The sequence below is a fragment of the Yersinia sp. 1652 StPb PI genome (genome assembly GCF_041538345.1).
Taxonomy (GTDB): Bacteria; Pseudomonadota; Gammaproteobacteria; order Enterobacterales; family Enterobacteriaceae; genus Yersinia; species Yersinia enterocolitica_E.
Genome location: NZ_JAULSM010000002.1, coordinates 173015 through 634387 on the forward strand (window position 1 = coordinate 173015; position 461373 = coordinate 634387).

Genomic DNA, 461373 nt, shown 5'->3' on the forward strand with positions numbered 1-461373 from the left:
AATCTCTTATTTGCAATTCGTTAACAAAATATCCACACTTCCTGAATATCTGGTCATACCAGATCACATGCGCTTATTCAGGAGATAGATATGCTCTACCAAAGCGAAACACTACAGCTTCACTGGTTGGAAAACGGCATTGCCGAGTTGGTGTTTGATGCACCGGGTTCAGTAAATAAGCTGGATACTAAAACTGTAGCCAATCTGGGTGAAGCCCTAACGGTGTTAGAGAAACAAAGCGAACTCAAAGGGTTGCTGTTGCGCTCCGCCAAAGCGGCCTTTATCGTCGGTGCCGATATCACCGAGTTTTTATCCCTGTTTAATGCCCCACCAGAAAAGCTGCACCAGTGGTTGGTTTTTGCTAATGATATTTTCAACCGTCTGGAAGATTTACCGGTTCCGACCATTTCTGCGATCAATGGATATGCATTAGGTGGTGGCTGTGAATGTATTCTGGCCACAGATTTCCGTGTTGCCTCGCCAGAAACACGGATCGGTCTGCCGGAAACCAAGTTGGGCATCATGCCAGGCTTTGGCGGCTCCGTGCGATTACCACGTTTGTTAGGGGCGGACAGTGCATTAGAAATTATTGCCGCAGGCAAAGATGTGAATGCCGCTGAAGCATTAAAAATTGGTTTGGTTGATGCCGTTGTCGCCCCCGAAAAACTGGCCGATGCCGCCCTAATCATGCTGAAACAGGCGATTGACGGCAAGCTGAACTGGAAAGCCGCGCGTCAGCCGAAACTTGACCCACTGAAACTCAATTCAACTGAAGCGACCATGTGCTTTACCATTGCTAAAGGCATGGTGATGCAAGTCGCCGGGAAGCACTACCCAGCACCACTGGTTGCAGTAAAAACCATCGAAGCGGCCGCTAAACTTGGCCGAGCTGAAGCATTGAAACTGGAAACCAACAGTTTTGTCCCGTTGGCGGGTTCCAATGAAGCGCGCGCGTTAGTTGGGATATTCCTCAACGACCAATTTGTGAAAGGGCAGGCGAAAAAACTGTCGAAAGGTGCTAGTGCACCGAAACAAGCAGCAGTTTTGGGCGCCGGGATTATGGGGGGTGGGATTGCCTATCAGTCAGCACTGAAAGGTGTGCCAGTCATTATGAAAGATATTAATGACAAATCCCTGACCCTGGGGATGAACGAAGCGGCCAAGTTACTGAATAAACAGTTGGAACGCGGCAAAGTGGATGGTCTGAAAATGGCAAACATTTTAGCGACTATCCAACCCACTCTGGATTACACCGGCATTGAGCGTGCTCAGGTCATTGTGGAAGCGGTAGTGGAAAATCCCAAAATCAAAGCTGCGGTGCTGGCAGAGGCTGAAGCACTGATCGGCGAAGATACGGTACTTGCTTCTAATACCTCTACAATCCCTATCGACCAACTCGCAAAATCACTTAAACGCCCTGAGAATTTCTGCGGTATGCACTTCTTCAACCCCGTGCACCGCATGCCGTTGGTTGAAATCATTCGTGGCAGCAAAACCTCAGATAAAACCATCGCTGCGGTGGTGGCATACGCCACACAAATGGGTAAAACACCAATAGTGGTTAATGATTGCCCAGGCTTCTTCGTTAACCGCGTGTTATTCCCTTATCTGGCTGGGTTTAGCATGTTGGTTAGAGACGGTGCTGACTTCCGCCAAATCGATAAAGTGATGGAAAAACAGTTTGGCTGGCCGATGGGACCAGCCTATCTGCTAGATGTCGTGGGTATTGATACCGCACACCATGCACAAGCCGTAATGGCCGTTGGCTTCCCTGATCGGATGAACAAAGATTATCGCGATGCGGTTGACGTGATGTTCGATAACCAACGATTTGGCCAAAAAAATGGCCAAGGCTTCTACCGCTATACCCAAGATGCAAAAGGTAAGCCGCGTAAAGAAAATGACGAAATTGTAGATAGCTTGCTGGCAACAGTTAGCCAACCGATTCAGAAGTTCAGTGACGACGATATTATTGCCCGCACCATGATACCGATGATCAATGAAGTGGTGCGATGCCTAGAAGAAGGCATTATTGCCAGCCCAGCCGAAGGTGATATGGCGTTGGTATATGGTCTTGGCTTCCCTCCTTTCCACGGGGGTGTGTTCCGTTATCTCGATACTATCGGCAGTACAAACTATGTCGAAATGGCCCAGCGCTATGCTCACCTTGGCGCGCTGTATCAAGTCCCCGTAGGGCTGAGAGCCAAAGCTGAACACAACGAAAGCTATTATCCTGTGGCAGCAGCGCTGCTTGATGTTTCTACCAGTCAACCGGCATGAGGTCTGAAAATATGGAAAATGTAGTCATTATTGATGCCGTCCGTACACCGATGGGCCGCTCCAAAGGGGGCGCATTCCGTCAGGTTCGGGCTGAAGATCTCTCCGCTCACTTAATGCGTGAGGTTCTGAGCCGTAATCCTGGGCTAAACGCGGCCGAAATTGACGATATCTATTGGGGTTGTGTACAGCAGACGTTGGAGCAGGGTTTTAACATCGCTCGCAATGCTTCTTTACTGGCAGAAATCCCCCATAGCGTACCGGCCGTTACTGTTAACCGCCTGTGTGGTTCATCAATGCAAGCTTTACATGATGGTGCCAGAGCCATCATGGTGGGTGATGCACAAATCAGTTTGATTGGTGGCGTAGAGCATATGGGTCATGTGCCAATGAATCACGGTGTGGACTTCCATCCAGGTATGGGCCGAACTGTGGCGAAAGCCGCCGGAATGATGGGATTAACTGCTGAAATGCTGGCAAAAATCTACAATATCAGTCGCCAATCTCAAGATGAATTTGCTGTTCGCTCTCACCAACGCGCTTATGCCGCGACTCAGGCGGGCCATTTTGCCAGTGAGATTGTCGCCACCAATGGGCATGATGCTGATGGTATCCTGAAACGTTTTGATTTCGATGAAGTTATTCGCCCGGAAACTAATCTCGCAGGTTTGGCAGCATTGCGCCCAGCCTTTGATCCGGTCAATGGCACGGTGACTGCCGCAACATCATCTGCATTATCCGACGGTGCTTCTGCCATGCTTATCATGAGTGAATCCCGAGCTAAATCATTAGGTTTAAAACCGCGTGCCCGTATTCGCTCAATGGCCGTGGTGGGTTGCGATCCATCGACCATGGGTTATGGCCCCGTGCCCGCTAGCCAATTGGCATTAAAACGTGCCGGGCTAACCTTGGAAGATATTGGTTTATTTGAATTAAACGAAGCGTTTGCAGCTCAGTCGCTGGCTTGCCTGAAAGGGTTGGGTCTGCTGGAAAGCATGGATGACAAAGTGAACCTGAATGGGGGCGCTATTGCATTAGGCCATCCACTGGGTTGTTCAGGTGCTCGTATCTCTACCACCTTACTTAATCTGATGGAACGCCGTGACGTGCAGTTCGGTTTGGCAACCATGTGTATCGGTTTAGGCCAAGGCATTGCGACCATTTTTGAACGCGTATAACCTCCAAACGAATTAACCTGAAAAATATTAAGGGCCTGAATACAGGCCCTTATAACCGCTGTACCTGGTGTTTAGTTGCCGTTTTCCCGCCTGTCAGGGGCGGGCTTTTTTTATCCGCGATACAAACAACAATATGGATAAAATCTTAATATACCCAAAATAATTCAAGTTGCATGAAGGCAGCTAACACCGATGCAGCTTCAAATATGACCGATATATTAGATAAAGGCGAAAGCATCACCATAGATATGCGCTTCCTGAGCGCCGCGCTCAGCACAAAAACGCTCACGAGCAATTTTAGCCATTTCAAAACGGCCAGCGATATAGATATCTTGCTCAGCAAGAGAGCCATAGTCTTGTAATACAGCACTCAATACCGTTCCTGTGCGGCCACGCCACCCATCTTCCGGCTGCTCTACCACTGGGATAACTTTCAACTGTGGATACTTAATTGACAGCGCTTCCAGCTCGTTTAGATCATATAAATGCACGGCTTCGCGCCCCCCCCAATAAACAGACACTTCACGGTCAGGTTGCTCGGCTAACGCCGCCAATAAAATTGAACGCACATAGGAAAAACCAGTGCCGCCAGCAATCAGGACCAATGGACGTTCACTGCCCTCACGGAACCATGCATCTCCGTGAGGAATATCCACATCCAGCGTTTTCTCTTTCAGAATACGGTCCATCACTGCCATGGCGTACAGATTCAGTTCCGACGCCCCGATATGCAGCTCGATAAAGTCTTGCTGCAACGGCGTGGATGCCATAGAGAATGGGCGCTTATCACGCTCGTCCATTACTACCATCAAATACTGCCCAGCACGGAAAGAAAACGCAGATGCAGGCACCAATTGCACCCGGTACACCGTATCGGTAATGGCCTCTACGGAGGTTACTTTACAGCTTAAAGTTGTCATGCCTTCCCTCTGTCGGGTCATCAAATGCAAAACCAAGGACAAAATCGACGCCGGTTAGCGTTTCGTCTCTTTGTCACTGAAAATGGCGAGCTCATCCCAAATAGCATCAATACGGGCGCGAACGTCTTCATCCATTTTAATTGGACGCCCCCATTCACGCGAAGTCTCAGCAGGCCACTTATTGGTGGCATCCAGCCCCATTTTCGATCCTAAACCGGAAACCGGTGAAGCGAAATCCAAATAATCTATTGGTGTATTTTCAATCAACACCGTATCGCGGGATGGGTCCATTCGGGTCGTAATTGCCCAAATGACATCATTCCAATCACGAGCATTAATATCATCATCACAAACAATAACAAATTTTGTATACATAAACTGACGTAAAAACGACCAAACCCCCATCATTACGCGTTTAGCATGCCCTGCATATTGTTTCTTGATGGTTACAACAGCCAGCCGGTATGAGCACCCCTCGGGCGGAAGATAGAAATCAACAATTTCCGGGAATTGCTTTTGTAAAATAGGAACAAACACTTCATTCAGCGCAACCCCCATCACCGCAGGTTCATCCGGTGGACGACCCGTATAAGTGGAATGGTAAATTGCATCTTTGCGCTGAGTAATATGTGTGACCGTAAAAACAGGGAAGCTATCTACCTCATTATAATAACCCGTATGGTCGCCATAAGGGCCTTCTGGCGCCATATCACCCTGCTCAATATATCCTTCCAATACAATTTCTGCACTCGCAGGAACTTCAAGTGAGTTGGAAAGGCACTTTACGACCTCTGTTTTATGCCCGCGCAACAAACCGGCAAAAGCATATTCAGACAGCGTATCGGGGACCGGGGTTACCGCAGCCAGAATAGTCGCAGGATCTGCGCCCAAGGCGACGGCGACGGGGAAACGTTCACCAGGGTGTGCTTCACACCACTCTTGATAGTCCAAAGCGCCGCCACGATGGGATAACCAGCGCATAATTAATCTGTTTTTACCCAACACTTGTTGGCGGTAGATACCCAGGTTTTGCCGCTCTTTATGCGGGCCACGCGTAATAGTCAGCCCCCACGATACTAACGGAGCTGCATCCTCAGGCCAGCAATGCATAACTGGAATGCGGCTAAGATCGACATCATCGCCCTGCCAAACTTGCTCCTGACAAGGAGCCGAACTCAAGCATTTCGTTGGCATATTCAACACTTGCTTAAATTTCGGCAGTTTATCGAATAAATCACGGAAACCTTTCGGCGGATCCGGCTCTTTCAGGAAAGCCAACAACTTGCCAACATCTCGCAGTGCGCTGACATCTTCTTGCCCCATGCCCATGGCAACCCGTTTGGCCGTGCCAAACAAGTTACACAATACGGGCATTGTGTAACCCTTAGGATTTTCAAACAGTAATGCAGGCCCACCAGCGCGTAAGGTACGGTCGGCAATTTCTGTCATTTCCAGATAGGGATCAATGGGCTGGCTAATACGTTTAAGTTCACCCCTCTGTTCCAGCAACGAGAGGAAGTCACGTAAGTCACGGTATTTCATGCTGATCATTTCGGCGGCTATGTGATGCGCCATTATAGGCTGTCTTTATAGCAGTTGCTGTCTTTTTGTTAAAAATGAATACAGGCTCACTCAAAAAAATATCATGCTGCAATTTATCGCTAATTATCATCAGTACAAATATGATTTTGTCGATATAAAATAGACTAAATCTTTGTATAACAAACTATATATCCTGAACTGATGTATTCTTCCTCTCTATATATATCCTTCTACTTTTGTTATGCTGCCAAGTAGTACTTAAAGGCATGTGAAATTATGAAACACTGGCATTTATTATATTGTAAACGTGGTCAGCTTTTGCGCGCCAAGGAACATTTAGAGCGGCAAACTGTGGATTGCTGGACACCGATAGTGACTATCGAAAAGATAGTGCGAGGGAAACGCACTGAGGCGACTGAGCCCTTATTCCCTAACTATCTGTTTGTGGAGTTCGATCCTGAACATATTCACACCACAACAATCAGCGCAACGCGTGGTGTAAGCCACTTCGTCCGTTTTGGCGCACAACCCGCGGTGATCCCAGCAATTGTTATTGCCGAGATGCAATCTCATACAACGGATAAAATCATTGATCCAGAGGTGCCGGTTCCAGGCGATATCGTGACGATCACTGAGGGTGTTTTTGCTGGGTTACAGGCGATTTATACTGAACCAGACGGTGAAGCGCGCTCAATGTTGTTACTGAACATGCTTAATAGCCAGGTGATGCAAAGTTTGGATAATCGTCAATTCGAAAAGCAATAATATATCTGCCAAGGTAGGCACGCTCGGTACCTACCTCATCAACAACCATCCCGTGGCTTAACGTTGCATATGATCGTCATATAACCATTGTGCGACTTGCTTGGCGAAATAAGTTAATACCCCATCAGCACCGGCACGCTTAAAGCACAACAGAGACTCCATAACGGTTGGTTTCTCTTGCAACCAGCCATTCTGGAAGGCAGCCATATGCATAGCATATTCGCCTGACACCTGATAGGCAAAGGTCGGCACACCAAAGGTATCTTTCACCCTACGTACCACATCCAAATATGGCATCCCCGGCTTAACCATTACCATATCAGCACCTTCCTGCAAGTCCTGAGCAATCTCTTGTAAAGCCTCATCACTATTGGCCGGGTCCATCTGATAGGTTTTCTTATTCCCACCTTTCAGATTACTGCTAGAGCCAATGGCATCACGGAATGGGCCATAATAGCAAGACGCATATTTCGCTGAATAGGCCATAATTTGCGTATTCACCAACCCTTGTAGCTCTAGTTGAGAGCGCACTGCACCGATGCGTCCATCCATCATGTCGCTTGGCGCGACAATCTCGGCACCAGCCTCGGCGTGTGATAACGCCTGACGGACTAAAATCTCTTTAGTTATGTCATTAATGACATAACCATCGGTATCAATTACCCCATCTTGCCCGTGGGTTGTATAAGGATCGAGAGCAACATCAGTAAGGATACCTAATTCTGGTACTGCGTCCTTTAACGCACGCACGGTTCTTTGTACCAAGCCATTCGGATTATAGGCTTCTTCGGCATGTAATGATTTCAAGCTAGATTCAATAACTGGAAACAGCGATATGACCGGCACACCTAGCTTAGCTATGGCCTCAGCTTCTTTCACTAGCAGATCGATCGTCATACGTGAAACACCCGGCATTGACGGGACGGCTTGCTGCTGGTTGGTCCCCTCCATAACAAACACCGGATAGATCAGGTCATTGACTGTCAGCTGATTCTCTGCGACCAGACGACGACTGAAATCATGACGGCGCACACGGCGCATACGGCGACCAGGGAAGGTGCCCGGAAATGCATAGCTCATCTTGTTCTCCTAACTCAAACCAACCGGAAAATCCGGCGGGCGTTTTCATCAGTTTTCTGCCCCAGCCATTTAGGGTCTTCTTGTCGCCAGACAGCAACCTGCTGGACGATATGGGGTAGAAAGCAGGGTTCATTGCGGCGGGATGCCGGCTTAGGATGTAAATCCCTTGGCAATAAATAGGGGGCATCTGTTTCTAGCAACAATTGCTGAACAGGAATACGTGGCAGTAACGCCCGTAGCTCAAGACCACGACGCTCATCGCACACCCAACCGGTAATACCAATAGATAAGCCTAATGCCAGACAAGAGTCCAACTCATCAGCCGTGCCAGTAAAACAATGCACAACCGCAGCGGGGAGTTTATCTAGCCAAGGCGCAAGCAAGGCAATGAAACGTTCGTGAGCATCGCGGCAATGTAAAAACACCGGCAGTTCGAGTTCGGCAGCCAGCGCCAGTTGTGCAGTAAATGCGACTTCTTGTGCTACTGGAGTAGAGAAATTGCGGTTAAAATCCAGTCCGCATTCACCAATAGCGACTACTGCAGCATTCGCGGCTAATAATCTGATTTGCTGTTCAACATCTATTTGCCAACAACTCGCCTGATGGGGATGAACACCCGCAGTTGACCAGCAGTAGCCAGGATAGGCAAGGGTAAGCTCCAGTGCTGCCTGGCTTTCTTCAGCATCCGTACCCGTAATAAGCATACCGGTAACTGCAGCATTTTTGGCTCTGTTGACCACTTGATCGTAATCTTTGGCAAATTGCGCGCTGGTTAAATTCACACCAATATCAAACATGAGCGTTCCAAAACAGAAGCCGCCTCAAAGGGCGGCTAAAATATCCAGGCATATACCCACAGATTTAAGGCACTTTCGGATGGCTATCCGCTTCTTCATCCTCTTCGTCAATATCTACCCGGCGTTGCTTACCCGTATAAAAACGAGCAAAGAACACCCCAACCTCAAATAGCAGATACATCGGGATAGCCAATAATGTCTGAGACAGCACATCAGGCGGGGTGAGAAGCATGCCGACAACAAAAGCGCCGACAAATACATAAGGGCGTTTTTTCTTCAATGCCTCGGGCGTTGTAACCCCTGCCCAGCACAATAGAATTATCGCAATTGGGACTTCAAAAGAAATACCAAAAGCCATAAAGAGCGCCATAACAAAATCAAGGTATTTAGTGATATCCGTGGCAATCAGCACGCTTTCCGGTGCTGTTTTGGCAAAAAAACCAAAAGCTAACGGGAAAACCACAAAGTAAGCAAATGCCATACCCAGATAAAACAATAGGCTGCTGGAGATAAGCAGCGGCACCATCAGACGGCGTTCATGCTTATATAACGCTGGGGCAATGAAAGCCCACACCTGATAAAGGATCATCGGTGCGGAAACAAACACCGAGACCATCATGGTCAATTTAATCGGGGTAAAGAAAGGCGATGCAACATCTGTTGCGATCATACTGGCACCGGCGGGCAACTGTTTGATTAACGGTGCTGATACCAAGTGATAAATATCATTGGCAAAAAATACCAATACCAGAAAAACCACCAAAATAGTGATTATGCAATTCAATAGCCGCTTACGCAGTTCTATCAAATGAGTGATTAGGGGTTGGGTATCATCAACAGCCATGTTTACCGATCGCCGCCAGGTTGGTGAGTTCGAGGTTGTTCAGTACTGAATGAATCAGTGCTATGGGAGTCAGTTGCGGTAGTTTGGGCCTTGGTTACGGATGGACTCGTAACAGTCACAAGATCCCCGGCTACAGTAGGAATAGGCTTAACAGATTCCTCAACCTGAACTACGGGTTTCTCAACGCCAGCAGGCTCAATTTCAACAGTTGGTTTAATTGTCACCAACGCGCCCGCATTATCGACATCAGGAATTTGCGGTGATGCCGAAACTTGAGTTGCGGACTCCGCAGGCGTAACACCATCATGAATCGCTTCCGGCTCAGTCACCAGCGGATTATGGATAGTATGCGGTGCCTGGGAGCTAACGTCTGAGTGATAAGAACGTTTCAGCGCTTCTGCGGCTTCCTTAAGTTCATCCATCGAAGCTTTCAACTCCGGTGTCAGATTCTGCAAGCCAGCCTGTTCTGCTTTTTTCAGGCTGTCTTGCAACTCTTGAATCTTAAGTTCTTGTGCCAACTCGTTTTGTACGGTTGCCGCCAGTGAACGTAGTGTACGAATCCAACCGGCAACCGTTCTTACAGCAACCGGTAATCTTTCCGGCCCAAGCACGACTAGGCCGATCACAAGTACCAGCAGCAGTTCACTAAACCCGATGTCGAACACAGCTTATCCCTGCTCTTTGTCGTGACTCTTAGACTCTTCAGCTTTAACTACCGGCTGCTGTTTTTCAGTAATCGATTTTGCAAAATCAGCATCATTGCTGGTTTTATCAGTGTTAGTTGGAGGAGTCTGTGGATCATCACCAATTGCCTTTTTAAAGCCTTTGATGGATGCACCCAAGTCTGACCCTAAAGTCCGCAGTTTGTTAGTGCCAAACAGCAGAACGACAATCACGGCAATGATTAACAACTGCCAAATACTTATACCGCCCATCACATTCACCTCTATATTACAGGGGTTATTCCACAGAGGGCCGCATTATACGTCATACTGCCTCTTTGGATACTAATCTAACTTACCGCATTTTGAACTCGCGCATAGCGTTTTTAACTGATGAATGACTTCTTGAACAACTTTTACATAACACTCATACATAACGCCCAAGCTATGCTCTCGCCCATTAACCGGCACTCTTAGCAATAAACAAATTAACTGGTTCGTCGCCAACCGATAAACCAAGCCAATACGCCTGCGATAATACACCCCGTAGAGATTTCTACCGCATCCGCCAAAAATAAAATGGTACCACTGACTAATAGTGTAGCGCCAACACCGAACAAATACCGTGACTGACCCTGACGTTGTTGCTGACCTTGCATCTGGGTGGTTAGTTTATCAACACTTTGCTGTAATAATTTATGTTGCTGCAAGCTGTCGTAAACCAATTCCGGCAACTCAGGGAATTTTTCTGCCCAAAAAGGCGCCTTTTCTTTCAATGCCCGGATAACAGCAGGCAGACCGACTTGATCCCGTAGCCAGCTTTCCAGGAACGGTTTCGCTGTTGTCCAGAGATCAAGCTGAGGATATAACTGACGACCCAAGCCTTCGACATACAATAAGGTTTTTTGTAGCAGAACCAACTGTGGCTGCACTTCCATATTAAAGCGGCGCGCAGTGTTAAAGAGATTCAACAACACATGTCCAAACGATATTTCGGCCAGTGGTTTTTCAAAAATGGGTTCACAAACGGTGCGAATAGCGAACTCAAAATCCTCAACATTGGTATCACGGGGAACCCAGCCTGAATCAACGTGCAGTTCCGCAACCCGCCGATAATCCCTATTAAAAAAAGCAATAAAGTTTTCAGCCAGATAGCGCTTATCTGCTTTGTTCAGTGAGCCTACAATACCGCAGTCAATACCGATGTAAAGTGGATCATGAGGATGCTCATAGCTGACAAAAATATTCCCCGGATGCATATCTGCATGGAAAAAACTGTCACGAAAAACTTGGGTGAAGAAGACTTGAACCCCACGTTCGGCCAGCAACTTCATATTGGTACCTTGGCTTTCTAAAGCCGTAATATCAGATACCGGAATGCCGTAAATACGCTCCATCACCAATACACTTTCCCGGCAATAATCGGAATAGACTTCGGGAATATAGAGCATTGGGCTGTCTTCAAAATTACGACGTAATTGAATAGCATTAGCTGCCTCACGCAGCAGGTTCAGCTCATCAAGCAGGGTTTTTTCGTATTCACGCACCACTTCGCGTGGTCGTAATCTACGACCATCAGGCAACAACTTAGGTACCCAGCCAGCCAGCCGGTACATCAAGCGCACATCTGCTTTGATAATCGGCAAGATATCAGGGCGAATCACTTTTAGGACCACTTCCTGACCGTTCTCTTTTAAACGCGCCGTATGTACCTGAGCAATTGAGGCGGAAGCTAAAGCTTGCTGATCAAAATCGTCAAACCAGGTTTCTAATGGCCCACCCATTGCTATTTCAATATACTTTCGTGCGAGTGCGCCATCAAATGAAGCAACCCGGTCTTGTAATAGGGCAAGTTGATCGGCAATTTCCGGTGGGAAGAGATCACGGCGAGTGGACATCATCTGACCAAATTTGATCCAGACTGGTCCTAATTCTTGTAAGGCAAGGCGTAAACGCTCACCCAATGGCTTATCTTTATGTCGATTCGGCAACCAGAAAAACAGATGACGGCCAATACGTAGTGGTAACGTCAAACGGATATTCGGGATTAACTCATCTAACCCGTAGCTCAAGAAAACCCGAATAATTAGATACAGGCGCCGAAGTTCTCCTGGCGTCATTATTTTTTCTCCATGGTTGCCAATCTGGCATTCAATGCCTCAGTTGCACGGGCTGTGGCATCAACCTCTTCGTTAAACCACACCACTTCCAGCGGTGCTGGAGCCACTTTCCATTCTTCGGTTATTGCTTCAGCCAGATAGTGTTGTTGCTGCTGCAATTGCCCACTCAGAAAATAGCTACTTTTATGCGCAACCTGCCCGATGGTTTCCGCGGCAATATCACCGATGTAGGGCGCCAGCCACTCAGCCGGATCCCACTCAGCAAGATCCAAAAGCGCGACAACTTGCTGAACCACTTGTATATCGCCTTCAACAATCAGTTTACCGCTACGCATCAAAGGTGAAAGTTGCTGGCGATCCCGCAGTTTTGCCAACACAGCAACTTCCGTTTTAACTATGCAATCCGCATCACCATCCCATTGACTTAACACATCAACCTGCCGTTCACTAAATACCAGCAGCAAAGGAAAATTGATCTCACGTAACTCGATCCGCAGGACTTTCCCTACCAAGCGTAAACGTGCAGCCTTCATGCTTTTATCGCGAAACAGCACACTGTTTAATGATGTTTCTATCGCAGCAGTAATGAGTTGCGACAGCAACATAGGTTTCAGTGAGAAGGTTTTAGATATCAGTGATTTTAGCGGCATAGCCATATTCCTGTTAAAACTTAAAGCCCCGATGTAACGCAACAATGCCACCGGTTAAATTGGAATAGGTTACGTTTTCAAACCCAGCATCTACCATCATGCCTTTCAGCGTTTCTTGATCAGGGTGCATCCGAATAGACTCCGCTAAATAACGGTAACTTTCAGAGTCCTGGGCCACAAGTTCGCCAATCTTGGGCAAAATATGGAAGGAATAAGCATCGTAGGCTTTGCTCAAAGGTTCCAGAAGTGGTTTGGAGAATTCGAGAACCAACAAACGACCACCGGGCTTTAATACCCGAAACATAGAGCGTAAGGCTTTTTCTTTTTCGGTTACATTTCTCAGGCCAAATGAAATGGTAATACAATCAAAGTAATTATCAGGGAAAGGTAAAGCCTCAGCATTAGCCTGCACATAACTGACATTACCTACAATACCTTTGTCACGTAGCTTTTCTCTACCCATACGCAACATCGATTCATTGATATCAGCCAGAACCACTTCACCCTGCTCACCCACAAGGCGAGAGAACTTGGCCGTTAAATCTCCGGTGCCACCCGCCAGATCTAATACCCGTTGACCGCGCCGAACACCACTACAGTCAATGGTAAAACGCTTCCAAATACGGTGAACACCGAACGACATCAGGTCATTCATCAGATCGTATTTGGCGGCTACGGAATGAAAAACTTCTGCCACCATGCCTTCTTTCTGTTCTTTGGCTACGGTGCGGAAACCAAAATGAGTGGTTTCCTTCTCCTGATCTACCATTTTCTGTGCCTGCTTTTCAGTCAATCTTTCGAGGAAGTGTACCAGAACTCCGATGAAAGCCCCACCTCACCTGGTATTAAGGTAACTGCTTATTCGCAGTATTCTCAACATCATACAGAAGAGGACCATGCAACTAACCCTGATACTTCAGCGGTGCCGAATCATTTATATCCTTCTTACACAAAACTACAGCGGCATTAGCAGCTCTCATCCGCGTCACTGATTATAAGCTAACTCAGCAGTGCCACTCATGTTGCCTTACTGCAATCCTGATTGCTTTGGATATGTCTCTGACTCAGCATCATCAGATAGCGCTAAATCGCCTTCTGGTTGATGCTCAGCGCTGGCTCTTTCTGCCAGTAATGGGCTAATAGGTCGTTTTACCTCGACCCCCAGAGTACGAAAACTTTCTACTTGCCCAATCAGGTTACCACGGCCTTGCGACAGTTTGTTCATTGCCTGACGATAACTTAGGTGCGCTTTATCGAGGCTTTGCCCCAACGACTCCATATCATCAACAAATAAGCGCAACTTGTCATAGAGTTTGGCTGCCCTATCGGCAATACGCTGTGCATTCTGGCTTTGATGCTCGTAACGCCATAAATTAGTAATCGTCCGCAAAGCCACCAGCAATGTTGTCGGGCTAACCAACATAATATTGTGCTGTAGTGCTTCACTTATCAACTCTGGCTGGCGATCAATGGCCACCAGAAATGCAGGTTCCACTGGAATAAACATCAATACATAATCAAGCGACCGCAACCCTGGAAGTTGTTGGTAATCCTTACGGCCTAACATTCTAATATGGGCGCGCAGCGATGATAAATGTTCATTGAGTGCTACTTCCCGCTCTGCGTCATCTTCGCTATTAAAATAGCGCTCATATGCAACCAACGACATTTTAGCGTCAATCACCACATCTTTACCCTGTGGTAAGCGCACAATGACATCTGGCTGCATACGACTGTTGCTATCAAGCTTTACACTTACCTGAGTTTGATACTCATAACCTTCACGCAGCCCAGAAGCTTCAAGCACTTTAGCCAGAACGACTTCCCCCCAGTTCCCCTGCGTTTTATTATCACCTTTCAGTGCTTTAGTCAGGTTTAGTGCTTCTCGCGCCATTTGAGCATTCAATTGTTGCAGACTGCGTATTTCATGGGTCAGCGTGTGGCGCTCTCTGGCTTCCTGTCCAAAGCTATCCTGAACCTGACGGCGGAAACCATCCAACTGTTCCCGTAAAGGCAGTAATAAGCGGTCCAGACTTTGTTTATTTTGTTCGTCCGCACGACGGCCAGTTTGTTCAAAGATGCGGTTCGCCAGATTTTCGAATTGTGTGGTCAGCCGCTGTTCACTGTTAATGAGGAGTCGCTGTTTTTCCTCGCCAGTCAGACGCGTTTCTTCCAAACGGATAGTGACTTCGCGCAGTTCCGCCTCTTGGGCGCTATTAACTTCTCTTTGAGCACGGAGTTCTTGATTGAGTTGATCACATTCATTACGCCAATGAGCTAACTGTTGCAGTTTTTCAACATTTGCTGCCAATTGACTGTGCAAACTACGTTGTTCCAATTCATCTTGCCGTAATTGCTGCTCATTGTGCTGTAAAGCAGTTTGTAGCTCGACAATATTCTGCTGCGCCTGCTGTAAGGACTGCTCTAGTAATCGCCGTTCTATATCCTGTTGCGCTTTATTCCGTTGCTGGTACAAGCTGGCAATTAGCCAACCAATAAGTCCACCGATAAGGCAGCCTGCCAGCCCATAAAATAAACTGATATCCACGGTTATCTCCCCATTAACCTATTGTCAGTCAAGGTAAGGGGATACTGTATGGATGTCCAGAGTGTTTTTCCGTTACATGCTATCTTGCGAAGCTGTGCGCATAAATAACACACAGTCCAAAAAACGCTCACCTTGCGACCCAAAATAGGTTAAAACAGCTATCCATTGACGAACGGCGAACCACTTACGTACTTAATCTATCCAGTGAGATAGCCATTGAATGCCGAACGCGCCCGGAGCCAGAATACCGAAGGCCCAAATTAGAGCGGAAGTGATGTTGGCTAACTGAAAATAGAACTTTGGCATAGCACAGATCCCGGCAACCAAAGGAACAACTGCGCGTAGTGGGCCAAAGAAGCGGCCAATAAACGCGCCAAAGAATCCCCAACGCTCAAAGAATGCATGGCCACGAACGAGTAACTGAGGATTGCGGGAAAGTGGCCACAAAGTGCCTACTCGGTCTTTGTAATGGACACCAATCCAATAAGAGAGCCAATCGCCAAAGAAAGCACCGGCCGCTGCAGCGGCCCAAATTGGCCAGAAAGAGATACCACTTTCACCGATAAGCGCCCCCAATCCGAGCAAGATGACCGTTGCAGGTAGCAGTAAAGAAAGAAAAGCTAGCGACTCACCAAAAGCCAGGATAAAGACGATAGGAATGGCCCATGCTTCGTGTTCACGAACAAAATCGATAATGATAGTAATGACATCATTCAGGGTCACATGCATTTTCCTGTTAGCAACATAGTTGCTATTAGCATACCCAATGTGTCGTGATCTTTGTTTAACAAAAAATAAACGGCCGGAAGATTCCGACCGTTTATAGACTCAAGATCATTGCCGTTACAGCAAGGCTGCCAACGAACGAATCCTAATAATCTGACTCAAGTCAGTGATTCGTTTAAGCCGGAGCCACTGGCCACACTGCAACTTCAAGTAAGAAAGAGTGCAGGTTAATGCAATGAATCAAAGATATCAGGCGTTAGCCGTCACTACTTTATTGCCAGCCATTTCAGCAGAGCGGCGGATCCACAGTTCACGCCATTTTTTCAGTGCTGATATCAGGATAATGACGCCCAGTGTCATCATAATAATCGAGATGATGCCATTGAACAGATTGTAGCCCTTAGCTGCTGAGTTGAAATACACGTGAGTGATCATCCAGTAACCAGCATAATTTACGGTTACAAACAGATAGGCCAGTGGGATAACACAGGTCAGCATGTAAATACGTTTGGTTGCCAACCGCAGAATAATAGTGGCACCAATGATTAAACCAACAGAAGCCATTAATTGGTTTGATACGCCGAATAACGCCCAGACAGAGTTGATATCACCTGAGTTAAGCAGGTAACCCCACAGTGCGCAGGCAATAACACTGCATGCCAATGTACCTGGTAACCAATCAGTACGTTTCAGTGGTGCCCAAATATCACCTAAGAAGTCTTGCAGCAGGTAACGAGCAACACGCGTGCCGGAGTCAACAGCGGTCAGAATAAATACCGCTTCAAACATAACAACAAATTGGAAGAAGTAAGCCGCCAGACTGCTGAACCATGGCACACGAATGAAGATATCCGTCATACCAACAGCTAAGGTTACCGCACCACCGGTACGACCATAGAGATCCAGGCCAATTTCCTGACTCAGTTTTGGCAGGTTCACCACTTCCATACCGAGCATACTCCAGGCTTCAGCGGAAGAGTTAATCGCAAAGTAGTCAGCAGGATGCAAGGAGGTCGCCGCGATCAAGGCCATAACCCCAACCATACATTCGGCCAGCATCGCACCAAAGCCGACGGGTAAGATATCACTCCATTTGTCGATCTGTTTTGGTGTTGTCCCTGAGCCAATAAAGGCATGGAAACCAGAAATGGCACCACAGGCAATGGTAATAGAGATAAACGGCCAGACTGGGCCTGCCAGAACCGGGCCTCCACCATGAATAAACTGGGTCAATGCTGGGAATTGAATTTCAGGGTTAATAAATACAACCCCAACAATCAACGCACCGAATACACCGATCTTCATAAAGCTGGAAAGGTAACCACGAGGGGTTAATAGCATCCACACTGGGAGGGCGGTCGCAAAGAAAGCATACATTGGCAGAATGATACTGACGGTATCCGCTTTCAGCATTAACCAATCGCCCAGCCAGGTTCCTTCAATATAAGGGCCGACAAATACGCACACCATGATAGCAGCGATACCGACATAAGAAGCGCCCTTCATGCTGCCAGTCATGCGCTCCCATAAGCCAACGCAGATAGCGATAGGGATTGTCATGAACACGGCGAAAGTACCCCAAGGGTTACGTTCCAGTGCATGTACCACCACCATCGACAACCCGGCCATGGTAATAGTAATGATGAACAACATTGCCAGACCGGTACACCAGCCAGCAACCGGGCCAAGCTCTGATTTTGCCACTTCCGACAGGGATTTCCCCTGATGTTTCATGGAAGCAAACAGAACAACCGTATCGTGAACCGCGCCGCCGATCACACAACCGATCAGCAACCACAGAAAACCAGGTAAATAACCATATTGGGCTGCCAGCACAGGGCCGACCAATGGACCAGCCGCAGCGATTGCCGCAAAGTGGCTACCAAAGTTCACCCATTTTTTAGTTGGAACGTAATCTTTACCATCTTCGAAGGTGTGGGAAGGTGTTACTTCACTGTCATCGACGCGCAAAACCTTACGAACAAAAAAGATACCGTATAAACGGTAGCAGATCATAAGGATACACGCTGAAGCGATAACAAAGGTAATCGCATGTTGCATGAGCATTCTCTCCAGGGAATTTGTCAGGCGTTAACATACGCCTGGGCCCTAAGAGAAATATCAGCGATCTGGTTAAGCGGTAGTTTGTATCATTAAGCGGTTAAAAAGAGCCACCCAGTGGTGACTCAATACCATAAAGATCAGAAATATTCCGGGTAGATAAACCACTACTCTAAAAAATAGGACTGTAACTTTTCGCGCTCAGCGCTACCAAGACCAAACTCCTGTTGCAGCCAGTGCTCACGGCTACTATAACGCTCTTCAATGCTACGCAGAGCCGTTTGAATAAACTCTTCTTTGGCCGATAAGACAAAAGCGAATTGTCCTAACGCTTGGTCATTCAGTTTGAGTGCCAACTCTGCCAGCATATGTTCACGAAAAGGGGCCAGAGTGGTTTCAGTCAACAGATAATCTTCCAATACCGTCGATTCATCGGCACCCAAGGCAAATAACACCAGTGCAGAACCAATACCAGTACGGTCTTTCCCGACAGCACAATGTTGTACCACACCCGCAGCAGCATGCTCCGAAGATGCGCAATTTTGCAACAATTCAACCAGTTGTTTATAGGCTTGATTATTAAAAGGCAGCCGGCGATAAAGCTCTAACATAAAACCACGGGCATCAAATGCCGCTAATGTCTCGTTAGTCAGCTTTTCCAAATTGGCGTTGACTTCACTGCTCAACGGATTGGCTGGAATATTATGATAACTGGCTCCGTGCCATACCACATCGGGTTTGGCCTGAACTTCATCAGCATCGCGATAATCAAGAATTTGAGCGACGGAGCCACTACTGAGGAAATCACAATCTCTGGTACTTAAGCGGTCGAGTGAACCTGAGCGGAATAGCAATCCGCGCTTGATACGCCGCCCATCAGCAGCCTGATTACCGCCAAGGTCACGAAAATTAATACCGCCATCAAGTGCGATTAGGGAGGGATGGGATAGAGCAGTTTTCGTCATATTTTCCTCTTATTATTGTTCTTTATAAGAGTGATGACCTTACCAGATAAAGCGGAGAAATAAAAAACGGGCCAGAAAGCTGACCCGATAATAGACGGTTTGTTGACTCGCCAATCGTCGGACGGCGGGCCTAGATCAAATGACGAGCGGCTTCTACCACAATTTTCACCGCGTCACTTTCAGTCGCTTTCATAGTTTCTTCGTTTGGGATCTCTTGCTGGGTGCGGTTTACAATTACCCCTGCGACCATGCCGGCGCGCAAGCCCTGGCTGGCACACATGGTGAGCAAGGTTGCAGATTCCATTTCATAATTCATCACGCCCATAGATTGCCATTCTTCCATGGAGCCTTTAAAACGGCTGACAACACGGCCAGAGAAGGTGTCATAACGCTCTTGCCCCGGATAGAAGGTATCGGAAGAGGCGGTCACACCAATATGAGTAGTCGCCCCCACTGATTTGGCAGCATTAACTAATGCAGTGGTGCAGGTAAAGTCAGCCACTGCTGGGAACTCCATCGGCGCAAAATGCAGGCTGGCTCCGTCTAAACGCACAGCGGCGGTGGTAACCAACACATCACCAACATTAATATGTGGCTGAATAGCACCAGTGGTACCAATACGTAGGAAAGTCCGTACACCAAGCTGTGCCAGCTCTTCAACCGCAATAGAAGTCGATGGGCCACCGATACCCGTTGAGCAGACGATCACTGCTTTGCCATCCAATTCGGCGCGCCACGAAGTAAATTCACGATGAGAGGCCAAATGTACTGGGTTATCCATCAATTTAGCGATTTTCTCAACACGCTGTGGATCACCCGGAACGATAGCCAGAGTCGCCCCTTGCAGATCATTTTTAGTCAGGCCCAAGTGAAAAACGTCAGATTTAGCCATGTGTGAGAGTCCTCTTTCATGAGAGATGTTGTAGGGGGGGTGCAAAGAAATACTTTACTCAAAATCGCCACCTTATTTCGTGATGACAGTCACTTTGCCAAAAGAAATGAATTACACGATACATTTTAAATGTGATTAAAATCACATTTAATGGCAATTAAGACTATTTTTTAGACCAAGCTGGCGAAAAATGACAATTATACCCAAGCTGATTACAGTTGCAGCTAACACCACTGCAACGCCAGGTACGACAGGTATATTTCTCTATAAGCAAGAATGATAGACCAATATTCTGCTATCAATTGCTAACTTCTATCAATTGCTAACTTCTATCGATTGTTAAACTCTATCAACTATTTGTCTGAATTATAAAATTCAAGATATAAATCACCAAAAATTATAATTACAAAAAACCTGATCTCATTAATCTCAAAGATTACCTATAGTTAAACTCGGCAATAGCAAAAATCAGGGAGTAATGGGTAATTCAACTCGGTAATTTTTTCTCATATCGCAAGGAGACCACAGTGAAAACTGATCAACTTATGACTCCCAGGCAGGCGGCAGGCGGTTTCACCTCTGCGGTAGGCCCACTGGCCTCGACGACCCGCCATACCGATCAACAAGGTATTCACTGCACAGAAACCACCATTCCGTCTCAGGGCGATGAATTACCGGCCTATATTGCCAAACCGGCCCAGCAAAACGGGCCATATCCGGTGGTTATTGTCGTGCAAGAAATCTTTGGCGTACATGAGCATATTCAGGATATCTGCCGCAGACTAGCGAAACAGGGTTATCTGGCCATTGCACCTGAGCTGTTCTTCCGCCAAGGCGATGCCAAAGAATATGATGACATCAATGCATTAGTGAAAAATCTGGTGGGTAAAGTGCCAGACCGTCAGGTTATGGTGGATCTTGATCATGCGGCGCATTGGGCATCACGCCATGGTGGGGATACCAGTAAACTGGCCATTACCGGATTTTGCTGGGGTGGGCGGATTGCGTGGTTGTATGCGGCCCATAACCCACAGTTAAAAGCGGCAGTGGCTTGGTATGGCAAACTGGTCGGTGAAAAAACCTTACTGTTACCCAAATCTCCGGTTGATGTCGCGGTTGATCTCAATGCTCCGGTGCTAGGGTTGTATGGCGGCAAAGATGGCAGTATTACGCAAGAACATATCGATACTATGCGTCAGGCATTGCGTGCAGCAAATGCCGATGCAGAAATCATTGTTTATCCAGATGCTGGGCATGCTTTTAATGCTGACTACCGCCCAAGTTATCACGCCGAATCCGCACTGGATGGCTGGCAACGGATGCTCGATTGGTTTGATCAACATGGTGTTGCCGCCAATCCCATATCTGAAGACGTGAAATAACGGCAATAAAAAGGGCGCGAGATGCGCCCAGAATTTAACGATTAGACCGAGATATCATCAGAGCTGTTCTGCACGCAAACGCTGCGCAGCCAGTACCATGTTTGCCAGTGCCTGACGGGTTTCTGGCCAACCACGGGTTTTCAAACCACAATCCGGGTTAACCCACAAACGTTCTGCCGGGATACGTTGAGCGGCTTTACGTAGTAATGCTTCAATCCACTCCACACTTGGCACATTCGGTGAGTGAATATCATAAACGCCGGGCCCAATTTCATTCGGATAAGCAAAATCTTCGAATGATTCGAGCAATTCCATATCGGAGCGAGAGGTTTCGATGGTAATCACATCGGCATCCAGCGCAGCAATGGAATCCATGATGTCATTAAACTCGCAATAACACATATGAGTGTGAATCTGGGTGTCATTCTGCGCGACAGCCGCATTCAGTTTAAAGGCATCGACGGCCCATTGTAGATACGCTTGCCAATCGGCACGGCGCAGAGGTAAGCCTTCACGTAGCGCAGGCTCATCAATCTGGATGATGCCAATCCCGGCTTTCTCCAGATCTTCCACTTCATCACGCAGCGACAGAGCAATCTGTTTGGCGATGGTTTCACGGCTGACATCTTCGCGCGGGAATGACCAACACAGGATAGTGACCGGGCCGGTCAACATGCCTTTTACTGGTTTATCCGTCAGCGATTGAGCATATTTGGCCCATTCAACCGTGATAGCTTGCGGGCGGCTGATATCACCAATAATGACCGGCGGCTTAACACAACGGGAACCGTAGCTCTGCACCCAACCATTTTGGGTAAAAACGAATCCATCCAGATGTTCGCCAAAATATTCAACCATATCATTACGTTCTGCTTCGCCATGAACCAGTACGTCCAGACCTAAACGCTCTTGTTCAGCAATGGCTTGCTTGATATGTTCGCTGATACCGGTGCGGTAGTTTTTTCCATCCAAACGGCCTTGCTTGAAGTCCAGACGCAGACCACGGATCTCGGTGGTTTGCGGGAATGAGCCGATAGTGGTGGTTGGCCAGGCTGGTAAGTTAAAGCGCTTACGCTGCGCTTCAGCTCGGCCTTCATAAGGCAGTTGGCGTTCAATATCCTGCGCAGTAATGGCCGCCAGACGTTGTTCCACCTGCGTATTATGTACACGGCTGGAAGATTGACGGGCACGGATCGGTGCACTGTACGCTGCCAGCTCAGCCAATTTGGCTTCGCTCGGCGTGTTTAACGCTTGTGTTAATAATGCCAATTCAGCGCATTTTTGCAGCGCAAAGGCAAACCAGCTTTTCACTTCTGCATCAAGACGTGTTTCTTCACTTAAATCAATCGGGCTGTGTAATAAGGAGCAAGAGCTACCCAGCCAGAGTTGGCGGCTATTAGCCTGTGGTTGCAGGCGTTCGAACCAGTTGCTAAGGTCTGCACGCCACACGTTACGGCCATTAATCACCCCCAGCGAGAGCAGCCACCCTGTTGGCAATTTTGCATCCAGAACAGCAATATCATCTTTGCCTGCAACCACATCAACATGCAGACCTTGCACTGGTAACTCACGGATAACGTCAAGGTTATGGCCGATGCTGTCGAAATAGGTGGTCAGCAACAATTTAACCTTGCCTTCCAGCGCCTGATAAGCCGACTGATAAGCGTCCAGCCACTCTGGTGGTAACTCCAGTACCAATGCAGGTTCGTCAATCTGTACCCACTCAATGCCACGTTTCGCTAATTCAGCCAGCACTTGTTGGTACACCGGGAGGATATCTTGCAGCAGAGAGAGGCGGTCAAACTGCTCGCCTTTAACTTTACCCAGCCACAGATACGTTACCGGGCCCAACAATACTGGTTTGATTTTGTGACCTAATGCCAGCGCTTCGTCCACCTCATCCAGCAGTTGAGTCCAGCCCAGTTTGAACTGCTGACCTAGTTGGAACTCTGGCACCATGTAGTGATAATTGGTGTTAAACCATTTCGTCATTTCCGCCGCTGCCGCAGGCTTACCGGTTGGTGCACGGCCACGGCCAATACGGAAGAGCGTATCCAAATCAATAGAACCATCTGTATTTTGATGGCGCTCTGGGACGTTGCCCAACAGCAGGCTGGTGGTCAATACATGGTCATACCACGCGAAGTCACCGACCGGCACCAAATCAATACCTGCTTGCTGCTGCTGTTGCCAATGGCGGGCGCGCAATTCACGACCCACATTGAGCAGTTCTTCTTGCGTGGAGTTGCCTGCCCAGTAACTTTCTTGTGCTTTTTTCAGTTCACGTTTCAGACCTACACGCGGAAAACCCAGTGTGTGATTTAAAATTGTCATCGTCATATTTCCCATTTAGCCATCCAGATGTTTACACATCCATAATCAGCAGGTACTGTATAATCCACAAGCGCATTTTGTTCACTGTCACTGTGAAGGACTCTCATGATCGAACTGAAACACTTACGCACCCTGCAAGCTTTGCGTAATACCGGCTCGCTGGCGGCGGCGGCAACGCAACTTCATCAGACCCAATCGGCCTTGTCTCATCAATTCAGCGATCTGGAACAACGTCTGGGTTACCGTCTGTTTGTGCGTAAAAGCCAGCCGCTACGTTTCACTACGCAGGGAGAGATCTTGTTACAACTCGCAGAACAAGTGCTGCCACAAATTAAACAGGCACTGCAAACCTGCAATGAGCCGCACCAAACTGCGCTGCGCATCGCCATCGAATGCCATAGCTGTATTCAGTGGCTGGCACCTGCCTTGGATAACTTCCACAAAAACTGGCCGCAAGTGGCGATGGACTTCCAATCAGGCGTGACTTTCGATCCTCAACCCGCCTTGCAGCAAGGGGAGCTGGATCTGGTGCTGACATCAGATATCTTGCCGCGCAGTGGTCTGCACTATTCGCCAATGTTTGATTTTGAGGTGCGTCTGGTGCTGGCACCAGACCACCCATTAGCCAATAAGGCCCGCATCGAGCCGGAAGATTTAGCGCAAGAAGTGTTAATGATTTATCCGGTACAGCGGCAACGGTTAGATGTCTGGCGGCATTTCCTGCAACCCGCGGGGGTAAATCCGCCGCTGAAGAATGTGGATAATACTTTGCTACTGATTCAAATGGTGTCAGCACGCATGGGGATCGCCGCCCTACCACATTGGGTGGTAGAGAGTTTCGAACGTCAGGGATTGGTCGTCACTAAAACACTGGGAAATGGTTTATGGAGCCGGTTATACGCGGCCGTCCGTGATGGAGAGCAGCGCCAACCGGTTACTGAAGCTTTTATTCGTTCGGCCCGGCAACACGCTTGCGAGAGTCTGCCGTTTGTAAAGAATGCGGAGCGACCCAATGCCGGTGTACCCATAGCGAAGCCATTATCACAATTGCCCCAATGATAAAACTGGGCCAATGGGGCTTTTCTTGCCAAATCGCCAGATTCACCAGCAGCCCAGCCGGAACATGCACGTTATTCATGATCCCCAAGGTGCCAGCATCGACTTGTGTCGCGCCATAGTTCCACATGAAATAACCTAACGCAGAAGCCCCGACGCCCAGCCACACCAACACGCCCCACTGCAATTGCGTCGTGGGTAGTTTTTGTGGGTTACCAAAGGCAAACCAGGCAACAACCGCGACGGCGAAAGCACCAATATAGAACCATGAGAATGCCACATGCTGTGGGATCGGGTGGACTTCCATCAAGCGTTTGTAGCCCACTTGTCCGATGGCAAAACAGAGGTTTGCCGCCTGAACCAGCAGCAACCCCCACCAAAAATGCTCGCTCAAATGGTCGTAGCGAATGATAGCCGCCCCGACTACTGCCAGTAACGCACTCAGAGCATAGCCCCAGCGCAAGCGCTGGCGGCGCAGTAAATCATAGATCAAAGTGACATACAGCGGGGTCATCACCGTGAACAGCAAGAATTCCGGTACCGTCAGGTAGAGATAGGCACGGAAGCTGAACAAGTACATGATACCTAACTGAATTGAACCCACAGCCATGTACAGCAGGATCACCCGCCAGTGGATGTTTTTCCAGCGCAAGAACGGCAAAAAGACCAGCGCGGCTAGCCCAACCCGCATTAGCACAGAGAACCAACTATCCACCTGTCCTGCCAGATATTCGCCAATCAGGCTAAATGAAAATGCCCATAAAATGGTGGTAACGACCAGTAACAACACGATAGTTTGGCTCATTGAGAAGATAAAGTGCAATTGTAGCGGAAGCCACAACGCAACTTTGCACAAACTAGGTTTACATCTGCTCGTATTTAACCCAGTCGAACTATCTTCATGTCAGGTACTATTCCAATAATCACCTAAGAGTTACATTCCCACGCCGATAATGGTCAGGATTAACGGTGTTGTGACCGCGGCAAGCACTGTAGACATCACCAAACTGGCGGCGGCGGGGCCAGTCAGTACATTAAACTGGCGTGACATCAGATACACATTCACGCCGGTAGCCATTGACCCCAGTAATACCACCACCTGCGTTTCCAGCGTTGGCAGGCCCATCGCCCATGCCAATGCCCAAATCACCATCGGCTGAACAATCAATTTGAGAAAACAGATCGCACTGCTGATTTGCCAGCCTTCCGTGACGCGATATTCCGCCAGCCCCATTCCCAATACAATCAGCGACAACGGCGGTGCTACCTGCCCTAACATGGTTACAGGTTGATCAATAAACTGCGGTAATTGCAGACCAGTCAGGCTGAATAAAGTGCCAGAAATAATGCCTATAATCAGAGGGTTAGTCAGCACGCTACGGGCAGTTTTCGCAAAGCCCTCCAGTGTTGGCGAGCCATTGCGCGCCCACTCCACCGAGATGGTGACTAATGTCCAGAGGATCAGGCCGTTAAACACCAAAACCAGCGCCACTGCTGGGATAGATTTCTCCCCCAACATAATGGTGGCAATAGGCAGGCCCAGCATCACGTTATTAGAGAAAATGCCGCCGAGGGCAAAAACGGAACCAGACACGCCATCCAGATGAAATATCCGGCTGGCAACAATCCGCCCGATAACAAACACCACCAGACAACTACCAAAAAAGGCAATCAGCAGGCGTGCATCCACCGCTGGGCGCTCAGAGAAATCGCACATCATACGAAACAGCATAGCGGGCAATGCGAGGGAGAAAACAAAGCGGGTCAGGCCATCCGTTATGGTAGAGGGCCATTTACCAAATCGTACCAAACAGTAACCCAGCGCAAGCAGCACAAATAACGGTGAAGACAACACAATCTGGTGCCAAAGCGAAATAACAAAGGCGGGCATGGTTCACTTCCTGTCAAGCCGGGCCAGACCAGCCCGTAAATGTAAGAATGGCTGACCTACTCTGTTTCCTGTTTTATTTATATCAAAGTCATTGGAGTTACAGGTAGGCGGCAAGCTAACACCCCTGTAGCTTCAAGAACGAGGGCATATCAAATCTATACGGTCAGTACAGATACAGTCAACGCCCCACTTTAACAATTCCTGCGCACGCGCCGGTTGGTTGACGGTATAGACCAAAATACGCAGCCCGGCGGCTTTGAGTAACGCTACTCGCTCCGCGGTCAACTGTTTGTGGTTAATGTGCAAAGAGACACAATCCAACTGACGGGTCATCGCCTGCCAGTTGTCATCCCATTTATCCAACAATAAACCACGTGGCAGCTCAGGTGCGGCCTGTTGGGCTGCTGCTAATGCATCAAACGAAAAAGAGGACAATAACGGCGGTATCGCCTGACCTTGCCACAACAAGCGGGCAGCCAGTGCAATAGCTCGGCCAGTGGCTATTTCAGTGCCAGTGGTGGGTTTAATCTCGATATTAGCGGCCATATCATGCTGTGCACAGCGAGCTGCCACTTCGGATAAAAGAGGCAGGCGCTCACCACGAAATGCTGTGCTATACCAGTCTCCGGCATCTAACTGAAAAAGGTTTTCCCATGACAAATCACCGGCAACTCCCCAGCCATTACTGGTGCGTTCCAGCGTATCGTCATGCAATAGAAATATCTGGCCGTCGTGCGATAATTTTACGTCAAACTCAATCATCTTGTGGCCATAACGAGCGCCAACATCAATGGCTGCTAAGGTGTTTTCCGGTGCCAGTGAACCACCACCGCGGTGAGCGACGATCGAAGGGTAAGGCCAGTTTTTACTCATGATTCCATCCGTAGTCCGCTATCTGAATCAAAAAAGTGCAGCGCCGTTGGCGGTAAATATAAATGTAATGTACTGCCCACCGCAGGCATTTCCTCGTGGGATAGGCGGGCAATAACACTCTGTCCACCCCACTGACCATGTGCCAGATTATCTGCACCCAACAATTCCAGCGTCAATAGTGGCATCGGTATACCCTGCGCCGAAGTTGCCTGCTGAATATGCTCCGGGCGAATGCCGAGGGTCAAGCGCCGATCCGCCCATTGTGGCCGAGGCTGTTCCAACGGCAGAGTTAGGCCATCAGATAAAATAAACCCGCCGCCATCCGGGCTGACGGTTCCGGCTAACAAATTCATCGCAGGCGAGCCGATAAAACTGGCCACAAACAGTGTCGCTGGCCGTTGGTAAACCTCGCTTGGCGTACCAATTTGTTCGGCAACCCCTTTATTCATCACAATCACCCGCTGAGCCAATGTCATCGCCTCAACCTGATCATGGGTCACATATAGACTGGTGGTTTTTAGTCGGCGGTGCAACTGTTGCAGCTCAAGGCGCATCTGCACCCGCAGTTTGGCATCCAGATTGGAAAGTGGCTCATCAAACAAGAAAACCGCCGGTTCACGCACAATGGCCCGCCCCATTGCCACCCGCTGCCGCTGGCCGCCAGATAGTTCACGCGGTTTACGTTTTAGTAGCGGTTGCAGTTCCAGAATACGTGCGGCTTCATCCACTCGCTGGCGGATCTGCTCTTTGCCAAAACCACGAATTTTCAGGCCATAAGCCATGTTGTCGAACACACTCATGTGGGGATACAGCGCGTAGTTCTGAAACACCATCGCGATGCCACGATCTTTGGGTTCCAGATGGGTAACCCGCTGATTATCAATATAGATATCACCACTGGTGGTGCGCTCCAATCCAGCAACCATACGCAGCAGCGTCGATTTACCACAGCCAGAGGGGCCAACCATCACGATGAATTCACCGTCGGCGACATCTAAATCAATTTGTTTAATCACTGGCGTGACGCCGTCATAAGATTTGGTTACTGCCTGAAGTTTTAAACATGCCATATCAGATTACTTCTCACTGTCTACCAGGCCGCGTACAAACCAACGCTGCATCAGAAGGACCACCGAGACCGGTGGAATTAAAGTCAGGATCATCGCTGCCATCACCTGATTCCATTGAGTTGGCGCACCTGAGCTAGAGATCATGCTCCTTATCCCAGCCACCGCGGTGCCCATAGAGGCATCGCTGGTAATCAGAATTGGCCAAAGATATTGGTTCCAACCATAGATAAAAGTGATCACAAACAGCGCGGCCAAATTGGTTTTAGATAGTGGCAATACGATATCCCAAAAAAAGCGCATCGCCCCGGCACCGTCAATGCGCGCCGCTTCCAATAGCTCATCGGGCAGGGTCATAAAGAACTGGCGGAATAAGAAGGTTGCGGTGGCTGACGCCATCAGCGGCAGGGTCAACCCGGTATAACTGTCGAGCATATTCAGGTTCGCAATCACCTGAATTGTTGGGAAAATACGCACTTCCACCGGCAGCATCAGGGTCAGGAAAATCAACCAAAAAAACAGGTTACGTAGCGGGAAGCGAAAGTAAACGATGGCATAAGCAGACAACATCGACACGGTGATTTTGCCAACAGTAATCGCAAACGCCATCACGAAACTGTTAAACAACATCAGCCCGAAAGGCGCACTGTTATTCCCCACCCCGACATGCCAGATGTGGCTAATGTTCTGCCACAAATAAGGCCCGGGGATCAGGGTCATCGGTACCTGAAACACTTGAGTGTCATCCAGCGACGCGGCAACAAAAGCCACATACAGTGGGAACAGGATCAGTAACACGCCGATAATCAGCATGACGTGACAAAAAATGTCCAACCCACGACGATTCTCAATCATTGGTAACGCACCTTACGTTCAACAAAACGGAACTGGATAACCGTCAGGCCAATCACCAGTAACATCAGCACCACCGACTGAGCGGCAGAGCTAGATAAGTCCAGACCAGCAAAGCCTTCGCGATAAATTTTATAAATCAGGGTCGTCGTGGCTTGCATCGGCCCACCGCCCGTCGCCGCATCGATAACGGGGAAAGTATCGAAGAAGGCATAGACCAGATTCACCACCAGCAGGAAGAAACTGACCGGTGAAATCAGCGGCAACACCAGATTAAAGAAGCGGCGTACTGGTCCGGCGCCGTCAATAGCAGCGGCTTCAACCAATGAGCGCGGAATGGATTGCAGCGCGGCAAGGAAAAACAGGAAGTTATAACTGATTTGCTTCCATACTGAAGCCAACACCACCAAGAACATGGCCTGCCCGCTGTTTTGCGCGTGGTTCCAGTTGTAACCCAATGTGGCAAGGAAATGTGTTATCAACCCCAGCCCCGGATTGAACAGGAAAATCCACAATACAGCAGCGACAGCAGGGGCCACCGCATACGGCAGAATCATTAAGGTTTGATAGATACGACTGCCGCGCAGAACGTAATCCACCATGGCGGCCAGAAACAGCGAAACAATCAAACCAATACCAGCCACCAACGAGCTAAAAATCAGCGTGGTATAAAACGAAGCCAAATAGTATTCATCCTGAAAAAGCTGAATAAAGTTACTCAGCCCGACAAATTTATTGGAGAGACCAAAAGGGTCCAACATTTGTACCGAGTACCACAGCGCCTCACCGGCAGGCCACAGGAAGAAAACAGCGGTAATGGCCAGTTGGGGCAATACCAACAGGTAAGGCAACCAACTACAGGAGAAACCGGGACGGGAAGATGACATAAAATTAACCGTTTATCAGACGTGATATTGATTACACCAGCGTGCTAATTGAAAACGTGACGCCCTAATTTAATACCGTACAGCACTATTGGTTGGCGTTATTGGCGCAGGCAGTTTGGGTGCGAACAGTGCACCCAAACTGGCAAGTAGAGTAGCCAAATAACCTTATTGATTAGCTTGTTCAAAGCGGCGCAGTAACACATCACCACGTTTAACGGCGCTATCCAACGCTTCTTGAGCTGTTTTCTTACCGGTCCACACCCCTTCCAGCTCTTCATCTACCACGGTACGGATCTGTGGCATGTTGCCCAGACGCAAGCCTTTGGTGTACGGCAATGGCGGTTTGTTCAACATCTGGCGAGTCGCCACGTCAGCACCTGGGTTCTTATCATAGAAACCTTGCTGTTTGGTCAGCTCATAGGCTGCCGTCGTGATTGGCAGGTACCCCGTCTTCTGATGCCATTCGGCAGCAATTTCTGGTTGAGCCAAGTATTGCAGGAATTCAGCGACACCTTTGTAAGTGTCTTTATCTTTGCCATCCATCACCCACAGACTGGCACCGCCGATAATGGCGTTTTGTGGTGCATTTTTCTCGTCAGCATCGTAAGGCATCATGCCAACGCCATAGTTAAATTTGGCGTAATGGCGGATATCAGCAAGTGAACCGGAAGAGGCCGTAGTAATGGCACAATCACCGTTATAGAACTTGGCCGTTGACTCATCTTTGCGGCCAAAATAGGTGAAATCACCTTTTTTATTCATATCTGACAGCAACTGGATATGCTTAACCTGTACTGGTTTATTGAATTCCAGTACCGCATCGGTGCCATCAAAACCATTATTCCGGCTGGCAATGGGTTGACCGTGCCATGCACTGAAGTTTTCAATTTGAATCCAACCCTGCCAGCCGCTGGCGTACCCACAGCTTGAACCCGCTGCGCGCAGTTTTGCAGTATCGGCCGCCAATTCCTGCCATGTTTTTGGTGGTTGATCCGGGTTCAAACCTGCTTTCTTAAAGGCATCTTTGTTGTAATACAACACGGGAGTGGAACTGTTAAATGGTTGAGATAATAAGTGGCCAGTCTTGGCATCGGTGTAATAACCGGCGACTGTTGGCACGAACACCGATTCATCAAATTTGATATTGGCATCTTTAAATACTTGGAATACTGGCTTAATCGCTTTGCTGGCCATCATGGTGGCAGTGCCCACTTCATACACCTGCAAGATTGCGGGGGCTTTACCCGAGCGAAACGCTGCTATCCCTGCCGCCAGGCTCTGTTCGTAGTTCCCTTTATATACGGGTACGATTTTATAGTCGCTATGGGACTGGTTAAATCGGTCAGCTAATGAATTAACCTCGACACCTAACTCCCCTTCCATCGAATGCCAAAAAGGAATTTCAGTCACTGCCATCGCATTGGCACTAAATGCCAATGTCAGCGCAATACCAAGCGATGTCTTACGAATGATTTTATTAAACATATTGGCCCCTGAATAAATCCGTATGGCTCACATCAATGAATTACTGTGGACAAGTGAGCGAAATAAATCAGTTTTTGTTCGCAAGCAAACATGACACCCTTTCATGACGGAAATATAACAATTACATGACATAAAAATGACAATAAAATAAACAAGATATATCAACATCATTAATTATTCGAATAACACAAACCATTATAAAAATAAAGTTACCGCCATTTAAAAAACAAGGTTAAATTAAAAAAAACGTAAAAACCTACATATAAACACTAAAAATTCCATAAAGAATAAAAATTAATAATATTACACCAATCATCCATAACAATATTAAATGCAACATGATCAGCACAATAAAATAGGAGTAACTCTCACTTGAAAAAATGCCATTTAAAATGTTAGTGTTCTTTCCGGCTTATGCGGAAGTGTATTAACACGATTTTTAACACCCTCATCATCACCACAAAAGCCACAAGCATCATTAATCCCTTTCCAGTCGGATAAGGATTTTAAATATAACGGACTATCAGGTATTTAATAATGAAAAAGACGCTACTTTCTATGGTAACCATGGCAATATTAGCCACCAGCGTTAGTGCCAATGCTAATCTAGCAGCAAGTTTACAGTCTGGTATAAATAAGGCTCAAGTTCAAGGCATGCAGAATATGAATCAGTCTGATCAGAATGTCTATTTTAAACCTGCATTAACGAAAGAAATCACAGTTGAATTAGAAGTACCTAAAATAGTTAAATTTTCTAAGTCAAACGGTGATGATCTGACTTCGATTAAACTTAACATGGACGCCACCATGAGTTCATACAGTGCGACAGAGAACATCCGAGTAGAATCTAATGGCGACAGTAAAGTTCGTATTGGTCTTGGAAAACCATTTAATTTAGTGTCTAACAATGGTTCAAAAATACAATCCGACCCTGTTGTAATGTTAGGTGACAGGATGCTGAATGGAGCTGCTCATGTTGGGCTTGGTGGCGCCGCAATGTTCCCTTTAACTAACTCAGTACTGGATACCACTCTAAACATTAGCGTACGAAATAACGGAATTAAGTCTGCCGAAGTATACACTGGCACACTTAATCTTGTTATTGAAACGGCTGCTTAATTTAGTAAAAACATCATAATTTCCTTATTTTTTACACATACAGTCAGGGGGTAAACTCCTGGCTGCATGCTCCTTTGAATCAAAAATATAACGTAATGGTATAGCTATAACCATAAAAATACATTGGTCAAATGGAAGGAGCATCTCGCCATAGTTAACAGTGGAATGGAATCCTATGACAGATAATTCAATAATTAATAAGGCCACTTTACTTTTGTTATTACTGGCTACAATTACTTCAGCACCGGCAGAAGAGATAACGATCGAACACTTAGTGCCTGCCGGTTTTTCCGCGGCGGAAGAAAACGACACACTACAATTATTGGGCATATTAGAGGGTAAAACATTACCCCGCCCATTTTTTTTCTCGGAAAAAAAACAGCAGTTAAGTTTTGATCAACAACAATATCGCAATAACCACATTGATGAAAAATCAATTATTTTATTAGAAAACATTTTACCCCAAATACCTTATTTGCAATGCAAGAATGGCTGCGATTATATCTTATCTAACCATCGCGTCACCGTAGATAAGGTCAATAATGTAGTAACGATAACCAATAACAGCAACCGTTATTTAATGCCCGTCACTACTTGGGGATTGGTCCATAATCAATCCTTTGACCTGCGTATGACCGCAGAAAATTACCGCGCTATTTCAGGCCGTGGGCAAGGATATATTGGTCTACCCTTGCAATCTTTTGGCTTTGCCAATTGGTTTTATAACACCACCCGTTCAAAGAGCAACTATCACACCACACATCAGGCTCAATATCAGCAGCAAACTCAAATGGGTATCGATAGTTGGTACTTGCAAAAGAACTTCCAGGCACTCTACCTACGGGCAGGTAGACAAAATAATCTGGATAACAGTGCTGGCAGCATTCATACCCTGATTAACCCTGCTTTAGACCAATTCGTGACGCTGGGCAGCCAAAGTTATTTAGCTATTGATAAGCCCTCCGCGGGCAGCTTAGTGCTATATGCCACCAGCGATGGCGATTTCGAAATCTATCGCGATAACCAACTTATCCGCCGAATCCCTGCTCAACTGGGCCGTAATGAAATTGATTACAACCAACTTCCCGGCGGCTATTACAACGTTGAGATCCGGTTAGTCGACCGTACAGGGAAAGTCGTCAGTCAGGAAAGCCAAACCATCAGTAATATCAGCACTCAAACCAATAATGGCTGGTTCCTGACTATGGGTAAAGGAATGGCGCGTAACCGTAGCTCTCCCCACCTGATGCAGTTTGGTCGCAGTATGAACCTGCAAAGCGTGCAAACGAATATCACGCTACTCAAAGATAGCGCTAGCCACTGGGCAGCAGAAGGGAGTATTTCGCGCCCCTACATTTTTTCTGATCTCGATCTTACCCCGACTCTGGGCGTGATGTCTGGCGAAAAACGTGATGGAGGCTATCTGCGCATCGCCGGTGGAAGTACCGCACTGGGATATGCAGCGGTATCCCGCTATCAAACGCCAGATGTGTCTATATATGCACCAAACGCGGGTAGCACATCAGCTTCTTATAGTCGCCAATTGGGGCCAGTCCAACTTAGCTATCAATTCAATCAATTTAACACCAGCCAGCAACATCGTATCCAAGGCCGCTGGGATTGGCGTCGGCCACAATACAACCTTGCACTGTCCCTGGGTGTACAAAAAGGTGGGCAATGGAGCAACCAAAATAATTACGGTGTATTTCTGAATACCACGCTCTCATTTATCAAAAGCAGTGCCAGTATCAACAGTGCCTATGATCAGCAGCAGTTAGTTACCAGTGCCAGTTATCAAAAAGAGTTTAACGATAACTATGGCACCAGCACCTTGGGTGTTGATGGCAGTACCAGTGGGAAAACGTCCAGTATCGGCAGCTTTGCTTATCGCAGTGGCAGCCGTGGTGATGTATCGGCACGAATGGGAGTTGATAACAAGATAGCCAATGGCAGCATCAGTTATAGCGGCATGCTGGCTATCAGCCCGCAAGGTATGGCATTAGGTCGCAGCAGCTACAGCGGAACCGCATTACTGATAGAGACACCGGACTTGGCTGGCACGCCATATAGCTTCAATGCGGAAGGCCATCCGATAACCGGCGCGGGTACTTACGCTATACCAATTCCACGGTATCAGGACCGTTTCTTTGTGCAAACACATACCGAACGCAATGATCTGGATATGAATATTCAGCTACCCGTCAATATTGCTCGCGCCCATCCTGGGCAAGTATTTTCCAGTAAGGCCGATATCACATTGAACCTGCTTTACAGCGGTTTCCTCAAGGATGAGCACGGACAACCTGTTAGCGGGGTTATTCAGGAAACTGGTGATACCGTCCACCCCAATGGACTATTTTCTATTCACTCTCGTGCCAAGCTGAAAAATATTCAGGTTCAAAACAACTTAGCCCGTTACCGCTGCAATATGAGCCAGCAACGCGATCATATTTATCTTTGTCACTTGGATTAATACCAACAGGAATTGTTATGAAATATGCTTATTTACTCTTCACTCTCGCCTTCTTGTTGGCGCCGATTACCGCTACTTATGCGCAGTTAGTGGCTATCCCTACCCGTACCACAGTGGAATCACTGGACCAACACCGGACAATCCAGGTCTATAACAGCGGTGATAAGCCACTGTATCTGGATATCACACTACAACGAGTAGATAACCCCGGGGTGCATCCTGAACAGAAAACACTGATAAGTGATATCTCGCAGCCTGAAATGATTTTTAACCCCAACCGGATTACTTTAGGACCGAAGCAGAAGCGTGATATTAAACTATTGCCCTTAAAATCTCCGACGCAGGAAACGCTGTATCGGCTGTATATCAACCCGGTAGTCGATATCAAAGCGGTCGGTCAGCATGAGGACAAAAGCAAAATCCATGCTCCTATGACCATCAGTATTGGTTATGGTGTGTTGATTCATCATGTGCCCCCTTTAACTGCACAGGTTCGTCACTGGCAGCATCAATGCTTGCCGGGCGGTCATCTCATGCTTACCTCCAGCGGTACGGTTCATAGCAAATTTGAGCAACTGAACTCCGGCGACAAGACAGATAGCCTGAATCTATATCCCGGAACCCCCATCACCCTGTCAACCAAACAGCTCAGCGGTAAGGTAGATAATGAAACGTTTACTGTTCATTGCGGCTAGCCTCCTGCCGCCCTCGGTTTTCAGCGCCATAGATATTCAGCCACATGTGCTGGAAATAGAGCAGGAAAGTACGGTGGTGACAGTAACTAATTACGGTTTAGACCCTGAGTACGTGACAGTTCAACTGTACCAGCTTAATAACCCAGGCGAGTCGCCAGAACAAGAATCACTAACCTCGGTAGGCGAACAGCGACATCCCGCACTGTTTGCATTCCCAGCAAAACTAACTCTGGGACCAAAACAGAGTGGGAGAATATTTCTTAAAGCACTTAGCACGCCGGATAAAGAGCAGGTATATCGACTCGCAGTAGCACCGGTTAATAACCTGCAAGTTACCGGTGGCCATACTGCCGTGTTGGGGGTGCAGTTAAGTTATATGGGATTGGTCAGGCATCTGGCTGCATCACCGCAACCCCAGTGGGCACACCGCTGTCTTGACGGGGGGATAGTGTTGGAGAATACCGGTAACACCCGCCTACAGTGGCGTCAGTTGAAAACCCAGGAACAGGATATAGAGGACTTTAATCTCTATCCCGACCAGCATCGGCAGCTGGCGGTCAGTGATGTACGAGGAATGATCGAGGATAAGCCCTTCAACTTGCGATGTATCGCAGGGTAAAGATAAGGAACATTATGAATATCATAAAAATCGTCGCCCTATCCCTATTACTCCCCTCACAGGCAAGGGCAGATTCAATTCCTCTGGGGAATATCGATGTCAGATTAGAAGTGACAGCACACCCCAGGATCGAGGTTGAAAAGCCAAAAGGGGGTTGGTATAGCAGTATAAAACTGGAAAGTAGCCCCGAAAATCACTTGCTGTATCAAAAGGAACTCCCAGTAGTCGTCAAGCTACGCAGGCAAGAAGGATTTCGAATTTCGGTGAAAAATCCACTGATACTGGCTCGTCACTCTACTGTATTGACGGGAGCAGATCAGGCATTCTCCCCCGCGCAAGTGCGCTGGGGCACGGATCGCGCCAACTTGCGCGTGTTATCAGCCATCCCTGAGACATTCAACATAACCCAGGGTAGAACCCGCCAAACCAGTACCGACTATATATTACATATTTCAGCATTAGCGCCCAGTGGGCCAAATTCCGCAGGGAAATATCACGGGCAGCTAACATTAATATTTGAAACGAATAGCTGAAATAAATAACTGATAGTCATGGAGAGATAATCAAGTGAATGTTAAATACAGACTATTCCTTATGGGGCTATTATTGCTAATAATTCAGCCTATAGCTATGGCAAACCTCTATTTTTATCCCTACACCCAACAATACTCTAATTGCAAAATCAAACTAAACGCTGATGACAGCGTGGAGGTTTATTTTCGGGCGATGCTGAAAGATTTATATTCCTCATCAGGAACAATGGTAAATGGAAAACATATATTAGCCTGGGGAAAATTACTAAATATCCCAACTGATGAGATGAAAAATATCGGGTTACCTAACCGGCGTGCGCTCCTGTCACTTTATTTCTATAACGCTGATGGCTCACGAGATTTCAGTATTCAATTTAATGATATCACTAATCTTTCGCTCAATGGCGAAGCGCCCTCAGATTCGAATGATAATACTCAGGAAATACTGTTCAACCGTGATCTCAAATCATCACCCTTTGACAAGAAGTATTACTATGTTTCATTCAAAGTTGCCGCACATGTCCTCAAGGATATCAGAATCGGTGCAACTGTAGGTGGTGCGATCCATTACAAAGGGCAATATCACTCATTGATGTCATCTACTGGCGTTTCCTTTGGTCAGAATGGCAAACAATGCACACTCTTTAATCCTCAGGCGAACGTGGCACCAGAAGCCTTTAAAATTGATCCTAAATTCCGTATGGACGCGAAAACATGGCAATTGAAGTCTTTCGATTTAGATGAATTACTTGAGAAAATTGGGCGCAGCGCTAAAGGGAAAAGCGTACACGCGCCATTGATTAATCCAGCAGGTAACCGTTTTTGTATCCGCTATCGCGCCACCGGGATTCAACGGACGCGTTATATGATTAGCGCCACCAACCGAAATGGATTAGCAGCAAACACTGCACATTTTCAGTTAAAGGAAGCTGAGAGTGATAAGACCATCGGTTATACCGTGGAATTTCAAAACCAAGCAGGTAATACGAAAAACTTTTTACTGCCAAAAGAGAAAAAGTTTATTCAGTTGAGAAATGATAATAACGGTGAGATGTGCTGGTCACCACGCATACGGCTTTATAATACCAAGACAACCGATAAAGGAAGTTATAGCGATACACTCAATTTCACTATTACACCACAGGCATGATGCCGAACAGCTAGAAGATAGCTTTATGATTAGCTAATAACTAAGGCCCGGAAACGGGCCTTCATAGATAATGAAAAACGACGATTTAACCGCCCAGATAAGCTGAACGCACGGCTTCATTAGCTAACAACGCAGCCCCCGTGTCTTCCAGAACAATACGACCATTCTCTAGTACATACCCACGATCTGCTAACTTCAAAGCCTGATTCGCATTCTGCTCAACGAGGAAAATAGTCATCCCTTCTTCTCGTAATTGTTGAATAGTATCAAATATTTGCAGAATAATTATCGGTGCTAATCCTAATGAAGGTTCATCCAGTAACAGTAATTTTGGCTGGCTCATCAGGGCACGGCCTATCGCCAACATCTGTTGCTCGCCACCAGACATGGTTCCTGCTCGCTGAGCCCGACGTTCAAATAATCGCGGGAACAAATCGTAAACCCGTTCAATACGTTGCTGATATTGCTGACGATCAGCGAAAAATCCCCCCATCGCCAGATTTTCTTCAACCGTCATTCGGGAAAATACCCGTCGGCCTTCAGGAACAATCGCAATCGCCTCACGCATAATGCGTGCAGTCTGCCAATCCGTAATATTCTGCTCACCAAAAACAATACTGCCCTCGGTCGCACGCGGCTCACCACACAATGTCCCCAACAGTGTGGTTTTACCCGCACCGTTAGCACCAATCAGTGTAACGATCTCACCTTGTTGAATATGCAGGCTAACCTGATGCAATGCCTGAATTTTGCCGTAATGGGCAGAAACGTTATTAAATGACAACATGTTATGTTTATGCCTCGCCCACTTTTTATTTACCCAAAAATACTTTTACTTAAAAATAAGTTATTCGCCCAAATAGGCCCGGATCACATCCGGGTTATTACGGATTTCGCTGGGTGTGCCTTGTGCTAACGGCGTTCCCTGATTGACCACATAAATGCGATCAGAAATTCCCATCACCAGTTTCATATCATGTTCGATTAACAATACCGAGACTTGGTGTTGGTCACGTAACTCCATAATCAACTGATTCAGTTCATCAGTCTCTTTGGGGTTCAATCCTGCAGCGGGCTCATCTAACATCAATAGCTCAGGGCGAGTCACCATGCAGCGGGCAATTTCCAGACGACGCTGCTGGCCATAGGCCAAATTCCCCGCCTGTCGGTTTGCCAGCTCTAATAGGCCGACACGCTCCAACCAAGTGGCTGCACGCTCCAACGCGTCGGCCTCTGCTCGCCGAAAACCGGGGGTTTTCAGCAAACCGGCAAAAACCCCACTTTTAAGGTGCTGATGCTGAGCCACCAACAGGTTCTCTACCACCGTCATTTCACGGAACAGACGCACATGCTGGAAAGTACGAATCACCCCCATTCGGGCAATCATCTGACCGGGTAGCCCTTCAAGATGACGATCACGTAACTTAATCGTGCCGCCGGTCGGGCGGTAAAAACCGGTTAGGCAGTTAAAAATTGTGGTCTTACCTGCCCCATTAGGGCCAATCAGCGAGACAATCTCACCCTGATTGAGGGTCAGACCCACATTGTTCACCGCCAGTAACCCACCAAAACGCATGGACAGCCCTTCAACTGCTAACAAAGGTTGCGTATTCATATCTGCTCCCCTTTTTTAGCTTTTATCTCTGCGACTTTTAGCTTTAGCTGTGGCCGTTTCATTGGCAGCAACCCTTGTGGACGCCAAATCATCATCAGTACCATCAATGCACCTAACAGCAACATACTGTAAGCATTGAGGTCACGCATTAATTCCCGCGAAACCACCAGCAATACCGCCGCCAGGATGACCGCGAACTGTGACCCCATGCCACCTAACACCACAATCGCTAGCACGAAAGCCGATTCAACAAAGGTGAAGGATTCAGGACTAACGAAACCCTGTCGGGCGGCAAACAAAGTACCGGCAAAACCAGCAAACGCGGCACTGATAGTAAATGCAGTCAGCTTGATTTTGGTTGGGCTAAGGCCCAATGAGCGGCAGGCGATTTCATCTTCACGCAATGCTTCCCATGCTCGGCCCAGCGGCATACGCAGCAGTCGATTGATCACAAACAAGGTCAGGATCACTAATAACAACGCCACCATATACAAGAAAATGATACGGTCACTAGGATCATAAGTCAGGCCAAAGAAGTTGTGGAAAGTATCCCAACCGCCATCCTTCGCAGTGCGGCTGAACTCTAAACCAAACAGTGTTGGTTTTGGAATTTGGCTAATCCCATTCGGTCCACCAGTGATTTCCGTATTATTGAGCAGCAAAATACGCACAATTTCACCGAAACCCAAAGTGACAATCGCCAGGTAATCCCCCCGCAAGCGTAATACCGGGAAGCCCAACAAGAAGCCAGACAGTGCTGCGACTATGCCAGCCAGCGGTAAACTCTCCCAAAAACCTAAACCGTAATAGTGATTCAACAGCGCATAGGTATAGGCACCAATGGCATAGAATCCACCGTAGCCTAGTACCAACAGGCCAGACAGCCCCACGACAACGTTCAATCCCAACCCCAACATGACATAAATCAACGTCAGGGTCGCAATATCCACTGAACCTCTGGAGACCAGGAACGGCCAGGCGATTGCGGCGATAATAATTGCTGCGGCTAATAGTTTTTGACGGGGGGTGGTGCCATCAAAACTAGGCAATACCCATGCCGGACCAGAGACTTTTTTAATACCTTGCTGGATGTACGGGCGCACCAGTTGGAAGAAAAACACCACGATACAACCCGCGCCAATCCACAGCCAGCGGACTTCTGCCGCCCCTTGCACAATGAGTTTGGTGCCGTCTAACTGCAACTGCAAACCCATTACAAACGAGGCGAGGACGAAGAGCACAAAACTGGAAATAATGGCATTAACAAAGTTGAGTTGTTTCATACTTTTTCAACCTCTGGACGGCCTAAGATCCCAGTAGGCATAACAAGCAGCACCACAATCAGCAATGCGAATGAAACTGCATCTTTGTATTCAGTGCTTAGATAAGCAGAAGTTAATGCTTCAGCCACACCCAGAATCAAGCCACCGATCATCGCGCCAGGAATACTACCAATGCCACCTAATACGGCTGCGGTGAAGGCTTTCATACCGGCCATAAAACCAATATATGGGTTGATAACCCCATAGAACTGGCCAAGTAATACCCCTGCCACGGCGGCCATCAATGCCCCGATAACAAAGGTCAGCGAGATAACCCGGTCAGTATTAATACCCAGCAGGCTCGCCATTTTTAAGTCTTCAGCACAGGCACGGCAGGCACGCCCCATACGGGAATAGCGGATAAATAAGGTTAATGCCAGCATCGCCAAGAAAGTGACTACCCAGATGGTCAGTTGCATGGTGCTTATGGTCGCGGCAAACCCATTGGTTTCTGCCAAAGTCCATTGCCCGGTAACCAAACTCGGTAGTGCTAAATCCCGTGAGCCTTGCGTCAAGCTGACGTAGTTTTGCAGGAAGATTGACATCCCAATCGCCGAGATCAGTGCAATCAAACGCTTGGAGCTACGAACCGGCTTATAGGCCACCCGTTCAATACTCCAGCCATAAGCACTGGCGATCACGATAGAGACGAGAAAAGCAGAGCCGATCAATAACCAGCTAGCGTCGATCCCCATCATCATCAATGCGGCGATCACGATAAACGAAACGTAGCTGCCGATCATATACACTTCGCCGTGAGCAAAGTTGATCATGCCGATAATGCCGTACACCATGGTATAACCAATGGCGATCAGCGCATACGTGCTGCCCAACGTAACACCGTTGAACATCTGTTGCAGAAAATAAAGAAACTGCTCTGACATACCCTAACCCTTTGATTCACTTGCCTGGCTGCCCTAGCCAACTGCGCCAAATCTACTGTGTGCAGAGAGGAAAATCCCCCCGAAACATGGGGGATGCAGTTGGTAAAAGGGGCCGGGTTGCTGCGGGAGCAACCCTACAACTTGATGATTCTAATATTATTGTTATTTGACCGCAGTTGAAGAACCATCTGCGTGCCATTCAAAAATACCGAATTCAAACCCTTTCAAATCGCCTTTTTCATCCCAACTCAATGGCCCCATCACTGTTTCAACCGGCTTACCAGTTTTCAGATCTTTGACCAAATCAGCCGGCTCTTGGCTGCCGCTACGTTCCATTGCCGTGGTTAGCGATTGCAATGCAGCATAGGTTGTCCAAACAAACGGACCGGTTGGGTCAAGTTTCTTCGCTTTCAGCGCATCAACAATAGGCTGGTTAGTTGGCACCTGATCATAACGTTTCGGTAATGTCACCAGCATGCCTTCAGAAGCGTCACCAGCGATATTAGATAGTGAGGAGTTACCAACACCCTCTGGCCCCATAAAGCGAGCTGTCAGACCTGCTTGCTTCGCTTGACGCAGGATCTGACCCATCTCTGGGTAGTAACCACCAAAGTAGACGAAATCGACATTCTCTTTCTTCAGACGAGCCACCAACGTAGAGAAATCTTTATCACCCGCGGTCACGCCTTCAAACAGCACCACTTCGGTACCTTGCTTTTTCAAGCTGTCACGTACAGAACGCGCCAAGCCTTCACCGTACTGCTGCTTATCATGTACCACTGCAATACGTTTAGGCTTAATAGTCTCAATGATATATTTGGCAGCGGTTGGGCCTTGATCAGAATCCAAACCGGTGGTGCGCATGATCATTTTATAACCACGCGTGGTCAGATCGGCATTGGTTGCAGCAGGAGTGATCATAATCACGCCTTCATCTTCATAAATGTCTGAGGCAGGCTGAGTTGAAGAAGAGCACAGATGGCCGATAACATAACGAATACCGTCGTTAATGACTTTGTTGGCAACGGCGACAGCTTGTTTCGGGTCGCAGGCATCATCGTATTCCACGCCAACCAGTTTATCGCCTTTGATTCCACCTTTGGCATTGATATCAGCAATAGCCTGACGTGCGCCGGTAAATTCCATGTCACCATATTGGGCAACCGGGCCTGACATCGCGCCAACAATGGCGACTTTAATGTCTTTAGCCAGTACAGAGTGGCTCATCGCCATTGCTATACACCCAGCCAGCAACACTTTACCTTTTGTTAATTTCATCCGCGAATTCCCCATCTGTCATTGTGAACGTGCTTGTTGTGTCGGTCTTAACGTTTTATCGAATGTAACGTTTTATTCATAAGTAATAATGATTTAGTCTCAAAAGTAATAGATTTTTCTAATAAGACTTTATTTTTCATGTCATTAAACAGGAGTTTTATGCTGTAAATCAACTAAGACAAGCAGAAACAAGCGGTGTAAACAGCATAAAATTAGGATTAAATTGAATGGGTTTTACTCAAATGATAGTGGGTTGTGCTGGTTATGTGATCTTTTACTCCGGTAAAACTCGGAAAATGCAGTAGCGAAAAAACATTTTCCGCCGTGAACGTACAGAAAAACTTACACAACGCTATGGTCTGTGATCTAGTACAATAAACCACAGCCCCATTACCCTTACTTTTTTGTGGTCTCTCGACGATGAAACTGACTATTGAACGATTAACAACCCTTACTCATCAGGATCTTATCGATTTAGCGAAGATCTGGCCTGAACAACAGCCAACGCTCTGGCAGCAGTGGATTAACGATGGTAAGCCGCTGTTTGGCGCGCGTTTTAACGAGCGTCTATTAGGTGCAGTCAAAATCACGGTGAATGGTCAGCAGGCTGAGTTTCAGGATTTGTATGTCAGAGAGGTGACTCGTCGCCGTGGCGTGGGATTATATTTGATTGAAGAAACGCAGCGTCAGTTACCGACAGTACAGCACTGGCAACTTAAGGATGAGCAGGTTATAGCCGAACAACATGAGGCGATGGATGGTTTTATGCACGCCTGTGGTTTTAGCCGTGGCACACAAGGCTGGCACAAATAGCCAGTATCAATAAAATAGCGATCTCAGCTCATTTGATTTTGCTAGATAAAGCGGGTTTTGCTAAATAAATTTTGTTGATGGAGAGTGCCAAAAAAGCAAAAGGGCGACATTAATAAATAATATCGCCCTTCATGTTACGTCATATCCCGTTGTAACCTAACATCACAGCTGTGTTTAGCTGCAATGCTAATGGTTTTGGGTATATGTATTAGGCTTCAATCGCCATGCGTAATTTTTTCATCGCGTTCTTTTCAAGCTGACGCACACGTTCAGCAGATACACCGTACTGATCGGCCAGCTCCTGCAACGTTGACTTGTTGTCATCGTCCAACCAACGGGCGCGAATAATATGCTGGCTCCGCTCGTCCAATCCTTCCAACGCATAAGACAGTTTATCTGCCGCATGGTTATCCCAGTTATCCTCTTCAATGCCATCAGCAAAATCAGAGGTTTTATCCTGTAAATACAGGACCGGCGCCATAGATTGGCCATCACGTGCTTCGTCATCTGGAGATGGATCAAATGTCATATCCTGTGCGGACATGCGTGATTCCATCTCGCGAACATCTTTACTGGTCACACCCAGTTCTTTGGCAACCAGCTCGACTTCATCCTGATTAAACCAACCCAGACGCTGCTTGGTTTTACGCAGGTTGAAGAACAATTTACGCTGAGCTTTAGTGGTTGCGACTTTGACAATTCGCCAGTTACGCAGAACATATTCGTGAATTTCTGCTTTGATCCAATGTACCGCAAAGGACACCAGACGTACCCCGACTTCAGGGTTAAAACGGCGAACTGCTTTCATCAAGCCAATATTACCTTCCTGAATAAGGTCAGCCTGCGGCAAACCATACCCGGAATAGTTGCGGGCAACATGAGCGACAAAGCGCAGGTGAGACAGGATAAGCTGTTTAGCCGCTCCCAGATCGCCCTGGTAATGCAGCCGTTCAGCCAGCTCCCGTTCTTCCTCTGCGGTCAGCATCGGATAGGCGTTGGCGGCCCGAATATAGGCTTCCAGACTACCTTGGGGTACTAAGGCTAAAGTTTGCATTTCTTTGGTCATTCAAAACCCTCTCATTGCATGTTTAGTGCAGTTTTGTCTCAGCGCAGATATTTTAGCATCTGCTTAAACAGATTCAAGCGCTGGGCACATTATCATTTCACTGTGTTATTGGACTGGTTATTGCCGTAAAAGTTCATACCAGATCACACTTTTTGACTCTGGATCTTAGCAGATAACCGGTCAAGCGGATCAGGAAGTGTAGATGGAATTCACTACAGCAAACACCTCTTTCCCTGCTTTAGTTCAACACCGCAGGGAAAGAGTATAACAAACATTCTTTACTGCGGTGTAAATCGACGTAAATGTTGGACCGTTGCCAGCCACGCTGCAATCCAGCCGATCATGGCAGAGATCAATACCAGCAACAGGCACTCATCCCAGCTCAAGCCATGTAAGGTAAATTGGGTACCGAACACCGCTGCCACCTGCGTAACCACCGAGCCAAGCTTCCATACCAGCCCTTCTGATAGGATCAGAGATAACACCGCACCACCAAATCCCAGCATTGCCCCGCCGTTCAGGAACGGCCGCAGAATGAACCCATCCGTTGCACCAATCAACTTCATAACATTGATAGTATCGCGGCGGCTAAAGATACTCAGACGCACACTGTTACCAATTACCAGGAACACGGCAACCACCATCAAAACACCAATCATGGCCGCGACCTGCCCGACCAGGCCTGTCAGCGCGGCCAAACGGGCAAACCAGCTATCATCCATGCGGACTTCAGCCACCCCTTCCACCTTACTAACCCGATCACGCAGGGTATCCAGCGTCCCTGAGCTTTGGAAATCCAATTTAGGGGTGATAATGGCAACTGCGGGCAGCGGATTTTCTTCCAGCATATCCAGCGCTCCACCAAAACCGGACCAGTTGCGGAACTCACCCATCGCTTCTTCCCGCGACAGATAATTAACCTTCTCCACACCTGCTTCCGCTTTCAGCGTAGTCACCACGTTCTCAGCTGCGTTATCGTCCAGTGCTTTATCTAAATAGACCGTCAGTTGTGGGGTTGGATACCATTGATCTGCCGCCTGACTGACGTTCTTCCACACGATATAGCATACGCTTGGCAGTGTTAACGAAATGGCAATCACCATCACCGTTAACAGTGTCGCCAGTGGTTGGCGCATCATATCGGCAATGGCATTAACCCACGAATAGCGCCACTGTTCACGCCAACCGCCTTTTAGCGCTTTGGTTTTTGCTTTCTGTGCGTTATTCGCCATGATGCGCTCCTAACATCCGCCCCTGACTCAATGTCAGAATCGGGTAGCGCCGCCGGGCAATCAACGACGTATCGTGGGTTGCCATCAACACGGTAACGCCCACACGGTTAAATTCTTCAAACAAACGCAAAATACCTTCGGATAATGCATCGTCCAGGTTACCCGTCGGTTCATCAGCCAGTAATACTGCCGGTTTATTCACTACCGCCCGAGCAATGCCTACACGCTGTTGCTCACCGCCGGAAAGTTGAATTGGGAAGTTTTTCGCCTTATCCAACAACCCTACTTTATCCAGTGCTGCGGATACTCTGCGGCGAATATCTTCAGTGCTGGCACCAGCAATAATCAATGGCATAGCGACATTGTCATATACCGTTCTGTCCAACAACAGGTGATGATCCTGGAAGATCATCCCGATTTGGCGACGCAGGAAAGGTACTTCCCGGTTTTTCAAGCGACTGATATCGTGACCACCAAACCATATATGACCGGCACTGGGGCGCTCGATACCACAAATCAGTTTCAGCAGGGTGCTTTTCCCTGCACCGGAATGGCCGGTCAGAAACGCCATTTCCGCTGGGCGCAGATGAAAATCGACCCCTTGGAGCGCCTGTCGTCCGCCCAGATAAGCTTTACTGACCTGTTCAAAGCGAATCATCCGTATTAGTCCTCTCGGGCAAAAAGAGCCTCAATAAAATCGTCAGCCTTAAATGGCCGCAAATCTTCTATACCTTCCCCAACACCGATATAACGGATTGGGATTCCGAACTGATCTGCGATGGCAAAAATCACCCCGCCCTTGGCGGTACCATCCAGTTTAGTCAGGGTAATTCCGGTCAGACCGACTGCTTCATTAAACAGTTTCGCCTGACTCACCGCATTTTGTCCGGTACTGGCATCTAACGTCAGCATAACCTCATGGGGGGCGTCGCCGTCCAGCTTTTTCATCACTCGGACAATCTTCTTCAACTCTTCCATCAGGTGGGCTTTATTTTGTAAACGCCCGGCAGTGTCCGCCAGCAGCACATCAATACCTCGGGCTTTCGCTGCCTGAATAGCATCGAAAATCACCGAAGCAGAGTCTGCACCGGTATGCTGTGCCACCACGGCAATCTTGTTACGATCCCCCCAAACTTGCAGTTGTTCTACCGCAGCCGCGCGGAAAGTATCACCCGCCGCCAGCATGACAGATTTACCTTCAGCCTGGAATTGGCGTGCCAGTTTCCCGATGGTGGTAGTTTTCCCCACACCATTAACGCCAACCATTAAGATAACAAAGGGATTTTTGCCACTGACATCCAATGGCTTGTCTACTTTAGACAGAATTTCAGACATTTCCTCTTTAAGCTTGCCATATAACGCTTCGGCATCTTTTAGCTGCTTACGACTGGCATGTTCAGTTAGAGAGGTAATAATTTTACGGGTAGTTTCGACGCCAACGTCGGCGATCAGGAGCTGTTCTTCTAATTCTTCAAACAGATCGTCGTCGATTTTCTTACCACTGAACAGCCCCATAAAACCGGAGCCAAGATTCTGCTTGGTTTTAAGTAAGCTGCGTTTTAAACGAGCAAAAAAACCTTCTTTGGTTGGGCGTTCTTGTTCCTGAACCGCTACCGGCACAATTTCGTTTACCGCTTCAAGCTCTGTTTGTGACTCAAATTCTTCTTCAATTACTGCTGTTTCGCCGCTAACCTCGACCCACGGTTCTTCCACAATAGCTTGTGGCGCAGAGACATCGAGAACCAGGTTATCTTCTGTCAATGGCAGTTCTGGCGCACTGACGGTGCCTTCATCCCATTGAGCAACATTATCGTCTTCATTCTCATGTTGTGAGAAATGATGTTGTAAATACTGAGGATCAGAAGAGAAATCTATCGGTTCCTCAACTCCTTGCGCTGTAGGGTCTACATCCAGCTCAGGCAGAATTTCAGCCGCGGCTTCACTGACAACGGCGCTATCCCATTCACCCGGTGCGGCAGTGACATGCTCTTCTAGCTCAACAGGCGGATGCTCAGATGCTATCTCAATCTGTTTCTCACTGATGGCTTGCTCTTCAGCATGCTCAGCAACACCTTCTTTTTCAGTAGCCAATGGCTCTGTTGGTTGTTCTTCATTCTGACGGCCAAGGCCCAGCCAGGAAAAAAAACCACGTTTTTTTTCTTTTGCCATTTGCGACTACACTCCTCGCGGTTTAATCATGGCTTTACCCTTATGACTTCGGGTTTGCATAAATAAGATAATAGTTTGCAAGTCTATCACTTTCCCCTGAACAGCAACACGCGCACGATGCTGGTTTCTATTGTGAATTCAGTCAACAAAGGTTTAACGTTTCCCCCACACAGCAGTCGTAGGTAGAATAGCGATTAACTCTTTTATTCAGCGCTGCAATACTGGCTCAACTTTCAAGCAAAGCAATCTATGGCAAAACGACCTACAACACGATCGACAACCCAACGGCCTAGCGCAAAACCGGCAGCACATCAGGCAGCGGGGCAGATCCGCATCATTGGTGGCAAATGGCGAGGCCGTAAATTGCCCGTGCCTGATAGCCCAGGGCTACGCCCAACCACTGACCGGGTCAGAGAGACACTGTTTAACTGGCTGGCACCGATGATTCAGGGTGCCCGGTGTCTGGATTGCTTTGCGGGCAGCGGCGCATTGGGGCTGGAAGCGCTATCCCGTTATGCCGGTGCAGCCATATTATTAGAAGCCGATCGGCATGTCGCCAAGCAACTTGGCAGCAATCTGGCATTATTGAGTGCCGAGAATGGTCAAGTAGTGAATACCAATTCTTTGCAGTGGCTGGCTCAACCGGGGCAGCCTTTTGATCTGGTATTCCTTGATCCCCCTTTCCGTAAAGGCTTGTTAGCTGAAACCATCACACTGCTGGAGCAATATAACTGGCTGGCAGAACAGGCTTGGATTTACGTTGAAGCAGAGGCTGAAAGTGCCGCTGCGGATGTTCCCGGCAGTTGGCAGTTACATCGCGAGAAAATTGCCGGTCAAGTGGCCTATCGTCTCTATATTCGTAATGAACAGACTCACCAACACGCTGTATCAGCGGAAGAACTGGAGCAACACCATGTGGATTAATCTCGGCCGGTTATTGATGTTAGGGGTATGGTTTTTCTTACTGCTAAACCTGTTCCAACCCTTCCCTAAACCATTGAGATACTTTATTAATGTCGCCATGATATTTATGGTTTTGATGCATGGTTTGCAACTGGTTCTACTCAAATCCACACAACCTAAAGATCAACCGATCAGTGGCTTACAGCAACTTAAAATCTTTGTGTTCGGTGTCTTTGAATTACTGGCCTGGCAAAAGAAGCAACCATCACTGCCTAAAAAATAAACTTATCTGCCGCCTGCAACTTCAAGTCTATTGGATATACCTTGGTTGTAGCGGCAAATTGTTGATTGCAGGCTGACTTATTTGGCGACAGATTTAGTCGGGGACTGACGTCGGGGTAAAACCAATATAGCGGGAGCCTTGTAAACGTAACGTTCCCTGTGCGCCTTGTACAATAGTATTGTACGCCTGCTGTGGCAGTATCATTTTGATTTCACGGTTACTTTTCACCTCAATACTACTGATAAGCGGCTGGAAAGTAACTTCATAGCGTTTTTCTTCTGCAACAATTTCTTCGCGCTGCCGTGAGCGACGATTGGGCGCTAATACTTCTCGTTTATTAATGACTTCAACGTGTAAACTGCGCACCAGCGCTCGGTCATTTTCTGTATCCTGCCGTTTTTTTTGCCAATACTGACGGGTCGCCAATACGGCTATCAGTACCACCACAGCAATCAATAATAACGGAGGTTTATTCATACACTATCCATCAGGACTTATTGCCCGGCAGATAGGGGAAACTCATCACATTACTGCCCAATTCAGAGATCCGAGCGCTGCCCTTTTCCGTTACGGCATCGATACGAATCACCGAATGAAGAGGAATATAGCTGCGGTTAACACCTGAAAATTCTGTTTTCAGTTTTTCAGTTGAAGGGTCCACCAGCAATGTTGATTGACTATCAAAGACAAAATCAGCAATTTCAATAAACCCAAACAAGTTACTCGGGCCTACCTCACGGACATAGAGCTGATAATTCTTACCGTTATTTATAAATTGAATACGATAAAGCAATTGTTCATTGGCCATGGCGCTACTGCCTCTATCCCTTGATTTAGCGAAAGGAAATTGGCCTTAACATAACATGTGGACCAAACAACACCAAGATCTCCGCTGGCGGATGGTGCCGCTAAATCTGATTATGCGGACTGTTACGCATTAAGTGGCACAAATCATGCAAATCACAATAGCGTCGCTATCGCTCTTGGCTTCCATCCCTTACACTTGATGAATGTATACTCGGAGTCATTAGCATTACGGATTATCATTACAACACAGGTACTTTCACTGAAACCTGCATAGAAAAAAGGATAAATAATGAGCTGGCCATTCCTTGCCGTATTTTTTTCTGGTTGGTTGTTTGTTGATGCAACTTACCGAGGCCCACGCTGGCAGCGTTGGGTATTCAAACCTGTCACCCTGTTACTTTTACTGTTACTTGCCTGGCAAGCACCTATTCTTGGTCCTGTCGGCTATCTCATTGTCTTGGGCTTACTTGCGACTCTGGTAGCTGATGCATTATTACTGCTACCCAGTGAGCGCTTACTTTATGCTCTGGGCGCATTCTTCCTTTCCCATTTACTCTATACCATCAGTTTTGCCAGCCAGATGACATTCACGCTGTTCTGGCCTCTTCCGTTGGTTTTGATCGTGATTGGCGCATTACTGATAGCCACTATCTGGACACGGCTGGAAGATATGCGCTGGCCAGTGATCGCTTTCGTTGGCATGACGTTACTGATGGTCTGGATGGCGGGCGAGCAATACTTTGCCCGCAGTACAGATTTAAGCTTCTCTCTGCTGGCGGGTACCGTGTTACTGCTGGTTTCGCATAGCATTTGGCTACTGAATCGCTATCGTTTTTCATTCCGGGCTTCAGATGCAATTGTCGCTGGCTGCTACTTTGTCGGGCATTTCCTGATTGTCCGGTCGCTGTATTTGTAATTAAATCAGTACCGCAATACGTTTTTAGCCGTTTGAGCTGCGTGCTCCACCGAAGGGGCACGCATTTCAATGCGCTGGATACGCTCACTTTAGTCATACCCTGCCATGTAGCAAAAATCCCATTTAGCAATTACTCTCATTTCCCTCTTGACTCTGGAGTTGACTCCAAGGTGTAGAGTGCTGCAATACCTGTTACATGCTTTCCAGGAGGCACCATGCATTCACATTCTGAACATCAGCATCCAACGGATACACACAACAACTGTGGCTGTGGTCACACTCATGCCAAACAACAAACCGGTTGCAGCAGCCAGAAAACAACCAGTGCCAGCAATGACAGCCCAGACTCAGTGAGTGAACACTCACATAATGATGGGGGTTGCTGTAGTCAGGGCCAAAGCGATGAGGGTGATGACGAAAGTGACATACTCGCGCCAGCGATACCTTCAGATAGCCAGCGCTTCAGTTGGCAGGTCAAAGGGATGGACTGCCCAAGCTGTGCCCGAAAAATTGAAAATGCCGTCAGTAATCTGGTCGGGATTGAAAATGTAAAAGTCCTCTTTGCCACAGAAAAATTAGTGGTTGATGCACGCACAGATATTCGCCCTCAAGTCGTGAATGCAGTCACTCAGGCTGGATTCACTCTGGTCGATACCCAATCAAGCGCAGGAAGTAAAGCCGCCGCGCCAGAATCACGCCTGCGCGAATACTTACCTATCGCATTATTAACCACACTGATGCTTATCAGTTGGGGGATCTCGTTATTCAGCCTTGAACTAAGTGAGTTTGCCTTCACTGCAACCACCATTGTCGGGCTGATCCCGATCACCGCCAAAGCCTGGAAGCTTATCCGCTCTGGGACTCCCTTCGCCATTGAAACCTTGATGAGCGTGGCAGCTATCGGGGCGATGTTTATTGGCGCAACCGCTGAAGCGGCCATGGTATTACTGCTGTTTATGGTCGGCGAACTGCTCGAATCTTATGCCGCAAACCGTGCACGCCGTGGGGTAACTGCCCTGATGGCACTGGTGCCAGAAGAGGCACTGTTGTTAAAAGACGGTGAGCGTAGGCAGGTTCCTGTCGCCAGTTTGCGCCCCGGCGATATCATCGAAATCTCGCCCGGTGGCCGCTTACCCGCAGATGCCGAATTAATGACCCCTTTTGCCAGTTTCGATGAAAGCGCCCTCACCGGAGAATCTATCCCTGTTGAGCGTCAGCAAGGCGAAAAAGTTGCGGCCGGGAGCTTATCGGTCGATCGCGCCACTGAAATGCGAGTTATCTCAGAACCGGGCAATAATGCTATTGACCGTATTCTGCAACTAATTGAATTAGCAGAAGAACGCCGTGCACCCATTGAGCGTTTCATTGACCGCTTCAGTCGTATTTATACGCCAGCGATCATGCTGCTTTCAGCGCTGGTCATGTTAGTACCGCCTTTGGCTTTCGCCGAACCTTGGGAAACCTGGCTGTACCGCGGCCTGACACTATTACTGATAGGTTGCCCATGTGCGTTGGTTATCTCCACACCTGCGGCAATTACATCTGCATTAGCGGCGGCAACCCGCCGTGGTGCATTGATCAAAGGGGGAGCAGCACTGGAGCAGTTGGGCCGAATTCAAACGGTTGCCTTTGACAAAACCGGCACCCTGACCGAGGGCAAACCTAAAGTTACCGATATTCTGCCTATATCCGGTGTGAGTGAAACCCGCCTGTTAGCATTGGCCGCCGCCGTTGAAGCTGGTTCCCACCATCCGTTAGCGATCGCTATTATGCAACGCGCACAGCAAAACACCCCAATATTGCCACTGGCGAGTGAGCGTCGAGCTCTGGCGGGGGTGGGCGTTGAAGGTGTGGTTAATGGTCTGACGGTGCGCGTCAGCGCCCCCAGTAAGTTGCCCCCACAGTTATTGACTGCTGAGTGGCAAACACAGCTCGACCAGTTGGAAAGCAGCGGTAAAACAGCCGTCGCCGTGCTGGAAGATGAAACGCTAATTGGTTTATTGGCATTACGTGACACGTTACGAACTGATGCCAGGCAAGCCATTGATGCGCTGAAGAAGTTAGGTATTCAGGGGGTGATGCTCACTGGCGATAATCCACGAGCCGCAGCGGCAATTGCCGGTGAATTGGGGATTGATTACCGCGCCGGATTACTGCCCGCCGATAAAGTGCAAGCGGTTATGGCATTGAATGCGGCACAACCTACGGTGATGGTCGGTGATGGCATCAATGATGCTCCGGCGATGAAAGCAGCCAGTATTGGTATTGCCATGGGCAGTGGCACCGATGTGGCATTGGAAACAGCCGATGCCGCGTTGACCCACAACCGGTTAACCGGATTAGCAGAAATTATTCTGTTATCACGGGCGGCCAACGCCAATATCCGCCAGAACATTACTATCGCACTGGGCCTAAAGGGAATCTTCCTGGTTACCACACTACTGGGGTTAACCGGTCTCTGGTTGGCAGTATTAGCAGATTCCGGTGCTACCGCCTTAGTAACAGCCAATGCGTTACGGCTACTGCGCAAGCGGGATGTTTGAATCAAGCATCGGTTCTGATAATTGGGGCAGAGGCGGGTGTTACTGCGCTTTTGCCCCTTTCTTGACCAAATACCGATACGGCGTCTGCCCGGTATCTTGTGCCAACAACTGATGGTCCATAAAACGGCAAAAACCAGGAATATCGCGGGTGGTGGCAGGGTCGTCAGCAATAATCAGTAGAGTTTGGCCATCTTCCATGTGCCGGACCGTTTTTCGCACCATCATCACCGGCTCAGGGCAGCGCAGGCCCAGTGCATCAAGTGTTTTGTCTGGATTGGCAAAAATATCGGTCATGGTGAGTCTCTTGTTGGTCGTTATGGGTTTGCTAGCAGTATAAAGATAAAATATAAGCCTGTGTGCGAAGGCGGATAGTTTACCCCGTCGATTTTTAGGCGCAAGCGACGCTAACGTTTGCGTTAAAATTAGCCATTGCATTCGTTGCGCAAACGCGTATTATGCCGCCGCGTCGCAGAAATTGCGGCACATTCTGTTTGGGTTCCCTCACCCCAATAACCAAAAAGGTCACATTTATGTTTTCGTTTACTGCCCAACAGCGGATGACCGCTTTGGTATGGCTGTCGCTATTCCATATTGTCATCATTACCTCCAGTAACTACCTGGTGCAATTACCGATCGCTATCTTCGGTTTTCATACCACCTGGGGCGCTTTTACTTTTCCGTTTATCTTCCTTGCCACTGACCTGACTGTGCGGATTTTTGGTGCTCCTTTGGCGCGCCGGATCATTCTGTCGGTTATGGTGCCAGCGTTGCTGATTTCATATCTGATTTCAGCCCTGTTTTATCAGGGGAGTTGGCAGGGGTTACCGGCATTAACCAGCTTTAATTTGGTGGTAGCCCGTATCGCGATTGCCAGCTTTATGGCCTATGTACTCGGCCAGATTCTGGATGTTCAGGTATTTAACCGCCTGCGTCAGCGCAGTGCCTGGTGGGTTGCCCCTACTGCTGCCATGTTCTTTGGCAATATCAGTGACACCATGGCGTTCTTCTTTATTGCGTTCTATCGCAGTACTGACCCATTTATGGCTGCAAACTGGGTAGAAATCGCTTTGGTGGATTATAGCTTTAAGCTGCTGATCTGCATGTTGTTCTTCCTTCCTGCCTATGGCGTGATGCTCAATGTATTGCTGAAATATTTTGCCCGACAAACCGAACAGCAAGCACTAAAGCAGGCTACTGCCACTGAACAATAGATTGCTTTTAGCGTCTGAATAAGGTGCGATAAGGCTATACCCAGATTAGTTGGCGTTGCAGGGGTGTCACTAACCCCCTGTAAGTTCAAGTAACAAGGGGATATTAATCATCAATAAAGGGATTCCCATGCATAAAATAACCAAATTTCTTGCTGTCGGTCTGTTGGTTGCAGGATTAAGTGCTTGTGATGGCAACAGCAATAGTAACGTGGGCCAACCGGTCAGCCTGCTGGAAGGCAAAGTAGCCTTCAGCTTGCCGGCAGACTTGTCTGATCAAAGCGGAAAGATGGGCAATCAAGCGAATAACATGCACGTTTACGCCAATAAAACCGGCGATAAAGCAGTTATCGTGATTTTAGGTGATAACACCAATGAAGAACTGGAAGTGCTGACAACGCGTTTAGCAGACCAGCAACGCGCCCGTGATGCTAACCTGCAAGTCGTCACCAATAAAGCCATTAAAATTGACGGACAACCGTTCCAGCAGTTAGATAGCATTATTACCAGTGGCGGCCAGAAAGCCTATTCGTCCGTGTTGATGGGTAAAGTCGATAACCATTTGATGACAATACAAATTACGCTGCCCGCAGATAATCAGCAGCAAGCTCAGACTGAAGCCGAATCGATTATTAGCACGCTCAAGCTAAAATAGTATTCCTTAACAGAGCGCGGCTCATCAGCGCTCTGCCTGCATTATCCTATTCCAAAATTAAGCTAAAGCCTGTGCCAATAAAGTGATCGGATGTTCGCATTTTTTGCTGGTCGACATTTCAATCTGCCACTTACAGGTTTCGCAATCGGTAATCACCAAATCAACCCCACTCTCCTCGATTTGCTGGAACAGTGAGGCACCAATCCCTTGCGATGTTGCGTAGTTCTCTGATTTAAAACCATAAGTTCCGGCAATCCCGCAACACTGCGAATCCAATACCACCAGCTCAATACCAGGGATACGCTGTAGCAAAGCCAGGGTATAGGCCGTCCAGCCCATTTTCTCCATATGGCAAGGTGTGTGATAGGCAATACGCAACGGCGTATTGTTTGCCGAGAACAGCGCTTTCAACGGTAAGTCGCGGCCCTGATCCAATAAGCGGTAGAGATAGCGTGTCGCCAACTCCACTTTGTCGCGCACGGGGGCAGTATCAACATCTAACAAGTGTGGATACTCATCACGCAAGGTAAAGGTGCAACTTGATGAAGTTGCCACTACCGGGATATCCCGCCCGATAACCGCATCAGTCAGTGATTCCAGATTCACCCGTGCCTGTTTTTTCGCCTGCTCAATAAATCCATTAGCAATCAGTGGTACGCCACAGCATTTTTCCCGTTTAAGTAATTGAACGCCAATGTTCATCGCATTGAATACACTGACTAAATCTTTACCTAACTGGGGATGATTGTAATTTACGAAGCAGCCATGGAAAAATGCCACTTGTTCGCTATATTGCTGCTGTTTTTCAGCCTGTTTACGATACCAGCGGCGAAAGGTACCAAACGAGTATTTTGGTAATTCACGCCGATGATCAATTTTCAGTGCTTTATCCAACAAGGCACGCACCGGTTTCAAACCGGTGACCGCATTCACTACCGGTGCAAACGGTGTTGAGAGGGTGCCCATGATATCGGTATGACTGAGGATCGCATCGCGCAGTTTGGGTTTATTGCTGCTGTAACTGGCTTTCGCACGTTGGATGATGTCGCCGATTTTAACATCGGACGGGCATGCCACTTCGCAACGTTTACAGTTCGTGCAATATTTCAATGCATCGTCATACAGTGCCGGATCTTTCAAACGTAAGCGCTCACCATCAGGGCCAGCCTGCTTCGGCCCCGGATAAAGCGGGTTAACCTTGGCGACCGGGCAATAAGTGGTGCAAACCGTGCACTTAATACAACTTTCAAAACTGTTATCCCGTGCCAAGTGTTTATCCTGCGGCAAATGTTGATTCTGAGAAAAAGTGTTGCTGTCTCCGTTCTGCGGTAACCACGTCATAATGTCACCTCCATTGCGTTGACAATCTGCTCTGCAACAAACAGTGCGCTGGTTAGTGAAACCCCTGCGCCACAGCCTTGTTGCAACGGATCGTATCCCCCCAGTACCGCACCGATAACATGTAGATTATCCAGTGCAATCCCCCCACGTAGCGCCCGTAACCGGTTATCAGTGTTAACCCCAAATTGCAGATAAGGCTGGGGCGCAAACATATTGCTGCGGCTCCAGTCGGCACGGTTCGGTAGCGATAAAATATCCAGATCCAGTATCGGTTCGTAAACATGCTCAAAAGTGGCCACTAACCCATTGCTGAAGAAGCTACCGCTGGCCAGCACCATCTGGGCGGCACGCAACGGAATATCGCCATGGTTACGGCTATAAAGCCCGGTAATCCGGTCCCCCACCAGCTCAGCACGTAATACCGCATCACCGGGCATGATAATGCCCCCCAATTGCTGGAAGCGATGGCGCAGAGCCTGATGTAATCGCATACCAAGTAACGACGGTGGTAGCGTCGGCAGCAGTTGAATGGGTTTCCCGACTGCGGCTCGCAATGCTTCCAGTGGCGCAGACACATCCAGCCCGATACAAGCTGGCAGTAAAATCATTTCTGCTGCTGATGACAGACGGGATAACTCATCCGCCAGCGGTTGCAGGTTTTCTGGTAAATCCAGCACACGAGCAATATTGACCGCACGAAATTCGCTAGGGTTATCCCGCAGACGATCAAGCGCCGGTAAATGCAGATAATCTGGCGTCGCATCAACACCCTGCTCTTGTAAGGCGCTGGCAACCATTTGTGGTTGGAAATCGAGGAAACCTTCAATACCAATTACCGCGACTTTTTGCCACGGCAGCGGGCCTTCCAATGGCGCAACCGGGATATCCGCCGGGCTGAGCCAGGTTGGTCGGCAACTGCCCAACGGCGTAAGCCGCAGGTGGTTCTTCGCCGCGCTGCCCACCAATTTCAGGCCGCACCGCTGTAACAGGGATTCAGCTTCTTGTGCTAATTCACCCACTTGTGCCACTTGCCCCATCTTGCTATAGGGGTGTTCAGGCGCTAATTCAGCCAAGGTCGCAAGTGCGGATAACGGCTGGCTGACTGCCTGCCCATCCGGTAATTTTGCCAATAGATCCAAAGAGCCGGAGGAAAAGTGCAGCGCATTTTGCCCGGCGCTGACAATCGCACAATATTTGCCTTGCTCAGCCAGGCGGATACCGCACGCCAGACCAGCCAAGCCACCACCGATGATAATGACATCAAATTTCATCGTGTTTCTCCTGAACGTTGGCCGCAGACGGGGTGTCATCCAGACCACACAGCCCTTGATAGACCCAATGCGTAAATTCACTCTCCCGCAAAGCATCACCCCAAGCTATCGGGCGCACACCTTTCCAACGCTCATTAAGAAATTGCACCAGCTGTTCACGGGATTGCTGCGGCGTGGTCACTTTAAAGCGGCTGAGTAAACCCGCGGCCCGGCAGGCACAGAGTTCACCCTGGCAGGTCCCCATGCCAACACGGGTACGACGACGTAAATCCAGTAGGTTATTGACCGATAGCGATTCAATCGCATAGCGCACTTCGCCGGCAGTCACTGCCTCGCATTCGCACACCAGGCTGTTATCCAGACGGTTTCCGGCCAATAGTTGTGTCGCGCGATCCCCATGGCGATAAACCGCTGAGCCACGAATACTGGCAGGCAGAGAAATGACTTTGCTAAGAGTTTGCTCCGCTGATTGCTGTGAACCGGGTAGTGGCGCTTGGGCGGTGGTACAGGCTGCGGTAATACCTAATTTTTCACACACTTTATCTGTTGCCCACTCAGCCATCAGACGGTAGGTCATCAGTTTGCCACCGGTAATGGTGATAAAACCTTCCAGACCATCGCGGTTAGCATGATCCAGTAACACAATGCCACGGCTGACATTACGCCCCGACGGGTCATCATCACTGGCAACCAGCGGCCTGACACCGGCGTAAGCACGTAAGATGCGCGTTTGCGCCAACTGGGGTGAAAGTTTTGATCCTTCGCGGATTAAGGTATCCACCTCTTGTGCCGTTACTACCATATTATCGATTTGATCGTATTCAATATGGGTTGAGGTCGTCCCGATCAATGAAATGGTGTCGCCCGGAACCAAAATGTCAGCATCAGCCGGTTTACGACAGCGGTTGATCACCATGTTGTTGATCCGATGGCCCAAGATCAACAGAGCACCTTTTGCCGGAAACATGCGGATACGAAGATCAGCATATTCAGCAATATGTTGCCCCCAGATCCCCGCAGCATTGACCACTATTTGTGCATGAATATCATACTGGCGCTGATTCTTATGATCGAAAACGCGCACGCCGCTCACCCTATCACCGTGGCGTAGCAAGCCAATAACTTCGTGATAAGTCAGTACATTCGCACCGTGCTCACGCGCATCCAACATATTCGCGGCAGTTAAACGGAAGGGATCGACGGTACCATCTGGCACGCGGACGGCAGCAATCAACGTCGGATTAGCAGCCGGCTCCAGCCGTAAGGCCAGCTTTGGATCAATGGCTTCGGCCTCGATACCGGCGTCCTGGCAGCGCGCGATAAATTGCTGCTGATATTCCAGCGAGTCTTCCGGCAACGTGATAAACAGGCCATCCGTTTGCTCAATACAATGGCGTGCAATACGTTTCAGAATACGGTTTTCTTCAATACATTCGCGGGCAGATTCGCCATCAGTTACCGCATAGCGTGCGCCGCTGTGTAGCAAGCCATGGTTACGGCCAGTCGCACCAGTGGCAATGTCATGCCTCTCCAAGAGCGTACAGGCTAAACCACGGCGAGCGCAGTCACGGGCAATCCCGGCGCCGGTCGCACCACCACCAATGATGATGACATCCGTTTCTGTGTAAGGAGAACTGTTCGTCATGAAGGACCCCACATTATCAGACAGCCGCCTGGCGGCTAATTATGCGTCTATTGGGCCACAATCTTTAAGGTTATTGTTTGATAAGGAACAAAAACGAACGAAAAACGAAAGCAATGTGGTGTTTAAAAACCATGATTGTGATCAAAGTCACAGGTAATTTGTCATTGTGGGTTTCAAAATGTTAACCAATCGCTCAAAATTGCCGCCGCTTTCATATAACTGTAACAAATGAGCCATCACTCACAGATAAGTTATGCGAATTTATCTAGCATGGCGCTCGTTATGGAACATAAACGACAGCAAGTTAGCCGTTTAACTACCGGGTAGATACCAGGCTATACCGGGGTCAAAAACTACAAAAAAGCCATCGGAGGCACTCATGTTGAGTATTTTTAAGCCCGCGCCGCATCAGGCCCGGCTTCCAGCAGAACAGATTGATCCCACCTACCGCCGCCTACGCTGGCAAATCTTTATGGGCATCTTTTTCGGTTACGCCGCTTACTATCTGGTGCGTAAAAACTTTACTCTCGCCATGCCGTATTTGATCGAACAAGGGTTCTCTCGCGGGGATCTGGGGTTCGCGTTATCGGGTATTTCTATTGCCTACGGTTTCTCAAAATTCATCATGGGTTCGGTTTCTGACCGGTCTAACCCACGGGTATTCCTCTCTGCCGGTTTGATTCTCGCCGCCGCCGTGATGCTGTTTATGGGCTTTGTGCCTTGGGCAACATCCAGTATCGCCGTGATGTTCGTGCTGCTGTTCTTATGTGGCTGGTTCCAGGGTATGGGTTGGCCGCCATGTGGCCGTACCATGGTGCACTGGTGGTCGAAGAAGGAACGCGGCAGTATCGTGTCAGTCTGGAACTGCGCCCATAACGTCGGTGGTGGCTTACCACCATTACTGTTCCTGCTGGGGATGGCGTGGTTTAACGACTGGAAAGCCGCACTCTACATGCCTGCTTTTGGTGCCATTCTGGTGGCATTGATTGTCTTTGGTCTGATGCGTGATACCCCTCAATCCGTGGGCTTGCCGCCGATTGAAGAGTACAAAAACGACTATCCAGATGACTACAGCGAAGAAGCAGAAGAAGAACTGACTGCTAAACAGATCTTCATGCAATACATATTGCCCAACAAACTGTTGTGGTATATCGCGATTGCTAACGTTTTTGTTTATTTACTGCGTTACGGCATCCTCGACTGGTCACCGACCTACCTGAAAGAAGTGAAACACTTCGCACTGGATAAATCCTCATGGGCTTATTTCCTGTATGAATACGCTGGTATTCCAGGGACGCTGTTGTGCGGTTGGATGTCCGACAAAGTGTTTAGAGGTAACCGCGGGGCTACCGGTGTGTTCTTTATGACTCTGGTGACTATCGCTACCATCATTTACTGGCTGAACCCGGTCGGTAACCCAGGTATCGATATGGCCTGTATGATCACCATCGGCTTCCTGATCTATGGCCCGGTAATGTTGATTGGCTTACATGCGCTTGAATTAGCACCGAAAAAAGCAGCAGGGACCGCCGCGGGCTTCACCGGCTTGTTCGGTTATCTGGGCGGCTCGGTAGCAGCGAGTGCCATCGTCGGTTATACCGTGGACTACTTCGGTTGGGACGGCGGCTTTATGGTCATGATCGGCGGCAGTATCTTGGCTGTTCTGTTACTGATCGTTGTGATGTTTAGTGAGAAAAAGCATCACGCAGAGCTGGCTAGAAAACAGGGCTTATAAGTTCATCTAGTTACGTTTTTTCAGGCTGTGTCGTTATTGATGGATTTATAGCGACATAGCCTTTTTCATACCCTGAGATTGATAAATGGAGCACTATCAATGCAAACCCACATCAAAACCCTGTTGGCGAGTATTATTCTGGCATCCTCAGTTACCGGTATGGCGCAGGCCGCCGAGCAGTCATCAGTAGTCACCAAACCGTCGGCAAGCAAAGTTGTCATCGCACACCGTGGTGCCAGTGGTTATCTGCCGGAGCATTCACTGCCCGCTAAAGCCATGGCCTACGCGCAAGGTGCGGATTATCTTGAACAAGATTTGGTGATGACCAAAGATAATGAGTTGGTGGTTCTGCACGACCATTATCTGGATCGCGTGACCGATGTGGCTGAGCGCTTCCCCGATCGCGCACGCAAAGATGGCCGCTATTACGCCATTGACTTTACGCTACCAGAAATTAAATCACTGAAATTTACCGAAGGCTTTGATATTGATAAAGACGGTAAGAAAGTGCAGAGCTATCCGGGCCGTTTCCCGATGGGCAAATCTGACTTCCGTGTACATACCTTCCAGGAGGAGATTGAATTTGTTCAAGGTTTGAATCATTCGACCGGTAAAAACGTTGGGATTTACCCAGAAATAAAAGCACCGTGGTTCCATAAACAAGAAGGGAAAGACATCTCAACCAAGGTGTTGGAAGTACTGAAACAGTACGGTTACACCACCAAGGGCGATAAAGTTTATCTGCAATGCTTTGATGCCAATGAATTAAAGCGCATCAAAAACGAGCTGGAACCGAAGATGGGTATGGACCTAAAACTGGTCCAACTGGTGGCTTATACCGACTGGAATGAAACCTACGAACAGAAGCCTGATGGCAAATGGGTCAATTACAGTTACGACTGGATGTTCAAGCCAGGAGCGATGAAGCAAGTAGCACAGTATGCCGATGGCATCGGCCCTGACTACCATATGCTGGTGGTTGAAACCTCTACGCCGGATAACATCAAGCTGACCAATATGGTCAAAGATGCGCATGCCAACAATATGATGGTTCACCCATACACCATCCGTGCGGATAAGCTGCCGAAATACGCGACTAACGTCAATCAGCTATTCGATATTATCTACAATCAAGCACAGGTTGACGGGGTGTTTACTGACTTCCCGGATCAAGGTGTGCAGTTCCTGCAAAAACAGGGGCAACACCAGTAAGTTGATGCTCTGAGATAACGGAATAAACCAGTGGCGCAATTATGTTTAATGCGCCACTTTTTCGTTTACGGCAAGTTGCATTTACTTCTATAAATCAGTTACTTATCTGTACCTAAAAACATCTTACGCAAATAGTGTGGAACAGCATCATCGGCGTTTGAACCTATCACTTCCAGATTCGGTAACATGTCTTTTAGCCGTTGATGCGCATCACGCATGATGCAGCCTTTGCCAGACATCGACAGCATTTCCAGGTCATTCATACCATCACCAAAAGCGATACATTCTTTCAGTGAATAACCGATAATTTTGGCAACTTGATCTAGCGCATGCCCCTTAGAGACACCGCCGCCCATCACTTCCAGACAGGTTGGGAAAGAAAAACTGACATTAACTCGATCGCCCCAACGTGCATTGATGGCTTCTTCTAAAATCAACAACTTGTCATGATCTTCACAGGTGAAGTAAACCTTACACACACCATCGGTTGGCAGTAATGCAGGTTCAAATACCTGATAATTAAATACCGACTCACGGAAAAATTCTTTCTGTGCCGGGCTTTCACGGTTCATAAACCATTCGTCGTTCAGATAGACGTTGGTCAGGATATCCGGGTTATGGTGCTCAATATTGTACAAATCACGCGCAATATCTGCATCAAGGTTATGACTAAAAATCAGCTCTCCCGCCGTGTTGTGCACCCGTGCGCCGTTGGAGGTAATCATAAAGGCACTGATTTCCAAGCTATCGCGGATTTGTGCCACATCGATATGATGGCGACCAGTGGCAAACACAAAATGCACGTCGCGCTGCGTCAGCAACTTGAGTGTTTCTTTGGTATATGGCGTTAAAAGATGATCAGGTGATAGCAGGGTGCCATCTAAATCGGAAGCAACAACATGATACATAGCGGTATGTTCTAACCTCTGGTGGCGTCGGAGCCATAATGGCCGACTGATGATTGATGTTGCGCGAAAAAGCGCAATATGGCGCTCAGCGCCTCGGCACGAAGCTGGTCCCGCTCGAACAGGATCTCATGGCGTGCACCTTGAACTCTCTTAGGTTGCCCCCCTTCGCAAGGGTGTCCTGCCAAAGTCATTGCCTGAGAAAAAGCATCATGAGCCGGGTTATGTACTACCCGATCCTCACTGGCTTGTAATAATAGAACCGGCGTGGTTATCTTTTCTGCTTGCGCGATGATTTGCTCGCCCACCAGCAGACTTTCTCGGATCCAATGATAGGTTGGCCCACCAAGACGTATTTCCGGTGTATCCGCATATTGGCGTAAATAGCGGCGATATCGCTCACGGCTATGGGTTAACACATTGACCAGATAGGGCAGTGGCCGCCACTGGCCGGTACCAATAGCATAATAGTCGCGCAGCGTTTGATACCTTTCGGCCCAGTCGACAATGCGGTGAGCCAGCCAGCCGGGCATCGGTAAGTGGATACCAAACATCGGAGCACATAATGCTACCGCATTAAACACATCCGGTTCTCTGGCCAGATAACGCGTGAGAATTGCCCCCCCCATTGAATGAGCCAGGGCAAATCGCTGCTGATAATGGCTATCAGTTATTTCGCGCTGCACTAACTGCGCAAAATCCTCAATATAATCATCAAACTTAATCACATGACCACGGTTACCATCCTCAAGCAAGCGACCCGAACGCCCTTGCCCACGATGATCCAGCACTATCACATCATAGCCTTGCTGAAACAGATCATAAGCCACTTCAGGATATTTAACGTAACTTTCAATGCGGCCGGGCACCACCACCACCACTCGAGTGTGTTGTGGTGCACGAAAGCGGACATAGCGAATCGGAATATCATCGACGCCGATAAACTCATCCTCATCTCGCTGTTGCCAAAAATCTAACAGCGGCCCGTTAACAAAAGCAGCAAACTGCTCTTCACGCGTTAACCAACTATTGTCTAACGGCATAGCGTGGCTCGATATAGCATGACCTTGTAAATCATGACTGATGACATCCTTTGACCGGAATTGCTCAATGTTCAATACACCTGATATTCTGGTAAACCCAGTCGTTCTGTGAGCCATAGCACAACTATTAGCAATAGAGTATTGTGGCATAAATTTATGCATTCAGGGAGCTTTGCCGATGACCTTAGACTGGTGGTTAACCTATCTACTGACCACATTGATCCTCAGCCTGTCCCCTGGTTCTGGGGCCATTAACACCATGAGCACCGCCATCAGCCACGGTACGCGCGGGGTTGTAGCCTCAATTTGCGGACTGCAATTGGGATTAGCCGTGCACATTGTATTAGTTGGCGTGGGGTTGGGTGCACTGATTTCACAATCCTTGCTGGCATTTGAAATACTAAAATGGCTTGGTGCGGCTTACTTAATCTGGCTTGGGATTCAGCAATGGCGCGCTGCCGGTGCGCTGGATCTGCATGCGCTAGCCAACAGTATGCCGCGGCGAAAACTGTTTAAACGCGCGGTGTTTGTTAACCTTACCAACCCAAAAAGCATCGTTTTTCTGGCGGCATTATTCCCACAATTTGTGCTGCCACATCAACCGCAAGTGGCGCAATATCTGATTCTCGGCACCACCAGCGTGGTGGTTGATATTATTGTGATGATTGGTTACGCCACCCTTGCCACCCGAATTGCTGGCTGGATTAAATCACCACAACAAATGAAATTACTGAACCGGATATTTGGTGGCTTATTTATGCTGGTAGGCGTGTTATTGGCAACCGCCAGAAAAGTGTAATGCTAATTCAAACAAATGATTACCCAACCGGCATCATCTGCCAGTTGGGGCATTAATTAGCGCGATAAGATCAAATGGATACCAAAACCGGCAAACAGTACTCCCGCCAGCCCATCAATCCATTTTGATAAACGCTGATAGCCACGGCGCATCACCGGCAAGGCAAATACGCAGGCGACAATAGTGAACCAGACGAAGGTTTCACCAACAATCAGCACGAACAAGCCCCAGCGCGCACCCGCACTGACGTCATCGCCGACAAACAGTGAGAACACACTGCCAAAATAGATAACGGCTTTCGGGTTCGACAGATTAGTCAGGAAGCCGCGCAGGAAGGTCCGACCACGGGCGGGTAGTGCAACTTGAACCTCCCCCTCGCTACCATGACGTTTGGCTCGGGCAGATTTCAGCAGTTGCCACCCCATCCAGCACAGATATAGCCCACCACCGACCATAATAATCTGATGTAACCACGCCATTTTCTGCAAGATAAGGTTCAACCCCATCAGCGCCACACCAGCCCAGATAACAATTCCCAGCGAGATCCCGACCACCCCCATCATCGCCTCACGGCGCGAACGGCTGGCGGCGGTTTGCGAGACAAAAAAGAAATCCGGCCCTGGGCTCATTAATGCAACCAGATGGACCAGCGCAACGGTAAGGAATAGCATCAACATGATAGATTCTCATATACCCTGCGAACCGAAAATCGCAGGGGCGTTAGCGAAAGGCGACCGGTTAGTCGTCGTTGTTGTCTACATGGTCGCGGATCATCGCCATAAACGGCGCGCCAAAACGCTCCAGTTTGCGTTGCCCAACACCATTGACGCTCAACAGCTCGCTGGCAGTAATCGGCATCTGTTCCGCCATCTCCAGCAAGGTAGCATCGTTAAACACCACATAAGGCGGAATATTGCCTTCGTCAGCGATAGATTTACGCAACTTGCGCAATTTGGCGAACAACTTGCGATCATAATTGCCGCCATAAGATTTTTGATTAGCGCTACTGCGCACTTTCAGGCTCTGAATACGCGGCACTGCCAATTGTAACGGCAATTCAGCACGCAGAATCGGGCGAGCGGCCTCAGTCAGTTGTAACGCTGAAAACATTGCGATATTTTGGCTCAGCAACCCGAGATGGATAAGCTGGCGCAATATACTGACCCAGTGTTCGTGGCTTTGTTCGCGGCCAATCCCATACACTGATAACTTGTCATGACCCATTTCACGGATACGCTGGTTATTCGCCCCGCGCAACACCTCGACAATATACCCCAGACCAAACCGCTGTCCGACACGATAAACACACGAGAGGGCTTTTTGTGCATCAGCCAGCCCATCGTAGCGCTTCGGCGGATCGAGGCAAATATCACAGTTACCACACGACTGCTGTTTACCCTCACCAAAATAGTTGAGCAGCACCAGACGACGACAAGTCTGCGCCTCGGCAAAAGCGCCCATAGCATTTAATTTATGCCGTTCAATATCTTGCTGTGCCCCTGCAGGTTTCTCTTCCAGACAGCGACGTAACCACGCCATATCCGCCGGATCGTACAGCAACACGGCTTCAGCAGGCAGGCCATCACGTCCGGCACGGCCGGTTTCCTGATAATAAGACTCGATAGTGCGCGGGATATCAAAATGCACCACAAAGCGGACGTTGGGTTTGTTAATCCCCATACCAAAGGCCACGGTCGCGACCACCACTTGCAGATCATCGCGCTGGAATGCTTCCTGCACCTGCCCCCGACGCTCATTATCCAGCCCGGCATGGTAGGCCGCCACACTTAAGCCACGGCTCTGCAAACGGGCGGTGGTGTCTTCCACTTTTGCCCGGCTGTTACAATAGATAATGCCACTTTTGCCACGTTGGTCTTGCACAAAACGCCATAATTGATCGAGCGGTTTGAACTTCTCTACCAAGGTGTAACGGATATTGGGGCGGTCAAAACTGCTGACTTGAATCAGTGGCTGATCCAGATTAAGCAGACGAACAATATCCCCCCGCGTCGCGTCATCCGCCGTGGCAGTGAGCGCAATAACCGGTAAATCAGGGAAACGTTGCTTTAACTGGCCTAGAGCACGATATTCCGGGCGGAAATCATGACCCCATTGAGAAATACAGTGCGCCTCATCCACCGCCAATAAAGCCGGCCGCCACTGATACAATTGATCAAGGAAACTCTCCATGACCAAGCGTTCTGGGGCAATATACAACAGCTTAATCTGACCGCTACGGCAACCGTCCATCACGGCTAACTGTTGTTCACGCGTTTGCGATGAGTTTAAGCACCCCGCACCAACGCCGTAAGCCAGCAGTTGGTCGACCTGATCCTTCATGAGCGAGATCAACGGAGAGACTACCAGCGTCAACCCATCCGTCACCAGTGCCGGAATCTGATAACACAAGGACTTACCACCACCGGTAGGCATCACTACCAGACAGTCTTGCCCTGATAGGGTGGCGTTGATAATTTCCTGTTGTCCGGGCCGGAATTGCTGATAGCCGAAAGTATCTCGCAATACCTGCACTGCCAGTAATTCCCTATTTATCACTGCTGCGGTCGACACACTCTTCCCCAACTATAAGATCTGCACAGGCCGGTTAACCGGCCTGTGTCTGAAACTTTTCTAACGCCGGATGACGTTAAAGGACATCGTTTAACATGATACCCACACCCACCCGTGTTTGCCTAAAGTTATAGTCAATCATTGACTCACCATAGCCACTGAACACTTGGGTATAGAAACGAACATGCTTGGTGATAGGATAGCTCCAGCCCATTTCTGCGCCGCCATAACCGGTATTCCAGTTATAATGGCCATCCACGCTGAATACACTGTCACCCAAGGCATAACCGACTTTCAGACGATAATAACCCATGTATTTATTGATATCCGGGTTGTCATCTTTCTCGTCGCTTTCTGGCAGACGATACCAAGGCTTCAAGTCAATTTCTAAATTGCCACGCTGTGCCATCACACGGGTGTAAACACGGTCCCAGCTACGTGAGGTTGGATCCGCTTTACCGTTAGACTGGTGGTTATAACCAAACTCTACTTCACGGAAAGTCCAGCCCGCCAACTCGTAATCAGTTGCCCATGCCAGGAACAGTTGCGGTTCATAGTTTGTTTCGCGAAATGGCGAGGACTCATCACTATTGGATGCCTGCCACCAAGAACGTTGAGTATAAGAAGCACCCAGTAATGAGTTATCACCGGCAATACCACGCCAAATAGGGAAACCTAAACTCAGTTGGAATTTAACTTCATCTCTCTTGGCATTTTCAGCCCAATCATAAGAGCTAATAGCATCTTTATTGATATTACTGGTATAGGTATATAACAGATAGTTTGTTTCATATGGATAAAGCAGAAACGGATTATCGTGATCCTGCAACATTGCCGCAATAATACTACCACGCACCTCAGGTGCATCATGAATCTTCTCAACCGTTGCAGCTTCTGCCTGTGCCAACGTTGGCACCAGTAACAGCGCTATCAGTATCCGCCAAAATCTTCCCATTATTCCCCCATCACCTTACGGATTATTTCTATTTGTAATGAAAACAGCTCATTCTACACACAAATGTTATCTGAGATTAGTGTTGTTTATATTTATGGCTTAACGGCTGGAAAACAACAAAGCAGAAGCATAAAATAAACAATTCGTTAACTTACACTATGATTGCTTATCGGCAACCAAGAAGAGAATAGGGAAAAATGCCAGCAACAACTTTAACGTTAGAGGATGCTCGCCGCATGATTGGCGAAGTATTTGTGTATCACATGCCATTTAACCGTGAGCTTGGTCTGCGATTAACCCGTTTCGAGCAAGATTACGCCGAGATTGCTTTCGATAATAATGACAAGTTAGTTGGCAATATTGCACAACAAATTTTGCATGGTGGCGTTATTGCCGCAGTGCTGGATGTGGCTGCCGGACTGGTGTGCGTTGGGAATAGCCTGGTACGCCATGAACCGCTCATTAAAGAACAATTGCAAATATATCTGGCTAAAATGGGCACTATCGATCTGCGTGTTGACTATCTACGCCCCGGCCGCGGCAAACATTTTATTGCCAGCAGCAGTATTTTGCGCAGTGGCAATAAAGTGTCGGTTGCCCGGGTTGAGCTGCATAATGAAAGCCAAATGCACATCGCTAGCGCAACGGCAACTTATCTGGTTGGCTGATTTGCCCGTCAGCGGTGATGATTCGTAACGCGAAGTTAAGTACACTCACCGCATCTCCTTTCTTGTCCCGAGCTACACCATGGATAAACAACGAACCCGTCAGGGCATTTTATTTGCTCTGGCAGCCTATTTTATTTGGGGTATTGCCCCAGCTTATTTCAAGCTCATCCAGCAGGTGCCGGCTGATGAAATTTTGACTCATCGGATTATCTGGTCATTTTTCTTTATGTTGATCCTGCTAACTGTTAGCCGCAATTGGCCACAGGTACGCAGTGCCTGTAGAAACGGCAAACGCCTGTTATTGCTAGCAGTTACTGCTGTGTTGATTGCCAGTAACTGGCTGTTGTTTATCTGGGCGGTAAACCACAATCATATGCTGGAAGCCAGTTTGGGCTATTTCATTAACCCGCTAGTAAATGTGTTATTCGGCATGTTGTTTCTGGGTGAGCGTTTTCGTCGCATGCAGTGGGTTGCGGTGGCATTAGCGTTCGGCGGGGTATTGATTCAATTATGGCAGTTTGGCTCGCTACCGATAATCGCCCTGGGACTCGCGATAAGCTTTGCTTTATACGGTCTGATTCGTAAAAAACTCGGGATAGATGCCCAAACCGGCATGCTGGTGGAAACTATGTGGCTATTGCCGATAGCAGCGGTGTATCTGTTCTTTATTGCCGATAGCCCAACCAGCCACATGAGCACCAATGCGTGGTCGCTTAACCTGTTATTGGCAGCAGCCGGGGTGATTACCACTATCCCGCTACTGTTCTTCACCGCCGCCGCTACTCGCTTAAAACTATCGACATTGGGCTTTTTCCAATACCTTGGGCCAACGTTGATGTTTATTCTGGCGGTAACCTTCTACGGCGAAACCATTGGCAACGATAAAATGGTGACTTTCGCCTTTATCTGGGCGGCACTGTTGCTGTTCACATTGGATGCGCTCTACACCCAACGTAAGCGCCGCGCCTAGATATCAGCCGACAAAACATGCCCGGTTACTCATCGAGTTATGATATTGATAACCAAAGAACTTGAAGTTGCAGGTAGGCTGCCAGTGAACTCATCCCGATGAGCTTACACAGTCAAGTGATTCGGGTGCGTGAACGCAGCTAACACCCCTGCAGCTTCAAGGGCGAAGGTTAGGTTAGAGCCAGTTCTTGCGCTTGAAATAGAGATACGGTGCTAAACCCGCGATAATCATCAAACTGATCGCGCCCGGATAGCCAAATGACCAGCGCAATTCCGGCATAAACTCAAAGTTCATCCCGTAGCTGGATGCCACCAGTGTTGGCGGCAGGAACACCACCGATACCACCGAGAAGATCTTGATAATCCGGTTCTGCTCGATATTGATAAAGCCCATTGCTGCCTGCATCAGGAAGTTAACCTTCTGGAACAGGGATTCATTGTGTGGCAATAGGGATTCGATATCGCGCAATACCTCACGGGCTTGCTCCAGTTGACCACTCGGCAAGCGGGCTTTACGTACCAGGAAATTCAGTGCTCGCTGGGTATCCATCAGACACAAGCGCACTTTCCAGCCGATATCTTCCTGTTCCGCTAAGGTAGACAACGCGGCGTCATATTCATCACCTTGCTGCCCTTCCATAATGACGCGACTTAAGGCTTCCAAATCGCTATAAATGTTTTCGATTTCATCGGCTAGCTGCTCAATTTTGGTTTCGAACAGATCCAGCAACAGCTCATAGGCATTGCCATCAACCAGTGTTTGGTTACGCGCCCGCATCCGATATAAACGAAAAGCCGGTAACTCGCGCTCACGCAGGGTATACAGGCGACCATCACGGATGGTAAATGCCACGGTTGAGTTACCCGCATGGTCTTCAGCATCTTCATAATAGAAGAAGGAGTGGATATGCAGGCCATCCTCATCTTCAAAGAAGCGAGCGGAAGCCTCGATGTCGTCCAACTCTGGCCGGGTCGCCAGGCTTTGCCCTAACTCAGACTGGACGCGTTCGCGCTCCCCTTCTTCCGGTTCAACTAAGTCGACCCAAATTGATGAGGTCAGATCATCTGACTCATCTGATTCATCCAGCTCCAAACGGGATAAGCGATTGTTACTTAATTTAAATGCGCTCAGCATGTGCCAAAACTCCCTTGCGGTGATGGATAGGGATAACGCATTGAAGCACAGAAACAGCGAGGTATTGAGAAATACTCTATGTTTCAGACCATAAGGAGATCTGACTCACAGCGACGGCTTAGCGGGGCCGCTGACAACCACGAAGGCTATCAGCAAATATGAGGATAGCCTTAGAAGTTGCACCATATGAACAGGTTATTGAGCCAGTATCTACTGGGTGTGTCCAAGGCGAATGTCCTCATCAAGAATAGTGCGCGCATGTTACGCCGAGAAGAAAAAGACTGTCAACCGGTTAAAAGTAGTTAATAGCTGAGCTTTATTTTTAGTTGTTACGGACACAACAGGCGATAACACATCTTGGCGGCAGCTATCTGGCATGAACTGGCTAAAAAGCAAAAAAAAACCGAAGCCAACATCGACTTCGGTTTTGTGTATCCTGCATCTTCATTTAGCCAAAAACCGGCAAAATTCACAAAACAGGCTTTCCCTTTGGTATTGGCAAAATATCAACGCTTTATATTTTTAAACTGTTTGGTGGTGTCCGTTAGTGCAATTTCAGTCGGCAGACGTTCCATCGAACTGGCACCATAAAAACCGTCACATTGCGGGCAGTTATCCATAATGTATTGGGCATCTTCTGGTGAGGAAATTGGCCCACCGTGGCACAGCACAATGATATCTTCACGTACCGCTTTTGCCGCCGCAGCCCAGTCATTAATCAGAGGCACACAGTCCGCCAGTTTCAGTGCCGTGTCCGCACCGATGTTACCGCCAGTCGTCAGCCCCATATGTGGCACAATAATGTCAGCACCCGCTTGTGTCATGGCAACCGCATCGGCGGCACTGAAAACATAAGGGGTGGTCAGTAAATCTTTTTCGTGAGCCAGGCGGATCATATCCACTTCCAAGCCATAACCCATGCCGGTCTCTTCCAGATTGGCACGGAAGTTACCGTCAATTAACCCAACGGTTGGGAAGTTCTGCACGCCAGAAAAACCCAATGCTTTCAATTGGTCCAAAAAGTGATCGAACTGACAGAATGGGTCAGTACCATTCACTCCCGCCAGCACTGGCGTATTTTTGACTACCGGCAGCACTTCTTTGGCCATATCGACCACGATTTCATTGGCATTCCCGTAGGCCAGCAAACCTGCCAGCGACCCACGCCCCGCCATACGATAGCGGCCTGAGTTATAGATAACGATAAGATCAATTCCACCAGCCTCTTCACATTTAGCTGACAGCCCTGTGCCCGCACCGCCACCGATAATCGGCTCACGGCGGGCAATCATTTCCCGAAATTTGGCTAAAATGGCCTGGCGTTGAAATTTTGGCATATGTTTCTCCACGAATAAAATGGCCCTAATGGGATGGGCTCTTTGTTATTTCTTTAAAGTTTTCTACTGCGGCCTGGGCAAATTCTGGGTCATTGATGTTGAACGGATAGTGCACCAAGCGGCGTTTATCAGTTTGAATGACGGTCTCTTCCAGCGTATCAATAAAGGCTTTCAACGCTTTTTCATCCCAGAATGGCTGGCCCGGCGCATCCAATGCTGAGAATCCGCCGGCTGGAATTAAGAAGCGCACTTCACCCTGACAACGATTGAGCTTTTCACCAATCCAGCGTGCCATTTGAATATTCTCTTGCTCGGTGGTGCGCATCAGTGTCACTTGGGCGTTATGTTTATAGAACAAGCGATCGGTATATTTAGCCGGAATAGTTGCCGGGCTGCCGAAGTTGACCATATCCAATGCACCGCAAGAGCCGACATACGGGATGTTGCTGTGAGCAATAGCATCGAAGCGTTCCGGCCCACAGGCCAATACCCCGTCAAATAACAGGTCGCAGACCTCGGTGGTGGTCAGATCAAGTGCCCCCGCCAGCAAGCCACTTTCGGCCAGTTTTTCCATGGCTTTGCCGCCGCTACCTGTGGCGTGGAATACCAAACAGTCATATTCGTCTGATAATGCGGCACTGACGGCCTGAATACAGGGAGTTGTCACACCAAACATGGTCAAGCCCAGCGCCGGTTTATCATCAACCAGTAACTCTTCTTTGGCGAAATAGACTGCTCCGGCAATCTGGTGAGCCGCATTACTCAGTACACGACGAGAAATACGGTTAAGCCCGGCAATATCGGTGACGGAATACATCATGGCGATATCACTGGCACCGATGTAACCTGAAACATCACCAGAAGCCATGGTAGATACCATCAATTTAGGAATACCAATCGGTAAGCTTTGCATCGCCGGTGTAATCAGCGCGGTGCCGCCGGAACCTCCCAGACCTAATAACGCGGCCACATCATCACGGCTGGCAATAAAACGCTCAAAAGCGACGGCCATTGCACTTATCGCCCGCCCCCTATCACCACAGAACACCGCCTGACGCCCATCGGGGTGATAGCCCGCTACTGTCTCGGCAGAGATATCTGCGCCACTGGCTCGTTGGCCTTCTTTAGTCGATAAATCCACCGTGACCGTTGTTAGCCCGGTTGCTTTAATCAATTCACTGACATACGTCAGCTCTTCGCCTTTGGTATCTGTGGTAGTCGCGATAAAAATATGACGAGGCATCTGAACATCCTTCTATGAATGCGCGTGTAGCTCACTTCTTTTTATTGGAAGTTTATTTTCTACTTACAGCCGAACAACGAAGCGAGTTGGTTAAGATAGAATCATATTGAGACTAGAGTATCATTTTCGCAAAGGGTACTGCTGTTTTTTGAGACTAGAGTCTCAAAATTAGTTTGCAGGTGAAATGCATTCATGGCGATTTGTGCGGTCGGTTTGTTATAGTGAGCGCAGATACTCGTTATTGACCATGGAGTGACCGTGCATAATCAGGATAAACAGGAGCGCGCCTCTCCATCACTGACCACCATCAAAGCCAGAACCCGGCGGTTACTGATCGATACAGCGATGTCGATGTATGAACAAGGGACATTTCCGTCGATAACAGACGTAGCAAATGCGGCGCAACTCTCGCGCGCTACGGCTTATCGTTATTTCCCGACGCAAAGTGCGTTGGTTTCTGCCATGGTCGATGAAAGCCTTGGGCCGATATTGGCATGGCAGCCTACCCAACCAGATGCCCGGCAACGCATTGCGGAACTGCTCTCTTTTGCTTATCCACGCATGTTGCAACACGAAGGTGTACTTCGTGCCGCGCTGCATCTGTCATTGCAACAATGGGCGGCTGACCGCAGCAATCCTAACAGTGAAGAGAAGTTGGTGCGTGGTAACCGTAAGCGGTTATTGAAGCTGGCTGTCGAGCCGCTGGAAGGGAAGCTGTCACCGGAGGCCTTGCAACGGGTGATCTATGCTTTCTCGTTAATCTATGGCTCAGAAGTGTTTATGGTGCTGAAAGATATTTGGCATTTGGATGATGCGGGTATTCAAGATGTGACGCAGTGGATGGGGAAAGCGATTTTGTTGCAGGCTGAAACCGATGCCAGGCAAGCGCCTCAGGATGAGAGCCGCTAATGCCGCGGCTACATTAATTACCCAAAGTCATCGGCGTTGCAGCAAGGCAGCAAATGAACGCATCCCGATGAGCTTACACAGTCAAGTGATTCGGGTAAGTGAGTGCCGCTAACGCCGCTGCGGCGTCAAGACCGCAGGGTAAATTTATACAGCCTCTAATCGGGCGTAAGCCGCGACCAACCACTTAATCCCCTCTCCGGGGAAAGCGATTTGCAACCGGCTGTGTTCGCCGCTACCTTCCAGATTAACCACGGTACCTTCACCAAATTTAGGATGACGCACCCGTTGACCCAGAGAGAAACCACTGTCATTTTCATTCATCGGCGTCCCCATATTGCGGTGGTTAACCGGGCGAGAAACCGTTGCACGTAGCCGTACTTCTTCGACGCATTCCTGCGGCAGTTCGCCGATAAAGCGGGATGGCCGATGATTCACTTCTTTGCCGTACAGACGGCGGCTCTCTGCATAGCAAAGAGTCAGTTTCTGCATCGCGCGGGTGACCCCAACATAGGCCAGTCGGCGCTCTTCTTCCAAGCGGCCACCTTCATCCAGTGACATCTGGCTCGGGAACATCCCCTCTTCCATACCCACAATGAACACCTGTGGGAACTCCAAGCCTTTCGCGGAATGGAGAGTCATTAATTGCACTGCATCCTGATAAGCATCGGCCTGCCCCTCTCCCGCTTCCAGCGCCGCATGAGACAAGAATGCCTGTAGTGGCATCAGATCCTGATCTTCATCCTGATAACTGTATTGGCGGGTCGCATTGACCAACTCTTCAAGGTTCTCAACGCGCGCCTGACCTTTTTCACCTTTTTCCTGTTCGTACATCGACCACAAACCGGAATCACGAATCACCCGGTCACTTTGGACATGCAACGGCATATCCGCCGTTTCATGAGCCAGGGAGTCGACCAGCTCAACAAACCGTTGCAGTGCAGAGGCTGCGCGGCCTGCCAGCACTTTTTCCTGCAACATGGCACGGGTTGATTGCCACAGCGTTAGCTGACGGTCACGGGCGGTTTGGCGCACCACATCTAAGGTACGATCGCCAATACCGCGAGTAGGTGTATTGACCACTCGCTCAAAAGCAGCATCATCATTACGGTTGGAAATTAGCCGCAAATAAGCCAGTGCATCTTTAATCTCCTGACGTTCGAAGAAGCGCTGACCGCCATAAATACGGTACGGCATCGCGGTCTGCAATAGTGCTTCTTCCAAAACGCGCGATTGGGCGTTGCTACGATACAAGATGGCACAATCATTCAGAGCACCACCGTTGTCCTGCCAGGCTTTGATGCGGTAAACCACAAAGCGCGCCTCATCCAGTTCGTTAAAGGCGCAATAGAGTGAGATCGGTTCGCCTTCGGCACCGTCCGTCCACAGATTTTTCCCCATGCGGCCATCATTATTGGCAATCAGGGTATTTGCTGCCGTCAAAATATTGCTGGTAGAACGGTAATTCTGCTCCAACCGGATGGTTTCAGCGCCGGGGAAATCTTTCAAAAAGCGCTGGATATTTTCCACCTGCGCCCCACGCCAGCCATAGATTGATTGGTCATCGTCACCGACAATCATCACATTAGAACGGTCACCTGCCAGCAGACGAATCCAGGCGTATTGGATATTGTTAGTATCCTGAAACTCATCCACCAAAATGTTGGTGAAGCGTTCACGATAATGATTAAGAATATGGGGTTTGTTTAGCCACAATTCGTGTGCTCGCAGCAACAGCTCGGCAAAATCCACCAGACCGGCGCGGTCACAAGCTTCCTGATACGCCTGATAGATACGCAGCCAGGTGGCTTCAACCGGATTGCCATAGCTCTCAATATGCTGTGGTCGTAATCCTTCGTCTTTTTTGCCGTTGATGTACCACATCGCCTGACGCGGTGGCCATTGTTTATCATCTAAATTCAGTGCTTTAACCAACCGCTTTAATAACCGTAGCTGGTCGTCGCTGTCGAGAATCTGAAAATCCTGCGGCAAGTTGGCATCCATATGGTGAGCGCGCAGCAAGCGGTGCGCCAACCCATGGAAAGTCCCAATCCACATTCCGCCCTGACTGGTGCCAATCAAGTGTTCAATACGGTGGCGCATTTCGGCCGCCGCTTTATTGGTGAACGTCACTGCGATAATTGAGTACGGAGACGCATTTTCTACTGATAACAACCAGGCAATGCGATGAACCAGCACCCGGGTTTTGCCACTGCCTGCACCGGCCAGGACCAACAGGTTGCAGCGTGGCGCAGCCACGGCTTCGCGTTGTTTTTCATTCAGGCTGTCGAGCAGATCAGAAACGTCCATAGGCACCGTTTATCGGGTAAGGGAAAATAGCGAAATCGCCGAGTATTCGGGTATTTTGCCACCATTCCACTGTGAATTTATACAGATTTATTGCAGGGGATTATAGCAATGCTGTCAGGGAAGCCAACTGAGAAATCTCAATATGTGGCAATAAGCGGCTATCACTGGCCGTCATCAGGTTCTGCTGACGGTCATTAATCCAGCAAGCCTGCATACCGCAACGTAGCGCGCCGGCGACATCGGTAGTCAAATCATCACCCACATGCAGAATCTGTTTGAGTGGGATATCCAGATGGTTTGCCGCTTTATGGTACATATCGCGAAAAGGCTTGGCACGGCCATGGGGGCCGGAACGCAGCACAAACTGGAAGTATCGATCCAGACCACAGGCTTTAGGATCGGCATTGCCATTGGTGATAGCCACCAGCGGATAATGCTCCGCCAGCGCGCTCAAAGTGTCATGGGTGGCCGCTGGCACATAAATACGGCTACGCCATAGGGCAAAATTCTCCATGGCTGCATCAGCGCCACATTGCGCCTCAGACTTACTTAAGCCATGACGTATCAAGCCCAGTTCAATCGCATGCCAACGCCACTGGGTAACATCGTGGTAGATGCCCGGGTCCTGCGCCAGCAATTCAGCGCGAAAACGGTGAAAATCAGCGGCCTGTAACTGCGCCAGATTGGGATGATACTGCTGTAAGAATGCCACCGACTCTTGTTCAGTGCGGGTAATCACTGGCCGATTATCATACAGGGTGTCATCCAAATCGAAGCTAATGGCGGAAATACTCTCGAGTGGGCGATAAAAATGCATCAGGATTTGCCTCGTTTGGCGCGTGGATGAGCGGCATCATACACTGTCGCCAGATGTTGAAAGTCGAGATGAGTATAAATTTGTGTGGTCGTCAGATTGGCGTGACCCAGTAGCTCCTGCACCGCGCGCAAATCACCACTGGATTCCAACATGTGAGTGGCGAAAGAGTGGCGCAATTTGTGTGGGTGAATATGGCTGCTGACACCTTGCTTTACACCCCATTCGGCAAAGCGTTTTTGCACATTGCGCGCTGAAATTCGCTTACCGGTATTGGCTAAAAAGATAGCATCGTCAACAGGTTCAAATAACTCGCGCAGTTCCAGCCAATGCTCTAACCAGGTCACTGCGGTCCTGCCAATCGGTACTTTACGCTCTTTACTGCCTTTCCCCATCACCCAGACTTCACCGCTGGCTAAATCTACGTGTTTGCAGTTCATGCCAACCAGTTCGGATAGACGCAAACCCGCGCCATACATCACTTCCAGCATCGCCCGATCACGGACCGCCAAGGGATCATTGAGGTCGATATCCAACAGTTTATCGACCTCATCGACATCGATGTTTTTTGGCAGATGGCGGCCTGAACGCGGTGTACTCACCCCTTTTGCGGGGTTGGCCTGCAATACGCCCTGACTCACCAGCCAATCAAGAAAGCTGCGCAAAGCTGAGAGGCGCAGCGCAAGGCTTGAGGAATGTAAACCGGCACGTTTACTGCGAGAAACCAGTGACCGCACCTGAGCCGCGTCAAGCTGCTGCCAGTGCGCCAGGCCCATTTGCTCGCCCATTTCCATGAGTGCCTGTAGCTGGCGTCGATAACTGGTAATAGTCAGTGGACTGAGCTGACGCTCAACTTTGAGATAACGCAAGAAAGCCTCTACCTGCGGGGCAAGTGAGGCACTGAATTCGGTCATACCGGCTCTATCCAACGCTCCAGCAGGCTCGGCAATAACGTCGATAACTGATTCAGCATCACGGTACCCATGCCCTGCTGATAATGTTGCGTATCACGGCTGCTGAAGATAATGACACCTAGATCGCCATCTTTGCCCAGTAACGAGAGTGCGACCGACCCTACCTGCTTGGCCTGAGGCAATAACAACAGCAGTTCCGGCCCGTTCAAACCGCCCAGATAATGGTTATCGCTCCCCAAACGCTGAATACGTAGTGGCTCGAAGGCGTGACGGGCAAGTGCCAAATGGGTGAAATCAGACGGCGCACCAATATGCCAGCGGTCACTGAATAAGCGCACATTAGCACCTGCCAAGCCGAAGTCGCGTGCCCAGCGCTGCAAGCGATTAAGCATATCTTGCAAGCTGCTGGCCGCAGCCAAATTGCTTTGTAGTTGCAGCAAGCGATTAAACAACACTTCATTCAAGCCCGCCTGCTCCATTAGCAAGGTGATCTCTTCTTCCAACTGACCAATCTGATTACGTTGTCGCCCTAGCTGCCACTCCACCAGCGAGACACTGCCGCGAACAGGGTGAGGAATATGCATCTGTTCGACCAGACGGGCATTGCGGATAAAAAAGTCAGGGTTTTGCAATAAGTACTGCATGACAGCATCGTCGTCCAACTCGATGCCAGCTAACGCCTGCTCCTCATAACTTTTCATTTAATACCCGCCATAATGAATATTTATACCCTAAATAATTCGAGTTGCATGAAGGCGGCCAACACACATGCAGCTTGAAGTACGACGGGTATACTATAAATGAATGAAGCCATCATACACATGTGTTGCCGGCCCGGTCATATACAGTGGGTGGCCCGGCCCTTTCCAACTGATATGCAAGCTGCCACCTGGCAGTTCAACATGAACCTCTTCAGCCAACAACTCTTGCTGGATCCCCACCGCCACTGCTGCACAAGCACCGCTACCACAGGCTTGCGTTTCGCCAGCACCGCGCTCATACACCCGTAAGTGTATATGCTCGCGGCTAACCACCTGCATAAAACCAATATTAGCCCGTTCGGGGAAGCGCTCATGGCTTTCCAATACTGGACCCAGCAAGGCAACATTAGCAACCGAAACATCATCAACCTGCATCACACAGTGAGGATTGCCCATTGATACCACGCCGCACAACACCGTATGTTCCGCCGCGCGTAAAATGTAGGTTTTCTCTGCTTTAGTTGCTCTGAAAGGCACCGTTTGCGGGTCAAAATTGGGTTCGCCCATATTGACACAAACCAGCTCGTCTTCAGTAACACTCAATATCATGCGGCCAGTTTGGGTACTCACACTGATATCACGTTTATTGGTCAACCCTTTCAACCGAACAAACCGGGCAAAACAACGTGCACCATTGCCACACTGAGAAACTTCGCTGCCATCGGCATTAAAAATACGGTAGTGAAAATCCAGCTCAGGATCATAAGGCGGTTCAACCACCAGCATCTGATCAAAGCCCACGCCAGTGTGCCGGTCTGCTAATCGACGAATTAACTCCGGCGAAAAGTAAACATTTTGGGTAACTGCATCGACAACCATAAAGTCGTTGCCAAGACCGTGCATTTTGGAGAACTGCATTTCATACTCCGCTGACTTTCATTTACCGGCTAAATTTGGCACGGGCAAATTAAATACTGACTCAATCTGGCTGCGATAAAAATAATTACTGCGGCCCGGCAATAGATTTTGTCTGGTTGGTACCTGACAGGTCCTGCTGGTTTCGCTCTACCTGACCACTATCCGGTTGCGCGGTTTCTACTTTTGGTTTGTCAGCGGGTGGAAAATATAACGGGCCTTTCAAGCCACAACCCGCCAGTGCGAATACCATCATCGCAACCAGCGGCCAACATAATTCTTTTTTCATTTTTAACGCCTGTAAATTGTTTTAGCACCTATTATACCCAAAGAATCTGGCGTTGCAGGTTGGCCGCAAACGAATCCCAATGCGCTTACATCGGTAATTGATTCGGGTGAGTGCACACTGCTAACCCCTGCGGCTTCAAGTATGAAGGGTATAATCGCATTAATACTTGTGATTCATGCGTTCATGCTCTCTATAATCGCAGGTGGATCATGAAAAGCAATAGGAATCGAATATGAACGATAGCGAGTTTCATCAGTTAGCCGATCAATTGATGCTTTACATTGAAGAGACACTGGATGGTTTTAGCGGCGATAGTGATGTCGATTATGAAACCAATGGCGGGGTGATGACCCTGACATTCGAAAATGGCAGTAAGATTGTTATCAACCGCCAAGAGCCACTGCATCAGGTATGGTTGGCGACTAAAGCAGGTGGTTACCATTTCAATTATCGTGAAGGCCACTGGTATTGCTCACGCAGCGGCGAAGAGTTCTTCGCCAAATTATCGCAAGCGGCTAGCGCGCAGGCGGGTGAAGAGGTGAGTTTTATCTAGTCGCATGCGGCTTCAAGGACACAGGTCATTCCCCAAAGTCATTGAAGTTGCAGGTAGGCAGCCAGCAAACGCATCCTGATGAGCTGACTCAAGTCAGTGATTCGGGTAAGAGCGTGCAGCTAACATCCCTGCGGCTTCAAGGACACAGGTCATTCCCCAAAGTCATTGGAGTTGCAGGTAAGCAGCCAGCAAACGCATCCCGATGAGCTGACTCAAGTCAGTGATTCGGGTAAGAGCGCGCAGCTAACACCCCTGCGGCTTCAAGGACACAGGGGAAATTAATGTAACTGCAACTGCTGCGCAGGCTGGCTTGGCTCTTTGTCGACGATATATAGATGGGATAACGTGTTGCTGCGAAAAGGGATCACTTGGGTACGGCCATCTAATTGCACAATTTGGTAGAACTGCGGCAGGTTGAAGTTAATAAAGCTGGAGCCGTAGGTAAAACGGTCGTGAGACGATGAATAAAAACGGCTGACATCTCGCACCAACTCCTCTTTACTGCCCTCGCAGTGGTGATAAACCTCAACGCGGTTTGATTCATCCAAAATATAAATGTTAAAGCCTTTTTCATCTGCGGTGCCTTCGAAGAAGAACTGAATGATCCCTTCGCTGGCAAAACCGTCCACCACTGGCGGCAGATGAATTTGATCGGTTTCTACCTGAATCGATAGCCCATGCAGTTTGTTATTAGAAATCGCACCGTAAAATTCGACCGCATTTTCCAATTTTTGAACGGAAACACTCAGGCGTTCAAAGAACAAACCCCAGGTCTGGCCGGAAACTCGTACCGCTTTAAAACGGCCCGGTTCCTGACGGGTACTGGATAAGCGCAACTCAATACACTCGGAAACCAACTGCTGAATGCGGGTACGAATCAAACCACGCAAATGCTGGCTGTAACAGAACACATCCACTGACTCCGGCGGCGCCGCATCCTGATGCATTTTGCCTAAAATGGTTTTCAATGCTTCCAACACCGCCTGCTCACCACTGAAATGCAAGGTTCGCACTTCATTCCAGGAGTTGCGGTACAGCAAATCGATACTGCCCACCAGACACTGCTGCTGCTCGCCAAAACTGAATACATCCAGTTTACGGAAATCAAAATGCACCACCTGATTGCGGAAAGCCGCTGTCGGGTCATGCTCTAAATTGACGATAATCGCCAAATGGCGAATCTCACACGGGCTATAGAGTGCTTTAGGTGTCGGTGCAGGCAAGCGCAACGGGAAGTGGTGAGAGATATCCGTCACCAATTCTTGCAATTTCACCGTATCGCACAGATTGGCGCTTTTAATATGTAGCCGTGTCTTGCTGGTCAACAGGCCGTTGAAATAGGCCCAGGACACCAGTTTGTTCAGGTAACGGTTATATTCCAGCGGCTGGTGACTCACAATCGCATCCATAGAGGGCGCTTGATTATATAAGTACCAACCCGCGCGGTTAGCACGGCCTGCCGGAACATGAATGAAAGTCAGATGTTCTTCCGATAAATCCGGTGAAATTTGCGGGTTAACCAGCGTCACTTTGCCAGGTAAAGCTTCAAATGCCGCGTACAGTTTACGGGTCAAAACGCCGATATCCTGCGGACTGGCACTGACACTCAGATTGTTGCGCCGCGCGAAACGGATCAAATTGCGATAACTCTGCATCATCGCATCCAACAGCTCGTTATGCGCTTCACGTACCCGCTCAATCTTCCAGTTAGCACGGTTATCCAGCACCGCCAAACTCTCGTCACTCCAGCCCCATTCACTGACCAGTTGGCTGAGAATTTCACGCCGCCAGCCGACACTCGCCGGGCTACGGGACAGTTTTTCGCACACTTTCAGATAGAAACAACGCCGCACCAAATTCAGACGGGTGGTGTCATTGATTTGGGTCAGATAGCGAGTGACACGATCAAGCATCATGCAATAAGCATCAAGACCGAAAGCCACAATTTCACCGGCATGCAGGCGCTGTTTGATCTCCATCGCCAGCAATTGAGAATTGGGGTATTCCCACGAATACGCTTCCAGCAATAAGGTTTTCAGCACCGCCTTATAGGGCGAATCGATACTTTTATACAATTGCCACAAACTGGCACCGAAATACTCTTCGGCTGACAGGGTGCTCAAACCGCCCAAATCCAGCCACTCATTCGGTGTTAATACGCCCTGCGCATAGAGCGACAGTACGTAATCGTCATAATTATTTTCTTCTTCGACCGGAACCATATTCCACAGAATACGTTTCCCTGCCAGACGAACCGCGCTGCGGTAAAACTCATCCAGCAATAATATGTGTTGGGTTGAACCGCAATCTTCGCCCCCCAAGCTGCCACTGGCATTATGGCGGAAACGGTTTTCATCTATCAGGAAGAAGCTGACTTCAACACCCATTGATGCAGCCCATTTTTCCAGCAGACTGCATTTTTGTTGCAAGCGGTTACGCTCTTCAGAATCGAGCCAGGCCTGATGGCACACCCAAACATCAAGATCTGAAGTATGGCATTGCCCAATAGAGGAAGTGCTACCCATAGAATAGACGCCGGTAATCGGCAGTTCGCCGCCGACACTCTGTTGCAAAGGTTCGCCCCACTTGGCTTCAACCTCAGACAGATAATCCTGTTGCGTTTCATTGGACGTAAAAAGGCAGACGCCATGGGGAACGTTACCATCAAGGTAACCCGGCATCAGTGGATGATGATAATGTAGTAGGGTCGGTAGCAGACTGTAGACCTTTTGGAAGGCTGGCCCCATAGCCGCCAAGGCGCGATCGACTCGTAATTGGTTGATCGCATCCAGTCGCTGTTTCAGTGTCTCGATGTAGAGGTACAAGACGTCTCGCCTGGTTATTCCGGTGCTTAGAATTGTTCCGGTGCTTAGAAAAAAACCCGCGTCCCAGATTCGTTTATTACTTTTTTTGACTTTCAGCGAAAAATGTACTTTTTGTTGTACTGACCAAAAAACATTTTGTTTGAAGACATTTTGTTTGAATAACAATTAACGAATTATTGCTGGAAACGTGATCAATCTAACACCTTGCCGATTGACCGTAAAGCTATCCCTACAATTGTAATGTCTATCTATACCTTTCTTAGCTGACATTCACAGGTAGGTTGGCTGATAACGACGCCGTGGTATTAAGGAAGAAGTTATCCCGCCATGTATTTGTTACAATAGCTGCTTTCTTGTGCTCTTATCCGTCGTCTTCATGTGGCTATCGCACTGACAGCATTCACTGGTCAATGATAGGATGGGCCGCAAAATATAAAACGGTAACAAGCAATGTTAGACAAAATTATTCGAATTGCCACGCGACAAAGCCCGCTCGCCTTATGGCAAGCACATTATGTTCAACATTTACTGCAAGCCAATCATCCCGGCTTGCAGGTTGAGTTGGTCCCAATGGTTACCCGTGGGGACATCATTCTGGATACCCCACTGGCAAAAGTCGGTGGTAAAGGCTTGTTCGTCAAAGAGTTAGAGCTGGCCCTACTGGAAGATCGCGCGGATATCGCCGTCCACTCCATGAAAGATGTGCCCATCGCCTTCCCTGAGGGCTTGGGTCTGGTCACCATTTGTGAACGCGATGATCCACGTGATGCTTTTGTAGCGCCACATTTTGCTCATCTCGATGATTTACCTGCGGGCAGCATCGTCGGCACCTCCAGCCTGCGTCGCCAGTGCCAATTGCGCGAGCGTCGCCCGGACCTGATTATCCGCGACCTGCGGGGTAATGTAGGCACTCGCCTTGCCAAGCTTGATAACGGCGATTACCACGCGATTATACTGGCGGTTGCGGGCCTCAATCGCCTGGGGCTGGCATCGCGGATTCGCTACGCCATGCCCGCCGAGGAGTCGTTACCGGCTGTCGGTCAGGGTGCCGTCGGCATTGAATGCCGCCTGGATGACGATTTTACCCGCCAACTGCTGGCACCACTCAATCATCGTGCCACCGAGCTGCGAGTATGTGCCGAGCGAGCCATGAACACCCGTCTCGAAGGAGGCTGTCAGGTGCCGATCGGCAGCTATGCTGAGTTAGAAGGCAACACGCTGTGGCTCCGTGGATTAGTCGGTGCGCCGGATGGCAGTGAGATCATTCGCGGTGAGCGCCGAGGACCGGCGGAGAATGCAGAGCAAATGGGGATTGAGCTGGCCGATGAGTTACTATCACGTGGTGCGCGCGCAATATTGGCCGATGTTTATCAGGATACCCCCCCACTATGACCATTTTGGTAACCCGTCCATCTCCTGCTGGAGAGCAGTTAGTCAGTCGCCTGCGTGCGCTGGGCCGGGTTGCCTATCATGCGCCATTGATTGATTTCTCTCCGGGGGTAGATCTGCCTAAATTACCGGCATTGCTCCAAGAGATGCAAGCTGGTGATCTGGTATTTGCGTTATCACAGAATGCTATCCGCTACGCTAACCCACTGTTAAAAAGAAATAACCTGTTATGGCCAGCACAGTTATCTTATTATGCTATTGGCCGTACCACCGCATTGGCATTGCATACTGCCAGCCGTTTGCATGTCACCTTCCCCCCGATGGGGGAGACCAGCGAGATGCTGTTATCATTACCAGACCTGCAAACACTGTCCGGTAAAAAGGTGTTGTTACTGCGCGGTAATGGCGGGCGGGAACTGCTAGGCGAAAGTCTGGCACAGCGAGGAGCGGCAATTACCTACTGTGAATGTTATCAACGCAGCCCCATCTTTTATGATGGCAGTGAGCAAAGTGCGCATTGGCAACGTGCGGGGGTCAATATTCTGGTAGTGACCAGCGGCGAAATGTTACAACAGATCTATACTTTAGTTCCTGATTACTATCGTTCTTCGTGGCTGCTACGCTGCCGCCTGGTTGTAGTGAGTGAGCGTTTGGCTGCCCTGGCCGCCCAAATGGGCTGGCGTGATACCCGGGTGGCAGAAAATGCGGATAATGACGCGCTGATCCGCGCGCTACAAGACTTTCAATAAACCTGAAACCTGACTATGGGATGCCCAATATGACGGAACAAAATACCCCATCCGCACCAGTGGAAGAGACAACCACTGCGGTTGAGAGGCACCAACAGCCAGAACCTGAAGGCCGCCGGGAGAAACGAACCGGCCCAATTCTGGGTGCCATTGCTATTGCATTGGCTATCGCGCTGGGTGCCGGGCTTTATTATCACGGACAGCAGCAGGCTCAGTTACAAGATGTGGCGAATATCGCGCTACAAGAACAGTTGGCTGAACTAAAACAGAGCCAATTGCAGGAAAAACAGCAGCTTGAGTCATTACTACAACAGCAAGGCAAAGCGCTGGAAGCAGCAGATCGTCAGCAAACCTCGCTGATCCGCCAACTTAACGAATTACAGGAAAAAGTCGCCACTATTTCGGGTAGCGATGCCAAAACATGGCTACTGGCACAGGCGGATTTTCTGGTGAAAATGGCTGGGCGCAAACTGTGGAGTGATCAGGATGTCGCCACCGCAGCGACTTTACTGAAAAGTGCCGATGCCAGTCTGGCTGACATGAATGACCCAAGTCTTATCGACGTACGCCGCGCACTCACCGAGGACATCAGTACCCTTTCAGCGGTAAGCCAGGTGGATTTTGACGGCATTATCCTCAAACTGAATCAGCTGTCGAATCAGGTGGATAATCTACGTTTGGCTGATAACAATACCGATGATTCGCCGATGGATGCCGATAGCGATGAGCTATCCAGTTCATTAGCCGAATGGCGTCAGAACCTGACCAAAAGCTGGCACAGCTTTATGTCTGATTTTATTACTATCCGCCGCCGTGATAGCAGCGCAGAGCCACTGCTGGCACCGAATCAGGATGTTTATTTACGCGAGAATATTCGCTCCCGCTTGCTGGTCGCGGCTCAGGCAGTCCCTCGCCATCAAGACGAAGTGTACAAACAGTCACTGGAGACTATCTCCACTTGGGTTCGCGCTTATTTCGATGTGAATGACCCGAGCACCAAAGCTTTTCTGGATGAGCTAGAGAGCCTGAGTCAACAGTCAATCTCAATGGACGTACCTGATCAATTGAAGAGCCAGCCAATGCTGGAAAAATTGATGCAAACCCGGGTTCGTAACTTACTGGCACAACCGCCAGTTGCCGCTCAGGGGGAATAAGTATGCTGCGAGTTTTACTGTTATTCCTTATCCTGACCGCCGGCATCGTCCTCGGCCCCATGTTGGCTGGGCACCAAGGCTATGTATTGATTCAAACTGACAACTATAACGTTGAGACCAGCGTGACCGGTCTGGTGATTATATTGGTGCTGGTATTGGTCGCGTTCCTTATCATTGAATGGATACTGCGCCGTATTTTCCGCACCGGTGCCCGTACCCGTGGTTGGTTTATGGGCCGCAAACGCACCCGCGCTCGTAAGCAAACCAAAGCTGCATTGATCAAACTAGCCGAAGGGGATTTCAAGCAGGTTGAAAAGTTGCTCACCCGTAATGCCGATCATGCTGAACAACCGATGGTAAACTACCTGCTGGCTGCGGAAGCTGCCCAACAGCGTGGCGATGAATTCCGTACCAATCAATATCTGGAACGAGCAGCAGAAGTTGCTGATACAGATCAGTTGCCGGTAGATATCACCCGAGTGCGCATTCAACTGGCGCAAGGCCACGTTCATGCGGCCCGCCATGGGGTGGATCGTTTATTGGATCAAGCCCCACGTCACCCAGAAGTGCTGCGTCTGGCTGAACAGGCTTTCCTGCGTACCGGTGCTTACAGTTCATTGCTGGAAATTTTACCCGCGATGAGCAAAGTGCAGGTCCATACACCAGAAGAAATCGCCGCATTGGAGCAGCAAGCTTATATTGGCATGATGAATCAATGTATGGCGGAAGAAGGCAGTGATGGTCTGAAACGCTGGTGGAAAGATCAAAGCCGAAAAGTCCGCAATGAGATCCCGCTGCAAGTCGCACTGGCAGAACACCTAATTGAGTGTGACGATCATGATGTCGCCCAGCAAATCATTCTGGATGGCCTGAAGCGTCAGTATGATGAGCGCTTAGTACTCCTGATCCCACGCTTAAAATCAGGTAACCCAGAGCCGCTGGAGAAAGCATTGCGCCAGCACATCAAGCAGCATGGCGCGACCCCGCTACTTAATAGCACCTTGGGCCAACTCATGCTAAAACACGGTGAATGGGAGAAGGCCCACGAAGCCTTTAAAGCAGCGCTTGAGCAGCGTCCAGACGGTTATGACTATGCATGGTTAGCTGATGCCCTGGATAAACTGCATCGCCCTGAAGATGCAGCGCAGGCGCGTCGTGAGGGGCTACTGTTGACCTTGCGGCAGAATGGGGAATCGCTCTGACCATTAGCAAAACAGCAATCTAAAGGCTCCTACGGGGCCTTTTTTCTGCTCCTGATTCGGGGAACAAATCTGTCGGGAGCAGATTTGAACGCTGCTTGCAGCGGCCTCAACGAAGCGAGGCCCACGGATGGACCGAGTAACTAGCACAGCTAACAACCCTGCGGCTTCAAGTAGCAAAGAGTACCCAAAGTAATTGGAGTTGCAGGTAGGCAGCCAGCAAACGCATCCCGATGAGCTGACTCAAGTCAGTGACTCGGGGAACAAATCTGTCGGGAGCAGATTTGAACGCTGCTTGCAGCGGCCTCAACGAGGCGAGGCCCACGGATGGGCCGAGTAACTAGCGCAGCTAACAACCCTGCGGCTTCAAGTAGCAAAGAGTACCCAAAGTAATTGGAGTTGCAGGTAGGCAGCCAGCAAACGCATCCCGATGAGCTGACTCAAGTCAGTGACTCGGGTAAGAGCGCGCAGCTAACAACCCTGCGGCTTCAAGTACGAAGGGTATGCAAAAAAAAACGCTTGCCGGAAAGGCAAGCGTCTAAAATTTTCAGGTCTACAGACAACAATGTCGGCGCCTCACTCAACGTTATGCCCGGTATGTGATGAAGATATTCGACATCGTTTACATGGACAATAGGCACCCTAAAATCGGCTCTGCATCATCTCTGGGTTTATGAAGCTAATTTGGCTATAACACCACGCTATCATAATAAGTGAGATGAGCATCTACAGGGTAGATATTGCACTTAGCGTGCCAACTCCATCTAACCGAGAGCAATTTCATCTAATTACCCGCGAGTAAGCGTTTAATCAACTGATAAATAATAAATTTATTTTCATCCTAATAGATGGTGCGATACAACGCACCAGCCATAGCGCGACCAATACTGTCTAAGTGATCTGTCGCTACAAAACGACGTTATACACTATCATTTATTTTCTTTATTTTTATCATAATCTTATATGTCTCTGTTTGGAGACAAAGCCTCTGCCTTTTGTCGCAAAAAACCAACACCTATTCTTTTACCTGATAAATCACCAGTCTGGTCACCCTATAGGGCTAATTTGATCAAAGGGTGCCAACAAAGGTTCTAATACAAGGAGGACAGACTGTGAGGCCGGATTAGCGACCGTCAATACAACAGGATGAAAAGAGAGGGCTATGATGGGGAATCGATATTATACCGACGAAAAAAAACCCCGCATTGCGGGGTTTCTTCTGAAATTGGTCGGCGAGAGAGGATTCGAACCTCCGACCCACTGGTCCCAAACCAGTTGCGCTACCAAGCTGCGCTACTCGCCGATTTCTTACTGTTCACTCTACATGGTCTCTCGACCTATGTCCATGTAAATATTAATGAATATCTACATGTTTGTGTGGTGCGAAGGGAGGGACTTGAACCCTCACGTCCGTAAGGACACTAACACCTGAAGCTAGCGCGTCTACCAATTCCGCCACCATCGCATGTTTCACAAAATTTGGGGTGGCTAATGGGGCTCGAACCCACGACAACTGGAATCACAATCCAGGGCTCTACCAACTGAGCTATAGCCACCATAACTTCTTTACAGCTTACTTCGTCGTACGCGGCAATCTTACCACCGCAGCTCTTGCACACAAAATTAATGGTGCGCCCGACAGGATTCGAACCTGAGACCTCTGCCTCCGGAGGGCAGCGCTCTATCCAGCTGAGCTACGGGCGCTTAGCGCCGTTGCGGGTGAGGATACTACGGTTTTAATACTTGGCTGTCTAGTGCTTTTTTAGAAGAAATGGTGTGTTTGCTTACGCTTTGCACACTCTGCCGCAAAAGTTAGCCATTAATAGCCCCACCTCGCCTTGTTCGCTGGTTTTATAGACGTTTTATCCCCTTCATACTTGAAGCCGCAAGGATGTTCACTGCTCTCGGTACCCGGCCCTTCCATGGACCGGGCCTCTACAAGGCTACTACTGCAAGCAGCATTCAAATCAGTTCCCAGCAGATTCGTCATTCGCTTGCGGCCTACCTACAACGCCAATTACTTTGGAGATGTTTCAGCAACGTTGTGTTTATGCATTCTCAGTCCGAAATAACATGCCGACACCAATCCAAGGAAAATCACCCCGACTAACAAAGATAAACGGGTATCAGGGTTAATCCCCATCCCGACCAGTACACATATCAAGAAAGCGATAGTTAGATAGTTTACATACGGGAACATGATGGATTTAAACGGATGCTGCTTTAACGCTTCTTTATGTACCTGGCGGAAACGCAGCTGGCTAACGAGGACCACAAACCACGGCACCATGCCCGGTAATACACTGGCACTGTAAACATAGACAAACACCTGCTGTGGATTTGGAATAATGTAATTAAGGCTTGACCCCACTAGCAGACACAGAATCGTCACCGCAATACAGTAAACTGGCACACCGCTGGCCGACAGTTTAGTCAGGCAGGCAGGTAACTGGCGATTTTTCGCCAGTGCATACAACATACGCCCGCCGCTATACATACCGCTGTTACAGCCTGACAGTGCCGCAGTCAGCACCACGAAGTTAATAATACCCGCAGCTGAAACTATCCCAATCTTGGCAAATGTCAGGACAAACGGGCTGCCTTCCGTGCCGATACCATTCCACGGGAAGATAGTGACAATGACAAATATCGCGCCAACATAGAAAATCAGGATGCGCCATAAAATATTATTAATGGCTCGCTTTAATGCCACTTGCGGGTTTTTAGCCTCACCGGCGGTGATGCCCACCAGCTCAACCCCCTGATAGGACGCCACCACAATACACAAAGCAAACATGAACCCTTTCCACCCGCCGGCAAAAAAGCCGCCATGGGCTGTCAGGTTATCAAAACCAATCGCTTGTCCGTGATTACCAAAACCGAAGAAGATAACGCCCAGCCCCACCAAAATCATCACAATGATGGTGGTAACCTTGATCATCGCGAACCAGAACTCCAGCTCACCATATAATCTAACCGCCGCCAGATTAGCCAGCGCCACTATGGCCACCCCGGCAATCGCAGGTAACCATTGTGGAATTTCTGGGAACCAAAACTGAACGTATACCCCAATCGCGGTAATTTCTGATATCCCCACCGCTATCCACATAAACCAATAACCCCAAGCCGTTAGATAGCCGAAATAGGGGCTAAGATACTTATGGGCATAGACGGCAAAGGAGCCGGCAACCGGCTCCAGATAAAGCATTTCGCCCATGGCCCGCATAATAAAGAATACAAATAAGCCAGCAATGATATAAGCCAGCAATACCGAAGGCCCGGCCCATTTTAGGGTGCTGGCTGACCCCATAAACAACCCGACGCCAATTGTCCCACCTAACGCTATCAGTTCGATATGCCGGGCTTCCAACCCACGGTGTAATCCTTTTTTCTCTTCGTTATCTGCCATATATCCTCTGTGAGCTGATGATGTGTCTGCTCCGGCTTTCCCGGTTGTTTTTATTAATTAATCTATTGTTTTTATTAAAAATAGACGTTTTTCACACAAAAAAATCTAACGACTGCACCAACGTGTTCAGCCTAATGATGACTACTTTAATTTATGCAAGTTAACGAATAGGGAAACCACCCACAATAAAAGGCGATTATGAGCACATAACCCTAACCGGCCGGTATCCTTCCGTATCTGGGTCAGATTAGCAAACAGGAAACTAAAACTTTATGGAATAAAAATTAAATAATCGATTCCAAAATGGAATTAAGGCGTGATGATATTGGTAGAAGGAATAAATGCGAGAGGTTTTATAACAGCAGGGTTGGTGAAACCCTGCCCAAAAGACAATATTACAGACGGCCGCTGTAATAATAACCAACAAACTTAAGCAACTTGAACTGACGCCGGATACGACTTGGTTGCGCCAGCAGGCGATAAAGCCACTCCAGCCCCATGTTCTGCCATATCTTAGGTGCACGTTTGACATGACCGGTAAAGACGTCATAGGTGCCACCAACGCCCATATACAGTGCATCGGGATAGAACTTACGGCAGTCACGCATAAACATTTCCTGTTTAGGCGATCCCATGGCGACAGTCACTATCGCCGCGCCACTAGCCGCTATTCTCGCAAACAGGGCTTCGCGCTGCTCTGGTGTAAAATAGCCATCCTGGCTACCCACCAGATTCACATTCCATTGCGCGCGTAATTTAGCTTCAGTTTCTGCCAACACGTCAGGTTTACCGCCCACCAAAAAGACCGGCGTCCCTTGCTGCCCGGCACGCTGCATGAGTGCTTCCCACAAATCTGCACCCGCTACCCGTGACAGCTTCGCCTGTGGGTATTTACGACGAATCGCACGCACCATACTGATACCGTCGGCATACAGATATTCAGCCTCGGTGATCAACTCACGCAACGCCGCATCATCCTCAGCTTTGAGCAGTTTCTCTGCGTTCATTGCCACCAGCGTTCCGGTCTTCACCGGGCCACTGCTTAGCAAATGATCCAGCGTTTGAGCCATATCACGAAAGCCCCAAATCTCGAAACCACGGACATTATATTTTGGAATAACAGTATTCGGTTCCATTACGATCCTTACAGTTGGCGGCCCGTTTCAGGAGTGGATGAACGCTTCGGCTTGTTAACCCGACGCTGTAACTGTTGCGTTATCAAACCCGCGGTATCGAACAACCAATACAACAATTTTGCCAGTACCAGACAGGCACCAAAAATCACGCAGAAAAACACCACGCGTGACACAAACGAATCTAATCCTTCCCGTGCCAATACAATGATGTTAAATACCGCACCAAAACAGAAACTTTGCAGAATTGCCGCTTTATAACGGTTGTTTTCTGCTTTGCCTTGTTCGTAGAGCCAATCGAACCATTTAATGATTAATCCTACGACAATGGCACCCAGTGGAATAAACAGCACCCCGCCCATGACCACCAAAGAACCGATCAGGGTTGGAGAGATAGCCAGCCCGGAGTGATTATCCAGCACATCCCAAGTAAAGTAATTGGCGGTATTAAGTACCAAGTCTGGACGCTCCGGCCAAAGCGAACTGGGAATAAAGACATAAAAATCACGAATAATCGGCGCCAGCCCTTGGAAATCTATTTTGTCGTAGTTTTGTAGCAGCAGCCCTAGGTTTTCCCACGGCGAGAAGGTATCCCGTGTCAGGTAGAGGAAAGTGTAAAATGCCTCTGCGCCGTTCACATCCAAACCATAGCGTTTCAGGGCCAGCCAGAACATACCAACAATCCCAAAGACACCTGCCGCAGCCAACATCCACAACGTTATCCAACCGCGAACGATACCGATAAACAGGAATAATGAGAACGCGATAATGATATTAGCGCGGGTACCGCCGACGATAACATAGGTCAGGATGCCAAACGCCACCGTGCTTGCCAGGAAGAAAAACCAGGCGCGCATATCTTGTTTCAAGAAATAGACCACCAACATCGCCGGGATAAAGAAGTAGAAAAAGCGCTTCAGTGCCACACCCGAAACATCACTGGAGAAGATTTTGCTGTAGGAATCGAGCTTAAACAACAGGAAACCATTTTGCATAAAGAAGATGCCGACAGTGCCAATAGCCACCAGTGCCAACAGTATCCAGGTCAGATTAGTTTCCACCCGATTCATGGTGAATACCGGCGCCCGTGGCTGGCGGCGCGGCTTAGTCAGGCGTGTTTTGTAACTCACATAATAAATGCCATAAAAGGCCGTGGCCGACAGCATTGCATACAATAAGTACTCAACCGGCACCACCGCAACCCCGAACTGAAACACCAGCATACAAGTCAATGGGAAGCCAAAATAGAAAGTCAGCAGGTAAAGCATTGAAAACAGCACATTGAAGTTAAAACGAACCCGCCGAAACTCCTGATAGGTTAATGTCAGGATAAAAATAACTGCCATCAGATAGACACAGAAAAGACCACCAAATTGCCCCAGCGTCATGGGTGTTCTCCTGCGGCCAACGCCAGCGCCTGCTGCCAACCTTCGATATAATTTGGATTAAAGAAAGCGATAGATTGCTTATCCAGCCCGGCTAATTGGCGCTGTGCCTCACGGATCAACGGCTCATCCAATGAGTCACCATAGAAAAGTACCGGAATATGCTGCTCAGCCAAGTCTTGCCAGAAAGGGTTTTTGCGACTCAAGACAAAAGGCACACCAAATTGCGTTAATAAACATAAGGTGCCGATACCTTGCTGCCGATTAAAAATAAAATAGCCCAAATCGCATTCACGCAGGATATTCAGATAATCATCGAACGGGATCTGTTCTGTCAGGAGACGCAGATTTTCTGCGGCAAACAGCGCCAGCCCAGCCTGCCTGACCTGCTCGATATACAGCTCATTATTAGCCGGATACCCCATCGGCAGAATAACCCGGGCATCAGGGCCAAATTGCTGATGAATGGCCTGCAACGCCTCGATATGACGATTGGTGGTATCACCAGAGTTCCCCACCAGAATAGTCATCGGGCCAGCTAACGACTTTTCGATGTTAACCCCCGTCAATGCCGGATCCATACGGGTTGGGAAATAGAGCAACGATGCGGGCACCCGCGGATGACGCTGCTGAAAATGGATTAAATCGCCACGGGTCGCAAAAACATGACCAACCCGCCCTTGAGCAATACGGCGCAATAGGTAAAACAGGCGAAACTTCCAGCTTTTGGCATCTTCATATAAATCAGCGCCCCAGATATGCCAGTAAACCTGGCGTGGCTTGATTTTGCCACTCAGTAGGGCCAGCCACAGGGTGGCATTAAACTGACCATGCCAGAAGAAGCGCGTGCTGCGATCAGCTTGTGCACGGGCGATAACCGCCTCAGCCAAAGCTTTCTTGCTGCTGTGCGTTTCGATATCCAACTGAGGGAATGACGAAAAAGGTGCTGTCTCTTTTGCCGCGACCATAAAATGCCGCACCTGTTCTATCGGCACACGCGTTGTCAGCACGTCATTAAAGAAGCGCAGCACAGTCAGATTATGGTGCGGGATATCAGATCCCAGTACATGAATCAGGGTTGTCATTTTTTTCTACTGTAAAGAGTGTCTACGGTGATGAATGTCTACGATACATAATGAATACGCAGCTACAGAGCGCAAAATAGACGATATAAGTTGCCATATAGGCCTGTGCTGCACCTAAAGAGCCATTCATTGGAATTAACCAATGGGCAAACCCGGTCAACAGTAAGAACTGGCTCACTTCCGTCAGAATGTAAAAGCGCAAAGAGGCTTTGGCAATAACCAGATAGCCAAACACATACGACCCGACTTTCAACACATCACCCACCAACTGCCAGGCAAACAGGTCACGCATGGCGGTAAACTGGTGCGAAAACAGCAGCCAGATAGCAAAATCACGTAACAGCCACACCATCAAACTGGCGGTCGCCACTGCCGGTAAGACAAATTTCAGTGAGCGCAGGATTTCACGAGAGATATCCGCTTTAGCTTTGAGCCTTGAGAGTGTGGGTAGCAAATAGACCGTAAATGACGCCGTAATAAATTGTAGATAAGCATCTGAAATACTGCTTACCCCCTGCCAGATCCCGACGGCATCCCAACCATACCTATCTGCCAGCAAGTTACGCATCATCACATAGGCGACTGGCAAGGTCACTGAGGTAATCAGTGCCATGATAGTAAACTTACCTAAATGGCTGGCTAATGCCTTATCCCAGCTAAGTTTAAGATAACTTAGGGGGATAGTCTTGCGGCGAATCAGCATGGCTGCCGCAGGTATCACCACCAGCGCGGGGACTAATGCCAACCCCACTAATGCGCCGGGATAACCGCCGATACGAAAGCAAAGATAATACGCCACGACACCAATCAGACTGCCGCCTATCACCGCCAGCGCATTACCCATGGCATCGCGATAGCCTTTGAGGATCGCCAAAAACAGGTTGGCGTAGGCAATACCCATCTGGATAAGCGCCACTGCGCGCACCACATTCTGGTAATCCCCATGGCCGAATAACGCAAAACTAACAGGTTTAGCTGCCAGCAAAAAAATTAACGCCAGCAGAGTGGAGAACCCCAACACTATCGCTGCAGAGGTACCCAGTACCGCACGTAAACGTTCAGGTTGTTGATGATATTCAGCAACATACTTAGTAATACCGTTAAAGATACCCGCGCCGGAAAGCACGCCTAATACCGTAATTAGCTGGCGAAAATTACCTGCCTGCCCAACGCCGCTGGGACCAAAGGTCACCGCCAGCAGCTTAACCACTAACAACCCTACGCCGATTTTAATCAGCGTAGAGCCAGCAGTCCAAATCGATGCTTTTGCCAGAGACATATCAGGCGAAGAAACTCAGAACAGTATTAATGACCGTTTTCTGATTCACATCAGTCAGGTTAAAGAAGATAGGCAAGCGAACCAGACGCTCACTCTCCTTGGTGGTAAAGCGGTCTTCACCCGCCATACGGCCAAATGCCTCACCTGCCGGGCAACCATGCAACGGAATATAATGGAATACCGCCATAATCTCAGCTTCTTTTAAGTAGCTGATAAAATTAGAACGATCGTCAATATCGCGTAGTTTGATATAAAACATATGCGCATTTTGCACCACATCACCGGGGATCACTGGCAAATCAATGCGCCCAGCATCAGCCAACGGTTTGAAAGCATCATAATAGGCTTGCCACAGCGCCAAACGGCGTTGGTTAATTTGTTCTGCGGCTTCCAACTGGCCCCACAGATAAGCGGCCTGTAAGTCAGACATCAGATAGCTAGAGCCGATATCACGCCAGGTATATTTATCGACCTGCCCACGGAAGAACTGGCTACGGTTGGTACCTTTTTCGCGAATGATTTCAGCGCGATCTATCAGTAACGGGTCATTAATGAGCGTCGCGCCACCTTCACCGCCAGCCGTGTAATTCTTGGTTTCATGGAAACTAAAGCAGCCGATATGGCCAATAGTCCCTAACGCTTTGCCTTTGTAGGTGGACATCACACCCTGAGCGGCATCTTCTACCACAAACAGATCATGCTTTTTCGCCAACGCCATAATGGTATCCATCTCACAGGCAACACCTGCATAATGGACTGGCACGATAACCTTGGTTTTATCAGTAATCGCCGCTTCAATCTTGGTTTCATCGATATTCATGGTATCTGGGCGGATATCGACAAACACCATTTTTGCCCCACGCAGCACAAAGGCATTCGCGGTGGAAACAAAGGTGAAACTCGGCATGATCACTTCGTCGCCGGGTTTGATATCCAGTAACAACGCAGCCATTTCCAGTGAGGCGGTGCAAGAAGGCGTCAGTAAAACTTTCGGACAACCGAAACGCTGCTCCATCCACTGCTGACAGCGACGGGTAAACCCACCATCACCGCATAATTTACCGCTAGCCATCGCGGCCTGCATATAACCAAGTTCGGTGCCTACTACCGGTGGAGCGTTAAATGGAATCATCTCATCCCCTGCATAACCAATACGCGGTGCTCTCAATAGCAGCACCACTGCGAATATAAAGACGTAAAGCAGCAATATTGCTCATCTGTGTGGCTACCCGTAATCGCTGTAACCCATGACTCTGGCACCACTGCTTTGCCGCCGACATTAACGATGAACCAACACCTTTACCCTGTGCCTCGGGGAATACCGCCAACAAGCCAATACGCGCACTGCCATCTTGCAAGTCTCGTAGCGTCACAAACCCCGCTGGCTGGCCCAACGTATCAGTCACCAATAAACATTGATGGTCGAACGTACCCAATACGGCTTTTTCTGCCCACAATGCATAAAATCGGCCACTGTCCTGCGGGTCATACCACGGCGCACGGAAACGACTTAATGCAAAGGCATTGGTGGCGACGCTGCGCAATTGCGGGATATCCGCCGCCGTTGCAACTCGGTGTCTGGATACAGTGACATCGGCCTCAGATGAAGCATTTTCCGTGCCAATTACATTTTTTACATCAATGGCTAACGAGAGATCGACTTCTCCTTCAACCAGATGGAAATCGAGTTGACCAAGAGAATCAATGAGATCAAGCCGATGGGTAGGTACTTTAGCTTGGGTAAGCGTAAAAGCGTCCAACTCAGCCGGGTTAAGCTGCGGGGCTGAGTCGGAGAAAATCAGTTTTGCACTGTGGCGCTGGAAAAATTCACTTTCCCAGGCCAAGGGCTCAATACTGGCGTGGACGGGCATGTAACAGATCCAATAGATATTTGCCGTAACCGGTTTTGGCTAGTGCAGTCGCCGCACGCCTGACACCGTCATCATCCAACCAGCCATTACGCCAGGAGATCTCTTCCAGACAGGCAATTTTGAAACCTTGCCGTTTTTCAACGGTTTGTACAAAGGTACTGGCCTCAATCAGGCTGTCATGCGTCCCTGTGTCCAGCCAGGCAAAACCACGGCCTAAGAGCTCAACGGTTAATTCATCACGTTCCAGATACATCTGGTTGATACTGGTAATTTCCAGTTCACCACGCGACGATGGTTTGACTTTTTTAGCAAAATCAACCACTTGATTATCATAAAAATAAAGCCCGGTCACCGCCCATTTGGATTTAGGCTGACTTGGTTTCTCTTCGATAGACAACGCGCGGAAATTGTCATCAAACTCCACCACACCAAAACGCTCGGGATCCATCACCTGATAACCGAAAACGGTTGCCCCTTTGGTCCTTTCCGCCACATGTTTCAGTTTCGGGCTAAAACCTTGACCAAAGAAGATATTATCGCCAAGAACCAAGCAGCAAGGTTCATTGCCGATAAATTCTTCCCCGATAATAAATGCCTGTGCCAATCCGTCGGGACTCGGTTGTTCGGCATAACTTAGATGAATGCCAAACTCATCACCATTACCCAGCAAGCGCTGAAATGATGGCAAATCTTCTGGGGTGGAAATAATCAAGACGTCACGGATCCCTGCCAGCATCAGCACTGACAGCGGATAGTAAATCATCGGTTTATCATAGACGGGAAGCAGTTGCTTAGAAACGCCACGGGTGATGGGGTGCAAACGGGTACCGGAACCACCAGCCAGAATTATGCCTTTCATACGATCTCCTGAAACATACAATCTCCTGAAACCATCAGGCAGACGTTATACACAGGCAAAACATCATGCAAACTACTGGATGACGTCATCCCAGTGATTAATAGACTACGAACCTATCGTCAGTCGCTTAAGCCCAAACGCTCACCGGCGTAAGAACCATCCTGAACCCGCCGCCACCACGATTCATTATTCAAATACCACAATACGGTTTTGCGGATGCCACTTTCGAAGGTTTCCTGTGGCCGCCAGCCTAATTCCCGCTCAATTTTGCCGGCATCGATGGCATAGCGCATATCGTGGCCTGGACGGTCTTTGACATAAGTAATCAGGTCACGGTAATGCACAATTCCGGCCGGTTTGGTGGGGATAAGTTCATCCAGAAGTGTACAAATGGTCTCAACCACCTCAATATTTTTGCGCTCATTATGGCCGCCAATATTGTATGTTTCGCCCACCACACCTTCGGTAACCACCTGATACAAAGCCCGTGCGTGGTCTTCGACATACAACCAGTCGCGTACCTGTGCGCCATTGCCATACACCGGTAACGGTTTACCCGCCAGCGCATTCAGAATAACCAGCGGTATCAACTTCTCAGGGAAATGATAGGGACCATAGTTATTTGAGCAATTAGTTACCAGCGTCGGTAGGCCATAAGTCCGCAACCAGGCACGAACTAAATGGTCACTGGACGCCTTAGACGCTGAATAGGGGCTGCTTGGCGCATAAGGTGTGGTTTCGGTAAACAGATCATCCGTACCATGCAGATCGCCATACACCTCATCAGTTGAGATATGGTGGAAGCGAAATGCTAATTTCGCCTCAGCGTGCAGTTGCTGCCAATAATGGCGCGCCGCTTCTAACATAGTGTAAGTGCCCACCACATTAGTTTCGATAAAAGCCGCTGGGCCATCAATCGAGCGGTCCACATGACTTTCTGCCGCCAGATGCATCACCACATCCGGCTGATAGTGCGCAAAAACCCGATCCAATTCGGCGCGATCGCAGATATCTACCTGTTCAAACGCATAACGTTCGCTCTGGGCGACAACAGCCAATGACTCCAGATTTCCGGCGTAGGTGAGCTTATCCACCACCACTACGCTGTCTGAAGTATCATCGATAATATGTCTTACCACCGCAGAGCCGATAAAACCGGCCCCGCCTGTGACTAGAATGCGTCTCAACGCCATACTCCTTTGGTGTCAACAATCCACGATTGCTTCACATCTTCAGGTTTAATTGCTTTGAATTGGCGGTGATCGACCAACATCACCAGCACATCCGCTTGCTGCAACGCAGTCGCGGTGTCTTTCAGTGTCACGTGACCTGCCAGTGATTTTGGCAGTTGCTCAACATTAGGTTCAACTACCAATGTTTCGCCGATATGCCATTCGGCGATCAAATGGGCAATTTCGACTGCCGGGCTTTCACGCAGGTCATCAATATTGGGTTTAAATGCCAAGCCAAAGCAGGCAATTTTCACTTCAGAAGCACGTTTATTGGTGGCTGCCAAACAATCAGCAACAGCGGTTTTAACCCGATCCACGACCCACAATGGTTTGCCGTCATTCACCAAACGTGCTGTATGGATCAAACGAGCTAATTGTGGATTTTGTGAAACGATAAACCACGGATCAACTGCGATACAGTGGCCACCCACACCTGGGCCTGGCTGCAAAATATTTACGCGTGGATGACGGTTCGCCAAGCGAATCAGCTCCCACACATTGATGCCCTGTTCATCACAAATCAGTGACAATTCATTGGCAAAAGCAATGTTAACATCGCGGAAGCTGTTTTCTGTCAGCTTACACATCTCAGCGGTGCGGGAGTTAGTCACCACACATTCGCCTTCGAGGAAGATTTTATACAACTCACTGGCGCGGGCAGAACATTTCGGCGTCATACCACCGATAACACGGTCATTCTGAATCAGTTCAACCATGACCTGGCCGGGTAACACACGTTCAGGGCAGTAGGCGATGTTGATATCAGCATCTTCACCGGCTTGCTGTGGGAAGCTCAGATCCGGGCGCACTTCAGCCAGCCATTGGGCCATTTGTTCAGTCGCACCAACTGGAGAGGTGGATTCCAGAATGACCAGATCACCTTTTTTCAATACTGGGGCGATAGATTTAGCAGCTGATTCAACATAAACCATATCCGGTTCGTGATCGCCTTTAAACGGTGTCGGTACGGCAATAAGAAACGCATCAGCTGCCAGCGGTTTGGTCACCGCTTGCAGGTAACCGCCTTCAACAGCAATCTTCACCACTTTGTCTAAATCCGGCTCCACGATATGGATAGCACCGCGATTAATGGTTTCAACAGCATGGGCGTTGACATCAACCCCAATCACTTTCTTCTTGCGCGACGCGAAAGCAGCAGCAGTTGGCAGACCAATGTACCCAAGACCGATAACAGAAATAGTTTCAAAACTCATAACGTCACCTGATGATTCTTTAAAGCTTCAAGGATGCGTTGACAGGCATGCCCGTCACCGTAAGGATTATGCGCCCGTGTCATTTGATGATAGGCAGTTTCATCAGTGAGCAAGCGGGTCACTGCATCGACAATTTTATTAATATTAGTGCCAACCAACAGAACCGTACCGGAATCGACTGCTTCCGGGCGTTCGGTGGTATCACGCATCACCAACACCGGCTTACCTAATGAAGGCGCTTCTTCCTGAATACCGCCAGAATCGGTCAGAATCAGGTAAGCGTGGTTCATCAGATAAACGAATGGCAAGTAATCTTGCGGGTCAATCAGAATGATATTATCAATACCCTTCAAGATGCGATTGACCGGCTCACTGACATTCGGGTTGAGATGCACCGGATAAACCACCTGCACCTCGGGGTGCTTAAGGGCAATTTCAGCTAACGCACTGCAAATCCGCTCAAAACCACCACCAAAGCTCTCACGACGGTGACCCGTGACCAAAATCATCTTCTTACTGATATCAAGGAACGGGTAGCGTTGCGCCAGGCTGGAGCGTAACTCCGGGTTATTCATCACCCGATCCCGCACCCAGAACAGCGCATCGATCACCGTATTGCCGGTGACAAAAATGCGGTTCTCCGGCACCATCTCACGGAGCAGGTTTTGGCGGGAATTCTCGGTCGGTGCGAAATGGTACATAGCAAGATGCCCCGTCAGTTGACGGTTGGCCTCTTCCGGCCACGGAGAATAGAGATTCCCTGTGCGCAATCCCGCCTCGACGTGGCCGACAGGAATACGGTGATAAAATGCCGCCAGGCTGGTTGATAGTGTCGTGGTCGTATCGCCATGAACTAAAATAACGTCTGGCTTAAATTCTGCCAGAACAGGCTTTAACCCTTCCAAAATACGGCAGGTTATTTCCGTCAATCCCTGTCCCGGCTTCATGATATTTAAATCATAGTCCGGTTGAATCTCAAATAAGCGTAACACTTGATCCAGCATCTCGCGATGCTGGGCCGTCACGCAGACTCTCGATTCAAAGGCTTCATCCTGAGCCAAGGCATGCACCAGAGGAGCCATCTTAATGGCTTCAGGCCGGGTGCCAAAAACAGTCAACACTTTCACAGTGAATCTCTTTAAGGTCAGTTAGCCGCAGACAACGCCTGCAAGTTGGGCGCACAATGCGCCCATTAACGATTTATACTCTTTTTACTTGGCACTGCTACATGGCCGCTTTACCCGACGGCAACGCCAATGAATTACGCTGGTATACTGGTACGACGAACCAACACCACGCCAGCCCCAACCAGTGCGCCAATCGCACCCCACATAATCAGCAGGAAAATACGGCGCGGACTATCACGGGTAACTGGATCTTCCGGTGTACGTAAGTAGCGATATGTCTGGAACGTTTTATCCAACGTTGGACCGACGTTCAATGTTGCCAGCATGGCACGGTTCTGATCGTAATCAATATCAAAACTTGGTCCGGTAGCCTGTAATGTTTCCAAACGGGCTTCAAGCATCGGTTTACCCAGCATAAACATCTTGGAATCTGGTAACTGCTCTGCCGGAGTATCCGTTTGGTTTCGGTTAATTCCTTGCTGACCTGCGACTTTCAATGCTTGCTTAACTGCCGTCACTTCACGATCAAACACCGCTTGAGCGACCGCTTCTTGCCGTTTAACTTGTGCTTTCATCGATTGAGTACGAGCCGCCCATGCCCCTTGAATCTCATCGTTCAAATGGCTGGCAGCACGCTGACTGGCAAAATCAATATAACCACGAAGTAATTTATTGGAATCACTGGCCGTTTCTGCCGTCAATTTAATGCTGTCATTCAGCATTTTTTTGTCATCGCGTGGGGTGAAAACAATATTGTTTATCAGCTCATCCAGTAATGCGGCATCAGCCTTGGCATCACCTTCCAGACGCTGTTTGTAGTAATCACTTTGCAGCCAGAAATCACGACGGGTATCGTAAGCCGCAAGTTGGGTAATAAACTCACCATAAGCTTCGTCAGAGATACCGGGTTGTTCACTGGCAACTCCGCTATTAATGCGAGTATCCAGATTACGTAAAAACTGCTGCTGAGAATAAAAACCACCCAAATTATTGACTGTTGGCCGGTCAGTAATGGCTGTCGCACTCCACTGTTGTTTCACCAGATAGGAAACACCCAGCGCGATCGCAGCAAAAAGAATTGCCATACCGATAATCCACACCTTACCGCGCCAAAGAGTACGGAACAGGCTGCGGATATCTAATTCGTTATCCACAGTAGGCTCATTATTGGTAGACCCTGTTTTATCAGTCGACATAGATTCTGGTTTCATCACTGCCTAAAAGCCTCAGGTTAAGATTCATGCTTATTTTGCGATGCACGACGCATCCGACGCTTCATCCGTTTGATAAAACGTGCCACACGCCATGCTCGTTTAATGCAGTAGCCATACAACAGAAATGCAAGCAAGAATAATGCCAACATCACCCATTCAGGGACAAATGTCAGCCTTTCGCCAATAACACCAATCGCCGCTAACAACGCTGCCGCCAGTGTAATTAAGACAAATGCCTGCCGTGAGGTAAAACCGGCACGCATAATCAAGTGGTGGATATGTTGACGGTCTGGTGAGAAAGGACTCATTCCTTTACGTAAACGCCGGTACATGATGGCAATCATATCCATCAATGGAATTGCAATAATCCATAATGCAGTCACCGGGTTAATCGGATGGGAATTCCCTTGTGTGGTTTGCAGCAACATCCAAATAGCGGTGAAGCCAATTAGCGTACTGCCCGCATCACCCATAAAGACTTTATAGCGACGCCCTAATAACCCAAGGTTTAACAGAATATAAGGCAAGATAGCGGCTATCATGGCAAAGCACCATAATGCCAATGCCATCAGCCCGCTTTGATACAATAGAATACCCATGGCACCGAAAGAGACACAAGACAGCCCCCCCAGTAAACCATCAATACCATCCACCATATTGAAAGCATTTATCGCCGCCCACACCGCGAACAGTGTGACGACATAGCCAAATGGCCCTAATGACATCTCCCACGGACCAAAAGCATGTCCCAGGCTCCGCAAATAGAGCCCCGCTACTGCCATCATGGCGATACCCACCAATGCCTGAACAAAGGCACGGATTTTTACACTGATATCAAAGCGATCATCTAAAGCACCAATGAACACCAATAAACCGGCGCAACCGAGATAGAGTCGGAAATGAGGGATCTGCTGATTGGTTATCAGAAAGGTAAAACAAATACCCGCAAACACGGATATTCCGCCCACTAATGGAATCAACCCTTGGTGACGTTTGCGATAATTAGGTTTATCAACGAGTCCGATTTTCTTGGCAACTTTGCGAGCAACAAATAAAAATGCCAGAGAAAACAGGAATATAACAAATATTTCAGTACTCATAGTGAGTAAGTTCACGTTTAACCGCTCTCTGCAAAAATGATACGACAGCTTAGCATGCGGCTTGGCGCATACCATGCCTTCCCCACGCTTTCAGTTATTTCCGAATATGATGACAGCCTTGCTTGTTATTCCCAACTCTATTTTTTGCTATTTTCTCATTGGTAATGAGAATAACTACCAAAATAGCCATAAATTATGGAATGCCTATCACTTAATGGATAACAAGCCCAACTATCGTATATTCCAAAAGCAAAAAACGCCACGACTGTGCGTGGCGTTTTGACTGATTTTACTCGACTTACGAACGTCTCATATTATCGAAGAACTGATCGTTAGTTTTCGCTGTTGCCAGTTTACTGATGAGGAACTCCATCGCATCGATTTCACCCATTGGATGAAGAATACGGCGCAAGATCCACATTTTTTGCAGCTCTTCAGTGGTGGTCAGCAGCTCTTCTTTACGTGTACCAGAGCGGTTGAAATCGATGGCTGGGAACACACGTTTTTCGGCAATTTTGCGCGATAAATGCAGTTCCATGTTGCCGGTACCTTTAAATTCTTCATAGATAACTTCATCCATTTTAGAACCGGTATCAACCAATGCCGTGGCAATGATGGTCAGGCTACCGCCCTCTTCAACATTACGTGCAGCACCAAAGAAACGCTTAGGACGATGCAAGGCATTAGCATCCACACCACCTGTCAGCACTTTACCTGAAGCAGGAACCACGGTGTTGTATGCTCGGGCCAGACGAGTAATGGAGTCCAGCAAAATGATAACGTCTTTTTTGTGCTCAACCAGACGTTTCGCTTTCTCGATAACCATTTCAGCTACCTGAACGTGACGGGATGCTGGCTCATCAAAAGTGGAAGCAATAACTTCACCCTTAACCAGACGTTGCATCTCAGTCACTTCTTCAGGACGTTCGTCAATCAGCAATACCATCAAGACGCAATCAGGGTGATTGTAAGCAATGCTGGTAGCGATGTTCTGCAACAGCATAGTTTTACCCGCTTTAGGCGGTGCCACAATCAGACCACGTTGACCGCGACCGATTGGCGAGGCCAAATCAAGTACACGGGCAGTTAAATCTTCCGTCGAACCATTACCACGTTCCATGCGCAGACGAGAGTTGGCATGTAATGGGGTTAAGTTTTCGAACAGGATTTTGTTACGGGCGTTTTCCGGTTTGTCGTAGTTAACTTCGTTAACTTTTAACAATGCAAAATAACGCTCACCCTCTTTCGGCGGACGAATCTTACCGGCAACGGTATCACCAGTGCGAAGGTTGAAACGGCGAATTTGGCTTGGGGATACATAGATGTCGTCGGGACCGGCGAGGTAGGAGCTGTCTGCAGAGCGGAGGAAACCAAATCCATCCTGCAATATCTCCAATACACCGTCACCGAAGATATCTTCTCCACTTTTCGCGTGCTGCTTAAGAATAGAGAAAATAATATCTTGTTTACGCATCCGGGCCAGGTTTTCCAGCCCCATATTTTCGCCAAGTGTTATCAGATCAGAAACCGGCGTGTTCTTTAATTCGGTAAGATTCATAATGGTGGGTTCTTAAACTCGGGGTATGTCTCGAACTATGGTCGTGAATGGTATGGCAGCGTCATCCGTGCCTGTTTAATGGGACATTCAATCACCGGCCTTGAGCAAACTACGCAAGTAATGACTTACGCGGGATTTGCGCGACACAACGGTCAAAAGATTGAAGGTACCTTAGACTGATTTGTAAAACCGTTAGACTGTCAAAAAACTGATTGAGTTCATAATCATTCTCAACACACATTATTTCGACATAGAGTAAAGCTTTAGATTCAAACTATTTAGGTGCTACAGACTATTTATTAGATGCTAAAGAGTAAATTAGATACTAAAGAATAAGCTAGATGCTATAAACCCGGACTCGATACACAGGAATGTTCTATATGCAGTAGAGTAAACTTAACACGCTTCTTTGCAGGCGTCTAGCGGTCAGTGTGAGAAATCACAACTGCCGCTAAACATACCCTACAGCCTTGCAGCCACAGCCGTGTTAGCCGCTATTACAACTCAGCCCATCCATGAACCTCACCTCGTTGAGCCCGCTGCAAACAGTGCTCAAATCTGCTTCTGGCAGATTTGTCGCCCGAATCACTAACCTTAGTCAGCTCATCGAAGCTTACTTGCTGCAACGCCAACGACTTTGGGTATTGACGGCTAATACCGCTTACAGATTTGCATCCAAGAAGGCTTTAAGCTGGCCTTTAGACAAGGCACCCACTTTGGTGGCCACTACTTCACCGTCACGGAATAACAACAGTGTAGGGATACCACGGATACCGTATTTCGGTGCCGTGCCCTGATTGTCATCAATATTCAATTTAGTGATGGTCAGTCTGCCTTCGTACTCTTCAGCAATTTCATCCAAAATCGGAGCAATCATCTTGCACGGACCACACCATTCAGCCCAGAAATCGACCAGAACCAGGCCGCTGGCTTTCAGCACGTCAGTGTCGAAGCTGTCGTCACTCAGGTGAATAATTTTATCGCTCATGTTCTACTCCAAAGGATTGTGTCTACCTCGTTGGTGTAGCATTAACCAACAATAGGATGACTTTATTTCACCGGATACGCTTTCGTAAAGCAATAGTTAGCTGATATTCTACCACACTATGAGCAAAACACACTTGACCGAACTGAAGTTTTCCGACTTCGCCCTGCACCCGCTAGTTATAGAAGCTCTTGAAAACAAAGGGTTTCATAACTGTACGCCGATCCAGGCGTTAGCATTGCCACTCACCCTCTCTGGGCGTGATGTAGCGGGTCAGGCGCAAACAGGTACCGGCAAGACGCTGGCATTCTTAGCGTCTACTTTCCATTATTTGCTTTCTCACCCGGCTGAAGAGGGTCGCCAGACTAATCAACCACGCGCATTGATTATGGCACCAACGCGTGAATTAGCAGTACAAATTCACTCCGATGCGGAATCACTTTCCCAGATGACTGGCCTGAAATTAGGCTTGGCTTATGGTGGTGACGGCTACGATAAACAGCTTAAAGTGCTGGAAAGTGGCGTTGACATTCTGATCGGTACTACTGGCCGTTTAATCGACTACGCGAAACAAAATTATATTAACCTCGGTGCGATTCAGGTTGTGGTCCTGGATGAAGCTGATCGGATGTACGATCTAGGCTTTATTAAAGATATCCGCTGGCTGTTCCGCCGTATGCCTTCCGTTGATAAACGTTTAAACATGTTGTTCTCTGCCACACTCTCGTACCGGGTACGTGAATTGGCATTCGAACAAATGAATAACGCTGAATATGTTGAAGTGGAACCGTTACAAAAAACCGGCCACCGCATTCAGGAAGAGCTGTTCTACCCTTCAAATGAAGAAAAAATGCGTCTGCTTCAGACGTTGATTGAAGAAGAGTGGCCAGACCGCTGTATTATTTTTGCCAATACCAAACATCGTTGTGAAGAGATCTGGGGTCACCTGGCTGCTGATGGTCATCGTGTTGGTTTACTGACCGGTGATGTGGCACAGAAAAAACGCCTGCGTATTCTGGAAGATTTCACCAAAGGTGATTTGGATATTCTGGTTGCTACCGATGTTGCCGCCCGTGGCTTGCACATTCCACTGGTCACCCATGTGTTCAACTATGACCTGCCTGACGACTGTGAAGACTATGTTCACCGCATTGGCCGTACCGGTCGTGCTGGCGAAAGTGGTCATTCTATCAGCCTGGCATGTGAAGAGTACGCGTTAAACTTACCGGCTATCGAGACCTACACCGGTCATAGCATTCCGGTAAGCAAATATAATAGCGATGCGCTATTAACTGATTTGCCGGCGCCAAAACGTCTGGCCCGTACCCGTACCGGGAATGGCCCACGCCGTAACTCTGCCCCACGTCGCAGTGGTGCACCACGGAATAACCGTAAGCGACCGAGCTGATAAATGATGCTAAGTTCCACCTCACTTTATGCTGCCATCGATCTTGGCTCCAACAGTTTCCATATGTTGGTAGTACGTGAGGTGGCAGGCAGTATCCAGACGTTGGCCCGAATCAAGCGGAAAGTCCGTCTGGCTGCGGGTCTGGATAGTCAAAACCATTTATCACAAGAAGCGATGGAACGCGGCTGGCAATGTCTGAAGCTCTTTTCAGAACGTTTGCAGGACATTCCTTTGGACCAGATCCGGGTGGTTGCAACTGCAACCCTGCGTCTTGCCTCAAATGCTGAAGAGTTCCTGCAAACTGCAATCGACATTCTTGGTTGTCCGATTCAGGTCATCAGTGGCGAAGAAGAAGCTCGTCTGATTTATCACGGTGTGGCACATACCACCGGTGGGCCGGAGCAGCGTCTGGTGGTGGATATCGGCGGTGGTAGCACCGAACTGGTCACCGGCAATGGTGCTCAAGCGAACATTCTCGTCAGTTTATCAATGGGTTGCGTCACCTGGCTGGAACGTTATTTTAGCGATCGCAATCTGGCAAAAGACAATTTTGAGCGTGCGGAACTGGCTGCACGTGAGATGATCAAACCGGTCGCGAAACGTTTTCGTGACCATGGCTGGCAAATTTGTGTTGGAGCATCGGGTACGGTTCAGGCCCTACAAGAAATTATGGTTGCTCAGGGCATGGATGAACTGATCACGCTGGCCAAATTACAACAGCTCAAGCAGAGAGCCATTCAGTGCGGCAAGTTGGAAGAACTGGAGATTCCCGGTTTAACACTAGAGCGAGCGCTGGTTTTCCCCAGTGGTTTGTCTATCTTGATTGCGATATTTCAGGAACTGGCAATTGACAGTATGACACTGGCTGGCGGCGCGCTGCGCGAAGGGCTAGTCTACGGCATGCTTCATTTACCGGTCGAGCAAGATATTCGTAGCCGGACAGTGCGCAATTTGCAGCGCCGTTATTTACTCGATATCGAACAAGCCAAACGCGTGAGCAAGTTAGCCGATAACTTTTTTTTACAGGTAGAAAAAGAGTGGCAACTCGATAATCGATGTCGGGAGTTATTGCAAAATGCCTGTTTGATTCATGAAATTGGTCTAAGTGTCGATTTTAAACGTGCTCCCCAACATGCTGCTTATCTGATCCGCAATCTAGACCTACCCGGCTTTACCCCCGCGCAAAAGCTATTACTGTCCGCATTGTTGCAAAATCAGAGTGATACTCTCGATTTGTCCCTGTTGAATCAGCAGAATGCATTGCCGGTGAATATGGCACAACATCTGTGTCGAATCCTGCGTCTGTCGATTATTTTCTCCAGCCGTCGGCGGGATGATACCTTACCAGCTGTCAGGCTACGGGCCACGGGCGAGGCTCTTTATGTGCTGCTACCTCATGGCTGGTTACAACAGCACCCTTATCGAGCAGAAGCACTGGAACAGGAAAGCCATTGGCAAAGCTATGTCCAATGGCCACTGTCATTAGAAGAACTTAATTAAATTCTTTGCTGTTGGGCGGCCTGGGTCGCCCTATCCCTCATCCTTCACACTGAAATCTCTACAAAACCATTAGATTGTGATCATCCTCAGCTTAAAAAAGAAACATTGTGTGTATTTTTATAAAACAACGTTTCTTTTTTTGAAAGAGGTAACAATGCGAGCACAGCTTCAACCTCCACATAGCTTGGCTATGTTGGTAATGATGTCCAGTCTGATAGCCAGCACCCCAACAGCAATTGCAGCTAAAGCAAGTGCCCACGATGCCCCGCAACAGCTTCAGGTTCCTACTCTCGCTTATGATGAGAGCACTATTGTATTAGTGTGGAAAGCACCAGAAGACACCGGTAAAATTGTCGATTATCAAATTTATTCTGCTGGAAAGCTGCTGGGCAAAGCCAGTGATAACAATAATAAATTCTCTCCCGCCAAGCCCTATATTGATCACTTTTATGCCAATGATAAAGATAATTTCCAGCATAAGATTGTGCTACAAAACTTCACCGTTGATGGCCTGAAACCTGATACCCGCTATCAGTTCACGGTAAAAGCCCAATATGCTGATGGCTCGTTATCCGCTGCCAGTAATCTTGTTACGGCAAAAACCAGCGCCAAACCACAAATCGTCAACGTGCGCGACTTCGGCGCAGTTGATGATGGCAAGACATTGAATACCAAGGCGATCCAACAGGCAATCGATAGTTGTAAGCCGGGCTGCCGGGTTGAAATCCCTGCGGGTACTTTCAAAAGTGGCGCGTTGTGGCTAAAAAGTGATATGACCCTCAACCTGCAAGCAGGTGCAACACTATTAGGCTCAGAGAACCCTGATGATTATCCAGCGGGTTACCGTTTATATCCCTATTCTACCATTGAGCGCCCAGCCTCACTGATCAATGCCATTGACCCGAATAAAAGCACACCAGGGACTTTCCGCAACATCCGTATTACCGGTCCGGGGGTGATTGATGGTAATGGCTGGCAACGGGCAAAAACGGCTGAAGTGACCGATGAGCTAGGTCATCGATTGCCACAATATGTGGCGAGCAAAAACAGCAAAGTGCATGAAGATGGGATTCTGGCTAAAAATCAGGTTGAGAAGGCTGTTTCTGATGGTATGGATTTGAAAAATGCCTATGGTCAACGTCGCTCCAGCCTGATGACATTGCGCGGTGTAGAGAACGTCTATCTGGCAGGTTTTACCGTACGTAACCCCGCATTCCACGGCATCATGAATCTGGAAAACCACAACGTGGTCGCCAACGGTTTAATTCATCAAACCTATGATGCAAACAACGGCGATGGTATCGAGTTTGGTAATAGCCAAAATGTAATGGTGTTTAATAACTTCTTTGATACTGGCGACGACTGTATCAATTTTGCTGCCGGTACTGGAGAAAAAGCACAGCAGCAAGAGCCGATGAAAGGTGCATGGCTGTTTAATAACTATTTCCGTATGGGCCACGGTGCCATTGTAACCGGTAGCCATACCGGTGCCTGGATTGAGGATATTCTGGCGGAAAACAACGTGATGTATCTGACCGATATTGGCCTGCGTGCCAAGAGCACCAGCACCATTGGTGGCGGCGCCCGTAACGTGACATTCCGTAATAATGCCATGCGCGATTTGGCCAAACAGGCGGTAGTGATGACGCTGGACTATGCCGACAGTAATGCCAATATCGACTATCCACCAGCTAAAATACCGGCTCAATTCTATGATTTCACAGTAAACAATGTGACATTAGATAATATAACCGGCAAAAACGCTGTGATTGAAATCAAAGGCGATACGGCAAACCAAGCCTGGCACCGTTTGGTACATGTCAACAATGTGCAATTGAAACAGGTAAACCCAACCGCTATCAGTGATTTACGTGACAGTGAATTTAATAACGTGGTCTTTACTGAGTTACGGGGTGATACCCCTTGGCACTTCAGCGACGTGAAAAACGTGACTGTCGATGGCAAACCCGTAACGCCTTAGCGGGGCAAAAACGGGCAGATCCAGACACTGCCCGTTACTGTTTTCGCCTTCGCGGCTATTTTTAGCTTTGACTACTGTTTCTTCGCATTTGCTAATTGCGCACGAATATTGGCCAGATGACTCTGGCCTTTCTGCATCCGCTCTTCCGGGCTAACGGCTTTGCGCTCATCTTCCCATTTCAAGTCATCTTGCGGTAACTCCATCAGAAAGCGACTGGGTTCCGGCCGAATCAGCTCACCATACTGCCGCCGCTCTTTGCACAAGGTAAAGAACAACTCACGCTGGGCGCGGGTGATACCCACGTAGGCCAAGCGCCGCTCTTCATCTACATTATCTTCATCGATACTGCTTTGATGCGGCAGCAAGCCCTCCTCCATGCCAACCAAAAACACATAAGGGAACTCCAGCCCTTTGGAGGCATGCAAGGTCATTAATTGCACTTGATCCACTTCTTCATCACTTTCCCCCCGCTCCATCATGTCGCGTAGGGTAAAACGTGTAACGACCTGAGTGAGCGTCATCGGCTCATTCAGCTCAGAGCCTTCCAGCATTTCAGTCATCCAACTGAATAAGAGATTAACGTTCTTCATCCGCATTTCTGCCGCTTTGGGGCTGGGAGAGGTTTCGAACAACCAACTTTCATAATCGATGCCGTGAATCAGATCGCGCACTGCCGCCACTGGCTCACGTTCTACCAGCCGAATAATACTATCCATCCAGTGCGTGAAACGCTGCAATGACTCCAAACCACGGCCTTTCAGATGCTCGCCTAATCCCAAATCAAAACTGGCTCGAAACAGGCTTTTATTACGTAAATTGGCCCATTCTCCCAGTTTTTGCACGGTCGTTGAACCAATCTCACGCTTGGGTGTATTCACGATACGTAAAAATGCACTGTCATCGTCCTGATTGGTCAATACCCGCAAATACGCCAATAGGTCTTTGATCTCTGGCCGCGAGAAAAATGAATCGCCTCCCGAAATACGATAAGGGATACGGTTTTGCATCAGTAGCTTTTCGAACAACCGCGACTGATGGTTACCGCGATACAAAATGGCGTAATCACTGTATTGAGTCTTTTTGACAAAGTGATGGGCGATAAGCTCACCGATCACTCTTTCCGCCTCATGATCTTCATTATTAGCAGTGATCACTTTCAGCTCATCGCCATAACCCAATTCAGAAAAGAGTCTCTTTTCAAAAACATGGGGGTTATTGGCAATCAGAATATTTGCCGCCTTTAGAATTCGGCCCGAGGAGCGGTAATTTTGCTCCAGCTTGATCACCTGCAATTGCGGGAAGTCTTCATTCAATAAGACTAAGTTCTGTGGTCGCGCTCCGCGCCATGAATAGATAGATTGGTCATCATCACCGACTACGGTAAAACGCGCCCGGTTGCCCACCAGTAATTTAACCATTTGATATTGGCTGGTATTGGTATCTTGGTATTCATCGACCAGTAGGTATCGCAGACGATTTTGCCAGCGTTCGCGCACGTCCAGATTGTTTTGCAGCAGCAGTGTCGGCAGGGTGATAAGGTCGTCGAAATCCAACACATTGCAGGCTTTCAAATGGGCGTCATATAAGCCGTAGCAATGCACAAACAGCTTATCACGCTCGGATCGCGCCAGTGCCGCAGCCGCCGCTGGCGAGAGCAGATCATTCTTCCAGTTGGAGATCTGGGATATCAATTGTTGCAGTAACGTTTTATCGTCTTCCAACCACTTGTGGGTCAGATCTTTCAATAGCCCCAATTGGTCCTGTGCATCAAACAGCGAGAAGTTGGATTTCATCCCCAACGCCACATACTCTTTTTTGATAATCTCTAATCCCAGAGTATGGAAGGTTGCTATCATCAAGCCACGTGCTTCTTTACGCCCCAATGTTTGCGCCACACGTTCTTTCATTTCACGCGCCGCTTTATTGGTAAAAGTCACCGCCGCAATATGTTTCGGTTGATAGCCACACTGGCGGATCAAATGGGCAATCTTGTTAGTGATAACTCTGGTTTTGCCCGATCCCGCACCGGCCAACACCAGGCAGGGGCCAGTAACGAATTCGACGGCTTGTTGTTGGCTGGGATTTAATCGCATGGCACTCAGAAGCTCAGTGGGTTAACGGGGGAACAGGATTGTAGCAGAAAGCGGTCGGCGAAAAAAAACCACCTGCTGTTTTTGATTTGTAAAACGCTCGCCGCAGTGGCCCCATCACGACCAAAATACGCTACACTGGCGCGCTTCAAGACCTATTGAAGATAACCTTCGTTCAAATAACTATGTAGTCTAAATAACTTAGTGGTGATTGTTACTATGGCAAACAAAGCTTCTGCACTGCACATTTTGGTTGATGATGAAAAGCAGGCAAACGATATTCTGGCGCAATTGAATAACGGCGCAAATTTCCAAGAGTTAGCGAAAAAATTCTCTAACTGCCCGTCAAAACGTAATGGCGGCGATTTGGGCGAGTTCAATAAAGGGGATATGGTCCCAGCTTTCGATAAAGCGGTATTTAGCTGCGAACTGCTGCAACCTTATGGACCGGTTAAGACCCAGTTTGGATATCACATCATTAAAGTGTTATATCGTAACTAAGTTAGTGATGCGCCACCTTTCTGGCGGCGCAATAACTCAGTTTTAGTCCAGTGGCTCTCATCTGATGTAATCCTCATGCTATAAGATTATTTTTAATAAATAATATTATATCCCTCATGACTTTATCTATACTTTCTATACAAATACTCCACTAAACTTTACAAAAGAACCAGTGAAATTATATAGAAAAGCTATTTTTAGGTACCAAAAAACAGCAAAATCAATATTTTTTAATAAAAACAACAAGAAAGATCCCATTAGTTGTTTTATTTTAAATAAAAAAACCATTTAAATACAATAAGTTGATAGATATTTTGTAGATGCACAGTTTTTGTAGGAATATTCCCACACAGATTGGTTCGTTTATCTGATGTGAAGTTAAGACAGCTTTCTATATTATCTCCCTCATCAAGTAACAGACGTGGCGGAATATTTACCACCGATTTACTTAAACGAAAAGAATGTGGAAAGCTGACAAGTATAATCGAATAACATTCGCACATATAGTCATTAACCCACTTCATATTTATTAAGTTAAGTATTCATTCATATTTAAATTCGAATGAATGCTCACCCACATTTAATTATTATATTGGAGTTTTAAATGAACAAGTTAACTTTGGCTATGGCGTTATTCTCAGCATCTACAACTATTGCAATGGCAGCAAGTAATAATACAATTACTTTCCAAGGTGAAGTCACAGCACAAACCTGTTCTGTTACCGTCAACGGCGTTGATGCCAACCCAATGGTATTGCTGCCAACTGTATCCAGCAGCGATTTGGATTCTTCAGGGAAAACAGCAGGTAAAACGGCCTTTACCCTGGGTGTATCTGGTTGTGCAGTTGGCAATGATGATATTGATGTCAAAACTGTTTTCGTCGCTAACCAAGTCACAGCTTCCGGTAACTTAAAAAATACCGGCACGGCAGCAAACGTTGAGCTTCAATTGCTGAAAGACACAACAACGACTTCAGGTATCGATCTGAATAGTGGTTTGGCGCAAGATGGTATAGTGTTAAAGGCTGGTGATACAGCAGCAGAGCATGATTTTGCAGTTCAATATTATGCAACTGGACAAGCAGGCGCTGGTTCTGTGATCGCATCGGTACAATATGCAGTTTCTTACCTGTAATCCCTGCTTTGCCGAATAGGATATACTTTAACTAGTTGGCGCTGCAATCAGGCAAAGTAAATGACAAATCGGTCATAGACCTTTTTGAATAGCATTTATACTAGCCCACAGGGTGAGCCTCAATGAGGCTCATTAATCCCGATGATCTTCACAATAGTGATTCGGGTAAAGTACCCCGATGTGTATTCAGCAGCTTCAAGCACCAACAAAATAGCTATTCGGCCAGTTTCATTCAGAGGGTATCCCCATGATGGTTAACATACATAGCTACAGTTATCGTTATCTGTTCATCGCGTTATTAATTTTTATGGGCATCTCTTCTGCTAAAGCCAGCGTCATCATGACGGGTAGCCGCATTATATATTCGGCGGGCGAAAAAGAGCACAGCGTACAATTAACAAATAAAGACAACTTCCCCAATGCGGTTCAGGTCTGGCTAGACAGTGGTGATGCCCAATCAACACCAGAAACAGGCAAAGCACCCTTTATCGTCACACCACCGTTCTTTCGCATGGAAGCCAATGCGGGACAAACATTGCGGCTGAAATATACCGGTAGCGGCCTGCCAACAGATAGAGAATCCGTGTTCTATCTTAATTTTTTACAGGTGCCTCCCGTCAACAAAGCAGAAAAAAGTAATAAAATGTTAGTGTTGATGCGTAACCGCATTAAAGTATTTTATCGACCCGAAAGTATTACTGGCCGTGTTGATCAGGTCTCCAGCGCACTGACTTTCAGTGTGCGCCAACGGGGTAAAGATGTTGTTGTAACAGGGAAAAACCCAACAGGATTTTATGCCACCATTGCCAGTGGTGAAGTTGTTGGCAGTGGTAAAAAACTTAAAATGAAATCCGAGATGATTTCACCGATGTCTCAAGCAGAATGGGTTATCCCAAATTCATCTGTACCTTCTAATGCTATTGTTAATTTCCTGATAGTGAATGATTTCGGCGGGCAAGATACCGGAAGTTATCGTATTTAGCCGGTAAAGGAAGATTTATGAGGCTTGCACGCGCTTCTGTGAAGAGAAAATTCTTTGGACGCAAGAAAGCATTAACACTATGTATTGCTTTAATCTTACATGTTGATACGGCTGTGGCTCAGGATGAGCCACAAAACCTCGAGTTCGATGAATCTCTGTTTTTAGGGACCAATTTTGCTTCAGGTTTGAATCAACTCAATAAAGAGAATTCTGCCACAGCCGGAAATTACGATGCTGTCGATGTCTTGGTTAATAACAAACCGTTCAAACGCACTACCATTGAATTTATTAAGAATGCTGACTCATCAGAGATTTACCCCTGCCTGAGTGATGAGTTCTTAACTGCGGCTGGCGTACTTCTAACCAACAAAGACGGCGCTGTAACCAACGAAACTAATACCCAAGAGACAGAATCAGCCCCTTCGGAGACTGCTGCAACCTCGTCTACAGAGCAATGTAGGCCACTGGCTGAGCGAGTAAAAGGGGCCTCTTTTCACTTTGATCAGGCTAAACTTCGCCTGGAACTGTCGATCCCACAAGCTTTGTTGCAAAAACGCCCCAGAGGTTATATCGAGCAGAGTGAATGGCAGGAAGGTGAAAAACTCGCATTCATCAACTACAGTTCTAACTTTTATCGCAGTGATACTCAGGCCCAGCAAAATAGCACCTCTGATTACGGGTTTGTTGGCTTAAAAAGTGGCCTCAATCTCGGATTATGGCAACTGCGTCAACAATCAAACGTACGTTATTCCAGTAATGATAATAGCAGCGATACCCAATGGAATAATATTCGTACTTATGTCCAGCGCCCTATCCCCCAATTGGATAGTCAATTAACGCTGGGCGAAACCTTCACCGACAGTACATTATTTGGCACCATGTCGTTTCGTGGCGTTAAAATGGCAACCGACCAACGTATGTGGCCAGAATCCATGCGTGGATTTGCCCCTGAAGTCCGTGGTGTTGCCAGTACCAATGCGCGGGTGGTTGTTAGCCAGAATGGGCGTGAAATTTATGAAACTACGGTTGCGCCTGGCCCATTCGTTATTAACGATTTATATAGCACCACCAGTCAGGGTGACCTCAATGTTGAGGTGATTGAAGCGAATGGTAGCCGTTCGACATTTACCGTGCCATTCAGTGCCGTCCCGGACTCAATGCGCCCAGGTGTTAGCCGTTATAATGCGGTGGTCGGCGAATCCCGTGATTTCACCAATATTGATAACTATTTCACTGACTTCACCTATGAGCGCGGTGTTACCAATCAGTTAACTGCGAACAGCGGCCTGCGTTTAGCACAAGACTATACGGCACTCCTTGTCGGTGGCGTATTGGGTACCCCCATCGGGGCCTTTGGCCTCAATACTACCTACTCTCATGCTAAAGTTGAAAATGATGAAACGCAGAATGGCTGGCGAATGCAAGCAACCTATAGCCAGACATTTAATCAAACCGGGACCACATTCTCATTGGCTGGATATCGCTATTCAACCAAAGGATATCGCGATTTAAATGATGTTTTTGGCGTGCGCTCAACGCAAAAAAATGGCGGGACATGGGATTCAACGACCTATAAACAACGCAGCCAGTTTACAACCTCAATTAATCAGACGTTGGGTAATTATGGTCAACTTTCTGCGTCTGCATCGACCAGTGATTATTATAATGATACGCAACGAGATACGCAGTTACAGCTAAGCTATTCAAACAGTTACCAAGACATCAGTTACAACCTGGCCATTAGCCGTCAGCGCACTGTTTATACCTCAACCCAATATAATTGGGATGACGATACGACGAATGAGACAACAACGCGCTACGGTAATACTGAAAATATTGCGACGCTAACGGTGTCTATTCCACTAAATATTGGCAATAAGAACCAATATTTATCGATGTCTGCTAGCCGTAACCCAAAAAGTGGTAATAGCTATCAGACGTCATTATCAGGTACCGCCGGTGAACGAAACACCTTTAACTATTCAGTGAATGCCGGCTATGACGACAGCAATATCAGTAGCAGTTCAAATAACTGGGGGGCAAATGTGCAAAAACAATTCCCTAATGCGACCGTCAATGGCAGCTATTCCCGCGGCAATAATTACACCCAATATGGTGTTGGTGCTCGTGGAGCCGCAGTAATACATAGTAAAGGTATGACACTCGGGCCTTATTTGGGCGAGACCTTTGGTTTAATTGAAGCGGATGGTGCTCAGGGTGCAACAGTACGAAATGCACAAGGGGCGAGGATTGATAATAACGGATTTGCCTTGGTGCCATCGTTAACACCCTATAATTACAATACGGTGGGTTTGGATACTAAAGGCATTAATCGCAATACTGAACTGAAAGAGAATCAGGGCCGCGTCGTTCCTTACGCCGGGGCCGCTGTGAAAGTAAAATTCGACACCCTGAAAGGCTATGCCGTGTTAATTCAAACCCAAACTAACGAGGGTGAAGGGTTACCACTGGGTGCCGATGTTTATAACAGCAAAAATGAAATTGTCGGGATGGTAGGTCAAGGGAATCAGATCTACGTACGAGTGAAAGACGACAAAGGCTCACTTTATGTGCGCTGGGGTGAAAGCAGCAGTGAGCAGTGTGAATTACCTTATACTTTTGATGGTCAAGATACTGAGCAGGATATTATTCATATAACAGGCAGTTGCCACCGTTAACAATTATGAGAAAAATAATGTTAAGAACAACAGAGCAGTTAATATCTTGCGAACTATCACCGCCAACGGCCACTACTTATCACCGCCGCTCGCGTATTTTGGCTGGAGCGATATTATTTATAGGGCTATGCAGCACCTCAGTATGGTCAGCCTGTACTCGCATTACGGCACAAACTCAACTTGGCGCCGGTGATGGTACGGCAAGTGACTGGGCGGGTTCTCTGGATTATAATAATGGCTCACTCGGCTTGCCGGGCCTTATCGACCTTAGCACGGCGGCGAATTTTCAACCCGATGGGACATTATTAGCCGCAGGTACCTCTGACTTCACCACCTTTGCCCTGAACACCGGTTATGACCCTAATCGGGTGCTATTCCGCTGCGCTGCGGCCGATGTTGATCAACTCTTCGAAATGTATGCCACTAACGGAGATAATGACTTTGGTGGTAAAAATGAAGATGGTGCCATTGCCGGTAATGTTCCCTCTGGTTTTGCCACCTATGTCCGCAATGTTGTTATCAGGCTTACAAATCTATCCACTGGCGAGTATTACTCGCGCTTATGGAAAGGGCGGCGCTTAACCGACCTGGATAAAGATAGCAGTGGCCGTATTTTAGTCAAAGCCAAGAATTTCAGTAACCTGTATACCGAGCTGTTTCGTATTGATTATGTCCGTGCCGGCACTAACAATGCAGCCTCTTACCTGTATGCCTATACCCAACCCAATGCTTATATCGCGTTTAAAGGACCAGGAATTAGTGGCCCTATTGAAGGAACTGACTCCGTATCAAACTGGCCCGGCTGGTATGCCACCTGGCCTGCCTCTATTGGATTGTACAATTATGTCACTTTCCGTCGAACCACGATTTGTGCGGTAACCAATTTTACCCCAACAGTGATATTACCGAGAATTTCTGTGGCAGAGCTGAACAGTGGCAGCACCACTTCGGCTGAATTTAAAGTAGATTTTCAGTGCCAGACCGGCGTGACATCAGGTGTCACTGCTGGCACGGTAGCGATGGGCTTTCTGGTACCAGCAGCAAATGCCGCTAAAGCGCAAGCTTTGGGATTAATGAACGGCAGTGGCGGGATCAGCCACTTGGTGTCAGATAGTTATGGTTCTGCCGGAACAGCAAGCGGTGTAGGCATCCGTATCTACCGCAATAATAGTCCGATTTATCTGCTATCAAAGAATGTAACTCAAACCGGTAATAACGCCGGCTGGTATGGCATCTTCCAGGGCGCCCAAGAAATAACCGGCACGGTGAGTGGGGGTAACAGTTACACTGAGAACTTTCGGGCTGAGTTAACTAAAATCAGCGGGCAAACTGTGACACCAGGAGCGGTGAATGCACATGCGCAAGTGGTTATACGTGTCCAATAATATGTTTTTCAGACACATAAATAGTGGGATTGGTGGGTTACTTTTGTTGCTTATGGTTACCAGTATACCGGCCACGGCAAGTGTCATTGCGGAAAGAACACGCATTATCTTCAGTGAAGGTAGCACCGAAGAGTCACTACAACTGGTTAACAGTAATAGCTATCCGGTGGCAGTGCAGGTCTGGGTGGATGACGGTGATTTGACCGCAACACCAGAGAAGTCTATTTCACCGGTATTAGTGTTGCCCCCGCTATTTCGGCTACAACCACAGGCACAACGCAGCCTGCGATTGATCTTATCGGGGGCCAGTAAATTACCCGTTGATAGGGAGTCTGCATTTTGGCTCAATGTTTACGAAATTCCACCGAAGGTGACCCCTAAAACTGAGGATGAATCTTTCGTCACGCTGGCCTTGCGCATGCAATACAAAGTATTTTACCGCCCTAAAAACTTACCAGCCCCAGGAGATACTTTAGGTAAGGCGTTAACCTTTACTCTTGAGACAAAAAGCGATACCGCCCTGATTCGGGTTGATAACCCGACGCCTTATTATGCATCATTAGCCTCACTGACATTAGGCTCAACTGAAAGCCTGCCAGATATGGTTGCTCCTTTTTCGAAGCTCGATTTTTCGCTCAATCGTTTACCCCCAGCAGTCAGCAAGACGGTCAATTTTGTCTTAATTGATGATTTAGGTAACCGAAAGGTATTTAGCAGCAATTTAAAATAAAAAATTAATGAATATAAACTGTCGCAGAGACAGTTTATATTCTGGTTTCTAATTACCACAACCAGTCATATGCCTTGCCCCGCCCTATTCCACGTCTGATTCAAGTCTAATTACCGATAATAAGATCTATTCTTGATTGCTCTATTCTATTAAAGCTTATTATGTTTATAAAAAATCACTCCACCTGCATTTCCAGTGAAATGCCCAATTGCATTATGCATCCTTCAATAAAACTTTCAGCAACTTGTAATTGACGTCGAATCTCCCGTTCATTACATTTTTTCAATCGGGCAATAGAGGCTTTAGATTGCCCATACACATAATGTCGAAGGATAAGCTCCAGTTCTTTTTCTCGCGAGGCCCGCTGTAAATTTCCTATTGTTTTATCAATGGCTAATCCATCATTATCGCAACATGACTCTACCTGTTTATTGCTCGTCACCAATCCCTTAAACCCGCTAGCGATATGAGGATAATCCAGATGAGAGTTATCCCTAGCCCATACACCCCAACGCGTCAAAACAGTTTGGATATCACTCATTACTGCTCTCCTTTTATATTTAAATGCCTTTTCATTTATTTGATTAATATCACCCACAAAAAAGACCTCACTAATTAGCAAGGTCTATTAATTAATAATATTGAGAAATAATAGATATACCCATAATGTGTTAAACCACGATTAACACCTTACAAGATTTTTTTCGGGCCGGGATAGCATTAATTTAATAAATTTCACCCCCATGAAATACATAGACATTAAGATAGAAAAGTTAACATATCCTCATCCGAACTTAGAGCTATTTATATCATATAACCGACTCATTAATTACAGAATTATAAATCATGAAAATATAAACTGCCAGAAAGGCGGTCTATATTATTAATTAACGATATAAATTACTCTTTGAATCCGGGCTTGCCATTTTCGGCCCGCCATTTTTTAATGAATTCAAGAATACCTTCGGGGCTATTATCAACGTCTGAGTCGGGATAAAATAGCACACCATTCCCGTGAGGATGCTCAGTAAGCATTACAAAATGATGAATAAGAGCATCATGTTCCTTCTCTGAAACATCTACGGCCCAAATTTTGTTTAAAAAAGCTAAAAACTCAGATTCAGTATATTCAGTTATACTATTTTTTAATTCCATTACTCACCTCCATTCTTTGAGTGAATATTTATATGTCGTTTTGGTGTCATTACCCTTATATTTTCAATATCATAAACTGCACCATCATCACGAATAAATCTAACATGATGGAGCTCAAACTTCTCTCTTCCTCCTACCTGCTCAGTTGGTATTGGATATGGAGCGTAACCACGTTTCATTCTATTCTGGTTCAAAGGCGAGAACTGCCCAGCCAATTCAGGGTCATTCGCAACCTCCTGCCAAAACGCTTCCCTAAATCTATCAAAACTACTGAACTTCCTGCCACGTAATTTATCGGCAATCTGTGCTGGGATCGGTGCTCCCAGCCACTAATAAGCTGAGGACCAAATGATGTAATAAATAGAGTATTTATATTTAAGCGAATAATTAATAAAGTAAATATAAACCACCAGAATGAACTGGCGGCTTATATTATTAATTAACGATATATATTATTCTTTGAATCCGGGCTTGCCGTTCTCGGCCCGCCATTTCTTGACTAATTTAAGTATTCCTTCAGGGCTATCGTCTGCGCCATCTTCTGGGTAATAAATTAAATCTGTTCCTGAAGGGTGCTCACTAACTTGTATAAAATTCTCCAAAAGAAAATCTAATTCATCCTCTGAACCTTCATCTGAAATTATTATTGAGATCAGTTCAATGAATTCAGATTCCGTATATTCTTCTAGCTTATATTTTAATTTCATTTCATTCGCCCTTCTTTGAGTGAATCTCTATATGTCTTTTGGGTGTTATCACATGCAAATTATCTACATTATAAACATCTCCACCATCACGAATGTGTTTTACATGGTGTATTTCAAAAGAGCGTCTTTTTCCCACAGTATCAACAAATCTAGCTCTAGGGGATCTTTCATGCTTCATTCGGGTCACATTTCTCGGGATAAACTGCCCAGCCAATTCAGGGTCATTCGCAACCTCCTGCCAAAACGCTTTCCTAAATCTATCAAAACTACTGAACTTTCTGCCACGTAATTTATCGGCAATCTGTGCTGGGATCGGTGCTCCCAGCCCCTAATAAGCTGAGGACCAAATGATGTAATAAATAGAGTATTTATATTTAAGCGAATAATTAATAAAGTAAATATAAACCACCAGAATGAACTGGCGGCTTATATTATTAATTAACGATATATATTATTCTTTGAATCCGGGCTTGCCGTTCTCGGCCCGCCATTTCTTGACTAATTTAAGTATTCCTTCAGGGCTATCGTCTGCGCCATCTTCTGGGTAATAAATTAAATCTGTTCCTGAAGGGTGCTCACTAACTTGTATAAAATTCTCCAAAAGAAAATCTAATTCATCCTCTGAACCTTCATCTGAAATTATTATTGAGATCAGTTCAATGAATTCAGATTCCGTATATTCTTCTAGCTTATATTTTAATTTCATTTCATTCGCCCTTCTTTGAGTGAATCTCTATATGTCTTTTGGGTGTTATCACATGCAAATTATCTACATTATAAACATCTCCACCATCACGAATGTGTTTTACATGGTGTATTTCAAAAGAGCGTCTTTTTCCCACAGTATCAACAAATCTAGCTCTAGGGGATCTTTCATGCTTCATTCGGGTCACATTTCTCGGGATAAACTGCCCAGCCAATTCAGGGTCATTCGCAACCTCCTGCCAAAACGCTTCCCTAAATCTATCAAAACTACTGAACTTTCTGCTACGTAATTTATCGGCAATTTGTGCCGGGATGGGTACCCCCAGCCCCTTACCCGCCTCTGCCAGTCAAACGCCTGCAACTTGCTGCCCACGACCGGTGACCACTCCCGGCTCATCCCGTGGCGTTTTAAGATAAATATACTCCGGTTCCAGCCCCGACGCTGCTGGGAACCAAATGACGTAATCGTGGAAATCAATCTCGTTCGGAGACAAAAATGTCATGCTAAGATTGGAGTGATCGAAGCTGATATCCGTTCCGGTATGCTGCGGAAAGACCGGTGCACTGGCCGGTGGCGGCGATACCGAACCGATATTCATGCCGGGTGGCCGCGTCGGGGTAAAGATAAAAGTATGTGGCGGTTGGCTGTCGGTGGTAAAAAGATATTAGGATTTCCAGCACTAAGCCCTCTCGGCACGCCCTTGACGCCATCAGTTGAGCCACGGCGGCCCTGACTCATGACATTACTGTGTCCTTTTCCCATACTTTATTTCCTTATTTAATTTTTTATAATTAACGAGAATATTGACTGCTAAACCTATTTATCTTTTTCACCTCCTTAACATTATTTAAATGTCATTATTTTTATTCTTTAGTTTTGCCAGCCCCACAAATAAAAACACCCTGCTAATTAGCGAGGTGCGTCATTACCTTCATAAGAATATTATGATTAATAGAGTTTAATACTGAGTTTATCTGCGATGTGTTAAACCACGATTAACACCTTACAAGATTTTTTTTCGGGCCGGGATAGCATTAATTTAATAAATTTCACCCCCATGAAATACATAGGTATTAAGATAGAAAAGTTAACATTTCCTCATCCGAACTTAGAACTATTTATATCATATAACCGACTCATTAATTACAGAATTATAAATCATGAAAATATAAACTGCCAGAAAGGCGGCTTATATTATCACTTTAGAAACTAAGTGGGCCAATAGCTAAATTTTTGATATGGCTATTTTAATTTCTTCCAACAACTGGTTAAGGTTAAACCCTAAAGTACTAGAGTAAATGGGATTTTCCCAGTCATCACGTCTAATAGACATAACTTTAAAATAACCACTCTCGTCAAAAGAAGGATACCAACCAACATCAACAATAGAGCCATTTAGATATTTTATCTGTAGTAGACCCTCATCAAGAAGGTCAATAACATCCGACAACCCATCATCTTTTTGAATAGAATGCAGATCATTATATATATATTCAGCATTACTTATATATAATATGTCACCAAATAATTTTAATTCTTTGTTCATTTTATTAATCTCCTAGATTCGGTTTCACCAATTGGATGAGAGTGAATAACACCCCCCGATTCTTTAGTTACTACCCAGCAAGTTTCCTTTCCTTTATATGCACCTTGAACATCTCTAAATTCCTTAACTTTCCAAGATTGACCATTAGTTACTGAAATCCCTGTCAACCAAACTTCTTGATCAACTTCAGGGATATTAACACCTTGTTTGAATTTTGCCGGACCTGATTTAGTCGAGTTAACAATATCGTCCCACTTCATATTCTTAGGTGGGTAATGTTTGATACCATGAGGATATGACCCTTTAGATGTACTTAGATAAACATACACCGGTTCCAGCCCCGACTCTGCTGGGAACCAAATGATGTAATCGTGGAAATCCATCTCCTCATGTGCAAGGAACGTCAGTGCTCGCTTTGTCGCCAGAAAAGTGATATCGGTTCCAGTATGCTGCGGGAAGACCGGCGCACTGGCAGGTTGTGGTAATACCGAGCTGATATCCATGCCGGGCGGTTGTGCTGGAGTAAAAGTAAAGGTGCTTGGCGGCTGGTTGTCGGTGGTAAAAGTATATTAGGATTTCCAGCACTAAGCCCTCTCGGCACGCCCTTGACGCCATCAGTTGAGCCACGGTGGCCCTGACCCATGATATTACTGTGTCCTTTTCCCATACTTTATTTCCTTATTTAAGTTTTTATAATTAACGAGAATATTGACTGCTAAACCTATTTATCTTTTTCACCTCCTTAACATTATTTAAATGTCATGAGTTTTATTCTTTAGCTTTGCCAGACCCACAAATAAAAACACCCCGCTAATTAGCGAGGTGCGTCATTACCTTCATGAGAATATTATGATTAATAGAGTTTAATACTGAGTTTGTCTGCGGTGTGTTAAACCACGATTAACACCGTACAAGATTTTTTTCGGGCCGGGATAGCATTAATTTAATAAATTTTCGTCTGCAAGATATGGCTTAAATTTGAGATAAAAAAAGCCGCTGCCATTATTTAATGGCAGCGGCCTGTTTCACCCAGAGTTAAACGCCGCTAATAACGCAGCGGCGTCAAAGACAAAAGGGACTTAGCCCGCAACTGCGATACGTTTCATATCGGTCATATAGCCACGCAGTTTGTGGCCTACGGCTTCAATTGGGTGGTTACGAATGGCTTCATTCACATCACGCAGTTGCGCGTTATCAACCGCAGTACCGGCAACGCTCTTACCCAAATCCCCTGCTTGCAGTGAATCCATGAATTTGCCTTTCAGCAACGGAACCGCCGCGTTCGCGAACAGGTAGTTACCGTATTCAGCCGTATCAGAAATAACCACGTTCATTTCATACAAGCGCTTACGAGCGATGGTATTGGCGATCAATGGTAACTCATGCAGTGATTCATAATATGCAGACTCTTCGATGATACCGGAGTCAACCATAGTTTCGAATGCCAGCTCAACGCCCGCTTTCACCATGGCAATCATCAATACACCGTGGTCAAAGTATTCTTGTTCGGAGATTTTACCTTCAAACTGTGGCGCATTCTCGAATGCTGTTCTGCCGGTCTCTTCACGCCAGTTCAGCAATTTAACATCGTCTTGCGCCCAGTCAGCCATCATGCCGCTAGAGAAAGCACCAGAAATGATGTCATCCATATGCTTTTGGAACAGCGGAGCCATGATTTCTTTCAACTGTTCAGACAGCGCATAAGCACGCAGTTTAGCCGGATTGGACAGACGGTCCATCATCAGCGTAATCCCGCCTTGTTTCAGCGCTTCGGTAATGGTTTCCCAACCGAACTGAATCAGTTTCTCAGCATAAGCCGCGTCAGTACCTTCAGAAACCAGCTTATCGAAACACAGCAATGAACCAGCCTGCAACATACCACACAGGATAGTCTGCTCACCCATCAGGTCAGATTTTACTTCCGCAACGAAAGAGGACTCCAACACACCCGCGCGATGGCCACCGGTTGCTGCCGCCCAAGCCTTGGCAATCGCCATGCCTTCGCCTTTAGGATCGTTTTCCGGGTGAACCGCGATCAGCGTCGGCACACCAAAACCACGTTTGTATTCTTCACGAACTTCAGTGCCAGGGCATTTCGGCGCTACCATCACCACAGTGATGTCTTTACGAACTTGCTCACCCACTTCAACGATATTGAAGCCATGAGAGTAACCCAGTGCTGCACCATCTTTCATCAGTGGCTGAACTGCCTGAACCACTGCGGTGTGCTGTTTGTCTGGTGTCAGGTTAACCACCAAATCAGCCTGTGGGATCAACTCTTCGTAAGTACCTACTTTGAAGCCATTTTCAGTCGCTTTACGCCATGAAGCACGCTTCTCAGCAATCGCTTCTTTACGCAGAGCGTAAGCCACGTCCAGGCCAGAGTCACGCATGTTCAAGCCTTGGTTCAAGCCTTGTGCGCCACAGCCGACGATCACCACTTTTTTACCTTTCAGGTAGCTTGCTTCATCGGCAAATTCGTCACGTGCCATAAAGCGACACTTACCTAATTGCGCCAACTGCTGACGCAGGTTCAATGTGTTGAAATAGTTAGCCATGGTATTACTCCGTTCGGGTTCTGTTTTGTGGGTGCAGCTATTTATTTTGGTTACTGCAAACGAATATTGTGTTTGTGTAGCTAATGTTGTGTGTTGCTGTTTTTCACATCCCCTGTCTGGGCCGGGGATTATCTTGGATTCACTATATGACAGGAAACACATTGCTGAAATTGATATATTAACAATGTGACGTTGCAAATTCTGCAATACAGTTTATTTCTTATGCAATACAATAGCTCTTCTCACCTAAGAGGCTGTCTGTTATGGATTTACGTGACCTGAAATTGTTTCTGCATTTGGCTGAAAGCCGCCACTTTGGCCGCACGGCTAAAGCGACACACGTCAGTCCATCCACCCTGTCGCGCCAGATCCAGCGGCTGGAAGAGACGCTCGGACAGCCCCTGTTTTTACGTGACAACCGCACGGTGCAACTGACCGATGCTGGTACACAGCTCAAGGCTTTTGCTCAACAGACATTGCTACAGTACCAGCAACTGCGCCATGCACTAGGCCAGCATGGGCCATCGCTCAGTGGTGAACTGCGGCTATTTTGTTCGGTCACCGCCGCTTATAGCCATTTGCCCCCCATTCTGGATCGCTTTCGCGCACGCCATCCGTTGGTTGAAATCAAACTCACTACCGGTGATGCCGCCGATGCGGTGGATAAAGTGCAATCGAATGAGGCTGATCTCGGTATTGCGGGTCGCCCTGAAGTGCTCCCCACCAGCATTGCCTTTACCCAGATTGGCGAGATTCCACTGGTTCTGATTGCACCAGCACTGCCTTGCGCAGTGCGTTCACAGGTTTCGGTGGAACAGCCCGATTGGGCCACGGTCCCCTTTATTTTGCCTGAGCATGGCCCATCACGAAAACGCATTGATTTGTGGTTCCGCCGTCAACGCATCAGTAACCCATTGATTTATGCTACGGTTTCCGGCCATGAGGCGATTGTATCAATGGTAGCATTGGGCTGCGGTGTGGCACTGATCCCATCGGTAGTGGTGGATAACAGCCCGGAACCGGTGCGCAACCGCATTTCCTTGCTGGATGATATCTCGTTGGTCGAGCCATTTGAACTGGGGGTTTGTGTACCCAAAAAACGGCTCAATGAGCCGTTAATCGAAGCATTTTGGGGGCTGCTGTAGTTTACAATCGAGAAGAGTAATTCATGACGGGAACAAGATTCCTCGGCCCCAGAGTTAAAGGATTACCCATAGTCGCCCCCACAGGAGCAGGAGTGCTCTCTTTGGTAGGGAAACCGTTTATCGAATCTGTCAGTCGGCAGATATCGCTTTGCAAATTGTTGGTACTGTTTACGTTGGGATAGGTATTAATCACGTTATAAATGGTTCCACCAGCAGCATCAAATATCTGTTCAGCGCGGCGAGTTATATTATTTTTAGCATCGAAGCTTTGTTCTATTACCAAGGTTTCTCCCAATTGAACCGCTTTTTTAACCGAATCATAGCTAAAGCTTTCAACGACCCTCTTAGTCATATTATTCTTCAGATCAAAGTGCTCGATAGCCTGATTCATCGTATTGGTAGCTGCATCGAAGGTTTTCACTTCAACCATCTTATTGCTTGCAGCATCAATGTGTTCTTTTGTTACAATTTGCCTAATGATCTCCCCTTTGCGACGCGTTGTTTCAATTGTTGTCGCCCCATCGGGCATTAAATAAGACTGAATTGAGTGTTGCAGGGGATTAAAACGACTACTTAGCGGCGTAGGGGGTATGTAGTCAGGTGCCGATGGCTTAATTGATGCCTTAAACAAGGCTAATGTTTCACTCATATAAAAACTCCATATATTATTCAAACCATGAAAAAAATAATCATTCAACAACGTGGTAATTAATTGCGATATTATTCATCTCAATTAATAAATCCACAGATGATATTACGCCGCACTAATACTGAATTTCATTTGGAATGCTTATTTTTGAGAATATATAAGAAGATTAAATATAACTAAGTAGAAATAAAAAACTCAGCACTTATTAGCCCTGAGTTTTATTGTTATTGATAGGTATTCACCGCCACTTCATCCAGCCAAAACTTAACCCGCCAAAAAGAACTTAAACGCCGGGTTGTTGGTTTCATCATGGCAATCATAGCCCAAAGCGGCCAGGTGCTCTTCAAATTGCGGCTCAGAATCTGACAACTCAAACCCTGCCAATACCCGGCCAAAATCAGTGCCATGGCTACGATAGTGGAACAAAGAGATATTCCAGTGCGTACCTAATGTATGCAAGAACTTCAGCAATGCGCCCGGTGATTCAGGGAATTCAAAGCTGTACAGCCGCTCACGCAATGGTTTGGAAGGTCGGCCACCCACCATATAACGCACATGCAGTTTGGCCATCTCGTCGTCAGATAGGTCCACCACCTGATAATCTTTTGCCTGTAGCTCAGCCAATATCTCTGCCCGCTCGGCATAGCCGCGCGTCAAACGTACCCCTACGAAAATGCAGGCATTATCGGCATCCGCATAACGGTAGTTGAATTCAGTGACCGAACGCCCCCCCAGCAACTCGCAGAAACGCAGAAAACTGCCTTTTTTCTCGGGGATAGTCACGGCCAGCAAAGCTTCGCGCTGCTCGCCCAGCTCACAACGTTCTGACACATAGCGCAGACCGTGGAAGTTCACGTTAGCCCCGGACAGCACATGGGCCAGACGTTCGCCTTTGATATTATGCTGCTGGACATACTTTTTCAGGCCCGCCAGCGCCAAAGCACCAGAAGGTTCGGCGATGGCACGCACATCTTCAAATAAATCTTTTACTGCCGCACAGATAGCATCACTGTCGACGGTGATCACCTCGTCCAAATACTCCTGGCACAGGCGGAATGGCTCATCGCCAATACGTTTGACGGCGACACCCTCGGCAAATAACCCAACACGGGCCAGGTCAACCGGCTTGCCCGCATCCAGTGCGGCGCGTAAACAAGCTGAGTCTTCCGCTTCAACCCCGATCACTTTAATCTGTGGCATCAGTTGCTTGATAAGCACCGCCACACCGGCCACCAGCCCACCGCCACCGACCGGGACAAAAACCCGATCAAGGTGTGCGTCTTGCTGGAGTAACTCCATCGCCAGCGTCCCCTGCCCGGCGATAACGGCCGGATGGTCAAACGGCGGAACAAAGGTATAACCCTGCTGCTGGGATAACTCGATAGCTTTGCCTTTGGCTTCATCGAAATTGGCACCGAACAGCAGCACCTCACCACCAAAACCGCGCACGGCATCCACTTTGATGTCAGCGGTTGCTACCGGCATCACGATAAGTGCCTTGATACCGAGCTTACTGGCTGAGAGCGCGACACCTTGCGCATGATTACCGGCAGAGGCTGTTATCACACCACAGGCTTTCTGCTCTTCTGTCAGACCCGCCAGCATCGCATAAGCACCACGCAGCTTAAAACTGTGCACTGGCTGGCGGTCTTCACGTTTAACCAAAATGGTATTAGCCAGGCGGGAAGAGATTTTTTCCATCACTTGCAACGGGGTGACTTGCGCCACCTCATACACCGGCGCGCGCAATATCGCCCGCAGATATTCTGCCCCGCAAGGGGCAGCAGATAAGGGTTGTGATACCGCCATGGGTATTAGCCTCCCAGCTTACTTTTGTCGCGCACAGCACCTTTGTCGGCGCTGGTTGCCAGCAGAGCATAAGCGCGCAGTGCATAAGAAACCTGACGTTCGCGGGCTTTAGGCGACCAGGCAGCATCGCCACGGGCTTCTTCAGTTTCACGACGAGCGGTCAGCTCAGATTCGCTCACATCCAACACAATGCCACGGTTCGGGATATCGATATCAATGAAATCGCCATCCTGCACCAGACCAATCAGGCCGCCACTGGCCGCTTCTGGTGAAACATGACCAATCGACAAACCAGACGTCCCGCCGGAGAACCGGCCATCAGTCAGCAAAGCACAGCTCTTGCCTAATCCCATGGATTTCAAATAGGTGGTCGGATAGAGCATTTCCTGCATCCCCGGCCCGCCTTTTGGCCCTTCGTAACGGATAACGACCACGTCACCCGCCACAACTTTACCGCCGAGAATCGCTGCTACCGCATCATCCTGACTCTCATACACTTTTGCCGGGCCACGGAAGGTCAGGCTCTCTTTATCCACACCGGCGGTTTTAACAATACAACCGTTCGCGGCGATATTGCCGTACAGCACAGCTAAACCGCCGTCTTGGCTGTAAGCATGTTCGCGAGTACGGATACAACCCTCTTCACGGTCAGTATCCAGTGATGGGAAGCGGCAATCCTGCGAGAAGGCTTTAGTGGTACGAATACCCGCCGGGCCTGCGGCGTACATCTGCTTGACCCCTTCGTCACCGGTCAGCATCACGTCATAGGTTTCCAGCGTATCGGTCAGATTCAGCCCCAACACATTACGCACCTCGCGGTTAAGCAAGCCAGCCCTGTCCAGTTCGCCTAAAATACCCATAACCCCACCCGCACGGTGCACGTCTTCCATATGATATTTCTGCGTGCTCGGCGCAACTTTACACAAATGAGGCACCTGGCGAGATAAACGGTCGATATCGCTAATATCGAAATCAACCTCCCCTTCCTGTGCTGCGGCCAGTAAGTGCAGTACGGTGTTGGTCGAGCCACCCATCGCGATATCCAGCGTCATGGCGTTTTCAAATGCAGCTTTGTTCGCGATGCTGCGCGGCAAGGCACTAACATCATCCTGTTCGTAATAACGTTTAGTCAGCTCAACAATGTGCTTACCAGCATCGAGGAACAGTTGTTTACGATCAGCATGGGTCGCCAACAGTGAACCGTTACCTGGCAGCGCCAGACCCAGCGCCTCATTCAAGCAGTTCATCGAGTTGGCAGTAAACATCCCCGAGCAGGAACCACAGGTCGGGCAGGCAGAGCGTTCAATCTGCTCACTGTCGGCATCACTGACATTCGGGTTTGCGCCCTGGATCATGGCATCCACCAGATCCAGTTTGATGATTTTATCGGACAGCTTGGTTTTACCCGCTTCCATCGGGCCGCCGGACACAAAGATCACCGGAATATTCAAACGCAGAGACGCCATCAGCATCCCTGGGGTAATTTTGTCGCAGTTAGAGATACACACCATGGCATCCGCGCAATGGGCGTTAACCATGTATTCTACGGAGTCGGCAATCAATTCACGTGAAGGCAGTGAATAGAGCATGCCGCCGTGGCCCATCGCGATCCCATCATCCACCGCAATAGTGTTGAACTCTTTAGCCACGCCGCCAGACGCTTCAATTTGCTCCGCTACCAGCTTGCCTAAGTCGCGCAAATGAACGTGGCCCGGTACAAACTGGGTAAATGAGTTAACCACTGCAATAATCGGTTTGCCGAAGTCATCATCGGTCATACCGGTAGCGCGCCACAGTGCACGAGCGCCGGCCATATTGCGGCCATGAGTGGTGGTATGGGAACGGTACTTAGGCATTGTCTCTTCACTCCAATGTATTCTGTGTTGCAGGTGGCGAACGAACCACCTGCTGATTCTGTCTGTCAGTTTTTATTGATTATTGATTGATTGGATCCAGCCAACCGTACTTATCTTCAGTTTCACCGGTGAACAGGCCAAAGAACGCTTGTTGGATCTTGGTGGTAACCGGGCCACGTTTACCAATACCGACCTGAATACCATCTACGCTGCGTACCGGGGTAATTTCTGCCGCAGTACCGGACATAAAGACTTCATCCGCCAAATAGAGAGATTCACGTGACAACACTTGCTCACGCACTTCCAGACCCATATCTTTCGCCAGTTTGATAATCGCATCACGAGTGATACCCGGCAGGGCTGAAGAGGTAAACGGCGGCGTGAACAGGATGCCATCTTTTACTTCAAACAGGTTTTCACCCGCACCTTCAGACAAGAAGCCATGAATATCCAGCGCAATCCCTTCCTGATAGCCGTGACGGCGTGCTTCGCTGCCCACCAGCAAGGAGGACAGGTAGTTACCACCGGCTTTCGCCGCAGTTGGAATGGTATTGGGTGCCACACGGTTCCATGAGGACACCATGGCATCAATGCCTTGCTCCAACGCTTCCGCACCCAGATAAGCACCCCATGGGAACGCGGCGATTATCACATCTGTTTTATAGCCATCTGGCGGGTTCACACCCATGCCGACATCACCAATAAACACTAACGGGCGGATATACGCGCTGGTCAGATTGTTTTTACGCAATGTCGCACGGCAGGCTTCCATCAGCTCATCAACCGACTGGGAAACCGGCATACGATAAATTTTAGCTGAGTCATGTAAACGCTGCATATGTTCGCGGTGACGGAAAACTACCGGACCTTTGTGGGAGTCGTAGCAACGGACACCTTCGAAGACTGACGTGCCGTAGTGTAACGCGTGAGACATCACGTGAACTTTAGCCTCTGCCCACGGAACCATGTCACCGTTAAACCAAATAAAATCAGCTTTCTTCGTCATTCTTTTCTTTCCTTGTGGCGCATCAGGCGCGTATCTGTAATGTATTAGGTTGTAGGATCTCGACGCAGGCGACATCCATAAGCTTACTTAACTGAGAAGACAGTAAATCGACAGGTCGCCCGCTGGCAACGGTCAATTCAATATTAATATTCTCAGCATTAATCATTGGCGACATATTCATAGCACAAACCTGGAAGCCACGGTGCCGCACAACCCGCAATACACGCTCTAACATTTCAGGGCGGAAGCGGGCTTGGATAGAGATTTGATGTTGGATAGAGGATTGATGGTGCATCATGAGATTTTCTCCAGCATGGTTTCATTACCTGCGCCTGGCGGCACTAACGGCCAAACGTTTTCGAGTTCGTCGATGGAAACCTGGAGCAGATAAGGGCCTTCGCTGTTAAACAGCGCATCCAGAGCGGCGTCGACTTGGTCTTTGCGGGTGATACGTTGGCCGGGGATATTAAACGCACTGGCCAGTGTGATGAAATCGGGGTTATCAGAAAGATTGGTTTCGCTATAACGTCCATCAAAAAACAGTTGCTGCCACTGTCGAACCATACCCAATCGCTGGTTATCTAATAATACGATTTTCAGCGGTAACTGTTTTCGTTTTATCGTGCCCAACTCCTGAACATTCATCATAAACGAACCGTCACCGGAGATACAGATAACCATGTCATCAGGGCGAGCCATTTGTGCGCCAACCGCGGCCGGCACACCAAAACCCATCGTGCCCAAACCGCTGGAGGTGATGAAATTCTCAGGCCGGGTAAAGTTCATATGCTGCGCCGTCCACATCTGGTGCTGGCCCACATCGGTAGTCACTACCGCTTGCGGTGCTTTGCGCTCAGATATCTGCTTCAGTAACAACGGAGCATAAATTGCCTGGCCAGGGTGATCGTAGCGCCAGCTATGCTGGTGTTTCAATGCCATGACCTCATCACGCCACGGCTGGATATCCAACGGTTGCTGTAATGCGGGCAGCAATACTTTCAAATCGCCCTGCAACGCAACATGCGCCTGACGCAATTTACCCAATTCAGCCGGGTCGATATCCATATGGATAACTTTTGCTTTTGCGGCGAATGTATTCAGCTTGCCGGTGACACGGTCATCAAACCGCGCACCAACCGCTATCAGTAAATCGCAATCCTGCACCGCAAAGTTTGCGGCTTTAGTGCCATGCATCCCCAGCATCCCCAGATAGCACGGGTGATTAGTATCCGGCGCACCTAAGCCCTTCAGAGTGGCAACCGCAGGAATACCCGTTACCTCGATAAAAGCACGTAAAGCAGGAACGGCCTGTGCCATGCCAACCCCGCCACCGACATACAACATCGGTTTTTGCGCGGTTGCCAGCATATCCCAGGCTTGTTGTAACTCGGCGGCAGAATCAACAAGATGCTCTTCAACTGGCATCAGGTGCGGAGTTAAATCACCCACAGCTAACTGAATATCCTTCGGAATATCGATTAAAACCGGTCCAGGGCGGCCACTGGTAGCAATGGCAAACGCCTCCGCCATGATACCAGGCAACGCCTCTAATGATTCAACCAGAAAACTGTGTTTAGTACAGGCAAGTGACAAGCCCAATACGTCAATCTCCTGAAAAGCATCAGTACCGATTAAAGCAGACCCCACCTGACCGGTGATAGCAATGACCGGCACAGAATCCAGCAATGCATCAGCCAAACCGGTGATCAGATTAGTGGCTCCAGGGCCAGAAGTGGCAATACACACCCCGACTTTACCGGTTGCACGGGCATAGCCAATGGCAGCAATCGCAGCACCTTGCTCATGGCGGCAGAGCAAATGCTCGACACCACCATCATACAAAGCATCGTAGACAGGCATTATTGCCCCACCCGGATAGCCGAATACCGTATCAACACCCTGCGCACGCAACGCTTGAACCACCCACTGAGCACCATTCATAGTTATTTCCCCGACCTTTTGCGGGAGGCACAGGATTTTATTCTGTTGTGCATTTTATGTTCCTCGCGTCTTTAACGTACCAATAAAAAAACCCCCGGACCTTTCGGTGCGGGGGTTCTCTTGAGATTAAGGCTTGATTTTTATGCCTTTATTCGTCCAAGTGCAGCCCCGCACGGTGGGATAATAATCACCACCACGCTAATTAGGACTAGGTTAATCACTTGGACAATCGCTTTCATAATTAGGTTGTTCATCTGTCAGTGTCGAACGAATACCTACAGAGTTATCACAGTTATTGGTTATCTGACAATATTTATTTAAATTATTATTCTGTGAGCCGCTACACGATATGACACAAATATATTATTTATCAATTAGTAATACTCATATCAGTAGTTTGGCCTTTTTTTGCGTACCGTATCGCAATTTTTAATTTTGATACTTCCCTTGCAGCGAAATTTCTCGCGAGCGTTCGCAAATCAATTCTTTTTCGCTGTACTCAAAAAAGACCTAGGGCACACTGCTGCGGCTACCTCGTATCTCAGCCCGGTCGATTAATAAAAGTCCCGGTAGCCCTAAGGACACATCACGGCAAAGGAAAGCACCATGTCACTGGCAACCATTCACACCCGCGCCACATTAGGCATTCAGGCCCCACCGGTTACAGTAGAAGTTCATATCAGCAATGGGCTCCCCGGATTGATTTTGGTCGGATTACCGGAAACCACCGTAAAAGAGGCTCGAGATAGGGTTCGGAGCGCATTAATCAACAGTGGATTCACCTTTCCAGCGAAACGTATCACCGTTAGTTTGGCACCGGCAGACTTGCCGAAAGAGGGTGGCCGCTATGATCTCCCTATCGCTTTAGCAATACTGGCAGCGTCAGAGCAGATTCCTGCGGATAAATTAACCCACTATGAGTTCTTGGGTGAGTTAGCCCTATCAGGGGCGCTAAGGCGGGTTAGCGGCGCAATTCCGGCAGCACTCGCCAGTAGCCAAGTTCAGCGGCAATTAATTCTTCCGGTCGCGAATAATCTTGAGATAGGTCTTATTCCACAAGGCAACAGCCGGGTTGCCGATCACTTGTTAGCCGTGTGCGGTTTTTTACAGGGTGAAAATACCCTTGATCAGGGCCAGCTAGTTGAATCTGCACCAGAGTGGGATAGCAGCCTCGACCTGCAAGATATCATCGGGCAGTCACAGGCTAAGCGAGCCTTAGAAATTACTGCGGCGGGGGGCCATAACCTGCTATTACTCGGGCCACCAGGAACGGGCAAAACGATGCTGGCAAATCGGTTAACTGGATTATTGCCGCCGCTGACGGATCAAGAGGCATTAGAGGCCGCGGCCATTAACGGTCTACTGCACAGTAACGCGCTACCCGCCCAATGGCGCTGCCGGGCTTTTCGCGCCCCCCACCATAGCGCCTCAATGGCGGCACTGATTGGCGGTGGTTCTATTCCACGCCCCGGTGAAATCTCATTGGCGCACAATGGTGTACTCTTCCTGGATGAATTACCCGAATTTGAACGTCGGGTGCTGGATTCACTGCGCGAGCCACTGGAATCAGGCGAAATTATCATTTCTCGTGCAGCGGCTAAAGTGTGCTTTCCTGCCAAAGTGCAACTGATTGCCGCAATGAACCCCAGCCCCAGTGGCCATTATCAGGGTGTCCATAACCGTACACCGCCACAACAGATTCTGCGTTATCTGGCAAAATTGTCGGGGCCGTTTCTGGACAGGTTTGATTTGTCGATAGAGGTGCCATTGCTGCCATCAGGTATGCTGGGGGCTCAGAAACATCAAGGGGAAAGCAGTGAAACGGTTAGGCTACGAGTATTGCAGGCAAGGCAGAGGCAATTGGATCGAGCAGGGAAGATAAATTCTCAGCTTAATAGCCAAGAAATTGCCGAATATTGCTCCCTCGCTCCTGAGAATGCGGCCTTTCTGGAGCAAGTCCTGCTGACGCTGGGTTTGTCGGTACGCGCCTGGCACCATATTTTAAAAGTAGCGCGGAGCATTGCCGATCTCGCTCAGGAGAATTACATCCAAAGAAATCATCTTTCTGAAGCACTGAGCTATCGTTGTATGGACCGGCTGCTGTTGCAGCTACACAAGAGCCTGATGTAAATAGGGGAGAAAAACCCCCCCATTATCAAACACCTATCTGATATCCAACGTCATTGGAATCGCAGGTAGGCAGCAAGCAAACGCATCCCGATGAACTTACTCAAGTAAGTGATTCGGGTAAGAGTGCGCCGCTAACACCCCTGCGATTTCTAGGACGAAGGATAAGAGGGGATTAATCGTCGCTATCGGTATAATCTTCCACCGCATCCATCTGCGGCTTGCCGCCTGATAGAGTATGGAAGCGTTTAGGACGACGAGTTCGGGTCACATATTTGGACCAGACTTTCTCCTCGGCACTGACGGGCTCACGTTCGCCGCGACAAACAGCAACAAACAACTGTTCTTCTTCCGTTACAGGCTGGCGTTTTCCGAGATCGAGTTCGTTGAAGGCGTAGCCATGGCGCTCTAGTAATTGCGCCTCTTTAATGGTGAAATCGCCGTGGCGCGAGAACCCGCGAGGATAATGCTTATTATCAAAAAAACGATTGGTCGTGATGAAGCTATCCGCCATCTGACACGCTCCTAATTCTCTCATGGTCGTGCTGTTTATGGCGCGGAGTATTAGATAGGCTTGACAGCGTGTAAAACAAAACATTTAAATCTTAACGACAAAAAAAATTGGAGATGGGTTTGGATACCGAATTACTGAAAACCTTTTTGGAGGTCAGTAGGACTCGCCACTTTGGTCGCGCTGCTGAATCTTTGTACTTAACACAGTCGGCGGTAAGTTTTCGTATCCGTCAGTTGGAAAATCAATTAGGTGCAAATTTATTCACTCGTCATCGCAATAATATTCGTCTGACACCTGCGGGAGAACGTTTGGTGCCTTACGCAGAAACACTAATGAGTACCTGGCAACTAGCCAAAAAAGAGGTTGCTCACTCACTACAGCATACCGAGTTGTCCATTGGTGCAACCGCCTCACTGTGGGAGGCATACCTCACTCCGTGGTTGCAACAATTATATAAACAACGAGAGGCATTGCGCCTTGAGGCGCGGATTGCACTGCGGCACTCGCTGGTGAAACAGTTGCACGAACGGCAACTGGATTTATTGATAACGACCGAACCACCTAAAATGGATGAACTGGCAAGCCAACTGTTAGGGCATTTTTCGCTGCGACTATTTTCTTTTGAGCCGATTGATTTATCGAAAGAAACTGAGCCAGACGCCGAGCATAAAAATGCAAATGAAGCACCTTATATCAAGCTTGAGTGGGGAGCTGATTTTCATCAGCAAGAGAATAGATTGCTGGAGAGCGAGCAAATGGCGGTATTAACGACCACATCGGCACATTTGACCCGGCAGCTATTAGAAACCACCGGTGGCTGTGCTTTCCTGCCCGAACACTGGCAAAAAGAATACCCTCAATTAGCCATGAACGCTGATATGCCAGCTATTGTGCGGCCACTGTATGCTGTTTGGTTGCAAAACAGTGACCAGCAAACATTGATTCGACAACTGTTAAAAACACCGATGAATAACGCAGCTCAGAGCGCTATACGGGATTAAGTGGCGGCGACTGAGGGCGAGCACGCCGGTTCAGATAAAAAGCACTCATCGCCTTCTGAATCGCAATAAAGCTAAATAATAATATTCCGATGACAATTTTGGTCCACCATGAGCTAAGTGTGCCATCGAATGTGATGTAGCTCTGAATCAACCCCTGAATCAAGACACCAAACAGCGTGCCGAAAACTGTCCCGATACCACCGGTAAGTAATGTGCCACCGATAACGACTGCGGCAATGGCATCGAGCTCAACACCACTGGCTGCTAATGCATAGCCAGCAGAGGTATAGAGTGAGAAAACGATTCCCGATAGCGCGGCTAACGTGCTCGATAACATATAAATTTTAATTGTCGTTTGCCTGACAGGAACACCCATCAGTCCGGCAGAAACGCTATTACCCCCGATGGCATAAACATTATGGCCAAAGCGGGTTCGATGAGCCAACAGAATGCCAAATGCCACAACCATTAGCATGATGAAGGCTAATAATGTGAATCGCCCGCCACCAGGAACTTTCCAGGCATAGTTCGCCAGCGTGGCATAAAGTGGGTGATCAATAGGTATCGACTCTTCAGAGACGATAAAACTCATACCACGAACGAAGAACATCCCAGCCAGAGTAATAATAAACGCAGGGAGTTTCAGAGAATCAATAATCCACCCCATCAATGCACCAAACATCGCCCCCATAACTAAGACAATGGCAAAAGCATACATTGGGTGAATACCATAAGTTCCGATTAACTTAGCCAATAACACGCCGGTAAATGCAATTACCGACCCAACCGATAAATCGATGCCGCCCGATAGAATAACGAAAGTCATCCCTACGGCGACAATGCCCAGAAAAGCATTATCAGTCAGTAAATCACACCACACTCGGGTGGAGGAGAAACTGGGGAACTGACTGAGACAAAAAGCGTATCCCAGAATAAAAACGGCGATAGTAATCAGCAAAGGAATATTGCGCTTTAACATTATTTTCGCCTCGTGAAGATATGGCTAAATGAGATCATCGGTGACTGCACAATCAAGACGGCTAATACCACAATAGCTTTAAGGACCAGGTTAAACTCTGGCTGATAGCCTGAAAGTAAGATCCCTGTATTCATCCCTTGAATAATCAAAGCACCAATAACCGAAAGCAAAAGATTAAATCGCCCTCCCATTAAAGATGCACCACCAATGACTACCGCCAGAATTGCATCCAGCTCCAGCCATAAACCAGCATTGTTAGCATCGGCACCACGAATATCTGCCGTCACAATAATGCCAGCGACCGCTGCACAGATACCACAAATCACATACACGGCAATCAGTACCAAGCGAGTACTCACTCCCGCATTACGTGCTGATCGTAAGTTGATACCAACAGACTCAATGAATAGACCCAGTGCTGTTTTTCGGGTCAATAACCACACTATAATCAACATACTAAATGCGATGACTACTGACATCGGCAAATACATCAGCGTACTGCTACCCAACTTCGCCAAGCCACCCGTATCAAATGTAACAATCTGCCCCTCAGTAATCAGCTGGGCTATCCCCCGTCCTGCCACCATTAACATTAAGGTGGCCACAATCGGTTGGATTTGTAATACCGCCACTAAGAAACCGTTCCATAAACCACATAACGCGCCAACCGCAAGGGCGGCGACTAATACCGTTGGCAAAGGATATCCAGCACTGGTCAGTGTGGCCGCAGTTGCACCGGCTATTGCCATTACCGCACCAACCGACAAATCAATGCCGCCAGTAGCAATGACCAGTGTCATACCTAATGCCAGTAAAGCAACGGGAGCACCGCGATTTAGAATATCGATGACACTGCCAAACAACCGTCCATCCTGAATATGGATCGAGAAAAAGTTCGGGGCGACTAAACTATCAATCAATAAAATGACCGCCAGAGCACCAAATTGAGTGGCACCTTTCGGCAAGACCCATTTAACTTTGCGCGGTCGTTGCGGCATTGACAGGCTCCTATTAACCATGAAGTAACTCCTTATTGCACCGCGATCGCCTGCATGATGGCAGGAACGGAAATCTCATCGTGACCGAGTTGTGCAATATGTCGACGGTCACGCAGAACAATGACGCGATCGGCATAACCTGCCAATTCCTCTAATTCGGAAGAGATAATTAACAGTGCCAGCCCTTCATCACACAGTTTCTCAATCAGCCGAATAATTTCAGCATGCGCCCCCACGTCAATACCGCGCGTTGGCTCATCTAAAATCAAAAATCGAGGTTTTGTGGCAAGCCAGCGCGCTAATAAAACTTTTTGCTGGTTTCCACCGGAGAGATACTGAATTTGTTGCTCAGGGCCAGGAGTACGAATACCAAGCTGCTGAATGAATTGCTCAGCAATTTGAGTTTGTTCCCGCATTGAAAGTGGCCTTAACCATCCGCGCTGGGCCTGTAAGGCCAGAATAATATTCTCCCGAACTGTTGCAGCACCGACAATGCCATCAGTTTTACGATCTTCTGGGCAATAGCCAAAACCGAATTTTGATGCCGTGCGTGGTGTTCGGATCTTAACGGGCTTGCCTTGTATTTTGGCCTCCCCAGTATCCGGTGTCGTAACACCGAAAATTAATTGCGCAGTCTCGGTGCGCCCAGATCCTAATAGCCCAGCAAGTCCGACAATTTCACCAGGAGAAACAGCCAAATCGAAATTTTCCACCACACCCCGCCGACCATAGTTTTTAAACTCAACCAGTGGGTTGCTTGCCACAATATTATGTTCACCACGTTTGAGTAATTGCTCATCAAAGCTATGGCCCAACATCATCTGAACCAATTCGATACGGGGAAGTTCTGCGGTTGTTTTAGTGCCAACAAGTTTGCCATTGCGTAAGACAGTAATACGATCGCTGATCCGATAAACCTGATCGAGGAAATGCGTCACGAATACCATACCGATACCCTGATCTCGTAACTGACGTAAAATATCCAGCAACATACTGACTTCTTTAGCATCTAAACTTGCCGTTGGCTCATCCAGAATAAGTACTTTTGCTGATAGATCGACCGCGCGAGCAATGGCGACAATCTGTTGTATTGCAATAGAAAAGTTAGCTAACGGTTGCTGCACATCTAATGTAAGACCATAGCCCGTTAGCAGTTTTTCTGCCTGTAGATTCATCGTACGATGGTCAATTAACCCCCAACGTAATGGCTCACGGCCAATGAATAGATTTGCCGCAACAGATATATTGGGCAGCAAGTTGACCTCTTGATAAACAGTGCCAATCCCCAGTTTCTGGGCATCCGCAGTATCAATGGGACAAATGGCCTTACCATCTAAATAAACTTCACCGGCGGCCCGCTTATAGACCCCAGTTAATGCTTTGATTAAAGTCGACTTTCCTGCACCATTTTCCCCTAACAATGCGACAACTTCACCGCGAAACAGAGAAAAATCGACAGAGTCCAATGCCTTAACACCAGGAAATTCAACTGACAAGCCACGGACTTCTAGCAGTGTTTCCATCAGATGTACCCACGTTCAAAAACGACTCAGATATTGCCCAAATACAGGTGACGAAAGCAGGCGGGGCAAGCCCCGCCATTTGAATCAATAACCAAGGCTCTTCTTAGATTCGTATTCCTGTTTAGCCGTATCAGGCTGTAACAGACGAGATTCTGTCTGGATAAACTTAGGCGGTTGGGTGCCATCTTTCTTCAGCGCAATTAATGCATCGAAAGCAGGGCCTGCCATATTCGGTGTCAACTCAACAGTAGCATTAGCCTCTCCGCTACTCATCGCTTTAAAAATATCAGGGACGCCATCGATGGATACAATTTTGATCTCTGAACCCGGCTTCAACCCGGCTTCTTTAATGGCTTGAATGGCACCTATCGCCATATCATCGTTATGTGCATAGACAGCACAGATGTTCTTACCGTTTTGCTCCGCTTTAATGAAACTCTCCATTACTTCTTTGCCTTTACTCCGTGTGAAATCCCCGGACTGAGAGCGAATTATTTTTACGTTAGGTGCCGACGCTATCCCGTCAGCAAAACCTTTCTTGCGGTTAATAGCCACACTCGAGCCAACAGTGCCTTGTAGTTCAACCACATTACAAGGTTTACCTGCCACATCTTTCAGTAGCCACTCACCAGCGACTTTACCTTCATATACACTGTCTGAAGCCACTGCGGCGGTGTACAGGGAGGGATCATTCACCTCTATCATTCGGTCAAGCAGGAATACCGGGATTTTAGCTTCTTTCGCTTCCTGCAAAACCGGTGTCCAACCCGTTGCAACCACAGGAGCAATAAAAATGGCATCAACACCCTGAGCAATAAACGATCTAACAGCCTTGATTTGGTTCTCTTGTTTTTGTTGAGCATCCGCGATTTTTAATGTAATACCGCGCTTTTCAGCCTCTTGTTTAGAAACCTTAGTTTCCGCAGAGCGCCAACCGGACTCTGAACCAATTTGAGAAAAACCCACGACTAGCGGAGCCGCTTGGACTGCACTACACATTGCCGCTGTTACAGCTGCTGCTAACAGTAAACGCCTGTACATATTTCTCTCCTCACTTGTCATCGTCGAGCCGCTGACTCACTACCATTCCGAAGAACAGTTAAGATAATCATTCAGGTCATTTACTGTCCTGAGCATCGGCCAATTTGCAAATTATGTTGTTCTAAAAGCATATGATGTTTTTTAAGGTGAGCTTCCTGATAGCTAAAATGTTAATTAGTTTTAGTACATTTTGTAAAAGTAATAATGAGCAACGTCACACCACAGAATAACAATCGTTTTGTACATAAATTCAGCTAAATAGGTATGCATTGGGAACGTTACCTTTTAAAATTTTGTCAGGCTTAAAAAATAACTGTTGTTAATGGCAGAATATTGTTCGAACAAAAAGATCTTTTTGGAATTGGTAAAATGGATGGAAAATATGAGGGAATAGTGGTCAGAACAGAGGTCAAGATAAAAGCAGAACTATGTTAAAGAAGTAGTGTAAGTGTATCGGCGTATCATAAATGTACTAATTACGATTTTTGGGCATAAAAAAACCCCTCGCTTTCGCGAAGGGTTATTTATATGGCAGGGGCGGAGAGACTCGAACTCGCGACACCCGGTTTTGGAGACCGGTGCTCTACCAACTGAGCTACGCCCCTAAATTATGCTTAACATTATGCCTGCTAAGATAAGCAGGCATAATTTAAATAAGTGGCGGAACGGACGGGGCTCGAACCCGCGACCCCCTGCGTGACAGGCAGGTATTCTAACCAACTGAACTACCGCTCCACCGATTCTTTTACGTGTATCTTCCCGATACTTACCCTTGACAGGGCCAGCGCTCCGCGCTGTGCAAAACCGCTCTAAGCGATTTTGTCAGTTACCAGATGTCACTCTGATAACTCGTGTTTGATGCCTGGCAGTGTCCTACTCTCGCATGGGGAGACCCCACACTACCATCGGCGCTACGGCGTTTCACTTCTGAGTTCGGCATGGGATCAGGTGGGACCACCGCGCTAAGGCCGCCAGGCAAATTCTGTCTAAACTAAACCCGCTATGCAATACTACACACAGCCAGCCAGCCCAATCTCGGAACTTCGCTGAAAATATCAATCTTTCAAATCTAAAACACCTTTGGTGTTGTAAGGTTAAGCCTCACGGATCATTAGTACTGGTTAGCTCAATGCATCGCTGCACTTACACACCCAGCCTATCAACGTCATAGTCTTTAACGTTCCTTCAGGGGGCTTAAAGCCCCAGGGAAGACTCATCTCGAGGCAAGTTTCCCGCTTAGATGCTTTCAGCGGTTATCTCTTCCGAATTTAGCTACCGGGCAATGCCATTGGCATGACAACCCGAACACCAGTGATTCGTCCACTCCGGTCCTCTCGTACTAGGAGCAGCCCCTCTCAATCTTCCAACGCCCACGGCAGATAGGGACCGAACTGTCTCACGACGTTCTAAACCCAGCTCGCGTACCACTTTAAATGGCGAACAGCCATACCCTTGGGACCTACTTCAGCCCCAGGATGTGATGAGCCGACATCGAGGTGCCAAACACCGCCGTCGATATGAACTCTTGGGCGGTATCAGCCTGTTATCCCCGGAGTACCTTTTATCCGTTGAGCGATGGCCCTTCCATTCAGAACCACCGGATCACTAAGACCTACTTTCGTACCTGCTCGAGCCGTCACTCTCGCAGTCAAGCTAGCTTATGCCTTTGCACTAACCTCACGATGTCCGACCGTGATTAGCTAACCTTCGTGCTCCTCCGTTACTCTTTGGGAGGAGACCGCCCCAGTCAAACTACCCACCAGACACTGTCCTCACCCCGGATCACGGGGCCGAGTTAGAACATCAAACATTAAAGGGTGGTATTTCAAGGTTGGCTCCATGCAGACTGGCGTCCACACTTCGATGCCTCCCACCTATCCTACACATCAAGGCTCAATGTTCAGTGTCAAGCTATAGTAAAGGTTCACGGGGTCTTTCCGTCTTGCCGCGGGTACACTGCATCTTCACAGCGAGTTCAATTTCACTGAGTCTCGGGTGGAGACAGCCTGGCCATCATTACGCCATTCGTGCAGGTCGGAACTTACCCGACAAGGAATTTCGCTACCTTAGGACCGTTATAGTTACGGCCGCCGTTTACTGGGGCTTCGATCAAGAGCTTCGCCTTGCGGCTGACCCCATCAATTAACCTTCCAGCACCGGGCAGGCGTCACACCGTATACGTCCACTTTCGTGTTTGCACAGTGCTGTGTTTTTATTAAACAGTTGCAGCCAGCTGGTATCTGCGACTGGCTTCGGCGCCGGGAGCAAGTCCCATTACCTAATGCCAGCGTGCCTTCTCCCGAAGTTACGGCACCATTTTGCCTAGTTCCTTCACCCGAGTTCTCTCAAGCGCCTGAGTATTCTCTACCTGACCACCTGTGTCGGTTTGGGGTACGATTTAATGTTACCTGATGCTTAGAGGCTTTTCCTGGAAGCTTGGCATCAACTACTTCACCACCGTAGTGGCTCGTCATCACACCTCAGCGTTGATAAGCAACCGGATTTACCAAGTCACTCCGCCTACATGCTTAAACCGGGACAACCGTCGCCCGGCTAGCCTAGCCTTCTCCGTCCCCCCTTCGCAGTAACACCAAGTACAGGAATATTAACCTGTTTCCCATCGACTACGCTTTTCAGCCTCGCCTTAGGGGTCGACTCACCCTGCCCCGATTAACGTTGGACAGGAACCCTTGGTCTTCCGGCGTGCGGGTTTTTCACCCGCATTATCGTTACTTATGTCAGCATTCGCACTTCTGATACCTCCAGCAACCCTCACAGGTCACCTTCAACGGCTTACAGAACGCTCCCCTACCCAACAACACCTAAGTGTCGCTGCCGCAGCTTCGGTGCATGGTTTAGCCCCGTTACATCTTCCGCGCAGGCCGACTCGACCAGTGAGCTATTACGCTTTCTTTAAATGATGGCTGCTTCTAAGCCAACATCCTGGCTGTCTGTGCCTTCCCACATCGTTTCCCACTTAACCATGACTTTGGGACCTTAGCTGGCGGTCTGGGTTGTTTCCCTCTTCACGACGGACGTTAGCACCCGCCGTGTGTCTCCCGTGATAACATTCTTCGGTATTCGGAGTTTGCATCGGTTTGGTAAGTCGGGATGACCCCCTAGCCGAAACAGTGCTCTACCCCCGAAGATGAGTTCACGAGGCGCTACCTAAATAGCTTTCGGGGAGAACCAGCTATCTCCCGGTTTGATTGGCCTTTCACCCCCAGCCACAAGTCATCCGCTAATTTTTCAACATTAGTCGGTTCGGTCCTCCAGTTAGTGTTACCCAACCTTCAACCTGCCCATGGCTAGATCACCGGGTTTCGGGTCTATACCTTGCAACTAGACGCCCAGTTAAGACTCGGTTTCCCTACGGCTCCCCTATTCGGTTAACCTTGCTACAAAATATAAGTCGCTGACCCATTATACAAAAGGTACGCAGTCACACCACGAAGGTGCTCCCACTGCTTGTACGTACACGGTTTCAGGTTCTATTTCACTCCCCTCGCCGGGGTTCTTTTCGCCTTTCCCTCACGGTACTGGTTCACTATCGGTCAGTCAGGAGTATTTAGCCTTGGAGGATGGTCCCCCCATATTCAGACAGGATGTCACGTGTCCCGCCCTACTCATCGAGTTCACAGCAAGTGTGTTTTGGTGTACGGGACTATCACCCTGTACCGTGCGACTTTCCAGACGCTTCCACTAACACACAAACTGATTCAGACTCTGGGCTCTTCCCCGTTCGCTCGCCGCTACTGGGGGAATCTCGGTTGATTTCTTTTCCTCGGGGTACTTAGATGTTTCAGTTCCCCCGGTTCGCCTTGCATGGCTATGTATTCACCATGCAATAGTGCAACGAATTGCACTGGGTTTCCCCATTCGGGTATCGTCGGTTGTAACGCTTCATATCAGCTTACCGACGCTTTTCGCAGATTAGCACGCCCTTCATCGCCTCTGACTGCCTAGGCATCCACCGTGTACGCTTAGTCGCTTAACCTCACAACCCAAAGGTGTTTTTCGTTATTGGTGTGGCTGTGAACACACTCTGCTATGTTGTGCAGTGCGCGCAATCCTCATGAACGTTAAGTTCACTCCGGTTGCTGTGCGCTGTACGCCTTGCCGAGTGTCTTCTCGCTCACACTGCAACAATGATTAACCCATTGGCATTGCGATTATTTGAGAGACTCTATTACAGGTTACTCTTTATCTCAGTACATCTACGGAGAGATAAATTTCAGCTGTAATGTTTCAATTTTCAGCTTGTTCCAGATTGTTAAAGAGCAATATTTCACAACACACTGTGCCTTACGACCGCAGTACGTTTTGAAATAGTTTTTTTATATGGTGGAGCTAAGCGGGATCGAACCGCTGACCTCCTGCGTGCAAGGCAGGCGCTCTCCCAGCTGAGCTATAGCCCCATATAAAAAGCAAAATACCTTATCGGCATAACTCATTCTCAGACAAGACGCAGTCACGCAACGTTTATGGGTATAAACGAGTGTGTCTGTAACGCACTATGAGGATGAGTTGGTGGGTCTGAGTGGACTTGAACCACCGACCTCACCCTTATCAGGGGTGCGCTCTAACCACCTGAGCTACAGACCCAACAAGGTACTAAAGCCCGACTAATCTCTCAGTCCGGCCTTATTTGCTCGTTACTTTCTATCAGACAATCTGTGTGGACACTGCGCAATGCGTATCGTTTAGGTAAGGAGGTGATCCAACCGCAGGTTCCCCTACGGTTACCTTGTTACGACTTCACCCCAGTCATGAATCACAAAGTGGTAAGCGCCCTCCCGAAGGTTAAGCTACCTACTTCTTTTGCAACCCACTCCCATGGTGTGACGGGCGGTGTGTACAAGGCCCGGGAACGTATTCACCGTAGCATTCTGATCTACGATTACTAGCGATTCCGACTTCATGGAGTCGAGTTGCAGACTCCAATCCGGACTACGACAGACTTTATGTGGTCCGCTTGCTCTCGCGAGTTCGCTTCACTTTGTATCTGCCATTGTAGCACGTGTGTAGCCCTACTCGTAAGGGCCATGATGACTTGACGTCATCCCCACCTTCCTCCGGTTTATCACCGGCAGTCTCCCTTGAGTTCCCACCATTACGTGCTGGCAACAAAGGATAAGGGTTGCGCTCGTTGCGGGACTTAACCCAACATTTCACAACACGAGCTGACGACAGCCATGCAGCACCTGTCTCACGGTTCCCGAAGGCACTAAAGCATCTCTGCTAAATTCCGTGGATGTCAAGAGTAGGTAAGGTTCTTCGCGTTGCATCGAATTAAACCACATGCTCCACCGCTTGTGCGGGCCCCCGTCAATTCATTTGAGTTTTAACCTTGCGGCCGTACTCCCCAGGCGGTCGACTTAACGCGTTAGCTCCGGAAGCCACGCCTCAAGGGCACAACCTCCAAGTCGACATCGTTTACAGCGTGGACTACCAGGGTATCTAATCCTGTTTGCTCCCCACGCTTTCGCACCTGAGCGTCAGTCTTTGTCCAGGGGGCCGCCTTCGCCACCGGTATTCCTCCAGATCTCTACGCATTTCACCGCTACACCTGGAATTCTACCCCCCTCTACAAGACTCTAGCTTGCCAGTTTCAAATGCAGTTCCCACGTTAAGCGCGGGGATTTCACATCTGACTTAACAAACCGCCTGCGTGCGCTTTACGCCCAGTAATTCCGATTAACGCTTGCACCCTCCGTATTACCGCGGCTGCTGGCACGGAGTTAGCCGGTGCTTCTTCTGCGAGTAACGTCAATCAACCGTGCTATTAACACGATTGCCTTCCTCCTCGCTGAAAGTGCTTTACAACCCGAAGGCCTTCTTCACACACGCGGCATGGCTGCATCAGGCTTGCGCCCATTGTGCAATATTCCCCACTGCTGCCTCCCGTAGGAGTCTGGACCGTGTCTCAGTTCCAGTGTGGCTGGTCATCCTCTCAGACCAGCTAGGGATCGTCGCCTAGGTGAGCCATTACCCCACCTACTAGCTAATCCCATCTGGGCACATCCGATGGCGTGAGGCCCGAAGGTCCCCCACTTTGCTCTTGCGAGGTCATGCGGTATTAGCTACCGTTTCCAGTAGTTATCCCCCTCCATCAGGCAGTTTCCCAGACATTACTCACCCGTCCGCCGCTCGCCGGCAAAGTAGTAAACTACTTCCCGCTGCCGCTCGACTTGCATGTGTTAGGCCTGCCGCCAGCGTTCAATCTGAGCCATGATCAAACTCTTCAATTTAAGATTTGTTTGATTTGCTACTAATAAAAGCAGCGATGCTCAAAGATTACTTTCTGCAAATAAGCATTCGAACCGAAGTTCAAATGTGTACTGCTTTGGTCACTCTTCAAGACTTTGATATTTCTTCTGCCTGTCGAAACAGGCTTCGATATCGTCTTGCGAGTGCCCACACAGATTGTCTGATAAATTGTTAAAGAGCGTTCGTTACCCGTTTGCCTTTCGGCGAATCTTACGGTAACGCGGGAGGCAGATAATACGCTTTCCCGCTGAAGAGTCAAGAGTTTCTTTGGTTTCTTTCGAAGTCAAAATCATTCTTTTCGCTTCCTGACCCGGCGAAGTATGTTTCGTTGTTCCCGGTCAGTGGAGGCGCATTATAGGGAGTTCCTGACAGCCTGCAACCCCTAATTTGAAAAAACTTTTCAACCGCTGAATCTTTAGTCAAAATGCCTTTAAATTGGCAGTTTTTGCAGCACCGGGAAGCCATAACCCTGCAAAACGGGCAATAAAACGTCAGTATCTGCATTCAACGCCATGCAGTAAGCAATATTATCTTCCTGAGAAGAAACTACATTTTCTTGAGAAGAGATGAGCCAGGCAGTGCGACGAGCAATTGCGGCACCGGAATCGACCATGCGAGTACCTTCAGGCAACACTTGCGCCAACTCTTCTACTAATAGAGGGAAATGAGTGCACCCCAATACAATGGTGTCCGGTGGCTCACGCATCGCCAACCATGGGTGGAGGATTTTCTTTAATGTTTCGATAGGTACAGCACCACCATGCAACTTGGACTCTGCCAGTTCCACCAGCTCAGATGAACCCAGCAATTCAATTTTGCAATCGGTAGCAAAGCGCTCAATCAAGTCCCGTGTATAAGAAGCATGAACCGTGCCACGGGTAGCCAATAAGCCAACAACACCATTGCGGGTTAATCGCACCGCCGGTTTGATAGCAGGAACAACCCCAACCACAGGGAATGCAAAGCGTTCACGTAAAGCAGGAAGTACTACTGTGCTGGCGGTGTTACAGGCAATGACGACGATTGCCAGCGGATGGCGCTGCTGTACCGCAGTGACAATTTCCAGAACGCGTTCAACGATAAACTCACCGGACTTCTCCCCATAAGGGAAAGCGACATTGTCGAAAGCATATATATAGTGGAGATCCGGCAACAACTGCCGAATCTCTTGATAGACAGATAGCCCGCCAACACCTGAGTCAAAAATCAGTGCTGTCGGGCGAGGAGCAGTATCAGCCTTAGAAGTTATAGCTTCCGGTGAGGTAATACTCTCGTCCAGCGGTTTTATAGCCATAAGCCGTTTCGTAATCTTTATCAAACAGGTTAGCAATTCTACCACGAACTGTAAGATGAGAAGTAACCGGATAACTCGCTGAAACATCTACCGTGCTATAACTCGGTAATTCACGTTGAGTCGAGCTATAGGCTGAGGTGCTATTGTCATAGCGTTTACCGTAGTACTGATAAGAAACGTCCATATCCAGATTGAACATTGTCCAATCTAATTGATACTTGGCTTGCTGTTTAGAACGACGGGCTAAAACTTCATTATTCTTATCATTACGCGGATCCATATATTGCAATGTTATCTGGTGATTGAAAATGCCGGTATCGACGCTACCTGTCCATTCAACCCCTTTTATCGTTGCCGAATCAACATTGTAATACTGCCCTTTGTAGGTATTTGGGTCGGAGAAGTAATCGATCAGGTTTTCAATTTTGTAGCGATAAGCAGACAAACGCCAATCAAGTGGGCCAGTCAATCCTTCCAGGCCTGCCTCCCATTGGCGGGACTCCTCAGGTTTCAAATCACTGTTTGATATGATATCAAAGCGCTGCGAACCATACTGCTGACCCAGTGACGGGGCCAAAAATCCTGTTCCATAGGATAATGTCGCACGATAATCAGGGATAAATTCCCAGCCTGCGGCGGTTTGCCATGTCTCATGCCAGCCAAACTGCTCATCTTTATCTTCACGGCCCGAGGCTTCCAGCGTCACACTACCTATCTTCTGCTGCCCGCTAAGATACAAACCGGTATTATCCCGCTTATATGTATCAGAGATAGTGGTACTCGATGAGGTCAAACGCTGTTGCTGCCAGTCAACGCCAGCACTCAGCGTTGCACTCTCAAAGCTGTATGTATTACCCCATTGCACGTTACGCTGATCCATATCGTCCAGCGTAGTCGCCACGCCATAACGCCCATATTGGCTGCTGTAGTTATAATCTTTGTATTTCTGATAGCTACCGATTAATTGAGAGGAGAAAGCTCCCGCTGCATAACGTAGCCCTGCGTCATAAGTATGGTTATATAATCGCTCCTCATCACCACTGTAAGCAGGGGAAGAAATACTGCCAACATCGTAATCAGTATTGTTGGTGTAACCATAACCTCTGACGAAACCGGATATATCTTGATTGAACTGATGCTCTAGCCCTGCCCAAAAATTTTTATTACGAAAACCGTCCCGATCGCTATCCACTGGATTAGGTGAGTCGGGTTTAATGTTAAAACCGTTCGTGGTTTGATAGCCGCCCGCTATCGTCGCTAAAGTATCACCAAAGCGTTGGCGAACGCTGCCGTCATATTGCTGGTAACCTTTAGAACCAACCCCGGCATTAATCTGCCCACCTTCCTGGTCTGACTGTGTAATCACGTTAATTACACCACCAATCGCCCCAGAGCCATATACGGCAGAGCGAGGCCCGCGAATATATTCAACACGTTGCACCAAAGAGAGAGGTATTTGATTAAAGTCGACACTATTGATGATACCGGTTCGCGCCAGAGGAATGCCATCGATCAGCACTAATACATGACGGGCTTCGGTACCACGAATATACATAGAAGAGCCTTGGCCTAACCCCCCGGTTTGCGCAATATCCACGCCAGGTAGCCGGCGCATCACTTCATTGAGGCTTTTTGCCTGCCAGCGGTCGATATCATCACGCGTTACTACATCGGTGGGTGCCAATACCGTGGAAACTGGCTGTTTGAAACGGTTGGCGGTAACCACCATTTCGTCTTTATTACCTGTTGTGGTGCTGTCCTGGGCCCATCCAGAAAATGCCGTCACAGAAAGGGCTGTGATCAGCGTATATTTTTTAATTGTCATGAATACAAGCATCCAAACTCAATTGGCGGATGCCGCAGTGCCATGGCCGATAGTTCGCGACGACCACGCATATTGCGACGTAATACCGGCAGGTCTTCGGGCTTGGGATCTCTGATGTCACGTCTTCTTCATTACTTAAATGAATTAATACCGTGAAATAGAGCTGGCGATGACTTCCCGCCCTTGCGGACAGTGTCTGGTTGAAACCTATCGCCGTAACTTCCCCTTACCGCTGCGCGTCAGCTCCGGATTTACACCGGATTCCCTTTTAACTCGTAGGTGTTTCAGTAACAGCATGAGGCCGGACCGCAATGCTACGATCAAGTAAAATAGATGTCTAGACTTCCATCCTCGTTATAGGGAATAAACACAACAAAACTGGACATCACTCCCACTTTCCCTACAATCCGCAGCAATACCTCTCTTTTATAATGGCCAGACGAGAAGAAACATGACTCCCGACATCCTGCCGACAGACAGTTACGACCAACAACTGGCGGAAAAATCTGCCCGTCTTCAGACGATGATGTTGCCGTTTCAGGCACCTGCTGCGGAAATATTCCGTTCTCCGGCAGAGCATTACCGCATGAGAGCCGAGTTTCGCGTTTGGCACGATGAAGATGACTTGTACCACATCATGTTTGACCAGCAGACCAAACAGCGTATCCGTGTTGAACAGTTCCCGGTGGCAAGTTTGTTGATCAATCGTCTGATGAGTGCGCTGATGACGGCCATCAGGGCCGAACCGATTTTGCGGCGTAAACTGTTCCAGATTGATTACTTATCTACCCTAAGCGGTAAATTGATCGCCTCTTTGCTGTATCACCGTCAATTAGATGAAGAGTGGCAGCAGAAGGCGCTGGAATTACGTGAAAAGCTACGCGAACAAGGTTTTGATCTGCAACTGATTGGCCGGGCATCGAAAACTAAAATCATGCTAGATCACGACTATATCGATGAAGTGTTACCGGTTGCTGGGCGTGAAATGATTTATCGTCAGGTGGAGAATAGTTTCACCCAACCGAATGCAGCGGTGAATATTCATATGCTGGAATGGGCGATTGATGCCACTAAAAATGCCAGCGGTGATTTATTGGAGTTGTATTGCGGTAATGGTAATTTCTCGTTGGCGCTCGCACGCAATTTTGCACGGGTGTTGGCAACAGAAATCGCTAAACCCTCAGTGGCAGCGGCACAATACAATATCGCGGCAAATAATATCGATAACGTGCAAATTATCCGCATGTCAGCTGAAGAGTTTACCCAGGCAATGCAAGGTGTACGCGAATTTAACCGTTTGAAGGGTATTGATCTGAGCAGTTATAACTGCGAGACCATTTTTGTCGATCCCCCGCGCAGCGGGCTGGATAACGAGACAGTCAAACTGGTACAAGGTTATCCGCGTATCCTTTATATCTCCTGTAACCCTGAAACGCTGTGCGCCAATCTGGAACAGTTACAACAGACACATAAAATCAGCCGATTAGCACTGTTCGATCAGTTCCCCTACACCCATCATATGGAGTGTGGGGTATTGCTGGAAAAGCGCGGCTGACAGGCAATAGATAAGTAAAAGGGCAACGCGATGTTGCCCTTTTTCGTTTTAAAATAGGTCGTTTTAAAACATATCGCTTTCAAGTTATTGCGGCTGCTGGTTATCCGAATTATCTGGCTCAGATTCTGATTGCACCGACTTACGTGCTTTTAGCTTAAACAAGATCCAGAACACCAACACGACACTGAGAATAGAAGGAACGAAATTAGAACCAATTGCCGGATGCTCAACCCGAACAATCGCGCTATACAGCAAAATCCCGAGCAGGAAACACGCGGAGGCCAGTACTGGCAAGCCATGTGGCATGGCGAAATTGAGGTAGCGCTGATGCAAACAATATACGGCTAATATTAACGTTAGCAGCGGAAAAACTGAAAAAGGCACAAACGCGCTGAATAACGTGTTAAATGAACCATTTATTGCCAGGCCAGTAATCAACGCCAGCAGCAGGGTGCCGATTTCACGGCGAGACTGTTCCATCATTTTCCTTACCTTATTAAGTGCGAGATACGGCGAGTTTTTCCTGCTCGCGACGATACCAATAATAAGCGCCCTTGGAGATCATCCGCAGTTGTAAGACCAAGCGTTCCTCTAACTGTCGCCGTTGTTCAATATCCACGTCCAGCACTTCTGCACCAGCACTGAAGACAATTGTGACCATGGCCTCAGCCTGAGCTTCAGTGAAGCTGCGTGGCATGTGGTTTTCCAATTCGAGGTAATCTGCCAGCTCAGCAATAAAATGCTGAATTTCACGTGCCACTGCGGCACGAAATGCGGCGGACGTGCCGGAACGCTCGCGCAGCAATAAGCGAAATGCATTCGGGTTATTACCGATAAATTCCATAAATGTAGATACGGAGGTACGGATAACACTGCCGCCCTTGGCAATCCGCTGGCGTGCCTGACGCATCAGTTGGCGCAACATCAGGCCGCTTTCATCGACCATTGTCAGGCCAAGTTCGTCGACATCGCGAAAATGCCGGTAGAAAGAAGTCGGTGCGATACCAGCTTCGCGAGAGACTTCCCGCAAGCTAAGGCTGGCGAAACTCCGCTCAGCGCTCAGTTGGCTGAACGCCGCTTCGATAAGGGAACGACGAGTCCGCTCTTTTTGTTGTGCTCTGACGCCCATAATCGTGCCCAAGGGATATCCAAATTCTCAATCTAAGATATATAGTCAGCAATATACCAAACTTTATAGTAACAACCGTTATACAAACGTATCATCCCAATACTGAATTGCCGCTTTACAACACACATCACGGTGATTTACCCATGGTTGATTGACTTATACCTGTCATCTTTCAATTTACAGATGTGTTGGCTGCATCTTGAAATCTATTGGGTATCTGGTTGGGATGATGTTAATGTACCGTTGTAATTTTGTATAAGAATAGGTCTCTCCTACATGCAACAGCACTTCCATTTTGATGCCATTGTTATTGGCTCGGGTCCTGGCGGTGAAGGTGCCGCTATGGGGTTGGTCAAGCAAGGTGCCCGTGTTGCCGTAATTGAACGGTATAATAATGTGGGCGGTGGATGTACCCATTGGGGCACTATCCCTTCCAAAGCTTTGCGCCACGCCGTTAGCCGTATTATCGAATTCAACCAAAATCCACTCTACAGCGACAATGCCCGAACCATCAGTTCTTCTTTCGCTGATATTTTAAACCATGCTGATCGTGTTATTAATCAACAGACACGTATGCGCCAGGGTTTTTACGATCGCAATCACTGCCATATGTTTTCAGGCGATGCCAGCTTTATTGATGCCAATACTATCAACGTGCGTTATGCCGATGGCACCAACGATACACTACGCGCTGATAACATTGTGATTGCTACAGGTTCACGCCCCTACCGCCCGGCGAATGTTGATTTTAGCCATGAACGGATTTACGACAGCGATACCATTTTACAGCTCAGCCATGAACCTCAGCACGTCATTATCTATGGCGCAGGGGTTATTGGTTGTGAATATGCTTCAATCTTCCGTGGTTTGAGCGTCAAAGTTGATTTAATCAATACCCGCGACCGCCTACTGGCCTTCCTTGATCAGGAAATGTCAGATGCCCTCTCTTACCACTTCTGGAATAACGGTGTCGTTATCCGCCACAACGAAGAGTTTGAGCAAATTGAGGGAACCCTTGATGGGGTTATTGTCCATCTGAAATCAGGTAAAAAGGTCAAAGCAGACTGCTTGTTGTATGCCAATGGTCGTACCGGTAATACCGGCGGTTTAGGGTTGGAAAACATTGGTCTGGAAGCCGATAGCCGTGGTCTGCTGAAGGTCAATAGCATGTACCAGACAGCGCTGCCACATGTGTATGCGGTGGGTGATGTGATTGGTTACCCGAGTCTGGCCTCTGCGGCCTATGATCAGGGGCGTATCGCGGCACAAGCAATGATCAAAGGCGAAGCCAACGTTCATTTGATCGAGGATATTCCGACGGGTATTTACACTATCCCGGAAATCAGTTCGGTTGGGAAAACCGAGCAAGATTTGACCGCGATGAAAGTGCCCTACGAGGTCGGCCGGGCGCAATTTAAACATCTGGCGCGCGCGCAAATCGTCGGGATGGATACCGGTAGCTTAAAAATCCTGTTCCATCGGGAAACCAAGCAGATCTTGGGTATTCATTGCTTTGGCGAACGTGCAGCGGAAATTATCCACATCGGGCAGGCGATTATGGAACAGAAAGGAGAAGGCAATACTATCGAATATTTCGTTAATACGACCTTCAACTATCCGACGATGGCTGAAGCCTATCGTGTGGCAGCCCTGAACGGTTTAAACCGCCTGTTCTAGCTTTTCCTTTATAACATCTGGATTCATACGCGGTTGCATGTGTTCACGTATCGCCTCGGCCAGTTGCTCATAGCGGCCACGCAGTGGGGAACCGGGGCGGTACACCAACGCGATAGTGCGTTTAGGCACAGGCTTGTAGCACTCCAGATAGCATACGCCATCACGCTTGCGCTCATTCGGTACCGCCAGCGACGGCAGCAAAGTAATGCCGCTCCCCGCAGCCACCATATTACGCAGAGTTTCCAAACTGGTGGCGCGGAAATGGGTGTCTTCCTCTGCACCGGCCTGGAAACAGAAGCCCATCGCCTGATCGCGCAGGCAGTGGCCATCTTCCAACATCAATAATTTCTCACCCGCCAGCTCATGCATTTGCACTCTGTCACGATCGGCCCATGGATGATCGGCATAAATAGCCAGGCTCATCGGTTCATCAAATAGCGGAACTTCGATAAAAGCTTCGGTCTCTTTGACCAGTGCCAGAATGGCACAGTCCAGCTTGCCACTGTCCAACTGAGCCAGAAGATTCTGGGTTTGTGCTTCATGCAGATACATTTCCAGTTTCGGGAATGCCTTATGCAACATGGGAATGATTTGCGGCAACAAATAAGGCCCGACCGTAGGTATCAGGCCGATATGCAGTGGACCGGACATGCTTTCGCCCTGCAAGCTGGCCATCTCTTTCAGTACCTTTACTTCTCGCAATATAGTTCTGGCTTGTTCCACTAGCAACAGCCCAGCCTGCGTAAACAAGACCTTACGGCTAGTGCGCTCCAGCAACATCACGCCCAACTCATCTTCCAGCTTACGAATCTGACCACTTAATGTGGGTTGGCTGACATGGCAAGAGTCGGCGGCACGCCGGAAATGCCTGAATTCAGCCAGCGCCACCAAGTATTCTAAATCACGAATATTCATCTGTGCTCCGCTTTATGATAGCCATTGACGATAGATAAGATAGCAACCAGTGATTAGATCTATCAAGCGATAAAATGAATAATGTGCCCCAACGAAAAGATATTCATAAAAATTTAAATATTTTATTTTTTAATTAAGGAGTTACAGATGTTTACTAGCCAAGAAGGTAAAAAAATCCCACAAGTAACTTTCCATACCCGTCAGGGGGACCAGTGGGTTGATGTAACCACCGACGATTTGTTCAGCAATAAAACAGTGATTGTATTTTCACTACCGGGTGCATTTACCCCGACTTGTTCTTCCAGCCATCTGCCACGCTATAACGAACTGGCAGGTGTGTTTAAACAGCACGGTGTTGATAGCATTCTGTGCGTATCAGTCAACGACACCTTCGTGATGAATGCCTGGAAAGCTGATCAGCATGCTGAAAATATTACTTTCGTTCCAGATGGTAACGGCGAATTCACCAAGGGCATGAATATGCTGGTTGAGAAAGCTGATCTGGGCTTCGGTCCACGTTCATGGCGTTACTCCATGCTGGTGCGTAACGGTGTGGTTGAGAAAATGTTTGTGGAGCCAAATAAGCCGGGTGACCCGTTTGAAGTGTCCGATGCCGATACCATGCTGAAATATCTGGCACCCGATTTTAAAGTACAGGAGTCGGTATCTGTCTTTACCAAACCGGGCTGCCCATTCTGTGCCAAAGCGAAACAAATGCTGCAAGAACGCGGGATTCAGTATGAAGAGATCGTGCTGGGTAAAGATGCGACAACCGTCAGCTTACGTGCTGTCACTGGTCGTGGAACTGTGCCACAAGTATTTATTGGTGGCCGTCATATTGGTGGCAGTGATGATTTGGAAAATTACTTATCTGCTTAATAATATTAATAGAATGAAGATAATGTGAATACCCAAAGTCATTGGAGTTACAGGTAGGCGGCAAGTGAACTCATCCCGATGAGCTTACTTATTTTTAAGGTCAAGACCAGTAAGTGATTCGGGTGACAAATGTAGCCAGCAACCCTGTAGCTTCAAATACAACGGGTATACTTGGTAGGCTTCGGCCTACCCTTTTTATGTTAGGAGCAGACATGAAAACCTTAAACGTTGATGTCGCCGTAATTGGCGGCGGCACTGCCGGACTTGGCGCTTATCGCGCTGCCAAACTGTCAACCCCAAGTGTGGTGATGATTGAAGGTGGCGAATACGGTACCACCTGTGCACGCGTTGGTTGCATGCCATCCAAACTGCTGATTGCAGCGGCCGAAGCCGTACATCATATTGAAAAAGCGCCTAAATTTGGTATTCACCCGCAAGGCGATATTCTGATTAATGGCCGTGAAGTGATGAGTCGTGTTAAACGTGAGCGCGACCGGTTTGTTGGTTTTGTGCTGGAGGGTGTAGATAACATTCCAGCCGCGGACAAAATTCAAGGCTATGCCCGTTTCATTGATGATAATACGCTACAAGTTGATGATCATACGCGTATTGTTGCACAGCGTATCGTGATTGCGACTGGCTCCCGCCCAACCTGGCCCACAGCCTGGGATGAGCTGGGTGACCGACTGATAGTTAATGATGATGTGTTTAGCTGGGATGACCTACCCGAATCTGTTGCGGTATTCGGACCTGGTGTTATTGGTCTGGAACTCGGTCAGGCACTGCACCGGCTGGGCGTTCAAGTAAAAATGTTCGGTGTCGGTGGTGGTGTTGGCCCACTGACTGACAGCATTGTACGTAATTACGCCGCGAAAACCTTGGGTGAAGAGTTCTATCTTGACCCAGACGTGAAAGTGGAAGTCATGCAGCGTGAGGGGGATAAAGTCTTTATCCGCTATCTGGATAAAACCGGTAAACCGCAAGAGATCATGGTTGATTACGTGTTAGCTGCCACTGGTCGTCGCCCTAATGTGGATAAACTGGGTCTGGAAAATACGTCCCTCATTTTGGACGAACGAGGAGTTCCGCAAGCTGATCGACTTACCCTGCAAACCAGCGTGCCACATATCTTTATCGCCGGTGATGCCAGTAACCAATTACCATTACTGCATGAGGCTAGCGATCAAGCCCGTATCGCCGGAGTGAATGCAGGTGGATTCCCTGAAGTGGTTCCCGGCTTACGTCGCAGCCCTATCTCGGTTGTTTTCTCTGACCCACAAATTGCGATGGTAGGCTCAACCTTCCGTGAATTATCACAAAAATTCAGTGCATGTGGTTGTTTTGAAATCGGTGAAGTCTCTTTTGAAAATCAGGGGCGCTCGCGTGTCATGCTGAAAAACAAAGGTATTTTGCGCGTTTATGGCGAACAGGGAACCGGCCGTTTCCTCGGCGCCGAGATGATGGGGCCGAGTGCCGAACATATCGCACATCTATTAGCTTGGGCACATCAACAACAGATGACCATCAATCAAATGCTGGATATGCCATTTTATCACCCAGTCATTGAAGAAGGCTTGCGTACTGCGCTGCGTGATTTACAGTCCAAGTTAAGGTTGGGTACCGATGAGGCTGAACGCTGCCTGCGCTGCCCAGGTGACTAATTTAACTCGCTGAAGGTTTTTGTTTTCCCACACCGGGCTTTATGCCCGGTTTTTTTATTCCTTATTTTGCGCACTGCTTCCATGAATTGAATCATCCCACTTGGCATCTGAAGCCGTAATGCCCACTGTTTGTTCAATTCTAGTCGTTTTAAAACGGCACTAGTGGGTCTATCACTATTGATTTGATACCACTAATGATACTAAAATGGAGGTGCTATGAAAGACATGGACAGTCGGGTTGCTCAGATTAAAGCTAACCCCGCTGGGGTTAAATTCCGCGAACTCGTCAAAATCTGTAATTTTTACTTTGGCTTTCCCAGGCATTACTCCAGTAGCCATCATGTCTATGGTACTCCCTGGCAAGGAGACCCTCGGATCAACATTCAAAAGGACAGCAGCGGAATGGCCAAATTTTATCAGGTAAAACAGGTGATCGCTGCATTGGCTAAACTCGAGGAAATGGATAATGGTTAACATCGAACACTATACGTATCGGATTACTTGGTCGGCAGAAGATAATGAGTTTGTTGGTTTGTGTGCGGAATTCCCTGGCTTGTCATGGCTTGCAAAAGAGCGCTTCGAAGCCTTGGCAGGTATCACTGCGTTGGTTGCCGATATTCTGCGCGACATGCAGACTAATGGTGAAATACCACCACAACCCTTGGCAGAAAAGCATTATAGCGGGAAACTGGTTCTTCGCTTACCACCGGAACAGCACCGGCGTCTGGCAATTAATGCCTCGGAGGAAGGGATTAGTCTAAACCGCTATCTGTGCGCTCGGTTGGCTGTCTGAATAAGACTAAACAGGGAAAAGTTTATCCCCTGTTTAGCCAAACTACTCGCCTTATAGATTGTCGTGCTCGTTACCGCTATTACTCGCGTTTATTTTTTAAATCAAAACCAATGGGCAGAGCTAATGTTATTTGCCCATGCAATAACAACTCGCCAGGTGGTTTAGGTAATGGCTGAGCACGTTTGATAAGTGCTAATGCTTCATGATCTAAAATAGCTGCCCCACTGCTTTTTATAAGCTGTGCAGATAGAACATGCCCATCTTTATTCAACACAAAACGGATAATGGCGATGCCTTGTTGTCGCTGTTTTCTGGCACTGGGGGGATAACGTTTAAACCCCATCAGATGTCCTTGTAAGCGACTTCGCCAACTCATTTTAATCTGTTGTTTATACAAGGAATCACTATTCGCTGCGGCAGCAGTTTGATGACTCTCGCCAGATAACGTGGTGCTGGTTGTTGCTGCTGGCGGAGATGATTTATTATTGTTCTCGGGTGTTTCTTCAATGACGGGTTTGCGCGATTTTATTACTGGTTGTTGTGGCCGTTTTATTTTAGCTGGCTCTTTTTTAGCGATTTCCAACTCTTTCTCAACTAGCAGTACAGCATTGGGTTGTTCAGGCACTGTCAGCAAATTATTCACTTCTTCTGGTTGAGCCTCCCGTTGCTCAACCTGCGGTTCGTTAAAGATCTGCTGCATACCCACCACCGGGTTTTGCTCTAAATTTTGGCTAAACTGCGTTTCTGTCGACCAAGTGAGCATCACTGCTACTGGGGAGTCATCGGGATGTTTAACAAGTACAGATTCGGTACTCAGCAACCAGAGCAGGTACATATGGGTGCTGCTGGCAAACATGGCACTCCCCCACCAAAGAAGAGTGCGGGTATTATTTTTTCTTATCATCATGAATTAAATCGCCATATTCCTTTATCTTCCATGAGTTACCAACAGTGATTCGCCAAAAGCGTTATTCTTCAGCAAATGCTACATGCAGGCGATCCGCTAACGGTTTAAACAGATAATTGAGTAATGATCTTTCCCCGGTTCGGATAAAGACATCAACAGACATACCTGGCCGGATGGCCAACTCGGTTTGAGACATATCAATAGCGACGGTTAAAGGGTAATAAGGCTGTGAGGTTTGCGGATGCTGTATACGGTCGGCCCCAACATGTAATACAGAACCGTATAATTTAGGGGTATTACTCTGATTAAAAGCAGAAAAATTGAGATCAACGGGTAAGCCTGCTCTGGCTTTATCAATTAACTCTACTGGTAACTGGGCTTCAACTAATAATGGTTGCCCACTGGGGACCAGTTCCATTAATGTTTGCCCGCTACTCACCACGCCTCCCACCGTATGCTGAGCCAGAGCAATAACCGCACCACTGACTGGGGCATATATCCGGGTATTATCCAACTCATATTCTGCTATGCTCAAACGCTGCTCCAAGTCTTGGGTATTTTGCTGCGCTTTCGCTAATTGCTCACGATTCTCACTTTGATACTGTTCACGCCGTTGTGAAATATGCTGTTCGGTTTCATCAATTAGTTTATGAGCCTCTTCAATATCACTGGTATCCTGCTCTACCCGTGCATGGAGTGATATCGCCTGACGCTCCATATCCAGTAACTGATTGTTGGCAACATGACCATTTTTCGCCAACAGTTGAACACCTTGTAATTGCCGCTGGAATAAGTCCGATTGGCGCTGATTATTACGCCGCATCACCTGTAAACCATTCAACCGGTCTTGATGACGCGTAATTTGTGCGGATAAGCGAGCAATCTCACTCAATTGAGCCTGGCGACGATGATGAAAAAGTTGTTGCTGCAAGACAATATTACGTTCAACCAGCGGTTGGGTTGGATGCAGGAGTAATGTTTCGGGAAAAATAATTTCACTCACACCATCCTGCTCAGCGGTTAAGCGAGCCTCCTGCGCCAAAGCACTTAAGTACTGATTTTTCAGGCTATCCCGCTGACTACGAATCACTGAATCATCCATAGTGATGAGTAATTGCCCTATGGTTACCTCTTCCCCTTCAGCAATATGTAACTGTTGGATACGCCCCCCTTGCAGGGGCTGGATAACTTTGCGATTTTCAGCAACCACAACCTGGCCAATAACCGCAATCCCTTTATCCAGTGGTGCCAGCGCAGCCCAAAGTAAAAAACCAATAAAACCACCGACAACCAGTAACCCACCAAGATTTAGATAGTAGCCACTATTTATCTGTGGCCGTAATCGGTTTTGCTGCTGATGGTTTTCATCAGTAACTGGAAAACGGCTTGATTCAGGTAGCATTGTTTTATCTCCCTCCGTGGTGTTTATTTTTGTGATGCGGTGCGAATGGGAGCAACGTCATATGACACCCCACTACCCCAGCCATTACGCGTGTTAAATGCTTTGGTCTCAGGTTCAACTGCTGCTTTATCTTTTATTTTCAATATGCTCTGAGTACGATCAAACAGCTCTATTTGCCCACTTTTTAAAAACAATAAGTAATCACTACCCGATAACAGTTCTGGTTTATGGGTGACCATCACAATCGTGCTGCCCTGCTGTTTTAGCTGGCAAATGCCAGCTAATAAGGCTTTTTCACCTTCTTTGTCCAAACTGGCATTTGGCTCATCTAATACGATAAGCCTTGGTATCCCATACACAGCCCGCGCCAAGGCAATTCGCTGCCGCTGGCCGCCGGATAACCCTTCGCCTTCGTCTCCTAGCTGAGAGTCATAGCCTTGCGGCAGATGCAGAATCAAGTCATGCACATCGGCTAATTGTGCGGCAGCAATAACTTTTGCATTATCAATCGGGCCAAAACGCGCAATGTTTTCAGCAATTGAACCGCGAAATAGCTGAATATCTTGGGGTAGATAACCAATAAAGGCCCCTAAATGGCTTTTATCCCACTGAGAAATGTCTGCACTGTCTAGACGAACCGAGCCACTGAATGCAGATTGGCTTGCGACCAACAACTTCGCCAGAGTGGATTTACCACTGCCTGACGGCCCCAAAATGCCAAGCACATCGCCGGGTTGCAGTTCAAAGTTGATAGATTGCAATACCGGAATATGTGTTCCCGGTTTGCAAACTGTAAGCTGTGTGACGCTTAATTTGCCCTGTGGAGGCGGCAAAATCATACCGGTAGCGGGTTGGGGTTGTTGCGCCAACAGATAAGAGAGACGTTGGTAGGCCAGTCGCGTGTGACTCCACTGTTTCCAAACCGCAATCAGTTGATCAATTGGCCCTAACACCCGACCGACCAAGATAGAGCCAGCAATCATCACACCTGCGGTAATAGCACCATCGATTACCAACAACGCGCCTAGCCCCAACATCATAGATTGCAACGCCTGACGGCTAGATTTGGATAAAGCCGTCACGCGGCTGCTTTTATCGCTGGCAACATTTTGCTGATAGAGAAATTGAGAGTGTTGCCTCAGCCAGCGTTCACGTAAGGCTTTTAACATCCCCATTGCTTGGATGGCATCTGCATTGCGCAAATTCGCATTAGCATGCTGTGTTGCTTGTGCCGTGATTATTGAGGCTTCTTTTAGCGGCTTTTTACATATCCAATGATTGAGCCAAGCCAAAAATATCAATATACAAGCGCCGGCGGCTGCCAGCGCCCCCAGCCAAGGGTGGAGGAGAAAAATCACCAGCAAATACAACGGGAACCACGGCGCATCAAAAAAGGCAAACAAAGCACTGCCCGTCGCGAACTGGCGCAGAGAAGTTAAATCATTCAATGCCTGAGCCGCAGGTGTTTTATCGCCCATAAGTTGGGAAGCAAAAGCAGCATTAAAGACTCGTTGATTAAGCTGCATATCAATACGTGTGCCCAGCCGAATAACTACCGCACTGCGAATCCATTCTAATAGTCCAATAAAGGCAAATATGCTCAATACTAGAATCGTCAGCATTAATAGCGTCATGGTATTCGCTGAAGCAAGAACACGATCATAAACTTGTAGCATGTAGATTGCGGGTGCCAACATCAGCAGATTGATTACAGCAGTAAATAGTCCTATACCCCAGAGACTTTTTTTATGATGGGCCAGAGCTGAGAGGATCGTTGGCGATGCCGACGAAGAGCTAGCGTTTTTGCTTGATTCCATGGCATCCATTTCCATACAGAATGTATATTCTTCGTAATAATTCCTGCGACTGATATTAAATTAAAGTAATATATATTTATCAGAACAGATTGATATTAAAAAGAAAGTCATTTTAAGAAAAGCAACAAAATGAACTACCGCCTATATAGTAATAAAAAGTAACTTATAGAATATGGTGGTAGTATTATTTCCCTAGCCAGAAAGTCATTTGTCGATTGTCTTTATCACGCTGCTAATAATATGTCACTCCCATCAGTTACACCCACAGTGTCAATGACCGGCGTATCAGCTATAGCGTTAAACTGAGTAGCGATCGCCATATCGGTGAGTGGTGTGTTTACATCAATACCTTGGGCTTTTAGGAGTTCCAGCATAGGGGTAGCATTACCTCTCAATAAATTGTATATGCCTTCATCTTCACCTCCTTGGTAAGGTTTTCCTGGCTCTGCATGCATCGTTCTGGACAATGAGCATACCGAATAATAAAAATCACCGTCAATACTTAAACCATCTAGTCTCAACTGCACTTGATCAAGCTGCTTAGGGGTATTACCGGTATTAGAGGCGTTATCTGCATTAGGAATAAATGAATTACCAAATTCTAAGGATTGGATATAATTCCCCCGTTCCATGAAGCCATTATCGCCCAATAGAGTGCCACCAACAATTAGCGCAGCTGGCCCATCAGGGTTTTGAAACTCAGCCAGAGCGATTCTATTATTATTCATATCTGTGCTGTCGGAAAAAGTATAGTTGTCATGAATATTGGATATATTAACTAAATCACCATACGCCGTAGCCCACTGGTGAGCATAGGAGGAAATAGTTTCATATTTAATTGATTCATTGTATTTTAGAGTTACTGTCATAATGATATCCTTTTATTTTTAAAAATACCTTATCATTGAAATATATTTACCACTGAGTAAATCATTTAATCCACTTAAATAATTTTAAAGTTAATATACAACACCAACTTTGTTAAATGTTAAGCGGCTAATAATAGCTCACTGCTATCGGCCAAGGTGTCAATGACTGGCATATCAACAATAACGTCAAACTGACTGGCAAGCGCCAAATCTTTGAGTGGTATATTTATATCTACACCTTGGGATTCGAGGATTTTTAGTATGGAAGCGTTATTACCCCTCAGCAGGCCATAGACACCAAGATCCATATCACTTGGATAGCTATTATCTCTATACATTGCATAAAGGGTCTCTAAAATAGAGATATCAATATCATCTGAGATATCTAATCCGCTGAATTTCAGTTGCACTTGCTGGAGTTGAAGGTGATGAAACTGAGGATCCTCCAAGTTAATATCAGGAATAGGAATTAAATTCGCACCAAATTGCAGACTTTCGTTTTCACCGGGGATTATGGGAGATACTTCGGATAACTTCACTCCGTGAGCTTCCTTAACCGCCGCCGCATGCACTCCCTTAGACTCTATCACTATTGCGGCTTTACTTTGAGGGGAGCTACTTTGAATCGCGAATTTGACACCAACGGTGGGCGGATTTGGGCCAGCCGAGTAAATACCATATCCTCTTTCACTCGACTCCAAAGCTATATCACCAAAATCATTGGCCCACCAGTAGGTATAAGAAGAAATAGTTTCATTTTTAAATTCTTCATGGTACTTAATAGTCACAGTCATATTAAAATCCTTTTAATTAAAAATATAACTCATCATTAAGTTATATTGATTTATGGATAAATTAATTCATCTAATTCATCTACAAATATGAATATTATATTTAAAATATAAATATTAACCACTGCCGCAGCCAAGAAGAAACCAGATCTACCAGAGTACGGCAGTGGGCACTTACACTTATTAAAAACACACTAACACATATTACACAGCAGCTAGAATCAACCAGAAAATCCTTTCCCGGCTGTTCTATTTAATTAAGCAGCTAACAGCATATCACTGCTTTCAATTACACCAACGGTATCAATAAGTGGTGCATCGGATACCATAACGTCAAATTGGCTGGCGATAGGCATATCTTTCAGTGGGGTATTCACATCAATACCCTTAGCGGCGAGGATTTCCAACAAGGGTTCTGCATTGCCTCTCATCAAACCGTAGGTGGCTTTATGCATATCGCCTTGGTGGTTTTCTACCATTGTTTTGGTAGGGTCATATTCACCGGTCAGATCTATGCCACTCAATTTCACTTGCACTTGGTCAAGCTGTTTACCAATGCCACTTGGATTATCGCTCAAGTATTCACCCAACTCCAAGTTTGCCATTTTCCCGTGGAAGGTATGGTGGCCCATATTATAGTGCAAATCACCCTCTACGATCATAGCAGTATTAGCACTACTATGAGAGCTGCCAATTGAATATTGGGTACCACTAAACCACCCGCCGCCGGCAAATTGGCCAACGTCCTTGGCATATCCTGGCGCCTGCGTGTCTTTTATATCACCATGAGTGGTAGCCCACTGCTGAGTATAAGAGGTTAGAGTGTCGTTACTGAACTGGCTTTGATATTGGATCGTTACTGTCATATTAAATTTCCTTATTATTAACAACAATTATATGACTCATCATTGAGTCACCGTGACTACAGATGAAATTATAATTCCACCTGAATACTTTAAATTAAATGTTTATATCTGGTGTTTTTATTTAATAACTAGAATTTATATTCAAAACCGCCCTGAATAGTTCGACCACGATTTGGCGCAAAAGAAAGTGAATCACCATAACTGACTATATAAGCGCGATTAGTTATATTTTCTATTGTGCTACGCAAAGTTAAATTATTAGTTACCTTATAGCTAGCATAAAGATCAAATAAGGTATACTTCGGCCAATCCGCAACATAAGCGGTATTAGCGTGGCCGTAGCTATTAACAACCGATGCGTCTTGATGTCCTTTGTTATAGCGAATAATGGTGCCGAGATCCAGCTTTTTATCAAATAATCTTCCACCTAAAGTTAAACTGCCGCGATCACCGGGCAAATAAGCAGAAGAACCAAATAAGTTATTCCCCGCCAAGCAATCAATTATATTGTTTATTTTATCATTTTCGACAAGATACTGATCATCCTTAGTAAATACACGGCGTTTTACCCCTCCTAACCAAGCCCTTTTAGAACAAAAGTTATTAACACCAATCATTCTGGTATAATTGAGACTAGTATAAAATAACCCCATATCATAACTTAATTGATATTCCAGACCGCGAAAACGGGTTGCCAATAAATTATTAATGTAGGTTGCATTTGCAAAAGAACCGGAACCTAGCAGTGGTTTGGTCTTGGATAATTCAAGATTGATATAATTGCTGACGCGGGTATCAAAGTAGGCCATTTTGGCCACCAGGCGGTCTTGTTCACTAAACAGATTACTGTGTTGAATATTAATGCCCGCTTCCCAAGCTTTAGAATGCTCTGCGGCCAGAAACGGATTGGGCAAAATCCAGCCGTGACCATGCGCACTGCCAGTGGCCAGCACTTCGGTCATCGCCGGTGGCCGCCAGGATTTGCCGTAATTACCAAAAAACTCCAGCCACTGCACACCAGGTTTGATACCGATAGCCAAGGTGGGTGAAAGCTGTTGTTCACGGCGATCCACATCCCAGGTCATTTTGACCGTGTTATTTGAGGAGCACCGTCTTGATTCAATAGTAATATGTTGCTCATGTATCTTTCTGTTGCATGGATTTTCACGGGAATAGTTGGCAAGGTAAGATTTGCTCGGCATCCAGGTATTACCCTTTAAGCGAAATTGATCATAACGCAGGCCACCTTCCAGCCGCAGCCAGTCTGCATGTTCGTAATTCAACTGGGCAAAGGTGCTGGTCATGGTGCGCTTGCCGGGTGGGGTGACACCCAGCATTGTTTCGTGAGTTGAGTTGCCGGTGGAGCGGTCACTAAACCACTCGAGGCCATATTTGACTTGTAATTGATGGTGGTCGGCGAAGGTAAAGTAATTGGTATTTTGCAGTTGTAAACCACGGGTGTTCAAACGGGTTTGAGTCCAAAACTTTTTACAAAAAACGGCATCAGAACACAGGGTATCGGTTTCATCATTGGTATCAACGTAATAGATTTTAGCCGCCACATCCAGCCAGGCAATATGTTCTGGCTTGAGGCTATAATCCAACCCTATATTACGGTTCAGCACATCACTTACGCTGCTATTTTTCCAACCCATTTTAATTCTACGGTAGGGATCTGACTTATCGACAAGCGGCATTAACATACTGGCATTGGGGCTATTTATTTGCGTTTGCAAATAGCTGAATACCAGCCGTTGGTCGGCGGGCAAATTCCAGCCCAGTTTAGCGAGCTGTGAGCTCATTTTATAGTTGGCAAATTCAACTTTGTTATTGGTAACTTCTCTGCTTAAAACTGGGGCGGCTTTTGCGCCAAAACGAAGACCACCAATATTTCCTTTATTGCCGGGCCAATAATCTTTTAAATTGCGCTCACTGACAGCAATTAATAGATCACCATATTCATTGCCCAGCGCCAGTGCCGCACTGCCAATAAAATTAGTGCCATTATCACCGGTCATGGCGCGAATTTTACCGCCAATCTCTTTGCCCGGTTCGAGGAAATCGCTGGCATTGACCGTATTAAAGGTGGCAATCCCACCAATGACGCCCGCACCGCCAATATCACTGGTGGCTCCCTTTTCAATCACAACACTACTCAATATTTCTGGATCGATATACATCACACCATGGCGCTGACCATGACCACTTTTCATAAAGTTTTGTCGCATGCCGTCAATATTCATATTGACGCGGCCGTAGTCTTGGATCCCACGGATATTTACGGAAAGCGCGGGGTCTTGCTGACTGACGCTGGAATAGACACCGGGGGTTTGTTCCAATATATCTGCCGCATGGCGGGCAGGGCGATTATCCAATTGTTCGCGGGAGATTTCACTGACTGAGTGCAACTCATCATATACCCAGTCACCGTCCTGGGAATTATTCGCTCCTTCTACCTTGAGTTTATCCAATAGCATATCATTTTCAGCCGAGGGGGTTACCGTTGCCTCCGCCCGAACTTTTGCTGAATACCCTTGCGTAGTTGTTAATGCTATAAAGATACCAATGGCAATTCTATTCATTGAGGTTATTATTTTTCTTCTATCTCTCACTTTATTGTCCATTTATTAGATTTCATCCTTACGATATGAATATAATTAACCTGTTAACTATTGTTAGTTCTTGAATAGCAGACGTGATAATGACCAGCAATAAAGCTAATGCCGGGCAACCAGAGAGGTTTGAACAAAGGAAAGTCATTATCTATTAACGATATGACTGACCTTTTTCAAAATAGAAAAATCATAAAGAATTAAATCCAATAACAGCCCAGCTACTTTATTAATAGATAAGGTAACGTGAAAATAACATGGGGTTTAGGCTATTTTTGAATTTTATATCTTTATTTTTAATCTTAGTAGAGGTTTCACTACAACGCCACTGGTTGATAATGATTATCATAATCATTAGGAGGTATAAACTCAACTGAATATTAAAATTAAAATCTTATTAGGCTGAAAATATTGGTTTTATAACGTAGGTTAAATAAGAAAAATAATCGTTAGAGTAACGTTAATCAAAATAAGACAATATGAAAAATAACATGTAAATTATTTCAAATACGTTTGCATGTAAAATGGGCCACTATAAAGTGGCCCATTATCAATATTAATACCTAACTAATTAAATTAGGCGTTCTTTCGCTTCGGCAATAGCAGAAGCCACCTGCTGTGGTGAGACCCCACCTTTAGCAACACGTTTATCCAGGCAAGATTGCAATGCCAGAATCGGATAGACATCATCGCCAATCACTGCGCTGAACTTCTGCAAATCGGCCAGCGAGAGTGCTTCCAGCGCTTTACCCTGACGAATAGCTTCAACGACTGCTTCACCAACAATATGGTGCGCCTCACGGAAGGGTACGCCCTTGGCGACCAGATAATCAGCCAGTTCAGTAGCATTGGCGTAACCCTGTTCTGCCGCTTCTTTACAACGTGGCCGTTTTACCTGAATACCGTCTAATACCAGCGCCGCCATATGCAGGCAATCGAGCCAGGTATCCAACGCATCAAACAGCCCTTCTTTGTCTTCCTGCATGTCTTTGTTATAAGCAAGAGGCAAGCCTTTCAACGTCATCATCATTCCGGTCAATGCACCTTGTACCCGGCCACATTTACCACGGATTAATTCCAACGCATCTGGGTTTTTCTTCTGTGGCATCAAGGAAGAACCGGAAGTCACACGATCCGATAAATCAACAAAAGCCGCTTCGCCACTGTTGAAGAAGATCAGATCCTCAGCAAAACGAGACAAATGCACCATGCCGATGCTGGCATCAGACAGTAGCTCTAAGACGTGGTCGCGGTCTGAAACACTGTCGAGGCTGTTGCGAGTGGCAGAGGCGAAACCTAACCAGCTAGCCAGTTGTTCGCGATCGATGGCATAGGCAGTACCTGCCAATGCACCACTGCCCAATGGGCTGACATCCAAGCGCGTCAGGGTATCTTGCAGTCGGCTTTGGTCACGCGACAGCATTTCTGCATACGCCAGACACCAGTGAGCAAAAGTCACCGGTTGAGCACGTTGCAAGTGGGTATAACCCGGCATGACGGCATCCTGATTCGCTTCGGCTGTGGCAACCAGCGCCTGCTGCAACTGCTTAACCGCAGTTTGTAATTCAGTAATCTGGAATTTGCACCACAATTTCAGATCGGTCGCCACCTGATCATTACGGCTACGGCCGGTATGCAGTTTTTTGCCTAAATCGCCAACTTTATCAATCAGTTTGGTTTCGACCCAACTGTGAATATCTTCAGCATCACTGTTCAAGATAGCCTGTGGATCGGCCTGCACTTCTTTTTGCAATGCATCAAGTGCCTGTTCCAGTTGTTGCTGTTCGGTAGCCGTTAATACCCCAACCGTCACCAGCGCTTTCGACCAGGCAACAGAACCGATAATATCCTGCTCCGCCAGCCGATAATCAAACCGCAGTGAATCGTTGAATTGCTTGAAACGCTGATCTGCCGCCTGACTGAACCGCCCGCCCCACAATGCCATAATCTTTCTTCCCTAGTTTCAGAATAAAAACTCATAATAAAATAAACAGTATCAGGTATCAGGCCGAAATACGTGTACCGATCGGCTCACCATTAAACAGTGCCGGTAACTGATCCGCATGACGCCAACTGGCAATATCTACCGGGCGGCCTAGTGAGCGTGCTGCATCCAGTGCTGCGTTCACTTTAACTACCATACCATCGGTGATGATGCCTTGAGCAATGAGTTGCTCGGCTTTTTGCGCCGTCATTTCAGCAATCCGTTGGCCTTTACCATCCAGTATGCCACTAACATCAGACAACAAGATCAAATCTGCCCCAAGGGTGGCGGCTAACGCGGTGGCTGCCTGATCGGCATTCACATTCATCAGTTGACCGTCGGCAGTAATACCAATGGAGCTGATAATGGGCATGTAATCCGCAGCCAGCAAGGTATTCACCAAAGTAGGTGATCCCGGCTGAGCATTACCCACATGCCCCAGCTCGGCATCCAGTAGCGTTACCGAGACGGTTCCACCATCGCCCAGACACAAGCCAACAGCATTAATATTATGTTTCACCGCCCAAGACAGCAGGGTTTTGTTAGCGGTGCCCGCCAGTGCGCCGGTAATGATATCAATCTGATCAGCAGGGGTGACGCGTAAGCCGTTTTTCTTCACCACCGGCAAAGCGAGTTTTTTCATAAGATCGTCAACCAGACAACCGCCACCGTGCATAATCACTAGCGGGCGCTCATGCTTTTCGCGATAAGTCACCAATGCAGTAAACAGGCGTTCCAGCGCTTCTTCGCTGTCGAGCAACACGCCACCTAATTTAATGACTAACGGATTCATCATTTTTGCGCCTTATTTAATCGGGTAAAATTTATGGGTTTACAGGCATGACCGCGACCAGCAATTTCGGCTAGTGACTAACCTTGCCCCACAACAAAGACTCGGTTTCTGTAAAACCAAAACGTATATTCATGCATTGCACAGCCTGAGCTGCTGCACCTTTCAGTAGGTTATCTTCGGTCGCGACAATAATTAAATGTTCGCCTTGCACTGAGAAACCAATATCGCAGAAAGGCAAACCAACCACCGCTTTCAACGCGGGAATACCTTGCTGATACAACCGCACCAGCGGTTTATCCTGATAAGCATGGTGATACGCGTTGGCAATATCTTGCGCCGTAATACCCGCGTTCAGACGGCAGGTAATGGTCGCCAAAATGCCCCGGGCGAAATTACCCAAGTGCGGGGTAAAAATAACTGGCGTGCCAAGGTGAGCCACAATTTCTGGATGATGACGATGATTAAACAAGCCGTAGGGCTGTAAACTCACTTCACAGAAACTGTTACCGATACTGGCCTTACGCCCTGCGCCGCTGACGCCACTGACCGCATTAATCACCGGCCACTGTGCTTCATTCAATAATTTATTATCAACCAACGGCTTAAGCGCTAATTGCGATGCGGTTGGATAACAGCCTGGTACCGCGATCAACTGTGCCTGCTTAATCTCTTCTGCCTGCCATTCAGCAAGCCCATAGACGGCTTTATCCAGCCAATCGGGATGTTTATGTTCAAAACCATAATACTGACGGTAAAACGCCGTATCTTTAACCCGAAACGCACCAGAGAGATCGAATACGACACAACCGGCAGCTAAAAATTGCGGCGCTAAATCATGGCTGACCTCGTGGGCGGTAGCGAGGAACACAACATCAACCCCGTTTGCCGCCTGAGCCACATCCACCAAGGGTTGTAGCGGGAGATCAATAATGCCTTTTAGCTGCGGATGCAGGTCAGAAAGTAATTTTCCTGCATCTGCACTTTGCGCTGAAACCGTTAAACCGGTTATGTTCATATGTGGGTGACGACTCAGGTAAGCCGTAAGCTCCGCTCCGGCATAACCACTGGCACCAACAATTAGCGTATTCAACATGGGTTCAGTTCACCTTACCCTGCTTACTTGACGTTGCAGCAGTGCTTATTACTCACTTGCCGCCTACCTGCAACTCCAAGTACTTTGGGTATAAAAATGTAATTCGGTATAAAGACATAAGTAGTCAAAACCGGTATTTGGGTTTTCAGCAAGGTTTTGCTGTTCCCCTCGTGATTGAGCGTTGACATTTTCGTAAATTTAAGGGTGTTTTTCGGTTCCCTTACGCTCAAGCTTAATGTATTTTTATTCATAATTACTGCATGAATATTGATACTATCCTAACCAAAGGCTGTCAACAGTGAAGATGAAATTACCTCCATTTATTGAGCTGTATCGGGCGTTAATCGCGACGCCATCGATCAGCGCAACCGATAGCGCTCTCGATCAAAGTAATGAGGCGTTAATCAACTTGTTGGCCGGATGGTTTGCAGACTTGGGTTTTCGTGTCGAGATCCAACCCGTGCCCGATACACGCCACAAATTTAATCTGCTTGCCAGCATTGGAGAAGGCAATGGTGGATTATTGCTGGCGGGTCATACCGATACTGTGCCTTTTGATGAAGGGCGTTGGACGCGCTCACCGTTCACCCTGACCGAACATGACAATAAGTTGTATGGCTTGGGTACCGCCGACATGAAAGGCTTCTTCGCCTTTATTCTGGATGCGGTGCGCGATATCAATGCCAGCAAACTGAGCAAGCCACTGTATATTCTGGCAACCGCCGATGAAGAAACCACCATGGCAGGCGCGCGCTACTTTGCCGCCTCCAGCCAGCTGCGCCCAGATTTTGCCATTATCGGGGAGCCAACCTCGCTGCAACCGGTGCGGGCGCACAAAGGGCATATTTCCAATGCTATCCGAATTACCGGTCAGTCTGGGCATTCTAGCGATCCGGCACGTGGGGTGAATGCCATTGATTTAATGCATGAATCTATCACTCAATTGATGAAGCTACGCACCAGGTTGCAAGAGCGTTATCACAATCCGGCGTTTACTATTCCGTATCCCACCATGAATTTTGGTCATATTAACGGCGGTGATGCGGCAAACCGTATCTGTGCTTGCTGCGAATTGCATATGGATATCCGCCCGTTGCCGGGCCTGACATTAAGTGATCTGAATGAGTTAATGACCGAAGCGCTGACACCGGTAAGCCAGCGCTGGCCGGGCCGTTTGAGCATTGACGAACTGCATCCACCGATCCCAGGCTATGAATGTCCAACCGATCACCATATGGTAGGAGTTATCGAGAAATTATTGGGTGAGCGTACCGCGGTGGTGAACTATTGCACCGAAGCGCCGTTTATCCAGCAAGTGTGCCCAACTCTGGTGCTGGGGCCCGGTTCGATCGATCAAGCCCATCAGCCAGATGAATTTATCGATATGGCCTTTATCGAGCCAACCCGCGAGCTGATTGGTCAGTTGGTTGACCATTTCTGCCAGCAGTAATTACCTCTTATGGGGTAGGCGATCAATTTTGCCTATTAGGAAGACTGATAACCTGACCTTGGTAATTAAATTTCAGCAATATCCCTAAAATTGATGTTTTTTTGCTAAAAATAGTGTCAATTGGAGTATGGAATTGAACGTGGCGAGTGGAATTGTCCATCTCGGCCTTTTGGGTGAAATTAATTTACAAAAAGAAACCATAAAAGTTTATACCCAAAGTCATTGGCGTTGCAGGTAGGCAGCAAGTGAAAGACAAATCGGTTGAAGACCGATTTGAACAGCATTTATGCTAGCCCGCAGGGTGAGCCTCTTTGAGGCTCATTAATCCCGATCAGCTGACACCGGTCAGTGATTCGGGTGAGTAAGCGTCGCTAACCACCCTGCGGCGTCAAGGGCGAAGGGGATATGGGTCAGGGGTCATATGAACGAACAATATTCCGCAATGCGAAGTAACGTCAGTATGCTCGGTACGCTACTCGGGGACACCATCAAAGAAGCGCTTGGTGAACACATCCTTGAAAAAGTAGAAACCATCCGTAAATTATCCAAATCTTCGCGTGCTGGTAATGAAGCGAGCCGTCAGGAACTGCTGACCACGCTGCAAAATCTGTCCAACGACGAGCTGCTGCCGGTAGCCCGTGCTTTTAGCCAATTCCTCAATCTGACGAATACGGCAGAGCAATATCACAGTATTTCACCACACGGTGAAGCCGCAAGTAACCCAGAAGCTCTGGCCCAGCTTTTCACCCGCTTAAAAGATAAAAAGCTGAGTGAGAAAGATATGCGCAGCGCGGTTGATGAGTTATCCATTGAGTTGGTGTTAACCGCTCACCCAACCGAAATTACACGTCGCACCCTGATCCACAAACTGGTGGAAGTGAATACCTGCCTGAGCCAGTTGGATCACAATGACTTAGCCGATTACGAACGCAACAAGATCATGCGTCGTTTGCGCCAGTTAGTTGCACAATCGTGGCATACTGACGAAATTCGTAAAATACGCCCTTCCCCAGTAGATGAAGCCAAATGGGGCTTTGCCGTGGTTGAAAACAGCCTGTGGGAAGGTGTGCCCGCATTCCTGCGTGAGTTTAACGAGCAGTTACAAAACTCGCTCGATTACCGCTTGCCTGTAGAGGCCGTACCAATACGCTTCACCTCTTGGATGGGGGGGGACCGTGACGGTAACCCGAACGTTACCGCTGAAATTACCCGCCATGTGCTGTTACTCAGCCGTTGGAAAGCCACCGACCTGTTCTTGCGTGATATTCAAGTGTTGGTATCAGAGCTGTCCATGTCGGAATGTACCCCGGAACTGCGTGAATTGGCCGGTGGCGAAGAGGTGGTCGAACCTTATCGCGAATTAATGAAGCGCGTCCGTACCCAGTTGACCAATACTCAGGCTTATCTGGAAGACCGTCTGAAAGGCGAACGTGTCTTGCCACCGACTGATTTGCTGGTGAGTAATGACCAACTGTGGGACCCGCTTTACGCCTGTTATCAGTCTCTGAAAACCTGTGGCATGGAGATCATTGCTAACGGCCAACTGTTGGACACTCTGCGCCGCGTGCGCTGTTTTGGTGTGCCACTGGTGCGTATCGATGTGCGCCAGGAAAGTACCCGCCACACCGATGCCATCGCTGAACTGACCCGTTATCTGGGCCTCGGCGATTATGAAAGCTGGTCTGAGGCGGACAAACAAGCCTTCTTGATCCGCGAACTGAACTCCAAGCGCCCACTGGTTCCGCTGAAATGGGAACCGAGTGCTAATACACAAGAAGTGCTGGAAACGTGCCGGGTGATTGCCGAAGCACCACAAGGCTCTATCGCCGCTTACGTTATCTCCATGGCTAAAGTGCCATCAGACGTGCTGGCAGTACATTTACTGCTGAAAGAAGCGGGTTGCCCATTCACGCTGCCAGTTGCGCCATTGTTCGAAACCCTTGATGACCTGAACAATGCCGACGAAGTGATGACCCAGTTGCTAAATATCGACTGGTATCGCGGCCTGATCCAAGGCAAGCAGATGGTGATGATTGGCTATTCCGACTCGGCAAAAGATGCCGGCGTAATGGCAGCATCCTGGGCGCAATATCGTGCGCAAGATGCGTTGATCAAAACCTGTGAGAAGGCCGGTATCTCTCTGACGCTGTTCCACGGTCGTGGCGGTTCTATCGGCCGTGGCGGTGCGCCGGCACATGCAGCTCTGCTCTCTCAGCCTCCGGGTAGCTTAAAAGGCGGCTTACGCGTCACTGAACAAGGCGAGATGATCCGCTTTAAATTTGGGCTGCCGGAAGTCACTATCAGCAGTCTGGCGCTGTATGCCGGAGCGATTCTGGAAGCCAATCTGTTACCGCCGCCAGAGCCGAAGAAAGAGTGGGTTGAGGTGATGGACATTCTATCGGACGCTTCCTGCGATATGTATCGCGGCTACGTGCGTGAGAATCCTGAGTTTGTCCCTTACTTCCGCGCCGCGACCCCAGAGCTGGAATTAGGTAAGTTGCCATTGGGTTCTCGCCCGGCAAAACGCCGTGCGGATGGTGGAGTCGAGAGCTTACGTGCCATTCCATGGATTTTCGCCTGGACACAAAACCGCCTGATGCTACCTGCCTGGCTGGGTGCGGGGGCCGGTTTGCAAAAAGCGATTGATGCCGGTAAGAAAGAAGTATTAGCCACGATGTGTCGTGACTGGCCATTCTTCTCTACCCGTATCGGGATGCTGGAAATGGTGTTCGCCAAAGCTGATTTGTGGCTGGCGGAGTATTACGACCAACGTTTAGTGGATAAATCACTGTGGCCGTTGGGTCAGCAATTACGTGACCAGTTAGCCGCAGATATTAAAGTGGTGCTGGCTATCGCCAACGATGACCACTTGATGGCTGATTTGCCGTGGATTGCGGAATCGATCGCGTTGCGTAATGTGTATACCGACCCACTGAACGTGCTGCAAGCTGAGCTGTTGCACCGTTCGCGCCAGCATGAGCACCCAGATGCCCGTGTTGAGCAGGCATTGATGGTGACTATCGCCGGTGTCGCTGCGGGAATGCGCAATACAGGTTAGCCATTGATTTTGGGGGAAGCGATTCCCCTGATTATCTTTTGTTTGCTTGATGATTATGATGAAAAGGGGCCACCGCCCCTTTCAAAAATTACGGTCTCACCCCGAGGGTATGGCAAATCGCATAACTCAACTCTGCCCGATTCAAGGTATAGAAATGGAAATCCTTCACCCCTTCACGGCTTAAAATCTTCACCATATCCATCGCCACTGAGGCACCCACCATTTTGCGCGTCTCAGGATCATTATCCAGCCCTTCGAAAATACTGGTCATCCAGTGTGGTACCCGCACGTTGGTCATGGTGGCAAAGCGCTGAAGCTGTTTAAAATTGGATACCGGTAAAATGCCCGGCACAATTTCAACGTCGATGCCGGTAGCCACACAGCGGTCGCGAAAACGCAGATAGCTCTCAACATCAAAGAAGAACTGGGTAATCGCCCGGTTAGCACCCGCATCAATCTTACGCTTGAGGTTGATCAGGTCAGCTTGCGCGCTTTTGGCTTCAGGATGGACTTCTGGATAAGCCGCCACCGAGATATCAAAATCCCCTACGTCTTTCAGCAAGGTCACCAAATCAGATGCGTACATTTCTGGTTTACCACTATCCGGTGGCAAATCCCCCCGCAGAGCAACGATATGGCGGATACCGCTGTTCCAGTAATCGGTAGCAATATCACGTAACTGAGTCGGTGAAGCATCAATGCAGGTCAGATGCGGTGCGGCTTCCAGGCCAGTGCGCTCTTTTATCCCTTTGATGATGCTGTGGGTACGATCGCGCTCGCCAGAGTTCGCGCCATAAGTCACCGAGACAAACTTAGGTTTCAGGGTGCTCAGACGATCAATCGAACTCCACAGGGTCTCTTCCATCTCGCTGGTACGCGGCGGGAAAAACTCAAAAGAAACATTAATCTGACCCTGCAACTCTGACAGACTTTGATTCAGCGCTTCCCGCTGGTTTGCGTGGAAAAAACTCATACCCTGTTACTCCATTGTCGTTATGACGACTTATGTTATCTGTTACCGCTCATTTATGAGCGTCTATACGTTTAGACGGCTAAATAGAAAATGACGGAAGTTGGCTAAAGAGTCAACTTTTAAATAAGTTTAGGACGATGATTAATCTTCACACGCCATACGCAGAAAATTCATGTAGACCTCTAACCCTTGAAGTTACAGGGGTTCGCGGTGTTCGCTTACTGCCTGTCAGCAATATGCGCTCTTGGGGACCGGCATTAAAGAGGGAATGGATTAAAGAGGTAATTTCGCCTCCTCCGCTTAAGCAGAAGAGGCGAATTAATGCAAATTACAGCAATTGAGACAGGCGGTTTAAATCAGACTGAATTGCTCCGGCAGTAACATCACGCCCGGCACCAGGGCCACGAATGACCAGAGGGTTATCGCGATACCAACGGCTCTCAATGGCAAAGACGTTATCGCACGGCAGCAACGAAGCCAGCGGATGGTCAGCACGAACGGCTTCAACGCCCACTCGAGCCTTACCATTAGCATCAAAGCGTGCCACGTAACGTAACACCAACCCCATCTCATTCGCGGCTTCTAAGCGCTGAATCATTTGCTGATTCAATGCTTCGCCATTTTCAAAGAACTGATCTACCGACCCCACATCAGCACCAGCAGGCACCAGCGACTCCACCCGCACCTGATTCGGTTCAATGTCATAACCCGCTTCACGGGCCAGAATCACCAGTTTACGCATCACATCCTGGCCGGAAAGATCCACCCGTGGGTCTGGCTCAGTCAGACCTTGCTGCCAGGCTTGATCGACCAATTCGGTAAAGGGTACCGTGCCGTCAAATTGCAGGAATAACCACGACAGCGTGCCGGAGAAGATACCACTGATCGCCAAGATACTGTCGCCGCTATCACGTAGATCACGCACCGTGTGGTTAACCGGTAAGCCAGCGCCCACCGTGGCGTTGTACAGCCAGTGGCGGCCGGTTTTGGCAAAAGCATCGCGAATTTGGCGGTAGTTATTGCTACTGGATGCACCGGCCAGTTTGTTGGCGCTGATAACGTGGAAACCGTAGCTGGCGAAATCCAGATATTGTCCGGCCAGCGACTCACTAGCGGTCACATCCAGCACCACCAAATCATCAAACGGGTGTGCTCGCATCCACAAGAACAGCGACTCTTCATCCTGCTCTTTGGCTTCGTCATCATAAAATGCCAATGTCCGACTGGCATCCAGCCCATCGTAACTTAACAGGCTGCGGCGGCTATCCACCACACCTGCCAGCACAAACTCAAAACCACTGCGCGCCGAGATATTCTTCTGCTCGCGGGCGAACAGTTCCAGCCAGCGGGCACCAATATTACCTTTGCCGAACAGCATCAGACCAATGCGTTTTTCTGCACGGAACAGTGACTGGTGCAAGCCCTGAATCAGGTGTTCAGTCGGACCAAGGCGCAAAACGGCCACCATGCTGATCCCATCTTCTGCCTGCCAAATAAACTCAACTGGCTGATCTTTTAACTGTTGGTAGAACCGGTGGCTGTGCAGTGGGTTCTTGCAGACCCCCGCGCCCACCAGTGCGACCAGTGCCAGCCCTTCGCGTAGGGATAATTTACCCGGCAGCGCGGCATCTTCCAGCACTCTTAGTGCACTGTTAACTACTTCGGAGGTATAGCAGAGTTGCAACAGATTGCGATCGGGATGAATACCGGTGGCTAGCGGTTTGATTTGCGCACGTTTGAGTAGCAAATCAATCTCTTTCTGCGCCAGCGAGAAATCGTGATGACCGGCAATCTGCAATTCGATCAGGCAGACATCATCATGGCTGGTAACGATTTTCGCCCCCGAACCTGATGCCAGTACGCGCTCAATGCGGGTTGAACCCTGCTCTGGCTGATAACTACAACGCAGTTGTAAATCGATATCGCTGCCTGAAACCGGCTGTAGCGTGCGGGTATGCAGCACCGGTGCTGCCAGACGGGCCAATTCACTGGCTTCATCCAATCGCAGTAACGGTAACAGACAGGCATCTTTTACTTTGCGTGGGTCAGCACTGTATACCCCAGCAACATCACTCCAGATGGTCACCCGCTCGACCCCCGCCAGCGCCCCGACTTGTGTCGCCGAGTAGTCACTGCCGTTACGCCCCAGCAGCACGGTTTCACCGGAATTACTGCGCGAGATAAACCCTGTCACCACCAAACGTTGATGTGGATGCTGGGCCATTAATTGTTGTAACAGCGGGTAAGAACGGCCTTCATCGATTTGTGGTTGTGCCGCACGCTCTGCGCGCAGGAAACTACGGGCATCCAGCCAGGTGGCGTTCATATCCTGCTTGTTCAAAACCGCCGCCATCAAACGGGCGGACCAAATCTCACCGTGCCCCACCACTTCGGCATAAATTGCATCGTCGACTTTGTTATCCAGCAGGCCCGCCAAACGCTCCAAATCATGGATAAACTCACTAATCAGCGGTTCGGCCATTTCTGGAGACAATAAGCCACTGATCAGATCATGTTGATAACGACGTAAATTTTGTTGCACCTGATGAGCAGAAAGACGATCACTTTGGCTCAGTTTCAACCAGCTAATCAGTTGGTTGGTGGTACTGCCTGCCGCAGACACCACCATCAGATCACCAGGATGACTGTAATTGGCCATAATATTGGCCACCCGCAGGTAACACTTCACATCCGCAAGGCTACTACCACCAAACTTATGCAGTTGACGGCCGGTCACCGCCGCTGCTACCGCTGTTGCATTCATGCTTACCTCGTTCCCGCCAACTGGAAAGCATTTTCCAAATCGGCAATCAAATCTTCGCTGTCTTCAATACCCACGGAAATGCGCAACAAGCTGTCAGTAATACCTGCGGCAATGCGCGCTTCTGGTGCCATACCGGCATGGGTCATGGTCGCTGCATGGGAAATCAGACTTTCCACACCGCCCAAAGACTCTGCCAGAGTAAATAACTCAAGGGCTGAGAGGAAGCGACGCAGTAGCTGTTCATCACCATCAAGCTCAAAACTGAGCATCGCACCGAAACCAGACTGCTGACGGCAAGCAATTTCGTGGCCGGGATGTTGTGGCAGAGAAGGATGATACAGCTTTTTCACTAAAGGCTGCTGCTGTAAATAACGAACAATCTCATCCGCGTTACGTTGCTGCTGAGCCATACGTGGCGACAAGGTACGCAAACCGCGTAATAACAGGTAGCTATCAAATGCTGCCCCCGTTACCCCGATATTATTCGCCCACCATGCCAGCTCAACCGCCAGCTCAGGATCTTTGGCAATTACCGCACCAGCGACCACATCAGAGTGACCATTTAGGTATTTAGTACAGGAGTGAACCACCAAATCCGCCCCTAAAGAGAGTGGCTGCTGCAAGGCGGGGCTGAGGAACGTGTTATCACAAACCGTCAGAGCACCTACTGCACGTGCCGCCTTACAGATAGCGGCAATATCTACCACTCGTAGCAGCGGATTACTGGGTGTTTCAATCAATATAAGCTTGGGTTTTTCCGCCAAGGCCCGGCTCAATGCCGTTTCATCACCCTGATCGACAAACAGCACCCGATAAGCACCGCGCTTGCTCAGACTATCGAATAAACGATAACTGCCGCCGTAACAGTCGTGTGGGGCGACCAGCAAATCACCCGGCTTTAGGAATGTGGTGCAAACCAAATGAATCGCCGACATCCCGCTGCTGGTCATGACTGCACCCGCACCACCTTCCAGTTCCGCCAGTGCACGCTGTACCACATCGCGCGTCGGATTCCCGCGACGTGAATAATCATGTGCGCGCGGCTGATTAAAATCGATAAAATTATAGGTACTGGAGAGGTGAATCGGGGGAACAACGCAGCCGTATTGCTCGTCATCGTTCAACCCGCTACGGACTGCTATTGTTGCCTGTTTACGCGTCATATGGATTTCCACCAGCCGGTTATCGAGAAAATGTTACGCCAGATTAGACGCACAAATTACGGACGTCAATACATCTGGACATCTAAACTTCTTTGCGTATAGATTGAGCAATGGAATAATAACCGCTAAAATTGTAGAGGCTTTAACTATCTTAATGATGTCAGTGAGTTTTCGGTGGTGTTTTGTTTAACCGCAACGAGCGTATCGAAAGGTAACGGCTATCAATAAGTAGTAAATTGATTAAATGGGTGATGTTGCTCTAGTAAAATCGACATTTATTTAGTGAGAACAGCGAAGATCGGGCATAATTGGCCGGTTTTCAGAATTTTGTATTTTCCCGACAAATTTAAGGTGTCCCATGGCTGAGTGGAACGGCGAGTATGTCAGCCCTTACGCTGAACACGGTAAGAAAAGCGAACAGGTCAAAAAAATTACGGTATCCATTCCGCTGAAGGTGTTAAAAATCCTCACCGATGAACGGACCCGCCGTCAGGTGAACAACCTGCGCCACGCCACCAACAGTGAATTGTTGTGTGAGGCCTTTTTGCATGCATTTACCGGCCAGCCGCTACCGAATGACGAAGACCTGCGTAAAGAACGTAGCGATGAAATCCCGGAAGCCGCGAAAATTTTAATGCGTGAGTTGGGTGTTGATCCCGATACCTGGGAATATTGATAAATACAGTTTTAACATGATACTCATCACTCCACTGATTCGCTTTAATTGTATTTTTAATCGTAAAGTGGAGTGAAATTAATGCCTTTTCCCGTGGGAGATGGTTTGCTTACCGCTAAAATAAGCGACTTACAGATCAACAATATGTGGAGTGAGGATGTCCGTCCTCATCTTAGTCTGTGGGAAAAAATCAAAGATTTTTTCTTTTCCATTCATCAAGAAGAAGCACTACAACTCTTATTTGATCTCTATCACCCTTCGCCAAATACTACCCCACAAAGAGTTAAAGAGATTTGGGAACAATTAAGACAGTTAGCCTCACCGGGTTATGAGAGCTGTTTTGGTTGTACCGATTCTAATCTCGATCCCAATCATTTCACCATTGATGGTACAAATTTATCGCTGCAAATAGGTACTGATGGCTACAAAGTCACTAATGATTTTACTCTAGATCTAAAGTACAGATACCAACCTAGCAATTAAGTGCCCTATAGTCAGTTGGATCATGCCAATCTCGCGACACTGACTATCATCTTTTGCTAACAACAAAAAAGGCACCCGAAGGTGCCTTTTTCATCTGACGGGCAATAATTACTTCTTAGCGCCCGGCATGCTGAAACGCTTGTTGAAGCGGTCAACACGGCCACCGGTAGCAACATCACGCTGCTTGCCAGTGTAGAACGGGTGGCATTCGCCGCACACGTCCAGATTCAGGTCATGACCAACAGTAGAGTTGATCTTGATAACGTTACCGCAAGAGCAAGAAGCAGTAACTTGTTCGTATTTAGGGTGGATACCTTGTTTCATGGAAAACCTCTATATTTAGGCCGTGTCGCTATCCAGCCCTGTTCCGCCAGACACCACACGATTGATAAATAACAATTTGATTGTTAACGAACAGCTGCGGATAAAGTAAGCAACGGTTGTTAACAGGATTTGATATCGAATTATACCAAAGGCGGCGAATCATACAGAATTTGACTAAACCGCGCAATCGAATCCGCACATTGTGAAGCACGCAGTGTAAACTGTTCAATCTTTATTTATACCCGTCATACTTCAAGTTGCATGTGCGTTGGCTGTGCTCAATAACCCGAATCACTTACTCATGTAAGCTCAGCGGGATTTTCTCGCTTGCCGCCTTCCTGCAACTCGAATTATTTAGGGTATAGGCCAATTGTACTTATTTAGACCAATTTTAGTTATTAGGATGAAAAAACATGTCCGTTGTTCAAGTGGCATTACCCGTACCGTTGGCCCGTAGCTTTGATTACCGTTTAGACAGCGCCATGGCCTGCCCGGTGGTCGGTGCTCGCGTCAGTGTGCCATTTGGTAAACGCAAAGCCATCGGAATTGTGGTGGGTATCAGTGATACCAGCACATTCCCCCTTGAACAACTGAAAGCCATTGACGCCGTTCTGGATGAGCGCAGCCTATTCCCACCCAGCTTGTGGCGCATTCTCTGCTGGGCAACCGAGTATTATCATTACCCGATAGGTGAAGTGCTGTTCCATGCTCTACCTATTCTGTTGCGCCAGGGGAAGCCTGCCCAATCTGCGCCGTTGTGGCAGTGGTTCGCAACCGAACAAGGGCGAGCCACACCACCGGAAAGCTTAAAACGCGCACCGAAGCAGCAGCAAGCGCTTGCCGCATTATTGCAAAAACCGGTCTATCGCCATCAAGTTAATGAAATGGCACTCACCGAAAGCGCATTGCAGGCATTACGCAGTAAAGGGCTAATTGACCTGCGGGCGCAGGAAATCGCGACTACCGATTGGCGCAACGGCTTCGCCGTTCTGGGTGAGCGCCTGCGGCTGAATACCGAGCAGGCAACCGCCGTTGGGGCGATTCGCAGTGAAGATACCCAGTTTGCGGTCTGGCTGCTGGCTGGGGTGACCGGCTCCGGTAAAACAGAAGTTTATCTGAGCGTGCTGGAAAATATTCTGGCACAAGGCCGCCAGGCGTTGGTTTTAGTCCCTGAGATCGGCCTGACCCCACAGACTATCGCTCGTTTTCGCGAAAGGTTTAACGCCCCCGTTGAGGTGCTCCATTCAGGTTTAAATGACAGCGAGCGTTTGTCCGTCTGGCTACGGGCGCGTAACGGCGAAGCCGCAATTGTTATTGGTACCCGCTCGGCACTGTTTACGCCGTTTTCCCGCCTCGGGGTCATTATTATCGATGAAGAGCACGACAGCTCTTATAAACAGCAAGAAGGCTGGCGGTATCATGCCCGGGATTTAGCCGTATTTCGTGCCCGTGAAGAAGGCATTCCTATCGTGATGGGCACGGCGACCCCGGCGCTTGAGACCCTGCACAATGTGCAAATGGGTAAATATCGCCAGTTGACGCTATCTAAACGGGCGGGGAATGCCAAACCCGCCGTACAGCATTTGCTCGATTTAAAAGGCTTGCCGCTTAAAGTTGGCCTCTCTCAGCCACTGCTAAAACGGATGAAAACCCATTTGCAGGCCGATAATCAGGTAATTTTGTTCCTGAACCGCCGTGGCTATGCTCCCGCGCTACTGTGCCATGAGTGTGGCTGGATTGCTGAATGCCAGCGCTGCGACCACTATTACACCTTGCATCAAAATCACCGTCAGTTGCGCTGCCACCATTGCGACAGCCAGCGCCCGGTGCCTCAGCAATGCCCAAAATGTGGTTCAACCCATCTGGTCTCTGTCGGTGTTGGCACTGAACAGTTAGAGAACGAACTGGCTCCTCTGTTCCCGGATACTCCCATCACTCGAATTGACCGCGATACCACCAGCCGCAAAGGCTCGCTGGAACAGCATTTGGCTGATGTCCATCAAGGGGGTGCGCGCATCTTGATTGGTACCCAAATGTTGGCTAAAGGGCATCACTTCCCTGATGTCACGCTAGTGGCCTTGCTGGATGTCGATGGCGCACTGTTCTCGGCAGATTTCCGTTCGGCAGAACGGTTTGCCCAGCTTTATACACAAGTTTCAGGTCGTGCCGGGCGCGCGGGTAAGCAAGGTGAAGTTATTTTACAAACACACCACCCCGAGCATCCACTGCTGCAAATTTTGCTGCAACAGGGCTACGATGCCTTTGCCAAACAGGCCCTAGAGGAACGTAAAAGCGTATTTTTACCGCCTTATACCAGCCATATCATCGTGCGCAGTGAAGATCACGATAACCAGCAATCCGCGCTATTCCTGCAGCAATTGCGTAATTTGCTGGAAGCCAGCCCACTCAAAGATGATGCATTGTGGATTATGGGGCCAGTGCCCGCATTGCAGGCCAAACGCAGTGGGCGCTTCCGTTGGCAATTGCTGTTACAGCACCCTTCACGGCAATTGCTACAACGGCTGATTAAAACCTCTCAGCCGCTAATCAATACATTGCCGCAGGCACGTAAGGTTAAGTGGACGTTGGATGTTGACCCAATAGACAGCTAATTCCCCGCCTTAATTCATGCCAATAACGTTGGGTAGTCTCTCTTTTACTTGGGGGATTTATTGTTTGATCTGTGCCACAAAGCAATCGATTACCCCGCTTTCTGCGAGCCAGTGCGAAAAAACCTACTTATGTCACACTTTTTATGCAAATTAGGTAACAAATTACCCCCACTATCTGTATAGAATGACGGAAAGCCTGCATTAAGCATCAGTGCTGGCTCGGAGCCAGAGCAAGGAGAAAGGCGTTGGAACATAAGAAAGAATTCACGATGGCTACCATGAAAGACGTTGCTGAAATGGCAGGTGTTTCAACTGCGACGGTGTCACGCGCACTGATGAACCCGGAAAAAGTGTCAACAGTCACCCGGCAAAAAGTGGAGCAAGCTGTTCTGGCGGTGGGTTATTCTCCTCATGCTTTGTCCCGCAATATTAAACGTAATGAATCGCGCACAATTCTGGTTATTGTACCGGATATTAGTGACCCGTTTTTTGCTGATATCATTCAAGGGATTGAGTATGCGGCAGCCCAGCAAGGTTATCTGATCTTAATTGGCGATTGCGCACAACAAACCCAGCAAGAGCGTAGCTTCGTTAACCTGATCATTACCAAGCAAATTGATGGCATGTTGTTGTTAGGTTCCAATCTGCCTTTTGATGCCAGCAAAGAAGAGCAGCGCAATTTGCCGCCAATGGTGATGGCAAACGAGTTCGCTCCTGAACTGGAACTGCCAACGGTACATATCGATAATCTGACTGCCGCTTATGAGGCGGTTAATTATCTACATGAATTGGGGCACAAACGTATTGCCTGTGTTGCCGGGCCGGAGAGTTTGCCGCTAAGCCATTATCGGCTCCAGGGCTATATTCAGGCACTGCGTCGTAATGGTATCGCTGTCGACAGTGACTATATTATGCGCGGTGACTTTAGCTATGAAGCTGGCGCAGAAACCTTTGCGGTGCTGATGGCATTGCCTCATCCCCCAACAGCAATATTTTGTCACAATGATGTGATGGCGATAGGCGCGATGTGGCAGGCAAAGAGAATGGGACTACGTATCCCGCAGGATGTCTCGCTGGTAGGCTTTGACGACCTGAAGTTGTCACAGTATTGTGATCCCCCTTTGACCACCGTGGCTCAACCACGTTATCAAATTGGTCAGCAAGCCATGTTACTATTACTTGAGCAGCTACAAGGGCATTCAGTACAAAGTGGCTCCCGGTTGTTAGACACCGAGTTAATTGTCAGGGAAAGTACTGCTGCGCCTAAACGCTAGGCAAATATTCAGGGGTTCAGTAACATGACGGACTTATTCCATCATCAAGACGCAGCGAAACGATAGTGGCACAAAGAGATTATGTAAGCCGAGGGCGCTCAGGAGCGCGGCGCAAAAGCACCAGCCGGAAAAAACGCAGTGCGCCAGCAGTATCTAAAACCGTGGTGGCGCTGGCCGTCGCGCTATTAGTGGTATTTGTTGGTGGCCTCTATTTCATCACCCACAATAAGCCGGGTGAGCTTCCGTTATTGCCCAGCCATGACCCTCGTACCGGTAATGGGTTACCGCCCAAACCGGAAGAGCGCTGGCGTTATATTAAAGAGCTGGAAAATCGCCAAATTGGTGTACCGATGCCAACAGAGCCTTCTGCTGGTGGCGAAGTTAATTCCCAGACACAACTGACTAATGAGCAGCGCCAATTGCTAGAGCAGATGCAGGCAGATATGCGCCAGCAGCCAACGCAGTTATCAGAGGTTCCGTATAACCAAGGGATGCCGGTGCCACGCTCTGCTGTGACCATCAAACCACCGGTCACGACCCTGCAACAGCAGCCGCTAACACCGCCGCGCCAGACTACCGCGCCGGTACAGAAGCAGACGCCAGTACAATCGCCTGTGGCTACCCCACAGCGCGCGCAACCGGCAGCTCCGGTAACACCGGCCGTTACACCGCCGAAACCGGAGAAAGAAAAAGAGAAAGAGAAAGAAAAAGCGCAACGTTGGATGGTGCAGTGTGGTTCATTCAAAGCCATCGATCAGGCCGAATCTATCCGCGCCCAATTGGCATTTGGCGGTATCGAAAGCCGCATTACCAGCGGTGGTGGCTGGAATCGTGTGGTCCTTGGCCCTTACAGTACCAAAGCAGCCGCTGATAGTACCTTGCAACGTTTGAAAGGCGCGGGTCAATCAGGATGCATTCCCCTCGCTGTAGGGGGTTGAAAAGTAGCAATCCTCCCCCATTTATAATCTCAATATACCCCGTACTGTTTTTTGACAGGCAGTACGGGGACTCATTCAGTCTGCAACGAGGGTCCGCTCGTGACAACAATTGTAAGTGTACGCCGTAATGGTCATGTCGTTATTGGTGGTGATGGCCAGGTCACTCTGGGTAATACCGTAATGAAGGGTAATGCCAAAAAAGTACGCCGCCTTTATAACAATAAAGTGATTGCGGGCTTTGCTGGCGGTACTGCCGATGCCTTTACGCTGTTTGAGCTGTTTGAGCGCAAACTGGAGATGCATCAAGGCCATCTGACTAAAGCGGCTGTCGAGTTAGCCAAAGACTGGCGTACTGATCGTATGTTACGCAAGCTTGAAGCACTACTGGCTGTAGCGGATGAAACAGCATCACTCATCATTACCGGCAACGGCGATGTTGTTCAACCAGAAGACGACCTGATTGCTATCGGTTCCGGTGGGCCTTATGCCCAATCTGCCGCGCGCGCGCTGTTAGACAATACTGAATTAAGTGCCAAAGATATCGTTGAGAAGTCTCTGAGCATTGCGGGGGATATCTGTATCTATACCAACCGCTTCCAAACCATCGAAGAATTAACGTATAAAGCGTAAGGATAGAGTGACATGTCTGAAATGACCCCACGCGAAATCGTCAGCGAACTTGATAGCTACATCATCGGCCAGGATAAAGCTAAACGTGCGGTGGCAATTGCCCTGCGTAATCGCTGGCGCCGTATGCAGCTCAATGAAGAGTTGCGTCACGAAGTTACCCCTAAAAACATTCTGATGATCGGTCCAACCGGTGTCGGTAAAACTGAAATTGCTCGCCGTCTGGCAAAATTGGCCAATGCGCCATTTATCAAAGTTGAAGCGACCAAATTCACCGAAGTGGGTTATGTTGGTAAAGAAGTGGATTCTATTATCCGCGATCTGACCGATGCGGCTGTGAAAATGGTTCGCCATCAATCAATTGAGAAAATGCGTTACCGGGCTGAAGAGTTAGCCGAAGAACGTATTCTGGACGTGTTGATTCCACCGGCCAAAAATAACTGGGGCCAGCCGGATGAAACACAAGAGCCATCCGCTACCCGCCAGGCTTTCCGCAAAAAATTGCGTGAAGGGCAACTGGACGACAAAGAGATTGAAATCGATCTGGCTGCTTCGCCGATGGGGGTTGAAATCATGGCACCTCCTGGCATGGAAGAGATGACTAACCAGTTACAATCTATGTTCCAGAACATCGCCGGTCAGAAACAAAAACCGCGTAAAGTCAAAATCAAAGACGCATTCAAACTGCTGATTGAGGAAGAAGGCGCGAAACTGGTCAATCCAGAAGAACTGAAACAGCAAGCGATTGATGCCGTTGAACAACACGGGATCGTGTTCATCGATGAAATCGATAAAATCTGTAAACGCGGTCAAACATCAGGCCCGGATGTATCCCGTGAAGGGGTACAGCGTGACTTGCTGCCATTGGTCGAAGGTTGCACCGTATCAACTAAACACGGCATGGTGAAAACTGACCATATCTTGTTTATTGCCTCCGGCGCATTCCAGGTGTCCAGCCCGTCAGATCTTATCCCGGAATTGCAAGGCCGCCTGCCAATCCGCGTTGAATTGCAGGCGCTGACCACCGATGATTTCGAGCGTATCCTGACCGAGCCAAGTGCCTCATTAACCGAGCAGTACAAAGCGCTGATGGCTACTGAAGGGGTTACCGTTGAATTTACTCGCGAAGGTATCCGCAAAATTGCTGAAGCAGCATGGCAGGTTAACGAGCGCACCGAGAATATCGGCGCACGCCGCTTGCATACCGTGCTGGAGCGTTTGATGGAAGATATCTCCTATGACGCTAGCGAAAGTAATGGTCAATCCATCACTATTGATGCTGTATATGTTGGTAAGCATCTTGATGAGCTGGTAGCAGATGAAGATCTGAGTCGTTTTATCCTATAATTCGCTTTATATCTTTATGCTGGATAAAATAGTCCGCCAGGACAATATCGAGTGGGAGGCATCGCCTCCCACTGTTGTTTTTTGACAGACATAATGTTTTTAACACGCCGATATGGGCGGACCAGACTCCTAATATAATAAAATGAAGCGAAACATGAGCCTATCAACCAACACCAGCCAGACCCAGGCTTGGCTGGAAAGCCTGCGACCACGAACCCTGCCACTGGCCTTTGCCTCAATCGTTACCGGTTCAGCCCTTGCTGTCTGGCTCGATAGTTTTAAACCTGCCGTAGCACTCCTCGCCTTATTAACTGCTGGCCTGCTGCAAATTCTATCTAATCTGGCTAATGATTACGGTGATGCCATCAAGGGCAGTGATACTGAAGAGCGTATCGGGCCATTGCGCGGGATGCAAAAAGGGATGATTACCCGCCAGCAGATGAAAGTGGCGCTGATTGTTACCGTTATTCTGACGATTATTTCCGGTATCGCACTCATTGCTGTGGCCTGTGAAAAACCCAGCGATGTTTTAGGCTTTTTATTGCTTGGGTTAATGGCAATTGTGGCAGCTATTACCTATACCGTCGGTAGCAAACCCTATGGTTATATGGGGCTGGGTGATATTTCAGTACTGGTCTTCTTCGGCTGGCTGAGTGTCGCGGGGACTTACTATCTCCAGGCTGGGCACTTTGACACTATCGTGATGTTACCCGCTACGGCCTGCGGTTTACTGGCAACTGCGGTTTTGAATATTAATAATTTGCGCGATATTGAAAACGACGCAGCTAATGGTAAAAACACGTTGGCAGTGCGTTTGGGGCCGGTGGTCGCACGTTATTATCATGCCATATTAATCGCGGCAGCAATTTTGTGCCTGGCAATATTCACGCTTCAGAATTTGCATAGCTGGGCCGGTTGGATCTTTATTCTAGCCGTTCCGTTACTGGTCAAACATGCGCTGTTTGTACTGCGTGAGCCTACTGCTGCTGGTATGCGCCCAATGCTTGAGCATATGGTTAAAGCCGCATTACTGACCAACGTTCTGTTTGCTGTCGGTCTGGTATTCAGTTAATCCCAGCGGTTTGTTCTTCAAACCTTCTCCGGGCCACACCCCATAAAGGCCAGCCCGGATAAATTTAACAATTGATGATTTTGCCAACAGTAGCCAGAAAGGGATATACTTAATCTCCCAGCCGCAACCAGACGTTAATCCTATGAAATATGATACTTCCGAACTCTGTGATACCTATCATGAAGAGGTAAATGTGGTAGAACCACTGTTCTCCAATTTTGGGGGGCGCACTTCATTTGGTGGCAAGATTACTACTGTAAAATGTTTCGAAGATAACGGCTTATTGTTCGACCTGCTTGAAGAAAATGGTCTGGGCCGAGTTCTGGTCGTTGACGGCGGTGGCTCGGTGCGCCGTGCATTAATCGATGCTGAGTTAGCTGAATTGGCATTGAAAAACGAGTGGGAAGGCATTGTGGTTTACGGTGCCGTGCGTCAGGTAGACGATCTGGCGGAGTTAGATATCGGTATTCAGGCAATGGCTGCAATTCCGGTAGGTGCGGCAGATGAAGGCATTGGTGAGAGCGACATCCGTGTGAACTTTGGCGGTGTAACGTTCTTCTCTGGTGACCACTTGTACGCAGATAACACTGGGATCATCTTGTCAGAAGAGCCACTGGATATTGAATAATATCCCTCTGATTTTCATAAGAAAGGGCGATATTGATATCGCCCTTTTTGCTACTTCGTATTTGCAGTAGCTACGTGACAAGCTGCCTTCAACAACCGATTACAATTGCATTAAGCCAGCCGGCACTTAGACTTCTTCCATCTTTCCCAACAGTGCCCGCAGACGATCCTGCCAAACATGCTGCTCTTGTTTTAGTTGCTCATTTTCGCGCACTAAGGCTTCACGGCCACCAGCAGCATCCTGAACTTCTTGGGACAGGGTGTTATTCTTCTCTTTCAGCTCTTCAATTTCCATCTGTAGCAAAGTGATGGTATCAATCGCCTGCTGAACTTTAACTTCCAATTTCTCAAATACTTCAAATGACATTCTTCGGTCCCCTTATGGTAGCAAGGCGTACATCTTTTGGTCGCAGTCATCATTCTTAGCCGACGTCGCCGTATTAACTAAGTCACCGTATCTACTGAGCTGACCCTCGGCAGATGAAACTGCTGTGAATACTTATCGCGCTATATATCCATCGAACTAGGTGTAACAAGCGCTATGTTCTAACGCGTTCCTTTGCAGAGGCAACGCAGCTTGATAAAAACGATGCTCTTGATAAACCGATTGTATGTAGCCAGCCCCCCCCTGTCTAGCGCCATACCGGTACAAACCACACTCTGTAGCAATTTCGTGTCAGTAACTATCAGCAAAAACCGAAAAACCGCTATGACCCATCCTGTAAAGTTATACATGCCTTTAACAACTGATAGCGAAACCACTGGTCTGATCACACTTTCAAAGTCCCTTAACAGCCGTGAATAACGCGAAATCGCTCATTTTTATGACACACCACACACATTTTGATTTCGCTATTTCTCGTTTGTGCTCGTTAACGATAAATTTACATCACTCCCTTCGCGGTTCGAAGGGCAAAAATAAGAAATACCCTATAAATCTCTGTCTGTAGGACATCTACTATGAGCCAAACCGCTAGTTCGACGTTGAAGGGCCAGTGTATTGCGGAGTTTCTCGGTACCGGTCTGCTGATCTTTTTTGGTGTAGGCTGCGTTGCTGCATTGAAGTTGGCTGGAGCCAGTTTTGGGCAGTGGGAAATCAGTATCATTTGGGGCCTGGGTGTTGCCATGGCCATCTATTTGACAGCAGCAATCTCAGGTGCACATCTTAATCCGGCCGTAACCATTGCATTGTGGTTATTCGCTTGTTTCGATCGCCGTAAAGTTCTCCCTTACATTGTGGCGCAGGTTGCCGGCGCATTTTGCGCTGCCGCGTTAGTGTACGGCCTCTATTACAACCTATTTGTCGATTTCGAACAAACGCACCAAGTGGTTCGCGGTAGTGCCGAGAGCCTGAATCTGGCCGGAATCTTCTCAACTTATCCAAATCCTCATATTTCTGTGTTCCAGGCCTTCCTGGTTGAAACAGTGATTACTGCCATTCTGATGTGTCTGATTCTGGCACTGACCGATGATGGTAACGGTATTCCACGCGGCCCACTGGCTCCTCTACTGATTGGTATCTTGATTGCCGTTATCGGTGCATCTATGGGTCCATTGACTGGGTTTGCATTGAATCCAGCACGTGACTTTGGTCCAAAGGTATTTGCTTATCTGGCAGGTTGGGGCGAAATTGCCTTCACTGGCGGGCGTGATATTCCTTACTTCCTGGTCCCTATTTTCGGGCCTATCGTCGGTGCATTACTTGGTGCTTTCGGTTATCGCGCCCTGATTGGCCGCCATTTACCGTGCGATGTCTGCGTGGTTGATGATGAAGAAACCACGGTAACGACCACAGAACGTAAAGCATAAATAATAGATACTACCCAATAGATTTACGGCAACTTAAAAGTAGGCTAACTATGACAACTGAAAATACTACTCAAAAGAAATACATTGTTGCGCTTGATCAGGGAACCACCAGCTCCAGAGCCGTGGTGCTGGATCATGATGCCAATATCGTGAGTGTTTCTCAGCGCGAATTCACTCAAATTTACCCGAAAGCCGGTTGGGTTGAACATGACCCGATGGAAATCTGGGCGACGCAAAGCTCAACACTGGTTGAAGTACTGGCAAAAGCCGGTATCAGTTCTGACGAAATCGCCGGTATCGGTATTACCAACCAACGTGAAACAACCATTGTTTGGGATAAAGTAACTGGGAAACCAGTGTATAACGCCATTGTTTGGCAATGCCGTCGTACTGCTGATATCTGCGAAAAACTGAAAAAAGAAGGGCTGGAAGAGTACATCCGTTACAACACCGGCCTGGTGGTCGACCCTTACTTCTCCGGCACCAAAGTGAAATGGATCCTTGATAACGTCGAGGGTGCCCGTGAGCGCGCTGAACGCGGTGAGTTACTGTTTGGTACGGTGGATACCTGGCTGGTATGGAACATGACCCAAGGCCGCGTACACGTTACGGATTACACAAACGCATCACGTACCATGATGTTTAATATCCGTACCAAAGAGTGGGATGACCGTATGCTGAAAGCGCTGAATATTCCGCGCGCTATGCTGCCTGAAGTCCGTCCATCCTCAGAAGTTTACGGCCAGACCAACATTGGTGGTAAAGGCGGGACCCGTATTCCAATCGCAGGGATCGCGGGTGACCAGCAAGCGGCCTTGTTCGGTCAACTTTGTGTACAACCCGGTATGGCCAAAAATACCTACGGAACCGGCTGTTTCCTGTTGATGAATACCGGTACAGAAGCCGTTCAGTCTACTCATGGCCTGCTGACTACTATTGCCTGCGGCCCACGAGGTGAAGTTAACTATGCACTGGAAGGCGCGGTATTTATTGGCGGCGCATCTATCCAGTGGCTGCGTGATGAGCTAAAACTGATCAGTGATGCTACCGACTCCGAATATTTCGCCACTAAAGTGAAAGACAGCAACGGCGTATACGTAGTGCCAGCGTTCACCGGCCTCGGCGCCCCTTATTGGGACCCGTATGCCCGAGGTGCGATTTTCGGCCTAACACGTGGGGTTAACAGTAACCACATTATCCGTGCAACCCTTGAATCGATTGCTTACCAGACGCGTGATGTACTGGATGCGATGCAGGCAGATGCCGGCGAACGTCTGAAATCACTGCGTGTGGACGGTGGTGCGGTGGCGAATAACTTCCTGATGCAGTTCCAGGCCGATATTCTGGGTACCCGCGTTGAGCGCCCAGCGGTTCGTGAAAGTACCGCTCTCGGTGCTGCGTTCCTCGCAGGTCTTGCGACTGGCTTCTGGAGTGATCTGGATGAAGTGAAAAGCAAGGCAACGATTGAACGCGAATTCCGCCCAGGGATTGAAACCACTGAACGTGATGTTCGCTACCGTGGCTGGAAGAAAGCCGTGGCACGTGCCCAGGCATGGGAAGAACACGAAGAGTAACGGCCCGCTTGTTTTACACTGTTTTTTGTAAACCAAAGGCGCCATCATCCCTGATGGTGCCTTTTTATTGTGAAAAATCTCATCCCGCCAAAAGACACCCCTACGGCTTTACTTCGCAAAGATGGTAGAATTCCTGCTTACATCCTTCTTCTATTACCCTAAATAATTCGAGTTGCAGAAAGGCAGCAAGCGAGAAAAGCCCCAAGAGCTTACATTAAGTAGGTGACTGGGATGACAAATCTGCTTGCAGCGGCCTCGCCTTGCGAGGCCCATGGACGGGCCGAGTAACGAGCGTAGCCAACACACTTGCAGCTTGAAGTATGACGGGGATACAGGTCTAACCATGAAACGTGAACTAGCCATCGAGTTTTCCCGTGTCACCGAAGCTGCCGCGCTGGCAGGCTATAAGTGGCTGGGCCGGGGCGATAAGAATGCCGCCGACGGCGCTGCCGTACGGGCCATGCGTATTATGCTCAATCAAGTCAATATTGATGGGCAGATTGTTATCGGTGAAGGTGAAATCGATGAAGCACCGATGCTGTTTATCGGTGAAAACGTGGGGACCGGTCAAGGTGATGCTGTTGATATTGCGGTTGACCCGATTGAAGGCACCCGTATGACAGCCATGGGCCAGGCAAATGCGCTGGCAGTGCTGGCAGTGGGAGATAAAGGGACATTTTTACATGCCCCGGATATGTACATGGAAAAGCTGGTGGTTGGACCGGGAGCCAAAGGGGCTATCGACCTTAACCTACCGCTGGAACAAAACCTGCGCAATATCGCCATCAAGCTCAATAAACCCTTGAGTGATTTAACTGTTATCACGCTGGCTAAACCACGCCATGACGGTATCATCGCTGAAATGCAGCAACTTGGGGTGAAAGTGTTTGCCATTCCAGATGGCGACGTGGCAGCGTCCATTTTGACCTGCATGCCAGAAAGCGAAGTCGATGTGATGTACTGCATCGGTGGTGCGCCTGAAGGTGTCATTTCTGCTGCGGTGATCCGTGCACTGGATGGCGATATGCAAGGCCGCTTGTTGCCACGCCATCAAGTTAAGGGCGATAACGAAGATAACCGCCGTATGGGTGAACAAGAATTGATACGTTGCAAATCCATGGGTATTGAAGCAGGTAAGGTGCTGTTATTGGGGGATATGGCCCGTAATGACAATGTGATTTTCTCTGCAACCGGTATTACCAAAGGCGACTTGCTGGAAGGGATTTATCGTAAAGGCAACATGGCGACCACTGAGACACTGCTGATCCGGGGTAAATCCCGCACTATCCGCCGTATCCGTTCGACCCATTTCCTTGATCGCAAAGACTCAGCCTTACACGAGTTCTTGCTGTAAACCGCCCCGTGAATCTTTTTCGTCCTCTTTGAGCAAAAAATAAAACGGGTACCGCATTAAATCAGTACCCGTTTTTATCTGCCGACTTAAGCATGATGCTCTTGTGGTTGCATCCGATGAGATAACGGCCACCAGCACAGCAAAATCAGAATTGCCATGGCAAACATCAGTAGCCCCAAACTAAATTGCCCGGTTTGTGGCAGCATAGCTGACAACCAGGTAGCCAATCCTGATCCCATATTCTGCAATCCCCCCACTAATGCCCCTGCCGCACCGGCCAGGTATGGAAACGGCTCCATGGCACCGGTAGTTGCCAGTGGGAACAGCATTCCGGCACCAAAGAAGAACAACGCTGCCGGTATCACCAGCGTCCAGATATTCATGATGCCGAACCAACCAGGGATCCACATCATCAACCCGGCCAGCAGGCAACTGATAACCGAATGCCACATCAGGCTGTGAAAGGTTTTACCCTCGCGCCCGGCATACCATGCACCGAAAAATGCGGCGGGGATCGGCAGAATAAACAGAATACTGACCATCATACCGCTCAGCCCCAGCACACCCCCCATCAACACGCCGGCACTGGCTTCAAATACGGCAATCCCGGCCAACGCTCCAATCAACATGATTAAATAGCAGCTAAAGGCCCGGTCAGAGAGTAACAGGCGGAAGCTGGCCAACATTCGCCGCTTTTCAGTTTGCTGTGGCCGAGTCTCCGGCAACCAGCGGAACATACAAAACGCCACACCACCACACAGAAATAGCAAGAACGCATAGCAAGCGCGCCAGCCAAATAGACTGGCCAGTACTCCGCCGATAACCGGTGCCATTAAAGGGCTGACTAAAATACCCATATTTAACATGCTGTTGGCGTAACGTAGCGCCGTACCGGCATATAAATCCCGTGGCATAGTGCGTGCCATCACACCTGCAACTCCCGTCCCCATCCCCTGCAAAGCGCTGGCAGCAACCAACATGGTCAGGCTATCCGCCAGCCAAGCCCCAAGCGCGCCCAACATGAATATCATCATACCGACCAGAATCACTGGCCGGCGACCAACCCGGTCTGATAGCGGGCCATAAATCAATTGTGAAAAACCATAGGTCAATAGATACGCTGCCATCACGCGCTGCACCACTCCGGTGCGAACCGATAAATCACGGGCGATATCCGAGATAACCGGCACATAAATGGTTTGCGCCATCTGACCAACGGCAACCAGGAGGATCAACATAACCAGCAGGTGGAAATTTTCTATTTTTCTCATTGTCTTAACTAGTCTATTAGCCGGACTACGTGCCACATTGATATTGAAAAAGTGACACACCTCACTATTGGCGCATAAGCTAACAAATCTAGGAATTTTAGCGAGCCAGCACGACATATTGCTAAACAGCCAACTGGCAGATAAAAACACCATGGGCGTAAAGTAAACTGTCCATCTAGGCAGAGACCGGTATTCCCCAGTAGATAAAACAGGACATAACATTTAATCGATAATACTTTTCAGCTAGATACCATAAAATATCGCCATCGCTTTAGGCATCACTTCAGATAAGCATATGACGGGAAAAGAATTATGGCTGAATGGGTTAGTGGCAAGATTACTCACATCGAACGCTGGACAGATTCTCTGTTTAGTATTCGGGTCAATGCGCCAATTGACCCCTTTACTGCCGGTCAATTTGCCAAGCTGGCGTTAGATATTAATGGTGAGCGAGTGCAACGGGCTTATTCGTATGTCAATGCACCGAGCGACGAAAATCTGGAGTTTTATCTGGTCACAGTACCGGAAGGCAAACTCAGCCCACGGCTGGACCAGTTGCCCGTAGGCGGTGAAGTGATGGTCACCAAGCAAGCGGCGGGCTTCTTTGTGCTAGAAGAGATCCCCGATTGCGATACCTTGTGGATGCTAGCCACCGGCACCGCGATTGGCCCCTATCTGTCAATTTTACAGGAAGGGCGTGATTTAGAACGCTTCCAAAATCTGGTGTTGGTCCATGCGGCACGTTTCGCCCGTGACCTCAGCTACCTGCCACTGATGCAACAACTTGAACAGCGCTACAACGGCAAGTTACGTATCCAAACAGTGGTGAGCCGTGAGGAGTCCCACGGTTCATTGACAGGCAGAGTTCCGGCATTGATTGAGAATGGCTCACTGGAAGCGGCTGTCGGCCTGAAAATTGACGCGCATGACAGCCATGTAATGCTATGCGGTAACCCGCAGATGGTGCGAGATACTCAGCAGTTGCTGAAAGAGCAGCGCGAGATGCGAAAACATTTGCGCCGTAAACCGGGGCATATGACCAGCGAGCAATATTGGTAATAAAAAGTGAACCAAGGGTTGGCATGTTGCCCTTGGTTCAGCTTAGATAGCAAGGTGCAGGTGTTATTGCGCCTTCTCCGCCAAATATTTCACGGGCACCGCTTCAGGGCCAAAACGGTTATTCCCCTCGGTACCGACAAAAGCACCACAATCAATAAACATCATGACGATAATAAGCGTAGGGATGAAACGCCCTACCCCCCACTGCCAGATAGGTGCCAACATCTGCCAATTACCGGCCATCAGCATCCAGGCCAGTACCACCAAAAATGCCCACCAACCGGCTTTATTACGGTCATGAAGCCGTTTAACCACCACTGCCGCCGTTGGCCACAGCAAAAAAACAATCGCAAAAGCCGCAGTCTGAATAGGTAACCAATCCTTACCTGCCAGCGTAAAAACAACCAGCATTGCCAACAGCCACAAACCAATCCAGATCCAAAAGTCCCGCCGCCCGATACGGCCTTTAAACGAGAAACACCACTGCTGTATTGTCATCAATGAACCGATCCATTTACCTGATATAATTTACAGTTGATATATACTCAATAGAGTACCCCAATGCCGCAACTAACCTATAATCTTTGCAGTGAATTTTGACAATCACCCTCAATTACCGCTTTAATCCCCTACACACACTTCTAACGACGGCATAAGTCATGAGAAAAGAGAGAGTCGCGATACTGGCAATACTGCTGCTAATAGCAACAGTTAGCCGCGCTCATGCCGACCCCGCAGACGACAGCGGTCAGCCAACGGAAGAGGCTCAGCCGACCGCGCCTTATCTACTTTCTGGCGCGCCGACTTTTGATTTAACACTGGTCAAATTCCGTGAAAGCTATAACCGCACGAACCCAACACTGCCTCTCAGTGAGTTTCATGCGATTACAGTAAAAGATGATCTGCCCCCACTGACTCGGGCTGCCAGTAAGATTAATGAGAATCTCTATGCTTCGACCGCACTGGAGAAAGGTACCGGTAAGATTAAGACCTTACAAATTACCTATTTGCCGATAAAAGGGAGTGAAGAGAAAGCGGCCCGACTAGTGGCTGTCAATTATATGGCAGCCCTGATGCGCCAGTTTGAGCCCACACTCACGCTCCAGCAAAGTCTCGATAATGTGCAGCAACTGCTGACACAAGGTAAAGGTTCGCCTTTCTATGCCCATCCCGTTGGCGCAATTCGCTATGTGGTAGCGGATAACGGCGAAAAAGGGCTAACTTTCGCTGTTGAACCGATTAAGCTGTCACTATCTGAAGCATAGTCTTGCCGCAATTAATGACGAAAAGCAAAGCCATTGCCACTAATCATCTCTATACTGTTGGACAGGTAAACTGCCTGTCGGGCAGTCATTATTATTGACCCTCGCGTCCCCTTGTTGGAGGAAGAAACATGCGTCATCCATTAGTTATGGGTAACTGGAAGCTGAACGGTAGCACTAACATGGTCAAAGAGCTTATCGCTGGCCTGCGTACAGAACTAAGCACCGTTGACGGTTGTGGTGTTGCTATTGCCCCACCGACTATCTATCTGAATCAAGCTAAGCACGAGTTGGCAGGTAGCCGCATCGCTCTGGGTGCACAGAATGTTGATGTGAACCTGTCTGGCGCATTTACCGGTGAAACCTCTGCTGACATGCTGAAAGATATCGGTGCACAGTACATCATCATCGGTCACTCTGAGCGCCGTACTTATCACAAAGAAAGTGATGAATTCATCGCCAAGAAATTTGGCGTTCTGAAAGAAGCCGGTCTGATCCCTGTTTTGTGTATCGGTGAATCCGAAGCAGAAAACGAAGCGGGCCAAACTGAAGCAGTCTGCGCCAAACAACTGGATGCGGTGCTGACTACTTTGGGCGTAAAAGCGTTCGAAGGCGCAGTCATTGCTTATGAACCAATTTGGGCAATCGGTACTGGCAAATCAGCCACTCCGGCACAGGCTCAGGCAGTTCATAAATTCATCCGTGACCATATCGCGAAACAAGATGCCGCGGTTGCAGCACAAGTTATCATTCAGTACGGCGGTTCTGTTAACGACAAAAACGCAGCAGAGCTGTTCACCCAGCCTGATATCGATGGCGCACTGGTTGGCGGCGCATCACTGAAAGCAGATGCTTTTGCGGTTATCGTGAAAGCAGCAGCGAAAGCTAAAAAAGCCTGATTTAGGTTTTAAGCTACTGATTAAGCTGGGGCAGATAATGTTCCGGCTTTTTTATTAATATCTTCGTGAAGTGCTGTTTTATACAGTTCAATTCCACCATCACCTATCGAGCCGAGAAATTTGCTTATCTCCGCGCATTTTCCTGCAATATTATCAAGATCACATTCAACATAAGTCTTTTTCTGCGTATCAAAAAAATGAATCAGTTTACTGTCTTTAAATTTAATCACATTACAGACATGGCCTTGTGTCGCCCCTGGTAAGAAGCGCCATAAGGCTGGTCGATAGATAACAAGGATGCCGTTTAATGCATCATCAGGCTGAGATTTTCGTAACTCAGAAATCAGTTCAGTAACAGAACAGCAACTTTCAGTTGGTAGCCCCATTTTTCCCTTTACATCCGCTCCTCTCAATTCTGGCATTGCAAGATATACATTATTCTTCTCGAATGTCTCAGCAAAGGCTGTTGCACAAGAGGCACAATTAGTTTGACCAAAACCATGGATACCCAATAACGCAAGCAAAGCCGCCAAAGGCCGTAACAATAGTGGTGGTTTACCGTCGCAATTGACTTTGTTTAATAAATAGTTTTCTAAGTACTCTTTTATGGTGCCAAAGCGGGAAAAGTTCTCAGGCTTTATCCCTTCGGGATCTTTCCTGTTTTCTATTACTTTGGGGGATATACAGGTATAGTTATTGTCTTGTATGACTGGTTGTTGTTGTATAACTTCGAATGAATCATCAGCTGACTCATTGTCCACTCGTAATGATAAAGCGCCACTCCCTCTTGTTAAGCTTGGTTCTGAGCTTGAAGCCGAATATTGAGTATTTTGTGAACCCACAGTAGAAATCGTATTAGTAATCATATATGCCCCTATAAATTACCCAGCCTTATTAGCTTATCTGACTAAATAACGCATTCAGTACCAGTTGGCGAATCGGAGCGTTTTTATCTGTAAAAAAGGAAACATTTATGAAAACAAATACGGAATTAATACAGCCAATATAACAAAACGCCCGCAAAACTAACTTACGGACGTCCGGTTAGATAAAACGGTTATCGCTTACTTATTTCGTCAAATATGCCACCAGTGGCGAAATGTGTCTGCTGTGCTTTCGTCCAGCCACCGAACACTTCATCGATAGTAAACAACTTCAATTTCGGGAACTCGTTGGCGAATTTAGCCGCCACTGCCGGATCCCGTGGCCGATAGTAATTCTTGGCAGCAATAGTCTGGCCTTCTGGCGAATAGAGGTATGTTAAGTAAGCATCCGCCACTTCCCGGGTACCACGCTTATCAACCACTTTATCCACTACAGATACCGTCGGTTCAGCCAAAATAGAGACACTTGGCGTGATGATATCAAACTTGTCTTTACCTACTTCATTCACCGCCAGCAGAGCTTCGTTCTCCCAGGCAATCAGCACATCGCCAATACCGCGCTCAACAAAGGTATTCGTGGCACCACGCGCGCCTGAGTCCAACACTTCCACATTCTTATACAGCGTTTTAACGAATTCCTGCGCTTTAGCCTGATCATTATTGTTGTGTTCTAACGCATAACCCCATGCCGCCAGATAGTTCCAACGCGCACCACCCGAGGTTTTCGGATTAGGTGTAATGACCGAAACTCCTGGTTTCACTAAATCTGACCAGTCATGAATCTGTTTCGGGTTCCCTTTACGCACCAGGAACACGATAGTTGAGGTATACGGCGCAGAGTTATCAGGCAGGCGCTTAATCCAGTTTTTATCAATACGACCACGCTCAGCAATAGCATCGACATCATATGCCAGTGCTAATGTCACCACATCAGCTTCAATACCATTAATAACCGAGGTCGCCTGCTTACCGGAACCGCCATGTGATTGACGCACCGTCACCTTATCACCGGTTTGCTGTTGCCAATGCTTACTGAATGCCTGGTTATATTCCTGATAGAATTCACGTGTCGGATCATATGACACATTCAGTAGTTGGATATCTTTTGCCATGGCACCTGATGCCAGCAGCAGTAATGACAGACCTACACCCCATTTACGCATTGACCCGCTCCCATAAATATTGTTATTAATTAAATAGTTATTAACCTATACCCTAAATAATTCAAGTTGCAGGAAGGCGGCAAGGGAGATAATCCCGATGAGCTTACATAAGTAAGTGATTAGGGTTATTGAGTGTAGCCAACACACACGCAGCTTGAAGTATGACGGGTATAAATTGTAATCAACTAAATTGGTTGACCTGATACTGAGCGTGCCAGAAACTTCCCGCGCAATTAAAGAATAAAAAAGTTTTGATTATATCAATACGAAATATACAGGCAGCACGACCAATAAATATCAAGTAATCGACACACCGGTGGTCTGAGAAATAGCAGGCATAAATGCAAAAAGCCCCCGGCATGCGGAGGCTTTTATATTGGATAATAGACTGTTTTAGAACAGTTTTTTAGCTGTGTCGTACCAATCTTCTTTAAATTTACTTTTCTTGTTCTCTGGCGCGATACAAACAGAGATAAGTTCATGCACCATTTTCTCGTTTTGTACACCAACGCAGAAACCACCTTGCGTATAGTCGTGCTCTTCCAACAACAAGTCGACGGCATAAGCACCCATACGGGAAGCCAGAATGCGGTCATAGGCTACTGGTGCACCACCGCGCTGAATGTGGCCTAATACGGTGCCACGGGTTTCACGGCCGGTTTCTTTCTCGATATATTTAGCCAGTTCGTCGATATCATCCAGTTTTTCAGTAATAGCAACGATAGCGTGCTTTTTACCTTTCGCGATGCCAGCTTTGATTTCATCAACCAAATCATCACGTTTAAATTCAACTTCAGGAATAGCAATAAACTCACAACCACCGGCAATGGCAGCCGCCAAAGTCAGGTCACCACAATAACGACCCATCACTTCAACGATAGAGATACGTTGGTGTGAAGAGGAGGTATCACGCAGACGGTCAATCGCTTCAACCACGGTCCCCAGTGCGGTGAAGAAACCGATGGTATAGTCAGTACCGGCCACATCGTTATCGATGGTGCCCGGTAAACCTACACAGTGGATACCACCCTCTTTGGTCAGCAAGTCTGCACCGGCATAAGAACCGTCACCACCGATAACCACCAGGCCATCGATACCACGGTCTTGCATGTTCTTCAGGGCCACTTTACGTTTTTCTGGCTGGCGGAACTCAGGAAAACGCGCAGAACCCAGGAAGGTACCACCACGGTTAATCATATCGGACACACTATAGCGGTCCAGTTTTCTCATGCGATTTTCATACAAGCCCAGGTAGCCATCTTCAATACCGTAAACTTCTAATCCTGCTGACAAAGCGGCACGAACCACCCCACGAATGGCCGCGTTCATACCTGGCGCGTCACCGCCGCTTGTTAGTACACCGATTTTTTTGACCATGACTACCTCTAAACTTGTAGATGCGATTTTTAAAATTCTTTATTTGCTAATTTTGTCTTGCACAAGAGACCCGTACAGAAAACCAGCTTTATGAGATTAATATCGGATATTATAGCAAAAACACCAAGCTGAATTGATTCAAGTCATGCCATCTGGCGGTATTTTCTTCAACACTGAACCATAATGTAACCACAGTTTACCTGTCGTTAATGAAGAAATTATAACTCCCAATGCGCATGGCGCTCTTTCGGCACCACAGAGCAGGGATCTTGATGGATAAGTACATCGGCACCGGGGAATCGGTGCAACAGTGCGCGTTCAACTTCCTCAGCTAAGATATGTGCTTCCATCAATGGCATCATATCTTCCATTTCAAGATGAAGTTGAATAAAGCGTGTTGGCCCCGATTGGCGGGTACGCAGGTCATGAGCACCAATCACGCCCGGCCATGACATCACAATATCAATAATCTGCTGGCGCTCGTCATCAGGCAATGCCCTGTCCAGCAAGGCTTGAACCGCTTCATATCCCATACGTAACGCACTATAGAGAATATAAACACCAATACCCAATGCAAACAACGCATCAGCCCAGTGAAAACCATACCAACTTAATACCAATGCAATAAGAATAGCACCATTCATCATGACGTCAGATTGATAGTGCAACATGTCGGCGCGAATGGCCTGGCTGTGAGTTTTTCGTATCACCCAACGCTGAAAAGTGACTAATATCAATGTACTGAATAATGCAATTAAGGTGACCCAGATACCTATACCTGGATCTTGCACTGGTTGCGGTGACGCCAAATGCTGAAAACCCGTCAGGAACAGGAATAACGCCGAGCCGGAAATAAACATGCTTTGTGCCAGTGCGGCCAGTGACTCAGCCTTGCCATGACCAAAAGTGTGCTCTTCATCGGCGGGTTGCAGAGAGTAACGCACCACAAAAAGGTTTGTCAGAGAAGCGGCCAGATCCACCAGAGAGTCAACCAACGCCGCCAACAAACTTACCGAACCGGTATGCCACCAGGCAAAAATTTTAATAATCAGTAAGGTTGATGCCAGCCCTGTCGCACTGAGCGCGGCAGCTTTAACCAAACGCGCATATTGCGGATCCATAACTTATCCTAAATGATATTTTAGAATTATGAGTATACGGAAATGGCATAAAAAAAGCCCTCCATCATGGAGGGCGAAAGACAGGGATGGTGTCTATGGCAAGGAAAACAGGGTATTACAGGGTACTACTTACTTCTGGGCAGAAGAGGGTTGTGCTGCTGGCGCCTGCTGCATTTTCTCAATGCGCTGCTGGTGCTTTTGGTTCAAGACAGCTTTTTGCTCTGGAGTGAGCAAGTTAAACATTTGGTTACGAACTTTGGCCATTTCGACCTGACGTTCAATCTGGTCCTTGGACATTTTCTCAGCCTGCGCTCTTACCGCTGCTTCATCGAATTTATCGGCGGTAACCAGCTGGTGCATTGCGTCTCGGTCCGCCATATCAAGGCGTGGCTGGCCTTGGCGAGACTGGCGCATCAGGTCACGCATTTGCTGACGCTGTTGTTCTGTCAGATTGACGCCGTCAAACATGTTATGGTGACCGCGACCATCTTTCTTGTTCATCATCGCACTATCACCGTGGCACCAGCTATCAGTGGCCCCGGCCTTATCGGCGGCGAAGGCGGCTTGAGAGCCTAGAACTAACATTGACGCCATGATTAACGTTGTTACTTTAGTTACTTTGCGCATTATTAACTCCTGGGTTCTGTCTGCTAAGCGATTTGCTGCTATGCGATTCAATGTGAAGCAGTCTATCGCTCCTGCTGCAAACAAGCGTCAGCGCATGTAAAACTGGGGTCAGTGCATGTAAAGCTAAGTAAAGTCATGGAATACCGGCAATTGTTAACGTATTTTGCGTCAAGAGGAGAAATAACCATGCATAAAATCCTATTAGTTGATGATGATCGTGAATTGACGTCGCTGTTGAAAGAATTACTGGAAATGGAAGGCTTTAATGTTGTTGTTGCCTATGATGGCGAACAGGCGTTAAACCTGCTGGATAACTCTATCGACTTGTTATTGCTAGATATTATGATGCCGCGTAAAAACGGTATCGAAACTTTGAAAGAATTACGTCAACATCACCAGACCCCTGTCATTATGCTGACTGCTCGTGGCAGTGAATTGGATCGAGTGCTTGGCCTTGAGCTGGGCGCTGATGATTATCTGGCAAAACCGTTTAATGATCGTGAGCTTGTAGCGCGTATCCGTGCCATTTTGCGCCGCTCGAACTGGAGCGAACAACAGCAGAATGTCGATCAAGGTGCGCCAACACTGGACGTTGATTGCCTGCAATTGAACCCAGGCCGTCAAGAGGCTACCTTTGAAGGCCAATCGCTGGAATTGACCGGGACTGAATTTACCTTGCTCTACCTGCTGGCTCAGCATCTCGGTCAGGTAGTCTCGCGGGAGCATCTCAGCCAGGAAGTGCTGGGGAAACGGTTAACACCTTTTGACCGTGCTATTGATATGCATATTTCAAACCTACGCCGTAAGTTGCCGGATCGTAAAGACGGGCTACCTTGGTTTAAAACCCTGCGCGGGCGCGGGTATCTGATGGTCTCTGAAACATGATTAACAGTTTAACGACGCGAATTTTTGCGATTTTCTGGTTCACCTTAGCACTGGTACTAATGCTGGTATTGATGGTGCCAAAGCTCGACTCGCGTCAACTGACTGCCTTGCTCGACAGTGAACAGCGCCAGGGAACAATGCTCGAGCAACATATCGAAGCTGAACTGGCCAGTGACCCCGCCAATGACCTGATGTGGTGGCGCAGGCTTTATCGCGCCATCGAAAAATGGGCACCACCGGGCCAACATCTCGTGTTAGTCACCACTGAGGGCCGTGTCATTGGCGCTCAACGTCACGAAATGCAAATTGTCCGTAATTTTATCGGCCAGTCGGATAACTCAGATCAGCCGAAAAAGAAGAAATATGGCCGTGTCGAGATGGTCGGCCCCTTCTCTATCCGTGATGGTGAAGATAACTATCAGCTCTATCTGCTGCGCCCGGCCAGTAGCCCGCAATCTGATTTTATCAATTTGATGTTTGACCGCCCGCTGCTGCTATTGATTGTCACCATGCTTATCAGTGCGCCACTGCTGTTATGGTTGGCTTGGAGTCTGGCAAAACCGGCTCGTAAGTTGAAGAATGCCGCCGATGATGTGGCGCGGGGTAATCTGAAACAGCACCCTGAGCTGGAGTCCGGCCCACAAGAGTTTTTGGCCACCGGTGCCAGTTTTAATCAGATGATCAGTGCACTCGATAGAATGGTTGTGGCCCAACAACGGCTGATTTCTGATATCTCCCATGAGTTGCGCACACCACTTACCCGCCTGCAACTGGCGACCGCGTTGATGCGACGCCGCCATGGTGAGGGGAAAGAGCTGGAACGTATCGAAATGGAAGCACAGCGACTGGATAGCATGATCAATGACTTACTGGTGTTATCTCGTAGCCAACATAAAAACGAGCTACATCGCGAACCCATTAAAGCGAATGATTTATGGTCTGACGTGCTGGAAAATGCCCAGTTTGAAGCGGACCAAATGGGCAAAACGCTGGAAGTCACCGCACCTCCCGGGCCATGGACTCTATTTGGCAATCCCGCAGCACTTGATAGCGCGCTGGAGAATATCGTGCGTAACGCACTGCGTTACTCTCATCATCACATTGCGGTGGCATTCAGCTCTGATAATCAGGGTATTACTATCACTGTCGATGATGATGGCCCCGGTGTTAGCCCGGAAGACCGTGAACAAATATTCCGGCCGTTCTACCGCACTGATGAAGCGCGGGATCGCGAATCGGGTGGCACGGGTTTGGGATTGGCGATTGTCGAAACAGCCGTCAATCAGCATCGCGGATGGGTACGGGCTGAAGATAGCCCATTAGGGGGCTTGCGCTTGATACTGTGGTTGCCGCTGCATCCACTTAAGTCTTAATCTATCGTACCTCTGCCCGATCATCTGGGATCGGGCAGATCTCTGCTATCACGGTTTGCTGACCTCTTCTCCCTGCCCCTCTTTTTCCAGCAACTGCTTTTTGCGCTCAATACCCCAACGATAGCCTGACAACGTACCATCCTGGCGAATAACCCGGTGACAAGGAATAGCAATCGCCAGCATATTGGCAGCACAGGCACCGGCTACCGCACGCACCGCTTTGGGCGAACCTATTCTGGCGGCGATATCAGCATAACTGGCGGTCTCACCTACCGGTATTTCCCGCAGTGCCTGCCACACCCGCTGCTGAAAAGCGGTGCCCTGAATATCCAGTGGCAAATCTAGCCCGAGCTGAGGAGCCTCAACCAACCCCACCACCTGCGCGAACCATTGCTCAAACTCAGCATCGCCGCCAATTAACTCTGCTTGTGGAAACTTATCCTGTAGCTGCTGCACCAACAGCGCTGGGGAGTCGCCCAGCAAGATGGCGCAAATACCCAGCTCACTTTTTGCCATCAGAATCGCACCGAGAGAACTTTCTCCGACGGCAAAATGCAACCTGACATCACGCCCACCACTGCGGTAGCGAGTCGGTGTCATCCCCAACAACTGATTCGATTGCTCATAAAATCGGCCATTAGAGTTATAACCGGCTTCAAAGATAGCGTCAGTTACCGAGCCTTGCCCCGCTAATTGTGCACGAATACGCGCACTGCGCGTTGCACTGGCATATGCCTTAGGGGTCAACCCGGTAATGGCTTTAAATAAACGATGGAAATGAAAAGCACTGAGATTCACCTGCGCCGCTAGCTCATCAAGCTTAAGTGGCGTCTCGGCCTGCTCAATTAAGCGGCATGCCCGACTGATTTTGTCTGCATGCTGCTGTGACAGTGGTAATTCAGTGGGCTGACATCGTTTACAGGGCCGATAACCAGCCTGTTCAGCAGCATGATTATCGGCAAAGAATTCAACATTCTCTGCTTTAGCCTGACGGGACGGGCAAGAGGGGCGACAATAAACACCGGTCGTTTTCACTGCATAAACGAACTGGCCATCGGCTGTTTTATCCCGATTAACGATCGCATACCAGAATGAATCTTTCGTCCGGATCATGGTAAATACCCCGTTGGTAGTGACTGTGGTAATCAGCATATAAAACCGCCACAGCTTACACTCTCCGCTGCTTGCTTTTAAATTATTGTGCGTGCTACTGACATTAGCAACCGCTGCACAGAGGGGAGGTTTCTGATATCCTGCGCCCCTCATTATTGGGGGACATATGCTTAATATCGTTTTATTTGAACCTGAAATTCCGCCCAATACCGGTAATATCATCCGGTTATGTGCGAATACCGGCTGCCAGCTCCATCTGATTAAACCTTTAGGTTTCACCTGGGATGACAAACGCTTACGCCGTGCAGGTCTTGATTATCATGAGTTTGCCAGTATTAAGCATCACCATGATTATCAGGCCTTTTTAGATTGTGAAAATCTCGACAGTGCGCAGCCTGCCCGATTATTTGCACTAACCACCAAAGGGACACCAGCCCACAGTGCGGTGAATTATCAGGTGAATGATTATCTGCTGTTTGGCCCTGAAACCCGTGGTTTACCTGCCAGTGTTTTGGATGCGTTACCTGTTCAACAGAAAATCAGGATTCCGATGCAAGCTGATAGCCGCAGCATGAACCTGTCAAATGCCGTATCTGTTGTGGTGTACGAAGCCTGGCGGCAATTAGGTTATCCGGGTGCGTTACTGAAAGAGTAGTTTTTTTGACCAAAAAATGTCGGTGGTCGGCTGGCAACTCAATAAAAAGGTGTCTATCCAAAGGCATTGGAGTTGCAGGTAGGCGACAAGTGAATGAGTCCCGATGAGCTTATTTATCTAAGGTCAACGACAAGTAAGTGATTCGGGTGAGCGAACGTAGCCAACACCCCTGCGGCTTCAAGGGCGAAGGGGATCAGATGCCGTCGCCGTACTCAAACCCATGGGTAATCCCATTGAAATGCTGGTCCATATCCAATGACGGCTTGTCACTTTCGGGTTTACCAACGATGCGGGCAGGTACCCCTGCTGCGGTGGTATGAGCGGGAACCGCCTGCAATACAACGGACCCGGCACCAATTTTCGCCCCGCGTCCGACCTCGATATTCCCCAAAATTTTTGCCCCAGCCCCAATCATCACACCTTCACGGATCTTCGGATGACGATCGCCGCTGGTTTTACCAGTCCCCCCTAAAGTAACCGATTGCAGGATCGATACATCATTCTCAACTACTGCCGTTTCGCCAATAACAATACCGGTCGCGTGGTCCAACATGATGCCGCAGCCAATGGTAGCCGCAGGGTGGATATCGACCCCAAAAGCAACAGAGACTTGATTTTGAAGGTAAATAGCTAACGCTTTACGATCCTGCGCCCACAACCAATGACCGATACGATAAGCCTGTAAAGCGTGGAAACCTTTGAGATACAACAGTGGTGTAGAGTATTTATCAACGGCCGGGTCACGCAGCCGCACCGCCAGAATATCCCGCGCGGCCGAAACTATCATCTGAGCATCTGCACGATAAGCATCCTCAACCACCTCACGGATGGCAATAGCAGGCATGATCGGATTAGCCAGTTTATTCGCGAGAATATAACTCAGGGCACTGCCTAAATTCTCATGCTTCAATAATGTCGCGTGAAAAAAGCTCGCCAGCATGGGTTCACACTCAGCCAGTGCTCTTGCTTCTGATTTAATGCTACTCCAGACCAGTTCTAACTCTTCTGACGACATTACCTACTCCTGCCCATAAAAAATTGCCCAAGGGAACGACCAAGGCAACTATACCCATATTCGTTGAAGTCACCACAGTGTTAGCGGCAACACCAATGACTTTAGGTATGTAGTTATTATTTTATTCCGCCAAACCCGCGTAACCGATCAAATGCCGCTTTTCTCATCTTTTTTGGTCCGCCCCAATAAGGTCAATGCCGCTTCACGGGCATTTTTGTGACAATAGAGCACTTGATAGATCTGTTCAGTTATCGGCATTTCAACACCATGGCGCTGGGCTAATGCCAGAACTTCTTTGGTATTGCGGTAACCTTCAACCACCTGACCAATCTTGTCCTGCGCTTCTTGTACGCCTAACCCTTGGCCCAGCATAATACCAAACCGACGGTTACGAGATTGGTTATCTGTGCAGGTTAGCACCAAATCACCCAAGCCTGCCATGCCCATAAAGGTGGAAGGGTCGGCACCCAATGCAGAACCCAGCCGCGTCATTTCGGCCAAACCTCGGGTTATCAGTGCAGTACGGGCATTCGCGCCAAAACCAATGCCATCGGACATCCCGGCACCAATCGCAATCACGTTTTTCACCGCACCGCCAAGCTGCACCCCGATAAAATCAGCATTACTGTAAACCCGGAAGCTTTTGCCACAGTGCAATAACTGTTGCAGGTCTTCGCTAAATTGCGCATCGGTTGATGCCAGCGCAATTGCCGTCGGTAACCCTGCTGCCAACTCTTTAGCAAAGGTTGGGCCAGACACCACCGCCAGCGGGATAGTTTCACCCAACACTTCGCGCGCCACATCCGCCAGCAAGCGGCCAGTTTCGGCCTCAAGCCCTTTGGTCGCCCAGACGATACGTGCATCGTTGCGTAAATGTGGTTTCAACTGATGCAATACCGCACCGAAGACATGGCTAGGTACCACGACTAACACATCACGGCTGGCTGCCAGCGCACGTGCCAGATCGGTTTCCAGTAATAAGGTATCTGGGAAAGGAACATCGGGTAGGAAAGCTTGGTTACAACGATCACGTTGCAAAACCTGAATATGCTTAGGGTCATGACCCCATAACACGACTTGATGGCCATTACGCGCCAGCGTAATGGCTAATGCGGTGCCGTAAGATCCGGCACCGATTACAGTCATTGAAGCATTGATGGTGTTCATCAGGCATCCTGACGTTGTTCAGCACCTTCGCCGTCAGCCTGCTGTTGCAGATAGTTCATGAACAGGGCATCAAAGTTAACCGGTGCCAAATTAAGCTGTGGGAAAGTACCACGAGAAACCAGGCTGGTGATGCATTCGCGAGCATACGGGAACAAAATGTTCGGGCAGTATGCACCTAAGCAATGCGCCAACTGGGTACCATCGATACCCGCGATGGAGAAGATGCCACCCTGCTGAACTTCACACAGGAATGCAGTTTCTTCACCCAAAGAGGCGGTTACCGTCACTCGCAGTACCACTTCATACACATCTTCAGCCAGTTGACTAGAAGCAGTATCAAGATCAAGTTTAACTTCTGGTTGCCAATCCTGCTGGAAAACCTGCGGAGCATTTGGTGCTTCGAAAGAGATATCTTTGGTGTAGATACGCTGGATCTGGAAAGCCATCTCTGTGTTGTTTTGTTCGGACATGTGTATAAATACCCTAAGTTAGACGTCTGTATTAAATAGCACTGCCGCCGTGGGCTCTGTCCATCAAATTAATGGGACCCACTGACGAGTTAAAGCAGCGGATCAAGCCCACCGCGCGCATCCAGGGCGTGTAAATCATCACAGCCACCGATATGCTGCCCATCAATAAATACCTGAGGCACAGTCGTCCGCCCACTCCGAGCAATCATCTCTTCGCGTTTGGCCGGATCACTATCAATTGCGATTTCATGGAAAGCAGCACCTTTGTGGTTCAGCAGTGCTTTGGCACGATGGCAGAACGGGCAGGTTGCTTTGGTATAAATCTCAATCTTCGCCATGGATACACCTCAGTTAACATTATAATTTATTGATATAGCGAATTTTTATAACAAATACGGGTACAGCTCAATACTCATATCACTAAAACGCAGGCAATATGATTACTTGCCGCGCGCCAGTGGTAGATTCTCGCCACTCCAACCGGAGATACCTTCTTTCAAGGTAAATACGCGTTCAAAGCCTGCTTTGTTCAGCAGTTCAGCCGAAGCACGAGAGGTTGTCCCAGTAGCACAAACCACAATGATAGGCTGTGCTTTGTGTTTTTCCAATTCAGCCAAATTACCGTTTTTAATGTCGCTTGGCAGCAAATTAATAGAACTGGCGATATGGCCTTTGCGATAATCATCACGTGTGCGGATATCAACCACAACCGCATCTTCTTTGTTAATCAGACGCGTCGCTTCACCACGGGTAATCTCTTTCACTTTAGAGAGAGAGGTTTTAAAGCTGGTGAAAATTACGGCGACGAACAACGCCACCCAGGCCAGACTCAAAACCGGATGCTGGCTAATGAATTGCATAATTTCTTGCAACATGGGGGTAAAAACTCCCGTTAGTTAGGGGATAATATTCAAGGTCACAGAGTATACCTGCGCGTTGCGGCAAATACAGCCAATATGCAAGTGCTATTGCAGAAACTGCGAGCCATTTCGGAAACTTTTGTCGTCTAAATGATGACAATTACGCAAAACCCCACGCCAATGTTGATCTCTTTGGGCTATTTTTAACCGGTTTTGTAGTAAATTACCGCCTTCGTTCTGGCGGTGTAAATACGTTAACGTAAATAGCCGAGTGTACATAGCCGCGCATATCGTTGGATGTTCGCTGCTATTTGACACTTGGACTTATAAGAAAGAGGTTATGCAATGTCGAGCACTAAAAAACCACTGGTACTGACTATTCTTGATGGCTACGGTCACCGCGAAGAACAGCAGGATAATGCCATTCTGAATGCTAAAACGCCGGTGATGGACCGTTTATGGCAGCAACAGCCTCATACTTTAATTGCCGCGTCCGGTCTGGATGTTGGCCTGCCAGATGGGCAAATGGGTAACTCTGAAGTGGGCCACGTCAACCTGGGAGCTGGTCGCATTGTTTATCAGGACTTGACCCGTCTCGACAAAGAGATCAAAGACGGCGACTTTTTCACTAACTCAACCTTAACAGCAGCGATTGATAAAGCGGTTAAAGCAGGCAAAGCGGTCCACATTATGGGTCTGTTATCTGCCGGTGGTGTACACAGCCACGAAGACCACATTCTGGCGATGGTTGAACTGGCCGCCAAACGCGGTGCGACGGCTATTTATCTGCACGCATTCCTCGATGGACGTGACACTCCGCCGCGCAGTGCTGAGTCTTCACTGAAACGATTCACTGAGAAATTTGCCGCACTGGGTAAAGGCCGCATCGCTTCTATTATTGGTCGTTACTATGCGATGGACCGTGATAACCGCTGGGATCGCGTACAACTGGCTTACGATTTGCTGACTCAGGCAAAAGGTGAATTCACCGTCGATAACGCCGTCGCAGGTCTGCAAGCAGCCTATGCCCGTGATGAAAACGATGAATTTGTCCGACCAACTGTCATTCAGGCGGCTGGCGAAGCCGATGCGGCGATGAACGATGGCGACGCGCTGATCTTCATGAACTTCCGCGCTGACCGCGCCCGTCAAATCACCCGCAGCTTTGTTAATGCCGATTTTGACGGTTTCAAACGCGATAAAGTAGTTAATTTCGGCGATTTCGTTATGCTGACCGAATATGCAGCGGATATTAAAGTAGCCTGCGCTTACCCACCAGCATCACTACAGAATACCTTCGGTGAGTGGCTGATGAAGCATGACAAAACCCAGTTACGTATTTCCGAAACTGAAAAGTATGCTCACGTCACTTTCTTCTATAACGGCGGCGTTGAAGAACCATTTAAAGGCGAAGACCGTATCCTGATCAACTCACCGAAAGTGGCCACTTATGACCTGCAACCGGAAATGAGTTCAGCAGAACTGACGGAGAAACTGGTCGGCGCTATCGGCAGTGGCAAATATGATGTGATAATTTGTAACTATCCGAACGGCGATATGGTTGGTCATACCGGTGATTACGATGCTGCGGTGAAAGCAGTAGAAACACTGGATAATTGTATTGAACAAGTGGTTGCTGCCGTAAAAGCCGTCGATGGCCAATTGCTTATCACCGCCGACCACGGCAACGCTGAGCAGATGCGCGACCCGGCAACCGGTCAGGCCCATACCGCCCATACCAGCCTGCCTGTGCCACTGATTTATGTCGGCAATAAAGGGGTTAAAGCGGTGGAAGGTGGCAAACTTTCAGATATCGCACCAACCATGCTGTCACTGATGGAAATGGAAATCCCGCAAGAGATGACTGGTAAGCCGCTGTTCATCGTGGAATAATCCTTCGTTATGAAGGAAAAGGCGTCATTTGCAAAATTAATGGTTACGGAAGATGCCATTACCACCAGCCGAGATACAGTTTCTCGGCTGTCCGGTCAGTTGGTGCGTCGCCCGTGGTCAGCACTGTACGCCAGCGTTTTTTGCGCTGGCGTATTGCTATTGCCATTATCCAGCACGGCAGCAGATGCCCCCGCTACAGCAAAAACTGCACAGAGCAAAGACCAGTTGAAGACCATTCAGCAGGATATTGCCGAAAAAGAAAAAAGTGTTCAGCAACAAAAACAGCAACGCAGTTCATTGCTGGATCAGTTGAAACAACAGGAAAATACCATTGCTCAGGCCAGCCGCAGCCTGCGTGACACCCAAGGTACCCTGACTGAGTTGGACCAAGAAATCTCCCGTCTCACCTCCTCGATTGAGAAACTCGAGAGTAAACAATCCCAGCAACAAAATATTCTGTCTAAACAACTTGATGCTGCCTTTAAACAGGGCCAACACAGTGGTTTACAGCTTATTTTAAGTGGCGAAGAGAGCCAGCGTAGTGAGCGTATTCTGGCTTATTTCAGTTACCTCAATGAAGCCCGACAGCAATCCATTGAAGAGCTGAAACAGACTCGTACCCATCTCTCTGCCGAGAAAAAAACGCTGGAGCAAAAGCAAAATCAGCAAAAAACCGTGTTGAATGAGCAGAAAACTCAGCAGCAAAAACTGGAACAAGCACGTACCGCACGCAAGAAAACCCTGACCTCGCTGGAAGCTTCACTGGAAAAAGATCAGCAAGGCCTGGCTGAGTTAAAACTAAACGAAACCCGCTTGCGTGATCAAATAGCCAAAGCAGAACGAGAAGCGAAAGCTCGCGCCGAACGAGAGGCCAAAGAAGCCGCTCGGGTACGCGAACAGATAAAAGTTAAAGAACAACAAGCCAAGAAAACCGGTTCTAGCTACAAACCAAGTGAAAGTGAGCGCTCATTAATGGCACGCACTGGCGGCCTTGGTCGCCCGGATGGGCAAGCTGTCTGGCCGATCCGTGGTAATGTAACTCATCGTTTCGGTGAAGCCTTACAAGGTGAACTACGCTGGAAAGGCATGGTTATCTCCGCACCAGAAGGCAGTGAAGTAAAAGCGATCGCCGATGGCCGCGTCTTATTGGCTGACTGGCTGCAAGGCTATGGTTTGGTTGTGGTTATCGAACATGGTAGAGGGGATATGAGTTTGTATGGCTACAATCAGAGTGCACTAGTCAATGTGGGTGCTCAGGTGAAAGCTGGCCAACCGATCGCCCTTGTTGGTACCAGTGGCGGCCAGGGTGAGCCATCACTCTATTTCGAAATCCGCCGTCAGGGACAAGCTGTTAACCCACAACCTTGGTTAGGACGATAGCGAACAACCTTAGGGAACTTGTATTGCACTATTTCAACACACGTCGATTTATCATCGTAAGCACCCTACTCATCGCTAACGCCGCACAGGCGGGCAAACTTTCTATTGTGATTGATGACTTTGGTTATCGCCCCCAGAACGAAAACAAGATTTTACAGATGCCATTGCCTATTTCGGTGGCTATCCTGCCGAATGCACCTTATGCCAGAGAAATGGCCGTCAAAGCCCATAATCAAGGGCGCGAAATACTGATTCATTTGCCGATGGCTCCCCTAAGTAAACAACCGCTGGAGCGCGATACATTACAGCCATCAATGAGCAGCGAAGAAATTCAGCGCATCATGCGCCAGGCGGTGAATAATGTCCCCTATGCCAAGGGCATGAATAACCATATGGGCAGCGCGATGACTTCCAGTTTCTCCGGCATGCAGAAAGTGATGCAGGAGCTGGACCACTATCAGCTCTATTTCCTCGATAGCGTGACCATCGGTAATAGCCAGGCGAGCCGTGCCGCAGAGGGGACTCAGGTTAAGGTCATTAAGCGCAAAGTCTTTTTGGATGACTCACAAAATGAAGCGGCGATCCGCCAACAGTTTAACCGTGCGGTAGAACTGGCTCGTCGTAATGGTTCGGCTATTGCTATCGGGCACCCCCATCCGGCCACCATTAAAGTGCTGCAACAAATGTTGCCTCAGTTACCTGCTGATATCGTATTAGTCCGGCCAAGTGCACTTCTTAATGAGCCGGTACAAAACAATACGCAAAATAACAGTGGCGGCATGTTGTCGGGTAAAACCAAACTACCTGGCTCAACCCAAGGCGAGCGCCTGAAAGCTATCAAGCAATGCAAAGCGAAAGAGGGCTATGTAGCGGAGAAAATCTACGCAGACAGGATGTTTAGCATCATCGGTGAGAGCTTGATGCAAAGCCCTGCAATGATATTTGTCCAAAAGCATTGGCAGCAATATTTCCCACCAGCAGCGCCAGTTATTCCGGTTGATAAACCAAAAGCAGATAAGCCTTAATAAAACGGGGCAATCATCACCTGACTGCCCCGCTCTCAATCCTGCAACTTCAAGGCCGAAGGACGTTCCCAAAGTCATTGAAGGTGCAGGTAGGCGGCCAGCAAACTCATCCCGATGAGCTTATTCATGTAAGGTCAACTACAAGTAAGTGATTCGGGTAACAAATCTGTCGGGAGCAGATTTGAACGCTGCTTGCAGCGGCCTCGCAGAGGCGAGGCCCATGGATGGGCCGAGTAACGTGCGCAGCCAACACCCCTGCAACTTCAAGGCCGAAGGGCGTTCCCAAAGTCATTGAAGGTGCAGGTAGGCGGCCAGCAAACTCATCCCGATGAGCTTACATAAGTAAGTGATTCGGGTTAGTGTGCGCAGCCAACACCCCTGCAACTTCAAGGCCGAAGGGAATATTTTAGTCCCAGCTTAAAATCACTTTACCCGACTTACCCGAACGCATCGCATCAAACCCTTGCTGGAACTCATCGATAGAGAAACGATGAGTGATAATCGGGGTTAAATCCAAGCCAGATTGAATTAGTGCTGCCATTTTGTACCAGGTTTCAAACATTTCACGGCCATATATCCCTTTGATAAACAGCCCTTTGAAGATCACCTGATTCCAGTCGATAGACATATCAGAGGGAGGTATCCCCAGCATTGCGATACGCCCACCATGATTCATTGAGTTAAGTAATGAACGGAACGCCGGTGGCGCACCTGACATTTCCAGACCGACATCAAACCCTTCAGTCATGCCCAGTTCAGCCATCACATCCGTCAGATTCTCTTTACTAACGTTAACGGCACGGGTTACACCCATTTTACGTGCCAGATCCAGGCGATATTCATTCACATCAGTGATTACGACATGGCGAGCGCCAACATGCTTACACACGGCAGCAGCCATGATACCAATCGGGCCAGCACCGGAAACCAGTACATCTTCACCCACTAAATCAAAGGATAACGCGGTATGCACCGCATTGCCGAAGGGGTCAAAAATAGCGGCTAGCTCATCAGAAATATTGTCTGGAATTTTGAACGCATTGAAGGCAGGAATGACCAGATACTCAGCAAAAGAACCCGGCCGGTTAACCCCAACCCCCACGGTATTACGGCACAAATGAGTACGACCGCCACGGCAATTACGGCAATGACCGCAGGTAATATGACCCTCGCCAGACACCCGATCACCAATATTAAAGCCTTTCACTTCCTGACCAATGGCGACAACTTCACCAACATATTCGTGGCCAACCACCATTGGGACGGGGATCGTTTTTTGCGACCATTCATCCCAATTATAAATATGCACATCGGTACCACAGATAGCGGTTTTGCGAATTTTGATCATGATATCGTTGTGCCCCAGCTCTGGTGACGGCACATCGGTCATCCAGATACCTTCTTCGGCCTTCAGTTTAGATAATGCTTTCATGAACATTCCTTACGCAATAACGTTAAGTTGTTTGCCAACACGCACAAAGGCTTCAATAGCCCGCTCGACTTGCTCTGTCGTATGATCAGCCGACATTTGGGTACGAATACGAGCCTGACCTTTTGGCACCACCGGATAGAAGAAGCCGGTGACGTAAATACCTTCTTTCAGCAAGGCATTGGCAAATTTTTGCGCAAGTGCCGCATCACCGAGCATGACAGGAATGATGGCATGATCAGCGCCAGCCAATGTGAATCCGGCGGCACTCATTTTCTCGCGGAATAAACGCGCATTCGACCATAAGCGATCACGCAGTTCAGCGCCGTCTTCCAATAGCGATAACACTTCAATAGAAGCCGCTACTATTGCTGGAGCTAATGAGTTTGAGAACAAGTAAGGCCGTGAACGCTGACGCAACCACTCAACCACTTCTTTGCGGCCAGCGGTATAACCGCCTGACGCCCCACCCAGTGCTTTACCCAAAGTACCGGTGATAATATCAACGCGATCCATTACTTCGCAGTATTCATGAGTACCACGACCATTAGCCCCCACAAAGCCCACAGCATGGGAGTCATCGACCATCACTAATGCCTGATACTCATCCGCCAAATCACAAACACCTTTCAGGTTGGCAATGACACCATCCATGGAGAACACACCGTCAGTGGCAATCATAATATGACGCGCACCATCTGCTTTGGCTTGTTTGAGTTGGACTTCCAGTTCGCTCATATCGTTATTGGCATAACGGTAGCGCTTGGCTTTACATAACCGTACACCATCAATGATTGAAGCATGATTCAGCGCATCAGAAATAATGGCATCTTCTGGCCCCAGCAGGGTTTCAAACAAACCGCCGTTAGCATCAAAACAAGAAGAGTAAAGAATGGCATCTTCCATACCGAGGAAACTGGCCAGCTTCTGCTCTAGCTCTTTATGTGTGTCTTGCGTACCACAAATAAAACGAACCGACGCCATACCAAAACCATGAGTATCCATGCCTTGCTTAGCGGCTGCGATAAGCCTTGGGTGGTTGGCCAGGCCCAAATAATTATTGGCACAGAAATTAATAACACGGCTTCCATCAGCTACAGCAATGTCTGCTTGCTGGGCGGTGGTGATAATTCGCTCGTTTTTATACAACCCTTCAGCACGGGTAGTTATGAGTTGTTGTTCTAATTGCTGATAAAAAGGGTGTCGATTAAATGGCTGGGACATTCAGTTATCTCCAAGATGGGCAATTTCACAGTACATTTTACTGATTAGTGAGTGAACTGACGAGGAACCTTGTCTTATATTATAAAAAATGCAGTACATATCACGGTGAACAATCCTAAAGCACATAGAAACCGTGAGATTAAGCCCCTTGCGGCTGTGCGCTATCCTATGAAATGTTATGATAACGCCAACTAGAGTGTGGGGCATTGTGCCCGACCAAGAAGATTAGCAAGGGTGAACCTGATGATTATCGTCACTGGCGGCGCCGGTTTCATTGGCAGCAATATCGTTAAGGCACTGAATAATATCGGTTATAAAGATATTCTGGTTGTTGATAACCTGAAAGACGGCACTAAATTCGTCAATTTGGTTGATCTGGATATCGCTGATTACATGGATAAAGAAGATTTTGTCGCCAGTATCGTTGCCGGTGATGACATGGGTGATATTGATGCTATTTTCCATGAGGGTGCCTGTTCTTCCACCACCGAGTGGGATGGCAAGTACATGATGGATAACAACTATCAATACTCTAAAGATATCCTGCACTTCTGTCTGGATCGCGGCATTCCGTTCTTATATGCCTCTTCTGCTGCCACTTACGGTGGGCGTACCGATAATTTCATCGAAGATCGTCAGTACGAACAACCACTTAACGTTTATGGTTATTCCAAATTCTTGTTTGATCAGTATGTGCGCGAGATTCTGCCGCAAGCTGATTCGCAAATTTGTGGTTTCCGTTATTTCAATGTTTATGGCCCACGCGAAGGGCACAAAGGCAGCATGGCAAGCGTTGCCTTCCACCTGAATAACCAGATCAATGCGGGTGAGAATCCTAAACTCTTCTCCGGCAGTGAAAACTTCAAACGCGATTTCATCTATGTGGGTGATGTGGCTGACGTTAACCTGTGGTTCTGGCAAAACAATGTCTCCGGCATTTTCAACTGTGGTACCGGTCGCGCGGAATCTTTCCAGGCGGTTGCCGATGCGGTAGTAGACTTCCACCACAGTGGACCTGTGGAATACATTGAATTCCCTGAAAAACTGAAAGGTCGTTATCAGGCATACACCCAAGCTGACCTCACCAAGTTGCGTGCTGCGGGTTACGACAAACCGTTTAAAACCGTCGCTGAAGGCGTCAACGAATACCTGGCCTGGCTCAATCGCTCAGTCTAAATTACTTGCTGCAAGGAATTGATAAACGGTATGAAAATACTGGTCATCGGCCCTTCTTGGGTTGGCGATATGATGATGTCGCAAAGTCTTTACCGTACCCTGAAGGCCGAATATCCGGCAGCAGATATTGATGTGATGGCACCTGCGTGGTGCCGTCCGCTTTTGGCCAGAATGCCAGAAGTGCGTCATGCAATCCCCATGCCCTTAGGCCATGGGGCTTTTGCTTTTGATGAACGTCGTCGCTTGGGTTTAGCCTTACGTGAAACCGGCTATGACCGTGCCTATGTGCTGCCAAACTCATTTAAATCCGCCCTAATACCTTATTTTTCAGGGATTAAGCAACGCATTGGCTGGCGTGGCGAAATGCGCTACTTCTTGCTCAATGATATGCGTATCTTGGATAAACAAGCCTTCCCTATGATGGTTCAGCGCTATGTCGCACTGGCCTATGATAAAGAAAAAATCCATTCAGCCGACGATTTACCGCAACCTTTGCTATGGCCGCAATTGCAGGTTCGGGATGAAGAAATTGCCGAGATTACTGCGTCATTCAATTTGACAGATAACCGGCCAATCGTGGGTTTCTGCCCAGGCGCTGAGTTTGGCCCGGCAAAACGCTGGCCACATTATCACTATGCCACTCTGGCCCAGAAACTGATTGATACTGGCTATCAAGTCGTCCTATTAGGCTCAGCTAAAGATAATGAAGCCGGTGAAGAGATCCGCCAGACTTTGGGCGAAAATTCCCGCGAATTCTGCCTCAATCTGGCAGGGCAAACCTCGCTGGAGCAAGCGGTGGTATTGATTGCAGCCTGTAGTGCGGTAGTCAGTAATGACTCCGGTTTAATGCATGTTGCTGCTGCATTAAATAAGCCATTAGTGGCCTTATATGGCCCAAGCAGCCCGGACTTCACCCCACCACTGTCTGATAAAGCCACGGTCATTCGCCTCATTACCGGCTATCACAAAGTGCGCAAAGGCGATAGCGCGCAGGGCTATCATCAGAGTTTGATTGATATCCAGCCAGAACAAGTGATGGCGGCCCTTGAGAAACAATTATCGGCTCGCCAAAGCACTGTCAGTGAGGCCGATTAATGCATGTCTTGATCGTTAAAACCTCTTCAATGGGCGATGTTTTACACACGTTGCCCGCACTGACCGATGCAATGAATGCTATGCCAGATATTCGCTTTGATTGGGTGGTAGAGGAAGGGTTCAGCCAAATACCCAGTTGGCACCCGGCGGTGGATCGAGTTATTCCGGTTGCTATCCGCCGTTGGCGTAAGAATTGGTTTGGTAGTGATACCCGGCAGGAACGCTGTGATTTTAAACGTGTTGTGCAGCAGCGCCGTTATGATGTGGTGATTGATGCTCAGGGGCTAATTAAAAGTGCCGCACTGATTACTCGTATCGCCAAAGGGGTTAGACATGGCCCAGATTGCAAAAGTGCCCGCGAACCCTTTGCCAGTTGGTTTTATAACTGCCGTCATGAGATTGAGACTAAACAACATGCTGTTGAGCGCATACGCCAACTGTTTGCCAAAAGCCTTGGCTATGACAAACCTGACAGCTATGGCGATTATGCTATCGCGCAGCGCTTTTTAAGCCAATTACCCAGCGATGCTGGTCAGTATTTGGTTTTTCTGCACGCAACAACCAGAGACAGCAAGCACTGGCCTGAAAGCCATTGGCTGCAATTGATCGAGCTGGTTGCACCCACCGGTTTAAAAATCAAGTTACCATGGGGGGCGGAACATGAGTATCAACGCGCGTTACGATTAGCGGAGCATTTTCCGCATGTTGAGGTCTTGCCTAAACTCAGCCTCCAGCAGGTGGCAGAGGTTCTGGCGGGTGCAAAAGCCGTCGTTTCCGTTGATACCGGCCTCAGCCACCTAACCGCAGCGTTGGATCGCCCCAATATTACCCTGTTCGGCCCAACTGACCCTGGGTTAATTGGTGGCTACGGGAAAAACCAGATTGCGGTGATTTCCGAACAAAAAAGCATGGATACTATTACGGCTGAAACTATTATGGCGCGATTGGAAGCACTGATTTCATAAGCGACTATTGTTTGTTTTCCGTGATTTATTCACGCCAGGAATTCTATCTGCCAGTATTTATCATGTAATAACAAGCGACTCTGGTAATTATCAGACTCGCTTGTTATGGGTTGTCTGATTATCTTTCTAACCTATTATCCAACAAGAGATGGCGGCTAATACATAGCTTCAATTAACATCAACGTCTGACTGTTAAGAATCTCTAATTAATTATTTAAATAAGTAATAGCGCGACTCGCTGATATCCTCCGAATAACGGCTCACCAATTTATCGGTTACACCATTAATTACTAAATACCATTCCATCAAAGTATCGGCTTCAATAAATAGCGATATACCGCCAAAAACAGGCATATTTCCAGATAAAAATATCATCAAATAACAACTTACTGGTATCTATGGCTATACACTTAAGCGCGACAAGAAATAATGATAATCACTCTCATCTTTAAGCAAGCAAAATCAATTTTATCGCTGCCCAATTACTGAAATTTGTTAAAAATTATATTCTTTTTTATGAATAGTCTGGCCCTACTCCGGCTATCAGGCTGGCCCAGTTGAAAAGAGCCTTTCTTGCTCAAATATGGTATTATTCTTAATAATCCATATTAATGAAATTGATAGAATGTTGCTGCGTTTATATCAGGTACTGCTCTACCTTATTCAACCTTTGATTTGGCTGCGGTTGCTGTTACGTAGCCGTAAAGCCCCCGCTTATCGCAAGCGTTGGGGGGAACGCTATGGTTTTTGCGCCGGTAAAGTTGTCGCTGGCGGTATCATGCTGCATTCAGTTTCAGTCGGTGAAACACTGGCCGCGATCCCTTTAGTCAGGGCATTACGTCACCGCTACCCATCACTGCCCATTACCGTGACCACCATGACGCCTACCGGTTCTGAGCGTGTCCAATCTGCGTTTGGTAAAGATGTTCACCACGTTTATCTGCCTTACGACCTCCCCGGCTCGGTGAACCGTTTTCTTGATCAGGTCAATCCTAAGCTGGTCATTATCATGGAAACAGAACTGTGGCCGAATCTTATCAATGCGCTGCATCGTCGCAAGATCCCACTGGTGATTGCCAATGCACGTCTTTCTGCCCGTTCTGCCGCTGGCTATAAGAAGATCGGTAGTTTTATCCGTAATATGCTGCAACGCATCACACTGATTGCTGCACAAAATCAAGAAGATGGCGAGCGTTTCATCGAACTGGGCCTAAGACGTTCTCAGTTGACGGTAACGGGCAGCCTGAAATTTGATATTTCCGTCACCCCTGAATTAGCAGCCAGAGCCGTAACATTACGCCGCCAATGGGCACCGCATCGCCCGGTGTGGATTGCAACCAGTACTCATGACGGCGAAGAAGCCATTTTGCTGGAGGCTCACAGCCAACTGCTGCAACACTTCCCGACATTATTGTTGATTTTGGTACCTCGTCATCCCGAACGTTTCCCGAAAGCGGTTGAACTGACACAGAAAGCAGGGCTGAGTTATACCTTACGTAGCAAAGGTGAAATCCCTTCTGGCAGTACACAGGTTGTGATTGGCGATACCATGGGTGAACTGATGCTGCTATATGGCATTGCCGATCTGGCCTTTGTCGGTGGAAGCCTGGTTGAACGTGGTGGTCATAATCCATTGGAAGCCGCGGCCCATGCCATTCCGGTGTTGATGGGGCCACATACATTTAACTTTAAAGACATCTGTGCCAAGCTGGAACAGGCTGAAGGGTTGATAACCGTGACAGATACCCTATCGCTGGTAAAAGAAATCACCGTGCTGCTAACAGATGAAGATTGCCGCCTCTATTATGGTCGCCATGCAGTTGATGTGTTGCATGAAAACCAAGGTGCACTACAGCGGCTATTACACTTGCTGGAGCCTTATCTGCCGCAACGGAGCCACTAAATGAGTGCAAGAAAACGCCTGTCAGTGGTGATGATTGCCAAGAATGAAGCCTCATTGCTGGCGGATTGTCTGGCATCAGTGAGCTGGGCTGATGAAATAGTGGTATTGGATTCAGGCAGTGAAGATGAAACCATCGCGCTGGCTCAGCAATATGGCGCTAAAGTCTACTGTAATGAGCAATGGCCGGGTTATGGTAAACAGCGGCAATTAGCCCAACAATATGCCAGTGGTGATTATATTCTGATGCTGGATGCCGATGAACGAGTAACCCCTGAGCTTAAAGCTGCTATTGAAGCGGTACTTATCGCACCAGAGGAAGGCGCGGTTTATAGCTGTGCACGGCGGAACCTGTTTTTAGGCCGTTTTATGCGCCACAGTGGCTGGTATCCAGATCGAGTAACCCGGTTATATCCGCATCATCAGTTCCAATATAACGATAATTTGGTGCATGAATCACTCAATAGCGGCTCAGCAAAAGTTATCCCGTTGAGCGGTGATTTATTGCATCTAACTTGCCGTGATTTCTTTGCTTTTCAACGTAAACAACTGAGTTATGCAAAGGCGTGGGCTACTCAGCGCCATCAGCAAGGTAAGAGTTGCAGCTACTTCTCTATTCTCAGCCATACTCTTGGGGCTTTCTGTAAAACATGGTTATTACGTGCAGGTTTCCTCGATGGTAAACAAGGGCTATTGCTGGCAGTCGTAAACGCGCAATATACCTTTAATAAATATGCGGCTCTGTGGGCATTGAGCCACCAATATCAGAAAAGCGAGAACTCATGACCACCAAAGCCATCTATCCGGGGACATTTGACCCCATAACTAATGGGCATTTGGACTTAGTGACACGTGCCGCTGCCATGTTCAGCCATGTCATCCTGGCTATTGCCGACAGTTCCAGCAAAAAACCGATGTTTACACTGGCAGAACGCGTGGCATTGGCCAAAGAAGTGACCGCACCTTTGAAGAATGTAGAGGTTTTAGGATTCAGTGAACTGATGGCTGAGTTCGCCAGAAAACACGATGCTAATATTTTGGTACGAGGCTTACGCTCAGTATCAGACTTTGAGTATGAATGGCAACTGGCCAATATGAACCGTCACCTGATGCCAAAACTGGAGAGTGTGTTCCTGATGCCATCAGAAAAATGGTCGTTTATCTCTTCCTCATTGGTGAAGGAAGTGGCGCGCCATGGTGGAGATATCACGCCGTTCCTTCCGGTACCGGTCACCAAAGCGCTAATGAGTAAACTGGCCTGACTCTTTATTTACGCGATACCCTATATAGCCAGAGTTAATTGGCGTTACCGGTAGGTGGTAAGCGAACATAGCGCACAACCCAGCGGCTTCGAATACGAAGGGTATACGATTAATGCTGGCAGTGGCGGCAAAAAAACGTGCTGCGCTGCCCATGTTTCGCAATTTCAATCAGATGCCCACAACGGCGACATGGCTCGCCTGCCCGCCCGTACACCTGCAACTCCTGCGCAAAGTAACCAGGCTTACCGTCTGACTGTAGAAAGTCGCGCAATGTAGTGCCCCCCTGCTCAATGGAATGCAGCAACACGGCTTTTATTGTGGCCACTAGCAGTACAATTTCAGCGTTGGTTAATGAACCGGCAGCACGGTCAGGCAAAAGACCCGCGGCAAACAAGGATTCACTGGCGTAAATATTGCCAACCCCAACTACCACTTTATTATCCATCAGCCACTGTTTAATCACGGTGCGCTTATTACGTGATTTATCAAACAGATATTGGGCAGAAAATTCGTCGCTCAGTGGTTCTGGCCCTAAATGTGCTAATACATTGCTGGTTTCAAGGTCTTTTGCCCACAACCAGGCACCAAAGCGCCGTGGGTCGGTATAACGCAATATTTTGCCATTACTGATCACCAAATCGACATGGTCGTGTTTTTCAGCTTCAGTTTCTTCAGATAATATCCGTAAGCTACCTGACATTCCCAGATGGACGATAATCCAGCCAGTTGGCAGTTCTATTAGTAAATACTTGGCCCGACGCTGAACACTGAGCACCGGCTGATCGCTCAAAGCCAGAATTTCATCGGATACCGGCCAACGCAAACGGGCATTTCTAACCACCGCGTAAAGAATGGTTTGGCCGACAAGATAAGGTTCGATCCCGCGTCGGCTGGTCTCAACTTCTGGTAATTCAGGCATGTAACCTCCCTAAACGTATCTCACTGAACTTTATATAATAAAAAACCCGGCCGAAGCCGGGTTTTCATAATCCACCAAAATTAAAATTATTTAATTTTAGCTTCTTTATAGATCACGTGTTGACGGACAACTGGATCGAATTTCTTCAATTCCAATTTTTCCGGCTTAGTACGCTTGTTCTTCGTAGTGGTATAGAAGTGACCAGTACCAGCAGAAGAAACCAGCTTGATCTTCTCGCGAACACCTTTAGCCATGATTCAGTTCCTTAATACTTCTCACCGCGGGCACGAATTTCGGCCAAGACCGTTTCGATACCCTTCTTATCAATAACACGCATACCTTTAGCAGATACACGCAGAGTTACAAAGCGCTTCTCGCCCTCAACCCAAAAACGGTGAGAGTGAAGGTTCGGCAGAAAACGGCGTTTGGTCGCGTTCATTGCGTGGGAACGGTTGTTACCGCTCACCGGGCGCTTGCCAGTAACTTGGCAGACTCGGGACATGTCTATTCTCCAAAAATCAAATCAGCTCGAGCTTCGTATAGGATTTGGCCGCCTCGTCAGGCTTTAGAGCCCATCTCAGCAAATTCACTGAGAAGACTCACTGTCATCAGGTCAGAAACCCCTGCCACCAGGCTATAAACCTGCTGAGATAGGCTCTTCACGCCAAACCCAAGATTCTCAAAGGTGGCGTAGTATACGCTCTGAAGCGTAAGTGCTCAAGTCCCGAACAGCTAAAGATCCTGAAAGGATCAATTATTATTGCTCTAAAGCCATCCCCGTTCAGCAAATGAGACACATTCACCCCGGCCAACCACTAAATGATCGAGCACACGAATATCTAATAATGAGCAGGCTTTTATCACCTGCGTAGTAATCAAACGGTCGGCTTGGCTCGGTTCAGCCTTACCCGAGGGGTGATTATGCGCCAGAATCAGCGCGGCGGCATTAACCTTCAGCGCTTCACGCACAATTTCTCTCGGATGGACCTCAACGCTGCTAATGGTACCAGTAAACATCTCCTCATGGCGAATAACACGATGCTGGTTATCCAAAAACATGACTAAAAAAATCTCTCGTTCGCGGTGGGAAAGAATATTTTGTAGAAACTTTTGGGTAATTTCGGGATTTTGCAGAACACTTTCCCGCATCAGGTGGGATGAAAAGCAACGGCAGGCTAGTTCTGCAATAGCTTGAATTTGGCTGTATTTAGATGCACCAATCCCTTTTTGAGCACATAACGTCTGATAATCCGCCGACATCAGCCCATGAAGTGAGCCAAACTCTTCAATCAGATATTCAGCCATCTGCATTACGTGTACTCCCGGAATACCGGTACGCAGAAAAATAGCGAGTAACTCGGCATCGGTCAGCATGGCTGCACCGTATTTCAGTAATTTCTCCCTTGGGGCTATCTGCCCATACCATTCATCCATCCTTTGGCTCCTGTGATCCCAGAACAGCACGTGCAGCATGACAGAAGGCTTTCTGCCTGGCGAACTCATGATTAAGTGCATGCGAAACGCTTCGCAAATTTGATGATTGATGACATCAAGCGACAGCCCGATAGCTAATCTACTCAGCGGTTATGCTAAAATATTGCCTCTTACAGCTTTCATTCGGACAATCATGATGACGGGACTTTCCGGCAAACATATTGTGCTCGGGATTAGCGGAGGTATTGCCGCGTATAAATCTCCTGAGCTGGTACGCCGCTTGCGCGACAGGGGCGCAGAAGTGCGTGTGGTGATGACGACCGCCGCCAAAGCGTTCATTACGCCGCTCACGTTGCAGGCAGTCTCGGGTTATCCCGTCTCAGATGATTTACTCGATCCGGCGGCAGAAGCCGCCATGGGCCATATTGAGTTAGGTAAATGGGCTGATCTGGTCATCATGGCTCCGGCTACGGCTGATTTACTGGCCCGGGTTGCTGCGGGGATGGCAAATGACCTACTGACCACGGTTTGCCTGGCCACGGCAGCCCCTATTGCGGCTGTTCCGGCCATGAATCAACAGATGTACCGTGCTACGGCCACCCAAACGAACTTGCAGACTCTCGCTAATCGCGGAATGTTGCTGTGGGGGCCGGACAGCGGCAGCCAGGCTTGTGGTGATGTGGGGCCGGGAAGAATGCTGGACCCGCTGGAAATCGTCGCACTGGCAGACAGTCATTTTTCTGCAAAACAAGACCTGCAACATTTGAGTGTCATGATTACCGCAGGGCCAACGCGTGAAGCACTTGATCCGGTGCGCTTTATCAGTAATCAAAGTTCGGGCAAGATGGGCTTCGCAATTGCTCAGGCCGCCGCCGCGAGAGGCGCTAAAGTCACGCTGATTGCAGGCCCGGTGAATCTCTCCACGCCGACGGGTGTTAATCGCATTGATGTTGTCAGTGCTCTTGAGATGCAGCAGGTCGTGCAGAACACCGTAGCCCAGCAGAATATTTTTATTTCTTGTGCTGCGGTAGCGGATTACCGTGCAGAGCAAGTTTCTGATGAGAAAATAAAAAAACAGGGTGATGAGATCACCCTTAAGTTGGTGAAAAACCCGGATATTGTTGCCGGCGTGGCTTCGATGGCTAAAAATCGACCATTTGTGGTTGGATTTGCTGCCGAAACCCAGAATGTGGAAGAATACGCGCGACAAAAACTAGTGCGAAAGAAGCTGGATCTGATTTGCGCTAATGATGTATCGCTCGCAGAGCATGGTTTTAACAGTGATACCAATGCCTTGCACCTTTTTTGGCTGGCTGGAGAGAAACGTTTACCGCTCAGCGATAAACACCTCCTCAGTCAGCGTTTAATAGACGAGATTGTCAGCCGTTATGATGAAAAAAATCGACATTAAAATTCTGGACCCACGTGTTGGCAATGAATTTCCTTTACCAACCTATGCTACAGAAGGTTCTGCCGGGCTGGATTTACGTGCCTGTCTGGACGAGGCAGTTGATTTACTGCCGGGGCAAACCACATTGTTACCTACCGGCTTAGCCATACACATCGGTGATAGTGCTTTAGCCGCCGTCATTCTGCCGCGCTCCGGTTTGGGGCATAAGCATGGCGTGGTATTAGGTAATCTGGTGGGGCTGATTGATTCCGATTATCAAGGGCAATTGATGGTGTCAGTCTGGAACCGTGGTCAACAGGCTTTTACCATCGAACCCGGCGAACGCATCGCTCAGATGGTGTTTGTTCCCGTAGTACAAGCAGAATTCAATTTGGTTGAGGATTTTGACCAAAGTGAACGTGGTACCGGTGGTTTTGGTCATTCTGGGCGCCAATAACCTACCCTAGACCTCAATATCGTAAAAAAGCTATCACATAAGCCGCCGGGGCTTGGTACCCAGTGCGGCCGATATTTGGGTTTTTGTTATTAAGTCATTTTTAGCAAGGGTCTACTCGGACATGGCAGAAAAACAGAATACGAAAAGGAACAGGCGCGAGGAGATTTTGCAGGCTTTAGCGCAGATGCTGGAATCCAGTGATGGCAGCCAACGCATTACTACCGCTAAACTTGCCGCCAATGTGGGGGTTTCTGAAGCAGCGCTTTATCGACATTTCCCCAGTAAAACGCGGATGTTCGATAGCCTGATCGAGTTTATTGAAGATAGTCTGATGTCCCGCATTAATTTGATTCTGCAAGATGAAAAAGAGACGTTTAATCGCCTCCGGCTAATCCTGCTACTGGTATTAGGGTTTGCAGAACGCAACCCCGGCCTGACCCGAATCATGACCGGGCATGCACTGATGTTTGAGCAAGATCGTCTGCAAGGGCGGATTAATCAACTGTTTGAACGTATTGAAGTGCAATTGCGTCAAGTTTTGCGCGAGAAAAAACTGCGTGATGGGCAAGGTTTTATACATGATGAAGCGCTATTGGCGACTCAACTACTGGCATTTTGTGAAGGGATGCTTTCGCGCTTTGTCCGTTCAGAATTCCGCTACCGGCCAACACAAGAGTTTGACGCCCGCTGGCCACTGATTGTGGCGCAGTTGCAATAAACTCAGTCGCGGCAGTCAAAAAACCTATAAAAAAAGGGCCTGATGGCCCTTTTTGCTGGCTTAGCAATACCGTGGCTAGATACCGTATTCTTTGCGATATTCACGCACTGCTGCCAGATGATCAGCCATTTCTGGTTTTTCTTCCAGATAACTTATCACATCACTCAACGTCACAATCGCAATCACTTTGCAGTGATAATCACGTTCAACTTCCTGAATCGCTGAAATCTCACCACGGCCACGTTCCTGACGGTCCAATGAAATCATTACGCCAGCCAGGGTCGCGCCCTGTGCATTGATAATCTCCATTGATTCACGAATAGCAGTACCAGCGGTTATTACATCATCCACCAGCATGACTCGGCCTTGTAACGGGCTACCTACCAGACTGCCGCCTTCCCCGTGATTTTTTGCTTCTTTACGGTTAAAACAGTAAGGCACATCGCGCTCATGATGCTCTGCCAATGCAACAGCCGTCGTCGTCGCAATTGGGATACCTTTGTATGCTGGCCCGAACAACAGATCGAACTCCACACCACAATCTACTAAGGCAGCGGCATAAAAACGCCCGAGTTTTGCCAGATCCAGCCCGGTATTAAACAATCCGGCATTAAAGAAATAGGGGCTAATCCGCCCAGACTTCAGGGTAAATTCGCCAAACTTCAACACCTGCTTGTTAAGCGCAAACTCGATAAAATCGCGCTGATAGGCTTTCATGGGTACTTCTCCTCTCCAGATTGTGACTGTTCTTGTTAACTGCTTTATTAACTGACTCGATACCTAAATTGCAGGCAAAAAAAAGGCGACTAGCAAGTCGCCTTAATCAATTATTGTGCTAACACTGCTTTCTGTGCCTGGAAAATAGTCTCTATTCCCCCACGGGCCAGAGCCAGCAACGACAAGAGTTCTTCGTGACTGAATGGTTCGCCTTCTGCGGTGCCCTGCACCTCAATCATCCGGCCATCTTCCATCATCACCACATTCATATCCGTTTCTGCGGCAGAATCTTCTACATATTCCAGATCGCAAAGGGCCTCGCCTTTAACGATACCGACAGAAACCGCAGCAACCAGACCTTTCATCGGGTTCGCTTTCAATTTACCCGCCGCGACCAGTTTATTCAGTGCATCGGCCAGAGCCACACAAGCACCACTGATTGAAGCAGTACGGGTACCACCATCAGCCTGCAACACATCGCAGTCTAAGGTGATAGTGAACTCACCTAATTTCTTCAAATCAACCGCAGCACGTAAAGAACGGGCAATCAGGCGCTGAATCTCTAAAGTACGGCCACCTTGTTTACCTTTCGCGGCTTCACGGGCATTACGGCTATGAGTAGCACGCGGCAACATGCCATATTCAGCAGTTATCCAGCCCTGCCCTTGGCCTTTGAGAAAGCGCGGAACACCCTCTTCGACCGTGGCGGTACACAATACTTTGGTATCGCCAAACTCAACCAATACTGAACCTTCAGCGTGTTTCGTGTAATTACGGGTCAGGGTGAGTGGGCGGACTTGTTGTGCTGCTCGGTCTGCTGGACGCATGGGCTTTCTCCGGCTTTAAATCGATATTGGTCGCGCATTATACGGCCTTAGTGATGTAATGCCTATCCTGCCTGCGCCTCGGAGGCTATAATCGCTGCATCTTTTCTTTAAAACGGGTACGCAACAATGATCCGCAGCATGACCGCTTACGCTCGGCGTGACATTAAGGGTGAATGGGGTAGCGCAGCCTGGGAGCTGCGTTCCGTTAACCAACGCTATTTAGAAACCTATATTCGCTTACCTGAACAATTTCGCAGTCTGGAACCAGTTATCCGCGAACGCATCCGTGGCCGCTTAACGCGCGGCAAAATCGAGTGCAACCTGCGTTTTGAACTGGATGCCAACGCACAAAGCTCTCTGATCCTTAACGAAAAACTGGCAAAGCAGTTAGTTGAAGCCGGTAACTGGGTCAAAATGCAAAGTGATGAAGGCGAGATAAATCCGGTGGATATTCTGCGCTGGCCGGGTGTCATGGCCGCTGAAGAGCAGGATCTGGACGCAATCAGTACCGAGCTAATGCAAGCATTGGATATCGTGCTGGATGACTTTATCGTTTCCCGCGAAACAGAAGGTGCGGCACTGAAAACCCTTATCGAACAGCGCCTTGATGGTGTTAGTGCGGAAGTGATTAAAGTCCGTGCGCATATGCCAAATATCTTACAGTGGCAACGTGAACGCTTGCTCAATAAGCTGGAAGAAGCGCAAGTCCAACTGGAAAATACCCGTCTGGAGCAGGAATTGGTGCTGATGGCGCAACGTGTCGATGTTGCCGAAGAGCTAGATCGCCTGGAAGCGCACGTTAAAGAAACGCACAATATTCTGAAGAAGAAAGAAGCGGTAGGCCGTCGCCTTGATTTTATGATGCAAGAATTTAACCGCGAGTCGAATACGCTGGCATCAAAGTCTATCAATGCCGACGTGACCAACTCCGCTATCGAACTGAAAGTGCTTATCGAGCAAATGCGCGAGCAGATCCAGAATATCGAGTAAGTTTTAATACATCACAAAAAATGTCTTTAAAGCCCGTGAGATCACGGGCTATTTTCTATTTAATCTGCTGCCATTTCTATAATTACGTTATTCGTAGTATCTAAGGTGATTCATACCTACGACTATCGTAGCGATGAACTCTCCTCGACAACAACGTGATATTTTCAGCCAACGTCTTAAGGATGCCAGTATACTTCGAGGGTTGTCCCAGAAAGGGCTGGGTATTGCTTAGCTTGTTTTTCCCGGATTCTGGCTTTACGGTCAATTAAGTCACCATTTCCATCATAATAGCGTCTCGGCCAGATCTCAGCCGGATGAATATTCAATGCTTTCGCAATCAACCACTCACCTTTCGGCCAAGGGCGGCTCAGCGCATTTGCTAATGTCGATGAAGCTAACCCCGCAACGCGTGAAAGTTTAGCCAATGAAGTATTCTACTTATGTAAAGCGGCAATAATATCCGCATGATGCCAGTCTTTTCTCATGTATCCACCTAACTCTTGGTCGTAAAAAGAGCAGATATACTCGTGAATTTATTTTGAGTTCGATACTACGGATAACGTAGCTTTTATTTTTGTCTGCTGGAGACCATGAATTTGTAGCAAGTACACGTATAAATCGTTACGAGAAAGGTGTACATGAAGCCAGCATGGAGGTAGCCCAACAACTCGCAGATGTGTTGCAAATACCGCTAGCGTACTTCTATACCGCCGACGATGTATTAGCAGACATGATGTTAGCGTTTATGGCATTATCACCAGAAGAAAAAACCATGGTATTGGCATTGGTGAAAAATCGGGGGATAAAATAGCAGAAGGAAGGGAAGATGCAGTTAACCATATTAGTTGATAATAATACCTTGATAGATAAGTACCTTACCGCCGAACCTGGTGTCTGCTACCACTTACGAATTGACGAAAAATCATTTCTTTTTGATACCGGTTACTCCGACGTTTTTCTGAGTAATGCGGCTATTTTAGGCATTAACCTGACAGAGATAGACAGTATTGTCCTTTCTCATGGACATAACGACCATAGCTGGGGGCTAAACCACCTGGCACAGCATCTTGATCGGGTAAACCATCAATATGCCAAGAAAATAAAGATTGTTGCTCATCCCAATGCTTTTCTGCCGAAATACTATGAAGATAAATCTATAGGGGCTAATTTACCGGCGGATGGTTATCCGACGCTTTTCGAACGGGTCGAACAGCCTGGGGTATATTACCTTACCGATAATTTACTCTTTTTAGGGGAGATTGCGCGTAACAACGATTTCGAAGGGCTAGAGCCTATTGGCGAAACTGTCGATTGCTGCGGCCATAAAGTTGAAGATTTTGTTACCGATGATAGTGCAATGGTTTATACCAGCCCTGAAGGTATCGTAATAATCACGGGCTGCTCTCACTCTGGCATCTGCAATATTATCGATTATGCTATTAAAGTTACCAGCGATAAACGTGTGCGTGCAGTTATTGGCGGCTTTCATTTATTAAATGCCAGTAGTGATATTCTATCCAGAACATCTGACTATTTTAAACAACTCAATGCTAAAGCAGTTTATCCCTGCCACTGTACTGATCTTAAAGCCAAAATAGCCCTAGCTAATGCAGTTAATATTGAAGAGGTCGGCGTTGGCATGATACTGAACTTTTAGTAATTAAAGTGCCCAATTTGAGCAGTAATAACGAGAATCATCTGATTATTATAATTCCATAATATTTGTAAGTGTTTGTGTATGGCAAGAGGTTTAAAGCTAATGCATAATCCCTGCTGGAATTTTAACGCTCAAATAAGAAGGATTTCGTAATGCTTAAGAATGTACTTTTTTTCGATGCTTTGCTAACACCAAAAATTCTTACTGGTTTATATTGGCTTTTACTGGTGCTCATCATTATTTCCGGCGTATTTGTAATGATAAATACCAGCGTCATCGGCGGCTTTTTTAGCATCCTTGCTGGTGGCCTTACTTCTCGAATCTGTTTTGAAATGATCATGATCGCATTCAAAAACAATGAATATCTGAAAAGAATCGCAGAAAAACCATAATTAGGATTTGGGTATTCTTACTTCATTTGAAATGGAATACCCTAATTGCTCACCATTTTGCTGTTGTAGTGATGTTAACCCGCCCAAAGTCACACTTCTCTCTCTCGAACAAGCGGCTCTTCTTCATTATTTTATCAATTAAAATCTTTTGTATAAATCAATGTAACAATATAAAAAATATGATGTTTTTTTATTTTTTCCATGCTTACCTTTCTTCTTATGCCACAATTTGAGAGCAGAAAGGGCATTTAATATGTTTATGACTACTATCTAATATCAGGTATGAAGAAATTACACATATACTTTATTGGTTGGTCGGGCTAGACAGGGTCGTTTTATAAGGGCCAGAATTACCACCATCACAGGGTAAGCCAGAAATAGCGTTGCTTAAATTTTCTGGCTTAGGTAAGTAAAAGACACATATACACTTTTAGGGGATCGCGTATGTTCGAAGACCAAAACACATCGATCCTTGATACCTATTTTGGTACCCATAGTCCTTTTTGGCGACTGGCTTTTGATAGTCAAGCTTTAGAGTTGTCAGCGATTAAAGGGACTACAAATATTGCTATTCCCCTTAATTCAGTTCAAACAATGAAAATTCGGGGCTTAACCGGCATTACTGCCAGTTTAGATATTGAAATCGAGATTTATGGTAACCCACTTCATTTACATCTGGTGGGCCGTAAAGTTAATGACAAAGAATGGGGCGGAACTGCTTCTGCGTACGCGGATACTGAATCAGTAGCGCGCGATTTAGTAATGGGGCTTTCCTTTGCAGAACAAGTGGTTTCTGAGGCTAACTCAGTCATTGTGATTCTCGATAAAGATGGTTATGTACAGCGTTTCAATCACCTTAGCGAAGAATATACTGGTAAAAAAGAACAAGATGTCATTGGTAAAAATGTTTACGACTTGTTTATGACAGCCAAAGAGGGAGCCTCATCACGTAAAAATATTGAGGGCTTCTTCCAGCGCGGTGCATCTTACGAAGTTGAGCGTTGGGTTAATACCGTAAAAGGAAAACGTCTCTTTTTATTCCGCAATAAGTTTGTTCACAGTGGCAGTGGCAAAAACGAGCGTTACCTTATCTGTTCTGGTACCGATATTACTAAAGAAAGGCGTGCTCAAGAGCGTTTGCGGATTTTGGCTAATACCGACATGATTACTGGCCTGCCTAATCGCCACGCTATTCATGAACGCATTAATAGCGCGATCCTAACTCGTGGTGATTCTTCGGTGGGGATTATTTACCTCGATCTCGATAATTTTAAAAAAGTGAACGACCATTACGGTCATATGTTTGGTGATCGCTTACTGAAAGATGTCTCACTCGCCATTTTAAGTTGTTTGGGTGAAAGTGAAATGCTTGCCCGGTTAGGCGGTGATGAGTTTATTGTTCTGGTCGAGAATGCCTCGATGAGCTTACTGGAGGCAACTACACAGCGTATTCTCAACCGCATGAAATTGCCCTTCCGGGTAGGATTGATTGAAGTATATACCGGGTGCTCTATCGGGATAGCACTGTGCCCTGAACATGGCGATACACTAGAGAATATTATCCGTAGCGCAGATACTGCCATGTACACCGCAAAAGAACATGGAAAACAGACCTATTCGATTTTTTCACAAGAGATGAATAAGAAAGTATCTGAATACGTCTGGCTAGATACCAATTTACGTAAGGGTTTAGAACAACATCAATTACAAGTTTTTTACCAACCCAAGATATCTGCCAAAACGGGTAAAGTTCATAGTGTCGAAGCATTAGTCCGATGGTTATCACCTGAGCGTGGTTTAATCGCCCCACTTGAATTTATCTCCTATGCCGAAGAATCCGGGTTGATCGGACCATTGGGAAAATGGGTACTGCAAACCTCAATGCAACAAGCGGTAGATTGGAAAAAACGTGGAATTAACTTGCGGGTGGCGGTCAATGTGTCCGCCAGGCAATTAATTGATGAAGCTATCGTAACCAGTTTTATTGAGTCTCTTGAATCCAGCGAATTAGAATCAAGTTTGGTTGATGTTGAATTAACCGAAAGTTGCTTAATTGATGATGAAGATGCAGCCATCAATATCATGAAACAACTACGTCACTTGGGTGCTCAGGTTCATTTGGATGACTTCGGCACTGGCTATTCTTCACTTTCTCAATTGGCCCGTATCCCTATTGATGCCATTAAATTGGATCAAAGTTTTGTTCGTGATATTGATAATAATCCTATTTCACAATCTCTGGTTAAAGCCATTATCGTTGTCGCTGAGGCACTTAAAATGCGGGTGATTGCCGAAGGTGTGGAAACTAAAGGGGAAGAAGAATTCCTGGATTCTATTGGCATTGATGAAAAGCAGGGATTTCTTTACGCCAAACCAATGCCCGCAGATGAACTGGAGCATTGGCTGGTAACACAACACCCTCACCTTTCATTGGATTAGGTGCATAACGTTATATTGCTTTTGGCATTGCCGAAGTATGCCGGTCTTGTAACGTAACCAACCGTTCGATATAGGCAATATCTTTCGGCTCAATAGAAAATGCAGAATCAACCCAATCCTCAGTGATATCCATCAGTTCTGAACGCGTTAATTGTAAAACACGTTGCCGGACCCTAATCATCGCTCTCATACCATTTAACTTCGGCCTGATCGTATCTATAAAGGTGCGAGTAGCAAGATAAGCATCTCCCGGCTGAAATAACTTATCAACTAAGCCACGACTCTCATACCATTCCGCTGCATGAGACTCACCCGTCCAAATCAATTGTTCAGCTACCCTCATTCCTGCTTTTCTGGCAACAAGCGAATACCCCCCCATACCAGGAAATAGATTAAATGCAATTTCTGGGAATCCCATTCTGGCTGTAGTTTGTGCCAGAACAAAATGATGGGCTAATGCTGCCTCAAAGCCGCCACCTAACGCGCTGCCCTCAATCATCGCAATAGAGATAGCACCAGTATCAAAGCCACGGGAAGCCGCATGAACACAATCTACGCATGCACGCGCATATGCCATTAACGCTTCTCGTTTGCGGTTTTTGATCATATGCGCGAAAAAGTTTAAGTCCCCCCCTACATTAAACATATTGGGCACCACCGAACCTGTCACCCAAAAATCAAAAGGTAACTTTGATTCTTTAGCGGCTTGCGCGAGTGTCATAATATTTTCAATTAATTCCAGATTAAAACAAGGGCGCGGATGAGCGCGCAACAACATCCACATGGTATTACGCTCTTCTTCGTAATAGGCCGATATTTGAGATAAGTGGCCAGCCTCAGTAAAAGGGCGGCAGCTAGGAAGATTAATCATATTCATATTCCATCCAATGAGTTAGTTAAACACAAATAGTGCTATTTCTGCCGTATCCTCCTTGAGGAAGCGCTAAACTTGCCGGAGTGATGGCAACTTAAGCTGGCAGATAAATAGTGAGTCACCCAATGGATAAATGATGAGAAAAGCAGTAAAAATTTTAACAATACGCATGTTTAGAGCTGTGTTAAGGCGCTAAATAGAATATATATTGCCAAGGCGATAGAATTTCAGATGAAAAAAGCCTGCCATTATGGATAAAATACTGGCTGAACTTTATCCCTGACGGATTTTTTATGCTGCAAATTCTGCACTTTCTTTTAGCATTGATGACTATTGCAATACTGGCGTTGTTAGCCAGTCGTGACCGAAAAAATATTAGACTGCGCTATATTTTTCAGTTATTGGTTTTAGAAATTGCACTGGCTTATTTCTTTTTACACTCAGAAAATGGCCTGGGTGCGATAAAGTATTTTGCTGGATTATTCGAAACACTGATGAAATTTGCCTCAGTCGGTACTAGTTTTGTTTTTGGCGGAATGAACGAACAAGGCTTAGCATTTATATTCATGAACGTTCTTTGCCCGATCATTTTCGTTTCTGCACTGATTGGGATTTTACAGCACTTTCGCATATTGCCACTCATCATACGGGTGGTGGGCACGTTGTTATCCAAAGTAAATGGCATGGGGAAACTGGAGTCTTTCAATGCCGTAAGTACATTGATTTTGGGACAATCAGAGAATTTTATTGCTTACAAAGGGATTATTGCTGATATATCACCACGTAGAATGTACACCATGGCAGCAACGGCGATGTCAACAGTGTCCATGTCGATTGTAAGCGCTTATATGACTATGCTTGAGCCAAAATTTGTAGTAACTGCATTAATATTGAATATGTTTAGTACTTTTATTGTTCTTTCTATTATTAATCCTTACCCTGTTACTGAAGAACCCGAATTAAAGCTAAACAAACTTCATGAAGACCAAAGTTTTTTTGAGATGTTGGGGGAATATATTCTGGCTGGTTTTAAAATCGCTATGATTATAGCCGCGATGTTAATCGGGTTTATTGCCATAATTTCTGCTATTAATGCTTTATTTAGTAGCTTATTCAACATCAGTTTCCAGGAAGTGCTGGGATATCTATTTTATCCACTTGCTCTGCTGATTGGCATTCCTACTCAGGATGCGTTACAGGCGGGGAGTATTATGGCTACCAAACTGGTGGCAAATGAGTTCGTTGCCATGATTGAATTAAAGAAAGTAGCAGCCGAAATGTCTCCACGTGGCTTAGGCATTCTTTCTGTCTTTTTAGTATCTTTTGCTAACTTTGCCTCAATTGGTATTGTTGCTGGTGCCATCAAAGGGCTGAATGAGCAACAAGGGAATATCGTTTCACGATTCGGATTAAAATTAGTCTATGGTTCAACCTTGGTCAGTTTACTTTCTGCCGCCGTTGCAGGACTTATTTTGTAATAAGGTAAGCTTTCATTCTAAGCCAAAAATAGGACTATCAGCCTTTTATCTCTCGTAAATTGGAGATAAAAGGCTTGAAATGAATGTTAGAAATCTACGCACACAGTAGTATCAACTCGCATGACAGATTCTTGTGAAAACTGCTGTTTATAGCGGGAGCGCAGAGCTTCAATGGCGTCTTCTTTGCCATCTTTATGAATAAGGACTAATGCCTTACTGCTTTCTTTGGCAACTTTCCCATTATTTCCTAACCATTGCCCCTTGGCATCGATTACGGTCAAGCCTTCATTGAAGCGGCTAGTCACATCATTATCGACAAAAGACTGCCATTCAGTGATAGAAATAGCGGGGCCATGAGGCCGATTCAAACCGAAGTAGAGTGTGGTTTGTGTCATTGACTCACCTTTAATACAGGCCGGAGGTACAACTTTCACCGCTACTGTGTTTGCATGACCAGCGCTATCAACACAACCGCTCAGTAATACCCCGATAGCAACCATACCGGCAAACAATGCCCCACGATAACGCAACGGATTAACACGATTGTCCATGAACAAATCTCACTGAAATAAAAGATAAAAACTACCATCCCCTGAATGACTCTGCAATCACGCAAGAGGATCATACAAGCGTACTGATGTACTCTCTCAGAGTTTTAACCTGCCATTTTTACCCTACAATTATTCATGCTTAATTATTAACAAATTCTTTTTTTATTTATATTTATTAGATATATAATTAATAAATTGATTAGTTAAAGTAATCTTAAATATATGACTTAGAAAATCTCAGTCGCGACAACCAGCCTTAGTCACTACTCTGCGGCCTTTACTGCCCTTAAGAAATTTGATTCATTATGCTACTCAGTGTTCTTTATATTATTGGTATTACAGCTGAAGCCATGACCGGGGCACTGGCTGCAGGCCGCCGTCAAATGGATATGTTTGGTGTCATTATTATTGCATCTGCAACGGCAATTGGTGGTGGTTCAGTCCGAGATATGCTGCTGGGCCATTATCCGCTGGGTTGGGTTAAACACCCGGAATACATTGTTATTGTGGCCGTTGCTGCAATCGTCACAACTTGGATGGCGCCACTAATGAAGCATTTACGCCATTTGTTTTTGGTGCTTGATGCAATTGGGCTGATCGTTTTCTCTATTATTGGGGCACAAATCGCTCTTGATATGGGCCACAGTACGATAATTGCCGCCATTGCGGCCGTCATTACCGGCGTTTTTGGCGGCGTCCTGCGCGATATGTTCTGTAACAGTATCCCCTTGGTATTCCAGAAAGAAATCTATGCTGGTATCTCATTCGCTGCCGCCTGGATCTACATTGCTCTGCAATACACACAACTGTCACATAATTGGGTTGTTATCATTACACTCGTCACCGGGCTAAGTGCACGACTGTTAGCATTACGATTCCGGCTGGGCCTGCCAATCTTCAAATATGAGCATTCAGAGCATTAAGTCAGGTACGTGAAGGTTTACTCCTCAAGTTGGAACCCGCTAATGTTCTGTTGCGATAAAAAGTCAGCCATAGCTTGCACCTCTGGGTGGTGTAAGAAATGAGTAATCTGTTTTGCTCGAATTGGCCCAATACCCGGTATTAAACTCCACTCGGCGATACTGCGTTGTTGTAGTGACCGCCATTGAGAATTGACAAGTGTACCCCGCGCAAAACCCAATGCCAGTAGCCATTGGGAAAAGGGTTTTTCCCTTGTGCTTTGAAATTGCTGATAAATATTTTCAGCACGGGCTATCCCTATACCAGGAACACCCGCTATTTGGTCTTTAGTGAGGGATAGCCACCCCACCAAATCATTGATCAGCCCATGATGGATCAGCTCTCGCCAATATCCACTACTAACACTTTGTATATCTAGTCCTTTTGGGCCACTAAGCCATGTCAAACGAGAGAGAAGTTGCGGCTCACATTCAGGAGGGATAAGGCGAAAACAGCTCAATTGATGAAATTGATCCTCTGCTGGAGGAGTGAACGTCTGCCGTTGGCTTACCCGCCAAACAACACTATCCAACCGTGGAATACCATGCCCGGCCAGTGCAATAACGATTTGATCGCCAGATGTAATATCCCACTGCCGCCAACGCGCGACCGAGCCAACATTCACTCGCCTAATCCATTTGTCATCAATTTTTACCGGTGAAACCTGTAAAACGACTGTCACTCTACCAGTGCGGCCTATCGTGAAATGTATATCTTTAATTTCAGCAACTTGCTGTTGTGGTGGGTATTTCCACGCCACAACCCAGTGCCCCGGAACGGCCTGCCAGTAGCGTCCGGCTGGCTCCTGTTCCTGTCGGATAACAACGCCATCAGTTACAAAAGGCAGCGGTGTTTGCAACCAGTGTTTGCGAAAGTGTGCAACATCGCGACTTGATACTATTGGTTTGCTGTATTTAGCGGTCAAGGGGAAGCCCATCGCTTGCAATAGTGTCCCTTTCTCCACCATGCTGCTTGGTCCATCAGGCCATGCCCATATAAAAATGCCCAATTGGGGTAGTAATGCCGCTGGAGACTTACGCATAAGTGCACCAGCAACTGTCGCCCTGGCATTGACACTACCAGACGATGCTTGTTGATGGTCGTCCATTTGTAGGAATAGCTCCCCTTGCAGCGTTAACCAGGGAGGCGCGGTAGCAATATATTGAGGAATAGCAGTAATAAATGGTGCTTTGTCAGTCCAGTTCTGGCCTTTCAAACCATTTCCTCGACTGAGAAGTTGCATCAGTTTTCCATCCTGATACACCAGTGTTACTGCAACACCATCTATTTTGGGCTGCACCCAGAGATTTTTCCGCCCCACCATCCAATCAGCCAGTGCAGCTTCATTTTTAAGTTTTTTTAGTCCGGTATGCGCAACCGGATGAAGAAACTTCCCATTACCAGGAGTAAGTCGGTTTTCCTGTTTGTCCGGCAATAAATGGCATGACTGCCATAACTGCAATTTTTCCTGCAATTGATCGTAAACATCATCGGCAAGCACGCTAATACCTTGCTGATGGTAAGCCACATTCCACTTATCCAGTTGTTTCTTGAGTGAGTTAATTTCAACCGACATTCTTTCTGGCGGCCATTCAGGGCAGATAGCTTCCGCTCTGGAGGACCAATGTATAAAACTGACTATCAACAGAACAAATATTTTTAAATTCAGCATGCTCATCAGTCCCTTTCCTTGGTGGCCGGAAGTAAAACCTGAAATGTCTTATCCGTCGAAGACCAAAAAAATTAAATGCGGGCGCTACCGAAAAATAGTTTTCTGCTTACAGCAACAAATGAAAATTACGCAATCTTCGCCGCAAAATCAGAAAATCGAGCTGTTTACAGACGAAACATTCAGGTGAAATGTGTTGTAACGCTGCATGACGCGTAGCAGCCGTGTATACTGTGCGGAGATTCACACTTCTGCTTTCTATATACACCCAAAGTAATTGGTGTTGCGGATAGGTAGCAAGCGAGCAAATCCTGATGTGCTGACTAAAGTCAGTGATTTTGGATAGAGGGCTGCTAGCGCCGTTGCAACGTCAAGTAAGAAGGGTATATCAACCTAATCAACTGAAACGTCATCATGGTCCAAGGCACGCTATACATCGTTTCCGCGCCCAGTGGGGCAGGGAAATCAAGCCTGATTCAGGCTTTGTTAAAAACACAACCGCTGTACGACACGCAGGTTTCTATTTCCCATACCACGCGTGCAATACGTCCGGGTGAGAATCACGGTGAACATTACTTCTTCATTTCTAAAGAAGAGTTTTGCCAGATGATTGATGACGATGCTTTCCTTGAGCATGCCAAAGTATTTGAAAATTACTATGGCACCTCACGTTTGGCGATTGAGCAGGTTCTTGCAACCGGTGTCGATGTATTTTTAGATATCGACTGGCAAGGTGCGCAGCAAATTCGCGCAAAAATGCCCACTGCACGCAGTATTTTTATTTTGCCGCCTTCCAAGGAAGAATTGGATCGCCGCTTGCGAGGCCGTGGGCAAGATAGCGAAGAGGTTATCGCTAAGCGAATGGCGCAAGCTGTCGCCGAGATGACCCATTACGCTGAATATGATTATTTAATCGTAAATGATGATTTCAATCTGGCTTTATCTGATCTGAAAACCATTATTCGCGCAGAACGACTGCGTTTAGGCCGCCAGAAACAGCGGCATGACGCTTTAATCACCAAATTATTGGCAGACTGAACCGAGTTTCAGTATCATGCCCCGTCATTTCGTCACCTGTGGAGTAGCAGAATTATGGCACGCGTAACTGTTCAAGACGCTGTAGAGAAAATTGGTAACCGTTTTGACCTGGTGTTGGTCGCTGCTCGTCGGGCACGTCAAATCCAGTCCGGCGGTAAAGACGCACTGGTTCCAGAAGAAAACGATAAAGTTACTGTGATTGCGCTACGCGAGATTGAAGAAGGCCTGATTACTAATCAGATTCTCGATGTTCGTGAACGCCAAGAACAGCAAGAGCAGGAAGCCGCAGAGATCCAAGCGGTAACCGCGATTGCTGAAGGTCGTCGTTAATTAGACAGCGAGTCTGCCTTGTACCTGTTTGAAAGCCTGAATCTGCTGATTCAACGTTACCTGCCAGAGGAGCAGATTAAGCGCCTCAAACAGGCATATCTTGTTGCACGTGATGCTCACGAGGGTCAGACACGCTCCAGTGGTGAGCCTTATATCACTCATCCTGTTGCTGTGGCCTGTATTCTCGCGGAGATGCGGCTCGATTACGAAACCTTAATGGCGGCGTTATTACATGACGTCATTGAAGATACTCCTGCTACATATCAAGATATGGAGCAGTTGTTTGGGAAAAGCGTAGCCGAGTTGGTCGAGGGTGTTTCTAAACTCGATAAACTGAATTTTCGTGACAAGAAAGAAGCTCAGGCGGAAAACTTCCGCAAAATGATCATGGCGATGGTGCAGGATATCCGCGTTATTTTGATCAAACTGGCTGACCGCACACATAACATGCGAACGCTGGGTTCCTTACGCCCAGATAAACGTCGCCGCATTGCACGTGAAACCCTTGAAATATATAGCCCACTGGCCCATCGGCTGGGTATCCATCATTTAAAAACCGAGTTGGAAGAGCTGGGTTTTGAAGCGCTCTACCCCAATCGCTATCGCGTAATTAAAGAAGTGGTGAAAGCCGCACGTGGTAACCGCAAAGAGATGATTCAGAAAATCTTGGCGGAGATTGAAGGGCGTCTGACTGAGGCCGGTATTCCTTGCCGAGTCAGTGGTCGTGAAAAGCATCTCTATTCCATTTATTGCAAAATGAACCTGAAAGAGCAGCGCTTTCACTCCATCATGGATATCTATGCTTTTCGGGTTATCGTCAAAGAAGTCGATACTTGCTACCGCGTGTTGGGTCAGGCTCACAGCCTGTATAAGCCACGCCCCGGTAGAGTGAAAGACTATATTGCCATCCCTAAGGCTAACGGCTATCAATCGTTACATACCTCATTAATCGGCCCTCATGGGGTTCCGGTCGAGGTACAGATTCGTACTGAAGATATGGATCAGATGGCCGAAATGGGGGTTGCTGCACACTGGGCTTATAAAGAGCAGGGTGAGTCTGGCACCACCGCACAAATTCGCGCTCAGCGCTGGATGCAAAGCTTGCTGGAGTTACAGCAAAGTGCAGGCAGCTCATTTGAATTTATTGAAAGCGTAAAATCTGATTTATTCCCTGATGAGATTTACGTTTTCACCCCAGAAGGGCGCATCGTTGAATTACCTGCCGGTGCGACACCTGTCGACTTTGCCTATGCTGTGCATACCGATATTGGCCATGCCTGTGTAGGTGCGCGTGTTGACCGTCAGCCCTACCCGCTTTCTCAGTCACTGAACAGTGGCCAGACCGTTGAGATTATTACCGCTCCGGGTGCTCGGCCAAATGCGGCCTGGCTGAACTTTGTTGTCAGCTCGAAAGCGCGAGCCAAAATTCGCCAGTTGCTGAAAAACCTGAAACGTGATGAATCGGTGAGCCTTGGCCGCCGGTTACTGAATCATGCGTTAGGAAATGGTCGAAAACTGTCTGATATTTCTGAAGATAATATCAAGCATGAACTGGACCGTATGAAACTGGCGACGCTAGATGATTTGCTAGCAGAAATTGGCTTGGGTAATGCGATGAGTGTGGTAGTGGCCAAAAACCTGTTGGGTGACCTATCAACGCTGGCGACCTCTGGCACCCGTAATCTGGCAATCAAGGGTGCCGATGGCGTCCTAATTACCTTTGCCAAGTGCTGCCGTCCTATCCCCGGTGACCCGATTATTGCTCATATCAGCCCAGGCAAAGGTTTGGTTATCCATCATGAGTCTTGCCGTAATATCCGTGGCTACCAGAAAGAGCCTGAGAAATTTATGGCGGTTGAGTGGGATCAAGAGACTGAACAAGAGTTCATTGCTGAAATTAAAGTCGATATGTTCAATCAGCAAGGTGCTTTGGCAAATCTGACTGCGGCAATCAATGCAGCCGAATCTAATATTCAGAGCCTGAATACTGAAGAGAAAGATGGCCGGGTATACAGTGCCTTTATTCGCCTGACTACCCGTGACAGGGTCCATCTGGCTAACATAATGCGTAAGATTCGTATCATGCCAGATGTGGTTAAAGTCAGCCGTAATCGTAACTAACGCCTATGAATCCTCAACGCTATGCGCGGATTTGTGAAATGCTGGCTACCAGGCAGCCGGACCTAACGGTTTGCCTGGAGCAAGTACATAAACCTCATAATGTATCCGCTATCATTCGTACAGCTGATGCTGTCGGTATCCATCAAGTACATGCAATTTGGCCAACGACTCAGATGTATACACGACTCTCTTCCGCGGCCGGCAGCAACAGTTGGGTACAAGTCAAAACACACACCCATATTAGCGATGCCATTGCTCATCTGAAATCACAGAACATGCAAGTTCTGGCAACGCATCTGTCTGATAATGCTGTCGATTTTCGTGAAATAGACTATACCCGCCCAACCTGTATTTTGATGGGACAGGAGAAGACTGGTATATCTGAGGAAGCGTTAGCACTCGCGGACCAAGACATCATTATTCCGATGATCGGCATGGTGCAATCACTCAATGTTTCTGTCGCGTCTGCGTTGATTTTATATGAAGCCCAACGGCAGCGGCAAAATGCAGGTATGTATCAGCGAGCAAAAAGTGTCTTGCCCGAAGATGAGCAGCAACGGTTACTGTTTGAGGGGGGCTATCCGGTATTGGCACAAGTCGCCAAACGGAAAGGGCTACCTCAACCGCATATTGATGAGCAGGGTCAGGTTATTGCCGATGCACAATGGTGGTCTGCCATGCAAGCCACGGAGTCTTAAATGAAAGGCCGCCTGCTGGATGCAGTACCCCTCAGTACACTTTCCGGTGTTGGTGCAAGTCAGGCTGGGAAACTGGCTAAAATGGGGTTGGAAACCATCCAAGACCTACTGCTTCATCTCCCACTGCGTTATGAAGATCGTACTCGCCTGTATCGTATTGGCGATTTAATGCCTGGTCTCTCGGTTAATGTTGAGGGCGAGGTTCTACGTTCTGATATCACCTTTGGCCGCCGCCGCATGATGACCTGCCAAATCAGCGACGGTAGTGGTGTTCTCACTCTGCGTTTCTTTAACTTCAACGCTGCGATGAAAAACAGTTTGTCTCCGGGCAAGCATGTTATCGCCTACGGCGAAGTCAAACGGGGCAATACCGGGGCGGAAATCATTCACCCTGAATATCGGGTGCATGGCGAGAACATTGGCGTTGAATTACAAGAGTCCCTGACACCCGTTTATCCCACCACCGAAGGGATTCGTCAGGCGACCTTGCGCAAACTTATCGATCAAGCGCTGGCGATGCTGGATACTTGTGTTATTGCCGAATTATTGCCGATTGAGTTAAGCCGCTCACTCATTAGCTTGCCAGAAGCTATTCATACCCTGCATCGCCCACCAGCAAATATTCAGTTGGCTGATTTAGATCAAGGCAAGCATCCTGCACAGCAGCGGCTGATCATGGAAGAGCTAGTCGCTCATAACCTCAGTATGTTGGCTGTCCGGGCCGGCGCGCAAAGCTATCGGGCATTACCGCTATTGGCAGAGCAACAACTCAAACAACGTTTTCTGGCCGCGCTACCTTTCACCCCCACGCATGCCCAGCAACGAGTAGTGGCGGAGATTGAGCAGGATATGACCCATAACTTCCCGATGATGCGATTGATTCAAGGGGACGTTGGCTCAGGAAAAACATTGGTTGCAGCCCTGGCCGCGCTACGGGCAATTGCTCACGGCAAGCAGGTTGCTTTGATGGCACCCACCGAATTACTGGCAGAACAACATGCCTCCACTTTCCGCCAATGGCTAGAACCGTTGGGGCTGCAAGTGGGCTGGCTGGCTGGCAAGCAAAAAGGTAAAGCCCGTATAGCGCAGCAAGAAGCGGTCGCCAGCGGTCAGGTTGCAATGGTTGTTGGCACCCATGCGATGTTTCAAGAACAGGTGCAGTTCTCTGGACTGGCGCTGGTTATTATTGATGAACAACATCGTTTTGGTGTTCATCAACGGCTCGCTTTATGGGAAAAGGGTGAGGAGCAAGGTTTCCATCCACATCAACTTATTATGACCGCGACCCCAATTCCAAGAACGCTGGCCATGACTGCCTATGCAGATCTTGATACCTCAGTGATTGATGAGCTTCCCCCAGGTAGAACACCGGTGACTACAGTGGCAATCCCTGATACCCGCCGCAGTGATGTTATCCAGCGAGTTAAGAATGCCTGTCTGGAAGAGGGTCGGCAAGCTTATTGGGTCTGCACACTGATTGAGGAATCTGAAGTCCTGGAAGCGCAGGCCGCCGAAGTAACTTGTGAAGAACTGAAAATTGCTTTGCCGGAAATTAAAGTCGGTTTAGTTCATGGGCGCATGAAAGGACCAGAAAAACAGGCAGTTATGCAGGCATTTAAACAGGGTGAGTTGCAGCTATTGGTGGCAACCACAGTGATCGAGGTTGGGGTCGATGTGCCTAACGCCAGCCTGATGATAATCGATAACCCGGAACGCTTGGGGTTAGCGCAATTACATCAGTTACGAGGCCGTGTCGGCCGTGGTGCTGTCGCCTCTCATTGTGTATTACTCTATAAAACGCCGTTGAGTAAAACCGCCCAAATGCGTTTACAAGTGTTGCGTGATAGTAATGATGGCTTTGTCATTGCCCAGCGGGATTTAGAAATCCGTGGACCGGGCGAATTGTTGGGGACACGGCAAACTGGAAGCGCGGAGTTCAAAGTGGCTGATTTACTGCGCGATCAGGCGATGATTCCCGAAGTCCAACGGGTAGCTCGCCATCTGCACCAGCAATATCCTGAACATGCACGCGCATTGATTGAGCGCTGGCTACCAGAGCGAGCGCGTTACACTAACGCTTAATGAATAAGGGGCAAGTAAACTCGCCCCAGAGTACAGCTACCCTACCACCGCCGGGAATATTGGCAGTAAAAGATAAAGCTTAATCACGATCGCATTAGCGATATCAATAAAGAATGCACCTACCATTGGCACCACTAAGAACGCCAGATGAGATGGGCCAAAACGGTCAGTAATCGCTTGCATATTGGCGATTGCAGTCGGTGTTGCACCCAGACCAAAACCACAGTGCCCCGCCGCCAGTACCGCTGCATCATAGTTTTTTCCCATGATGCGATAAGTGACAAAGATAGCGTACAACGCCATCGCCAGTGCCTGAACTGACAAAATTACCAGCATCGGTAATGCCAGTGAAGCCAGCTCCCAGAGCTTCAAACTCATCAGTGCCATTGCCAAAAACAGTGACAGACTGACATTGCCCAGCACTGATACCGCACGATCAAAGACTTTATAGAAGCCGATTGCCGACAACGTGTTACTGAGGATAACCCCGACAAACAGCACACAAACAAAGATTGGCAGTTCAAACATCGTGCCCTGCAACCAACCCGCAATCACATTGCCTGCCATCAGGCAGATAGCTATCATGGCGATGGTTTCAACTAACACCAACGAGGTGATCATGCGCCCGGCCGAAGGCTTTTCAAATGCGGAAGGGACTTCGCTGTCCTCCGGCGTACCATCGGGTGTGGAAGATCGCTTCACCAGGTAGCGGGCTACCGGGCCACCAATCAATCCCCCCAGCACCAAACCAAATGTTGCACAAGCCATAGCAACTTCTGTCGCATTTTCAAAGCCATAGCGTTCAGAAAAGAGTTTACTCCACGCAGCACCAGTACCGTGCCCACCTGATAAGGTAATTGAGCCAGCGAGTAACCCCATCAGCGGGTCTAGCCCCATCAATTTAGCAAGCGCAATACCAATTGCGTTTTGCATGAGCAACAAACCAATGACCACAAACACAAATACGCTCAAGGCTTTGCCACCAGCACGTAAGCTAGCCAGATTGGCATTCAAACCAATAGTTGCAAAAAATGCCAGCATCAAGGGATCTTTGAGCGACATATCAAAACTGATTTCCCAGCCAAGAGTCTTTTGCATCAGCAACATCAAGAAGGCAACCAACAAACCGCCGGCTACCGGTTCAGGAATAGTGTATTTTTTCAGGAATGGGACAGTTTGTACGAGTTTTCGGCCTAATAATAAAACCAAGCAGGCCGCGACTAGCGTGCCATAGGTATCGAGATGAAACATCTTGGTACTCCATGCGATTAAAATATCGATTAAAAATATGACGTTAGACAGTTCCTTAAAAACGCCAAAACAGTTAAGGAAGGGATTAGAAGAAAAAACGCCGCCCATTACAAGTTTAGTAATAGAAAAATGCAGGTGAGCACCGAATAGAATTATTTTTAAAAACGCAGCGCAACCGATTGCTTTTGTGAGCCGGATCATTAAAATGCCCTCTTTGCCGATCCGGGAATGCCACTCCATGTCTACGCAATCCGCCGAGCTTGATACACCACAGCAAGCAGCCACTCGCCCCAGCGAATTGATTTACCGTTTAGAAGACCGCCCCCCACTCGCCCAAACATTGTTCGCTGCTTGCCAGCATTTATTGGCGATGTTTGTCGCAGTGATAACCCCTGGCTTATTGATTTGTCAGGCGCTGGGACTACCAGCGGAAGATACCCAACGCATTATTAGCATGTCGCTGTTTGCCTCCGGCTTGGCATCGTTACTGCAAATTAAAACCTGGGGGCCAGTTGGCTCTGGCCTATTATCGATTCAGGGCACCAGTTTTAACTTTGTTTCGCCATTGATTATGGGTGGCCTGGCGCTAAAAAACGGCGGCGCAGATATCCCAACCATGATGGCGGCACTGTTTGGTACGCTAATGGTGGCGTCCTGCACCGAAATTATACTTTCCCGCTTCCTGCATCTGGCGCGCCGCATTATCACCCCACTGGTATCTGGTATCGTGGTGATGATCATCGGTTTGTCATTGATTCAGGTTGGGCTGACATCAATTGGCGGCGGTTATGGTGCAATGAGTGACCATACCTTTGGCGCACCGAAAAACCTGCTATTAGCGGGTGCCGTATTAGTGGTGATTATTCTACTGAACCGCCAGCGCAACCCGTATTTGCGTGTGGCCTCTTTAGTCATTGCGATGGCCGTGGGTTACTTGCTGGCCTGGTCGTTGGGTATGTTGCCAGAGAGCCGCCCAGTGGTAGATACCGCGCTGATCACTATCCCAACACCACTCTATTATGGCCTCTCCTTTGATTGGAATCTGCTGGTACCACTGATGTTAATCTTCATGGTGACCTCACTGGAGACCATTGGTGATATCACCGCGACCTCGGATGTCTCTGAGCAACCGGTTCATGGCCCGTTGTATATGAAACGCCTGAAAGGTGGTGTGCTGGCGAATGGTTTGAACTCCATGCTGTCGGCGGTGTTCAACACCTTCCCTAACTCCTGCTTCGGCCAGAACAATGGCGTGATCCAGTTGACCGGTGTCGCCAGTCGTTATGTCGGTTTCGTTGTCGCACTGATGCTGATTGTACTGGGCTTGTTCCCGGCGGTTGCAGGTTTCGTGCAACATATTCCTGAACCCGTGCTGGGGGGCGCCACGCTGGTGATGTTCGGTACCATTGCCGCTTCCGGCGTGCGTATTGTCTCTCGTGAAACACTCAATCGCCGCGCTATTATGATTATGGCTCTGTCATTGGCAGTTGGTATGGGTGTGGCACAACAGCCATTGATTCTACAATTCGCGCCAGATTGGGTAAAAACACTGCTTTCTTCCGGGATTGCTGCCGGTGGTATTACTGCCATTGTGCTTAACTTACTCTTCCCACAAGAAAAATAATCTTTACATCAACACGTCAATGAAATGGCCGGTCGTAAACGATCCCGGCCATTTTTTTATCGCCGGATAACTGATTGTCTATTGAGCTCATGGACAAATTACGGCATAAACAGGGTTCCGTATCACCGACAGGCGTGGAAAGACCGGATGAAATTTCTCGGGAAAGTGCTGCTAACGTTATTACTACTACTGGTGCTGTCCGTAGTGCTGTGTTACGTATTGCTCCAAACCAGTTGGGCTGCCGGTTGGCTGAGCCGTTGGGTTAGTGATAATAGTGAATATCGCCTCTCTCTGGGTAAAATAGACCACTCATGGTCCCAACCGGGACAAATCAGTTTCAGTGATATCACTCTGGGCCGGGCCAATCAGCCTCCGTTTCTTGTTGCCCAACAAGCGCTGTTTGGCCTGAGTTGGCGGCAACTGACCGAGCCTCGACACCTTCTCAGTCTCAATCTGCAAAATGGTCGTTTAATCCTCAGTAATAGCCCATCACCGCTGCCATTACAGGCTGATACCTTGCAGTTGACTAATATGGCCCTCGATACCACTCTTGAGGCGAAAAACTCAGCCGCTCAGTGGAAGATTGCGGGTCAACAAGTGACTGGCGGTTTGGTGCCTTGGCAGCCACAACCGGGTAATAGCCTTGGCGAAAATGCTCAATTTCAGTTTAGTGCCGGTTCTTTAACTATTAACGGTATTACCGCGCAACAACTTTATCTGCAAGGCTCGATACAGAAAAATGCCCTGACCCTAACCAATTTCGGCGCAGATATCGCGCAGGGTGAATTGACAGGTAACGCCAGCCAAGCGGCTGATGGCAGTTGGCTGGTCGATCGCCTGCGGCTCAGCAATATCCGCCTGCAAACACCAGCATCGATAGATGATGTTTGGAATACATTCTTACAACTCCCGCCGATTACGCTAAAACGCTTTGATTTAATTGATGCGCGAGTAGAAGGGAAAAGCTGGGCATTTAATGACCTGGATTTGACGCTAAAAAATATCACGTTTAAACAAGGTGATTGGCAAACTGAGGATGGCGAACTGTCCTTCAATGCCGGTGATATTATCAAGGGTAATATTCATCTGATTGACCCAATAGCAACATTTGCTTTATCTCCGGCTGGCGTCGCAATTAATCAGTTCTCAACCCGCTGGCAGGATGGTCTATTAAGAACTCAGGGGAATTGGGCGCGCGATACTCATCGCCTGCAATTGGATGAACTGACACTGGTCGCGCTGGTTTACACTCTGCCTGCCGATTGGAAGCAACAATGGCAACAAACATTGCCAAACTGGCTATCCGAGGTGTACGTCGGCAAGCTTAGTGCTAATCGTAACTTGTTGATTGATATCAGCCCTGACTTCCCCTTCCAGATTACATCGCTGGACGCCGCAGGCACTAACTTACTGTTGGCAAAAAACCATCAGTGGGGTGTATGGTCTGGCTCATTAATGTTGAATGCAGGTAATGCGACATTTAATAAAAATGATATTCGCCGTCCGTCACTGGCCCTTAATGCCAATGAACAACAGATTACATTTAGTGAGTTAAGCGCATTCACCAAAGAGGGCTTACTGGAGTCCACCGCCAGTATTGACCAAACGCCTGCCCGAGCCTTATCACTGGCGCTGACCGGCCGTTCTGTCAATCTGGATATCTTACAAAACTGGGGCTGGCCAGCATTACCGTTACAAGGCCTGGGCAACCTAAAATTACAGATAAAAGGAAGTCTGGCTGCCGATACACCATTGAAACCTACTGTTAGCGGCTCTCTACAAGCTACTGACAGCAATGGGCAACAAGTCAATCAAACTATGCAGCATGGTGAAGTGCATAGCGTAGCGGGGCAATAAGGGCGTTTTACACTGCCCTACCAGATTGCTGCTGGGCGACAACGCCGATTACATGATATTTTTCATGTAATCGGCACAGAAATTTATCCTACATAAGAGGGAACGAACCCGAATATTCAAAGAAACTCTGCGGGACATAATTATTAATCTTATTTTCATAACAATACTCTATAACTTGGCGTTTACTGGCTACACCGGTTTTCCGATAGATATTTTGGGTTATATTGCACACTGACCGGGTTGATAAATGGATTTTTTTAGCAATCTCTTTACTTGAGAAAGCATGTAAAATATAAAATAATACCTCCCATTCTCTTTTAGTAAAAAGATCTGATGGCGGGGTGAATACAAGTGAGGTGGGGACTTTTATTTTATTTAGGCGAGTTAACATTATATCAGTTACAGGCCTGGCATGTAAGATAACCCCCCGTGACACTCCAACTTCATCTATTAATGGAAATTTATCAAAGAAATAAGGTGTAAAATAAGAAAGCCCATCAAGCAAATGTATTTCAACCGATGTTGCACGATCTTGCAATAATTCAACCCTACGATCTTGCCTCTGAAAATCATCCTGAAACTCTGCTGTTGGCGAAGGAATCTCACCATCTAGCCGCCCCTCCATACTATATTTATTAGGTAAGGCTAATAATTTATGATATCTCATATTGGCATAAATAAATTTCGATTGATTATCTTTAACTCCCCAAGGCTCTGAACTGTGTTCCCAAAATCGTATTAATACCTCAAGCGAGTTTAGTAGTTTTTTATCCATTACCATATTCTCCTTAAGTTTAACTCCTTCTCACTCTACATAAGTGGAAAAGAACCCGAGTATTCAAAGAAACTCTGCGGCACATAATTATTTATCTTCTGCTCATAACAATATTCTATAACTTGCCGTTTACTGGCTACACCGGTTTTCCGATAGATATTTTGGGTTATATTGCACACTGACCTGGTTGATAAATGGATCTTTTTAGCAATTTCTTTACTTGAGAAAGCATGTAAAATATAAAACAATACCTCCCATTCTCTTTTGGTGAATAATGCAGATGGAGGTGTAAAGATAAGTGATGTAGGAACTTTTATCTTATTTAAACGAGTTAAAATGATGTCTTGTACTGGTCTGGCATGACAAATAACCCCCCTGGATACACCGTTTTCATCTATTAATGGATATTTGTCACTAAAATAAGGTGTGAAATATGAGCACCCATCATATAGCTGAATATCGACTGATGCTACACGGTCCTGTGATAATTCCACCTGACGATCCTGCTGTTGAAATTCAACCTGAAAATCTGCTGATGGTGTAGGAATCTCACCATCTAACCGACCTTCAAGGCTGTATTTTTCAGGTAAATTAAATAATTTATAAACTCTCCTATTTGCATAAATAAATCTTGATTGATCATCTTTTACCGCCCAAGGTTCTGAACTATGCTCCCAAAACCGTATTAATACCTCAAGTGATTTCTTCAGATTTTCTTCCATCTCAACCTCCCTATTATATTTGGTTTGTCCTTACCCTGCGAGTGGAAAAGAACCCGAGTATTCAAAGAAACTCTGCGGCACATAATTATTTATCTTCTGCTCATAACAATACTCTATAACCTGCCGTTTATTGGCTACACCGGTTTTCCGATAGATGCTTTGGATTATATTGCACACTGACCGGGTTGATAAATAGATTTTTTTAGCAATTTCTTTACTTGAGAAGTCATGTAAAATATAAAACAATACCTCCCACTCCCTTTTAGTAAAAAGATCTGATGGTGGGGTAAAGATAAGTGAGGTGGGGACTTTTATTTTATTTAGCCGAGTTAACATTATATCTTGTACGGGCCGCCCATGACAAATAACCCCCCTGGATACACCGTTTTCATCTATTAATGGGTATTTATCAACGAAATAAGGTTGGAAATATGAATGTCCATCCCACTCATGAATTTCAACCGCAGTTATACGATCCTGCAATAATTCAACCTTTCGATCATGCTGCTGAAATTCAGCCTGAAAATCTGATATTGGTGACGGAAGCTCACCATCTAATCTTCCATCCATACTAAAATTAGCGGGTAAGGCTAACAATTTATGTAATCGCGGATTTCCATATATATATATAGATTGATTATCTTTAACCCCCCAAGGTTCTGAACTATGCTCCCAAAACCGTATTAATACCTCAAGTGATTTCTTCATATTTTCTTCCATCTCAACCTCCCTATTATATTTAGTTTGTCCTTACCCTGCGAGTGGAAAAGAACCCGAATATTCAAAGAAACTCTGCGGCACATAATTATTTATCTTCTGCTCATAACAATATTCTATAACTTGCCGTTTACTGGCTACACCGGTTTTTCGATAGATGCTTTGGGTTATATTGCACACTGACCGGGTTGATAAATGGATCTTTTTAGCAATTTCTTTACTTGAGAAAGCATGTAAGATATAAAACAACACCTCCCACTCCCTTTTAGTAAAAAAATCTGATGGTGGGGTAAAGATAAGTGATGTAGGAACTTTTATCTTATTTAAACGAGTTAAAATGATGTCTTGCACTGGTCGAACATGACAAATAACACCTTGAGACACACCATTTCCATCTATTAATGGATATTTATCACATAAATAAGGCTGAAGGTGAGAACGCCCATCCCATACATGTACTTCAACTGTTGTTATGCGGTCTTGTAATGATTCCACCTTTCGGTCATGCTCTTGCCACTCATCCTGAAATTCCGCCATTGGTGTAGGCATTTCTCCATCTAATCGCCCTTCCAGACTATACTTATCCGGCAAACCTAATAATTTATGATTTCTAGGATTTGAATAGACGAATCTTGATTGATTATCTCTTACTACCCAAGGTTCAGAACTGTGCTCCCAAAATCGTATTAGTACTTCAAGCGATTTTAGTAGTGTCTTATCCATCATTACTTTCTCCTTAAATTTACATTCTCTTTCCCCGCGAGTGGGAAAGAGCCTGAGTATTCAAAGAAACTTTGTGGCACATAATTATTTATCTTCTGCTCATAACAATATTCTATAACCTGTTTTTTACTGGTCACACCCGCCTTTCTATAGATATTTTGAATTATATTGCACACTGACCGGGTTGATAAATGGATTTTTTTAGCAATCTCGGGGCTTGAAAAAGCATGTAAAATATAAAATAACACCTCCCACTCTCTTTTGGTAAATGACCCTGATGGGGGAGTAAAGATAAGTGAGGTGGGAACTTTTATTTTATTTAAATGCGTTAATATTATATCTTCTACTGGTCTTGCATGAAAAATAAGCCCCTGTGAAATGCCGAGTTCATCTATTAATGGGTACTTATCACAAAAGTAAGGTTGAAAATAGGAACGTCGCTCAAATGCATGTATTTCAATCGTTGTCGCTCGTTCTTTCGATAATATCGCCTGACGATCATGTTCCTGAAATTCAGTCTGAAACTCTGCCGTTGGTGCTGGAAGCTCACCATCCAATCGCCCTTCCACACTAAATTTATCAGGTAACCCTAATAATTTACCAAACCTATTATTTGCATAAATAAATACTGACTTGTTATCTTTCACCTCCCAAGCTTCCGAACTATTTTCCCAAAATGGTATTAACATTTTAAGCGAGTTTAGTAGTGTCTTATCCATTTAAACCACCCTCTTAACGTTAGTTTTGCCTTACTCTTCGAATAATCATCCGCCCTCGATAATCGATGAACCTACTGGGCCATATCTCTCGAGGGGAAACACCGATAGCGTCTGCAATAATTACTTCTCCCTTGGGCCACGGGCGTGTTAGCGCGTTAGCTAATGTACTTGGCGAAAGCCCACTCTCTCTTGATAATGCTGCTAGTGAGCCTTTCGCTTTCCGTATTGCAGCTAAAATATCTTGTCTATGCCAATCTCTATCCATTTTAATTCACTCCCATTAAAAAATTTATGATAAATTCCTTAATTAAATAACTCAGACTAGTTTAGATTTATCTATAGTTAGTTATTTAATAAAATAATATTAAGGGTTAATTTACATTTATAAATAGCAAACAGCAGATGTTAATTTATTAAATAACGATTACGCTGTATGATCCAGTGCATTAGTTACTCTTTTTTTAAAAAAACCAAATAAAACAACCCTGCATTATTTAGCTAAACATAGATTATAGATAATTTAACGATGATAAATTAAAGAAAAAGTTAAGAAAGGAGGTTTATAAAACTACACTAAAAAATATTGAAGTAAACCGATAAACAACTCGATAGCACCGTTTATCGGTTTACTATTTCAAATTACTCATTAATTAACTAATAACTAGCCATAAACCAACAAATTCATAGCCACTGAGTTGTTCAAAGAGTTCAGCTGTTGGATTACCCCAATCATTATCACGAACTCCGGTGGCGGGATCGTAATAAAGTCCGTCGGAACCACGGGCTAACATGTGAAGAGCTTGCGGGCCGGAAGCCACACAAATCAATTGTACTTGCCCATGAGCCGGCTCTACATAAACAGCATCCGTATGTACATTTGGCTCCCCTACCACCGCCACACAGGCAGCTTGCTCAGCTGGATACAGCGCCCCCAAGGCATATAAGCCAGCAGCGGTGATATTCACCGATACCACCCGTGCGAAATCTATCGCCACAGCCGCCATTGCCGCAGGTGAGTTATATCCGCCACCCGCAACGTTTGCCCCACCATCGGGGTTAAGTATCCCAGTCAGACCATAGATCTTATCCTTAGCGTTAATAAAATCATCGTCTTGTTGAATGACATTATTATTTTCTCCATAAGTGATAATGGTACTTTCCGGCCACAGTGCAAATGCAGCCAATGTGGCAGTTAATGCATAAGCACCACACTCATTACTGAGCGGTGGCTGAGTCAGTTGACTAACAGGATTCGGAAATTGGCCCAATAATAGATTTAGCGAAATACTGGTTGTTAGATTAGGCATATAGCCTCCTCATAGAAATAATAAATAGGGGAGTACAGGTACGGCACTGTTGATCAGGCAGGCCGTACACGCGTGTTTTTATCAAGCAGCGCTAACCGTCCAGGTGCCCTGAGGGTTATAAATAACATTGAATGCGGTCACACCTTGGGTGGTATCACATATCGCGGACCCAACCGAAGACGTAGAGAAGTTAATAACCGTCCCCGCCTGATAGGTACCCGTTTGGACATAAAAACTCAGCACTGGCTGACAATCGATATTTTTGCTTGGTTCTGCATTGATGAAACTCGACAGTACGCTACTGCCACTGGCACTTTGCACCGCCAACCCCGCGTTAAATACATCTGTGACGGGGTTAAATGCAGGAGTGACAATACGATAAGCACCAGGTTGCACCCCTTCGGTATAAGTCGCAGGAGACAGACCAAGAGAAGGGTCAACCGACATTACCGTGGTGTTTGCTGTTTGTACTCCAGCGGTAATAGAGGTCAAATCGACAGGCTGGCTTGAGGTGATATATCCTGAATCTTGCCCAACCAACAAGCTTGGTAGTTGAGATTGTGCTCCAGCATAAAATTGCATTAAGCATTCAAAGGTCAGTACAGAACCCGAGCTGGCAAAAGGTGATAACACTTCCTGATAAATACTGTTGGAGTAAACTTTAGCGCCACCGGTATAAATCGCCGGTTTTTGGAAGAAAAAGAAATCCTGCGCTGTCGGGCTGTTATTGATTACGTTAATTGTATATAGAGTACTCATAGTGTGTTCCTTATAAATAAGAGGGAGACATCATTAGGTAGTACATCCGATATTCGCTCTACCCACAGTACAAATTGCAACCTGTGTGCCAACTAGATAATCAATTGATTTTTAATAATTAATTAAATTCTAAGGGGTTTAAAAACACCTGGAATGGACGATACTGTCCAAGTGAGAGAGGGTGATTGGTCGAAAACGTCCATGCCCCAGAATGCCGCTTCACTCCGGCTTATCCAGTTCAGCCAGCAACTGAATTGCCCGGCTGACAAAAGGTGGAACATGGTGAGTGTCGATGCTTTTCAGAATGGAAGACAGCAAGGCAACCGCTTCAGCTTTTCGTAGCGATTGCCCTAATAAACGAGCCAGTTCACTGGTAGCAATAATTTGTGCGGGAATAATACCCAATGTTTGCGCACTCGCGATGGCGCAGCGAAAGCCTTGTTCAGCGCCAACAATGTCATTTAATGCCAGTCTGGCACGGGCTTTGACGACCATCAACTCACTAAGATAGGCGCGTTCTTGATACTTAAATGCCAAGTCCAATGCCTGTGACATCAGCACATCACATTGTTGCGGCTCACCTGATTGCAGCAATAACTCGCCACGTTTCCATGCCTGGAAGGAGTGAAAAAGCTTTCCTCCCTGGCACAACAGATGGCTATCATAACCCTCAATCATATGCTGTTCAGCCTGAACATAGTCATGCTGCATGAGCAAATAACACCCCTTCAGTACCTTCCCTAACCCCTGATAAAAAGTAAATCCATATTGCTGCGCCTGCACTGCTAATTCGTGGGTCAAGCGACCTAAACTGTCACGGTCTTCGAACAAGCAAGCAAGCCACGCCGCGCCCCGTAAGGAGATAACCCGATGAAAAGCAATAATGTCTTCACCCATAGCACGTGAGGCCAGTTTTTGGGCTACCTCTCTGGATTTTTTAAATTCACCGAGTTGAAATAAAGCCAGCCCTTTCAGGGTCAGCGCCATGCCAATCAAATCCAATCCTTGTTGATCGGCATACTCGCAAGGGGTAGTCAGTAACTTACTGCGAGCTAAACATGTTAAGACTTCTTGATTATCCCCCAACCAAAATAGGGTACTGGCAAGAGCGATATGTGCTTCACTCCATATTGACGCGGTTTTTTCAGTCAGGCCCCATTGCAGTAATTCCTGAGCCAGAGTGCGGACATGCGGTAAATCAAGGGTCACCAACTGGGCCGACCAACGCCAAAAGAGTAATCCTGCCAGCTCAGACTCATCACCTGCTTTTTTACCTAGCGCGATGGCATCATTATGATATTTAAGCGCATCATGGCTTAACCAACCATAAAGTATTTGATAGCTGATACTGAGTTGGCGATAGAGCTTGTAATGAAGCTGTCGAACCTCTTCATCCAAGGTGATTCCCAGCAGTAGTTGTAACCCTTTCTGTAAATCAACGATGGCTTCATGGTAGGCGGAGCAATTCATTAACCGCATACCTTCCTGCAAGTGTTGTAATGCTATTGGCCGTTTATCCATCCGGCCATGAATTCGCCGTTCCACTGACTTACGACTAATCCCTAATAGTTGTGCCGCTGCGGTTTTATTACCGGTAGTACGCTGCAACGCTCGGTCTATCAATAACTGCTCCACCGCAACGAGCTTATCAGCCCCCGGCAATGCCAGCATGGCATCAGCAAGCAGGTCAGATGACACTTTCACTTCGAGTTGTGAGGTTGGCATAAAGGTATCCAACACCTCACGCGTAATTAAATGGCTATCAGATAATGCCGCAAGCCTGTCGACCAGATTGCGCAATTCCCGCACATTACCCGGCCAGGGATACTGCTGTAAGTAAGACATAGCATGAGAATTGAAAACTAACGGGTGAGTTTGTAACCCTGAGAAATAGTCAATTAATGCGGGGATATCCTCCCTTCGCTGGCTGAGAGCAGGAATATCCAGAGTAATGACACCTAAGCGGTAATAGAGGTCTTCCCTAAAAACACCACTTTTTACCTGAGCAAGTAAATTTCGGTGAGTGGCAGCGACCACTCGCCCATTAAAGTGGCGAATATCGCTGCTGCCGATAGGCCGGAAAGTACGGGTTTCCAATGCACGCAATAGCTTAGGCTGCACTGACAAAGGCATTTCACCTATTTCATCTAAAAATAGCGTGCCATTACCGACCATTTCCAGATGACCACGCCGATCGCCAGAGGCACCCGTAAACGCACCTTTAACATGACCAAATAGCTCAGCTTCAACCAAATGCTCAGGGATTGCGCCACAGTTGAGATCAATAAATGGAGCTGAAGGATTTTTGCTACGTTGGTGTATCAGTTGGGCAATAACTTCTTTTCCACACCCAGTAGGGCCACAAATCAGTAAAGTTTGTTGTGATGGCGCAACCCGGTCAACTAAACGTAAAAGTTGCTTAAATGCTGCGGATGAACCAATAACATTAATTGATGTTTTCTCATTACATACCATCATAACTCCCTCCTTGACACCAAGGATGGGGAATCAAAATCGAACCATCTGGAGGTGATTGCTGTGATTCAAAAAGAAATAAGACAAGTATCTATGCATGATTTTATTTAATTATATCAATCATATTTAGTATATTGGTCAGTGGGTAACACTGAGAAAATTACTTTTTGATTCGCCTCCAAAAAATGATCAATCAGAAACATGAATATATAACTGTAAGTTATCTATTGAATATTGCACATACCACAGCAAAGAATTCGATAAATTAGTGCGAGGGGTCACAGGAAAAGAATGTATAGATAGAAAGCGGGAGGATAAAAGAAAGTTATAAATGTACACCCGCTCATCTGTTATCAGTAAAGCGGGCATAGCGGAGGGCGTGAATTAACTCACGGCATCCTCTCCAGCAGCAACTGGCAACACCATGTAAGTTCCTGAGAAAACAGCACCAGCATCTTCATCACCAAATAGATTCACGTCTAACTGCACTCTGGCACGACGGCCACGGGCCAATCTATCCAGATCACCACTCAGGGAACTTAGCTCAGCCACAGCCCGGGGCCGACCAGTAACCGGCGCACTGTAACGAATGTGGGCATCAGCGAGAATAATCGTGCCGCCCAAATGGCGCTCACGCAATAATAGCCAAATCAAGCCCCAGCCCGTCAGGGTCGCCAACGAAAAAAGGCTGCCAGCAAATAAGGTATGGTGAGGATTTTGATTACCCGCCTCTGGCATGGTAGTGACAAAACGCTGGCCGGTATATTGGCTGATGCGCACCCCCATTTTTTCACTAAGCGGAATATGGTCGTACCAGGCTTGCTGCAACTGACCGCACCAATCAGGGCGATGCAGAATATCGTCCATGGTCACAACCGGTTTTATCATTAAAAAGTGGCGCACAGGTGTGGTTTGCGGGGCGGTTATTTCCCCCTGACTGACAAAGCCCAGCTTGGCGAAGAAATCTACCGCATCTTCACGCGCGCTACACACAACTCGCTTCACCCCTTCCTGCCGCGCAACTGACTCTAAGGTCATTGCCACCAGCGTTCCCAAACCTTTGGCGCGCACTGATGGGTCAACGGCCAAAAAACGAATCGCAGCCTCATTATCTGCATTGATATATAACCGCCCAATAGCGACAGGTTTACCCTGCTCATCCACCACCATTTGATGATGGGCCATCGCATCATAAGCATCTTTCTCTGAGCCAACCGGTTGGTGCAACGGCTTGCGTAACATTTCCCAGCGGAATTGATAATAATCTTTGAGTTCTTGTTCTGTTATGGGCACACGCAAGTGATACATAGAAGCATTCTCTTTTTAAAATTATCAATAAAATAACCCTCAGTTTTGGGCACTATTCTGCCTCTAGACCTGTAACCAGAAAGTCACTGGGCCATCGTTTACCAAACTGACTTTCATATCTGCGGCAAATAATCCCGTTTCCGTTTTTACACCACGCTCACGACACTGGGCAACAAAATACTGATAAAGCCGATCAGCTTCTGCCGGAACTGCACCACGGGAAAAGCTTGGTCTCATGCCTTTTTGCGTATCTGCCACTAGTGTAAATTGCGAGACGACTAGCACACTGCCACCAGCTTGCAGGACGTTGAGATTCATTTTGTCGTTCTCATCGCCAAAAATCCGGTACCCCAAAACCTTTTCACATAGACGCTGTGCTTTTTGCTCGGTGTCCTCTTGTTCGACCCCCAGCAATATCAATAATCCAGGCCCAATCTCACCAACAACATTCCCATCTACGACAACACTGGCGCTAAGCGCCCGTTGAATCAACGCAATCATAATGCCTTACATCTCCTGACTCTGGTTTTCCTCGATGACCACTTTAGACCGCTGTGCTCGATACTCACCCAAGGTCACGGTGATTTCTGCCCCCAGTAACACGATGCACCAACTCCAGTAAACCCAAAGGAATAAGATGGGGATAACCGCCAGCACCCCGTAAATCAACTGATAAGACGGAAACAGCGTGATATACATCGTGAATCCTTTCTTACCCAATTCGAAGAGCAATGCAGCCACCAGCGCACCAATAAGTGCATCCCGGGCGGGCACCCGTACTGTCGGAACCACACTGTACAATAACCAAAAAGAAACCCAGGAAATCAAGAGCGGAAATAGCCGTAATGTCTCATCAATCATGCTGTCTACCTGGGCATTTGCCAGCCATTGCAATGAAAGCAGGTATGAGCTGATCACCATACTGGCCCCGACGAGAATTGGCCCTAATGTCAGTACCATCCAATAAACGGCAAATGAAAACACCAGTGACCGGTGAACCTTACTGCGCCAAATAATGTTAAGCACACTGTCGACGGAGTAAATCAGCAGCAGTGCTGTCACAATCAAGCCGCAGGTGCCCACCACCGTCATACGATTTGAGTTGGCAACAAACTGCTCAAGGTAGTTTTGGATAATATCGCCAGTGGCAGGCATAAAATTGGCAAATATGAAGGCTTTCAATTTTATGCTGATATCAGCAAACATGGGAAAAGCCGCGAACAGAGCAAAAATCACAGTGACCAATGGCACTAGAGAAAGTAATGACACATACGCCAAATGCCCAGCCAGCATGGTTAACCCATCTTTATCTATTCGGGTGTAAAGCATTCGCCCGAACGTAATGTAGGGTTTTAAAGATGCAGATAAGCGAAAACGCAGAAAACTCGCCATGTTTATCTCTCAGTCAATACCGGTGTTTAGGCTCGGTTATGGGTTAGCGTGATATTTAAGGCTAACCCATTAACGTCTGGAGTAAGAACTTATCAGGGAAAATAAGCAGGAATAACCTTTCGGTCTATGACATGAATTGCGGTGATACCTACAATTCTGGCTGCAACAACATTTGCTTCAACATCATCAAAGAATACCGCCTGCTCCGCCGGGATGTTTTCCGCACTCAGCACATGCTGATAAATTCTCGCTTCCGGCTTGCGCATGCCCAAATCCTGGGACAGATACATATGGTCAGCGGCGGCAGCCACTTCAGGGTAATGTTGGGGCCAGTAATTACAATGCAGCCGGTTAGTATTGGATAACACCACCACCCGATGCCCTTCCTGACGCAACTTTTGCATAATGGCGATCACTTCCGGGCGCAAAGCGACAAATACCGCCTGCCAGCCTTCGGCAAACTGTTCAAAACTTAGAGATAGCCCCATCTCATCACTGAGCTGGTGAGCAAACTCTTCATCGCTAATTTCACCGCGCTCATGCTGCTGGAAGACCTCGCCCATGGTAAACCGCTCACTCAACGTCGCCAGCGGGACACTGCTTAATTTGCTCCAAACGCCCAATACGCGTTTGAAGTCGATATCGACAATCACATTACCTAGATCAAAGATATACAGCATGGCGCTCTCCCAATTAGATGGTGAGTTTCACTGTAACGGGAAAAGGGAAAACTGAACAGAGAGAGGAAGAAAAAGGAGGGGTCAGTCAGGAAAAATAATATTTTACCGCAGCGGAAAAAAATAAAAAGTATCCCCAAAGGCATTGGAGTTGCAACAAGGCGGCAAGTGAATTCATCCCGATGAGCTTACACAGGTAAGTGATTCGGGTGAGTGAGCGAAGCTAACACAGTTGCAGCTTCAAGGAAGCAGAGGATAGAACTCAGGGCGCTTTTCGCGCCCTAAGTATCAGCAGTACCAAGAAGAATTAACCTTCTTTAGGACCACGACCTGCACGCTTACGATCGTTTTCCGTCAGGTGACGCTTACGGATACGAATTGATTGCGGGGTAACTTCTACCAATTCATCGTCATCGATGAATTCCAGTGCCTGTTCAAGAGTTTTCTTCAAGAAAGGAACCAGAGTGGTTGCTTCGTCAGTACCGGATGCACGCATGTTGGTCAGTTGCTTACCGGTCAGGCAGTTTACAGTCAGGTCGTTAGAACGTGAGTGAATACCGATGATCTGGCCTTCATACACTTCAGTCGCGTGACCAATAAACAGCTTGCCGCGGTCTTGCAGTTTGTACAGTGCGAATGCCACAGCTTTACCCTGACCGTTAGAGATCAGTACGCCGTTTTGACGTTGGCCGATCTCGCCTGGACGCACATCATCGTAGTGACTGAATGTGGAGTACAGCAGACCAGTACCAGAAGTCATAGTCATGAATTCAGTACGGAAGCCAATCAGGCCACGGCTTGGGATCATATAATCCAGACGAATGCGACCTTTGCCGTCTGGAACCATGTCCTTCACGTCACCCTTACGCTCACCCATGGCTTGCATTACTGCGCCCTGGTGCTGTTCTTCGATATCCAGAGTTACGCTTTCAAATGGTTCTTGATTACGGCCGTCGATAACACGGTTGATAACTTTAGGACGAGAAACAGCCAGCTCGAAACCTTCGCGGCGCATGTTTTCGATCAGAACCGACAGGTGAAGTTCACCACGGCCTGATACGCGGAATGCGTCAGCATCTTCAGTTTCTTCAACACGCAGTGCTACGTTATGAATCAGCTCTTTGTTCAAACGGTCAAGGATCTGACGTGAAGTCACGTACTTGCCTTCTTTACCACAGAACGGAGAGGTGTTAACGCAGAAATACATGGTAACAGTTGGTTCATCAACAGACAGTGCTGGCAATGCTTCAACAGCATTCACATCACAGATAGTGTCAGAGATGTTCAACTCGCCCAAACCGGTGATAGCAACGATATCGCCAGCTTCAGCCATAGTTGCTTCGATACGTTCCAGACCCATATGGCCCAGTACTTTAGCGATTTTACCGTTGCGGGTCTTACCTTCGCTATCGATAACAGTAACTTGCTGGTTAGGCTTAACAACACCACGTTTGATACGGCCGATGCCGATAACACCTACGTAGTTGTTGTAGTCCAACTGGGAGATTTGCATCTGCAATGGACCGGTGCTGTCTACGTCTGGTGCAGGCACATGGTCGATGATTGCCTGATACAGCGGAGTCATGTCTGCCGACATATCATTGTGGTCTTCGCCCGCAATACCCATCAATGCTGATGCGTAAATGATAGGGAAGTCCAGTTGTTCGTCAGTGGCATCCAGGTTTACGAACAGGTCGAACACCTGATCGACAACCCAATCAGGACGCGCGCCAGGACGGTCAACTTTGTTGATAACCACGATTGGTTTCAGACCATGAGCAAAGGCTTTTTTGGTCACGAAACGGGTCTGCGGCATCGGGCCATCCATTGCGTCGACGACCAGCAGCACAGAGTCAACCATAGACATTACACGCTCAACCTCACCACCGAAATCGGCGTGTCCTGGGGTATCCACGATGTTGATGCGGTAGTCTTTCCAGTTAATGGCGGTATTTTTCGCGAGGATGGTTATCCCACGCTCTTTCTCCAAATCGTTGGAGTCCATTACACGTTCAGTTGCTTCAGCACGTTCACCGAACGTACCAGATTGTTGTAGCAACTTATCAACCAGGGTAGTTTTCCCATGGTCAACGTGCGCAATAATGGCGATGTTACGCAGATTCTCGATCACAGCTTTTTTGCCTCAGGCATTTAGAAATAGCGCGCTATTGTACACGTATTAAGCGAGGGACTAAACAAGATCACAAACTTCTCTTATAAACAACCTGACGGCGGTTAGTTTGTGATCCCTTTCACGGTGCAAAAATAGCCTCTCGGCCCACCTTTGCACCAATACAGTGCCCAACGACGCAAATGAAGCACCAAAATAGTGCAATATAACTATCCTGGTGCATACTGAATATCAGCAGACCCCTATGATATGGCATAAACGGGGCGTTTGGAAAGTTGGCATAGATTTCGCAATAGACTTTATGACGCAGTTTAGCATGAATAACGGTCATGAAAAATCAGCATGAGCGTTAGCCTGAATAAAAAGATAACTGAACACCCAAACGATAATCGTTCCACGACGACTATGACAAATCCAGGAGATATAAGTATGTCCGCTGAACATGTTTTGACGATGCTGAATGAGCACGAAGTGAAATTTGTTGATTTGCGCTTCACCGATACCAAAGGGAAAGAGCAGCACATCACTATTCCGGCTCATCAGGTCAACGCTGACTTCTTCGAAGAAGGCAAAATGTTTGATGGCTCCTCGATTGGTGGCTGGAAAGGCATTAACGAATCCGACATGGTACTGATGCCAGACGCCAGCACCGCTGTTATGGATCCGTTCTTCGAAGATTCCACACTGATTATCCGTTGTGACATTCTTGAGCCAGGTACCCTGCAAGGCTATGATCGCGACCCACGTTCAATCTCAAAACGCGCAGAAGAGTTCCTGAAATCTTCAGGTATCGCAGATACCGTGCTGTTTGGGCCAGAACCAGAATTCTTCCTGTTTGACGATGTTCGTTTTGGTAGCAGTATCCGTGGCTCTCATGTCGCTATCGATGACATCGAAGGCGCATGGAACTCCAGCACCAAATACGAAGGCGGCAACAAAGGCCACCGTCCGGCAGTGAAAGGCGGTTACTTCCCAGTTCCTCCGGTTGATTCTTCACAGGACCTGCGTTCTACCATGTGTCTGACCATGGAAGAAATGGGCCTGGTAGTAGAAGCGCATCACCATGAAGTGGCTACCGCAGGTCAGAACGAAGTGGCTACTCGCTTCAATACCATGACCAAGAAAGCCGATGAAATTCAGATCTACAAATATGTGGTGCACAACGTGGCACACGCATTCGGCAAAACTGCGACCTTTATGCCAAAACCAATGTTTGGTGATAATGGTTCAGGCATGCACTGCCATATGTCTTTGTCCAAGAACGGTACTAACCTGTTCGCCGGTGACAAATATGCTGGCCTGTCTGAAATGGCGCTGTTCTACATCGGCGGTATCATCAAGCACGCAAAAGCAATTAACGCCTTGGCTAACCCAACGACTAACTCCTACAAGCGTTTGGTCCCAGGCTACGAAGCTCCGGTCATGTTGGCATACTCTGCCCGTAACCGTTCAGCTTCTATCCGTATCCCAGTGGTTGCCAGCCCGAAAGCGCGTCGTATTGAAGCACGCTTCCCGGATCCAGCCGCTAACCCATACTTGTGCTTCGCAGCACTGCTGATGGCTGGCCTTGATGGCATCATCAACAAAATTCACCCAGGTGATGCGATGGACAAAAACCTGTATGACTTGCCACCGGAAGAAGAAGCAGAAATTCCAAAAGTTGCAGGTTCACTGGACGAAGCGATGGCTGCATTGAACGAAGACCGCGAGTTCCTGACCCGTGGTGGCGTGTTCACTGACGACGCTATCGATGCTTATATCGAACTGCGTAAAGAAGAAATGGACCGCGTTCGTATGACTCCGCACCCAGTTGAGTTCGAACTGTATTACAGCGTTTAATTTTAGTTAGCCGTTTTTTTTGTTGCCGTGGAAACTTTTGGCCCATCTTCGGATGGGCTTTTTTCTCCACTTTTCGTTTTCGTCATATTTCCTCTGGCTCAGTCACGACTGAACCGATTAGGATGTATTCACCAAAAGAGTGCAGGAGTCTGCGTAATGGCAACAGGCACGCTGCCCGATGCTGGGCAGATCCTTAATTCTCTCATTAATAGTATTCTGCTATTAGATGATGATTTGGCTATCCATTATGCCAATCCCGCTGCGCAGCAACTTCTGGCGCAAAGCTCTCGTAAACTTTTTGGTACACCCCTGCCCGATTTATTAGGCTATTTTTCTCTTAATATCGACCTGATGCGGGAAAGTCTGATCGCCGGTCAAGGTTTTACCGATAACGAGGTGACCGTAGTTGTTGATGGCCGCGCGCATATTTTGTCGCTGACAGCACAATCACTGCCAGAAGGTTTTATATTGCTGGAAATGGCGCCGATGGATAATCAGCGTCGGTTAAGCCAAGAACAATTACAACATGCACAGCAAGTCGCAGCCCGTGATCTGGTTCGTGGGCTGGCTCATGAGATTAAGAACCCGTTAGGTGGCTTACGGGGGGCAGCACAATTATTGTCTAAAGCATTGCCTGATCCAGCATTGTTGGAATATACCAAAGTGATCATTGAGCAGGCAGACCGCTTACGTAACTTGGTTGATCGCTTATTAGGCCCACAACGGCCCGGTCAACACATCACACAAAGTATCCATCAGGTTGCTGAACGGGTTTGTCAGTTAGTCTCGCTGGAAAAACCGGATAATGTGACGTTAATCCGTGACTATGACCCAAGTTTGCCTGAACTGGCCCATGATCCAGACCAAATTGAACAAGTGTTGCTGAATATCACTCGTAATGCATTACAGGCTTTGGGGGGAGCTGGCGGCACTATTACGCTACGCACCCGTACTGCTTTTCAGATAACACTGCATGGTATGCGCTATCGTTTGAGCGCTCGCATTGATATTGAAGATGACGGTCCGGGCGTTCCAACGCAATTACAAGATACCGTGTTCTATCCGATGGTAAGTGGTCGCGAGGGGGGGACTGGCCTTGGCTTGTCTATCGCCCGTAATCTTATCGATCAACATTCGGGTAAAATTGAATTCAACAGTTGGCCGGGACATACCGAATTCTCGGTTTACCTGCCTATTCGCCAGTGAGGTTTCTATGCAACGAGGGATAGTCTGGATCGTCGATGACGATAGCTCCATCCGCTGGGTGCTTGAACGTGCACTGACTGGAGCAGGTCTGAACTGTGCAACCTTCGATACCGGTAACCAGGTGTTGGATGCACTCGCGACACAAACCCCGGATGTGTTGTTATCGGATATTCGCATGCCTGGCATGGACGGGTTAGCCCTGCTGAAACAGATTAAGCAGCGCCACCCGATGCTCCCGGTCATCATAATGACGGCACATTCTGATTTGGATGCTGCGGTCAGTGCCTATCAGCAAGGGGCTTTTGATTACCTGCCTAAACCTTTTGATATTGATGAAGCCGTAGCTCTGGTTGAGCGGGCTATCAGCCATTATCAGGAGCAGCAGCAACCGGCACGCAGCCAACCCGCCAGCGGTCCAACCGCTGATATCATTGGCGAAGCACCGGCGATGCAAGACGTTTTCCGCATCATCGGCCGCTTATCTCGTTCTTCTATTAGTGTGCTGATTAACGGTGAGTCGGGTACCGGTAAAGAGTTAGTGGCCCATGCGTTACATCGCCACAGCCCACGGGCTAAAGCGCCGTTTATCGCGCTGAATATGGCGGCGATCCCGAAAGATTTAATTGAATCTGAATTATTCGGCCACGAGAAAGGTGCCTTTACCGGCGCGAATCAAGTGCGCCAGGGTCGTTTTGAACAAGCCGATGGCGGCACACTGTTTTTAGATGAAATCGGTGATATGCCATTGGATGTACAAACCCGCCTGTTACGCGTGCTGGCTGATGGTCAGTTTTATCGCGTCGGGGGTTACGCACCGGTCAAAGTAGATGTTCGTATTATTGCCGCTACCCACCAAAATCTGGAGCTGCGTGTTCAGGAAGGTAAATTCCGTGAGGATTTATTCCATCGTCTGAATGTGATTCGGGTACATCTGCCACCGCTGCGTGAACGTCGTGAAGACATTCCGCGTTTGGCTCGTTACTTCTTGCAAGTGGCAGCTAAAGAGTTAGGTGTGGAAGCCAAAAATCTGCACCCTGAGACCGAAGTGGCGCTAACCCGCCTGCCTTGGCAGGGTAACGTGCGCCAACTGGAAAACACCTGTCGCTGGCTGACGGTGATGGCTGCCGGGCAGGAAGTACTGACTCAGGATTTACCTTCTGAACTGTTTGAAACCAGCACGCCAGATGCTTCAGGTCAGCGGACGCCGGACAACTGGGCAACTCTATTGGCACAATGGGCTGAACGCGCCCTACGTTCTGGTCATCAGGACCTGTTATCTGAGGCACAGCCGGAAATGGAACGCACGCTGTTAACCACGGCATTACGCCATACTCAAGGTCATAAGCAAGAAGCGGCACGTCTGCTGGGTTGGGGCCGCAACACCTTAACGCGTAAGTTAAAAGAGCTGGGAATGGAGTAGTTGGGAGAAAGAGAGTAATTCCTGCCTAAATTCCCCCTCAAGGTAATGTTGACCATTGAGGGGGAACATCATCAGATCACGCGTGAAAACTGCTGCTTGCGCGCCTGTTTCCGTAAATAGATATCGAAACACATACAAATATTACGAATCAGTAAGCGCCCGCGCGGTGTTACCCGAATGCCTTTATCATCCCGCTCCACCAGCCCATCTTGTTCGAAAGGTGCTAGTAGCTCAAAATCTTCAGCAAAATAATCTGCAAAACGAATACCATACTGCTGCTCAATCGGCTGATAGCTGATTTGGAAATTACAAATCAGCGTTTTAATCACATCACGGCGCAAGCAATCATCTTCAGTCATCGCCAAACCACGCCACAGCGCATTGCCACGCTGCTCCACGCAGGAATAGTAAGTCTTCAAATCTTTTTCATTCTGCGCATAGCTGTCACCCAACATGCTGATAGCAGAAACCCCCAAACCAAGTAAATCACTGTCGCCTTGGGTGGTATAACCTTGAAAATTACGGTGTAATTCACCTTCACGCTGCGCAATGGCTAATTCATCATCTGGCCGGGCAAAATGATCCATACCAATAAATTGATAGCCAGACTCAGTTAAGAAACTGATGGTGTGCTGCAAAATATCTAGCCGCTGTTCGGCGCTCGGCAGATCGGCATCTTTAATTTTACGTTGAGCAGCAAACAGACTCGGTAAATGTGCGTAATTGAACACACTCAGACGATCAGGATTCAGCTCTGCCACCCGTTTGAGGGTAAAAGCAAAACTCTCTGGTGTCTGTTTTGGCAAACCATAAATCAAATCGATATTGGTTGAGTTAAAACCAAGGGCTTTAGCGCGGGCAATCAGGGCAAAGATAAAATCCTCATCCTGCTCACGATTAACCAGCCGTTGAACCTCTTTATTAAAATCTTGCACCCCCATGCTTAGGCGGTTAAACCCCTCAGCACGCAGGTGATCAAGGACATCCAGTTCAATTTCACGTGGGTCCACTTCTATTGATTGCTCAGCACCGGGCAGGAAATCAAAGTTTTCACGCAACAGGTTCATCAGGTGGGTAATTTGTATTTTATTCAGGTAAGTGGGCGTACCACCGCCCCAGTGCATCTGGCTAACCTGACGCCCAACAAATAACGCCGCACGCTGGCGGATCTCTTTTTCCAAGACCGCCAGATACTCATCAGCTTTATGCTGTTGCCGCGTCACCAGCTTATTGCAGCCGCAGAAATAACACAGCTTATGGCAAAACGGGATATGCACATACAGCGACAAAGGCCGTTGTGGGTAACGCTTCACTGCCTGCTGAAAAGCAGATTCATTATAATCTTCACTGAATTCGAGCGCAGTGGGGTACGACGTATAGCGCGGCCCTGAATAATTATATTTTTGAATCAGGGATAAATCCCAAACTATAGCCTGCTCAGACATGTTCATTCCTTCCGATATTTGCGCCTACCGGGCCGGTTAGAGGGTAGATGTTTTCGTTGTCTGGCCGCAGTAGCACTGCGCAACCGCTTTCTTCGTTGCGACAGTAGCCATAGTTTACCCAATAACCACACTAGATAACATGTAAGCAGTAGGGCTATTATCGGGATCACCCAATTCATGGTTTAAAATGTATCTTTTGGGTTACCGCGTTTCAGCAATTGCAAAATGTCTTCCTGCTTTTCTTCTGGCGCTTCGTCATCTTCATCGTCGCCCAATTCAATACCCAATTGTTCCATTAGGGCATCAATACGATCCAACGTCAGATCAACATAAGCCTGATCTTCTTTGCTCAATACTTCATCATTATCCAGACGATCCAGCAATGCATCCAGACGCTCATCGTTTTCCAGCTTAGACAGCTCTTCTTCCGGCGTCAGACGTGGCTTAGCTTCAACTTTAGCCACCGGCTTAGTGGTTGGCTTAGCTTTAACCTTACTCTCAACCACCAGCGGCACAGGTACTTTACTGCCGATGCGTGGATCTTTCTCTTGAGTCTCGGACTGGCCCTTCTTATTGCTACCTTCTACATTGGTTCTCGCCCCTGAGCGATTGCCACTGTGTTTCTTCTGACGTTTACGCTCGCGAGCTTCGATATCAAGCTCTACACGGGTCTTTCTAATACGCTTAGGCGTCGCGGTGCCTTTCGGGGCCGCAATATTCGCGCGTGGTGCTTTATTTGGCTGCTTCATAACCTGTGCTCTTAAATGGGTAAATAAGTATGGGATCGGATTTAGTATAGGATTGGGCCGGAATCTAGCAGAAAGAAGAGAAAGAAAAAAGGCGCCAGATTAACCTGTCGCCCTTTTTCGCATCTTCTGCGGCAGGATATCCTTACAGCACACTCCCTGCACTGACATAACAACCGGATATCTCCCTCCTGCAATGCGCCATCCTTGCCATATCTGCGGCCCTCAAGGCAACTTAACCAGCGCGCCTGCCAGTATACCTGAACCCTCTTACTTGAAGGGTATAAAAGATAAACCCCCTTTTTTTTGCCTGATGCAGTTATAATCGCTGCATGTAAGCTATCTCTCACGGAGACGACAAATTTTGACTATTAGAAACTATAACTATCACATGACCCACTTCGTCATCAGTGCTCCGGATATCCGCCATCTGCCACGTGATGAAGGTATTGAGGTGGCATTTGCTGGCCGTTCAAATGCCGGTAAATCGAGTGCACTTAATACGTTAACTAACCAGAAAGGTCTGGCCAGAACCAGTAAAACACCCGGCCGTACTCAGCTAATTAACCTATTTGAAGTCGTTGACGGTATTCGTCTGGTTGACTTACCGGGCTATGGCTATGCTGAAGTCCCGGAAGAGATGAAACTCAAATGGCAACGCGCGCTGGGTGAGTATTTGCAAAAGCGTAACTGTCTGAAAGGATTAGTTGTGTTGATGGATATTCGCCATCCACTGAAAGATTTAGATCAGCAAATGATTACCTGGGCGGTTGCGGTTGGCACCCCGGTTCTATTATTGCTGACCAAAGCGGATAAGCTGGCTTCTGGCGCCCGTAAGGCTCAATTGAACATGGTACGAGAAGCGATTATTCCATTTATGGGTGATATTCAGGTTGAAGCTTTCTCTTCTTTGAAGAAGATTGGCGTCGAAAAACTCCGGGAAAAACTGGATACCTGGTTTAACGAGATACCACCAGAAGTTATGATTGATGATTATGACGATGAAGGTGAGTAAGCGCTAACAGCAGCCCGCAAGGGCTGTTATCCCCAAGGGTGGTGTTTTATATCGCCCTGAGTTAATACCTGGCAATAATACTTCCCCCCTAGAGTAAAAATCATCAAACCGTATTTTCACGGGTAATGCCGGGCTGTTTCTCTATCGGTTCGCGAAAAGTGCTCACAAATCCCAATAAAAAACGCCCCAGTCAATAAATGACTGGGGCGGCTAATATATAGCCAAATCCGATTACGTGAAGTAAAAGGTCTGAAAGATAGAACATCTTACCTCTGTACCCTACGTCTGTAACTCTACATCATTTTTTCGCGGGGCAAAAGAATTTTTTGTTGTATAGTTACACAAATTGGCACGATTCAGCGCACATCTTCCCCGCATAATGGCGGATAAATGTAGCTTAATTACATAAAATGCTTTATTTATCGCCACTTACCCACAAAGCTAGTGAGCCTGGTCCCAGTTATCACCAACACCGACATCCACCTTCAGTGGTACCGCCAGTTGCATACTCTGCTCCATCAGTTCACGAATCTTTTGTTCCGCGCTTTCCAATACACTTTCATGCACTTCAAACACTAATTCATCGTGTACCTGCATGATTACTCGCACCAATGGTTCTGGTTCCTGTTGTAACCAGGCATCCACTGCAATCATTGCCCGTTTGATAATATCAGCGGCGGTACCTTGCATTGGCGCATTGATAGCTTCACGTTCAGCAGCTTTACGGCGAGTTGCATTACGAGAATGAATATCTGGCAAATAGAGGCGACGGCCATCCAGCGTGGTGACATAACCTTGATCGGCGGCTTGCTTACGTGTGCGCTCCATGTATTCCAACACACCGGGATAGCGCTCAAAATAGAGATCCATATAGCGCTGCGCCTCTCCACGGGGAATGCTTAGCTGTCGCGCCAGACCAAAAGCGCTCATACCATAAATAAGACCAAAGTTAATGGCCTTGGCACTGCGGCGTTGTTCAGTTGTGACCTTTTCCAGTGGCATACCAAAGACTTCCGCCGCTGTCGCACGGTGGATATCTTTTCCCGCAGCAAATGCAGCTAATAGCCCTTTATCCTGCGACAAGTGCGCCATAATACGCAGCTCAATCTGTGAGTAGTCAGCCGCCATAATGCGATAGCCTTGGGGCGCAATAAAAGCCTGCCGTATACGACGCCCTTCTTCATTCCGCACTGGAATGTTTTGCAGGTTAGGATCACGTGAGGACAAACGCCCTGTCGCTGTCACCGCCTGGTGATAAGAGGTATGGACCCGGCCCGAAACTGGGTTAATCATCAACGGCAGCTTGTCGGTATAGGTACTTTTCAGCTTAGCCAGACCACGATATTCAAGGATCACCTTCGGCAACGGGTAATCTAATGCCAGCTCAGCCAACACTTCTTCATTAGTTGACGCGGCCCCGCCAGGGGTTTTCTTCAAGATAGGCAGTTTTTGTTTTTCGTACAAAATGGTCTGAAGCTGCTTAGGTGATGCCAGGTTGAACGGCTCTTCAGCCAATTCATGAGCCTGTTTTTCTAACTCATCAAGGCGGATAGTCAGCTCTTTTGAATGTGCGGCCAAGATATTCTGGTCAATCAAGACACCAGTGCGCTCGATGCGAGACAGAATTGGCAATAGCGGCATCTCAATTTCCTGGAATACCCGCTTTAACCCTTCACTTTGTTGCAGTTTTGGCCACAGCACCAGATGCAACTGTAGCGTAACGTCGGCATCTTCTGCGGCATAAGGGCCTGCTTGTTCCAACGCAATTTGATTAAAGGTTAGTTGGTTTTTACCCTTACCGGCGATCTCTTCAAAGGTAATAGTTTTGTGGTTGAGATAACGTTCTGCCAGACTATCCATATCATGGCGACCAGCAACACTGTCTAAAACGTAAGATTCCAGCATAGTATCGAAAGCGATACCGCGCAGCTCAATGCCATAACGTGCCAGCATGCTTTGGTCAAACTTGAGATTCTGGCCAACTTTAAAGGCTTTATCGTCTTCCAGTAGTGGTTTTAGCGTGGCCAAAACCCAATCCCGGTCGAGCTGTGCAGGAGAGTCCAAATAATCATGCGCCAAGGGTAAATAAGCGGCTTCGCCTGGTGCAACGGCAAAAGAGATACCAATTAAATTGCTGCTAAGCGTATCCAGGCCGTCAGTCTCAGTATCAAACGCGAAAACCTCTGCTTTTTTGAGGCGCTCAATCCACTCTACTAAGGATTTCTCATCCAAAATGGTCTGATAATTTTCTTGTGATAGTACTGCGGTGACCTCAACCGCATCAGCTGGCTCTACTGCCACAAAAGCTTTATTACTTGTTTGTGCCGTTGGCCGATCTTTTTTACCGTCCAGCCATTTGCCCGCTTCTACATCCACTAACCAGCGCTTAAATTCATAACGGCTGAATAACTGATGTAATTGATCATCATCTGGGGGGGAAACTTTTAGCTCATCACAAGTCACATCCAATTCAACATCTGTTTTAATGGTGGCTAATTTATAGGAGAGATAAGCAACATCTTTATTCTGCTCTAACTTGGCTGACATGGTTTTGGCACCACGGAATGTCAGTGTGGATATTTTATCCAAATTACTGAACAGCGCATCCAGCCCACCCAAACCTTGCAATAAAGCTTGTGCGGTCTTTTCGCCAACACCTGGAACCCCTGGAATATTGTCTGAGGAATCCCCCATTAGTGCTAGAAAATCAATAATCAATTCAGGAGGAACACCATATTTTTCACAGACTTCCTGTGGCCCCAAAATAGCGTTATTCATTGTATTGATTAAAGTGATATTTGGCGTAACTAATTGCGCCATATCCTTATCACCGGTACTGATTAATACAGCATGACCTGCTTTTTCAGCTTCCTGCGCTAAAGTACCAATAACATCGTCGGCCTCAACACCGGAGACAACCAATAAAGGTAGCCCCATTGCCTTAACCATTTGGTGCAACGGCTCAATTTGAGCTCGCAAATCATCTGGCATCGGTGGCCGGTGGGATTTATAGTCAGCGAAAAGCTCATCACGGAATGTTTTACCTTTAGCATCGAATACTACCGCTACATGGCTAGGACGATATTGCAGCAATAGACTGCGCAACATGTTCAACACGCCGTACATCGCCCCCGTTGGTTCACCGCTGCCGTTGGTCAGTGGTGGGAACGCATGGTAAGCACGATAGAGGTAAGAGGAACCGTCAACGAGGATCAATGGGTTTTCTGCAATCTGGGCCATAGGGTTTCTTCATCTTTATTCAGCAAGGTCTAACGCTAAGAATGCCATAGCTGGCGACAAGAGACGAATTTTAGCGTCCATTGTTGTGCGAAAGAGAGCATTTTTACGTAGTGATCCTGAAGATCCAATCTGTGGATAACTTTGTGAGTAAAAGCATGTGCAGATTATATCTGCTCTGCTTATTTTTTAGAGGTAATATTTAAAATTATAATAATCATATAGTTACATTCATTGTTTTTTTATTTTACTGTCATTTTTTCTTTATCTAAATTGTGGATATTACTTATTCAGTTACAGTCTTAAGGTAAATAAATTCCACGGGTGGATAATTTAGTGTTCTCTCTTTTTTATTACTCACCATCAAGTCGTTTTCTCTTTTTAGCATCGCTAATATCCATATTTATCCATCACTGAAATAAATGAATCTATCGAAAACAACATGGAAAAAAATATAAAATCAGTATTTAGTCGTATTACTGTCACATTAGTAAATATGATGATTCCGTGGCAGAGATAGATACAGAATTGAAATGCTGATGACAATGTAGGGTATTGGATAAGTGAAAGAGGAGCTAACAAAAGCCAGCGCCTCCTTTTGTACAATTACTTTTGGGTCAGTAGGAACTTAACGACATCCGCATACTGTTTAACATAGGTATCCATTGAGCTGGTATCCATGCCATCATTCTTAATCATATATTTGCCATTAACAAACATGGCTGGCACACCACGTAATTGTAAATCTTCAGCCGCTTTTTGTTGTTGAGCAACCAGTGATTTAACGACAAAACTATTTAATGCTGCATCATAATCTTCGCCACTCACACCCGCTTTAATAAAGACATTACGAATATCATCAGGGGTTTGAACAGTTTGTGTTTTCTGTACACCTTCAAACATCAGTGGGGTGATTTTTTCCTCAACGCCCAATGCCATGGCAACAGCCCATGCCTGAGTCAATTGCTTACCTAATGGCCCAAGGAACTCAACATGGTATCGAGTCATTTTTGTCCCTTCTGGCAGTGCTTTTTTTACTGCCTGAGGGATATGATAAACTTCTTCAAACTGAAAGCAGTGCGGGCAATAGAAAGAGAAAAACTCTAAAACCTGAGGCTCACCCGTTACTGGTTTATTTAACGTCTGGTACTGGGTTCCATCCGTAAACTGTGCGGCAGATGCACTGAATGCCATCACCATGCCAACGAGAGCTAACCATACATTTTTCATACTATAACAATCTCCATTATCTTAGCTTTAGTACATTGGCATCAGCTGCAAAGGGGGTACCTGCAACAGCTTAACCTGTTCTGTAAATGATGCAGTCTGCTGTAACCAAAAATCAGACTCCGCCATCCACGGAAAACTTTTCGGAAATGCAGGGTCCTGCCAACGTCTGGCGACCCATGCAAGGTAATAAACCATGCGCATTGCGCGTAAAGGTTCAATCAATGCAAGTTCACGCTGATCAAAATCAGCAAACTCACCATAAGCTTCCAGCAAGATATCCAACTGGATCAATTGCTCTCTGCGCTCGCCGTGTAATAACATCCACAAATCCTGAACCGCCGGACCATTTCTGGCATCATCCAAATCGACGAACATTGGCCCATCACGCCACAAAATATTACCAGGATGGCAATCACCATGTAGCCGCAACGGCTGCCAATCGGTGTGCCAATACTGCTTAATGGTGGCGATCAACAGATCGGTTGCCGCCAGAAACTTGTCTTTCTGTTTTGCCGGCACTAACACACTGCTGGCCAGTAACTGACGTGGCTCGGTCAGATATTCCTCAATATCCATCGTTGGCCGGGCAACAAAAAGTCCATCGCTACCCACCTGATGAATTCTGCCGAGAAAACGGCCCACCCACTCCAGTTGATCAAGATTGTCTATTTCATATTGCCGCCCACCGACACTTGGGAACACAGCAAAGAAAAAGCCGCCATGAGTATGCAAAGTTTCGCCGTTTAGTGCTAATGGGGCGATAACCGGAATCTCCGATTCTGCCAAATCAAGCGAGAACCGATGTTCCTCGATAATTTGTTCACTGCTCCAACGCTCGGGGCGATAAAACTTCACCACATACCGTTTACGATCTTCATCCATAAACTGATAGACGCGGTTCTCATAACTATTAAGCGCGGTTAACCCTGAATCCACCCGTAACCCTACAGCCTCAAGGGCGTCCATAATCAGGTCTGGAGACAAAGTCTGAAAATTAAAAGCAGAATTGTTCATAACAACATTCAGTCTGTATAAGTAACAGCGGCGCGCTGAGAATAAGAAATAGTATCATTAAAGCCTCCTCCCTACGCAGACAGGAGTGTGACTAATCTTTAATGATGCCACGAGCTCTCAATAATGCTGTTTTAAAATCCTCTTCATAATCCTTTTTCAGTCCTGGAATCACTTCCGTTGATGCCGAGCCACGCATTTTCAGATGATAAATAAGAATATCGTCTGTCAAATCTGCGAAATTACCTTCAAAACCAGCTTCCTCTGACAATTTTTGTAAAAACTGCACCAGATTTAAATCAGGTTCTTGCTGCCAGGCCGGATGTAAAAGCTCAATCAGTTCATTAACACGATGACATTTCATAGCGAAGTTATCCTATTCAAAAATATGCTGACAAAGTAGCAGGGATATTCACACAGGGAAAGAGAGCCTATTGTCAATAAAAGTAAATCCTGACCTGTTCACCTATTTGAAGATACAATCCCATAGTCAGTTTAATACCGTGGAGTGATGGAAATGCGACCTAATATTACAGGCGTTATTCTTGCTGGAGGCCTTTCGTCCAGAATGGGCGGGAATGATAAAGGATTAATCTCCCTAAATGGAAAGCCACTGTATCGACATGTGATTGATAGATTAAGACCGCAGGTTGAGAACTTACTGATTAATGCTAATCGTAACCAAGCCCTCTATCAACAAAGTGGCGTTCCCGTCATTAACGATATCATTACTGGCTTTGTAGGCCCATTGGCTGGCATGCATGCTGGATTAAGCCATTCAACTACCGAATGGGTTGTCTTTGCTCCCTGTGACGTTCCTATGCTTCCACTTAATCTGGTTTCTCAACTCTGGCAGTCAAAAGGGCAGGCTCTTGCTGCTTATGTTAGTGATAGCAAGCGTGAGCATCCAACATTAGCTTTAATGCATGTTAGTCTTAAGCCAACGCTAGCAAGGTATCTGGCAAAAGGGGATCGTAAGTTAATGATATTTATGACGAGTATCAATGCGCAAAGAGTGGTATTCAATGGGCAACTCAATCAATTCAGTAACCTAAATACTCCCGCAGATTGCGAGTTATGGGAACAAGCTAAAAGAGAGCCATTATGAGCAGCAAGACGCCCCCGTTACTCGGTATAGCCGCGTACAGTGGTACAGGAAAAACAACCTTACTAAAACACCTGATCCCCTTACTTCAACAGCGCCAAATCCGCGTTGGCTTAATCAAACATACTCATCACAATATGGAAATTGATACACCGGGCAAAGACAGTTATGAATTGCGTAAAGCTGGAGCCCATCAAACGTTGGTTGCCAGTGATTGCCGCTGGGCATTAATGACAGAAACGCCAGAACAGCCGCCGATGGATCTTCACTATCTGGCTAGTCGATTAGATACATCAACTATCGATTTGATTTTGGTTGAGGGTTTTAAGCACGAGCCGATCAGCAAAATTGCTCTTTATAGAGCAGCTGTAGGTAAGCCTTTCGCTGGTTTGATTGATGAATACGTTATCGCTTTGGCAAGTGACGAGCCGATAGATACTGTAGTAAAGCAATTAGATATTAATCAACCAGATCAGATCGCAGAGTTTATTTATAACTGGCTCAAGATGGATCAGTCAGAGCTATAAAAACAAAAAAAAGCCACCTATCAAGGTAGCCTTCTGTTCTCATCATCGCTGTGACGGCCGGATTTGACTCACCTGCCCCTGCAATATTTGACTCATCTCACTATGAACCCTGCGACGCAACCACTCTAAGGTCACTATTTATACATATTTCACTATTCTGCCCATAGCAAAAACCCCACGCTTTTGGCATGGGGTCTCGGCTTTATTTGATGCCTGGCAGTGTCCTACTCTCGCATGGGGAGACCCCACACTACCATCGGCGCTACGGCGTTTCACTTCTGAGTTCGGCATGGGATCAGGTGGGACCACCGCGCTATGGCCGCCAGGCAAATTCTGTCTAAACTAAACCCGCTATATGTTTCCACACAGCCAGCCAGCCCAATCTCGGAACTTCGCTGAAAATATCAATCTCTCAACCAAAACACCTTTGGTGTTGTAAGGTTAAGCCTCACGGATCATTAGTACTGGTTAGCTCAATGCATCGCTGCACTTACACACCCAGCCTATCAACGTCATAGTCTTTAACGTTCCTTCAGGGGGCTTAAAGCCCCAGGGAAGACTCATCTCGAGGCAAGTTTCCCGCTTAGATGCTTTCAGCGGTTATCTCTTCCGAATTTAGCTACCGGGCAATGCCATTGGCATGACAACCCGAACACCAGTGATTCGTCCACTCCGGTCCTCTCGTACTAGGAGCAGCCCCTCTCAATCTTCCAACGCCCACGGCAGATAGGGACCGAACTGTCTCACGACGTTCTAAACCCAGCTCGCGTACCACTTTAAATGGCGAACAGCCATACCCTTGGGACCTACTTCAGCCCCAGGATGTGATGAGCCGACATCGAGGTGCCAAACACCGCCGTCGATATGAACTCTTGGGCGGTATCAGCCTGTTATCCCCGGAGTACCTTTTATCCGTTGAGCGATGGCCCTTCCATTCAGAACCACCGGATCACTAAGACCTACTTTCGTACCTGCTCGAGCCGTCACTCTCGCAGTCAAGCTAGCTTATGCCTTTGCACTAACCTCACGATGTCCGACCGTGATTAGCTAACCTTCGTGCTCCTCCGTTACTCTTTGGGAGGAGACCGCCCCAGTCAAACTACCCACCAGACACTGTCCTCACCCCAGATTATGGGGCCGAGTTAGAACATCAAACATTAAAGGGTGGTATTTCAAGGTTGGCTCCATGCAGACTGGCGTCCACACTTCAATGCCTCCCACCTATCCTACACATCAAGGCTCAATGTTCAGTGTCAAGCTATAGTAAAGGTTCACGGGGTCTTTCCGTCTTGCCGCGGGTACACTGCATCTTCACAGCGAGTTCAATTTCACTGAGTCTCGGGTGGAGACAGCCTGGCCATCATTACGCCATTCGTGCAGGTCGGAACTTACCCGACAAGGAATTTCGCTACCTTAGGACCGTTATAGTTACGGCCGCCGTTTACTGGGGCTTCGATCAAGAGCTTCGCCTTGCGGCTGACCCCATCAATTAACCTTCCAGCACCGGGCAGGCGTCACACCGTATACGTCCACTTTCGTGTTTGCACAGTGCTGTGTTTTTATTAAACAGTTGCAGCCAGCTGGTATCTGCGACTGGCTTCGGCGCCGGGAGCAAGTCCCATTACCTAATGCCAGCGTGCCTTCTCCCGAAGTTACGGCACCATTTTGCCTAGTTCCTTCACCCGAGTTCTCTCAAGCGCCTGAGTATTCTCTACCTGACCACCTGTGTCGGTTTGGGGTACGATTTAATGTTACCTGATGCTTAGAGGCTTTTCCTGGAAGCTTGGCATCAACTACTTCACCACCGTAGTGGCTCGTCATCACACCTCAGCGTTGATAAGCAACCGGATTTACCAAGTCGCTCCGCCTACATGCTTAAACCGGGACAACCGTCGCCCGGCTAGCCTAGCCTTCTCCGTCCCCCTTCGCAGTAACACCAAGTACAGGAATATTAACCTGTTTCCCATCGACTACGCTTTTCAGCCTCGCCTTAGGGGTCGACTCACCCTGCCCCGATTAACGTTGGACAGGAACCCTTGGTCTTCCGGCGTGCGGGTTTTTCACCCGCATTATCGTTACTTATGTCAGCATTCGCACTTCTGATACCTCCAGCAACCCTCACAGGTCACCTTCAACGGCTTACAGAACGCTCCCCTACCCAACAACACCTAAGTGTCGCTGCCGCAGCTTCGGTGCATGGTTTAGCCCCGTTACATCTTCCGCGCAGGCCGACTCGACCAGTGAGCTATTACGCTTTCTTTAAATGATGGCTGCTTCTAAGCCAACATCCTGGCTGTCTGTGCCTTCCCACATCGTTTCCCACTTAACCATGACTTTGGGACCTTAGCTGGCGGTCTGGGTTGTTTCCCTCTTCACGACGGACGTTAGCACCCGCCGTGTGTCTCCCGTGATAACATTCTTCGGTATTCGGAGTTTGCATCGGTTTGGTAAGTCGGGATGACCCCCTAGCCGAAACAGTGCTCTACCCCCGAAGATGAGTTCACGAGGCGCTACCTAAATAGCTTTCGGGGAGAACCAGCTATCTCCCGGTTTGATTGGCCTTTCACCCCCAGCCACAAGTCATCCGCTAATTTTTCAACATTAGTCGGTTCGGTCCTCCAGTTAGTGTTACCCAACCTTCAACCTGCCCATGGCTAGATCACCGGGTTTCGGGTCTATACCTTGCAACTAGACGCCCAGTTAAGACTCGGTTTCCCTACGGCTCCCCTATTCGGTTAACCTTGCTACAAAATATAAGTCGCTGACCCATTATACAAAAGGTACGCAGTCACACCACGAAGGTGCTCCCACTGCTTGTACGTACACGGTTTCAGGTTCTATTTCACTCCCCTCGCCGGGGTTCTTTTCGCCTTTCCCTCACGGTACTGGTTCACTATCGGTCAGTCAGGAGTATTTAGCCTTGGAGGATGGTCCCCCCATATTCAGACAGGATGTCACGTGTCCCGCCCTACTCATCGAGTTCACAGCAAGTGTGTTTTGGTGTACGGGACTATCACCCTGTACCGTGCGACTTTCCAGACGCTTCCACTAACACACAAACTGATTCAGACTCTGGGCTCTTCCCCGTTCGCTCGCCGCTACTGGGGGAATCTCGGTTGATTTCTTTTCCTCGGGGTACTTAGATGTTTCAGTTCCCCCGGTTCGCCTTGCATGGCTATGTATTCACCATGCAATAGTGCAACGAATTGCACTGGGTTTCCCCATTCGGGTATCGTCGGTTGTAACGCTTCATATCAGCTTACCGACGCTTTTCGCAGATTAGCACGCCCTTCATCGCCTCTGACTGCCTAGGCATCCACCCCGTGTACGCTTAGTCGCTTAACCTCACAACCCAAAGGTGTTTCTTATGTTCAAGTCGGTTGCGCGTCGTGAATACAGCGTTGTGCGGTACTCGGAATGCTCATGAACGTTAAGTTCACTCCGCTTCCTCCGTGCCGTACGCCTTGCCTTCACTTAGCTCACGCGACTCTCTTCATCAGAATACACATTGGCATTGCGATTATTTGAGAGACTCTATTACAGGTTACTCTTTATCTCAGTACATCTACGGAGAGATAAATTTCAGCTGTAATGTTTCAATTTTCAGCTTGTTCCAGATTGTTAAAGAGCAATATCTTAAACACGACTCGTTAAAGTCATCTTTAAGATATTCAGTTGATAATGTCTTTCACACATTATCGGAGTGGCGTCCCCAAGGGGATTCGAACCCCTGTTACAGCCGTGAAAGGGCAGTGTCCTAGGCCTCTAGACGATGGGGACACAAAAATTTCTACTGAATCACTGATTCGGTATTTTTTGTAAAGGTGAGAATGTGGTGACACATTCGAACGACTGATGCAGTAAAAACTCGATACCGAGGTCTTATTGCACAATCATCACCCTCATCAACAGGTGCTCTTGCTCATTTACATTCATCAGACAATCTGTGTGGACACTACGCAATGCGTATCGTTTAGGTAAGGAGGTGATCCAACCGCAGGTTCCCCTACGGTTACCTTGTTACGACTTCACCCCAGTCATGAATCACAAAGTGGTAAGCGCCCTCCCGAAGGTTAAGCTACCTACTTCTTTTGCAACCCACTCCCATGGTGTGACGGGCGGTGTGTACAAGGCCCGGGAACGTATTCACCGTAGCATTCTGATCTACGATTACTAGCGATTCCGACTTCATGGAGTCGAGTTGCAGACTCCAATCCGGACTACGACAGACTTTATGTGGTCCGCTTGCTCTCGCGAGTTCGCTTCACTTTGTATCTGCCATTGTAGCACGTGTGTAGCCCTACTCGTAAGGGCCATGATGACTTGACGTCATCCCCACCTTCCTCCGGTTTATCACCGGGCAGTCTCCCTTGAGTTCCCACCATTACGTGCTGGCAACAAAGGATAAGGGTTGCGCTCGTTGCGGGACTTAACCCAACATTTCACAACACGAGCTGACGACAGCCATGCAGCACCTGTCTCACAGTTCCCGAAGGCACCGAAGCATCTCTGCTAAGTTCTGTGGATGTCAAGAGTAGGTAAGGTTCTTCGCGTTGCATCGAATTAAACCACATGCTCCACCGCTTGTGCGGGCCCCCGTCAATTCATTTGAGTTTTAACCTTGCGGCCGTACTCCCCAGGCGGTCGACTTAACGCGTTAGCTCCGGAAGCCACGCCTCAAGGGCACAACCTCCAAGTCGACATCGTTTACAGCGTGGACTACCAGGGTATCTAATCCTGTTTGCTCCCCACGCTTTCGCACCTGAGCGTCAGTCTTTGTCCAGGGGGCCGCCTTCGCCACCGGTATTCCTCCAGATCTCTACGCATTTCACCGCTACACCTGGAATTCTACCCCCTCTACAAGACTCTAGCTTGCCAGTTTCAAATGCAGTTCCCACGTTAAGCGCGGGGATTTCACATCTGACTTAACAAACCGCCTGCGTGCGCTTTACGCCCAGTAATTCCGATTAACGCTTGCACCCTCCGTATTACCGCGGCTGCTGGCACGGAGTTAGCCGGTGCTTCTTCTGCGAGTAACGTCAATCAACCGTGCTATTAACACGATTGCCTTCCTCCTCGCTGAAAGTGCTTTACAACCCGAAGGCCTTCTTCACACACGCGGCATGGCTGCATCAGGCTTGCGCCCATTGTGCAATATTCCCCACTGCTGCCTCCCGTAGGAGTCTGGACCGTGTCTCAGTTCCAGTGTGGCTGGTCATCCTCTCAGACCAGCTAGGGATCGTCGCCTAGGTGAGCCATTACCCCACCTACTAGCTAATCCCATCTGGGCACATCCGATGGCGTGAGGCCCGAAGGTCCCCCACTTTGCTCTTGCGAGGTCATGCGGTATTAGCTACCGTTTCCAGTAGTTATCCCCCTCCATCAGGCAGTTTCCCAGACATTACTCACCCGTCCGCCGCTCGCCGGCAAAGTAGTAAACTACTTCCCGCTGCCGCTCGACTTGCATGTGTTAGGCCTGCCGCCAGCGTTCAATCTGAGCCATGATCAAACTCTTCAATTTAAGATTTGTTTGATTTGCTGTCTATTATTTAATGAAAAATAAGTAAGCAGCGATGCTCAAAGATTACTTTCTGCAAATAAGCATTCGAACCGAAGTTCAAATGTGTACTGCTTTGGTCACTCTTCAAGACTTTGATATTTCTTCTGCCTGTCGAAATAGGCTTCGATATCGTCTTGCGAGTGCCCACACAGATTGTCTGATAAATTGTTAAAGAGCGTTCGTTACCCGTTTGCCTTTCGGCGAATCTTACGGTAACGCGGGAGGCAGATAATACGCTTTCCCGCTGAAGAGTCAAGAGTTTATTTGGTTTCTTTCGAAGTCAAAATCATTCTTTTCGCTTCCTGACCCGGCGAAGTATGTTTCGTTGTTCCCGGTCAGTGGAGGCGCATTATAGGGAGTTCCTGACAGCCTGCAACCCCTAATTTGAAAAAACTTTTCAACCGCGTTTTATTTCAGCAAAAATAGGCTAAAAGACCAATGTTTAAACAATTATTAAGCTAAACATTCACTACCAGTGTTAAACAGTAGAGTAAAATAGATATATAAGAAGACAGATAGGACAAATCACCATGCAACTAAATACCCAACAACAGGCCGCCCAGCGAAATCTCTCTTACCTGTTGGCTGAGAAGATTGGCCAGCGAATTCTCGCCGGAGAATATGCAGCCGGCAGCATACTGCCTGGTGAGATAGAGTTGGGGGAGCAATTTGGTGTTAGTCGTACTGCCGTTCGTGAAGCAGTAAAGATGCTGGCAGCAAAAGGGATGTTATTACCCCGCCCACGCATTGGTACCCGAGTGATGCCACAAACAAATTGGAACTACCTCGATCAGGAGTTACTCACTTGGTGGCTGAACAGAGAGAATTTCGATCAAGTGATGCAACACTTCCTTATATTAAGAACCTCACTTGAGCCTCAAGCCTGTTCATTGGCAGCCATTAATGCCAATGAGCAACAGCGAGCATTGTTAGCATCACTGATTGCAGAGATGCGTGCGTTAGATACTCACTTTAATCGTGAAAAATGGATTCAAGTGGATGCTCAATTTCATCAGTTAATATATGAAGCCAGTGGTAACCCGTTTTTGACCTCTTTCGCCAATTTGTTCAGTTCGGTTTATCACAGCTATTTCCGCGCCATTACCGGCGATGAAGTGATTAAGCTGCAATACCATCAGGATATTGTTGATACAATTTTGGCAGGTGACAGTCAGGGAGCCTTGCTGGCATGTCAGGTATTATTAACAGATAAAAATTAACGGCTAGCTGTTCTATCTCTCTATATATAAAGAAGGTGCTCACACTCACCCCTATAATCAGGACGAACAATGATAAAATCTGCACGCAGTATGGCGGGCCTTCCTTGGCTAGCTGCCATGGCTTTCTTTATGCAGGCTTTGGATGCCACTATACTGAATACGGCACTCCCATCAATTGCTGAAAGCCTTAACCGCTCACCACTGACCATGCAGTCAGCAATTATCAGCTATACCCTGACGGTCGCGATGTTGATTCCAGTGAGTGGCTGGCTGGCGGACCGTTTTGGTACCCGACGGGTATTCATTCTGGCTGTATCTCTATTTACGCTAGGGTCATTACTGTGCGCACTTTCAGATTCATTGGCTTTTCTGGTGGCCTCCCGGGTTATTCAAGGGGTGGGTGGCGCAATGATGATGCCTGTGGCCCGGCTTGCGCTGATCAGGGCTTACCCACGCAGTGAGTTATTGCCGGTTCTGAATTTTGTCACTATCCCAGGGTTAGTCGGCCCGGTGATGGGGCCACTATTAGGTGGATTACTGGTGACCTATACCACTTGGCATTGGATCTTTATCCTTAATATTCCTATCGGCTTACTGGGCATCTTTTATGCCCGTAAATATATGCCGGACTTCACCATGCCTAAACGTGCCTTTGATATTATCGGTTTCCTGCTATTTGGTAGCAGTTTGGTCCTGATATCCGTAAGTCTGGAGATAATGGGCCGACCGGATATCGCCAGCTATCTGCCAGTCACGGTGTTACTGAGTGGTTTATTGATGTTGCTCTTCTATATATTCCACGCCAAAGGTCATCCAAATCCATTGATTGGTTTGCCGCTATTTAAAAACCGAACATTCTCGGTTGGGATTGCCGGTAACGTGGCCTCCCGTTTAGGTACCGGGTGTGTGCCTTTTCTGATGCCACTGATGTTACAAGTCGGGTTCGGATACTCAGCCATTATTGCCGGTTGTATGATGGCCCCAACCGCCATTGGTTCGATGATGGCAAAATCTGCCGTTACTCAAGTATTACGTTCACTGGGTTATAGGACTGTATTGGTAGGAATTACGGTTATTATCGGAGTGCTGATTGCGCTATTTGCGCTGCAATCACCGGGCATGTCGCCGTGGATGATGATATTGCCGCTGTTTGTCTTGGGGATGGCAATGTCGACACAGTTCACTGCGATGAATACCATCACACTGGCTGACTTAACCGATAACAATGCCAGCTCAGGTAACAGTGTTTTGGCGGTAACCCAACAACTGGCCATTAGCTTTGGCGTTGCCATTAGTGCGGTGGTATTGCGGTTTTATGATGGGTTATCGTTTGGTGGCAATGTCGATCACTTCCACTACACCTTTATTACAATGGGAATAGTGACATTACTTTCATCCATGGTGTTCTTATTACTGAAACCAAATGATGGCGACAATCTAATTCAAGGCCGTAATAGCAAAAAAGCCACACAACCTGCGGAGAGTGAAGTTTAACAACTGACCACCGATCCCCGCTCTATTAGCTCGGGAGTGAGAATCAGAACTTGTGGTTCCGCTTCCGGGTTATTCAATCGATGAATCAGTGTATCAATAGCCAGTTCACCAAGGGAGTCTTTTGGTTGATGGATAGTGGTCAATGGCGGTGTCATATATTGTGCGATTTCAATATCATCGTAACCAATAACCGCCATATCTTGTGGTATCGATAACCCCGCCTGATGCAAAGCCTGATAAACCCCAACAGCCATCGCATCATTACTGGTAAACACCGCTTCTGGGGGTTCCGGTAGCGCAAGCAACTGTTTCATAGCGACTAAACCGCCACCAAATTCAAAATCACTGGCAACTTCATAACCGGATGGAATAGGTAAACCTGCGCGATCCATAGCCTGACGGTACCCTTCCAAACGTTCTTTGGCAGGGGTTTTATCTTGTGGGCCAGCAATACAAGCGATTCGGGTATAGCCTCTAGCAATCAAATATGAGGTTGCCATTTCGCCACCCAATAATGAATTATCCTGAATCACGTCATTGACGCCCTCAAAGGGTGCCCAGTCCATCATGATTATCGGTAATGACGGGTAGCAACGCAGAATATCTTGAGAAGGGCGGTGGTTTTCGGTGCACATCAGTAGCAGACCATCGACGCGCTTTTGCATCAGAGTTTCAATGCTATGGCTCATGCGATCGATATCGCCTTCGGTATTGCATAGAATCAAACTGTAACCACGCTCATAGCAACTGCGCTCCACGCCACGGACTACTTCAGCATAAAACGGGTTGCTACTGGCGGTAACCAACATACCAATGGTACGGGTTTGATTGAGTTTCAAACTACGAGCCAGTGCTGAAGGGGCATAGTTGAGCTGTTTGATAGCAGCCAGCACTTTGTCGCGAATAGGGTCACTGACAAAGCGGTTTTTATTAATAACATGTGAGACTGTTGACGTAGATACGCCCGCCAGGCGGGCGACGTCTTTCATGGTGGCCAAAGTTATACCTGGCCTTGTAGGAAACTGTCGATCTCTGCACGCCACGGAATAGAGGGCTGCGCGCCGGGGCGAGTCACCGCGATAGCGGCCGCTGCGTGAGCAAAACGTACTGCTGAGTCCATTACCTGACCTTCCAATAACGCAGTTAATAATGCGCCATTGAATGTATCACCAGCAGCAATAGTATCTACAGCGTTAACCTTGAACCCGGCAACCAATTTCCCTTTACCTTGTTCACTAAGCCATACACCACGGCTACCCAATGTAATGATTACGGTAGCGATGCCTTTATCATGCAGAATTTGCGCTGCTTGCGCTGCGTCATCATCCTGATCAATATGAATCCCCGTTAAACGCTCGGCTTCTGTTTCATTCGGAGTAATCATATCCACCAGCGTTAATAGCTCGTCCGGTAATTCACGAGCTGGCGCCGGATTAAGAATAACCTGTGTTTGATGCAGCTTCGCCAATTTAGCGGCAGCAATAACTGTCTCAAGTGGTGATTCCAGTTGCATCAATAATGCATCTGCATCGATAACTTGTTGCTGGTAACGACCAAGATATTCAGGTGTAACTGCCGAGTTAGCACCGGCATTGATACCAATAACGTTTTCGCCTTCACCATTCACGAAAATCAAAGCAACACCGGTTGTGGTATCAGCTACAGCCTCGATTGGCGCGGTATCAATATTATCGCTGGCTAATTGCTGACGCACCCGGTCACCAATATCATCTTCACCCACACAGGCAATAAACGCGATGTTTGCTCCGCTACGGCCAGCAGCAACCGCCTGGTTAGCACCTTTGCCACCAAACGCGACTTTATACTGCTTCCCGATCACCGTTTCACCTGGGCGCGGAAACTGCTCAATATTCAGAATATGATCGGCATTGATGCTGCCCAAGACCACCAGTTTGCCTGTTTTCATCGTATTTATTCCTTTGTGAATGACACCGCCACCCGTAACGTTTTGTTTTCCGTTTTAGGGCAGCGGCGTTATATGCCCTGCTTTTCGATATTATTTAGTCACTAATTTCAAATCTACCGGGATAACGGCCTGCACTTTCTCGCCTTTCAATACTTTATCAGCGGTTTGTACACCAATAACACCAATCTGATCAGGGCGTTGAGCGATAGTTGCGCCCAGTTTGCCGCCTTGGACTGCTTTAAGGCCGTCGTCGGTGCCATCAAAACCAACCACTAGCACATCGGTTTTACCGGCTGTTTGCAAGGCACGCAGTGCGCCCAATGCCATCTCGTCATTCTGTGCGAATACAGCCTGAACATTCGGGTGAGCGGTCAGCAGGTTCTGCATCACATTCAAACCTTTAGTACGGTCAAAATCAGCAGGTTGGCTGGCTAACAGTTGGAATTTATGTTGATCCATTGACTGCTTGAAGCCTTCACCACGTTCACGGGCCGCAGAAGCACCCGCAATCCCTTCCAACTGAATCACTTTGGCATCATTACCCAGTTTTTTGGCAATGAAATCACCGGCCATTTTGCCACCAAAACGGTTATCGGATGCAACGTGACTCACCACAGTGCCAGAGTTTGCCAAACGGTCGAGCGTGATAACCGGGATATTGGCCTTATTCGCCATTTTAACTGCGTTACCGACTGCATCAGAATCCGTTGGGTTAATCAGCAATAGTTTGGTGCCGCGAACTGTCAGATCCTGCACGTTAGCCAGTTCTTTCGCCGGATTGTTTTGAGAATCCAATACCACCAGGTTGTAGCCGAGTTTATCCGCTTCTTTTTGCGCGCCGTCTTTCATTGAAACAAAGAACGGATTATTCAAGGTGGAAACTACCAGTGCGATGGTGTCTTTTGCCAGTGCGTTAGCACTTACGGTGGCGCTCAGGGCAACAACAGAGATCAAGGTAGCCAGTTTCTTCATTTTCATGGTCGCAATTCCTGTAGGGAGTTAGGAGGTTATTTGCTGCTTTTATTGTCTACCAATACCGCCAGCAGGATAACCACTGCCTTTACGATCATTTGGTAGTAAGAGGAGACACCCAATAAATTCAAACCGTTATTTAAAAAGCCGAGGATTAACGCGCCAATCAGGGTGCCGACGATCCGCCCCTTACCCCCAGCAAGGCTGGTACCCCCAAGAACCACGGCTGCGATTGCATCCAGTTCATAGCCGGTACCGGCTGTAGGTTGTGCTGACGACAGGCGGGCCACTTCGATAATCCCAGCCAGTGCCGCTAACAATCCACATAATGAATAAACAATAATCTTAACTTTATCTACGCTGATACCAGAGAGCCGTGTTGCTGACTCATTGCCACCCAATGCGTAGATATAGCGGCCCAGGCGAGTGTGGTGCAACATGTACCACACAGCAATAAAGACGATAGCCATCAACCAGATTGGTGTTGGTATACCCAATGGGCGCCCGATACCGAACCAGCCAAAAGTATCAGCCACATCAGTAAAACCGGTATTTACTGGGCTACCATTGGTGTAAACCATAGTAACGCCACGTAATAGTAGCATCATGACCAGAGTGGCAATAAATGCTTGTACCTTACCTTTAGCGACAATGACCCCGGTTATGGCACCAATAAATGCCCCTAGCGCCAATGCAGCGGCGACGGCAACCAAAGCATTCACTTCCAATCCAACAATAGATGCCGCTACTGCGCCAGTCAGTGCCAATAATGACCCGACAGACAAATCAATACCGGATGTCAGGATAACCAGCGTCATACCCACCGCCATAATGGCATTGACAGAAGTCTGCTGGAGAATGTTAAACATGTTATTTAGGGTAAAGAAGTTCGGACTTAGTGACGAAACCACAGCAATCAGCACCAGCAGCGCAATCAGTGATTTTTGTTCTAATAACCATTCTTTACTGAACCAGCGTTTTGTCTGGATAGCTTGGGAACTCATATCTGATTACTCCTGCTCTACTCGTCATATTTCAAGCCGCATTTGCGTTGGCTTCCTGCAACTCGAATTATTTAGAGTGTAAATAAATTATTTTTCAATAAATCACGCTTGCCAACGGCTGCTGCCATCAACACTTCCTGGGTAGCCTGTTCAATAGAGAACTCGCCGCTTAGCTGGCCTTCATGCATCACAAGAATGCGGTCACTCATGCCCAGCACTTCCGGCATTTCTGAGGAAACCAGAATGATGCTCAACCCTTCTTGTTTGAATTGGTTGATTAATTGGTAAATTTCTTTTTTAGCCCCGACGTCAACACCACGGGTAGGTTCATCAAGGATCAGCACTTTAGGGCGGGTCATTAAACCGCGTGCAATAGCCACTTTCTGCTGGTTACCACCGGATAACAAACCAATAGGTTGTTCCATGGACGGGGTTTTAATATTAAATAAACGAATGAAATCCGATACCGCCTGCTGCTCTTCAGCATGCTTGAGCGAACCACCTGAACGGCTAAAATAACGCAATGCAGTCAAAGACATATTCTCTTTAACTGACATTCCAAGTACCAAACCATCCCGTTTGCGGTCTTCAGAAATATAGACAATGCCATTTGCCAGACCATCTTGTGGTGAATGGGTGACAACTTCGCGGCCATCCAACATCACAAAACCTGATTTACGCGGTAGCGCGCCATAGATGATTTTCATCAGCTCGGTGCGACCAGCCCCCATCAGACCGGCAACCCCCAAAATTTCGCCACTGTATAAAGTGAAACTGACATTTTTCACGCCCGGGCCACAGAGCTGTTTGACCTGCAAACGCTTTTCACCACGGGGTATATTCAAGCGCGGGTACTGTTCTTCCAGCTTACGGCCCACCATCATCTCAATCAGTGAGTTTTCAGTCAGACTATCAACCGGTTTTTCGGCAATAAATTGCCCATCACGAAATACCGTGACGTCGTCGCAAATCTCAAAAATCTCTTTTAACCGGTGAGAGATATAAACAATTCCGCGACCTTCCGCCTTTAGCTCTTTAATCACATTAAACAGAGAGGCGGTTTCAGTATCGGTAAGCGCATCAGTTGGCTCATCCATAATGATCACTTTGGATTCAAAGCTCAGCACTTTGGCTATCTCCACCATTTGCTGATCACCAATGGAAAGCTCACCCACCAGCCGATGGCTGCTGTAACTGATATTAAGGCGCGCCAGCAGTAAATCGGCTTCGGCATACATCTTTTTCCAATCGATGCTGCCAAAACGATTAACAAACTCACGCCCTAAGAAGATGTTTTCTGCGATAGTTAATTGAGGAATCAGGTTAAGTTCCTGATGAATAATGCCAATGCCCGCTTCCTGCGAGTCTTTTGGGCCATTAAACGCCACTTCCTTACCCATAAAATACTGACTGCCAGCATCTTTACTGTAGATGCCGGTCAGCACTTTCATCATGGTCGATTTTCCAGCGCCATTTTCGCCTACCAGTGCCATCACCCTGCCGGGATAGACACTCAGTGCGGCACCGGAGAGTGCTTTAACGCCGGGAAAGGCTTTATCAATCCCTTTAAGTTGCAGCAAAGGTTGCATAAATGCCTCAGAAGGTTACGCCGGAACAGAGAATGACATTAGCAAAGGGGGAACATTCCCCGCTACGGATCACTGCCCGGCTTTGTTTGGTTTGCTCTTTAAAAGCCTCATGGCTGATATAGCGCAAAACAATTTGGTTTCCCTGGTGCTGCTCAAGTTGTGATAGTTGCGCGAGTAACGCTTCATGGAGTTGCGGATTATTTTTAACGATCTCCTCCGCCAAGACTGCACTTTCAACCTGCATTTCTTGTGTTACCACCTCAAGAACCTGAAGAAATCCAGGGACGCCTCGTGTCAGTGCCAGATCGATACGTGTGGTGGTTGCCGGTATCGGCAGCCCCGCATCACCTATCACAACCTGATCGGTATGGCCCAGGCGGGAGATAACAGCGGAAATATCAGAATTAAGTAATGCGCCTTTTTTCATTTTCTACTCCAACAGCGAAACGTTTCGCTGATACTGAGTTTAGAAAAATAGCCGCAGAAGGCAAACCCAATTTGATGAAATTGTGATCGCCATCGAAACGTTTCGCTGAACAGTGGAAAAAGAAGAAGAATAGGTACAAAAAAGGCCGTTAATCATAACGGCCTTTCAGATTAAATCTCTACCTGCGTCCCAAGCTCAATCACCCTATTCGGTGGGATCTCAAACTGGTCAGCAGCACGCAGCGCATTCCGACTGAGTGCGATAAATAACTTACCGCGCAGGAACAGGTACCACGGCCGCTTGGTAAGGATTAGCGACTCATGGGACATAAAGAATGAGGTTTCCATCATCTGGCATGGCAACCCCTCCAGGCCGCAGCGATGGAAGATTTCTTCCACATTCGGTGTTTCACGCCAACCATAACTGGCCACCACTCGCCAAAACGTCGGGGAGAGTTGTTCGATGGTTACCCGGTTCACATTGTGCACATACGGCGCATCTTCAGTCCGCAATGTCAGTAGCACAACCCGTTCATGCAACACCTTATTATGTTTAAGGTTATGCAACAGCGCGAAGGGAATAACATTCATTGCACGCGACATATACACAGCAGTACCCGTAACCCGCACCGGGGGGGATTTTTCCAATGAAGCAATCATCGCTTCCAGTGAATTACCGTGTTCATGCATTCGACGCAGCAAACCGAAACGTTCACTTTTCCAGGTAGTCATGATGATAAACATCACCAGCCCCAGAGACACTGGCAACCAACCACCTGAGAACAATTTCAACGCATTGGCAGAGAACATAGGGACATCGATAATCAGCAAAATCACCAGTAAGATGCCGACAAATACCCGATTCCAGTGCCAGTTTTTCAATGCCACGATGCAGAACAGAATACTGGTTATCACCATGGTACCGGTTACGGCGATACCGTACGCGGCCGCCAGGTTACTGGAACGTTCGAAGCCCACAATAACCAATACCACCGCCAGATAGAGAGTCCAGTTAATGACCGGGATATATATCTGGCCAGATTCCATTTCGGAGGTATGAATAATCCGCATTGGCGGTAAATAGCCTAAGCGAACCGCCTGTCGGGTGAGCGAGAAGACACCGGAAATAACCGCCTGCGAGGCAATAACGGTCGCCAGCGTCGCCAGAATTAACAGCGGAATCAATGCCCAATCAGGGGCTAATAAGAAGAAGGGGTTTTTGATGGCTTCAGGGTTTTTCAGCAATAACGCACCCTGACCAAAATAGTTCAGTACTAATGAGGGCAAAACCACGGTAAACCAAGCTAAACGAATAGGGAATTTACCAAAATGGCCCATATCTGCATATAAGGCTTCCACCCCGGTTATCGCCAATACGACGGCACCAAGCGCATAAAACGACACGGTTTTATATTCAGCAAAGAAACCTATCGCCCATTTAGGATTCAGCGCAACCAATACTTCTGGATTCGCAATAATACTGCGTAAACCAAGTAGTGCGATCGTCAGAAACCAGACCAGCATCACGGGAGCGAATAATTTACCGACACTGCCGGTACCGTGCTTTTGAATCACAAACAACAGAGTGAGTACCGCAATGGAGCAGGGAACAATATAAGGGTCTAATGCTGGGGCTGCTATTTCTAGCCCTTCAATGGCCGACATAACGGATATTGCCGGGGTGATGACCACCTCACCATAAAAGAAACTGCCGCCAATTAACCCGAGAATCACCAGTATTGAGGTGGCTCTGGAAGAGGTATTACGCCCAGCCAAAGACATTAACGTTAAAATCCCCCCTTCGCCGGCGTTATCGGCCCGCATGACATAGGTAAGATATTTAATCGAGACTATCAGGATAAGCATCCAGAAAATCAGCGATAAAAAGCCAAACACCACGTCCGGGCGGACATCAAAACCATAATGACCAGAAAAGCACTCTCTCAAGGTATAGAGCGGGCTGGTACCAATATCACCGTAAACTACCCCTATTGCTGCCAGGGTTACCGCCGATAAAGACTGTTTATGTTCTGTGCTCATAATTGATTTCTTTTTGCTAGAACATCCATAAGCTGATGCGTGCGTTTAAGAACCTTAATCCTCGGTTCTGTATTGTTTATACGCCCACCAAAAGGCGCACAGTATGCACGATTTCAATGGATTGCCTACTCTTAAATAGGCACCTAACAGAGCGAAAATTCATCAACTACAAATAACTGATGATATAAAAATTCTACGAATCAACGAACTATCTTATTAATAAAACCAGCGATCCCATGAAGAAAAGATGGTTTATTCCTTTTTATCAGGTAAAAATCAATCAACTAACGGAACATGTAGAACAATTATGGCGCAATCATCACAATTAGCAGAAAGAATCTCCCGCTTAAGCAGCGCCCTTGAAAGTGGTCTGTATGAAAGACAGGAAGCTATCCGCTTATGTTTGCTGGCCGCCCTCAGTGGCGAGAGTGTTTTTTTGCTCGGCCCACCGGGAATTGCCAAAAGCCTGATTGCCCGCCGCCTGAAATTTGCCTTCCGTAATGCCCGTGCATTTGAATATCTGATGACCCGTTTCTCAACACCGGAAGAGGTGTTTGGCCCCCTCTCGATTCAGGCATTGAAAGAGGAGGGACGCTATCAACGGATGACAGGCGGTTACCTGCCGGAGGCTGAAATCGTCTTTTTGGATGAGATTTGGAAAGCCGGCCCGGCAATTCTGAACACCTTACTGACAGCGATTAATGAACGGCGCTTTAGAAATGGTGATCGGGAAGACAGCATCCCTATGCGATTACTCGTTACTGCCTCTAACGAGCTGCCTGACGCTGATAGTAGCCTGGAAGCACTTTATGACCGCATGTTGATCCGCCTATGGCTGGATCGCGTACAAGAGAAGCAGAACTTCCGCTCACTACTGCTCAGCCGACAGAATGAAAATCATAATCCGGTGGCAGAAAATCTCAGTATCAGCGATGAAGAGTTCTATCAGTGGCAACCGTTGATCGACAAAATCACCTTACCGGATCACTGTTTTGAGCTTATTTTTCAGTTACGTCAACGGCTCAGTGCGCAAGAACAAGCGCCCTATGTCTCAGATAGACGTTGGAAAAAAGCGCTACGCCTGTTACAAGCCAGTGCTTTCTTTAGTGGCCGCAGTGAAGTGACACCCATCGACTTAATCTTGCTGAAAGATTGCCTGTGGCATGACCTCAGTTCGCTTAAGCTGCTGCAACAGCAGCTTGAACAGTTATTAACCGAGCAGGGATATCAACAGCAAAACCTGTTAATGAAACTACAACATGTTCAGGGTCAGTGGTTACAGCACCAACAACAGCAAAGTGACCATCAAGCGTTAACCATCGTCAAACAAAGCGGTATGTTCAGCCGCAAACCCCAATATGCTCTACCAGACGACCTGACAGACAGCACTTTGACGCTTTTGCTGCAAAAACCGCTCAGCCTGCATGATATTCAAGTTACCCATTTGCAAATAGAAAAAGATGCCCTCGCTCAATGGTTGAACAAAGGAGGGAGCTTGCGCGCTAAATTAAATGGTGTCGGTTATGCCCAATCCATTGATGCAGAAATTGATGATCAATTGCATATAACGATACTAGATATCAGCCGCCAACCCTCCACACTTTCCCAACCGGGTACGGCAACTGCCAGTGTTCCCCCGGAATTGCTGGTGGAATTAACCACAGTAGAACATAGTCTTGCCGAACAGCGGCGGCTATTCAGCCAACACCAGCCGTGTTTATTCACTCCCTCCTCATGGCTTGCCAAAGTCGAGGCCAGCTTGTTGCAGGTGGCAGAACAACTTAAACAGCAACAGCAAAAAATGCGCGGACACTGACAGATGCTCAGCCTGGCAACATTGGATATGCTGCTATCGATAAGTGAGGGTGAGCTTATCGAAGAGATGGTGATCGGGCTATTGGCGTCACCTCAATTAGCACTATTTTTCGAAAAATTCCCGCGAATTAAACGGGCGCTAATGAAAGATATTCCTGGTTGGAAGCAAAACTTACAGCAGCGTATCCGCGAGGCTAAAGCCCCAGATGCTCTGGCAAATGAGTTTTCCCTATACCAACAAAGCCTGTTGGAAAGTAGCCCACTATTTTATGCGCATCTGCCAGATATTGTGGCTCAGTTACAGCAATGGCAATCGCCCTTTGCTTCACAAGCCAATACATTGCTACAAACCGCTGATTTAGCCAGAAACCCTCAACCCGGCGATAGTTTACAAGCCTTATTTTTACAGCGTTGGCGTGTCAGCCTAACGCTACAAACCATCACCATTCATCACCAGTTACTTGAGCAAGAGCGGGAACAACTTCTGGCTGAACTCCAGCAGAGATTGGCGCTCAGTGGGGCATTAGAACCTGTACTGGCAACCAATGATGGGGCGGCAGGGCGGCTTTGGGATATGAGTCAGGGCCACTTACAGCGTGGCGATTATCAATTGCTACTGCAATACGGTGACTTTCTACAACAACAACCCGAATTACAACAACTGGCCGAGCAATTGGGTCGTAGCCGTTCAGCAAAGGCACAACCGACACCAGAGGCTCGCTACGAACCTTATACTGTCATGGTCCGCCAGCCCGATACGGTGCCAGAGGAGGTCAGTGGCATTCATCAAAGCAATGATATTTTGCGATTGCTCCCGACTGAACTGGTGATGTTAGGGATGAGCGAGCTGGAATTTGAGTTTTATCGCCGTTTACTGGAGCGCCGCTTACTCACTTACCGTTTGCAGGGTGACAACTGGCAGGAGAAAACCTTACAGCGCCCGGTCAGTCTTAAAAGCAATGATGAACACCCTCGCGGCCCTTTTATCGTCTGTGTCGATACCTCAGGCTCCATGGGCGGATTTAACGAACAATGTGCCAAAGCATTTTGTCTGGCTCTGCTTCGAATTGCACTGGCAGATAATCGCCGCTGTTACATCATGCTATTTGCCACTGAAATAATTCACTACGAGCTATCTGCTGCCAGTGGTATTGAGCAGGCGATTCGTTTTCTTGGCCAACATTTTCGCGGAGGTACCGATCTGGCTGCTTGCTTAGCCAGCACATTAAATAAAATGGAAGATAGAGAATGGTATGACGCAGATGCAGTGATCATTTCAGATTTTATCGCCCAACGTTTACCAGACGAATTAGTCAGAAAGATTAAAATCCAGCAACAAGCCCACCAGCACCGTTTTCATGCTGTTGCCATGTCTGCGTATGGTAAGCCCGGTATCATGCGAATTTTCGATCATATCTGGCGTTTTGATACTGGGCTAAAAAGCCGCTTGATGCGCCGCTGGAAGCGCTAGTTAAGCAGGCCGGCACCAACGTTTATCGACAACCCCAATATCGTCATATTAAAGATAAATGATAACACTGACTGCAAGAGCACTACGCGGCGGATATCTGACGTGCCGGTAGAGACATCGGCAGTTTGGCAAGCCACACCAATGGTAAATGAGAAATAAAGGAAATCCCAATAGGAAGGCGTGGTTATCTCTTTGGGGAAAAGTAACGGTAGAACCGTTTCTGATTTATCGCGGCGCATATAAAACAAATGTGCGTAATGCATAGTAAAAGCGGTGGATAATAATAACCATGAAACCAATAACGTCAGCCCTGTCAGGACCAAATGGAACGCCTTGGCAGAGCCAGAGAGCTGATTCGCCGTGCTCAATTCAAATAAAATAACCAGAATACTGGCCAGACACGCCATGCTGACAATACTCAACACCATGCTGGCACTTTCATCCTGCACCCGGGCTATTTTGCTGATTTTCGTCGAATCAGTGCGTAATAATTGCAACCATAAAAACAGTAAATAAAGCCAGGCGGAAACATTCCAACTCACCATTAGGCGCAGCAATACCGAGTAATGTGTTGGCAGCAGGAAATAAGTGACAACACCCGCGCCAAGCGAAAACAACAATCGTGGCCGAGCGTGTAAATAGTGCTTTATAGGATGAAAAAGGGCCATAACATCAACAACCTTGCATATAGTGATATTTAAAATATTTATATATCACTACAGCATAGATTAAAAACCCGCAATTATATTGGGAATCAATACCCAATATAATTGGTGTTGTAGGTAGGCAGCAAGCGAACAAACCCCGATGAGCTTACTCAAGTAAGTGATTCAGGTGAGTGCGCGCCGCTAACAACCCTACAACATCAAGTATGAAGGGGATTTACAGCAGGCCTGCAACCTTCTCGCTAATTTCTGGCCCCCATACACCACATTGAACCTGACCGATATGTTGCTGTTGCAGCAATAACATCACTAAACGAGACTGGCCGATACCGCCACCGATAGTTTGCGGCATTTCACCACTCAGCAGTGATTGGTGCCATTCCAGTTTCAGACGATCTTCATCAGAAGTCAGTGCCAATTGGCGTTTAAGTGCCTCAGCATCAACACGTATCCCCATGGATGAGATTTCAAACGCGTCTTCAAGAACAGGGTTCCAGACAATAATGTCACCGTTCAAGCCCGCAAAACCTTCAGCACTCGGCGACGTCCAGTCATCATAATCTGGCGCTCGCACATCATGAGATTTACCGTCAGCCAATTTACCACCGATACCAATCAGGAATACAGCTCCCAGCTCTTTAGCTATCGCACGTTCGCGGCCTTTAGCATCCAGGTCAGGGAAGCGAGCGCGCAGGCTTTCGCTGTGGATAAACTGAATATTCTCTGGCAGGAATGGTTTCACACCAAATTCAGCACTGATCGCCACTTCAGTTTCTTTAATAGCGGTATAAATCTTGTTAACAGTGGATTTCAGATAAGCCAGGTTGCGTTCACCATCGCCCATCACGCGTTCCCAATCCCACTGATCAACATACACAGAATGAATAGCACTTAGGCGATCTTCATCAGGGCGCAATGCTTTCATATGAGTATATATCCCTTGGTCAGCACCAAAATCAAAGCGACCCAAGGTTTTGCGTTTCCATTTAGCTAATGAATGAACGACTTCAAAAGTTGCATCCGGCAATGTCTTCACTTTTACCTGAACGGCTTTCTCTGAACCTGAAAGGTTATCTTGAGTACCATCACCCACACGACTCAGGATTGGTGCCTGTACTTCAATCAGACCCAGTTGTTGTTCTAATTGACGGGAAAAGAATGATTTTACGAAGCTGATTTGTTGTTGTTTTTGGATAAATTGTTTTTTCATTGCCGTTTTCTCGATTCGTTATTACTGATTATGCTAATTAGGTTATGCCACCTGGCTTGACATCGATTAAGCAACAGAATGAGGGTTAAATTCAATATCCAACAAACAATATTGCCTTTTCACTTTTAATCATTCATTTTTATGGGTCTTAAATTAACTAATCGTTAAAAAAAGTAGGCAAATATGGGTGAAATTTATCAAATCGATAATCTCGATCGCGGCATCCTGAACGCATTAATGGAAAATGCGCGCACACCTTATGCTGAATTGGCAAAAAATTTTGGCGTGAGTCCAGGAACTATCCATGTGCGAGTGGAGAAAATGCGCCAGGCAGGGATCATTACCGCGGCTTGTGTTCACGTTAATCCAAAAAAACTCGGGTATGACGTGTGTTGCTTTATCGGTATTATTTTGAAAAGTGCCAAAGACTACCCGTCGGCACTAAAAAAACTGGAAGGTTTAGAAGAAGTTGTAGAAGCCTATTACACCACCGGCCACTACAGCATTTTTATTAAAGTGATGTGTAAGTCAATAGATGCGCTCCAGCAGGTACTTATCAACAAGATCCAGACTATCGATGAGATCCAGTCAACGGAGACACTTATCTCCCTGCAAAACCCCATCATGCGTACCATTGTGCCTTGAGCACTAAATAACTATACCCACATTATCCACAGGTAGATCCCAGCTGATTCACAGCGTACAATACCGGCTCTTTACTTCGGTTGGGTTCTTTATGGCTGACATTACCTTGATCAGTGGCAGTACACTCGGCAGCGCTGAATATGTTGCTGAACATTTAGCTGAGAAATTAGAAGAAGCAGGTTTTTCTACAGAGACGCTGCATGGCCCTGAATTAGACGAGCTTACGCTTGAGGGTACGTGGCTAATAGTCACATCAACCCACGGTGCGGGTGATCTCCCAGATAACCTTCAACCATTATTAGAACAAATCGAACAACAGAAGCCTGATCTTTCTCAAGTGCACTTTGGTGCTGTTGGTTTGGGCAGTTCAGAATATGACACTTTCTGCGGTGCAGTGAGAGCATTGGATCAACAATTGATCGCACAAGGCGCCAAACGTTTGGGTGATATTTTAGAAATTGACGTCATCCAACATGAAATTCCCGAGGATCCGGCAGAGGTTTGGGTCAAAAATTGGATTAATTTGCTCTAATTTGATTAAAGATCACGCGAACGAATGTGGATAAGTATGCTTAAAAGCAGGGTAAAACCGGTACATATCCACATAACAACCTTGGTACTCCAAAGTGCCTGTGCATAACATGCCATTTAGATCCCAGCTTATACGCAATAGGATCACCGATCATTCACAGCAAACGATCTTCCTTAATACTATGATCTTACATGTGAATAATCACTTATCCACAGAGGATCATGATCCTAATAAGAGATCTAATAAAGAGATCTTTAAATAAAAAGATCTTCTTTTAATTAAGGGGGATCCTAAGCCGCTTGGTCGAAAGTCTAAACTTGAGTAGAATCCCCCACCCCAGGGCAAACACAGAAATTCGCATAACGGCGAGGTGCAGTACCATGTTTTATCCAGATCAATTTGACGTCATCATCATTGGTGGTGGCCATGCCGGCACGGAAGCTGCAATGGCAGCGGCACGCATGGGACGTCAGACCTTATTGCTGACGCACAACATCGACACACTGGGACAAATGTCTTGTAACCCAGCGATTGGCGGTATCGGTAAGGGACATTTGGTAAAAGAGATCGATGCTCTGGGTGGCCTGATGGCCATGGCGACTGACCGGGCGGGTATTCAGTTTAGGATACTAAACGCCAGCAAAGGGCCAGCGGTAAGAGCGACCCGAGCTCAGGCTGACCGTGTTCTGTATCGGCAGGCAATACGTACTGCATTGGAAAACCAGCCAAACCTGACTCTCTTTCAACAGCCAGTTGAAGATCTGATTGTTGAAAATGATCGCGTTGTGGGTGCAGTCACCCAAATGGGTCTTAAATTCCGGGCGAAAGCAGTGGTATTAACCGTTGGTACTTTCCTCGACGGAAAAATTCATATCGGTCTTCAGAACTACAGTGGTGGCCGTGCTGGTGATCCGCCATCCATCTCATTGTCACAGCGTTTGCGTGAATTACCACTGCGCGTTAATCGCCTTAAGACCGGTACTCCACCACGTATTGATGCGCGGACCATTGATTTTAGCCAATTGGCCCCTCAGTTCGGTGATACGCCTATTCCAGTATTCTCTTTCCTGGGTCATGCCGATCAACACCCTGAGCAGATGGCGTGCCACATTACGTATACCAATGAAAAAACGCATGAAGTGATCCGCAATAACTTGGATCGTAGCCCAATGTATGCCGGGATCATTGAAGGGATCGGGCCACGCTACTGTCCGTCGATCGAAGACAAAGTCATGCGTTTCGCTGATCGTAATTCACACCAGATCTTCCTTGAACCAGAAGGTCTGACCAGTAATGAGATCTATCCGAACGGTATTTCAACCAGCCTGCCTTTCGATGTACAGATGCAAATCGTCCGTTCAATGAAAGGGCTGGAAAATGCCCGGATCATTCGACCAGGTTATGCCATCGAATATGATTTCTTTGATCCACGTGATTTGAAACCTACCTTGGAAAGCAAATATATCCACGGTCTGTTCTTTGCTGGGCAAATCAATGGCACTACCGGCTATGAAGAAGCAGCGGCTCAAGGGCTGCTTGCAGGGCTTAATGCGGGCCGCTTCGCTAACGATGACGATGGATGGTCACCTCGCCGCGATGAAGCTTACCTTGGCGTGCTGGTGGACGATTTAAGCACCCTTGGCACCAAAGAACCGTATCGCATGTTTACCTCACGCGCAGAATATCGCTTGATGCTGCGCGAAGATAACGCGGACCTGCGCCTGACTGAGATGGGCCGTAAATTAGGGCTGGTTGACGATGCTCGTTGGGCACATTTCAGCAAGAAAATTGAACAAATTGAAAAAGAACGCCAACGTCTGCGTGATATCTGGGTACATCCACACTCAGAAAATGTTTCTGAGATCAATGCATTACTGAAATCGCCGTTGTCTAAAGAAGCCAATGGTGAAGAATTACTGCGTCGGCCTGAAATTGATTATCGTTTGCTGACAACCCTAACCTCTTTTGGCCCAGCATTAACAGATCCACAAGCTGCGGATCAGGTTGAAATTCAGGTTAAATATGAAGGGTATATCGCGCGTCAGCAGGAAGAAATTGAAAAACAACTGCGCAATGAGAATACTCTACTGCCGGCTGATCTGGATTATCGTCAGGTGTCTGGTTTATCGAACGAAGTCATCGCTAAACTGAACGATCACAAACCTAACTCAATCGGACAAGCCTCGCGTATTTCTGGCATTACCCCAGCAGCAATCTCTATTTTATTGGTTTGGCTGAAAAAACAGGGGTTGTTACGCCGTAGTGCCTAACAACCGACGTTTGCCTGCATTGCTAAGGGATAAGCAGTGCAGGTAAGTTCTTCTTTGCTTCAGGCCACAACTAACGGTTCAAACCACTGCCAAGCTAGATTATCATTCCTCATCCCGGCCCTTTTCATGCTGACTGAACGAGCTTAGTCAGAGGATATTGTTGTGTTAAAAAAATTAGATTCCCTGCTAAATGCCGCAGCTATTGTGTTACCTGAACAGCAAAAATTACAGTTGATAGGCTATGTAGAACTGCTGCATAAGTGGAACAAAGCTTACAATCTGACTTCTGTTCGTGACCCACAGCAAATGCTAGTGCGACATATTCTGGATAGTATTGTGGTTAACCCACATTTGCAGGGTGACCGGTTTATTGATGTGGGCACCGGCCCTGGGCTTCCTGGGATACCGCTGGCAATTGTACGGCCTACTGCGCACTTTACGTTGCTAGATAGCTTGGGTAAACGTGTACGCTTCTTGCGTCAGGTACAGCACGAACTGGGCTTAAATAATATTGAGCCAGTGCAAAGCCGAGTTGAGGACTTTGCCGCAAAACCGCCATTTGATGGTGTAATAAGCCGTGCATTTGCATCTCTACAAGATATGCTGTCTTGGTGTCATCATTTGCCAGCTAAGCCTGAAGGGCGCTTTTATGCGCTTAAAGGGGTGAGGCCGGACGATGAGTTAGCCGTACTGCCGGAGGGTATTAGCCTTGAATCGGTCGTGCGATTGCAGGTGCCAGAGTTGGAAGGTGAACGCCATCTGGTCATTCTTAAGTCAAACTAACTTTGCTATTTATCAAAAAAATGTAATAAATCCTTGGTGGATGGTAGGAAAATTATCGTATTTATTATTTTTAATATCGATAAGTATTTCTTCGCTTACTATCGTACCGGCAGATTATATTTTACGTGTTGTTTACAAAAACAGCGATAACAGATGGCATAACTATATTGAAAGCTGGCAAATAGTCACTTTAGTCATTACTTTAGCTGTGCCATCACTCTTTTTATGTAGACGAAGTGTTGCTTGATTATTATCTGAAATGTCAACGGGAAGTTTTTACTAAGTAGATAAGTTGTTCGATAATAGTTTAATTTTAACATTATGATTTATAAAACTTTTTAATGGCTCTTTTCGTTAAAGACAAACAGAAGCTTTATGGGATATAAATCAGTTTGTTTTAAGTTTTGTGATCAGTTGCACGCTTTATTGATAATGGTTGGAATCGTCAGACAATTAAATGGGGGCTTTATTCCGAGGCTTTTCTTGTGAAAATAGTCCGAAAGAAGAAAATTTAAATAATTGTTCACCTTTTCGCTACTTATCGATTGAATTCGTTTGAGTGGCCCGTATAATTTGCTCGTTTTTTGCTGCTTGACTCAATGGGGTAAAAGGCAGTTTTATACCTCACTCAGCATACCCTTAGTGTGGTTCGGAGAGAACAAACGTCATGCCTGTATCCCTTTACAGTGGGAAAATCGCACGAAAGCTGCTGTTTTTGCAGTTAATGACTTTTGTTGTTCTCAGTGCTGCTTTTGGCTTTAAAAGCCTGGAATGGAGTGCTTCTGCTCTGGCAGGAGGATTGGCGGCTTGGTTGCCCAGCGCCATGTTTATGTTGTTTGCTTGCCGCCATCAGGCAAAAACAGCAGCTCCAGGTCGTGTTGCGTGGTCGTTTGCCATTGGCGAAGGGTTAAAAGTTATCGTAACGATAATTTTGCTGATTGTGGCTTTGGGGCTGTTTAAAGCAGCGTTTGCGCCACTCGGTTTAACCTATTTGGCGGTGCTGATTGTGCAGATATTGGCACCGGCTGTGATTAGCGGCTACCGTACTTAACCGTTATCGTATTTAACTACAAAAAGGGTAAGAGGCATCATGTCTGCATCAGGAGAAATCTCTACTCCAAGGGACTACATAGGTCACCACCTGAATAACCTTCAGTTGGACCTGCGTACCTTTGAGTTGGTCAATCCCCACTCACCTGGCCCTGCAACGTTCTGGACGTTGAACATTGACTCTTTGTTCTTCTCTGTCGTGCTGGGGTTAGCTTTTCTGTTTGTGTTCCGCAAAGTTGCGGCAGGTGCCACCAGTGGCGTGCCTGGCAAATTGCAGACTGCTGTTGAGTTAATTATCGGTTTTGTCGATAACAGCGTGCGGGATATGTACCACGGCAAAAGTAAAGTCATAGCACCATTAGCCCTGACCGTGTTTGTTTGGGTTTTATTGATGAACATGATGGACTTACTGCCAATCGATTTACTGCCTTACATCGGTGAACATGTCTTTGGGTTACCTGCATTGCGCGTGGTACCTACTGCGGACGTGAGTATTACCTTGTCCATGGCATTGGGTGTCTTCATCCTGATTCTGTTCTATAGCATCAAAATGAAAGGTGTAGGCGGCTTCGTAAAAGAACTCACGATGCAGCCGTTCAATCACCCGATATTTATTCCAGTTAACTTAATTCTGGAAGGTGTCAGCCTGCTGTCCAAACCCGTTTCACTCGGTTTGCGACTGTTCGGCAACATGTATGCGGGTGAGTTGATCTTCATCCTTATTGCGGGTCTGTTGCCGTGGTGGTCACAGTGGATGCTCAGTTTACCTTGGGCTATCTTCCACATACTGATTATTACGTTACAAGCCTTTATCTTCATGGTTCTAACGATTGTCTATCTGTCGATGGCGTCCGAAGAGCACTGATTTTCTTATAACATTACTACGTTTAACTGAAATAACTGGAGACTGTCATGGAAAACCTGAATATGGATCTGCTGTACATGGCTGCCGCTATAATGATGGGTTTAGCGGCAATCGGTGCTGCGATCGGTATCGGCATCCTGGGTGGTAAATTTTTGGAAGGCGCTGCACGTCAGCCTGACCTGATTCCTCTGCTGCGTACACAGTTCTTTATCGTCATGGGTCTGGTTGACGCCATCCCTATGATCGCTGTTGGTCTGGGTCTGTACGTGATGTTTGCTGTCGCGTAAGTAGAGTTTTCTCTACCGTGAACTACACCAAACTATTAACTTTTAAAGAGGCATTGTGCTGTGAATCTTAACGCAACAATCCTCGGCCAGGCCATCGCGTTTGTCCTGTTTGTCCTGTTTTGTATGAAGTATATATGGCCGCCAATTATGGCTGCCATCGAGAAGCGTCAAAAAGAAATTGCTGACGGTCTCTCTTCTGCAGAGCGTGCCAAAAAAGATTTGGACTTAGCGCAAGCCAATGCGACCGACCAACTGAAGAAGGCTAAAGCAGAAGCACAGGTGATCATTGAGCAGGCAAGTAAACGCAAAGCTCAGATCCTTGATGAAGCTAAAACTGAAGCCGAACAGGAACGTAACAAAATCGTGGCGCAAGCGCAGGCAGAGATCGACGCCGAACGTAAGCGTGCTCGTGAAGAGTTGCGTAAGCAAGTCGCGATGTTGGCTATAGCTGGCGCCGAGAAGATCATCGAACGTTCCGTGGATGAAGCTGCTAACAGCGACATCGTTGATAAACTGGTCGCTGAACTGTAAGGAGGGAGGGGCTGATGTCTGAATTTGTAACTGTAGCTCGCCCCTACGCCAAAGCAGCTTTTGACTTTGCTGTTGAGCACCAGGCGGTTGATCGTTGGCAGGATATGCTAGCGTTTACTGCCCAAGTGACGCGCAATGAACAGATCGCTGAATTGCTTTCCGGTGCTGTAGCACCTGAAACAATGTCTAAGACGTTTATTGCAGTCTGTGGTGATCAGCTCGATGAACCCGCACAGAACTTCATTCGAGTTATGGCGGAGAATGGCCGTTTACTGGTTCTTCCTGAGGTGCTACAGCAGTTTATTCAACTGCGTGCCTCGCTGGAGTCGACCGTCGACGTCGAAGTGAGCTCTGCGAGCCCACTGAAAGACGAACAGCTAGCTAAAATTGCTGCTGCGATGGAAAAACGTCTATCACGCAAAGTTAAGCTGAATTGCAAAATCGATAAGTCCGTAATGGCCGGCGTAGTAATACGTGCAGGCGATATGGTGATAGATGGCAGCGTTCGCGGTCGTCTAGAACGCCTGGCGGACGTCTTGCAGTCTTAAGGGGACTGGAGCATATGCAACTGAATTCCACCGAAATCAGCGAACTGATCAAGCAGCGCATTGCTCAGTTCAATGTGGTGAGCGAAGCTCACAATGAAGGTACTATTGTTTCCGTTAGTGACGGGATCATTCGCGTACACGGCTTAGCCGATGTTATGCAGGGCGAGATGATCGCACTGCCAGGCAACCGTTACGCAATCGCACTGAACCTGGAGCGCGACTCCGTAGGTGCTGTAGTTATGGGTCCGTACGCCGATCTTGCCGAAGGCATGAAGGTTAAATGTACTGGCCGTATCCTGGAAGTTCCCGTCGGTCGTGGCCTGTTGGGTCGCGTCGTCAATACTCTGGGTGAACCTATTGATGGTAAAGGTCCGGTAGAAAACGACGGCTTCTCAGCTGTTGAAGCTATCGCACCTGGCGTTATCGAACGTCAATCCGTTGATGAGCCTGTTCAGACGGGCTATAAGTCAGTGGATGCCATGATCCCAATTGGTCGTGGCCAGCGTGAATTGATCATCGGTGACCGTCAGACAGGTAAAACTGCTTTGGCGATTGATGCGATCATCAACCAACGCGATTCCGGCATCAAATGTGTGTATGTTGCTATCGGCCAGAAAGCCTCTACTGTTGCTAACGTAGTGCGTAAACTGGAAGAGCATGGCGCTTTGGCTAATACCATTGTGGTTGTAGCTACCGCCTCAGAATCTGCAGCATTGCAGTACCTGGCACCTTACTCCGGTTGTGCTATGGGTGAATATTTCCGCGACCGCGGTGAAGATGCGCTGATTATTTATGATGACCTGTCTAAACAGGCTGTTGCATATCGTCAAATCTCCTTGCTGCTCCGTCGTCCACCAGGTCGTGAAGCTTACCCTGGCGACGTATTCTACCTCCACTCCCGTTTGCTGGAGCGTGCTGCGCGTGTTAACGCCGACTACGTTGAAGCCTTTACCAAGGGTGAAGTGAAAGGTAAAACCGGTTCTTTGACCGCATTGCCAATCATTGAAACTCAAGCAGGGGACGTTTCCGCGTTCGTTCCGACTAACGTAATTTCGATTACCGATGGTCAGATCTTCCTGGAATCCAGCCTGTTTAACGCCGGTATTCGTCCTGCGGTTAACCCAGGTATCTCCGTATCTCGTGTGGGTGGTGCAGCGCAAACCAAGATCATGAAAAAACTGTCCGGTGGTATTCGTACTGCTCTGGCACAGTATCGTGAACTTGCTGCGTTCTCCCAGTTCGCATCCGATTTGGATGATGCAACACGTAAACAGCTGAGCCACGGTCAGAAAGTGACCGAGCTTCTGAAACAGAAACAATACGCACCGATGTCTGTTGCGCAGCAATCTCTGGTTCTGTTCGCAGCTGAACGTGGTTATCTGGGTGATGTTGAGTTGGCGAAGGTAGGTAGCTTTGAAGCTGCGCTGTTAGCGTTTGCTGACCGTGAGCATGCCGAGCTTCTGCAACAAATCAACCAAACTGGCGCGTATAACGATGAGATCGAGGGCAAGCTGAAAGGCATCCTTGATACATTTAAGGCAACCCAGTCCTGGTAACGCTATGCGGCCTTGCTTTTCATTAGAAAAGCAGGCCGTCTGGTAATGAGGAGAAGCAGAAATGGCCGGCGCAAAAGAGATACGTTCCAAGATCGCCAGCGTGCAAAACACGCAAAAGATCACCAAAGCCATGGAGATGGTTGCCGCCTCCAAAATGCGTAAATCGCAGGAACGCATGGCGGCCAGCCGTCCTTATGCAGAAACTATGCGTAGTGTGATTGGTCACCTTGCGTTAGGTAATCTGGAATATAAACATCCGTACCTGGAAGAGCGTGACGTTAAGCGCGTTGGGTATCTGGTGGTTTCTACAGACCGTGGCTTGTGCGGTGGTTTGAACATTAACCTGTTCAAAAGACTGTTGGCTGAGATGAAAGGTTGGTCTGAAAAAGGCGTTGAATGTGATTTAGCGCTGATTGGATCAAAAGCAGCTTCTTTCTTTGGTTCCGTGGGTGGCAAGATTGTCGCTCAGGTTACTGGCATGGGGGATAACCCTTCCTTGTCAGAGCTTATCGGGCCAGTCAAAGTGATGTTGCAAGCCTATGATGAAGGTCGTCTGGATAAGCTGTATATCGTTAATAACAAGTTTATCAATACGATGTCTCAGGAACCACGGATCATGCAGCTACTACCGCTTCCGCCTGCGGAAGATGGTGAGCTGAAGAAGAAATCCTGGGATTACCTGTATGAACCCGATCCTAAAGCATTGCTGGATACCCTCCTGCGTCGCTATGTGGAATCGCAAGTTTATCAGGGCGTCGTTGAAAACCTGGCCAGCGAGCAGGCCGCGCGAATGGTAGCGATGAAAGCCGCCACCGATAACGGCGGTAGTCTGATCAAAGAGCTGCAGTTGGTTTACAACAAGGCTCGTCAGGCCAGCATCACTCAGGAACTCACCGAGATCGTCGGGGGAGCCTCCGCGGTTTAACCAGGTTATTACCCTAAATAGTTCAGATTGCGAAACGGCGGCAACTGAGCAAATCCCCTGGCGCTTGCTAATAAAGTAAGCAACTGGGGTGAGAAAAAGCAGCCAACGCCCCAGCAATTTGAAATATGACGGGTAAACGTATTACGTAGAGGATTCAAGATGGCTACTGGAAAGATTATCCAGGTAATCGGCGCCGTAGTGGACGTCGAATTCCCCCAAGACGCTGTACCAAAAGTGTACAACGCCCTTGAGGTTGAAGGCACTGCTGAGAAGCTGGTGCTGGAAGTTCAGCAACAGCTAGGCGGTGGTGTTGTTCGTTGTATCGCAATGGGCTCTTCCGATGGTCTGAGCCGCGGGTTGAAAGTCATCAACCTGGAACACCCAATTGAAGTGCCGGTTGGTAAATCAACTCTGGGCCGTATCATGAACGTATTGGGTGACCCAATCGACATGAAAGGTCCGATCGGTGAAGAAGAGCGTTGGGCAATCCACCGTGAAGCGCCTTCTTACGAAGAGCTTGCCAGCTCACAAGATTTGTTAGAAACCGGTATCAAAGTAATGGACTTGATTTGCCCGTTCGCTAAGGGCGGTAAAGTGGGTCTGTTTGGTGGTGCGGGTGTTGGTAAAACAGTAAACATGATGGAGCTTATTCGTAACATCGCGATCGAGCACTCAGGTTATTCTGTATTTGCCGGTGTGGGTGAGCGTACTCGTGAGGGTAACGACTTTTACCACGAGATGACGGACTCCAACGTTCTGGACAAAGTATCCTTGGTGTATGGCCAGATGAATGAGCCACCAGGTAACCGTCTGCGCGTTGCTCTGACCGGCCTGACCATGGCGGAGAAATTCCGTGATGAAGGTCGTGACGTACTGTTGTTCATCGATAACATCTATCGCTATACCTTGGCCGGTACGGAAGTATCCGCACTGCTGGGTCGTATGCCATCTGCGGTAGGCTACCAGCCAACGCTGGCAGAAGAGATGGGTGTGTTGCAGGAACGTATTACGTCCACCAAGACGGGTTCAATCACTTCTGTTCAGGCCGTTTACGTGCCTGCCGATGACTTGACTGACCCATCACCAGCAACCACCTTTGCTCACTTGGATGCAACCGTCGTTTTGAGTCGTCAAATCGCCTCTTTGGGTATTTACCCTGCGGTTGACCCACTTGACTCCACCAGCCGTCAGCTTGATCCGCTGGTTGTTGGTCAGGAGCACTACGATGTAGCGCGTGGCGTGCAGTCTATTCTGCAACGTTACCAGGAGCTGAAAGACATCATCGCAATCTTGGGTATGGACGAGTTGTCAGAAGATGACAAACTGGTTGTATCCCGTGCGCGTAAAATTCAGCGCTTCCTGTCTCAACCGTTCTTCGTGGCAGAAGTCTTTACCGGTTCACCGGGCAAGTTCGTTTCGCTGAAAGATACCATTCGTGGTTTCAAAGGCATCATGAACGGCGACTATGACCACTTGCCGGAGCAGGCGTTCTACATGGTTGGCACCATTGAAGAAGCAGTGGAAAAAGCCAAGAAACTGTAACGCTGTTGACTGGAGGGTGACATGGCTGCAATGACTTACCATCTGGATGTTGTGAGCGCAGAGAAGAAGATGTTTTCTGGCGTGGTACAAAAAATTCAGGTGACGGGTAGTGAAGGCGAACTTGGGATTTTCCCGGGTCACGCCCCACTGCTCACTGCCATTAAGCCTGGCATGATACGTATCGTGAAGCAGTTCGGTGAGGAAGAGTTTATTTATCTTTCTGGCGGCATCCTTGAGGTGCAACCGAGCGTTGTGATCGTATTGGCTGACACAGCTATTCGCGGAACTGATCTGGACGAAGCTAAGGCGCTGGAATCTAAGCGTAAAGCCGAAGATCATATCAACAACTCCCACGGCGACGTCGACTATGCTCAGGCATCCGCTGAATTGGCGAAGGCGATTGCGAAATTACGCGTAATCGAACTGACCAGGAAGGCGATGTAATTTTATAGTGATGGGTTGCGTTGACTCGTTGATTTATAAAATTACTATATATACTCAGGTCATTGGGGTTGCAGGTAGGTAGCAAGCTAACGCCACTGCAACTTCCAGTACGAAGGTATAAATAAAAAATAGAATGCCAGTCAGTAAATCTGATTGGCATTTTTTTTACCTATACACCAGATAACACCGATACTCGCCTTTTGTTTATATCCCTTAATCCGCTTTCCTACTATTTAGTTAAGCCTCAGCTAAACTCAAAGCGTTTCTTTCTGAAAACTCTTGTTTCTTGTCGTAAAATAAGTGGTTAATAGCGTGAATATGTACATGTGTTTTGACAAAAACAGCACGGGAAGCGTCGCTGATCGCAGACACTTTTCGCCCCATTTTTTCGTTACATGACGAGTAGCAACAACCCTTTAACCATGCGGGTTGAGTACGTTTTTCGTTGAGAAATATGTAGTAATTATTTCGCTAAACAGGTTTACTTCCGTCTATTAAATTGGAGTTATCAGGTTGCTTATGTCTAACAGCTCAATGAGTGTAGTCATCCTTGCCGCAGGTAAGGGAACACGCATGTATTCCGACCTTCCTAAGGTGTTACACCCATTGGCAGGTAAGCCGATGGTTCAGCATGTTATTGATGCGGCCATGAAGCTGGGTGCAAAAAACGTTCATCTGGTTTATGGGCACGGCGGCGATCTGCTGAAAAAGACGCTATCAGATCCCTCTTTGAACTGGGTATTACAAGCAGAACAGTTGGGTACCGGGCACGCGATGCAACAAGCCGCACCGCACTTTGCTGACGATGAAGATGTGCTGATGCTATACGGCGATGTGCCGTTGATCTCTGTGGATACCTTACAGCGACTGCTGGCGGCGAAGCCACAAGGCGGCATTGGCTTGTTGACCGTGAAGCTGGATAACCCAAGTGGTTATGGCCGTATCGTGCGTGAGAATGGCGACGTGGTGGGGATTGTTGAGCATAAAGATGCCAGTGATGTACAGCGCGAAATTAATGAAATCAACACCGGAATACTGGTTGCTAATGGGCGTGATCTAAAGCGCTGGCTATCACTGCTGGATAACAATAATGCTCAAGGTGAGTTTTATATCACCGATATTATTGCATTGGCACATGCTGATGGTAAGAAGGTTGCTGCGGTTCACCCCGCTCGGTTGAGTGAGGTTGAAGGGGTTAATAACCGCCTGCAACTCGCTGCTCTAGAGCGTGTATACCAGTCTGAGCAGGCTGAGAAACTGTTATTGGCCGGTGTAATGTTACTGGATCCCGCGCGCTTTGATTTGCGCGGAGAATTAACACATGGTCGTGATATTACTATCGATACCAATGTCATCATTGAAGGTCATGTGACTTTAGGTGATCGGGTTCGTATTGGTAGCGGATGCGTACTGAAAAATTGTGTGATCGGTGATGATTCTGACATTAGCCCATACAGCGTATTAGAAAACTCACGCCTGGATGCTGGCTGCTCTGTTGGGCCATTTGCCCGCCTGCGCCCAGGTGCTGAATTAGCTGAAGGCGCACATGTTGGTAACTTCGTTGAAATCAAAAATACCCGCTTGGGTAAAGGCTCGAAAGCGGGTCATCTTTCCTATTTGGGCGATGCCGAGATTGGTTCGGGCGTAAATATTGGCGCAGGAACCATAACTTGCAACTATGATGGAGCTAATAAGTTTAAAACTATTATTGGCGATGATGTGTTTGTTGGGTCCGATACTCAATTGGTCGCGCCGGTCACTGTTGCAAAGGGTGCCACTATCGCTGCGGGAACTACCGTAACTCGCGATATTGCGGAAAATGAGTTAGTGCTTAGCCGTGTTAAACAAGTCCATGTTCAGGGCTGGCAGCGTCCGGTGAAGAAAAAATAAGCTATACCCGTTATATTTCAAGCTGCATGTGCGTTGGCTGCGTTCAATCACCCCAGTTACTTACTGGTCGTTGACCTTAAAATAAGTAAGCTTCTGGGGATTATGAGCCTCATTAGAGGTTCACCCTACGGGCCAGCGTAGGCGCTGTTCAAATTGGTTTACAACCAATTTGTTGCTCAATTGCTGCCTTCCTGCAACTCGAATTATTTAGGTTATATTAAAACAGCCCCTTCAATATCGTTTATTCTTTGAAGGGATGTTTTGCCCTGTGTTTTTGGTTTATCTATTGATGCTGAAAACACAGAGCAAAACATAATAATCCCCAACTCTACAGGCTCGGGGAACCCGGAAAATCCGGAAAATCAGGTCACTGACATCGACAAGGTTCTAAAAGAACCTTACATAGGAATAAAATAGATGTGTGGAATTGTTGGCGCAGTAGCGCAACGTGATATCGCTGAGATTCTGATCGAAGGTTTACGTCGTCTTGAATACCGTGGCTATGACTCTGCTGGTTTAGCAGTGGTTGACGCTGAAGGTAATATGACGCGTTTACGTCGGGTGGGTAAAGTACAGGCGCTGTCTGATGCTGCCGAAAATCAGGCTTTACATGGTGGCACCGGGATTGCACATACCCGTTGGGCTACCCATGGTGAGCCATCGGAAGCCAATGCGCACCCTCATGTTTCTGACTATATCTCTGTGGTACACAACGGCATTATTGAGAATCACGAACCTTTACGTGAATTACTGATTGGTCGTGGCTACCGTTTCAGTTCTGAAACAGATACTGAAGTTATTGCTCACTTGGTGCACTGGGAGCTACAGCAAGGTGGATCTTTGCTGGAAGTGGTTAAGCGTGTTATCCCGCAATTACGTGGCGCTTACGGCACTGTCGTTATGGATAGTCGTGACCCAAGTCGTTTGGTGGCTGCGCGTTCCGGTAGCCCATTAGTGATTGGTTGTGGTGTAGGTGAAAACTTTATTGCCTCTGACCAACTGGCGTTATTACCCGTGACTCGCCGCTTCATCTTCCTGGAAGAAGGTGATGTGGTTGAAGTAACTCGCCGTAGCATCGCAATTTTTGATAAACAGGGTAATGCTATTGAGCGCCCTGAAATTGAATCTCAGGTGCAGTACGATGCCGGTGATAAAGGTGTTTACCGCCATTACATGCAGAAAGAGATTTATGAACAGCCAATGGCGATTAAAAATACGCTGGAAGGCCGTTTAAATCATGGTGTAATTGATTTGTCTGAACTTGGCCCTAAAGCGGATGCATTATTGGCAAATGTTCAACATATTCAAATTATTGCCTGTGGTACCTCTTATAACTCAGGCATGGTTTCGCGTTATTGGTTTGAATCATTAGCCGGTGTGCCTTGTGACGTAGAGATTGCGTCTGAGTTCCGTTACCGCAAATCCGCTGTGCGCCCAAACAGCCTGTTGATCACCTTGTCACAATCAGGTGAAACTGCCGATACCTTAGCTGCTCTGCGCTTATCAAAAGAGTTGGGGTATTTGGGGTCGCTGGCTATTTGTAACGTCGCTGGCTCATCGCTGGTGCGTGAATCAGATTTAGCGTTAATGACCAAAGCCGGTACTGAGATTGGCGTAGCATCAACGAAAGCCTTTACCACTCAGTTGACAGTATTACTGATGCTGGTGGGGCGTATTGGCAAGCTGAAGGGCGCTGATGCCAGTCTGGAGCAGAATATTGTTCATGCGTTACAGGCTCTACCTGCTCGTATTGAACAGATGTTGTCTCTGGATAAAACCATTGAAGCGCTGGCTGAAGGTTTCTCTGATAAACACAATGCCTTGTTCCTTGGTCGCGGTGATCAATACCCGATTGCGATGGAAGGCGCGCTGAAACTTAAAGAGATCTCTTATATTCACGCTGAAGCTTATGCTGCGGGTGAGTTGAAGCACGGCCCATTGGCATTGATTGATGCTGATATGCCGGTCATCGTGGTTGCGCCAAATAATGAATTGTTGGAAAAACTGAAATCCAACATTGAAGAAGTGCGTGCCCGTGGCGGTTTGCTGTATGTGTTTGCTGATCAAGATGCCGGTTTCACTGACAGTGAAGGGATGAAAATCATTCAGTTACCACATGTAGAAGAGATTATCGCGCCTATCTTCTATACCGTGCCACTACAGTTACTCTCTTACCATGTCGCGCTAATTAAAGGCACCGACGTGGATCAGCCACGTAACTTGGCAAAATCAGTCACGGTTGAATAAGCTGCGATAGATATAGCACAAAATATTGTGGGCGGATGAAATAGCCGTTAACTCGAAAAGTCCGGTTATGCTGTTTAACAGCATACCGGATTTTTTTATGACCAAATTAAAACAGTCATTGTCAGAAATTGGCAAAAGTTACGTTGCCGGTTTTTTAGATAGCTGCCGCTATCATCAGTTTATATATAAAAACACAATATATTACCCAACGACACTTTAATGCCACAGCGTCGTTGGGAGAGTGTCAAGGGACATAAATAATTTCGAAGGTCGAGGTTAAATCTCTAAGCTCTTTCCTTGCCCCATCCTGGTAATGAATCTGCACATCATAATGGTAGATCAGCTTTTCTTGCGGATTAAGAATGAGTTGCAAGGCCGATACTTTCACTTCTAAGGTTTTGGTAGGCTGCTCGCTATTCAGTGCTATCGTCTGGTGGTTGATACTGATTAGTATCTGTTCTATGGGTTTCGGGCCGGTGGGATCATAAGCACCCTGGCTGCTGATAAACTTCAGCGTTTTGACAATTTCAACTGGGGTGGAATTATCGATAAACAGCTGGGGATTATTTTTATATGCAACCGGCATCCTGAGCTGTACCGGGATATTGTCAGGGCTAAAGCCTTCCTGTTTAACTTCCAGCTCGCCATTGAGCAACAGATGCTGTGCCGTGGTATCAAACAGCGCATCCCAAATTTTTGCAAACTGCGCCGATGGCAGCGTGAACGAATCAATAATACCGCTTTGCAGGTTTACTATTGCGTTGGTTTCTTCGGTTTTCCCCGCCGGTAATGACAACCGTAGTTTAAGGCTATGCGCACTGGAAAAAGGGATCAACTTACCTTGTGGCTGGGATTGGATAAAGGTAGTTTCGGCGTCGCTAATGCGTTGTCTGTCCACCTTGGGTAGCAAGAAATAGTCAAAGGTCACATTAAACTGAGCCACCTCTGTTGCCCCTTCTGGTGCAGAAAAGGAGATCGACAACATGGGTTTATTATTGTCATTGCTGTTACTGGCCAGTTGAAACGTATCGGGTAAATAATAAAGATAATCTTTACGAATATTATCCTGATAATAGTTATACCAGTATTGATGATATTCTATTGGTGTGAGAATTAATTCAAGACGTGGATTCGGTGGCGCAATGCCGCGGTAGATATAAGGATAATAATTTTCCGCAAAATAAAATATTTTAGGATCAGTAATAGTATTCAGCAGGCCGGTATCAGATTTGATGGCGATCACCAGCGTGGTTTGCGCATCGTAGTTGGATAAGGCTCTTAATAACGCATCTCGCTGCTCAAGTTGGGTTAGTTTTAATTGAGCCTGATATTGCCGTTCAGCTTTGAGTGCCACGTCCTGAAATATCATTTCATTGAATTTGCCAAACTGATTGAAATTGAGCACTACATAAGGCATTTCCTGAATGTTTTTGTTGAGAAAAAAACTCAGTACCATCGTCCAACTAATGCCATCTGTTATGGTTTCAATCTGATAGCGTATTTCGCCAGAGACATTCTCGGTACTGACCTGTGCTATCAATTCATCGGATAATGGCGTTAGAGTTGCCCGTAATTTTCTGGTCAGATTAACATTTTCGGTAAACTGCTGCTGCGCGTTTTCCAGAATAATTTTGTTTAGCGTGACCAGATCATTGAGAAAGATGTTCATAGGTATCCTTCGTATCATAGAGAACAGAACAACGCCTCAGCGCTGATAAATAGGATGAGGTCCACAGATACTGCCCATCGTGACGACGATAGAGTGGTATTTCCCCAGCACCATTGGCAAACTGCCATTTTTTTAACGGCGTAATAATGTCAGATAGTGTATCGATACCGATATTTTGGGCATATTCAAGTGTGGACAACCATTCGGCGGGATGAGCGTAGTAGGGGGTTAATTGGGTTATTCTCTGATATTCGTTTTGGCTCCAGACGACGGCTTTATTAAGCATGGTGATAATACGATAATAAGCCGGTAGGGTTGCGCATTGTTCGCCATAAAAACGATACAGTAAAATGAGCGCATTGGTATTAACACAGCAGTCGAGCTGGCTAATCTCATTATTTTGTTTCATCCAAGTGTGGAAGGTTTGACATTCAGCCCATTGATGCTGCGGTTCGGTAAGTCGGGCATCAACCTTCTGTAGCTGATAGCCATTCATCTCAATCAGCGTCAGGCGAACGGCGTCAGGAGAAATACGGCCAAATTTGTATAACATTTCGGTAATTATCGCCGTGTCATCAATATCGGCGTCAATCATCTGGCCGTTCATCCAACAGGGATGAGCGTGACGAGGCCAGAAACTGAAATGACCGGGGCGGGTTTCACAACTAGCGAGAAAATCCAGCGCGCGATCAATATAGGGAGCCGTTTGCTCGGTGTAGTCGAGCGTCCTTAATACCTGAGCCGTGACAAAAGCATTGGCATCCAGATGCCACTGGCCGTCGGGTGTTCTGACGCTGGACAGGAATGCCCCGTTTTCTGACTGCTGTTGTCGGAGGATTGCATCTGGCGACATGCCGCGCGGCGGCGGCGGGCTACGGTCTGGTAGGGCAACCTCGCGCCAAAGGTCGTTCTGCGGGCTGAAGGTACAACTGACGCCGCACCTTGCCTGTGCGTCAACCGTAAAGCCGATGACATTAAACTGAAGAGGCACATTCTCCTTGAGCAACGCTTGTAGCAGCGGCATGGGCTGTGCCACGTGCTGCAATAGCTCACCAATCTTGAGGGCAGCTTGCGCGTTGCCGCCTAAAAAGCGCGGCGCCATAGTAAACAGGCTAAAACTTTCCAACTGGCGTTGATGGTTATAGACCAGGCTGAAACCATAGGTGGTGGCGGGGAATTCATCTGGATTAGGCATGTTAGCTAATACCTGCCTGAGCAGCGCGGCCAGCGGAGGAAATCCACGTTCAGTACCAAATAACCGCATAACGTTGGCAATGTCCGCCAGCGTTATTTCTGCGCTGTGCCACTGATAATAATATTCAGTTGGTGTGTCAGGGTTATCTGGGTAATAGCCAATCATCAACAGCGATAGTCCGGCTGCGGTTAACTGATGCAGGGGATAATCGCTATTGGCGTGATTTAGCGGGGAGGCATACAGAGCGATTAATGCTTGATTATTTGGCGGAACTTCGGAGTAAACCTTGGTTTTAACGCCGTCAGCGGTATATTTCCGCCCCAACCATGAGCCAAATTTTAGCGCTTGGGTAGGTGTATCCGGCCGTTGTATCCGGGCAATGTGTGCGAAGCAGGATGCAGATGAGTCTGACGAGGCGTATGGGTAATTTTCCGCACTGAAGGCCCCAATATCACGAGCCTGGGTGGATAGCGGGAGAAAAGTATCAAACGTGCAAGCCACAGCTTGCGGTTTTATGCTGGATGTCGTGAACTCCAGTGGACAACCGTTATAAGCCAATAGACTGGTATTAAATGTCGCAGACAGCAGCCCCGACGCCATCCGTTTCTGGCTAAAACGGTGAATGTCGGGTAATAGCGTACCTGTTAAATCCGGCACATGATGGCATAAAGTGGTTACCAGGGCGTCCAATGCCGCTGGTAACACCGCAACGCGTTCAACCATGATTATTTACCGTAGCTCATGTCGGAATAACGATGGCAGGCGGATTATCTGTACCGTCGACCAACCGGGTATGCCCACCGACCTCAAGATAGGTAATCGTATAATGAACCGTCCAGGGTTTCTCTGTCAGGCAGCGATACTTGAAGGTTTGCGCCTTGGTTTTATCGGGATTAAAGGAGAACTTCTTGGTTTTCTTTTGTTCTTTGTCATCAAGATAAGTGAGTTCAACCAGCACCTGATTGTATTTATCCCAGGAGAACTGGCTGTCGAGGAAAATATCAATTTCATTGAAAGTGAGTAAATTACTCGGATCGAGACCGATGGTGGTAGAAGCGGTTTTGAATTTTGACTGATAGCTGCTGTTACCTTCCCAGCCGGAGCTGCTCGCTGATTTAAAGATAAACTCGCCTTGAATATCGAGTAATTCATTTTTGTCTTTGCTTCTGGCAATATTTTTCCGCCATTCTTTACCATCCTCGGTAAAGGCATCACTGGTATAGACATTGTTATTGTAGCTGGCTTGAAATGCTGCCGCTTTGATACCGAACTCTTCAAAGCCATCAGGGCCGAAGATTTGCAGTTCGATTTTCTGAAAGAACGGATCATTGACGTTTACTTCAATAAAATAAGGTTTATCTTTTTGGGCTTTTAACGTGTCGGTGCCGATAAAGTTTTGTGGTACGGCGGCCTGAGTAATCGCTTTTGATGAAGTGTAGTTAAAGGATAAGGTTTTATGCTCGGTAATGTTGACCACTTTTAATTCCAATGATGCGCAGGGAAAAAGACCGCCTTTTCCTGTTTCATCTTTACTGCCAATCAATGATTCCAGAATGGAAGCGCTGGCTGATTTTGCCTGCTCATTACTTTCTGCGTTTGGTTTAATGGTTGCGTTGAAAAATATCTTTAGTAGTTCTTCTTTGACAAACTGTAATGCCCACTCTTTTTCTTTGGTCGCCTGATCGCCGGGCATACTTTCGGTCACTTTAATCACGAGTTTTTGATCTTGCTCCAGTTTCTTAATCACGCTGTCAAAGCCGAGCCAAAAACTTGCCGGTGTCTCGACCGGAATAGGAATATTAATGCCAAACTTAGCACCAAATTCCTTATATACGCTGTCAAATTCTGCGGTGACATCCACTTTCAATGCCGGGGTGATACCGGTATAAGTGAGGTTGTAAGCCACAGCGGCAGGTGCCTGCGCTTGATTAAATGCGGCCTCCAGAATAACTGCCTGTTGTGGCGTCAGTTTGGTACTTAAAATGGCGGTGTTATTCCCAAACAGGCTAGGGCTTTGTGCGCTGATCAACTGGCCATTGGCATTTTGTGCATCCAGAACAAAAAAGTTCACGGTACCGTTGTTAAACGGTACTGGCGCTTTACGGGCATTTTGCGGCTTGATCTTCAGTTTATTCAGGTAATCGGTAAACGCAGTATTGAGTTCGCCTTCATCGACGGCAGTATTGACCTCAAAGTTGATGTATCCTCCCTGTTGGTTGGTGTCATCACCGGTGTATTTAATTAATGAAAATACCGGTTTTCCATCACGTACGGCAATATGAATATCACCGGGCAAATACCAAAATTGGTTTTCATCTGAATCATCAGAAAAAAACGTGATATTTTTAATCGTAGCGGTTTTCTCTCTCAATAATAACATGATACATCCTTATGGTCAGTTGGTAATATCGATCTGATCTTCATCGGTAATGAATTCTTTATTTTCAATATCGCCGTAATTATCAATAATCATGATTTCGAGATTAATAAACAGTAATGTCGGGTCGGGTTGATCTGCGCTAAATAATGCAGGTTCTGACTGGTCTTCAGAGAAATAAAATGCTTCCTTTAACGTGTTCATGGCGAATTGGTTATAGCAGTAAGTCACATTGACTAGAACCTGTGTGATTCTTTCCCAGTCAAAAGCTGGGGTGATTTTCAGCGTTCTTTGTTTATAGAGTCGTGAAGATATGCTGACATCCTGGCTGGTGGGCTGGTCTAACCTTACTGGTATATGGGGAGTGTTAGCGCTAATGCTATATTCTTTGATTACCGAAAAAGTATAGCATTCAGGATCTGGTAGCATGATGCTGTATTCTTCTGACGGTTTTTTCTCGGTGATGTGGAAATTTTTTGACGTATTGTTTTCTTTGTTTTCAATATGGGTACAGGTGATATTTACCAATATTGATGTATACCATGCCCAGTTGAATTTTTTTTCTGTGGCAATAACAAAATGATAACGGCTATATAACAATTCAATGTCTAAAAAAATTTCGGTTAAGGATGTGCTCATGATGGCTGAACTGACAAACATCACACCACCGACCGGATGGTTAAAATATAATGTGAACTGATACTCCACCGGCCAGGACATTTTTTTTGTTACAGGGTCGATAATGGCTGAAAAACGGAACGTTTTAGCCGCCATATTATTTCTGGAGAAAACTAATGGGGACCGCGTGGTGCCATAAGTCAAATTGAGCGCCACCAATTGAATATTCTCGTCTAACTCAGATGTCAGCAGTTGAGCTTTTATGGTGCGGTAAGAGAAAAAATTATCCTGAAGCTCGTGATAGCTTACGACGTCGATGGCATCATAATGGCTCTGGCTAACCAATGTGGCAAAAAGCGCTTGAGGATAGAGAGATCGCCGCACTACCGTAGTTTCGGTGATTCGGGCACTGAGTGTCCGTTTATCAATATCTTTAACTGAGATGTTTTGTAATTGAAAACCAAATTTGGGCTCGGGAGCCGTTTTTATTTGACCAAATACTGGGGTGAAAAATTCGCAAGTCAGAATCGTGCTCAATTCAGCCGTGGCTTGTCTCATATAATGGTCGGGATTGGTATTTCTTACCTTGATAGTAACCAGCTTATTACTGATTAAGGTTTCGGAAATATCATCAATATTAAAAGAAAAAATCAGCGCATTAAAACCGAATGAGATTTTCAGATATTCATATACCTGATCCCATTGGGCATCAAGTTCAAAGGTTGAGGGGGGTAACTGTTGCAGGTAGTCGATTTTATAACTGACAGCAATCGGTGCTGATTCCGGTTGCTGAAGCAGCGCGACGATTCGCTCAATATCATTCGCATCAGTCAGTGCGGCCATGATATAGCAAAACTGATTATTCCCCAGCGAGGTGTGATTCAGCAGTTGAGGCATAGCTTGTGGAATACTGAGCGTGGCAGTGCTGGCAATAATTTGTAGGGGGAGCAGGATAGCGTCCGGCGGAATATCGGGATTATCCCGAGCCGCTGCCTGTGCTGCAGCCATACTGCTGTTCAGTTGCGTCTGCAATGAGAGTATTGCGTAGTAAGTCATCGGTTGCGCGGTGGCGCTATTCCTGAATATTTGGTAACGCACTTCGGGAATAGTCTGCTCATTCACCAGAATACTGGGTGCCAACGCGCTATAATAATAAACTTGGCTACCTGGCATTACATTAATAAAACCGATAGTTTGTTCCGTTATTCTGTTATCCATGGGGGTGTCCATGTTGAATAAAAAACAATCAACCGAGCATCAGTCATCAATGCAATGACCGATGCTCTGCCTATCCAATAGTAATGAACACTGTTCATCACCGCCTCAACGGGAGGGCCGGTTCAGAGGCAGCACGTTTGACCGCCGCTACGCCAGAAGAATGACGGGCCATTAACACTTCACCACCACCGCGACCGATGAACCGGTTACCTTGCCCTCAATTGGCTTGGGATCGCGCTCGTCATTGTAAATAATGGTGCCGCTGTAGGTGATTTCAGGAATGTCATCTGTGCCATCGGGTAAAAATTCGAAGGTAAGGTCGCGGCGGGTGGTGGTGTCCACGAGATCTTTTTCTTCCAGACTAATCGATTGAGTCTGTTTAAACTTGTAGGTCTTATAGTTCACCATCATGTCGAAGATGATAATTAGTACATCTTTCTTCGACGCGATGAAAAATATGGAGTAGGTCGTTTTCCTCGGTAAGGCATCCATTATTTGAATCTGATTCGCGCGGGTGCTGCCATATCCGGGTAACTGTGGGGATGGCTCAATACCTGGTTCGATGTAAGTGAAATTACCACCATCCCGGGTATAATAATTGGTAGTGAAATAAATGGGATTCTCTGGCTTCATGCCTATTGGATAAATAAAGGGTTTTGGCTGCGTGGAAATATTCAATACCTGGGTATCGCTTTTTAATTCTACACCATGCGCTGGATCGGAATATTGGGCTTTCAATAGCACCTGGCTGAATGTTTCCCATGCATGTGCATCAAGTAACGAATCAATTTGTGCGTAGACAATACCGCATTGTGCCATGTTGATATATTGAACCAGACTATCAATTACATCTATTTTACCTGAATGATAGGGTTTTGAATGTAATCCTGAGAAATTCACCGTATATGAATAGCTGTAGGTGCGTCCCAGTTTTTTATCAATATACCATTTCTCGGTTTTTTGCGATGCGGTGTTTTTTCTGTCGAAGCGGAGTGTGCTGACATGGTTATCATCATATTTTGCGATAATAATAATATTTTCAATATCATATTTATCCAGATCCTGACTGACATAAAATTCGGGTTGAATAAACTGAAAGAAGGGATCATTAAGATCGTATTCTTTGAAATAGTCATCGACCTTCTCAGCACCGACAATAGAAAGGATGGACGGCAACTGAGTCTGCGGCGCGATGGAAAAAGGAACAACACGATTTTCTTCAAATATTCGGGTGAAATCCTGCGTGTTTTTCAGACTTTCTTTAAATTTATCAAAATTACCTGCATCGTTCAGCAAATCCATACTCATATCGAGCCCTGTCTGGCTAGACAATATTTGTTGAAGCTGTGTTTGTCCCCAGTCCTCGAAGGTTTTTATCCAAGCACTATATTGGTCATCTTTCATGCCCATTTCTTGCGCGCTGAGGCTGGTAATAACAGAAACTTTGGCAGCACCTTTCTCGGAAAACTCACGGGTGATTTCTTTTTCATCCGCAGACCAGGTATGACGGGTAATGGTCTGCGTCACTTCTTTCATTTTCTCACTGTTGTAGGTGACAATAACTTTTACTGCCGGCAGAGAGGCATCCAGCGTGAAGTTATAACGAATCCCGACGCTGGCATTATTCGGCGTTCCTTTTAATACATTCTCAAACAGGGTTGCTCCCAGCCCCGTTAGCGACATGCTAAATACAGTATCGTTATTCCCCAAACCAGAGGGACTCAGTGGTGTGGGCATCTGACAGTAAAATACTTTGTTCTCATTGATGATCAATGAGGCCTGCGCTGAGGTATAGCGGGGTTGGCGCAATTCTATTTTACGCACGTCATCGGGCATCAGTTGACCGAGAAATTGATCGTCACCCGCGTCAGGGTTATAAGCGAGTATATATTTTTTTGCTTGCTCTTCGGTTAATCCAGCATTTTGAAAAGCTTTAATTTTGGCATCTTGATTGGCTTTATTGGTCGGATCGGAATTAAATAATTCTTCAGCTTTAATATACTGGACGATAAGTTTTGATTTCGCCACAAGTTGCGGTGATATCCCACTATAAAGCTGTACTTTTATTTTGTCGGCTTCGCTTTCTGTTGGCACGGGAAGTTTGACGGTAAACTGTGCGTATCCGCCTTGTTGCTCTTCTTTACGATATTTATAGAATAAGAAGTCAGGCTTATTTTCCTGACCAGAAAATACTGGAGTTTCAGGAATAACATAAAAAATATTTTTATCTTCGCTATCGCCATAGCAGGTATAGGTATATACCTTGACGCCTAAGTGTTCATTGGTATCTATTTTAATCGAATGCTGGATGGCTGTGGTTAACATAGCTTATTCCTCTTAACTCATGGTTATTTTTTGTATTGAAGTTCAATACGGAGTGAGGTCGATTGCTGTACACCTGAATCGTAATTTCTGGTTATAAATGACGACGTTTTTCCCTGCCAGTGGTATTCAATACGGCCATTCAAGATATTTGACTGGGTATTGAGTAACCAAGTGGTTTGCCACTGCTGATCGGAAAATGAAAAATTAAAGGTAGCGCGTTTGGCCTGACCCTCTGGGAAGTAATTGGCGCTGCCTGAAATCGTTTTAAAATCAGATTGTAAGTGGCGGGCATCAAAGGTCACATTATGAAACCCGATATCCTGAACGGTCAGATTGATGTCTGCCTGCCACTGGCGTGTGATATTAATGAATGAATAGTCGGAAAAAGTGACCTTGATATTTATCTCATTCACGCGACTATCGGCGGTGACGGTGAGAGGAGGAAAGTTTGGCCACTGCATGGGTATTTTTTTATCCGCCCACGTCAGTTCAATCGACATAATCATAAATTTGCTGGCATTGAAATCCAGGCTGACTTTGCAGGTATGCTGTTTTCCCGGATCGTCAGGTTGTTTTCGTTGAGGCTCAGGCAGCGGCGAAGGGTCATAGGAAATCAGTTTATTGGCGATAAAGCCGCTGAATAGCGTCGCGATATCCTGTTCGTCGATCAGTTCATAAGATTGGGGCAGGCTGTTTTCGTAAGAAAAATCATAGTCAATTCTGGTGGGTATCTCATCAATATGCGAGATGTTGGCGAGCGTATTACTGAGGATGCTGGCAGCGAGGTCGACCAGATTTTTTCTCACGGTCTCTTTGGTCTGCGGCGACGGGGTATTTTTAAACTCCTCGTCCAACACGACGATACCAGCAGTAATTTGCTTGTCGAGTAGCTGCGCAATAGCCTCTGGTGTGCGGGTTTTGGTGTTAAACGCCAGTATTAGAAACTGCCGCCAGTCGCTGGTGAGATGGGCGTTAACCGTGGTACTTACTGTGAATTGTGTATGGGTGGTAAGAAAAACCCGCTTCGCGTTACCCTGTATGGCCTCAGTCAACTCTATCCCTTCCGAATGGGTGGTCGACATAGAGTTTCCTTCAAACTCAACCAGATAGGTGGCGTCACCCAACGGCTCATGAAAGCGCAAGAAGATCGCCGTCTTCGCAGTACACTGCTTAAGGGTGATGTTACCGCCTGAGTGGGAGATATGTGTCTGAATATACTGTTGTATAGCTTGGGTATTGAGGGGAACTAACGGTGTAATCAGGATGACGAGGCCGCCTGCCGGACTGGTGGTAAGGTGAAAACCACTGGTTTTATTTCCCCGATCGTCATGAACTATTTCAGGCGTGAAGCAGCCATAGGTATAGTCATTGGGCGGGCTTCGCTGATCGTGAAAGACGAAAGCTCGATCAAGCAAAAAAAAGGACGCCAGATTTTTTTCAGGATTTAATGATTCAATCTTCATTTTCAACCTCAAGTGTAATGGTTTGATTGCCCGTCACATAGTCCGACCATTGACCGTTACTGGTTTTATAACGAAACCCTGCCGCGTAAATTGATGTGACATTCCATTGATATTCATAGCAATTATCCTGCTGAGTAAACGTATGATCGCGCGTTTGCGTTTCACCCTGAGCTTGAAATCGTAACGTGACATAGCGGATGCCAGTAGCAAACCGGGCGATAATGGTGGCGTGCTGCGCACCAAACTGAGGAAAACTATAAACACCGATGGTGGCTGACTGGATGATTGGCATATCGAGCACCACTGAGGCGGCGCTATCGTTATCCCAGGCGGTCAGCTTGGCATAGGCATCACGTCCCGTTATCGGATAACTGAAACAGGGCGAAGCCAGTGTGAGTTCAAAGGGTTCTGACAGGTTAGCGGAGGAGTAGTGGCCTGTGAGCATACTGTGTTGTGCGAATGTCGGATCGATATTGAGGGTCAGGAACTGACAAGGAAGGCTGGAATAATCCAGCGTCAGTATTTTGTTATTACTGGTTCGTTGCTCGGTGACGAGAGAGATATATCCATTGGCGGTGGGGTAGCTAACGCGAATATGGTACTGATATTCACTATTCAAGCTGAACGTATTATTAATAAATGTGAAGGCCAAATAACTCTGACTGGGTATCAATAGCAGGGTTTGCTGTTGTTCAGAAGGATAAAGCTCGCCCGGTGGTAAAATGATTTGTATATCAATAAACGCCCCGTCTTTAAGACCCTGTGGGAAAGCGTAAAGAATGTTAATCCGCAGGTTACCGTCTGGCAGTGCAGGTGCGGTTATCTGGTGGATAACCTGTTCGGGAGCCTCTTTGGCAATTTGTTGTGCGGTGGCAAAGGGATCCAATAAAAAGCAGATGGGGCGCCGGGTTAGCTCAACGCGTTTTAAATCAATTATCAGGCGACGCTGTTTCTGGGGGAGCAACAGACAAATATAAGTAGTATTGGTGTTGGCGTTACCGATATAGGGCGATCCTAACGTGTTGAACAGACGATCGAGCAAAGCCTGCGCGAATAATAGTGCTTCTGCCGGGTTGGTTGAGGAGAAGGCTGGCGAGATCAGCAGCGGTAGCCGGGACAGATTTTCGTACATGTACTGAGTAAGCAACATGTAGGGAAACGCTATCCGGTTGTTGGACACCGGTTGGGCGTCTTTAACATTGGCCGCCAGTTCGGCAATTAACTGGCCGGGATCGCAATCTAGTGTGTAGTTCAGCCGTGGCGATACACCCTCGACAAAGCCATCGATACGGGCATTAAAGCCAACAATATTATCCAGCAACGTTTTTTTCATCAGTTGCGTGGTATCTGCATCGAGCGAGATCAAAAATTGAATCGACTGCGCTGAATACCAGGTCGGGTCGTAATCCTGATGGGTTAATGCTGAATCATGGTCAGGTGGTGAGCGGAAACTTAGCTTATAGGGGATAACCGGCAAACCTTGGATAGCCTTCCCTGGGTGTTGGCGATTGAATACCTCAAGTGCGCCGCCACTGGCAAATTGTAGCTCGGCGGTAAAATCAAGGTCGCCGTAGATAATGTTGCTGCTTAGGCTGAGGATCACATCCAGTGCAAAGGCCAGCGGATCACCAGCAATCAGGGCGAAGGGTTCTGGATACAAATAATAGACATCAGACTGCTGACAGACGGCAACGACGCGCAGCTTGTCATCGATGATAATTTGCTGAAAATCAGGATAACCAATAAACATATCAATCAATTACCTTATGGTTTTAATATGGTTTTGATAATCCTGACGCCATTCTTCCGGTAGCTGGTTTAGGATATTCACCGAGCGATGGTGGTAGGCCTCTTCGTAGTGATACTGCATCGTGCTATCACCAACTAGCACGCCTGCGGCATACATGGTGCTGCTACTTTCTGTCAGATCTTTGATGGGGTCGTCAGTGGAAAGGTGCAGGTTGTACACCTCAATCTCGCCGTGTTGTTTGTTGATACGGCTGATAGCACAGTCACACTCTGGGGTTAGCAGTCGACTGGTCAGAGTCAATTCACTCGCCAGTTTCACACCGGTGGTAGTGCAAAAAGGGTGGCCCAGACTGGTGATAAGGGTTTTGAGCTGGCCGCTACTATCCCTGACTTCAATCTCAAGATAGTTTTGCTCCGTGCCGGTAATCACATCTTCGACTCTTAACGCTCGCCCATCCTGCGATTGCACCCATTCACCAATAAGGATGTCATCAATGGCTTTTTCTTTACCATCCTGCATCAAAATGGGGGTGCCTTTACCTAAACAACCATAGGTAATCTGCATGGGTTTTAGCGTGTTGGTATTTAAAAAGCGCTGTTCAGGATCGAACGGACCGGGAGCATTGGTAATAAAACTGGCTACACTCGCTCCTTCAATTTGTAATGTCACTTTAAAGATATAATAAACCCGCTCACCGGAATCAAAATCGGGACGTTTGAATTTAAGCCAGTCGAGATCCCAAGATAAAACGTTGCCGTTAATTCGGGTTTTAGCGTCGTCAAAGAAATTAAAGTCATTGGCAGGGGTGATCGGATCGCCGCCCTGACGTTCGCGGACCAGATAAATTGAGTTATACGCGTTTATAGGCTTGCCATTATTTAAATCAATATTGCCGAAGTAGGTTACGCTGCCTTTTATCGGTACGGTGACATTGCCGTCAAAATTATTAAAGTAGTCACAGTCGCTTTCTTGACGAGCCAGACAGATTTTTATCAGATTATTTTTATTTAAATCAGCAGGTGAATCATTTTGAATTAATTTTGGGTAACTTTGTGTGGTAACAATTTCGGCCCCGTAAACTGTCTGGTTATTCACCGTTTGGGCGAAGGTATAGATGATATTAACCGGATAGCGGGTTTGTTTTAAACTGGCCGGGAAGGTGCCATTAGCCTGGATGGGGCAATTGGCAGTATAAATATAGTTCTTTTTACATTGTACTGTTCCCGCAGGGCTGCCTGATTCGTCAAAAATACCTAAGGTTTGCGTGATGTTTATGGCTGACACCGGCAACGAACCAATGGCATTTGCTGAGAACGTTTGCCCATCAGTAGAATCCAGGCTAACGATGCTGTGTACCTGCTGTGCGCTATCGCTATCCCCCATCGCCAGTGAGCTGACGGCATATTTAGCCAGTTTATGGTTTGCCCAGAGCTGACTGAAATTAGGACAACGAACGAGGCTGATACCTGCCAGTCCCAGTTGAATATCATAGAATTTCACCAGCAGCGGATCGTTGGTATTAATTATAAATACACCGGTGTTTGCATATTTATTAATTACACTGCTAATAATATTATTTTCAGAAAAACTATTTTTTCCTGAGGGCATAGTTGCAGATTGCATAATATCATTTCCCAATGAGTTTGCTGTAATTATCTATACGAAAATTCTCTAAAGCATAGGGCGTTCAATAGAATATAGAGACAAATATTCAGCGTAATAAAACAAGGTATTGGCTTAGTAAATCAAAAGCATTGACTGAAAATTTATATTTTCTATCTTTCGCATGCTGCCAGTTTCATGTAGGTAGCCGCGTTGGTTACTTGTCCTATCCGCGAGACTGGCTCGGAAAGAGCCAATATGTTGTTAAGAAAGAAATATTTTCTCCTGAGGCGATGATTTTTCTGTGTGTAATATTGAAAATTTATTAAAATGGTGAAGATGTTCAATAGAGTAAATTAATTCAGTGTTACTCAGTATCGTAACCCTAGAAAATAATGTTAGCAGCAATGCAAAAAAAAACCACTGAGGAAATAGAGAATAGAGGGAAGCCGTCTGGGAAAATGTGCACAGCAGGATGGTGATGAGAATGAAAAGATAGGCAATATATTCGTATTTTTATTGAGTTTCCTCTCCTTATTCCGTTATCTTACGTTTACTCATCCAATTTGTTGAATATGCTCAGCGCTGAGAATAAATACAACATCATTCAATTGAATTCATTCGTTAATATAATGGATTAAACGTGATAAAAAACGACGTTATTTTATCAGAAACGATTTCGTCGTATCGAACCCACAGCGCAACGCTACGGGAAAACAGTGACCAACCACGACCACAACTGAAATCATCACAAATAACAAGATAAAAAACAGGCTAATCTAATGATAAATAATGATTTTATTTTAACTCCGGTGGTTTGTCATATAACTGTAATATTTCATACATTTTTCTGTCATTAAACTGTCCTATTTTCCCTCCTGCACCATACTTAATCTGATGAAAACAATTTATACACTTGGTACTTGAGTTGCAGCGTTGTTAGCTTGGTTCATTACTCAGCCCATCCTGCAATACCAGGTTCTTTGGTATAGAGTTAATTCTAATATCCCATTAGGAGGGATTATGAAACTGATGCGTACCACCGTAGCCAGCATTGTGGCAGCGACTTTATCTATGACCACTGTGTCCGCGTTCGCTGCTGCAAGCCTGACAGGTGCAGGTGCGACATTCCCCGCGCCGGTGTATGCCAAGTGGGCAGATTCTTATCAGAAAGAAACAGGTAACAAAGTTAACTATCAAGGGATCGGCTCTTCAGGTGGCGTAAAACAAATCATTGCCAATACTGTTGATTTCGGTGCTTCTGATGCGCCATTAGCAGACGATAAGCTGGCGGCTGAAGGTTTGTTCCAATTCCCAACTGTGATTGGTGGTGTGGTGCTGGCCGTTAATATCCCTGGCATCAAATCTGGTGAACTGACTTTAGACGGTAAAACACTGGGTGATATTTATCTGGGTAATGTGAAGAAGTGGAATGACCCGGCGATTGTGAAGCTGAATCCGGGCGTTAAATTGCCAGATCAAAATATTGCAGTGGTGCGCCGTGCTGATGGTTCTGGCACTTCATTCGTATTCACCAGCTATCTGGCTAAAGTGAATGCGCAGTGGAAAGAGAAAGTGGGTGCAGGCTCAACGGTTAACTGGCCGACCGGTTTAGGTGGTAAAGGTAACGACGGTATTGCGGCATTTGTTCAGCGCTTGCCAGGTGCCATTGGTTATGTGGAATACGCTTATGCCAAACAAAATAACCTGGCTTACACCAAACTGGTTTCAGCCGATGGCAAACCAGTCAGCCCAACAGAGCAAAGCTTTAGCGCTGCGGCCAAAGGTGTAGACTGGAGCAAAACGTTTGCTCAAGACTTAACCAATCAGAAAGGTGATGATGTTTGGCCAATTACCTCTACTACTTTCATTTTGGTGCACAAAGAGCAGAAAAATGCGGCTAAAGGCACTGAAGTACTGAAGTTCTTTGATTGGGCATACAAAAACGGTGCTGAACAAGCTAATGCGCTGGATTACGCCACATTACCAAAAGAAGTGGTTGAACAGGTTCGTGCAGCTTGGAAAACCAATGTTAAAGACAGCAACGGTAAGCCAATCTTCTGATTGAAGTTAGTTTTGCCTGTAATAATTTATTTATAAGATATTGATTTAATATACCCAAAGTAATTGAAGTTGCAGGTAGGCGGCAAGTGAACGAACCCCGATGAGCTGACTCAGGTCAGTGATTCGGGTGAGCGATCATAACCAACAACCCTGCGGCTTCAAGTACGAAGGGAATTAACACCCGGATGAGAAGAGAGTCTATGGCTGATTATAAGCCGACTACCAAAGCACCGAGCAAATACGGTGACATCATTTTCAGCGCGCTGGTTAAACTGGCTGCGCTGATTACGCTATTTCTGCTGGGCGGCATTATCATTTCATTGATTGTTGCTTCTTGGCCAAGTATTCAAAAATTTGGTTGGGCTTTCCTGTGGACCAAAGAATGGGATGCCCCGGCTGAGCAGTTTGGTGCCTTAGTGCCGATTTATGGCACAGTTGTCACCTCTGTTATCGCCTTACTTATTGCCGTCCCGGTCAGTTTTGGGATTGCCTTGTTCCTGACTGAGCTGGCCCCTAACTGGCTAAAACGCCCACTGGGTGTGGCTATCGAACTATTAGCGGCTATCCCTAGTATTGTTTACGGGATGTGGGGTTTGTTTGTTTTCGCTCCCTTATTTGCCCGCTATTTCCAAGAACCCGTCGGCAACGTGATGTCTGGCATCCCGATTGTGGGTGTGTTGTTCTCAGGCCCGGCATTCGGTATTGGTATTCTGGCCGCAGGTGTCATCCTGGCCATCATGATTATTCCTTACATTGCAGCGGTTATGCGCGATGTGTTTGAGCAAACCCCGGTGATGATGAAAGAGTCAGCCTATGGTATTGGCTGTACCACCTGGGAAGTTATCTGGCGCATTGTGCTGCCTTACACCAAAAACGGTGTGATTGGCGGTGTGATGCTAGGCCTGGGGCGCGCTTTGGGTGAAACCATGGCAGTGACCTTTATTATCGGTAACACCTACCAACTCGACAGTTTCTCACTCTTCATGCCAGGGAACAGTATCACCTCTGCGTTAGCGAATGAGTTTGCTGAAGCGGAATCCGGTTTACATACTGCCGCGCTGATGGAGTTGGGCCTGATATTGTTCGTGATTACCTTTATCGTGCTGGCGTTATCTAAGTTAATGATTTTGCGTCTGGCTAAGAAAGAGGGGCGCTAAGATGGCGACAATGGATATGCAAAGTGATGCGACGCTACTGGAAACCCGCCGTAAAAAGCAGGCCTGGCGTCGCCAAAAGAACCGTATAGCCTTACTGCTTTCAATGGCTACCATGGCGTTTGGTTTGTTTTGGTTGGTGTGGATTTTGTTCTCCACCGTGACCAAAGGAATTGACGGCATGTCTTTGGCGCTGTTTACCGAGATGACTCCACCACCCAATACCGCGGGTGGTGGTTTGGCTAACGCCATTGCCGGCAGTGGTTTATTGATTTTATGGGCCACCGTCATTGGCACCCCTCTGGGTATCATGGCCGGGATTTACCTGGCTGAATATGGTCGTAAATCCTGGTTGGCGGAAATTACCCGCTTTATAAATGATATTTTGCTATCAGCACCTTCCATCGTGGTCGGTCTGTTTGTCTACACCATCGTGGTTGCCAAGATGGAGCACTTCTCCGGTTGGGCTGGGGTGATTGCATTGGCGCTGTTACAAGTGCCGATTGTTATCCGTACTACTGAGAACATGCTCAAGTTGGTACCAGATAGCCTGCGTGAAGCTGCCTATGCCCTGGGAACACCGAAATGGCGCATGATATCGGCTATTACGCTGAAAGCGTCTATCTCCGGTATTTTGACAGGTATCTTGCTCGCGGTAGCACGTATTGCCGGTGAAACAGCACCCTTGCTGTTCACATCGCTCTCCAACCAGTTCTGGAGCACTGATCTGAGCCAGCCTATCGCTAACTTGCCGGTTACTATCTTTAAATTTGCCATGAGCCCATTTGCCGAATGGCAACAACTGGCTTGGGCAGGGGTACTGCTAATTACCCTGTGTGTATTGTTACTGAATATTCTGGCTCGGGTTATTTTCGCGAAGAAAAAGTATTAATCGGCTGCGTAAGTATCAGCATTGAGTAATGAAAATACCGAATCGCCAATAAATTTCAAAATGCGGCTACGGCGGCATTGGCTAAAAGAGAGAAGTCTTGATGAGTATGGCTACTGACATCAATAACAGCAAAATCCAGGTTCGCGATCTGAACTTCTACTATGGCAAATTCCATGCGCTGAAGAATATCTCGCTGGATATTGCTAAGAACCAGGTCACAGCATTCATCGGGCCATCAGGTTGTGGTAAATCTACTCTGCTGCGTACATTCAATAAAATGTATCAGTTGTATCCTGATCAACGTGCTGAAGGCGATATTTTATTGGATGGTCAGAATATCCTGACTGACAAACAAGATATTGCGTTGTTGCGGGCTAAAGTTGGCATGGTTTTCCAAAAACCGACCCCATTCCCGATGTCGATTTACGATAACATCGCCTTTGGTGTGAAACTGTTCGAAAACTTGTCCCGTGCCGATATGGATGAACGGGTGCAATGGGCGCTGACCAAAGCGGCATTATGGAATGAAACCAAAGATAAATTACACCAGAGTGGTTATAGCTTGTCAGGCGGGCAGCAGCAGCGTTTGTGTATTGCCCGTGGTATTGCTATCCGCCCTGATGTATTGCTGTTGGATGAGCCTTGCTCAGCGCTGGACCCTATATCCACTGGTAGAATTGAAGAGTTGATCAGTGAATTGAAGTCCGATTACACGGTAGTTATTGTGACGCATAACATGCAGCAAGCTGCCCGTTGCTCAGACCACACTGCATTTATGTATCTGGGCGAGCTAATCGAATTCAGTGATACCGATACCCTGTTTACTGCGCCACAGCAAAAACAGACGGAAGATTATATTACTGGTCGCTATGGCTGATCGGCCTATCCCCGTCATACTTCAAGCTGCATGTGCGTTGGCTGCTTTCGTTCACCCCAGTCACTTACTTGAGTAAGCTCCTGGGGATTCGCTCAATTGCCGCCTTCCTGCAACTCGAATTATTTAGGGTATACATCAATTTCGCCTACTTACACGTACGGGAAGTATTATGGATAACTTGAATCTGAATAAACATATTTCCGGCCAGTTCAATGCAGAACTTGAACATATCCGCACCCAAGTATTGACTATGGGTGGACTGGTGGAACAACAATTATCTGACGCGATCACCGCAATGCATAATCAGGACGGTGAACTGGCGAAGCAAGTAATTGCAGGCGATAGAAAGGTCAATATGATGGAAGTGGCGATTGATGAAGCCTGTGTGCGCATCATTGCCAAACGTCAACCTACGGCCAGTGATTTACGCTTGGTGATGGCGATTATTAAAACTATCTCTGAGCTGGAGCGCATCGGTGACGTAGCAGATAAAATCTGCCGTACCGCGCTGGAAAAATTCTCTCATCAGCATCAGCCTTTGTTGGTTAGTCTGGAGTCTTTGGGCCGCCATACGGTGCAAATGTTGCATGATGTGCTGGATGCTTTCGCACGTATGGATTTGGACGAGGCTATTCGGATCTATCGCGAAGATAAAAAGGTTGATCAGGAATATGAGGGCATCGTGCGGCAATTGATGACTTATATGATGGAAGATCCGCGAACTATCCCAAGTGTACTGACTGCCCTGTTTTGCGCTCGCTCTATTGAACGTATTGGCGACCGCTGTCAGAATATTTGTGAGTTTATCTTCTATTTCGTCAAAGGGCAGGATTTCCGCCACCTTGGTGGCGATGATTTAGAGAAACTGCTTTCCAGTAAGACTGAAAAATAACGATTTCCCCAATCATCCTGGCGAATTAGGCAGGTTGGGGATTGTTTTTTGTATTTGCCCTCCTTTTTTGAACAATATAAAGTAATTCTATATTGTTTCATGTTTGTTTATATTCTAAATCCTAATTGATTGACATAATAAAATAGCATTGTGCTTCTCTGTTTTTATATATTACTGATAATTTTGTTATTGGTGGGAAATATATTTTCCTTTTGACGGAAGGTGTATTTCCCATGTCGGAATTGTTTTAGGTGATATTTAAATTTCAGCTTAACATGATTATTTTGGTATGTTTTTACGCGGGAGCGGGATAAGTGAATATGGGCCTGTATACACACAAAAATGTAACGCTTAGCCTATTTTGGGTGCTATGGATAGCATGTTTAGTGAGCTATATAGTCTACAATTTATTTTTTTATCTACTGCTTGCTCCTACTCTATTCCTTATCTTTATCTTGATAAAAATTATGTTTAAAAAGAAAACTAACAGTAATAATGAGGTGTTTCCTGTGACGAATATTCCCCATAAGGCCCATTCACCATTAACTGATTTGTCACCAGATACAACTAAAACAAATACCGTTATCGCCGCAGGTACGCAATTAACAGGTGATGTTAGGCTTGATGGCGACATTCAAATTTATGGTGTAGTGGTTGGCGATATTATCGTTAGTGATGGCACCATAAGGCTGATGCGCAGTGGCAAGATTGAGGGGAATTTAACCGCACCACACATTACGGTGGATGGACGGATTGAAGGGATCTGTGTTTCTGATCATCTGGAAATTCTGGAAAATGGTCGTTTAAACGGCATTGTGAAAGGCAGTAATTTCTCAATCAAGAAAGGTGGCGTCTTTATCGGCCAGTCTGAGATAACAGAGGAATCTGACAGCCAAAGTAAGGGTAAAGTAAAACCTGCTGTAATAGTGCCTCAGGAAAAGGCTAATACAGAAGAAGTCCGATCTGATGCTAGTTCCAGTAGCAAATAATTCTGCCAGTTCACTTTTTTCTAATACATGCTAATAACACGATTGAGCCAAATTTTAGGGCTACGATCGTGTTACTTGCTCACTTTTTTGGATGTTTTTTCATCGATTGTTTTTTTATTTGCTGAATACACAGCATTTTTCAACCTACAACTTCAGAAACAGGCTTTGGGACGCACGCTAAGGCTCCCTATTTTCCTCATTTTCCTTTGCCACCGATCCCACTTTCTTTGCCAATATAATCAGACTAATTGACTGAGATTAATTAGTTATAAATATATCGTTTTATATTATTTCCTGACCTAACGCCGAATTGATAGCTTATCCACATCGCAACATCTCAATCACCTTAGGAGCTTTCAATGAAGCAATCTCTGTCCACAAAAAAAAGCGCACTGGCATTAACGCTGTTAGCTGGTCTGGCGACGCTGTCTGGCGCAGCCCACGCTGATAAACTGGATGATATCAAGCAAGCGGGTGTGGTGCGGATTGCTGTTTTTGATAGTAACCCTCCATTTGGTTATATCGATCCACAGACTAAAAAGCTGGTGGGATATGACGTGGACGTGGCGAATGCTATCGCGAAAGATCTCGGTGTAAAAGTAGAACTACGCGCCACTAACCCGGCCAACCGTATTCCATTACTGACATCGAAGAAAGTTGATCTGATTGCGGCAAACTTCACTATTACTGATGAGCGCGCTAAGGAAGTTAACTTCAGCCTGCCCTATTTCGCTACGGGTCAGAAATTTATCGCGCATAAAGGGGTGCTAAAGACACCTGAAGATATCGGCAAATTACGTATTGGTGCGGATAAAGGTACGGTTCAGGAAATTACCCTGCGGGAGCATTATCCAACCGCAAAAGTGATTTCTTACGATGATACACCGCTGGCATTTACTGCTTTGCGTAATGGTAACGTTCAAGCTATCACCCAGGATGATGCGAAACTTGTCGGTCTGCTCGGTAACTTACCGGCGGCACAAAAAGCTGATTTTGAGATCTCACCGTTCAGTATTACCAAAGAGTACCAAGGGGTTGGTATTCCTAAGGGTGAAGAGCGCTTAACGGCAAGTATTAACGAAACACTGGTGAAATTGGAAAAAGATGGCGAAGCGGCGAAGATTTATGATCGTTGGTTTGGCCCAGCAACCAATGCAGCCCAGCCGCGCGGTGAGTTTAAGTTTGCGCCACTGGATCAGCAACCTAAAGCCTAATAAATCCTTCGTCCTTGAAGTGAGAACATTAAAGCCCTGCATTGTCACGATGTGGGGCTGCTTGCATTGTAATCCGTTAGTGATTAACACCATGGGGGATAGGTAAGATGGATTTTACAGCACAGCTAATAATAGCTATTGAGATGCTTTTAGCGCGATATGGGTATCAAGACCTATGAATCTACATCATCTCACTGATTGGTTGTTGGCCCCGCAATATCTTAACTGGCTGTGGCAGGGGTTTCTGCTTACGTTGTGGATTTCTGCCTGCACGGTGGTTGCTGCCACGTTATTAGGCTTTTTGCTCGCTGCCGCCAGAGATAGCGAACTCAAAGCGCTGCGGTGGTTTGCTGTTGGCTACAGCACGCTATTTCGCAATACGCCGTTGCTGATCCAACTGTTCTTTTGGTATTTTGCTGCCAGTCAGTTTCTGCCTGCTTCCTGGGTTCCATGGCTCAATACACCCCATGAAATCACCTTTATCGGACTCACGTTAAGTTGGCCTTCTTTTGAATTTTTAGCCGGGTTTATCGGGCTAACCCTCTATTCCACGGCGTTTATTGCTGAAGAATTACGTTCTGGGATCAGCGGTGTCGCTAAAGGGCAAAAATACGCGGCACATGCGCTGGGGTTAACGGGCTGGCAATCGATGCGCCATGTGGTGTTGCCGCAGGCGTTGAAAATTGCCATGCCGCCATTGCTGGGCCAGTACATGAATATTATTAAAAACTCCTCTTTAGCGATGGCTATCGGGGTGGCTGAGCTTTCCTATGCTTCTCGTCAGGTTGAAACCGAAACATTGCGGACATTTCAAGCCTTTGGTGTGGCAACAGTATTGTATATCGCCATTATCGCGTTGATTGAAGCCTGGGGCATGTGGCGTCAACAGCGAACCACCATCAGGGGGCATTGAGATGGATTTTACAATTATTGCTGATAACTGGACTTATCTACTGTGGGGTACTTTCCCCGATGGCCCTCTGGGTGGGGCGGCATTAACCCTGCTGATCAGTATCATGGCTGGAGTGGCCTCCGCAATCTTAGGGACCGTGCTGGGGGTATTGCTGGCAATGTCTCGTGGTGTTTGGGCGGGCGTATTGGCGGCTTTTTTGGGCTTTTTCCGCGCCATCCCGGTGATAATGCTGATTTTTTGGACCTACTTCCTGCTGCCAATTGTATTTGGTGTGGATATCCCCGAAATCACCACGGTGGTGTGTGCACTGGCATTGATTGCTTCCGCCTATCTGGCGCACGCAGTAAAAGCGGGGATTGTGGCGATTGGTGCAGGGCAGTGGCAGGCTGGGCTGTCGCTAGGTTTTAACCGCTGGCAGGTTTTATGGTTTGTGGTCTTGCCGCAAGCATTGCGCATGATGGTGCCATCATTTATCAATCAATGGATTTCATTGATTAAGGACACATCGCTGGCTTATATAGTTGGGGTGAATGAACTGACTTTTCTGGCAACTCAGGTCAATAACCGCAGCATGGTTTATCCCATGGAAGTGTTTCTATTTGTCGCGTTGGTCTACTTCGTTTTATGCCTGGCTTTGGATTTATTGGCAAATGGCCTCAACCGCCGTTTTAGCCCACAGCATGCGATTAAGAAACAAAGTGCCATTAAACGTTCATGGCGCTGGTTGAGTCATAAACCAGCGCCGTCGGCACACTAATGATGAGTAATCTGCCAGCCTCTTTCGCGCCACAAGTCAGGCAGTTGCTGAATATCATCAAACATGGTGACTAGCGGGTGGTGTATCGGCTGGTTGTGTGGATCGGCGCAGTAGTAAAATACCGGTATCCCTGCGGCAATCCCAGCGTGGGTGCCGGCCGCGGAGTCCTCCACCAAAATGCAGTGCTCGGCGGCCACCTGCATCTCTTTTGCCGCGTGATAAATCAGCGCGGGATCAGGCTTCCAACGCTGAATGTCGTAACCGCTATAGAGGCGTGTATCAAAGAAAGACAGCAGGCCAGTCAGGCCAAGGGAGTGCTGCATTTTGCTCACTGGCCCGTTGGAGACCACGCAGACGGGCAGGGTGATTTGCTCCAATAGCGCTTTTACCCCAGCAATAGGCTGTAATTCGGCATCAAACAGGCGTGCAACCTCAGCGCGGTAGAGTTTTTCCAGCGTTGCTATTGATTCATCCAGACCGTTTTCTTTACTCACCAGCGCGACTATTTCATTCAGTTTTACCCCTTTAAAACGCTTAATCACCTCTTCCAGCGACAGGTGGATACCGTAATGGGCAAACATCACGACGTATGCACGACAACACAGGACTTCACTGTCAACCAAGGTGCCATCGCAATCGAACATGACGCATTCAATGTTATTCACTCTACTTATCCTTAAATTGTGCAGATCTACGTTCACTTCACTTTAATCATCCTGAGTAAGAATGCGATGTTTATTGACCCTACTAGCAGAAAAACTAATGACAAGTTAATAAAATACAACGGGTTGAATAATACGTAGTCATAATGAAGGCGTTGTTGCGCAACAGTGAAGATAAAAAATAGCCAAAAAAGAGTGTGATCCCGCTCTAAACAATAGTTTTTTGTTATAGGATATCCCCCGACTATCACTCCCTTCTGTGGAACTCTTCGAATGAGTAAACCAAACCTTGATACTGAGCAGGGGCTGCTCGAACGTGTATTTAAACTGAAACAGCACGGTACCACGGCACGTACTGAGCTGATTGCCGGTATCACTACCTTTTTGACCATGGTCTATATCGTGTTCGTAAACCCACAGATTTTAGGGGTTGCGGGTATGGATGTGCGGGCTGTTTTCGTGACAACCTGCCTGATTGCCGCCTTTGGTAGCATCTTTATGGGCTTATTGGCTAACTTACCGGTAGCACTGGCTCCGGCGATGGGGCTTAACGCTTTCTTCGCTTTTGTGGTGGTTGGCGCGATGGGTATTTCATGGCAAGTCGGCATGGGTGCTATTTTCTGGGGCGCAATCGGTTTCCTTTTGCTGACCATTTTCCGCATCCGGTATTGGATGATTGCTAACATCCCACTGAGCCTACGGGTGGGGATTACCAGTGGTATTGGCCTGTTTATTGCCATGATGGGGCTGAAAAATGCCGGTATCGTGGTGGCAAACCCGGATACCTTAGTCGCGGTAGGTAATTTGACTTCTCACAGTGTGCTGTTAGGTGCGCTGGGCTTCTTTATTATTGCGGTTCTGGCCTCTCGCAATATTCATGCTGCGGTGCTGGTGTCGATTGTGGTCACCACGCTGATTGGCTGGGCGCTGGGTGATGTACATTACTCTGGCATTTTCTCCATGCCGCCAAGTGTGACTTCTGTGGTCGGGCAGGTGGATTTAGCCGGAGCGCTGAATATAAGTATGGCGGGGATCATTTTCTCCTTCATGCTGGTTAACCTGTTCGATTCATCCGGCACATTAATCGGCGTCACGGATAAAGCGGGCTTAACCGACCATAAAGGCAAGTTCCCGCGCATGAAGCAAGCGCTGTACGTGGATAGCATCAGCTCGGTAGCCGGTGCTTTTATCGGTACCTCATCGGTGACCGCGTATATTGAAAGCTCCTCAGGGGTGTCTGTCGGGGGTCGTACTGGTTTAACGGCCGTTGTGGTTGGTATCTTGTTCCTGCTGGTGATGTTTGTGTCACCCCTGGCCGGTATGGTGCCTGCTTATGCCGCTGCCGGTGCGTTGATTTATGTTGGCGTGCTGATGACATCTAGCCTGTCACGGGTGAAGTGGGATGATTTGACTGAAGCCGTTCCTGCGTTTGTTACCGCGGTGATGATGCCGTTTAGTTTCTCTATCACTGAAGGGATCGCGCTGGGCTTTATCTCTTATTGCCTGATGAAGCTGGGTACGGGTCGTTGGCGTGAAATCAGCCCATGCGTAGTGGTTGTTGCGCTGCTGTTTGTGCTGAAAATTGCCTTTGTTGATCACTGATAGCCGATCATAAAAACGCCCCCCTTTCGACACCGAGGGTGGGGGCGTTGTCGTTATAATCTTATGCTTTTAACTGAGCGCTGATTTGCTCCAGTGCCTTTGTCGCACATTGTGCGTCCAAATGCCCACCGGGTGCTCCGGCAACACCCACTGCACCGACCACCTCGTCCCCTGCTTTCACTGGTACGCCACCCCCTAACAGCAAGAACCCTGGAATGTCTTTCAGGTTATTGGCCGCAGGTGTCTTTTGGCTGTTTTCCATCACTTGCCCGCTTGGGGTTTTAGTCGATAGTGCCGTAAAGGCTTTTTGCTCGCTGGCTTTAACGGTGTGCGGGCCGGCATTATCAGCACGTAACACGGTTTTGATGATGCCCGCGCGATCAACGACGGTTACCGCCACGTTGTAACCATCCGCCTGGCAAACAGCGAGGGTGCGGCTGGCCAAATCGGTGGCCAGCGCCTGAGAGATATTACGTTCAGTGTTCAGACCCGCAGCAGAGGCTTGAGCTATCAGGCCAATGAATAAGGCGGAGGTCAGGGCAATAGGCTTGATCATATAAAATCCTTATTGTTAGCGAAGTGATTTAATCACTGTGCCGCTATGTTACGGCGATAAGTGGTGAAAAAACATTCGGCTAACTACCCGTTTTACTCCGTACTTCTACCTATACTCGTCATACTTCAAGCCGCATGTGCGTTGGCTGCATTCGTTCACCCCAGTCACTTACTTGAGTAAGCTCCAGGGGATTCGCTCAATTGCCGCCTTCCTGCAACTCGAATTATTTAGAGTATATTGGCAGCCTACCTGTAACGCCAATTGCCTTGGGGATTATTGGGAGGATAAGTGATAGTGATGAATAAGTGATGCCAGTGAGTTGACCTCCAGCTTGGAGAATATATTCGCGCGGTGCGCTTCAACGGTTCGCGGTGAAAGTGACAACATATGGGCGATTTGCTTGCTGGTTTCCCCTTGGATAATCAACGCGGCGACTTCCCGCTCGCGGGGTGAGAGTTGGCTAAGTAACTGTTGATAGCTCACTTGCTGCTTTTTCACTGCCAGCGCTTGCTCATGTTGCTCCAGTGCCATGCCGACCGCCTCGATCAGTACATCGGCGTCGATAGGTTTGGTCAAAAACTCCAGCGCTCCACCTTTAAATGCCCGGCGGCACAATTCAATATTACCGTGTCCAGTCATTATGATGACCGGAAGAGTGCTATCACGGCATTGAATGGCTTCTAATACTGCCATCCCACTCTTACCCGGCATTCTGATATCCAGCAGTACGCAACTTGGCTGGGTTATTGCCAATGTATCGAGGAAATACTGGCCGTCACTGAATGCTTTTACTTCCCAGCCCAGGGTGGCGAGTAATGCGGTTAGCGCGGCGCGAACACCGTCATCGTCATCAATCAGATAAATGTGTTTTGTCATGCGTATTCTCGCCAATCAGGGGAAAGGTTAGGATAAAACAAGCCCCGCCATGTTCACTGTTTGCGGCTTTTATGTCACCTCCCATTCGCTGTACCAATGTCTCACTCAGGGTTAGCCCTAATCCCAGGCCACTCTCGCGAGTGGTATAAAAAGGTGTGAACAGGTGGTCTAACTGCTGGTGGCTTAACCCCGGCCCATTATCTTCTATCTGAATTAGCCATTGCTGTGGTTGCAGGCGGGTAGTGAAATAAATTAACGGGGTCGCAGTATGTTGTACGGCATGGATAGCATTACTGAGTAAATTATGCAGAATTTGCTCCAGCCATAAAGGATCGGCCGAGAGTGGCGGTAAATTCGCTGGAATACTATTCACAACCGTTACTTTGCTGGCGGCTATCTCATTACTTAATAAAGCATTCACGCGTAACCAGATATCCGCTACCACCACCGGTTGTAAATTCACCTGCCCACGGCTGAGTAATGTGCGTAGCCGCTCCAGTAGCGCCGAAATCCGTTTGATTTGCTCAACCGACGCCCGTAGCAGTGGGGTGATTTTGTCGTCCTGTGCGGGTAATAACCGCAGAGCGGTTTGGTTATACGTCAGGGTGGCAGTGAGTGGCTGGTTCAACTCATGGGCAATACCTGTGGCAATTTCCCCCATGGCATTGAGTCTGGCTTGATCAGCAAATTTAGCCCGTTGTTCGGCGCGATTGCGGTATTGCGCCAACTGCTGCCAACGGTGCCAACCATAGAGGGTAGCTCCCCATATGAGTGAAAGCAGGAGGGCAGTTAACCAAGGCAGGTCACGCCAAAGAGGAGTTGCATAGCCAGTTAACGCAAAGGATTGAGCGCCCTCTCCCAATGGTTTTTGCCATTGCCAAAAGCTGTCTGGATTTGGCTTGCCCAGCACAGCTAACGGATGTTGCTGATAGCGTAATGTCACGCTGTCGAAATTTTCCGGTAAACCCACTACCTGCAACAGTTTTAACCCATTAATCTGCAAGCCACTGCCATTGTATGAGTTCGATAGCTGATAATCACCGCCGTGAACTTGCAGCGTTAACTGGCCTGCTTTTGATTTGTCGGCTTTAGTTTGGCTAATTGCGACTAATTGCGGGAAATGGCGCTGTAGTTGCGACAGTTGGTTCGGTTCAAGAGTCAGAAACAAAATAGCCTGTTGCTGGGCCAATTGCTGGCTCAATTCACGGTGGGTAATACGAAATTCGGCCTCACGCTCAGCTTGCTGCTCATTTAAGCCATACCAACCCAGCCAGAGAGTGGATATCAGGGTCAGGATAAGCCAGACAGTGATTTTAACGGCCATTTAGCAGCATCCAACATGTGTGGGTCAAGAGAGTAACCCCCAATCACCAGCGGCCAGTGGGGGTTTGAATCATGGGTTATTTTACGCGGACACGATCAATATAGGTCACAAAGGCTGCCAGTTGGCTGGTAAGGAAATCCAACGTTCCTTGATCAATCAACGCCTTGGCTTGCTCATCCACTTTGCTTTGAATCACGCCACCCATAAATTCAGGCTTATTCATCACCATCGCATCAAGGAAAACCAGGATCTGACGTAAGTGATACTGGCAACGTGCTCCACCCACCGGCCCCATTGAGCTGGTTTGAATAGCAACTGGCTTGCCTGCCAGTGGTTGGTTTGGCAAGCGAGACAACCAGTCGATCGCATTCTTCAATCCACCTGGCACCGAATAGTTATATTCCGGTGTGACGATGATAACCCCATCAGCTTGACGAATCTGCTCAGCAATAGCTTGAACTGTAGCCGGGAAGCCGTCTTCCTGCTGAACATCAGCATCATAAAGCGGAATATCACGAATAGAAGGCAGTGCTTCAATGGTGACGCCTGAAGGGGCTAATTTAGGCAGTGCGCGGGCTACCATCGCATTGTAAGAACCATTACGCAGGCTACCCAGTAGGGTAACAATTTTAAGGGATTGCTGTGGCATGACATACTCCCGTTCAGTAAATGGATGAGGCTTTATACCCGTCATCTTTCTTATTGCAGGTGTGTTGGCCTCTCACCTGCATTTTGAAATCTATTGGCTATTTGTTACCAGAGTAGGCCAAACTTATGCGATAAAACAATGACTATCTCGCGTATGACGACATTTAAACATCACTTAAATTTGTGTTAGGGGGGGAATTATTACGCTGAAACTGTGACCGCAGGAGAGGAACGGAAAAATCGTTTTTATCAGTCATCAAGTCTGTGCGCAAAATGCCGTTAATAGATCTGGAGCTATCCAGCTCTCTTAATTGAGCGACACGATAATGCTAAAAACCACTCAAGCCCGCTTTACTTTACTCGTCAGTGCGTTTTTTATTTTATTACTGATAATCACCGTGGTGGTTATTCAGCTTTTTGTGACACCACAACTCAAACAATCTGAAAGTACCATTGTTGGTAATAGCGTTGACCAAATTGCGACGGCAATCACGGCGCAAATGAACAAAGTGGAAGCGCAAGCCCGCAGCATTACACAGGCTGTTGCCATTATGGACAGCAATAGCATTGATCAACTATTACCGGGGCTGGTGGATCAGTACGGCGACAGTAATGTGTTTGGTGGTGGCATTTGGCCATTACCTAATAAACGTGAGCAAGGGGTGACTAAGTTCAGCACTTTCTTTGCCCGTAATGGAGAAAATAAGTTAACGGTCAACACCCATTGGAATTCGCCAGAATCACAAAATTATTTTGAGCAACCATGGTACAAAGATGGCTTAAATGCGCCTAAAGGCTTCTGCGCGTGGGCTAAGGCCTACCAGGATGATGCCAGCCCACAGCCAAGAACCAACTGCGCGATGGCAATTTATAAAGGTGATGAGGCATACGGTGTTTCAACCATTGACGTTACCTTAGGTTTCTTTAACCGTTTGGTTAAAGAAATGGAACAGAAAGTGAATGGCACTATTCTGATTGTCGAAGCTGATGGCAAGATTGTCGGCAGCAGTGCTCTGGCGGATGGCAAAGCCGAATTAAAAAATCTGTCTGACTTTGCGGCCAACTCGCCGATGGCGGCTGAAACCCAGCGGTTACTGCCGCAGTTAAAAGATCAAAAAGCACTGGAGAGTGAATTTGATGTCGATGGAACCTCTCACACCCTGTTTATTCGCCCGATCGCCAATAGCCCATGGTATTTGGTTACTGACTTACCAACCAGTTTATTGGTGAAACAGAGCCACGCCATCCTGTTGCATCTGGGGTTAGTACAGATTCCAATTATGCTGTTATTGCTTTTGTTACTGGTGTTTTCTATCCGCGTCTTTATGAAACGCTTAGCGGCTTTGAAAGAGAATATCACTGCATTATCGGCGGGAGGGGCTGATTTGACTCAGCGCTTACCGGAAAGTAATAGCCCGGAATTCAATGCAATTAACCAAAGTTTCAACAATTTTATCGACTATTTACAGCAAATGATGCGGCAAGTCGGTGAAAGTAGCCTGGCTATTGCCTCAGCATCGCGCCAGATAGCTAGCGGTAATCTGGATTTATCCGCCCGTACTGAAGATCAGGCCAGTTCAATTGAACAAACCGCAGCCTCAATGGATGAACTTACCAGCACGGTGAAACAAAATGCGGATAACGCCAGTCACGCCAACCAATTGGCGAGAGATGCTTCTACTGTTGCGGTGAAAGGTGGCAAGGTGGTGAAACAGGTGGTGGATACCATGGGTTCAATCAATCATTCATCGAAGAAAATAGTCGATATCATTAGTGTGATTGACAGTATCGCCTTCCAAACCAATATATTGGCACTTAATGCGGCGGTAGAAGCAGCAAGAGCGGGTGAACAAGGCCGTGGTTTTGCGGTGGTGGCATCAGAAGTGCGTAATCTGGCGCAGCGTTCAGCGACATCTGCTCGTGAGATTAAAAAACTGATCGAGGACTCGGTGGCTGATATTGCCATTGGTACTGGCTTGGTGGCTGACGCGGGCACCACTATGGATGATTTAATGAGCGGGGTGTCCAATGTGGCGGCATTAATGAATGAAATCATGTCATCCAGTCAGGAACAAAGTTTGGGTATCGAACAGGTTAATCTGGCAATCAATCAGTTGGATAATTCAACCCAGCAAAATGCGGCGCTAGTGCAACAAGTTGCTGCTGCGGCTCAGGCGATGCAGGATCAAACTTTACAGTTGGAGAGTGTGATTAGCGGCTTTAAGGTTTAATCAATGGAGTGTAAAGGGGTGACCGTACCTAAGGGCGCTTCGGTGGCTTACGCACTTGTATTTGAAACTAAGAGCGACCCCAACGGCACGTTTCCCCTTCATTTGACTTGTTAGTTATCTGAATCCCCTCTGTCTAGCTGAAAGGGGGGATTATTTATCACTCACGGCGAATTTTACTGGCAAATAAATTTCCCAGTGATTGGATTAACTGCACGGTGATAATCAATACAATGGCCGTGGTCACAGTGACGAACGTATCAAAGCGCTGATAGCCATAGGTTATAGCCAGATCACCAATCCCACCGCCGCCGACAGTACCTGCCATGGCGGTAGCACCAATCAAGCCAATGGTGGCTGTGGTCAGTGCCAATATCAAAGATGACAGTGCTTCGGGTAATAGAAAATACCAAATCGCCTGAAGGGGCGTGGCACCCATCGATTTTGCTGCCTCGAGAATTCCGGGGTTAACATCTAATAATGAATTTTCTACTAATCGGCCAATATAAGGTGCGATAAAAATAATCAATGGCACGATGGCCCCTGGTGTTCCGATAGTGGTATTCACGATCAAGCGGGTGAGTGGGATAATCGCTACCATCAAAATAATAAAGGGCAGTGATCGGATGATATTAATCACCGGGTTAAGAATATTATAAAAAGTGCGATTGTTAATTAGCCCTCCGGGCCGGGTTACCACCAATAAGATTCCCAGTGGGATACCAATAAGAGAACCGATCACCAATGAAATACTGACCATAACCAGTGTGTCGTGTAGCGCCTGGACAAATTGGTCCAACGTAATTGCGGTTTCGATCATTAATGTATTTCCTGTATATCAATTCCTGTTCCAGCCAGATGCGTGACGGCACTATCAATGAGGTTGTTGTCACCGCTTAACAGCAGCACCATATGACCCAATGTGGTGTCTTGTATCTCCGACATGTTGGCAAATAGAATATTCACGCCCACATCATATTGCCTGATAAGTTGATTTATCACCGGTTGCGTCGCAATCGCCCCCATAAAGGCTAAACGAAATTGGCGGCCAGCATGACTGCTATCTAACAGTTTTCTCACACTATCGGGCAGGCTATCCTTGATTACGGTGCGGACGAAATTAAGGGTTGTGGGGTGAGTGGGGTGGCCAAAAACCGTTAATACCGAACCCTGCTCAATTATTTGGCCGTTTTCCATAACCGCGACCTTATTACAGATTTTTTGAATGACGGACATTTCATGGGTAATCAGCAACACTGTAATATTGTATTGCTGATTAATTTTCTTCAGTAATAATAAAATCTGGGCGGTGGTTTGTGGATCCAGTGACGATGTGGCCTCATCACACAGCAGAATTGATGGATTGGTTGCCAGCGCACGAGCAATACCTACCCGCTGCTTCTGCCCCCCCGATAATTCATTAGGAAAACTATGGCTCTTATCACCTAACCCAACAAAATCCAGCAATTCAGCGACGCGCTCCTGAATGAATTTTTTATTTTTACCTAATAAGATGAGCGGCATAGCGACATTCTTAAAAACAGTTTTTGACTCCAGTAAGTTAAAATTCTGGAATATCATTCCGATGTTTTTTTTAAGTAGCCTGAGTTGCTCATGACTAAAATCATGTAGATTATTACCATCAATAATCACATCACCGGATGTTGGACTTTCCAATGAGTTTACCATTCGTAATAAGGTGCTTTTCCCTGCACCGCTATAACCGATAATGCCAAATATATCGCCATCTTCGATGGTTAAACTAACATTATTAAGCGCTTGTAGCTTTACACCTTTACGCTCAAAGGTTTTAGAAATATGCTGAAGTTCAATCATCAGATTATTCCATTACTTAAGATAATCAGGCAGCATATAACCGGTGTATTTCTCATTTCCCAGAATGTATTTTTTGAACTCCGCCGAGTGGTATCCCGCAATAATATCCTTGGCAAATTCTGCATCTTTATTTTTACCGGCGACAGTTACCACATTCACAAACTGTGTGGTTGGTTTTTCAAGTTGCAGTGCTGAGCTGAGTTTTATACCGTTAGATACAGCAAAATTACCCTGAATAGCACCAAAGTCGACATCGGGTAATGCTCTGACTTGCTGGGCATTATCCATCTCTTTGATCACCAGATGGTACGGATTTTCTGCTATGTCTTTTTGCGAGAAGGTCGCTGGATCAATTTTTTCCTTTAGCTTTATCCAGCCGATAGATTGCAATAACAGTGCTGCGCGGTACTCATTTGAGGGCTGGTTAGGGACTGAAATCAAAGCACCTTCTTTGGGTTTTTGGTCTTTTTGGCTTTGCTGATATTTATCAGAATACAGTCCCATCGGTGGCGTTGGGACCTGAACAATACCGGTATTATCAATCCGCAGACGCTCATTTATCGCTTGCAGATAAATAGGGTGTTGCATGATATTGCCATCAATCTCGCCAGTGCTAACGGCATTATTAACCTGGATACCATCATTAAAATCTTTATATTCGATGCGATAGCCTTTGTTGATCAGATAAGGGGCTACACCTTTTTCAAATTGTTCTTTATAAGGGCCAGGATTAAATCCCAATTTGATAACTTTATTTTCTTCACTATGGGCATTTAGTGAAGTAACAATAATTAAACTAAATAAAGGTATCGTTAGTGAACGCATTCTCATCATAATTTCCCTGTGGAATAGTGTTAATTTAGTCTCTACCAGAGGCTTTATTTATTATGTTGCCGGTTATTCTTTTAGCTAAAAGCGGGATAACTAAGAATGAAATCATTCAAACATTGCGGGGATGAAGCGTAAACGAAGAAAATGATCTTAGCTTATCTATTATAGAGATAATGGATTTAGTGTTTTTTATTAGGCGATTGGAACGAAAGGCGGATTATCAACCCGCTGCGTACAAATTGCGCAGCGGGTTCTATCGCTATAACCGGAGTTTAGCCCTGAATCAGATTAGGGATTTTTACATCAGGATTTACGTCAGCGTCATAATCCACACCGTCGACGGCAAACCCAAACAGGTTTAAGAACTCAGTCTTATAACCGGTAAAGTCAGTCAATTGGTAGATATTGTCATTGGTGACTTGATCCCACAATGCTTGTACCTGGTTTTGAATTGCTGGTGCCAGTTCTTTGTAGTCAGCACGTAAACGGCCATCGGCGTCCAGATGCGGTGCCTCACCACACAAGCTGTCTTTATACAGCGAATAAACTTGCTCGATGCAGCCTTCATGAGTGCCTTTTTCTTTCATCACCTTGAATAGTAATGACAAATACAGTGGCATCATTGGGATAGCGGAGCTTGCCTGAGTCACTACCGCTTTCAACACGGATACCCGGGCATCACCGCCACCATGGGCAGCCAAGCTATTGCGGATAGTCAGAACTTTTTGGTCCAGATCCTTTTTGGCTGCGCCAATAGAACCGTTCCAATAGATATCATGAGTGATTTTTTCACCCAGGTAAGTAAAGGCGGTAGTTTGTGCCCCTTCAGCCAGCACGCCAGCTTCCAGTAGCGCATCAATCCACATCTGCCAGTCTTCGCCCCCCATCACTGCTACCGTGTTGTCTATCTCGGTTTGAGTTGCGGGTTGTAGCACAACTTCTTTGATAACTTCTTTATCGGTATCCAGGCCACGGAATTTAACTTCATGGCCGATTGGCTTCAGTGTGGAGTTAAACACTTCGCCGGTTTTTGGATGAGTGCGGCGCGGCGAGGCCAGGCTATAGATAACTTGATCAACCTGACCCAGATCTTGCTTAATAGCCTCGATGGTCAGTCGTTTGATCTCATCGGAGAAAGCATCGCCATTGATGCTTTTCGCATACAGACCTTTCTGCTCAGCAAACTTGTGGAAAGCTGCGCTGTTGTACCAGCCGGAGGTCGCCGGTTTACCTTCTTCTCCTGGGCGTTCAAAGAAAATACCCAGCGTATCGGCACCACAACCAAATGCTGCTGTGATTCGAGCTGCCAGCCCGTATCCAGTTGACGCACCAATCACTAATACTCGTTTTGGGCCGTTAGCAATTGGGCCTTCTGCTGTGACATAGTTGATTTGCTTTTTGACGTTAGCTTCACAGCCCGCCGGATGAGCAGTCACACAGATAAAGCCGCGTACACGTGGTTTTATAATCATGGATACCTCAGTTTATGAATAAAGTTAAGTGTTCGAGCTACCGTCGGTCGAGACTCTAACAGTTCGGACTCATAGAGTCAGATTATCAAAATTAGCGATAATCTGCTCCAGCTCTATAACATCACACTCATTTTCCGATACAAAAACTGGAGAAAATGCGCCCCAGTAAGTCATCTGAGCTGAATTCGCCGGTAATTTCACTCAATGACTGTTGTGCTAAACGTAGCTCTTCCGCCAGTAACTCACCGGCGTAAGCGCTTACTAACTGTTCGTGGCCTTGCACCAAATGCTGGGCAGCGGTTTCCAACGCTTGCAAATGGCGTCGGCGAGCCAGGAAGCCACCTTCGGTGTTACTGGTAAAGCCCATACTCTGCTTAAGATGGCTACGCAGCAGATCAATACCTTCGCCGGTACGGGCCGATAAGCGAATAAGTGAGTGACCATTCACTTCGGTTAACCCCAGCGATTCACCTGTGACATCCGCTTTATTGCGCACCACGGTGATGGGCAGAGTCGATGGTAGGCGGGCCATAAACTCAGGCCAGATAGCGGCCGGTTCGGTGGCATCAGTCGTCGTACCATCAACCATAAACAGTACGCGATCTGCTTGTTCTATCTCATTCCACGCCCGTTCGATACCAATGCGCTCAACTTCGTCACTGGCTTCACGTAAGCCAGCAGTATCGATGATATGCAATGGCATCCCATCGATATGAATATGTTCCCGTAAAACATCACGAGTTGTGCCTGCGATATCGGTTACGATTGCCGCTTCACGGCCCGCTAACGCATTGAGCAGGCTTGATTTACCGGCATTTGGGCGGCCGGCAATGACCACTTTCATCCCTTCACGCAATAAGCTGCCTTGCCGTGCTTCAGTGCGCACCTGCTCAAGATCGGCCATCACACCGTTCAACTGGCCTTCAATCTTGCCATCAGAAAGGAAGTCAATTTCCTCATCTGGGAAGTCAATGGCAGCTTCGACGTAGATTCGCAAGTGAGTAAGTGCTTCCACCAATTGATGGATTTTAACTGAAAATGCACCCTGCAATGAATTTACTGCTGAGCGGGCGGCTTGCTCCGAGCTGGCATCAATCAGGTCGGCAATCGCTTCTGCTTGAGCCAAATCCAGCTTGTCATTTAAAAACGCGCGTTCAGAAAACTCACCCGGACGGGCAATGCGCAGCCCTGGCAGCGCCAGAATGCGTTTTAACAGTAAATCCAGTATAACCGGACCACCGTGACCTTGCAGTTCCAGCACGTCCTCGCCAGTAAAGGAATTGGGGCCGGGGAAGTAGAGAGCGATACCTTGGTCTAATGTACTGCCATCAGTATCTTTAAACGGCAGATAATCGGCATAGCGAGGCTTGGGCAATTTGCCCAAAACCGCCTGCGCCACGTCTGTGGCAGCACGACCTGAAACACGTAAAATACCAACACCACCACGGCCTGGCGGGGTTGCTTGTGCCACGATAGTATCAGTGGTGCTCATGGTTATTTCTCTCTTTAAAAGAATAAGGCGGTCATATAGCTATGACCGCCTCATATACCCTTCTTAATTGCAGTCGCAGCGTTTGTTAGCTGCTCTCCCCAGTTACTGACGTATGCCAGTGACTGGGGTATCTATCATGTTAAGACTGTTTCTTCTTATCGCGGCTATGTAAACCACGTTTTTCCAGACCACGATAAATCAACTGCTGTTGCAGGATGGTCACCAGGTTACTGACGATATAGTACAGTACCAGACCAGCCGGGAACCACAGGAAGAACACAGTGAAGATAACTGGCATAAAGGTCATTATCTTCTGCTGCATTGGGTCCGTCACGGTAGTTGGTGACATCTTCTGAATGAAGTACATGGTGATACCCATCAGAATCGGCAGAATGTAGTACGGGTCTTGTGCTGACAGGTCATGAATCCACAGGATGAATGGCGCATGACGCAACTCAACGGAACTCATCAACATGTAGTACAACGCCAGGAAGATAGGCATCTGAATGACCAGCGGTAAGCAGCCACCCAGCGGGTTAACCTTCTCAGCTTTGTACAGCGCCATCATCTCCTGACTCATACGCTGCTTATCGTCACCGATACGCTCACGCATGGCAGCCAGTTTAGGCTGTAGCAAACGCATTTTCGCCATCGAGGTGTATTGCGCTTTTGTCAGCGGGTACATGATACCGCGCACGATAAAGGTAATCACGATGATGGAGAAGCCCCAGTTACCGACAAAGCTGTGAATGAATTTCAACAGTTTGAACAGTGGCTGAGAAATAAACCATAACCAACCATAATCAACAGTCAGGTCCAGATGTGGCGCAATGGCCGCCATTTTGTCCTGAATTTCTGGGCCAACCCATAAGGTAGCACCCAGTTGTTTCTGCTCACCCGGTTGAATAATAACTGGCGCACCTTTAAAGCCGATAGCCGCCAGACCATTACCCAAATCAGAAGAGTAGAAAGTGTTGGTTTCATTAGCTGCCGGGATCCAGGCGGTTGCAAAATACTGTTGCAACATGGCTACCCAGCCACCTTTGGTGGTGATGTCCATATTTTTGTCTTCGATATCACTAAAGCTGTATTTTTTATATTTAGTGTCATCAGAAGAGTAAGCCGCGCCACGATAGGTGTGCAGCGCAAAGTTATTGCTGCCGGTATCACGGTGTTTAGGCAAATTGATGCTTTGCTTCAACTGGCCAAACAGCGTCAGCTCCAGCGGGGCAGCAGAGGCGTTTTTAACGTGATAATCCACGCCAATGGCGTAATCGTTACGTTTTAGCACAAAAGTCTTGGTGAAAACGGAGCCATCTTTGCCGGTAAAGGTCAATGGAATACGCAGTTCATCCTGACCGTCAGCCAATACAAAGCTGGTTTGAGGCGCTTCAAACAGTGGGCGCTCACCGTTAGCTGGATTATCCGGGCCGCTTTTGCCTGTCAGGCCGCTTTGCGCCTGATAGACGAAAGCTGGAGTGGTTTCCAGTAATTCGAAAGTTTTATCTGAACCCAGAGCATCCGGGTAAGCCAGCAGGTTAGCCTGCTCGATGTCACCACCACGGGTATTAATGGTCAGAGACAGCACATCAGTTTTTACAGTAATCAGTTGACCCTGACCACTGCCGGGCACAGCCTGGCTTGCTTTATCACCGGTAGCAGTATTCGCAGTCTGTTGCGTGGTCTGAGCGGCTGGTTGTGGACTGTTATCCACTTGCCAGGCTTGCCAGATCATGAAAGACACGAACAGCAGAGCGATGAGTAGAAGATTGCGTTGCGAATCCATCGTTAGTGTTCTCTGTTATCGTCGGGTTTCGGCGGCACGGGATCATCGCCACCTGGGTTCAAAGGGTGGCATTTTAATACGCGTTTCAGTGTTAACCAACTGCCTTTTATCATCCCAAACCGGCGCAATGCCTCAATTCCATAATGAGAGCATGTCGGATGGAAACGACAACGCGGCCCCAGCAGCGGACTAATCACGAGCTGATAGCCCCTGATTAGCCCGATCAGGATGCGGGAGCCTGGCGACAGTGGCGACGCCATAATTTTTCCAAAGCTTCCGTCAACGCACGGTTATCGAGGTCAGCCACACCCTTTTTCACCAAAACGACAAAATCCATAGACGGTAACGTATGCTGATGCAAACGGAAGCTTTCGCGTGTGAGGCGCTTTATCCGGTTACGTTCGTGAGCACGTTTGACATGTTTTTTGGCGACGGTAAGACCGATGCGGGGATGCCCCAGCTCGTTCAGGCGGCCGAGGATGGTGATTTGCGGCGTGCCAGCCCGTTGTGGCTGCTGGAAGACAAAAGTGAAATGACTGGGAGTTAACAAACGTAACTCCCTAGGAAATGCTAGCTTAACCACTGAGATGGTTAGCTTTTATTACTTAGAAACAGTCAGACGAGTACGGCTTTTCGCACGACGGCGAGCCAGAACTTGACGACCATTTTTGGTGGCCATACGAGCACGGAAACCGTGGCTACGGTTGCGCTTCAATACGGACGGTTGGAAAGTGCGTTTCATAGCGATTTCTACCTAAACTTAAAATAATTACTGATTCAGTAAACGCGTTTGGCTGCTCGGAGTGAAGACACCGACGCCTCAATCGCAACATATAAAGAAGCGGGATTGTAATAATTGTACAGTCCTGAGTCAATTGACATTGCGCCCGCCCGCACAGAAGTTTTCTGTATCGGGAGTTTACCAAGAGCCTGCCCGTGTTCACCGCTGGTTTCTTTTTGGCCAAAGCCATCAAGGACACAGGCATCACACGTAGGGCTGAGGATTATACGGACTCCCAGACAAATCGCAAGGATCACCGTGAGATCCTTTGTGGATTAATGAGGATCAGTTGTTAGAAAAGGGGAAGGTGATACCAGTATATTCTGAAATATTTTGCGATCATTGCTGATGAGGGACACGAAAAGCTGTGCACTGGGTTACACTCCTAACAGAAGTTATGTCCTGTGGATAAAAAGGATCTAATCTGTGAGGAAGGGGAGGATCTATTGCTCCTTTTGCGCTATGATCCGCCATTCCGATCGCATCCGCTACTCTGGATCACTACTCCGGGATCGCAGGGGGATGTTAGTCGTAAAAACAACCGAAAAACGGTTCGCATGTCACTTTGGCTTGCTACAGGCCATATTGGCGTGTGTCAAAAACGATGAGTTACAAAAAATCCTGATTTCTTTCTTTTATTGATCTTGTTCGAGTGGAGTCCGCCGTGTCACTTTCGCTTTGGCAGCAGTGTCTTGCCCGATTGCAGGATGAGTTACCTGCCACAGAATTTAGTATGTGGATACGCCCCCTACAGGCGGAACTGAGTGACAATACTCTGGCGCTTTACGCCCCTAATCGTTTTGTACTGGACTGGGTCCGTGATAAGTACTTAAACAATATCAATGGCTTACTTAATGACTTTTGTGGTTCCGAGGTTCCTTTACTGCGTTTTGAAGTAGGGAGTAAACCGGCGGTAAGAACACACAGCCATCCAGTAACCGCCAGTGTTAGTGCACCTGTCGCTCCGGTTACCCGCAGCGCCCCTGTACGCCCGAGTTGGGACAGTTCGCCCGCTCAACCTGAACATTCTTACCGTTCGAATGTGAACCCGAAGCACACATTTGATAACTTCGTTGAAGGTAAATCCAACCAACTGGCTCGTGCTGCGGCACGTCAGGTTGCTGATAATCCGGGTGGCGCATATAACCCGTTATTCCTCTATGGCGGTACAGGTTTGGGTAAGACTCACCTGTTACATGCAGTAGGGAATGGCATCATGGCGCGTAAAGCCAATGCCAAAGTGGTTTACATGCATTCGGAGCGTTTTGTACAGGACATGGTTAAGGCCTTGCAGAACAACGCGATAGAAGAATTTAAACGCTATTATCGTTCCGTTGATGCATTATTAATCGATGATATTCAGTTCTTTGCCAATAAAGAGCGTTCCCAGGAAGAGTTTTTCCACACCTTTAATGCCTTATTGGAAGGTAATCAGCAGATCATTTTGACCTCAGATCGCTATCCAAAAGAGATCAATGGCGTCGAAGATCGTTTGAAATCGCGTTTTGGCTGGGGTTTAACGGTTGCTATTGAGCCGCCGGAACTGGAAACCCGAGTCGCGATCCTGATGAAGAAAGCGGATGAAAATGATATTCGCTTGCCCGGTGAGGTTGCGTTCTTTATTGCCAAGCGTCTGCGTTCCAATGTGCGTGAGCTGGAAGGGGCATTGAACCGTGTGATAGCTAATGCCAACTTTACCGGTCGGGCAATCACCATTGATTTTGTTCGCGAAGCTCTGCGTGACTTGCTGGCATTGCAGGAAAAGCTGGTTACCATCGATAATATTCAAAAGACTGTCGCAGAATATTATAAAATTAAGGTCGCTGACCTGCTCTCCAAACGGCGTTCTCGTTCGGTGGCCCGCCCGCGCCAAATGGCGATGGCGCTGGCAAAAGAGTTAACCAACCACAGCCTGCCTGAAATCGGCGATGCGTTTGGTGGCCGCGACCATACCACGGTGTTGCATGCTTGCCGCAAGATTGAGCAATTGCGTGAAGAAAGCCACGACATCAAAGAAGATTTCTCTAACTTAATCAGAACATTATCCTCCTAGCGCTATGAAATTTATCATTGAACGTGAGCATCTGCTAAAACCGCTGCAACAGGTCAGTAGCCCGCTGGGTGGACGTCCTACGTTGCCAATTTTAGGTAACTTGTTGTTGCAAGTGACCGAAGGCTCTTTGTTGCTGACGGGGACCGATCTGGAAATGGAGATGGTCGCGCGTGTTGCGTTGTCAAATCCCCATACCCAGGGAGCAACCACCGTACCGGCCCGGAAGTTTTTTGATATCTGGCGCGGTTTGCCAGAAGGGGCAGAAATCACGGTGGCACTGGATGGTGATCGTCTACTGGTGCGCTCTGGCCGTAGCCGCTTCTCGCTGTCTACCCTGCCCGCGGCGGACTTCCCTAATCTGGATGATTGGCAGAGTGAGGTAGAGTTCACCTTACCGCAAGCCACACTGAAACGTCTGATTGAGTCCACTCAGTTCTCGATGGCTCATCAGGATGTGCGCTATTACTTGAACGGTATGCTGTTTGAGACTGAAGGTGAAGAGCTGCGCACTGTGGCGACCGATGGCCACCGTTTGGCGGTATGTTCCATGCCAATCGGGCAGACATTACCTTCACATTCGGTGATCGTGCCGCGTAAAGGTGTGATGGAGCTGGTCAGGTTATTGGATGGAGGTGATACACCACTGCGCCTGCAAATCGGCAGCAACAACATCCGCGCGCATGTGGGGGATTTTATTTTCACCTCTAAGCTGGTTGATGGCCGTTTCCCTGATTATCGCCGGGTATTGCCGAAGAACCCTGACAAAACGCTAGAAGCGGGTTGTGACTTGCTGAAACAGGCTTTTGCCCGAGCAGCAATTTTGTCAAATGAGAAGTTCCGCGGCGTTCGGCTCTATGTCAGTCACAATCAGCTCAAAATCACCGCCAATAACCCTGAACAGGAAGAAGCGGAAGAAATCCTCGATGTTAGCTACGAGGGAACAGAAATGGAGATCGGTTTCAACGTCAGCTATGTACTTGATGTGCTGAATGCACTGAAATGCGAAGATGTGCGCCTGTTATTGACCGATTCGGTCTCCAGTGTGCAGATTGAAGACGGTGCCAGTCAGGCTGCGGCCTACGTTGTCATGCCAATGCGTCTTTGAACTATAGCGGGCTATCTTACTTGCCAGCTTGGGATTGGGCAGTGCTCACCATCCTCACGTACATTAAGTACGCTCCGGTGGTTGTGCGCTGTCCGCACCCAATCTGTCTGCGACAATTACGCCCTCTTTCAGAGGTAATGCGAACGCCCTTGATGGTTTGATGTTCAATAATGAAGACATTTGCAGCATGGCTCTGACACGGTTGTTAATTAAAGATTTTCGTAATATCGAATCGGCAGACTTGGCGCTGGCGGCGGGGTTTAATTTTTTAGTTGGCCCCAACGGTAGCGGTAAAACCAGTGTGTTAGAGGCGATTTATACCCTTGGCCATGGTAGGGCCTTTCGTAGTTTACAAGCTGGCAGAGTGATCCGTCATGACTGTGCCGAGTTTGTGTTACATGGCCGGGTTGATGTGAATGAACGTGAATCATCTATTGGGCTAAGTAAAAGCCGCCAGGGTGATAGCAAGGTGCGGATCGATGGCACTGACGGCCACAAAGTGGCCGAATTGGCGCAAATGCTGCCCATGCAATTGATCACCCCTGAGGGGTTCACCTTATTGAATGGCGGGCCAAAATTCCGGCGCGCTTTTTTAGACTGGGGTTGCTTTCATAATGAACCCGGTTTTTTTACGGCCTGGAGCAATCTAAAAAGATTACTTAAGCAGCGCAACGCCGCGCTGCGCCAGGTTAGTCGCTATGCGCAAATCCGGCCTTGGGATCAGGAAATTATCCCACTGGCTGAACGCATTAGTGAGTGGCGGGCGGCATACAGTGATGCAATTGCGGCAGATATTTCAGCCACATGCGCCCTGTTCCTGCCAGAGTTCGCCTTGAGTTTCTCTTTCCAGCGCGGTTGGGATAAAGAGAGTGACTATGGTGAGTTGCTGGAACGCCAGTTTGAGCGTGACCGCGCGCTAACTTATACCGCCATCGGGCCACATAAAGCGGATTTCCGCATTCGGGCCGAGGGTACGCCGGTAGAAGATTTGCTATCGCGTGGTCAGTTGAAGTTGCTGATGTGCGCACTGCGGTTAGCGCAGGGTGAGTTTCTCACCCGACAGAGCGGGCGGCGTTGCCTGTATCTGCTTGACGATTTTGCTTCCGAATTGGACACCGGCCGTCGTCGATTATTGGCCGAGCGTCTCAAGGCTACCCAGGCACAGGTTTTTGTCAGCGCAGTGAGTGCTGAGCAAGTTGCCGACATGGTAGGCGAAAAGGGCAAGATGTTCCGCGTGGAACATGGCAAAATAGAGGTTCAACCACAGGATTAAAAATGAGCGAGAAACGTTGATGTCGAATACTTATGACTCCTCAAGTATCAAGGTATTAAAAGGGCTGGATGCGGTTCGTAAGCGTCCGGGCATGTATATCGGTGATACTGATGACGGTACCGGTCTGCACCACATGGTATTCGAGGTTGTGGACAACGCTATCGACGAAGCCCTCGCTGGCCACTGTAAAGAAATTATAGTCACCATCCATTCGGATAACTCTGTTTCTGTGCAGGATGATGGCCGTGGTATCCCAACCGGTATGCACGAAGAGGAAGGGGTATCAGCCGCAGAGGTCATCATGACCGTGTTGCATGCTGGTGGTAAATTTGACGATAACTCTTACAAAGTTTCCGGCGGTTTGCACGGCGTGGGTGTGTCCGTTGTTAACGCCCTGTCTGAAAAGCTGGAATTGGTTATTCGTCGTGAAGGAAAAGTTCACGAGCAAACCTACAAAATGGGCGTGCCTCAGGCACCACTGAAAGTGGTGGGTGAAACCGATCAGACCGGAACGACCGTGCGTTTCTGGCCGAGTTTCCAGACCTTTACCAATAACATCGAATTCCAGTATGAAATTCTGGCTAAGCGTCTGCGCGAGCTGTCATTCCTGAACTCCGGTGTATCAATCAAACTGAAAGACAAGCGTAACGACAGAGAAGACCACTTCCATTATGAAGGGGGTATTCGGGCGTTTGTTGAGTATCTGAATAAAAACAAAACCCCGATCCACCCGAAAGTGTTCTATTTCTCCACCATGAAAGATGATATCGGTGTGGAAGTGGCATTGCAGTGGAACGATGGTTTCCAAGAAAATATCTACTGCTTCACCAATAACATTCCGCAGCGCGATGGTGGTACTCACTTGGTGGGCTTCCGCACGGCGATGACCCGTACGCTGAACAGCTATATGGACAAAGAAGGCTACAGCAAGAAAGCGAAAATCAGTGCCACTGGTGATGATGCCCGTGAAGGCCTGATTGCTGTTGTTTCTGTTAAAGTGCCGGACCCTAAATTCTCCTCACAGACCAAAGATAAATTGGTTTCTTCTGAAGTGAAAACAGCGGTCGAAACGCTGATGAACGAGAAGTTGGTTGAGTATTTGCTGGAAAACCCAAGCGACGCCAAAATCGTGGTTGGCAAAATTATCGATGCTGCCCGTGCACGTGAAGCTGCACGTAAAGCGCGTGAAATGACACGCCGTAAAGGCGCGCTGGACCTGGCAGGTTTGCCAGGCAAACTGGCAGATTGTCAGGAACGAGATCCGGCGTTGTCCGAACTCTACTTAGTGGAAGGGGACTCTGCGGGCGGCTCTGCGAAACAAGGCCGTAACCGTAAGAACCAGGCCATTTTGCCGTTGAAAGGTAAAATCCTGAACGTTGAGAAAGCGCGCTTTGACAAAATGCTTTCTTCACAGGAAGTCGCAACGCTGATTACTGCATTGGGTTGTGGTATTGGCCGGGATGAATATAACCCTGACAAACTGCGCTACCACAATATCATTATCATGACCGATGCCGACGTGGATGGTTCTCACATCCGCACGTTGCTATTGACCTTCTTCTACCGTCAGATGCCGGAAATTATTGAGCGTGGCCATGTGTTTATCGCTCAGCCGCCACTGTATAAAGTGAAAAAAGGCAAACAAGAGCAATACATCAAAGATGATGATGCTATGGAACAGTATCAGATGACACTGGCACTGGATGGCGCTGCATTGCACGTCAATCCTGAGGCACCACCGCTAGTGGGCGAGCATTTTGAGAAACTGGTTGCTGAGCATTATAGCGTTCAGAAGACCATTGCTCGTATGGAGCGCCGTTATCCGCGTGCTTTGCTGAATAACCTGATTTATCAGCCAACCTTGAAAGAAGAGGATTTGAGCGATAAAGAAGTGGTGACACAGTGGATTGATTCGCTGGTGGTGTTACTGAATGAAAAAGAGCAGCACGGCAGCAGCTACAGTTCTGTGGTGCGCGAAAACCGTGAGCGTCAATTGTTCGAGCCAATATTGCGTATCCGTACCCACGGTGTAGATACCGATTATGATCTGGACTTTGATTTTGTCCACGGCGGTGAGTATCGCAAGATCTGCCTACTGGGCGAAAAACTGCGTGGCTTAATTGAAGAAGGCGCATTTGTTGAACGTGGCGAACGCCGAGTGCCGGTTTCAAGCTTTGAAGATGCGCTGGACTGGTTAGTGAAAGAGTCTCGCCGTGGCTTGGCAATTCAGCGCTATAAAGGCTTGGGTGAAATGAACCCAGAACAGTTGTGGGAAACCACCATGGACCCAACCAGCCGCCGTATGCTGCGAGTGATGGTGAAAGATGCCGTTGCAGCGGATCAATTATTCACCACCCTGATGGGTGATGCGGTTGAGCCTCGTCGTGCCTTTATCGAAGAGAATGCGTTACGCGCAGCCAATATCGATATTTAATCTGATAAGCGATTGATCGGATAGAAAGCCCAGAGCGGGAAACTGCTACTGGGTTTTTTTTTGCCAAAACCCTAAATATCTTTAATGCAGGAAACAAGGCTCTTAATGTAAAAATAAAAGGAAACTCTCTTTTCTCAATAAGGACTTCATCGTCTCTTGTCGCTAGTCTTGCGTTAATAATTTTTTTAATATTCACGTAGGAGAGGTATGTGCATGGGATTAGCAGCAGAATTATTTTGTGAGGTTCGTGATGGCAGATTGGGCAGAGTAAGATTTTTGGTTTGTTATATTGCTACGTTTATCTTGCCATTATTGATAGGTTTATTTGCTGGCGTGCCTTTCTTTTTAGCCTATGAAAACGCTAATGTATCAAATTTTATAATTGCTATTTTAGGCTGCATGATTGTAGTGATGGCTTTTTTTCTGGTGTTTGCCTCAGCAAATATTGAGGCAAAGCGGTTTCGGGACATTGGATTACCGGGTTGGAGCATGTTCACGGTACATACTTTGTTAGGCATTATCAGCCAATTCTCAGAAAATTACCTTTGTACTTTCGCTTTTATCATTTACCTGTTCATTATCTTATGCCTATTTTGTATTCCAACCAATTTCTTTGGTAGTAATGCATAGTCTGAACTAACATCATTTTCTCGCATTTTTATGCTGAATCGCGTTAGCATGAGGCATTCGCTATATAAATGTGAGGGCCTATGGCTATTGAATTAATCGCTATCGATATGGACGGCACGTTACTGAATCCGCAGCACGAAATCACTCCACGGGTAAAGCAGGCTATTGATGCTGCCCGGGCGAAAGGGGTCTGTGTGGTATTGGCCACGGGTCGGCCCTATATTGGGGTCCAACGTTATTTACGTGAATTAAATATGCAAAACAGTGGTGATTATTGCATCAGCAATAACGGTGCGTTAGTGCAAAAAGCTGCCACGGGTGAGTGTATTTTGCAGGAAACTATCAGTTTTGAGGACTACCTCTATTTCGAGGCTTTATCGCGCAAAATGGATGTTAGCTTCCAGGCTTTTGATTTTGATACCTTATATACCGCGAACAAAGACATCAGCAAATATACCCTACATGAAGTGTTATTGACCGGTATTCCATTGAAATATCGTGCAATCGAAGAGATGGACCCAACATTACGCTTTCCTAAAGTGATGATGATTGACGAGCCAGAAAAACTGGATCGTGCCTTAGCGATGATGCCAGCCGAAGCTTTTGAGCGTTTCACTATCATGAAGAGTGCACCGTTTTATCTGGAAATCCTGAGTAAGCGAGTGGATAAGGGGACTGGGGTGAAAATGCTGGCAGATCACTTAGGCATTGCGCAGGAAAATGTGATGGCTTTGGGTGATCAGGGTAATGATATTGCGATGGTTAACTATGCTGGTGTCGGTGTTGCAATGGGGAATGCTATCCCTGAATTGAAAGAGATAGCGCAGTTTGTCACATGTACCAACAGTGAAGACGGTGTGGCGGTAGCGATAGAGAAATTTGTACTTTGATATTTAACTGATGCAGTAGCTCATTAATTTGCTGCTCGGATCAGGTTTCGGTTGATATTCGATTTGTTGCTATTGCCGACCGTTATGCCTCAACCGAGCAAGAGGGCTGGCCGGCCCTCCTGCACCTGCGGCTTGCGCGAAATATTGTGGCTTCGCCATACCCTCCGGCAGCTTACCGGCTAATCGAACCGGTGCTAACTCGCTCCCAGCTCGACAGCACCTTTCGCCGCGTCCATGCGGCTCATTCGGCCTGTAAACTTTGTCGGCAATATTCCTGATTGCGCTCAAGGTCAACAGAGAGAATCTAAAAGCCTACCCTCTCTTTTATCACCCTAGAATCCCTTTCACTATTTGCACATCCTGAATCCCTAATCCGGTTAAATCCGCCAGAGTAATCTGTTGGTCATTATCTCTAAAAGAGATACCTTGCGCTAAAACTGAACCCACCTCAGTTAAGGTGTGAGTTGCTAATAGCCCTTGCTGGAATGCCTGCGAAATCTCACCAAATTCTGAGCATTGCGCCCATGAGTCCAGCAAGATTTTATCGGCTTTAGCTACCAGTTCAGGGGATAGCTCATGTTTACCTGCACTATCTGCACCGACCGCCGTAATATGGGTTCCTGGCTGAATATCCGCCGCTTGCAAGATAGGTTCTCTGCTCGGTGTGGTGGTGATAATCAACTGGCAGTGACGGGCTAACTCTGCGGCATTCAGTGTGGTATTAACCTCGAAACCTTCATCTTCAGCATACTGCCGATACTCCTCTAATGCCGTTTCACTGCGACCCCAAACCCATAGCGCACGGCATGCCACCACACTTTTTAGGTACATCAGATGTAGCCGTGCCTGCATACCGGTACCGATGATACCAATAGCACTGATATGTTTTGGTGCGCAAAGCTCGGCGGCAATTCGCCCGGCCAGCGCAGTACGCAGCGCAGTTAACCACCCCTCATCGAGCAAGATAGCTTGTGGCTCGCCAGTAAGGGCGGAAAAGGCCATCATCAGCCCTTGATTACTGGCCAATCCTTGCGCGGGATTATCATAGAAACCGCCGGAAACCTTTACCACGAACTGACTGTCACCCTGCAAATACCCACTTTTAATACAGCAATCACCGTTGGCTTGCCCAAACAGCAAATGTTGCACTGGGGGCATTTGCACTTGCTGCTGGCTATAGGCAATAAAGCCCTCTTTGAGCAGCAAGGTGATGGCATCTGCATCGAACTTGTCAAGGATCTGTTGCTTACTCAAAATTAGCATTCGGCGATGGCTCCCAGATATTTTTCCAGTACGATATTTTTACCGCACAGTACCACTGCCACTTTCTTACCTTGCCAACGTGGTGCCAGTTTCAACGCTGCCGCTAATGCCACACCAGCGGCACCTTCAATCATCCAACGGTCTGTGTGGGCAATCAACCGCATGGCATCTTTGATTTCCTGCTCACTCACCAGGACTTTCTGATCGATCAACTGTTGGCAAAGTGCGAAGGTGATGGCTCCGGGTTCAACACCTCCGGCAGTACCGTCAGACAGGGTTTCCTGCTCTGCCACTTCCTGAATTTGGCCATTTTGCAGGCAGGTATACATGCTGGTGGCATTCGCCGGCCAGCAACCAATCACCTGTGTTTTATCCGATAATTTCTTTAAAACTGTCGCAATACCAGAAATCAGGCCACCACCGCCAACGGCCACAAACACCGCATCAAGGTCTGGTTGCTGTTCCACCATCTCCATGCCACAGGTACCTTGCCCGGCAATCACTTGCGGGTCGTTATAAGGAGAGATATAGACTTTGCCCTGCTGCTCTGCGGCGATACTCGCAGCCAGTTCGGCATTTAAAGCATCACCCGCTACCAGTTCAATCTGGCCGCCCAGTGCGCGAATAACTTCCAGCTTGATAGCTGCCGCTTGCTCTGGCGCATATATGGTGGCTTTCACTCCTGCCAGTTTCCCCGCTAGCGCCATCGCCTGCCCGTGGTTACCGGTCGAGGCAGTAATAACACCGTTCTGGCGCTGTTCATCGGTCAACAAACGCAACTTGTTACTGGCACCACGAAATTTAAAAGAACCGGTATGTTGCAGATGTTCGCACTTAAGATAGATTTCGCAGCCACTGTGCTGCGATAGCAATGGGCTATATTCCAGCGGCGTCACTCTCACTTGTGGGCGTAATACCTGATGAGCTTCTTTAATGGCATCGAATAATGTATTCATGACGGTTCCTTAAAATCCTTTAGCTGGTTTTTATATTTTTCAAATGGTTATAAACAGTCGCCCGACCAATGCCGAGGATTTTTGCCACGTAACCGGCTGCATTCTTACCGTTGAATGCGCCCTGTTGATAGAGGGTCTCAATGAGCATCCGGCGGCTGGCATTATTCAAAGCTGCTAGCGTCAGCTGCTGCTGCTGTAACCAATGATGGATATAAGTGTTGATGCGTTCCTGCCAATCATCCTGAAACAGCACATCCGGTTGTGGCTGTAGTTGCTGCCCTGACAGGAATAGCTCCAGTGCTGCTTTGGCACTTTCAAATACAGTGATATCCAGATTGATACATAACAATCCAATCGGCTGCCTATTGTCATCACGTAATACCGTGCTGATGGAACGCAGTTGGCGGCCATCCCAATTACGCTTTTGGTAAGGCCCGATCACCTGTGAGTGCTGATCAAATCGCAACTCACTGAGATTGGAGTCTTCCCCTAATTCCCGCTGTGAATAGTTGTTGGCGATATAAACCAATTTTTGGCTGGTTAAGTCATGAATGACGACTTCTGCATAGGGAGAGAAAAGGGTGGCGATTGCATCGGCAATGGGCTGATATCGATTAAGCATAGGTCATTTTATTTGGAATTAAAAATCCATATTAGACTTTTATTTCTAAATGCACAGGGGTTATGCCGTTTTTTTCATTCATTTTGTGATGGATTGCTTATTTTGCGATCCAAATTGTAGTACAAAAATAAAATATAGCTCTACAATCTGTTTTGTGTTGAATGACAAAATTTGAAAATTGTGCGGCGTTGTGGGGACGGTTAATCAAGAGATGCGTAAAGTAAGGGAATCATTATTGGTTAACCTGAAATAACCGGAGCGAACATGACAAAAGAACAACTCAGTAAAACAGACCGCATTATTTTGGTTATTGGTCAGCAGATTGTTGAAGGCAAATATCCACCGGGCTCACCGTTGCCTGCCGAAGCGGAAATTTGTGAGGAATTTCAAACCTCTCGTAACATGATTCGTGAGGTTTTTCGGGCGCTGATGGCAAAGCGATTGATTGAAGTGAAACGTTTTCGTGGGGCGTTTGTCCGGCCCCGTAATCAGTGGAATTATCTCGATACCGATGTACTGCAATGGGCGCTGGCCAGTGATTATGACCCACGTTTAATCAGTGCGATGAGCGAAGTGCGTAATCTGGTAGAGCCAACTATCGCCCGCTGGGCTGCCGAACGGGCAACCTCGAAAGAGCTGGCGGTGATTGAAACGGCACTCAATGAAATGATCGCCAATCATCAAGATAGAGACGCATTTAACGAAGCGGATATCCGCTATCACGAGGCGGTATTGGCTTCGGTACACAATCCGGTATTACAGCAACTCAGTGTGGCAATCAGCTCTCTGCAACGGGCGGTGTTTGAACGAACCTACATGCCTGATGAAGAAAACATGCCGCGCACATTACAAGAGCATCAGGATCTTTATGACGCTATTCGCCATCAAGATGCTGATGCGGCAGAACGGGCTGCGTTAACCATGATAGCCAGCTCCGCTAAACGGCTAAAGGATATTACATGAGTGAGCAGAGTTATGGATAAAAGCTATATCGCCATTGATTGGGGATCGACCAACCTGCGTGCCTGGCTTTATTTACGTGGTGAATGTGTAGATATGTTGCGATCCGAAGCCGGGGTCACTCGCTTTAATGGGCAAAGTGCGCAGCAGATATTTCAGCAGGTTATCGCGCCATGGCGTGAGCAGCAGCAACAGTATGACTTGCCAGTGCTGATGGCGGGCATGATTGGCAGCAATGCGGGTTGGATTTCAGTGCCTTATCTTGCTTGTCCAACCCGTCTTACGCAGGTATCGCGTCAATTAACCTATGTGGCGGAGGCTGAGCCAATTCGGGCATGGATTATCCCCGGTTTATGTGTTGATAAGCCAGATAACCGCAACGTGATGCGTGGTGAAGAAACCCAACTGATCGGTGCGTATAGCGAACGGCCTTCATCGGTCTATTTAATGCCGGGAACTCACAGTAAATGGGTGCAAATGCAGGGTGACCAGGTCATGGATTTCCGCACTCTGATGACAGGTGAATTGCACTATTTGCTGCTGAATAATTCATTGGTGGGGGCAGGGCTGGAGGCTCAATTACCGGACAATACTGCGTTTATCGATGGCCTGACGCAAAGCTTTAATGACAGCAATATCATGCGTTGTCTGTTTGAGACGCGTGCTGCCCATGTATTGGGTCGATTGAAGCGAACATCGGTCGGCGACTGGCTTTCTGGCCTGCTGATTGGCAATGAAATCGTGCAGATGCAGCAGCAATATCCGCTTGCTGCTGGTGAATGTATTACGGTGATTGGCAATCCTAAACTGGTTGAGCGCTATACCCAGGGGCTAGAGATGGCTGGGATGCTTTATCAGGTGTTGGATGGCGATCAGGCTTTTCAAGCTGGAATCAGGAGTATCGTAAATGAAATGGAACACTAACATGCCATTGATTGGCATTTTGCGCGGCATCACACCCGCGCAAGTTCATGACCATGTGGCCGCTTTGCTTGATGCAGGCTTTGATGCGGTTGAAATCCCGCTGAATTCCCCACAATGGGAAGTGAGTATCGCGCAAACGGTCGCGGAATTTGGTCATCGTGCATTAATTGGTGCGGGCACGGTACTGAAACCCGAGCAACTGGATGTGTTGCATAGCATGGGCAGCAAGCTGGTGGTCACGCCGAACACCCAACCGGCGGTGATCCGTCGGGCTGTGGAGTTAGGCATGACGGTTTGCGCTGGGTGTGCCACCGCATCTGAAGCTTTCACGGCGCTGGATGCAGGCGCGCAAGCCCTGAAAATTTTCCCCTCGGTCTCTTTTGGTCCCGACTATATCAAAGCATTAAAAGCCGTATTGCCCCCTGAGGTGCCGGTGTTTGCCGTTGGTGGGATTACTCCTGAGAATTTGTCTATTTATTTGGCTGCGGGTTGTGCTGGTGCTGGTTTGGGCGGTGACCTTTACCGCGCAGGCCAATCGGTATCTCAGACCGCACAACAAGCGGCTGCGTTTATTAAAGCCTTTAAGGATGCCACCAAATGAAAATTACCAAGCTAACCACTTACCGTTTACCCCCACGCTGGATGTTTCTGAAAATCGAAACCGATGAAGGCATTATTGGTTGGGGTGAACCGGTAATTGAAGGGCGTGCTCGTAGCGTTGAAGCTGCGGTACACGAGTTATCGGAATATGTTATTGGGCAAGACCCGGCACGTATCAACGATATTTGGCAGACATTATATCGCGGCAGTTTCTATCGCGGTGGTCCTATTCTGATGAGTGCTATTGCCGGCATCGATCAGGCGCTATGGGATATTAAAGGTAAAGCGTTGGGAGTTCCGGTTTACCAATTATTGGGTGGATTGGTTCGCGATAAAATTAAAGCTTACAGTTGGGTTGGCGGTGATCGTCCGTCTGATGTGATTAGCGGAATTAATAAACTCACTGAGATTGGTTTTGATACGTTTAAACTCAATGGATGTGAGGAAATGGGCCTGATCGATAATGCCCGTAAAGTTGATGCCGCAGTAGCGGTCGTGGCACAAATTCGTGAAGCCTTTGGTAACCGTATTGAATTTGGTTTAGATTTTCATGGTCGGGTTAATGCGCCAATGGCAAAAATCCTGATTAAAGAATTAGAACCTTATCGGCCATTGTTTATTGAAGAACCCGTATTAGCTGAACAGGCAGAATATTATCCCCGTCTGGCGGCCCAAACCCATATTCCTATCGCAGCAGGCGAGCGGATGTTCTCCCGTTTTGAATTTAAACGGGTATTGGCCGATGGCGGGCTGGCAATTATTCAACCTGACTTATCTCATGCTGGTGGCCTGACTGAGTGCTTTAAAATTGCCGCTATGGCAGAGTCTTATGATGTGGCATTAGCACCACATTGCCCACTTGGGCCAATTGCACTGGCGTCTTGTTTGCACCTTGATTTTGTCGCCCGCAATGCAGTCTTGCAGGAGCAAAGCATGGGGATTCATTACAACCAAGGTGCTGAGTTGCTGGATTATGTGATTAATAAAGACGATTTCAAAATGACCGATGGTCATTTCTATCCACCGACGAAACCCGGCTTAGGGGTAGAAATCAATGAGGAATTAGTGATTGAACGCAGCAAGAATGCCCCTGATTGGAGAAATCCGGTTTGGCGCTATCCTGATGGTGCCGTCGCCGAATGGTAAGTTGCCCTCGTTCGATTAATTAATAAATTATCTAATACCATTATCAGGGAAATAATCCTAACAAAGATAAAGCGTATATCAGCCGTTAAAAAACTATTTTCTTCCGGTTAATAATGCGGGTGGGAAAATAGAAATATTATTAAATAACAATTTATTGCGACCCTACACGCAGGAGTTCCCTTGCGCCCAAAATACGGTAATGCGACAGTGTTATCAGCAATTCGGGCAGGGAGCTTCGGCGTATATTAATCCGATTATAATTGGGATCATTACCATGGAAATGACCTTAGCTACTGCCCCAAGCAAAAGGCGCTATCTGACACTATTTATGATATTTGTCACGGTTGTCATTTGTTATGTTGATAGAGCCAACCTTGCTGTTGCTTCAGCCCATATTCAGGAAGAATTTGGTATCACCAAAACCCAGATGGGTTATATTTTCTCCGCTTTTGCCTGGACCTATACCTTATGTCAGATCCCCGGAGGCTGGTTCCTCGATCGCGTTGGCTCCAAAATGACGTATTTCATTGCTATTTTGGGGTGGTCAGTCGCGACCTTATTACAGGGGTTTGCGAACGGGCTGGGCACCCTAATTGGTTTACGTGCGATTACCGGTTTATTTGAAGCGCCTGCTTTCCCAACCAATAACCGCATTGTCACCAGTTGGTTCCCAGAGCAGGAGCGAGCCTCGGCAGTTGGTTTTTATACCTCAGGTCAGTTTGTCGGCCTGGCATTTCTGACTCCATTACTTATTTGGGTACAGGAAGTCCTCAGTTGGCACTGGGTATTTATTATCACTGGGGGGATCGGCGTTATATGGGCATTGATATGGCACTTTGTTTATCAGCCACCACGTAAATCCAAAGGTATTAATCAGGCCGAACTGGATTACATTCAATCGGGTGGCGGTATTGTTGATGGTGATGCTGCGAGCGAGAAAAAAGCCCGAACCCCCATCACCGCTGCTGAGTGGAAACTGGTATTTAACCGCAAACTGGTTGGCGTCTATATTGGGCAGTTTGCCATAACCTCGACGCTGTGGTTCTTCCTGACCTGGTTCCCTAACTATCTGACCCAAGAGAAACATATCAGTGCGTTGACAGCCGGCTTTATGACCACCGTACCGTTTTTGGCGGCTTTCTTTGGTGTATTGCTCTCTGGGCTAGTGGCCGATCGCATGGTGCGCAAAGGCAAGTCCATTGGCTTTGCCCGTAAAACACCAATTATCTGCGGTTTATTGCTTTCTACCTGCATTATGGGGGCTAACTATACCAACGATCCGTTCTGGATTATGGTGTTAATGGGGCTGGCTTTCTTCGGTAACGGCTTCGCTTCTATTACCTGGTCACTGGTTTCATCATTGGCACCAGTGCGGTTGATTGGCCTGACGGGTGGCGTCTTTAACTTTGTCGGTGGGCTGGGGGGGATCACGGTTCCACTGGTGGTCGGTTATCTGGCACAGGATTATGGTTTTGCTCCTTCCCTGATTTATATCGCAGCAGTGGCATTTATGGGCGCACTCTCTTATATCTTCCTGGTCGGAGATGTAGAACGGGTGGGATAAACCCTGACTCTGCATGTCGCTGATAGTGGTGATATGCAGAGCATTTGACCAGAGACAGAGCACCGGGTGGTGATATAATCCGTATAAATGATTTAGCCTTCCGTATCACCGGAGCCAAGATGACCTGTCAGCAAGATGCCCCTTCACAAGAACAGCAACTCACCTTTGATCCTCGCGGTCATCAACTCACTAATATCAATGTCTGGACCCCTGATAGCCAATGGCTGGCCTATGATGTGCGGCCCAATGGTAGCACTTTTAGTGGCTTAACGATTGAGCGGGTTAATTGTATTACTGGTGATATTGAGGTGATTTATCGCGCTCAGCAGGGGGCGCATGTTGGTGTGGTGACGGTCAGCCCAGATTCACCCGCGCGTTATGTGTTTATCCACGGGCCAGAGCACCCGGATAGCCACTGGCACTATGATTTTCATCATCGGCGCGGTGTGATTGTGTCCGAACCGGATAGAGAGCTGGCGGTAACACTGGATGCGATGGATATCACCCCGCCCTATACCCCAGGAGCATTGCGTGGTGGTAGCCATGTCCACGTTTTCAGCCCTGACGGCAGCCGCCTTAGCTTCACCTATAACGACCATGTACTACATGAAGTAGACCCGTTATTGGATTGTCGCAATGTGGGTATTGCACTGCCGCTGCATGGCGTGAATCCACCTAAACAGCATCCTCGCGAATACGATGGCAGCCATTTCTGTGTTTTGGTCAGTCGCACCACGCCCATACCACAAGCGGGCAGCGACCAGATAAATCGGGCATACGAGGAGGGGTGGATTGGCGCGCGGGGATATATTAAAACGGACGGTACCCGTCAGCGTTGGGCATTGGCCTTTATCGGCGACACCCTCTCAGCGCAGGGTGAAAAAATCCCAGAAATCTTTATTGCGGATTTGCCCGAACATGACCGAGAGTATGCCCGCGCTGGGGCGGAGCCACTTGAGGGGACGCAAACTACCCTGCCTGCGCCACCCGCCGGAGTGATTCAGCGGCGGCTAACTTACACCAGCGAGCGGCCTTTCCCTGGTCTTGCTACCAGCCCGCGTCATTGGTTGCGTTCATCGCCGGATGGCAGTGCCATTGCCTGTTTGATGAAAGATGATAGCGGTATCGTACAATTATGGCTGGTTTCTCCCAATGGTGACTCACTACGGCAACTGACATTCAGCGAGGGAGGGATTCAATCAGCATTTAGCTGGCATCCACAGGGCGGTAGTTTGGCTTTTGTCTGTGATAACAGTGTGATGCTCTGTGATAGCACCACCGGTCAACTGCGCCGTTTGACGGCTCGCAGTGCGGTTGCGCCACTGGCGGATGCGGTGGTTTTTGCACCAGACGGTAATAAGGTGGCATTTATGCGGGAAATAGATGGGTGGGTGCAAATCTTTACTGTGAATGTAAGCTAGGCCCCTTAGCTAATACGGTCAGGGGCTGGAGAGGGCACGAGCTGTGATTACTGTATCGGTGCACTGACAGTTTGTGTCGGTTGCTGATTTTGTATTTCCGATTGGCGGACACGCTCGCGCGGGGAGCTGGCCATTTTGTCTTCATTGTCTGAGCGCAGATAATCGTAGGGTAGGAGCAGGGTATCCATCACCGCAGAGAAGGGCAGATCTACTGCCAACAGGGGCCGTAGCGCCCAGCCGGTATTGTCATCTTTAAGCATCGCCACATTGGCTTCAGTGCCGGAGTAGTAGCCCTGACTGCTGCTGGTGTGGGTCATAATGCTTGAGCAGCCACTAACGAACAGCAGAGAACAACCGGTAACAAAAGGGATAACTGTATTTCTCATTGTTGTACTCAGCTCTCATGATACCGTGATTAACTGACACGACACTATGTCAGGTTTTGTCGTAAATTGTTACACCCATTTACAGACACTTCCGATGGTCAAAGATTCAATCTTGTGGACTGATTTAACTTAAGTGTAAGTTATAACAGCTGATTTATCGAATATTAGTTTAATAAACATCCTATTGAGATTTTTCGCGTAAATTTTTTTTGATTTTACTCTTGAAAAAAACAAGACCGATACCATCTTATTATCAGGTCAGAGAGAATACGCCGATAGGGTATTCAGACCATTAGCCTGTCCATAGTGGAAGGCTTAATTAAAAATAGGATAACACCCTTGCTAATATATTTAGGAGGCAGTTTTTATGCGTAATTCCGAGCTTGCTCCATTGTATCGTTCAGCTATCGGTTTCGACCGGTTATTTAATCTATTAGAATCCGGCCAGAACCAAAGTAATGGCGGTTACCCTCCCTATAACGTCGAGTTGGTAGATGAAAACAACTACCGCATTGCTATTGCTGTGGCAGGCTTTGCAGAGCAGGAGTTGGAAATTGTTACTCAAGATAACATATTGATTGTTAGAGGGTCTCATGCTGGTGAGCCTGAAGCTCGCACCTATTTATATCAAGGTATCGCTGAGCGTAACTTCGAGCGGAAATTCCAGTTGGCTGAGCATATTAAAATTAAAGGTGCCAACTTAGTGAATGGCTTACTGTATATCGATCTTGAGCGATTGGTACCAGAAAGTTTAAAACCACGCCGTATTGAAATTAAGCAATCAGCTTAATATGTTTTTTCAATAATATGGCTAAGTCACATTATTAATAACTGAGCTAAGTCTGCCGTAATCGGGGACTGACCGGCTTTCTATTATCTCGCTTCTTAGAAGGAGTTATATTTATGCGTAATTATGATTTGTCACCTTTACTTCGTCAGTGGATTGGTTTTGATAAACTGGCCAGCTCAATGCAAGGCAGTCAGGATGCCCAAGGGTTCCCGCCATATAACATTGAGAAAACTGATGATAACCACTATCGCATCTCACTGGCATTAGCCGGATTTAAGCAGAGCGAACTGGATATCGAAGTAGAAGGCCCACGCCTGACAGTACGCGGTAAGCCCGCGCCGGTAGAAAAACAGGTTGAATACCTGCATCAAGGCTTGATACGTAAAGAGTTCTCATTGACCTTTACTCTGGCTGAGCATCTAAATGTAGATAATGCTCAGTTTGAAAATGGCCTGCTGCATATTGATCTGTTGCGCCAAGTGCCGGAAGCACTGCAACCTCAGCGTATTACTATTGGTAATGCTGCACCTGCGGAGCGTCAAGTATTAGATAGCCCGGCGGCAACCGAGCAAACTGAACAGCAGTAATTATGATGACCGGCACCTTTGCTTGAGGTGCCGGGATACCCTTCTTACTTAACGCCGCAGCTTTGTTAGCGGCGTTTTCTTACCGGAGAGTTTCCCCGCTCTCCGGTGCATTTTGTGGTGTATCACACATTCAACCGTTCTCCCTTCTGACAGAATCCCTACTAATTATAAGAATTTAAGGCTATGTCTGACATTGGTGATATTTCACATGGCCGACCGGTTTTTAAACTTAGGCAAGGAAGTGATTTATGAGTGCTATCGCCCTTACCGTCAGTATGTTGGCGCTGGTCGCTGTATTGGGGTTATGGATCGGTAATTGGAAGGTCTATGGTGTTGGATTAGGTATTGGCGGGGTGCTGTTTGGCGGCATTATTGTGGGCCATTTTGCACAAACCTATGACGTTGTTCTTAATGGGGACATGCTGCACTTTATTCAGGAGTTTGGCCTGATTCTGTTTGTATACACTATCGGTATTCAAGTCGGACCGGGATTCTTCTCTTCACTGCGAGTATCGGGGTTACGACTTAACTGCTTTGCCATTCTGATGGTGATTGTCGGTGGGTTGGTGACTGCCATTATTCACAAACTGTTTGCCGTGCCGCTGCCGATTATTTTGGGTGTGTTTTCGGGGGCGGTGACCAATACACCGGCACTCGGGGCGGCACAGCAGATCCTTACTGATTTGGGGTCACCACCTCAATTGGTTAGCCAAATGGGGATGGGTTATGCCATGGCATACCCATTTGGGATTTGTGGCATTTTGCTGGTGATGTGGCTGATTCGTTTATTCTTTAAAATCAACGTCGATCGTGAGGCCAAAGAGTTTGATAGTAGCCACGGGCAGAATCGTGAGTTGCTACAAACCATGAACGTTGCGGTGCGCAACCCCAATCTGCATGGTTTGTCAGTACAGGATGTGCCGTTGCTCAATAGTGATGAGGTGGTCTGTTCCCGGCTGAAACGTGGTGATTTGCTGATGGTACCGTTGCCCGCCACGGTGATTGAACTGGGGGACTATTTGCATTTGGTTGGCCAGCGTGAAGCTCTGGAAAAAGTGCGGCTGGTCGTGGGGGAAGAGGTGGACGTTACGCTTTCCACTGCGGGGACGGCGTTGCAAACCGCTCGGGTGGTAGTAACCAATGAAGCGGTATTGGGTAAGAAAATCCGTGACCTGAATCTGAAGCAGAAGTATGACGTGGCCATCACTCGCCTTAATCGTGCGGGTATCGAACTGGTGGCCAGTAACAGTGCCAGTCTGCAATTCGGTGACATTCTTAATTTGGTAGGCCGCCCGGAAGCAATTGAGGCGGTATCCGCGGTCGTGGGTAACGCGCAGCAGAAGCTGCAACAAGTGCAGATGTTACCGGTATTTATCGGTGTTGGTCTGGGGGTATTGCTGGGGTCGATACCACTATTCATTCCAGGGTTCCCGGCGGCATTACGGCTCGGGCTGGCGGGTGGGCCACTGGTGGTGGCGTTGATTCTCGGGCGTATCGGTAGCATCGGCAAGTTGTATTGGTTTATGCCACCGAGTGCCAACCTGGCCTTGCGTGAGTTGGGTATTGTGCTGTTCCTGTCAGTGGTCGGGCTGAAGTCCGGCGGTGATTTTATCAATACGCTGGTTAATGGTGATGGGCTGGCATGGATTGGTTATGGCGCGATGATTACCGGCATCCCGTTGCTGACAGTGGGAATTCTGGCACGCATGTTAGTTAAGATGAACTATCTGACGCTGTGTGGCATGTTAGCCGGGTCAATGACCGATCCTCCGGCGTTGGCATTTGCTAATGGCCTGCACCCCACCAGCGGTGCGGCGGCGCTCTCTTATGCCACGGTTTACCCACTGGCGATGTTCTTACGAATAATGTCGCCGCAGATACTCGCCGTGCTGTTCTGGACATTGTAATGGATAGCCGATTATCCTGCGTATAGGGTGTTAATACAGTGAGAACAGGCAGATCGTAAAGACGCCGTCAATCCATCCCTGGAGGCTCGAGCCGCGCCATCCCTGGCGCGGACGCTTTACTCTTCTGCCTATCCTCACCGTATAAAGACTAAGGTGATATTTTCCAAAGGAATAGGAAGTTACGCAATTTGCTGCTTAATAATCACTTCGCTTCTTGAAATGCCAGCTCAATCTCTTCGGCCAGAATTGCGACCCCCTTTTCGATCTGCTCAGGCGCGGGCACATAGTTCATCCGCATGCATTGATGGGTGTGCGGCCAGTCATGTTCCAGACCCGGGAAGAAATAGTGGCCCGGTACCATCAGCACGCCACGTTTTTTCAGGCGCTGATAAAGTAGTTCGGTGCTGATCGGCAACTCTTTAAACCATAACCAGAGGAAAATGGCACCTTCGGGTTTGTGGATCAGGCAGCGTTCAGGCGGCAGGTATTTGCGCAGGATAGCGATAGTTTGCTGCACCCGCTCAAAGTAAAACGGCCGGATCACCTCATTGGATAAGCGCAACAAATCACCACGCTCAATCATTTCGGCGGCGATCGCAGGCCCCATACTGCCGGGCGATAAGCTGATAATGCCATTCATATTGGTGATGGCCGAAATCACTTTCTCATCGGCAATGACAATGCCGCAACGAGAACCGGGTAAACCCAGCTTCGACAGGCTCATGCACAGGATGATATTCGGATTCCACAGTGGGGTCGCATCAGTAAAGATGATACCGGGGAAGGGCACACCATAGGCGTTATCAATCAATAACGGAATATCACGTTGCTGAGCTATTGCATCAAGGCGAATCAGCTCTTCATCGGTAATCACATTACCGGTAGGATTGGTCGGCCGCGATACACATATCAGGCCAATATCATCGGTAATATTGAGGTGATCGAAATCGACGTGATATTTGAATTGGCCTTCTGGCAGCAGCTCAATATTCGGCTTGGCAGAAACGAACAGGTCTTCATCCAAACCTGCATCGGCATAGCCTAGATACTCCGGTGCCAGCGGGAACAGCACCCGACGGCGGCTGCCATCAGCATAGCGACCAGCGAATAAATTAAATAAGTAGAAAAATGCGCTCTGACTGCCATTTGTCAGTGCAATATTCTGTGGCTCAATTTGCCAGCCCAACTCGTCGCGCAGCATTTTTGCCAGCGCTTTCAGCAGCAAGTCTTTGCCTTGTGGCCCGTCGTAATTACACAGCGCTTCAGTCAATTGCCCGCGCTCCAGCATCTCCTGACACAGTTGTTGGAAGTAGGCATCCATCTCTGGAATATGTGCCGGATTACCCCCGCCAAGCATGATAGAACCTGGGGTTCTAAGGCCGTCGTTGAGGTCATCCATCAGTCTGGTAATACCCGCGTAGCGGGTAAATTTATCGCCGAAAAGTGAAAACTTCATAAATGAAAATTTATTGTTATCCGTAAGTGAACAAGTACCATACGCGTAGATAAAAGTGGGTGCAATGCGGAAAGATTTCTTCCTGCCGATGGAAAGTGTCGGCAGGGAGTGTTTTTGCGGGATAATATTCTTATTTACTCTTTCTTGTCTCCGACCCAAACCACCAGCACATTATCCCCCTGATACTGGCGACTAAAAGCATAATAATCATCAGTTTGTTGAGATTGTTGTACTCCGGCACCAATCGCCGGATGGCGAGCGCGGAACTGACTGACTTTTTGCCAGTGTGCCAGCAGCGCACCTTTGGCACCGGTGAGTTCATTCCAGTTCATATCTGATCGGGTGCCCTGCAACGGATCTGAACCAGTTGGGCCGAATTGCCGCCCACTTTCATCGCCATAGAAGATTTGCACTGCACCTGGGGCCAGCAGCAGCAGTGAGCCAGCCTGTTGTTGTTTCAGCAATGACTGCCGGGCATCATCTTTGAAGAATAATCGGGTATCGTGTGATGACAGGTAACTCAATACATTAAAAGCTTGCAGTTTTTCAGCCATTTGCTGATAGGTGCTGTCAATAGAAGAGAAGCACGCTAGCGCTTGTTTTGCTTGATCCTGAAAATCAAAGTTAATCATGGCATCGAAGCCGTTTTGGTAGTAATCGCTCTTCATCACACCATGGCCCCATGCTTCTCCGGCCATCCAGAACGGTAAGTTATCCAGTGCTTGAGAGGGATGGGCCGCTTTCCATTCAGCCAATGCGGCAGTGGTTTGTTGTTTAAGCTGTTGCCATGCCGGCTTCTCCACATGCTTGGCAGTATCAACCCGAAAACCGTCGATACCGTAATCGCGCACCCATTGGCTTAACCAATGAGTTAGGTAATCACGCGGTGTGGCTCCAGCAATTTCCCGCGCTGCGGTATCAGGTTTATGCCGATAAAACACCGGTAAGCCGCTGGGGTGAGTCGATTCTGTTTTGATGTCCGGCAAGAAAGCTAATGACATGGTTAGGTCGTCATAACCCGGTGAGTCGTAATCGCCAATATCGGTACGGATCCACTGCTTGCCCCACCAGTTGTCCCAACTGGCTTTATCACCGAAGTTGATGTAATCATTAAAACTATGCCAGGTTTGCCCTTTGCCGGGCGTCCAGTCGGTCCATTTTTTACCCAGTGTTTTTTCCAGTTGGTCGCCTGGCAAATAGAGTGCACCGAACTGGTAACTTTGCATATCCGCTAAAGTGGCGTATCCCACATGATTCATCACCACATCAAATAGAACACGAATACCACGTTTATGGGCCTGTTCAACCAGCTTATGTAAATCCTGTTCGGTCCCCATATTGGCATCCAGGCGGGTCCAATCCAGCCCGTAATAGCCATGATAGGCATAATGCGGGAAGTCGCCTTTAGTACCGCCACCGACCCAACCGTGAATTTGCTCCAGTGGCGAACTTATCCACAGGGCATTAACGCCAAGCTGTTGCAGATAATCAAGTTTCTCGGTTAAGCCTGCCAGGTCGCCGCCGTGGAATGTACCAATTTCCTGCATACCATCGCCGTGACGGCCGTAGCTGTGGTCATTGGCGGGATTGCCATTTTTAAAACGATCCGTCAGGACAAAATAAACAGTCGCATTTTGCCAGCTAAATGGCGCGGCTTGCTGGGTTTGGGCTGATTCCAATAGCAATAAACCACCACTCTCTGGGGCCGGTTGTAGCGTGATTTTCCCCAGCGAGACTGTTGCCGTTTGGCCGGAATAGAAATCCCGTATCGTTTCGCCTTCAGCAAAGGTTTTGCTCACATCTACAGTGACAGGCAAGCCATTCCAGCGCTGGCAACTGTGAGTCACGACTTTTGCCACTTCCACCACAGATTCTGTGAGGCTTAAAGTGAGTGTCGGCGTACCGCTGCGGATATCAATGCGCGCCTGATACTGGCCATCACGGAACAATCGCCACTGAATATCGGCTTGATTCTGACAGGGTTGCAGCGAAAACGTCTGGTTCAACTTCACCGGCCCGGTGGGTTGCCAGCACTGTTTATTCTGATAAAACTTGAGCGAATATTCCCCTTTAGTCAGAGTGCTGTTACTGACAAAAATACCACTGTCCTGCTCGGTGAACACTGGGAAATGCTGGAGTGACCAGTTAGCCATCGCTGCCGGTGAGAGTAGTAGCAGCAAGGATATTTTGAGATGTTTCATGGCACATCTTCCTATTTTGGGTGCGAGAGGTTTATGCGGATTGAGGCTGGTTTAGTGTGCCGTTTGGTGAGGAAATAGCCTCATCCTTGAGTGGATTTTATGGGGAGGAGACGTGCGGAGGAGTGGGGCACTTTTAATTGGCCGTTTTTTAGCCTAAACTACAATGTATACATTGTAAGTTATGGGGCGTGGAGAGAAAAATGAGTGTTATATCTGTAAGAATGCCTGATGAACTCGCTCACCAACTGTCGTTATTGGCCGAAGCGACTGGGCGTACCAAATCTTATCTGGCCGGGCAGGCAATCCAGGATTTCCTGGCGCGAGAGGCATGGCAAATTAACGAGATAAAACAAGCTATTATTGAGGCTGAACAACAAGATTTTATCTCTGAAAATGAGATGACTACACGTTTTAAAAGAATGGGTGTGGCGATTCAGGGTAAGGATGAATAATGAACGTAATATGGCTAAGGAAAGCCGCTGTAAACTTAGAACATGAGTATCAGTGGTTATATGAGAAAAACCCTACCGCGGCTCAAAATTTTGCCAATGAAGTCTATGAGTTAACCTCATTATTAGCCACTCAACCCTCGATGGGGCGAGCAGGAAGAGTGATGGGAACACGAGAGTTGGTATTGTATAACTTCCCTTACTTGCTACCTTATCGGGTTAAAAACGCTGAGATTCAAATACTTCGCGTGTTTCATACCTATCGAGAACCACCAAAAGTCAGATGGTAGTTATTTTAGAATATAGTTATCTCAGAGGATGGTTATCATAGGCCCGCGCATCACAGGCCTATGAGCTTAACGGATAATTTTTTTATTTCTGCAAAACCTGCGGATTCACGCAGTTTTCCGTCACGGTACCGGTTAGCGCGGCGATCAGGTTATCCACTGCACAGGCAGCCATGTTGTAACGGGTCTCGGTGGTGGCGGAACCAATATGTGGCACGGCAACCACATTGCGCAGTGAGAGTAAGGGCGAATCTATCGGTAGCGGCTCTTGTTCAAACACATCCAACCCAGCGCCATGAATCGTGCCATCTTGTAGCGCGGCAATCAGCGCTGGTTCATCGACAACCGGCCCACGGCCCGCATTAATCAGAATTGCGCTGGATTTCATTTTAGCCAGTTGGTCACGGCCAATCATATGGTAGGTCTGCTCGGTCATCGGCAGCGTAATACAGAGAAAATCAACTTCAGCCAATAAGGTATCGAGAGAACAGCGACGGGCATTAAAGCGTTTTTCGGCTTCTTCATGTGGGCGGCGGCTGGTATACAACACCGGCATACTGAAACCGAAATGTGCCCGCTGGGCCAGTGCCATCCCGATGCGACCCATACCGAGAATGCCGATAGTTTTGTGATGGATATCAACACCATACCAGTCATCACCAATGCTATCTTGCCATTCACCGGCTTTCACCCGTTCAGCTAATTCAACCACTCGACGCGCGCAAGACAGCACCAAGGCCATCATGGTGTCGGCGACGGTTTCTGTCAGCACCGTTGGTGTGTGCATCAAGGCCACACCACGCTGGCTTAGGGCATCAACATCAAAGTTGTCATAACCGACAGAAATGGTTGAGGCAGCGCGCAAACGTGGTGCTAATTGTAGAAAGTCCTGATCGATTTTACCGCCGGAACCGATAAGCCCCTGTGCCTGTTGCAATGCAGACAATAGCTCTGGCTGATTATCAGGCGCTAAGCCATCAAAACTGTTTACGGTAAAATGTTGGGCTAAACGCTGATGCAGATCGCTGGGAATACTTTTGTACAGCACAATAGAAGGCTTCATCGCAAACTCCAATGACGTTACCCTTCATACTTGAAGTCGCAGGGGTGTTAGCTTCATTCACTAATCCGAATCACTTGACTGTGTAAGTTCATCGGGGTTTGCATCACTCGATGCCTGCCCGCAACCTCAATTACTTTGGGTGGGTGAAATTTAAAGCCAGCATACCAGTGATCACTATTGTGGGATCAAGCGCTAATCACCTTCGTCATGTTACAACGCATGAAAACCGACCTGCGTTAGCAGGTCGGTGACGTCGAATTATTGTGCTTCGCTGCGGGCGGTATTTTTAGCCGTCAGGGTATGCGAGCTGATGGCAGCGCAACGTAGTGCGGTAATAATCGCCAATGCGGGTGCGATGGCAAACAAAATAAACAGCCAATGGGCGGTATTTTCTGCCCCCGCGACTCCCCCTGGGGAATTAAGGCCAGAGAGGTTGGCTACCATGCCAGCCATCGCCGCACCGAGTGCGGTGGCAAACATCTGAACTGTGGTAATCGAGGCTCCGGCAATGTCTTTATCTTCTTCAGCAGCCACTTGCAGAATACGGGTCAACAAATGTGGCCAGCCAAAGCCGATGCCAAAACCGACCAGTGTTAATGCGATAGCGATCGGCACCATCTGTTGCCAGCCACCAAGTGAGCCGGCTGGCATCAAGATAGACAGCGCCACTAATCCCACTAGCACAATGATTGGACCGCTGATAATCGCCCAGCGGACGCCTGATTTTTTCCAACCCGCGCTCATTACTTCAGAAAGGGTCCAGCCCGCCGCCATGGTGGCTGCAATATAACCTGAAATCAACGGTGACTGACCATGGAGGATTTGCAGGAAGTAAGGGACGAATATCTCACAGGTAATGCCGATCGCCAGCAGAGAGATGGTGATATAGAGTGCTGCCAGCGGTGAGTTAAGGCGCAATGCCTCTTTTGGCAGTAGCCGAGAGGTGGCGCGTGACTCGATGCGCAGTAACAACAGCAACAGTAAGATGGCAAACACCATACCCACCATATTTATCAGACCGCTGCTGGCGATACTGCTGGCAGAAATAGTCAAAACAATCGCGGTTAATAACACCAATTGCGTGACAGGCAATGCCGACGCTGTCGTGGTACTGGAGCGGCCCGCTGGCAGGATTCGCCAGGTAAAGATGGCATAAATCAGGGTGATGGGGAGTAGCGTCCAAAATGCAAAACGCCAGGCATTCATTTCAGCAAATATGCCGCCAATCGCAGGGCCAATCAGGGTAGCAACGCCCCACATACCTGAAATCAGCGCCATTGCCCGCGGCCATAACGATTGTGCAAATACCAGATTAATCATGGCGTAAGAAAGGGCAAACAGGAAACCACCCCCTAAGCCTTGCACAGTGCGGCCCAGCAGCATCAGTGGCATATTCGGTGCCATGGCACATAACGCACTGCCGAGCATAAAGATTAGCGAGGCAAACAGGTATGCGCTACGTGGCCCGTAGCCACTGAGTAAGCGCGCAGAAAGGGCCGAGCCGAGGATCGAGGCGGTAACGAATAGCGTGGTATTCCAGGCGTACAAGCTCAGGCCGTCAATATCCAGCACCACCGACGGTAAAATGGTGGTGGCGATGTAGATATTGATGGCATGTAACACCACACCACCTGACAGGGCTATGGCAAAGGCCGCATTTTTACCGGAGAACAAGTCACTCCAACGGCTTGCATCATTTATTATCACGTTTCTATCCTGCCAGAAATCTGGTTGTTGAGTTGATTTTGTGGTTACGATAAAATTAAACAAGTAAATTCTTGGAATAACTTAGGGCAGTTACTAATAATAAGTCAAGCATGCGCTTGGAAAATGTTATGCTGGCATTGATTGATCAAAAATAAAAAACCTAGCAATGATACCGGGGAAGATATGAATATCGACCATACCACCAGTCAGCCACAATCGGTGGCGAAACGCCTACTGATGCTGCTTAAAACTCGTGGTCCGATGCAAGCGAGTGATGCCGGGATGATTTTAGGCACGACAGGTGAAGCGGCCCGGCAGCAATTCGTCAAATTGGCTAAGGAGGGGTTGGTGGTCTCCGAGGCGCAAACGCGCGGTGTGGGTCGGCCGATTCAATTATGGCAGCTAACCGAGGTGGGTAACGCGCAGTTCCCTGATACGCACAGCGAACTGACGGTACAACTATTAGGTTTAATCCGTTCTCAATTGGGTGACAGCGCCCTTGAGTTGCTGATTGATAGCCGCGAACAGGAAACCCGCACTCAATATTGTCAGGCGATGGTGGGGGCAAATAGTGTGATCGAGCGGGTTGAGCGGCTGGTGGCCATCCGCAGCCGTGAAGGTTATATGGCACAAATGCAGCAGGAGGCTGATGGGTCACTCTTGTTAATCGAAAATCACTGCCCAATCTGTGCCGCGGCGACCAGTTGTCAGGGCTTTTGTCGGGCGGAGTTAGCGGTATTTCAGCAGGTGTTAGGGGTAGCGGTTGAGCGTGTTGAGCATATTCTATCCGGCTCTCGTCGTTGTACTTATCGTATCAGGCGCGAGTCATTATGATGACCGATTGGCTGCGGCTGTAATGAAAATGCGGATAAAGCCTGAGGCACTATCCGCAGAGAAAGTATTAAGAATCACAGCGGGCTTAAGGTAATTTCAACCCGGCGGTTTTGTGCTTTACCGGCGGCGGTGCTGTTGCTTGCGACCGGATTGTCTGGGCCTGCACCACTGGTGCGAATACGATTAGCGGCCACGCCCTGCACGATGAGTGCGCTACCCACGCTGTCGGCGCGTTGTTGTGAAAGCGTCATGTTATGTGCTCTGGTACCGGTGCTGTCAGTATAACCGGTCACATTGACGGCGGTTTTATCATATTCTTTCAATACCATCGCCACGCCGGTTAAGGTGTTGGCCCCGGCCGGTTTCAGGTTGCTGCTATCCGTATCAAATGTGACATTATTTGGCATATTCAATACGATATTGTCGCCCTGACGGGTAACACTAACACCGGTACCGTTCATTTTTTCACGCAGTTTGGCTTCCTGCACATCCATGTAATAACCGGCACCACCACCCAACGCAGCACCTGCTGCTGCGCCAATTAATGCCCCTTTGCCCCGATCATGTTTCGATGATGACAACATACCAATGCCGGCCCCTAATGCCGCACCAATACCAGCACCGTAACCGGATTTTCCGGCTTGAGACTCGCCAGTATAAGGATTGGTAGTACAAGCGGAAAGTGTCAGCGCCACAGAAACGGCGGCCACCGTGGCCAGAATGTGTTTTTTCATTGAATTTCCCTTGAATGGCACTCTATTTCGGCGAAAAGATAGATAATGTCGCCCAATAGCAGATTAAAAAATTACTCACCAACGTGAAGTACAGTTGCTGGTTTTTATCTGCCATCGTTATCCGGTAAAAAAGGAGGGAATACCATTGAGAAAACTCTCATAGTGCTGTGGCGTTGGTCTAAATGTTGCGTTTATCGGCAGAAAAAGCACAGAAAAGCGCTTTACGACTGCCGAATATCACCAGAAACCTCACTATCAAAATTCATCATGTTGGAAGCCGAGTTTTGTGCTCACTCGTGCTGCGGGTTGACTCGGGGCGCGAAAACGTAAAACTTTCACTCCGTGTTGTTGTAGATAACGTGCCAGCCCGTGTAGTGCGGCGCTCCCGGCCCCGCGAATGCTCCCTTCATCATCAGGCAGCAGCACATAGTTGGGATCAGTCACAAAAAATTCGACGTAGTAGTTCTCGTGACTATTTTCAAAAGTCTCATCTCTGCGGGCTGCCAGAATGCTGACGATCTCTCCTTGTAGCCTTACCGCAACGTAAACATAGTTATTTTCGGAAGAGAGCAATTCACTATACAGGGCGAAGTTGTTTATCCGCCCGGCTTCGATAGTGCGGTCATGTTCCGACCAGGGTTCGCTAGTTATGTGGTAATAGATGGGTACCTCGTTATAAATGTCTGACCATGCACCCACTGCCACTAAGGCATCATCCATAAAGGCGGCATCGATATCTGGCCGAGTCGGGATGGTGGTATCAAGGATATCGACATCAAAATATAAATTGGGTTGGGTGACCCATTGATCATTCTCAAGTACTCGTACGGCAGGCAGGTCGGTGGGGTAATGATAAGAGGCCAAAGAGAGTGAATATGTGCCTAATGGCAAGCGCTGTGCACCAGAGGGAGATTCAGTCGCGCCAGGGTTATGTAGCAAATAACGTGCGTAATTTAATCTTGTATATTCAAATACTTGAGATACTTGATGAATGGTTTCATCTATTCCAAGTTGCTGAATAATTAACTGAACCTCATTCACCAGGCTGCTTTCTGCTGCCGGGTTGCTGCTTGCAAAGCCCGTGGTATCATGAGTATGGATTTGCATTAATACCCGGCGCAAAACATCTAACGTCCAGTCACGCAGTGAATCACCGAATAATACGGTGAAATCGGCCAATATTCTTGATGCCCACAGACGGCAGCTTACATCTATATCACGGGGATAGCGCTCAGCGAGGATATTATCTATCGAGGTTTTACAAAATTGCGCCGCGGCGGGGAGTGTAAGAGCCTGATTATGTAGTTGGGTGTCGAGCTTGGTTAATCTCAGTATCGCGCTGCCACTATTTTCTGGGGATTGTGGCTGTGGCTCCAGTAAGGGTGGCTTGGTGGTAATCACAACTGATTTATCTTTGTTATCATCAGAAAACCAATGTTTTACTTTACTCCACAGCGTATCGCCCTGAGTGCAGCGGCTGCGAGTGACGTAATTATAAATCGCCAGCGCGGGAATAAAGGTGCAACCCAATGTTCCGGCGGTATCCCGTTCGCTTCTGTGGTGCACAGGCTGAATATCTTCAGTGCTGGCAACCATCACTATTTGGTCGATGATCAGTGGTTGCTTACTGGTGTTATTAACGATGATGGTTGAGGTTTCTACTGGGCGAGCAAAGGGCGCATTGCCAAGTGTTATGGTGGGGGATAAGGCTATCTGTTCAGTGCTCCGGCTTTCCATATAATCTATGGCAATACTGTTGCTGTTGATATGAAATAACAGGGAGAATCTGTCCGTCTCGGGGTGGATGCGAAATATCAGCGGTTCTTTACTCTGCGGATTATTAAAGATGAATAGATCTCGGTTAGAAAACCATATTACTGGCCCTAAAGATAATTCGGTCATAAAAACACTCTGATCATTAATATCAAAACTCAATAACACTTGTTTATTGGGATGGTTAGGATCACTCCATTGATGAGAAAATATATCGGATAAAGGCAGTTGCATTCGTTTTAGAATAACACAACGTTCGCTGCAACCTTCAATAGGAGAGTTAGCGACCCGGATGCTGGTTATTTCATTATCCATATACAAATCAGCTAAAGCGCGCTGCCCGATGGATTCAGTTAAGTTAAAATAAGGTGGGCTATAATCGTCATTTTTATATATGGTCGCTAACATCCCGTCGGGAATATAAATTGATGAAGCATTGTCATTTCCTATCATGGTATCGTCTTCGTTAAAAAGATCAGCTTTCTTTTTGTTGGAAAAACATTTTGATTTTCCTTGAAATTTATCCTCTGAATATAAACATACCTCTGGTGGGGCGGCGGTGTAATCTCTCATATCATTGGCAGTTGCAGTGGTGGCGGTTGTTATAAAAAATAATAATATCAAATATTTACTGATAAAATTTAACTTCATAATTAACTCCTTTTTTATGAGGTGAGAGTTTTAATAAGAATGGTGGCACTATTTAATAATAAATATTTTCATCAAATATTTGAGTCAATATCAAAGTTCATCATGATGAAAACCGAGCTTCATTTTTACGCGGGCGGAGGGCTGTGAAATAACGCTAGACCGTAATATTTTCACCCCATTTTCTTTCAGGTAACGGGCCAATTCATGTACTGCTACGCTGCCTGCTCCGCGCACATTGCCTTCAGCATTGGGGGTCAGAACGTTACGGGGAGCGCTCACCGAAACATCGATATAGAACTCATCTGTCGCGTTCCCGCTAGAGGCTCCCAACATGCTGACAATCTCTCCCTCAAGCCGTACCACCACGAACAGATAGTCACTGGTGGTGTTTTCCAATTCGAGTAACAGTGAGGTACTGGTGGTGCGTGCTGCGCTGGTAGTGCGATCAAGATCAGTCAGAGGATTGTCTTGCTGGTCAGTTTTTAATGGGGCGAAAAGGTAAGTAGTAAACCATTGGTCCATCACGGTGTGCGCGAGAATAATACCCGACCGGTCAGTTGTGCTGGCATCAATGATCTCCACTTCAAAATGTAAGTCGGGTCTGGTCACCCATTCATTATTGTGGCGAATACGGACTACGTGCGGCTCGGCGGGATAGCGATAAGACGCTAGCGAAAGTGAATATTCCCCTAATGGAAGACTTTGTGTGGCGCCAGGTGATTCCGTGGCGCTGGGGTTCTGTCCAATATAATTAGCATAATTTAATTGGGCATAGCGAAATGCACGGGTGATTTGCTGGAGGGTTTCAGCCAATCCCAATTGTTGGATAATGGCACTGACGCCAGTGACCAGATGATCCTCAGTCGTCTCATCGTTACCTGCATAGCCAGTAGACTGTTGTCTATCAATCCGTGTGACGACATTCTGCAGTTGCTGGGGTGTCCAGTCCCGCACAGTATCACCGAATAACAGGGTGAAATCAGCTAATATACGAGATACCCACTGAGGGCAGTTTTCATCCGGGCTACGGGGATAGCGAGCCGCGAGGATATTATCTATTGAGGTTTTACAAAATCGAGCAGTGGCCGGTAATGTCAGTGCCTGATTATGTAATTGAGTATCAATTTTGGTTAAGGTCAATATAAGAGAATTGGCTTGGTCATCGTTATTTTGGGGAAGAGCAGGGTGTGGCTCAAGCAAAGGGGAATTACTGGCAATCAAGACTACCTTGTCTTGATTATCATCGGAAAACCAATGTGATATCTGACGCCATAATTTATCTGCCTGATCACAATGGCTATGGGTAACATAATTATAAATCGCCAATGCGGGGATAAAGGTGCAGCCTAGCGTTCCGGCGACATCCCGTTTTTTTCTATAACATCCGCTATATTCATTATCATTCGTTGCTTCAACTTGATATTTATCTTCAGAATATAAACAAACTTCTCTGATTTTAATATTATCGGCAATGGCTAATGGAGATAATGTTATTAACAAAATTAAGGGTAATTGGATGCTTAGCAATGTACCTATCATATTAAACCCCTCACGTAATTCCCACAGGAAAATAGGCTCAGGAATAGAGTAATACAGTTATGGGGTTGAACCGGTTATTAAAATTTGTCAGATGCTGGGGGTAAAATAAGGAGCTAATTAAATAGGTGTTGCCAGTGCAGAGTTAAAATAGTGTTTTTGGTCTCGGCGTTATACGCTTTTCCTATCTGGGTAAAACCCTGTTTACGGTAGAAGTGGTAGGCGCGCTGGTTTTGCTGATAGACCTCCAACGTCAGGGCGCGGTAATGCCGCTGAACATATTCCATCAATACCTTACCGATACCCTGCCCGTGAAAAGGTTGGGCGACAAACAATGCCCCCACCAGTTGTTCTTCCAGAATACTGATAAATCCTGCAATCGGATTCTCATCATGGATGGTTTTTGAGTGTAAATAGACCCAAGTGCGGGCTGCTGGCAGGTAAGTGTTTCGTACCAACGGGGCGCTCTCATGCCAATATTGTTCGGTAATAAAAGGATGCGCCGCAATCGTGCTGGTTAGCCACAATTGCATCACGGCATCGATATCGTCCGGTTGGTAAGTTCTTATCATTTTACCGCGTTATCCGGATGGCAAAAACAACTCGCCAGATGATCGTTCACCAGGCCACTGGCCTGCATAAAGGCATAGCAAATGGTGGAGCCGATAAATTTAAAACCTTTTTTTTTCAATGCTTTTGACATTGCATCTGATACGGGTGTGGTTGCGGGTGACTCCGCCAGACACCACCAATGGTTAATTTTTGGCTCGCCACCAACAAAACTCCAGATAAAGTGCGAAAAATCCTCACCGTCGGCCTCCATGGCCAGATAAGCCTGTGCATTGGTGATAATGGCCTGAATCTTACCGCGATGACGGATAATACCGCTGTCCAGCACCAGTTTTTCTACATCGTCCGGCCCCATTTTCGCCACACGCACCGGATCAAAATTATGGAAGCACTTGCGATAGTGTTCACGTTTTTTCAGCACGGTTATCCATGAAAGTCCGGCTTGTTGCCCTTCGAGGCAGAGCATTTCGAACAGCGCCTGACTGTCGGTACGTGGGATACCCCATTCAGTGTCGTGATAAGCGAGATAGAGAGGATCAGAGGTGACCCAACCGCAGCGTTGTAGACTCATAACTCGTCTTCCTTTTTATTATCTGACTTAGCAGAGGATGATCGCTGTTCATTAGCTGATTAGCAACCTATCGACGGACTCTTTACCTTTGTTGGCGCAAAGCAGAATAATCAGTTGGAATACAGTGAAAGGCTCATTTTATCGACAAATCCATCTTGATTGTTGCATCTTGCCGGATTCTGGCTGTATATCTTACGGTCAACGGGTATACTGACCCATTCCATTTTAATCCACTTGTATCGCGTGCGAATCCAACATGCAAAAGTTTGATACCAAGACCTTTCAGGGCCTGATCCTGACGTTACAGGACTATTGGGCGCGCCAAGGCTGCACCATTGTTCAACCACTGGACATGGAAGTCGGCGCGGGTACCTCCCACCCAATGACCTGCCTGCGTGCACTTGGCCCAGAGCCAATCGCTGCCGCTTATGTACAACCTTCACGCCGCCCGACCGATGGTCGCTACGGTGAGAACCCAAATCGCCTGCAACACTATTATCAGTTCCAGGTGATCATTAAGCCTTCACCAGACAACATCCAGGAGCTGTATTTAGGCTCGCTGAGAGAACTGGGTCTGGACCCGACTATCCACGATATCCGCTTTGTTGAAGACAACTGGGAGAACCCGACCTTGGGTGCCTGGGGTCTGGGCTGGGAAGTGTGGTTGAACGGAATGGAAGTGACGCAGTTCACTTACTTCCAGCAAGTGGGCGGTTTGGAATGTAAACCGGTCACTGGCGAGATAACCTATGGTCTGGAACGTTTAGCGATGTACATTCAGGGCGTAGACAGCGTTTATGACCTGATTTGGTGCGACGGCCCGCTGGGCAAAACCACTTATGGCGATATTTATCATCAGAATGAAGTGGAGCAATCCACCTATAACTTCGAATACGCCGATGTGGATTTCCTGTTCTCCTGCTTTGAGCAGTATGAGAAAGAAGCTCAGTCGCTGCTGGCATTGGAGAACCCGCTGCCGCTGCCCGCTTATGAGCGCATTCTGAAAGCTGGCCATACGTTTAACTTGCTGGACGCCCGTAAAGCCATCTCGGTGACCGAGCGCCAACGCTATATTCTGCGCATTCGTACGCTGACCAAAGCTGTCGCCGAGGCTTATTATGCTTCCCGCGAGGCGTTGGGCTTCCCTATGTGCAAAAAGAATCAGAACTAAGAGGCTGTCATGACTCAACAGACTTTCCTGGTGGAAATCGGCACGGAAGAGCTGCCGCCGAAGGCTCTTCGTTCTCTGGCCGAATCTTTTGCTGCCAACTTTACTGCTGAACTGGATAACGCCAACCTGCCTCATGGTGAGGTGGTTTGGTATGCTGCGCCGCGCCGTCTGGCGGTAAAAGTGACCGATTTAAGCGCGGCTCAGGCGGATCGTGAAGTTGAAAAACGCGGCCCTGCCATTGCGCAAGCTTTTGATGCTGAAGGTAAACCGAGCAAAGCCGCCGAAGGCTGGGCACGGGGTTGTGGTATTACTGTCGATCAGGCTGAACGTCTGGTTACTGACAAAGGCGAATGGCTGCTGTATCGCGCCCATGTCAAAGGCCAATCAGCACAATTACTGCTGGCAGATATGGTGAATAGCGCGCTGAGCAAGCTGCCTATTCCAAAACTGATGCGCTGGGGTGATAAAGAAACCCAATTCGTTCGTCCGGTTCATACTGTAACCCTGCTGTTAGGCAGCGAATTGATTCCAGGCACTGTGTTAGGTATTGATTCAGACCGCATTATTCGTGGTCACCGCTTTATGGGTGAGGCTGAATTCACTATTGATAACGCTGACCAATACCCGCAGATTTTGCTGGAGCGCGGTAAAGTCATCGCTGATTATGAATCACGTAAAGCTATAATCAAGCGTGATGCAGAACTGGCAGCGCAGAAGATTGGCGGTATTGCTGATCTGAGTGAAAGCCTGCTGGAAGAAGTGACGTCACTGGTTGAATGGCCGGTGGTGCTAACCGCCAAGTTTGAAGAGAAATTCCTGGCAGTACCTGCGGAAGCACTGGTCTACACCATGAAAGGTGACCAGAAGTACTTCCCGGTTTACGATGCTGCCGGTAGCCTACTGCCAAACTTCATTTTTGTTGCCAATATCGAATCTAAAGATCCTCAACAGATTATTTCCGGTAACGAGAAAGTGGTTCGTCCGCGCTTGGCTGATGCGGAGTTTTTCTTTAAGACTGACCGTAAAAAACGTCTGGAAGATAATTTGCCGCGTCTGGAAACCGTGCTGTTCCAACAGCAATTGGGGACGTTGCGTGACAAGACCGACCGTATTCAAGCATTGGCGGGCTGGGTTGCCGCACAGATTGGCGCGGACGTTAACCATGCTACCCGTGCAGGTCTGCTGTCCAAATGTGACCTGATGACCAACATGGTGTTTGAATTCACCGATACTCAAGGTGTGATGGGGATGCACTATGCCCGTCACGATGGTGAAGCTGAAGATGTTGCTGTAGCGCTGAATGAGCAATACCAGCCACGGTTTGCCGGTGATGATTTGCCATCGAACCCAGTTGCTTGTGCATTAGCGATTGCCGATAAGATGGACACATTGGCCGGTATTTTCGGCATTGGTCAACATCCGAAAGGTGATAAAGACCCGTTTGCGCTACGCCGTGCGGCGTTGGGAGTACTGCGCATTATCGTCGAGAAGAACTTGCCACTTGATCTGCAAACGCTGACTGAAGAGGCGGTGCGCCTGTATGGCAGCAAGCTGACCAATGGCAACGTGGTCGATGAAGTGATTGAGTTCATGCTGGGCCGTTTCCGTGCCTGGTATCAGGATGAAGGTCACAGCGTTGACACTATTCAGGCGGTACTGGCTCGTCGTCCAACCAAACCGGCTGATTTTGATGCACGGGTGAAGGCCGTGACCTATTTCCGTACCCTGGATGCCGCAGCGACATTGGCTGCTGCTAACAAGCGTGTATCGAATATTCTGGCGAAATCCACTGATACCCTGAATGACCATGTGCATGCCTCGGTGTTAAAAGAGCCGGCAGAGCTGAAACTGGCCACACATTTAGTGGTGTTGCGTGACAAGCTGGAGCCTGTCTTTGCTGCGGGTCACTATCAGGAAGCGCTGGTGGAACTGGCGGCTCTGCGGGAAACGGTCGATGAGTTTTTCGACAGTGTTATGGTTATGGCAGAGGACGACGCAGTGCGGATCAACCGTCTGACATTGCTGAGTAAATTACGCGAGCTATTCTTGCAGGTTGCTGATATTTCGTTATTACAGTAATTCTGTACTTGGCTGGTCACAGGGGAGCGTAGTTACCCAAAGAATTTGGTGTTGCAGGTAGGCTGCAAACGAGCGAATCCCGATGAGCTTATTCAAGTAAGTGATTCGGGTAAGTGAGAGCAGCGAACACCCCTGCAACCTCAAGTAAGAAGGGTATATCGCTCCCCTTAGCTATTCTTAATACTGGAGTTGGGTGATAAGAATAGAATTTGTGAAAATAAGTACTTACTACAGGAGCAGTTTCACATGACTTTTGCACTGAATACAGCCCGATATTCACGTTGGTTAGCGCCATTACTGGCGTTACTGGTGGTGTTCCAATTGACCGCCTGCGGGGATAAAGAGCCAGAACAACGTAAGGCTTTTATTGATTATCTGCAAAATACAGTGATGCGTAGTGGGATGAAACTGCCAACACTGAGCGAAGATCAAAAGCAGAAATTTGGCCCTTATGTCAGTGATTATGCGATTTTAGTCACTTTTTCACAGCAGCTTACCAAATCTGTTGATGCCAGCTTGAGCCCGGCGATTGCTCAAATCAATGAGATCCGCGTGGCGCAGGATTATCTCGCCAAGCGTGATGCATTACAGCAGTCCGCAGGTGCATTGAACTTGTTAGTGCAACAGATTCGTACGGCAAAAACACAAGCCGATAGTGCGGTTGCTGCATTGAAACAGCCTGATGATTTGAAAGTGGTATTTAATAAAGCTTTCGATAATATTGTGACTCAGCCAGCCAATGTGTTGATCCCAGCAGTGCCGGTGATTTCTGCTTTTGTGCAGGATCTGGCACAAGTTGGTGATTTCTTGCAGCAACAGGGAACGCAGGTCACTTTCAATAATGGCGGCGTTCAATTCCAGACCCCACAGCAAGCAGCGCTATATAACACGATGATGGCTAATTTAGTCGCCAAGTATCCGGCGATGATGACGGCACAGAAGAGTGTTGCGAGTGTCATGCAGTGATGGTTTTGGTTGATTTAGGTTGATTTGATTTGATTTGATTTGATTTGATTTGGTGATCGGTTCGGTTGACATGAGTTCAGTGATTAACTTATCTCCGTAGCCTCAACCGCCAAGGGGGTCACAAGCGCGTGACCCCCTTGGAACCCCCGCGCTTACGCACGAATCGCCTGCCCACTGCGTGGGTGCCCTCGATTCATCATTACGCTGGCGGGACGGCTTTACGCGGGTCCTTCCGCGTGACGCCTAAATCCGGCGTCCATGCCGGATTTCCCTTGCTACATTCTTCACTCGGCGGCTCAAATGTGCTTTTAAACTTCAAAACCTAAAGACTATGGTTTTGATTTTCTCTTTTGACCTTGAGCGCAATCAGAAATATTGCCGACAAGGATGGAGGGCCGAGTGAGCGGCCATGGACGGCCGCGAAAAGCGCGCTTGAGCAGGAGCGAATCGCGCTGGCTCGTCAGCCCGAAAGACGTAGACGGTTTACCCGTAGGGCAATATTTCGCGCAAGCCGCAGGTGCAGGAGGGCCGGCTTGCCCTCCTGCTCGGTTGAGGCGGCAAAGCCAGCAATGAAAACAAATCGAATATCAACCGAAACCCGCTCCGATCGTGAGCAATGATGAACCCATCTCAACCGAAACCCGCTCCGATCGTGAGCAATGATGAACCCATCTCAACCGAAACCCGCTCCGATCGTGAGCAATGATGAACCCATCTCAACCGAAACCCGCTCCGATCGTGAGCAATGATGAACCCATCTCAACCGAAACCCGCTCCGATCGTGAGCAATGATGAACCCATCTCAACCGAAACCCGCTCCGATCGTGAGCAATGATGAACCCATCTCAACCAAAACCCGCTCCGACCGTGAGCAATGATGAACTCATCAACCAAAACCCGCTCCGACCGTGAGCAATGATGAACTCATATCAACCGAAACCCGCTCCGATCGTGAGCAATGATAAACTCATATCAACCGAAACCCGCTCCAATCGTGAGCAATGATGAACCCATCTCAACCAAAACCCGCTCCGATCGTGAGCAATGATGAACTCATATCAACCAAAACCCGCTCCAATAGTATGCCCCCTTCCCCCCGTTATTTTATTACACATTTCTACCAAGAGTTGAGTCTGAGAGGTTATTAGCAGGGTGAATGTCTCATCTCCTCTCTACGAGCAAAAATAACTTGTGATTAACATCACATTTTCAAAACAAACTAACCCACACAAAATGTGATTTATATCACTATAATCAGGCTTTGTAGCTTAAAAATTCGTCGTCGTGGTTTTCTTACAGTCATTTAGTGTGATCTGCGTCAACAAATGCACCCCTGTAATAGGGGGGTTGATGTGACTTCCGTCACATAAATGCAGTGAGCTACGCGTGAATAAAGGAGCATGCTAGAGTTTGTTTTGCATACAGCGTGTTTGTATTCGATAACACCGGCGGGTTTTGCAGAACTGCCTCAACAAAACAATTATATCGCGCTCTTATTGTTAGCGCGTACCAATAGGGGTGTTTTATGTTTTCACCAGACGCAAAGGTCAGAATTCAAAATTTTGGCCGATTCCTCAGTAACATGGTTATGCCCAATATCGGGGCATTTATTGCCTGGGGTATTATCACCGCACTGTTTATTCCAACCGGCTGGCTGCCAAATGAAACGCTAGCCAAACTGGTTGGCCCAATGATCACCTACCTGTTACCACTGCTGATCGGTTTTACCGGTGGCCGTTTGGTGGGTGGTGATCGCGGTGGTGTGGTGGGTGCTATCACCACCATGGGGGTTATCGTTGGTGCGGATATGCCAATGTTCCTCGGTGCGATGATTGTGGGTCCGCTGGGTGGCTGGGCAATCAAACACTTTGACCGTTGGGTTGAAGGTAAAATCAAAAGCGGCTTTGAGATGCTGGTTAACAACTTCTCAGCCGGTATCATCGGGATGTTGTTGGCGATTCTCGCCTTTATGGCGATTGGTCCACTGGTAGAAGTGTTGTCCCACGTGTTGGCTAAAGGCGTGCATATCATGGTGCAGCTTAACCTGCTGCCATTAACGTCTATCTTCGTCGAACCAGCCAAAATCCTGTTCCTGAATAACGCGATTAACCACGGTATCTTCTCACCTCTGGGTATCCAGCAGGCGACTGAAACCGGTAAGTCTATCTTCTTCTTGATTGAAGCGAACCCAGGCCCAGGTATGGGTGTGTTGATGGCTTACATGTTCTTCGGTAGAGGTAACGCTAAGCAATCTGCTGGCGGCGCGGCTATCATCCACTTCTTCGGTGGTATCCACGAAATCTATTTCCCATACGTGCTGATGAACCCGCGCTTATTGCTGGCGGTTATTCTGGGCGGTATGACTGGTGTGTTCACTCTGACTGTGCTGAACGGCGGCCTGGTATCACCTGCGTCTCCTGGTTCTATCCTGGCAGTATTGGCGATGACACCTAAAGGTGCTTATTTTGCCAACATTGCTGCAGTTGCTGCTGCGTTTGCCGTCTCCTTCGTGGTATCCGCTATCTTGCTGAAAACCTCTAAAGTCAAAGACGACGAGGAAGACAGTCTGGAAGATGCAACTCGCCGTATACAAGATATGAAAGCGCAATCTAAAGGCGCACAAGCGGCAAATGCTGCCGCTGCCGCAGGCGACCTGACCACAGTACGTAAAATCATCGTAGCTTGTGATGCTGGTATGGGTTCTAGTGCGATGGGGGCCGGTGTGCTGCGTAAGAAAGTACAAGATGCGGGCTTGAGACATATCTCGGTGACTAACTGTGCTATCAACAACTTACCAGAAGATGTGGACTTGGTTATCACCCACCGTGATTTGACTGAGCGAGCCATGCGCCATGCGCCACAGGCACAACATATCTCGCTGACCAACTTCCTTGATAGCCAGTTGTACACCAACCTGACAGCACGTTTGGTGGAGGCGGCTAACACGACAGCAAGCACTCAGAAAGTGATTGAAACGCTGGACGATAGCTTTGAAGCCTCTGAAGCCAACTTATTCAAGCTGGGCGCGGAGAATATCTTCCTCAATCAACACGCAGCCACCAAAGAGCAAGCTATTCGCTTCGCTGGTGAGCAGTTGGTGAAGGGGGGTTATGTTGAGCCGGAATATGTTGAAGCGATGTTGGAACGTGAAAAACTGACCTCCACCTATCTGGGCGAATCTATCGCGGTACCACACGGTACCATTGAAGCGAAAGACCGTGTGTTGAAAACCGGTGTAGTATTCTGCCAATACCCTGACGGCGTGCGCTTTGGTGACGAAGAAGATGAAGTGGCGCGTTTGGTGATTGGTATCGCGGCCCGTAATAATGAGCACATTCATGTTATTACCAGCCTGACGAATGCGCTGGATGATGAGTCGGTGATTGAGCGCTTAAGTAAAACTACCAGCGTGCAGGAAGTATTGGACTTATTGGGTGGCAAAAAGTAACCCAGCAATAACTGAATAGGGCCGTTGGGAGAAAACGGCCCTTTTACAGCAAAAGGTAACGAATATGAAAGCATTACATTTTGGCGCAGGTAACATTGGCCGGGGCTTCATTGGTAAACTTCTTGCTGATGCCGGTGCGCAACTGACCTTCGCAGATGTTAACCAACCGCTGCTGGACGAACTGAATAAACGTAAAAGTTATCAGGTCAATGTGGTCGGTGAGCAGGCGCGGGTTGAAGAAGTCAAAAACGTGAGTGCAGTAAACAGCAGTAGCCCAGACGTGGTGGCGCTGATTGCTGATGCCGATATTGTCACCACCGCTGTTGGACCGCAGATTCTGGCACGTATTGCCGGCACCGTGGCACAAGGCTTAGTCGCTCGTCATCAACAAGATAATACTCGCCCGCTGAATATTATCGCCTGTGAGAATATGGTGCGCGGTACCAGCCAGTTAAAACAGCATGTCTTCGCTGCGTTACCGGAAAGTGAACAAGCGTGGGTTGAGCAACATGTCGGTTTCGTCGATTCTGCGGTAGACCGTATTGTGCCGCCATCAGAAGCGGGCAGTACAGATATTCTGGCAGTGACGGTAGAGACCTTCAGTGAGTGGATTGTTGATGGTACCCAGTTCAAAGGGCAGCCACCGGAAATCGCAGGTATGGAGTTGACCGACAACCTGATGGCGTTTGTGGAGCGTAAACTCTTCACCCTGAACACCGGACATGCAATAACAGCCTATCTGGGGCAACTGGCAGGCCATCAAACCATTCGTGATGCTATCTTGGACCCGGCAGTACGCCAGACAGTGAAAGGCGCGATGGAAGAGAGCGGTGCGGTGCTGATTAAACGCTATGCTTTTGATCCACAAAAACATGCCGCTTATATCAATAAAATCATCTCCCGTTTTGAGAACCCTTACCTGCATGACGATGTTGAACGTGTTGGCCGTCAGCCACTGCGTAAACTGAGTGCCGGTGATCGATTGATCAAACCGCTATTGGGTACACTTGAGTATCAACTGCCACACACCAATCTGGTAACCGGTATTGCGGCGGCCATGAATTATCGCAGTGAGCAAGACCCACAAGCTCAGGAGTTGGTTGAATTACTGGCGAAATTGGGGCCGAAAGCTGCTTTGGCGCAAATTTCAGGCTTACCCGCTGATGGCGAGGTTGTCGAACAGGCGGTGAGTGTGTATAACGCCATGCAGGACAAGCTGGCGCACTGATTTTGTTATGAACAAAATGAGTTTGCGTTAGGTGATGTACCCTAAATAATTCGAGTTGCGGGAAGGCGGCAACTGAGTAAATCCCCAGGAGCTTACTCAAGTAAGTGACTGGGGTGAGCGAGGGCAGCCAACGCACATGCGGCTTGAAGTATGACGGGGATAAATACCGTGTCAGATTGCGCGGTATTTATCTTTTCGTAGCCCGATATTCTGAAACCACCTCAGTGACAAGCGATGATTGAAAAAACACAGGCATTTGAGAATCGGGTACTTGAGCATCTGAACGCAGGCAAGACCGTTCGGAGTTTCCTGATGGCTGCTGTCGAATTATTGGCAGAAGCGCTGAATATTCTCGTGGTGCAGGTTTTTCGTAAAGATGACTATGCGGTGAAATATGCTGTGGAACCATTGCTGGTTGGCGATGGGCCGCTTGGTGAGCTATCCGTGCGACTAAAGTTGGTTTATGCCTTGGGTGTGATCACCCGTCATGAATACGAAGATGCTGAGCTATTGATGGCGCTTCGTGAGGAGTTAAACCATGATGGCACCGAGTATCGCTTTACTGATGACGAAATCCTCGGGCCATTTGGTGAATTACATTGTGTGGCTGAATTGCCGCCAGTGCCCACTTTCCTGCGCCCGGATGAAGCAGACGCGTCGCTGATTGCCATGCAACGCCAGCGTTATCAGCAAATGGTGCGTTCCACCATGGTGCTCTCGATTACAGAATTGCTCTCCCGCATCAGCTTAAAACAGGTTTCCAAGCTGTCACCACTCGGCCATGCCTGAGTTACTGCAACACACTGAGCCATTCGTCAACTAACAGCCACAATGCTGTTATTGCCATCAAGCCCCCCATCACTCCATTGAATAATCGTAGTTTCCAGTTAACCCGTAACGCATGGCGTAACTGATCCCCCATCACCGCCCAAACGGCCACACAAGGCAGATTTAACAGAGCAAAACCACTAACAATCAGCAGGGTATGGCTCAGCGTAGCACCTTCACGTGGTGTAAATAAGATGGCGACATTCATAGCCATCAGCCAAGCCTTTGGATTAATGGCCTGAAATAAAGCCCCCTGGATAAACCCCATTGGCTGCTGGTCATCTCTTGACTTCGGGCTACCGGAATTAAAAATCTTCCACGATAACCAGAATAAATATGCACATCCCAGCGTCACCAGTGGTAAGCGAATTACCCCTAGCCAACTGAGAATTAATGCCAACAATGTGGTCATTAATGCGCATTGCAACGCGCAACCAAAGGTAATCCCCAACATCATTGGGAAGGTGCGACGTAAGCCAAAATTGACACCAGATGCGGCTAATAACAGGTTATTTGGGCCTGGAGTGATCGACATAACGGTAACGTAACTGATAAAGGCACTGTCCAACATGGGCGGTAGGTCCTAATGATGTTATCAAGAGATTTAGCATGTACTCTAAATAATTCGAGTTGCAGGAAGGCGGCAAGTGAGTGAGTCCCGATGAGTTGACGCGAGTCAATGATTTGGGTGATCGAGCGCAGCCAACACACATGCAATTTGAAGTATGACGAGTATAAACAGCAATCCGCTATGGCGTCAGAAGCAGAAGTTATCTATTGTTGTGGGTACAGTTTGTATAAGATTTAACTGTACCCATTGAACCTGCGGAGAACTGTCACCATGCCCGTTGTTATGAATGAAATTCGCTACTTGCAAGTGGCTGACAATCTGGCACAGGCCATTAAGAAAGGCAGTTTGCTGGCGGGTAGCCGCCTGCCATCAGTGCGCGGTTACGCCAAAAACCATCAGGTGAGTATCAATACGGTGGTGGCGGCTTACCGTACGCTGGAGGATCGAGGCTTGATTGAGGCGCGTCCGCAGTCAGGGTTTTATGTCTGTAGTCCGTCAACGGCGGTGGTGCCAACAGCGACAGTCGGCAAACCGGTAAATGAGGTGCTGGATTTAATTGATACGGTATTTGCCGCACAACAAAACCCTCGCTTTACCAATATCTCGCTCGCCTGTCCACAAACGGCGGATTTTTACCCCAGCGCCAAGTTGGGCCGCATCATGGCATCACTGTTGCGTCGCGAGCCGCAGTTAATCAGCCAGTACGCGTTGCCACCAGGATGCCAGCGCCTGCGTCAGCAAATCGCCCGCCGCGCCATGACCCTCGGGATGCTGGCTAATCCGGCAGATATCACTATTACGCATGGTTGTATGGAGGCGTTGCAGCTAGCGTTGCGGGTCACCACCAAGCCGGGTGATTGTGTCGGGCTGGAATCGCCAACCTATTTCTATCTGATGCCATTACTTGCCAGTCTTGGCCTGAAAGCCGTGGAGATTCCAACCGATCCACAGCAAGGTTTATCGTTGGATGTGTTGGAGTTACTGCTTCAGGAGGGGCGGTTGAATGCATTGATCGCCATGCCAACGGTGCAGAACCCGTTAGGTTTTACGATGCCACTGGCGGCGAAAAAGCGCCTGACACTGTTGATGAACGATCATCAGGTGCCACTGATAGAAGATGGCTTATATGCAGAAATACAATTCGGTTCTACCTTGTCCCCAGCGGTAAAAGCCTTTGACCGCGACGGTTGGGTGCTGTTCTGTTCCAGCTTCACCAAAACACTGGCCCCGGACTTCCGTATCGGCTGGATTGATGGTGGCCGCTTCGCTGAGGCATTACATAAGCTCAAAGCGGTGTCGTCGATGGCGGAACCGGCGTTATTATCAGAAACACTGGCACTGTTTCTGGAGTCTGGCGGTTATGACCACCACCTGCGCGGGCTACGCCGCCGTTATGCACAACAGGTACAACAGGCGCAGCAACTCATTGCACAGTACTTCCCTCGTGGGACCAAAGTGACCCAACCAGCAGGGGGTTTTGTTTTCTGGGTCGAGTTCCCTGCCAGTGTCGATACCGTGGCGCTATTTCATCAATTGCTACAAGAACAGATATGCCTGACCCCCGGTACGCTTTACTCGCCGAGTGGCCGCTATCGTAATGCTTTTCGCCTCTCGTGCTGTTATCCGTTCAACCACCACTATACCCAAGCTTTGGTCAGGCTCGGGGAGGTTGCTTGTGAAATTAGCAGCCTACCGGCCGGCATGCAGTGGCAACCAATACAGGAGGCTGCTGCTGAAAAGCACGCATCCTGATACACTCTCTATCTTGATGCACAATCAGTGCTATCCTATCCCCAACTTTAGCGAAATATCGTGCCCATCAGTGGCATGTACGGGCCAATACTATGAAAGAACATGCAGAAATCAAACGTCTAAGCGATATGCTGGATGCGTTGAACCACAAAGACCCTACCGTGATCCAACAGGGTAATATGGATTTGATCGCGCAGCATATGAAAGAAAAAGAGAAACTGGCGGCTGAAATTCAGCGCCTGAAAGAAGTGCGGGTTAAAAACCTGAGTGCTGAGGCACAAAAGCTAGCTCAACTGCCGTTCAGCCGCGCTATTACTAAAAAAGAGCAGGCGGATATGGGCACGCTGAAGAAAGCAGTACGCGGTATTGTGGTGGTACACCCAATGACTGCATTAGGCCGTGAGATGGGCTTGAAAGAAGTGACCGGCTACGCGAAAAAAGCGTTCTAATTGCGACTTTCGAAATAACCGGGTGTGTGGCATGGCTGCTACCCGGTTTGTTGTTGTAAATATGATCAATCAAACAGTTCTGAGTGAGTTCCCGCGCGAACAAAGATAATCTGGCTTATTTTACTGCTGTTACTTAATTTATAGATCAGTAAAAAATCTCCTCCGATATGGCATTCTCGGAAATTTCCCCAGTCTCCTTTAAGCGGATGGTCTAACCATTCGGCACCTAACGGCGTATCATTTGCAATAAGCAGTAACATGGCATGTTTGAGTCGATACATATCATAACGACCACTGCGGGACAGCTTTTCCCAGTCTTTAAGGAAGTCTTTGGTATAATCTGCCGTCCTTGGCATTGGCATTGTCGTTCGTTTACTTACTGTTGTCTTTTTCAAGTTCAATAAATAACTCATCCGAAGTAGTAAAACGTGCGCTATGGGCTTGAACTATCTCTTCTGCTTCCTGCATCGCCGCACGAGTCTGGGGGTTCGGTACTTTCAATTCGAATGGAAATGCCTGATCAGCGACGACGCGATTTAAAAATAAACGCACGGCGTCGGAAACCGAAAGGCCCATTGCATTGAGTGCTGCTGTTGCCTGTTTTTTGACGTCATCATCAATACGGACATGCAACATTGTGGTGTGTGTAGCCATTTTTGCCTCCTCATCAATAAACTGAGTTTGTATCTCAAGTGAGATACAGTCAAGTTTATCAATAAAGATCGGCATATTTTGCTATTCAATAACCTCTATCATTAGGTATTCCCTAATAACCGCCGGTTAAAATCCTCGATCTTTCCTTGCGAAAGACGCGTTAGCATAGTTTTACTCCAACTGGTGGATAATCCTGATACAGCCAACAAGCGGTGATACTGTTCTTTATCGAAAGGCATATGCCAGGCGATGGCAATCGCTTCTGCCACCGAGATATCACTGGTACGCGCCAACAGCTCTAATGCATGGCCCTCACTAACAATACCGGTGGAAATTACGCGATACAGCCAGCCGCAATAGCCGGTCTGCTGCATCAGTGCCGACATCTCCTCGATAGCGAAATGGAAGTTGAGCTTGTAACAAGGTGAACGCGGTTGAGTCACCTGAATGATTGCCCCTCCCCAGCGGTAGATATCCCCCATATAGACATTTTGTTCCGTCATGCCGAGGGTTGAGATATTTTCGCCATAGGCCGGAGCAGAGAAAATATCTTCCTGTGCAGGGAATCGCTCTATCCAGTGGGAGTAGTGTTCTCGTGGATAATGGCATAAGGCGCGGTCCGGCCCGCCGTGAAAGCGGGTTTCGGCTTGTTCATCCCCTTCCAATCCCAGCGTCGTGAGCATGATGCCACCCTGAACCTGGCGTTTACCAATCGCGCTCGGGGAACTGCCGTTATAAGGCTCGATTTTACCGATATAAACCTGAGGATACTTCATCTGCTCTCCTTGTCTGCGTTTGGAAGGGAGAATCAGAATACCCTGCCTGACCGCAGGGTTCCAAGGTAAAAGAGGTTATCGATAGGATTGAGCGAAACGATGAGATAGGCAGGAGTAACCGCATTGGCTACTCCTGCCGGGTATCGCGGTTTAGCGGATAATCAGAAGGTTTCCCAATTATCGTGCTGAGTGGTGCGACTGCTTTCTGTGCCAGAGCGAGGTGTTGGGGTACTTTTAGATGCCACGGATGCACCGACGTTTTTCTGTGCCGATTCTGCCTCTGCATCGGATAGGCGGAACACGGCAACGGCCTGTGCCAGTAAAATGGCCTGTTCAGCCAGTGAGTCAGCGGCGGCGGCAGACTCTTCCACTAAGGCAGCATTCTGCTGAGTGGTGCTGTCCATTTCAGAGATGGCTTGGCTAACCTGTGTGATGCCACGGCTCTGCTCATCGGATGCTGAGGCAATTTCCGCCATAATATCGCGCACATGGGTCACTGAGCGGACAATATTCTCCATCGTTTGCCCGGCATTTTGCACCAACGTGGTTCCGGCATTTACCTGAGTCACTGACTCGCCAATCAAGCCTTCAATTTCTTTCGCCGCTTGTGCACTGCGTTGTGCCAAATTGCGAACTTCGCTGGCGACCACGGCAAAACCACGGCCTTGCTCGCCGGCGCGGGCGGCTTCAACCGCAGCATTCAAGGCCAAGATATTGGTCTGGAAAGCAATACTGTTAATGACTGAAGTAATCTCAGAGATACGTTTGGAGCTACCGGAGATATCGTTCATGGTGCGCACCACATCGTTAACCAGCTTACCGCCCTGCTGTGCGGTTTGTGATGCCTCGGTTGCCAGTTGATTAGCATGGTGGGCGTTATCGGCATTCTGCTTAACTGTGGCATTCAACTGCTCCATGCTGGCAGCGGTTTCCTCTACAGCCGCAGCCTGCTGTTCGGTGCGGGAAGATAAATCGGTATTACCGACAGCAATTTCGCCGGAGGCATGAGACACCTGACTGACACCAATGCGGATCTCATCAATCATGGCGCGCAGGTTTTCATTCATTCGGGCGACGGCATTCATCAACAGGCCCAACTCATCGGTACGGTTTGATGTTGTCGCCGCAGTTAAATCACCGGTAGCAATGCGCTCTGCCATCGCCAGGGTGGTGCGCAGTGGTACCGTGATCTGGCGGGTCATGCGCCATGAAATCAATAGACCAAACAGCAGTGCGGCAATGGCAGCAATAGTTAACTGCAATTGCGCATTATTGATTTCTGCGTGGGTTCCTTGCAGCTCTTGGGTGAACAGATGGGTGGCCAGTTTATTCAATTCGTTGGCATTAGATTCCATCACTTTACCGGCCTCCAGCTCTTGCTGATAAGCCGGTAAATAGGCCAGTACGTTATCTTTATAGGTACTCAGGCTGGAGATAACCGGAGCCAGCAGCTTTTGCTGTTCGGCCGATAGCACCGGCATAAAAGCATTTGCGGCACTATTGGCGATATTGATTGAGGTAATCAGCGAGGACTCTGCATCCTGGTTGCGATCCAGCAATAAGCCGCGTGCGTTGTAGCGTACGGTCATCAACTTCTGGTTCATCTCTGCTAGCAGGATTTGGGTATGGGTATCTGCCCCTTCATTAAGTAGGCTTTGTTGCAGCTCGTTGAGGTTCTTCTGGGTTTCAGAAATATTCCAGCTTTTGCGCACATCATCTTTATGGGCCACGGCATTGACGAAGTTACTCTGCTGCTGCAGATACTCCTCTACCACATCGGAAATACTGCTAATGGTTTTGCGGTTATCTGCCGACCAGCTAAGACTTTCGCTCTGGGTCAGAAGATTTTTTATATTATTGATATGTTGAGAATTTTCTTTGATGTATTGCAGGGAGTAGGTACGTTCATATAATGCACGATTATACTTTGCCTGATTGGATTCATCGTTAACTTTGTAACTCAGGTCAACTTTATAAGCATGATCTTCAATCACGGAGAAATGATAAGCGGTGGTACCGGCGATGATCCCGACCAGCAACAACATCAGGAAAAAGCTTAATCCCAGCTTTTTACCGACTTTCATATTTTCAAAGCTGCCAAAAACGTTGCTAAATACTGCCATGTTCTTCTCCGTTATGCGGTGTCTCTGATGCAAATCAATCAGCGTAGGTGAGTTTGGGGAGGTCTAGTTATTAGAAGATTTTGGGGAGTTGGTGGTATGTGGGGTAGCCTTGGCAAGAGTACTTTTCCCAAACGATATACCCGTCATACTTCAAGTTGCATGTGCGTTGACTGCCTTCCTGCAACTCGAATTATTTAGGGTATAGTTCATGAGCTTTATATCCATGAATACCAACGCCCTTCTTGAACAATCTATCGGCAGAAATTGGCTAAACTTTAGCAATAAAAATGCCAGCAAGATGACCTTGCTGGCATGTATCCTTCGGACTTGAAGCTACAGGGTTGTTAGCTGCAACTCCACGTTGTTTGGATATGCAACATACGGTTTATGCGGCTTATTTGGCTTGAGTGAAACGCGCTGCTGCTTCGTCCCAGTTAACCACGTTCCAGAATGCTTTGATGTAGTCTGGGCGGCGGTTTTGGAATTTCAGATAGTAAGCGTGTTCCCACACATCCAGGCCAATAATTGGGAAGCCTGATGCGCCAGAAACTGCTTCGCCCATCAGTGGGCTATCTTGGTTAGCAGTAGATACAACCGCCAGCTTGCCGTCGTCTTTCAGAACCAGCCAAGCCCAACCAGAACCGAAACGGGTTGCCGCAGCAGCTTCAAATTTCTCTTTGAAGCTATCTACGCTGCCGAAATCGCGCTCAATAGCGGCTTTCAGATCACCCTTCAGGGTTGTGTCCAGTTTCAGCCCTTTCCAGAACAGGCTGTGGTTAGCGTGGCCGCCGGCGTTGTTACGCATAAAAGTGCGTTTTTCAGCAGGAACTTTGTCCAGATCTTTGATCAGGTCTTCAACGCTGAATTTAGCCAGCTCAGGGAAGCTCTCCAACACCGTGTTTGCATTGTTAACATAGGTCTGGTGGTGTTTGGTGTGATGGATTTCCATCGTCTGCTTATCGAAGTGGGGTTCCAGGGCGTCATAAGCATAAGGCAGGGATGGCAGTGAGTAACTCATAATCATCGTCTCCGTAGTGTAGGGCGGCGCAAAAAAAGTAAGCGCCGCGTAAGCATTCGGATCATTATAGTTAATTAAATGATATTGAAAATGATTATCAATGCCGTACTAATTGTGTGGTCTTTCTATTCACTAATCCGCTGCGGATGGGTGTAAACCGTTGCTCTACCGGGTTTACTGAAGCCAACCAGCGTCAGATTACAGCGCTCGGCAACTTCAACCGCTAAGGTTGTTGCAGCAGAAACAGCAAATAAAATCTCTGCACCGCACATTGCGGTTTTCTGCACCATCTCATAGCTAGCACGGCTGGAAACCAGCACAGCACCTTGCTGCCACGGTTGTTTGGCCCGTATCCCCAGCAGCTTATCCAGTGCGACATGGCGGCCCACATCTTCACAACCGCCCAACAATTCACCTTTCGGATTAATCCAGGCCGCAGCATGAGTGCAACCCGTCAACTGACCCACAGTTTGTACCTGCTTGAGTTGTGCCAGTGCATTATCGAGTTGTTTCAAATTAAAGGTCTGAGTGAAAGGCAGCGGGGTGATGGGGCGAAAAATATCATCAAGCTGTTCAATACCACAGACCCCACATCCGGTGCGGCCGGCCATAGCTCGGCGGCGCTCTTTTAAACTGGCAAAGCGACGGCTGGATAACTCAATGTTAACTTCTATGCCATTACAGCCTGGTGTCACATCAATGGCGTAGATATCTTGTGGGGCGCTAATAATGCCCTCTGACAACGAAAACCCCAGCGCGAATGCTGCCAGATCTTTCGGGGTTGCCATCATCACCACATGGGAAATGCCATTGTAGACCAGCGCCACCGGCACTTCCTCCGCTAGCCAATCCAATTGCGGCTCGGCCATTTTATGGCGCTGTAGCACGTTAAGTTGTTTTGCACCGCAGATTCCGGTGGAGAGGTCAATTGTTGAAGGTTTGATCTGGCTCACTATGCGGCCCTGAAAGTTATAACCCATAATCACAATGTGGTAACATTCACATTAAGAATGGTATGGGTATAATTCTATTTCCAGAAGAATGTATCCCACACCGATAAAGGTGATATCGCGTAAGCGATTTTAGCGCTTCCGGTTTCGTTGAGGGAAGTGTGAACTGAAATAATGTGACAATGAACGAAGGAGAGACCCATGCAGGTCAGCAGAAGGCAGTTCTTTAAGATCTGCGCTGGCGGTATGGCAGGAACCACGGTCGCGGCACTCGGCTTTACGCCGTCAGTGGCGCTGGCGGAGACGCGCAATTACAAATTGCTGCGCGCCCGTGAGACGCGGAATACCTGCACATATTGCTCCGTTGGTTGCGGGCTTTTGATGTATAGCCTCGGTGACGGCGCAAAAAACGCCAAAGAGAGTATTTTCCATATCGAAGGGGACCCGGACCATCCGGTAAACCGTGGCGCGCTGTGCCCGAAAGGTGCAGGGCTGGTGGATTTTATCCATAGCGAAAGCCGCCTGAAATATCCTGAATACCGTGCTCCGGGTTCAGATAAATGGCAGCGAATCACTTGGAATGATGCATTTGACCGCATTGCCAAGCTGATGAAAGAAGACCGGGACGCTAACTTCATTAAGACCAACGACGCCGGTGTTACCGTCAACCGTTGGCTGAGTACCGGTATGCTGTGTGCCTCGGCATCCAGTAACGAAACGGGTTATCTGACCCAGAAATTTAGTCGCGCTCTCGGCATGCTTGCCGTAGACAACCAAGCACGTGTCTGACACGGACCAACGGTAGCAAGTCTTGCTCCAACATTTGGTCGCGGTGCGATGACCAACCACTGGGTTGACATCAAGAACGCAGACTTAATTATCGTCATGGGCGGTAATGCGGCAGAAGCGCATCCGGTGGGGTTCCGCTGGGCGATGGAAGCCAAAATCCACAACAATGCCAAGTTGCTGGTGATAGACCCACGCTTTACTCGTACTGCATCGGTGGCGGACTTCTATACGCCAATCCGCTCCGGTAGCGATATCGCGTTCCTGTCCGGCGTGTTGTTGTATCTGATGACCAACAACAAAATTAACCGCGAATACGTCGAAGCTTATACCAACGCCAGCTTGCTGGTGCGGGAAGACTTTACCTTTGATGACGGCCTGTTCAGTGGCTATGACGCCGAAAATCGCAAATACGACAAAACCACCTGGAATTACCAGTTGGATGAAAACGGCTTTGCCAAACGCGATGTCACGCTGCAAGACCCGCGCTGTGTGTGGAACTTGCTGAAAGAACACGTCAGCCGTTACACGCCAGAGGTGGTCTCTAACATTTGCGGTACGCCAAAAGAAGATTTCTTGCAGGTTTGCGAATATCTCGCCGAAACCAGTGTGTCCAATAAAACCGCCACATTCCTCTATGCGCTGGGTTGGACACAACACTCGGTTGGCGCGCAGAACATCCGTACCATGGCGATGATCCAGTTGTTACTGGGCAATATGGGCATGGCGGGGGGCGGTATTAACGCCTTGCGCGGTCACTCTAATATTCAGGGTTTAACTGACCTGGGTTTGCTGTCGCAAAGCTTGCCGGGCTACCTGAATCTGCCGTCAGAAAAACAGCCGGATATTGACACTTATCTGAAGGCCAATACGCCGAAAACCCTGTTGCCGGGCCAGGTTAACTACTGGAGCAATTACCCGAAATTCTTCGTCAGTTTGATGAAAAGTTTCTACGGTGATAAAGCCCAGAAAGAGAACGGCTGGGGCTACGACTGGTTGCCGAAGTGGGATAAAGGCTACGACGTATTACAGTATTTCGAGATGATGTCGCAGGGTAAAGTGAATGGCTATATTTGCCAGGGCTTTAACCCGGTCGCGTCGTTCCCGAACAAAAACAAAGTAGTAGCATCACTGTCGAAACTGAAATTCCTGGTAACTATTGACCCGCTCAATACTGAAACCGCGAATTTCTGGCAAAACCACGGTGAATTTAACGATGTCAGTCCATCGAAAATTCAAACCGAGGTGTTCCGCTTGCCATCCAGTTGTTTTGCTGAAGAAAACGGTTCAATTGTTAACTCCAGCCGCTGGCTGCAATGGCACTGGAAAGGTGCTGATTCACCGGGCGAAGCATTGAACGATGGTGCCATTTTGGCGGGTATCTTTAGTCGTCTGCGTGACATGTACCATCGGGACGGTGGTGCAGTGCCAGAACAGGTACTCAATATGACCTGGGATTATCTGACGCCAGACAATCCAGAGCCAGAAGAAGTGGCACAGGAAAGCAATGGTAAAGCACTGGCTGATATCACCGATGCTGACGGCAAAGTGCTGGTCAAAAAAGGCGAGCAGCTCAGTACCTTTGCTCATCTGCGTGATGATGGTACTACCGCCAGTGGATGCTGGATCTTTGCCGGTAGTTGGACACCGGCCGGTAACCAGATGGCACGCCGTGATAACGCTGACCCATCCGGCCTTGGCAATACACTGGGCTGGGCGTGGGCATGGCCGCTTAACCGCCGCATTCTATACAACCGTGCCTCTGCTGACCCACAAGGTAAACCCTGGGATCCGAAACGCCAATTGCTGGAGTGGGATGGCACCAAATGGGGTGGCGTTGATATCCCAGATTACAGTGCCGCGGCACCGGGTAGCGATGTCGGGCCGTTTATCATGCAGCCAGAGGGTATGGGCCGCCTGTTTGCCATCGACAAAATGGCAGAAGGACCGTTCCCGGAACATTATGAGCCATTTGAAACGCCGCTGGGCACCAACCCGCTGCACCCGAATGTGATATCCAACCCGGCCGCTCGTGTCTTTAAAGACGATTTGGCCGCAATGGGTTCTCATGAGCAGTTCCCGTATGTCGGTACCACTTATCGTCTGACCGAGCATTTCCACTACTGGACCAAGCATGTGCTGCTCAATGCTATCGCACAGCCGGAACAGTTTGTGGAAATTGGCGAAAAACTGGCAGCGAAAAAGGGCATTAAGCAGGGCGATACCGTGAAAGTCAGCTCCAACCGTGGCTATATCAAAGCCAAGGCTGTGGTGACCAAACGTATTCGTACGCTGAATGTTCATGGGCAGGAAGTTGACACTATTGGTATCCCGATCCACTGGGGATACGAAGGGGTGGCGAAAAAAGGCTTCCTGGCCAATACCCTGACACCGTTTGTCGGTGATGCCAATACGCAAACGCCAGAGTTCAAGGCGTTTCTGGTCAACGTGGAAAAGGTGTAACGGAGAGAACCTATGTCACTGCAAACCCAAGACATTATCCGGCGCTCCGGCACCAACTCCCTTACGCCGCCGCCACAGGATCGTAACTACCAGCAAGAGGTGGCCAAGCTTATCGACGTCACCACCTGTATCGGTTGTAAAGCCTGTCAGGTGGCGTGTTCGGAGTGGAATGATATCCGTGATGAAGTCGGTCATAACGTCGGGGTGTACGATAACCCCGCAGATCTGACCGCCAAATCATGGACGGTGATGCGTTTTTCTGAAGTTGAAGACGAAGAGAGCGGCAAGCTGGAGTGGCTGATCCGTAAGGATGGCTGCATGCATTGTGCTGACCCCGGCTGCCTGAAGGCATGTCCGTCGGAAGGGGCAATCATTCAGTATGCCAATGGTATCGTCGATTTCCAGTCAGAACACTGTATCGGCTGTGGTTACTGCATTGCCGGTTGCCCGTTCGATGTGCCGCGCATGAACAAAGATGACAACCGGGTGTATAAATGTACCCTGTGCGTCGATCGCGTTGGTGTTGGCCAGGAACCTGCCTGTGTGAAAACCTGCCCGACCGGAGCGATTCACTTTGGCACCAAAGAGTCGATGAAAGAAGTCGCTGCGGGCCGGGTTGCTGAGTTGAAAACTCGTGGCTTTGATAACGCAGGGTTATATGACCCCGCTGGCGTGGGGGGCACCCATGTGATGTATGTACTGCATCATGCGGATAAACCGCAGCTCTATCATGGTCTGCCGGAGAACCCGACCATCAGTCCGACAGTCACCTTCTGGAAGGGGATCTGGAAACCACTGGCAGCGGTGGGCTTCGCTGCAACCTTTGCGGCCAGTATCTTCCATTATGTGGGTGTCGGCCCGAACCGGGTTGAAGAAGAGGAGGACGAAGACGATAAGCCGGATTCAACACCTGCTGACACGTCATTGCCGCCACCGGAGCAGACCACCGCTGAGCACTCAGACGACGGGGAGACGCCCAAATGAAAAAAGAAAAACGCATCCAGCGCTACAGCGCGCCGGAGCGCATCAACCACTGGATAGTGGCCTTCTGCTTTATACTGGCCGCTATCAGTGGTTTGGGGTTCTTCTTCCCGTCATTTAACTGGCTGATGAATATTTTTGGTACGCCGCAGTTGGCACGCATCCTTCACCCCTTTGCCGGGGTGATTATGTTCGCCGCCTTCCTGATCATGTTTTTCCGTTACTGGAAACATAACCTGATCAATAAGGAAGACCTGGAATGGGCTAAAAATATCCATAAAATCGCCATGAATGAGGAAGTCGGCGACACGGGGCGCTATAATTTCGGTCAGAAGTGCGTATTCTGGGCTGCTATTATCAGTCTGGTGTTGTTGTTGGCCAGTGGTGTTGTTATCTGGCGGCCTTACTTTGCGCCTTCCTTCCCGATCCCGCTGATTCGCCTGGCACTGCTGGTGCATTCGCTGGCGGCGGTCGGGTTAATTATCGTGATTATGGTGCACGTTTATGCTGCCCTGTGGGTGAAGGGCACCATTACCGCGATGGTAGAAGGCTGGGTACCGGCGGCATGGGCGAAAAAGCACCATCCGCGCTGGTACCGTGAGGTTAACGCCAAAAGTCAGCGTCAGAAAAAACAGGAAGAGAAACCCTGATGAGTATTCGCATTGTCCCTAAAGATCAACTAGGAAAACAAAGCGAAAAAGGCACCACGGCGGGGAATATCCCGCCGTTACTTTTCGCGAATTTAAAAAGCCTGTATACCCGGCGGACTGAACGTTTACAGCAACTTGCGCTGGATAACCCGTTGTCCGATTATCTGGATTTTGCGGCTAAAATTACCCAAGCGCAGCAAAAAGCGCTGCATGACCATCCGCTGGTGTTGGATATGCAGGCTGAGTTGGAGCAATCCGCTGCCAGCGGTAAACCGCCTCTGGATCTGAGTGTTTTTCCTCGCACTGAACATTGGCGCAAGCTCCTGTCAGCACTGATTGCTGAACTACGCCCTGATGCCCCTGATCATATTGTGGCAGTATTGGATAATCTGGATAAGGCGTCGGTACATGAGCTGGAACTGTATGCTGATGCGCTGTTAAACCGCGAGTTTGCCCAAATCGGCAGTGAAAAAGCGCCATTCATCTGGGCGGCTTTATCATTGTATTGGGCGCAGATGGCCAGCCAGATCCCCGGTAAGGCGCGAGCTGAATATGGTGAACATCGCCAGTTCTGCCCAGTCTGCGGCAGTATTCCGGTCTCCAGCGTGGTGCATATCGGTACGCAAAACGGTTTACGTTATCTGCACTGCAACTTGTGTGAAAGCGAGTGGCATGTGGTCCGAATCAAATGCAGTAACTGCGAACAGACCCGTGATTTGAATTACTGGTCACTGGACAGTGAACTGGCGGCAGTAAAAGCGGAAAGTTGTGGTGATTGCGGCACTTACCTGAAAATTCTCTATCAGGAAAAAGACCCACAAGTTGAAGCGGTCGCTGATGATCTGGCCTCGCTTATCCTTGATGCCAAAATGGAAGGTGAAGGATTCGCCCGCAGCAGTATCAATCCATTCTTGTTTCCAGGGGAATAGGTTTCCGGGCCACAAAATAGAAGTATAGTTTGTATGGTTATTATACAATGGTCGCGCTCACATGTGATGGCCATTGTAACTACTGTTGGTTTTATCGGCAGGCGCTACTCCATCATCCGAGCGATACGCTAACTTAAATAAGGATATTTATTGTATGTTGAAGATAGTCGCAAAACTGACGGTAGTGATGGTGTTGGTAGGTGGTCTGGCCGCGTGTGATAACAGTAAGGAGAGCAAGGAAAGCACCAACAATGCCGCCCCTGCATCGACCCCTGCTACAACACCCGCTCCCGCTCCAGTAGCCTCTACACCCGCAGTAACTCCGCCAGCAGCAACCACGCCAGCCGCTAAACTTTCCGCTGACCAGCAGCAGGTTAGTCTATTTGATGGTAAGGTTACCTTTGTATTACCAACATCATTTGTTGACCAAACTAAATTGGCGGGTGACGTGAACAATGAGCAAAATCAAACGTTGTTATTGATTGATGCTGCCGGTAAACAAATGGCCGTCACTGCGGTGACTAACCCGCCGGGCGTCGAATTGCTTGATACCAGTGATTTGTCCCTTGATGCGTTAAACAAAGGGTTATTGCAGGGGTTCAGTGCTCAGTACCAGAATATTAAACAAACCGGACAAAAAGACATCACCGTTGATGGCCATAAGTTCCGCCTGTTTGATACCAAGCAAAAAATACAAAATTCGCCGATGGTAGCGACTACAATCTTTACTGTGTTAGATAAGAAAGTGGTATTTATTCAGATGGTCTCTGCCGCTGAAAAAACCAAGCAACACCAAACGTTAGTGAATGGCGTGGTTGATTCTATCGCGCTACACTAATTACTCAGACCGAGCGCCGTACCATTATTATGGCGCTCTTTCGACCTTATTACCTGAGTGAGTATGAGCGTAGAACCCCATCAGTTATACAGTCAGTTACCCGCAATAGATCGCCTGCTACGCGAGCCAGATGTTGCCCCTTTAGTGGCTGAATATGGCCCTGTTTTATTGACCGATATTTTGCGTCAAATGCAGGTTGAGGCTCGTGAATATATCCGCCAATTTCATTCACTGGCTGATTGGTGCAGTGACTGGCCAACAGCATTAAAGCAGCGTTTACATAGCCGCCAATCCGCGTTAAAACCCGTCTTTAACCTTTCCGGTACCGTATTGCATACCAACTTGGGCCGTGCCCCATTGGCTGAATCAGCTATTGCTGCGGTGAATGATGCGATGCGTGGCGCGGTAACACTGGAATACTCTCTGAGTGGTGCCGGGCGTGGCCATCGTGACCGGGCTATCGCCGATTTGCTGTGCGAGCTGACCGGTGCGGAAGATGCTTGTATCGTGAATAACAATGCTGCTGCGGTGTTTCTCATGCTGACGGTAATGGCGGCGGGGAAACAGGTAGTGGTTTCTCGCGGTGAGCTGGTGGAGATTGGTGGTGCTTTTCGTATCCCGGATGTGATGCGACAGGCGGGGTGTGAATTGGTCGAAGTCGGTACCACTAATCGCACGCACCTTAAAGATTACCGCCAAGCCATAAATGAACACACTGGCCTGCTGATGAAAGTGCATACCAGCAATTACAGTATTGAAGGTTTCACCGCCTCGGTTGCCGAAGCGCAACTCGCAACATTAGGCCATGAATTCTCCATCCCGACCGCCACCGATCTGGGCAGCGGTTCGTTGGTGGATATGACCCGTTATGGTCTGCCAGCAGAACCAATGCCACAGCAATTGATTGCAGCGGGTATCGATTTAGTTACCTTTTCGGGCGATAAACTGCTGGGTGGCCCACAGGCCGGGATTATTCTTGGCAAAAAACAGTGGATTGAGCAGCTACAGCAGCACCCACTTAAGCGGGTGCTACGCGCCGATAAAATGACGCTGGCCGCACTGGACGCCACCTTGCGTCTCTATCAGCAGCCAGACCGGTTGACTGAGTTGCTGCCAACCATGAGGTTACTCACCCGCCCAACACAGGTTATCGCCGAGAGTGCACAACGGGTATTGGGTGCCCTAACCGCTCGTTATGGCACCGATTTCACGCTGGCGGCAGAACCTTGCTGGTCGCAGATCGGTAGCGGTTCGCTACCGGTAGACCGTCTGGCCAGTTGGGCGGTAACGTTCGCACCAAAAGAGGGGCGCGGAAGTGCTCTGGAAGCCCTAACAGCGCGTTGGCGCGGTTTGGCTAAGCCGGTTATTGGCCGCGTGGCTGATGGGCGTTTGTGGCTCGATTTGCGTTGCCTGGAGGATGAGGCGGCGTTGCTCAGGGAATTGGCTCGATGATTATTGCAACAGCAGGCCATGTCGATCATGGCAAAACGACACTCTTACAGGCCATCACCGGGGTGAATGCGGATCGCCTGCCGGAAGAAAAACAGCGCGGCATGACCATTGATCTGGGTTATGCCTATTGGCCCCAGTCCGATGGCAGCGTTATGGGGTTTATCGATGTTCCCGGCCATGAGAAGTTTTTAGCCAATATGTTGGCGGGCGTGGGCGGCATTGACCATGCTTTGCTGGTGGTAGCCTGTGATGATGGTGTCATGGCACAAACCCGCGAGCATCTGGCGATTTTGCGCCTCAGTGGTCGCCCCACGTTGACCGTGGCACTGACCAAAGCTGATCGGGTTGATGATGAGCGTATCGAACAGGCTCGCCAGCAGGTACTGGCAGAGCTGGTGGCTCAGGGCTGGCAAGCAGAGCAAGTCACTTTGTTCGTGACGGCGGCGGCGACCGAGCGTGGCATTAACGAATTACGTGAACATCTGGCGCAATACCACCAACAAAATGCACAGCACCGCCGGTTACAGCGGCGCTTTCGTCTGGCTATCGATCGCGCATTCAGTGTGAAAGGGGCTGGCTTGGTGGTAACGGGCACGGCGTTGGCAGGTCAGGTGGAACTCGGTGATACCTTATGGCTCACCGGCGGCGACTGTCCGGTGCGGGTGCGTGGTATCCATGCCCAAAATCAAAATACATCACAGGCGCAAGCTGGCCAGCGTATCGCTCTGAATATCAGTGGCGATATCAGCAAACAACAGATCAAACGCGGTGACTGGCTATTAACGCAACAGCCGCCGCAGGCCACGGAGCGGGTACTTGTCATTGTGGATGTTGATACACCGATCCAACATTGGCAACCTTTACATTTGCATCATGCCGCCAGCCATATTACCGGGCGTTTTTCGCTGCTGACCAATCCACAACCTACCGACGAGAACCCCCAGCCGATACTTGCTGAACTGTTGTTGGATAATCCGCTATCTCTGGCTGAAAACGATCGTCTTATTTTGCGTGACATTGCGGCGAAAAAGACCTTGGGCGGTGCACGGGTGATTCATCTCACCGCCCCTAAACGCGGCAAACGGCAACCGGCGTATTTATCTTGGTTAACTGCGCTGGCCCAGGCAACCTCCGACCGTGAAGTGCTGGATTTACATCTGGCTCAAGGGCCGGTTTCTTTAGATGACTTCAGTTGGGCGCGCCAGCTAACTGAACGCGATATGGCGGACTTACTGGCACAGACTGATAGTGTTGTCGCCGGTGATATTGCACTCTCGCGCCCTCATGCTCAGCAAGCGCAACAAACCTTATTACATGTCCTGTGCCTGTATCACCAACAGCATGGTGATCAGTTAGGATTAGGGCGGGCGCGGTTGCGGCGTATGGCGTTGCCAACGCTGGATGAAGGGCTGGTATTCCGTTTGATTGATGATCTGCTGGCTGAAGGGGCGCTAAAGAATACCCGTGGCTGGCTACATCTGCCAGCTCATGGCCTGGCATTTACTGCCGAGGAGCAGGTTCAGTGGCAGCAGGTCGCATCCTATTTTGCCGATGACCCTTGGTGGGTGCGCGATTTGGCGGCACCGATGCAGATTGAAGAAAGTGAGATGCGCACACTATTGCGCAAAGCGGCACAACTGGGCTATATCACAGCAATTGTTCCTGATCGCTACTATCGCAGCCAGCGTATTGAGCAATTCGCTGATTTGGTACGTGAGCTGGATGCCAGCCAGGGCAGCGCCTGTGCCTCAGATTTCCGCGATAGACTGGGTGTTGGCCGCAAACTGGCGATTCAAATCCTTGAATTCTTTGACCGCAGTGGGTTTACTCGCCGCCGAGGTAACGACCATTTGTTGCGTGACAGTGGGCTATTTCTTAATACACCTCCTAATGTGTAATTCGGTTAAAATACATCTAAAGTGATGTAACGTGGTCAAATTACATCTCATAAGGTGTATTTTGATTTTTTACATCATATCCGATGTTTAATCCATAAAATACATTGTTTAAGATGTGCTAGGCTATAGATACATCAAAAGACATGTAACTGGGGGATGATATGAAATCGCTGTTAGATGTGGCCGAGCAGATAAAAGAAATTCGCCAACAGAAACAATTTACACAGTCTGATATGCGTCTTATCAATGGCATGACGCAACAGCAAGTTTCCAAGTTTGAGAAAGGGGGGGATATTCACCTTTCTACTTTTCTGCGGATATTGGCCGGTTTCGATCTGGAAATGCTGCTGCTCACCCGGGAACAGGCGCAGGATATACGTTTGACTATGGGGACAGAACGCGTGGTCAATAAGGAAGATATCACGCTCAATGATGATCCCTGGACACAGAAATATAAAGATCTGGAGGACTAGCCGATGTCGCAACAGCTTGAGAGTGTCGAAGGGCTGGCGCTTTATCTGGGGGAAATCCGTGTGGGTGTTGTGGTGCACTATACCGGCGGTCGGAATGCTCTATCGTTCGATCCTGATTATATCGCGATGCCGGATACACAGCGACCGACCTTTACCTTAACTCAGCAGATTGATCACGGTTACCTGCAAAGGACGCAGATTAATAAACAAAAGCTACCTCCGGTACTGTCGAACTTATTACCTGAAGGGGCGTTGCGGCAGATGATGGTTGGGCAATTAAAAATTCATGAGGATAATGAATTTCCGTTGTTGGCGCGAGCTGGCGGTAATCTCGCTGGTGCATTGATAACCCGCCCATTGATGAAGGGAGAGATCCCCATATGGGCGCTTTCCGCATATGATAAAATAGAATCAATACAAATAGATACGAATAACATTGCTGATAAGTTTTCGTTGGCTGGCGTACAGATGAAATTCTCATCTAGTCACCAGGATGGGCGGTTCCTAATAACCTCCGCAGTGGGTGAGGATAACTGGATTGTTAAAACACCTTCTACTGTGCATAAAAATGTCCCTGAGAATGAATATTCTGTGATGCGATTAGCTCAAGCTATTGGTGTGGATATACCCGACATTGATTTAGTCTCATTAGATAAAATCGAGAATTTGCCCGATATTCAATTACCACCCGGTGAACATGTTTATCTTATCCGTCGTTTTGATCGTACCGTGCAAGGGCGGGCGCGGATACATACCGAAGATTTCGCACAGGTTTTTAACCTATATCCCAGCAAAAAATACGAAGATAAGAATTACGAGCAAATAGCGGCTGTTTTATATAACAATGCTGGTGGTTTAGCGGACCTACAACAGATGGCGCGTCGGTTACTGGCTAATATTATGTTGGCTAATGGTGATGCACATCTGAAAAACTGGACTGTCATTTATTCTGATGGCCGGCACGCAAGACTTTCGCCAGCCTATGATATTGTTTGTACTAAAGTTTATATGGAGGACGAGACTGAGCTTGCCTTAAGAATGGCAAAAGAAAAACGCGGGTATGTCGCTAATTTTGCTACGTTCAAAAAATGGTGTGAGCGGATAAGTGCACCTTACCCGGCTATTAAGGCCCATTTAGACGATGCGATTATTATTGCACGTCAAACATGGCCTGAAATGTTGGCCTCTTTGCCCATGAATGAGGCTCATAAGCAAGTATTACGAAATCATTGGGCGCAATTACACACTGATTTTAGGCTATAAATTCGCTGGAGGGTCTATTCCCCCAGCGCTTAATAAACTACTCCGCAGTAACCGCCTCCGGCTGACGGCGAATAAATATCATCACCAAGCCCAGCCACAGCAAGCCACTGATCAGATTGAACAGGTTAAAGATACCGCTGTTGCCCCACAAGTAAGCGACTTTGGCAAACTCAATGCCGAAGGTGAAGACCATCATACTGATCATCCCCATGGCGGCAGATACCGTACCTTTACTGATATCACTGGCGAACAGTGTCAACCGCACCAAACCGGCATTAGCCAAGCCAATACCAAAGGCATACAGGCTCAGTCCTGCCGTCATCCACAGATAAGCATGGGATGAATAGAGCGTTGAGCCTGCGGCAATCAGCAAGCCAATAATCATCGGACCGGCACCGTAGCGGATAAGACGTGGAATACTGGTTTTGCCGCTCAATCTCGCCAGTGTCAGATTACCAATAATCAGTGCGCCGAAAATTGGCACCTGCAAAACACCATATTCAACAGTGGATAGCTGCTCACCGCTGATCAAAATGACGGGTGATTGCGCAATCCACGCCAGCAATGGCAGGCTGGCAAAGCCTAACGCCAGGGAACCACACATGAAACGGCGGTTGGCGAGCACCAGCTTATAGTCATGCCACATCGCCGCCACTGACAGTTTCTCCCCTTTCAGAGCGGCGGTTTCCGGCATGGCGCGCCATAAGCCCACAAATGAAATGGCCCCCAGCACGGCAAACAGCACAAACATTGCCTGCCACGGAGCGACATGGATCAAGGCGGCCCCCGCCAGAGGGCCGAGTAATGGGGCAATCAAGGCGACATTGGCCATTAACGCGGTAATTTTAATACAAACCGCTTCTTCAAATGATTCCTGAATAGTGGCGTAACCGACGGCACCAATAAAGCATAAGCCGATCCCTTGCAGGAAGCGCATGGCGATGAACTGTTCGATACTATTGACCAGCAAGATGGCAAGGCATGTCACCACAAAGAATGCGACACCGAACAACATTACCGGGCGGCGCCCACGGCGGTCTGACAACGGCCCAAGCAACCATTGCAAGAACATCCCGCCAGCCAGATAGGCAGTCATAGAGGTCGGAACCCACTCAATACTGGCATTAAAATCAGCCACTACGGCGAGCATACCTGGCTGGATCATATCGTTAGCGATATAAGCGGCAAATTCGAACAATACTAAACAAAGAGGGAATAAAAGCGCCCGTCGACCTAAACGTGTCGCGGGTGAAAATGAAGTTTGCATAAATTAAGCTATTAATAATAAACGTAAAAAAGGATACGGCTCAGGCAGGGTGTGCATTCAAAGCGCGTCAGGTCGGTTATTTTGCCGTCAATATAACGTTATAGCAACAATTACCCTTCGTCCTAGACGCTACAGCATTGTTAGCGGCGCTCATTCACCCGAATCACTTACCTTGTGTAAGCTCATCGGGGTTCATTCGCTTGCTGCCTCGCTGTAACGCCAATGACTTTGGGTAATACCCTTCGTCCTAGACGCTACAGCATTGTTAGCGGCGTTCATTCACCCGAATCACTTGACTGTGTAAGCTCATTGGGATTAATGAATCTTATCCTTGATGCCGTTTCATTTACTTTGGGTATAAATCGAATTTACGTTATTGTTTGCAACCTGATTATTGATGCCGTAAATAGATCAACGCTTTTAGTATGCTGACAGGTGATAGAGAGTATGCATGACCAATAAGATTGGCTGGATTGATAATTTGCGGGCGGTGGCCTGCATTATGGTGGTCATGATCCATGCCACAACCTATTACGTCACCAGTGGTGCTCAGGTGGGTGAGGCTAACTGGGATATTGCCAATCTGCTCAATTCTGCTTCTCGTGCCTGCGTGCCCCTGTTCTTTATGATCTCTGGTTATCTGTTTTTTGGTGAAAAAAGTGCACAGCAAAAGCACTTCACCCGAATCGGGCTATGCCTGCTGTTCTACAGTGTGATTGCCCTGATTTATATTTCGATCCTGACGCCGATCAACGGTTGGGCCTCACTACAGAATATCCTGCAAAAACCGGTGTTTTATCATCTGTGGTTTTTCTACGCCATTATCGTGGTTTATCTGGTATCACCACTGATTAATGTCAAACCGGTGTCAGGCCGCTATCTGGCGGTGGTGATTTTACTGCTGGCAGTGCTAGCCAATCCCCAAGCCAGCAAGTATTCGATTGGCGGTTTCCATTTATTGCCAATCAACCTCTATATCTACGGTGATACTTTCTATTACTTGCTGTACGCGCTGTTGGGGCGGGCAATTGGTATGTTGGAAACCAAAGGCAGGGTGATCAGTTGGGGGGCGGCATTACTGTTTATCACCAGCGTAATATTTATTGCCATCTCAACTGAAAAGCAGACGCGGATTAATGGCAGTTTTGCGGATACTTTCTATATGTATTGTGGCCCGCTGGTGTTCGTTGCGGCGGTATCACTGCTGGTGTGGTTTAAAAACTGCATGAACCAGCAAATTGGCTGGCTAAGCTGGCTCGCCGGGCATTCATTGGCGATTTACGGCTTCCACGCGCTCATTATTCACTTTATTCGCACCCATCATTACGATTTTACGGGTTATCCGATACTGGATATTTTCTATGTTTTCGCACTGGCTCTCGCCCTGAGCACTTTGCTATCCATGGGATTACAGCGCATTGACCGGCGGCGTCTGGTCAGTTAACCACGACCTGCCCACGCTGTTGTGCGCGCCGAAGCTGGCGGCCGGAGGAGAACCCGGCAGCCAGTGCGGCTTTCTCCAGATTAAACCCTTCTTGCAGGCGAACTTCGGCCACTGCGACTCGCAATTGTTCGTGAAATTCACGCACACTGATCCCGACATGTTCGCGGAATAACCGTGTTAAATGGCGGCTACTGACATGTGCTTTCTGCGCGACCTGAAGCAGTGACCATTCGGCTTCCGGTTCTGCCGACATCACATCCTGCGCACGGTGTACGGCGGGATGCAGGTGATTGCGGTAACGTAACCAGGGGGAAAGCTGCGGGTCATCGCCAGACCGTCGAAAATAAACCACCATTTCCCGTGCGACTTCTAATGCAGTTTGTGGGCTGCAATAGCGGCTAATCAGATGCAAAGAGAGATCAATACCCGCCGTAATTCCGGCGCTGGTATACACGCCACGGTCTTCAACAAAGATACGGTTTTCTTTGGTTTGTGCGGCGGGTGCCTGCTGGCGTAATCGCTCAAGTACATTGTGATGAGTGGTGCATTGGTAGCCGTCCAGTAGCCCCGCTTGTGCCGCCAGTAATGCACCGGAGCAGACACAAACCAAGATTGTTTTTTGCTGTGTAATGGCTATTTTTTGCTGTTGTAACCAGTGACGGGCCACTGCGGCCGTTTCGGTTGCAAAGTAGTGGCGTGAGTCGCTCACCCCAGGCACGACCAGTAAACTGCCCTCCGGCAAGCTGTCAGGTAGTGGTTGTAACTGGCCGAGCACCATGTCGGTGGAAGCCGTCACTTGCGGCAATGGACTGATATAGAAGAGATTAAATGACCCTGCCAGCCGTAAGGTTTCGGCCGGGCCAGTTAAATCCAGCGACAGCACGCCGGGAAGCAATAGGAAATAGACATTTCGTTGCATGGTTAATCCACAGTTACCGTCAGATAACGGTTCAGATAAGCCGGAATATCCGGGGTGTGCTGTAGCAAAGTAGCAACAAAAGCATCGCGTTCAAAGGCCATAACCTGCAAATCCCACACACAGAACGATTCATCCCGTGCCGCACGCCACACTCCCTGCTCTTGTACCCAGACTTTCACGCGCAATTCATTCTCATTGTCCCACCATCCGACAATCAGGTAATTCAGTGTTTTCCCCTGATGCTCAATCACAAAACCAATGCCTGGGCGGTTCACCGTTTCTGCTTCTTCTGGTAACCACTGCCCAACTAACTGATAAGCGGGGGCGTAATATGGTGTGTCACCTTGGGCCTGCGAGTAACGAATAACATAGCGCTTTAACTGCCACTGCTTAAGATATTTAACGCCAGCAGGGGTGATATCTCGTGGCAAATAAGGCTGTGGCTGCCAGTTTACTGTTTTTTCTGCAACCACCTCTGACGGCCGAGTATCCAGAGCACCCAGTGTTTCCGCAACGGTACGGATGGTGGCAAACCGATCGACTAACACGGTTTCTGTGCGCAGCTTTAATTCTTCGCTACTCAATACCACACCATTTGGCTGCGTCATTGGGAAGGTTAGCGTAGCTTCAGTCACGAAGGTCACTTGATAACCTAAATCCGATGCCACACGGGCGGTGGTTTCACAGCATTGTTCAGTACGCATACCGGCAATAATTAGATGATCTATCTGCCTTTCCTTTAGCCACTGATCCAGACCTGAATCAGTCAGCGCGTTATGTACCCGCTTTTGTACGGTAACATCTGCCTGATGGGAAACCAGCGACATTGGTTTAACATAGCCTGAAGCCAGTGAGAAAGGCCCTTCTGGGGCGACATGAAAAACATCGACCAGTGCCACTCCTCGCAGTTTACAGCCGGTAATTAATTGATTCAGCGCCGCCGAGAAGGCGGGTAAATCTTGCTGCTGCCAAAAAGATTTATGTTCGAAAGATTGTTGAACATCAATAATCAGTAATGCGCTGTTAGTCATTTCCGGCCCTCCGCCGTATGGGTGTAGCTCAATCATGGGCGGGTTTTCACTAGAGCGGAATGCCAAATCCGGCCATCATAGGGTGTAAAAGGGACCAGTTAACCATTTGTTTATACCCCTTATGCTGCAACTTGCTGGTGTATTCGTTGTGCTAGCCTGCATTTTGAAATCTCGGGATATGTATCATTTGGTTTCCAACATCTTTTTTATCGACAAAAATTGACATTAAAAATGTATTCATTGCTTATTATATACAATTTGAATTAATTAAAAGAATAGTTCTATTGATGGCGTATGAATATATTCCTATATTTTGTAGGATTTTTCCTTCAACATTGTTGATATCTCTGATTTGTCGAATAAACACAGATAAGATTTATTGCTGATATTATAAAAATATTTGAAGTATAACCTTGCTTAGTTAAGCCTATTTGGCATAAATAACTGGCTTTTGATCATAAACATGGCATAAAACACCAAATAAATTATATATAACGATCGATTTGGCCGATAAATTCGTATTTACTAGATAAAAAGATCGCTTATAGTTCTATCCATGTCCAGTCGGGGCGAGAACAGCCAGATAATATAAATACATGGGAGTTTATAAAGTATCGGTTACTATTTAATATAAATTACACTTTGATGATTATAATTTAAATGTTGAAGATTAATTCTGGGATTTTTATTCTGGAATGCATTTCTACAATTGAATTTTAGTGTCATTTTGTGATTTCATCTTATTGCATTTTTACTTTCATGTTTTTATTTATTTTATCGTGGTTATAGCCATCGGTAATGACGTGAGCCGTTGATGGTATTCCATCAGCGTATTCTTTAAATATGGTGTCTAAATAAAGGTTTTTTAATATGTCTAATTTTAAGAAAAGTGCATTGATTATTGCGTTGGCATCTTCTGCTTTCATTTCCCAAGCATTTGCTGCAGATGAAGGTAATGGCCGTATTCATTTTACCGGTACTGTTATTAATGCACCATGCTCTATCGCGCCGAACTCTACTGATATCAGCGTAGATATGGGTCAGGTAGCGAATAAATTACTGGAAACCGGTAATAAATATTCTCAGAACGTTCAGTACAACATTGACCTGCAAGATTGTGATCTGACTGAACAAACAGCAGGTTCAGTAACTTACCCTGCAATGTCTAAAGTTACCGTAACTTTCGGCGGCGTTTCTGATGCAACCTCTCCAGCATTGCTGGCAAACACCGGTAGCGCAGGTGGTGCAGGTATTCGTCTGATCGACACTAACGGCGCATTGCTGAAAGTGGGTGATACCGGTGCTGATGTTAATCTGGTAACTGGCCCGAATCAGATAGTATTCGCAGCTCGCGTTGAAGCAACTGGCGCACCTGTAACAACCGGTACTATCGTGTCCCAGGCTACTTACGCGCTGAACTATAAATAAAATTATCCTTCGTACTTGGCGTTGCAGCAGCATTAGCGGCACTTGTTTGCTGCTTTGCTGAAACACCAATTACTTTGGGTCATACCCTGCTTATTTGACGTTACAGCGGCGTATGTAGCTTCAATTTAAGGGGAGGAGACTCCCCTTTATTAATACTTTGCCATAAGACAGTGATTTATTTATGCAATATAAATCTAGAAGAAAAGAAATGATCTTTCGAATGGTGCAAATATTAACATTGGCAGGTTTAAGTTTATTATTGCCTGGAATGGCTGCAGCAGTAGAGTTTAATACCAATATTATCGATGCAAAAGATCGCAGTAATATCGATCTGTCTCGTTTTGAGGTTGATGATTATACCCCTCCGGGTGATTATCTGCTTGATGTCCTGATTAATGGCCGGCTGTTACCTGAGCGCTACCTGGTACCCTATTTACCTGTCGATGATGGGAAATTAACTAAATTATGCCTGTCACCAGATTTAGTTGATCTGCTGGGGTTAGCTCCGGCTGTGCGTGAGTCGCTGACATTATGGAATGATGGCAAGTGTGTCTCTATTGATCAAAAAGAAGAGATTACGGCAAATTACGATAAAGAAAAACAATATTTAATTATCTCTATTCCACAAGCATGGTTAGCTTACAGTGATCCTAATTGGGTGCCGCCTTCTCAATGGGATGATGGTATTCCTGGCGCTATATTGGATTACAACCTGTTTGGTAATCGCTATGCGCCGAAAAGTGGTAGTAGTAGCACTAATTTTAGCAGCTACGGAACTGCGGGCGCCAATATGGGGCCATGGCGTATCCGTGCTGATTACCAATATATCAATAATGAAACAGAAGGCTCGCACTACAGTAATTTTGACTGGTCACAAGTGTATGCATTTCGGGCTATCCCAGCGATAGGGGCTAAATTTATTGGTGGTCAAACCTATCTCAGCTCCAGTATTTTCGATTCATTTCGTTTTCTGGGGGCATCACTTTCCAGTGATGAGCGGATGTTGCCACCGACACTGCGTGGCTATGCACCGCAAGTGATCGGCATTGCTCGCACCAATGCCAGAGTCATTCTGAGCCAGAATGGCCGTACCCTTTACCAAACCAACGTTGCTCCGGGGCCGTTTGTTATTCAGGATATTAGTGAGGCGGTACAGGGCAATATTGATGTCCGCGTGGAAGAGGAAGATGGTCGTGTAACCACTTTCCAGGTTAGCGCCGCAACCGTACCATTTTTAACCCGCAAAGGCGCCATCCGCTATAAAACGGCTTTGGGCCGTCCGATGCAGGGCAGCAATAACGCGGTGAGTGATCCGACTTTCTTTAATGGTGAGTTTTCATGGGGGGCATTTAATGATGTTTCCTTGTATGGCGGAGTGATTGCGACGTCACAGGACTACACCGCGATAGCCATGGGTGCTGGGCAAAACTTACATGATTTCGGCGCGCTGTCTGTCGATGTTACACATTCCCGCTCTCAGTTACCGCATGAAGGGAAGCAGAGTGGTGAAAGCTACCGGGTTAACTATTCCAAGCGTTTTGACCAGACTAATAGCCAGATTACCTTTGCCGGATACCGTTTTTCCGAAAAGAACTTTATGAGCATGAGCCAGTATTTGGATCGGCTAAATGGCAATAATTATCTACAAAATGATAAGCAAACATACACCGTGACCGCGAACCAATATTTGGCCTGGCCGGATATCACTATGTACTTATCTGCTACCCATAAAACTTACTGGAATGATGTATCCAGTAATAATTACGGTGTTTCTGTCAGCAAAATTTTTGATATTGGCTCTTTTAAAGGCATTTCGACGACAATCTCTGCCAATAAAGTGAAATACCAGTATGAAAGCGAAAATCAGGTGTTCTTCTCATTCAGCGTCCCGATTGGTGTTGGGCAGCAGGTCAGTTATGACGCGCAACGTGATAAGAACAACGGCTACTCGCAGAATATCTCCTATTTCAACAGCCAGGACCCGAGGAATATCTGGCGTGTCAGCGCCGGGGGCGCCAGCCCTGAAATACAGCAAGGCAATGGCGTGTTCCGTGGCGGCTATCAGCATAGCTCCCCTTATGGTGAGTTTGGTGTTGATGCCAGCCATAAAAATAATGAATATAACTCGTTGAATACCAACTGGTATGGCTCGATAACCGCGACTGCGAAGGGTGTTTCAGCTCACCAGAATAAATCGGGTAATGAGCCAAGAATAATGATTGATACCGGCGATGTTTCAGGTGTGTCATTGAATAATAATTCGGCGATTACCAATCGGTTTGGTGTGGCAGTGGTAAATGGCGTTACCAGTTATCAGCAGTCAGACGTTCGGGTTGATGTGCAAAGCCTGCCGGAAGATATTGAAGTCTATAGTACTGTTATTCAAAAAACCCTCACCGAAGGTGCTATTGGTTACCGTGAAATTAGGGCAGTAAAAGGTCAGCAAATTATGGCCATAATCCGCCTCAATGACGGTAGTTTCCCACCACTTGGGTCATCGGTTATTGCTGATAAAACCGGAGCTGAGGTAGGTATTTTAGGCGAAAGTGGCTTGGCCTATTTGGCTGGCTTAGAAGATGCCGGGAAACTGACGGTTCAGTGGGGCAAAAAGCAGTGCAAGATAGTATTGCCGGAAAATAACGGCATGAGTTCAGGGAAAATTCTACTTCCTTGTCAGTAGGTTAGGCAGCAATATGGAAAAATATTAATTAAAATAGTTTATTGACCGAAAACTATTATTGACCGTAAATTATTTTTTACCCAAAACTGTTGCTTACTTAAAGTAGTTATTCACAGCATAACGATCTAATTTAGAGCGGAACAGAAAATGAAAGACCTTAATAACATGATACTGGTTAGGAAGAACCAGCAGATAAATAATGCCATAGTAGGGATTGCCTTATTGCTTACCACTATGGTCAGTGAGGCGGCGATTAATCTTGACCGGACACGGATTATCTTCAACAGCAGCGATAAATCAGCCAGTGTTATTTTGCAAAATCAGAGTAAAACATCACCTTATTTAGCACAATCATGGTTAGAAAATGCCGCTGGCCAGAAAGTAGATAACCCATTGGTTGCTTTGCCGCCAATGCAGCGGATTAATGCCGGCCAAAAAAGTCAGGTGCGCATTATGAAACTGCCTGATGCTGATAAATTAGCTACAGATCGCGAGACGCTATTCTATTTCAACGTGCGGGAAGTGCCACCAAAAAGTGAAATGACCAACGTGGTACAAATTGCGATTCAAAATAGAGTGAAGCTATTTTACCGCCCTACGGCGATAAAAGCAGATTATAACGAGATCTGGCAGGAAAAATTACAGATTAGTAAGCAAGGTGAAAGCCTGAAAATTCATAACCCGACACCGTATTACATCACGTTAGGGTATTTAAGCCAGGATAATCGCGGTAATTTCCCCGGTTTCGATAGCCTAATGATCGCGCCTTTTGGTACTGAGATTGCCAAGACGCCAGGTTATAGTGGCAGTCGTTATAGCATTGGTTATATGGATGATTTTGGTGGCATGGTCATCCGTATTTTTAACTGCTCGGCTGTTGATTGCCAAATTCAACCTGCGGAAAAGAAAAAGTAATGCGCGCAGCCTTCCGGTACCGGTAAAGGAATGACAATGACTCATGCTATGTTAAATAAAATGGGCCGGATGGGTGGCTCGGTAGTTATTTTATTGGTGACGCTGCTGTTATCGCAGGCGGCCTATGCCCTTGATTGTGTTGAAAAGGGAACCGGTATTGTGATTAAACCTGCAATACCTATCGGGCAATTAGCGATACCATCGAACGTTGCGGCAGGGACGAAAGTCTGGGAATCGAACGATATTACTGTTACAGCCTATTGCGATAACGTATTAGGCTCGACGATTGACCAAGTGTGGTTCTATTTTAACCCGCTACATCAATCGTTGGGGCAGGGGTTGCAATTAGGTGTCAGTTATAATGGGCAGGATTTAGAAACTAACGCGGCCCGTTTAAATACCAATTCCTCTCCGATAGCTAAAGGGCAAAATGTTACCGTTACGGTGACTTTCCGGCTATATATTAAAGTGACCGGTAACCCACCTTCGAGCGGTTATTATGTGGGTGCAGATAACTTCACGGTATTCCAACTTGATGGTTCAACTGGGCTGAATCTGACCCCTGGGGCAAAGAACTTGCGTTATGCCCTATCAGGGTTAACGGGAGTACGGTTTATTGCCTGCGGTGCGGACTTGGTGGTATATCCAGAATCACAAATCGTGAATTTTGGCGTATTCAATAAAGCGCTACTACAAAATAGCGGCAATAATATTAGTCAGCCGTTTTCCATTACCGCAGTCAAACAAGGTTGCTTGTCCAATTTTTCTATTCAGGCGCAGTTCTCAACCACGAATCCGTTAGTGGGTGATAATGCCATTGATATGCAAAACGGCACAAAATTGACGATTTATAATGATGCCAGTCAGGCGATTGTATATAACCGTTATAACGAGTTCGCGCAGTTGAACGATGTGACTCAGGTGACAAAAAATTATACTGCCAGCCTGAATGCTATTGCCGGGCAATCAGTGAAATTAGGTCAATTTGATGCCACAGCCATCGTGAAAATCAACTATTACTAATACGCTCAGGGCTGAGGGATATTACTCGCCAGCCCTGAGGTATTATTTACTCACATAACGGCAGTAATTGCTGATAGAGCTTTTTGAAGATTGTCCGTTGAGCAGTGTAATAGTGATGGCGATCGGTATCAGGTAAATGGGTTTGTTCCAATATCAGTTCAGGTAATAAGTCTGCTAATGGCGTTTCTGGGTTCAGTGCAATTTGAGCCAACCGGGCTGCGCCCAACGCTGGGCCGATATCCCCCCCGGTACGATATTCCAGCGTTTGGCCACTGATATCAGCCAACATTTGCCGCCAATAGGCACTGCGAGCCCCCCCGCCAATCAATGTGACTGATGTCGGCTGCAATCCGCTGGCATGCACCGCGTCCATCCCATCAGCTAAAGCAAATCCCACCCCTTCTAACACCGCACGGGCTAAATCTGCCCTGCCATGTTGGTGGGTAAAGCCCCAGAATGCCCCTTTAGCATTGGGGTTATTATGGGGCGTCCGTTCGCCAGAAAGGTAGGGCAAGAACCATACCGGGGTAGCCGCTGGCGGTGCTTTCTCCACTTCTGCTATCAGTGCAGGAACATTATCGACGCCGGTGAGTTGGCAAGCCCAGTCAAGACAGGATGCGGCACTTAGCATCACTGACATCAGGTGCCAGGTATTTGGTAATGCATGGCAAAAACTATGAACTGCGCTGGCGGGGTTGCTGAGAAAGCCGTCACTGACGGCAAAATAGACGCCGGAGGTACCCAGCGACAACATCGCCTGTCCGGTCTGATACAGACCAACACCAATAGCACCGGCAGCATTATCACCACCTCCGGCCACTACCGGTATGGTGTTGATACCCCAGCGATGGGCAATAGCTGTACTGACATGGCCGGTAATCTGGCTGCCTTCAAACAGTGCTGGCATGTGCTGGCGGTGTAAACCGCAGGCGGCCAGCATCTCATCACTCCAGTCACGCTGCGCGACATCCAGCCACATAGTACCGGCGGCATCGGACATATCGCTGGCGAAATCACCACTGATCAGAAAGCGAAGATAATCTTTTGGTAACAGTACCTTATCAATACGACTAAAAATATCTGGCTCATGCTCAGCCAGCCATTTCAGTTTTGGTGCGGTAAACCCGGGCATCATCAGATTACCTGTAATCTGGCGCGACTCGGGTACTGCTTGCTCCAGTGCCTGACATTGGGCGAAACTGCGGCCATCATTCCATAGAATGGCTGGGCGCAGCACCTGATGTTGTTTATCCAGTAAGGTTGCGCCGTGCATTTGCCCGGTTAACCCAAGGGCTTTTACCTGCTGCAAATCATGTGCTGCGGCCAGAGCCTGCATGGCCTGATCGGTTGCCTGCCACCAGTCAGCCGGGTTTTGTTCCGACCACAACGGGCGTGGGCGCGAGACGGATAAAGCGGCACTTTGGCTCGCAACTACTTGCCCGTTTTCGGCCAGTAGAATTGCTTTGACGCCGGAGGTGCCCAAGTCGATGCCAAGGTACATATACCTTCCTTATAGGTGAGATTGGGGCAGCGGGTGCCCCATCTTAAACATCAGCCGAATAAATAGCGGTTAACCAGATTTTCTAACTGCTCCTGATGACCACTCTGATGTTGCGGGTTCAGGTTATGCTGTTCGGCATAGCGTGCCAGCTCTTCCAGCGACAGTTTACCTTGCAGAATTTGCTGACCCATCTCAGTATTCCAACCGGCATAGCGCTTGGCAACGCGTTGATCCAACTGACCATCTTCAATCATTTTGGCGGCAACTTTCAGTGCCAGCGCCATGGTATCCATCGCCCCAATATGGCCATAGAACAGGTCATATTTATCGGTACTTTGGCGGCGTACTTTTGCATCAAAGTTCAGCCCACCGGTAGTAAAACCACCCGCTTTGAGGATCTCAAACATCACCAATGCATTCTCTTCTACACTGTTTGGAAACTGATCGGTATCCCAGCCCAACTGTGGATCACCACGGTTAGCATCTACTGAACCGAAAATACCTAAGGCAATAGCACTGGCGATTTCGTGATGGAACGAGTGGCCCGCCAATGTGGCATGGTTGGCCTCAATATTCACTTTAATCTCTTTTTCCAGCCCAAACTGCTTGAGGAAGCCATAAACGGTAGCCACGTCATAGTCGTACTGATGCTTGGTGGGCTCCTGTGGCTTAGGTTCAATTAATAGCGTGCCCTGGAAACCGGTTTTATGTTTGTGCTCCACCACCATCTGCATAAAGCGGCCAATCTGCTCGCGTTCCTGGCGCAAATCGGTGTTTAACAGTGTTTCGTAGCCCTCACGCCCGCCCCATAACACATAGTTTTCACCGCCGAGTTTTTTGGTGGCATTCATGGCAGTAAAGACTTGAGTTGCAGCCCAACTAAAGACTTCTGGATCAGGGTTAGTGGCTGCCCCTGCGCCATAGCGTGGATGGGTAAAGCAGTTAGCTGTACCCCATAATAATTTTACGCCGCTGCTCTCTTGTTTCTCGGCCAATACCTCGGTCATTACGGCAAAATTATTAAGATACTCTTTCATTGACGCGCCTTCTGGCGAGACATCGATATCATGGAAGCAGTAATAAGGCACATTCAGTTTATGAAAGAATTCAAATGCGACATCGGCTTTGCGTTTTGCCAGAGCCAGTGCATCCCCCGGATGCTGCCACGGGCGATCAAAGGCATTGCTGCCAAACATATCGGCCCCGCTCCAGCAGAAGGTATGCCAATAACAGGCCGCAAACCGGAGGTGGTCGGCCATTCGCTTGCCAAGAATAATTTCATCCGGGTTGTAGTGATGAAATGCCAGCGGGTTAGCGCTCTGGCTGCCTTCGTAACGCACTTGTTCTAATTCATCAAAATAAGATTGCATGCAATACTCCTTGGAAGCTGGCCCCGCTTTTGCCGGGCTAATGAGCTTTTATCTTCAGAGTTGTTAGCGATTCTCTCAATTACGTTATTTCACACTTAAATTCAGAGAATTATTAATTGTGGTGTAGATCTCATAAATAACCGCTTAATTATAAAAAATGCTTAGATATTCATTACACGGATAACATCCCGTAATGGAATTATGCATTTTATGAGGAAGAAAACATGATCGTTATCATAAAATTAACATTAAACCAAAAAACATAATTGGCGGATGAAAATCTGTAATTGCCGATGTGCAAATAAGCGTCAACAATCCCTATTGCAGTCGATGTTTACCGTTTCTCTTACCCTGCTTGCACAATAAGAAAGGTACCGAAAGATGAAATTTAAGAACATTTTACTCTCCGCATGTGCCGCTCTGGTGATGATTAGCCAGCCCGGATTTAGTAAAGAAATTAAAATCGGTATGGCGATAGATGATCTCCGCCTGGAACGTTGGCAGAAAGACCGCGACATTTTTGTTAACAAAGCTGAATCACTTGGCGCTAAAGTATTTGTGCAATCTGCAAATGGCAATGAAGAAACACAGATGTCGCAAATAGAAAATATGATTAATCGCGGCGTTGATGTGTTAGTTATTATTCCCTATAACGGTCAAGTATTAAGTAACGTTATCGCCGAGGCTAAACGGGAAGGGATAAAGGTATTAGCGTATGATCGTATGATAAATAACGCTGATATTGATTTTTATATCTCATTTGATAATGAAAAAGTGGGTGAGTTGCAGGCGAAAAGCCTGGTTGAGCGGGTGCCGCAAGGCAATTACTTCCTGATGGGGGGGTCACCCGTCGACAACAATGCCAAGTTGTTCCGCCAAGGGCAAATGACAGTGCTTAATCCACTGATAAAAGAGGGGAAAATAAAAATTGTCGGTGATCAGTGGGTTGATGCCTGGTTACCAGAAAATGCCTTGAAAATTATGGAGAATGCACTCACTGCCAACAATAACAAGATTGATGCTGTGGTGGCATCCAATGATGCAACTGCTGGCGGGGCAATTCAGGCGTTAGCCGCACAAGGGTTGGCAGGGAAGGTAGCTATTTCCGGTCAGGATGCTGATTTGGCTGCAATAAAACGAATTGTTGCGGGTACGCAAACCATGACCGTATATAAACCAATCAGTAAATTAGCCAATGATGCGGCAGAAATTGCAGTCACCCTGGGTAAAGGTGAGGAACCAAAAGCCAACAGTAAATTAAATAATGGTATAAAAGATGTTCCTGCTTATTTATTAACACCGATTCAAGTTGATAAAAGCAATATTGATAGCACTATCATAGCCGACGGATTCCACAAAAAAGCAGATATTTATTGATTGGCATATTGCTGATTAGACTTTGTAATAAACGGCCAGTTATTTAATTTATTAACATGGCCGTTATTTAATGTAGCCGCAATGCTATAAAATCAGCAGTATTAAGGAGGGGTTATGCCCTACCTGCTAGAAATGAAAAATATTACTAAGCAATTCGGTGTGGTTAAAGCCGTAGATAATATCAGCCTGACATTAGAGGCCGGACAAGTATTATCGTTATGCGGTGAAAACGGCTCGGGAAAATCCACACTAATGAAAGTGTTATGTGGTATTTATTCCACCGGTTCTTATCAGGGAGAAATATTTTTTTCAGGCGAAATATTACAGGCCAAAAATATTCGTGAAACAGAGCAAAAGGGCATTGCGATAATTCATCAGGAACTGGCGTTAGTGAAACAGATGTCGGTGCTGGAAAACATGTTCCTCGGTTCCGAATGGGGGCGCTTCGGCATTATGGATTACGATGCCATGTATTTACGCTGCCAGCGGATGTTGGCACAGGTCAAACTGGTCGTCGATCCTCACACCCCCGTCGGTGAGTTGGGCCTTGGGCAGCAACAGCTCGTTGAAATTGCGAAAGCGCTGAATAAACAAGTGCGGCTACTGGTATTAGATGAACCGACCGCCTCACTGACTGAAAGTGAAACCGCTATTTTGCTGGATATTATCCGTGACCTGCGAAACCACGGTATTGCCTGTATCTATATCTCGCATAAATTGAATGAAGTCAAAGCGATATCCGATCATATCTGTGTGATCCGCGATGGTCGTCATATTGGTACCCGCCCGGCGGCGACCATGAGCGAAGATGACATTATCGCTATGATGGTAGGCCGCGAACTGAAAGAGCTTTACCCCCATGAAGCCCACCATATTGGCAAAGAAATTCTACGGGTGGAAAATCTCTGCGCCTGGCATCCGGTCAACCGCCATATTCGCCGGGTCGATGAGGTCTCTTTCGTGTTGAAACGTGGCGAGATTCTAGGTGTTGCCGGGCTGGTAGGCTCAGGTCGAACTGAAACAGTGCAATGTCTGTTCGGCGTCTATCCGGGCCGTTGGCAGGGAGATATTTTTATTGATGGTAAACCGGTGGTCATCAACACGTGTCAGCAGGCAATGAAACTGGGCATTGCGATGGTGCCAGAAGATCGCAAAAAAGACGGCATCGTACCGGTGATGGGGGTGGGCGCGAATATCACACTGGCGGCCTTGGATGATTTTACCGGTGCTTTTAGCATGCTGGATGATGCCAAAGAACAATCCACCATTGCGCAGTCTCTGGCGCGGTTAAAGGTCAAAACCTCTTCATCAGAGCTGGCGATTGCCCGCCTTAGCGGTGGTAATCAGCAAAAAGCGATTCTGGCTAAATGCCTGTTACTGAACCCGAAAATTTTGATTCTCGATGAGCCAACTCGTGGTATAGACATCGGCGCAAAATATGAAATCTATAAACTTATCAATCAATTGGTCCAGCAGGGAATTGCGGTCATTGTGATTTCCTCTGAATTGCCGGAGGTTTTGGGATTAAGTGATCGGGTGTTGGTCATGCATCAGGGGCGCATCAAAGCTGATCTCATTAACCATAACCTGACCCAAGAAAAGGTCATGGAAGCCGCACTCAGGAGTGAAACCCATGTCGCAAGCTAATCAGTCTGAGCTGAATACACCAGAAAATGGCGTTAAAAAGCCACTATTTCGGCTAAAATCAGTTAATTTGCAAGTTTTTGTCATGTTGGCCGCTATTGCCATTATTATGCTGTTTTTCACTTTTACCACTGAAGGGGCCTATCTCAGCGCCAGAAATATCTCGAATCTTCTGCGCCAAACGGCGATCACTGGCATCTTGGCGGTGGGGATGGTGTTTGTCATTATCTCAGCGGAAATTGATCTGTCGGTCGGTTCGATGATGGGGTTGCTGGGCGGTGTGGCCGCGATTTTTGATGTGTGGCTTGGCTGGCCGTTGCCGTTAACCATTGTGGTTACGCTAGGCTTGGGGCTGGTGCTGGGGGCATGGAACGGTTGGTGGGTTGCCTATCGCAAAGTTCCTTCATTTATTGTCACCCTTGCCGGAATGCTGGCTTTCCGTGGCATCTTAATCGGTATCACCAACGGCACCACGGTATCGCCAACCAGTAATGCGATGTCACAAATCGGTCAAAGCTACCTGCCTAATGGATTCGGTTTTGGTATCGGGGCGATTGGCCTGATGTTGTTTGTGGCCTGGCAATGGCGTCGGCGTAGTCACCGTATTCGGCTGGGTTTGCCGGTTGCGGCACCCCAGGGAGATGTTACTCGCCAATCAATTACTGCTGTAATAGTTCTTGGGGCTATATATTTATTGAATGATTATCGTGGTGTCCCTACCCCGGTATTAATTCTTACGGCGCTGATGCTGGCCGGTATATTTATGGCTACCCGGACTGCTTTTGGTCGCCGGATCTACGCCATTGGCGGCAATATCGATGCAGCCCGTTTATCTGGGGTCAACGTAGAACGCACCAAACTGGCGGTATTTGCTATCAATGGATTGATGGTGGCAATAGCCGGTCTGATTCTTAGCTCCCGCCTGGGGGCGGGTTCACCTTCTGCGGGTAATATTGCCGAATTGGATGCCATCGCAGCTTGTGTGATTGGTGGTACCAGCCTTGCAGGGGGTATCGGCAGTGTTGCTGGTGCCGTGATGGGCGCATTTATTATGGCTTCTCTCGACAATGGGATGAGCATGCTGGATGTGCCGACTTTCTGGCAGTACATTGTCAAAGGTGCGATTTTGTTGCTGGCTGTATGGATGGATTCCGCGACCAAACGCCGGGTTTAACCCTATCTTTTTGCAGAGAGATCAATGCCATACTGCGTTGATCTCTCTGCTTATTGAGTCTTGATATCCCACCTATTTCAGGAGCCATTCCCATGTTTGAGAAACGCTACCGGATAACCTTGCTGTTTAACGCTAACAAAGTATACGACCGGCAAGTGGTGGAAGGGGTCGGTGAGTATTTGCAAGCTTCACAATGTGATTGGGATATTTTTATTGAAGAGGATTTTCGTTGCCGTATCGATAACATTCGAGATTGGCTGGGTGACGGTGTTATTGCCGATTTTGATGATCGGCAGATAGAGCAATTACTGGCGAATGTAGATGTTCCGATTATTGGCGTGGGGGGTTCTTATCATCAACCGGCAGATTATCCGCCGGTCGATTATATTGCGACGGATAATGCAGCGCTGGTTGAGGCTGCTTTTATGCACTTGAAAGAAAAGGGTTTAAATCGTTTTGCTTTCTACGGACTGCCTGCCAGCAGTGATAAGCGCTGGGCGCAGGAGCGAGAATATGCTTTCCGACAGTTAGTGGCGGCGGAGCAATACCAAGGGGTGGTTTATCAAGGAATGGCTACCGCGCCGGCTAACTGGCAATACACCCAGAACCGCCTGGCGGACTGGGTGCAGACCTTACCACACCAGACCGGGATTATTGCTGTGACGGATGCGCGAGCGCGACATTTGCTCCAAGTGTGCGAGCATCTGGATATTGCGGTACCCGAGAAGCTGAGTGTTATTGGTATTGATAATGAAGAGTTAACCCGCTATTTATCGAGGGTGGCACTCTCTTCGGTGGTGCAGGGAACCCGGCAGATGGGCTATCGGGCAGCTAAGTTGTTGCATCAACGCCTTAATCAGCGTCAGAAACAACAAGAGACAGCGCCATTACAGCGCATTCTGGTGCCACCGGTTAAAGTCATGGCCCGCCGCTCAACCGATTTCCGCTCGCTACGTGATCCGGCAGTGATTCAGGCGATGCATTATATTCGCCATCATGCTTGTAAGGGGATTAAGGTCGAGCAGGTATTAGATGCGGTAGGAATGTCGCGCTCAAATCTGGAAAAGCGCTTTAAGGATGACATTGGGCAGACCATTCATGGCGTAATTCATGAAGAAAAGCTTGATCGGGCGCGTAACTTATTGGCTGCCACTTCCTTGCCTATCAATGAAATATCGCAAATGTGCGGCTATCCATCGCTACAATACTTCTATTCGGTATTCAAAAAAGGCTATTCCATTACCCCGAAAGAACACCGCGATAAATATGGCGAAGTGAGCTATTAACTGATTCGGTACTCTCAATAATGTCTCATCCCACTCTTACTTGAGGGGATTATTCATCATGTTTATTGAATGGCTAGCACCATACAATAAACAAGCTATAATCACCGCCTTACACCATTCTTCCAAATGGAAGATCATCGTCCCCGGTGGGGCGGCTGGACTTCAAATCCAGATGGGGCCGCCAGCGGTCCCTGGCAGGTTCGACTCCTGTGATCTTCCGCCAAAGCCTATCTCCCGCTTTCTCTCTCTGGAAATAAATCCTTTTATAATCCAATGTTTACAACGAGAATAGTCTGTCTGAATCTACCGTGGCCTACTGGTTTCTACCCTATGCAGGGGGCATAATTGGGGGCATAAAAATACTGGCGCATGAAATACCGCTATGGCGGTAAAGAGAAGCGCATTGCTTTTGGGGTTTATCCCCATGTATCGCTGGCCGATGCACGTCAAAAACGTGAAGTGGCGAAGAAGCTTTTAGCATCCGGAAGAGATCCCGGAGAGACTAAAAAAGCAGAGAAATTGGCACAAAAAATGGCTATGGAAAATAGCTTTGAATCAATAGCACGAGAATGGCATAAAAATAAAGCCGATCGCTGGTCATTGCGTTATCGCGAAGAAATTATCGATACCTTTGAAAAAGATATTTTCCCCTTTATTGGCCGTCGCCCAATAGCTGATATTAAACCAATGGAATTGCTGGAAACTCTCAAACGCATGGAAAAGCGTGGCGCATTGGAGAAAATGCGTAAAGTACGCCAGCGCTGCGGGGAAGTATTTCGCTATGCCATTATTACCGGACGCGCGGAATATAATCCGGCACCGGATTTAGCCGGTGCTTTGCAAACCCATAAGAAACAGCATTTACCTTTCCTCACCGCTCCAGAGTTACCTTATTTTTTACGAGACTTAGCGGGCTATACCGGCAGCATAATTACTAAAACTGCCACTCGGATTATTATGTTGACCGGTGTTCGCACCCAAGAACTACGTTTTGCCCGCTGGCAGGATCTCGATCTCGATAAAGGCTTATGGCATATCCCCCCTGAGCACATGAAAATGAAACGCCCCCACGTTGTACCCCTTTCTATTCAAGTCATTACCGCGTTTAAGCAACTCCACCCGCTGACCCATCATTATCCGCTGGTATTTATTGGCCGTAATGACCACCGCAAACCCATCAGTAAAGAGAGCATCAATCAGGTGATTGAACTGCTGGGTTATAAAGGGCGGTTAACCCTAAATGCAAAAAGGCATCGTGAGATGCCTTTAAAAATCACTCCATCTCACTTCATTTGAGCACTTAACGTACTAATCTCTTGATAGTTAACCGGATATAGGTGCTCATTTATAATCTTGCTTTTTTAAAGTAACTCATTGTTTTAAATTAAAAACAATCTATAATAATAATTAGGTTACCTATGAGTGCTTAAAGGAGGCAATCATGATTTTGAAGCAAAAACTGTTGCGCTCCGTCGCCAACCGGAAAGGTATTGTTGTACTGCGTTCGGAGCTGGAACACCTGGGTAGCAAATCGCAAGTTAGCAAAGCATTGTCTGAACTCGTTAAAGAGGGCGTATTAATTCGGGTTAGCCTTGGCGTGTATGCAAAAACTCGATTTAACCGATTTGCGGGGAAAAGGACGGTGGCCGCACCATTTGAAACTGTTGTGGAAGAAACGTTCAAAAAACTCAACGTGAAAGTCACTCAGGGCAAGGCCTTAGAGGATTATAACGCGGGAAGAACGACACAGATCCCAATGCAGCTTCAAGTCAGAACTCCAGGAAGGAAAATATCCAGAAACATCACTGTTTCGGGTAAAAATGTAAAATATGAAAAAACTTACGGATGAGCAAATTGCTGATATTCAGGATGCGGAAGCTGCGGGCCTGCTAAATGGCCTGCCAGCATTCGTCGCTGAAAAAGATGTGCATGTAACAGATGCATTACGTATATTAGCTAACTTGAATGTAGTGCATGAGGCACAGTTAAAAGGATTTGACCCTAGAAGTAAAAAAGTACCTGTTGAGCCAGTAAATATAGAGCTTCCTGTCCGATTAGTGTTTGCTGGCGGTACTTGCTTATCGAAAGCTTATAATTTGATTAGTCGGATGTCAGAAGATATTGATATAAAAGTCATTCTTCCAGAGGTTCCGAACACCTATAAATTAAAAAATGAATGCTCATCTGATAAAGCAAGACTGAAAGATATTCATCAAAAACTGACAACAAAGCTAGCAGAACTAGGTTTCTACCTTACTGATAAAGAAGGTGAAAACCCTGAAATCAATGATAAACACCGTCATTATAATGTCGATTTAAGCTATCAAGGGAATTTCAGTAGCGGTGTTTCTAACCCTCAGCGTAGCTGTATAAAAGTAGAATTAATAAATCGCCCCATCAATTTACCTACTGAGAAGTTAAAGATTAATTATCTTTATCAACAATTAGTAAATGGTAAAAGCTACCCTGATTTTGATATCGAATGTATCAACATATCCGAGACTCTGGCCGAAAAGGTCTTATCTCTTCTAAGACGATTTGCAATGTATTGTGCTGGCGTGAAGCAAGCCGAATTTGATGAGGCGCTAGTACGGCATATTTATGATGTATGACGCATATACACAATAAAACCCAAAGCGATTAATGCTGCTGCTAGTATGTTCGGGCACTCAGTAAAAACTGATATGGAAGAATATTCACAGCAATTTCAGGCATTCGTTGATGACCCGTATAGTGTCCTGAGTAAAAGTCTTGATGTCATAAAAAATACTAAAGATGGGCAGGGTAAATGGTTGAACCATTTATACATAACGAGGCTTAGCCCACTGGTTTATTCGCAGGAACCACACTCCTATGAAGAGGCGTTGGCAAGTTTTGTCGAGGTAGCTAACCACTTACTCCGGGCCTTAGCTGAAAAGTGAATATATAGATGTTCACTAGGCGGCTATCAGACGAATTAATTGGAAATACACTCAGAAAAACATTCATCAGCCATATGGTTATGGTATCAACATAAAGTAATCGCGTGTCGAAAAATACCTTAAAAATGTACCTGAAAGTTATCCTCTTACGGGCCACCAGCAGCAGCGGCCCGTTTCAATTCAGCGCCCTAGCCATCAAGCAAAAGTATTTGGGGGCATAATTGGGGGCACATCTCAGGCGCGGGATTTTAAAATGTAGTAAATACAAAAGATTATCTTGTAATACCGACTCCTGTGATTCGATACGGATGATTTTGTATGATTCTAAACCAATAAAATACCAAGTTATTTTCAGTAGTACTGATAATAAAAACATGTTCTTAAAAACAGTATTGACATCTGGTACAGAACACGTAGATTGGAATTCAACACCGGTGCAATTAGTAACGAACTCTTTATTTAGCCGGTGTCTATGTAGTTGATTTAAAATAATGCGATAAAGGTCACGAAATATTTTTTTATGTGAGATTCGCGATGGGTTTTTAATAATGGACCCGTGCGATGATGATTTCAGGCCACGTAATAAATCTTTACGATCGCATATGTGGACCAAAACGCGATGAGTTAAGGCTTTGTTGTTAATAGTAATGTTCGCGATTTGTGTACGTAAGTATGAAGTCGAGGATATCGCGAAGAAAGTAAAGCCATGTAGCAAGAGTATATATCGCGAGGGTGATGTACTAATTTAGTCAGTGTTATCATAAGCATGGCTAAATGTAACGAACGGGAAATGTTATCATTCAGTTAATATATTGGAGGATAGAGTTAGTTGTAAGCACCAAATATTCCTGTAGAAATAGGTACATCTTTGTAAATAGTACTAAGATAAGTGTCACGTTATTAAGTTGATTAATGTTTAATTTTAAATCTGTAGTACCTTAAAAGCCCTGACTACTGTAGTCGGGGCTTTTATCATTGTGGCTTTATAAGGTTTTGTATTACTGCGTTTTATCGGGGCGATCCAATGCTGTTATCCCGATAAGAACAAAATAACCGCCATGAGGGCGCCCATGACTGAAGCTTTTAACCCGCGCCAGCACATGCTCCCCTACCGGCATAGTAAGTGACGTACATCCTATATAATCGCCAACTAACCCCAGAAAAGACGTAAATGTCTTAAATACATTGATGGCTTCGTTTAATATTGTTTTCTTTCATTTTATCCGATGGGGTCACCGATGATTGCAGTTATCTTTGAAGTTGAACCGGCAGAGGGTGAGTACCACGCATATCTGGATTATGCCGTGGCACTGAAACCTTTATTGGAACAAATGGACGGTTTTATTTCAGTAGAACGTTTTCAGAGTTTAAGTAACCCGCAGAAGTTGTTATCGCTATCATTTTGGCGCGATGAGGCGGCCGTTAAGCAGTGGCGGAATATTGAACAGCATCGTGGCGCACAAGCCGCGGGGCGTGCGAGTGTGTTCGCCGGTTACCGCCTGCGGGTAGCGGCGGTGGTACGGGACTACGGCTTAACTGAGCGAGAGCAAGCGCCTGTTGATAGCCAGGTTCATCATAAACAATGAGTTATAGGTAACGACGGATACATTTTGTGTTTGGTGGCCCCCTAATGGTCAACCGCGGAACCGTATACTGTAGTTGAGACGATATCGCCGATTTAGTGTGTCACAATGTAAAATTCATGTGACGTATATGTGACTTCGTGCGCAAAAACACACCAATTTTATGCTGATTTCATCAGTAAAACCACGTTGAAAATCCTTCTACTCTGCCTTAACGCAGAACGAAATTAATTGTAACTAATTAATTTAAAACACTATTCATAATATTATTTTTTTTGGGTGCGGCAGAATATTACCTTTTTTCCAGAGCTTGATTGTACTTGTCTATACGAGTATATGTTAATAAATACTCAAGCTAAGTAATGTCGTTGATACCTGAAAAACTGGTTGAAGGAAATTGCCGTGACTGCCCAAAATAGATTCCGTGATACTGAGATTCGTGCCCCGCGTGGTACGCAACTTACGGCCAAAAGTTGGCTGACCGAAGCCCCGTTACGTATGCTAATGAACAATCTTGATCCAGACGTGGCTGAGAATCCAAAAGAGTTAGTGGTTTACGGCGGTATCGGCCGCGCAGCCCGCAATTGGGAATGCTATGACAAAATTGTTGAAAGCCTGACCCATCTGAATGACGACGAGACGCTACTGATTCAGTCGGGTAAGCCCGTCGGTGTCTTCAAAACCCACAGTAACGCCCCTAGAGTATTGATTGCCAACTCGAATCTGGTGCCTCATTGGGCCAACTGGGAGCATTTTAACGAACTGGATGCCAAGGGGTTGGCGATGTACGGCCAGATGACCGCAGGCAGTTGGATTTATATCGGTAGCCAAGGCATTGTGCAGGGTACCTATGAAACCTTCGTCGAAGCCGGTCGGCAGCACTTTGGTGGCAGCCTGAAAGGGCGCTGGGTATTAACGGCAGGTCTGGGTGGCATGGGCGGGGCACAGCCACTGGCGGCAACCTTGGCGGGTGCATGTTCTCTGAATATTGAGTGCCAGCAGAGCCGCATCGATTTCCGTCTTAAAACCCGTTATGTCGATCAACAAGCCACCGATCTGGATGATGCGTTAGCGCGAATCGAAAAATATACTGCGGCGGGTGAAGCTGTTTCTATTGCACTGTGTGGCAATGCGGCTGAAATTTTACCTGAGCTGGTTCGTCGTGGGGTTCGCCCAGATATGGTGACCGACCAAACCAGCGCACATGACCCGCTAAACGGTTATCTACCAAAAGGTTGGAGCTGGGAAGAGTATCGTCAGCGCGCCCAAAGCGAACCGGCACTGGTGGTTAATGCCGCTAAAACTTCCATGGCGGAACATGTTGAAGCGATGCTGGCCTTCCACAATATGGGTATCCCAACCTTTGATTACGGCAATAATATTCGCCAGATGGCACAAGATATGGGGGTCACTCATGCTTTTGATTTTCCTGGTTTTGTCCCTGCGTATATTCGCCCGCTATTCTGTCGTGGTATTGGCCCGTTCCGCTGGGCTGCGCTCTCTGGTAACGCCGACGATATTTATAAAACCGATGCCAAGGTTAAGGAACTTATCCCTGATGATGAGCATTTGCATCACTGGTTGGATATGGCCCGCGAACGTATCAGTTTCCAAGGGCTACCGGCCCGTATTTGCTGGGTAGGCTTGGGGCAGCGCGCTAAATTAGGTTTGGCTTTTAACGAGATGGTTCGTAGTGGTGAACTGTCGGCCCCGATTGTCATTGGCCGCGACCATCTGGACTCCGGTTCAGTTGCCAGCCCTAACCGAGAAACCGAAGCGATGCAGGACGGCTCTGATGCCGTATCTGACTGGCCGCTACTCAATGCATTGCTCAATACGGCCAGTGGCGCAACGTGGGTTTCTCTGCACCACGGTGGTGGTGTCGGGATGGGCTTCTCCCAGCACTCTGGCATGGTGGTGGTCTGTGATGGCACTGATGATGCTGCTGAGCGTATCGCTCGGGTATTACATAACGATCCGGCTACTGGTGTTATGCGCCATGCTGATGCAGGTTATGACATTGCCATTAACTGTGCACAAGAGCAGGGGTTGAACCTGCCGATGGTTGCTGCAACTCAAGGTAAAAAATCATGAAAACAGTCAATAAAACAGTCAATAAAACAATGGTACTGCACCCTGGGTTGATGACGTTGGCGGATTTGCGACATATATACCAACATCCAGTCAATATATCGCTGGATGAAAGTGCTGATGCGCCTATCCAGCAGAGTGTGAAGTGCGTACAGGCAATATTGGCAGAAAAGCGTACTGCCTATGGCATTAATACTGGTTTTGGCCTGTTAGCATCGACTCGCATCGCTACCGAAGATCTGGAGAACCTGCAACGTTCGATAGTCCTTTCCCACGCGGCCGGCGTCGGAGAGCCAAATGACGACGCCATTGTGCGGCTGATTATGGTGCTGAAAATCAATAGCCTGGCGCGTGGATTTTCAGGTATCCGTCGGGAAGTCATTGATGCGTTGATTACGTTAGTTAACGCAGAGGTCTATCCGCATATTCCGCTAAAAGGATCCGTGGGTGCTTCCGGTGATTTAGCACCGCTGGCGCACATGAGCTTGCTGCTGTTGGGAGAAGGTAAAGCGCGCTATCAGGGCGAATGGCTTGATGCTCGCACGGCTCTGACGAAAGCGGGCCTGGAACCGCTCACCTTAGCGGCCAAAGAAGGATTGGCATTACTCAATGGCACTCAGGTTTCAACAGCTTATGCACTACGTGGTTTGTTTGAAGCCGAAGATCTCTATGCTGCGGCGTCTGTCTTTGGCAGCCTCACCGTGGAAGCGGCTTTAGGCTCCCGTAGCCCGTTTGACGCACGTATTCATGCGGTGCGAGGCCAGCATGGTCAGATTGACGCGGCCAATACTTATCGCCACCTGTTGGGCGATCGCAGTGAAGTCTCTGAATCTCATAAGAATTGTGACAAAGTACAGGATCCTTACTCTCTGCGTTGTCAGCCGCAGGTGATGGGTGCCTGCCTGACTCAAATGCGTCAGGCAGCAGAGGTGCTGGCTATCGAGTCGAATGCAGTATCAGATAATCCGCTGGTGTTTGCCGAACAAGGCGATGTGCTGTCAGGCGGTAATTTCCATGCTGAGCCGGTGGCTATGGCAGCGGATAATCTGGCATTGGCACTGGCTGAAATAGGTTCATTAGCCGAGCGTCGTATTTCACTATTAATGGATAAACATATGTCGCAGTTACCACCATTCCTGGTGGAAAATGGCGGCGTAAACTCTGGTTTTATGATTGCACAGGTGACTGCTGCTGCATTAACCAGCGAAAATAAAGGGCTGGCATACCCTTCCAGTGTTGACAGTATTCCTACATCCGCCAATCAGGAAGACCATGTTTCTATGGCACCACGTGCGGGTAAACGCTTGTGGGAAATGGCTGAAAACGTGCGCGACATTCTGGCTGTTGAGTGGTTAGCGGCATGTCAGGGGTTGGATTTGCGCAAAGGTTTGAAAACCTCGGATGCATTGGAGCCTGCCCGCCAGCTATTGCGCCAACATGTAGCCTACTACGAGAAAGATCGTTTCTTTGCCCCCGATATTGAAGCGGCAAGCCAACTCATTGCGCAGCGTCATATGAATGAACTGATGCCTGCGCACCTACTACCCAGCCTTTAATAACGATTTGTCCACTAATAACCGTTCATCAACTAATAACAATTAATCTACTAATAACAACGGTCACCAGTTATTACATCAACCTATGGGTGGTCCCTATTACCGGGATCACCCTCTCTGAACCCCTGCCTGAAAAGGCACAAATTTTGCGAGAATGTACCATGAAGAATGATTCATCCACGCTCAAACGAGGCCTCAGTGCCCGGCATATCCGGTTTATGGCGTTAGGTTCCGCCATTGGGACCGGTCTGTTTTATGGTTCTGCCGAGGCGATTCGTCTGGCGGGACCAGCAGTTTTACTTGCTTACCTCATCGGCGGCGCGGCCGTGTTTATGGTGATGCGCGCACTGGGTGAGATGGCAGTGCATGACCCGGTAGCAGGCTCTTTCGGTCACTATGCCAGCCGTTATCTTGGGCCGCTGGCCGGTTTTCTCACTGGCTGGACCTATACCTTCGAGATGATTATTGTGGCGTTGGCTGATGTCACCGCATTCGGTATCTATATGGGGTTATGGTTCCCTGATGCGCCACAGTGGGTTTGGGTGCTGAGTATTATTTTCTTTATTGGTGCGCTGAATCTCTGCTCAGTCAAAGTGTTTGGTGAAATGGAGTTTTGGCTATCGTTGCTAAAAGTGACGGCGATTATTGCCATGATTGCTGCCGGCTTGGGCATCATGATGTTTGGCTTTGGTGCAGGTCATGAGAGCACCGGTGTCAGTAATCTCTGGTCTCATCAAGGATTTATGCCGAATGGCTTGACGGGGGTGATTGCATCATTTGCCGTGGTGATGTTTGCTTTTGGGGGGATCGAAATTATCGGTGTCACGGCCAGTGAGGCGAAGAACCCAGAAAAAGTGCTACCACGTGCCATTAATACCGTACCGATACGCATTCTGCTGTTCTATGTTTTGACCTTGTTTGTGCTGATGGCTATTTATCCATGGAATAGCATTGGGCAAAATGGCAGTCCTTTTGTGGAAATTTTCAGTAGCTTAGGTATCAGTTCTGCCGCTAATATTTTGAATCTGGTGGTTATTACCGCGGCTATTTCCGCCATTAACAGTGATATTTACGGTGCGGGTCGCATGATGTACGGCATGGCGCAAGAAGGGCTGGCACCGAAGTGTTTTAGCCGTCTGACCCGTAATGGTGTGCCATGGATGACTATTTTGGTGATGGCAATCGCACTGTTATGTGGTGTGGTGCTGAACTATCTGATCCCGAAAAATGTATTCCTGATTATTGCCTCGATTGCCACCTTTGCGACGGTCTGGGTATGGCTGATGATCCTTATCTCGCAAGTGGCGATGCGCCGCTCTATGAGCAAAGAGAATATTGCCCGGCTGACATTCCCGGTACCGTTCTGGCCAGTGGCACCGATTCTGACCATCATCTTTATGGCATTTATTATCGCGGTTTTAGGTTACTTCCCTGATACCCGTATCGCCATGTATGTTGGGGTGGCGTGGGTAGTATTAATGACTCTCGCCTGGTGGGTCTGGTTACGCAAAGCTCCACCACGGTCCCTTCAAGAACCGATAGAGAGTTTGCAAAAACAGATAGAAAGTCGCGAGGTTTAGCCACGACTGGCCGCTGATGATCGATTCAGCGGCCATACTGTTGCTTTTTAGCTCTGTGAGGGGCGAGCCGGCACATTGATCACCAATTTTTGGTGTAATTCTAACGCCATGGTTTCAAGGCGGGTGGTTAATTGATTGGTCAGGGTGGTGAGTTCTGTATTCTGCCGCAGTAACTCCAGCATTTGCTCCGCATTTTGCGCTGCCATTCTTTGCCGCTCTTCATTCGCAATGGCTAGTGCCTCGCGATGTTGTGCATCGGCTTGTGCATTAGCCTTATCACGTTCTGCCTGGCGGGTTTGTGCCAATAAAATAAGGGGTGCTGCGTAGGCCGCCTGTAAGCTAAAAGCCAGATTTAGCAAAATAAACGGGTA

Annotated in this window: 392 protein-coding genes, 10 tRNA genes, 6 rRNA genes, 3 pseudogenes and 1 riboswitch (1 of these 412 running past the window's edge); of the genes and pseudogenes, 181 read left to right on the plus strand and 230 right to left on the minus strand. The window is 47.7% G+C overall.

Features of this window, described 5'->3' with window-relative positions; genetic code table 11:
* Positions 1-90 precede the first annotated feature (90 nt).
* The gene (gene fadB / locus Q2T71_RS17400) at positions 91-2280 is read left to right on the plus strand and encodes a fatty acid oxidation complex subunit alpha FadB (RefSeq protein WP_372560023.1); all 2190 of its coding nucleotides are present in this window, start codon (positions 91-93) and stop codon (positions 2278-2280) included.
* A gap of 11 nt (positions 2281-2291) precedes the next feature.
* Positions 2292-3455 carry an acetyl-CoA C-acyltransferase FadA gene (gene fadA / locus Q2T71_RS17405; protein WP_372560024.1) on the plus strand — a complete coding sequence of 388 codons (1164 nt, stop codon included), beginning with the start codon at positions 2292-2294 and terminating at the stop codon, positions 3453-3455.
* Positions 3456-3673: 218 nt separating this feature from the next.
* Here fadA and fre read toward each other — a convergent pair whose 3' ends face one another.
* Both fre and ubiD read right to left on the minus strand, forming a co-directional pair.
* The gene (fre, locus tag Q2T71_RS17410; protein WP_372560025.1) at positions 3674-4375 is read right to left on the minus strand and encodes an NAD(P)H-flavin reductase; all 702 of its coding nucleotides are present in this window, start codon (positions 4373-4375) and stop codon (positions 3674-3676) included.
* Positions 4376-4429: 54 nt separating this feature from the next.
* Complete coding sequence (gene ubiD, locus Q2T71_RS17415; protein ID WP_372560665.1) at positions 4430-5926, minus strand: 4-hydroxy-3-polyprenylbenzoate decarboxylase; 1497 nt, start codon at positions 5924-5926, stop codon at positions 4430-4432.
* A gap of 267 nt (positions 5927-6193) precedes the next feature.
* On the opposite strand from ubiD, the gene rfaH reads away from it, so the two are divergent.
* A complete protein-coding gene (gene rfaH, locus Q2T71_RS17420; protein WP_372560026.1) occupies positions 6194-6682 on the plus strand; it encodes a transcription/translation regulatory transformer protein RfaH in 489 nt (162 codons plus the stop codon).
* Positions 6683-6739: 57 nt separating this feature from the next.
* On the opposite strand, the gene hemB is transcribed toward rfaH, so the two are convergent.
* The 13 genes from hemB to udp form a co-directional block, all read right to left on the minus strand.
* Positions 6740-7762 (minus strand): porphobilinogen synthase, encoded by a 1023-nt coding sequence (hemB, locus tag Q2T71_RS17425; RefSeq protein WP_372560027.1) that lies wholly within the window; start codon positions 7760-7762, stop codon positions 6740-6742.
* Positions 7763-7776: 14 nt separating this feature from the next.
* Positions 7777-8559 (minus strand): 3'-5' ssDNA/RNA exonuclease TatD, encoded by a 783-nt coding sequence (gene tatD / locus Q2T71_RS17430; protein WP_083162016.1) that lies wholly within the window; start codon positions 8557-8559, stop codon positions 7777-7779.
* 64 nt (positions 8560-8623) lie between these two features.
* The gene (gene tatC, locus Q2T71_RS17435) at positions 8624-9403 is read right to left on the minus strand and encodes a Sec-independent protein translocase subunit TatC (protein WP_083162014.1); all 780 of its coding nucleotides are present in this window, start codon (positions 9401-9403) and stop codon (positions 8624-8626) included.
* Between the two features lie 2 nt (positions 9404-9405).
* The gene (tatB, locus tag Q2T71_RS17440) at positions 9406-10068 is read right to left on the minus strand and encodes a Sec-independent protein translocase protein TatB (protein WP_372560028.1); all 663 of its coding nucleotides are present in this window, start codon (positions 10066-10068) and stop codon (positions 9406-9408) included.
* A 3-nt stretch (positions 10069-10071) separates the two neighbouring features.
* Positions 10072-10338 carry a Sec-independent protein translocase subunit TatA gene (gene tatA, locus Q2T71_RS17445; protein ID WP_083162010.1) on the minus strand — a complete coding sequence of 89 codons (267 nt, stop codon included), beginning with the start codon at positions 10336-10338 and terminating at the stop codon, positions 10072-10074.
* Between the two features lie 215 nt (positions 10339-10553).
* Positions 10554-12185: a ubiquinone biosynthesis regulatory protein kinase UbiB gene (gene ubiB / locus Q2T71_RS17450; protein ID WP_372560029.1), complete on the minus strand. Its 1632-nt coding sequence runs from the start codon at positions 12183-12185 to the stop codon at positions 10554-10556.
* Positions 12185-12835: an SCP2 domain-containing protein gene (locus Q2T71_RS17455; protein ID WP_372560030.1), complete on the minus strand. Its 651-nt coding sequence runs from the start codon at positions 12833-12835 to the stop codon at positions 12185-12187. Before Q2T71_RS17455 ends, ubiB begins: the two co-directional genes overlap by 1 nt.
* 13 nt (positions 12836-12848) lie before the next feature.
* The gene (gene ubiE / locus Q2T71_RS17460; protein ID WP_083162004.1) at positions 12849-13604 is read right to left on the minus strand and encodes a bifunctional demethylmenaquinone methyltransferase/2-methoxy-6-polyprenyl-1,4-benzoquinol methylase UbiE; all 756 of its coding nucleotides are present in this window, start codon (positions 13602-13604) and stop codon (positions 12849-12851) included.
* Positions 13605-13862: 258 nt separating this feature from the next.
* Positions 13863-15383, minus strand: coding sequence for a DNA recombination protein RmuC (gene rmuC, locus Q2T71_RS17465; protein WP_372560031.1), 1521 nt, complete (start codon positions 15381-15383; stop codon positions 13863-13865).
* A 192-nt stretch (positions 15384-15575) separates the two neighbouring features.
* Positions 15576-16106, minus strand: a complete 531-nt coding sequence (locus Q2T71_RS17470) for a DedA family protein (protein WP_372560032.1) — start codon at positions 16104-16106, stop codon at positions 15576-15578.
* 252 nt (positions 16107-16358) lie between these two features.
* Complete coding sequence (locus Q2T71_RS17475; protein ID WP_372560033.1) at positions 16359-18170, minus strand: carbon starvation protein A; 1812 nt, start codon at positions 18168-18170, stop codon at positions 16359-16361.
* Between the two features lie 167 nt (positions 18171-18337).
* On the minus strand, positions 18338-19135 hold the full coding sequence (locus Q2T71_RS17480) for a tyrosine-protein phosphatase (protein WP_372560034.1): 798 nt from the start codon (positions 19133-19135) through the stop codon (positions 18338-18340).
* Positions 19136-19265: 130 nt separating this feature from the next.
* On the minus strand, positions 19266-20027 hold the full coding sequence (gene udp, locus Q2T71_RS17485) for a uridine phosphorylase (RefSeq protein ID WP_005187884.1): 762 nt from the start codon (positions 20025-20027) through the stop codon (positions 19266-19268).
* Positions 20028-20554: 527 nt separating this feature from the next.
* Between udp and Q2T71_RS17490 the strand changes: the two genes are divergently transcribed.
* Positions 20555-21409: a dienelactone hydrolase family protein gene (locus Q2T71_RS17490; RefSeq protein ID WP_372560035.1), complete on the plus strand. Its 855-nt coding sequence runs from the start codon at positions 20555-20557 to the stop codon at positions 21407-21409.
* Positions 21410-21466: 57 nt separating this feature from the next.
* Here the strand turns inward: Q2T71_RS17490 and metE are convergent, their stop codons facing one another.
* The gene (metE, locus tag Q2T71_RS17495) at positions 21467-23743 is read right to left on the minus strand and encodes a 5-methyltetrahydropteroyltriglutamate--homocysteine S-methyltransferase (RefSeq protein WP_372560036.1); all 2277 of its coding nucleotides are present in this window, start codon (positions 23741-23743) and stop codon (positions 21467-21469) included.
* A 105-nt stretch (positions 23744-23848) separates the two neighbouring features.
* On the opposite strand from metE, the gene metR reads away from it, so the two are divergent.
* Positions 23849-24802 (plus strand): HTH-type transcriptional regulator MetR, encoded by a 954-nt coding sequence (metR, locus tag Q2T71_RS17500; RefSeq protein ID WP_372560037.1) that lies wholly within the window; start codon positions 23849-23851, stop codon positions 24800-24802.
* On the opposite strand, the gene Q2T71_RS17505 is transcribed toward metR, so the two are convergent.
* The 7 genes from Q2T71_RS17505 to ugpB all read right to left on the minus strand — a co-directional run bounded on the left by Q2T71_RS17505 (position 24690) and on the right by ugpB (position 31854).
* A complete protein-coding gene (locus Q2T71_RS17505; protein WP_372560666.1) occupies positions 24690-25589 on the minus strand; it encodes a carboxylate/amino acid/amine transporter in 900 nt (299 codons plus the stop codon). The two genes, metR and Q2T71_RS17505, sit on opposite strands and share 113 nt — an antisense overlap.
* Positions 25590-25733: 144 nt before the next feature.
* Complete coding sequence (locus Q2T71_RS17510) at positions 25734-26690, minus strand: AEC family transporter (RefSeq protein ID WP_372560038.1); 957 nt, start codon at positions 26688-26690, stop codon at positions 25734-25736.
* Between the two features lie 132 nt (positions 26691-26822).
* Positions 26823-27563 carry a glycerophosphodiester phosphodiesterase gene (gene ugpQ, locus Q2T71_RS17515; protein ID WP_372560039.1) on the minus strand — a complete coding sequence of 247 codons (741 nt, stop codon included), beginning with the start codon at positions 27561-27563 and terminating at the stop codon, positions 26823-26825.
* A complete protein-coding gene (locus Q2T71_RS17520; RefSeq protein ID WP_372560040.1) occupies positions 27560-28633 on the minus strand; it encodes a sn-glycerol-3-phosphate import ATP-binding protein UgpC in 1074 nt (357 codons plus the stop codon). The genes ugpQ and Q2T71_RS17520 overlap by 4 nt, the downstream gene beginning before the upstream one ends.
* Before the next feature lie 6 nt (positions 28634-28639).
* The gene (ugpE, locus tag Q2T71_RS17525) at positions 28640-29485 is read right to left on the minus strand and encodes a sn-glycerol-3-phosphate ABC transporter permease UgpE (RefSeq protein WP_372560041.1); all 846 of its coding nucleotides are present in this window, start codon (positions 29483-29485) and stop codon (positions 28640-28642) included.
* Positions 29482-30369, minus strand: a complete 888-nt coding sequence (gene ugpA, locus Q2T71_RS17530; protein ID WP_372560042.1) for a sn-glycerol-3-phosphate ABC transporter permease UgpA — start codon at positions 30367-30369, stop codon at positions 29482-29484. The genes ugpE and ugpA overlap by 4 nt, the downstream gene beginning before the upstream one ends.
* Before the next feature lie 165 nt (positions 30370-30534).
* Complete coding sequence (gene ugpB, locus Q2T71_RS17535; RefSeq protein ID WP_372560043.1) at positions 30535-31854, minus strand: sn-glycerol-3-phosphate ABC transporter substrate-binding protein UgpB; 1320 nt, start codon at positions 31852-31854, stop codon at positions 30535-30537.
* Positions 31855-32391: 537 nt separating this feature from the next.
* Between ugpB and Q2T71_RS17540 the strand changes: the two genes are divergently transcribed.
* The 6 genes from Q2T71_RS17540 to Q2T71_RS17565 all read left to right on the plus strand — a co-directional run bounded on the left by Q2T71_RS17540 (position 32392) and on the right by Q2T71_RS17565 (position 38443).
* Positions 32392-32973 carry a CS1 type fimbrial major subunit gene (locus tag Q2T71_RS17540; RefSeq protein ID WP_372560044.1) on the plus strand — a complete coding sequence of 194 codons (582 nt, stop codon included), beginning with the start codon at positions 32392-32394 and terminating at the stop codon, positions 32971-32973.
* A 175-nt stretch (positions 32974-33148) separates the two neighbouring features.
* On the plus strand, positions 33149-35446 hold the full coding sequence (locus tag Q2T71_RS17545; RefSeq protein WP_372560045.1) for a TcfC E-set like domain-containing protein: 2298 nt from the start codon (positions 33149-33151) through the stop codon (positions 35444-35446).
* 17 nt (positions 35447-35463) lie between these two features.
* Positions 35464-36141, plus strand: a complete 678-nt coding sequence (locus Q2T71_RS17550; protein WP_372560046.1) for a pilus assembly protein — start codon at positions 35464-35466, stop codon at positions 36139-36141.
* Positions 36113-36760, plus strand: coding sequence for a hypothetical protein (locus tag Q2T71_RS17555; RefSeq protein ID WP_372560047.1), 648 nt, complete (start codon positions 36113-36115; stop codon positions 36758-36760). The genes Q2T71_RS17550 and Q2T71_RS17555 overlap by 29 nt, the downstream gene beginning before the upstream one ends.
* Positions 36761-36774: 14 nt before the next feature.
* A complete protein-coding gene (locus Q2T71_RS17560; protein WP_372560048.1) occupies positions 36775-37293 on the plus strand; it encodes a fimbrial protein in 519 nt (172 codons plus the stop codon).
* Positions 37294-37327: 34 nt separating this feature from the next.
* The gene (locus Q2T71_RS17565; RefSeq protein WP_372560049.1) at positions 37328-38443 is read left to right on the plus strand and encodes a hypothetical protein; all 1116 of its coding nucleotides are present in this window, start codon (positions 37328-37330) and stop codon (positions 38441-38443) included.
* A gap of 85 nt (positions 38444-38528) precedes the next feature.
* Here the strand turns inward: Q2T71_RS17565 and livF are convergent, their stop codons facing one another.
* From livF to Q2T71_RS17590, 5 genes are all read right to left on the minus strand, one after another.
* A complete protein-coding gene (gene livF, locus Q2T71_RS17570; RefSeq protein ID WP_083161973.1) occupies positions 38529-39230 on the minus strand; it encodes a high-affinity branched-chain amino acid ABC transporter ATP-binding protein LivF in 702 nt (233 codons plus the stop codon).
* Positions 39231-39290: 60 nt separating this feature from the next.
* Positions 39291-40058, minus strand: a complete 768-nt coding sequence (gene livG, locus Q2T71_RS17575; protein WP_083161971.1) for a high-affinity branched-chain amino acid ABC transporter ATP-binding protein LivG — start codon at positions 40056-40058, stop codon at positions 39291-39293.
* Positions 40055-41341: a high-affinity branched-chain amino acid ABC transporter permease LivM gene (locus tag Q2T71_RS17580; RefSeq protein ID WP_372560050.1), complete on the minus strand. Its 1287-nt coding sequence runs from the start codon at positions 41339-41341 to the stop codon at positions 40055-40057. The genes livG and Q2T71_RS17580 overlap by 4 nt, the downstream gene beginning before the upstream one ends.
* The gene (livH, locus tag Q2T71_RS17585) at positions 41338-42264 is read right to left on the minus strand and encodes a high-affinity branched-chain amino acid ABC transporter permease LivH (protein WP_083161967.1); all 927 of its coding nucleotides are present in this window, start codon (positions 42262-42264) and stop codon (positions 41338-41340) included. The genes Q2T71_RS17580 and livH overlap by 4 nt, the downstream gene beginning before the upstream one ends.
* 162 nt (positions 42265-42426) lie before the next feature.
* Positions 42427-43542 (minus strand): branched-chain amino acid ABC transporter substrate-binding protein, encoded by a 1116-nt coding sequence (locus tag Q2T71_RS17590; protein WP_083161965.1) that lies wholly within the window; start codon positions 43540-43542, stop codon positions 42427-42429.
* 420 nt (positions 43543-43962) lie between these two features.
* Between Q2T71_RS17590 and panM the strand changes: the two genes are divergently transcribed.
* Positions 43963-44355 (plus strand): aspartate 1-decarboxylase autocleavage activator PanM, encoded by a 393-nt coding sequence (gene panM / locus Q2T71_RS17595; RefSeq protein ID WP_083161963.1) that lies wholly within the window; start codon positions 43963-43965, stop codon positions 44353-44355.
* A gap of 208 nt (positions 44356-44563) precedes the next feature.
* On the opposite strand, the gene rpoH is transcribed toward panM, so the two are convergent.
* The 4 genes from rpoH to ftsY form a co-directional block, all read right to left on the minus strand.
* A complete protein-coding gene (rpoH, locus tag Q2T71_RS17600) occupies positions 44564-45421 on the minus strand; it encodes an RNA polymerase sigma factor RpoH (protein WP_004391342.1) in 858 nt (285 codons plus the stop codon).
* A 278-nt stretch (positions 45422-45699) separates the two neighbouring features.
* Positions 45700-46653 carry a permease-like cell division protein FtsX gene (ftsX, locus tag Q2T71_RS17605; RefSeq protein ID WP_083161961.1) on the minus strand — a complete coding sequence of 318 codons (954 nt, stop codon included), beginning with the start codon at positions 46651-46653 and terminating at the stop codon, positions 45700-45702.
* The gene (gene ftsE / locus Q2T71_RS17610; protein ID WP_019213191.1) at positions 46643-47311 is read right to left on the minus strand and encodes a cell division ATP-binding protein FtsE; all 669 of its coding nucleotides are present in this window, start codon (positions 47309-47311) and stop codon (positions 46643-46645) included. Before ftsE ends, ftsX begins: the two co-directional genes overlap by 11 nt.
* 5 nt (positions 47312-47316) lie before the next feature.
* Positions 47317-48822, minus strand: coding sequence for a signal recognition particle-docking protein FtsY (gene ftsY / locus Q2T71_RS17615; protein WP_372560051.1), 1506 nt, complete (start codon positions 48820-48822; stop codon positions 47317-47319).
* 249 nt (positions 48823-49071) lie between these two features.
* Between ftsY and rsmD the strand changes: the two genes are divergently transcribed.
* Both rsmD and Q2T71_RS17625 read left to right on the plus strand, forming a co-directional pair.
* A complete protein-coding gene (gene rsmD / locus Q2T71_RS17620; protein ID WP_372560052.1) occupies positions 49072-49746 on the plus strand; it encodes a 16S rRNA (guanine(966)-N(2))-methyltransferase in 675 nt (224 codons plus the stop codon).
* Positions 49736-50008: a DUF1145 family protein gene (locus tag Q2T71_RS17625; RefSeq protein ID WP_032906890.1), complete on the plus strand. Its 273-nt coding sequence runs from the start codon at positions 49736-49738 to the stop codon at positions 50006-50008. Before rsmD ends, Q2T71_RS17625 begins: the two co-directional genes overlap by 11 nt.
* Positions 50009-50101: 93 nt before the next feature.
* On the opposite strand, the gene Q2T71_RS17630 is transcribed toward Q2T71_RS17625, so the two are convergent.
* Both Q2T71_RS17630 and Q2T71_RS17635 read right to left on the minus strand, forming a co-directional pair.
* On the minus strand, positions 50102-50485 hold the full coding sequence (locus Q2T71_RS17630) for a DUF2500 domain-containing protein (protein ID WP_372560053.1): 384 nt from the start codon (positions 50483-50485) through the stop codon (positions 50102-50104).
* Positions 50486-50495: 10 nt separating this feature from the next.
* On the minus strand, positions 50496-50816 hold the full coding sequence (locus Q2T71_RS17635) for a DUF1820 family protein (RefSeq protein WP_083161953.1): 321 nt from the start codon (positions 50814-50816) through the stop codon (positions 50496-50498).
* A gap of 288 nt (positions 50817-51104) precedes the next feature.
* On the opposite strand from Q2T71_RS17635, the gene Q2T71_RS17640 reads away from it, so the two are divergent.
* A complete protein-coding gene (locus Q2T71_RS17640) occupies positions 51105-51731 on the plus strand; it encodes a lysoplasmalogenase (protein WP_083161950.1) in 627 nt (208 codons plus the stop codon).
* A 215-nt stretch (positions 51732-51946) separates the two neighbouring features.
* Positions 51947-54274: a zinc/cadmium/mercury/lead-transporting ATPase gene (locus Q2T71_RS17645; protein WP_372560054.1), complete on the plus strand. Its 2328-nt coding sequence runs from the start codon at positions 51947-51949 to the stop codon at positions 54272-54274.
* 39 nt (positions 54275-54313) lie between these two features.
* Here Q2T71_RS17645 and tusA read toward each other — a convergent pair whose 3' ends face one another.
* Positions 54314-54568, minus strand: a complete 255-nt coding sequence (tusA, locus tag Q2T71_RS17650; RefSeq protein ID WP_372560055.1) for a sulfurtransferase TusA — start codon at positions 54566-54568, stop codon at positions 54314-54316.
* A gap of 236 nt (positions 54569-54804) precedes the next feature.
* On the opposite strand from tusA, the gene Q2T71_RS17655 reads away from it, so the two are divergent.
* Together Q2T71_RS17655 and Q2T71_RS17660 are read left to right on the plus strand one after the other, a co-directional pair.
* Entirely contained in the window at positions 54805-55485 is a 681-nt protein-coding gene (locus Q2T71_RS17655; protein ID WP_372560056.1) for a 7-cyano-7-deazaguanine/7-aminomethyl-7-deazaguanine transporter, read from the plus strand.
* Between the two features lie 127 nt (positions 55486-55612).
* Positions 55613-56137, plus strand: coding sequence for a DcrB family lipoprotein (locus Q2T71_RS17660; protein ID WP_083161941.1), 525 nt, complete (start codon positions 55613-55615; stop codon positions 56135-56137).
* Positions 56138-56194: 57 nt separating this feature from the next.
* On the opposite strand, the gene glpC is transcribed toward Q2T71_RS17660, so the two are convergent.
* From glpC to glpA, 3 genes are read right to left on the minus strand one after another with little or no spacing between them, the layout of a single operon-like run.
* Positions 56195-57478, minus strand: a complete 1284-nt coding sequence (gene glpC, locus Q2T71_RS17665) for an anaerobic glycerol-3-phosphate dehydrogenase subunit GlpC (protein WP_372560057.1) — start codon at positions 57476-57478, stop codon at positions 56195-56197.
* Positions 57475-58749, minus strand: a complete 1275-nt coding sequence (glpB, locus tag Q2T71_RS17670; protein WP_372560058.1) for a glycerol-3-phosphate dehydrogenase subunit GlpB — start codon at positions 58747-58749, stop codon at positions 57475-57477. The genes glpC and glpB overlap by 4 nt, the downstream gene beginning before the upstream one ends.
* Positions 58739-60394, minus strand: a complete 1656-nt coding sequence (gene glpA, locus Q2T71_RS17675) for an anaerobic glycerol-3-phosphate dehydrogenase subunit A (RefSeq protein ID WP_372560059.1) — start codon at positions 60392-60394, stop codon at positions 58739-58741. The genes glpB and glpA overlap by 11 nt, the downstream gene beginning before the upstream one ends.
* Before the next feature lie 379 nt (positions 60395-60773).
* Here glpA and glpT point away from each other — a divergent pair, with 379 nt between their 5' ends.
* Positions 60774-62129, plus strand: coding sequence for a glycerol-3-phosphate transporter (gene glpT, locus Q2T71_RS17680; RefSeq protein ID WP_005187993.1), 1356 nt, complete (start codon positions 60774-60776; stop codon positions 62127-62129).
* A gap of 99 nt (positions 62130-62228) precedes the next feature.
* Positions 62229-63341, plus strand: coding sequence for a glycerophosphodiester phosphodiesterase (gene glpQ / locus Q2T71_RS17685; protein WP_372560060.1), 1113 nt, complete (start codon positions 62229-62231; stop codon positions 63339-63341).
* 98 nt (positions 63342-63439) lie between these two features.
* Here glpQ and yigL read toward each other — a convergent pair whose 3' ends face one another.
* Positions 63440-64249, minus strand: a complete 810-nt coding sequence (gene yigL, locus Q2T71_RS17690) for a sugar/pyridoxal phosphate phosphatase YigL (protein WP_372560061.1) — start codon at positions 64247-64249, stop codon at positions 63440-63442.
* Positions 64250-64260: 11 nt separating this feature from the next.
* The gene (gene pldB / locus Q2T71_RS17695) at positions 64261-65289 is read right to left on the minus strand and encodes a lysophospholipase L2 (protein WP_372560667.1); all 1029 of its coding nucleotides are present in this window, start codon (positions 65287-65289) and stop codon (positions 64261-64263) included.
* 178 nt (positions 65290-65467) lie between these two features.
* Here pldB and rhtB point away from each other — a divergent pair, with 178 nt between their 5' ends.
* A complete protein-coding gene (gene rhtB, locus Q2T71_RS17700; RefSeq protein ID WP_372560062.1) occupies positions 65468-66088 on the plus strand; it encodes a homoserine/homoserine lactone efflux protein in 621 nt (206 codons plus the stop codon).
* A gap of 56 nt (positions 66089-66144) precedes the next feature.
* Here rhtB and rhtC read toward each other — a convergent pair whose 3' ends face one another.
* The 3 genes from rhtC to pldA form a co-directional block, all read right to left on the minus strand.
* Positions 66145-66765, minus strand: coding sequence for a threonine export protein RhtC (gene rhtC / locus Q2T71_RS17705; protein ID WP_372560063.1), 621 nt, complete (start codon positions 66763-66765; stop codon positions 66145-66147).
* A 61-nt stretch (positions 66766-66826) separates the two neighbouring features.
* Positions 66827-68659, minus strand: coding sequence for an ATP-dependent DNA helicase RecQ (recQ, locus tag Q2T71_RS17710; protein ID WP_372560064.1), 1833 nt, complete (start codon positions 68657-68659; stop codon positions 66827-66829).
* A gap of 76 nt (positions 68660-68735) precedes the next feature.
* Positions 68736-69614 (minus strand): phospholipase A, encoded by an 879-nt coding sequence (gene pldA, locus Q2T71_RS17715; protein WP_083161924.1) that lies wholly within the window; start codon positions 69612-69614, stop codon positions 68736-68738.
* 197 nt (positions 69615-69811) lie between these two features.
* Here pldA and Q2T71_RS17720 point away from each other — a divergent pair, with 197 nt between their 5' ends.
* Both Q2T71_RS17720 and rarD read left to right on the plus strand, forming a co-directional pair.
* On the plus strand, positions 69812-70282 hold the full coding sequence (locus Q2T71_RS17720) for a thioesterase family protein (protein WP_372560065.1): 471 nt from the start codon (positions 69812-69814) through the stop codon (positions 70280-70282).
* Between the two features lie 79 nt (positions 70283-70361).
* Positions 70362-71252, plus strand: a complete 891-nt coding sequence (rarD, locus tag Q2T71_RS17725; RefSeq protein ID WP_083161919.1) for an EamA family transporter RarD — start codon at positions 70362-70364, stop codon at positions 71250-71252.
* Between the two features lie 174 nt (positions 71253-71426).
* On the opposite strand, the gene corA is transcribed toward rarD, so the two are convergent.
* The 3 genes from corA to Q2T71_RS17740 form a co-directional block, all read right to left on the minus strand.
* Entirely contained in the window at positions 71427-72386 is a 960-nt protein-coding gene (gene corA, locus Q2T71_RS17730) for a magnesium/cobalt transporter CorA (RefSeq protein WP_005188027.1), read from the minus strand.
* 506 nt (positions 72387-72892) lie between these two features.
* Positions 72893-73723 (minus strand): phosphoenolpyruvate hydrolase family protein, encoded by an 831-nt coding sequence (locus tag Q2T71_RS17735; RefSeq protein ID WP_083161917.1) that lies wholly within the window; start codon positions 73721-73723, stop codon positions 72893-72895.
* A 25-nt stretch (positions 73724-73748) separates the two neighbouring features.
* Complete coding sequence (locus tag Q2T71_RS17740) at positions 73749-74966, minus strand: Tm-1-like ATP-binding domain-containing protein (protein ID WP_372560066.1); 1218 nt, start codon at positions 74964-74966, stop codon at positions 73749-73751.
* 258 nt (positions 74967-75224) lie between these two features.
* Between Q2T71_RS17740 and Q2T71_RS17745 the strand changes: the two genes are divergently transcribed.
* Positions 75225-75875, plus strand: coding sequence for a TetR/AcrR family transcriptional regulator (locus Q2T71_RS17745; protein ID WP_372560067.1), 651 nt, complete (start codon positions 75225-75227; stop codon positions 75873-75875).
* Positions 75876-76019: 144 nt separating this feature from the next.
* Here the strand turns inward: Q2T71_RS17745 and uvrD are convergent, their stop codons facing one another.
* The 6 genes from uvrD to Q2T71_RS17775 form a co-directional block, all read right to left on the minus strand.
* The gene (gene uvrD / locus Q2T71_RS17750; RefSeq protein ID WP_372560068.1) at positions 76020-78182 is read right to left on the minus strand and encodes a DNA helicase II; all 2163 of its coding nucleotides are present in this window, start codon (positions 78180-78182) and stop codon (positions 76020-76022) included.
* 100 nt (positions 78183-78282) lie between these two features.
* Complete coding sequence (yigB, locus tag Q2T71_RS17755; protein ID WP_083161913.1) at positions 78283-78999, minus strand: 5-amino-6-(5-phospho-D-ribitylamino)uracil phosphatase YigB; 717 nt, start codon at positions 78997-78999, stop codon at positions 78283-78285.
* Complete coding sequence (gene xerC, locus Q2T71_RS17760; protein WP_372560069.1) at positions 78999-79910, minus strand: tyrosine recombinase XerC; 912 nt, start codon at positions 79908-79910, stop codon at positions 78999-79001. Before xerC ends, yigB begins: the two co-directional genes overlap by 1 nt.
* Positions 79907-80611 carry a DUF484 domain-containing protein gene (locus tag Q2T71_RS17765; protein ID WP_083161909.1) on the minus strand — a complete coding sequence of 235 codons (705 nt, stop codon included), beginning with the start codon at positions 80609-80611 and terminating at the stop codon, positions 79907-79909. The genes xerC and Q2T71_RS17765 overlap by 4 nt, the downstream gene beginning before the upstream one ends.
* Before the next feature lie 93 nt (positions 80612-80704).
* Positions 80705-81529, minus strand: a complete 825-nt coding sequence (gene dapF / locus Q2T71_RS17770; protein WP_372560070.1) for a diaminopimelate epimerase — start codon at positions 81527-81529, stop codon at positions 80705-80707.
* 85 nt (positions 81530-81614) lie between these two features.
* On the minus strand, positions 81615-81815 hold the full coding sequence (locus Q2T71_RS17775) for a lipoprotein (protein ID WP_372560071.1): 201 nt from the start codon (positions 81813-81815) through the stop codon (positions 81615-81617).
* A 232-nt stretch (positions 81816-82047) separates the two neighbouring features.
* Here Q2T71_RS17775 and cyaY point away from each other — a divergent pair, with 232 nt between their 5' ends.
* Positions 82048-82368, plus strand: coding sequence for an iron donor protein CyaY (gene cyaY, locus Q2T71_RS17780; RefSeq protein WP_083161903.1), 321 nt, complete (start codon positions 82048-82050; stop codon positions 82366-82368).
* Positions 82369-82646: 278 nt separating this feature from the next.
* On the opposite strand, the gene Q2T71_RS17785 is transcribed toward cyaY, so the two are convergent.
* Complete coding sequence (locus Q2T71_RS17785) at positions 82647-85193, minus strand: class I adenylate cyclase (RefSeq protein WP_372560072.1); 2547 nt, start codon at positions 85191-85193, stop codon at positions 82647-82649.
* 450 nt (positions 85194-85643) lie between these two features.
* Between Q2T71_RS17785 and hemC the strand changes: the two genes are divergently transcribed.
* From hemC to hemY, 4 genes are read left to right on the plus strand one after another with little or no spacing between them, the layout of a single operon-like run.
* Entirely contained in the window at positions 85644-86585 is a 942-nt protein-coding gene (gene hemC / locus Q2T71_RS17790) for a hydroxymethylbilane synthase (protein WP_372560073.1), read from the plus strand.
* Positions 86582-87331 carry a uroporphyrinogen-III synthase gene (gene hemD, locus Q2T71_RS17795; RefSeq protein WP_372560074.1) on the plus strand — a complete coding sequence of 250 codons (750 nt, stop codon included), beginning with the start codon at positions 86582-86584 and terminating at the stop codon, positions 87329-87331. Before hemC ends, hemD begins: the two co-directional genes overlap by 4 nt.
* Before the next feature lie 29 nt (positions 87332-87360).
* Positions 87361-88485: a uroporphyrinogen-III C-methyltransferase gene (gene hemX, locus Q2T71_RS17800; protein ID WP_083161894.1), complete on the plus strand. Its 1125-nt coding sequence runs from the start codon at positions 87361-87363 to the stop codon at positions 88483-88485.
* 2 nt (positions 88486-88487) lie between these two features.
* Complete coding sequence (gene hemY, locus Q2T71_RS17805; RefSeq protein WP_083161892.1) at positions 88488-89687, plus strand: protoheme IX biogenesis protein HemY; 1200 nt, start codon at positions 88488-88490, stop codon at positions 89685-89687.
* Positions 89688-90910: 1223 nt separating this feature from the next.
* On the opposite strand, the gene Q2T71_RS17810 is transcribed toward hemY, so the two are convergent.
* The 19 genes from Q2T71_RS17810 to trxA all read right to left on the minus strand — a co-directional run bounded on the left by Q2T71_RS17810 (position 90911) and on the right by trxA (position 109138).
* Positions 90911-90987: transfer RNA gene (locus Q2T71_RS17810), tRNA-Pro, on the minus strand.
* Between the two features lie 75 nt (positions 90988-91062).
* Positions 91063-91149, minus strand: a tRNA-Leu gene (locus tag Q2T71_RS17815).
* 15 nt (positions 91150-91164) lie between these two features.
* A tRNA-His gene (locus tag Q2T71_RS17820) sits at positions 91165-91240 on the minus strand.
* A 71-nt stretch (positions 91241-91311) separates the two neighbouring features.
* A tRNA-Arg gene (locus Q2T71_RS17825) sits at positions 91312-91388 on the minus strand.
* Between the two features lie 313 nt (positions 91389-91701).
* Entirely contained in the window at positions 91702-93093 is a 1392-nt protein-coding gene (locus Q2T71_RS17830) for an amino acid permease (protein ID WP_372560075.1), read from the minus strand.
* 395 nt (positions 93094-93488) lie between these two features.
* Positions 93489-94229 (minus strand): lipopolysaccharide N-acetylmannosaminouronosyltransferase, encoded by a 741-nt coding sequence (gene wecG, locus Q2T71_RS17835; protein ID WP_083161888.1) that lies wholly within the window; start codon positions 94227-94229, stop codon positions 93489-93491.
* An 8-nt stretch (positions 94230-94237) separates the two neighbouring features.
* Positions 94238-95614 (minus strand): ECA oligosaccharide polymerase, encoded by a 1377-nt coding sequence (wzyE, locus tag Q2T71_RS17840; RefSeq protein ID WP_372560076.1) that lies wholly within the window; start codon positions 95612-95614, stop codon positions 94238-94240.
* Entirely contained in the window at positions 95611-96696 is a 1086-nt protein-coding gene (locus tag Q2T71_RS17845) for a TDP-N-acetylfucosamine:lipid II N-acetylfucosaminyltransferase (RefSeq protein ID WP_372560077.1), read from the minus strand. The genes wzyE and Q2T71_RS17845 overlap by 4 nt, the downstream gene beginning before the upstream one ends.
* 22 nt (positions 96697-96718) lie before the next feature.
* A complete protein-coding gene (gene wzxE / locus Q2T71_RS17850) occupies positions 96719-97975 on the minus strand; it encodes a lipid III flippase WzxE (RefSeq protein ID WP_372560078.1) in 1257 nt (418 codons plus the stop codon).
* A 1-nt stretch (position 97976) separates the two neighbouring features.
* On the minus strand, positions 97977-99107 hold the full coding sequence (rffA, locus tag Q2T71_RS17855) for a dTDP-4-amino-4,6-dideoxygalactose transaminase (protein WP_372560079.1): 1131 nt from the start codon (positions 99105-99107) through the stop codon (positions 97977-97979).
* A 1-nt stretch (position 99108) separates the two neighbouring features.
* Positions 99109-99846: a dTDP-4-amino-4,6-dideoxy-D-galactose acyltransferase gene (gene rffC, locus Q2T71_RS17860; RefSeq protein ID WP_372560080.1), complete on the minus strand. Its 738-nt coding sequence runs from the start codon at positions 99844-99846 to the stop codon at positions 99109-99111.
* On the minus strand, positions 99824-100705 hold the full coding sequence (gene rfbA, locus Q2T71_RS17865; protein WP_372560081.1) for a glucose-1-phosphate thymidylyltransferase RfbA: 882 nt from the start codon (positions 100703-100705) through the stop codon (positions 99824-99826). The genes rffC and rfbA overlap by 23 nt, the downstream gene beginning before the upstream one ends.
* A gap of 119 nt (positions 100706-100824) precedes the next feature.
* A complete protein-coding gene (gene rffG / locus Q2T71_RS17870; RefSeq protein WP_372560082.1) occupies positions 100825-101898 on the minus strand; it encodes a dTDP-glucose 4,6-dehydratase in 1074 nt (357 codons plus the stop codon).
* Complete coding sequence (gene wecC / locus Q2T71_RS17875) at positions 101889-103151, minus strand: UDP-N-acetyl-D-mannosamine dehydrogenase (protein ID WP_372560083.1); 1263 nt, start codon at positions 103149-103151, stop codon at positions 101889-101891. Before wecC ends, rffG begins: the two co-directional genes overlap by 10 nt.
* Positions 103148-104278 (minus strand): non-hydrolyzing UDP-N-acetylglucosamine 2-epimerase, encoded by a 1131-nt coding sequence (gene wecB / locus Q2T71_RS17880; RefSeq protein WP_372560084.1) that lies wholly within the window; start codon positions 104276-104278, stop codon positions 103148-103150. The genes wecC and wecB overlap by 4 nt, the downstream gene beginning before the upstream one ends.
* Before the next feature lie 134 nt (positions 104279-104412).
* A complete protein-coding gene (gene wzzE, locus Q2T71_RS17885) occupies positions 104413-105489 on the minus strand; it encodes an ECA polysaccharide chain length modulation protein (RefSeq protein WP_372560085.1) in 1077 nt (358 codons plus the stop codon).
* 20 nt (positions 105490-105509) lie between these two features.
* Positions 105510-106607, minus strand: a complete 1098-nt coding sequence (gene wecA, locus Q2T71_RS17890; protein WP_372560086.1) for a UDP-N-acetylglucosamine--undecaprenyl-phosphate N-acetylglucosaminephosphotransferase — start codon at positions 106605-106607, stop codon at positions 105510-105512.
* Between the two features lie 283 nt (positions 106608-106890).
* The gene (gene rho, locus Q2T71_RS17895) at positions 106891-108150 is read right to left on the minus strand and encodes a transcription termination factor Rho (protein WP_004704159.1); all 1260 of its coding nucleotides are present in this window, start codon (positions 108148-108150) and stop codon (positions 106891-106893) included.
* 661 nt (positions 108151-108811) lie between these two features.
* Entirely contained in the window at positions 108812-109138 is a 327-nt protein-coding gene (gene trxA, locus Q2T71_RS17900) for a thioredoxin TrxA (protein ID WP_004714235.1), read from the minus strand.
* 118 nt (positions 109139-109256) lie between these two features.
* On the opposite strand from trxA, the gene rhlB reads away from it, so the two are divergent.
* The 3 genes from rhlB (at position 109257) to Q2T71_RS17915 (ending at position 114024) form a co-directional block, all read left to right on the plus strand.
* Positions 109257-110543 carry an ATP-dependent RNA helicase RhlB gene (rhlB, locus tag Q2T71_RS17905; RefSeq protein ID WP_005190253.1) on the plus strand — a complete coding sequence of 429 codons (1287 nt, stop codon included), beginning with the start codon at positions 109257-109259 and terminating at the stop codon, positions 110541-110543.
* Between the two features lie 6 nt (positions 110544-110549).
* The gene (gene ppx, locus Q2T71_RS17910) at positions 110550-112043 is read left to right on the plus strand and encodes an exopolyphosphatase (protein WP_372560668.1); all 1494 of its coding nucleotides are present in this window, start codon (positions 110550-110552) and stop codon (positions 112041-112043) included.
* A 154-nt stretch (positions 112044-112197) separates the two neighbouring features.
* On the plus strand, positions 112198-114024 hold the full coding sequence (locus Q2T71_RS17915) for a glycosyl hydrolase family 28 protein (RefSeq protein WP_372560087.1): 1827 nt from the start codon (positions 112198-112200) through the stop codon (positions 114022-114024).
* A 71-nt stretch (positions 114025-114095) separates the two neighbouring features.
* Here Q2T71_RS17915 and rep read toward each other — a convergent pair whose 3' ends face one another.
* Positions 114096-116117: a DNA helicase Rep gene (gene rep, locus Q2T71_RS17920; RefSeq protein WP_372560088.1), complete on the minus strand. Its 2022-nt coding sequence runs from the start codon at positions 116115-116117 to the stop codon at positions 114096-114098.
* A 216-nt stretch (positions 116118-116333) separates the two neighbouring features.
* Here rep and ppiC point away from each other — a divergent pair, with 216 nt between their 5' ends.
* The 6 genes from ppiC (at position 116334) to Q2T71_RS17950 (ending at position 123525) form a co-directional block, all read left to right on the plus strand.
* Positions 116334-116615, plus strand: coding sequence for a peptidylprolyl isomerase PpiC (gene ppiC, locus Q2T71_RS17925; RefSeq protein WP_004704164.1), 282 nt, complete (start codon positions 116334-116336; stop codon positions 116613-116615).
* A 604-nt stretch (positions 116616-117219) separates the two neighbouring features.
* Positions 117220-117750, plus strand: coding sequence for a fimbrial protein (locus Q2T71_RS17930; protein ID WP_372560089.1), 531 nt, complete (start codon positions 117220-117222; stop codon positions 117748-117750).
* A gap of 250 nt (positions 117751-118000) precedes the next feature.
* Positions 118001-118732, plus strand: coding sequence for a molecular chaperone (locus Q2T71_RS17935; protein ID WP_372560669.1), 732 nt, complete (start codon positions 118001-118003; stop codon positions 118730-118732).
* 17 nt (positions 118733-118749) lie between these two features.
* Positions 118750-121410: a fimbria/pilus outer membrane usher protein gene (locus tag Q2T71_RS17940; RefSeq protein ID WP_372560090.1), complete on the plus strand. Its 2661-nt coding sequence runs from the start codon at positions 118750-118752 to the stop codon at positions 121408-121410.
* Positions 121411-121427: 17 nt separating this feature from the next.
* Positions 121428-122795: a fimbrial usher protein StbD gene (gene stbD / locus Q2T71_RS17945; protein ID WP_372560091.1), complete on the plus strand. Its 1368-nt coding sequence runs from the start codon at positions 121428-121430 to the stop codon at positions 122793-122795.
* A complete protein-coding gene (locus Q2T71_RS17950) occupies positions 122761-123525 on the plus strand; it encodes a molecular chaperone (RefSeq protein ID WP_372560092.1) in 765 nt (254 codons plus the stop codon). Before stbD ends, Q2T71_RS17950 begins: the two co-directional genes overlap by 35 nt.
* Before the next feature lie 175 nt (positions 123526-123700).
* Here Q2T71_RS17950 and Q2T71_RS17955 read toward each other — a convergent pair whose 3' ends face one another.
* From Q2T71_RS17955 to ilvC, 11 genes and pseudogenes are all read right to left on the minus strand, one after another.
* Positions 123701-124066: an antiterminator Q family protein gene (locus tag Q2T71_RS17955; protein ID WP_372560670.1), complete on the minus strand. Its 366-nt coding sequence runs from the start codon at positions 124064-124066 to the stop codon at positions 123701-123703.
* Between the two features lie 359 nt (positions 124067-124425).
* Positions 124426-124680 (minus strand): bacteriocin immunity protein, encoded by a 255-nt coding sequence (locus Q2T71_RS17960; protein ID WP_372560093.1) that lies wholly within the window; start codon positions 124678-124680, stop codon positions 124426-124428.
* Positions 124680-125006, minus strand: a complete 327-nt coding sequence (locus Q2T71_RS17965) for an HNH endonuclease signature motif containing protein (protein ID WP_372560671.1) — start codon at positions 125004-125006, stop codon at positions 124680-124682. Before Q2T71_RS17965 ends, Q2T71_RS17960 begins: the two co-directional genes overlap by 1 nt.
* A gap of 126 nt (positions 125007-125132) precedes the next feature.
* Complete coding sequence (locus Q2T71_RS17970) at positions 125133-125387, minus strand: bacteriocin immunity protein (RefSeq protein ID WP_372560094.1); 255 nt, start codon at positions 125385-125387, stop codon at positions 125133-125135.
* A 1-nt stretch (position 125388) separates the two neighbouring features.
* The gene (locus Q2T71_RS17975; RefSeq protein ID WP_372560672.1) at positions 125389-125712 is read right to left on the minus strand and encodes an HNH endonuclease signature motif containing protein; all 324 of its coding nucleotides are present in this window, start codon (positions 125710-125712) and stop codon (positions 125389-125391) included.
* A gap of 126 nt (positions 125713-125838) precedes the next feature.
* Positions 125839-126093: a bacteriocin immunity protein gene (locus Q2T71_RS17980; RefSeq protein ID WP_372560094.1), complete on the minus strand. Its 255-nt coding sequence runs from the start codon at positions 126091-126093 to the stop codon at positions 125839-125841.
* 1 nt (position 126094) lies between these two features.
* Entirely contained in the window at positions 126095-126439 is a 345-nt protein-coding gene (locus Q2T71_RS17985; protein ID WP_372560673.1) for an HNH endonuclease signature motif containing protein, read from the minus strand.
* A pseudogene (locus Q2T71_RS17990) lies at positions 126440-126742 on the minus strand (S-type pyocin domain-containing protein); the annotation flags it as partial.
* A gap of 576 nt (positions 126743-127318) precedes the next feature.
* Entirely contained in the window at positions 127319-127639 is a 321-nt protein-coding gene (locus tag Q2T71_RS17995; RefSeq protein ID WP_372560095.1) for a hypothetical protein, read from the minus strand.
* Positions 127636-128196: pseudogene (locus Q2T71_RS18000) on the minus strand (S-type pyocin domain-containing protein); the annotation flags it as partial. The gene Q2T71_RS17995 and the pseudogene Q2T71_RS18000, both read right to left, overlap by 4 nt.
* 522 nt (positions 128197-128718) lie before the next feature.
* Positions 128719-130197: a ketol-acid reductoisomerase gene (gene ilvC / locus Q2T71_RS18005; protein WP_372560096.1), complete on the minus strand. Its 1479-nt coding sequence runs from the start codon at positions 130195-130197 to the stop codon at positions 128719-128721.
* Positions 130198-130460: 263 nt separating this feature from the next.
* Here ilvC and ilvY point away from each other — a divergent pair, with 263 nt between their 5' ends.
* Complete coding sequence (gene ilvY, locus Q2T71_RS18010; protein WP_005190304.1) at positions 130461-131342, plus strand: HTH-type transcriptional activator IlvY; 882 nt, start codon at positions 130461-130463, stop codon at positions 131340-131342.
* 1 nt (position 131343) lies between these two features.
* Here the strand turns inward: ilvY and Q2T71_RS18015 are convergent, their stop codons facing one another.
* The 7 genes from Q2T71_RS18015 to ilvL all read right to left on the minus strand — a co-directional run bounded on the left by Q2T71_RS18015 (position 131344) and on the right by ilvL (position 138842).
* Positions 131344-131991 (minus strand): hypothetical protein, encoded by a 648-nt coding sequence (locus Q2T71_RS18015; protein WP_372560097.1) that lies wholly within the window; start codon positions 131989-131991, stop codon positions 131344-131346.
* 264 nt (positions 131992-132255) lie between these two features.
* The gene (ilvA, locus tag Q2T71_RS18020) at positions 132256-133800 is read right to left on the minus strand and encodes a threonine ammonia-lyase, biosynthetic (RefSeq protein WP_372560098.1); all 1545 of its coding nucleotides are present in this window, start codon (positions 133798-133800) and stop codon (positions 132256-132258) included.
* A 5-nt stretch (positions 133801-133805) separates the two neighbouring features.
* Entirely contained in the window at positions 133806-135656 is a 1851-nt protein-coding gene (gene ilvD, locus Q2T71_RS18025; RefSeq protein ID WP_083161840.1) for a dihydroxy-acid dehydratase, read from the minus strand.
* 79 nt (positions 135657-135735) lie between these two features.
* Positions 135736-136662 carry a branched-chain amino acid transaminase gene (locus Q2T71_RS18030; RefSeq protein WP_083161838.1) on the minus strand — a complete coding sequence of 309 codons (927 nt, stop codon included), beginning with the start codon at positions 136660-136662 and terminating at the stop codon, positions 135736-135738.
* Positions 136663-136684: 22 nt separating this feature from the next.
* Positions 136685-136957 carry an acetolactate synthase 2 small subunit gene (ilvM, locus tag Q2T71_RS18035; RefSeq protein WP_372560674.1) on the minus strand — a complete coding sequence of 91 codons (273 nt, stop codon included), beginning with the start codon at positions 136955-136957 and terminating at the stop codon, positions 136685-136687.
* Positions 136957-138603, minus strand: coding sequence for an acetolactate synthase 2 catalytic subunit (ilvG, locus tag Q2T71_RS18040; RefSeq protein ID WP_083161836.1), 1647 nt, complete (start codon positions 138601-138603; stop codon positions 136957-136959). The genes ilvM and ilvG overlap by 1 nt, the downstream gene beginning before the upstream one ends.
* A 140-nt stretch (positions 138604-138743) precedes the next feature.
* Complete coding sequence (ilvL, locus tag Q2T71_RS18045; protein ID WP_071817873.1) at positions 138744-138842, minus strand: ilv operon leader peptide; 99 nt, start codon at positions 138840-138842, stop codon at positions 138744-138746.
* Between the two features lie 367 nt (positions 138843-139209).
* On the opposite strand from ilvL, the gene Q2T71_RS18050 reads away from it, so the two are divergent.
* A complete protein-coding gene (locus Q2T71_RS18050; protein WP_372560099.1) occupies positions 139210-140733 on the plus strand; it encodes a YifB family Mg chelatase-like AAA ATPase in 1524 nt (507 codons plus the stop codon).
* A gap of 172 nt (positions 140734-140905) precedes the next feature.
* Here the strand turns inward: Q2T71_RS18050 and Q2T71_RS18055 are convergent, their stop codons facing one another.
* Complete coding sequence (locus tag Q2T71_RS18055; protein WP_005190326.1) at positions 140906-141244, minus strand: DUF413 domain-containing protein; 339 nt, start codon at positions 141242-141244, stop codon at positions 140906-140908.
* A 119-nt stretch (positions 141245-141363) separates the two neighbouring features.
* On the opposite strand from Q2T71_RS18055, the gene hdfR reads away from it, so the two are divergent.
* Positions 141364-142245 (plus strand): HTH-type transcriptional regulator HdfR, encoded by an 882-nt coding sequence (gene hdfR, locus Q2T71_RS18060; protein ID WP_372560100.1) that lies wholly within the window; start codon positions 141364-141366, stop codon positions 142243-142245.
* On the opposite strand, the gene yjfF is transcribed toward hdfR, so the two are convergent.
* The 13 genes from yjfF to btuB all read right to left on the minus strand — a co-directional run bounded on the left by yjfF (position 142232) and on the right by btuB (position 156175).
* The gene (yjfF, locus tag Q2T71_RS18065) at positions 142232-143224 is read right to left on the minus strand and encodes a galactofuranose ABC transporter, permease protein YjfF (protein ID WP_083161832.1); all 993 of its coding nucleotides are present in this window, start codon (positions 143222-143224) and stop codon (positions 142232-142234) included. The two genes, hdfR and yjfF, sit on opposite strands and share 14 nt — an antisense overlap.
* Positions 143224-144243, minus strand: coding sequence for a galactofuranose ABC transporter, ATP-binding protein YtfT (gene ytfT, locus Q2T71_RS18070; protein WP_083161830.1), 1020 nt, complete (start codon positions 144241-144243; stop codon positions 143224-143226). The genes yjfF and ytfT overlap by 1 nt, the downstream gene beginning before the upstream one ends.
* An 11-nt stretch (positions 144244-144254) precedes the next feature.
* Positions 144255-145745 carry a galactofuranose ABC transporter, ATP-binding protein YtfR gene (gene ytfR, locus Q2T71_RS18075; RefSeq protein ID WP_372560101.1) on the minus strand — a complete coding sequence of 497 codons (1491 nt, stop codon included), beginning with the start codon at positions 145743-145745 and terminating at the stop codon, positions 144255-144257.
* 84 nt (positions 145746-145829) lie between these two features.
* Positions 145830-146786: a galactofuranose ABC transporter, galactofuranose-binding protein YtfQ gene (ytfQ, locus tag Q2T71_RS18080; RefSeq protein ID WP_005162730.1), complete on the minus strand. Its 957-nt coding sequence runs from the start codon at positions 146784-146786 to the stop codon at positions 145830-145832.
* Positions 146787-147315: 529 nt separating this feature from the next.
* Positions 147316-147391: transfer RNA gene (locus Q2T71_RS18085), tRNA-Trp, on the minus strand.
* Between the two features lie 53 nt (positions 147392-147444).
* Positions 147445-147521, minus strand: a tRNA-Asp gene (locus tag Q2T71_RS18090).
* A 125-nt stretch (positions 147522-147646) separates the two neighbouring features.
* A 5S ribosomal RNA gene (gene rrf, locus Q2T71_RS18095) occupies positions 147647-147762 on the minus strand.
* Between the two features lie 114 nt (positions 147763-147876).
* A 23S ribosomal RNA gene (locus Q2T71_RS18100) occupies positions 147877-150783 on the minus strand.
* Positions 150784-151128: 345 nt separating this feature from the next.
* Positions 151129-151204 (minus strand) — tRNA-Ala (locus Q2T71_RS18105).
* 110 nt (positions 151205-151314) lie between these two features.
* Positions 151315-151391, minus strand: a tRNA-Ile gene (locus Q2T71_RS18110).
* 103 nt (positions 151392-151494) lie between these two features.
* Positions 151495-153037 (minus strand): 16S ribosomal RNA (locus Q2T71_RS18115).
* The 16S, 23S and 5S rRNA genes sit together here with 4 tRNA genes alongside, the layout of an rRNA operon.
* A 449-nt stretch (positions 153038-153486) precedes the next feature.
* Entirely contained in the window at positions 153487-154350 is an 864-nt protein-coding gene (gene murI, locus Q2T71_RS18120) for a glutamate racemase (RefSeq protein WP_083161826.1), read from the minus strand.
* The gene (btuB, locus tag Q2T71_RS18125; protein ID WP_372560102.1) at positions 154295-156175 is read right to left on the minus strand and encodes a TonB-dependent vitamin B12 receptor BtuB; all 1881 of its coding nucleotides are present in this window, start codon (positions 156173-156175) and stop codon (positions 154295-154297) included. Before btuB ends, murI begins: the two co-directional genes overlap by 56 nt.
* A 69-nt stretch (positions 156176-156244) precedes the next feature.
* Positions 156245-156496: riboswitch (cobalamin riboswitch) on the minus strand.
* 130 nt (positions 156497-156626) lie between these two features.
* On the opposite strand from btuB, the gene trmA reads away from it, so the two are divergent.
* A complete protein-coding gene (trmA, locus tag Q2T71_RS18130; protein WP_372560103.1) occupies positions 156627-157730 on the plus strand; it encodes a tRNA (uridine(54)-C5)-methyltransferase TrmA in 1104 nt (367 codons plus the stop codon).
* Positions 157731-157814: 84 nt separating this feature from the next.
* Here trmA and Q2T71_RS18135 read toward each other — a convergent pair whose 3' ends face one another.
* Positions 157815-158213: a YijD family membrane protein gene (locus Q2T71_RS18135; protein WP_226716428.1), complete on the minus strand. Its 399-nt coding sequence runs from the start codon at positions 158211-158213 to the stop codon at positions 157815-157817.
* Between the two features lie 13 nt (positions 158214-158226).
* Entirely contained in the window at positions 158227-158859 is a 633-nt protein-coding gene (gene fabR, locus Q2T71_RS18140; protein WP_005192099.1) for an HTH-type transcriptional repressor FabR, read from the minus strand.
* Between the two features lie 276 nt (positions 158860-159135).
* Here fabR and sthA point away from each other — a divergent pair, with 276 nt between their 5' ends.
* Positions 159136-160536: a Si-specific NAD(P)(+) transhydrogenase gene (gene sthA / locus Q2T71_RS18145; protein ID WP_083161820.1), complete on the plus strand. Its 1401-nt coding sequence runs from the start codon at positions 159136-159138 to the stop codon at positions 160534-160536.
* Here sthA and oxyR read toward each other — a convergent pair.
* Entirely contained in the window at positions 160519-161451 is a 933-nt protein-coding gene (gene oxyR, locus Q2T71_RS18150) for a DNA-binding transcriptional regulator OxyR (protein WP_083161818.1), read from the minus strand. The two genes, sthA and oxyR, sit on opposite strands and share 18 nt — an antisense overlap.
* Before the next feature lie 147 nt (positions 161452-161598).
* Between oxyR and Q2T71_RS18155 the strand changes: the two genes are divergently transcribed.
* The 4 genes from Q2T71_RS18155 to Q2T71_RS18170 all read left to right on the plus strand — a co-directional run bounded on the left by Q2T71_RS18155 (position 161599) and on the right by Q2T71_RS18170 (position 164784).
* Positions 161599-162330: a glutathione peroxidase gene (locus Q2T71_RS18155; RefSeq protein ID WP_372560104.1), complete on the plus strand. Its 732-nt coding sequence runs from the start codon at positions 161599-161601 to the stop codon at positions 162328-162330.
* A gap of 212 nt (positions 162331-162542) precedes the next feature.
* Positions 162543-163991, plus strand: a complete 1449-nt coding sequence (locus tag Q2T71_RS18160; RefSeq protein ID WP_372560105.1) for a dihydrolipoyl dehydrogenase — start codon at positions 162543-162545, stop codon at positions 163989-163991.
* A gap of 216 nt (positions 163992-164207) precedes the next feature.
* Positions 164208-164465 (plus strand): toxin HicA, encoded by a 258-nt coding sequence (locus tag Q2T71_RS18165; protein ID WP_083161812.1) that lies wholly within the window; start codon positions 164208-164210, stop codon positions 164463-164465.
* A complete protein-coding gene (locus tag Q2T71_RS18170) occupies positions 164458-164784 on the plus strand; it encodes a type II toxin-antitoxin system HicB family antitoxin (protein ID WP_372560106.1) in 327 nt (108 codons plus the stop codon). Before Q2T71_RS18165 ends, Q2T71_RS18170 begins: the two co-directional genes overlap by 8 nt.
* Positions 164785-164863: 79 nt before the next feature.
* Here Q2T71_RS18170 and Q2T71_RS18175 read toward each other — a convergent pair whose 3' ends face one another.
* From Q2T71_RS18175 to argC, 10 genes are all read right to left on the minus strand, one after another.
* On the minus strand, positions 164864-165691 hold the full coding sequence (locus Q2T71_RS18175; RefSeq protein ID WP_372560107.1) for an energy transducer TonB: 828 nt from the start codon (positions 165689-165691) through the stop codon (positions 164864-164866).
* Positions 165692-165752: 61 nt separating this feature from the next.
* Positions 165753-167093, minus strand: coding sequence for an HlyD family type I secretion periplasmic adaptor subunit (locus Q2T71_RS18180; protein WP_372560108.1), 1341 nt, complete (start codon positions 167091-167093; stop codon positions 165753-165755).
* Positions 167094-167116: 23 nt separating this feature from the next.
* Entirely contained in the window at positions 167117-168910 is a 1794-nt protein-coding gene (locus Q2T71_RS18185) for a type I secretion system permease/ATPase (protein WP_372560109.1), read from the minus strand.
* A 224-nt stretch (positions 168911-169134) separates the two neighbouring features.
* On the minus strand, positions 169135-169779 hold the full coding sequence (locus Q2T71_RS18190; RefSeq protein ID WP_372560110.1) for a heme acquisition protein HasA: 645 nt from the start codon (positions 169777-169779) through the stop codon (positions 169135-169137).
* A 119-nt stretch (positions 169780-169898) separates the two neighbouring features.
* Positions 169899-170573, minus strand: coding sequence for a heme acquisition protein HasA (locus Q2T71_RS18195; RefSeq protein WP_372560111.1), 675 nt, complete (start codon positions 170571-170573; stop codon positions 169899-169901).
* 254 nt (positions 170574-170827) lie between these two features.
* Positions 170828-171436, minus strand: a complete 609-nt coding sequence (locus tag Q2T71_RS18200) for a heme acquisition protein HasA (RefSeq protein ID WP_372560112.1) — start codon at positions 171434-171436, stop codon at positions 170828-170830.
* A gap of 128 nt (positions 171437-171564) precedes the next feature.
* Positions 171565-174060 carry a TonB-dependent hemoglobin/transferrin/lactoferrin family receptor gene (locus Q2T71_RS18205; protein WP_372560113.1) on the minus strand — a complete coding sequence of 832 codons (2496 nt, stop codon included), beginning with the start codon at positions 174058-174060 and terminating at the stop codon, positions 171565-171567.
* Between the two features lie 559 nt (positions 174061-174619).
* A complete protein-coding gene (gene argH / locus Q2T71_RS18210; protein ID WP_372560114.1) occupies positions 174620-175993 on the minus strand; it encodes an argininosuccinate lyase in 1374 nt (457 codons plus the stop codon).
* A gap of 58 nt (positions 175994-176051) precedes the next feature.
* Positions 176052-176825 (minus strand): acetylglutamate kinase, encoded by a 774-nt coding sequence (gene argB / locus Q2T71_RS18215; protein WP_372560675.1) that lies wholly within the window; start codon positions 176823-176825, stop codon positions 176052-176054.
* Between the two features lie 70 nt (positions 176826-176895).
* On the minus strand, positions 176896-177918 hold the full coding sequence (gene argC, locus Q2T71_RS18220) for an N-acetyl-gamma-glutamyl-phosphate reductase (protein WP_372560115.1): 1023 nt from the start codon (positions 177916-177918) through the stop codon (positions 176896-176898).
* 304 nt (positions 177919-178222) lie between these two features.
* Here argC and argE point away from each other — a divergent pair, with 304 nt between their 5' ends.
* Both argE and ppc read left to right on the plus strand, forming a co-directional pair.
* A complete protein-coding gene (argE, locus tag Q2T71_RS18225) occupies positions 178223-179368 on the plus strand; it encodes an acetylornithine deacetylase (protein ID WP_372560116.1) in 1146 nt (381 codons plus the stop codon).
* Positions 179369-179789: 421 nt separating this feature from the next.
* Positions 179790-182426: a phosphoenolpyruvate carboxylase gene (gene ppc / locus Q2T71_RS18230; RefSeq protein WP_372560117.1), complete on the plus strand. Its 2637-nt coding sequence runs from the start codon at positions 179790-179792 to the stop codon at positions 182424-182426.
* Between the two features lie 88 nt (positions 182427-182514).
* On the opposite strand, the gene metF is transcribed toward ppc, so the two are convergent.
* The 3 genes from metF to metB all read right to left on the minus strand — a co-directional run bounded on the left by metF (position 182515) and on the right by metB (position 187326).
* Positions 182515-183399, minus strand: coding sequence for a methylenetetrahydrofolate reductase (gene metF, locus Q2T71_RS18235; RefSeq protein ID WP_083161792.1), 885 nt, complete (start codon positions 183397-183399; stop codon positions 182515-182517).
* Between the two features lie 328 nt (positions 183400-183727).
* Positions 183728-186163 carry a bifunctional aspartate kinase/homoserine dehydrogenase II gene (locus Q2T71_RS18240; RefSeq protein WP_083161790.1) on the minus strand — a complete coding sequence of 812 codons (2436 nt, stop codon included), beginning with the start codon at positions 186161-186163 and terminating at the stop codon, positions 183728-183730.
* A 2-nt stretch (positions 186164-186165) separates the two neighbouring features.
* Positions 186166-187326 (minus strand): cystathionine gamma-synthase, encoded by a 1161-nt coding sequence (metB, locus tag Q2T71_RS18245; protein WP_372560118.1) that lies wholly within the window; start codon positions 187324-187326, stop codon positions 186166-186168.
* A gap of 358 nt (positions 187327-187684) precedes the next feature.
* On the opposite strand from metB, the gene metJ reads away from it, so the two are divergent.
* Both metJ and Q2T71_RS18255 read left to right on the plus strand, forming a co-directional pair.
* On the plus strand, positions 187685-188002 hold the full coding sequence (metJ, locus tag Q2T71_RS18250; protein ID WP_004392248.1) for a met regulon transcriptional regulator MetJ: 318 nt from the start codon (positions 187685-187687) through the stop codon (positions 188000-188002).
* An 81-nt stretch (positions 188003-188083) separates the two neighbouring features.
* On the plus strand, positions 188084-188485 hold the full coding sequence (locus Q2T71_RS18255) for a hypothetical protein (RefSeq protein WP_372560119.1): 402 nt from the start codon (positions 188084-188086) through the stop codon (positions 188483-188485).
* A gap of 108 nt (positions 188486-188593) precedes the next feature.
* On the opposite strand, the gene rpmE is transcribed toward Q2T71_RS18255, so the two are convergent.
* Positions 188594-188809, minus strand: a complete 216-nt coding sequence (gene rpmE / locus Q2T71_RS18260) for a 50S ribosomal protein L31 (protein WP_083161786.1) — start codon at positions 188807-188809, stop codon at positions 188594-188596.
* A 413-nt stretch (positions 188810-189222) separates the two neighbouring features.
* Between rpmE and priA the strand changes: the two genes are divergently transcribed.
* The 7 genes from priA (at position 189223) to rraA (ending at position 197307) form a co-directional block, all read left to right on the plus strand.
* Positions 189223-191421 carry a primosomal protein N' gene (gene priA / locus Q2T71_RS18265; protein WP_372560120.1) on the plus strand — a complete coding sequence of 733 codons (2199 nt, stop codon included), beginning with the start codon at positions 189223-189225 and terminating at the stop codon, positions 191419-191421.
* Positions 191422-191666: 245 nt separating this feature from the next.
* On the plus strand, positions 191667-192695 hold the full coding sequence (gene cytR / locus Q2T71_RS18270) for a DNA-binding transcriptional regulator CytR (RefSeq protein WP_083161782.1): 1029 nt from the start codon (positions 191667-191669) through the stop codon (positions 192693-192695).
* Between the two features lie 65 nt (positions 192696-192760).
* The gene (ftsN, locus tag Q2T71_RS18275) at positions 192761-193633 is read left to right on the plus strand and encodes a cell division protein FtsN (RefSeq protein WP_372560121.1); all 873 of its coding nucleotides are present in this window, start codon (positions 192761-192763) and stop codon (positions 193631-193633) included.
* A 99-nt stretch (positions 193634-193732) separates the two neighbouring features.
* Positions 193733-194263, plus strand: a complete 531-nt coding sequence (gene hslV, locus Q2T71_RS18280; protein ID WP_005190517.1) for an ATP-dependent protease subunit HslV — start codon at positions 193733-193735, stop codon at positions 194261-194263.
* 12 nt (positions 194264-194275) lie between these two features.
* Positions 194276-195607, plus strand: coding sequence for an HslU--HslV peptidase ATPase subunit (gene hslU, locus Q2T71_RS18285; RefSeq protein WP_083161778.1), 1332 nt, complete (start codon positions 194276-194278; stop codon positions 195605-195607).
* A 154-nt stretch (positions 195608-195761) separates the two neighbouring features.
* Positions 195762-196679, plus strand: coding sequence for a 1,4-dihydroxy-2-naphthoate polyprenyltransferase (locus Q2T71_RS18290; protein WP_083161776.1), 918 nt, complete (start codon positions 195762-195764; stop codon positions 196677-196679).
* Positions 196680-196821: 142 nt separating this feature from the next.
* Positions 196822-197307, plus strand: a complete 486-nt coding sequence (gene rraA, locus Q2T71_RS18295; RefSeq protein ID WP_083161774.1) for a ribonuclease E activity regulator RraA — start codon at positions 196822-196824, stop codon at positions 197305-197307.
* 126 nt (positions 197308-197433) lie between these two features.
* Here rraA and zapB read toward each other — a convergent pair whose 3' ends face one another.
* The gene (zapB, locus tag Q2T71_RS18300; protein ID WP_004704796.1) at positions 197434-197673 is read right to left on the minus strand and encodes a septal ring assembly protein ZapB; all 240 of its coding nucleotides are present in this window, start codon (positions 197671-197673) and stop codon (positions 197434-197436) included.
* A gap of 593 nt (positions 197674-198266) precedes the next feature.
* On the opposite strand from zapB, the gene Q2T71_RS18305 reads away from it, so the two are divergent.
* From Q2T71_RS18305 to glpX, 3 genes are all read left to right on the plus strand, one after another.
* Positions 198267-199115 carry an MIP/aquaporin family protein gene (locus Q2T71_RS18305; protein WP_083161772.1) on the plus strand — a complete coding sequence of 283 codons (849 nt, stop codon included), beginning with the start codon at positions 198267-198269 and terminating at the stop codon, positions 199113-199115.
* Between the two features lie 50 nt (positions 199116-199165).
* Complete coding sequence (gene glpK / locus Q2T71_RS18310; RefSeq protein ID WP_083161770.1) at positions 199166-200689, plus strand: glycerol kinase GlpK; 1524 nt, start codon at positions 199166-199168, stop codon at positions 200687-200689.
* A 343-nt stretch (positions 200690-201032) separates the two neighbouring features.
* Positions 201033-202043: a class II fructose-bisphosphatase gene (gene glpX, locus Q2T71_RS18315; protein ID WP_083161768.1), complete on the plus strand. Its 1011-nt coding sequence runs from the start codon at positions 201033-201035 to the stop codon at positions 202041-202043.
* 86 nt (positions 202044-202129) lie between these two features.
* Here glpX and emrD read toward each other — a convergent pair whose 3' ends face one another.
* The gene (gene emrD, locus Q2T71_RS18320; protein WP_372560122.1) at positions 202130-203314 is read right to left on the minus strand and encodes a multidrug efflux MFS transporter EmrD; all 1185 of its coding nucleotides are present in this window, start codon (positions 203312-203314) and stop codon (positions 202130-202132) included.
* Positions 203315-203626: 312 nt separating this feature from the next.
* Between emrD and fpr the strand changes: the two genes are divergently transcribed.
* A complete protein-coding gene (gene fpr / locus Q2T71_RS18325) occupies positions 203627-204373 on the plus strand; it encodes a ferredoxin--NADP(+) reductase (RefSeq protein ID WP_372560123.1) in 747 nt (248 codons plus the stop codon).
* Positions 204374-204436: 63 nt separating this feature from the next.
* Here the strand turns inward: fpr and Q2T71_RS18330 are convergent, their stop codons facing one another.
* Positions 204437-204871 (minus strand): DUF805 domain-containing protein, encoded by a 435-nt coding sequence (locus Q2T71_RS18330; RefSeq protein WP_372560124.1) that lies wholly within the window; start codon positions 204869-204871, stop codon positions 204437-204439.
* A gap of 161 nt (positions 204872-205032) precedes the next feature.
* Between Q2T71_RS18330 and Q2T71_RS18335 the strand changes: the two genes are divergently transcribed.
* Both Q2T71_RS18335 and tpiA read left to right on the plus strand, forming a co-directional pair.
* Complete coding sequence (locus tag Q2T71_RS18335; protein ID WP_102970506.1) at positions 205033-205638, plus strand: DUF1454 family protein; 606 nt, start codon at positions 205033-205035, stop codon at positions 205636-205638.
* A gap of 128 nt (positions 205639-205766) precedes the next feature.
* On the plus strand, positions 205767-206534 hold the full coding sequence (tpiA, locus tag Q2T71_RS18340) for a triose-phosphate isomerase (RefSeq protein WP_372560125.1): 768 nt from the start codon (positions 205767-205769) through the stop codon (positions 206532-206534).
* Positions 206535-206554: 20 nt separating this feature from the next.
* On the opposite strand, the gene Q2T71_RS18345 is transcribed toward tpiA, so the two are convergent.
* The 5 genes from Q2T71_RS18345 to cpxP form a co-directional block, all read right to left on the minus strand.
* On the minus strand, positions 206555-207400 hold the full coding sequence (locus Q2T71_RS18345; RefSeq protein ID WP_372560126.1) for a hypothetical protein: 846 nt from the start codon (positions 207398-207400) through the stop codon (positions 206555-206557).
* A gap of 191 nt (positions 207401-207591) precedes the next feature.
* Positions 207592-208581, minus strand: a complete 990-nt coding sequence (locus Q2T71_RS18350) for a sulfate ABC transporter substrate-binding protein (RefSeq protein ID WP_372560127.1) — start codon at positions 208579-208581, stop codon at positions 207592-207594.
* Positions 208582-208974: 393 nt separating this feature from the next.
* On the minus strand, positions 208975-209958 hold the full coding sequence (gene pfkA / locus Q2T71_RS18355; RefSeq protein ID WP_372560128.1) for a 6-phosphofructokinase: 984 nt from the start codon (positions 209956-209958) through the stop codon (positions 208975-208977).
* Positions 209959-210176: 218 nt separating this feature from the next.
* Positions 210177-211079, minus strand: coding sequence for a CDF family cation-efflux transporter FieF (gene fieF / locus Q2T71_RS18360; protein WP_372560129.1), 903 nt, complete (start codon positions 211077-211079; stop codon positions 210177-210179).
* A gap of 129 nt (positions 211080-211208) precedes the next feature.
* Positions 211209-211706, minus strand: coding sequence for a cell-envelope stress modulator CpxP (cpxP, locus tag Q2T71_RS18365; protein ID WP_372560130.1), 498 nt, complete (start codon positions 211704-211706; stop codon positions 211209-211211).
* A 186-nt stretch (positions 211707-211892) separates the two neighbouring features.
* Here cpxP and cpxR point away from each other — a divergent pair, with 186 nt between their 5' ends.
* The gene (cpxR, locus tag Q2T71_RS18370) at positions 211893-212591 is read left to right on the plus strand and encodes an envelope stress response regulator transcription factor CpxR (protein WP_005190576.1); all 699 of its coding nucleotides are present in this window, start codon (positions 211893-211895) and stop codon (positions 212589-212591) included.
* Positions 212588-213964, plus strand: a complete 1377-nt coding sequence (gene cpxA / locus Q2T71_RS18375; RefSeq protein ID WP_372560131.1) for an envelope stress sensor histidine kinase CpxA — start codon at positions 212588-212590, stop codon at positions 213962-213964. Before cpxR ends, cpxA begins: the two co-directional genes overlap by 4 nt.
* 48 nt (positions 213965-214012) lie before the next feature.
* Here the strand turns inward: cpxA and ada are convergent, their stop codons facing one another.
* Positions 214013-215116, minus strand: coding sequence for a bifunctional DNA-binding transcriptional regulator/O6-methylguanine-DNA methyltransferase Ada (gene ada / locus Q2T71_RS18380; RefSeq protein WP_372560132.1), 1104 nt, complete (start codon positions 215114-215116; stop codon positions 214013-214015).
* Between the two features lie 127 nt (positions 215117-215243).
* Here ada and trmL point away from each other — a divergent pair, with 127 nt between their 5' ends.
* A complete protein-coding gene (trmL, locus tag Q2T71_RS18385; protein ID WP_372560133.1) occupies positions 215244-215732 on the plus strand; it encodes a tRNA (uridine(34)/cytosine(34)/5-carboxymethylaminomethyluridine(34)-2'-O)-methyltransferase TrmL in 489 nt (162 codons plus the stop codon).
* Positions 215733-215925: 193 nt separating this feature from the next.
* Here trmL and cysE read toward each other — a convergent pair whose 3' ends face one another.
* The 5 genes from cysE to Q2T71_RS18410 form a co-directional block, all read right to left on the minus strand.
* Positions 215926-216747, minus strand: a complete 822-nt coding sequence (gene cysE / locus Q2T71_RS18390; protein ID WP_005190588.1) for a serine O-acetyltransferase — start codon at positions 216745-216747, stop codon at positions 215926-215928.
* Between the two features lie 147 nt (positions 216748-216894).
* Complete coding sequence (gene gpsA, locus Q2T71_RS18395; protein WP_372560134.1) at positions 216895-217914, minus strand: NAD(P)H-dependent glycerol-3-phosphate dehydrogenase; 1020 nt, start codon at positions 217912-217914, stop codon at positions 216895-216897.
* Positions 217914-218384, minus strand: coding sequence for a protein-export chaperone SecB (gene secB / locus Q2T71_RS18400; RefSeq protein WP_032907531.1), 471 nt, complete (start codon positions 218382-218384; stop codon positions 217914-217916). The genes gpsA and secB overlap by 1 nt, the downstream gene beginning before the upstream one ends.
* Before the next feature lie 89 nt (positions 218385-218473).
* Complete coding sequence (gene grxC / locus Q2T71_RS18405; RefSeq protein ID WP_083161740.1) at positions 218474-218722, minus strand: glutaredoxin 3; 249 nt, start codon at positions 218720-218722, stop codon at positions 218474-218476.
* Positions 218723-218824: 102 nt separating this feature from the next.
* Positions 218825-219259, minus strand: a complete 435-nt coding sequence (locus Q2T71_RS18410; protein WP_005190598.1) for a rhodanese-like domain-containing protein — start codon at positions 219257-219259, stop codon at positions 218825-218827.
* Between the two features lie 330 nt (positions 219260-219589).
* Here Q2T71_RS18410 and gpmM point away from each other — a divergent pair, with 330 nt between their 5' ends.
* Genes gpmM through Q2T71_RS18425 form a run of 3 tightly spaced genes read left to right on the plus strand, consistent with a single transcriptional unit; the run spans position 219590 to position 223542 of the window.
* Positions 219590-221137: a 2,3-bisphosphoglycerate-independent phosphoglycerate mutase gene (gpmM, locus tag Q2T71_RS18415; protein WP_372560135.1), complete on the plus strand. Its 1548-nt coding sequence runs from the start codon at positions 219590-219592 to the stop codon at positions 221135-221137.
* A gap of 9 nt (positions 221138-221146) precedes the next feature.
* Complete coding sequence (gene envC / locus Q2T71_RS18420) at positions 221147-222517, plus strand: murein hydrolase activator EnvC (protein WP_372560136.1); 1371 nt, start codon at positions 221147-221149, stop codon at positions 222515-222517.
* 23 nt (positions 222518-222540) lie between these two features.
* Positions 222541-223542, plus strand: coding sequence for a divergent polysaccharide deacetylase family protein (locus Q2T71_RS18425; RefSeq protein WP_372560137.1), 1002 nt, complete (start codon positions 222541-222543; stop codon positions 223540-223542).
* A gap of 406 nt (positions 223543-223948) precedes the next feature.
* On the opposite strand, the gene tdh is transcribed toward Q2T71_RS18425, so the two are convergent.
* Complete coding sequence (tdh, locus tag Q2T71_RS18430; protein WP_372560138.1) at positions 223949-224974, minus strand: L-threonine 3-dehydrogenase; 1026 nt, start codon at positions 224972-224974, stop codon at positions 223949-223951.
* Between the two features lie 9 nt (positions 224975-224983).
* Positions 224984-226195 carry a glycine C-acetyltransferase gene (kbl, locus tag Q2T71_RS18435; RefSeq protein WP_372560139.1) on the minus strand — a complete coding sequence of 404 codons (1212 nt, stop codon included), beginning with the start codon at positions 226193-226195 and terminating at the stop codon, positions 224984-224986.
* Between the two features lie 243 nt (positions 226196-226438).
* On the opposite strand from kbl, the gene rfaD reads away from it, so the two are divergent.
* From rfaD to coaD, 6 genes are all read left to right on the plus strand, one after another.
* A complete protein-coding gene (gene rfaD, locus Q2T71_RS18440) occupies positions 226439-227371 on the plus strand; it encodes an ADP-glyceromanno-heptose 6-epimerase (RefSeq protein ID WP_083161724.1) in 933 nt (310 codons plus the stop codon).
* A 30-nt stretch (positions 227372-227401) separates the two neighbouring features.
* Positions 227402-228466, plus strand: a complete 1065-nt coding sequence (gene rfaF / locus Q2T71_RS18445; protein ID WP_083161722.1) for an ADP-heptose--LPS heptosyltransferase RfaF — start codon at positions 227402-227404, stop codon at positions 228464-228466.
* Entirely contained in the window at positions 228466-229431 is a 966-nt protein-coding gene (gene rfaC, locus Q2T71_RS18450; protein WP_372560140.1) for a lipopolysaccharide heptosyltransferase RfaC, read from the plus strand. Before rfaF ends, rfaC begins: the two co-directional genes overlap by 1 nt.
* A 625-nt stretch (positions 229432-230056) precedes the next feature.
* Positions 230057-231334 (plus strand): lipid IV(A) 3-deoxy-D-manno-octulosonic acid transferase, encoded by a 1278-nt coding sequence (gene waaA, locus Q2T71_RS18455; protein WP_372560141.1) that lies wholly within the window; start codon positions 230057-230059, stop codon positions 231332-231334.
* Positions 231335-232117 carry a glycosyltransferase family 2 protein gene (locus Q2T71_RS18460; RefSeq protein ID WP_372560142.1) on the plus strand — a complete coding sequence of 261 codons (783 nt, stop codon included), beginning with the start codon at positions 231335-231337 and terminating at the stop codon, positions 232115-232117.
* Positions 232114-232593, plus strand: a complete 480-nt coding sequence (coaD, locus tag Q2T71_RS18465; RefSeq protein ID WP_083161716.1) for a pantetheine-phosphate adenylyltransferase — start codon at positions 232114-232116, stop codon at positions 232591-232593. The genes Q2T71_RS18460 and coaD overlap by 4 nt, the downstream gene beginning before the upstream one ends.
* Before the next feature lie 109 nt (positions 232594-232702).
* Here the strand turns inward: coaD and mutM are convergent, their stop codons facing one another.
* The 4 genes from mutM to radC form a co-directional block, all read right to left on the minus strand.
* Entirely contained in the window at positions 232703-233512 is an 810-nt protein-coding gene (mutM, locus tag Q2T71_RS18470) for a bifunctional DNA-formamidopyrimidine glycosylase/DNA-(apurinic or apyrimidinic site) lyase (RefSeq protein ID WP_372560143.1), read from the minus strand.
* 86 nt (positions 233513-233598) lie between these two features.
* On the minus strand, positions 233599-233766 hold the full coding sequence (gene rpmG, locus Q2T71_RS18475) for a 50S ribosomal protein L33 (protein ID WP_004392084.1): 168 nt from the start codon (positions 233764-233766) through the stop codon (positions 233599-233601).
* 11 nt (positions 233767-233777) lie between these two features.
* Positions 233778-234014 (minus strand): 50S ribosomal protein L28, encoded by a 237-nt coding sequence (rpmB, locus tag Q2T71_RS18480; RefSeq protein WP_005164747.1) that lies wholly within the window; start codon positions 234012-234014, stop codon positions 233778-233780.
* Positions 234015-234277: 263 nt separating this feature from the next.
* A complete protein-coding gene (radC, locus tag Q2T71_RS18485; RefSeq protein WP_083161712.1) occupies positions 234278-234946 on the minus strand; it encodes a DNA repair protein RadC in 669 nt (222 codons plus the stop codon).
* A 193-nt stretch (positions 234947-235139) separates the two neighbouring features.
* Between radC and coaBC the strand changes: the two genes are divergently transcribed.
* The 3 genes from coaBC to slmA all read left to right on the plus strand — a co-directional run bounded on the left by coaBC (position 235140) and on the right by slmA (position 237511).
* Entirely contained in the window at positions 235140-236357 is a 1218-nt protein-coding gene (gene coaBC, locus Q2T71_RS18490; protein ID WP_372560144.1) for a bifunctional phosphopantothenoylcysteine decarboxylase/phosphopantothenate--cysteine ligase CoaBC, read from the plus strand.
* A complete protein-coding gene (gene dut, locus Q2T71_RS18495) occupies positions 236335-236793 on the plus strand; it encodes a dUTP diphosphatase (protein ID WP_042568893.1) in 459 nt (152 codons plus the stop codon). Before coaBC ends, dut begins: the two co-directional genes overlap by 23 nt.
* A 121-nt stretch (positions 236794-236914) precedes the next feature.
* Positions 236915-237511, plus strand: a complete 597-nt coding sequence (gene slmA, locus Q2T71_RS18500; protein WP_005191076.1) for a nucleoid occlusion factor SlmA — start codon at positions 236915-236917, stop codon at positions 237509-237511.
* A gap of 75 nt (positions 237512-237586) precedes the next feature.
* Here the strand turns inward: slmA and pyrE are convergent, their stop codons facing one another.
* Entirely contained in the window at positions 237587-238228 is a 642-nt protein-coding gene (pyrE, locus tag Q2T71_RS18505; protein ID WP_083161707.1) for an orotate phosphoribosyltransferase, read from the minus strand.
* Positions 238229-238338: 110 nt separating this feature from the next.
* Positions 238339-239055 (minus strand): ribonuclease PH, encoded by a 717-nt coding sequence (gene rph / locus Q2T71_RS18510; RefSeq protein WP_083161705.1) that lies wholly within the window; start codon positions 239053-239055, stop codon positions 238339-238341.
* A gap of 126 nt (positions 239056-239181) precedes the next feature.
* Here rph and Q2T71_RS18515 point away from each other — a divergent pair, with 126 nt between their 5' ends.
* Positions 239182-240045 (plus strand): YicC/YloC family endoribonuclease, encoded by an 864-nt coding sequence (locus Q2T71_RS18515; protein ID WP_005191086.1) that lies wholly within the window; start codon positions 239182-239184, stop codon positions 240043-240045.
* A 176-nt stretch (positions 240046-240221) separates the two neighbouring features.
* Here the strand turns inward: Q2T71_RS18515 and Q2T71_RS18520 are convergent, their stop codons facing one another.
* Complete coding sequence (locus tag Q2T71_RS18520; protein WP_372560145.1) at positions 240222-240470, minus strand: helix-turn-helix domain-containing protein; 249 nt, start codon at positions 240468-240470, stop codon at positions 240222-240224.
* Positions 240471-240619: 149 nt separating this feature from the next.
* Between Q2T71_RS18520 and Q2T71_RS18525 the strand changes: the two genes are divergently transcribed.
* From Q2T71_RS18525 to pdeR, 4 genes are all read left to right on the plus strand, one after another.
* Positions 240620-240856, plus strand: a complete 237-nt coding sequence (locus tag Q2T71_RS18525; protein ID WP_372560146.1) for a helix-turn-helix domain-containing protein — start codon at positions 240620-240622, stop codon at positions 240854-240856.
* Between the two features lie 15 nt (positions 240857-240871).
* The gene (locus tag Q2T71_RS18530) at positions 240872-241702 is read left to right on the plus strand and encodes an MBL fold metallo-hydrolase (protein WP_372560147.1); all 831 of its coding nucleotides are present in this window, start codon (positions 240872-240874) and stop codon (positions 241700-241702) included.
* A 152-nt stretch (positions 241703-241854) separates the two neighbouring features.
* Positions 241855-242094 (plus strand): DUF4282 domain-containing protein, encoded by a 240-nt coding sequence (locus tag Q2T71_RS18535; protein WP_083161672.1) that lies wholly within the window; start codon positions 241855-241857, stop codon positions 242092-242094.
* Between the two features lie 444 nt (positions 242095-242538).
* On the plus strand, positions 242539-244533 hold the full coding sequence (pdeR, locus tag Q2T71_RS18540; protein ID WP_372560148.1) for a cyclic di-GMP phosphodiesterase: 1995 nt from the start codon (positions 242539-242541) through the stop codon (positions 244531-244533).
* A gap of 10 nt (positions 244534-244543) precedes the next feature.
* On the opposite strand, the gene Q2T71_RS18545 is transcribed toward pdeR, so the two are convergent.
* Entirely contained in the window at positions 244544-245410 is an 867-nt protein-coding gene (locus tag Q2T71_RS18545; protein WP_102970503.1) for a crotonase/enoyl-CoA hydratase family protein, read from the minus strand.
* A 290-nt stretch (positions 245411-245700) separates the two neighbouring features.
* On the opposite strand from Q2T71_RS18545, the gene Q2T71_RS18550 reads away from it, so the two are divergent.
* Positions 245701-246885 (plus strand): NupC/NupG family nucleoside CNT transporter, encoded by a 1185-nt coding sequence (locus tag Q2T71_RS18550; protein WP_083161668.1) that lies wholly within the window; start codon positions 245701-245703, stop codon positions 246883-246885.
* Positions 246886-246971: 86 nt separating this feature from the next.
* Here the strand turns inward: Q2T71_RS18550 and Q2T71_RS18555 are convergent, their stop codons facing one another.
* Positions 246972-247436: a DUF3574 domain-containing protein gene (locus Q2T71_RS18555; RefSeq protein ID WP_372560149.1), complete on the minus strand. Its 465-nt coding sequence runs from the start codon at positions 247434-247436 to the stop codon at positions 246972-246974.
* A 305-nt stretch (positions 247437-247741) separates the two neighbouring features.
* On the opposite strand from Q2T71_RS18555, the gene Q2T71_RS18560 reads away from it, so the two are divergent.
* On the plus strand, positions 247742-248359 hold the full coding sequence (locus Q2T71_RS18560; RefSeq protein ID WP_372560150.1) for a trimeric intracellular cation channel family protein: 618 nt from the start codon (positions 247742-247744) through the stop codon (positions 248357-248359).
* Positions 248360-248376: 17 nt separating this feature from the next.
* On the opposite strand, the gene ligB is transcribed toward Q2T71_RS18560, so the two are convergent.
* Positions 248377-250074 (minus strand): NAD-dependent DNA ligase LigB, encoded by a 1698-nt coding sequence (ligB, locus tag Q2T71_RS18565; protein WP_372560151.1) that lies wholly within the window; start codon positions 250072-250074, stop codon positions 248377-248379.
* A gap of 405 nt (positions 250075-250479) precedes the next feature.
* On the opposite strand from ligB, the gene gmk reads away from it, so the two are divergent.
* From gmk to recG, 5 genes are read left to right on the plus strand one after another with little or no spacing between them, the layout of a single operon-like run.
* A complete protein-coding gene (gene gmk, locus Q2T71_RS18570) occupies positions 250480-251103 on the plus strand; it encodes a guanylate kinase (protein WP_005191120.1) in 624 nt (207 codons plus the stop codon).
* Between the two features lie 54 nt (positions 251104-251157).
* On the plus strand, positions 251158-251433 hold the full coding sequence (gene rpoZ / locus Q2T71_RS18575; protein WP_004392061.1) for a DNA-directed RNA polymerase subunit omega: 276 nt from the start codon (positions 251158-251160) through the stop codon (positions 251431-251433).
* 18 nt (positions 251434-251451) lie between these two features.
* The gene (gene spoT, locus Q2T71_RS18580) at positions 251452-253554 is read left to right on the plus strand and encodes a bifunctional GTP diphosphokinase/guanosine-3',5'-bis pyrophosphate 3'-pyrophosphohydrolase (RefSeq protein ID WP_083161661.1); all 2103 of its coding nucleotides are present in this window, start codon (positions 251452-251454) and stop codon (positions 253552-253554) included.
* Positions 253555-253559: 5 nt separating this feature from the next.
* A complete protein-coding gene (gene trmH / locus Q2T71_RS18585; protein ID WP_083161659.1) occupies positions 253560-254252 on the plus strand; it encodes a tRNA (guanosine(18)-2'-O)-methyltransferase TrmH in 693 nt (230 codons plus the stop codon).
* The gene (gene recG / locus Q2T71_RS18590; protein WP_372560152.1) at positions 254253-256334 is read left to right on the plus strand and encodes an ATP-dependent DNA helicase RecG; all 2082 of its coding nucleotides are present in this window, start codon (positions 254253-254255) and stop codon (positions 256332-256334) included.
* A 36-nt stretch (positions 256335-256370) separates the two neighbouring features.
* Here recG and gltS read toward each other — a convergent pair whose 3' ends face one another.
* Positions 256371-257585: a sodium/glutamate symporter gene (gene gltS, locus Q2T71_RS18595; protein WP_083163981.1), complete on the minus strand. Its 1215-nt coding sequence runs from the start codon at positions 257583-257585 to the stop codon at positions 256371-256373.
* A gap of 238 nt (positions 257586-257823) precedes the next feature.
* On the opposite strand from gltS, the gene Q2T71_RS18600 reads away from it, so the two are divergent.
* Positions 257824-259209: a uracil-xanthine permease family protein gene (locus tag Q2T71_RS18600; protein ID WP_083161655.1), complete on the plus strand. Its 1386-nt coding sequence runs from the start codon at positions 257824-257826 to the stop codon at positions 259207-259209.
* Positions 259210-259356: 147 nt separating this feature from the next.
* Positions 259357-261066: an AsmA family protein gene (locus Q2T71_RS18605; RefSeq protein WP_372560153.1), complete on the plus strand. Its 1710-nt coding sequence runs from the start codon at positions 259357-259359 to the stop codon at positions 261064-261066.
* A gap of 88 nt (positions 261067-261154) precedes the next feature.
* On the opposite strand, the gene Q2T71_RS18610 is transcribed toward Q2T71_RS18605, so the two are convergent.
* The 14 genes from Q2T71_RS18610 to typA all read right to left on the minus strand — a co-directional run bounded on the left by Q2T71_RS18610 (position 261155) and on the right by typA (position 274771).
* A complete protein-coding gene (locus Q2T71_RS18610) occupies positions 261155-261841 on the minus strand; it encodes a helix-turn-helix transcriptional regulator (protein WP_372560154.1) in 687 nt (228 codons plus the stop codon).
* A 35-nt stretch (positions 261842-261876) separates the two neighbouring features.
* Complete coding sequence (locus Q2T71_RS18615) at positions 261877-262563, minus strand: helix-turn-helix transcriptional regulator (protein WP_372560155.1); 687 nt, start codon at positions 262561-262563, stop codon at positions 261877-261879.
* Positions 262564-262593: 30 nt separating this feature from the next.
* The gene (locus tag Q2T71_RS18620; RefSeq protein WP_372560156.1) at positions 262594-263283 is read right to left on the minus strand and encodes a helix-turn-helix transcriptional regulator; all 690 of its coding nucleotides are present in this window, start codon (positions 263281-263283) and stop codon (positions 262594-262596) included.
* Between the two features lie 30 nt (positions 263284-263313).
* Positions 263314-264003 (minus strand): helix-turn-helix transcriptional regulator, encoded by a 690-nt coding sequence (locus tag Q2T71_RS18625; protein ID WP_372560676.1) that lies wholly within the window; start codon positions 264001-264003, stop codon positions 263314-263316.
* A 2-nt stretch (positions 264004-264005) separates the two neighbouring features.
* The gene (locus tag Q2T71_RS18630; protein ID WP_372560157.1) at positions 264006-264722 is read right to left on the minus strand and encodes a helix-turn-helix transcriptional regulator; all 717 of its coding nucleotides are present in this window, start codon (positions 264720-264722) and stop codon (positions 264006-264008) included.
* A 19-nt stretch (positions 264723-264741) separates the two neighbouring features.
* The gene (locus Q2T71_RS18635; protein ID WP_083161647.1) at positions 264742-264987 is read right to left on the minus strand and encodes a helix-turn-helix transcriptional regulator; all 246 of its coding nucleotides are present in this window, start codon (positions 264985-264987) and stop codon (positions 264742-264744) included.
* A gap of 385 nt (positions 264988-265372) precedes the next feature.
* Positions 265373-266029, minus strand: coding sequence for a hypothetical protein (locus Q2T71_RS18640; RefSeq protein ID WP_083161645.1), 657 nt, complete (start codon positions 266027-266029; stop codon positions 265373-265375).
* 81 nt (positions 266030-266110) lie between these two features.
* Complete coding sequence (locus Q2T71_RS18645; protein ID WP_372560158.1) at positions 266111-266788, minus strand: hypothetical protein; 678 nt, start codon at positions 266786-266788, stop codon at positions 266111-266113.
* A gap of 219 nt (positions 266789-267007) precedes the next feature.
* Complete coding sequence (locus Q2T71_RS18650) at positions 267008-269266, minus strand: sigma-54 interaction domain-containing protein (protein WP_372560159.1); 2259 nt, start codon at positions 269264-269266, stop codon at positions 267008-267010.
* 381 nt (positions 269267-269647) lie between these two features.
* A complete protein-coding gene (gene fabY / locus Q2T71_RS18655; RefSeq protein WP_083161639.1) occupies positions 269648-270571 on the minus strand; it encodes a fatty acid biosynthesis protein FabY in 924 nt (307 codons plus the stop codon).
* A gap of 63 nt (positions 270572-270634) precedes the next feature.
* The gene (gene dtd / locus Q2T71_RS18660) at positions 270635-271072 is read right to left on the minus strand and encodes a D-aminoacyl-tRNA deacylase (RefSeq protein ID WP_372560160.1); all 438 of its coding nucleotides are present in this window, start codon (positions 271070-271072) and stop codon (positions 270635-270637) included.
* 6 nt (positions 271073-271078) lie between these two features.
* Positions 271079-271963, minus strand: a complete 885-nt coding sequence (locus tag Q2T71_RS18665; protein ID WP_083161635.1) for a virulence factor BrkB family protein — start codon at positions 271961-271963, stop codon at positions 271079-271081.
* A 92-nt stretch (positions 271964-272055) separates the two neighbouring features.
* Positions 272056-272643: a glucose-1-phosphatase gene (gene yihX, locus Q2T71_RS18670; protein ID WP_372560161.1), complete on the minus strand. Its 588-nt coding sequence runs from the start codon at positions 272641-272643 to the stop codon at positions 272056-272058.
* Between the two features lie 304 nt (positions 272644-272947).
* Positions 272948-274771 carry a ribosome-dependent GTPase TypA gene (gene typA / locus Q2T71_RS18675; RefSeq protein WP_042568870.1) on the minus strand — a complete coding sequence of 608 codons (1824 nt, stop codon included), beginning with the start codon at positions 274769-274771 and terminating at the stop codon, positions 272948-272950.
* Positions 274772-275200: 429 nt separating this feature from the next.
* Here typA and glnA point away from each other — a divergent pair, with 429 nt between their 5' ends.
* The 3 genes from glnA (at position 275201) to glnG (ending at position 279236) form a co-directional block, all read left to right on the plus strand.
* Positions 275201-276610, plus strand: coding sequence for a glutamate--ammonia ligase (glnA, locus tag Q2T71_RS18680; protein ID WP_004392048.1), 1410 nt, complete (start codon positions 275201-275203; stop codon positions 276608-276610).
* A gap of 156 nt (positions 276611-276766) precedes the next feature.
* Positions 276767-277816: a nitrogen regulation protein NR(II) gene (glnL, locus tag Q2T71_RS18685; protein ID WP_083161629.1), complete on the plus strand. Its 1050-nt coding sequence runs from the start codon at positions 276767-276769 to the stop codon at positions 277814-277816.
* 7 nt (positions 277817-277823) lie between these two features.
* Positions 277824-279236 carry a nitrogen regulation protein NR(I) gene (gene glnG / locus Q2T71_RS18690; RefSeq protein WP_042568869.1) on the plus strand — a complete coding sequence of 471 codons (1413 nt, stop codon included), beginning with the start codon at positions 277824-277826 and terminating at the stop codon, positions 279234-279236.
* A 71-nt stretch (positions 279237-279307) separates the two neighbouring features.
* Here glnG and hemN read toward each other — a convergent pair whose 3' ends face one another.
* The gene (gene hemN / locus Q2T71_RS18695) at positions 279308-280681 is read right to left on the minus strand and encodes an oxygen-independent coproporphyrinogen III oxidase (protein ID WP_372560162.1); all 1374 of its coding nucleotides are present in this window, start codon (positions 280679-280681) and stop codon (positions 279308-279310) included.
* Between the two features lie 182 nt (positions 280682-280863).
* Positions 280864-281430 carry a Der GTPase-activating protein YihI gene (gene yihI / locus Q2T71_RS18700; protein WP_083161625.1) on the minus strand — a complete coding sequence of 189 codons (567 nt, stop codon included), beginning with the start codon at positions 281428-281430 and terminating at the stop codon, positions 280864-280866.
* A 361-nt stretch (positions 281431-281791) separates the two neighbouring features.
* Between yihI and yihA the strand changes: the two genes are divergently transcribed.
* Entirely contained in the window at positions 281792-282442 is a 651-nt protein-coding gene (gene yihA, locus Q2T71_RS18705) for a ribosome biogenesis GTP-binding protein YihA/YsxC (protein ID WP_372560163.1), read from the plus strand.
* A 441-nt stretch (positions 282443-282883) separates the two neighbouring features.
* Here the strand turns inward: yihA and polA are convergent, their stop codons facing one another.
* The 4 genes from polA to Q2T71_RS18725 form a co-directional block, all read right to left on the minus strand.
* The gene (gene polA, locus Q2T71_RS18710) at positions 282884-285682 is read right to left on the minus strand and encodes a DNA polymerase I (protein ID WP_372560164.1); all 2799 of its coding nucleotides are present in this window, start codon (positions 285680-285682) and stop codon (positions 282884-282886) included.
* Positions 285683-286285: 603 nt separating this feature from the next.
* Complete coding sequence (dsbA, locus tag Q2T71_RS18715) at positions 286286-286909, minus strand: thiol:disulfide interchange protein DsbA (RefSeq protein ID WP_083161621.1); 624 nt, start codon at positions 286907-286909, stop codon at positions 286286-286288.
* A 27-nt stretch (positions 286910-286936) separates the two neighbouring features.
* A complete protein-coding gene (locus Q2T71_RS18720) occupies positions 286937-287923 on the minus strand; it encodes a serine/threonine protein kinase (RefSeq protein WP_372560165.1) in 987 nt (328 codons plus the stop codon).
* Positions 287924-288014: 91 nt separating this feature from the next.
* Positions 288015-288284 (minus strand): YihD family protein, encoded by a 270-nt coding sequence (locus tag Q2T71_RS18725; protein ID WP_083161617.1) that lies wholly within the window; start codon positions 288282-288284, stop codon positions 288015-288017.
* A gap of 153 nt (positions 288285-288437) precedes the next feature.
* Here Q2T71_RS18725 and mobA point away from each other — a divergent pair, with 153 nt between their 5' ends.
* Together mobA and mobB are read left to right on the plus strand one after the other, a co-directional pair.
* Entirely contained in the window at positions 288438-289028 is a 591-nt protein-coding gene (gene mobA / locus Q2T71_RS18730; RefSeq protein ID WP_372560166.1) for a molybdenum cofactor guanylyltransferase MobA, read from the plus strand.
* Entirely contained in the window at positions 289025-289552 is a 528-nt protein-coding gene (mobB, locus tag Q2T71_RS18735; protein ID WP_372560167.1) for a molybdopterin-guanine dinucleotide biosynthesis protein MobB, read from the plus strand. The genes mobA and mobB overlap by 4 nt, the downstream gene beginning before the upstream one ends.
* A gap of 211 nt (positions 289553-289763) precedes the next feature.
* Here mobB and rrf (Q2T71_RS18740) read toward each other — a convergent pair.
* The 4 genes from rrf (Q2T71_RS18740) to Q2T71_RS18755 form a co-directional block, all read right to left on the minus strand.
* Positions 289764-289879, minus strand: a 5S ribosomal RNA gene (gene rrf, locus Q2T71_RS18740).
* A gap of 110 nt (positions 289880-289989) precedes the next feature.
* Positions 289990-292897, minus strand: a 23S ribosomal RNA gene (locus Q2T71_RS18745).
* 359 nt (positions 292898-293256) lie between these two features.
* Positions 293257-293332 (minus strand) — tRNA-Glu (locus Q2T71_RS18750).
* A 198-nt stretch (positions 293333-293530) separates the two neighbouring features.
* A 16S ribosomal RNA gene (locus tag Q2T71_RS18755) occupies positions 293531-295073 on the minus strand.
* Positions 295074-295642: 569 nt separating this feature from the next.
* On the opposite strand from Q2T71_RS18755, the gene Q2T71_RS18760 reads away from it, so the two are divergent.
* Positions 295643-296332, plus strand: coding sequence for a FadR/GntR family transcriptional regulator (locus Q2T71_RS18760; RefSeq protein ID WP_083161611.1), 690 nt, complete (start codon positions 295643-295645; stop codon positions 296330-296332).
* 69 nt (positions 296333-296401) lie between these two features.
* Positions 296402-297826, plus strand: a complete 1425-nt coding sequence (gene mdtD / locus Q2T71_RS18765) for a multidrug transporter subunit MdtD (protein ID WP_083161609.1) — start codon at positions 296402-296404, stop codon at positions 297824-297826.
* On the opposite strand, the gene rbsR is transcribed toward mdtD, so the two are convergent.
* From rbsR to kup, 7 genes are all read right to left on the minus strand, one after another.
* Positions 297823-298824, minus strand: coding sequence for a ribose operon transcriptional repressor RbsR (gene rbsR, locus Q2T71_RS18770; protein WP_372560168.1), 1002 nt, complete (start codon positions 298822-298824; stop codon positions 297823-297825). The genes mdtD and rbsR overlap by 4 nt on opposite strands.
* A 2-nt stretch (positions 298825-298826) precedes the next feature.
* Complete coding sequence (gene rbsK / locus Q2T71_RS18775) at positions 298827-299753, minus strand: ribokinase (protein WP_372560169.1); 927 nt, start codon at positions 299751-299753, stop codon at positions 298827-298829.
* Positions 299754-299843: 90 nt separating this feature from the next.
* Positions 299844-300731 (minus strand): ribose ABC transporter substrate-binding protein RbsB, encoded by an 888-nt coding sequence (rbsB, locus tag Q2T71_RS18780; protein ID WP_372560170.1) that lies wholly within the window; start codon positions 300729-300731, stop codon positions 299844-299846.
* 29 nt (positions 300732-300760) lie between these two features.
* Positions 300761-301729, minus strand: a complete 969-nt coding sequence (gene rbsC / locus Q2T71_RS18785) for a ribose ABC transporter permease (RefSeq protein WP_083161601.1) — start codon at positions 301727-301729, stop codon at positions 300761-300763.
* 71 nt (positions 301730-301800) lie between these two features.
* On the minus strand, positions 301801-303318 hold the full coding sequence (gene rbsA / locus Q2T71_RS18790) for a ribose ABC transporter ATP-binding protein RbsA (RefSeq protein WP_083161599.1): 1518 nt from the start codon (positions 303316-303318) through the stop codon (positions 301801-301803).
* A 7-nt stretch (positions 303319-303325) separates the two neighbouring features.
* Positions 303326-303745, minus strand: a complete 420-nt coding sequence (gene rbsD / locus Q2T71_RS18795) for a D-ribose pyranase (protein WP_083161597.1) — start codon at positions 303743-303745, stop codon at positions 303326-303328.
* A 170-nt stretch (positions 303746-303915) separates the two neighbouring features.
* Positions 303916-305784: a low affinity potassium transporter Kup gene (gene kup / locus Q2T71_RS18800; protein WP_372560171.1), complete on the minus strand. Its 1869-nt coding sequence runs from the start codon at positions 305782-305784 to the stop codon at positions 303916-303918.
* A 307-nt stretch (positions 305785-306091) separates the two neighbouring features.
* Here kup and ravA point away from each other — a divergent pair, with 307 nt between their 5' ends.
* Complete coding sequence (ravA, locus tag Q2T71_RS18805) at positions 306092-307600, plus strand: ATPase RavA (protein ID WP_372560172.1); 1509 nt, start codon at positions 306092-306094, stop codon at positions 307598-307600.
* 3 nt (positions 307601-307603) lie between these two features.
* Positions 307604-309070: an ATPase RavA stimulator ViaA gene (gene viaA, locus Q2T71_RS18810; protein WP_372560173.1), complete on the plus strand. Its 1467-nt coding sequence runs from the start codon at positions 307604-307606 to the stop codon at positions 309068-309070.
* Here the strand turns inward: viaA and Q2T71_RS18815 are convergent.
* Together Q2T71_RS18815 and asnA are read right to left on the minus strand one after the other, a co-directional pair.
* On the minus strand, positions 309067-309738 hold the full coding sequence (locus Q2T71_RS18815) for a DUF1345 domain-containing protein (RefSeq protein ID WP_372560174.1): 672 nt from the start codon (positions 309736-309738) through the stop codon (positions 309067-309069). The two genes, viaA and Q2T71_RS18815, sit on opposite strands and share 4 nt — an antisense overlap.
* 214 nt (positions 309739-309952) lie before the next feature.
* Entirely contained in the window at positions 309953-310945 is a 993-nt protein-coding gene (asnA, locus tag Q2T71_RS18820) for an aspartate--ammonia ligase (RefSeq protein ID WP_372560175.1), read from the minus strand.
* Positions 310946-311128: 183 nt separating this feature from the next.
* Here asnA and asnC point away from each other — a divergent pair, with 183 nt between their 5' ends.
* The 15 genes from asnC (at position 311129) to glmS (ending at position 327060) form a co-directional block, all read left to right on the plus strand.
* Positions 311129-311590 (plus strand): transcriptional regulator AsnC, encoded by a 462-nt coding sequence (gene asnC, locus Q2T71_RS18825; RefSeq protein ID WP_083161588.1) that lies wholly within the window; start codon positions 311129-311131, stop codon positions 311588-311590.
* Positions 311591-311681: 91 nt separating this feature from the next.
* Positions 311682-312122: an FMN-binding protein MioC gene (mioC, locus tag Q2T71_RS18830; RefSeq protein ID WP_005192870.1), complete on the plus strand. Its 441-nt coding sequence runs from the start codon at positions 311682-311684 to the stop codon at positions 312120-312122.
* A gap of 380 nt (positions 312123-312502) precedes the next feature.
* Positions 312503-314392, plus strand: coding sequence for a tRNA uridine-5-carboxymethylaminomethyl(34) synthesis enzyme MnmG (gene mnmG, locus Q2T71_RS18835; RefSeq protein ID WP_372560176.1), 1890 nt, complete (start codon positions 312503-312505; stop codon positions 314390-314392).
* A gap of 162 nt (positions 314393-314554) precedes the next feature.
* Positions 314555-315175 carry a 16S rRNA (guanine(527)-N(7))-methyltransferase RsmG gene (gene rsmG, locus Q2T71_RS18840; protein WP_083161586.1) on the plus strand — a complete coding sequence of 207 codons (621 nt, stop codon included), beginning with the start codon at positions 314555-314557 and terminating at the stop codon, positions 315173-315175.
* Between the two features lie 667 nt (positions 315176-315842).
* Complete coding sequence (gene atpI / locus Q2T71_RS18845; RefSeq protein WP_032907978.1) at positions 315843-316226, plus strand: F0F1 ATP synthase subunit I; 384 nt, start codon at positions 315843-315845, stop codon at positions 316224-316226.
* A gap of 39 nt (positions 316227-316265) precedes the next feature.
* On the plus strand, positions 316266-317090 hold the full coding sequence (atpB, locus tag Q2T71_RS18850; RefSeq protein WP_005161179.1) for a F0F1 ATP synthase subunit A: 825 nt from the start codon (positions 316266-316268) through the stop codon (positions 317088-317090).
* A 47-nt stretch (positions 317091-317137) separates the two neighbouring features.
* Positions 317138-317377, plus strand: coding sequence for a F0F1 ATP synthase subunit C (gene atpE / locus Q2T71_RS18855; RefSeq protein ID WP_004393045.1), 240 nt, complete (start codon positions 317138-317140; stop codon positions 317375-317377).
* A 60-nt stretch (positions 317378-317437) separates the two neighbouring features.
* Positions 317438-317908: a F0F1 ATP synthase subunit B gene (atpF, locus tag Q2T71_RS18860; RefSeq protein WP_005186686.1), complete on the plus strand. Its 471-nt coding sequence runs from the start codon at positions 317438-317440 to the stop codon at positions 317906-317908.
* A gap of 14 nt (positions 317909-317922) precedes the next feature.
* Positions 317923-318456 carry a F0F1 ATP synthase subunit delta gene (atpH, locus tag Q2T71_RS18865; RefSeq protein ID WP_372560177.1) on the plus strand — a complete coding sequence of 178 codons (534 nt, stop codon included), beginning with the start codon at positions 317923-317925 and terminating at the stop codon, positions 318454-318456.
* A gap of 14 nt (positions 318457-318470) precedes the next feature.
* A complete protein-coding gene (atpA, locus tag Q2T71_RS18870) occupies positions 318471-320012 on the plus strand; it encodes a F0F1 ATP synthase subunit alpha (protein ID WP_004703877.1) in 1542 nt (513 codons plus the stop codon).
* 61 nt (positions 320013-320073) lie between these two features.
* Entirely contained in the window at positions 320074-320937 is an 864-nt protein-coding gene (gene atpG, locus Q2T71_RS18875) for a F0F1 ATP synthase subunit gamma (protein ID WP_002220756.1), read from the plus strand.
* A gap of 159 nt (positions 320938-321096) precedes the next feature.
* Complete coding sequence (atpD, locus tag Q2T71_RS18880; protein ID WP_083161584.1) at positions 321097-322479, plus strand: F0F1 ATP synthase subunit beta; 1383 nt, start codon at positions 321097-321099, stop codon at positions 322477-322479.
* Positions 322480-322500: 21 nt separating this feature from the next.
* Complete coding sequence (locus tag Q2T71_RS18885; RefSeq protein WP_004393020.1) at positions 322501-322923, plus strand: F0F1 ATP synthase subunit epsilon; 423 nt, start codon at positions 322501-322503, stop codon at positions 322921-322923.
* A gap of 519 nt (positions 322924-323442) precedes the next feature.
* Positions 323443-324813, plus strand: coding sequence for a bifunctional UDP-N-acetylglucosamine diphosphorylase/glucosamine-1-phosphate N-acetyltransferase GlmU (glmU, locus tag Q2T71_RS18890; protein ID WP_372560178.1), 1371 nt, complete (start codon positions 323443-323445; stop codon positions 324811-324813).
* A 417-nt stretch (positions 324814-325230) separates the two neighbouring features.
* A complete protein-coding gene (gene glmS, locus Q2T71_RS18895; RefSeq protein ID WP_083161582.1) occupies positions 325231-327060 on the plus strand; it encodes a glutamine--fructose-6-phosphate transaminase (isomerizing) in 1830 nt (609 codons plus the stop codon).
* A gap of 244 nt (positions 327061-327304) precedes the next feature.
* Here the strand turns inward: glmS and Q2T71_RS18900 are convergent, their stop codons facing one another.
* From Q2T71_RS18900 to Q2T71_RS18935, 8 genes are all read right to left on the minus strand, one after another.
* Positions 327305-328729 (minus strand): hypothetical protein, encoded by a 1425-nt coding sequence (locus tag Q2T71_RS18900; protein WP_372560179.1) that lies wholly within the window; start codon positions 328727-328729, stop codon positions 327305-327307.
* Positions 328710-330647: a hypothetical protein gene (locus Q2T71_RS18905; protein WP_372560180.1), complete on the minus strand. Its 1938-nt coding sequence runs from the start codon at positions 330645-330647 to the stop codon at positions 328710-328712. Before Q2T71_RS18905 ends, Q2T71_RS18900 begins: the two co-directional genes overlap by 20 nt.
* A gap of 16 nt (positions 330648-330663) precedes the next feature.
* Positions 330664-332304 carry a hypothetical protein gene (locus Q2T71_RS18910; RefSeq protein WP_372560181.1) on the minus strand — a complete coding sequence of 547 codons (1641 nt, stop codon included), beginning with the start codon at positions 332302-332304 and terminating at the stop codon, positions 330664-330666.
* Between the two features lie 15 nt (positions 332305-332319).
* The gene (locus Q2T71_RS18915) at positions 332320-334137 is read right to left on the minus strand and encodes a hypothetical protein (protein WP_372560182.1); all 1818 of its coding nucleotides are present in this window, start codon (positions 334135-334137) and stop codon (positions 332320-332322) included.
* Between the two features lie 171 nt (positions 334138-334308).
* A complete protein-coding gene (locus Q2T71_RS18920; protein ID WP_372560183.1) occupies positions 334309-336462 on the minus strand; it encodes a hypothetical protein in 2154 nt (717 codons plus the stop codon).
* A gap of 23 nt (positions 336463-336485) precedes the next feature.
* Positions 336486-337925 carry a hypothetical protein gene (locus tag Q2T71_RS18925; protein WP_372560184.1) on the minus strand — a complete coding sequence of 480 codons (1440 nt, stop codon included), beginning with the start codon at positions 337923-337925 and terminating at the stop codon, positions 336486-336488.
* Positions 337915-339675: a hypothetical protein gene (locus Q2T71_RS18930; RefSeq protein WP_372560185.1), complete on the minus strand. Its 1761-nt coding sequence runs from the start codon at positions 339673-339675 to the stop codon at positions 337915-337917. Before Q2T71_RS18930 ends, Q2T71_RS18925 begins: the two co-directional genes overlap by 11 nt.
* 9 nt (positions 339676-339684) lie before the next feature.
* The gene (locus Q2T71_RS18935; RefSeq protein WP_372560186.1) at positions 339685-341298 is read right to left on the minus strand and encodes a Hint domain-containing homing endonuclease; all 1614 of its coding nucleotides are present in this window, start codon (positions 341296-341298) and stop codon (positions 339685-339687) included.
* Positions 341299-342300: 1002 nt separating this feature from the next.
* On the opposite strand from Q2T71_RS18935, the gene pstS reads away from it, so the two are divergent.
* The 9 genes from pstS to Q2T71_RS18980 all read left to right on the plus strand — a co-directional run bounded on the left by pstS (position 342301) and on the right by Q2T71_RS18980 (position 351029).
* A complete protein-coding gene (gene pstS, locus Q2T71_RS18940; RefSeq protein WP_083161568.1) occupies positions 342301-343341 on the plus strand; it encodes a phosphate ABC transporter substrate-binding protein PstS in 1041 nt (346 codons plus the stop codon).
* Between the two features lie 200 nt (positions 343342-343541).
* Entirely contained in the window at positions 343542-344498 is a 957-nt protein-coding gene (pstC, locus tag Q2T71_RS18945; protein WP_005186724.1) for a phosphate ABC transporter permease PstC, read from the plus strand.
* A 1-nt stretch (position 344499) separates the two neighbouring features.
* Positions 344500-345387: a phosphate ABC transporter permease PstA gene (gene pstA, locus Q2T71_RS18950; protein WP_005186725.1), complete on the plus strand. Its 888-nt coding sequence runs from the start codon at positions 344500-344502 to the stop codon at positions 345385-345387.
* A 100-nt stretch (positions 345388-345487) separates the two neighbouring features.
* Positions 345488-346264 carry a phosphate ABC transporter ATP-binding protein PstB gene (gene pstB, locus Q2T71_RS18955; protein ID WP_004713904.1) on the plus strand — a complete coding sequence of 259 codons (777 nt, stop codon included), beginning with the start codon at positions 345488-345490 and terminating at the stop codon, positions 346262-346264.
* 169 nt (positions 346265-346433) lie between these two features.
* Positions 346434-347156: a phosphate signaling complex protein PhoU gene (gene phoU, locus Q2T71_RS18960; RefSeq protein ID WP_049612252.1), complete on the plus strand. Its 723-nt coding sequence runs from the start codon at positions 346434-346436 to the stop codon at positions 347154-347156.
* Between the two features lie 320 nt (positions 347157-347476).
* Positions 347477-348145, plus strand: a complete 669-nt coding sequence (locus Q2T71_RS18965; protein ID WP_372560677.1) for a polymer-forming cytoskeletal protein — start codon at positions 347477-347479, stop codon at positions 348143-348145.
* Positions 348146-348504: 359 nt separating this feature from the next.
* Positions 348505-349359 carry an ABC transporter substrate-binding protein gene (locus tag Q2T71_RS18970; protein ID WP_083161564.1) on the plus strand — a complete coding sequence of 285 codons (855 nt, stop codon included), beginning with the start codon at positions 348505-348507 and terminating at the stop codon, positions 349357-349359.
* A gap of 175 nt (positions 349360-349534) precedes the next feature.
* The gene (locus Q2T71_RS18975) at positions 349535-350272 is read left to right on the plus strand and encodes an amino acid ABC transporter permease (RefSeq protein WP_372560187.1); all 738 of its coding nucleotides are present in this window, start codon (positions 349535-349537) and stop codon (positions 350270-350272) included.
* Position 350273: 1 nt separating this feature from the next.
* Positions 350274-351029 (plus strand): amino acid ABC transporter permease, encoded by a 756-nt coding sequence (locus Q2T71_RS18980; RefSeq protein WP_372560188.1) that lies wholly within the window; start codon positions 350274-350276, stop codon positions 351027-351029.
* Here the strand turns inward: Q2T71_RS18980 and yieH are convergent.
* Entirely contained in the window at positions 351026-351694 is a 669-nt protein-coding gene (gene yieH / locus Q2T71_RS18985) for a 6-phosphogluconate phosphatase (protein WP_372560189.1), read from the minus strand. The two genes, Q2T71_RS18980 and yieH, sit on opposite strands and share 4 nt — an antisense overlap.
* Before the next feature lie 270 nt (positions 351695-351964).
* Here yieH and Q2T71_RS18990 point away from each other — a divergent pair, with 270 nt between their 5' ends.
* Positions 351965-353293 carry an NCS2 family permease gene (locus Q2T71_RS18990; RefSeq protein WP_005186735.1) on the plus strand — a complete coding sequence of 443 codons (1329 nt, stop codon included), beginning with the start codon at positions 351965-351967 and terminating at the stop codon, positions 353291-353293.
* 61 nt (positions 353294-353354) lie between these two features.
* Here Q2T71_RS18990 and Q2T71_RS18995 read toward each other — a convergent pair whose 3' ends face one another.
* From Q2T71_RS18995 to Q2T71_RS19010, 4 genes are all read right to left on the minus strand, one after another.
* Entirely contained in the window at positions 353355-353849 is a 495-nt protein-coding gene (locus Q2T71_RS18995) for a heme-binding protein (RefSeq protein ID WP_005186737.1), read from the minus strand.
* Between the two features lie 273 nt (positions 353850-354122).
* Positions 354123-354725 carry a response regulator transcription factor gene (locus Q2T71_RS19000; RefSeq protein WP_372560190.1) on the minus strand — a complete coding sequence of 201 codons (603 nt, stop codon included), beginning with the start codon at positions 354723-354725 and terminating at the stop codon, positions 354123-354125.
* On the minus strand, positions 354700-356049 hold the full coding sequence (locus tag Q2T71_RS19005) for a sensor histidine kinase (RefSeq protein ID WP_372560191.1): 1350 nt from the start codon (positions 356047-356049) through the stop codon (positions 354700-354702). Before Q2T71_RS19005 ends, Q2T71_RS19000 begins: the two co-directional genes overlap by 26 nt.
* Positions 356050-356125: 76 nt before the next feature.
* Positions 356126-356698, minus strand: coding sequence for an NADPH-dependent FMN reductase (locus tag Q2T71_RS19010; RefSeq protein WP_372560192.1), 573 nt, complete (start codon positions 356696-356698; stop codon positions 356126-356128).
* Positions 356699-357023: 325 nt separating this feature from the next.
* On the opposite strand from Q2T71_RS19010, the gene Q2T71_RS19015 reads away from it, so the two are divergent.
* Positions 357024-358928 carry a methyl-accepting chemotaxis protein gene (locus Q2T71_RS19015; protein ID WP_372560193.1) on the plus strand — a complete coding sequence of 635 codons (1905 nt, stop codon included), beginning with the start codon at positions 357024-357026 and terminating at the stop codon, positions 358926-358928.
* Between the two features lie 157 nt (positions 358929-359085).
* Here Q2T71_RS19015 and Q2T71_RS19020 read toward each other — a convergent pair whose 3' ends face one another.
* The 9 genes from Q2T71_RS19020 to rpmH all read right to left on the minus strand — a co-directional run bounded on the left by Q2T71_RS19020 (position 359086) and on the right by rpmH (position 367084).
* On the minus strand, positions 359086-359745 hold the full coding sequence (locus Q2T71_RS19020) for a methionine ABC transporter permease (protein WP_372560194.1): 660 nt from the start codon (positions 359743-359745) through the stop codon (positions 359086-359088).
* Positions 359745-360761, minus strand: coding sequence for a methionine ABC transporter ATP-binding protein (locus Q2T71_RS19025; RefSeq protein WP_372560195.1), 1017 nt, complete (start codon positions 360759-360761; stop codon positions 359745-359747). Before Q2T71_RS19025 ends, Q2T71_RS19020 begins: the two co-directional genes overlap by 1 nt.
* A 12-nt stretch (positions 360762-360773) precedes the next feature.
* On the minus strand, positions 360774-361592 hold the full coding sequence (locus Q2T71_RS19030) for a MetQ/NlpA family ABC transporter substrate-binding protein (protein ID WP_372560678.1): 819 nt from the start codon (positions 361590-361592) through the stop codon (positions 360774-360776).
* A 272-nt stretch (positions 361593-361864) separates the two neighbouring features.
* Positions 361865-363064 carry an enoyl-ACP reductase FabV gene (fabV, locus tag Q2T71_RS19035; RefSeq protein ID WP_372560196.1) on the minus strand — a complete coding sequence of 400 codons (1200 nt, stop codon included), beginning with the start codon at positions 363062-363064 and terminating at the stop codon, positions 361865-361867.
* A 127-nt stretch (positions 363065-363191) separates the two neighbouring features.
* Positions 363192-364556: a tRNA uridine-5-carboxymethylaminomethyl(34) synthesis GTPase MnmE gene (gene mnmE / locus Q2T71_RS19040; protein ID WP_372560197.1), complete on the minus strand. Its 1365-nt coding sequence runs from the start codon at positions 364554-364556 to the stop codon at positions 363192-363194.
* Positions 364557-364695: 139 nt separating this feature from the next.
* Positions 364696-366342: a membrane protein insertase YidC gene (gene yidC / locus Q2T71_RS19045; RefSeq protein WP_083161538.1), complete on the minus strand. Its 1647-nt coding sequence runs from the start codon at positions 366340-366342 to the stop codon at positions 364696-364698.
* 2 nt (positions 366343-366344) lie between these two features.
* Positions 366345-366602, minus strand: a complete 258-nt coding sequence (gene yidD, locus Q2T71_RS19050; RefSeq protein ID WP_032906726.1) for a membrane protein insertion efficiency factor YidD — start codon at positions 366600-366602, stop codon at positions 366345-366347.
* Entirely contained in the window at positions 366566-366925 is a 360-nt protein-coding gene (gene rnpA, locus Q2T71_RS19055) for a ribonuclease P protein component (protein WP_025380108.1), read from the minus strand. The genes yidD and rnpA overlap by 37 nt, the downstream gene beginning before the upstream one ends.
* A gap of 18 nt (positions 366926-366943) precedes the next feature.
* Positions 366944-367084 (minus strand): 50S ribosomal protein L34, encoded by a 141-nt coding sequence (rpmH, locus tag Q2T71_RS19060; protein ID WP_004393543.1) that lies wholly within the window; start codon positions 367082-367084, stop codon positions 366944-366946.
* Between the two features lie 703 nt (positions 367085-367787).
* Between rpmH and dnaA the strand changes: the two genes are divergently transcribed.
* From dnaA to yidA, 6 genes are all read left to right on the plus strand, one after another.
* The gene (dnaA, locus tag Q2T71_RS19065; protein WP_083161536.1) at positions 367788-369176 is read left to right on the plus strand and encodes a chromosomal replication initiator protein DnaA; all 1389 of its coding nucleotides are present in this window, start codon (positions 367788-367790) and stop codon (positions 369174-369176) included.
* 4 nt (positions 369177-369180) lie between these two features.
* Positions 369181-370281 (plus strand): DNA polymerase III subunit beta, encoded by a 1101-nt coding sequence (gene dnaN, locus Q2T71_RS19070; RefSeq protein WP_005186756.1) that lies wholly within the window; start codon positions 369181-369183, stop codon positions 370279-370281.
* A gap of 187 nt (positions 370282-370468) precedes the next feature.
* The gene (gene recF, locus Q2T71_RS19075; RefSeq protein ID WP_372560198.1) at positions 370469-371554 is read left to right on the plus strand and encodes a DNA replication/repair protein RecF; all 1086 of its coding nucleotides are present in this window, start codon (positions 370469-370471) and stop codon (positions 371552-371554) included.
* A gap of 19 nt (positions 371555-371573) precedes the next feature.
* Complete coding sequence (gene gyrB / locus Q2T71_RS19080; RefSeq protein ID WP_372560199.1) at positions 371574-373988, plus strand: DNA topoisomerase (ATP-hydrolyzing) subunit B; 2415 nt, start codon at positions 371574-371576, stop codon at positions 373986-373988.
* A 213-nt stretch (positions 373989-374201) separates the two neighbouring features.
* Positions 374202-374618, plus strand: coding sequence for a DUF805 domain-containing protein (locus tag Q2T71_RS19085; protein ID WP_372560200.1), 417 nt, complete (start codon positions 374202-374204; stop codon positions 374616-374618).
* An 80-nt stretch (positions 374619-374698) separates the two neighbouring features.
* Positions 374699-375508 (plus strand): sugar-phosphatase, encoded by an 810-nt coding sequence (gene yidA / locus Q2T71_RS19090; protein ID WP_083161529.1) that lies wholly within the window; start codon positions 374699-374701, stop codon positions 375506-375508.
* Positions 375509-375835: 327 nt separating this feature from the next.
* Here yidA and Q2T71_RS19095 read toward each other — a convergent pair whose 3' ends face one another.
* Genes Q2T71_RS19095 through Q2T71_RS19105 form a run of 3 tightly spaced genes read right to left on the minus strand, consistent with a single transcriptional unit; the run spans position 375836 to position 378349 of the window.
* On the minus strand, positions 375836-376771 hold the full coding sequence (locus tag Q2T71_RS19095; RefSeq protein ID WP_372560201.1) for an ornithine cyclodeaminase family protein: 936 nt from the start codon (positions 376769-376771) through the stop codon (positions 375836-375838).
* Positions 376765-377727, minus strand: a complete 963-nt coding sequence (locus tag Q2T71_RS19100) for a threonine/serine dehydratase (protein ID WP_372560202.1) — start codon at positions 377725-377727, stop codon at positions 376765-376767. The genes Q2T71_RS19095 and Q2T71_RS19100 overlap by 7 nt, the downstream gene beginning before the upstream one ends.
* Positions 377728-377746: 19 nt before the next feature.
* The gene (locus tag Q2T71_RS19105) at positions 377747-378349 is read right to left on the minus strand and encodes a transcriptional regulator (RefSeq protein WP_083161522.1); all 603 of its coding nucleotides are present in this window, start codon (positions 378347-378349) and stop codon (positions 377747-377749) included.
* Positions 378350-378613: 264 nt separating this feature from the next.
* On the opposite strand from Q2T71_RS19105, the gene dgoR reads away from it, so the two are divergent.
* The 6 genes from dgoR (at position 378614) to Q2T71_RS19135 (ending at position 384964) form a co-directional block, all read left to right on the plus strand.
* The gene (gene dgoR / locus Q2T71_RS19110) at positions 378614-379312 is read left to right on the plus strand and encodes a D-galactonate utilization transcriptional regulator DgoR (RefSeq protein WP_005186776.1); all 699 of its coding nucleotides are present in this window, start codon (positions 378614-378616) and stop codon (positions 379310-379312) included.
* Positions 379313-379324: 12 nt separating this feature from the next.
* The gene (locus Q2T71_RS19115) at positions 379325-380233 is read left to right on the plus strand and encodes a 2-dehydro-3-deoxygalactonokinase (protein WP_372560679.1); all 909 of its coding nucleotides are present in this window, start codon (positions 379325-379327) and stop codon (positions 380231-380233) included.
* The gene (locus tag Q2T71_RS19120) at positions 380217-380834 is read left to right on the plus strand and encodes a 2-dehydro-3-deoxy-6-phosphogalactonate aldolase (protein WP_372560203.1); all 618 of its coding nucleotides are present in this window, start codon (positions 380217-380219) and stop codon (positions 380832-380834) included. The genes Q2T71_RS19115 and Q2T71_RS19120 overlap by 17 nt, the downstream gene beginning before the upstream one ends.
* A complete protein-coding gene (gene dgoD, locus Q2T71_RS19125; RefSeq protein WP_372560204.1) occupies positions 380831-381979 on the plus strand; it encodes a galactonate dehydratase in 1149 nt (382 codons plus the stop codon). Before Q2T71_RS19120 ends, dgoD begins: the two co-directional genes overlap by 4 nt.
* Positions 381980-382253: 274 nt before the next feature.
* Positions 382254-383543 (plus strand): MFS transporter, encoded by a 1290-nt coding sequence (locus Q2T71_RS19130; protein WP_102970574.1) that lies wholly within the window; start codon positions 382254-382256, stop codon positions 383541-383543.
* 119 nt (positions 383544-383662) lie between these two features.
* The gene (locus tag Q2T71_RS19135; RefSeq protein WP_372560680.1) at positions 383663-384964 is read left to right on the plus strand and encodes a DUF3748 domain-containing protein; all 1302 of its coding nucleotides are present in this window, start codon (positions 383663-383665) and stop codon (positions 384962-384964) included.
* Between the two features lie 47 nt (positions 384965-385011).
* On the opposite strand, the gene Q2T71_RS19140 is transcribed toward Q2T71_RS19135, so the two are convergent.
* Positions 385012-385350, minus strand: coding sequence for a YceK/YidQ family lipoprotein (locus Q2T71_RS19140; protein WP_372560205.1), 339 nt, complete (start codon positions 385348-385350; stop codon positions 385012-385014).
* A gap of 367 nt (positions 385351-385717) precedes the next feature.
* On the opposite strand from Q2T71_RS19140, the gene ibpA reads away from it, so the two are divergent.
* The 3 genes from ibpA to Q2T71_RS19155 all read left to right on the plus strand — a co-directional run bounded on the left by ibpA (position 385718) and on the right by Q2T71_RS19155 (position 388634).
* Positions 385718-386140 (plus strand): small heat shock chaperone IbpA, encoded by a 423-nt coding sequence (gene ibpA, locus Q2T71_RS19145; RefSeq protein WP_372560206.1) that lies wholly within the window; start codon positions 385718-385720, stop codon positions 386138-386140.
* A gap of 113 nt (positions 386141-386253) precedes the next feature.
* Complete coding sequence (gene ibpB, locus Q2T71_RS19150) at positions 386254-386727, plus strand: small heat shock chaperone IbpB (protein WP_083161508.1); 474 nt, start codon at positions 386254-386256, stop codon at positions 386725-386727.
* A 248-nt stretch (positions 386728-386975) separates the two neighbouring features.
* Positions 386976-388634 carry a putative transporter gene (locus Q2T71_RS19155; protein ID WP_372560207.1) on the plus strand — a complete coding sequence of 553 codons (1659 nt, stop codon included), beginning with the start codon at positions 386976-386978 and terminating at the stop codon, positions 388632-388634.
* 202 nt (positions 388635-388836) lie between these two features.
* On the opposite strand, the gene Q2T71_RS19160 is transcribed toward Q2T71_RS19155, so the two are convergent.
* Entirely contained in the window at positions 388837-390090 is a 1254-nt protein-coding gene (locus Q2T71_RS19160; RefSeq protein WP_372560208.1) for a valine--pyruvate transaminase, read from the minus strand.
* A 134-nt stretch (positions 390091-390224) separates the two neighbouring features.
* Positions 390225-392291, minus strand: coding sequence for an alpha-amylase (locus tag Q2T71_RS19165; protein WP_372560209.1), 2067 nt, complete (start codon positions 392289-392291; stop codon positions 390225-390227).
* A gap of 200 nt (positions 392292-392491) precedes the next feature.
* On the opposite strand from Q2T71_RS19165, the gene Q2T71_RS19170 reads away from it, so the two are divergent.
* Complete coding sequence (locus Q2T71_RS19170; protein WP_372560210.1) at positions 392492-392743, plus strand: CopG family ribbon-helix-helix protein; 252 nt, start codon at positions 392492-392494, stop codon at positions 392741-392743.
* A complete protein-coding gene (locus Q2T71_RS19175) occupies positions 392743-393030 on the plus strand; it encodes a type II toxin-antitoxin system RelE/ParE family toxin (protein ID WP_372560211.1) in 288 nt (95 codons plus the stop codon). The genes Q2T71_RS19170 and Q2T71_RS19175 overlap by 1 nt, the downstream gene beginning before the upstream one ends.
* A gap of 82 nt (positions 393031-393112) precedes the next feature.
* Here the strand turns inward: Q2T71_RS19175 and ghrB are convergent, their stop codons facing one another.
* Both ghrB and Q2T71_RS19185 read right to left on the minus strand, forming a co-directional pair.
* The gene (gene ghrB / locus Q2T71_RS19180) at positions 393113-394090 is read right to left on the minus strand and encodes a glyoxylate/hydroxypyruvate reductase GhrB (RefSeq protein ID WP_372560212.1); all 978 of its coding nucleotides are present in this window, start codon (positions 394088-394090) and stop codon (positions 393113-393115) included.
* A gap of 258 nt (positions 394091-394348) precedes the next feature.
* On the minus strand, positions 394349-395791 hold the full coding sequence (locus Q2T71_RS19185) for an MFS transporter (protein WP_372560681.1): 1443 nt from the start codon (positions 395789-395791) through the stop codon (positions 394349-394351).
* A 189-nt stretch (positions 395792-395980) separates the two neighbouring features.
* Here Q2T71_RS19185 and Q2T71_RS19190 point away from each other — a divergent pair, with 189 nt between their 5' ends.
* Positions 395981-396631 (plus strand): helix-turn-helix transcriptional regulator, encoded by a 651-nt coding sequence (locus Q2T71_RS19190; protein ID WP_372560213.1) that lies wholly within the window; start codon positions 395981-395983, stop codon positions 396629-396631.
* A gap of 74 nt (positions 396632-396705) precedes the next feature.
* On the opposite strand, the gene Q2T71_RS19195 is transcribed toward Q2T71_RS19190, so the two are convergent.
* The 5 genes from Q2T71_RS19195 to Q2T71_RS19215 form a co-directional block, all read right to left on the minus strand.
* Positions 396706-397365 carry an OmpA family lipoprotein gene (locus Q2T71_RS19195; RefSeq protein WP_372560214.1) on the minus strand — a complete coding sequence of 220 codons (660 nt, stop codon included), beginning with the start codon at positions 397363-397365 and terminating at the stop codon, positions 396706-396708.
* A gap of 255 nt (positions 397366-397620) precedes the next feature.
* Positions 397621-399591, minus strand: coding sequence for a GNAT family N-acetyltransferase (locus tag Q2T71_RS19200; RefSeq protein WP_372560215.1), 1971 nt, complete (start codon positions 399589-399591; stop codon positions 397621-397623).
* A gap of 288 nt (positions 399592-399879) precedes the next feature.
* A complete protein-coding gene (locus Q2T71_RS19205; protein ID WP_372560216.1) occupies positions 399880-401328 on the minus strand; it encodes a GNAT family N-acetyltransferase in 1449 nt (482 codons plus the stop codon).
* A gap of 113 nt (positions 401329-401441) precedes the next feature.
* Complete coding sequence (locus Q2T71_RS19210; RefSeq protein WP_372560217.1) at positions 401442-401897, minus strand: N-acetyltransferase; 456 nt, start codon at positions 401895-401897, stop codon at positions 401442-401444.
* Positions 401894-402466, minus strand: coding sequence for a DNA-3-methyladenine glycosylase I (locus Q2T71_RS19215; protein ID WP_372560218.1), 573 nt, complete (start codon positions 402464-402466; stop codon positions 401894-401896). Before Q2T71_RS19215 ends, Q2T71_RS19210 begins: the two co-directional genes overlap by 4 nt.
* Positions 402467-402722: 256 nt before the next feature.
* Here Q2T71_RS19215 and glyQ point away from each other — a divergent pair, with 256 nt between their 5' ends.
* The 6 genes from glyQ (at position 402723) to Q2T71_RS19245 (ending at position 412147) form a co-directional block, all read left to right on the plus strand.
* Positions 402723-403637: a glycine--tRNA ligase subunit alpha gene (glyQ, locus tag Q2T71_RS19220; RefSeq protein WP_005186828.1), complete on the plus strand. Its 915-nt coding sequence runs from the start codon at positions 402723-402725 to the stop codon at positions 403635-403637.
* A 9-nt stretch (positions 403638-403646) separates the two neighbouring features.
* On the plus strand, positions 403647-405716 hold the full coding sequence (gene glyS / locus Q2T71_RS19225; protein ID WP_372560219.1) for a glycine--tRNA ligase subunit beta: 2070 nt from the start codon (positions 403647-403649) through the stop codon (positions 405714-405716).
* A gap of 246 nt (positions 405717-405962) precedes the next feature.
* Positions 405963-406682: a DUF3053 domain-containing protein gene (locus Q2T71_RS19230; protein ID WP_083161480.1), complete on the plus strand. Its 720-nt coding sequence runs from the start codon at positions 405963-405965 to the stop codon at positions 406680-406682.
* Positions 406683-408207: 1525 nt separating this feature from the next.
* Positions 408208-410130 (plus strand): PTS mannitol transporter subunit IICBA, encoded by a 1923-nt coding sequence (locus Q2T71_RS19235; protein ID WP_372560220.1) that lies wholly within the window; start codon positions 408208-408210, stop codon positions 410128-410130.
* Positions 410131-410194: 64 nt separating this feature from the next.
* The gene (locus Q2T71_RS19240) at positions 410195-411358 is read left to right on the plus strand and encodes a mannitol-1-phosphate 5-dehydrogenase (protein WP_372560221.1); all 1164 of its coding nucleotides are present in this window, start codon (positions 410195-410197) and stop codon (positions 411356-411358) included.
* Positions 411359-411592: 234 nt separating this feature from the next.
* Positions 411593-412147, plus strand: a complete 555-nt coding sequence (locus Q2T71_RS19245) for an MltR family transcriptional regulator (RefSeq protein WP_005186837.1) — start codon at positions 411593-411595, stop codon at positions 412145-412147.
* A gap of 1 nt (position 412148) precedes the next feature.
* Here the strand turns inward: Q2T71_RS19245 and Q2T71_RS19250 are convergent, their stop codons facing one another.
* Positions 412149-412757, minus strand: coding sequence for a LysE family translocator (locus Q2T71_RS19250; protein WP_372560222.1), 609 nt, complete (start codon positions 412755-412757; stop codon positions 412149-412151).
* A 270-nt stretch (positions 412758-413027) separates the two neighbouring features.
* On the opposite strand from Q2T71_RS19250, the gene Q2T71_RS19255 reads away from it, so the two are divergent.
* Complete coding sequence (locus tag Q2T71_RS19255) at positions 413028-414509, plus strand: PLP-dependent aminotransferase family protein (protein ID WP_372560223.1); 1482 nt, start codon at positions 413028-413030, stop codon at positions 414507-414509.
* A gap of 92 nt (positions 414510-414601) precedes the next feature.
* A complete protein-coding gene (locus Q2T71_RS19260; protein WP_075337794.1) occupies positions 414602-414958 on the plus strand; it encodes a YibL family ribosome-associated protein in 357 nt (118 codons plus the stop codon).
* Between the two features lie 65 nt (positions 414959-415023).
* On the opposite strand, the gene Q2T71_RS19265 is transcribed toward Q2T71_RS19260, so the two are convergent.
* From Q2T71_RS19265 to fdhD, 6 genes are all read right to left on the minus strand, one after another.
* Positions 415024-415353 (minus strand): type II toxin-antitoxin system YafQ family toxin, encoded by a 330-nt coding sequence (locus Q2T71_RS19265; RefSeq protein ID WP_372560224.1) that lies wholly within the window; start codon positions 415351-415353, stop codon positions 415024-415026.
* Positions 415331-415612, minus strand: a complete 282-nt coding sequence (locus tag Q2T71_RS19270) for a type II toxin-antitoxin system RelB/DinJ family antitoxin (RefSeq protein ID WP_032906763.1) — start codon at positions 415610-415612, stop codon at positions 415331-415333. Before Q2T71_RS19270 ends, Q2T71_RS19265 begins: the two co-directional genes overlap by 23 nt.
* Positions 415613-415713: 101 nt before the next feature.
* Positions 415714-416388, minus strand: a complete 675-nt coding sequence (gene yiiM, locus Q2T71_RS19275; RefSeq protein WP_372560225.1) for a 6-hydroxyaminopurine reductase — start codon at positions 416386-416388, stop codon at positions 415714-415716.
* A gap of 161 nt (positions 416389-416549) precedes the next feature.
* Complete coding sequence (locus Q2T71_RS19280) at positions 416550-418511, minus strand: methyl-accepting chemotaxis protein (protein WP_372560226.1); 1962 nt, start codon at positions 418509-418511, stop codon at positions 416550-416552.
* Positions 418512-418905: 394 nt separating this feature from the next.
* On the minus strand, positions 418906-419529 hold the full coding sequence (gene sodA / locus Q2T71_RS19285) for a superoxide dismutase [Mn] (RefSeq protein WP_050311298.1): 624 nt from the start codon (positions 419527-419529) through the stop codon (positions 418906-418908).
* 125 nt (positions 419530-419654) lie between these two features.
* Positions 419655-420509, minus strand: a complete 855-nt coding sequence (fdhD, locus tag Q2T71_RS19290; RefSeq protein ID WP_372560227.1) for a formate dehydrogenase accessory sulfurtransferase FdhD — start codon at positions 420507-420509, stop codon at positions 419655-419657.
* Positions 420510-420680: 171 nt separating this feature from the next.
* Here fdhD and fdnG point away from each other — a divergent pair, with 171 nt between their 5' ends.
* The 9 genes from fdnG (at position 420681) to Q2T71_RS19335 (ending at position 432212) form a co-directional block, all read left to right on the plus strand.
* On the plus strand, positions 420681-423728 hold the full coding sequence (gene fdnG, locus Q2T71_RS19295; RefSeq protein ID WP_102970500.1) for a formate dehydrogenase-N subunit alpha: 3048 nt from the start codon (positions 420681-420683) through the stop codon (positions 423726-423728).
* A gap of 12 nt (positions 423729-423740) precedes the next feature.
* Positions 423741-424712: a formate dehydrogenase subunit beta gene (gene fdxH / locus Q2T71_RS19300; RefSeq protein ID WP_372560228.1), complete on the plus strand. Its 972-nt coding sequence runs from the start codon at positions 423741-423743 to the stop codon at positions 424710-424712.
* The gene (fdoI, locus tag Q2T71_RS19305; RefSeq protein ID WP_083161461.1) at positions 424709-425359 is read left to right on the plus strand and encodes a formate dehydrogenase cytochrome b556 subunit; all 651 of its coding nucleotides are present in this window, start codon (positions 424709-424711) and stop codon (positions 425357-425359) included. Before fdxH ends, fdoI begins: the two co-directional genes overlap by 4 nt.
* Positions 425359-426288, plus strand: a complete 930-nt coding sequence (gene fdhE / locus Q2T71_RS19310) for a formate dehydrogenase accessory protein FdhE (protein WP_083161459.1) — start codon at positions 425359-425361, stop codon at positions 426286-426288. The genes fdoI and fdhE overlap by 1 nt, the downstream gene beginning before the upstream one ends.
* Positions 426289-426442: 154 nt before the next feature.
* On the plus strand, positions 426443-427126 hold the full coding sequence (locus tag Q2T71_RS19315) for a hypothetical protein (protein WP_372560229.1): 684 nt from the start codon (positions 426443-426445) through the stop codon (positions 427124-427126).
* Between the two features lie 63 nt (positions 427127-427189).
* Entirely contained in the window at positions 427190-428578 is a 1389-nt protein-coding gene (gene selA, locus Q2T71_RS19320) for an L-seryl-tRNA(Sec) selenium transferase (RefSeq protein ID WP_372560230.1), read from the plus strand.
* Positions 428575-430476: a selenocysteine-specific translation elongation factor gene (selB, locus tag Q2T71_RS19325; RefSeq protein WP_372560231.1), complete on the plus strand. Its 1902-nt coding sequence runs from the start codon at positions 428575-428577 to the stop codon at positions 430474-430476. The genes selA and selB overlap by 4 nt, the downstream gene beginning before the upstream one ends.
* Positions 430477-430637: 161 nt before the next feature.
* Complete coding sequence (locus Q2T71_RS19330) at positions 430638-430949, plus strand: helix-turn-helix domain-containing protein (RefSeq protein WP_042547398.1); 312 nt, start codon at positions 430638-430640, stop codon at positions 430947-430949.
* A gap of 3 nt (positions 430950-430952) precedes the next feature.
* Entirely contained in the window at positions 430953-432212 is a 1260-nt protein-coding gene (locus Q2T71_RS19335) for a type II toxin-antitoxin system HipA family toxin (protein WP_372560232.1), read from the plus strand.
* A gap of 37 nt (positions 432213-432249) precedes the next feature.
* Here Q2T71_RS19335 and Q2T71_RS19340 read toward each other — a convergent pair whose 3' ends face one another.
* Complete coding sequence (locus Q2T71_RS19340) at positions 432250-433479, minus strand: MFS transporter (protein WP_372560233.1); 1230 nt, start codon at positions 433477-433479, stop codon at positions 432250-432252.
* A gap of 451 nt (positions 433480-433930) precedes the next feature.
* On the opposite strand from Q2T71_RS19340, the gene Q2T71_RS19345 reads away from it, so the two are divergent.
* Complete coding sequence (locus tag Q2T71_RS19345) at positions 433931-434923, plus strand: acyltransferase (protein ID WP_372560234.1); 993 nt, start codon at positions 433931-433933, stop codon at positions 434921-434923.
* Here the strand turns inward: Q2T71_RS19345 and Q2T71_RS19350 are convergent.
* Both Q2T71_RS19350 and Q2T71_RS19355 read right to left on the minus strand, forming a co-directional pair.
* Entirely contained in the window at positions 434916-435842 is a 927-nt protein-coding gene (locus Q2T71_RS19350; protein WP_372560235.1) for a GlxA family transcriptional regulator, read from the minus strand. The genes Q2T71_RS19345 and Q2T71_RS19350 overlap by 8 nt on opposite strands.
* Before the next feature lie 2 nt (positions 435843-435844).
* Positions 435845-436873 (minus strand): isochorismatase family protein, encoded by a 1029-nt coding sequence (locus Q2T71_RS19355; RefSeq protein WP_372560236.1) that lies wholly within the window; start codon positions 436871-436873, stop codon positions 435845-435847.
* Between the two features lie 870 nt (positions 436874-437743).
* Here Q2T71_RS19355 and Q2T71_RS19360 point away from each other — a divergent pair.
* The 4 genes from Q2T71_RS19360 (at position 437744) to Q2T71_RS19375 (ending at position 442919) form a co-directional block, all read left to right on the plus strand.
* Positions 437744-438301, plus strand: a complete 558-nt coding sequence (locus tag Q2T71_RS19360; protein WP_083161443.1) for a fimbrial protein — start codon at positions 437744-437746, stop codon at positions 438299-438301.
* A 220-nt stretch (positions 438302-438521) separates the two neighbouring features.
* On the plus strand, positions 438522-440981 hold the full coding sequence (locus Q2T71_RS19365; protein WP_372560237.1) for a fimbria/pilus outer membrane usher protein: 2460 nt from the start codon (positions 438522-438524) through the stop codon (positions 440979-440981).
* 147 nt (positions 440982-441128) lie between these two features.
* Positions 441129-441896: a molecular chaperone gene (locus Q2T71_RS19370; protein ID WP_372560238.1), complete on the plus strand. Its 768-nt coding sequence runs from the start codon at positions 441129-441131 to the stop codon at positions 441894-441896.
* A 36-nt stretch (positions 441897-441932) separates the two neighbouring features.
* Positions 441933-442919 (plus strand): fimbrial protein, encoded by a 987-nt coding sequence (locus Q2T71_RS19375; protein ID WP_372560239.1) that lies wholly within the window; start codon positions 441933-441935, stop codon positions 442917-442919.
* Between the two features lie 46 nt (positions 442920-442965).
* On the opposite strand, the gene xylB is transcribed toward Q2T71_RS19375, so the two are convergent.
* Together xylB and xylA are read right to left on the minus strand one after the other, a co-directional pair.
* The gene (gene xylB / locus Q2T71_RS19380; protein WP_372560240.1) at positions 442966-444420 is read right to left on the minus strand and encodes a xylulokinase; all 1455 of its coding nucleotides are present in this window, start codon (positions 444418-444420) and stop codon (positions 442966-442968) included.
* 50 nt (positions 444421-444470) lie between these two features.
* Positions 444471-445790 carry a xylose isomerase gene (gene xylA, locus Q2T71_RS19385; RefSeq protein WP_372560241.1) on the minus strand — a complete coding sequence of 440 codons (1320 nt, stop codon included), beginning with the start codon at positions 445788-445790 and terminating at the stop codon, positions 444471-444473.
* Between the two features lie 381 nt (positions 445791-446171).
* Between xylA and xylF the strand changes: the two genes are divergently transcribed.
* From xylF to Q2T71_RS19445, 12 genes and pseudogenes are all read left to right on the plus strand, one after another.
* Positions 446172-447167 (plus strand): D-xylose ABC transporter substrate-binding protein, encoded by a 996-nt coding sequence (gene xylF, locus Q2T71_RS19390; protein WP_372560242.1) that lies wholly within the window; start codon positions 446172-446174, stop codon positions 447165-447167.
* Between the two features lie 114 nt (positions 447168-447281).
* Positions 447282-448814, plus strand: coding sequence for a xylose ABC transporter ATP-binding protein (locus Q2T71_RS19395; RefSeq protein ID WP_372560243.1), 1533 nt, complete (start codon positions 447282-447284; stop codon positions 448812-448814).
* The gene (xylH, locus tag Q2T71_RS19400; RefSeq protein WP_083161431.1) at positions 448801-449985 is read left to right on the plus strand and encodes a xylose ABC transporter permease XylH; all 1185 of its coding nucleotides are present in this window, start codon (positions 448801-448803) and stop codon (positions 449983-449985) included. The genes Q2T71_RS19395 and xylH overlap by 14 nt, the downstream gene beginning before the upstream one ends.
* Before the next feature lie 92 nt (positions 449986-450077).
* On the plus strand, positions 450078-451271 hold the full coding sequence (xylR, locus tag Q2T71_RS19405) for a D-xylose utilization transcriptional activator XylR (RefSeq protein WP_083161429.1): 1194 nt from the start codon (positions 450078-450080) through the stop codon (positions 451269-451271).
* 128 nt (positions 451272-451399) lie between these two features.
* Positions 451400-451494: transfer RNA gene (locus tag Q2T71_RS19410), tRNA-Sec, on the plus strand.
* 134 nt (positions 451495-451628) lie between these two features.
* Positions 451629-452525 (plus strand): annotated as a pseudogene (locus tag Q2T71_RS19415) (tyrosine-type recombinase/integrase); the annotation flags it as partial.
* A 187-nt stretch (positions 452526-452712) separates the two neighbouring features.
* Positions 452713-453120 carry a DUF6088 family protein gene (locus Q2T71_RS19420; protein ID WP_025381884.1) on the plus strand — a complete coding sequence of 136 codons (408 nt, stop codon included), beginning with the start codon at positions 452713-452715 and terminating at the stop codon, positions 453118-453120.
* Positions 453101-453883 carry a nucleotidyl transferase AbiEii/AbiGii toxin family protein gene (locus Q2T71_RS19425; protein WP_372560244.1) on the plus strand — a complete coding sequence of 261 codons (783 nt, stop codon included), beginning with the start codon at positions 453101-453103 and terminating at the stop codon, positions 453881-453883. The genes Q2T71_RS19420 and Q2T71_RS19425 overlap by 20 nt, the downstream gene beginning before the upstream one ends.
* Before the next feature lie 1547 nt (positions 453884-455430).
* The gene (locus Q2T71_RS19430) at positions 455431-455778 is read left to right on the plus strand and encodes an antibiotic biosynthesis monooxygenase (protein WP_372560245.1); all 348 of its coding nucleotides are present in this window, start codon (positions 455431-455433) and stop codon (positions 455776-455778) included.
* A gap of 399 nt (positions 455779-456177) precedes the next feature.
* On the plus strand, positions 456178-457869 hold the full coding sequence (hutU, locus tag Q2T71_RS19435; RefSeq protein WP_372560246.1) for a urocanate hydratase: 1692 nt from the start codon (positions 456178-456180) through the stop codon (positions 457867-457869).
* Between the two features lie 29 nt (positions 457870-457898).
* Positions 457899-459422 (plus strand): histidine ammonia-lyase, encoded by a 1524-nt coding sequence (gene hutH / locus Q2T71_RS19440; protein ID WP_372560682.1) that lies wholly within the window; start codon positions 457899-457901, stop codon positions 459420-459422.
* Between the two features lie 161 nt (positions 459423-459583).
* A complete protein-coding gene (locus tag Q2T71_RS19445; RefSeq protein WP_372560247.1) occupies positions 459584-461002 on the plus strand; it encodes an amino acid permease in 1419 nt (472 codons plus the stop codon).
* Between the two features lie 47 nt (positions 461003-461049).
* Here the strand turns inward: Q2T71_RS19445 and Q2T71_RS19450 are convergent, their stop codons facing one another.
* A protein-coding gene (locus tag Q2T71_RS19450) for a DUF1003 domain-containing protein (RefSeq protein ID WP_372560248.1) crosses the window boundary here: on the minus strand, positions 461050-461373 show its 3' portion. 237 nt of this gene lie beyond the right edge of the window; 324 of the gene's 561 nt are visible here — the last part of the coding sequence; the start codon falls outside the window, past its right edge; its stop codon occupies positions 461050-461052.

What these genes read in the sequence shown, in the direction of transcription:
- xylR (WP_083161429.1), top strand. Translation starts at nt 450,078, where the DNA reads ATGTTTGAGAAACGCTACCGGATAACCTTGCTGTTTAACGCTAACAAA.
- rfaC (WP_372560140.1), top strand. Translation starts at nt 228,466, where the DNA reads ATGCATGTCTTGATCGTTAAAACCTCTTCAATGGGCGATGTTTTACAC.
- Q2T71_RS18205 (WP_372560113.1), bottom strand. Translation starts at nt 174,060, where the DNA reads ATGGACAATAAAGTGAGAGATAGAAGAAAAATAATAACCTCAATGAAT.
- rhtC (WP_372560063.1), bottom strand. Translation starts at nt 66,765, where the DNA reads ATGTTGATGCTATTCCTTACCGTTGCGCTGGTCCATCTGGTTGCATTA.
- Q2T71_RS17845 (WP_372560077.1), bottom strand. Translation starts at nt 96,696, where the DNA reads ATGACAACCCTGATTCATGTACTGGGATCTGATATCCCGCACCATAAT.
- Q2T71_RS18885 (WP_004393020.1), top strand. Translation starts at nt 322,501, where the DNA reads ATGGCTGCAATGACTTACCATCTGGATGTTGTGAGCGCAGAGAAGAAG.
- Q2T71_RS18030 (WP_083161838.1), bottom strand. Translation starts at nt 136,662, where the DNA reads ATGACGAAGAAAGCTGATTTTATTTGGTTTAACGGTGACATGGTTCCG.
- Q2T71_RS18195 (WP_372560111.1), bottom strand. Translation starts at nt 170,573, where the DNA reads ATGACTGTGACTATTAAGTACCATGAAGAATTTAAAAATGAAACTATT.
- Q2T71_RS18535 (WP_083161672.1), top strand. Translation starts at nt 241,855, where the DNA reads ATGCTTAAGAATGTACTTTTTTTCGATGCTTTGCTAACACCAAAAATT.
- yidA (WP_083161529.1), top strand. Translation starts at nt 374,699, where the DNA reads ATGGCTATTGAATTAATCGCTATCGATATGGACGGCACGTTACTGAAT.
- Q2T71_RS18200 (WP_372560112.1), bottom strand. Translation starts at nt 171,436, where the DNA reads ATGACAGTAACGATCCAATATCAAAGCCAGTTCAGTAACGACACTCTA.
- Q2T71_RS19235 (WP_372560220.1), top strand. Translation starts at nt 408,208, where the DNA reads ATGTTTTCACCAGACGCAAAGGTCAGAATTCAAAATTTTGGCCGATTC.
- ppiC (WP_004704164.1), top strand. Translation starts at nt 116,334, where the DNA reads ATGGCAAACAAAGCTTCTGCACTGCACATTTTGGTTGATGATGAAAAG.
- Q2T71_RS18515 (WP_005191086.1), top strand. Translation starts at nt 239,182, where the DNA reads ATGATCCGCAGCATGACCGCTTACGCTCGGCGTGACATTAAGGGTGAA.
- stbD (WP_372560091.1), top strand. Translation starts at nt 121,428, where the DNA reads ATGTTAAGAACAACAGAGCAGTTAATATCTTGCGAACTATCACCGCCA.
- Q2T71_RS18900 (WP_372560179.1), bottom strand. Translation starts at nt 328,729, where the DNA reads ATGAACATCTTTCTCAATGATCTGGTCACGCTAAACAAAATTATTCTG.
- Q2T71_RS17950 (WP_372560092.1), top strand. Translation starts at nt 122,761, where the DNA reads ATGCACATGCGCAAGTGGTTATACGTGTCCAATAATATGTTTTTCAGA.
- kup (WP_372560171.1), bottom strand. Translation starts at nt 305,784, where the DNA reads ATGAGCACAGAACATAAACAGTCTTTATCGGCGGTAACCCTGGCAGCA.
- Q2T71_RS18410 (WP_005190598.1), bottom strand. Translation starts at nt 219,259, where the DNA reads ATGTTGCAAGAAATTATGCAATTCATTAGCCAGCATCCGGTTTTGAGT.
- rsmD (WP_372560052.1), top strand. Translation starts at nt 49,072, where the DNA reads ATGGCAAAACGACCTACAACACGATCGACAACCCAACGGCCTAGCGCA.
- Q2T71_RS18925 (WP_372560184.1), bottom strand. Translation starts at nt 337,925, where the DNA reads ATGAAGATTGAATCATTAAATCCTGAAAAAAATCTGGCGTCCTTTTTT.
- coaBC (WP_372560144.1), top strand. Translation starts at nt 235,140, where the DNA reads ATGATGACGGGACTTTCCGGCAAACATATTGTGCTCGGGATTAGCGGA.
- Q2T71_RS17735 (WP_083161917.1), bottom strand. Translation starts at nt 73,723, where the DNA reads ATGCCAAAATTTCAACGCCAGGCCATTTTAGCCAAATTTCGGGAAATG.
- glnA (WP_004392048.1), top strand. Translation starts at nt 275,201, where the DNA reads ATGTCCGCTGAACATGTTTTGACGATGCTGAATGAGCACGAAGTGAAA.
- hemY (WP_083161892.1), top strand. Translation starts at nt 88,488, where the DNA reads ATGCTGCGAGTTTTACTGTTATTCCTTATCCTGACCGCCGGCATCGTC.
- Q2T71_RS17995 (WP_372560095.1), bottom strand. Translation starts at nt 127,639, where the DNA reads ATGAACAAAGAATTAAAATTATTTGGTGACATATTATATATAAGTAAT.
- pldA (WP_083161924.1), bottom strand. Translation starts at nt 69,614, where the DNA reads ATGGGAAGATTTTGGCGGATACTGATAGCGCTGTTACTGGTGCCAACG.
- Q2T71_RS18905 (WP_372560180.1), bottom strand. Translation starts at nt 330,647, where the DNA reads ATGGTTGAACGCGTTGCGGTGTTACCAGCGGCATTGGACGCCCTGGTA.
- Q2T71_RS19420 (WP_025381884.1), top strand. Translation starts at nt 452,713, where the DNA reads ATGATTTTGAAGCAAAAACTGTTGCGCTCCGTCGCCAACCGGAAAGGT.
- Q2T71_RS19375 (WP_372560239.1), top strand. Translation starts at nt 441,933, where the DNA reads ATGACTCATGCTATGTTAAATAAAATGGGCCGGATGGGTGGCTCGGTA.
- Q2T71_RS18560 (WP_372560150.1), top strand. Translation starts at nt 247,742, where the DNA reads ATGCTACTCAGTGTTCTTTATATTATTGGTATTACAGCTGAAGCCATG.
- Q2T71_RS19370 (WP_372560238.1), top strand. Translation starts at nt 441,129, where the DNA reads ATGAAAGACCTTAATAACATGATACTGGTTAGGAAGAACCAGCAGATA.
- Q2T71_RS17660 (WP_083161941.1), top strand. Translation starts at nt 55,613, where the DNA reads ATGCATAAAATAACCAAATTTCTTGCTGTCGGTCTGTTGGTTGCAGGA.
- ibpB (WP_083161508.1), top strand. Translation starts at nt 386,254, where the DNA reads ATGCGTAATTATGATTTGTCACCTTTACTTCGTCAGTGGATTGGTTTT.
- glpB (WP_372560058.1), bottom strand. Translation starts at nt 58,749, where the DNA reads ATGAAATTTGATGTCATTATCATCGGTGGTGGCTTGGCTGGTCTGGCG.
- ftsY (WP_372560051.1), bottom strand. Translation starts at nt 48,822, where the DNA reads ATGGCAAAAGAAAAAAAACGTGGTTTTTTTTCCTGGCTGGGCCTTGGC.
- yihX (WP_372560161.1), bottom strand. Translation starts at nt 272,643, where the DNA reads ATGCTGTATATCTTTGATCTAGGTAATGTGATTGTCGATATCGACTTC.
- trxA (WP_004714235.1), bottom strand. Translation starts at nt 109,138, where the DNA reads ATGAGCGATAAAATTATTCACCTGAGTGACGACAGCTTCGACACTGAC.
- fdoI (WP_083161461.1), top strand. Translation starts at nt 424,709, where the DNA reads ATGAAAAAAGAAAAACGCATCCAGCGCTACAGCGCGCCGGAGCGCATC.
- argH (WP_372560114.1), bottom strand. Translation starts at nt 175,993, where the DNA reads ATGGCATTGTGGGGCGGGCGGTTCAGTCAGGCGGCAGATCAGCGTTTC.
- atpG (WP_002220756.1), top strand. Translation starts at nt 320,074, where the DNA reads ATGGCCGGCGCAAAAGAGATACGTTCCAAGATCGCCAGCGTGCAAAAC.
- Q2T71_RS18635 (WP_083161647.1), bottom strand. Translation starts at nt 264,987, where the DNA reads ATGGATAGAGATTGGCATAGACAAGATATTTTAGCTGCAATACGGAAA.
- fdxH (WP_372560228.1), top strand. Translation starts at nt 423,741, where the DNA reads ATGTCACTGCAAACCCAAGACATTATCCGGCGCTCCGGCACCAACTCC.
- Q2T71_RS18920 (WP_372560183.1), bottom strand. Translation starts at nt 336,462, where the DNA reads ATGTTAACCACAGCCATCCAGCATTCGATTAAAATAGATACCAATGAA.
- Q2T71_RS19155 (WP_372560207.1), top strand. Translation starts at nt 386,976, where the DNA reads ATGAGTGCTATCGCCCTTACCGTCAGTATGTTGGCGCTGGTCGCTGTA.
- Q2T71_RS19245 (WP_005186837.1), top strand. Translation starts at nt 411,593, where the DNA reads ATGATTGAAAAAACACAGGCATTTGAGAATCGGGTACTTGAGCATCTG.
- Q2T71_RS18815 (WP_372560174.1), bottom strand. Translation starts at nt 309,738, where the DNA reads ATGGCCCTTTTTCATCCTATAAAGCACTATTTACACGCTCGGCCACGA.
- ugpB (WP_372560043.1), bottom strand. Translation starts at nt 31,854, where the DNA reads ATGTTTAATAAAATCATTCGTAAGACATCGCTTGGTATTGCGCTGACA.
- Q2T71_RS17455 (WP_372560030.1), bottom strand. Translation starts at nt 12,835, where the DNA reads ATGCCGCTAAAATCACTGATATCTAAAACCTTCTCACTGAAACCTATG.
- ilvC (WP_372560096.1), bottom strand. Translation starts at nt 130,197, where the DNA reads ATGGCTAACTATTTCAACACATTGAACCTGCGTCAGCAGTTGGCGCAA.
- dgoD (WP_372560204.1), top strand. Translation starts at nt 380,831, where the DNA reads ATGAAAATTACCAAGCTAACCACTTACCGTTTACCCCCACGCTGGATG.
- pstB (WP_004713904.1), top strand. Translation starts at nt 345,488, where the DNA reads ATGAGTATGGCTACTGACATCAATAACAGCAAAATCCAGGTTCGCGAT.
- Q2T71_RS17475 (WP_372560033.1), bottom strand. Translation starts at nt 18,170, where the DNA reads ATGCAACATGCGATTACCTTTGTTATCGCTTCAGCGTGTATCCTTATG.
- Q2T71_RS18555 (WP_372560149.1), bottom strand. Translation starts at nt 247,436, where the DNA reads ATGGACAATCGTGTTAATCCGTTGCGTTATCGTGGGGCATTGTTTGCC.
- Q2T71_RS18640 (WP_083161645.1), bottom strand. Translation starts at nt 266,029, where the DNA reads ATGCCTAATCTAACAACCAGTATTTCGCTAAATCTATTATTGGGCCAA.
- Q2T71_RS17545 (WP_372560045.1), top strand. Translation starts at nt 33,149, where the DNA reads ATGACAGATAATTCAATAATTAATAAGGCCACTTTACTTTTGTTATTA.
- rffA (WP_372560079.1), bottom strand. Translation starts at nt 99,107, where the DNA reads ATGATTCCATTTAACGCTCCACCGGTAGTAGGCACCGAACTTGGTTAT.
- Q2T71_RS19195 (WP_372560214.1), bottom strand. Translation starts at nt 397,365, where the DNA reads ATGAAAAAACACATTCTGGCCACGGTGGCCGCCGTTTCTGTGGCGCTG.
- Q2T71_RS18935 (WP_372560186.1), bottom strand. Translation starts at nt 341,298, where the DNA reads ATGCAATCTGCAACTATGCCCTCAGGAAAAAATAGTTTTTCTGAAAAT.
- Q2T71_RS18625 (WP_372560676.1), bottom strand. Translation starts at nt 264,003, where the DNA reads ATGGATAAGACACTACTAAAATCGCTTGAAGTACTAATACGATTTTGG.
- Q2T71_RS17940 (WP_372560090.1), top strand. Translation starts at nt 118,750, where the DNA reads ATGAGGCTTGCACGCGCTTCTGTGAAGAGAAAATTCTTTGGACGCAAG.
- Q2T71_RS18170 (WP_372560106.1), top strand. Translation starts at nt 164,458, where the DNA reads ATGGTTAACATCGAACACTATACGTATCGGATTACTTGGTCGGCAGAA.
- gyrB (WP_372560199.1), top strand. Translation starts at nt 371,574, where the DNA reads ATGTCGAATACTTATGACTCCTCAAGTATCAAGGTATTAAAAGGGCTG.
- metB (WP_372560118.1), bottom strand. Translation starts at nt 187,326, where the DNA reads ATGACGCGTAAACAGGCAACAATAGCAGTCCGTAGCGGGTTGAACGAT.
- Q2T71_RS17915 (WP_372560087.1), top strand. Translation starts at nt 112,198, where the DNA reads ATGCGAGCACAGCTTCAACCTCCACATAGCTTGGCTATGTTGGTAATG.
- fpr (WP_372560123.1), top strand. Translation starts at nt 203,627, where the DNA reads ATGGCTGAATGGGTTAGTGGCAAGATTACTCACATCGAACGCTGGACA.
- fdhE (WP_083161459.1), top strand. Translation starts at nt 425,359, where the DNA reads ATGAGTATTCGCATTGTCCCTAAAGATCAACTAGGAAAACAAAGCGAA.
- metR (WP_372560037.1), top strand. Translation starts at nt 23,849, where the DNA reads ATGATCGAACTGAAACACTTACGCACCCTGCAAGCTTTGCGTAATACC.
- rho (WP_004704159.1), bottom strand. Translation starts at nt 108,150, where the DNA reads ATGAATCTTACCGAATTAAAGAACACGCCGGTTTCTGATCTGATAACA.
- wzxE (WP_372560078.1), bottom strand. Translation starts at nt 97,975, where the DNA reads ATGTCTCTGGCAAAAGCATCGATTTGGACTGCTGGCTCTACGCTGATT.
- glnL (WP_083161629.1), top strand. Translation starts at nt 276,767, where the DNA reads ATGGCAACAGGCACGCTGCCCGATGCTGGGCAGATCCTTAATTCTCTC.
- ilvA (WP_372560098.1), bottom strand. Translation starts at nt 133,800, where the DNA reads ATGGCGGTATCACAACCCTTATCTGCTGCCCCTTGCGGGGCAGAATAT.
- tatA (WP_083162010.1), bottom strand. Translation starts at nt 10,338, where the DNA reads ATGGGCGGTATAAGTATTTGGCAGTTGTTAATCATTGCCGTGATTGTC.
- livF (WP_083161973.1), bottom strand. Translation starts at nt 39,230, where the DNA reads ATGTTGTCATTTAATAACGTTTCTGCCCATTACGGCAAAATTCAGGCA.
- Q2T71_RS19175 (WP_372560211.1), top strand. Translation starts at nt 392,743, where the DNA reads ATGAACGTAATATGGCTAAGGAAAGCCGCTGTAAACTTAGAACATGAG.
- fre (WP_372560025.1), bottom strand. Translation starts at nt 4,375, where the DNA reads ATGACAACTTTAAGCTGTAAAGTAACCTCCGTAGAGGCCATTACCGAT.
- Q2T71_RS18550 (WP_083161668.1), top strand. Translation starts at nt 245,701, where the DNA reads ATGCTGCAAATTCTGCACTTTCTTTTAGCATTGATGACTATTGCAATA.
- pstS (WP_083161568.1), top strand. Translation starts at nt 342,301, where the DNA reads ATGAAACTGATGCGTACCACCGTAGCCAGCATTGTGGCAGCGACTTTA.
- selA (WP_372560230.1), top strand. Translation starts at nt 427,190, where the DNA reads ATGAGCGTAGAACCCCATCAGTTATACAGTCAGTTACCCGCAATAGAT.
- Q2T71_RS18600 (WP_083161655.1), top strand. Translation starts at nt 257,824, where the DNA reads ATGTCTACGCAATCCGCCGAGCTTGATACACCACAGCAAGCAGCCACT.
- yidC (WP_083161538.1), bottom strand. Translation starts at nt 366,342, where the DNA reads ATGGATTCGCAACGCAATCTTCTACTCATCGCTCTGCTGTTCGTGTCT.
- Q2T71_RS19355 (WP_372560236.1), bottom strand. Translation starts at nt 436,873, where the DNA reads ATGACTAACAGCGCATTACTGATTATTGATGTTCAACAATCTTTCGAA.
- Q2T71_RS18965 (WP_372560677.1), top strand. Translation starts at nt 347,477, where the DNA reads ATGGGCCTGTATACACACAAAAATGTAACGCTTAGCCTATTTTGGGTG.
- Q2T71_RS18305 (WP_083161772.1), top strand. Translation starts at nt 198,267, where the DNA reads ATGAGCCAAACCGCTAGTTCGACGTTGAAGGGCCAGTGTATTGCGGAG.
- trmH (WP_083161659.1), top strand. Translation starts at nt 253,560, where the DNA reads ATGAATCCTCAACGCTATGCGCGGATTTGTGAAATGCTGGCTACCAGG.
- argC (WP_372560115.1), bottom strand. Translation starts at nt 177,918, where the DNA reads ATGTTGAATACGCTAATTGTTGGTGCCAGTGGTTATGCCGGAGCGGAG.
- rfaF (WP_083161722.1), top strand. Translation starts at nt 227,402, where the DNA reads ATGAAAATACTGGTCATCGGCCCTTCTTGGGTTGGCGATATGATGATG.
- atpB (WP_005161179.1), top strand. Translation starts at nt 316,266, where the DNA reads ATGTCTGCATCAGGAGAAATCTCTACTCCAAGGGACTACATAGGTCAC.
- ilvL (WP_071817873.1), bottom strand. Translation starts at nt 138,842, where the DNA reads ATGAAAGCGATTGTCCAAGTGATTAACCTAGTCCTAATTAGCGTGGTG.
- cysE (WP_005190588.1), bottom strand. Translation starts at nt 216,747, where the DNA reads ATGTCGTCAGAAGAGTTAGAACTGGTCTGGAGTAGCATTAAATCAGAA.
- Q2T71_RS17630 (WP_372560053.1), bottom strand. Translation starts at nt 50,485, where the DNA reads ATGAATAAACCTCCGTTATTATTGATTGCTGTGGTGGTACTGATAGCC.
- rarD (WP_083161919.1), top strand. Translation starts at nt 70,362, where the DNA reads ATGGATAAACAACGAACCCGTCAGGGCATTTTATTTGCTCTGGCAGCC.
- recF (WP_372560198.1), top strand. Translation starts at nt 370,469, where the DNA reads ATGGCTCTGACACGGTTGTTAATTAAAGATTTTCGTAATATCGAATCG.
- Q2T71_RS18980 (WP_372560188.1), top strand. Translation starts at nt 350,274, where the DNA reads ATGGATTTTACAATTATTGCTGATAACTGGACTTATCTACTGTGGGGT.
- Q2T71_RS19230 (WP_083161480.1), top strand. Translation starts at nt 405,963, where the DNA reads ATGACTTTTGCACTGAATACAGCCCGATATTCACGTTGGTTAGCGCCA.
- Q2T71_RS18055 (WP_005190326.1), bottom strand. Translation starts at nt 141,244, where the DNA reads ATGGCGGATAGCTTCATCACGACCAATCGTTTTTTTGATAATAAGCAT.
- Q2T71_RS18665 (WP_083161635.1), bottom strand. Translation starts at nt 271,963, where the DNA reads ATGGCGAGTTTTCTGCGTTTTCGCTTATCTGCATCTTTAAAACCCTAC.
- Q2T71_RS17930 (WP_372560089.1), top strand. Translation starts at nt 117,220, where the DNA reads ATGAACAAGTTAACTTTGGCTATGGCGTTATTCTCAGCATCTACAACT.
- Q2T71_RS18990 (WP_005186735.1), top strand. Translation starts at nt 351,965, where the DNA reads ATGAGTAAACCAAACCTTGATACTGAGCAGGGGCTGCTCGAACGTGTA.
- rfaH (WP_372560026.1), top strand. Translation starts at nt 6,194, where the DNA reads ATGAAACACTGGCATTTATTATATTGTAAACGTGGTCAGCTTTTGCGC.
- Q2T71_RS17775 (WP_372560071.1), bottom strand. Translation starts at nt 81,815, where the DNA reads ATGAAAAAAGAATTATGTTGGCCGCTGGTTGCGATGATGGTATTCGCA.
- Q2T71_RS19430 (WP_372560245.1), top strand. Translation starts at nt 455,431, where the DNA reads ATGATTGCAGTTATCTTTGAAGTTGAACCGGCAGAGGGTGAGTACCAC.
- btuB (WP_372560102.1), bottom strand. Translation starts at nt 156,175, where the DNA reads ATGACAATTAAAAAATATACGCTGATCACAGCCCTTTCTGTGACGGCA.
- ppx (WP_372560668.1), top strand. Translation starts at nt 110,550, where the DNA reads ATGCTAAGTTCCACCTCACTTTATGCTGCCATCGATCTTGGCTCCAAC.
- Q2T71_RS19085 (WP_372560200.1), top strand. Translation starts at nt 374,202, where the DNA reads ATGGGATTAGCAGCAGAATTATTTTGTGAGGTTCGTGATGGCAGATTG.
- fieF (WP_372560129.1), bottom strand. Translation starts at nt 211,079, where the DNA reads ATGGATCCGCAATATGCGCGTTTGGTTAAAGCTGCCGCGCTCAGTGCG.
- mobB (WP_372560167.1), top strand. Translation starts at nt 289,025, where the DNA reads ATGAGCAGCAAGACGCCCCCGTTACTCGGTATAGCCGCGTACAGTGGT.
- Q2T71_RS19000 (WP_372560190.1), bottom strand. Translation starts at nt 354,725, where the DNA reads ATGACAAAACACATTTATCTGATTGATGACGATGACGGTGTTCGCGCC.
- Q2T71_RS19160 (WP_372560208.1), bottom strand. Translation starts at nt 390,090, where the DNA reads ATGAAGTTTTCACTTTTCGGCGATAAATTTACCCGCTACGCGGGTATT.
- Q2T71_RS17935 (WP_372560669.1), top strand. Translation starts at nt 118,001, where the DNA reads ATGGTTAACATACATAGCTACAGTTATCGTTATCTGTTCATCGCGTTA.
- yidD (WP_032906726.1), bottom strand. Translation starts at nt 366,602, where the DNA reads ATGGCGTCGCCACTGTCGCCAGGCTCCCGCATCCTGATCGGGCTAATC.
- Q2T71_RS18915 (WP_372560182.1), bottom strand. Translation starts at nt 334,137, where the DNA reads ATGGATAACAGAATAACGGAACAAACTATCGGTTTTATTAATGTAATG.
- Q2T71_RS18175 (WP_372560107.1), bottom strand. Translation starts at nt 165,691, where the DNA reads ATGATGATAAGAAAAAATAATACCCGCACTCTTCTTTGGTGGGGGAGT.
- yigB (WP_083161913.1), bottom strand. Translation starts at nt 78,999, where the DNA reads ATGCATTTTTATCGCCCACTCGAGAGTATTTCCGCCATTAGCTTCGAT.
- rbsD (WP_083161597.1), bottom strand. Translation starts at nt 303,745, where the DNA reads ATGAAAAAAGGCGCATTACTTAATTCTGATATTTCCGCTGTTATCTCC.
- Q2T71_RS17480 (WP_372560034.1), bottom strand. Translation starts at nt 19,135, where the DNA reads ATGACGAAAACTGCTCTATCCCATCCCTCCCTAATCGCACTTGATGGC.
- Q2T71_RS17970 (WP_372560094.1), bottom strand. Translation starts at nt 125,387, where the DNA reads ATGAAATTAAAATATAAGCTAGAAGAATATACGGAATCTGAATTCATT.
- secB (WP_032907531.1), bottom strand. Translation starts at nt 218,384, where the DNA reads ATGTCCGAACAAAACAACACAGAGATGGCTTTCCAGATCCAGCGTATC.
- envC (WP_372560136.1), top strand. Translation starts at nt 221,147, where the DNA reads ATGAAGGAAAAGGCGTCATTTGCAAAATTAATGGTTACGGAAGATGCC.
- phoU (WP_049612252.1), top strand. Translation starts at nt 346,434, where the DNA reads ATGGATAACTTGAATCTGAATAAACATATTTCCGGCCAGTTCAATGCA.
- corA (WP_005188027.1), bottom strand. Translation starts at nt 72,386, where the DNA reads ATGCTGAGCGCATTTAAATTAAGTAACAATCGCTTATCCCGTTTGGAG.
- fabR (WP_005192099.1), bottom strand. Translation starts at nt 158,859, where the DNA reads ATGGGCGTCAGAGCACAACAAAAAGAGCGGACTCGTCGTTCCCTTATC.
- mnmG (WP_372560176.1), top strand. Translation starts at nt 312,503, where the DNA reads ATGTTTTATCCAGATCAATTTGACGTCATCATCATTGGTGGTGGCCAT.
- Q2T71_RS19190 (WP_372560213.1), top strand. Translation starts at nt 395,981, where the DNA reads ATGAATATCGACCATACCACCAGTCAGCCACAATCGGTGGCGAAACGC.
- rep (WP_372560088.1), bottom strand. Translation starts at nt 116,117, where the DNA reads ATGCGATTAAATCCCAGCCAACAACAAGCCGTCGAATTCGTTACTGGC.
- ugpE (WP_372560041.1), bottom strand. Translation starts at nt 29,485, where the DNA reads ATGATTGAGAATCGTCGTGGGTTGGACATTTTTTGTCACGTCATGCTG.
- tusA (WP_372560055.1), bottom strand. Translation starts at nt 54,568, where the DNA reads ATGACCGATATTTTTGCCAATCCAGACAAAACACTTGATGCACTGGGC.
- Q2T71_RS18335 (WP_102970506.1), top strand. Translation starts at nt 205,033, where the DNA reads ATGAGAAAAGAGAGAGTCGCGATACTGGCAATACTGCTGCTAATAGCA.
- emrD (WP_372560122.1), bottom strand. Translation starts at nt 203,314, where the DNA reads ATGAGAAAAATAGAAAATTTCCACCTGCTGGTTATGTTGATCCTCCTG.
- Q2T71_RS17960 (WP_372560093.1), bottom strand. Translation starts at nt 124,680, where the DNA reads ATGGAATTAAAAAATAGTATAACTGAATATACTGAATCTGAGTTTTTA.
- hemN (WP_372560162.1), bottom strand. Translation starts at nt 280,681, where the DNA reads ATGTCTGAGCAGGCTATAGTTTGGGATTTATCCCTGATTCAAAAATAT.
- mobA (WP_372560166.1), top strand. Translation starts at nt 288,438, where the DNA reads ATGCGACCTAATATTACAGGCGTTATTCTTGCTGGAGGCCTTTCGTCC.
- rfbA (WP_372560081.1), bottom strand. Translation starts at nt 100,705, where the DNA reads ATGAAAGGCATAATTCTGGCTGGTGGTTCCGGTACCCGTTTGCACCCC.
- argB (WP_372560675.1), bottom strand. Translation starts at nt 176,825, where the DNA reads ATGAATCCGTTAGTCATTAAATTAGGTGGCGTGTTGCTCGACAGCGAA.
- ubiD (WP_372560665.1), bottom strand. Translation starts at nt 5,926, where the DNA reads ATGATCAGCATGAAATACCGTGACTTACGTGACTTCCTCTCGTTGCTG.
- Q2T71_RS18605 (WP_372560153.1), top strand. Translation starts at nt 259,357, where the DNA reads ATGAAATTTCTCGGGAAAGTGCTGCTAACGTTATTACTACTACTGGTG.
- radC (WP_083161712.1), bottom strand. Translation starts at nt 234,946, where the DNA reads ATGGATGAATGGTATGGGCAGATAGCCCCAAGGGAGAAATTACTGAAA.
- glnG (WP_042568869.1), top strand. Translation starts at nt 277,824, where the DNA reads ATGCAACGAGGGATAGTCTGGATCGTCGATGACGATAGCTCCATCCGC.
- recG (WP_372560152.1), top strand. Translation starts at nt 254,253, where the DNA reads ATGAAAGGCCGCCTGCTGGATGCAGTACCCCTCAGTACACTTTCCGGT.
- rhlB (WP_005190253.1), top strand. Translation starts at nt 109,257, where the DNA reads ATGAGCAAAACACACTTGACCGAACTGAAGTTTTCCGACTTCGCCCTG.
- glpC (WP_372560057.1), bottom strand. Translation starts at nt 57,478, where the DNA reads ATGACGTGGTTACCGCAGAACGGAGACAGCAACACTTTTTCTCAGAAT.
- Q2T71_RS18290 (WP_083161776.1), top strand. Translation starts at nt 195,762, where the DNA reads ATGAGCCTATCAACCAACACCAGCCAGACCCAGGCTTGGCTGGAAAGC.
- Q2T71_RS17625 (WP_032906890.1), top strand. Translation starts at nt 49,736, where the DNA reads ATGTGGATTAATCTCGGCCGGTTATTGATGTTAGGGGTATGGTTTTTC.
- glpQ (WP_372560060.1), top strand. Translation starts at nt 62,229, where the DNA reads ATGCAAACCCACATCAAAACCCTGTTGGCGAGTATTATTCTGGCATCC.
- Q2T71_RS19100 (WP_372560202.1), bottom strand. Translation starts at nt 377,727, where the DNA reads ATGAATACATTATTCGATGCCATTAAAGAAGCTCATCAGGTATTACGC.
- Q2T71_RS17635 (WP_083161953.1), bottom strand. Translation starts at nt 50,816, where the DNA reads ATGGCCAATGAACAATTGCTTTATCGTATTCAATTTATAAATAACGGT.
- glmU (WP_372560178.1), top strand. Translation starts at nt 323,443, where the DNA reads ATGTCTAACAGCTCAATGAGTGTAGTCATCCTTGCCGCAGGTAAGGGA.
- rffG (WP_372560082.1), bottom strand. Translation starts at nt 101,898, where the DNA reads ATGGCGTTGAGACGCATTCTAGTCACAGGCGGGGCCGGTTTTATCGGC.
- xylB (WP_372560240.1), bottom strand. Translation starts at nt 444,420, where the DNA reads ATGTACCTTGGCATCGACTTGGGCACCTCCGGCGTCAAAGCAATTCTA.
- dapF (WP_372560070.1), bottom strand. Translation starts at nt 81,529, where the DNA reads ATGCAGTTCTCCAAAATGCACGGTCTTGGCAACGACTTTATGGTTGTC.
- asnC (WP_083161588.1), top strand. Translation starts at nt 311,129, where the DNA reads ATGGGTGAAATTTATCAAATCGATAATCTCGATCGCGGCATCCTGAAC.
- hutH (WP_372560682.1), top strand. Translation starts at nt 457,899, where the DNA reads ATGGTACTGCACCCTGGGTTGATGACGTTGGCGGATTTGCGACATATA.
- wzyE (WP_372560076.1), bottom strand. Translation starts at nt 95,614, where the DNA reads ATGACGCTGGGGCAATTTGGTGGTCTTTTCTGTGTCTATCTGATGGCA.
- Q2T71_RS18930 (WP_372560185.1), bottom strand. Translation starts at nt 339,675, where the DNA reads ATGTTTATTGGTTATCCTGATTTTCAGCAAATTATCATCGATGACAAG.
- Q2T71_RS19260 (WP_075337794.1), top strand. Translation starts at nt 414,602, where the DNA reads ATGAAAGAACATGCAGAAATCAAACGTCTAAGCGATATGCTGGATGCG.
- Q2T71_RS19115 (WP_372560679.1), top strand. Translation starts at nt 379,325, where the DNA reads ATGGATAAAAGCTATATCGCCATTGATTGGGGATCGACCAACCTGCGT.
- murI (WP_083161826.1), bottom strand. Translation starts at nt 154,350, where the DNA reads ATGGCTATAAAACCGCTGGACGAGAGTATTACCTCACCGGAAGCTATA.
- ubiB (WP_372560029.1), bottom strand. Translation starts at nt 12,185, where the DNA reads ATGACGCCAGGAGAACTTCGGCGCCTGTATCTAATTATTCGGGTTTTC.
- Q2T71_RS17720 (WP_372560065.1), top strand. Translation starts at nt 69,812, where the DNA reads ATGCCAGCAACAACTTTAACGTTAGAGGATGCTCGCCGCATGATTGGC.
- rpmE (WP_083161786.1), bottom strand. Translation starts at nt 188,809, where the DNA reads ATGAAACAAGGTATCCACCCTAAATACGAACAAGTTACTGCTTCTTGC.
- dnaN (WP_005186756.1), top strand. Translation starts at nt 369,181, where the DNA reads ATGAAATTTATCATTGAACGTGAGCATCTGCTAAAACCGCTGCAACAG.
- Q2T71_RS18460 (WP_372560142.1), top strand. Translation starts at nt 231,335, where the DNA reads ATGAGTGCAAGAAAACGCCTGTCAGTGGTGATGATTGCCAAGAATGAA.
- rpmB (WP_005164747.1), bottom strand. Translation starts at nt 234,014, where the DNA reads ATGTCCCGAGTCTGCCAAGTTACTGGCAAGCGCCCGGTGAGCGGTAAC.
- Q2T71_RS19135 (WP_372560680.1), top strand. Translation starts at nt 383,663, where the DNA reads ATGACCTGTCAGCAAGATGCCCCTTCACAAGAACAGCAACTCACCTTT.
- fadB (WP_372560023.1), top strand. Translation starts at nt 91, where the DNA reads ATGCTCTACCAAAGCGAAACACTACAGCTTCACTGGTTGGAAAACGGC.
- Q2T71_RS18610 (WP_372560154.1), bottom strand. Translation starts at nt 261,841, where the DNA reads ATGGATAAAAAACTACTAAACTCGCTTGAGGTATTAATACGATTTTGG.
- dut (WP_042568893.1), top strand. Translation starts at nt 236,335, where the DNA reads ATGATGAAAAAAATCGACATTAAAATTCTGGACCCACGTGTTGGCAAT.
- dtd (WP_372560160.1), bottom strand. Translation starts at nt 271,072, where the DNA reads ATGATTGCGTTGATTCAACGGGCGCTTAGCGCCAGTGTTGTCGTAGAT.
- Q2T71_RS19250 (WP_372560222.1), bottom strand. Translation starts at nt 412,757, where the DNA reads ATGTTGGACAGTGCCTTTATCAGTTACGTTACCGTTATGTCGATCACT.
- Q2T71_RS18630 (WP_372560157.1), bottom strand. Translation starts at nt 264,722, where the DNA reads ATGGATAAGACACTACTAAACTCGCTTAAAATGTTAATACCATTTTGG.
- Q2T71_RS19020 (WP_372560194.1), bottom strand. Translation starts at nt 359,745, where the DNA reads ATGATCGAAACCGCAATTACGTTGGACCAATTTGTCCAGGCGCTACAC.
- ytfT (WP_083161830.1), bottom strand. Translation starts at nt 144,243, where the DNA reads ATGGTTAATAGGAGCCTGTCAATGCCGCAACGACCGCGCAAAGTTAAA.
- rfaD (WP_083161724.1), top strand. Translation starts at nt 226,439, where the DNA reads ATGATTATCGTCACTGGCGGCGCCGGTTTCATTGGCAGCAATATCGTT.
- pdeR (WP_372560148.1), top strand. Translation starts at nt 242,539, where the DNA reads ATGTTCGAAGACCAAAACACATCGATCCTTGATACCTATTTTGGTACC.
- Q2T71_RS19200 (WP_372560215.1), bottom strand. Translation starts at nt 399,591, where the DNA reads ATGATAGGAAATGACAATGCTTCATCAATTTATATTCCCGACGGGATG.
- fabV (WP_372560196.1), bottom strand. Translation starts at nt 363,064, where the DNA reads ATGATTATAAAACCACGTGTACGCGGCTTTATCTGTGTGACTGCTCAT.
- cpxA (WP_372560131.1), top strand. Translation starts at nt 212,588, where the DNA reads ATGATTAACAGTTTAACGACGCGAATTTTTGCGATTTTCTGGTTCACC.
- Q2T71_RS19270 (WP_032906763.1), bottom strand. Translation starts at nt 415,612, where the DNA reads ATGGCTACACACACCACAATGTTGCATGTCCGTATTGATGATGACGTC.
- waaA (WP_372560141.1), top strand. Translation starts at nt 230,057, where the DNA reads ATGTTGCTGCGTTTATATCAGGTACTGCTCTACCTTATTCAACCTTTG.
- atpA (WP_004703877.1), top strand. Translation starts at nt 318,471, where the DNA reads ATGCAACTGAATTCCACCGAAATCAGCGAACTGATCAAGCAGCGCATT.
- glpT (WP_005187993.1), top strand. Translation starts at nt 60,774, where the DNA reads ATGTTGAGTATTTTTAAGCCCGCGCCGCATCAGGCCCGGCTTCCAGCA.
- xerC (WP_372560069.1), bottom strand. Translation starts at nt 79,910, where the DNA reads ATGACCGAATTCAGTGCCTCACTTGCCCCGCAGGTAGAGGCTTTCTTG.
- ilvG (WP_083161836.1), bottom strand. Translation starts at nt 138,603, where the DNA reads ATGAATGGTGCTCAGTGGGTGGTTCAAGCGTTGCGTGCGCAGGGTGTT.
- cpxP (WP_372560130.1), bottom strand. Translation starts at nt 211,706, where the DNA reads ATGCGCAAAGTAACTAAAGTAACAACGTTAATCATGGCGTCAATGTTA.
- Q2T71_RS19215 (WP_372560218.1), bottom strand. Translation starts at nt 402,466, where the DNA reads ATGAGTCTACAACGCTGCGGTTGGGTCACCTCTGATCCTCTCTATCTC.
- Q2T71_RS17640 (WP_083161950.1), top strand. Translation starts at nt 51,105, where the DNA reads ATGAGCTGGCCATTCCTTGCCGTATTTTTTTCTGGTTGGTTGTTTGTT.
- metF (WP_083161792.1), bottom strand. Translation starts at nt 183,399, where the DNA reads ATGAGTTTTTTCCACGCAAACCAGCGGGAAGCGCTGAATCAAAGTCTG.
- mioC (WP_005192870.1), top strand. Translation starts at nt 311,682, where the DNA reads ATGGCTGACATTACCTTGATCAGTGGCAGTACACTCGGCAGCGCTGAA.
- glyS (WP_372560219.1), top strand. Translation starts at nt 403,647, where the DNA reads ATGACTCAACAGACTTTCCTGGTGGAAATCGGCACGGAAGAGCTGCCG.
- Q2T71_RS19425 (WP_372560244.1), top strand. Translation starts at nt 453,101, where the DNA reads ATGAAAAAACTTACGGATGAGCAAATTGCTGATATTCAGGATGCGGAA.
- rbsC (WP_083161601.1), bottom strand. Translation starts at nt 301,729, where the DNA reads ATGAGTTCCCAAGCTATCCAGACAAAACGCTGGTTCAGTAAAGAATGG.
- mutM (WP_372560143.1), bottom strand. Translation starts at nt 233,512, where the DNA reads ATGCCTGAATTACCAGAAGTTGAGACCAGCCGACGCGGGATCGAACCT.
- ligB (WP_372560151.1), bottom strand. Translation starts at nt 250,074, where the DNA reads ATGAGCATGCTGAATTTAAAAATATTTGTTCTGTTGATAGTCAGTTTT.
- rpoZ (WP_004392061.1), top strand. Translation starts at nt 251,158, where the DNA reads ATGGCACGCGTAACTGTTCAAGACGCTGTAGAGAAAATTGGTAACCGT.
- hemC (WP_372560073.1), top strand. Translation starts at nt 85,644, where the DNA reads ATGTTAGACAAAATTATTCGAATTGCCACGCGACAAAGCCCGCTCGCC.
- Q2T71_RS18720 (WP_372560165.1), bottom strand. Translation starts at nt 287,923, where the DNA reads ATGAACAATTCTGCTTTTAATTTTCAGACTTTGTCTCCAGACCTGATT.
- fabY (WP_083161639.1), bottom strand. Translation starts at nt 270,571, where the DNA reads ATGTATCACTTGCGTGTGCCCATAACAGAACAAGAACTCAAAGATTAT.
- gmk (WP_005191120.1), top strand. Translation starts at nt 250,480, where the DNA reads ATGGTCCAAGGCACGCTATACATCGTTTCCGCGCCCAGTGGGGCAGGG.
- Q2T71_RS18255 (WP_372560119.1), top strand. Translation starts at nt 188,084, where the DNA reads ATGCCTTTTCCCGTGGGAGATGGTTTGCTTACCGCTAAAATAAGCGAC.
- Q2T71_RS19360 (WP_083161443.1), top strand. Translation starts at nt 437,744, where the DNA reads ATGTCTAATTTTAAGAAAAGTGCATTGATTATTGCGTTGGCATCTTCT.
- Q2T71_RS18180 (WP_372560108.1), bottom strand. Translation starts at nt 167,093, where the DNA reads ATGCTACCTGAATCAAGCCGTTTTCCAGTTACTGATGAAAACCATCAG.
- rbsK (WP_372560169.1), bottom strand. Translation starts at nt 299,753, where the DNA reads ATGAAAACAGGCAAACTGGTGGTCTTGGGCAGCATCAATGCCGATCAT.
- ytfR (WP_372560101.1), bottom strand. Translation starts at nt 145,745, where the DNA reads ATGGAAACACTGCTAGAAGTCCGTGGCTTGTCAGTTGAATTTCCTGGT.
- Q2T71_RS17540 (WP_372560044.1), top strand. Translation starts at nt 32,392, where the DNA reads ATGAAAAAGACGCTACTTTCTATGGTAACCATGGCAATATTAGCCACC.
- glpA (WP_372560059.1), bottom strand. Translation starts at nt 60,394, where the DNA reads ATGACGAACAGTTCTCCTTACACAGAAACGGATGTCATCATCATTGGT.
- sodA (WP_050311298.1), bottom strand. Translation starts at nt 419,529, where the DNA reads ATGAGTTACTCACTGCCATCCCTGCCTTATGCTTATGACGCCCTGGAA.
- gpmM (WP_372560135.1), top strand. Translation starts at nt 219,590, where the DNA reads ATGTCGAGCACTAAAAAACCACTGGTACTGACTATTCTTGATGGCTAC.
- sthA (WP_083161820.1), top strand. Translation starts at nt 159,136, where the DNA reads ATGCAACAGCACTTCCATTTTGATGCCATTGTTATTGGCTCGGGTCCT.
- Q2T71_RS19365 (WP_372560237.1), top strand. Translation starts at nt 438,522, where the DNA reads ATGGTGCAAATATTAACATTGGCAGGTTTAAGTTTATTATTGCCTGGA.
- ftsE (WP_019213191.1), bottom strand. Translation starts at nt 47,311, where the DNA reads ATGATTCGCTTTGAACAGGTCAGTAAAGCTTATCTGGGCGGACGACAG.
- udp (WP_005187884.1), bottom strand. Translation starts at nt 20,027, where the DNA reads ATGGCTAAATCTGACGTTTTTCACTTGGGCCTGACTAAAAATGATCTG.
- Q2T71_RS18190 (WP_372560110.1), bottom strand. Translation starts at nt 169,779, where the DNA reads ATGACAGTAACTCTAAAATACAATGAATCAATTAAATATGAAACTATT.
- Q2T71_RS18620 (WP_372560156.1), bottom strand. Translation starts at nt 263,283, where the DNA reads ATGGAAGAAAATATGAAGAAATCACTTGAGGTATTAATACGGTTTTGG.
- Q2T71_RS19105 (WP_083161522.1), bottom strand. Translation starts at nt 378,349, where the DNA reads ATGCTTAATCGATATCAGCCCATTGCCGATGCAATCGCCACCCTTTTC.
- Q2T71_RS18160 (WP_372560105.1), top strand. Translation starts at nt 162,543, where the DNA reads ATGAAAACCTTAAACGTTGATGTCGCCGTAATTGGCGGCGGCACTGCC.
- rpmG (WP_004392084.1), bottom strand. Translation starts at nt 233,766, where the DNA reads ATGGCTAAAGGTGTTCGCGAGAAGATCAAGCTGGTTTCTTCTGCTGGT.
- Q2T71_RS18165 (WP_083161812.1), top strand. Translation starts at nt 164,208, where the DNA reads ATGAAAGACATGGACAGTCGGGTTGCTCAGATTAAAGCTAACCCCGCT.
- priA (WP_372560120.1), top strand. Translation starts at nt 189,223, where the DNA reads ATGTCCGTTGTTCAAGTGGCATTACCCGTACCGTTGGCCCGTAGCTTT.
- gltS (WP_083163981.1), bottom strand. Translation starts at nt 257,585, where the DNA reads ATGTTTCATCTCGATACCTATGGCACGCTAGTCGCGGCCTGCTTGGTT.
- metE (WP_372560036.1), bottom strand. Translation starts at nt 23,743, where the DNA reads ATGACAATTTTAAATCACACACTGGGTTTTCCGCGTGTAGGTCTGAAA.
- Q2T71_RS19210 (WP_372560217.1), bottom strand. Translation starts at nt 401,897, where the DNA reads ATGATAAGAACTTACCAACCGGACGATATCGATGCCGTGATGCAATTG.
- Q2T71_RS19095 (WP_372560201.1), bottom strand. Translation starts at nt 376,771, where the DNA reads ATGCTAATTTTGAGTAAGCAACAGATCCTTGACAAGTTCGATGCAGAT.
- hemX (WP_083161894.1), top strand. Translation starts at nt 87,361, where the DNA reads ATGACGGAACAAAATACCCCATCCGCACCAGTGGAAGAGACAACCACT.
- Q2T71_RS17580 (WP_372560050.1), bottom strand. Translation starts at nt 41,341, where the DNA reads ATGAAACAACTCAACTTTGTTAATGCCATTATTTCCAGTTTTGTGCTC.
- mdtD (WP_083161609.1), top strand. Translation starts at nt 296,402, where the DNA reads ATGATAAAATCTGCACGCAGTATGGCGGGCCTTCCTTGGCTAGCTGCC.
- Q2T71_RS19165 (WP_372560209.1), bottom strand. Translation starts at nt 392,291, where the DNA reads ATGAAACATCTCAAAATATCCTTGCTGCTACTACTCTCACCGGCAGCG.
- ibpA (WP_372560206.1), top strand. Translation starts at nt 385,718, where the DNA reads ATGCGTAATTCCGAGCTTGCTCCATTGTATCGTTCAGCTATCGGTTTC.
- livG (WP_083161971.1), bottom strand. Translation starts at nt 40,058, where the DNA reads ATGAATACGCAACCTTTGTTAGCAGTTGAAGGGCTGTCCATGCGTTTT.
- Q2T71_RS18650 (WP_372560159.1), bottom strand. Translation starts at nt 269,266, where the DNA reads ATGATGGTATGTAATGAGAAAACATCAATTAATGTTATTGGTTCATCC.
- atpI (WP_032907978.1), top strand. Translation starts at nt 315,843, where the DNA reads ATGCCTGTATCCCTTTACAGTGGGAAAATCGCACGAAAGCTGCTGTTT.
- Q2T71_RS18545 (WP_102970503.1), bottom strand. Translation starts at nt 245,410, where the DNA reads ATGAATATGATTAATCTTCCTAGCTGCCGCCCTTTTACTGAGGCTGGC.
- xylA (WP_372560241.1), bottom strand. Translation starts at nt 445,790, where the DNA reads ATGCAATCTTATTTTGATGAATTAGAACAAGTGCGTTACGAAGGCAGC.
- yiiM (WP_372560225.1), bottom strand. Translation starts at nt 416,388, where the DNA reads ATGAAGTATCCTCAGGTTTATATCGGTAAAATCGAGCCTTATAACGGC.
- rph (WP_083161705.1), bottom strand. Translation starts at nt 239,055, where the DNA reads ATGCGTCCAGCAGACCGAGCAGCACAACAAGTCCGCCCACTCACCCTG.
- pstC (WP_005186724.1), top strand. Translation starts at nt 343,542, where the DNA reads ATGGCTGATTATAAGCCGACTACCAAAGCACCGAGCAAATACGGTGAC.
- ftsX (WP_083161961.1), bottom strand. Translation starts at nt 46,653, where the DNA reads ATGGCGAATAACGCACAGAAAGCAAAAACCAAAGCGCTAAAAGGCGGT.
- yihI (WP_083161625.1), bottom strand. Translation starts at nt 281,430, where the DNA reads ATGAAGCAGCCAAATAAAGCACCACGCGCGAATATTGCGGCCCCGAAA.
- Q2T71_RS19395 (WP_372560243.1), top strand. Translation starts at nt 447,282, where the DNA reads ATGCCCTACCTGCTAGAAATGAAAAATATTACTAAGCAATTCGGTGTG.
- wecC (WP_372560083.1), bottom strand. Translation starts at nt 103,151, where the DNA reads ATGAGTTTTGAAACTATTTCTGTTATCGGTCTTGGGTACATTGGTCTG.
- Q2T71_RS19170 (WP_372560210.1), top strand. Translation starts at nt 392,492, where the DNA reads ATGAGTGTTATATCTGTAAGAATGCCTGATGAACTCGCTCACCAACTG.
- rbsA (WP_083161599.1), bottom strand. Translation starts at nt 303,318, where the DNA reads ATGCAACCTTTGCTGCAACTTAAAGGGATTGATAAAGCCTTTCCCGGC.
- Q2T71_RS19315 (WP_372560229.1), top strand. Translation starts at nt 426,443, where the DNA reads ATGTTGAAGATAGTCGCAAAACTGACGGTAGTGATGGTGTTGGTAGGT.
- Q2T71_RS17555 (WP_372560047.1), top strand. Translation starts at nt 36,113, where the DNA reads ATGAAACGTTTACTGTTCATTGCGGCTAGCCTCCTGCCGCCCTCGGTT.
- Q2T71_RS19010 (WP_372560192.1), bottom strand. Translation starts at nt 356,698, where the DNA reads ATGCCACAGCAATCCCTTAAAATTGTTACCCTACTGGGTAGCCTGCGT.
- glpX (WP_083161768.1), top strand. Translation starts at nt 201,033, where the DNA reads ATGAAACGTGAACTAGCCATCGAGTTTTCCCGTGTCACCGAAGCTGCC.
- Q2T71_RS17655 (WP_372560056.1), top strand. Translation starts at nt 54,805, where the DNA reads ATGTTTTCGTTTACTGCCCAACAGCGGATGACCGCTTTGGTATGGCTG.
- oxyR (WP_083161818.1), bottom strand. Translation starts at nt 161,451, where the DNA reads ATGAATATTCGTGATTTAGAATACTTGGTGGCGCTGGCTGAATTCAGG.
- Q2T71_RS17740 (WP_372560066.1), bottom strand. Translation starts at nt 74,966, where the DNA reads ATGCCTCGTCATATTTTTATCGCGACTACCACAGATACCAAAGGCGAA.
- Q2T71_RS18240 (WP_083161790.1), bottom strand. Translation starts at nt 186,163, where the DNA reads ATGAATGCAACAGCGGTAGCAGCGGCGGTGACCGGCCGTCAACTGCAT.
- ytfQ (WP_005162730.1), bottom strand. Translation starts at nt 146,786, where the DNA reads ATGTACAGGCGTTTACTGTTAGCAGCAGCTGTAACAGCGGCAATGTGT.
- Q2T71_RS18970 (WP_083161564.1), top strand. Translation starts at nt 348,505, where the DNA reads ATGAAGCAATCTCTGTCCACAAAAAAAAGCGCACTGGCATTAACGCTG.
- Q2T71_RS19205 (WP_372560216.1), bottom strand. Translation starts at nt 401,328, where the DNA reads ATGATAGGTACATTGCTAAGCATCCAATTACCCTTAATTTTGTTAATA.
- asnA (WP_372560175.1), bottom strand. Translation starts at nt 310,945, where the DNA reads ATGAAAAAACAATTTATCCAAAAACAACAACAAATCAGCTTCGTAAAA.
- livH (WP_083161967.1), bottom strand. Translation starts at nt 42,264, where the DNA reads ATGTCAGAGCAGTTTCTTTATTTTCTGCAACAGATGTTCAACGGTGTT.
- dgoR (WP_005186776.1), top strand. Translation starts at nt 378,614, where the DNA reads ATGACAAAAGAACAACTCAGTAAAACAGACCGCATTATTTTGGTTATT.
- pldB (WP_372560667.1), bottom strand. Translation starts at nt 65,289, where the DNA reads ATGCCGTTAGACAATAGTTGGTTAACGCGTGAAGAGCAGTTTGCTGCT.
- ilvY (WP_005190304.1), top strand. Translation starts at nt 130,461, where the DNA reads ATGGATTTACGTGACCTGAAATTGTTTCTGCATTTGGCTGAAAGCCGC.
- ada (WP_372560132.1), bottom strand. Translation starts at nt 215,116, where the DNA reads ATGCTGATTACCACAGTCACTACCAACGGGGTATTTACCATGATCCGG.
- Q2T71_RS19280 (WP_372560226.1), bottom strand. Translation starts at nt 418,511, where the DNA reads ATGGCAGTATTTAGCAACGTTTTTGGCAGCTTTGAAAATATGAAAGTC.
- Q2T71_RS17550 (WP_372560046.1), top strand. Translation starts at nt 35,464, where the DNA reads ATGAAATATGCTTATTTACTCTTCACTCTCGCCTTCTTGTTGGCGCCG.
- Q2T71_RS19350 (WP_372560235.1), bottom strand. Translation starts at nt 435,842, where the DNA reads ATGCAACGAAATGTCTATTTCCTATTGCTTCCCGGCGTGCTGTCGCTG.
- xylF (WP_372560242.1), top strand. Translation starts at nt 446,172, where the DNA reads ATGAAATTTAAGAACATTTTACTCTCCGCATGTGCCGCTCTGGTGATG.
- pyrE (WP_083161707.1), bottom strand. Translation starts at nt 238,228, where the DNA reads ATGAAAGCCTATCAGCGCGATTTTATCGAGTTTGCGCTTAACAAGCAG.
- gpsA (WP_372560134.1), bottom strand. Translation starts at nt 217,914, where the DNA reads ATGAACACCATCAATGCTTCAATGACTGTAATCGGTGCCGGATCTTAC.
- slmA (WP_005191076.1), top strand. Translation starts at nt 236,915, where the DNA reads ATGGCAGAAAAACAGAATACGAAAAGGAACAGGCGCGAGGAGATTTTG.
- ppc (WP_372560117.1), top strand. Translation starts at nt 179,790, where the DNA reads ATGAACGAACAATATTCCGCAATGCGAAGTAACGTCAGTATGCTCGGT.
- Q2T71_RS18760 (WP_083161611.1), top strand. Translation starts at nt 295,643, where the DNA reads ATGCAACTAAATACCCAACAACAGGCCGCCCAGCGAAATCTCTCTTAC.
- Q2T71_RS19005 (WP_372560191.1), bottom strand. Translation starts at nt 356,049, where the DNA reads ATGGCCGTTAAAATCACTGTCTGGCTTATCCTGACCCTGATATCCACT.
- metJ (WP_004392248.1), top strand. Translation starts at nt 187,685, where the DNA reads ATGGCTGAGTGGAACGGCGAGTATGTCAGCCCTTACGCTGAACACGGT.
- atpE (WP_004393045.1), top strand. Translation starts at nt 317,138, where the DNA reads ATGGAAAACCTGAATATGGATCTGCTGTACATGGCTGCCGCTATAATG.
- glmS (WP_083161582.1), top strand. Translation starts at nt 325,231, where the DNA reads ATGTGTGGAATTGTTGGCGCAGTAGCGCAACGTGATATCGCTGAGATT.
- hemD (WP_372560074.1), top strand. Translation starts at nt 86,582, where the DNA reads ATGACCATTTTGGTAACCCGTCCATCTCCTGCTGGAGAGCAGTTAGTC.
- argE (WP_372560116.1), top strand. Translation starts at nt 178,223, where the DNA reads ATGAAATTACCTCCATTTATTGAGCTGTATCGGGCGTTAATCGCGACG.
- Q2T71_RS18330 (WP_372560124.1), bottom strand. Translation starts at nt 204,871, where the DNA reads ATGACAATACAGCAGTGGTGTTTCTCGTTTAAAGGCCGTATCGGGCGG.
- Q2T71_RS17520 (WP_372560040.1), bottom strand. Translation starts at nt 28,633, where the DNA reads ATGGCATGTTTAAAACTTCAGGCAGTAACCAAATCTTATGACGGCGTC.
- Q2T71_RS18975 (WP_372560187.1), top strand. Translation starts at nt 349,535, where the DNA reads ATGAATCTACATCATCTCACTGATTGGTTGTTGGCCCCGCAATATCTT.
- dsbA (WP_083161621.1), bottom strand. Translation starts at nt 286,909, where the DNA reads ATGAAAAATGTATGGTTAGCTCTCGTTGGCATGGTGATGGCATTCAGT.
- panM (WP_083161963.1), top strand. Translation starts at nt 43,963, where the DNA reads ATGAAACTGACTATTGAACGATTAACAACCCTTACTCATCAGGATCTT.
- coaD (WP_083161716.1), top strand. Translation starts at nt 232,114, where the DNA reads ATGACCACCAAAGCCATCTATCCGGGGACATTTGACCCCATAACTAAT.
- hemB (WP_372560027.1), bottom strand. Translation starts at nt 7,762, where the DNA reads ATGAGCTATGCATTTCCGGGCACCTTCCCTGGTCGCCGTATGCGCCGT.
- Q2T71_RS19445 (WP_372560247.1), top strand. Translation starts at nt 459,584, where the DNA reads ATGAAGAATGATTCATCCACGCTCAAACGAGGCCTCAGTGCCCGGCAT.
- Q2T71_RS19030 (WP_372560678.1), bottom strand. Translation starts at nt 361,592, where the DNA reads ATGAGAATGCGTTCACTAACGATACCTTTATTTAGTTTAATTATTGTT.
- Q2T71_RS18350 (WP_372560127.1), bottom strand. Translation starts at nt 208,581, where the DNA reads ATGCGTAAATGGGGTGTAGGTCTGTCATTACTGCTGCTGGCATCAGGT.
- mnmE (WP_372560197.1), bottom strand. Translation starts at nt 364,556, where the DNA reads ATGAGCACCACTGATACTATCGTGGCACAAGCAACCCCGCCAGGCCGT.
- ilvD (WP_083161840.1), bottom strand. Translation starts at nt 135,656, where the DNA reads ATGCCTAAGTACCGTTCCCATACCACCACTCATGGCCGCAATATGGCC.
- Q2T71_RS17765 (WP_083161909.1), bottom strand. Translation starts at nt 80,611, where the DNA reads ATGAAAAGTTATGAGGAGCAGGCGTTAGCTGGCATCGAGTTGGACGAC.
- Q2T71_RS17645 (WP_372560054.1), top strand. Translation starts at nt 51,947, where the DNA reads ATGCATTCACATTCTGAACATCAGCATCCAACGGATACACACAACAAC.
- polA (WP_372560164.1), bottom strand. Translation starts at nt 285,682, where the DNA reads ATGGCCCAGATTGCAGAAAACCCATTGATCCTCGTTGACGGTTCCTCT.
- cpxR (WP_005190576.1), top strand. Translation starts at nt 211,893, where the DNA reads ATGCATAAAATCCTATTAGTTGATGATGATCGTGAATTGACGTCGCTG.
- pstA (WP_005186725.1), top strand. Translation starts at nt 344,500, where the DNA reads ATGGCGACAATGGATATGCAAAGTGATGCGACGCTACTGGAAACCCGC.
- Q2T71_RS18645 (WP_372560158.1), bottom strand. Translation starts at nt 266,788, where the DNA reads ATGAGTACTCTATATACAATTAACGTAATCAATAACAGCCCGACAGCG.
- Q2T71_RS19345 (WP_372560234.1), top strand. Translation starts at nt 433,931, where the DNA reads ATGACCAATAAGATTGGCTGGATTGATAATTTGCGGGCGGTGGCCTGC.
- trmL (WP_372560133.1), top strand. Translation starts at nt 215,244, where the DNA reads ATGCTTAATATCGTTTTATTTGAACCTGAAATTCCGCCCAATACCGGT.
- viaA (WP_372560173.1), top strand. Translation starts at nt 307,604, where the DNA reads ATGCTCAGCCTGGCAACATTGGATATGCTGCTATCGATAAGTGAGGGT.
- fadA (WP_372560024.1), top strand. Translation starts at nt 2,292, where the DNA reads ATGGAAAATGTAGTCATTATTGATGCCGTCCGTACACCGATGGGCCGC.
- Q2T71_RS17830 (WP_372560075.1), bottom strand. Translation starts at nt 93,093, where the DNA reads ATGGCAGATAACGAAGAGAAAAAAGGATTACACCGTGGGTTGGAAGCC.
- fdhD (WP_372560227.1), bottom strand. Translation starts at nt 420,509, where the DNA reads ATGGGTTATAACTTTCAGGGCCGCATAGTGAGCCAGATCAAACCTTCA.
- zapB (WP_004704796.1), bottom strand. Translation starts at nt 197,673, where the DNA reads ATGTCATTTGAAGTATTTGAGAAATTGGAAGTTAAAGTTCAGCAGGCG.
- ubiE (WP_083162004.1), bottom strand. Translation starts at nt 13,604, where the DNA reads ATGGTAGATCAGGAGAAGGAAACCACTCATTTTGGTTTCCGCACCGTA.
- yigL (WP_372560061.1), bottom strand. Translation starts at nt 64,249, where the DNA reads ATGTATCATGTTGTTGCTTCCGATTTAGATGGCACCCTGCTATCACCT.
- kbl (WP_372560139.1), bottom strand. Translation starts at nt 226,195, where the DNA reads ATGTCCCAGCCATTTAATCGACACCCTTTTTATCAGCAATTAGAACAA.
- Q2T71_RS19015 (WP_372560193.1), top strand. Translation starts at nt 357,024, where the DNA reads ATGCTAAAAACCACTCAAGCCCGCTTTACTTTACTCGTCAGTGCGTTT.
- uvrD (WP_372560068.1), bottom strand. Translation starts at nt 78,182, where the DNA reads ATGGACGTTTCTGATCTGCTCGACAGCCTGAATGAAAAACAACGCGAA.
- Q2T71_RS17510 (WP_372560038.1), bottom strand. Translation starts at nt 26,690, where the DNA reads ATGCCCGCCTTTGTTATTTCGCTTTGGCACCAGATTGTGTTGTCTTCA.
- wzzE (WP_372560085.1), bottom strand. Translation starts at nt 105,489, where the DNA reads ATGAAACCAGAATCTATGTCGACTGATAAAACAGGGTCTACCAATAAT.
- hslU (WP_083161778.1), top strand. Translation starts at nt 194,276, where the DNA reads ATGTCTGAAATGACCCCACGCGAAATCGTCAGCGAACTTGATAGCTAC.
- Q2T71_RS19330 (WP_042547398.1), top strand. Translation starts at nt 430,638, where the DNA reads ATGAAATCGCTGTTAGATGTGGCCGAGCAGATAAAAGAAATTCGCCAA.
- trmA (WP_372560103.1), top strand. Translation starts at nt 156,627, where the DNA reads ATGACTCCCGACATCCTGCCGACAGACAGTTACGACCAACAACTGGCG.
- Q2T71_RS18615 (WP_372560155.1), bottom strand. Translation starts at nt 262,563, where the DNA reads ATGGAAGAAAATCTGAAGAAATCACTTGAGGTATTAATACGGTTTTGG.
- rbsB (WP_372560170.1), bottom strand. Translation starts at nt 300,731, where the DNA reads ATGAAAATGAAGAAACTGGCTACCTTGATCTCTGTTGTTGCCCTGAGC.
- Q2T71_RS19335 (WP_372560232.1), top strand. Translation starts at nt 430,953, where the DNA reads ATGTCGCAACAGCTTGAGAGTGTCGAAGGGCTGGCGCTTTATCTGGGG.
- tdh (WP_372560138.1), bottom strand. Translation starts at nt 224,974, where the DNA reads ATGAAAGCATTATCTAAACTGAAGGCCGAAGAAGGTATCTGGATGACC.
- tpiA (WP_372560125.1), top strand. Translation starts at nt 205,767, where the DNA reads ATGCGTCATCCATTAGTTATGGGTAACTGGAAGCTGAACGGTAGCACT.
- rpoH (WP_004391342.1), bottom strand. Translation starts at nt 45,421, where the DNA reads ATGACCAAAGAAATGCAAACTTTAGCCTTAGTACCCCAAGGTAGTCTG.
- Q2T71_RS18910 (WP_372560181.1), bottom strand. Translation starts at nt 332,304, where the DNA reads ATGTTATTATTGAGAGAGAAAACCGCTACGATTAAAAATATCACGTTT.
- Q2T71_RS19140 (WP_372560205.1), bottom strand. Translation starts at nt 385,350, where the DNA reads ATGAGAAATACAGTTATCCCTTTTGTTACCGGTTGTTCTCTGCTGTTC.
- ugpA (WP_372560042.1), bottom strand. Translation starts at nt 30,369, where the DNA reads ATGTCATCTTCCCGTCCCGGTTTCTCCTGTAGTTGGTTGCCTTACCTG.
- Q2T71_RS18135 (WP_226716428.1), bottom strand. Translation starts at nt 158,213, where the DNA reads ATGATGGAACAGTCTCGCCGTGAAATCGGCACCCTGCTGCTGGCGTTG.
- Q2T71_RS17560 (WP_372560048.1), top strand. Translation starts at nt 36,775, where the DNA reads ATGAATATCATAAAAATCGTCGCCCTATCCCTATTACTCCCCTCACAG.
- ugpQ (WP_372560039.1), bottom strand. Translation starts at nt 27,563, where the DNA reads ATGAGTAAAAACTGGCCTTACCCTTCGATCGTCGCTCACCGCGGTGGT.
- Q2T71_RS19120 (WP_372560203.1), top strand. Translation starts at nt 380,217, where the DNA reads ATGAAATGGAACACTAACATGCCATTGATTGGCATTTTGCGCGGCATC.
- yjfF (WP_083161832.1), bottom strand. Translation starts at nt 143,224, where the DNA reads ATGTTAAAGCGCAATATTCCTTTGCTGATTACTATCGCCGTTTTTATT.
- xylH (WP_083161431.1), top strand. Translation starts at nt 448,801, where the DNA reads ATGTCGCAAGCTAATCAGTCTGAGCTGAATACACCAGAAAATGGCGTT.
- tatC (WP_083162014.1), bottom strand. Translation starts at nt 9,403, where the DNA reads ATGGCTGTTGATGATACCCAACCCCTAATCACTCATTTGATAGAACTG.
- ilvM (WP_372560674.1), bottom strand. Translation starts at nt 136,957, where the DNA reads ATGCACCATCAATCCTCTATCCAACATCAAATCTCTATCCAAGCCCGC.
- Q2T71_RS19025 (WP_372560195.1), bottom strand. Translation starts at nt 360,761, where the DNA reads ATGATTGAACTTCAGCATATTTCTAAAACCTTTGAGCGTAAAGGTGTA.
- glyQ (WP_005186828.1), top strand. Translation starts at nt 402,723, where the DNA reads ATGCAAAAGTTTGATACCAAGACCTTTCAGGGCCTGATCCTGACGTTA.
- Q2T71_RS18725 (WP_083161617.1), bottom strand. Translation starts at nt 288,284, where the DNA reads ATGAAATGTCATCGTGTTAATGAACTGATTGAGCTTTTACATCCGGCC.
- Q2T71_RS19340 (WP_372560233.1), bottom strand. Translation starts at nt 433,479, where the DNA reads ATGCAAACTTCATTTTCACCCGCGACACGTTTAGGTCGACGGGCGCTT.
- Q2T71_RS17590 (WP_083161965.1), bottom strand. Translation starts at nt 43,542, where the DNA reads ATGAAATTAACAAAAGGTAAAGTGTTGCTGGCTGGGTGTATAGCAATG.
- grxC (WP_083161740.1), bottom strand. Translation starts at nt 218,722, where the DNA reads ATGGCGAAGATTGAGATTTATACCAAAGCAACCTGCCCGTTCTGCCAT.
- selB (WP_372560231.1), top strand. Translation starts at nt 428,575, where the DNA reads ATGATTATTGCAACAGCAGGCCATGTCGATCATGGCAAAACGACACTC.
- Q2T71_RS19255 (WP_372560223.1), top strand. Translation starts at nt 413,028, where the DNA reads ATGCCCGTTGTTATGAATGAAATTCGCTACTTGCAAGTGGCTGACAAT.
- rpmH (WP_004393543.1), bottom strand. Translation starts at nt 367,084, where the DNA reads ATGAAACGCACTTTCCAACCGTCCGTATTGAAGCGCAACCGTAGCCAC.
- glpK (WP_083161770.1), top strand. Translation starts at nt 199,166, where the DNA reads ATGACAACTGAAAATACTACTCAAAAGAAATACATTGTTGCGCTTGAT.
- wecG (WP_083161888.1), bottom strand. Translation starts at nt 94,229, where the DNA reads ATGGAACCGAATACTGTTATTCCAAAATATAATGTCCGTGGTTTCGAG.
- rffC (WP_372560080.1), bottom strand. Translation starts at nt 99,846, where the DNA reads ATGCCCGTCCACGCCAGTATTGAGCCCTTGGCCTGGGAAAGTGAATTT.
- Q2T71_RS19240 (WP_372560221.1), top strand. Translation starts at nt 410,195, where the DNA reads ATGAAAGCATTACATTTTGGCGCAGGTAACATTGGCCGGGGCTTCATT.
- tatD (WP_083162016.1), bottom strand. Translation starts at nt 8,559, where the DNA reads ATGTTTGATATTGGTGTGAATTTAACCAGCGCGCAATTTGCCAAAGAT.
- atpH (WP_372560177.1), top strand. Translation starts at nt 317,923, where the DNA reads ATGTCTGAATTTGTAACTGTAGCTCGCCCCTACGCCAAAGCAGCTTTT.
- Q2T71_RS18995 (WP_005186737.1), bottom strand. Translation starts at nt 353,849, where the DNA reads ATGATCAAGCCTATTGCCCTGACCTCCGCCTTATTCATTGGCCTGATA.
- Q2T71_RS19130 (WP_102970574.1), top strand. Translation starts at nt 382,254, where the DNA reads ATGGAAATGACCTTAGCTACTGCCCCAAGCAAAAGGCGCTATCTGACA.
- Q2T71_RS18050 (WP_372560099.1), top strand. Translation starts at nt 139,210, where the DNA reads ATGTCACTGGCAACCATTCACACCCGCGCCACATTAGGCATTCAGGCC.
- Q2T71_RS18185 (WP_372560109.1), bottom strand. Translation starts at nt 168,910, where the DNA reads ATGGAATCAAGCAAAAACGCTAGCTCTTCGTCGGCATCGCCAACGATC.
- rraA (WP_083161774.1), top strand. Translation starts at nt 196,822, where the DNA reads ATGAAATATGATACTTCCGAACTCTGTGATACCTATCATGAAGAGGTA.
- ravA (WP_372560172.1), top strand. Translation starts at nt 306,092, where the DNA reads ATGGCGCAATCATCACAATTAGCAGAAAGAATCTCCCGCTTAAGCAGC.
- cyaY (WP_083161903.1), top strand. Translation starts at nt 82,048, where the DNA reads ATGAACGATAGCGAGTTTCATCAGTTAGCCGATCAATTGATGCTTTAC.
- Q2T71_RS17980 (WP_372560094.1), bottom strand. Translation starts at nt 126,093, where the DNA reads ATGAAATTAAAATATAAGCTAGAAGAATATACGGAATCTGAATTCATT.
- Q2T71_RS17955 (WP_372560670.1), bottom strand. Translation starts at nt 124,066, where the DNA reads ATGAGTGATATCCAAACTGTTTTGACGCGTTGGGGTGTATGGGCTAGG.
- Q2T71_RS18155 (WP_372560104.1), top strand. Translation starts at nt 161,599, where the DNA reads ATGTTTACTAGCCAAGAAGGTAAAAAAATCCCACAAGTAACTTTCCAT.
- ghrB (WP_372560212.1), bottom strand. Translation starts at nt 394,090, where the DNA reads ATGAAGCCTTCTATTGTGCTGTACAAAAGTATTCCCAGCGATCTGCAT.
- Q2T71_RS18345 (WP_372560126.1), bottom strand. Translation starts at nt 207,400, where the DNA reads ATGATTACTAATACGATTTCTACTGTGGGTTCACAAAATACTCAATAT.
- Q2T71_RS18530 (WP_372560147.1), top strand. Translation starts at nt 240,872, where the DNA reads ATGCAGTTAACCATATTAGTTGATAATAATACCTTGATAGATAAGTAC.
- pfkA (WP_372560128.1), bottom strand. Translation starts at nt 209,958, where the DNA reads ATGGTCAAAAAAATCGGTGTACTAACAAGCGGCGGTGACGCGCCAGGT.
- Q2T71_RS18015 (WP_372560097.1), bottom strand. Translation starts at nt 131,991, where the DNA reads ATGAGTGAAACATTAGCCTTGTTTAAGGCATCAATTAAGCCATCGGCA.
- atpD (WP_083161584.1), top strand. Translation starts at nt 321,097, where the DNA reads ATGGCTACTGGAAAGATTATCCAGGTAATCGGCGCCGTAGTGGACGTC.
- rhtB (WP_372560062.1), top strand. Translation starts at nt 65,468, where the DNA reads ATGACCTTAGACTGGTGGTTAACCTATCTACTGACCACATTGATCCTC.